Here is a 398,173-nt window from a genome sequence, read left to right on the forward strand (position 1 = left end):
GCCAGCGCGGTCTTGAAGCCGGTGCCCGGGGCGCCGATCATGCGCCACTCGGGGATGCGCACGTTCTCCAGGATGACCTGCCGGGTGGGCGACCCCTTGATGCCGAGCTTCTTCTCCTTCGCTCCGAAGGAGACCCCCTCGTCGGACTTCTCCACCACGAACGCGGAGATGCCGCGCGCCCCGGCGGACGGCTCGGTCACCGCCATGACGGTGTAGTACTCGGACACCCCGGCGTTGGTGATCCACATCTTGGTGCCGTTCAGCACGTAGTGGTCGCCGTCCTTCACGGCCCGGGTCTTCATCGACGCGGCGTCGGAGCCCGCCTCGGGCTCGCTCAGCGCGTACGAGAACATCGCCTCGCCGCGGGCGACCGGCGGGAGATAGTGCTGCTTGATCTCCTCGGACGCGGACAGCAGCAGCGGGACGGTGCCCAGCTTGTTGACGGCGGGGATGAGGGAGGACGAGGCGCAGGCGCGGGCCACCTCCTCGATCACGATGACGGCGGCGAGCGCGTCCGCCCCGGCCCCGCCGTACTCCTCGGGAACGTGTACGGCGTGGAAGTCGGAGGCGACGAGGTCCTTGTAGACCTCCCAGGGGAACTCCTCGGTCTCGTCCGCCTCCGCGGCGCGCGGCGCGATCTTCTCATCCGCGAGGGCACGGATGGCTTCGCGGAGCATCTGGTGCTCCTCGGACGGCTGGTACGACTCCGCGTCCACGGCTTATCCTCCTTTATGGCATTTTGTGCATCACTATAGGACACTGAGTGCCACCCGAGAAGGTGCTCTTACACGGAAGGACGGGGATACGTGCCGGCTCGACGCGACATACGGCGGAGCTTGACCGCCGCCGCGCTCGACCTGTTCCTCGCCCAGGGGTTCGACGAGACGACGGTCGACCAGATCGCCGAGGCCGCGGGCGTGGCCAGGCGCACCTTCTTCCGGCACTTCAAGGTCAAGGAGGACGCGATCTTCCCGGACCACGACGCCATGCTCCGGGAGATCGTCGCCCATCTGGAGACGGCGTCACCGCTGGTCCCGCCGCTGACGGCGGTGACAGAGGCGGCGCTGATGGTCGTGGGCACCTACGCCGCCGATCCCGAGACCTCCGTCAAGCGCTACGAGGTGACCCGGCGCGTCCCGTCCCTGCGCGAGCACGAGATCGCCGCGACCAGCCGCTACCAGCGGGCCTTCGCCGCGTTCCTCAACGAGCGCGACGGCGCGGGCGAGCCCCGGCGGCTGCGCCACGAGGTGATCGCGGCGGCCGCCGTGACCACGCACAACCACGTGCTGCGCGCCTGGCTGCGTGGCGGCGGGACCGGCGACGTGCGGGCCCGTCTGTCCGAGGCGCTGTCCGGCATCCTGGAGGGGCTGGAGCCCTGGCTGGACGACCGCGACCGGCCCCGGGACAGCGAGGACGACGACGTCCTGGTCGTGGTGACCCGCCGCGGCACCCCGCTGTGGAAGATCGCCCAGGAGATCGAAGCGGCCAGGGGGTGAACGACGGGTTGCCCTGCAGGGAAGGGATTTCGCACGTCAAGGGTAGCCGTCGCGGCCCGCGCCGTTGTTTGCCGAGGTGCTGACTGGGGCAGTTGACTGGCCCGATACCATGCGCACACCCCGTACAAACAGGTAGATGGGAGCATGGCCGTGCCATACCGCCTGACAGTGCTCGGGACCGGATACCTGGGAGCCACCCATGCGGCGTGCATGGCCGAGCTGGGCTTCGAGGTGCTCGGTCTCGACGTCGATCTAGGCAAGATCGAGCGCCTGCGGCGCGGCGAGCTGCCCATCCACGAGCCCGGCCTGGAGGAACTGCTTCGGCGCAACCTCGCCAACGGCCGACTCAGGTTCACCACGTCCTACCAGGAGGCGGCCGAGTTCGGCGACGTCCACTTCGTCTGCGTCGGCACGCCGCAGAAGAAGGGCGAGTACGCCGCGGACGTCTCCTACCTCGACGCCGTCGTCGAGTCCCTCGCCCCCTTTCTCGACCGCGAGTGCCTGGTCGTGGGCAAGTCGACCGTGCCCGTCGGCACCGCCGAGCGGCTCGCCGAGAAGCTGGTACGGCTCGCGCCCGCCGGGTCGCAGGTCGAGCTGGCGTGGAACCCCGAGTTCCTGCGTGAGGGCTTCGCGGTCCGGGACACCCTCAAGCCCGACCGCATCGTCCTCGGCGTGGCCTCGGAGCGCGCCGAGAAGGTGCTGCGCGATGTCTACGCGCCGCTCGGCGACATCCCGATGGTCGTGACCGACTATCCGACCGCCGAGCTGGTCAAGTCGGCGGCGAACGCCTTCCTGGCCACCAAGATCTCTTTCATCAACGCGATGGCCGAGGTGTGCGAGGCCTCCCACGCGGACGTCAAGCAGCTCTCCCTGGCGCTGTCGTTCGACGAGCGGATCGGCGGCAAGTTCCTCAACCCCGGACTGGGCTTCGGCGGCGGCTGCCTGCCCAAGGACATCCGCGCGTTCATGGCGCGGGCCGGCGAGCTGGGCGCCGACCAGGCGCTGACGTTCCTGCGCGAGGTGGACGCCATCAACATGCGCAGGCGGGCCCGCATGGTGGACCTGGCGCGCGGCCTGGTCGGGGGCTCCTTCCACGGCTGCACGGTCGGCGTCCTGGGCGCGGCCTTCAAACCCAACTCCGACGACATCCGCGACTCGCCCGCCCTCGACGTGGCGGTGACGATCGGCCAGGCGGGCGGCCGGGTGACGGTCTACGACCCGGTCGCGCTGGACAACGCCCGTCGCGCCCACCCGAACCTCGGGTACGCGGACAGCGCCACCGGCGCGGTCAGCGGGGCCGACGTGGTGCTGCTGCTGACCGAGTGGCAGGAGTTCGTGGTCCTCGACCCCGAGGAGCTGGGCCAGGCGGTGCGGATCCGCAACATCGTGGACGGCCGCAACGCCCTCGACGCCGAGACCTGGCGCGCGGCCGGCTGGAACTACCGCGCCCTCGGCCGCCCGTAGCGAACCCGGCGCGGCCGGGAGGGCTCCCGGCCGCGCGGCGGTTCACTAGGTGAGCGAGCCCAGCGTCCGCGCCTCGGCGCGCAGCCGCTCGCCCTTGGCGTACGCCTGGGCCTTGAGGTCGATCTGGAACGCCTCCATCCGGCTCCGCAGGGCCGGGTCGGACGCGGCGAGGATGCGTACGGCGAGCAGGCCCGCGTTGCGCGCCCCGCCGACGGCCACGGTCGCGACCGGCACCCCGGCCGGCATCTGGACGATCGACAGCAGCGAGTCCATGCCGTCGAGGTACTTCAGCGGCACCGGGACGCCGATCACCGGCAGCGGGGTGACCGAGGCCAGCATCCCGGGCAGGTGGGCCGCGCCGCCCGCGCCCGCGATGATCACCTTCAGCCCGCGGGAGGCGGCGTGGGTGCCGTACTCGATCATCTCGGCGGGCATCCGGTGCGCGGAGACGACGTCGGCCTCGAACGGGACGTCGAACTCCCCCAGCGCCTCGGCGGCCTGGCGCATGACCGGCCAGTCCGAGTCGCTGCCCATCACGATCCCGACGGCGGCACCGGTCTCAGACATCGTTCGGCCCCCTCAGGCAGTCGGCGGCGTGCCAGGCGCGGGCCCGGACCTCGTCGAGGTCGGTGCCCAGCGCGGTGACGTGCCCGATCTTCCGGCCCGGCCGTACGTCCTTGCCGTAGAAGTGGATCTTCACGCCGGGGTCGTTCGCCATGACGTGCTCGTACCGGGAGAAGACGTCCGGGTCGGGCCCGCCGAGCAGGTTGACCATGACCACGACCGGGGCGGTGAGCGACGGCGAGCCGAGCGGCAGGTCGAGCACCGCCCGCAGGTGCTGCTCGAACTGCGACGTCCTGGCCCCCTCGATGGTCCAGTGGCCGCTGTTGTGCGGCCGCATGGCCAGCTCGTTGACGACCAGGCCCGACTTGGTGGCGAACATCTCGACGGCCAGCAGGCCGGTCACGCCGAGCTGCTGCGCGATGCGCAGCGCGATCCGCTGCGCCGCCGCGGCGTCCTCCGGAGCCAGGTCGGGCGCGGGCGCGATCACCTCGACGCAGATGCCGTCCTTCTGCACGGTCTCCACGACCGGGTAGCTGACGCCCTGCCCGTGCGGCGACCTGGCGACCAGCACGGCCAGCTCCCGCTCGAACGGCACGAACGCCTCGGCCAGCAGCGGCACCCCGGAGTCGACGACCTCCCGGGCCTCATCGGCCGACGCGCACACCCACACGCCGCGGCCGTCGTAGCCGCCGCGCACCGCCTTCAGCACGACCGGCCAGCCGTACTCCTCGCCGAACGCCTCGACGTCGGCGAGTTCCGAGACGCGCCTCCAGGCCGGGCAGGGAGCGCCGATCTCGGTCAGCCGCTCGCGCATCACCGCCTTGTCCTGCGCGTGGACGAGCGCCTCCGCGCCGGGGTGCACGGCCACGCCGTCGTCGAGGAGGGCCTGGATGTGCGCGGTGGGCACGTGTTCGTGGTCGAAGGTGACCGCGTCGCAGCCTTTCGCGAAGTCACGGAGGTCACTCAGGTCACGGTAGTCGCCGATGCGGGTGTCCACGATGACGCGGGCGGCGCTCTCGTCGCGCGAGTTGGCCAGGACCCGCAGCTCGACGCCGAGCGCGATCGCGGCCTGCTGGGTCATCCGGGCGAGCTGTCCCGCTCCCACGACGCCGACCACCGGGCCGACGACCGGTCGGGGGGTAGGGGGCACGTTTGGGCTGTTCACGACATGCCAGCCTACCGATCCCCCAGACCGGGAAGCCGCGCCCCCGGGCAGCGCGACGGCGATCAGGACACCGTGACGTCGGCGAGGACCCGGCGCACGGCGACCGTGTCGAGCACACCCTTCACCGACACCCGGGTGGCGAGGAAGAGCAACTCGTGCCCGGTGACCACGCCGCCGGACGAACCACGTCCCGTGAAGGCCCGTACGGCGGCCGCCTTGTACGCGGGGCGGCCCGCCCCTGGCTTCTGGGTGACGACGATCCTCAGGGTGTGGAACACCAGCGCGCCCCCGTCGGGCAGCGGAAGCGCGTGCGCGGGCCCCTCCAGCCGGACCTCGGCGGGCCGCCGGTCGGGCCGGTCGGTCAGCTCCCGCAGCAGATCGTGCATCGGGTCACCGGAGCGCACCCGCACCCCGCTCACGCCCGCCGGGTCGGTGAGGAAGGCGAGCAGCCTGGTCGGAGCCAGCCCCGCCCGGACCCGCGCGTCCCGGTCCGGCTCCGGCGCGACCTTCCCCTCCTCCAGTTCCGGGAGCGCGCCGACCACCGGGACGGGCCCGGCGCCGAGCCGCCACCGCCCGTCGGACCGTACGAACACGAAGTAGGCGGGCCGCGGCTCATGGGCCAGGGCCGCGAACCAGGGCAGGTCCCCGGGCTCCTCCGGCAGGTAGAACTCGGCGTCGCTGTAGGCGCCGCCGGCGGGGAGCGGTTGCCCACGCCTGGCCGCCTGGCAGGCCGGGCCGGACAGGACGCTCTCCGTCCATGTCGTGAGGAACTCGATCTTCGCGCAGTCGCGCCGCTTCCAGGCGTCGGCGAGATCGGTGAGCGCCGCGAAGGCGGCCGTGGCGTCCTCGCGGGTGGCCGCCGCCGGTCGGGGCGTCGCGTCGCGGGACGGCCGGGCCGTCACGGCGGGGCCGCGCTCGCCGCATCCGGCCAGCAGGGCGGCCCCGAGCACGGCGGCGAGGACGGCGGAGGAGCCGATCAGGGGACGGCGCGGCACGGCTGAGCCACCTTTCCAGTCAAAACCGGCTCATGATCCCCGAACCAGTCGGGAGAGTAGCCCGTCCCGCCCGCCTTGACCCCACATAGCCCGATATTTCATGAAACTTTCTTCCGGTTCTAAGAAGACCGGCCGTCCTTACCAGGTGGTGGAATCAGACCGGGGTGACCGGGACCACCGCGAGCCCCGTTACCGGTAGCCTGGTGAGAACGCAGTGCAGGCCGGGAAGGATCAGCGAGTCGTGCAGCTTCTCCGAGGCGTTTACGAGCGGTTCGCCGCCATCCTCCATGAGCTGATCAAGTTCGGCCTGATCGGCGGGATCGCGTTCGTGATCGACTTCGGCGGCACGAACCTGCTGCGCTTCGGCGTCGAGCTGGGGCCGCTGACGTCCAAGACCATCCCGACCGTCGTCGCTGCCACGTTCGCCTACTTCGGCAACCGCTACTGGACCTTCCGACACCGTGAGCAGAGCGGCCTCGCCCGCGAATACGTCATGTTCTTCCTGCTCAACGGTGTCGGCCTGGCCATCTCGCTGACCGTGATCTGGTTCGTGACCTACGTCCTGGCGCTGCACGACGCGGTGAGCTACAACGTCGCGCAGGGCCTCGGTCTGGTCCTGGGCACGCTGTTCCGCTTCTGGTCGTACAAGAAGTGGGTGTTCCTGGAGGTCCCCGACACACCCGCCTCGGTGATCGAGAACGCGGTGGTCGAGAATCAGGCCGGACCGCTCACCACCCGGTAGCGTCCGTCGTCCTCGACGTGCCGCAGGAAGATCGCGAAGGTCGCCGGCCGTCGTTTGATCAGCTCCAGCCGCCCGCCGTCCGCCGCGACGATCGACCGGGCGAGCGTCAGGCCGAGTCCGGTGCCGCCGGCGCCGCTCACGTTGCGTTCGAAGACCCTGGCGCCGAGCTCCTCGGGGATGCCCGGTCCCTGGTCCGCCACCTCGATGACGACCGACTTCTCCGTGCTCGTGGTGGTGATGGTCACCGTGCCGCCGCCGTGCTGGAGCGAGTTCTCCAGGAGGGTCGCGACGGCCTGGCTGAGGCCGCCCGTCGTGGCGAGCGCCCGCATTCCGCGGCTGCCCACGAGCTTGATGGAGCGCTGCGCCCGGCGGAAGGCGGGCTCCCATTCCGTGACCTGCTGGTCGAGGACCTGATCGACGTCGATCGCCTCGGCCTGGGCGTGCCGCTGCCGCCGGGCCGCGGCGAGCAGCTCGTCGATGACCGCCGTCAGCCGCTCGACCTGCACGATCGCGGCTTCACCCTCCTCGCGGACGATCGCCGGCTCACCCGCCGCCGCCACGATCTCCTCCAGGCGCATGCTCAGCCCCGTCAGCGGCGTGCGGAGCTGGTGCGAGGCGTCGGTGGCGAACTCGCGCTCCCGGCCGAGCAGGTCCGCGATGCGTACGGCGCTGCGGTCGAGCACCTGCGCGACGCGGTCCAGCTCCGGGATGCCGTATCTGTGCCGGCTCGGCCGGGCGTCACCCGAGCCGAGCCGCTCCGCGATCCTGGCGAGGTCCTGGAGCGGCAACGTCAGGCGGAGCGAGGTCACGATGGCCAGCCCGACCGCCACGCCCAGTGACGCCAGGACGAGCGCGACGATGAGCACCAGCCGCGCCCGGACGCCCTGCTGGACCTGCGCGGCGTCCCGGCTGATCCGGACATAGCCGTTCTCCGAACGCGCCTCCTCGGTCAGCTGCCGGTGCGCGGGGGGCGCCGTACCCGCCGCGATCGGCGCGATCCCCTGCACGAACACCTGGATATAGCGGTCGGGATAGTTCTTCTCCAGCTGCTTGGGGTCGATGGACTGTTCCTGGCTTATGGCGTATTCGACCCCGATCAGCAGCCGTGTGGCCTCCGAATGCAGCTCCGTCGCGGCCTCGTCGTGGATGAGTCTGACGACGACCACGCCCAGGGGGACCCCGAGCAGCAGTACCGCGATGACCGCGACGAGCAGCATCGAGGAGAGCAGGCGCCGACGCACGTGCTAGTCCCTTCGCCCGTGCGGGCTTATTCGCGCTCGAATCGGAAGCCCACTCCCCTGACAGTGGTGATGTAGCGCGGCTTGGCGGCGTCGTCCCCGAGCTTGCGGCGGAGCCAGGAGATGTGCATGTCGAGGGTCTTGGTCGACCCCCACCAGTTGGTGTCCCACACCTCCCGCATGATCTGCTCGCGGGTGACCACCTTGCCGGCGTCGCGTACGAGCACGCGCAGCAGGTCGAACTCCTTGGTGGTCAGATGAAGCTCCTTGTCTCCCATCCAGGCGCGGCGGGAGTCTGCGTCGATCCTGACGCCCTGGACCACGGGTGTCTCGGAGGTGCCCCTCCGAAGCAGCGCCCGTACGCGGGCGAGAAGCTCGGCGAGGCGGAACGGCTTGGTCACGTAGTCGTCGGCCCCGGCATCGAGGCCAACGACGGTGTCGACTTCGTCGACGCGCGCGGTGAGAATCAGCACCGGCGTGCCGTGCCCTTCGGCGCGGATCCGGCGCGCGACCTCAAGGCCGTCCATCTCGGGCAGCCCGAGGTCGAGAACAATGAGGTCGACACCTCCCGACAAAGCCCTTTCCAGGGCCTGCGGGCCATCAGGGCTCACCTCTACCTGATAGCCCTCCCGGCGCAATGCGCGCGCAAGCGGCTCGGAAATCGAGGTGTCATCCTCGGCGAGAAGTACGCAGGTCATGGTGCGATCGTAGGACCTTAAGCGGTTGTTTCCCGGCCACAGCGCGCGGTTTGACTTGTCGTTGACCCATCAATTGACGTGGGCAAACACTGATAAATGGTCACTAGTCCGCACGCAAGGGTTCCAGCTTTTCGTGCCACCTCCCTGTCGGCCGTACCCAAAAGACGGATTGCCGACACGCGGCCGCCGGTTGTTAAGCGGAGCGGAAAGGGCGGCAAAAAGAAACGCCCGCCGCAATGGGCGGGCGTCAAATGTCCGGAAATTTCAGGAAGAGGAAGGGGGCTCGGCGTACCGCTGGAGGTAGAGCTGCTCACCGAGGCTCTCGTAGAGGCCCAGCTCGGTCTCCAGGTAGTCGATGTGCATCTCCTCGTCCTTGAGGATGTCCTCGAAGATGTTGGCCGACGTGATGTCGCCGCGCTCGCGCATGAGCTCGATGCCCGGCTTCAGCCGCTTGACCACGCCGTACTCCAGCGCCAGGTCCGCCTGGAGCTGCTCCTTGACGGTCTGCCCGATGTGCAGCGTGTTCAGCTTCTGGTAGTTGGGCAGCCCCTCCAGGAAGAGGATGCGGTCGGTGAGCCGCTCGGCGTGTCTCATCTCGTCGAACGACTCGTGCCGTGTGTACTCGGCGAGCTTGGTGTAGCCCCAGTTCTCCTGCATCTTGGCGTGCAGGAAGTACTGGTTGATCGCGGTCAGTTCGCTGGTGAGCTGCTCGTTGAGCAGCGCGATGATGTCCTTGTCGCCCTGCATCCCGGGCCCCCTCGATCTATGCGCTGGTGACGAGGGCGTCCGCCCTCTTCAGCATCGCACAGACCTTGCGCACACAGAGTGCACAGTCCCCTCCGGCGCCGGTCATGTCGCGGACCTGGCGGGCGCTCTTGGCGCCGGCGGCGATGCAGTCGTGCACCTCGTCCTCGGTCACGGCACGGCAGATGCACACGAACATGGGTCCTCACAAAGGGGAAATCAGGTTAGGCATACCTAAGATAACGCAGTCAGGTAAGGCTTGCCTAGGTGAGGCGCCCCACATCGTCCCAGGTGGACGACGCGGGGCGCCTTCCCGCTATGCGATGTTGGACGCCTCGGCGCCGATGGTGGTGGAGTCGCCGTGGCCGGTGTTCACGACGGTGTCCTCGGGCAGGGTGAGCAGCCGCGTCCTGATCGACTCGACGATGGTCTCGCGCGAGGAGAAGGAGCGGCCGGTCGCCCCGGGACCGCCCTGGAACAGGGTGTCACCGGTGAAGACCGTGTCCAGCTCGGGGGCGTACAGGCACACCGCTCCCGGTGAGTGTCCGGGCGTGTGCAGCACCCGGAGCTCCGGACCGCCGGTCTCGATCACCTGGCCGTCCTCCAGCGGCCGGTACGGCACCTTGTCGCCGTACTCCATCTCCCAGAGGACCTGGTCGGCGGGGTGGAGCAGGATCGGCGCGCCGGTGCGCTCGGACAGCTCGGCCGCGGCGTTGATGTGGTCGTTGTGCGCGTGAGTGCACACGATCGCCCGCAGCCTGCGGGAGCCGACCGCGTCGGCGATGGCGGCGGCGTCGTGCGCCGCGTCGATCACCACCACCTCGTCGGCGGAGCCGACCAGCCAGACGTTGTTGTCGACCTCCCAGGTCCCGCCGTCCAGGGAGAACGTGCCCGACGTGATCAGGCGGGAGACAGCACTCATCGTTGGATCTCTTCTCGTGTCGCAGGGTTCGCCGGACGCTGGTGCGGCGTCACAGCACCACCACAGAGCGCAGCACCTCGCCGCGGTGCATCTTGGCGAACGCCTCCTCGACCTGGTCCAGCGCGATGGTCTCGGAGACGAACCCGTCCAGGTTGAGCCGGCCCTGCAGGTAGAGGTCGATCAGCATCGGGAAGTCCCGGCTCGGCAGGCAGTCGCCGTACCAGGAGGACTTGAGCGAGCCGCCCCGGCCGAAGACGTCGAGCAGCGGCAGGTCGATCCGCATCTCGGGCGTGGGCACGCCCACCAGCACGACGGTGCCGGCGAGGTCGCGGGCGTAGAACGCCTGCTCGTAGGTCTCGGGCCGGCCGACCGCGTCGATGACGACGTCCGCGCCGTGGCCGCCGGTGAGCTCGCGGATCGCCTCGACGGCGTCGGTCTCGCGGGAGTTGACCGTGTGGGTGGCACCGAAGTCGCGGGCCCAGGTGAGCTTCCGGTCGTCCACGTCCACCGCGATGACCTTGCCGGCGCCGGCGAGGTGCGCGCCGAGCACCGCCGCGTTGCCCACGCCGCCGCAGCCGATGACGGCGACCGAGTCGCCCCTGGTCACACCGCCCGTGTTGATCGCCGCGCCGAGCCCGGCCATCACGCCGCAGCCGAGCAGTCCGGCGACCGCGGGCTTCGCCTCCGGGTTCACCTTGGTGCACTGCCCGGCGGCCACCAGGGTCTTCTCCGCGAACGCGCCGATGCCGAGCGCCGGGCTGAGGACCGTTCCATCGGCGAGCGTCATCTTCTGCGTCGCGTTGTGCGTGTTGAAGCAGTACCACGGGCGTCCGCGCAGGCAGGCCCGGCACTGGCCGCAGACCGCACGCCAGTTGAGGATCACGTAGTCACCCGGGGCGACGTCGGTGACGCCGGGGCCGACCGCCTCGACCACACCCGCCGCCTCGTGCCCGAGCAGGAACGGGAAGTCGTCGTTGATCCCGCCCTCCCGGTAGTGCAGGTCGGTGTGGCAGACACCGCAGGCCTGGACGTTCACCACGGCCTCGCCCGGGCCGGGATCGGGCACGTGAACCGTCTCCAGCGTCACCGCCTCGCCCTTGCCCCGTGCGATCACACCCTGGACCTCATACGGCATTCCTGACACCTCATCTCGAATTGGGAAAACCTCAGGATTTCCACCGTGCCGGGGTTCGTCAAGCTTTCCGACCTGCGGAAGGCGAGGTGCGACGAACGACATACGGCTGGACGAGCCCGAGGCCGCGGGCTGGGCGGCGGCGGATCCGCATCACGTCGACCCCCTCGGCGCCCTCCAGCCGCCGCGCCATCTCGGCGTCGGCCAGGATCGCCCCGGGCCGGGCGATGGCGGTCAGCCGGGCCGCCAGGTTGACCGTCGTGCCGAACACGTCGCCCATCACCGGGAGCACCGGGCCGTAGGAGAGCCCGATGCGCACGTCGGGCCCCTCCTCGCCGCGCCCGATGGACCGCTTGAGCTCGTCGACCAGGTCGAGGGCGATCCGTCCCGCGGTCACCGGATCCGTCGCGGTGAACAGCACCTCGTCGCCGAGCGTCTTGACCAGCCGCCCGCCGTGCGACGCGATCACGTCTGACGTGCGCGACTCGAACCCCTCCACCAGGTCGGCCAGCTCGAACTCGTCCAGCCGCCGCGAGAACGCCGTGAACGACACCAGGTCGGCGAAGCCCACGGCCAGCGACAGGCGCGACATGGCGGGCACTTCCTCGGCCATCACGGCGATGGCGAGCAGGCGGCTCGCGGTGGCGGCGAGCTGCGCCCGCCAGACGTGGACCAGCGTCTGCTCGAAATCCGGCAGGAAGCGGGCGGCGATCTCCATCGACCGGGCCAGGTCCTCGTCGCTCGGGTGCGTTCCGGGCTCGAGGATCGCGCCCATCATGATCTCCGCCTGCCACTCCGCCAGCCGCGAGGTCGTACGGCCGAGCGCCCGCGCCATCCGGACGATCGCCCGTTCGTCGAGAAGGCCGGTCTCCAGCATCGCGCGGATCCGGCGCAGCGCGTCGAGGTCGCCGTCGTTGAACGCGACGGCGTCGTCGGCGAGCGTGGCGAAGCCGAGCGCGCGCCAGATCCGCCCGGTGAACTCCTGCGGCAGACCGGCGGCCGCGGCGACCTCGCCGCGGGTGTAGCGGGGCGGCGACCCGACGAACAGCCGCCGGATGTCGTCAGAGGTGGGACGCCGTGTGGCCACCTTCCCCTCCTGCCGGGCTACTTGCCGTCGATGGTCCCGTCGGAGGCATCCTCCACCAGACGGAACAGCTCCTGGCGGACGAGCTGGATCTTCGGGATGTCCAGAAGGTCGATCTCGCCCTTCTCGGAGGCCGACTCGACCCGGAGCGTCCCGCACCCGAGGATCCGCTCGACGAACCTCTGGTCGGAGCTGACGCTGTTGACCTTCGCCAGCGGGATGTCCTCTTCCGACTTGTTCAGGATGCCGGTGCTGATGGCGAAGCGGTGCGACGTCAAGGTGTACGACGTGGTCTTCCACCGCAGGTAGGGGATAAACGTCCACAGCGTCAGGGCGACGAACGCGACCACCGCCACCGCGATCCGGGCGTACCCGGCGTAGGTGTAGTCGCCGGGGATGAAGTAGATCCCCGCTCCGGCGACGGCCACGACGAGGACGAGGGCGAGGACGGGAAGCACGAGCCGCTTCCAGTGAGGGTGGAACGAGAGCACGAGGCGCTCGCCCTCGGTCAAATGGTGTTCGGGGAGACCCATGCGGCAAATCGTGGCACGTTTCGGGCCCGGCGCGCGACGGTCCTCGCGGCGCGCCCGCCGATCTCCGCGTCGTTTACGGATTCGCCGGGCGCACGTGGACCACGTCGCCCGCGCTGAGCGCGTGCTCCTCGCCGTCCGCGCGTACGAGGAGGCAGCCGGAGGCGTCCACGCCGGTGGCGACGCCGATCAGCGCCCGGTCACCCGGCAGCTCCACCCGGACCTCCTGCCCGATCGTCGCGCACGAGGCGAGATAGGCGGCGCGCAGGCCGCAGGCGTCCGGATCGCCGCCGGCCGAGGTCCACTCGCGGTAGTGTGCCTCGATCTCGCGGAGCATCGCCCGCAGCAGCGGGTCGCGATCGAGGCAGGCGGCCTTCTCGACGGCCAGCGAGGTCGCCCGCTCGACCGGCAGCTCCTCCTGCCGCATCGAGACGTTGAGCCCGATGCCGACGACGATGCCGCCCTCCACGCGCTCGGCGAGGATGCCGGCCAGCTTGCGCTCCCCGATCAGCAGGTCGTTGGGCCACTTCAGCCGGACGTCCACCTCGGCCAGCCGCCGTACGGCAGCGGCGGCGGCGACGCCGACCAGCAGCGGCAGCCAGCCCAGCCGGGCGGGTCGCGCCGCCGCGGCGCCGGGCCGGAACAGCATCGAGACCGCCAGCCCCGAGCGCGGCGGCGCCGACCAGACGCGGTCCAGCCGCCCGCGCCCCGCCGTCTGGGCCTCGGCGACGAGCACCGCGCCCTCGGGTGCGCCGCCCCGGGCCGCCTCGGCGAGGTCGGCGTTCGTGGACCCGGCCCGCTCCACCACGGTGATCTCGGACCAGAGCGATCCGGGATGGACGAGGGCCTTACGCAGCGCCCTCTCCGACAGCGGCGGACGATCGAGGTCGGTGAAGCGCGATTCCGGCATTCGCCCAGGCTACCGGCCACGCCGGGTCCGCCGTCGATCGGGGACGGGCCCGGCGGCGCCGCGCGTGCCAGGCGGGCGTAGCCTGAAACGCACCCGGGCATCGGGGACGCGTGGCGCACCGCCCGATCGCGGTTCCGGGCCCGCCCCTGTGAGCAGCGACGATGGGATCGTGACCGTGCGACCGGCCGACAGCACCGCCCCCCGTCCCGGACCGGTCACCAGGATCCGGGTCCGGCAGGTGTCGGGCTCCGGCGTACGGGACCGGCGGGACGATCTGGCCACCGAGGAGCCGCTGGAGATCCGGCTCACCGCCGGAGGCGAGAGCCGTACGGTCGCGATCACCATGCGGACGCCCGGCGCGGACTTCGAGCTGGCCGCCGGGTTCCTGCACGGCGAGGGCGTCGCCGGCGCCGGGGACATCGCGGCCATCGGTTACTGCACGGACGCGGATCTGGAACCGGAGGCCCGCTACAACACCGTGACGGTCCGGCTGGCCGGTTCGCGGCTGCCGGAGATCCCGCAGCTTGAGCGGCATTTCGTGACGTCGAGCGCCTGCGGGGTGTGCGGGACGGCCAGCCTGGACGCGCTGCGCGGCCGCTGCGCGCCCCTCGCCGACGCGCCCCGGCTCACCGTCTCCCCCGAGGTGCTGTACGGCCTGCCGCACCGGCTCAGGCAGGCGCAGGGGGTGTTCGGGCGGACCGGCGGACTGCACGCGGCGGGCCTGTTCACGGCCGACGGGACCCTGGTGACCGCCCGCGAGGACGTGGGGCGGCACAACGCCGTGGACAAGCTGGTCGGCTGGGCGCTGCTGAACGGCCGGCTGCCGCTCGCCGAGCACATCCTGCTGGTCAGCGGCCGGTCCAGCTACGAGATCATGCAGAAGGCGCTGGCGGCGGGCCTCCAGATGGTCTGCGCGGTGTCGGCGCCCTCGTCCCTCGCCGTGGACCTGGCCCGCGAGTTCGGCCTCACCCTCGTCGGCTTCCTGCGCGACGAGCGGTTCAACATCTACTCCGGAACCGAGCGGATCACCACCTGACCCGGCGCCGGAGCCCGGCGCCGGGTTCGACGGCTCAGCCGGTGTTCTGCAGGCCCGCGGCGACGCCGTTCACCGAGAGGAGCAGCAGCGTGGACAGCCGGTCCCGCTCGCCCTCGGACAGGTCGCCGTCGGCCCGCAGCGCCGACAGCGCGCGGAGCTGGAGGTGGCTGAGCGCGTCCACGTAGGGGTCGCGGAGCTGCACGGCCCGGGACAGCACGCGGCGGTTCTCCAGGAGCCGCGTGTGCCCGGTCGTCTCCAGGACGAGCTTCCTGGTCAGGTCGTACTCGGTGAGCACCTGCCCGGCGAAGTCCTCCCTGCCGCCGAGCGCGAGGTAGCGCGCGGCGATCGACCGGTCGGTCTTGGCCAGCGACATCTCCACGTTGTCCAGCAGCGACGCGAACAGCGGCCATTCACGGTAGGCCGACCGCAGCTCCGCCAGCCCACCGCTCGAGACGACCTCGGCCAGGCCGCTGCCCAGGCCGTACCAGCCGGGGAGGTTGACCCGGGTCTGCGCCCAGGCGAACACCCACGGGATGGCGCGCAGGTCGTCCAGGGAGCGGGGCGCGCCGAGCCCGCGCCGGGCGGGACGCGAGCCGAGCCGCAGCGAGCCGATCTCCTCAAGGGGGCTGACCAGGGCGAACCACTCGGGGAAGCCCGGCGCCTCGGTCAGCGCCCGGTAGGCGCGCTCCGACGCCGACGCCACCCGCTCGGCCAGCGTGCGGAACTTCGCCGCCGCGTCGGCCGTACGCGACTCGACGGTGGGCGTGGACGCGAGCAGCACGGCGTTGGTGACCTGCTCGATGTGCCGCCGGGCGATGGCGGAGTGCCCGTAGCGGGCGAAGATGACCTCGCCCTGCTCGGTGACCTTGAACCGGCCCGCGACCGAGCCCGGGGCCTGGGCGAGCACCGCCCGGTTCGCCGGGCCGCCGCCCCGGCCGAGGGCACCGCCCCGGCCGTGGAAGAGGGTGAGCCGGATGTCGTTGGCCTGCGCCCAGGCGGTCAGCGCGGCCTGCGCGTCGTACAGGCGCAGCGTCGCGGCGGCGGGGCCGAGCTCCTTGGCCGAGTCGGAGTAGCCGAGCATGACCTCGAGGCGGCGGCCGTTGGCGGCGAGCCTGCGGCGCACCGGCTCCAGTTCGAGCATCCCGGTCAACACGTCGGCGGAATTGTCCAGGTCGGCGCCGGACTCGAACAGCGGCACCACGTCGAGGATCGGGGCCCGGTCGCCGAGCGCGTGCCGGGCCAGCTCGTACACGGCCGCGATGTCGTCGGCCGAGCGGGTGAAGGACACGACATACCGGGAGCAGGCGGTCACGCCGAACCGCTCCTGGATCCAGGCGATCGTCCGGATCGTGGCGAGGACCTCCTCGCCGCGCTCCGAGAGCGACCCGGCGGCGATCTCCTCCAGGGTGGCCGCGTGGACCTGGGAGTGCTGGCGCACCTCCAGCTCGGCCAGGTGGAACCCGAACGTCTCCACCTGCCAGATCAGGTGCTGCAGCTCGCCGTACGCCTGGCGGACGGCTCCGGCGCCGCGCAGGGACTCCTGGGCGAGCCTGAGGTCGTCGAGCAGCTCGGACGGCGAGCGGTAGGCGAGGTCGAGGTCGCGGCGGCGGGTGGCCGCGATGCGGGACGCGACGAAGAACAGCCACTGCCGGTGCGGCTCCTGCGGCGAGCGGGTGCCCATCTCCGACACCAGGTCGGGGAAGTCGCCGGTGGCGCGGGCCAGCGCGTCGCGCAGCTCCGCCGACGGGGGCGTGTCCATGGCGGCCGCGGTCATCGTGCGCCCGATCCGGGTGGCGGCGTTCTCCAGCGCGGTGAGCACGTGATCGGCCTGGATCAGGACGGCCTCGCGGGTGACCTTGGACGTCACGTTCGGGTTGCCGTCGCGGTCGCCGCCGATCCAGCTTCCGTACCGGATGAACGCCTTGGCGAGCGGCTCGCGCGTCCCCGTACCGGCTTCGAGCGCCGCGTCCAGCGACCGGTAGATCATCGGCACGGTGCGGAAGAGCGTCTCGTCGAAGGCCGCCATGGCGGTGCGCACCTCGTCGAGCGGGTCGAGCTTGGTCGAGCGGAGCTGGGCGGTCCGCCAGAGCAGATCGATCTCCTCCAGCAGCCGCCGATGGGCCTCCTCCCGCTCGCCGGCCCCTCTGCCGGGCGCGTTGTACGCGTCGAGCTGCCCGCTGATCCGCTGGATGGCGGTGACGACGGCGCGGCGCCGCGCCTCGGTCGGGTGGGCGGTGAGCACCGGACGGTATTCGAGCCCCTCGACGAGGTCGGCGGGCCGCTGGCCGCCGCCCAGCCGCTCGTCGCCGCGCAGCTCCTGCACGGCCTCCGCGAGCGACTCCCTGAGCGGGACGTCGTCGCGGTCCCGCTGCCGCAGGATCCGGATGCGGTAGTGCTCCTCGGCGAGGTTGGCCAGATGGAAGTAGCAGGTGAACGCGCGCGCGATCTGGACCGCGCGGTCGAGGGGCCACTCGGCGACCAGGGCGGCGACCTGGTCGGCCGTCGTGTCGCCGCGCCGGGCGCCGATCACCGCTTTGCGCAGGCGCTCGACGTCGGCGAGGAGGTCGGGACCGCCGTGCTCGGCGATCACCTGGCCCAGGAGTCCACCCAGGAGTCGGACGTCGGCACGGAGCTCATCAGGCATCTCCGTGACGGCACTCTGTCGTTCGGCAGGAGCGATGGCGGCCATGTTTTGAAGACTAGCGACTTCGGTCACAACGCCGGATATCGGTCTCACCAATTGGACTAGACCACTTCACCACTACCGCCGACCAGCGGAGACGCCGCGCCTCCGTCAGGTCGGCCGGGACACCGCCGCGACGATCTCCGGGAGCCGGTTGTGCCCGATCATGCCGCCGATCCTGCGGCCTCCCCACGCGGCCAGCAGCCCGTACGGCACGGCGAGCACGCTCACCCAGGTGAGGCCGAAGAAGGGGGGCAGCACGACGGGAAGCGCGACCACGCCGACGCCGACCATCCCCAGCATGGAGCCGAGGAACGCCTCGCCGCCCTGCCCGGGGGCCGCGCCGCTGAAGGCGTTGAGCCGCTCGGGGAGGGTGTAGGGCACGAGGACGCTGGCCACCGCCCCCACGCCGAGGCCGACACCGAGCACGCCCCACGCGGTGAACATCGCGGGGACGGACATGAGCGGCTCGCCCGCGGCGATGGACGCGCCGACGGAGAGCACCAGCAGCAGCGGCACCGCGATGATCGCGACCGCGAGCTGCCGCCCGGCGAAGTCGGTGCGTACGTCACGCTCGGTGGAGAAGGCGACCGCGTTCATCCAGAGGGAGCGGCCGTCGATGCCGAAGGAGTTGGACGCCTGGACTCCGATGATCATCGCGGCCATGCAGGCGGGGCCGATCACGAACAGGGGCCCGTGCCAGCCGTCCGGCCCGCGCAGCGAGAACATGAGGACGCCGGACACCACGAGCGCCATGAACCAGGAGATCCGGCCGCGCGGCTCCCGCCGGGCGTACTTGAGCTCCTTGGCCGCGACCGCGCCGATCATGCCCTGTGGCAGGAGGCCGCCCAGGCGCGACCGGCGTACGGCGCCGCCGCTCTGGTTGGAGGAGTCGGGCGTCACCAGGGCGCGGCGCAGCGCCGCGATCCACAGCCAGGCGAGCACGGCGACCGCCACGGCGAGGACCGCGAGCTCGCCGAGCCCGGCGAGGCCGCCGTACGCGAGCGCGTGGGCGGCCATGCCGGGCGGCGCCCAGCGCAGCACGGAGCCCGCCGCGTCGAGCATCGCGAGCGGGTCGGCGGTCAGGCCGCCGTTGGCGAGCACCCCGGGGAGCTGGAAGAGCAGGATGAGCAGCACGGCGCCGACCGCGAGCGCGTCGCGCCCGCGACGGCTGCGCAGCGAGGCCGACAGCGCGGTGGTGACGGCGCGCGAGGCGACCAGGCACAGCGCGAACTGCAGCAGCACGGCCGGGACGCCGATCAGCACGCCGACCGGCCCGGGCGCGAGGCCGACCACCGCGCCCGAGAGCGCGACCAGCGAGGCCAGCGGCCACGGCCCGGTCGCGGAGGCGGCCAGCATCCCGGCCGCCATCTGCCGGGTGGTGAGCGGGAAGAGCGCCAGCCGGGACGGGTCGAGCGTCTCGTCCAGGCCGAACGCCAGCAGCGGGACGAAGATCCACCCCAGCGTGAACAGGGTGAACGCCACGATCCCGATGTTCAGCGCGATGCCGGGGTCGGTGGCCAGCCGCAGCAGGGAGAACAGGGCGAACCCCCCGACGGCGCAGACCAGCGCGATCAGGGAGGTGAAGACGAAGCCGACCTGCTTGACCGTGTCGCCGTGCAGGTTGCCGCGGATCAGCCGCAGCTTCAGACGGACGAAGAGCCCAACCACGACAGCCCCTCCTCTCCGCCTCCGCGTACGCCGACCAGGTCGAGGAACGCCTCGTTGAGCGTGCGGCCGTTCCGGATGACGTCGAGCGGCCCCTGGGCCACGACGCTGCCCCGGCTCATCACGGACACCCAGTCGCAGAGCCGCTCGACGAGGTCCATGACGTGGCTGGAGAAGACGACCGTGGACCCGGACGAGGTGTACCGCTGGAGGACGTCGACCAGCGTGTTCGCCGAGACCGGGTCGACGCCCTCGAACGGCTCGTCGAGGAAGAGCACATCAGGGTTGTGCAGCAACGCGGCGGCCAGGCCGATCTTCTTGCGCATGCCCGTGGAGTAGTCCACGACCAGCTTGTCCTGCGATTCGACGAGGTCCATGACGCGCAGCAGCTCGGCGGCCCGGCGCTCGACCTCGGCCCGCGGGATTCCCCTGAGCTCGCCGTTGTACAGCAGGAGCTCGCGGCCGGAGAGCCGCTCGAACAGGCGCAGCCCCTCGGGGAGCACGCCGATGCGCGACTTGACCTTGACCGGGTCGCGCCACACGTTGTGCCCGTTGATCTCGACCAGGCCGGTGTCCGGCCGCAGCAGGCCGGTGATCATGCTGAGGGTGGTCGTCTTGCCCGCGCCGTTGGGGCCGACCAGCCCGGCGAAGCTGCCCCTGGGCACGACGAGGTCCACGCCCGCGACCGCGACCTGCGCGCCGAATCTTTTGACGAGTCCTTGGGTGCGTACCGCCTCGGGCTTTGCCTCATCCATGCCCTCAACTTTGCCAGACACCGGCAATGGGCGCGCGAGAGCCGATCGTGAGGCCGATCACGCTGACCAGGGCCACTTACTGTTAGGAAACTTTCCTTTAGATTGCCGTAATCACCCCCCAGCGAAGGAAGCACGACATGCGAAGAATGATCTCGTTCTTGGCAGGGCTGGCCGTCGCCCTCGCGACCGTCGTGGTCGTAGCCTCCCCGGCTTCGGCGCACGGGTACATCTCCGACCCGCCGAGCCGCCAGGCGATGTGCGCCGAACGCCGCGTGCCCAACTGCGGGCAGATCATCTGGGAGCCGCAGAGCGTCGAGGGCCCAAAGGGCCTGCGGAACTGCAGCGGCGGCGACGCGCGGTGGGCGCCGCTCGACGACGAGACCAAGCCCTGGCCGGCCACCAACGTCGGCGACACGGTCACGTTCAAGTGGCTGGTCGAGGCCCGGCACGCCACCAGCACCTGGGAGTACTACGTCGGGAACACCCGGATCGCGCTGTTCGACGACCACGGCCGGGAACCGGGATCGACGGTCACGCACACGGTGAGCCTCGGCGGCAGGACCGGTCGCATCAAGGTGCTCGCCATCTGGAACATCGCCGACACCGCGAACGCCTTCTACAACTGCGTCGACCTCCAGGTCGGCCCCGGCGGCGGCGACCCGAGCCCGTCGCCCAGCCCGAGCCCGACCACGCGGCCCTCGCCGAGCCCCTCGCCGACGTCGAGCCCGACCTCGGGTCCGACCGGCAACTGGACCGCCGGAACCGCGTACAAGAGCGGCGACGTGGTGGTCTACAACGGCGTCACCTACCGCTGCCTCCAGGCGCACACCGCGCTGGCCGGCTGGGAGCCGCCGAACGTCCCCGCGCTCTGGCAGCGCGTGGGGTAGCCCGGTCGCGGCCCCGGCGGGGGTCGCCCCGTGTCGGAGCGGCCCCCGCTGGTTACCCTGCGAACATGACCGCGGAACGGGCACCTGAGATCGACATCCACACGACCGCAGGAAAGCTGGCCGATCTGGAGCGCCGCAGGGACGAGGCGGCACACGCCGGTTCGGCGAGAGCGGTGGAGAGGCAGCACGCCAAGGGCAAGATGACCGCCAGGGAGCGGGTGTACGCCCTGCTGGACGAGGACTCGTTCGTCGAGTTCGACGCCATGGCCAGGCACCGGTCCACGAGCTTCGGCCTCGACCGGGAGCGCCCGTACGGCGACGGCGTCGTCACCGGCCACGGCACCGTGGACGGCCGCCCGGTCGCCGTGTTCGCACAGGACTTCACGGTCTTCGGCGGCTCGCTCGGCGAGGTCTTCGGCGAGAAGATCGTCAAGGTCATGGACCACGCGCTCAAGACCGGCTGCCCGGTGGTCGGCATCAACGACTCCGGCGGCGCGCGGATCCAGGAGGGGGTCGTCTCCCTCGGCCTGTACGCCGAGATCTTCAAGCGGAACGTGCACGCCTCGGGCGTGATCCCGCAGATCTCGCTGATCATGGGCCCGTGCGCGGGCGGCGCGGTCTACTCCCCCGCCCTGACGGACTTCGTGCTGATGGTCCGGGAGAAGTCCCACATGTTCATCACCGGCCCGGACGTCATCAGGACCGTGACCGGCGAGGAGGTGACGTTCGAGGAGCTCGGCGGCGCGCACGCGCACGGCTCCAGGTCCGGCGTGGCGCACTACGAGGCGGCGGACGAGGAGGACTGCCTGGAGTACGCCCGTGCGCTGCTGTCCCACCTGCCGTCCAACAACCTGGACGACGCCCCCGTCTACGCCGCGGACACGCCCATGGAGGTCACGGACGAGGACCTCGACCTCGACACCCTGATCCCCGACTCGGCGAACAAGCCGTACGACATGCGCTCGGTGGTCGAGCACGTCCTGGACGACGGCGAGTTCCTGGAGGTGCACGCGGGCTTCGCGCCGAACATCGTGGTCGGCTTCGGCCGGGTCGACGGGCGCTCGGTCGGCGTGGTCGCGAACCAGCCGTTGAGTTTCGCCGGAACGCTCGACATCGCCGCCTCCGAGAAAGCCGCGCGATTTGTGCGGACTTGTGATGCGTTTAATATTCCGGTCTTGACATTTGTTGATGTTCCGGGATTCCTGCCGGGCACCGACCAGGAATGGAACGGAATCATCCGGCGCGGCGCGAAACTCCTCTACGCGTACGCCGAGGCGACCGTCCCCCTGGTCACGGTCATCACCCGCAAGGCGTACGGCGGGGCGTACGACGTCATGGGGTCCAAGCATCTCGGCGCGGACGTCAACCTGGCCTGGCCCACCGCCCAGATCGCGGTCATGGGCGCGCAGGGCGCGGTCAACATCCTCTACCGTCGCGAGCTGGCCGCGGCCGAGGACCCCGAGGCCGCCCGAGCCATGTACGTCCGGGAATACGAGGACACACTGGCCAACCCCTATCTGGCGGCCGAGCGTGGCTACGTGGACGCCGTGATCAGGCCGTCGGAGACCAGGGTCCAGATCGTCAGGGCGCTGCGCTCCCTCCGCGACAAGCGGGCGGCGCTCCCGCCCAAAAAGCACGGGAACATCCCGCTGTGACCAGGCCGGGGACGATATCTACCGGGACAGCGCTAGGCGCCCCGTTTCGGGAGGAACTCGCCGCACTCGTCCCGGGCGGCGTTCCTTCCCTGGCACTCGCGCCGTAAAAAATGGGCAAACCCCGCACATGGGATGCAGAAGGGACCGCTGATCGGTCCTGGGGCTCGGCGTTCGGCCATGCTTCGGCATTAGATCAGCGGAACAGGGTGTCAACGGCCTCAAGAGTTGGGAGTATCTAGAAAAGGGGGAGATATAGTCAGCCGATCATCTAGTGACGAGTCCTGGAGGACGACATGGCCATCCCGGACCTCACCGCACACAGCATGGCTGCCAAGTACGCGGTCCTCGTAGACGTCGGTTACCTGTACGCGGCGGCCGGCGAAGTCCTACTGGGGGCGAAAGAGCGCAAGGAGTACCGGGTCGCCGCGGACGAGCTGATCCAGTCGCTGCAGAAACACGCGATGGAGCGCATTCCCGGCGAGCTGCTGCGCGTCTACTGGTACGACGCCGCGCGGGACCGGGTCCCGACCGTGGACCAGCGCGTGATCGCCCAGCTTCCCTGGGTGAAGGTACGGCTTGGCAACCTGAACGCGCGTGGCCAGCAGAAAGGCGTGGACGCCCAGATCCGCAGCGATCTGGAAGCCCTCGCCCGGCATCACGCCGTCAGTGACACTGTGCTGATCGCGGGCGACGAGGACATGGTTCCCGCGGTCGAGGCCGCGCAGGCATACGGCGTACGTGTTCATCTTTGGGGGGTTGAGCCGCCGTTCGGCACGAACCAGGCCGAGCGGCTGGTGTGGGAGTCCGACACCGTCGAGATATTGAGCGCCGATTTCCTGCGTCCCTACTTCAACCGCGCGCCCGTCCCCGTGCCCGTCACGCCCGCGCCGTCACCGGCGCAGGTGTTCGCCGGCCGTACGGTCAAGCCGGTGCCGAAGGCGCCGGTCGGGCAGATCACCAAGCTGGGGCCCGGACGGCCGCACGTGGAGGAGGTCGGCGAGCACGTCGCGCAGAAATGGATCCTCACTCGGGGGCGCGACAACATCCGGGACCTGCTTCCCGGGCCCATACTGCCGACCGTGATCGACACCGAGCTGCTGATCGAGGCGGAGAAGGAGCTGGGCCACTCGCTTCGGCCGTACCCGGAGGCGCGGGTGTGGCTGCGGGACGGCTTCTGGGCCAGGGTCTACCGCGAGTTCGACCTCGGGGTCGGCATCTCGAGCAAGTGATCCCGCCGCGGCCGCGAAAGGAGAAACGACGGCCGGGAGGCGGCGGGCTCCGGCGCTCCCGCGCCGGGGAGCGGCGGGCGTGACCGGCCTCGATGGTGAGGTCCGATTTCCGCCGGTGCACAGGGGCGGACAGGGCATAACGTCGAAGACGTGAGCACCCGAGAGCTTAACTTCGACTCGTGCTATGCGGCGGCGTCCGCCCGCGATTCCCGGTTCGACGGGCGTTTCTACACGGCGGTCACCTCCACGGGCATCTACTGCCGTCCGGTCTGCCCGGCCAGGACTCCAGCGCGCAAGAACGTCCGGTTCTACCGGCACGCCGCCGGCGCCGAGGCCGCGGGGTTCCGCCCCTGCCGCCGGTGCCGTCCCGAGCTGAGCCCGGGCGCGCCCGGCTGGGACGTGCGGGCCGACCTCGTCGGACGGGCGCTCCGCCTGATCGGCGACGGCGAGGCCGACGACCACGGCGTCGCCGGGCTCGCGCGGCGGCTCAACGTCACCGAACGCCACCTCCACCGGCTGTTCGTCACCGAGCTGGGCACCGGGCCGCTCGCGGTCGCCAGGACCAGGCGGCTGCTGCTGGCCAAGCAACTGCTCACCGAGACGCACCTGCCGATGACCGACGTCGCGTTCGCGGCGGGTTTCGGCAGCGTCCGCCAGTTCAACGCCGCCATGAAGGAGTCGTACGGCTTCGCCCCCGGCGACCTCAGGAAGGCGAACGGGCCGATGGGCGGCACCTCGGGGTCGTGCCTGGTCCCCTATGGGCTCACGCTGCGGCTGTACTACCGTCCTCCCTACGACGCGGCGGCGCTGTTCCGCTATCTGGCCGCCCGCGCCATCCCGGGCACGGAGGCGGTCACCCGGCCGGACGAGCAGGGCGAGGGGAGCTATCTGCGGGCCGTCCCCGGCGGCTGGATCTCGCTGGTTCCCATGGCCGACCACATCCGGCTCACGGTGCGTACCGGCGACACGCGGCAGCTCGCCCGGATCGTGGCGCGCTGCCGCCGCCTGCTCGACCTGGACGCCGACCCCGAGGCGATCGCCGCGGTGCTCGGCACGACATCGCTCGGCCCGCTGGTCGAGCGGCGTCCGGGGCTGCGTGTTCCGGGTACGTTCGACGGCTTCGAGCTGGCCGTACGCGCCGTGGTGGGGCAGCAGATCTCGGTCGCCGGGGCGCGGACGCTGCTCGGCCGCATCGCGGCCCGGGCGGGCACCACCGCCACGGCACCCGGGCAGGACGGGGCGGACGGTGAACCCGCCGCGCCGGTGACGACGCTCTTCCCGACGGCCGAGCGTCTCGCCGAGGCCGACCTCGACGGCATCGGGCTCACCCAGCGCCGGGCCGCCACGCTGCGGGCGCTCGCCGAGGCGGTCGCCGAGGGCCGGATCGACCTCGACGGCGCCGAGGACGTCCCGGAGACGACGGCCAAGCTGCTCACGATCCCCGGGATCGGGCCGTGGACCGCGAGTTACGTCGCGCTGCGCGCGCTCGGCGACCCGGACGCCTGGCCGGGCGGCGACCTGGTGCTGAAGAAGACCATGCAGTGCCTCGGCATCCCGGCCGATCATGCCGAGCGGTGGCGGCCCTGGCGGGCGTACGCGGCGCTCCACCTGTGGAGCTCGACCGCCGACCCGGCCGCCGTCCGCGCCATCTGAAGAACATCGGACACGAACGCCAGACAGGAGGAGCGGCGGGCCCGTCCGGCCCGCCGCGATCGAGATGATCGTTGCTCAGGTACTGCCCACGCCCGTGGGTCCGATGAGTGTGCTCGCGCGGGACGGCGTCGTCGTCGCGGCCGGGTTCTGCGCGGACCCCCGTGACCAGTTCGTCCGGCTTCCGGCCGCGCTCCAGGAGTTGCCGCTGGTCGAGGGCGACCTCGGCGACATCGCGCAGGCCGTACGCGACTATCTGGACGGCGAGATCGACGCCCTGGACCGGGTCCCGGTGACACAGCCGGGGACGCCGACGCGGCAGCGGCTCTACACGGCGCTGCGCAGCGTGCCCGCCGGCACCACCGTGTCGTACGGCACGCTGGCCGAGATGGCGGGGCTGCCGCGGACGGGGGCCCGGGCGGCGGGGTCGGCGTGCGCGCAGAATTTGATCGCGCCGTTCGTCCCGTGCCACCGCGTCCTGCCCACGACGGGCGGGTTCGGCGGCTACTACTACGGCGTGCCGGTGAAGGAGTGGCTGCTCGCCCACGAAGGCCGCCGGTCCACCTCGTGACGACGGGCCACGCCCCCCGCCGCAGCGCCTACGGCCCCGGTCATCCCGTGACGACGGACTGGACCTCGCCGACGGGGACGTCCCTGGTGACGGTGGCCCGCAGCGGCGTGTAGGCGATGGGCGCGCCTCCCTGGCCGACCGCGCCGGTCACCGGCCACACGGCGGTGACGGTCATGGTGTAGACCTGGCGCGGCAGGTCGATCGAGGCCCTCAGGTAGCGGACGCCGCAGGTGAAGTCGCCGCCCTTGGCGTAGGGGTGCCCGGTGGCGCCGCAGTTCTGGCGCACCTCGGCGCGGTCGGACGTGGTGCCCGCGTCGATCTCGATGTTCTTCAGCGTGGCGGTCACCGTCGCGCTCATCACACCGGGCAGGGTGGCGGTCACCGAGCGGGTCACCGGTCCCGCGCCGTCCAGCCAGACCCAGGTCGGCAGGTTGACGAAGCTCCGGGCGTCCGGGCTGAGCTTGAGCTTCGGCTCGGGGACGGTCAGCGCGGCCCGCGCGATCTGCAGCAGGTCCTCCGGGGTGATGCCCGCCGGAGGGGTCTGGCCGTTCGGCACCCACACGGCCGGGGCGAGCGCGCCGGCGCAGGCCACCCCGTTCGGGTCCGCCTCGTTGTACGAGGGGCGCCACCAGCGCCCCTCCTGCCCCAGCTTGTCGCGGTACTTCTGGATGAGGCCGTCCGTGTCCCCGCCGGCGCCGACGAGGTCGGGGTCGGCCCTGAGCGCGTGGCGCAGCGACTCGTCCTGCTCGCGCACCATCTCGTCGGCGTTCTTGTACGGCTCGTACCAGCAGGGGCGCGGGATCCGATAGCCGTCGCCCCTCGCGCCTCCGCCGCCGAGGCCGTTGCCGGACAGCACGATGGAGGAGTTCCTCAGCCGAACCCCGGCGGTGCGGCCCTCCTGGAACCCCTCGGCGGCCGGACGTCCCGGGCCCGGAGTCGGAGCCGCCGACGCGGCGGCGCGCGCGGATGGAGACAGCGCCAGGACCAGGAGCAGGACCGGGGGCAGTGCCAGGACCGCGGCCAGGGACCGGGACAGGGCGGCGGGCGATCTCATCGGACACACCTCTTCGCGGACGCGGCGGGATAGGTGGCGATGCGGAACAGTCTGACCCGCCAGACGCCGCGCTCGTCCCGGCCGACCGACCCGCCCCACAGGTAGGCCGACAGCGGCGGCCGGGTCCAGCCCGGCTGGTCCGCGATCGGCTGTCCGGCCAGGTCGGTCATCCGGATCCCCGACTCGTCGACGCAGCCGAGCACCAGAACGCCCATCCGGTCGCCGATCGTCACCTGGGAGTCGATCCGCAGCGCGTAGAGCCGGGCCACGCCGCGCGCGGAGCGCCCCAGGTCGAGGAACTCGTTCAGGCGGGTCGCGATGTCGCCGATGGCGCTGTCCTCCACCTTCTGGAGGTAGGAGCGGTCCCGCCCGCCGCTGGTGACGGCACGCCACATGGCGGTGTAGCTCTCGGCGTACGTGCGGATCGCTCCCGCCACCTGGGGGTCGGTCCCCGCGGGCCACTCGATCTCGACGCGCACTCCGTCGCCGGCCGCGACCCGCTCGGTGCCCGGGTCGATCGGCGACTCCGCGGGACGGCCGGGGGCGGCACCGGGCGACGTCTCGGCTACGGCGGTCGCGAGGGCTCCGGCCGGCTCGAACCGCGGCTCCGGGCGGGACGGGGCGCAGGCGGCGGCGATGAGGCCGCCGACCAGTACGGCGGCGGCGAACCGGACGTCACGCCGCACCGGCGACCTCCTCACTGTGGAACGCCGGTACGGCCGGCCCGCGCGTCCCCGCCGATCCGCCGCCGGGGCCGTCCGGCGCTCGTCACGCGAGCCGCGGGGCGCCGAGATCCGACGCGAGGTCGCGGCGCCAGTCGGGGAGCAGCTCATCGATCAGCGCCTCCGTCTCGGGAGCCATGCCGCCTCCGTACGGATGGGAGGCGGCCCTTCGGTGCAGGCCGTCGACCACGACGCGCAGCCGCGCGGGGTCGCCGGTGGCGTGCGCGGCACGCAGCAGGTCGCGCCACAGGCCCTCGTCGTCGGCGGCGAGGAGGAGCCCGGCCCGGGCCGCCGCGACCGCCGCCTCGGCCTCGCCGCGGGCCAGCCGCAGCTCGCAGAGGCGGTGCGCGGCGTCGGCCACGGCCGCGGTGACGTCGTACTCCAGGGGGTCGGCGGCGAGCCAGGCGTACCGGCCCGCCGGGCGGCCGGCCAGCAGCGGCCCGCGCACCAGCCCCACCGCCTTCTCCAGGAGGAGGACCTCCGCCTCGGGATGCTGGTCGCGGGATCGGCGGACCAGCTCCTGGAACAGGTGCCAATCGCTCCTGATCTCGGGGCCGAGCCGCAGCCGTCCCGACTCGTCCGGCTCGACGTGGGGGCGGCCCTCGTCGTCGGCGCCGAGCCAGTCGACGACGCGGGCGACGGCGGCGTCGCGGACCGCCGCCTGCACGCCGCGCGGCCACAGGACGCCGCCGAGTACGACGGGGTGGACCCCCGCCGGGTGCGCGGCCAGGTAGACGACCATCTCGTGGGCGAGCGCCGCCCTGCCCTCCTCCAGGGGCGGCACCGGGCCGATCTCGATCGGGCCGAGGATGCGGACCTCGATCGACGGGGGCGCGTCGGGCACCCGCACCGCGGGCTGCTCGGGCAGCGGCTCGCCGTCCATCCGCTGGGCCGTGCGGAACAGATCGACGACGGCGGCGTAATGGCGGCGCGGGAGGAGCTGGGCATCGACCTCGAAGCCGAGCGCGTCGATCCTGGCCCGCTCGTCGTCGGTGACCTCCCAGGTCCAGGTCGCGTGCGCCGTGCCGCCCGCCACGACGTAGCCGGTGGCCGTACGGGTCGCCTTGCCGAGCAGGGCGAGGCGGCGCGCCTCGTCCTCGTCCGGGCGGATCGCGGAGAGCAGGTAGTGCGGCGTCCAGGCGGGGTCGGCGACCCGGGAGCGGATCCGCCCGGTGAGGACGTCTCCGCTCTCCCGCGCGGCGCGCTCCTCCAGCTCGGGCAGGACCTCGGCGAGGCTGCCCGCGACGCGGATGCGGTCGGGGGCGATCAGGGCGAGCTCCTCGCCGAACCCGACGAGGGTGAGCCGCATGTGGTCCGACCAGCGGTTGGTGGCCAGCTCGACGGCGAGCGCGGAGATGGCCGCCACGGTCTGCGGCCCCTCCATCGCGACGACACCCTGCGCGGCCTCCAGGTCCACGAGCACCCGGCCGCCGTCGGCGGTGCCCAGCGAGACGAGTCCCGGGTACGGAGCAGGCGCCCCGGCGAGCTCCTCCTCGTCGATCCGGCGTCCCTCCTGGGCGGGCAGCCGCCAGACCTGCCCGCCGTCGCACGCCTCCCAGGGCGCGGGCGCGTCCAGGTCGGCCGGGTGGATCCACAGGTCCAGCCCCCTGCTGGACAGGTGGACCGCGTAGATCGTCGGCGGACGCCGGTCCTGCTCGGCGAGCAGCCTGCCCAGCAGGCGCAGGCCGAGGTCGAGCATGCGGCTGCCCGGCGCGTCGGCCCCGAGGCGGATCGCCACCTCGGCCCGCGCGGCGTCCCCTCGCGGCGGGACCACCCGGCGGCCGAACGCCCGCCGCCAGAGCTGCTCCCTGCGCCGTCGTCCGAGCAGGGCGAGCAGCCCGGCCGCCGCCAGCGACGCCGCCGCGAGGTAGTCGGCCAGGTCGAGCCCGGCGTCGTCCTCCTGGGCGTGGCGTCCGGACAGGGAGGGCTCGCCGTCCGTGCGCCTCTCCTGCGACGGGAGCGGCCGGCCGTCCGACGAGCGGGACGGCGGATGCCCGGCGGTCTCGTCGCCGTGCCGCTCGGGCAGGGCGGGCGGCGGCAACCGGACATCGTCCTTTCCTTCCGTTTCGCCCTTCATGTCGTGGCCCAGGTCGTCGCTCAGGTCGCCGTGGGTGTCGGACGGCATCCGGGGGTGGTGGTCCAGCGTCGTCGGCCGGTCCTCATCTATCGGGACGATCAGGACGTTCCGCGCGTCGTCCGGCATGTCGAGGACCCATCCCGGCCGGATCAGGTCGGCCATCCGCAACCGGCTGCCGTCGGGCTGCTGCTTGTGCTGGTTGAGCCGGAAGATCTCCGGATAGCGGCGGCCGTCGCCGAGGCACTTCTCGGCGATCTCCCAGAGGCTCTCGTGGTGCCGCCCGTGCGGGGGTTGCACGACGTAGACCTTCTTCGCCTCGCGCGCCTGCAGCGGCGGCCGGTCCTCGGCCGTGACGACCGGCGCCGACAGCGTGGCGGCCTGCGGGCGGATCGCCGGCGGCTGGCCTCCTCCCGTGACGGGCCCGATCACCGGGCCGGCCACCGCCGCCGCGGCGAAGAGCAGCAGCACGGCCGAGACGAGCCGGTTGGCGAGCGCCTGGGTGCCGCCGGACAGGGGTACCCGCGCGGGCATGCCCACCCGGCGGATCCCCGCGTACACCTCCACGATCACGCAGACGAACAGCTGCAGCCAGGCCAGCCACACCAGCAGGACGAGGATCGCGATGACCGTCTCGGGGCCGACGTCGCTCGTGAGCAGGTCGAGGTCGCGCAGCTCGGGCCGCAGCGGCGGCCCGGCCAGCCGGATCAGCGCGTACGGCACACCACCCACCAGGGCGACCAGGGCCAGCAGCGCGGTGATCCCGACGAGGACGTCGCGGGCCGTACGGCGCGGCGGGATGCGGACCGGGCGGCGCAGCGCGGACCGGCGGCCGGGCTGCCGGTTCGGGCGGGGTCCGGAGCGTTGGATCGCGCCGAAGGCGGACCGGTCGCCTTCGCGTGTGGATGACCGGCCCGGCCGCCCCGGCTCGTCGCCGTACGGCATGGAGGACCGCGACCGCTCCCGCGTGGAGCCCTCGGGTTCGCCGCCGTACGGCCGGGTGGAGCGCCCCTCCGGCGGCGCGGGGTCGCGGGACGGCGGGAACGCGGGCGGCAGCGGCGCACGCTGCCCCTGAGGGCGTCCGCCACCGGGTGGGCGCCCCCCGCCCGGCGGGCGCCCCGCTCCCCTGGGGCGGCGCGGTGAGTCCGAGCCGCGCGGCCACGAGTTCCCGTCACCGGTCATACGTCCCCCGCGTCCCCCGCGTCCGGCCCGGCGGTGGCGGTGGCCGCCGCCTCCGAGCCGCCGAATCCGAGCATCGACAGGAAGACGGCGTCCCAGCGGACGCCGACCTCGACCGTCACCTCCGCCTGGCCGCCGCCGATCTCGCACCGCCTCATCCGTACGCTCGGGTCGTCGTGGGCCGCAGTGATCTCACGCGCCCGGCCGCACACCGTGCCCTCGTCGGAGAGCAGCCGGACCCGGCCGTCGGCCCGCAGCGCCTCCACGTCGATCTGGTCGGCCGCCGCGCGGGCGGCCTGCTCGGCGACGTCGGCCGCCCTGAGCCGGGCGTTGATGGCCGCGCCGCCGTCCACGAGCAGCCCCGCGAGCAGGAAGACGGCCACGGAGAAGAGGACCACGAAGACCGACATCGACCCCCGCTCGCCTCCGGGCGGCACGGTTCCCCTCCGCGCGTCCTCGGAGCGGGGCGGGCGGGGCTCGTGGCCGGGCCGGTCGGGTGTCGTGGTCACTCCACCCTCCGGAACTGTTCGAGTGGCGCGACGGACGTCCCCTTCATCTGCCGGGCCGCGCCGAAGCCCAGGAAGTCGAGGTTCAGCTCGCACGTCACCGCGACGTGGACGACGCCGCCTTCCTTCCAGTCGGTGCCGGACAGGCCCACCTGGGGGTCGCACTCGCCGGAGAGCGCCGCCCTGGCCGTGTCGGCGGCCGCCGACTCCGCCTCGGCCCGGGTCCGCTGTACGGACGCGGCGCGGGCCGCGTCCCTGGCCGCGCCGTTGACCTCTCCCTGCGCCTCGACGACCCGCCCCGCGCCCACGAGGAACACGAGGAAGAGCAGGAGGACGGGCGCGAGCATCACCGTCTCGGCCGTCATCGACCCGGCGTCCGGGGGGCGGCGGCGGGCGGCGGCGCGGGCGGGCGGCAGCCGTACGGACCGGGTCACCGGCAGCCGTCCGAACCGTCGTCGGGGCGGAAGCACTCGATGGGTCCGCCGAAGTCGGCCGTGACGGTGAAGGCGAGGTCGGGCAGCAGCGGCACCACCTGTACGGCGCTGCCGGTGACCTCGACGCCGCGTTGGTCGCCGCGTTCCCAGGCGCGCGCCGTCGCGCCGCTCAGGATCTTGGGCCCGATGGCGCGTACGATCTGCTCGGCCTTCGCCTCGGCGGCGGCCTGCCAGTCACCGGACGTCCCGGCGGCGCGGGCGATCCTGGCGCCTTCCCGCGCCGCGGCGTCGGCCACCTGGCGTCCGTGGAACCAGAGCGCGAGTTGCACGACGAGCAGCACCACGGCCAGCACGATGGGCATGATCATGGCCAGCTCGATGACGGTCGCTCCGCGCTCGCCCCGGCGGCGGGCTCGGCGCCCTCCGCCCGCGCGGTGTGTCACTGATCGCCTCCGGTGAAGACGCCTCCCCCGTCACCGCCGCCACCACCACCGCCGCCGCCACCGCCGAAGTTGGAGGTGATGTCGGCCTCCCTCTGGGAGACGAGGTTCTTGATGAGGGTGGCCAGGCCGAGGGCGACCCCGGCGATGATCGCCGTGATGATCACCCATTCGACGGCCGAGGCCCCCTTGCTCGGCGCGTTACGGGCCCGGTCGATCCGCACGTGCAGCATCGCGATCAAATAGGTGAGCATCTACGCCCCCAACATCTTCATGGCCGCCGGAAAACTGAGAAAGATCACGAAACCGGCGCACAGCAGGAGCTGGGCCACCAGCATCGACTGGGATCGCTCCCCCGCCTTGCCCTCGACCTCCGCGAGCTCCCGCCGCCGCAGGGTGGCGGCGCGCGCGCTCAGCGAGGAGCGGACCTTGGCGCCGTCGTCGGCGACCAGGCCGAGCGCCGCCGACAGGTCGCGCAGCTCGTCCACGTTGATCTCGTCGCCGAGCCGTCCGAGCGCCTGCCACGGCGTGATGCCGACGATGCGGGCGTTCCCGAGCGCCTCGCGGATGCGCTCCATCGCCCAGTTGGCGCCCGCGCCCGACGTCCCGTCCGGGCTGCCGACGGCGACCGCCATCATCAGCGCCTCCGGTACGCCGCGCCCGCCCGCGAGGTTCATCGCGACGAGGTCGAGGAACGCGCCGACCGCGTGCCGGAAGTCTCGGCGGCGTACCGCGGCGTCCCGGCGCATCTGCAGGTCGGGCAGGAGGAAGAAGACCGCGGAGGCGGCCAGCGCGGACCAGAGCGGGATGCTCAGTGACAGGCCCCACCCCATCAGCGCGAGCCAGCCCACGAGGAGCGGGAACACCAGGAGCCCGGCCGCCGCGAGCAGGACCTTCGTCGCGAGGAAGCCCTCGAAGGACTTGCCGAGCAGCGCCAGGTCGGCCCGGATGGAGCGCGCCTCCCACCCCCTGGCGGCGTAGAGGCGGGCGAGACGCAGGCCGAGGTCGCGGCGGAACGCGCTGACGTGCTCGTCCGGCGCGATGAGCGGCGCCTTGGGCAGCTCCGCGCCCGCCTGCGCCGCGTCCAGGGCCGTCAGCCGGGCGAACAGCCCGGGCCGGGGCGGGAACAGCGCCCGGAAGAGCAGGAAGAGCCCCAGGCCGAGTACGGCTCCCGCCAGCGCGGGCTCGGTCATCGCACGCCTCCCGTCCGGAGCGGACGGCCGCCCCTACCGTCCCCCGGCTCATCCGCGTCGCGTCCGCCCTCGCGCGGCTCGCCGCCCGGGCCCGACGTGTACGGCGCGAGGATCCGGCCGGGCTTGTCGAAGCGGGCCAGTCGGCGCATCCACGCGAACCCGGCGCCGAACAGCCCCGCCACCACGACGAGGACGGCCTGGCCGAGCAGGGTGCCGTACTCCGCGACGTACGAGCGGTTGAAGACCACCAGCGCGGCGGCGAAGGCGAGCGCCGTGCCCACCACGATCTGCACGCTCTTGCGGGTGGAGCGGCGCTCGGCCTCGACGCGCCGCCGCATGTCGAGCTCCTCGCGGGCGGACACGGCGAGCGCGGACAGCACGTCGCGCAGGCCGGGGCCGCGCAGCCGCGAGTTGAGGATCAGCGCCGCGACGACGAGGTCGGCGGAGGGGTCGTCGAGCTCGTCCGCGAACATCCGCAGCGCGTCGGCCAGCGGCATGCGCGAGTGCAGCCGATCGACGAGGGCGAGCAGGTGGGGCCGGAGCATGGGCGCGGCCGCCCGGATCGAGGAGGGGATGGCCTGTTCGAGCCCTGCCGCGCCGGCGATGGTGTCGCGCAGCGACTCGGTCCAGGCGGCCAGGCCTTCGAGGCGCCGCATGGCGGCCCGCTCCTCGGCCGCGCCGCCGGTCAGGCCGCGCCAGGCGAGGACGAGCAGCACGGCGCCCACGCCCATGACCGGCCATCCCGTCACCAGCAGGACGACGACTCCGGTGATCACGCCGACGGCGGTGCGGGTGGAGAGGGTCCTGAGCAGCTCGCGGCGGGCCGCCTTCCGATCCGGCGCGGAGGGCCGGGGGCGCATGCCGTACAGGGCGAGGACGAGGAGGAACAGGCCGCCGCCGGTCAGCGCCCCGGCCAGCAGCACCAGTGGATCGAGCAGCCCGGCGGGCATCAGCGCCACACCTCCCGCGTGGGGTCGTAGCCGTGCGCCGCCAGCTCGTCGAGGCAGGAGATCGGGGCGTGCGGGACGACGCGGTCGCCGGCGGCGGTGAACACCTCCGAGGACAGCACCCGCCCGTCGCAGCCGGTGACCTCGCGGACGCTGGAGACGAAGCGCCGCAGCGTTCCGCCGCGGTGGTAGTCGTTGCGCTTCTCGATGAAGACGACGAAGTCGATCGCGCCCGCGATCAGCATGTGGGTCGCCTCGATGGGGAGCCGCTCCTCCGCCTGGAGCGCGTACGTCGCGATGCGGTTGAAGACCTCCATCGAGGAGTTGGCGTGGATCGTGGAGAGCGAGCCGTCGTTGCCCTGGGTCATCGCGTTGAGCATGGTGACGATCTCGTCGCCGAGGACCTCGCCGACGATGACGCGCGAGGGGTTCATGCGCAGGGACCGCCGTACCAGCTCGGCCATGGTGATCTCGCCCTGGCCCTCCGAGTTGGGCAGGCGCTGCTCGAACGCGACCACGTTGGGGTGGAGTTCGGGGAACTGGTCGAGGCCGAGTTCCAGCGCGCGCTCGACGGTGATGAGCCGCTCGCCCGACGGGATCTCGTTGGCGAGCGCCCGCAGCAGGGTCGTCTTCCCCGCGTTCGTCGAACCGGCGATCATGATGTTCTTGCGCGCGGCGACGGCGGCGGCGAGGAACCGGCCCAGCTCGGGGGCGAGGGTGCCGTTGCCCACCAGGTCGCTGAGGAACACCTTGCCGAGCCGGGCGCGGCGGATCGACACGGCGGGCCGCACGGTGACGTCCATGACGGCCGACAGGCGGGACCCGTCCGGCAGGCGCAGGTCGAGCTGCGGGTTCGCGGTGTCGAACGGCCGGGACGACAGGCCCGAGTACGCCGCGAGGATCTGGATGAGCTCGATCAGCTCCTCGTCGGAGTCGGCGACGGGCTCGTGCGCGACCTCCTGGCCGTCGGCGTAGCTCACGAACACCCGGTCGCAGCCGTTGATGTCGATGTTCTCGACCTCGGGGTCGTCGAGGAACGGCTGGAGGCGGCCGACGCCGAACAGCGCGGCGTGGATGCCCGCGGCGAGGGCCTCCTCCTCTTCCGCGGTGGGCGGGGTGCGGCCGACGCCGATCTCGCCCCTGGCGTACTCCTCCAGGACCTGGGCGATCAGGGCGCGGGCGAACTGCCGCTCGTCCTCGCCGGTCATCGGGGGGATGCCGCTCGCCTGGTCCAGCCGCCGCTGGTGGGCGAGCCGGTCGCCGACCTCCTGGCGGAAGCGCTTCACCAGCGCGTGGTCGACGCCGCCCCGTTGCCCGCTCATCGGCCCGCTCCGCCGCGAGCCGCCCCGCTGCGGTCCGGCCGCCCGGCCGGCTCACGCGGGGACAGCAGCGCGGCCAGCCGTCCGGCGAGCTCGCGCGCGGTGCGGATCAGCAGGCTGCGGTCGAGCCGCCCGCCCCACTGGCCGCGCAGCAGCTCGGCGCCCTTGGGGTCGTACGCGAGGCCGGCCACGAACGCGACGTCCCACGGCGCGACGATGCGCCGGACCTCCTCGATCGAGGCGCGGTACGACCGGGGGTCGGCGATCACGACCACGACGGGCCGCCCGTCCAGCAGGGCGAGCCGCTCGCGCAGGTGGGCGACGTGGTCGAGGCTCGGCCGGGTGAAGAGCACGACCTGGGCCGCCTCGGCGACGAAGTCGCCCATCTCAGGATGCCCGCCGAGGCGCCCGCAGTCGGCCAGCACGTCGGCGTGCGGCAGCGCGGCCAGGGACCGGCCGAGCGGCCCCCACAGCCAGGTGAGGCCCCCGGCCTGCTCGCCGTGGGTCAGGCCGGTGAGGACGTCCAGGCCGCCGACGAGCTTCTGCGTGTGTTCGTGGATCTGCTCGGCGTGCAGGCCACGCCGGGCCACCGCGCCGAGGCTGAGCAGGCCGCGTGCCGGGTTCAGCACGCCGCCGTCCTCGGCGGGCAGCCGGTAGGCGAGGTCGCCGCCGGCCGGGTCGCACTCGGCCAGCAGCACCGGGCGCGGCCAGACCGCCCCGAGGGCGGTCGCCGCGGTCGTCACCCCGGGCGCCCCCTTGTCGGCGGCGAGGACGATGAGGGCCACGTCACCCGGCTCCCGGCAGCACGGCCAGCGCGATCTCCCCGCTGGAGGCGTACGCGGCGACGGCGGGCGAGATGGACGCGTCGACCACGATCGAGACCAGCCCGCCGCCCGACCTCCCGGGCGCGCCGATGCTGTGGACGCGGGCGGCGGGCGCGAGCACCCGCTGCTCGGCCGACCCCTTGCCGCTCGCCGGGACGTAGATCACCTGGACGACGTCGCCCTTGCCCATGCCGACCGGCGCCTGGCCGGCCCTGAGCGACAGGCCCACGATGGCCTTGCCCGGGCCGAGCTCCCCGCTCGACCGGGTGAGCATGGGGTTGGTCAGCAGCGTGCCGGGGAGCAGGGTGACGGCGGCGTAGGTCTTCTCGACCTCGCCGCGGTAGCGCCAGGGGACGTAGTCGATGCCGGTGTCGGCGATCTCAACCTCCTTCATGGCGGAGGCCGGGATGAGCTGCCCCGCGCCGACCCGCTGCACGACGCCCACGGCGGAGACGCGGTCGCCGCTGCGCAGGACGAGCAACGTGGTGGCCAGTGCCCCGCCGAGGATGAGGAGGACGGCCAGCGCGGCGAGCGCGGGCTTGCGCTCGCGCGGTGGGACAGGGAGCCCCCGCGAGGCCGGTCCGGACAGCCCGGGACGCTCGTTCGCCGGTACGCGTCCGTCGGAGGCGGGCTTGTCGCTGATCCTCATGGGTGGGGGACTCCCAAGGACGATCGCTTCCGTTACTGAAATGAGGGCCGGATTAACGGTCGCGCCTTCATCCGCAGTATTGGTCAGTTCGAATTACAGAATTGACACTATTATGGACACCCACGCGCTGCCGTGTGGCCGGAAACCGGCCTTCCATGCTTATCCGTTAGGAATACCGGTGTCAATGCCGACCTGATCGATGCTTGTTTACCATTAACACTTTCCTGTGGTTGAATTTCGTGATAAGAAGCACTCTGTCCGCATTGATCACATTGGTCCCGCCGACCCGTGCGCCCCTCGGCCGTACGGCGGGGAAGGCCGCCCGGCGTTTCCCGGGAACCGGGAGATATCCGGGGGCGGCCCCGCTAGCTTGTCCTCGGCCGGGCCCTTTCGCGCGACGCCGCCTCGGAGGGACGCTCCCCGGGAAAGGGTTCCGTGGCCGGTTCCAGGGCGCCGCCCGCTCGCCGCGTCCGGGATACCGCCGCCGGTCCCCGTACGAGTTCCCGGCATGACGACGTCCCCGGGGTTCTTCGCACCGGAATTCCCGGCATGGATACCCGCGGAGGTCCCCCGATCGGGTCGGGATGCCGAGAACGGGTTCCGGCCGGAGGCGTCCCCGGCGGAGATGTCCGGCCGACCCGGGCGACGCGGCCGGCCACGCCACAGGTAACGCCACGAGTCACGCGACGGCGGACCGCCCTCCCCCCGTGAGGGCGGCCCTTGGGAGTCTGGGTATGCGGATCATGCTCACCGTGGTGGCCGAGCACGGCCATCGCGACGTGCTGGTCGAGGGTGACGAGTCCACCACGGTCGGCGCGCTGGCCGCCGCGCTCGCCGGCCCGGCCCGCCCGTCCAACGTCGTACGGCTGCCGCCCGCCAGAGCGCCGTACGACCTGGACCGGGGACGGCGCCGCCGGGCGGAGGGCCCGAAACTGTGGGTGGACGGGCGGCCCCTCGACCCCGGCGCCCGGGTATTCGGGCTGATCCGCGACGGCGACCTCGTCGCGCTCGACGGCGTCGCGGCCGCGGCGACGATGGCCGAGGAGCCGGACGGCGTGATCGAGCTGCGGGTGGCCGGCGGCCCCGGAGCGGGGTCCGTCCACCGGCTCGGCCCCGGCCTGCACACCCTGGGATCCGACCCGGGGTGCGCGATCGCCGTGCCGGACCCCGCGCTGCCTCCGCACGCCGCGACGATCCGGGTCGCGCCGGACGGGGTCTCCGTCGAGCCGGCGCACCCCGCCGCCCGGCTGGAGCTGGACGGCCGGCCGGTACGCGAGGCGACCCCATGGGCCGCCCGCCGTACGCCGCCGAGCGCCGCCGAGGCGTCCGGCAGGAGCGCCCGGCGCGCCGCACGACGCCACGCCAGGAAGGCTCGCCGAGCCGGCGAGGCGACCCGGGCCGGGAGGGCCCGGGGAGCCGACGCGGCGGGGCGCGCCGGGCATGACGACGCGGGCCGGGGAGCCGCCCGGGACGTGCGCCGGGTCCTGCTGTCCTGCGGCGTCTCGGTGTTCTCCGTCGGCCCGGTGGAGCCGCCGGACGCCCACCTGGACGCGCTGCCCGACGGCGGGCTGGCCTACAACCGGCCGCCCCGGCTGCGCGCCCCGGAGCGGCGGGCGCGCCTGGAGGTGCCCACCGAGCCCAAGCGGGCCGAGGGCGTCCGGCTCCACTTGCTCGCCGCGCTGCTGCCCGCGGTGTTCGGCGTGGGCATGGCCGTGGCGTTCCACAACGTGTACTTCCTGCTGATCGCGCTGATGAGCCCATTGATCATGTTCGGCCAGTGGGCGAGCGACCGCAGGCACGGCAGGAAGAAGCACCGCCAGGCCGTCAGGGCGTACCGCGAGCGGCTCGCGGCGTTCGAGGCCGAGGTGGCGGAGGCGCGCGAGGAGGACGAGGCGGCCCGCGGGGCGGCCGCGCCGGACCCGGCCGAGATCCTGCTGACCGCGACCGGGCCGCGCCGCCGCCTCTGGGAGCGGCGGCTGCACGACCCGGACAGCCTGCGGCTCCGCGTCGGGCTGGCCGACCTCCCCGCGGACATCGCGTACGCGCCCGAGCGTGGAGCGCCCGCCGACGCCGAGCTGCCGGAGCCGCCGCTCGCGCGGCACGTGCCGGTCGCCCTCGCGATGCGCAGGCTCGGCGTGGCGGGCGTGACCGGTCCGCGGGAGGCGGCCATGGGCTCCGCCCGCTGGCTGGTCGGGCAGGCGGCGGCCCTGCACAGCCCCAGGGACCTGGCCGTCGTCGTGCTCTCCGCGCACGCCGACGCCGCCGAGCAGTGGGGCTGGGTCCGCTGGCTGCCGCACTGCGCGGCCGAGGGGGGAGCCGCCGGGGCCGCCTCCCTCGTCTCCGGCTCGGTCGCCCTCGTCGGCGCGGACCCGGAGGCCGCCGCGCGCAGGGTCGCCGACCTCGCGGCGCTCATCGGCGAGCGGCTCGATCCGGCCGAGTCCGCTCCGTCCGGCACCGGCCCGGGTCCGTTCGGCGGGTCGCTGTCCGGGGGGCCGTCGGGCTGGGGCGACCTCGGCCGCGTGGGGAGCACCCGGCCGGAGGAGGCGGCCGAGCCGGCGTTCGCGGCGTACGACGAGCGGCCCTGCGACGTGCTGGTCGTCCTCGACGGCGCGCAGGTGCTGCGCGGCCTGCCGGGGATGCCGCAGGTGCTCAGACAGGGCCCGCGCGCCGGGGTGTACACCGTCGCGATCGACGACGACGAACGGCTGCTCCCAGAGGAGTGCGCCACGGTCGTGTCCTGCGACCCGGACGGGTCGGTACGGCTCCGCGGCGGCGGGCTGGACGCGATCGGGACGATCCGGGCCGACCAGGTGTCGGCGTCGTGGGCCGAACGGCTGGGCCGCGCGCTGGCCCCCCTGCGCGACGTGAGCAGGGACGACCAGGCGTCGGCGCTCCCCGAGTCGGTACGGCTCCTCGACCTGGTCGCCGCCGAAGGCATCGCGCGGCGGTGGGGGCGCTCCACCCGCGCCGTCGTCGGCGTCGGCCCGGACGGGCCGTTCGAGATCGACATCAGCAGGGACGGCCCGCACGCCCTGATCGCCGGGACCACGGGCGCGGGCAAGTCCGAGCTGCTGCAGACGCTGATCTGCTCGCTGGCCGCGGCGAACCGGCCCGACGAGATGACGTTCGTGCTCATCGACTACAAGGGCGGCGCCGCCTTCAAGGAGTGCGTACGGCTGCCGCACACGGTCGGGATGGTGACCGACCTGGACGGCCACCTCACCCAGCGGGCGCTGGCGTCGCTCGCGGCCGAGATCCGGCGCAGGGAGCGGCTGCTCCTGGCCGCCGGGGCCAAGGACATCGAGGACTACCAGTCGGCGCGGGAGTCCCGGCAGGCGGGGAAGTCCGTGCGCGAGCTGCCGCCGCTGCCCCGGCTGGTGCTGGTCATCGACGAGTTCGCCGCGATGGTGTCCGAGCTGCCCGACTTCATGGACGGCCTGGTCGACATCGCGCGGCGCGGCCGTTCGCTCGGCATCCACCTGGTCCTCGCCACCCAGCGTCCCGGCGGCGTGGTCACCGCGGACATCCAGGCCAACACGTCGCTGCGCATCGCGCTGCGGGTGACCGACGCCATGGAGTCCGCCGACGTGATCGACACCCCCGACGCGGCGCGCATCTCCAAGTCGACTCCCGGGCGCTGCTACGTGCGTTCCGGCTCCGGCCAGCCCGTCGCCGTACAGACGGCGCGGATCGGGGGACGCACGCCGGACGGCGGCGACGGGGACGGGAGCGGCGGCCCACGGGTGATCGACCTGCCGTGGCGGGCGCTGGGACATCCGCTGCCCGCCGCGGCGGAGGCCGCGCCGACGTCCGGCACGGACCTCGCGCTGTTCGTGGACGCGATCGACGCGGCGGCCAGGGGCATCGGGCGCTGTCCGAGCCCGTGGCTGCCTCCGCTCCCGGAGACGGTGACGCTGACGCCCGAGCGCGGCGTGGACGGCCGGCCACCGGAGCCGGGCGGCGCGGCGTCGCTGCCCTTCGGGCTGACCGACCTGCCGTGGCTCCAGGCGAGGGGCCCGCTCAGTCTCGACCTGGAGCGCGGCGGCCACCTGCTGATCGCCGGGTCGGCGCGGAGCGGGCGCTCCACGGCCCTGCGCACGATCGCGGGGGCCGCCACCGCGTGGGCCTCCCCCGAGGACGTCCACCTGCACGCGATCGACTGCGGGTCCGGCGCGCTGCTCCCACTGGTCGGCCTGCCCCACTGCGGGGCGGTCGTCACCCGGGACCAGCTCGACCGGGTCGAGCGGCTGCTGTCCCGGCTGCGCGAGGAGGTGGGCCGCCGCCAGCAGCTCCTCGCCGAGGCCGGGTACGCGTCACTGGCCGAGGCCAGGGCCGCGTTCGCGACCGGCGCGTCCCGGCTCTCCGGAGCGTCCGGGGAGCCGCCGGTCGGGCGGCTGCCGTGGCTGGTGCTGCTACTCGATCGATGGGAGGGCTACGTCGCCGCGTTCGAGAACTACGACTACGGGCGGCTCCTCGACGCGCTGCTGCAACTGCTGCGCGAGGGTCCCGCGGTGGGGCTGCGCGCGGTCGTCACCTCCGACCGGTCGGGGCTGCTCGGCCAGATCTCGACCGTGTTCGAGGACCGCCTCGTGCTGCGCCTGGCCGACCCGGCCGACTACGGGCTGGCGGGGCTGCCGGTGAAGGACCTGCCGTCCTCCCTGCCGCCGGGCCGCGCCCTGTCCCTCGGCGAGAACGGGCTGGTGGAGAGCCAGATCGCGCTGCTCGCCGACGACCCGTCCGGCCCCGCCCAGGTGGCCGCCCTGCAGGCCCTCGCCCGTACGGCCGCGGCCCGGTTCGGCGGGGACCCGGAGCGGAAGGGGGCGTGGGCGTGGCGGTCCGCGCCGCCGCTGCGCGTGGACGCGCTGCCGATCCGCGTCACCACCGAGCAGGCGATGGAACTGGCTCCGGCGTTCGAACCGCCCTCGCCCCTGTGGGCGCTGCTCGGCGTGGGCGGGGACGCGCTCGAACCGCTGGGGCTGGACCTCCTCGCCCAGGGGCCGGCGGCGGTGATCGGAGGCCCGGCCCGCTCCGGCCGGTCGTCGTGTCTGGTGACGGCGGCGCGGTCGCTGGCCGGGCGGGGGACGCCGGTCCTCGTCGTCACGCCCCGCCGGAGCCCGCTGCGGGCGTTGGCGGGGGCTCCCGGCGTGCTCGCCGTACTGGACGGCGAGGCCAGGAAGGTGGCGGGAGCCGAGCCGGGCGCGTCGGACGGGCCGCCGGGCGCGCAGGACCCGCGCACGATCCTGGACGGCACGCGGGAGTACGTGGTGATCGTCGACGACGCCGAGCTGATCTCTCCGGACTCGCCGCTCGGGCTGGCCCTGGAGGAGATCCTGCGCTCCGCCCGGGACGGCGAGCACGGTCTGCTGATCGCGGGAGCGACGGGTGACCTGGCGACGGCCTACCGGGGCTTCACGGCGGAGGCGCGCAAGTCGAGGACCGGCCTGCTGCTGTCGGTGCAGAGCCCGGCCGACGGCGACCTCTTCGGCGTACGGCTGCCGCGCGGCGTGGTCGGCGGCCCGCCGGGGCGAGGGCTGCTGATCACCTCAGGGACCGCGACCCCGATCCAGGCCGCGCTCCCCGGATAGCGGGAGACGCGGCCCGGACCGGGGCCGGGAAGCAGCGGCGAAACGGAGGAGCGTGCCGGGTTACCTGGTGGCGGACTCGATGTTGCCGCGGTAGGTGTTGATCACGCGGGACGCCTCGTTGAGCTCTTCGGCCATGCGCTGGAAAGCCGACCGATAGCTCTGCCACGCCTCGTTGAAACGCTGCGCGCCGGGGCCCGTCCAAGCGGTGCCGACCTTGGCCGCCTCGCGGTCGAGACTCGCCATCGTGGCGCGAACCTGGTCGGCCTGCTGAGTGAACTGGGCCGCCATGCTCTGCATCTCCGCGGGGTCGCCGCCGAGCAGGCTGTTACTCATTCAGTGGCTCCTTCGTCGACAGTTCGGGCGCCCTCACCGTAGATCACATACTGTCCTTGTAAAGGTATTATGCCGACTGGTTATGAAGACGGTAAGAACCATTTAAAAAGGGAGCGGATCATGCGAAATGTGGTGATCACCGGCGGGGCGACCGGCATCGGATATGCGATTGCACGCCATTTCACCGAGGCCGGGGAACGGGTGACCATCACCGGCAGGCGTGAGCATGCATTGAAGGACGCCGCCGCGCGGCTCGGCGTCGCGTACGCCGCTTTCGACGCGACCGACCCGGACGCGGTGGGCGAGGCCGTCGAGCGGCTTCCCGCCGCGGTCCACGTCCTGGTGAACAACGCGGGCGGCAACACGGACCGGGGTCGCCCCGCGCCCCAGGGCCTGCGTGCGGTGGCCCAGGCGTGGCGGGCCAACCTCGACCTGAACCTCATGTCCGCCGTGCTCGTGACCACCGCACTGCTTCCCCGGCTGGGAGCGGGGGCGCGCGTGGTGAACGTCGGCTCGATCGCCGCGCGTGGCACCGGCTCCGGCTCGTACGGCGCGGCGAAGGCGGCGCTCGAATCCTGGACCGCCGACCTGGCGGCGGAGCTGGGCGGCTCCGGCGGCACGGCCAACCTCGTCGCACCCGGTCTGGTCCTGGACACGGAGTTCTTCGGGGACGGCCTGGACGAGGAGGGCATCCGGCGGCGGGTGGCGAACACCCGGAACGGCCGGGCCGGCACACCGGGCGACGTCGCCGCGACGGTCGGCTTCCTCGCCTCGCCCGACGCCGGGCACATCACCGGCCAGGTGATTCACGTCAACGGCGGCGCGTACCTGGGCCGGTGAGCCAGGCTCCCCCGGTCTCGGTCCGGAACCGACGGCCTCGGGTTCCGGACCCGCGCTGCGGACGCTGGTCCGGGCGTTTCCGGTTCTCGATGTACTCGCGGATGATCGCCAGTGGCGCCCCGTCGCACGAGGCCGCGAAGTACGACGGCGACCACAGGTGACCATGCATGAACGCCCGGTCGATCCGGGCGGTGAACTCCTTGCGCAAGACAAGATGCACATGAAGGTCGAAAACGACACTACGACCGCGGCGAATGTTCGGATCTGGTGCCCATCTCGGCGACATAGACAAAACGCTATGCAGTAAAATCCCGGCGTGAAGATGGTCGTGCAGGTAAAGCTGCTCCCCGATACCGCCACGCAGGCGGCACTGCGGGAGACGCTGGCCCTGTGCAACCAGGCCGCCAATCACACCTCTCGCCGCGCCTTCACCACGGGCGTGAACGGCAAGACCTCCTTGCAGCGGCTCGTCTACGGCGAGCTGAAAGCGATGGGGTTGTCGGCGCAGCCGGCCATCCACGTTGTCCGTAAGGTCGCCGGGGCGTACGTCACGCTGAAAGCCAACGTGAAGGCCGGGAACTATGGCCCGGAGGGGGCCAAGCGGCGGGCGAAGGTCGAGAGCAACCCGGTGCGGTTCCGGAAGGATGCCGCTCAGCCGTTCGACGATCGTTGCCTGTCCTGGCAGGTGGATGCCAAGACAGTGTCGATCTGGACGGCACGCGGCCGGTCTGGGCGTATCCCGTTCGTCTGCTCTCCGGCTCAGCTTGAGATGCTGCGCGCCCACCGGCGGGGCGAGTCCGACCTGGTATTCCGGGGCGGGACCTGGTACCTGTACGCCACCTGCGAGGTCCCCGAAGCCGAGACCTTCGAGCCGGAGGGATTCCTCGGCGTGGATCTCGGCATCGCCAACATCGCCACCACCAGCGATGGCGACCGGCGCGTGGGTAGGCAGTTGAACCAGGTACGGCACCGCAACCGGCGGCTCCGTTCCCGCCTCCAAAAGAAGGGCACGAAGTCCGCCAAGCGGCTGCTGCGCAAGCTGTCGGGCCGTGAGGCACGTTTCGCATCCGACACCAACCACCGCATCGCGAAAAGCATCGTGACCGAGGCTGAACGCACCTGTCGTGGGATCGCCCTGGAAGATCTGGGCGGCATCCGTGAGAGGGTACGGCTCCGCAAGCCCCAGCGGGTCACCTTGCATTCGTGGGCGTTCCACCAGCTCGGGACGTTCATCGCCTACAAGGCCCAACGCTGCGGGGTGCCGGTGGTGTACGTGGACCCCGCCTACACCTCCCAAGGGTGCTCGTCCTGCGGCCACATCGATAAGAGGAACCGGCCCGACCAGGCCACCTTCGCCTGCACGTCGTGCGGCTTCGCTGAGCACGCCGACGTGAACGCAGCCCGCAACATCGCCGCGCGCGGTGTTACGGGCTGGGCAGTGAGTCACGCTGCCGACGACGCAGCCTGAACCGTCGAATCCATCGACGGTGAGGAGTTGCAAGCTCGGCCCTTCAGCGCCGAGAAGCTGACTAGTCTGTCCCGCTGGATCTACTGCCGTGGGGGTCGGTCATGCGAGGTCTAGCCGGGGTCGCTCTCACACTGGCGACGGCGCTGCCGATCGCGCTCGCGGCGCCGCCGCCCGCGTACGCGCACGCCGGGAAAGCCGCGTACAGCGGGAAAGCCACCGCACACACCGGGAAAGCCGCGTCCAGCGGGAAAGCCGCGCGCGCCTGGAAGAGCGACACCTGCGCGCCGTCCAAGCCGGGCAGCGTCAGTCTGAGCGAGCCGTGGGCGCAGCGGAGGCTCGACTTCACCTCCGTCTGGCCTCTCACCCGGGGGCGCGGCGTGACGGTCGCGATCGTGGACAGCGGGGTGGACGCCCGCCACCCGCAGCTCAAGGTGGCCAAGGCGGTCGACCTGACCGGGACGGGCACCCGGGACTGCATGGGCCACGGCACGAGCGTGGCCGGGATCATCGCCGGGGTCGAGCGCAAGGGAAGCCCCTTCGTCGGCGTCGCCCCGGACGCCCGGCTGATCTCGATCAAGCAGACCAACGCGGAGCGCGGCGATCCCGCGCTGCTCGCCAAGGCGATCGCGAAGGCGGCCGACCTCGGCGCCCAGGTGATCAACGTCTCGGTCAAGGCCATCGACCGGATGGACCTGAGGAAGGCGGTGGGGTACGCGCTGTCGAAGGACGCCGTGATCGTGGCCGCCGCCGGGAACGTGACCAAGGAGGACGGCACGCCCTCGCCCGCGTACCCGGCCGCCTACCCGGGCGTCCTCGCGGTGGGGTCGTCGACGCCGGACGACGAGCTGGCCGAGTTCTCCAACACCAGCACGCCGGTCGCGGTCCTCGCCCCCGGCCAGGACCTGACCAGCACCTGGCCCGGGGGCACGTACCAGAAGGACCTGAAGGGCACGAGCCAGGCGACCGCGTACGTCTCGGGGGTGGTCGCCCTGGTCCGCGCCCGCTACCCGCAGCTCGACAACGTACGGGTGCGGCGGCGCGTGGTGCTGACCGCCGACGGCACGAAGGGCACCGGGACCGGCGCGGGCATCGTCAACCCCCGGCTGGCCGTGACGATGATCCTCCCCTCGGAGGTCGTCGCGGTCGCGCCCCAGCAGCCCCCGCCGCTGGCGGAGGAGGCGGTCTCGAAGGCCCCTCCGCCGGACGAGCGCACGATCGGCGTGGCGGCAGCCGTGGCGGGCGGCGCGCTCGGCGCGGCGGCGCTCGTCGTCTGGGCCGCCGTCCTCACCCCGCTGGGCCGCCGCAGGAGATGGCAGCCCGGCCGCGGCTGACCGGAAGCCCGACGGAAGGCGAGCGGGGACGCAACGGGAGCCGAACGCGAGGCGACACCCGGTCCACATCTCGGATGAAATACGGACAACATCCCACCTCAGCGGGCGTTTCCCAAATAGACACCGAAAATCGCTGATACGGCAGGTCCACTTTTGGTTGAATGTGATCTGATCATGAATGCCCTTATTGAACTGATACAGCCCGGAAGGAAGTTCGATGGGCGAGATGCTCCCCTTACTGCCTGACGATCCAGAGCAGGTAGGTGGCTACGCTCTCTGCGGGCGGCTCGGTGAAGGGCCCCGAGGTGTCACCTATCTGGGACGCCCCTCTCCGGAGGCAGAGGCGTTCGTCGTCAAGCTGATGCACCCCCGGCCGTCCGCCGACGCGGAGGCCCGGGACCGGCTCGTCCAGGAGCTGACCGAGGCCAAGGGCCTCTCCGGATCGCACGCCGTGCCGCCCGTGGAGGCGGGCTGGCTGGGCGACCGGCCGTACGTGGTGCGCGGATACGTCAAGGGCGCCTCCCTCCAGGAGACCGTACGCGCCGACGGGCCGCTGGAGGCCGACGCGCTGGAGCGCCTCGCCCTCGGCACCCTCACCGCTCTCACCGCGATCCACGCGGCCGGCCTGGTCCACCGCGGGATCACCCCCGACAACATGCTGATCGGCACGGACGGCCCCCGGGTGTCCGACATCGGTCTGGGCGGGTCGGACGGCGCCTACCGCGCCCCTGAGCAGGTACGCGGCGAACCCGGCGACGCGCGCTCGGACCTCTTCTCCTGGGCGGCGTCCATCGCCTACGCGACGACGGGGACGGTCCCCGGCGGCTCCGCGCCCGAGGGTGCCTCCAGCGGCCCGGACGCCACCGAGAAGCCCGTCTCAAGCACTCCCGGCGGACCCGACGCCTCCCCGGCGGAGAGCGGGCCGTCGCCCGAAGCGACGGTGAACCTCCGCGAGGCCATCGCCGCCGCGAAGGCGGCCGCCACCGAGAAGCCGAGCTCGGCCACGCCGGACGACCCCGACGCCTCCCCGGCGGAGGGCGATCCGTCGCCCGAGGCGACGGTGAACCTCCGCGAGGCCATCGCCGCCGCGAAGGCGGCCGGCGCTCCCGGCCCCGCCGCGGGCCCCGGAGGCGCGCCCACCCTGGACGCGGTCCCGCAGCCCCTGCGGCGGGTCCTCCTCGCCTGCCTCTCCCCCGACCCCGCCGCCCGCCCCACCGCCAGGAACGCGATGCTGCGGCTGCTCGGCGAGGACGACGCGACCCCGACCCCGTCCACGGACGTCGCGGTGGCGGGCACGCCGATGCCCGGGGGCCCCGTGGCCGGCGTCGTCCTGCCCGCCCAGCAGCCGTTCCCCGGCCCGAACGGCGGGCAGCCCTGGGGAGCGCCTCCGATGCCCGGCGCCGTACCGTCCGCGCACGGCCCGCACCAGAACGGTCCGCACCCCAACGGCCCGCATGGGAACCCGATGGCCGGTCCCGGCCAGGTCTGGCAGGGTCCGCCCGCGCAGCGCCCGGCCGCACCGGTGTGGGGAGCGCCTCCGCTGCCCAACCAGGCGCCGCCCCACCCGAAGGCCGGTGGGACGACCCTGCAGGACCAGGGCGCTCCACGGCGCAAGGGGCCCTCCGTCGGGCTGGCCGCGTCGCTGGCCGCCGTCCTCGCGCTGTCCGTCGGCGGGGTGTGGGCGGCCGGGCACTACGCCGGCTCGACGTCGTTCGACCGTACGGCTGCCGAGGGTTCGGCGGAGAGCAAGCGCGCGGCGGCGGCTCCGGGAGAGGCCATCCCCTCCGCCGGAACCACCGGCAAGCAGCAGCAGCCCCAGACCCAGGTGACCGTCCCGTGGGCGAGCACTCCGGATCCGGACGCCACGGGCGTGTTCCCGCTGACCCTGCCCACCGACTGGGTGGACGAGACCTCCGCGCCCACCGTCACCGCGACCTTGCCGAACATCCCGATCACGCCGCCGACCGTACCGACCTGGCAGCCGCCGGCGACGTCGGCGCCGACCGCGGCCGGGACACCCACGGCGGCCGAGACGACGGACGCGGCCGAGACACCGGCCGCGCGGCCGTCGCGCACCCGCCGGCCAAGGCCGAGCCCGTCTCCCACCACGGAGCCGCCGGCGCCCACGGACAAGCCCACCGAAACGCGGGAACCGGTTCCGGATCGCACCACGCCGGCTCCCGAGCCGTCGCCGACCCCGACCAAGCGGCCGGCCCCGGAGCCGACGCGCACGAGGCGTCCGGACCCGGAGCCGACGCCCACGAGGCGGCCCGAGCCGCCGACCCCGACCAGGCAGCCGGACCCGGAGCCGACGAGGGTGATCGCCCCGCCTCCCACCAGGAAGGTCGATCCCGAGCCGACGAAGACTCAGGCCCCTGAGCCGCCTCCGGCCAAGCCGGCGGAGGCCCGCAACCCGTACACGCCGCAGCAGGTCTGCAACACCGGCGGTCACGGGTCCGGCTTCTACGTCCAGCGCTCGGCGAGCTTCGACGGGGGGACGGTGTACCAGCTCTACAGCACCTCCTCCGGATACAACTGCGTGGTCGCCATGAAGACCGCGGACGTCGGCAAGGCCAGCTCGATCTGGGCCAAGCTCGAAGTGCAGGGCGGCGGCGTCGCGAACGACAGCGGGTCGTTCGAGTACTACGCCGGCCCGGTGATGCTGTCCGGGAAGGGCCAGTGCGTGCGTTTCTCCGGCGGCGCCGGCTCCAGCAGCGGCGGAGGTGACTGGGCGAACTGCGGGTGAACCCCAGCCGGGAACGAACCCGGGGTTCCCGACGGCGGATCCCTTCGAGGTGATCCGCTGCCGGGGACGCCCCTCGGAGCCCGTCCGGCGGATGCCGTCAGAGGCGCGGCGGCCACGACGATCGTGGTCGCCGCGCCTTCGGCCGTCCTGACCGGGTTCCCCCCGGGCCCACCGCCGACGGCCCGCCCGCGTTCCCGAGGGCATCCTGTTCCGCCGTACGCCCGCCACCGCTCGCACTGATCACCCCGTACCGGGGAGAACGGACTGGAATGCAGACCCGAAAGGATCTCTACCAGGCGCATCGGCTGATGACGCAGCGCCTGGGCACGGCCCTGCTGCAGGCGGAGCCGGACCTGCCGGAGGCGCCGATGCGCCGGCACAATGTGGCGTCGTTCTCCGGTGTCATGGTCGCGGTTCTCGTCATGGCGGTCTTCGGGATCTGGGGGTTGCTCAAACCGGGCGGCGCGACGAGCCTGACCGAGCCCGGCCAGTTGCTCGTCGAGGAGGAGAGCGGCGCCGTCTACGTCTACAGCGAGGCCGGTAAGGCGCTGCTCCCCGTCGCCAACTACGCGTCGGCGCGCCTGCTGCTCGAAACCGCCGACGTGACCGTGCGCAACGTGTCGGCCAAGTCACTCGCGGAGTTCGACCGCGGCCCGCTCGTGGGCATCCCCGGCGCGCCGGCCTCGCTTCCCGCGCGGGAGAAGCTGGTCCGCGGCCCCTGGTCCGCCTGCGTGACGGAGATGACGGACGTCGCCGGCTCGCGCACGTCGTACGTGACCCTGGTGGGCGGCAGGGACGTCGGCGGCCGCCAGATCGGCCAGGACGCCATGGTGGTCGAGGACGGGCGGCAGGAGTGGCTGATCTGGGGCGACCAGCGGATGCGCGTCGTCGGCGACGCCGCACGCTCGCTGGTCGGGGCGAACCCCAGGAAGGTGCCCGCGGCCTGGCTGAACTCCATCCCGGAAGGCCCCGGCTTCCGCAGCCCGGACGTCCCCGGCCGAGGCCGCAGGCTGCGCGGTCCGGACGGCACGAGCGCCGTCGTGGGCCAGGTGTTCACCGTTCCGGCGATGGCCGGAACCCCCGCCCGCTGGTACGTCCTGATGGGCGACGGGCTCGCCCCGATCTCCATCACGCAGGCGAGCCTGCTGCTGGAGGACCCCGAGAGCAAGAGGAAGGCGTACGGCAGGCGGCCGGTCATTCCCATCCCGATCGACGCGGCCACCGCGAACAGCGCGCCCGTGTCGAAGACCGTCATGGCGGTCCCCGGGATGCCCACCGAGATGCCGAAGATCATGACGCCGGATTCGTCCGCGCCGCTGTGCGCGGTCTACGCCGACAGCGAGTCCGGCTCGGCCCGGGCCCGGCTCACGATCGGGAGCCGGATCGAGATCCCGGTGCCTCCGGCGAGTGGCGACCAGGAGCATTTCGACCAGGTGCTGCTCCCGCCGGGGTCGGCGGCGGTGGCCGGGGTGCTGCCCGGCGACGGCCAGCTTTCGGCGGTCCACACGTACTTCCTGGTCACGGACCAGGGGCGCCGGTTCGCGGTCGCGTCCGCCGACCTGCTCGCCGACCTCGGCTACCAGGTCTCGGACGCCGCGCCGGTGCCGACGCAGATCCTCCACCTGATCCCCGAAGGCCCCGCGCTCGACCCCGCCGTCGCCAGGAAGCCCCTGCAGTACGGTCAGTGACGGGCGGTCCAGAACCCCTAGATTTACGAGATCTGCGGGACCTTCAGGTCCTGCTGGAGCCCGGCCGTGTCGTCGTACTTCATGTTCGCGCCGGAGAAGTCGGCCGGTTGCTGCGGGAGCGCCGCCGTGCTGGGGAACAGATTGCCGGTGGTCGAGCTCTGCCAGTCCACCATCCCGATGATTCCGACGAGCGTGAAGATGGCCATGCCCTGCCGCTGCAGGAGCTTCTTCATCGCCGCCGCGAGGCTGGTCAGCACGGAACTCGATGCGATCCGAACCGCGACCTTGGAAAGGGGGTAGGCGAGGCATATGTACTGCAGCGCGGCCACGGCGGCCAGTACGCCGGCCACGGAGACGCAGACCACGGTGGCGACGTGGTACATCCTCGCGCTCTGGTCGAGGGAGTCACCCGCCGCGTCGTGGTTGCGCTTGAGCTGATCGACTCCCTCCACGAAGGTGTCCACGGTGGAGCTGAAGGTCGAGTACGCCGGCCCCTGCCACTTGTCCTTGAGCGAGTCCTTCAGCCGGACGATGTCGTTCTTGAGGGTGTCGAGGTCGAGGTGCTCCTGCTCCTTCCCCGGCGAGCGCCAGTCGGCCGCGGCCGCGGCCATGGCCTCCGGATCGGAGATGAACGACGACATCATGAGGACGATGGTCCTCGCGACCGGGTACTCCCACAGAAGCGCGGCGGAAGTGCCGGCCGCCGCCACCGCGTTAATGAGCAACATCTTGTCGTTCTCGTAAGCCACGAGCCGCTCCTCTTTCCTTCTGGCGTCGCCGGATGGCGCTCAGCCGATCTGACCGATCACCGGAGGGGCCACATCGTCGTCCGCGCCCCAGTCGCCCTCGTCACCGGTGAGGAAGCCCGGCTTCTCCCTTTCGCGCTCCTGCGCCCCGGCGGCGTTCCCGCCCATCGGGGGCATGTACGGCATCCCCGTGCCGCCCGCTCCCGCCCCGCGCGCGGCATCGGCGGCCGTCCGGCCCGGCCCCGCCCCCGACGCCGTTCCGGAGTAGCCGGATCCGCCGGTGGTCGTACCGCCCGAGCCGGCTCCCGGCCACCCGGAGCCGCCCCCGCCCGGATACTGCCCCCCGGGGATCGTGGCGCCGTTCGGGTCGAGTCCCGCGAGGCGGGTGTTCGGATCGCCGATCGAGGGGGTGGTGATCCCGGTCGTGTCGTGCGAAGGGAGATCGGTTCCCAAGCCGAGGTCCGGCCGGTTGAGGCTCGGGTCGGTCGGCCCGCCGGTGCCCGGCCCTGCGTTTCCCAGGTCGGGGCCGCCACTCGGCCCCTTCCCCAGGTCGTCCGGGTTCGGAACCTTGGGCCCCTTCCCCAGATCGTCCGGGTTCGGAACCTTTGGCCCCTTCCCCAGATCGTCCGGGTTCGGAACCTTGGGCCCCTTCCCCAGATCACCCGGACCCGGAACCTGGGGGCCTCCCGGCCCTGCCGGGTTGGGGTTCTTCGGCGGGTCGGGGTTGGTGCGGTCGTAGTTCTCGTCCATGTCCTTGAGAGCCTTCTCCCAGGACGCCAGCGCCTTCTGGGCTTCCTCGAGGGCCTTCGCCGCGGCCTTGCGCGCGTTGTCGTGCGCGCTGGCGAGACCGAGGCCGATGGCGCCGAACCCGGGGAACCCGACCTCGATCGAACCGGTCGCCTTCGAGATGTTCCCGAGGGTGGGGGCGTGTTGCGCGAGATCACCGCCGAGACGCGTCACCTCTCCCTTCTCACTCGGGAACTTGATCTCTCTGTGGCCCATCAGCGACGAGCCGCCCATCAGGTCGGCGGCGCTCGGGATGCCCGAACCGGACGAGGAGTCAGTCATATGTGCGCGCCTTCCGCTGTCCGCTACCCGAGCACCGGGGGAATGCTGCTGCCGCCGTCGCCCCAGACCTCGTCGTCTTCCATGAGCCAGGTGGAGTTCTCGCGGTCCGCCTGCTCCTCGCCGCCCTGTCCGCGGCCGTGCGCGCCGGGCGCCACCATGCCGTTCGCGCCCGCCGCTCCCGTGCCGCGAAGGCCCGTACCGCGGGACGCCGCCCCGCCTCCGGACGTGCCGGCGCCCACGCCGCCGAGCCCCGGCACGATCCCGGCTGAGCCCCCTCCGACGGTGCCGGAGCCGGACGAGCCTCCATGGCCGGGGAATCCGGTGGAGGAGGGGCCGCTGAGCGTGGTCGCCGACGGGGTGAGCGTTCCCGGGCCGCTGTACCCGGCCAGATCGGCGGTGCCGTAGCCCGATCCCGGTCCGGTTCCCGTTCCCCCTCCGGAGAGGCCGCCGGGCGTCACCCCGGTCCCGTCTCCTCCTCCGAGACCGCCGGTGGACGGGCCGAGGACGGACGGCGTGACCCCCTCGTTTCCGGGGTCGTTGAGCCCGAGGTCTCCCGGGACCGAGCCGGGCCCACCGAGGCCGCCGACGTCCGGAACCGAACCGCCGGCGTTCGGAACCGACCCGTTGACGTTCGGAACCTTGCCCGCCCCGTCGAAGCCGGGCAGGGGGCCGCCCGCGCCCGGGGGCAGGTTGAGGTTTTTGAGCTTCTCCGGGTCGTACTGGACCTTCGTGAAGTCCGGCAGACCGATGTCGTGGGGGTTGGGCAGCGCCTGCTGGACTTCGGACGGCAGCGCCTCGTAATTCTCGACGATCCGCTCGTTGACCCGCTTCAGATGGTCGACGGCGCGCTTTTCCGTGCGAGACCGGCCCCACCACACGTCGGCCCAGTCGATGTCGTGGTCGGAACGCGAGTCCTCGCCGACCTTCTCGACCACGTTCCGCTGCGCGTACACGAGAGTGTCGGCGTAGTCCTGGAGCGCTCGTCCCGTCTTCCCCAGCTTCCCGGCGAGCTCGCGCACGCTCGCGTGCAGGCTTCGGAGCTGCTTCTGCATCTCGACCGCCTCCGGGCCCTTGTAGTGCTCGGCCAGCTTGGTCGCGGCGCTTTTCACATCCGCAGCGAAGCCGTCGAGCAGCCCCTTCGCGGCGGAGTAATACTGCCCGGCCCGTCGCACCGAGTTCGGGTCGGTGTTGTCCACCCAGTTCTTGATCGTGTCGATGTTGGAGTGGAACAGGGTCGACCAGAAGCCGGTGGCGAGATCGACGTCCTTGGTGGGGGCGATCGCGAACTTCTTCAGATCGATGCTTCTGATCTCCGGGTCCGTCATCGCGCGCTCCGTCAGGCTTCGCGCGGAGCGTCGGCCCCGTTGGCCTGCTCCGCTCTGTCATAGCTGTCCACCATCGCCAGCAACGTCTGGGCGGCGGCGTCCGCCTGCGTGACCAGGTCCGCGTACGCGCCGGTCCCCGCCTGCAGGCGCTCGCCTCCGGAACGGCTGTCCCCGTCGCGTTTGACGGTGCCCTCGCCGACGAGCTGGACGTATGCGACATTCACCGCCGTGTAGAAGGACTGCGCCGCCCGCCATGAGCCGTAGCGATCGGCGGCGAGCCCGCACTCCCGTCGCAGGTCCTGCAGCGATCCCGCGCCGGCCGGGGGCCCCTGCATCGGCGAGTTGTCCCCGGGGGCGCGCAGCTCGTAACGTGCCGGCGCCTGGGTCTCCGTGATCAGGGCGTCCAGGGCCGTACGCAGGTCACCGGCGATCCGCTTGATCTCCGTTCGGTTGAGTTCCCGGCTGCCCGCCCCGCTCGCGTCGTTCTTGTCCGTCAGACCGGGCCAGTCCGGGTCGTACTCGAGCGCCATGCGCACCATCCTGCTCTGGTAGGGGTCAGCCGATCACCGGCGGAATGACCCGATGGCTGGAATCCCAGGCATCGCGTTCCTCGTTCAGCCAGGTGGTCCTCTCCTGGCTCTCCCGTTCACCGGCGGCGCCGGCTCCGCCCATCGGCACGAACGGCGTCGAGGACCCCGCCGGGCCCCTGGGCGCGGCCGGCCCCGGCTGGCCGGAGACCGGTACGCCCGACCCCGGCCCGCCCAGGACCGACGGGACGCCCGTGCCGGGCGTGGGCACCACGCCGCCGGTCACGCGCGGATCGACCGAGATGAGCCGGCCGGTCGTGTCGCCGATGACCGGATTCGTGACCGGGTTCGTGATCGGCATGTCCCGGACACCGGCCGTCTCGGTGCTCTGCCCGTCGCTTCCCGTCACGTCGTTCTGCCCGATGACGGAGGGAGCGGTGCCGTCGCCCGTGCTCGTCGCGGGGCCCGCACCGGCGCCCGTCCCGGGATCGGAGCCGGGGTTGGAGCCGGTCCCGGGGGCGCCGGGATCGCCCGCGCCACCTGACGGATCGGTCGCGCCGCCGCCCGCTTCCGGGGATCCCGGGTTTCCCGAGCCGCCGGAACCGCCGCCACCGCCGGTGTGACCGCCTCCCGTGCCGGAGCCGTCCGTCCCGTGGGATCCCCCGCCGCCCGAGCCGGAGCCCGTCCGCGGCGACGAGCCTCCCGAACCGCCCGAACCACCGCTGTGACCCGCACCGCCGGTGCCGCCGGAACCGCCTCTCGACGTGCCGCCCCCGCCCGAGCCCGACATCACCTCCCCGTAGGTGACCGGGCGCCGTTCGGGGGACTTCCCTGCCGGAGGCGACACCTTCGGCAGCTCGTACGTCACGTTAGGAGGTATGTGAGCCGCGTAGATCTCGACGATCTTCGTGTTCAGCTCGTCCAGCACTCTCCTGGCGTTGTTGTCCGCGAACGCCTTGGCCGCCAGATAGGTGCCCTGGGTCTTGATGCCGTTGTAGTCGGAACGCAGGAGGCTGGGGGGAGTGCCCGTCTGGCCGCCGATGACTCCGTAGGGGTTCTGCGACGGCTGGGTCGGGCTCGGGACGCCCGTGGTGTCCGTCAGCGACAGGCCCGTGTTCGGCTGGAGCTGCTTGGGCGGCTGGAACGGACCGGTCCCCGGGTAGCACCCAGGCAGTTCCTTCTGCAGATTTCCCCGGATCTGCTCGATCTCGGTCTTCGCCTTGGGGAGATGGACCTCGCCGTACAGCCTGAGTGCCTGGCTCATCCCCCGCATCTTCGTGGCGAGCTCCTCGCCCGCGGCGGTGAGGAGCCGCAGCGCCTTCTGGACCTCGGCGGCGGCCGGCCCCTTCCACGCCTCGGAGAGCCGCTGCGCGCGCGACTGGATCGCCTCCGTCATCAGTTCGACGGTCGAGGCGGCGTGTGTGTAGGCGAATCCGGCGTCGCTCACCAGCGTCGGCGAGCTTTTCCGCAGCCACTCCGCGATCTGTTCCGTGTCGGTGGGAGGGGCCACCGGGGCGGCCGTCGGAGGCTGTCCCGTTTTGATGCTGAGAGTCTGTCTGTCGATGTCCACCGCGGCCCCCTATCAGGCGCTCCGGTCGCCCTCGTTCGCGTGGTTCGTCTTGGCGTACTCGTCGGCGTGGGCTTCCATCACGAGCACCACGGTCTCGTAGACCTCGGCGAACCGCCGGTAGGCGTCCAGTAACGCCTTGCCGCCCCTGGCCGCCGTGCCGGCGAGCAGCTTCGCGTCCGTCCATTCACCGAGCTGTCCGGACCCGATCTTCTCCAGACCGCTCTGCTCGATGCTCTTCACCGAGCCGGTCGTGTAGCCCTCGGCGAAGGCCGCTCCCTCGGTGCCGCCCAGGTACTCCTTCAACTCACCGGCGATCGTCCTGATCGTGGCGACGTTGTAGTACAGAGGGACGTCACCGTCCAGGCCCGGCCATTTCGGGTCGAGCGGGAGCGCGCCGCCGTCGTCACCCATGGCGTCTTTATGCGTCATGTCACCCCACTCACGACCTGGCGAGGCCCGTCACCGAGCCGTACGCGGAATCGAACACGGAAGGGCCGTCCCGTCCGTCGAGAACGGCGACGGCCCGGAAGGCCCGCGCGAGCGCCGGGTCAGCCGTTCACCCACATGCTCTTGTTCCTGATCTCCGCCGCCTGGTAGTTCTCGTTGGCGATCTGGATGGCCCGCTGGATCTCGTCCAGCTGGCTCCTCATCTTGGCGGCGGAGGCGTCCCACTTCCGCTGGTGCTCGCGGAAGAAGGCCTCCGCGCCGTCGTCGCCCTCCCAGTGACCCGCGAGGTCCTGCTGGAGCTTGGTGAGCAGGTCGGCCGTGGCCCGCTCGAAGTCGCCCAGGATCTTGACGATGTCCCCCTGGGTCAGTTCCATGTGGCCGAAGTTGACCTTGGTGAAGTCGAGTTCAGCGGACACAGCGCTCTCCGTTCCTGCCTGACTGGCTTTCGGTCACTTGATGTCGACGTTGATCAGCGACTCGACCCGGCCCACACCGGCCTGGACGTCCTGGTCGGCGGCGTCGTAGACGATGGCGTTGACGCCCATCGTCTCCGCGATCGACTCGAGGTCCTCGCGGACCGCCCTCATGCTGTCGTTCCAGGTCGTCATCGCCCGCCGGAAGACGGCGGCCGCCGGGCCGATCCAGCCCGTGGCCAGCAGGCCGTTCGCCGTCGTCTCGACACCCGCGCGAAGGCCCTCGATGTACTGGGCGGTGTCGACGACATGGCTGGACGCGATCTTGATCTGCGCGGGGCTTGCACCAAAGAACTGCGACATTCCGTCACCTCCGTGACATGTGGCCGGTCTGGCCCTGGACGCTCCCGGCATCAAGGACACGTCGTACGGATATCACCAGACCGCATCGTATGCCTCAAGATCTATCTAGATAACATGTATGTAGATTACGGATGAGTAAAGTTTGATCAACTTGCCCGTGTCATCAGTCGCTTCCGAGGCGGCGCCGGATGCGGTCGAGCTCGGCCATCACGTCGTCGAAGGTCCGGCCGTAGATGCCTTCGGCCTCCCTGACCTTGTCCATCGCCGCGTCGGGCTCCTTGAGGAGCTTCATGGGGTCGTTCTCCTTGCCGAAGACCTCCTCGGACGCCTCCTCCACCTGCCGCTGCATGTCCTCGGCCGCCGCCCGGATCGTCTCCTTGATCTTCTCGGCGAGCTCGCCCGAGCTGAGCCGCATCGCCTTGGGGTGCAGCTCCAGCTCGCGCAGACCGGCACCGGCGTACTCCACGGTGACCAGGCGGTCCTCGTCCTGCGCCCGGCCGACCAGGCCCGACATGACGCTCTCGAACCGCCGCATCTCCTCGATCTGCTGATCGCCGCGCCGCATGAGCTGCTCGATGTCGATGTTCGCGAAGTCGCCGAAGCCCGTCATCCGTCGCCCCCATCTCCGGTACCGGCGGCCGTCCATGCGCCAGAGATCACATATGACCGCATTTGGGGCAACGTACCTCATTGCCCCTCGCTTTCACCGGCTTTTCCGGCCATGCGGCGCCTCCCGAGTAGACGAAACCACCGCTGACCAGGCCGAACCGCTCCCCCGGTTCACCGGGGTCAGCCGGAGCCGTGCCGGAACCGGTCCAGGCGGGCCATCCGGCCCTCCATCGAGTCGAGGAAGGAGTCCTGGATCGCCTCCAGCCTCCGCCGCGCGCGGTCGATGTCCAGCGCCCGGTCGGAGCGGCCGGGCTCCCTCCCGTCGCCGGAAGCCTCCCCGCGCCCGCCGGGCGCGTCCGGGAACGCTCCGCCCAGAGGCTCCTCCAGCGCCGGGCCGAGCACCTCGGCGGTCCTGCCCCGGGCGTCCTCCTGCGCCGCCCGTATGGCGCTGACCACCGCCTCGGCCAGGCCCTCGCTGTCCTGCCGCATCACCCGGGGATCGAACCGGACGTCCCTGATCCGGCCCTCGCCGTCCACGATGGCGCGGATCATGCCGCCGGCGGCCTCTCCCTCCCCGGTCACCTCGCCCAGCCGTCCCAGGGCCTCGGTCAGGCCGCGGAGTGTGCGTTCCGCCTCCCGGGAGATCCGGTCGATCTCCTCCGTACGCACCGTCGCGGGATCGAAGTCGAACATCCCTGCCCCCTCGTGGTCGTGTCGCCCGCGAGTCGATCATGGAACAGTGAACCGGCCGCCAGCGCCGGGTGGCCGCGCCCCCAACCCGGCATGAACAAACACCTCCCACCTGCATGAACGCTTTCGGCGCCGTGGCTGCCGGAACGATCACGGTGATATGGAGATCACATGTCTCCGAATCCCAACCAGGACCGGTACGTCACCTCGAACGGCATCCACAAGCTCCGGAACCGGCTCGCCGACGACGTCATCCCCCAGTTCGAGAAGCGCAGGAGCCAGGTGGACGAGACCGTCCTCGGCCCCTGGGACCTCGGCATGTCGGGCAGCGCCATCATCCTGCCCACGTACGAGAGCGCGGTGGTCAGGGCGCGCGGCCATCTCGACGACGCCATCGACACGGCCCAGAAGTGGATGGAGCAGCTCGGCATCGCCGCCGCCAACTGGCGCGACGCCGAGGACGCGAGCACCGTCAAGTACGTCTGACGGTCCGCACACCGGCCCGGCCCCGTCAGGGACGCGAGCCGGACGAGAACTCACGCCGCGCCGGGGGCCTTCCCGGCGCGTCGGCATCATCGGGAAAGGCGGAAACGAGCATGGGCAAGCACGCGGGCGCTCCCGCGGTCGAGGCGCTCACGAACCTGAGACGGGCGCAACTCCTCGCGGGAGGGGGCCTGCTCGCGCTGACGTTCGTGGAGAGCCTCCTGGTCGACGACGAGGCGATCATTCACGCGGCCAACAACTGGCTGGCGCTCGCCCGTGAGCTGGACGGCGGCCCCAAACGACTCATCGCGCTCATGCTGGCCGAGTCGAGGGAGGACTGGATCGCCGAGGACCACCTCGCGTTCGAGGACGCCGCCGTGACCTTCCAGTCGGAGCTGGAGGTGCTGCGGGGCACGGTCACCGACACCGCCGGACTGCTCGACGAGGTCGGGGCCACCTTCCGCGACTTCGGATGGGCGGTGTTCGCGTTCTCGGTCACGCTTCTCGCCACAACGATCTCCGCGGCGGTGCTGACCCTCACCCCGGCCGGAGCCCAGGCCCGGCTCTTCATACGCGCGCTCATGCAGGCGGCGGACAAGATCCTCGCCGCCTGGGGCAAGGCCCTGCTCGGCTATCTCGGCGGCGCGGCGGTCATCATCGGCTACCTGTGGCGCAAGGAGATCCAGCTGAAGAACGTCGAGCCCACCGGCGACGTCGCCATCGACTTCAAGCAGGCGACGATCGACGTGAACCGCGCCCCCACCTTCACGAAGCCCGGGCCCCCGGGGACGCCGTCGCCCACCGCCGGCTTCGACTGGCTCGCCCCCAAGCGCGACGTGCCCCTGCCGTACGGCCAGTGAGAGCCTGCCCGGCCGGTCGGCCGGATCAGCCGGACAGGCCGCGGATCCAGGCGTAGACCTCCAGCACGCCCAGCGCGAGCGGGAACAGGCCGGCGGTCAGCACGACGTCGACGATGTCCCCGGCCCGTCCCCAGAACGGGGACGGGCGGCCGGTCGGCAGCCACAGGGCGAGGCCGGCCGGGATCGCCGCCGCCCACATGAGCCCGATCACGAGCGCGACGGACCAGACGCCGTCGGCCCGCGTGCTCAGCGTGAGCGCGAGCAGGACGAGCCCGGCCAGCGCGGACACCGTCAGCCAGAGCCGCTGGGCGACGCCGTGGAAGACCCGCGTGCGGAGAACCAGGGTCAGCGACAGCGCCAGCGACATCACCGGCGCGATCCACCCCTCGTCGAGCACGAGCAGCGGCTGGGCGGCGAGCACGACCATCGCGATCCCCGCGACGATCCCGGTGGCGTAGCGCTGCGCCTGGCCGGTCCGCTCCAGGATGGACGCGCTGTCCACCCGCTCGTTGTCCGCGCGCAGCTCCTCGGCCGTGGTGGGCATCGAGGGCAGCGGCATCCGGGCCAGCCGGAACGCCAGCGACGGGACGAACGGGCTGCACGCCAGCAGGAGCGACGCGGCGACCGCGGCGACCCCCGCCGCGGGCACGTCGAACACCATGACGACGGCGGCGCTCACCGCCCCGGCGGCCGACGCGATCGCGGTGCCGAGGAACCCGGGCACGCCGTCGGCCACCGCGGCCCCGCCGACCGCGGCCACGAACGCGGTGCAGGCGAGCGCCGCGAGCAGGTGCGGCGCGCCCAGACCCGCGAGCCCGGCCGGTCCCGCCGGGGCGAGCAGCCCGGCCAGGAACCCGTACGGCAGGGCCGCGTAGCCGAGCGCCGCGCCCGCGCCCGAGTGGCCGAGCGCCCGGGACAGGGAGGCGGCGGCGAGGAGCAGGAGGAGGGCGAGCACGCCCGCGACCACGGCGACCACGCCCAGGGCGGCGCCGGACAGCACGAGCGCGGGAGCCCCGGCGACGAGGAGGGCGCAGGAGGCGCCCATCCCGAGCAGCCGGGTGTGCCTGCCGCTCCAGGCGTTCCTGCCCTCCTTGACGCCGGTCGCGACCACGTCGGCGACGTCGTCGAACATCGCCGGGGGCAGCACGAACTCGCGCGGGCGGAGGTAGAGCACCTCCCCGTCGAGGACGCCGAGCGCCCCGAGGCTCTGCCCGATGTCGAAGGGGGTGCCGCCGAGCCGCTGCAGGATCCATCCGGGCGCGGGGGCGAACTCTCCGTCCACCTCGCCGAGCGCGCGCAGCAGGCCGGGCATGACATGCGGCAGCGGGATGTCCGCCGGTAGCGCGAGATCGGCCCTCTTGTGCGGGCCGACGATCGTGACGTGGCAGAGCGCCGGTGGCCGGGCGCCGGCCGCGGCAAGGGCCCCCTGCGACATGGGCTCATGGGCGGCCAAGGATGTCACTGCCGTACTCCCTCCGCGTGCGGAACAGCGAACAACGCGAACATAGCGCGCTTACTTTCCTCCACTCGGACGTAAACCGCATCTGGTAAGAAAAGATCCACACCGATCAGGAGGGGGCCTCGAGGGTGGGCATTGTCATCGTGCGCCGTCCCGAGCGGCGCCCCAGCCCGAAACCACCGCGCGGCGAGATCCTGCTGGAGCCGCCGCCGGAGGTGCCGGAGGTGCAGCCGCAGGGGCTCACCGGCGTGCTGACCTACCTGCCGATGTTGGCGGGGGCGGCGGCCATGGGGCTCATGTTCACCGGGGGCGGCAACGGCAACCCGATCATGTACGTGTCGAGCGGCCTGTTCGCCGTGTCCATGGTGGGCATGAGCGTCGGGCAGATGGGCCGCCAGGCCGGCGAGCGCAAGAACCGGATGAACGGCCTGCGCCGGGACTACTTCCGCTATCTCTCGCAGGTGCGCAAGCGGGTGCGGCGGGCCGCGAAGCAGCAGCGCGAGGCCCTCGAATGGAGCGGCCCCGCGCCGGACTCCCTGTGGTGGCTGGCCATGGGCCCGCGCCTGTGGGAGCGGCGCCCCCGCGACGACGACTTCGGCACGGTACGCCTCGGGACCGGCGTGCAGAAACTCGCGATCCAGCTCATCCCGCCGGACTCCAAGCCGGTCGAGGACCTGGACGCGCTGTCGGCCGGCGCGCTGCGCCGGTTCGTCCGGGCGCACTCCACGGTGTCGACGCTCCCGGTGGCCGTCGCCCTGCACTCCTTCGCCCGGATCAAGCTGACCGGCGACCCCGTCGCCGTACGGGAACTCGTCCGGGCGATGATCGCGCAGATGGCGGTGTTCCACTCGCCGGACGACATGCGGATCATGGTGTGCGCGGGCCCGGAGTGGATGCCCCAGTGGGAGTGGATCAAGTGGCTGCCCCACGCGCTGCACCCCGAGGAGACCGACGCCGCCGGCCAGGTGCGGCTGATGACCGAGAACCTCGCCGAACTGGACCGGCTCGTGGGCGGCGAACTGACGGAGCGCGCCCGGTTCCGGCCGGGCGGGGCCGCCGACGCCCTGCCGTACCACGTCCTGATCCTCGACGGCGGGCGGGTGCCGATCGACTCGCAGCTCGGGACGGACGCCATCCAGGGCGTCACGGTGATCGACCTGTCCGGGTCGGCCGGCGCGGTCGAGGAGCAGAGCACACTGCGGCTGGACGTCCAGCCCGACGGCTTCTTCATGATCAAGCTGGACCACGCGGGCAAGGAGAGCAGGACCCGCCTCGGCGACCCCGACCGGCTCGACTTCCTCAGGACCGAGGGGCTGGCCCGGCAGCTCGCCCCGCTGCGCGCGTCCACGGCCAAGGGCAGGGAGTCGCAGGACGTCCTCGCCACGAACACCTCGCTCACCGACCTGCTCGGCGTCGGCGACGCCGCCCGCGTCGACCCCGCCCTCACCTGGCGGCCCCGGGCCGGACGCAACCGGCTGCGCGTCCCCATCGGGCTCGGCGCGGACGGCCGCGTGGTCGAGCTCGACATCAAGGAGTCCGCCCAGGGCGGCATGGGCCCGCACGGCCTGGTGATCGGCGCCACCGGATCGGGCAAGAGCGAGCTGCTGCGCACACTCGTGCTCGGGCTGGCGATCACCCACTCGTCGGAGATCCTCAACTTCGTGCTCGTCGACTTCAAGGGCGGCGCGACGTTCCTCGGCCTGGAGGGCCTCTCCCACGTCTCCGCGGTCATCACCAACCTGGAGGACGAGCTGCCGCTCGTCGACCGCATGCACGACGCCCTGCACGGCGAGATGGTGCGCCGCCAGGAACTGCTGCGCGCCGCGGGCAACTACGCCTCGCTGCGCGACTACGAGCGGGCCAGGGAGCAGGGGGCCGACCTCGCGCCGCTGCCCACGCTCTTCGTCGTCCTCGACGAGTTCAGCGAACTGCTCACCGCCAAGCCCGAGTTCATCGACCTGTTCGTCATGATCGGACGGCTCGGCCGCTCGCTCGGCGTCCACCTGCTGCTCGCCTCCCAGCGCCTGGAGGAGGGGCGGCTGCGCGGCCTGGACACCCACCTGTCGTACCGGATCGGCCTGCGCACCTTCTCCGCGATGGAGAGCCGGGTCGTGCTCGGAGTGGCCGACGCGTACGAGCTGCCGCCCGCCCCCGGCAACGGCTACCTGAAGTTCGACACCACCGGGATGACCCGGTTCAAGGCGGCCTACGTCTCCGGCACGTACGAGCCGAGCGCCGGGCAGCCGGTCGCGGCCGACGGCAGCGCCCCGACGCCCCGCGTCGTCGAGTACGGCCCGGCGTACACGCCCGAGCCCGAGGCCGAGAAGCCGCAGGAGACGCCGAAGGCCGGGGAGCCGGCCGAGGCCGCCGCTCCCGAGGCGCCACCGCAACAGCGCAGCCTGCTCGACGTCGTGGTGGCCCGGATGAAGGACAAGGGACCGGCCGCCCACAGCATCTGGCTGCCGCCCCTCGGAGCCCCGCCCAGCCTCATCCACCTGCTCCCGCCGCTGTCGATCACCCCCGAGCTGGGACTTTCCACGGCGGGCTGGCAGGGACGCGGGGGGCTGCACGCCGTCGTCGGCGTCATCGACCGGCCCTTCGAGCAGCGCCGCGACCCGTTCTGGCTGGACCTGTCCGGCGCGGCCGGTCACGTGGGCGTCGCGGGCGGCACGCAGAGCGGCAAGAGCACCGTGCTGCGCACGCTGATCGCCGGCATGGCGCTCACCCACACCCCGCGCGAGGTCCAGTTCTACCTGCTGGACTTCGGCGGCGGCTCGCTCGCCTCCCTGGAGGGGCTGCCGCACGTCGGCGGCGTGGCCAGCCGCCTCGACGCCGACCGGGTCCGCCGTACCGTGGCCGAGATCTCCACGCTCCTGCAGCAGCGGGAACGCGAGTTCGCCGAGCAGGGGATCGACTCGATCACGGACTACCGGCGGCGGCTGGCCGAGGGCGGGTTCCAGGGCGACGGGTGGGGCGACGTCTTCCTCGTGGTGGACGGCTGGCTCACCATCCGGCAGGACTTCGACTCGCTCGAACCCGTGATCACCGACCTGGCCGCGCGCGGCCTCGGGTACGGCATCCACGTCGTCGCCGCCACCAACAAGTGGTCGGAGTTCCGGCCCGGCATCAGGGACCTGTTCGGCACCCGCATCGAGCTCAAGCTGGGCGACGCGTACGAGTCGGAGATCAGCCGCAAGAAGTCGCTGGCCGTGCCGGAGGGTGTGCCGGGACGCGGCCTGACCAGGGACGGCCTGCACTTCCTGTCCGCACTGCCGAGGATCGACGGCGTCCAGAACGCCGACGACCTGCCCGACGGCGTACGCGCCCTCGTCCAGTCGGTGCGGGACGCCTGGAAGGGGCGGCCCGCCCCCGCCGTACGGCTGCTGCCGTCCGTGCTGCCCGCCGAGACGCTGCCCGCGATCGCGCAGACCGGTCCCCGGATCCCGATCGGCATCGACGAGAACACGCTCTCGCCGGTGATGGTCGACTTCGACACCGACCCGCACTTCGTCGTGGTGGGCGACACCGAGAGCGGCAAGACCAACCTGCTGCGGCTGGTGGCCGAGGGCCTGGTGGCCCGGCGCACCCCGCAGGAGGCCATGATGATCGTGATCGACTACCGCCGCTCGCTGCTCGACACCGCCGTGACCGACCACCGCATCGGGTACGCCGCGTCCGGGCCGGCGGCCGCCGAGCTGATCAACGACGCCCGGAACGCGCTGCTCAAGCGGCTGCCGCCCGCCGACCTCACGCCCGAGCAGCTCCGGGCGCGCAACTGGTGGCGCGGCTCCGACCTCTACATCGTGGTAGACAACTACGAGCTGGTCGCCACCTCGTCCAACCCCCTGCTGCCGCTGGCCGAGCTGCTGCCGCAGGCCCGCGACATCGGCCTGCACCTGGTGATGTCCCGGTCGATGGGCGGCCTCGGCCGCGCCATGTTCGACCCGCTCATCCAGCGCATCAAGGACATGGCGAGCCCCGCGGTCGTCCTGTCCGGCAACCGGGACGAGGGCTTCCTCTTCGGGAACGTGCGCGCGCACGCGCTCCCACCCGGCCGCGGCTACCACGTGGACCGCAAGTACGGCAACCGCCTGATGCAGACGGCCTTCCTCCCGCCGCCGCAGCCCCCGGAGGCGAGCTGATGATCCGCGCGTCCTGCCCCACCGTCCTCCGAAGTCCCCGGCGTACGGCCCCGCCGGCGTACGGTCCCGTCACCGTGACGTCCCACGGGGAGCGGGTCGGCTGATGGGGATCCAGCTCCCGTCCGGCCTCGTCCTGGCGATGGGGCTCGTCGGCTACACCTGGCCCGCCATCGACGAGACCGAACTCGTCGAGGCGGGGCGCGGCTGGCTCCGCCACGCCGACACCCTGGAGGAACGCTCTCAGGCCGCCGGCGAGCATGTCCTGCGCGTGATCAAACGGAACGCGGGCCGGGACGTGACCGCCATGTACGACCACTGGACCTCCGCCGACGGCCCCGGCACCCACACCGACAACGCCGCCACCGCCACCCGGCTCATCGGCGCCGCCTGCCTCGCCGGAGCCGCCCTCGTCGCCGCCTTCAAACTCGGCATCATCGCCGCCCTTGCCCGCCTCGCCGTAAGCGTCGCACGCGCGATCGCCACGGCGAGCGCCAGCCTGGGCACCTCCCTGGCGAGCATCCCCCTGTACACCGCCGCGACCCGTACCGCCATCCAGCGGCTCCTGCGGACCGTCCTCGACGGAGTCAAGCGCATCGTCGAAAGACTGCTGCTCCGCGCCCGCGCGCTCCTGGAAAAGATCACTCCCATGGGGCTGCGCCTGCGTATGGCCCGGCCCGACCCGCTCCGTGCTGCCGCCGACCGGAGCGTGAACGTCAAGGCCATCACCCCGTCCCCCGTGTGGCGGAGCGACCGGCTCATCCTCCGGCGCGCGGACGACCGTCACCCGGACGAGGTGTTCGGGCCGGGCTTCCACCCACGCAACCCTGGCAACACGGACCTGGAATCCCATCTACGGTTCGAGGAGTCGGCGTTCGTCAGCACGACGCGGTTGGACAACCCGATGGACATCTTCCCGACCCGATACCTGTACGACGTGGACGCGCCGGGAGGGATCGACATCGTGGAGACCATGGGCAGCGCCCTGCGCACCGGACACCAGCGGGAGGTGGCGTTCCCTGGCGGGATCGAGGGCCGGTACATCAAGGGGGCGCGGCCGTACGACGCGACGACCGAGACTTTCGGGGACTACATCCCCAACCCGGATTATCGGCCCTGATCAGACGACCTGGTCGGGAACGGCGGCGGCGCCGGCCTCCTCGGCGGCCGACTCCGCGGCGGCATGGTTGACGGACATCGTCCCGACGATGGTCCCCGCCTCTCTGATGCCGTCGGCGAGCGCCGCGTACGCCTCCAACGCCTCATTCCTGAGCTGCGCGTAGATGGGGCCGATCAGACTTCCCAGGTCCCCGTCGCCCCAGACATCCGGCCTCCCGGCCGGCTCGGCGGCGAAGATCTCGGCCTCCACCGCAATGTCCTGCCCCACGCTCACGATCCCCTCGGCCGCGGCGCGCAGTTCCGTGTGGGACACCTCGATCCCGTCCGGCTTCCTCATACCCTCTTCTCCTTCCCCTCGGCATGGCGCCCTCGGCATGGCGGCGGCATGGCGGCGGCCCGGCCTCGCGCCGAACGTTCCATGAGCGTCTGTCCGGTCACCGCCTTTCGCGCGAGGATCTTTTTACTATGCTCCGATTGATCGGCTTTGTCGGGACGCCGGAAGGAGTCGGCTCATGGCGGGTCTCGATCTCCACTTCAAAGCGCTGGAGCGGTGCCGCAGCGCCCTGTACGAGGTCGCGCGGAGTTTCGCCACACCGACCGGAGCGTCCGAGTCGGGCGGCGGCGGTTCCACCGCGTCCGGGTCGGGCGGCGGCGTCGGTTCCTCGGCGTTCGGCCGGCTGAGCGGCTCCGGCGGCCTGGCCGGCGCGATCAACGAGGTCGAGGCGGCGCTCTCCAGCGAGCTCGGCCGGGTCTCCGGCCTGCTCAACGCCAACGGGAACTCCCTGACGACCGTAGGGAACAACATCCGCGGAGTGAGCAGGGCCAGCGAGCAGGACGGGGAGCGGCTGGCCCGCGCCTGACGCCCCACCCCTCGCCGTAACGTCAGCCTCTACGCCCAGGCAAGGAGATCCGATGAGCACGTGTTTGTTGGCCTCGCTCCGCTCGGCGGGCTCGGGGCGCCCTCAGGCGATGTCTTCCCTCGTCACTCGGGTCCTCGTCCCTCAGCCCGCTCGTTCCTCGGTCCAGACACCGCCGCGCCCCTCGCAGCGTTTATTGGCCTCGCTGCGGTTGGCAGGCTCGGGGCGCCCCTTCAGGCGGGCGGGCCGGTGAGCGAGCCGAAAGGGGCGGCGCTGCCCCAGCTCGCCGCGCTGCCGGGCGGGGGCGAGCTGGCCGGGCTCCTCGCCGACGTGACCGGCAAGCCGGAGCTGATCCGCGGCCTCGCCACCCGCTGGTCCGGCGTGATGCGGATGCTGAACGAGCAGGGCGGCACACTCGTCGCCGCCGTCGACGACGTCGACAACGCGTGGCAGGGCGCCTCCGCCGACGCCTTCGTCACCCACATGCGCAAGTACGGCCCGGCCGCCGACGAGCTGCACGACGCGCTGGACCGGGCCGTCAGGAACCTCCGCAAGGCGGCCGACGCCCTGGAGAAGGCCCACACCGACGTGTACGCGATCTGCGAAGGGGTCGTCCACGACGCGGAGGCGTACGCGAAGGACCACCCGGACGCGAGCGCGCAGAAGGCGGCGGACGACAAGCGGGCGCTGGTGCAGCAGGCGCTCACCTCGGCGCGGCCGCACGTCGAGAGCGCCGACGAGGCCGTGGACACGGCGCTGGCGGCGGTCGGCGACCTGCGCGACCACGGCATGGCGAAGTTCTCGGCCATCAAGGCGCCGGGCGACCACGCGTTCGTCCCCGCTTCGGCGAGCACCGGGCTCGGCTGGGAGCGCACCCCGGGCTACTCGCCGGAGGCCGGGAGCGACGCGCGGACCACGCTCGCCTCCTACGGAGGTTCCGGCGGCCCCGGCAACTCCGGTGGTTCCGGTGGTTCAGGTGGTTCCGGCAGCTCCGGCGGTTTCGGCGGCTACGGCCCGAGCGGACCGCCGCCGCCCGGAGGAGGCCCCGCGGCGCCCGCCGAGGTCAGGGCGTGGATCGAGGAGGCCGTCTCCATCCTCAAGGCACACGGATACCCGGCGTCGAAGATGAACATCGACGACATCTGGATGATCATCCAGCACGAGTCCGGCGGGAACCCGCGCATCGTCAACACCGACCCCTCGGATATCAACACCATCAGGGGGACTCCCTCCAAGGGCCTGATGCAGACGATCGACCCCACGTTCAACGCGTGGTCGCTTCCGGGGCACAAGGACATCTACAACCCGGTGGACAACATCATCGCGGGCGTCCGGTACGCCATCGCCCGGTACGGATCCGTCTCCGCGGTGCCCGGAGTGGTCGGTGTGAAGACCGGGGCGGGCTACCAGGGGTACTGACCTCCGCCGACGCCACGAGGGAATGGGGTGAACCCGGCGTGGATCGGTTTCACGAGCGGATACGGTTTCGCCCGGCAGGAACAATTACGCATCACGGTTCGTCCTCAAGGGCGAAGGAGGCTTACGCCGTGACCATCACCCATCCGCTGGGCCGCGTGGGGGCCGCCGTTGCGGCGGTCCTCATCGGCCTGTTCACGCTGTTCGCCGGCGGGGCTGCATCCGCGTCATCCGCCGTCGCGGCTCCCCCCGACGTCTCGACGGTGCTGGCGCACTGGAAGGACCAGAAGGATCCGCTGTTCGTGCAGGACGGCAGCCCGCTGTCCTCCGGTGAGCAGGGCGACATCCGCGACGCGCTGAAGAACTCGAAAAGCAAGATCTACATGGTCGCGCTGCCCGACGGGTCGATCACGACCAACCAGGCGGCCGGCACCTACATCACCTCGCTCGGCCTCGCGCTCAAGGACGCGGGCCGTCCGAAGGCGACCGTCGCGGTCCTCGACGGCAAGACCCTCTACGCGGGGTCGAGCGCGCTCCCGCGCCGGTCGCCGAGCGCCGGCCAGCTCGCCAGGGCCGCCACGGACGCCAACAAAGACATGGCCGCCGGTGTGCAGGACTTCGTGAACCGCATCAACATGGCCGTGGACGGTGAGGGTAAGGGCGCGCTCGACCCCAAGCCGGTGAGCGGGGGCGGCGGTGGCGGCAGCGGCCTGCTGGTCATTCTCGGCATAGCCGTCGTCGGAGGTGGCGCTTTGTGGGTCTTCTCTCGCCGTGCCAAGCGCAAGCGCGAGGAAAAGGAGGCGGCCGAGCTCGCCGCCGTCAAGCAGACGGTCGAGGAGGACGTCACCAAGTTCGGTGAGGAGATCACCGCGCTCGACATCGACGTCAAGATGCTGCCGCAGTCCGAGACGTCGGCCGACTGGCAGCGGGCCCTCGACTCGTACGAGCGGGCCAAGAACGAGCTGGCCGCGGTCAAGCGCGCCGACGAGCTGCGCACGGTGACCGCGTCGCTGGAGGACGGGCGGTACGCCCTCGCCTGCGTCAAGGCGCGGGTGAACAACCAGCCCGTCCCCGAGCGGCTGCCCCCGTGCTTCTTCAACCCGCAGCACGGCCCGTCCGCGCGCAACGTCCGCTGGGCTCCCCCCGGCGGCGCCCCGCGCGACGTCCCGGCCTGCGCCGCGGACGCCGAGGCGGTCGAGCGCGGCTTCGACCCGCAGATGCGCGAGGTCTTGGTGAACGGCGAGCGCCGTCCGTACTGGGACGCCGGCCCCGCCTACCACCCCTACGCCTACGGCTACTACGGCGGCTTCGGCGGCGGCGACATGCTGACCGGCATGCTGGTGGGCACCATGCTCGGCAGCGCGTTCGGCGGCTTCGGTCACGGCGGCGGCTACGGCCACGGCTACGCGGACGGCCTCGCGGCGGGCAACGCGGACTCCGGAGGCGGCGACTGGGGCGGCGGAGGCGACTTCGGCGGCGGTGGCGGCGACTGGGGTGGCGGCGACTGGGGTGGCGGTGGCGACTTCGGTGGCGGCGACTTCGGCGGAGGCGACTGGTAACCGTGATCGCGGGGCCCGCCGACGCGGGCCCGGGTCCGGAAGGTGACCTCGCACCCTCGGGTGCGGGGTCATCGGCTTTTCCGGCACTTTGGGATGCTCCCGGAACGGGGCAGGCGTGCGGCGTACCTTCACCGCGAGAGACTTGAGATCATTCTTCGGAGGTTTGCGAGGAGGCTTTCGTTGCGTCGCTTTCGAGCGTTGTCCGTCGTGCTCGCGATCGCGGCGATCGCGCTCCCCATACCGCTCGGCGCCGCGGCCGCGGGCGCCGATACCGCGGCGCTGTCGGCGGGCTGCCGGCCCGGCAGCGGGCCGGACATGCGCGGCGAGGACTTCAGCGGCGCCGACGACCTCCCCTTGAACCTGCGCTGCGCGAACCTGACCGGCGCCACCCTCGACGGCGCCGACCTCACCAGCCGGGACATGCGCGGGGTGATCCTGCGGGACGCCTCGCTCAGGGAGGCCGACCTGACCCTGGCGCACGCCGAAGGCGTGGACCTGCGCGGGGCCGATCTCAGCGGCGCCGACCTCGGCCAGTTGCACGGCAGGCAGGCGCAACTGCGCGGCGCGAACCTCAAGGACGCCTACGCGGGCCAGGCGGACCTGAGCCGCGCGGACCTCACCGGCGCGATCCTGGCCCGTACGGAGCTGACCCAGGCCGATCTCACCGGCACCACCTTCGTCGGCGCCGAACTCAGCAAGGCGATCCTCGGCCAGGTGAAGGCGCGGACCGCCGACTTCACCCGGGCGACGATGCGCGGCACCAAGCTCGGCCAGGCCCACCTGGAGAGCGCGGTGTTCGCCGCCGCCGACCTCGGCGGGGCGACGCTGACCCAGGCCGAGATGGAGGGCGCCGACCTCACCGGCGCGAACGTCGAGGGCGCGTCCTTCGGGCAGGCGCGGGACGTGAACCTCGCCGGTTCGCGCGGCATACCGGCGGTCGCCCCCACCACGCTGCCGTCGCCCTCCCCGAGCGACGACCGGAGCCTCGACGCCGCCGATCGGGCGATCGCGGAGGATCCCGTACGGACCACGACAGGGCTCCTCCTGGTCGTCCTGAGCGGCATCGGGCTCGCGATCACGCTGCTCTTCTGGGCCGCCGCCCACCGGCGTGGGAAGCGCGACGCCGCCGCCTTCGAGCTGGAGCGCCAGGTGCTCGCTGAGGACCTCTCCCAGCTCGGCGACGAGATCAACACGATGGACGCGGAGCTGCGGCGAGGCGACGACGGAACGCCGACGGAGCCCGGCGACCAGCGGGAGTGGCGCGCCGCGCTCGACGCGTACGAGGCGGCCAGGCACGTGCTCACGGTCGCGCGCACCCCCGGCGAGCTACAGGGGGCCGTCTCGGCCGTGGAGCACGGCAGGGCGTCGCTGCGCCGGGTCAGGACCCGGCTGTCAGATCACGGTGGTCAGCGGTGACATGAGGCGGCGGGCCGCCTCGGTGATCGACCCGGACAGCGAGGGATAGACGGCGAACGTCTGCGCGAGCTGGTCGACCGTGAGCCGGTGCTGCACCGCGACCGACAGGGCGAGGACGAGCTCGGACGCGCGGGACGCCACGATCACGCCGCCGAGCACGATACCCGTGTTGGGACGGCAGAAGAGCTTGACGAAGCCGTCGTTGAAGCCCTGCATCTTGGCCCTGGCGTTGGTGGCCAGCGGCAGCTTGACGACGTTGGCCTCGATCTCGCCGGACTCGATCTGCCGCTGCGACACGCCGACGGCCGCGATCTCGGGGTCGGTGAAGATGTTCGCGGCGACGGTGGCGAGGCGGATCGGCTGCACGGCCTCGCCCAGGGCGTGCCAGACGGCGATGCGGCCCTGCATGGCGGCGACGGAGGCGAGCATGAGCACGCCGGTGCAGTCGCCCGCCGCGTAGACGCCGGGCGCGGAGGTCCTGGAGACCTTGTCGACCTCGATGAAGCCGTTCCGGTCGAGCCGGACGCCGGCCTCCTCAAGGCCGATGCCCTCGGTGTTGGGGATCATGCCGACGGTCATCAGGCAGTGGCTGCCCTCGGCGGTCCTGCCGTCCTCCAGCGTGACGACCACGCCGTGCTCGGTGCGCTTGACCGAGGCGGCGCGGGAGCGGCCCATGACGTTCATGCCGCGGCGGCGGTAGACCTCTTCGAGCACCTCGGCGGCGTCGGCGTCCTCGTTCGGCATCATCCGGTCGCGGGAGGAGACCAGGGTCACCTCGGAGCCGAGCGAGCGGTAGGCGCCGGCGAACTCGGCGCCGGTCACACCCGAGCCGACCACGATCAGGTGCTCGGGCATCTCCTGCAGCTCGTAGAGCTGGCGCCAGGTGAGGATGCGCTCGCCGTCCGGCTCGGCGCCGGACAGCACCCTCGGGTGCGCCCCGGTCGCGACGATGACGACGTCGGCCCGGATCGTCCGGTCCCCGGCCCGTACGACCTGGGGGTCCACGAGCCGGCCCTTGGCGCGGATGACCTCGACGCCCTCGGCCGCGAGCCGCGCGGCGATGTCGGCGGACTGCGCCTGCGCCAGCTCCTTGACGCGCTTGTTCACCAGGGGCATCTCGACCATGACGCCGCCGGTGTCGCCATCCGGCCCTCCGTCGAAGTGGACGCCCACCGAGGCCGCGTCCAGCAGCGCCTGTTTGCGGACCGAGGTGGCGATCAGCGTCTTGGACGGCACGCAGTCGGTGAGCACGCACGCGCCTCCCGGCCCGTCCTGCTCGACGACGGTGACCTGCGCTCCCAGTTGAGCGGCGACCAGTGCCGCCTCGTACCCGCCGGGGCCGCCACCGATGATCACGATCCTTGTCACGTGCCCTATTCTCCCGCATCATCCCGCTAGTCAGGGATGAGGGGGATGCGTAAGGGTTCGACTACGCGCGAAGCCCCCGATTTCATCGGGAGATGGCGGGTCCTTCGTCATGGCCGTCCGGTGACGCGCCTCGTGGTTTAGGCTTCGTGCCGTGCCTGTCTACGCGGCCTACAGCAGCAACATGGATCCCAAGCAGATGGCTGAGCGGGCCCCGCATTCGCCGATGCGCGGCACCGGTTGGCTTTCGGGCTGGCGGCTGACCTTCGGCGGCGAGGACGTCGCCTGGGAGGGCGCGCTCGCCACGATCGTCGAGGACTCCGGTGACCAGGTCTTCGTCGTCCTGTACGACGTTCCCGAGTGGGACGAGGCGTCGCTCGACCAGTGGACCGGCACGGAGCTGGGCTTCTACCGCAAGGTCCGGGTCCGGGTCGCGACGCTCGACGGCGACGTGCTGGCCTGGACGTACGTCCTCGACTCCTACGAGGGCGGCCTGCCGTCGGCCCGCCACCTCGGCATCATCGCGGACGCGGCGGAGAAGGCCGGGGCGCCGGACGACTACGTGAAGGATCTGCGGACCCGCCCTTGCAAGTCCCTGGGCGACTGAGCGCCGCGGGCCTTCTGCCCGGTTCATCCCTTACCGTCGGGCCTCTCCGGTTTTGGCAGATGTCGCCAGATCTCGTCGCGCGGCGTCGAGCCCGCCGTTTTCTGGCGGGGGTGGTTCATCCGCTTCTGTACGCTCGGTGAACGTGACCAACGACGCTTACGCACTGGCGGCAGAGGCCGCGGCCACCCTGAAGAACCTCACCGGCATCGGATCCTTCGACGTCGCCCTCGTCATGGGGTCGGGCTGGGTCCCGGCCGCGGACGCGATCGGCGAGACCGTCACCGAGTTCCCCGTGACGAAGCTGCCCGGCTTCGCCCCGCCCGCGGTCGCCGGGCACGCCGGCACGATCCGCGCGGTCAGGACGACGTCGGGGAAGAACGCCCTGATCCTGCTCGGCCGTACGCACCTGTACGAGGGCCGGGGCGTCGAGCCGGTGGTGCACGGCGTGCGCACGGCCGTCGCCGCGGGGGTGGGCACGGTGGTCCTCACCAACGCCGCGGGCGGCCTGCGTCCCGAGACCCAGAACGTGGGCGACCCGGTCCTGATCAGCGACCACATCAACCTGACCGGCGCGAACCCGATCACCGGGGCCACCTTCATCGACCTGACCTCCGTGTACGCGCCCCGGCTGCGCGACCTCGCCCGCGAGGTGGACCCCTCCCTCGCCGAAGGCGTCTACGTGGCCTTCCGCGGCCCGACGTACGAGACCCCGGCGGAGATCCGGATGCTGCGCACGCTCGGCGGCGACCTGGTCGGCATGTCCACCGTGCTGGAGGCCGTCGCGGCCCGCGAGGCGGGGGCGGAGGTGCTCGGCATCTCGCTCGTGACCAACCCGGGCGCCGGCCTGGTCGGCGAGCCGCTCAACCACGAGGAGGTCCTGGAGGTGGGCCGCGCCACCGCGGCCCGGATGGGCGTGCTCCTCGCCAAGGTCGTCGACAAGCTGTAGGGGCGTTCATGAGCGATCTCATCCGGCGGGCGCGGGAGTGGCTGTCCCAGGACCCGGACCCGGAGACCCGCGCGGAGCTGGAGGCGCTCCTCGCCCGCGGCGACGAGGCCGAGCTGGCCTCCCGCTTCGGTTCCCGGCTGGAGTTCGGCACGGCCGGCCTGCGCGGTGAGCTGGGCGCGGGCCCGGCGCGGATGAACCGGGTGACCGTGATGCGCGCCGCCGCCGGTCTGGCCCGCGTCCTCGGCCCCGGCCGGCACGTCGTGATCGGCTACGACGCGCGGCGCAACTCGGACGTGTTCGCCAGGGACACCGCCGCCGTGCTGACCGGCGCGGGCCTGCGCGCCTCCGTCATGGACGGCAGGTGGCCGACGCCCGTGCTGGCCTTCGCCGTACGCCACCTGGACGCGGACGCGGGCGTCATGGTCACCGCCTCGCACAACCCGCCCCGGGACAACGGCTACAAGGTCTACTGGGGAGACGGCGCCCAGATCGTGCCGCCGATCGACGCGGAGATCTCGCACGCGATCGACGCGGTCGGCCGGGTGGACGAGCTGCCGCTCGGCGACTCCTGGCAGACCCTCACCCACGAGGCGATCGTCGTCCCCTACCTGCGGGCGCTGGCCGGCCTGCCGGTCGGCGACGCCCGGGACGTCCGCGTCGCGTACACGCCGTTGCACGGGGTCGGCGCGGAGACGCTCGCGGAGGCGTTCCGCGGCCTGGGCTTCGCGGTGCCGGAGATGGTCGCCGCGCAGCGCGACCCCGACCCGGACTTCCCGACCGTCGCCTTCCCCAACCCGGAGGAGCCGGGGGCGATGGACCTCACGCTCGGCCTCGCGGAGGAGATCGGCGCGGACATCGTCCTGGCCAACGATCCGGACGCCGACCGGTGCGCGGCCGGAGTGCCCCTCCCCGGCGGCGGCTACCGGATGCTCAGCGGCGACGAGCTGGGCTGCCTGCTGGCCGAGCACGTCCTGCGCGCCACCTCGGGCGACGACCGCCTGGTCGCGACGACGATCGTCTCGTCGTCGCTGCTCGGCAAGATCGCCGCCGCGCACGGCGTACGGCACGCGGAGACGCTGACCGGCTTCAAATGGATCATGAAGGCGGGTCCCGGCCTGATCTTCGGCTACGAGGAGGCGCTGGGATACAGCGTCGGCTCCGCCGCCGGGCTGCCCGTCCACGACAAGGACGGGATCGGCGCGGCGCTCACCGTCGCGGGCCTGGCGGCGTCCGCCCGGCGGGACGGCAGGACGCTGCTCGACCTGCTCGACGAGCAGGCCCGCCGGTACGGCCTGCACGCCACCGGCCAGCTCTCCGTCCGGGTCGAGGACCTGTCGATCATCCAGCGGGCGATGGCCGGGCTGCGCGCGGCGCCGCCCGCCAAGCTCGGCGGCCGGGAGGTCGAGTCCGCCGAGGATCTCGCCGCGGGTCTGGGCGGGCTGCCCCCGACCGACGGCCTGCGGTACCGGCTCGCCGGGGGCGCCCGCGTGGTCGTCCGGCCGAGCGGCACCGAGCCGAAGCTCAAGTGCTACCTGGAGGTGGTCGTCCCGGTCACGGGGCCCGCGTCCGGGGACGTCGAGCGGGCGCGGTCGGCGGCCGCCGCCGACTTGGCCGCGCTCAAGGCGGACCTCGCCGCCGCGATCGGCGGGTAGCGCCGGGCGTACGCGCGTAAAAGCGGGACCCGCGGGGCGTACGCGCGCAAGAGCAGGGCGCGTACGCCTGGCGAAGCGGGTCCCGGCAGGGATGTGGACGGCCGCCCGCGTGGGGCGGCCGTCACCGCGGCTCAGGCCAGGGCGATGGTCACCACGACGAGAGCGACCGCGGCCGCGAGGCCGGCGATCGCCACGGGCGACCACGACATGCTGGTCGCCCCCGAGGCGTCCCGCTTGCGCAGCACCGCCATCTCGGAGAGCTGCTGCGCCACCCAGTCGGCGTGCGTGCGGCCCGCCGCGGCCGCCTCGTGCGGCCGCTGCTCGGACGCCTGTGCCTTGCTCGCCCGGCGGATCGCCTTGGCCCGCTCGCGGGCGCTCGGCTGGGGGCTCCAGCACCGGACGGTCGTGTCACCGGCGACGATCACGATCGCGTTGGAGACCTGTACCTCGTCCACCGAGTTCCACGGCACGTACGCGGTGCGGAACGGGTTGCGGACCCGGACGCCGCCCTCCTCCGGAATGATCGCCGGGCGCAGCGCCAACAGCCCGACGAACACGGTGATGACGCCGAGCACCGCACCCGCGATCAGCGCGGACGGCATGCTGCCGCGGGAGATCAGGTCCCAGGCGTTCCAGGCCGCGAAGACGATCCACGCCCACCCGAAGACCCACGCCAGCTTGGAGCGGAAAACCTGTTTCATGCCTGCCACTTAAGTCGGGCGAAACCCGGCTTGATCACACCGTTGATCAGCGCGAGCCTCTCGTCGAAGGGGATGAACGCCGACTTCATCGCGTTGACCGTGAACCACTGCAGGTCGTCCCAGCCGTAGCCGAAGGCGTCCACCAGCTTGGCGAACTCCCCGGTCACGCTGGTCGCGCTCATCAGCCGGTTGTCGGTGTTGACCGTGACCCGGAAGTTCAGCCGGCGCAGCAGCCCGATGGGGTGCTCCGCGATGGACGGCGCGGCCCCGGTCTGCAGGTTCGACGTCGGGCACATCTCCAGCGGGATGCGCTTGTCCCGGACGTACGCGGCCAGTCTGCCGAGCTTGGCCTCGCCGTCGTCGGACAGCGTGATGTCGTCGATGATCCGGACGCCGTGGCCGAGCCGGTCGGCCCCGCACCACTGGATGGCCTGCCAGATCGAGGGCAGCCCGAACGCCTCGCCCGCGTGGATGGTGAAGTGGGCGTTCTCCCGCTGGAGATACTCGAAGGCGTCGAGGTGGCGGGTGGGCGGGTGGCCCGCCTCGGCTCCCGCGATGTCGAACCCGACCACGCCCGCGTCGCGGTAGCGCACGGCCAGCTCGGCGATCTCCATCGAGCGGGCCTGGTGCCGCATCGCGGTCAGCAGCGTGCCGACCCTGATCCTCGGAGTGCCGTCGGGACCGAGCGAGCCGATCCGGAAGCCCTCGATGACCGCTTCCACGACCTCGTCCAGCGAGAGGCCGCCCGAGGTGTGCTGCTCGGGCGCGTACCGGACCTCGGCGTAGACGACGCCGTCGTCGGCGAGGTCCTCGGCGCACTCGGCGGCGACCCGGACGAGCGCCTCACGGGTCTGCATGACCCCGACGGTGTGGTCGAACGTCTCCAGGTAGCGTTCGAGCGATCCCGAGTCGGACGCCTCCTGGAACCAGGCGGCGAGGTTCGCGGGGTCGGTGGACGGCAGCCTGCCGTAGCCGGTGTCGCGGGCGATATCGATGATCGTCTCGGTGCGCAGGCCCCCGTCGAGGTGGTCGTGCAGCAGGACCTTGGGCGCCTGGCGGATCTGCTCCCTTGTCAGGGTGTTCACGCGCGCTCCCCCGCCCGCCGGGCGAAACCGGTCCGCCCGCTCGTGTCCGCGGCCTCGATATGACCGCTGCGTCGCTCGCTCATCGCTTGTCGTCACTCCTCCGCGCCCGGCGGCGCCCGACCCCCCGGGCGCCGCGTTCACTCATCTCGGCATCCTATGCCACCTGCGAAAACACGGATCATGCACTGTTTGCCGATTATGCGTCGTCGCGGTTGGCAGTCTCGGGCGAGAACGCCGGGAGGCACACGGCCACGTACTCGGCCCCGGACGGCCCGGAGCGATAGCGGATCTTCTCGCCCGGCTCGCTGACGAACGCCTGACCCGCCTCGACCTCGGTGACGCCGCCCTCGCGCTCGATGATCACCGAGCCCTTGAGCACGAGGGTGTACTCGGCGAACTCCGGTGTCTGCGGGGGCTCCTCCCACTCCGGGGGAGCCTGCATGTGCGCGATCGAGACCCGCTCGTCGCCGCTGTTGACCCGTCCGACGTACTCGTCGATGACCTTTCCGCCCGGGACCGGGATCCGGGTGGCTGCGTCGATCTTCCGTACCATGTGTCCCAGTCTGTCAGTGGGCCACGTCGATGACGATCCTGGACGGCCCCGACTGCGCCAGCACCCGGAAACCGGCCTTGCGGGCGAGCACGAGGCCGACGCTGACGACGCCCTCGAAGTCGCCGTTGTTCACGATGTGCCGGACGTTCGGCAGGTTGGCCGCGACCTTGCGGGGGCCCTTCCAGGTCGCGTTGCCCGCGCTGTCGTGCGCGGCCGCCGGGGTGAGACGCACCTGGAGGTACGCCCCGCCCGTGAGGCCGACCGGTTCGCCTGACGCGTCGTACGTCAGCGCGTCCGTCCAGCCGACGGAGTAGCCGGTCGTCGGGCCGGCGAGGTCGATCACGACGCGGTCGAAACCCGCATGCCGGGCGAACCTGACCCCGGTCACCGTGGGGCGCTTGGCCGGGTTGCGGGACACGGTGACCGGCTTGGTGCTCGTGGGCGGCGCGGGCTCGCCCGGCTTGGCCACCGGATTCCCGCTGGCGGCTGCGGCGTTTCCCGTGGGCGTGCCGGTCGCGGCGGCCGGGGCGGCGCTCTCCCGCCCGGCTCCGGTCCCCGTGGAGGCGACCGTGGCGGTGGTGTCTCCGGCGATCCCACCGCTCGCGCCGTTCGCGGCCGTCGTCGCACTCCCGCAGGCGAGAGTGGCGGCGATCGGCACGATGGCGAGAGCCAGGGCGCGCGACGTCTTCATGGCGGTTCTCCTGTCGAACGTTCCACTGCGGCCGGATGTGATTGCGTGCCACCCGATTAGACGTATCTGCCGGGCCCGGAGTTCGGAACTCCGTTAATGTGGCCGCCGTACGCATCGCATATTGCGAAATATCGGCAACTGTCCGCCCGGCACCAGTGGAGGGCACCGATGAGCTCCGAGGGCGCCCTGGGCGGGTTGCAGGGGTTCGACGCGTTCACCGCCGACCAGGCCCAGCCGCTGGCGCGTACGGCCCTGCTGCTCACGGGGAACCGGTGGACCGCGCGGGCCCTCGTGGTCGACGTCCTGACCAGGATCGCGCTCACCTGGCCCGCCGTCCGCTGGGCCAGGCCCGCCGACTCGGCCCGCCAGGAGCTCTTCGCGTCCTTCCTGACGTCGCCCCCCGGCGTGAGGGGTCCCGCCGCCCAGAGCCTGGACGTCCTCGGTGTCGGCCCGCCGACGTTCAGGGACGCCATGGGGGCGCTGCCGCCGTCGCGCCGCGCGCTGGTCGTGGCGCGCTTCCACGAGGGGGTGCCGGAGGCCGAGGCCGCCGCGCTGTGCCGTACCGATCCGGGGACGGCGCGGGCCGAGATCGCGGCGGCCGTCGCGGAGCTGCGCGTCCACGTTTCGGGTCTCGTGACGCGGGAGACGGAGGCCGCGCCCGCGCCGGAGCCCGACACCGCAGGGTGGGCGACGACCTGGGCCTCGCCGACCCCGGAGCAGGAGACGCCCCCGCAGCACTCCTGGACCTCGGTGCCGTCGTCGGTGCTCCCCTGGGCCGGCGGGACCGCCGCGCCGGACGCCGCCGGAGCCGCGGATCTCGGCCCGGAGGGCGAGGCGCTGCGTCGCGCGCTGGACGCCCTCGCCTCCGAGATGCCGCCCGTGGGCGACGTCTTCGACCAGATCGTGGGGGCCACGCGGCCGCGCCGCTCCACCCGACGCTCCCTCGTCACCGGCGTGTCCATGACCGTGGCCGCCCTCGTGATCGTGGCCGCGGTCGTCGGCACGGCCGTCCTGGTCGGCACGCTCAACGAAGGGTCCGACCACACCGCCGAGGGCCCGTACGCCACCCCCTACGAGATGCCGGACGAGGACGACTCGTCCGGTGACATGCTCCCCTCCACGGTGGACGCCCCCATCCGGTACGCCTACCGGGCCCGCTGCCTGGTGGACGACACCGAGGAGGGCCGGTGCTTCGAGTGGCGCGTGGTCACCACCGAGGGGCGGCAGTACTTGATCTATGACGCGGGCGTCAAAACCGACCCCGGCGGGAACCAGTTGCTCGTGATCAGCCCCGACGGGAACAACATCGCCTACTACAACACCTCCTGGTCGGACTTCGTGGTCATCGATCGGCGGCACTCGGTGCCTGAGGGCGGCGAGCTCGTCGAGGTCGGGCAGCGGCTCACCAAGGACGCGTCGCTGGCGATGTCGCCGTCGGGCCGCTGGCTGGCGGCGGGGTTCGGCACCGACGGGCGGGCCCGGCCGACCCGGGTGCGCGACTTCACCCGGCGCCACAACTGGACGCTGCCGCGCAGGCTCAACGTCCTCGCGGTGGCCGACGACGGCACGGTCACGGGAACGATCGGCCAGGTCGGCGCCGGGAGGCCGGTCGATCTCGTGCGGATGCGTCCGAACGGCCGGCTGCTGAGCCGGATGCGCCTGGACGCCCCGCTGCTCACCCCCGGCCTGCCCGTGGCCGCCGTCGCGTCCCCCGGCGGGCGCACCCTGGCGGTGGTCAGCGAGGTCACCCGCCCGGGGAGGGGCGCCGCGGTCCGGGTGGCGACGGTGGACGCCGTCGCGGGCCGGGTCCGCGGGAGCTGCCTGGCCTCGCTGCCGCCGGGCACCGAGGTCCGCCGCGTCCACGGCTGGGGAAACGACCACGAGGTGGTCGTCGAGACCGGCCCCTCGTCCCGGAAGAGCGACCGCGTCTCCTCCGCGACCGCCGTCGAGGTGCGGTCGTGCCGCCTCCGCGACGTCGCCCTCGACGGCCGGGCCGAGGCCCACCCCCACTGGGCCCTGGGCGCACTCTGATCACCCGCACGTTCTCGCGTTTTGTCGGCTTGATCAGCGAGGCCGAGGGTGGCGAGGCAACGGCCGAGATCGTGGTTCTGGCGATGTAGTACGAGAACACGCGTGAGGGGCGCTTCCCCCGTGGAGCGCCCCTCACCCGCTGTCAGACCGTTTCGAGGACCTGCTCCGCGGCGGCGGTCGCCGTACCGGACCGGGAGCGGGAGCGGAACCGCAGGCCGCTCACCGCGACGGCCAGGCCGAGCAGGGCGAACAGGGCCGAGACGATGATCGCCGAACGGAAGGCGCCGATGGGGTCGGCCGTCGAGCCGGAGGTCAGGACCGCCGTCACGATGGCCAGCACCACCGCGCCGCCGACCTGGCCGGACGTGTTGAGCAGGCCGGAGGCGAGTCCCTGCTCGTCGTCGGACACGCCGTTGGTGGCCTGGATGTTGAGCGACGGGAAGGAGAGCCCGAACGCGATCCCGAGCAGCGCCATCCCGGGCAGGATCATGGTGGCGAGGCTGGGGTGCGCGTCCAGCCGCAGGAACATCGCGTAGCCCGCCAGCAGCGCGACCGAGCCGAGCGCGATGAGCCGCCCGGTGCCGTACCGGTCGGCGAGGTCGCCCATCTTGGTCGAGCTGACCGCGACCAGCAGCCCGGCGGGCAGGAACGCCAGCGCGGTCTCCAGCGCCGACCAGCCGAGCAGGTTCTGGAAGTACTGCATGGCCACGAACTGGAAGCCGACGTACGAGCCGAACAGGATGACCAGCCCGATGTTGGCCCGGACCAGCGGCGCGGAGCGCAGGATGCCGAGGCGGACCAGCGGGTGCCGGACCCGGCGCTCCAGCCACACGAACAGCCCGAACAGCGCGGCCACGGCGATCGCGGAGAGCGCGGTCCGCCAGAGCGGCACGTCCGGCGCCTGGACCACGGTGAAGACCAGGAGCAGCATCGCCGCGGTGATCGTGACCGCGCCGAGGATGTCGTGGCCGCCCTCACCGCGCTCGTCGGAGCGGGGCAGCAGCCGGAGGCCGGCGACCAGGGCCACGATCGCCACCGGGACGGGCATCAGGAAGGTCCAGCGCCAGCCGAGCTCGGTCAGCAGGCCGGAGAGCACGAGTCCGAGGGAGAAGCCGCTCGCGCCGCAGGCGGTGAAGATGCTCAGCGCGCGGTTCCTGGCCGGCCCCTCGGCGAAGGTCGTGGTGATGATCGACAGCGCCGCGGGGGCGGTGAAGGCAGCACTCATGCCCTTGATGAAGCGCGCCGCGATCAGCAGCGCGCCGTCGTTCATCAGCCCGCCGAGCAGGGACGCGACGGCGAAGACGGCCAGTGCGATGAGGAAGACCCGGCGGCGGCCGAGCAGGTCGGCGGTGCGGCCCCCGAGCAGGAGCAGGCCGCCGTAGCCGAGCACGTACCCGCTCACTACCCACTGGAGGGCGGAGGTGGACATGCCGAGGTCGGCCTGGATGGAGGGTAGGGCCACTCCCACCATCGACACGTCGAGGGCGTCGAGGAAGACGACTGCGCAAAGAACGCTGAGCGCACCCCACAGGGGCGCCCCCCAGCGCTCGCTCGTTCTGGAGGAGGTCATGGCGGGAGACATTACATGCATCTGCATTCAATGCACAAACATTTAATGCGTTTGCATGCACCAGCCGCCCATGCTAGGCTCCGCGCGAAAAGGAGGCTGGGATGACTCGCCACAAAACCGGCAATGACGTCATCGACAGGTGGCGCGAGCTGCTCCTACGGCACGCCACCGTCTCCTGCGCGCTCGAGCGCGAGCTGGGTGAGCGGCACGGCCTCGGCGTGAGCGAGTTCGAGGTGCTGGATCGCCTGGCGGAGGGCCTCTCCACCTGCGACGTGGGCGGCAAGGAGAAGTTCCGCGTGCAGGAGCTCGCCGACGAGGTCCACCTGAGCCAGAGCGCGCTGTCCCGGCTGATCGCCCGCCTGGAGCGCGAGGGCCTGGTCACCCGCGCGCTGTGCGAGGCCGACCGCCGGGGCGTGTTCGTCCTGCTCACCGACGAGGGCAGGAAGCGGCACGCGGAGGCCGCGCCCACCCATCTCGAGGTCCTCACGGCCCATCTCGGCTGACGCCGTCACCTCGGCTCGATACGGGCCGGGAGACTACGGGCCCGGTTCGCTCCCCTTCAACCGGACCGGCGCCCGCCCACTATGGGACGAGCGCCGGTCCGTACGCGTGGGAGGTCAGTCCCGCGCGAGGTCCTCTCCGGTGATGCGGTCGATCACGAGCGGGAACAGGGCGGGGTCGGCGGCCTCGCCGATCTCGTAGCCGCCCTCAAGCGCGGTGAGCGCCCGCTCGAACCGTCCCGCTTCGTCGGCGTGCAGGGTCATCAGCGGCTGCCCGGCGCGCACCGTGTCGCCCGGCTTGGCGTGCAGCGTGATACCGGCGCCGAAGGAGACGGCGTCCTCCTTGCGCTCGCGCCCGGCGCCGAGCCGCCAGGCCGCCACGCCCACGCTGAGGGCGTCCAGCCGGCGCAGCACGCCCGAGGACGGCGCGACGACGTCCATCGTCTCGGCCGCCACGGGCAACGGCGCGTCCGGGTCGCCTCCCTGGGCGCCGATCATCCGCCGCCAGGCGTCCATCGCGGAGCCGTCCTTGAGCGCCTGCTCGGGGTCCTTGGCCCCCGGTACGGCGGCGGCCTCCAGCATCTCCCTGGCGAGCCGTACGGTCAGCTCGACGACGTCGGAGGGGCCGCCCCCGGCGAGCACCTCGACGGACTCCGCGACCTCCAGGGCGTTGCCCACGGCCCGGCCGAGCGGCCGGTCCATCGCGGTGAGCAGGGCGACCGTCCTGACCCCGGCGTCACCGCCCAGCGCGACCATGGTCTCGGCCAGCTCGCGGGCGTCGTCCACGTTCTTCATGAACGCGCCGGAGCCCACCTTGACGTCGAGGACGAGCGAACCCGTGCCCTCGGCGATCTTCTTGGACATGATGGACGAGGCGATCAGCGGGATCGACTCCACCGTCCCGGTCACGTCCCGCAGCGCGTACAGCTTCTTGTCCGCCGGGGCGAGGCCGGTGCCCGCCGCGCACACGACGGCGCCGGCGGTGCGGATGACGTGCAGCATCTCGTCGTTGGACAGCGACGCGCGCCAGCCGGGGATCGACTCCAGCTTGTCGAGCGTGCCGCCGGTGTGGCCGAGCCCGCGCCCGGAGAGCTGCGGCACGTACGCGCCGCACGCCGCGACGAGCGGGGCGAGCGGCAGGGTGATCTTGTCGCCCACGCCGCCGGTGGAGTGCTTGTCGGCGGTCGGCCGGTCGAGCGCCGACCAGTCCATCCGCTCGCCGGTACGGATCATGGCGAGGGTCCAGTCGGCGATCTCCCTGCGGTTCATGCCGTTGAGCAGGATCGCCATCGCCAGCGCGGACATCTGCTCGTCGGCCACGCCGCCCCGGGTGTACGCGTCGATCACCCAGTCGATCTGGGCGGTGGACAGCTCGCGCCGGTCCCGCTTGGTGGTGATGATCTCGATCGCGTCGAACCCCATGGTCCCCCCTCTTTCACGTACGGCCCCGGAGGAAACCGCACATCCCGATTTATCGCGACAGGTCGTCAGGGCCGAAGGCGAAGGGCAGGAGGTCCGCCAGCCGCCAGGGGCCTTCCGGGGTCTCGACCAGCAGCTCGGGCCCACCGTGCTCCAGCAGGAGCTGGCGGCAGCGCCCGCACGGCATCAGCAGCTCTCCGTGCCCGTCCACGCAGGTGAACGCCACCAGCCGCCCGCCGCCGCTCGAGTGCAGCGCCGACACGAGGCCGCACTCCGCGCACAGCCCGACGCCGTACGACGCGTTCTCGACGTTGCAGCCGGTGACCACCCGCCCGTCGTCCACCAGCGCCGCGGCGCCCACGGGGAACTTGGAGTACGGCGCGTACGCGTGCGCCATGGCCTCGGTCGCCTGGGCGCGCAGCGCGTCCCAGTCGATGGTCGGCTTGGTCATTTGGCCTGTCCTCTGCGATAGGGAACGCCGTCGGCGGCCGGCATGCGCAGCCGCTGCGAGGCGAGTGAGAGCACCAGCAGCGTAGTCAGGTGCGGCGTGAACGATGTGAAGGCGTCCGGCACCGTGTCGGTTACCGCGAAGACCGCGAAGACCCCGATCGCCGCGATCCCGGTCACCAGGGCGGCCCGGTTCCTGCGCTGCCGTACGAGCTGGAAGACCGCGACGGCCGCGAGCAGCAGGGCGACGACGAGCAGCAGCGCGTGCACCGAGGTACCGCCTTGCCTGAGCTGGAGCGCGTCGGTGTAGCCGAACAGGGCCGCGCCGCCGGCCAGGCCGCCGGGCCGCCAGTTACCGAAGATCATGGCGGCCAGGCCGATGTAGCCGCGCCCGCCCGTCTGCCCGTCACGGTAGATTCCGGCGGCGATGAGCGACAGGAACGCCCCGCCGAGGCCGGCGAGCCCTCCGGAGACGATCACCGCGATCCACTTGTACAGGTAGACGTTGACGCCCAGCGACTCCGCGGCGACCGGCCGCTCGCCGCAGGACCTGATCCGCAGGCCGAAGGCCGTACGCCACAGGAGGTAGAACGACAGCGGCACCAGCAGGATCGCCAGGATCGTGAAGTATGAGACGTTCTGCGTGAGCCCGTGGAGGATGCCGGCGACGTCCGACACCAGGAACCAGTGCTTGTTCTGCAGATCCAGCAGGGGCTGGCCGATCCCCGGCACGTCGAACGTCCCCATGATCGGCACACGCGGCGACTGCTTGGCGCCGCCGCCCTTCATTGGGGAGAAGACCAGCTTGGAGAGGTACTGGGTGAAGCCGAGGCCGACGATGTTGATCGCGACACCCGAGATGATCTGGTCCACGCCGAAGGTCACGGTGGCCAGCGCGTGGACGGCGCCGCCGATCGCGCCGCCGACCGCCCCGGCGAGCACCCCGACCCAGGGGTTGTCGAACTGGAGCGCGCCCCAGGCGCCGAACCAGGTGCCGAGGATCATCATGCCTTCGAGGCCGATGTTGACCACGCCGGCCCGCTCCGACCACAGGCCGCCGAGCCCGGCGAGACCGATCGGTACGGCGAGGCCCAGCGCGGCGCTGATCGTGCCGCCGGAGGTGATGTCGTTGGCGCCGGTCACCAGCCGGGCCAGCGACAGGAGGATGACAAGCGCGGCGAGGCCGATCAGCAGGACGGGGAAGGTCAGCTTGAACCGCCGGGCCGGCGGCGGCGCGGCCACCGGCTTTCCGGGGGCGACGTCCGTGGCGGTCATGCGGCGGCCCCTTCCGTCCCGGCCGGAGCGGCGAGCTCGCGGCTGACCCGGTGCTGCGCGGCGACGATCCGATACCGGTGCACCAGCTCGTACGCGATGATCACCGAGAGCACGATCACACCCTTCATGATGTCGACGAGCTCCTTGGAGATGTGCAGGATCTGCAGCGCGTTCGAAGAGCTGTCCAGGAACGCCCACAGCAGGGCGCCGATGGCCATGCCGACCGCGTTGTTCCTGCCGAGGAGGGCGATCGCGATACCGGTGAAGCCCAGCCCGGCCGGGAAGTTCAGGCTGTACTGATAGGAGCCGCCGAGCAGCTCCGGCATGCCGACGAGGCCGGCCACCGCCCCCGAGACGGCCATCGCGCTGATGACCATGCGCTTGACGTTCACCCCGCTCGCCACCGCGGCCGGCTCCGACCGGCCGGTGGCGCGCAGACCGAACCCGAACCGGGTCCGGTTGAGCAGCACGGCGTACCCGATGCCGACGACGATCGCGACGACGAGGAAGCTGTTGACCTCCATCGGCGTGCCGGGGATCAGTGCCCATCCGGGAGCGTGCGCGTCCTCGGGGATCGGCTTGGTGCCGATCGCGTTGCCGTTCAGCACGCCGAGCCGGTCGGCGGTCAGCAGCCAGCCGGTCAGGCCGGTGGCGATGGCGTTCAGCATGATCGTCGAGATGACCTCGCTGACGCCCCGGGTCACCTTGAGCAGACCGGCGATCGAGGCCCACAGGGCGCCGACGAGCACGGCCACGAGGACCACCAGCAGGCTGTTGAGCACGCCGGGCAGCAGCCCCGCCCCGCCGACGGCCGCGGCGAGGAGCGCGGCGAGCCGGTACTGGCCGTCGACGCCGATGTTGAACAGGTTCATCCGGAACCCGATCGCCACCGCGACGGCCGACAGGAAGTAGGCGGCCGCCGTGTTGAGGATCAGCACGATGATGCGCGGCGTGGAACCCTGGTCGATCAGGGTCGTGAACGCGTCCACCGGCGAGTTGCCCGCGATCAGCAGGACGACGGACGTCACCAGGCCGGCGAAGACGACGGCGAGAACCGGAGCGACGACCGCGAAAACGCCGTCGAGCTTCACCCGCCCGGTCAGGCGTTCCATGAATCCACTCATGCTGTCTCCTCGCCGGCGCCGGTCATCGCGGAGCCGAGCTGCTCAGGGGTCACGGAGGCGGGATCGACGTCGGCGACGATCCGGCCGCGCAGGATGACCTTCAGCGAGTCGGACAGACCGATCAGCTCGTCGAGGTCCGCGGAGATCAGCAGTACGGCGAGGCCGGCGGCCCGCGCGTTCCGCAGGTGGTCCCAGATGGCCGCCTGCGCCCCCACGTCCACGCCCCGGGTCGGGTGCGACGCGATCAGCAGCGCCGGTTCACCGCTCATCTCCCGGCCGACGATCAGCTTCTGCTGGTTGCCGCCGGACAGGGCGGCGGCGTCCACGTCGATGCCGGGGGTGCGGACGTCGTACTCCTCGACGATCCGCTGGGTGTCCTTACGGGCCCCGGCCCGGTCGATCCAGATGCCCTTGACGTTCGGCTCGCGCGTCTGGTGGCCGAGAATGCGGTTCTCCCAGAGCGGCGCCTCCAGCAGCAGGCCGTGCCGGTGGCGGTCCTCCGGGATGAAGCCGATGCCGCCCTCGCGCCGCTTCAGCGTGGACCAGCCGGTGATGTCCGCGCCGGCCAGGCTGACCGTCCCGGCGTTGATCGGCCGCATGCCCATGATGGCCTCGACCAGCTCGGCCTGCCCGTTCCCCTCGACACCGGCGATGCCGAGGACCTCGCCCTTGTGGATCGTGAACGAGATGTCGTCGAGCAGCAGGCGCACGCCGGCCGCCCGCAGTTCCTCGGCGGAGGCGCCCTTCGCGACGGGGCCGGCCCCCGGGTCCGCCATTGTGAGGCCGGAGACCTCCAGCGTGACGACGTCGGTGACGGTGGACTCGCGGGTCTCCGGGCTGGGCAGCTCGCTGCCGACCATCAGCTCGGCGAGCTTGCGCGCGGTCACCTCGCGGGGGTCGACGCTGGCCACGGTCGTGCCCCGGCGGATCACCGTGATCGCGTCGGCGACCTTCAGCACCTCGTCGAGCTTGTGCGAGATGAACAGGATCGTGAGGCCCTCGCGGACCAGCACCCGGAGGTTGTCGAAGAGCTCGTCCACCTCGTGCGGCACGAGGACCGCGGTCGGCTCGTCCAGGATGAGGATCCGGGCGCCGCGGTAGAGGACCTTGAGGATCTCCACCCGCTGGCGGTCGCCGACCCCGAGGTCCTCGACCAGCGCGTCCGGGTCGACGCCGAGGCCGTACGCGTCGGAGATCTCCCGGATCTTCTTGCGCGCGGAGCCGAAGTCGATGGCGAGACCGCCCTTGCGCGGCTCGCTGCCGAGGATCACGTTCTCGAGGACTGTGAGGTTGTCGGCCAGCATGAAGTGCTGGTGGACCATGCCGATCCCGGCGGCGATGGCGTCGGCCGGGGTGTGGAAGCTTACGGCCGACCCGTCGATCCGGATCTCGCCCTCGTCCGGGCGCTGCATGCCGTACAGGATCTTCATGAGCGTGGACTTGCCCGCGCCGTTCTCACCGACGACGGCGTGGATGTGTCCCTTGGCGACGCTCAGGCAGATGTCCCGGTTCGCGACGACTCCGGGAAACCTCTTGGTGATCCCCTTCAGCTCAACGGCGGGCTCTGTGGCGATTGCGGTGGTTATGGCGGCCTCCCCCACACGAGGTGCCTGGGTCACAGGCACGGTAGGCCGAGGAGCCCGGAGCGGTCGGCTCCGAGCCCCTCGGAGAGACGGCAGGTCAGGGGGTCTGGGGGACCGTGATCTCGCCGCTGATGATCTTCTGCTTGTAGTCGTCGAGCTGGGCCTTGATGTCGTCGACCTTGCCACCGGTGGTGGAGTAGTCGACGCCGCCCGCCTTCAGGTCGAACCGGGACTCACCGGCCTTGACGTTGCCGCCGACGAAGTTCTTGAGGTAGTCGTAGACCGCGACGTCGATCTTCTTCAGCATCGAGGTGATGATGACGTCGGCGACGGCCTTGTCCGCCGTCTTCGCCTGGTCGGAGTCGACGCCGATCGCCATGGCGCCCGCGGCCTTGGCGGCCTCGAAGACACCGCCGCCGGAACCGCCCGCGGCCTGGTACACCACGTCGGCACCGCCGTCGAACATGCCCTGGGCCGCGGTCTTGCCCTTGGCCGGGTCGTTGAAGCCGGTGAAGTCCGGCGGCTGGCTCAGGTACTTGGTCTGGATCTTGATGTCCGGCTTGACGGCCTTGGCGCCGGCCACGAAGCCCGCCTCGAACTTCTGGATCAGCGGGACCTCGACACCGCCGACGAAGCCGACGTTGCCCTTCTTGGACTTCAGCGCGGCCGCGGCACCGACCAGGAACGAGCCCTGCTCCTCGGCGAAGACCAGGTTGCTGACGTTGGGTCCGGTGGCGTCGGCGTCGTCGATGATCGCGAACTTGACGTCCGGGAACTCGGCGGCGACCTTCTTCACGGACCCGGAGTACGCGAACCCGACCGCGATGATCGGGTTGAACCCGGTCGAGGCGAGCAGGCGCAGCCGCTCCTCCTTCTGGGCGTCCGTCTCGCCGGGAGTGGTCTCCAACTCGTTGGTCTCGAGACCGAACTCTGCCTTGGCCTTGTCCAGGCCCGCGGCGGCGGCGTCGTTGAACGACTGGTCACCACGCCCGCCGATGTCATATGCGAGGCCGACCTTGGCCTTCGCCGCGGCGGGCTCCGACGACGCGCTCGCGCCCGTCTCGGTCTTGGCGTCACTACCTCCACACGCGGCGGCGGCCATGAGCATGGCGCCCGCAGCAGTGGCGGCAGCCAGCTTGCTTACTCGATTGCGGAGCAAGGTATTACTCCCCTTCCGTGTCCCCGCCGTCCAACCGGTCTCGCGCGCACGACGCGCGCCGACCCTGCACGGAAGATAGTTGTTTGACCTGCATAGACCAAATGGGCGCACGAGTCCGAAACCTGTCCGTTATGCACCTCTCGCCACCTTGTGACCAGCGAGTAAGTTCGATCTATCCCGAGAGGCGCGCGGAGGACTCGGCACCGGTCCGCACGACAAGATCACCGATGGCGCTTTCGCACGTCGTGGCCGGTGAGAGAAGGGGGCCCGGGGAAGGGCCGGAAGGGGTCGGGTACGGCGGCAGGGAGCCGGTGCCCAGACGAACGTGCCGGAGGAGCGGTGTCCGCTCACTCCGGCACGTCGAGTCACTCAGGGATGTCCACGGTGGCGTCCCACCGGGACCTTCAGGGGGCCGTCAGCGGGCGCCGTCGCCCCACAGCGCGGTGAGCGCGGTGGCCGCCAGGGTCTTGACCCCGACCCCGATCGCCCGCTCGTCCACGTCGAACTCCGGACGGTGGATGTCGACCTCGTTGACCGCACCGGGAATACGGGTGCCCAGCCGGGCCAGCGCGCCGGGCACCGACTCGAGGTACCAGGAGAAGTCCTCGCCGCCGAGGCTCTGCGGGGTCGGCACCGCCGCCGTCTCCCCGACCATCTGGACCACCGCGTCGTGCAGCATCTGGATGCTCGTCGCCTCGTTGACCGTCGGCGGCGTGCCACGGCGGTAGTCGATCTCCGCCTCGACGCCGTACGCCGAGGCCACCGACGTGAGGAGCGCCGCGATGAGGTCGGGCGCCTGCTGCCACGCGTCCTCGTCGAGCGAGCGGACCGTGCCCTTGGCCACGCCGACGTCGGGGATGGCGTTGAACGCCGAACCGGCCGTGATCTGGCCCCACACGAGGCTGAGGCTGGAGCGCGGGTCCACGCGGCGGGACAGCGCGGCCGGCAGTTCGGTGACGATCTTGCTGAGCGCGTACACGAGGTCGACCGTCAGGTGCGGGCGGGCGGTGTGCCCGCCTGGACCGGAGACCCGGACGGCCAGGCTGTCGCACGACCCGGTGATCGGGCCGGTGCGCAGGCCCACGTGCCCGACGTCGATCCGCGGGTCGCAGTGAAGCGCGAAGATGCGGTCCACGTCGCTCAGCCCGCCGTCGCGCATGACCTCGAGCGCGCCGCTCGCCGTCTCCTCGGCGGGCTGGAAGATCAGCCGGACCCGCCCGGGAAGCGCGCCCGCCTCCGCCTGGGCGGCGAGGAACAGCCCCGCGCCGAGGACGGTGGCCGTGTGGACGTCGTGGCCGCAGGCGTGGCAGGCGCCGGGCACCGTCGAGCGGTACGGCACGTCCTTCTCGTCGTCCATGGGCAGCGCGTCGATGTCGGCGCGCAGCGCCACGGTGGGGCCGCTGTCCCGGCCGAGGTCCACCCACAGACCGGTGCCGCGGGTGAGGATCCGCGGCTTCAGGTCGGCCTCCAGCAGCCGCTGGACGATCTTCTCCGTGGTGCGGTGCTCGTTGAAGGCGGTCTCGGGGTGGGCGTGGAGGTCGCGACGGAATTCGATGAGCTCATCGCCGTGCTCGCGCAGGAAGTCGGTCAACTGCCCGGCGAGGTCGCCGCCCTGGGGAACCTCCGCGTTATCGGGGGCCGCGAGCCTCGATGAGATCGTCACAACTCTTTCCTTCCTCAGGCGAACCGCGGCCCACGGGGCATGGAGGGTGCCGTTCCCTCTACCCGGCGCGGTTCGCCGGTTATCGTGATGGCGCTCAGCGGGGCGCGGACCACCTCGCGCCGTGTGCCGGACAGCCGGGTCCGGAGATCGGCTGAGCGTCGCCGTCGTACCCGCCCTCGCCCAGGTTCGGTGTCAAACGCCCGAGCGGATCTCTGTGGAGTCCCGCTCCACCCGGCGGGCCGCGATGTCAGGCCACGCCGAAGAGCGAAAGGGTCGCGTAGGCATGTCCGCCACGACCGACCCTTCGTTCACAATCTTTCCACGGTTCCGCCGGGCAAGATGGGCGATTGACACAGTATTTACGACGAGAATCCGATCACCGCTCGCTCAGGTTCCGGAGTGACCGGAACCGCCGACCGACAGCCCGGGGGGCGAGGTGACGAACCTGTCCTCCGCGAGTTCGACGATCGTCGCGTCGACGACGTCCTCCAGCGAGCCGCCCGCGGCGAGGATCGCCCGCTGCCGCTCGCAGGAGCTCCCCCGGTCGAGGACCTCGCTCACGACGGCGAGCTCGTCCGAGCAGCCGAGCCGCTCGGCGACCGGCTCCAGCTCGCGCTGCAGCTCGTAGAGCACGTCGCGCACCGGCGCGGTGGACCCCTGGTCGTCCGTGATGACGTCGGCGTCGAGGCCGTACCGGGTGGCCCGCCACTTGTTGTCCCGCACGACCCAGGCCGGCGGCCGCGGCAGCTTGTACCCCCGGTCGAGCTGCTGGTCGAACTGCTGGACCAGGCACTGGGAGAGCGCGGTCACCATCCCGACCTCGCGGAGGGTGGGAATCCCGTCGAACATCCGGATCTCGATGGTTCCGAAATCAGGATGTGGCCGGATATCCCACCATACCTCCTTAATGCTCCTAATTGTCCCAGCTCTTACCAGAGTGTCCATGTACTCCTCGAACTCCGTCCAGTCGGCGAGGAGGTGCGGCGGGCCGGCCGTGGGCAGCGCGCCGAAGACGATCGCCCGGCTGGACGCGAGCCCGGTGTCCTGCCCGCCCCAGCAGGGGCTCGACGAGGTGAGCGCGAGGAAGTGCGGCAGGTACGCGGCCAGGGCGTTGACGATCGGGATCACCTTGTCCTTGTCGCGTACGCCGACGTGGACGTGCACGCCGAAGGTCTGGATGCGCCAGGCCAGCCACTGCATCTCCTCGACCAGCTCGGTGTACCGCTGGACGGGGGCGTAGACCGCGTCGCGCCAGTCGCTGATGGCGTGCGTGCCGGTGCAGGCGAGCGACATCCCGCGCGGCTCGACCGCGTCGCGGAGCCGGTCGATGCTCTTGCTCAGGTCGGCCACCGCCTCCGCCGCCGTGTGGCAGATATCGGTGACGATCTCGATCTGCGACTGCATCAGCTCGTGCATGGCCTTGGGCCGCGCGCTCTCGCTCAGCTCGGGGACCGCGGCCAGCACCTCCTTCGCGTCCTGGCGCAGCCGCCTGGTGTGCCGATCGACGAGCTGTAGCTCCCACTCCACTCCCAGAGTCGCCCCACGCGAAGGATTGAACTGGATCGCCACCGCGGACCTCCCGTGCTTCGGAATCGGCGTTCTACTACGCCGTACCCGATTTATCCGCCCGGTTTACCCCCTTCTATTACCTGGCTTCCAGGATCGGAAGACGACCACGGCGAGCACGAGGGCCAGGATGATGTTGACCGCGATGAGGATGCCGTGCACGACGTAGAAGCTCGTCGGGTGCCCGTCGGCCAGGTTGAACCCGAGATTGATCCATTCAAAGACCATGAAAGCGGCCAGGGCCAGGAGAAAGCCCGATACACGTCTCGACATGCTCTCAGTATCGGCATTGCCACCGAGTGCGTACGCCCGCGATCTTTGGGGGATCTGTCACATCATGCGTAAAGATCCAAAGCTAGGCTGAGGCCCCTATGGGGACCAGCCTGCGCGCCCTCGGGGCGGCCTTCACCGCGGCGACGCTCATCGGCGTCACGCTCTGCACTCCCGCCGCCGCGCGGACCGCGTCGACCACGCGCGAGAGCGCCGTCGGCGGCGACCTGCTCGCCGGACACGGAGTGATCGCCCCCGCCGGAATCAAGGCACCTCCCAAGACCACCGCCTCCTCGTACGTCATCGCGGACGCGGACACCGGGCAGGTGCTGGCCGCCAAGGACCCGCACGGCCAGTACCTGCCGGCGAGCACGCTCAAGACCCTGACCGCGGTCACGCTCATCCCCCGGCTGGACAAGAGCAAGACCGTGAAGCCCAGCCAGGAGGCGTGCAACGAGGAGGGCAGCGCGGTCGGCCTGGTGCCCAAGCCGATCTACAAGGTCGACGACCTCATGCGCGCACTGCTGATGGTCTCGGGCAACGACGCCGCCAACGCGCTCGCCGAGGCGCACGGCGGCCTCGCGGTCACCCTCGCCGACATGAACAAGGAGGCCCGCAGGCTCCAGGCGTACGACACCGTCGCCAAGACGCCGAGCGGCCTGGACCGCCCCGGGCAGCGCAGCTCGGCCTACGACCTCGCGCTGATCGCCAGGGCCGGCCTGGCGCTCCCCGAGTTCCGCAAGTACGTGAGCACGAAGACGGCCAAGTTCCCCGCGCCCAAGGGCTACTACGAGATCGGCAACCACAACAAGCTGCTCTGGCGCTATCCCGGCATGATCGGGGTGAAGAACGGCTGGACCACGAAAGCGCTCGGCAGCTTCGTCGGCGCGGCCAGCAGGAACGGCCACACGATCATCGTCTCGATCATGCACTACGAGGGGTCCTTCTGGGACGACGTCGCCAAGATGCTCGACTGGGGCTTCGCCGCGAGCGGCCGGGCCACGCCGGTGGGCGCCCTGGTCGAACCCGTGCCCGACACACCGCCGTCCGCCAAGGCGCTCCCGCGCTCGGGCCCGGGGGTCGCCGGGGGCGGCGCCACGCCGATCCCCTCGGGCACGCCCGTCGCCGCCGTCGACCGCGGCGGCAGCGGGACCGTCGCCGCGTTGATCGCGGGCGGGGTCGGCCTGCTCGGCGGCCTCGCCTGGCTCCTGTACGGCATCCGCCGCCGCCGCGCGAGCCGCACCTGACCGGCGGGCGCGCCTGACAGGGCGGCGGCTCACCCCGTGGCCGCCCGCTGGGCGACGTCCTCTACGCCATGAGCGCCTGACCCGGCCGCCGCGCGAAGCGGGACGCGCCGACGGCTCAGGCGGGGAGTGCGGGGGACGGCACGGGCGTCGGCTCGGGCGGCGGCCCCATCCCCGAGGTGGCCGTCCACGCGGCCGCGTAGAGGACGACGCGGGCCGACAGGTTGATCCAGATCAGCAGGCCCACGACGACGGCGAACGTGCCGTACACCGGGTTGGCCAGCGTGTGGGACAGGATCAGCGTCGCGAGCTGCTTGAGCACCCCGAAAAGGAAGGCGCCGAGCAGGGCGCCGCCGAGCACGACCCGGAACGGCTGCGGCGCCCGCGCCAGCCACACGAACATGATCAAGAAGAGCACGAGGTCGGCGACGAGCGCGGCGAGGAAGCCGGCCAGCCAGACGGCCATGCCGACCGGTTCGGCGTCGCCCAGGCCGAGCCATCCGGCGACCGTGCTCGTCGCCCCCACGGCGAACGCTCCTATGGCGGCCGACACGAGGAGCGTCACTCCGGTGAGGAGCAGCGCGACCAGGTCCCTGAGCTTGGCCCGCAGGAAGTCGAGTTGCGGCTCGCGGCTCATCCAGATCTCGCGGAGCGCGAAGCGCAGGGCGTCGACCGCGCCGAGCCCCGCGTACAGCAGGCCGACCAGGCCGAGGGCGCCCGCCCCCGCCCGTGCCTCGGCGATCCGGCCGATGTCCAGGCGGTCGGCGAGGCCGGGGAGCTGGTGGTTGATCGCGTCGGTGAGCGCCGCCCGCGCGTCAGGGCGCGCGGCGAGGACGAAGCCGAGCAGCGCGAACGCGAGCGCGACCAGCGGGAAGAACGACAGGAACGCGAAGTAGGTGAGCGCTCCCGCCAGCCGGCTCCCCGACTGCACCTCGTAGCGATGCAGGGTGCGGAGGAGGTGGTCGAACCAGGGGAAGCGGATGCGTTCCCGCTCCATCAGCCGGCGGCCGCCCGCCCTGCCCCTGTCGATGAACCGCGTGATCCTCCCGAACATGACACCCCAGCCGGAGGACTATCCCGGACCGAGGCCCGGGGATCGGATCAGGAGGAGGGCAGGAAGCCCACGCGCTCGCGCACCTCGGCCATGGTGGCGCGGGCCACCGCGCGGGCGCGATCGGCTCCCACGGCGAGCAGCCGGTCCAGCTCGGCATCGTCGGCGAGCAGCTTCTCCGTGCGCTCGCGGATCGGTCCGAAGGTGTCGAGGACCAGCTCGGCCACGTCCTTCTTGAACGCGCCGTAGCCCTGGCCGGCGTAGCGGGCCTCCAGCTCGGGGATCGGGGTGCCGCTCAGCGCCGACTGGATGCGCAGCAGGTTGGTGACGCCGGGCTTGTTCTCCTCGTCGGCGCGGACCTCCGTGCCGGTGTCGGTGACCGCGCGCATGATCTTCTTGCGCAGCGGGCCAGGCTGCTCCAGCAGGTCGAGGATGCCCTGCGGGCTGGAGGACGACTTCGACATCTTCGCCGTCGGCTCCTGGAGGTCGGTGATCTTCTCGACCTCCTTCAGGATGTACGGGTTGGGCACCTTGAACGTCTGCCCGAACCGGGTGTTGAACCGCTGCGCGAGGTCGCGGCTGAGCTCCAGGTGCTGCTTCTGGTCGACGCCCACCGGCACCTGGTCGGCCTGGTAGATCAGGATGTCGGCGGCCATCAGGATCGGGTAGGTGAACAGGCCGACGCTGGCCGCGCTCTCGCCGTACTTGGCCGCCTTGTCCTTGAACTGGGTCATCCGGGCGGCCTCGCCCATGCCGGTCTGGCAGGCGAGGATCCAGGCGAGCTCGGTGTGCTCGCGCACGTGGCTCTGCACGAAGACCGTGCAGCGCTCGGGGTCGAGACCGACCGCGAAGAGCTGGGCGGCGGCGATCCGGCTGCGTCGGCGCAGCTCCTCGGGAGCGGGGTTGACGGTGATCGCGTGCAGGTCCACCACGCAGTAGAACGCCTCATGGGTCTCCTGCATCGCCACCCACTGCCGGACCGCGCCGAGATAGTTTCCCAGGTGGAAGGAGTCAGCGGTGGGCTGGATTCCGGAGAGCACGCGAGGACGATCCATAGCACCTCATTCTGTCAGCAGAACCGCCGTGCCCGTGACACGATCACTCGGCCGTCCCGGGGGCCTCCGGGGCCTCGGCGGCGGCGGCGGGCGGGCGGACCACGCGGACGCGTGCGACCCGGCGGCCGTCCATCTCGGTCACGGTCAGCCTGGCCCCCGGCGCCTCCACCGTCTCGCCCACCTGCGGCAGGTGCCCGAGCGCCGCCATGACGTACCCGCCGAGCGTCTCGTACGGCCCGTCGGGGAGGCGGACACCGGTCTCGGAGGCGAAGTCGTCCAGGTTGACCAGGCCGTTCACCTCGATGACGCCGGCCACGACGCGCACCGTCCTGGCCGCCTCGTCGTACTCGTCGCGGATGTCGCCGACCAGCTCCTCGACCAGGTCCTCCAGGGTGACGATGCCGCGGGTGCCGCCGTACTCGTCCACGACGATCGCCAGGTGGTGACCCTCGTCCCGCATCTCGGTGAGCGTGGGCAGCACGCGCTTGCTGGCGGGCACGAGCTTGATCGGCCTGATCGGCACGAGTTCGCTGATCGGCTCGATGCGGCCGGTGAGCACGGGGTCGAGCAGGTCGCGGACGTGCACGAATCCGATGATGTCGTCATACGAATCGCGATAGACCGGGAACCGGGAGTGCGGCATGGTCGCCGCGAGCACCGCGGCCTCGGCCAGCGGCGTGTCCGCGGCCATGAACTCCACCTCGGTGCGCGGCAGCAGGACCTCCCTGAGCTGCCGCTTCCCGGCCGTGAACACCTCGGCGATCACGTTGCGCTCGTCTTCCGTGAGCTCCTTGTGGCCCACGATGATGTCGCGGAGCTCCTCCGTGGTCATCGCGGCCCGGTCGGCCGAGGGGTTGCCGCCGAGCAGCCGGACCACGCCGTTGGTCGACACGGACAGCAGCCAGATCACCGGCCGGGACAGGGTCGCGATCAGGTCGAGCAGCGGCGCGACCGCGAGGGACATCCCCTCGGCGCGCTGCCGCGCGAACCGCTTGGGCGCGAGCTCGCCGAAAACCAGCGTGAAGTACGAGATGGCCAGGGTGACCACGGCGAACGCGACGGGCGCGGCGACCCTTGCGGACAGCCCCCAGCCCTCCATGACGGGTTCGAGTCGTGCCGCGAGCGTGTCCGCGCCGAGCGCGGCGGACAGCACGGTCGCGACCGTCACGCCGACCTGGACGGCGGACAGGAACCGGTTGGGGTCGCGGGCGAGCTTCTGCACGCGCGCTCCCCTGCGCCCCTGCCTGCTCAACCTGCGTATCTGGCTGTCGCGCAGGGAGACCATCGCCATCTCCGCCGCCGCGAAGAACCCACAGATCAGGATGAACATCAGGACGAGGGGGATGCTCACCGCGACACTCACGGTCGCCCCTCGCGGGCACGAGCACGGCACCCGTGCTCGCCGGCCCGCTCGCTACTCTCGCTCACGCCTTCGATCCGTTCGCACGGTGCTGATCGGCTCAGCCTACTGCCTGACATGAGACCCGTGTCCCACCTCCACGGCGTAAGCTGGGAAGGGACGTACATAATCCAACAAATTCAATCAGGAGCGAACAGTGCGGCTGATGGTCACGGGCGGAGCGGGATACATCGGCAGCGTCGTGGCGGCGCAGCTCGTCGAGGCGGGGCACGACGTCACCGTGCTCGACGACCTGTCGACCGGCCACGCCGACGCCGTTCCCGACGGCGCGCGGTTCGTCAAGGGGTCGATCACCGAGGCCGGCGACCTGCTGGCCGAGGGGTTCGACGGCGTGCTGCACTTCGCCGCCAAGTCGCTCGTCGGCGAGTCCGTCGAGCGGCCGGGGCTGTACTGGTCGCACAACCTCGGCGGCACCCTCGCCCTCCTCGACGCGATGCGCCGGGCGGGCGTCGGCCGCATCGTCTTCTCCTCCACCGCCGCCACGTACGGCGAGCCGGAGAGCACGCCGATCCCCGAGACCGCGCCCACCCGGCCGACCAACCCCTACGGGGCGTCCAAGCTCGCCGTCGACACCGCCCTGACCGCCTACGCGGGCCTGTACGGCCTGGCCGCGGTGAGCCTGCGCTACTTCAACGTGGCCGGCGCGTACGGCCGGTTCCGTGAGCGGCACGACACCGAGACCCACCTGATCCCGAACGTCCTCAAGGTGGCGCTCGGTGAGCGGGAGTCGGTCAGTCTGTTCGGCGACGACTACCCCACGGCCGACGGCACCTGCGTCCGCGACTACGTCCACGTCGCCGACCTGGCCCGCGCGCACCTGCTCGCCCTGGACGCCTGCGCCCCCGGCACGCACATCGTCTACAACCTGGGCAACGGCACCGGGTTCTCGGTGCGCGAGGTCGTCGAGGTGTGCCGCGAGGTCACCGGCCACGAGATCCCCGCGGTGTTCGGCCCGCGGCGGCCCGGGGACCCGGCCGTGCTGGTCGCGTCGTCGGAGAAGATCCGGCGCGAGCTCGGCTGGGAGCCCGACCACACGACGCTGCACTCGATCGTGCGGGACGCCTGGACCGCCCTCCGGTCGTAAAAACCCTGCTTCGCGGGGGGAATTGTGATGGGATCTCAAATGTGAGAGTGGACGGGCTTTCTCCGCTGGTCATCCGGGCCGCGTTGGTGGCCCTGGTCCTGCTCGGCAGCATGGCGGCGGCCGCCGGCGTGGTATTCGCCACCGGCGGTCCCCCGGCGGGCGTCATCCCCGAGCGCATGGCCAGGACCGCCGATCCGATGTGCGTCGCCCACTGACCCGGCGGGGACCGCGACGAGGTCCGGCGAAGCGCCCGGGGCCGTCTCCGGCGTCGCGACACCCGCCACAGCGATCCACAGGGACGCCGCGTTGTTGGCCGGCCGCCGGTCGCCCACCTCTCCCGAGTAGACCGTGGCCCGGGCGCCGACCGTGTCGACGGCCCGCCGCGACGCCTGGAACTTCAGCTCGATCAGGCTGCTCTCCCCCGCACTCATCGGCGGAAGCGCGCATCCCACGAAACCGGCGGCCTCCTGGCAACGCGCCCCCGTCGCGGAGAGGAAGCCGGCCCGCCTCGGTCGCAGGTACACGTACGCGTCGCGCACCGCCTCCGGCCCCAGGTTGCTCACGGTCGCCCTCACGGCGAACCGCCCGCCGGGCAGCGCCGTACGCGCCGGGGAGGCGAGCCGGACGGCGAGGTCGGCCCCCTCGGCGACCGGGGTGACCACCTCCGCGGTGTTGTTCTCCGGGTGCGGGTCGGCGATCTCGGAGGTCAGCTCCGCCTGGGCGCGGAGGGGGCTGCGCGCGGCGGGCTGTACCAGGCCGGTGACGGCGACCTCGCCGGTGCCGGCCGCGGGCACGTCGCCGGGCGTGCGGCAGACGATCTCACTGATGCCGCGTCCGGGGCCGCATTCCGCCACGTTGACGTTGACGATCTTCACGTCTCTCGGGAGGCGGATGGTGAGCACGGGTGCCATCGCGTCCCCCGGGCCGTTGTTGCGCACCCGTACGTGGTAGACCACCGGCCGGCCGGGCTGGGCGGTCCGCGGCGACGCGGTGATCTCGACGCCGAGATCCGCTTCTCCCCACCGGGCGTCCGCGAGCGCGGCGCGCGGCGCCCCTGCGACGATCAGGCAGATGAGACCCGCGACAACCGTGACGACCAGACGACCCATGCGTGCTCCCCCAGAAACGTTAGAGATCAATTCAATGGGGTGCCGCGGAGGCGCCGCCGCCCGACACGCCGTCCCGGCCGGAGGTCGTCCGCATCATCCCACCTGCGCCAACGCCGCCTCCCCTTCGTCTCGTACGGTCGCGCCGCGGGTGAGCCTGCGGTCGGGCATGAGGGCGAGCACGCCGAGGGCGACGACCGCGCCCGCGACGCCGAGCCAGGGGATGATCGTCGCGCTCGCGGCGGCGTGCGCGGCGGGCAGGCCGTGCAGCGGGGCCTCACGGGCGATCACCGAGCCGTACGCCGTGCCGGCCACGGCGAGGGCGACGGAGCCGCCGATCTGGCGGAAGAAGGTCAGGTTGGCGCTCGCGGTGCCGATGAACCGCGGCGGCACGGCGGTCTGGATGGCCACGGTGAGCCCGGACAGCATCGGACCCATGCCGAGGCCGATGAGGGCCATCCAGCCGACGAGCGCGGGCGTCGAGGTGCCCACGGTCAGGTTCGCGCAGAGCAGCGTCCCGGCGACGAGGAAGAACGGCGCGACCACCAGCCACGGCTTGTAGCGGCCGCTGCGGGAGATGAGCGCACCGGTGATCGCGCTGCCCGCGACCATGGCCAGCATCAGCGGGTAGATGCGCAGACCGGACGACGTGGCCGTCTCTCCTTGGGCCTGCTGGAAGTAGCGCGGCAGGAAGACCACCCCGGCGTACATGCAGAACGCGGTGGCGAAGGACGCGACGTTGACCAGCGTGTACGTCCGGTTGGCGAACAGGTGCAGCGGCACGATCGGCTGCGCGGCGCGCCGCTCGACCAGCACGAACACGGCGACGAGCACGGCGGACGCGGCGATCGGGCCGAGGACGGGGCCGCTGGTCCAGGAGTTGCCGTCCACGCCCTTCTCGGTCAGGCCGATGAGCAGCGTGGTGATGGCGGCGGTGAAGACGGCGATGCCGAGGTAGTCGGGCCGGGCTCCCCCCGCGTCGCCGGGGCGGTGCGGCAGCCGGAACCAGATGATCGCGATCAGCACGACGCCGATGGGGACGTTGACGTAGAACGCCCAGCGCCAGCTCGCGTGGTCGGTGAACAGTCCGCCGAGGAACGGCCCGGCGATGTAGCTCAACGCCATCACGCCGCCGAGCGCGCCCTGCACCTTGCCGCTGCGCTCCGGCGGGAAGAGGTCGACGACCAGCGCGAGGGAGAGCGGCAGCAGCGCCCCGGCGCCGAGGCCCTGCAAGCCGCGGAACGCGATGAGCTGGCCCATGTCCTGCGCGACCCCGCTCAGGGCGGAGCCCACCAGGAAGATCGTCACGCCGACCAGCATGAGGGGCTTCCTGCCGTACGCGTCGGAGAGCCGGCCGTACAGGGGGACGGTCACGGTTGACGTGAGCAGGTACGCGGTCACGACCCACGTGTACAGCCGGGCACCGCCGAGTTCGGCGGTGATCCGGGGCAGCGCGGTGCCGACGATCGTCTGGTCGAGCATCGCGAGGAACATGCCGCCGAGAACGGCGAACAGCAGCAATCCGTTCTTTCTTGTGTCTGTCTTCACATGTTGAAGATGACATGTAAGGAGTGACATGTCAACGCGCAGGTATAGTGAGGCCATGTCGCTGCGTATCGCGCTCCTCGGCCTGCTGTCCATCTCCGGCCCGGCCAGCGGGTACGACCTCACCAAGCGGTTCGAGACGTCGCTCGCCCACGTGTGGCAGGCCGGGCACAGCCAGATCTATCCGGAGCTGGCCAAGATGGCGGCCGACGAGCTGATCACGGTCGAGGCCGAGGGCGCGCGCGGCCGGAAGATCTACACGATCACGTCCGACGGCCGGAGCGAGCTGCACCGCTGGCTCACCGAATACACGCCGACGGCCGCGCCACGCAGCGAGATCGCGCTCCAGACGTTCCTGACCCCGCTGCTGGACACCGAGGAGGCCGTCGCGCTGGTGGAGCGCATGAAAGCGGACTTCGAAGCCCGGCTCCAGGAGCTGCTGGCTCTGAAGCACCCCGAAGGGAAGCCCCGATACGGCCGGTACGCCCTGGATCTCGGCATCCGCCAGGCCCGGATGGCGGTGGAGTGGGCCACCGACACGATCGCCGACCTCAAGGAATCCGCGCCGCCGAACGGGGACGCCGGCCACGCGACCCGCGCGCCGGAATCCCCGGAATCCCCGGAACCCTCATAAGGCCCGGAAAGCGGCGGAAGGCCGCGGAAGAGGAACAGCCGGAGAACGGCCGAAGCCGCGCTGGCCGGAACCAGCCCGTACTATGATCTTGTGGCTCTGGGCGCATCCGATGTCAAACGTCTGTTGGACGCGCTGCGCGAGTGCGAGCGCGTTCCCGGCGAAGACGCGTTCCCGCAGCTACTGAAGGTCATTTCCAGTGTGGTGGCCGCCGACGTCGTCGCGATCAAAACCGTGAACCCGCGCGGCCGCCGCTTCGACCATCACCTGCATCCCCGCGTGGAAGTCGGCACCGACCTGGAAGGCGCGCTGGCCCGGCTCTTCTTCCGGCACCCGCTGCTCGGACACGTACGCCAGACCGTGGGGAACGGCGGCCCGATCCGGCTCAGCGACGTGGTGCCCCGCGGCGCCTGGCACGGCCACGCGCTCTACCAGGAGTTCTACCGGCCGCAGGGCATCGAGCACCAGATGATGTGCGTGCTGAACGTCTATCACGGCACGATCACCTGCCTCGGCCTCAACCGCACCGGCCGCGACTTCAGCGACACCGACCAGGAGCTCCTGGAACTGGCCCAGCCCTATCTGGCCGCCTTCCTCCGCGCCAGGCGCGCGACCGCCTGGCTGGAGGCGGCGCTGGCCACCCTGGACGGCGTCGACGGCAGCGCCCACGGGCTGGTGCTCCTGGGCCCGCACGCCACGATCAGCGCCGTCAACCGCACCGCCCGCGTGCTTCTGGCCGCCTACTTCACCGGCCCGGCGGGCGAAGGCCGCGCGCTGCCCGGCGAACTCGCCGCCTGGCTGGCCGCACGGCACCGGCCGTCCGACCCGACGGCGCCTTTCCTCGCCACCGACTACGTGACCCAGCGAGGCGGCCGGCGCCTGACGGTCCGGCTGTTCCCCCACGGCGCGTGCGGGGCGCTGCTGCTCACCGAATCCACCCCGCACCCCACCACTCCGCTGACCGCCCGCGAATCCGAGGTGCTCTGGCTCGTCACGCACGGCCGTACCAATACCCAGACCGCGCGTACGCTGCGGATCAGCCCGCGGACGGTGGAGAAACACCTCACCAACATCTACGCGAAACTCGGCGTCGCCAGCCGTACCGAGGCGGCCTTCCACCTCTTCGGCCAGACCGGGGCCCCCGACACGGCGGACGCCCAGGCTCCCCGGCCCTGATCGTCCGCGAAGCCGCGCACGGATCGAAGGTCAGGAACCGCAGGTGAGGGGTGCGGGAAGTTTGTCCTCGGCGTCGAAGTCGACGTTCCCGAAATGCCGATCGAGCAGCTTCTTCAGCGTGCCGTCGGCGTACATGCGGGAGATCGCCGCCTGGACGGCCTCGCACGTGCGGGCGTCTCCCTTGGGCAGTCCGACGGCATAGCGCTGGTCGGTCAGCTTGAGACCCACCACGGCGAGCCGGAGGCCGCGCACCCGGTTGGCGAACCCGGCCAGGATCAGGTCGTCTCCCGGCACGGCGTCCACCTGGCCGGTGACGAGCTTGTCCATGCAGGTCGCGTAGTTGTCGGCGGCGATCGGCTCCACATCGACCCGGTCCTGGATGAGCGCGACCGACTGGCTGCCGCTCGGGGCACACACGCGCTTGCCCGCCAGGTCCGCGAGCCGCCGGATCGGCGAGCCCTTCGGCACCAGCACGTCGGTGTGCGCCACGTAGTACGGCCCGGCGAACCCGACCGGGTCCTGTCGGTTGTCCTCGTACGCGTAGGTCGCGATCACGAGATCGACGTCCCGGCCGGTGAGCACCCCGGCCCGCTCGGCCCGGCCGATCCTCTTGAACGTGACGCCGTCGGCCCGCACCCCGAGCTCGGCCGCGATGTACCTCGCCACGTCCACGTCGAAGCCGGTGAAGGAACCGTCACCCCCGCCGAGTCCGACCCCGGGGAGGTCGCCCTTCACCCCGACGGTCAGCCTGCCCGTCTGCAGCGCTTTGTCCACGACGGAGGAGAAGGTCCCGGCGGCCGGCGAACGGCGCACACCGCCCCCGCTCGTCGGCGTCGGGTCCGGCGTTCCGGAGTCGCTTCTCAGGTACGCGGCCGTCAGCGTCCCGCCCGCGACGAGTGCGGCGGCCGCGGCCAGGACGGCGACGATCAACCGCCCGCGGCGCCGACGCCGTCCCGTGCCCGGGTGCGTCTCACCCTGATTCCCCACATCTTGGCGCCCGGTGTCCTGATATCCGCCGCCGTCGCGCCACCCGGTGCCCTCGTGCCCGGCGTCCTCCCGCCCGCCGTCCCGGTGCCCGACGTCGTGGCGTCCGGGGTCCTGTGCGCCGGTCCGCGAGGGCGCCCAGATCTCCGCGCTCCACGTGTGGACGTCCCGCACGTAGATGTCCTGGGTCAGCTCCCGCTGCGGAGGCATGTCCGCGGCGTGCGGCTCCTCCACGTCCGGCCCCCGCACGCCCTGCGCGTGACCGTGCGCTGGCCCGGCTTCCGGCACCTGAGCCCCTGTTTCCTCAGGGGCGTGTTCCCGGCTTACAGGGGCTTCGTGGTCCGACAAGCGGCTTTCGCCGGATCGGGAGGCGCGCGACCGGGGCGCGCTCCCGGTCGCCATCCCCTGGGGCAGCCGCATCTCCCGGGTGACCTCGCCCGTCTCCGGGGCGGCGGCCGCGTTGGCCCCCTCGGACAGCACGACGGTGGACGCGTCCCCCGACTCGGGACGGCCGAGCAGGCGCAGCAGGATGCTGTCCGCCGTCGGCCTGGCGGCGGGGAGCTTGTTCAGGCAGGAGCGCACCACACCGCGCAGCGGCTCGGGCAGCATGCTCACGTCGATGTCGTGGTTGAGCACGCGGTTGAGCACGACCGCGATCGAGGTTCCGCCGAACGCCGCCGTGCCCGTGGCCGCGTACGCGATGGTCGCCGCCCAGGCGAAGACGTCGGAGGGCGGCCCCACCGTGTCTCCCGAGATCTGCTCGGGGGACATGTAGGCCGGCGTGCCGATGGCGCGGCTGGTGATCGTCCCGGTCGTGTCGATGATCCGCGCGATGCCGAAGTCGACCACGCGCGGCCCGTCGGGGGCGAGCAGCACGTTGTCCGGCTTGAAGTCCCGGTGGACGATGCCCGCGTGGTGGATCGCCGTCAGCGCGGTCGCCGTGCCCACGGCGAGCCGCTCCAGCGCGGGCCCGCTGATCGGCCCGCTCTCCTCCACGACCTCACGCAGCGACCGCCCGTCGATGTACTCGCTCGCGATGTACGGGATGTCGCCTTCGAGGTCGGCCGCGATCACACGGGCGGTGCAGAAGCTCGCGACCCGCTCGGCGGCCCGCAGCTCACGGCCGAACCGGGAGCGCGCCATCGCGTCGCCGCTGAACTTGACGTGCAGCAGCTTGACCGCCACCGGCTCCCCGGACTCGCCGTGGCCCAGGTAGACCACGCCCTGGCCGCCTTCGCCGATGCGCCCGGACAGCGCGAACGGCCCGAGCCGGAGCGGGTCCCCCGGGCCGAGCGGCGCGACGTTCGGCATCCCACGCCCCCACGATTCGGCAAAGTTTCGACCAACAGAACTTTACGGCCCCCATGACTGTTTCCCAGCCTGCCGATACCGTGCCGTGACCAGGCCCGCAGCCCCGTCCCCTGGAAACGACGAAGGGCCGCCCGCCGAGGAAGGCGAGCGGCCCGTCACCGGGGCGGCATGATCAGCCGGCCATCTTCTTCTTCAGGTTCTCGTCCAGAGCCGCGAGGAAGTCCTGCGTGGTCAGCCACTCGGCGTCACCGCCCACCAGGAGCGCCAGGTCCTTGGTCATCTGGCCGCCCTCGACGGTCTCGACGCAGACCTGCTCCAGCTTGTCGGCGAAGTCGATCACCTCGGGCTGGTTGTCGAGCTTGCCGCGGTGCGCCAGGCCACGGGTCCACGCGAAGATCGAGGCGATCGGGTTGGTGGAGGTCGGCTTGCCCTGCTGGTGCTGGCGGTAGTGACGGGTCACCGTGCCGTGGGCGGCCTCGGCCTCGACCGTACGGCCGTCCGGGGTCATCAGCACGCTGGTCATCAGGCCGAGCGAGCCGAAGCCCTGCGCCACGGTGTCCGACTGGACGTCACCGTCGTAGTTCTTGCACGCCCAGACGTAGCCGCCCTCCCACTTCAGCGCGGAGGCGACCATGTCGTCGATCAGGCGGTGCTCGTAGGTGATCCCGGCCTTGTCGAACTCCTCCTTGAACTCGGTCTCGTAGACCTCGGCGAAGATGTCCTTGAACCGGCCGTCGTACGCCTTGAGGATCGTGTTCTTGGTCGACAGGTAAACCGGGTAGTTCCGGGCCAGGCCGTACCGCATGGAGGCGCGGGCGAAGTCGCGGATCGACTCGTCCAGGTTGTACATCGCCATCGCGACGCCGCCGCCGGGGAAGTCGAAGACGTTGAGCTCGACCGGCTCGCTGCCGTCCTTCGGGGTGAAGGTCAGGGTCAGCGTGCCCTCGCCCGGCACCTTGATGTCGGTCGCGCGGTACTGGTCGCCGAACGCGTGACGGCCGACCACGATCGGCTTGGTCCAGCCGGGGACGAGCCGCGGCACGTTCGACATGATGATCGGCTCGCGGAAGATGACACCGCCGAGGATGTTCCGGATCGTCCCGTTCGGGGACTTCCACATCTTCTTCAGGCCGAACTCCTCGACCCGGGCCTCGTCCGGCGTGATCGTCGCACACTTGACGCCGACGCCGTACTGCTTGATGGCGTTCGCGGCGTCGATCGTGACCTGGTCGTCGGTGGCGTCGCGGTGCTCGATGCCGAGGTCGTAGTACTTCAGGTCGACGTCGAGGTAGGGAAGGATCAGCTGGTCCTTGATGAACTGCCAGATGATCCGGGTCATCTCGTCGCCGTCAAGCTCGACGACCGGACCCGCTACCTTGATCTTGGGCATGCGTGTGGTTCCCCTTCTGAACTAACACTGGCCAGACGGTCCGTTTTGCGGCTCACTGGCCGTTGAGGCTATCGGACGGGCGGGACGCGCCCGTGGCTAGGTGCTGTGCAGGCGTAGCAGCAGGCTCAGCGAGCCCGCCACCAGGGCCGCGCCGAGCACCAGGAGCACGAGGGCGTCCGTCCGCCGCGTGCGGACGCCCAGCAGCCCGGCTCGGTCCTCCGGGACGATCAGCCGTAACGCCGCGCCCGCGACCAGTGCGAACCCGATGACCGCGCCGCCCACCCAGATGGCGACGCCGTAGGCGATCAGGCCCAGCCCGGCGACCGCACCCGCCGTGACCAGCAGGTACGGCCCCCAGGGCTTACCGCTCACACTCACCAGCGCCTGTGACCCTCACTCCTCGTTCCGGTGCGGCGTCCGTTCCGGACGCCCACCGCTCCGGCTCGCTCTCCCGCTCACCGCTCGTCGATCGGCTTCCACTTCTGGTCGCGCTCGCCGATGTACTCGCTGTCCGGGCGGATCAGCCGGTTGTCGGCGTGCTGCTCGATCACGTGCGCGGTCCACCCGGACATTCTGCTGACCGAGAACACCGGGGTGAACAGGTCCGTCGGGATGCCCAGGTAGTGGTAGACCGTCGCGGCGTAGAAGTCCACGTTCGGATACAGGCCCTTCTCCGCGAAGACGACCTCCTCCATCTCCTTGGACATCCGGTAGTACGTGTCGTCGCCGGACGCCTCGCCCAGCTCCCGCGACATCTTCCGAAGATGCGTCGCCCGCGGGTCCTCCGTCTTGTAGACCCGGTGCCCGAAGCCCATGATCTTCTCACCCGCCGCGAGCTTGTCCCGTACGGTCTGCGCCACCCCAGAGGGGTCGATCGCTTCCAGCGTACGCATGACCTGCTCGTTCGCGCCTCCATGCAGGGGGCCCTTCAGCGTGCCGATGGCCGCGACGATCGCCGAGTGCATGTCGGAGAGGGTCGCGGCGCAGACGCGGGCGGCGAACGTGGAGGCGTTCATCGTGTGGTCGGCGTGCAGCACCAGACACGTGTCGAAGATCTCGACCTCGCGCTGGGACGGCGTCCTCCCGGTGATCTGCAGCAGGAAGTTCGCCGCGATGCTCAGCTCGGGGTCGGGGTCGGGGATCGTGGCACCGGTGCGGGCCGCGTGATAACGGGCGACCAGGAGGGGCTGCTGCGCCGTCAGGCGGGCAGCCTTGCGCAGGTTGGCGTCGGCCGCGTTGGAGTCCTTGTCCGGGTCGTCGGCGCCGGCGAGGGAGACGAGCGTGCGCAGCGCCTCCATGGGTTCCTGCTTCGCGGCGATCTCCGGGATGTTGCTCGCGACCAGCCCTCCGAGGGTCCGCCCCCGGACGAGTTCGGCCCCGTAGGCGGCCAGTTGGTCGCGGGACGGCAGTGAGCCGTGCTGGAGCAGATGCGCGGTCTCCTCGAACGTCGTGCGGCCGGCCAGATCGTGGATGTCGTAGCCGCGATAGAAAAGCCGGCCGGCCTTCCCGTCGATGTCGCTGAGCGCTGTGGACGCGGCGACGACATCGGCGAGGCCTTTGGTGGGCTTGTCCGCCATGAGTGTTTCCTCCGCTTATCTTCGCCCGAAGTCTACCCGTGAGCAGGCAAAGCACCTCGCAGAGGTCCAGACCAATTTCAAGCAGGATTCTCCTTGCGGCAAAGGAGATTCCCGATCCCCACGTCTGGGTAAGCCGGATCTGTAGCGAAAGTAACGGCGGGCTACCTGGGGAGGAACTGCCGTGGAGGGGCCGTTCATTCGGATCGAGGACAGCGGCGAGGTCATTGCCCTGCGCCCCGAGATCACCACGATCGGTCGGGGCAGGGGCGTCGACATCCGGCTGACGGATCCGAGCGTTTCGCGGCTGCACGCCGAATTCGTCCGGCGCGGGCCCTACCTGTACGTCGTCGATCTGGGGCTGTCCCGCAACGGCACGCGGGTGAACGGCAGGCCGATCGCCCGGAGGGTGCTCGACGACGGCGACGTGGTCTCCTTCGGCGCCGCCAGGGCGCGGGTGGGCGGCATCCCCCGCGAGGACTTCACCCCCGAGGTCGAGCTGCGCCGGGCCGCCGCGCCCGAGCTGACCCGCCGCGAGGTCGACGTGCTGACCTCGCTGTGCCGTCCGGCGCTGTCGGACGAGGCGTTCGTCGCCCCGGCGACCGCGCGGGAGATCGCGGACGACCTGGTGGTGACGGAGGCGGCGGTCAAGCAGCACCTGCTGCGGCTTTACCAGAAGTTCCGCATCCCGGAGGGGACGAACCGGCGCACCCGGCTGGCCAACGAGGTCGTGGCGCTCGGCCTGGTGCGGCCGACCCCGGTGATCCCGACCCAGCGGCCCACCGATCCGGCGCACCACCACACGCCGCCGACGTCGAGCCGCCGCGCGAGCTGACGCCGTCCGCCCGCACCCGGCATGGCGTACGGCCCCGCACCGGCGAGCCTGAATGCGGGTTCACCGGGTCGCACTGCCGGCCTGGGCGGGACGCGGCGGGGGCCTCACCTGTCGGCGGGGCCTCACCCGTCGGCGGGCGCCTTCGCACCGGGATCGCCGGGCTCGCCGGTCGTCTTCGGCTCGCTTGGTGCGCCGGGCCCAGTCGCCGCCTGGGGATCGGTGGACGGGGTCGGCGTGCCAGCCGCGATGGACGCGCTGAGCTCGTTCTCGGCGCGACCGAGGGCCGCCTCCCGGCCGGGGGCCACGTGCCTGGGCCAGGTCCCCCTCCCCCACGGGAACGGCAGGCCGGGCAGGTCCATGGTGAGGAACGCCTCGGCCTGCAGCGCGGAGACGCCGATGCGCGGCAGGTCGCGGGCGTGCGGATACACCAGGAACCTGGGTTCCCAGATGGGCCGGAACTTGGCGTTGAACTTGTACAGCGACTCGATCTGGAACCAGCGGGAGAGGAAGACGAGGAGGCCACGCCACGCGCGCAGCACCGGGCCAGCGCCGAGGCGCTCGCCCCTGGCCAGCGCCGACCGGAACATGGCGAAGTTCAGGGAGACCCGGGTGACGCCGAGCTCCGGCGCCGCCTGCAGCGCCCGGACGATGAGCAGCTCGTTGAGCCCCGGGTCGGCCTCGCGGTCCCGGCGCATCAGGTCGAGCGAGATGCCGTCCTTGCCCCACGGCACGAAGTGCAGGACGGCGCGGATGTCGCCGCCGGGCCGGTCGGCGCCCTCCCCGCTTCCAACGCCCGCACCGTCGTCATCGTTCGCCTTGTGCGCCGTCACCACGACACAGCCGGCGTCCCACGGGTCGCCGAACCGGCCGAGGGCCATCGAGAAGCCGCGTTCGGTCTCGGTGCCGCGCCAGAAGGCGGCGGCGTCGCGGATGCGCGCCTTCTCCTCCCCCGACAGGTCCCCCACGCGCCGGACCCGGCAGGTGTAGCCGAGACGCTCGACCCGGTTGACCATCTGCCGCACGTTGCGCATGGCCCGGCCCTCAAGCGTGAAGTCGGCGACCTCGACGATGGCCTCGTCACCCAGTTCGAGCGCGTCCAGGTCGCCGACCCTGGTCCACACCTCGCCTCCGGTCTCGCTGCATCCGATGACCGAGGGGACCCAGGCGTGCCGCCTCGCCTCCGCGAGGAAGCGGGTGATCGCGCCCGGCCACGCCTCCACGTCGCCGATCGGGTCGCCGCTGGCCAGCATGACCCCCGCCACGACCCGGTACGCGATCGCGGCCTTCCCGCTCGGGGAGAAGATGACGCTCTTGTCGCGCCGCAACGCGAAGTAGCCCAGGGAGTCCTGCCCGCCGTACTTGTGGAGCAGGCCGCGGAGCCGGACCTCGTCCTCGGGGCTGAGCGCGGCGACGGGTCGCTCCGGCCGTAGCGCGAGATAGATCGTCGTGATGGCGGTGAGCGCGCCGAGCCCGGCCAGCGAGTAGTACACCAGGTCGGATACGCGGTCCGAGGAGTACTGCACCGGCCCTTCGAGGCCGAACAGACCGAGGACCACGTGCTCCAGTTGGTCGGCCGTGGTGGGCGTGCCGATCACCGAATGGGTGTGCATGGCGACGAAGAGCCAGCCGATGCCGAGGTTGAAGGCCCCAAGGATCAGGAAGTTCCACAGCGCGCGCCACCGGGAGCGCGGATCCGAGAGCGCGTAGAACTCGCGCCGGTTGACCAGCAGCACCACGCAGAGGACCAGGCTCACGGTCGCGGCGAGCTGATGACGCCAGCGCAGGCTCTCGACCACCGCGCCGACCGGCAGCAGCACCACCACGGCCCGCCAGGCGCGCACTTTGCGCCTCCGCAGCGCGTGCGCGAGCATGATCAGCAAGACGCCGACGAGGAGCGTTCCCGCCTGCGCCAACGTGGTGACGCTGCCCGGCAGGACGCTGGCCACCTCGCTGAACCGGCTGGTCCGGACATGCGGCACGATCGCCTTGACGATGTCCAGGACGCCGATGACCAGGGCGGCGTATCCCGCCGCCGCCGGGACCCACGGCCGTGAGACCCCGCCCCGCAGAAGGCTCATCCGAGTAGTCACGGATGCACAATAGGTGCTGAATCACAGCCCGCGTACAGGCTAACACCAGCCTTACCCAGAGTGAGTACCTTTGGCGATGGGCGCCGCAGGCCGCGGTGATCGAGCATCATGGCAGCGTGGGGCGACGCGAACCCCGCCCGGAGGACCCTCCGAGCGGGTCGGATCCACGAGGGATCGGCGCGTCCGGGGAACCGCAGGGGGACGGTTTTGGCACTGACATCGATCACGCTGCAGGTGTTCGTCGCGGCACTCGCCGTCGCCGCGCTCGCCGCCACGGTGTGGCTGTGGCCCCGGCTGAGCGGCAAGGGCTGGCTTCCGGTCACGGGCCGGATCGGCGTCCTCGTCGCCGACCAGATCCTCACGCTGGCCGCGCTCGGGCTGGCGCTCAACTCGTACTTCGCGTTCTACGCGTCCTGGAGCGATTTGCTCGGCACGGACACCTCGACCGCCCCGATCATCCCGGCCGCCGCGGCGGCGGCCGGCGCGGGCCAGGTCCAGGTGGTCGACAGCACGCCGGTGGCCTCGCCGCGCCCCGGCTCCGGCCACTCGGGCGGACGCCTGGAAGAGGTGGTCGTGTCAGGACCGCGGAGCGGGCTCAGCGCCCCCGCGTACGTCTACCTGCCGCCGCAGTACTTCGAGAAGAAGTACGCCACCACCCGCTTCCCGGTGATCGTGGCCCTGACCGGATATCCGGGGGACGCCAAGAACCTGGTCACGCGGCTGAACCTGCCGCAGCGCGCCGCCGGCCTGATCGCCGAGCACCAGATCCGTCCGACGATCATGGTGCTCATGCGGCCCACCGTCGCGCCGCCCCGCGACACCGAGTGCGTGGACGTCCCGGGAGGACCGAAGGCCGAGACCTTCCTCAGCACGGACCTGCAGCACGCGATCTCCACCGCCTTCCGGACCGGCACGGACGCCCAGAGCTGGGGCGTGCTCGGCGGCTCCACCGGCGGCTACTGCGCCCTGAAGCTCGCCATGAAGCACCCGGAGGTGTTCTCCGCCGCGGTTTCCCTGTCGGGCTACTACCACGGCCTGATCGACGTCACCACGGGCGACCTCTTCGGCGGCGACAAGCGGTTGCAGAACGAGCACGACCTGATGTGGCGCCTGGCCCACCTGCCCGCCCCGCCGGTCTCGGTGCTCGTGACGAGCAGCGAGACCGGCGAGGCGAACTACAAGGCGACCAAGGCGTTCCTCGCCGCGGTGAAGCCGCCCATGCAGGCGTCGTCGCTGATCCTGCCGAGCGGCGGGCACAACTTCGCCACCTGGAACCGGGAACTGCCCGAGGCCCTGCCCTGGCTCGCGCAGCAACTGCACGACCCCGGGCGGACCTGACCCCGGCTCAGCCGGCCGCGCGCTCGGCCGCCTCGACGACGTTGGTGAGCAGCATCGCGCGGGTCATCGGGCCGACACCGCCCGGGTTGGGGGCGACGAACCCGGCCACGTCGCGCACGTCCGCGGCGACGTCACCCGCGATCTTGCCGTCCACCCGGGAGACGCCCACGTCGAGCACCGCCGCCCCGGGCTTGACCATCTCCGCCGTGATCAGGTTGGGCACGCCGGCCGCGGCGACGACCACGTCCGCCTTGCGGGTGTGCCAGGCCAGGTCCTGGGTGCCGGTGTGGCAGGTGGTCACTGTGGCGTTCTCGGAGCGGCGGGTGAGCAGCAGGCCGAGCGAGCGCCCGACCGTGATGCCGCGCCCGACCACGACGACCTCGGCGCCCTTCAGCGGCACGCCGTACTCCTGCAGCAGGTGGACGATGCCGCGCGGCGTGCACGGCAGCGGGGCGTCGACCATGTGGACGAGGCGGCCGAGGTTGACCGGGTGCAGGCCGTCGGCGTCCTTGGCCGGATCCATCCGCTCCAGCAGCGCCATCGTGTCGAGGTGGCGCGGCAGGGGGAGCTGAACGATGTACCCGGTGCACTCCGGGGACGCGTTGAGCTCGTCGATCGCCGCCTCGACGTCCGCCTGGCTCGCCGTCTCCGGCAGGTCCACACGGATGGACGCGATGCCGACCTCGGCGCAGTCCCGGTGCTTGCCCGCGACGTAGATCTGGCTGCCGGGGTCGTCGCCGACGAGGATCGTGCCGAGGCCCGGCGTGACGCCCTTGGCGGCCAGGGCCGACACCCGCTCGGCGAGGTCGGCCTTGATCTTGGCGGCGGTCGCCTTGCCGTCCAGAATCCGCGCGCTCATTGCTCTCCTAACGGTGGTGGCCGTGCCGATCAGTGGAAGAAGTGGCGGGTGCCGGTGAAGTAGAGGCTGATGCCGGCCGCCTCCGCGGCGGCGATGACCTCCTCGTCCCTGATCGAGCCGCCGGGCTCGACGATCGCCTTCACCCCCGCCTCCGCCAGCACCTGCAGGCCGTCGGCGAACGGGAAGTACGCGTCGGAGGCGCCCACCGAGCCCGCGGCGCGCTCGCCCGCCCGGGACACCGCGAGACGGGCCGAGTCGACCCGGTTGACCTGGCCCATGCCGATGCCCACGGTGGCGCCCTCTGCGGCCAGCAGGATCGCGTTCGACTTCACCGAACGGCACGCCCGCCAGGCGAAGGCGAGGTCGGCCAGCACCTCGTCCGGTACGGCCGTGCCGGCCTTGAGCTCCCACGTCGCCGGGTCGTCGCCGGGCGCGTCCACCCGGTCCGCGGTCTGCACGAGCAGGCCGCCGTCGATGCGGCGGAACTCCGCCGCGTTCGAGGGGCCGGTCGGGCAGGCGAGCAGCCGGAGGTTCTTCTTCCCCTTGAGGATGTCGAGCGCCTCGGGCGCGAACGACGGCGCGACCAGGACCTCGGTGAAGATCGGCGCGACCTGCTCGGCCAGCTCCCGCGTGACCTCGCGGTTCACCGCGATCACGCCGCCGTACGCCGAGACGGGGTCGCACGCGTGGGCCTTGCGGTGCGCCTCGGCGACGTCCGCGCCGACCGCCACGCCACAGGGGTTGGCGTGCTTGATGATGGCCACACACGGCTCGTCGAAGTCCCACGCGGCCCGCCACGCGGCGTCGGCGTCCACGTAGTTGTTGTAGGACATCTCCTTGCCGTGGAGCTGCTCGGCGTTCGCCAGGCCGGCCTCCCGACCGGAGTAGAGCGCGGCGCCCTGGTGCGGGTTCTCGCCGTAGCGCAGCGGCGTCCGCAGCTGCCACGCGGCGCCCATGAAGGACGGCCACTCGCCCTCCGGCGCGTACACGTTCGCGAACCAGGAGGCGACGGCCACGTCGTAGGCGGCGGTGTGCGCGTACGCCGCGGCGGCGAGCCGCCGCCGCTCGGTGAGCGTGAAGCCGCCCTCGGCCACTGCGGCGAGCACGCTGGTGTACGCGTCGGGGTCGACGACGACCGCGACGGTGCCGTGGTTCTTGGCCGCGGCGCGGATCATCGCGGGCCCGCCGATGTCGATCTGCTCGACGCACTCGGCGTCCGAGGCGCCGGAGGCGACCGTCTCGGCGAACGGGTAGAGGTTGACCACCGCGAGCTGGAACGGCTCGATCTCCAGCTCGTCGAGCTGCTTGATGTGCGACGGGTTCGCGCCGTCGGCGAGCAGGCCCGCGTGGACCCTCGGGTGCAGCGTCTTGACCCGGCCGTCCAGGCACTCCGGGAAGCCGGTCAGCGACTCGACCTTGGTCACGGGAACGCCGAATGACGCGATGGCGGCGGCGGTGCCGCCCGTTGAGACGATCTCGACGCCCGCCGCCTCAAGGCCCCGGGCCAGCTCTTCGAGCCCGGTCTTGTCGTATACGGCGATCAGCGCGCGCCGAATGGCGATGCGGGTCACTTCGTGATCCTCTCTGTTCCGTTTTCGCCCAGCTCATCTGCTGGGTCGTCCTGCCCGGAAACCGGGGTCAGGCACGCCCCAGGCGTACCCGACGGCCGGAAACCGTCCAGCCCTCGCGCGCCATGCGCCCGACGATCTCGACGAGCAGCCTGCGCTCGACGGTCTTGATCCGCTCGTGCAGCGTCTCCTCGTCGTCGCCCTCGCGCACCGGCACCGCCTCCTGCGCGATCACCGGGCCGGTGTCCACCCCGGCGTCGACCAGGTGGACCGTGCAGCCGGTGACGCGGACGCCGTAGGCCAGGGCGTCCCGTACGGCGTGCGCCCCCGGGAAGGCGGGCAGCAGCGCCGGATGCGTGTTGACCACCGTGAAGGAGTCGAGGACGCGACGGCCGAGGATCTTCATGAAACCGGCGGACACCACGAGGTCCGGCTTGTAGGCCGCGATCTTTTCCACCAGCGCCTCGTCCCACTCGTCGCGGCCGGCGTGGTCGGTCACCCGCTCGACGAACGTGGCCACCCCGGCGCGCTCGGCCCGGGCCAGCCCCTCGATGCCGTCGCGGTCCGCGCCGACGGCGACGATCACAGCGCCGAACGACGGGGCGGCCGCCGCGTCGAGAAGGGCTTGTAGGTTGGTCCCGGAACCGGAGACGAGAACCACGAGCCGGGCGGCCTCTGCGGAATGGTGAGGTCCGGATGGCACCGGGCTGACTCCTTCGGGAAGGCTGGTGAGGAGGCGCAGGCAGCGGGCCCTCGCCGGTAGAAAGGGTATCGGGCTCCGGCCACCGGACTTGAAGGCGGCCCGGCGGAAAGCCGGGGCGCCGCGACAAGGAATAGCGCGGAAGGCAAGGGTGGGAATCGTGACGGCACCACTGCAGACGCCGGTCTCCGACCTGGGGGGCCGCCGGGCGTTGTTGCTCGCCCTGGCGGCGCTGATCTGCACGTTCATGTTGCCCGCCGCCGGGGTCGTGCTGGCGGTCCTCGGTTTCGTGGTCGCGTTCCGCGACGTGCGCACGCTGAGCAGGGACCGCCGCCCGGTCGGCGCGGCGGTCACGGCGCTGGTCGTGTCGGCCGTCGTGTTCATGTTCGGCGGCCTCCTGATGGCCACCCAGCTCTTCTTCTCCACCGAGATCAACGCGTACGTGGAGTGCGGCAAGGGTGCGGGGACCATCACCGCCGAGCATGACTGCATGAACGAGCTCAAGACCTCCGTGGCGCGCAAGCTCGGCGTCGCCTGGCCGGCCGACCTCCCCTTCCCCAGCTAGTTCTAGCCGCTCCCCCGCTAACGCGTCAGGAGTCGCGTTCCCAGGCGTAGGGGTCGACATAGATCACATGGCCGCCGCGGTCGTCGGACTCGTCCACGATGTCGTTGCGCGGCGGCCGTACCGGCTCTGAGCGGGCGGCCCGGATCGCGGCGAACGTCTCCGCCGCCGCGGCGGCGTGCTCGTCGGTCCAGTCATCCTTGATCACCGGGATGGGCTGGGTGTCGGCCTCGGTCGCGTCCAACCAGTGGCCGGGAAGGGCGCGGACCGCCTTGTCCTTATCGGCGCGCCGGACCTTCCCCGCCGCCTTGGCGATCACGGCGCTCGCCTTGCGCACCGGCTCGGGGGTCGCCGGACGGCGCGAGATCAGCAGCCAGTTCGCGATACCGGCCGAGATGCCGGCCGCCACGCCCACCTCCAGCGCCACCGACAGCGCCACCTCCCACGGGGAGGGCCCGACGGCGGACAGGCGCGCCCCGCCGAGCGGGCCGCCCGAGAGCGCCGCGAGCAGGCCCGCCGCCGCGCCCGAGGTCAGGCCGCAGCCGAACCCCCACAGCGGCGCCGCCTCGATCGTCGGGGTCGGGGCGACCCGGGCCACGACGACCCCGGCGACCGCCCCGGCGAGGAACGGCAGCGCGATCACGCCCATGATCCAGGTGGGGGCGACGCCGGACTCCGGCAGCGCGCCGAGCAGCGGCACGGTGGGGACGGCGCTCAGCTTCACCCCGGTCGGCGCGACGAGGGTGCCGGTGCCGATGGCGAACCCCGGCCCGGCGATGTACGCCATGCCCCAGATCGCGGCGTTGACGAGGTAGAGGGCTTCGACCAGCAGCAGGAGGAGCCCGCCGACGAACCCGGGGCTGAGCGTCTCCGAGAGCTGCCGGATCTCGGGGAACTTCACCGCGATCGCCACGAGGACCAGCAGCAGTCCGGCGGTGAACATGATCGACAGGGCGACGGCCGTACCGGCGACGACCGAACGGGTGCGGTCCGGGAGCAGCCGGAGCATCGACTTCCACGGACCGATCGTGCGGGCGGTGGCCAGCGACCCGGCCAGGAACGCCAGCACGAAATGGCTGGCCAGCGCCTCGCCGAGGAACGGCTGGGTGACCTCGTTCTGCGCGACGAGGGAGATCATCCCGGCGAGCAGCGCGTACGGCGCGGCCAGCGAGACGCCGGCCTGGGCGACGAGCGCGAGCTGGGCCCGACGCCGGGCGTTCTCGACGTCGCGCGGCGTCCCCTTCGGCAGCCGGGCGGGCATCCGCAGCCTGAGGTCGGCGTCGCGGGCCATCCACAGGCCGGCCCGGTAGAGCAGGACGCCCGGCAGGATGGTCAGGCCGAGCGGCAGCAACCCGACCCTGCCGCCGGGGATCGCGAACCCGGCGTGGTGAGCCGCCAGCCAGAGCTGGCAGGCGGCTCGGAAGACGCCGGGCAGCCCCTGCCCGAAAGCGCCCCGCGGGGCGGCGGCCCAGCCGATCAGGGTGAGGGTGGTCAGCACCGCGAGGCCGACGCCGAGCGTGCCCGCCCCGGCGAGCATGCCCGACACGGGGAGCGGCCTGCGGGTCTCGTCGTCGTCGCCTTTGGGGAAGCGGCTGAGGACGGCACGGGGGGCTGTCCGCAGTTGATCGAGAAGAGCCGTCACAATAGTCGATGTTCTCAGGAAGGTACGGCTTCGCCGTGCTGCGCCGCCCGCGTGTCGCCCGTTTCGTCCGACCGGAGCGGGTGTTTCCGGCCCCGGACGCGAATCACCCCGCGGGGTCCTCGGCTGAGGCGCCCACGGGGTGATTCGATCGCGACGCTACGGCGTCAGCGGGACTGCATGATCTCGCGCATGAGGCGTGCGGTCTCGCTGGGGGTCTTGCCGACGCGGACGCCGACCTTCTCCAGCGCTTCCTTCTTGGCCTGGGCCGTACCGGCGGAGCCGGAGACGATCGCGCCCGCGTGACCCATGGTCTTGCCCTCGGGGGCGGTGAAGCCCGCGACGTAGGCGACGACCGGCTTGGTCACGTTCTCCTCGATGTAGGCCGCGGCCCGCTCCTCGGCGTCGCCGCCGATCTCACCGATCATCACGATGGCGTCGGTGTTCGGGTCGTCCTGGAACGCCTGGAGAGCGTCGATGTGGGTGGTCCCGATGACCGGGTCGCCGCCGATGCCGACGCAGGTGGAGAAGCCGAAGTCACGCAGCTCGTACATGAGCTGGTAGGTCAGCGTGCCGGACTTGGACACCAGGCCGATGCGGCCGGGGGTCGTGATGTCCGCCGGGATGATGCCCGCGTTGGACGCGCCGGGCGAGGCGATGCCGGGGCAGTTCGGGCCGATGATGCGGGTCTTGTTGCCCTTGGCCTGCGCGTACGCCCAGAACTCGGTGGTGTCGTGGACGGGCACGCCCTCGGTGATGACCACGCAGAGCGGGATCTCGGCGTCGATGGCCTCCTTGACGGCGGCCTTGGTCGCCACCGGGGGCACGAAGACGACCGACACGTCGGCGCCGGTCTGCTCCATGGCCTCCTTCACCGTGCCGAACACGGGAAGGCCCTCGTGGACGATGCCGGCCTTGCGGGCGTTGACACCGCCGACGACCTTGGCACCGGCCGCGAGCATGCGGCGGGTGTGCTTGGTGCCCTCACCGCCGGTCATGCCCTGCACGATGATCTTGCTGTTCTCGGTCAGCCAGATAGCCATTACGCACCTACCGCAGCGAGCTCGGCGGCGCGCTTGGCCGCGTCGTCCATGGTGTCCACCAGCTCGACGCGGGGCAGCCCGGCGTCGGCCAGAATCTGCCGCCCCAGGGCGGCGTTGTTGCCGTCCAGGCGCACCACCAGCGGGTGCGTCACGGCCTCGCCACGGCTCTCCAGGAGCTGGAACGCGGAGACGATGCCGTTGGCGACCGCGTCGCACGCGGTGATGCCGCCGAAGACGTTCACGAAGACCGACTTCACCGACGGGTCGGAGAGGATGATCTCCAGGCCGTTGGCCATGACCTCGGCCGAGGCGCCGCCGCCGATGTCGAGGAAGTTGGCCGGCTTCGGCTGGCCGGGGAACGCCTCACCGGCGTAGGCGACCACGTCGAGCGTGGACATGACCAGACCCGCGCCGTTGCCGATGATGCCGACCGTGCCGTCGAGCTTGACGTAGTTGAGGTGCTTCTCCTTGGCCCGCGCCTCCAGCGGGTCCTCGGCGGCCTTGTCGACGTACGCCGCGTGCTCCGCCTGGCGGAAGTTGGCGTTGTCGTCGAGGGTGACCTTGCCGTCGAGGGCCTTCACCTGGCCGTCGGCCGACAGGATCATGGGGTTGACCTCGACGAGGGTGGCGTCCTCGTCGACGAAAACGGCCCAGAGCTTCTCGATGAGGGCGGCGGCGCCGTCCAGCGCCTTGTCGGGCAGGCCGCCGGCCTGCGCGATCTCGCGCGCCTTGGCGAGGTCGATGCCGTCGATGGGGTTGACCGGAACCTTGGCCACCTTCTCGGGCGCCGTGTGCGCGACCTCTTCGATGTCCATGCCGCCCGCGGCCGAGCAGATGGCCAGGAACGTACGGTTCGCGCGGTCGAGGAGGAAGGAGAAGTAGTACTCCTCGGCGATCTGGCTGGCCTCCTCGATCAGGACCTTGTGGACCGTGTGGCCCTTGATGTCCATCCCGAGGATCTGCGTCGCCTTTGCGTGAGCGTCGCTCGCGTCGTCGGCCACCTTCACGCCACCGGCCTTGCCGCGGCCCCCGGTCTTGACCTGGGCCTTGACGACGACACGCCCGGTGAGCTGCTCGGCAGCCGCGCGCGCCTCGTCTGCGGTGTGCGCCACGGTGCCGCGCGGCACCGGGATGCCGTACTCCGCGAAGAGCTCCTTCGCCTGATGTTCGAACAGGTCCACGAGGGTCCGTCCTTCGGCTGATCTTCGTAATGTCGAGGGCCAGGCGGGGTGACCTGCCTGGCATTTCCGCGCATGAAGCCTAGCCCTAGCGGGGACGTGAAGACGTCATGGGGTACCGGTAAGCCCTTGCCAAGGGCTGACGGATAGTGCAAAGTTACGCAAAAGATCCTAAATCCCTGTAGGGACAGCGGAGCGCACCCAGTCGACGATCTCCTCCGTGGTCGCACCCGGCGTGAAGATGGCCGCCACGCCCATGTCCCGGAGTGCGGGGATGTCGGCCTCGGGGATGATCCCCCCGCCGAAAACCACGATGTCCTCGGCATCCTGCTCCTTGAGGACCTCCATCAGGCGGGCGAAGAGGGTCATGTGCGCGCCCGACAGGATCGACAACCCGATCGCCGCAGCGTCCTCCTGGATCGCGGCCCGCACGATCTGCTCGGGGGTCTGGTGCAGGCCGGTGTAGACGACCTCCATGCCCGCGTCGCGCAGCGCGCGCGCCACCACTTTGATCCCGCGGTCGTGCCCGTCCAGGCCCGGCTTGGCAAGAACGATCCGAATCGCACCCATCGCGACCTCCTCGCAACGCGACCGCCTTCACATCCTCGCCCGACTCGTGCCCGGCCGTCCACGCGCGGAAGCGCCGATCCGCGGGCCGGGACGGGGGCCGGCGGCGTACGCGAACCGGGGGCCGATCCGTCACCCCGACGCGGCGGACGGGACGACGAGACTGCGCAGCGAGGAACGATCCACGGCGCTCTCGGAAAGCATTGAGGAAATCCACAGGAAATGTCGATTTTCGTGACTTTACTGTGATCATCACACGGCAGGATGCAGCATGATCACTTCATCTTGATCACCTTCTCCGCGAGAGGGGAAGGCACCCAACAGGAGGAACCCCCCTTATGAGGCGAATCATCGCCACAGTCGCCTGCGCGGGAACCGCGGCGCTGATGGCCCCCGCGATCGCCGCCCCCGCGTACGCGCAGACGCGTGCCGCGGACCCGGCCTCGGCCCTCGTGAAGCAGATCAAGCCCAAGCAGGGCGTTCACGTGACCTCCGCCGCGAAGGTCACCATGGAGGGCATCACCGCCTTCAAGTTCCGTTCCGAAGGCGACGTCCAGTTCGGCAGGTCGGGCGCCGCCGCCTCGGACATGACGTCCAAGTCCGACTTCGGCGGTCTGTTCGGCGGCAACGACGACCTCGACGGGATGAAGAACCCGCTCCGCACGGTCATCATCAACGGGACCTCCTACCTGTCCGGCGGCGTCTACGACGACCTGCTCCCCGACGGCAAGAGCTGGCTGCGCATGCCCGGCGGCAACGCGGCCAACCTCGACGGCAACCTCGGCATCAACACGTTCGACCCGAGCACCCTCAAGGCCGTGCTCGCGACCACCAAGGCCAAGAGCAACGGCGGCACGCTGGACGGCGTCCGCACCACGCGCTACCGCGGGTCGATCACGCTCCGCCAGCTCTACGCGGCGTCCCCGGCGACGAGGAAGCACCTCAAGGACCTGAAGCCGGCCGACGGCAAGGCCGTGATCAACTGGAATCTCTGGATCGGCGCCGACCAGCTCGTCCGCCGGCTGACGACCGCGACGACCATGTCGTTCAAGGTCAAGAAGTCCAGCATGGAGATGTCCATGACGGGCGACACCAAGTTCAGCAAGTGGGGCTCGAAGCTCAACATCACCGCTCCCAAGGGCAGCGAGGTCGCCTCCCTGGGCGACATCGTCGGCGACGTCCCCGAGGTCCCGGACGTCATCAACCTGGGCGACTGATCGGCAGGCTGTCCGGGCGTCGTGTCCGGGTCATGGCGTCCGGTCATCCCGCCGGGTCCGGCCGACAAGGCGCGTGACCCGGCGGGCTCCCTCACCCGGCCGGCCTGGCGTCCGGCGGGAGAGGGTCCGTCATCGCATCGGCGGCCAGAGGCCCCGTGGAGCCCTCACCGGTTCCACGGGGCCTCGGCATGTCCGGCGCGAGCCGTGTCGGCTTGTGGGAAAGCGTCCGGGTCTCCGGCAGGGCACTCGCCCGGCCACCCGCCGACCCGGCATGCGCCACCGCCGCCTCGCCTGGAGACGCTCGTCTGGAGACGCTCGCCTGGCCGCCTTCGCCGCGGCCGCGCGGTCAGAGCTTCTCGACCTTGGCGTAGGCCAGCATCAGGGTCTTCTCGCCACCCGAACCGAAGTCGATCTTGACGCGGGTCTTCTCCGCCTGGCCCTCCACCGCGACGACCGTGCCGAGGCCGAAGCTGTCGTGGGTGACCCGGTCGCCCGGGGCCAGGCTCGGGATCGGCTGGCCGGTCTTCCTGGGCGCGGACGTCGTACGGCTCTCGCGCGACGTGGCCGCCCCCCACGCGGTCTTCGCCGGGTCGCCGCGCCACTCGACGAGATCGTTCGGCACCTCGGACAGGAACCGCGACGCCGGGTTGAACGACGGCGCACCCCACGCCGACCGCACCGCCGCGCGGGACAGGTAGAGCCGCCGCTGGGCGCGGGTGATGCCGACGTAGGCGAGGCGGCGCTCCTCCTCCAGCTCCTTGGGGTCGCCCATGGAGCGCATGTGCGGGAAGACGCCGTCCTCCATCGCGGTGAGGAACACCACGGGGAACTCCAGCCCCTTCGCGGTGTGCAGGGTCATCAGGGTGACGACGCCGCCGTGGTCCTCGCCCTCGGGGATCTGGTCGGCGTCGGCCACCAGCGAGACCTGCTCGAGGAAGTCGACCAGCGTGCCCTCGGGGTTGCCCTCCTCGAACTCCGCGGCCACCGCGATCAGCTCGTTGAGGTTCTCCAGGCGGCTCTCGTCCTGCGGGTCGCCCGAGGTCTCCAGCTCGGTGCGGTAGCCGGTGGCGGCCAGCACCTCCTCCGCGAGCTCGGACAGCGGCAGCTCCTTGGCCCGCAGGTCGTCGAGCAGGGCGGTGAACTCCCTGATCGCGTTCAGCGAGCGGGTGGCCAGGCCGGGGGCCTCGTCGGCCCGGCGCAGGCCCTCCCAGAAGCTGATCCGCTCGCGGCTCGCGAACGCCTCGACCATCGCCTCGGCCCGGTCGCCGATGCCCCGCTTGGGCACGTTCAGCACGCGGCGCAGGGAGACCGTGTCGTACGGGTTGGCCAGGACCCGCAGGTAGGCGAGCAGGTCCTTGACCTCCTTGCGCTCGTAGAAGCGCACCCCGCCCACCACCTTGTACGGCAGACCGGTCCGGATGAAGACCTCTTCAAAGACACGTGAGGCGGCGTTGGTGCGGTAGAAGACGGCCACCTGGCCGGGGGTGATCTCCTCCTCGTCGGAGAGCCGGTCGACCTCCTGCGCGACGAACATGGCCTCGTCGTGCTCGTTGTCCGCGACATACCCGATGATCTTGGGACCGGCCCCCTGGTCGGACCAGAGGTTCTTGGGCTTGCGGCTCTCGTTGCGGGCGATGACCGCGTTGGCGGCGTTGAGGATGGTCTGGGTGGAGCGGTAGTTCTGCTCCAGCAGGATCGTCTTCGCGTCCGGGTAGTCGCGCTCGAACTCCAGGATGTTGCGGATCGACGCGCCACGGAAGGCGTAGATCGACTGGTCGGCGTCGCCCACCACGACCAGCTCGGCGGGCTCGACCCGCTCCTCGCCCGCCTCGTCCGGGCGGACGAGGTCGCCGTCGGCCGTCCTGAGCGCGGGCCGCCCCACCAACTCGCGGACCAGCACGTACTGCGCGTGGTTGGTGTCCTGGTACTCGTCGACCATGACGTGCCGGAACCGGCGGCGGTAGTGCTCGGCGACCTCGGGGAAGAGCTGGAACAGCGTGACCGTGAGCATGATCAGGTCGTCGAAGTCCATCGCGCCGGCCTCGGTGAGCCGCGTCTGGTAGGTGCGGTACGCCTCGGCGAGGGTGCGCTCCAGATGCGTCTGCGCGTTCGCCGCCGCCGTCTCGTAGTCGATCAGCTCGTTCTTGAAGTTGCTGACCTGGGCGGAGAACGTCTTGGGCGGGTAGCGCTTGGGGTCGAGGTCGAGCTCGCGGCAGACCATCGCCATGAGCCGCTGCGCGTCGGCCTGGTCGTAGATCGAGAAGCTGCTGGTGAAACCGAGCCGCTTGGCCTCGCGCCGCAGGATGCGCACGCACGCGCTGTGGAAGGTCATCACCCACATGGCCTTGGACCGGGGACCGATGAGGCGGTCGACCCGCTCCTTCATCTCCCTGGCGGCCTTGTTGGTGAAGGTGATCGCCAGGATCTCGCCCGGCTGGACGCCCCGCTCCGACAGCAGGTACGCGATGCGATGGGTGAGCACGCGCGTCTTGCCCGAGCCGGCCCCGGCGACGATGAGCAGGGGACCGCCCTGGTGCAGCACGGCCTCACGCTGGTGCGGGTTGAGGCCGTCGAGCAAAGGATGAGTGATGGCTCGGGTGGACACGTCCCTAGCGTATGGCCGCCCACTGACATCCAGCACCCGGATCGGCCCCCGAACGGCCCCGCCACCCCCGCGCCCGCCGCGCCGACCTGCGCGCCTCGTCTCCACCCATGGGTGGAGATCGGCTTCTCCACCCGTGCGCCGATCCGGGACGGGGTGGCCGGTTTCTACTTTGTCCTGCATGGAACCCCTGCAGATCGCCGTGCTGAGCGTCGCCGTCGTGCTGTTCGTCGTCTACCGCCAGATGATGACGCGCCGTACCGAGAGGCGAGGCATCCTCGTCTTCGGTGGGCTGATGATGTTGGCCGGGCTCGCGGGAGGCGGCGTCGTGGGCACCCGGCATCCGGCTCTCGGCGTGCTGATGCTGGTCCTGGAGCTCGCCGTCGCCGTGGGCTTCGGTTTCCTGCGCGCCGCGACCGTGCGCGTGTGGCGGGACAAGGCGGGGGTGACCTGGTCCAGGGGCACCGGCTGGACGGCCGCGGCCTGGCTGGCCTCGCTCGCGTCGCGGATCGCGCTCCTCGGCGCCGGGTACGCCCTGGGGCTCGCCCCGGCGCCCACGTCCGTCCTGCTCTTCGTCGGCCTGACCATCGCCGTCCAGTCCGTCGCGGTGAGCCTGCGGGCCCGGACCCTGCCCCGCGTCACCGTACGGCCGGCGGAAAGCCCGCTGACGTCCTGAGGGACCCGGACCGAGGAACAAGCGGGCTGGGGAACGTGAGGGGCGCGGCGGTGTCTGGACTGAGGAGCGAGCGGGCCCGCGAGGGGCGCGGCGGTGAAGTAACCGAGGAACGCCCGGAGCGACGAAGGAGTGAGGACGTGACGAGGGCACGAGCCGACTTCGGGCGCCCCGAGCCGCCGAGCGAAGCGAGGCAATTGAATACGACGCTAACGTCGTGGCGTGACGACGCCCGGCAAGACGACACGCTCCCCCGCCGTGCTGCGCATGGGGCTGATCGTGCTGTTCGTGGTCGCGCAGGCCGCCACCCCGCCCGGCTTCGGCCTGTCGGGGCGCGGGCTCGCGGTCGCCGGCCTCACGCTCGCCGTCGCCGTCACCGTGGCCGCCGGGATCCTGCCCGTCGACAGAGAAGGGACGCCCCGGAGGGTGGTCCTCGGAATCCCCGTCAAGATCATTTCACTCTGCCTCGCCGCCGTGGCATCGATCGTCCTGATCGAGACGGCGAACGCGAGCGGCCCCGCCATCGGCGGCCTGCTCTTCGTCGTCGGGGCCGCCGCGGCCCGCCACCAGCCGCGGCACTCGCTGCCGGTGGCCGTCGTCGCGCTGGTGGGGCTGCTCGTCGGCGGCGCGGTGAGCGGCGACATGGCACAGGATCTGAGCCTGTGCCTGAGTGTCTGCTCGGCGTACCTCGTCATGCACACGGCCGCGCTGCGCCGGGCCACCAGGAAGGCCGAGGCGCGCGAGGCGGTGCTGGCCGAGCGCGCCCGCATCGCGCGGGAGATCCACGACATCCTCGCCCATTCGCTGTCGGCCCAGATCGTGCACCTGGAGGGCGCCCGGCTGCTGTTGCGGGCCGACCGGACCGGTGAGGCCCTGGAACGCGTGGACCGCGCCAGGGATCTGGCCAAGAACGGTCTCGAAGAGGCCCGCCGGGCCGTCGCCGCCCTGCGCGAGGATCTGCCGCCGCTTCCCGTCGCGCTGCGCGCCCTGGCCGACGAGTTCCGTACGGCCACGGGCCGTGAGTGCACTGTCGAGGTGTCCGGGCCGGAGCGGCGGCTGCCTCCGGAGACCGAGCTCGCGATCGTCCGCACCGCCCAGGAGGCGATCACGAACGTGCGCCGCCACTCGCCCGGCTCGCCCGCGCGCGTACGGCTCGGCTTCCGGGACGGCACCTGCGAGCTGGATGTGGTGAACCCCGCCTCCGAGGTCCCCGGCACGTCTGGGGGAGGATACGGGCTCGTGGGGATGCGCGAGCGGGCCGAACTTCTCGGCGGGACGCTGGAGGCGGGCGAGTCGGACGGCGGTTTCCGGGTGCGGCTGCTGGTGCCGGCGTGACCGCCCGCCTGCCCCTTCACTCGTCTACGCGAGCGGGCACGATGTCGGCCGTCGTCCCGCGTACGGCGAAGGAGAGCCGCGCATGACGGCGCGCGTTCTGGTGGCCGACGACCAGTCGGTGGTCCGCGAGGGGCTGGTGCTGCTGCTCGGCCTGTTGCCCGGGATCGAGGTCGTCGGGTCGGCGGGCGACGGCGAGGCCGCGCTGCGGCTGGTCGCCGCCGAACGCCCCGACGTGGTGCTCATGGACCTGCGGATGCCCCGCATGGACGGCGTCGAGGCCACCCGGCGGATCCGCGCCGAGTTCCCGGACACCCAGGTCGTCGTCCTGACCACGTACGCGGACGACGAGTCGGTCTTCACCGCGCTCCGGGCCGGGGCGCGCGGCTTCCTCACCAAGAGCGCCGACGCCGACGAGATCGCCCGAGCCGTGGAGGCGGTCATGAACGGCGACGCGCAGCTCGACCCGGGCGTGCAGCGTCGGCTGATCAGCACGGTGACGGCCCTTCAGGCCCCTTCCGATCCCCCCGCCCCCGCCGCGCCCGACCGTTCCGCGCCTCCCGAGTCCCCGGACGCCGGGTCCCGCCCCTCCCCCTCGGGGGAACCCCGCCGGGGAGCGGCGCCCGCCGCGCTGACGCCGCGCGAGATGGAGGTGCTGCGGCTCATCGCGCGCGGCCTGTCGAACGCGGAGATCGCGGCCGCGCTGTACGTCAGCGAGGCGACCGTGAAGACCCACATCAACAACCTCTTCGCGAAGGCCGGCCTGCGGGACCGGGCGCAGGCGGTCGCCTACGCGTACCGGAACGGGCTCGCCGACCCGTCCTGACCCCGTCTTGACCCGGCCCGTCCACGGACCTTCCGGACGGCCGCGCGCATGAGCGCGCGCGGGATGGGCGGAGGAAGCCGCCCCTGGCCGGACGGGCCGGTCAGCAGCTCCCGACGCCCTCGTCGAAGCCCTTGGCGAACGCCTCCTGCCGCTGCTCGGGCGTGCCGTGCGCGTTGGGCTCCCACCAGGCGTCGGTGGGGTCTCCGGCCGCTTCGAGGTTGGCGAACAGCTCCTCGTCGTCGCCCTCCTCCGCCTGGATCAGACCGGCCTTGATCATCCCGCCGAGCGTCGCGCCCCCGTAGCAGTCCGCCTGGAGCTCCTGCTCCACGTTGTACTCGAAGTCGCTCTCCAACTGGGCCTGTACGGCGTGGCCGAACTCATGCGGGATCACGACGTAAACCGCGCCGTCTCCCATCTGGTCATACATGGAACGCAGCCACCCGGCGTCGTAGGCGATGTAGTGCCCGTCAGGGCAGTAGAACGCGTTCTCAGGAAGGGCCTGCTCGCCACCGCAGATCGGCCCGTTCTCCGGACCGTAGGCGATGAAGCGCTTCACCGGTTGGTACGTTCCACCGGCCGCCGCGAACCGCTTGGTCCAGAACTGCTCCGTGACGCACCTGGCCAGCCGGACGTCGCCGGCGAAGTCGTCGCCGACCTCGTCACAGCCGGACGCGGACGCCGTGGCGGTGGCCCTCTGCCGCTCCTTCTTCGGCTCCTTGGCCGGGGCCTCGGACAGGTCGCCGGACGCCCCGCAGCCTGCGGCGAGGGTCACGGAGAGCGCGACGGCGAGCAACATTCGGGGGGAAATCATTATTTGTCCGCCTTACGGGTGAATCAATGACGAGCTGGATCATCCCGTACGCAGGGCCGGATTTCGGCATCGGCCGTCGGGCCTCGGTTACCCCCGGCCGCAGTCCAAACGGCGGACCAGGCGCGCCGCGACCGGCGGACGCGGCTACCCCCGTTCCCTCCGGTCGCGGTCGAGGCGGCGGGCCAGGCGCGCCGCGACATAGCCGAGGGAGTTGGTCCCGAGATGGGTGAGGGCCGGGGCGAGCAGGCCGCCCCGGCGGCGCAACTCCCCGAAGAACAGGCCGGCCACCGTGGTGGACGCCACGGTCCCCGCGACCAACCGGCCGACGGTCGCCGGAGAGAGCCCGGACCGCAGATGGCCGGTGGTCGCCGCCGGGGAGCCGGACGTCGGATGGCCGATGGTCGCGGCCGGGGAGCCGGACGTCGGATGACCGGTGGTCGCCGGAGAGGACCCGGACGCCAGGTGACCGAGCGCCGGGTTGGCCCGCGCCATGTCGATCGCCGGGAGGACGTGCCACAGCCCGAAGAGCGCCGCCGCCGCGACGCCCGCCGTACGCGCCGGGAGGGACCGGCCGAGCAGCGCGGGCAGGACGCCCCGGAAGGCGACCTCCTCCAGCAGGACCGTGCCGATCGGCACCTGGACCAGCGCCTCCTCCAGGAGCCGGGCGCGGGACAGCGCGAGCGCGCGTTCGTCGAGGAAGAGCGGGCGGGTCCGCGGGACGGCGACTCCGGCGGCGTACACAGCGGCCACCCCGGCCGCGAGCGCCCCGCCGAGACCCGCGCCGCGGCCCGCGTCCGAGAAGCCCAGCTCCGCCCAGGTCAGGCCGTCGCGGCGGGCGATCGTGACCAGGGCGGCGGTGGCCGCCGCCGAGGTCACGGGCGCCCAGCGACGCGCGATCCGGTTGTTCGACACGTTCGCCAGCGTCAGCACGCCGAGCGCCCCGGCCACCGGGCCGACGCGCGACCTCCCACGCCCCATCGGGGACTCCACCGCCCTCCCGACCCCGTCCCGGAGCCTCCCGGCGAGCCGTCCGGGAGACGGCCCCACTCTCTCAGCCGGCTCCGAACATCTTGGCCGCCTCTCGGCCGTGCTGCTGGTTGGCGGCGACATAGGGGCGGACACGCTGCTCGTAGGCGCTGAACGCGGCGGTGTGGTCGCCGCCGGACTCGGCCAGTCGGCGGGCGAGGGTGTGGGCGCCGATGAGCGCCTGGGAGGTGCCCATACCCGACGTCGGCGCGGCGCAATATCCGGCGTCGCCGACCAGCACGACCCGGCCCGCGTACCAACGGTCCATCTCCACCTGGCAGGCCGAGGAGAACAGGAAGTCCTGCGCCGCCGTCATCTCCTTCAGCAGGCGCGGCACCTCCCAGCCCGCGTCGGAGAGGCCGGCCCGGACGATCTCCTCCTGCCGACCGCGATCGAGGAGATCCAGCTCAGAGGACTCGGTGGCGAACGACAGGCTGACGGTCATCCGGTCGGCGTCGGCGGCGCTGAACAGGTACACCGCTCGACCCGGCGCGCTGTGCAGGACGCCTCTGTGGTCCAGGCCCAGGTAGTTGTCGGTGGTGAAGCCGACTCCCGACATGCCCAGGTGCCGGACGAACTCCCGATGCGGGCCGAAGGCCAGCCGCCGGACGGTCGAGTACACCCCGTCGGCGCCGACGACCAGGTCGAAGGTTCCGGGCTCGCCGCGTTCAAAGGTCACGTGCACACCCGTCTCGTCCTGTGCGAGCGTGCGGATGGAGTCGCCGAAGACGTACCGGACGTCGCCCGCGGTGAGGCGATGCAGGATGGCCGTCAGGTCGCGCTTGGGCACCTCCAGCTCTCCGGCGAACGCCTCGGCGGGCAGCTCGCCGGTCTTGACGCCCTCGGCGTCCACCAGATCGATGCCGCGCATGCCGGTGTCGTGGGCGCGGACCTCGGCCAGGACGCCCATCTGCTCCAGGACGTCGAAGGCGTCCCCGCGGAAGTCGACGGCATAGCCGCTGTCACGCATAGCCGGGGCGCGCTCCACCAGGGTCACCTGGTGGCCGGCACGGTGGAGCCAGTAGGCCAGAGCGGGACCGGCGACCGAAGCGCCGGAGATCAGTATGTCCACCCCTCCATGCTCGGCAGCGCACGTCCCCCGAACAACGATGATCTCGACAACACGCTGTTAACCAATAGGTTCACAATCGGGAGGGGATGATGGAACTACGGGACATCGAGATCTTCTTGACTCTGGCCGAGGAACTGCACTTCGGCCGGACCGCCGAGCGTCTGCGCGTCACACCGGCCCGGGTCAGCCAGGCGATCAAGAAGCAGGAACGCCGCATCGGCGGGACCCTGTTCGACCGGACCACCAGGGTCGTACGGCTCACCCCGCTCGGCGAGCGACTCCACCGCGACCTCAGTGCCGGATACCGGCAGATCACAGCCGGGATCGAGGCTGCGGCCCAGGCCGCCCACGGCACGTCGGGAACGCTGATCTTGGGCACGATGGGCCCGCACTCCCTGACGATCGGCGACGCCCTCGACCGTTTCCAGACCCGCCATCCGAACGCGCGCCTCCGGCATCGCGAGATCCAGCCGCCCTCCCCGCTGGACCTGCTCCGATCAGGCGAAATCGATGTGGCGCTGCTGTGGCTACCGGTCCGCGAGCCGGACCTGACCGTCGGCCCGGTGACGCACACCTCACCGGTGATGCTGATGGTCTCCGCCACCCATCCCTTCGCCGAACGCGACTCGATAGGGCTGGAGGACCTCGCCGACTGCACCCTTGTGAAGGGTCAGTCCATCCCCGCCTACATGGAGGCGACGCTGGCCCCCCACCACACCCCCACAGGACGCCCGATCCGCCGCGGGCCGGAGGTTTCCACCTGGCAGGAGGTGCTGACCGTCGTCTCCTCCGGCCAGGCCGCCGCCGGTGTCGCGGGCGATGCGGCCGGCTATTACCCCTGGCCCGGCCTTCGTCCCGATCCGTGACGCTCCGCCCTGCGAGTGGGCCCTGGTGTGGCGCACCGACGCGGAAACTCCGCTCATCCGCGCCTTCGTCCGAACCGTCTCTGATCACGGGCCAGGTCGTACCTGAAAAGCCGTACAGGCCCTAGTCCCAGAGGTGAACCGGCTCGTTGGCGTGCATGTACTCGATGTAGCGCAGGGTCATCCGGCGCAGCGCCTCATGGTCGCCGCCGAGCGCCCGCGCGGTGTCCACCTGCCAGGTCGCGCCGTTGCGCGCGGTCAGGCAGCGCTGCTCGATGATCCCGAGCAGCCGGTGCCGGTACGACGCGCCGACGCCCGAGAGCTCGAGCCCCTGGTCGGCGAGCGGCAGCAGGCGGCGGCAGACGAGCTCTGCGGCGGGCACCTCGCCGAGGTCCGGCCAGTACAGGCGGGCGTCCAGGCCGTACCTGGCGGCGTTGCGGAAGTTCTCCTCGGCGGTGGCGAAGGACATCCGGGACCATACGGGCCGCTCGGCCGCGGTCAGCATCCGCAGCAGGCCGTAGTAGAAGGCGGCGTTGGCCGTGATGTCCGCGACCGAGGGCCCGGCAGGCAGCACCCGGTTCTCCACCCGCAGGTGCGGCGTGCCACCCACCACGGCGTAGACCGGGCGGTTCCAGCGGTAGATCGTGCCGTTGTGCAGGGTCAGCTCACCCATCTGGGGCGTGCCGCCGCGCTCCAGCACCTCGCGCGGGTCCTCCTCGTCGCAGATCGGCAGCAGCGCCGGAAAATAACGGACGTTCTCCTCAAAAAGGTCAAAGGCCGAGGTGATCCAGCGCTCGCCGAACCACACCCGCGGCCGCACGCCCTGGGCCTTCAGCTCCTCGGACCTGGTGTCCGTCGCCTGCTCGAACAGGCTGATCCGCGTCTCGCGCCACAACTCCTTGCCGAAAAGGAACGGCGAGTTGGCCGCGACGGCGACCTGCGGCCCGGCGATGGCCTGCGCCGCGTTCCAGTGCGCCGCGAACTCGGACGGGCCGACCTCCAGGTGGAACTGCAGGCTGGTGCAGGCCGCCTCCGGCGTGACGCTCGCGGCGTACGTGTCGAGCCGCTCGACGCCCTCGATCGCGATGTGCAGGTCCTCACCGCGGGCGGCCAGGATCTGCTCGTTGAGCAGGCGGTAGCGGGCGTTCGACGACAGGGCCGACTCGCCGACGTCGCTCTCCCGCAGCGTCGGGAGGATGCCGACGAGCACCAGGTGCCCGCCGACGGTCGCCGCCCGCTCCTCCGCCCGGTTGAGCCGCTCGCGGATGCACTCCTCCAGCCGCAGCGACCCGTCCCGGTAGAGCCCCTGCGGCTGGATGTTCATCTCGACGTTGAACCGGCCCAGCTCGGGCCCCCAGTCGGGCTCGGCGATGGCGGCGAGGACCTCGTCGTTCTTCATCGCCGGCTCTCCCCGGTCGTCGACCAGGTTGAGCTCGATCTCCAGACCCGCTCGCGGCCGCCGCAGCTCGAACCGCGACTCGCGCAGCATCTGGGCGAAGACGTCGAGCGACCGCCGGATCTTGTCCCGGTATCGGCGACGATCATCCCCGGTGAACACCATGGCGGGTACGTCACGCCCCATCAGACCAGCGTACGCACCCTCGCGCAGGTCAGACCAGCCTGCGGGCGGTGGCCCAGCGGGACAGCTCGTGCCGGTTGGAGAGCTGGAGCTTGCGCAACACGCTCGACACGTGCGTCTCCACGGTCTTCACCGAGATGAACAGCTCCTTGGCGATCTCCTTGTACGCGTACCCGCGCGCGATCAGCCGGAGCACCTCGCGCTCACGCTGGGTGAGCGAGTCCAGCTCGGGATCGATGGGCGGGGCCTCCGTGGAGGCGAACGCGTCCAGCACGAACCCGGCGAGCCGCGGCGAGAAGACCGCGTCGCCGTCCGACACCCGGATGATCGCGTCGGTCAGCTCGGCGCCGCTGATCGTCTTGGTGACGTAGCCGCGCGCGCCACCGCGGATGACGCCGATCACGTCCTCGGCCGCGTCGGACACCGACAGCGCCAGGAACCGCACCTGCGCCCCGGCCCCGAGGACCCGCCTGAGGACCTCCTGGCCGCCGCCCCCGGGCATGTGCACGTCGAGCAGCACGACATCCGGCTTCAGCTCGGCGATGGACGCGACCGCGCTCTCGACGTCCTCGGCCTCGCCGATCACCTGGATGGACGGTCCCAGTTCCGCGCGGACGCCGGACCGGAACAACCGATGGTCGTCGACGATCAGCACGCGTACGGTCTTCATTGCTCTTCACCATTCCTTGCTCGTCCCGCGCGGCCCGGCACCGCGCGGGTTGGTCCGCCGCCTCCGCGGCGCCCGATCAGGACGCCCTCTTCATCGTCAGCATGACCTCGGTCCCGTCGCCGGGCTCGGTCCTGACGCGGGCGCTTCCACCGTTGCGCTCCATCCTGCCGATGATCGACTGCCGGATGCCCATCCGGTCGGCGGGAACGGCGTCCATATCGAACCCCTTGCCCCGGTCCCGTACGAACACGGTGACCTCGTCGGGCTCCACCTCGGCGTACACCGAGATCACCGGGGCGCCGGAATACCGGGCCGCGTTGACCATCGCCTGCCGGGCGGCCTGCAGCAGCGCGCCCAAACTCTCGTCCAGGTCGCAGTCGCCGACGCAGACGATCTCGATCGGGACGCCGTGGGCGTCCTCCTCCTCGGCGGCGACCCTGCGTACGGCCGCGGCCAGCGTGGCGTCGGCGTCCTGCTTGGGCTGGTAGAGCCAGTTGCGCAACTCCCGCTCCTGGGAGCGGGCCAGCCGCGTCACCTCGCGGGAGTCGTGCGCGTTGCGCTGGATCAGCGTCAGCGTGTGCAACACGGAGTCGTGGACGTGCGCCGCGACCTCGGCCCGCTCCTCCTGGCGGATGCGCTCGGTGCGCTCCCGCTGCAGCTCCTTGACCAGGGAGGCGAGCCACGGGGCGGCGATCATCAGCATGCCGCCCACGACCACGGCGGTGAACACCAGGCCGGTCTTGGCCTTGGCCAGCTCGCCGCTCGCGGCGAGGAAGCCGAAGGCGCCGACCACGATGAGCAACGCGCCGACGAGGGTCCGGACCCAGCTCGCGCTGACCTTGCGCACCGCTCCGGACATCCAGCGCTGTCGCCTGCCCGGGTCGGCCTGCTGCCAGAGGATCAGCGCGCCGATGCCTCCGGCGGCGATCGGCCACGTGCCGATGCCTCCGTCGGATGCCCCGGTGATCCAGCCGAACCCGACGACGGCCATCCAGAGCACGCCGTACGCGGCGAACTGCCCCCAATCACGAGCCGGTTGGGGGCCCTTTACCTGCTCCTTCGGCGTGAACATCCACAGCGCGGCGTACGCGACGACGCCGAGGCCGTTGACGACGGTGAGCAGCAGGAAACCCAGGCGGAGCACGACGGGGTCGAGCCGCAACTGGTCGGCGGCGCCCTGCGCGACGCCCGCGACGACACGGCCGGAGGCGGTCCGGACGAGGCGGGGCGCGGCATCGGGGGCGGTAGGCGTTTCAGACATCTCGCGCAGCATCGTCACACGATGTGCACCATGGTCGCATCAGGGCGTGCCCTGATACGCCCCCTGAGGGGTCGGGGGCGAGTCAGGGGTTCCCCCGATGGCCGCACAGGTGGGGAACCGCCACGATAGGACCATGACCGAAGCACCGCCCACCTCCACCGAAGACCCCGCACCCGCCGACGAGCGGGTGCTGCAGCGGTCCGCCGAGGGCCGCATGATCACCGGTGTGTGCGCGGGCCTCGGACGCTACGCCGGCATCGACCCCGTCCTGTTCCGTGTGGGTTTCGCCGTGCTCGTCCTCGGATCCGGCATCGGCATCATGCTGTACATCGCCGCGTTCCTGCTGATGAAGGACAACGCGGGCCGGCCCGGATACGTCGAGCAGTGGACCCGCCGCATCTTCGACACCGAGACCGTGCTGGCGCTGCTCGCCGCGGTCTTCGCGTTCGGCCTGATCATCAACGTCGCGTCGGACGGGATCGGCATGGGCACGATCGTCGTCGGCACGCTGCTCGCGATCGCACTGCTCGCCGCGCACGCGCGCGGCGTCGACCTGCTGGCGCTGGCCAAGTCGCTGCCCGAGCGGATCATCGGACGCCGCGGCACGACCCCCGCCCACGAGAACGCCTTCTCCTGGCCCGGCACGCACGCCGCCCCGTCCGGCCAGTACGGCATGCCGCCCCAGGCGCCGTACGCGGGCGGCCCGTATGCACCCGGCCCCAACGCGCCCGGCCCGTACTCTCCCGACCCGTACTCGCGCGGCCCCTACGCGCACGGCTCTTACGGCCGGCCGCCGCAGGCGCCTTCGCCGTACGCGCAGGCGCCGCACCAGCCGTACGGGCAGGCGCCGCAGGGCCAGGCCGCGTACCGCCAGGAGCCGTACGGACAGGGGCCGCACGGGCCCGCGACGTTCGCCGGGCCGCCACAGACCCCGGGCGCCCCGGTACCGCCCGTCACGGAGCCGCCCAGGGCCGCCGAGCCCACCGCCGGCGCGTCCGTGGGAGGCGAGACCGGCCGAGCCGCGACCGCCGGAACAGGAACCGCCGAAGACGGCACGACCGACGCGACGAGGCTCCTCAACGGCGTCACGGACGACAAGGCGGGCGCGCCCGCCGAGTCCCCGGCCGAGTCCGGCGGGCGCGCCGAACCGGACGGACCGGCCGGCGAGCGGGTCGCGTCGGAGGGGCGCGCCGCTTCCGGTGAGCGTGCGCTCGCCGCGGAGGGGCTCGGAGCCGCCCGGGACGGGGTCACGATGGCCCTGACGCCGCCGGCTCCCCCGGCCGCTTCGCAGGCGGACCCCCAGGACTCTTCGGACACGCTCGCGGCGGAGGTCCCGTCGGCCGACTCGGCCGCGCCCCACGCACACCAGGCGGAAGCTCCTGCGGCTTCGCCGGCCGCACACCTGACGGACGTCCCGGCGGGCCCGGAGGCGTCGGTCCCGTCCTCGGCTGAGGCGCCCCCGCGTCCCCCGGTCACCGCGACGCCGCACACGCCTGGAACCTCACGGGTTCCCCCGCCGCCCGCCGGAACCGGTTTCCGGCGGCTGTCCGACCTGGCCAAGGAGGCCGGGCGCGGCCCGTACGACTACGGGGCGAGCGAGCCGTTCGCGCCGCACGGCCCCTACGCGGGATACGGACGCACGCCCTACCCGCCCGTCGACTCCCCGTACCTGCGGGAAGCGGAGGAGAGCGCCGCCCGTCCCCCGGCCCGGCAGCCCAAGTCGAAGTCCTTCATCGGCGGATTGACCATCTGCCTCGCCCTGATCGTTGGAGGGATCATGGTCGCGGTGCAGCGGAGCACCGGTTCTCCCAGCATGCCGATGATCGGCGGGGCGGTCCTCGCCACGATCGGTACCGGCCTGCTGATCGCGACGTGGTTCGGGCGGGGAGCGGGTCTGGTCGCCGCCGGAATCATCGTGTCACTGGCCCTCGTCGCCGGATCGACGCTGGACGGCATCCCCAAGAACATCGGCTCCTTCTCCTGGCACCCCAGCGAGGTCACCCAGCCGAGCAGGGAGTACGCCGTCGGCATGGGCGACGGCACGCTCAACCTGACCGATCTCCCGCTGGACCCCGGCTCGCACGTCCGCTTCGACGCGTCCGTCTCGGTCGGGCGGATCACGGTGATCGTGCCGACCACCGCTCGGGTCGAGGTCCACGGATACGCCAAGGTGGGCGAGGTCAAGATCGACCACAAGGTCGAGGACGGCATGGACGTCCGGTTCAGCCGGGTCCTGGAGCCCGACAAGGCCACCGGCGACGCGCCGACGATCGAGCTGCACGTGAAGGCCGGCATCGGCGACGTGGAGGTCCGCCGGGGCGACGACGCGACGGCGGCCGAGCCTCGCCTGCCCAGCAGCGTCGGCGACCGGGAACCGCCCCGGCCCGGCAACCCGCCGACGGCGCCACCGCCGCTGCCCGACGGGGTCGGCAGCGTACCGGCGCCCCGTAACGCCAACCCGCCGGCGGTGGCACCGCTTCTGCCCGCACACGTCGGCAACGTGGAGGTGCCCAGTGGCGCGTGACCCCGAGCGGCGTCCCGGACAGACCCACCCGACCGACTGGCTCGCGCTCCTGTGCGGCCTGCTGTTCATCGGTGTCGGCGTCCGCTACATGATCGCGCCCGCCCCCGACTCGGTCATGATGCTGCTGGTCCTCATCGTCGGCCTGGGGTTCTCCGCCTTTGTCGCGATCCTCTCGAAGGTCGCGCGCAAGCGCTGAGCAGGGCGTTCGTCTCACGGAATCACCTACGATCCCCCGTTAGACTGGAACGATGTTGGCCCTGGAGTTCGTCAGCACCGTCCATGCCGGCCGTACCGGCCTGGTGGACGACCTGGCCGACACCGGCGGCATGACGGTGTGGGGGCGAGAGCACGCCGAGCCGCTCGGGCTCGACGCGGCCTCCTTCGTCGCCGACGAGGCTCTGCTGGCCGAGGTGGTCGAGCTGCGCCAGGCGGTCCGCGCCCTGTTCGCCCGCGCCGTCTCCCCGGAGCCGCCCAGCGGCGCCGACGCGCATCTGCTGCCCCCGTTCGCGGAGTCGCTCCACCTGGTGAACGCCACGGCGGCGGCGGTGCCGCTCGCGCCCCGGCTCGACTGGCCCGCCGACGGCGCGCCGAACATCGCGATCGTCCCGGCGGAGCCGGCGAGCGAGTCCGCGCGGGTCCGCGCCGCCCTCGCCGCCTCCGCCATCGAGCTGCTCGCCGGTCCCTGCCGCGAGCGGCTGCGGACCTGCCGCGCTCCGCGCTGCGTGCTCTACTTCCTCAAGGAGCACGTCCGGCAGGAATGGTGCTCCGTCGGCTGCGGCAACCGCGCCCGTGCCGCACGGCACTATCGGCAGCACAAAGCACACTGAGACCCGCACATCGCGCGGCAACGCGCTGCCCGAACGCCCCTGAGCCGCACGCTGTGCCTGCGGTCGTCCCGACGTCGGCAGTGCTCGGGCGGTAGCGCCCCGCAGGCGAACACCTGGCCGCCGCTCATCGGCGCTCCCGCCCTGCACATCGGCAGCCGGTCGATGCGCCGCCGACCCGCTCGGCGGCGCCCCGCTCCACGCCTTCCGGCGATCCGGACCCCAAAAGATGACGCCGGCAGTCACCGTTCACCGGTTGCGTGATCCATCTCACTGAGACATAACGGATCTAACCCATAAATTCCGTTATAGTTCTAACGGATGCATCCGTTAGAACTGTGAGGAGAAGTCCCATGACCTTCAAGACCGGCCACGTCGGGCTCAACGTCTCCGACCTCGACGCGTCCACGTCGTTCTACGTCAAGGTGTTCGGCTTCGACATCGTCGGCGAGTCCCGTGAAGAAGGGCGGCGCTTCGCCTTCCTCGGGCTCGACGGCACGCTGGTGCTGACCCTCTGGGAGCAGAGCGAGGGCAAGTTCGACACCGGGAACCCCGGCCTGCACCACCTGTCCTTCGAGGTCCCGGACATCGAGGCGGTGCGCAGGGCCGAGGCCGCCATCCGGGAGACCGGCGTCACCGTGTTCCACGACGGCGTCGTACCGCACGGCGAGGGCGCGTCCTCGGGCGGCGTGTTCTTCGAGGACCCCGACGGCATCCGCCTGGAGATCTACGCCGCCACCGGAGCCGACGAGCGGCCCGCCCCCACGCCGGGCGCTCCGACCTGCGGTTTCTTCTAAACGACCGGCATCCAGGCAACTGACATCGAACGGCCGTCGGGGAAGGGGACGAGGATGCGGCACACCGGAGAGGTCGCGGTCCAGCGCCGTGCGGGCGTCCGGGCCGGAAACTGGGGGTCGGCGAACACGCGGCCGGACATCCCCGAGGTGGCGGCGGGCTTCCTGGCCGCCCAGCGCATGCTCGTCATCGGTACGGCCGGCCCAGACGGGCGTGTCTGGGCCGGCCCGCTGACCGGGCCCGTCGGTTTCGCCCGGGCGTCGGGGACGCGCGGGGTGATGATCGACGCACTGCCCGGCTCGCATGACCCGCTGTCCGGCGTCTTCGACGGCGGGCAGATCACCGAGCGGGTCCCCGGACGGCCTGCGGAGCATGACATGGGACATCTCGGCGGGCACGCCATCGGCATGCTCGCCATCGAGCCGAAGACCCGGCGACGGATGCGGATCAACGGCCGTGCCCGGCGAGAGGGGAACGGCCTCCTCGTCACCACCGAGCAGGTCTACGCGAACTGCCCCAAGTACCTGCAGACTCGCGAAATCGCGGACGAGCCCGCCGTCTCGACGGCCGCCACATACAGGAGGGCCGCGCTCGGCCCCGAGCACCGGGAGTGGATCGAGAAGGCGGACACGTTCTTCGTCGCCACGCACGTGGAGGGGCTCGGCTCGGACGTGTCCCACCGGGGCGGCAACCCCGGCTTCATCCGGGTCGTGGACGAGCACCGCCTGGTCTGGCCGGACTACGTCGGCAACTCGATGTACATGACGCTCGGCAACCTGGAGCTGAACCCCGCCGCCGGGCTGCTCTTCCTCGACTGGACCACCGGCGACGCGCTGCACCTGACCGGCCGGGCCCGGGTGGACTGGGATCCGGGCGACGTGCCCGGCGCGCAGCGCCTGATCGAGTTCGACGTCGACGAGGTGGTCCAGGTCGGCGGCGCGAGCCCGCTTCGCTGGACCTTCGGAAATTACTCCCGTTTCAACCCGTAGATAGGGAACCAATGATGCGCGTCCACGTCGACCGGGAACGCTGCCAGATACACGCACAGTGCGTCTTCGCGGCACCCGACGTGTTCGAGCTCGACGAGAACGACGAGCTGCACTACGTCTTCGGTCCGGACGAATCGCTGTTCCCGGCCGTCGAGGAGGCCGCCCTGCTCTGCCCGGTGCAGGCGATCTCCTTCCGGGACTGACCGGGGCCGGGCGGAGGCGGACCGGGCGCACCGTGAACCCGGCCGAAGGGCCACTGGTGACGGGGCCGGGACCGGTGCCACCGGGCCCGGCCCGGACCGAGAACGGCACCACATAGAAAGGACATCCGCCGTGAAACCACCGGTTCCTCCCTTCACCGAGGAGACCGCACGCGAGAAGGTGCAGGCCGCCGAGGACGCCTGGAACACCCGCGACCCCCGCACCGTCGCCCTCGCGTACACGCCCGACTCGGTCTGGCGCAACCGGGACGAGTTCGTCACGGGCCGCGAGGAGATCGAGCGGTTCCTCACCCGCAAATGGGAGCGCGAGCTCGACTACGCGCTCCGCAAGGAGCTGTGGGCCTTCACCGGCGACCGCATCGCGGTGCGCTTCCAGTACGAGTGCCACGACGCCGACGGCCAGTGGTGGCGCAGCTACGGCAACGAGCTGTGGGAATTCGACGCCGACGGGCTGATGCGCCGCAGGGAGGCGAGCATCAACGACCGGCGCATCGACGAGGGCGAGCGGCACATATTCGGCCCGCGGCCCGCCGAGGAGCGGGGCCTATCTTTCCCCCTGGCCTGACTTTTGGGGGTTGACCGGCCGAAACAGGGGCGTACGTTCGCAACTATCCGGTCTCGCCTCTTGTCCGGGAGGGATTGCATGCCCCGAATCTCCGTCACCGTCGACGGCATCCGTTACGACGAGGAGGTGGAACCGCGCCTTCTCCTCGTCCATCTCCTGAGAGATCGACTGGGGAAGACGGGCACGCCGATCGGCTGCGACACGAGCAACTGCGGCGCCTGCACGGTGCTCCTCGACGGCAGGAGCGTCAAGAGCTGCTCGGTCCTCGCCGTACAGGCGGACGGGTGCGACATCGTCACGATCGAGGGCCTGTCCACGGGCGGGACGTGGCATCCCATGCAGCGGGCGTTCCACGAGGAGCACGCGCTCCAGTGCGGTTACTGCACCCCGGGCATGATCATGGCGGCGATCGACCTGCTGCACGACGACCCCGACCCCTCCGAGGAGGCCGTCCGCGAGGGACTGGAGGGCAACCTCTGCCGCTGCACCGGCTACTGCACCATCGTCCGCGCCGTACGGCGGGGCGCGCGGGAGATGTCGCAGGAGCAGGAAGGGGTGGCGACGTCATGACCGAGCAGCTCGACGCCGGCGTGGTGGCCCGGCAGATCAAGGAGAGCGACGTCCTCGGCGGCCCCGGCGGCGGCCGGGAGGTCGGCCGGGCCCGGCGGCGCAAGGAGGACGCCCGCCTGGTCACGGGACGCAGCCAGTGGACCGACAACATCCAGCTTCCCGGCATGCTGTACGTCGCGTTCCTGCGCAGTCCGATGGCGCATGCGCGGATCACCCGGGTGGACACGTCGGTGGCGCGCACCCAGCCGGGGGTGGTCGCGGTCTTCAGCGGTCAGGACTTCGCCGCCGAGCAGGGCAGCCTGCCGTGCGCGTGGCCGGTCAGCGAGGACATCGTGATCCCCGACCACCCGCCGATGGCGGTGAGCGAGGTCCGCTACGTCGGCGAGGCCGTCGCCTGCGTGGTCGCCACCGACCGCTACAAGGCCGCCGACGCCCTGGACGCCATCGAGATCGACTACGAGCCCCTCGACGCGGTGACCGACATGACCGCCGCGCTCGACGAGGGCAGCCCCAAGGTCCACGAGGCCGGGAACAAGGCGTTCACCTGGACGTTCGCCCAGGGTGACATCGAGGCGGCCTTCCGCGACGCGGCGGTGCGGGTGGAGCGCACCTTCGTCCAGCAGCGGCTGATCCCGTCGGCGATGGAGCCGCGCGCGGTCGTGGCGCAGACCGACGGCGACGCGTTCACCCTGCACTCCGCGACGCAGATCCCGCACATCCTGCGGGTGATGCTGGCGCTGACCACCGGGATCCCCGAGCACAAGCTGCGCGTCGTCGCCCCGGACGTGGGCGGCGGCTTCGGCTCCAAGCTCCAGGTCACCGCCGAGGAGGTGCTCTGCCTGCTGATCACCCGCCGCCTCGGCAAGCCGGTCAAGTGGACGGAGTCGCGTTCCGAGGGCAACCTGACCGTCCACCACGGCCGCGACCAGCTCCAGCGGATCAGCGTGGCCGCCGACGCCGACGGCCGGATCCGGGGCGTCAAGGTGGACCTGCTGGCCGACATGGGCGCGTACCTGATGCTGGTCACGCCGGGCGTGCCGCTGCTCGGCGCGTTCATGTACTCCGGCATCTACAAGATGGACGCCTACGACTTCACCTGCACGGGCGTCTTCACCACCAAGATGCCGACCGACGCCTACCGGGGGGCGGGCCGGCCGGAGGCCACGTTCGCGATCGAGCGGATCGTGGACGAGCTGGCCGCCGAGCTGGGCATGGACCCGATCGAGCTCAGGCGCCGCAACTGGATCCAGCACACCGAGTTCCCGTACACGACGGTCTGCGGCCTGACGTACGACTCCGGCAACTACGAGGCGGCGACCGAGCGGGCGCTCGCGCTGTTCGGCTACGACAAGCTGCGCGCCGAGCAGGCCGACCGCAGGGAGCGCGAGGATCCGGTCCAGCTCGGCATCGGCGTCTCGACGTACACCGAGATGTGCGGCCTCGCGCCGAGCCGCGTCCTCGGCAGCCTCTCGTACGGCGCGGGCGGCTGGGAGCACGCCTCGGTCCGGGTGCTGCCCACCGGCAAGGTCGAGGTGGTCACCGGCACCAGCCCGCACGGCCAGGGCCACGAGACGGCGTGGAGCCAGATCGTCGCCGACGCCCTCGGCGTGCCGTTCGAGGACGTGGCGGTGCTCCACGGCGACACGTCCTCCTCGCACAAGGGCATGGACACCTACGGCTCGCGCTCGCTCGTCGTGGGCGGCGTCGCGGTCGTCCAGGCGTGCGAGAAGGTGAAGGAGAAGGCCAAGCAGGTGGCGGCGCACCTCATGGAGGCGTCGCCGGACGACGTCGAGTTCACCCGGGGCGAGTTCCGGGTGCGCGGCACGGGCACGTCGCGGACCATCCAGGAGATCGCGCTGGCCACCTTCGCCGCGCACGACCTGCCGGACGGCTTCGAGCCCCGCCTGGACGCCGATGCGACCTTCGACCCGGACAACTTCTCGTTCCCGCACGGCACGCACCTGTGCGCGGTCGAGGTGGACACCGAGACGGGCGCCACCAGGATCAGGTCCTACGTCGCGGTTGACGACGTGGGCAACGTCGTCAACCCGCTCATCGTGGAGGGCCAGGTCCACGGGGGCATCGCGCAGGGCATCGCCCAGGCGCTCTTCGAGGAGGCGGTCCACGACGCGGACGGCAACCTGCTGACGACCACCATGGCCGACTACCTGCTGCCGTCGGCGGCCGACCTGCCCGCGTACACGACCGACCGCACCGAGACCCCGGCCACGACCAACCCGCTCGGTGTCAAGGGCGTCGGCGAGGCGGGCACGATCGCCTCGACCCCCGCCGTCGTCAACGCCGTCGTCGACGCGCTCCGCCCGTACGGGGTGCGCGACGTGCCGATGCCCTGCACCCCCGAGCGCGTCTGGCGCGCCCTCGGCCAGGCCCGTACGCCCCAGAGCACGGACGGAGGTCTGTCATGATTCCGGCGTCGTTCGACTATGTCCGGGCTTCGTCGCTGGACGAGGCCCTGGAGACGCTCAGCGAGCACGGCGAGGAGGCGAAGGTCCTCGCCGGGGGACAGTCCCTCCTGCCCCTGCTGCGGCTGCGGCTCGCCTACCCCGGCACGCTGGTGGACCTCGGCCGCGTCGAGGAACTGCGCGGCGTCGCCGACCGGGGCGATCACGTGCTGATCGGGGCGATGACGACGCACTACGAGGTCGCCACCTCGCCGGTCGTGCGGGAGCACTGCCCGCTGGTCGCGCTCGCCACGGCGACCGTCGCCGATCCCGCCGTACGGCACCGCGGCACGTTCGGCGGTTCGCTGGCGCACGCCGACCCGGCCGGCGACCTGCCCGCGGTGGCCCGCGCGCTGGACATGGAGTTCGTGGCCAGGTCGCCGGAGGGGGAACGGGTGATCCCGGCGGCGGACTTCTTCCTCGACTACCTGGAGACCGCGCTCGATCCCGGGGAGATCCTCACCGGGATCCGGGTGCCCAAGCTCGGTCCCGGGTGGGGCTTCCACTACGAGAAGTTCCACCGTACGGCCCAGGCGTGGGCGATCGTGGGCGTCGCGGCGGCGGTACGCAGGTCCGGCGGCGCCGTCGAGGAGGCCCGGGTGGCGCTGACCAACATGGGGCCGGTCCCGGTCCGGGCCACCGGTGTCGAGCAGGCGGTACGCGGCGCCGATCTCGGCGCGAACGGAGCGCTCCGCGCGGCGGCGGAACGGGCGGACGAGGACGCCGACCCGCCCTCCGACCTGCACGCGCGGCCGGACTACCGCAGGCACCTGGCCCGGGTCCTCACCCACCGCGCGCTCGTCGCGGCCGCCGGGGCCGCCTGATCCGGAGAGGTACGCGACCCGGGCGCGGTGGCCCCATCCGGCGCCCCACAGCCGGTGGCGGCGACGGGCGCCCGGGTCGTACTGTCGCATGAGGAAGACCGGCGCAGCCGAGGAACGGAGTCGTTCATGGCAATGCGGTTCGAGCACGAGTTCACGGTGCCGGTCCCGGTGGAGCGGGCGTGGTCGGTGCTGCTGGACGTCGAGCGGGTCGCGCCGTGCCTGCCGGGGGCGACGCTGGGCTCGGTGGAGGGCGACGCCTTCACCGGCGGCATGAAGGTCAAGGTGGGCCCGATAACGGTGACCTACCAGGGCAGGGCGTCGTTCGAAGAGGTCGACGAGGCGGCGCGCGCCCTGACGCTCAAGGCGTCCGGCAAGGAGGCGCGCGGGCCGGGCACGGCCGGGGCCACCGTACACGCCCGCCTGGTCCCCGAGGGCGATCACACCCGGGTGCGCGTCGAGACGTCGTTCAACGTCACCGGGCGGCCCGCGCAGTTCGGCCGGGGCGTCATGGCCGAGGTCGGAGCCAAGCTGATCGACCGCTTCGCCGGCAACCTCGCCGCCCTCCTCGCCGAGGAGGGTGCAGCCGCCGTAACGCAGGGCGCGGAGCCGGCCGAGACGCTCCGTCCGGTGGCGACCGAGGACGAGGAACCGCGGCCCGCCGAACCCGCCGGAGAGCCGAGGAAGCCGGAGGAGGCGCAAGAGGCGGCCGCCCCGGCGCCGCACCGGCATCTGACGGCGGTGCCGTCCCCGGCGAAGCCGGCGGCCGAGACCGCCAGGGCGGCCAGGGCGACGAAGGTGGCCGATGTCGCCGAGATCCGCCCCACGGGCACGCCGGCGCCCGCGCGCGCCGGGGGCGAGGAGGCCCTCGACCTGCTGCGCGTGGCCGGGGTCCCGGCGCTCAAGCGGCTCGCCCCGGTCGCGGGCGCGCTGGCCGCGATCGCGGTCATCGTCTACCTGGTTCGGCGACGTTCCGCCCGATAAACCAGCAAAAATCCCGCCAAATCGGGACGAGTCGCCAGGGCCGAGGGGAAGACCCCCGAATGTCGAGACCGGCATTCGGGGGGTTCGCATGGCGGTACGCCCGGACGTGACCGTGGTGGTGATCACCTACAACGACGCCGCCCGGCTGCCGAGGGCGGTCGGCTCGCTCCTCCACCAGTCCCTGCGCAACCTGGAGATCGTCGTCGTGGACGACGGGAGCACCGACGACACCGCCCGGGTCGTCCGCGACCTGCCGGAGGTCCGCTACATCCGGCGCGGAACCAACAGCGGCGGCTGCGGCGCGCCGCGCAACGCGGGGATGGACGCCGCCCGCGCGCCGTACGTGATGTTCCTGGACAGCGACGACGAGCTGCCGCGGCACGCCTGCAAGAGCCTGCTGACCGAGATCGAGCGGACCGGCGCCGACTTCGTCACCGGCCAGATCTCGCGGCTGTCCGAGAGGAGCGGCCGCATGTCGCCCTACTACCCCTCGCTCTTCCGCCGCCGCCGGGTGATCCCGGGCATCGCCGCCGACCCCGCGATGTTCCTGGACGGGTTCTCCACGAACAAGCTCTACCGCCTCGACTTCCTCCGTGAGCACGACCTGCGGTTCCGCGAGGACCTGCTCTACGAGGACCACGTCTTCACCGCCGGCCTCTACCGCGCCGCGCGGCGGTTCGCCGTCGTGCCGTGGCCGGTCTACCTGTGGCACCGCTCGGACGGCGGGAACCCGTCCATCTCGTTGCGCCTCGGCGCCGTCGAGAACGTCCGGCACCGGGTGGCCGCGGCCGAGGCCGCCGACCTGGTACTCCGGCAGGGCGGCCTGCCCGAGCTCGTCCCCGCGCGGCAGCACCGGTTCGTCGTCCAGGACCTGCGGGTCTACCTCAACGCGCTGCCCCGCTTCGACGCGACGTGGGCCGGGGAGTTCGCCACCGTGGTCCAGCCGTACCTGGCCGCGCTCGAACCCGGCGTCCTCGACCGCGCGGACCCGATGGTCCGGGTGTGCGCGCGGCTCATCCTCGCCGACCGGCTCGCGGACCTGCGGGTGGCGGCCCGCTCGCTCACCGGGGCCAGGGCCGCGCCGCGTGCGGCGGTCATCCGGGACGGCCGCACCTACTGGGGTTCCGACGCCGACCCCGCCTACGACATCACGGCCATGCGGCTGGCCGAGCTGCCGTTCGCCGCCGCCCGGATCAGGCACGAGGTCGTCGAGGCGTCCCTGTCCGGGACCGTGCTCTCCCTCACCGTCCGCACCTACGACCCGTTCGCGGTGCTCGACCGCCACCCGCCTGAGGCGGCCCACCTCGTGGTCGGCGGCCATCGGGTACGGCTCTCGCCCCGGCGGCACCCCGAGGGCGGCTACACCGTACGGGCCGAGGTGGACCTGGCCGTGGCGAACCCCGGCCCCTTCTGGTGGGCCGGGTACCACGACCCGAGGATCACCTTCACCCGCGCGGACGGGCACGCCACGGGCGACCGTCTCCTCGCCGACCCCTCCCTGCCGCCCCTCGTCGCGTCCGCGCCCGCGCACCGGGTGACCGTACGGCCCGAAGGCGAAAGCGCCGTGCTGCGCACGGTGTGGGAGCGGCGCGGCCCGTCCCGGCACGTGGTGCCCCGGCTGCTCGCCCTGCGCCGGCGGATCATCAAGCACCCGAGGTACCGGAACCTCAAGCTCCGGGCCTACAAGGGCCTGATCAGGGTCGTGCCCCGGCGGCGCGATCTCGTGCTGTTCGAAGCCGACTGCGGCCGGGGCTACACCGGGCACCCCCGGTACATCCACGAGGAGATCCGCCGCCGGGGGCTGCCGCTGCGCGCGGTGTGGTCGGTGTCCGCGCACCGGAAGAACTTCCCCGCCGACGTCACCAAGGTCCGCAGGATGAGCTGGCGCTACCTGTGGACGATGGCGCGGGCCGGATGGTGGGTGGACAGCCACGGCATGCCGCTCGGCTTCCCCAAGCCGCCCGGCACCCGCTACCTGCAGACCTGGCACGGCCAGGGGTCCAAGTCGGTCGGGCTCGAATCCCCCGACCTGCGCGGCGACTTTCCCGGCCCCCGCGAGGAGTGGCGCGCGAACGTGGCCCGCTGGGACGCCCTGGTCGCGCCCAGCGCGGAGTTCGAGCGGATCTTCGTTCCCGCCAATGAGTACGCCGGACCGCTGCTGCGCTTCGGCTCTCCCCGCTGCGACGTGCTCGTACGCGGCGACACCGCGGCGGCGGCACGGGTCAGGAGCCGCCTGGAGATCGACGAGGGCGTCCGGATCCTGCTGTACGCGCCGACCTACCGGGACCGCGCGAAACACTCCGGAAGGTCGGTACGGGTGGATCTCGACCGGCTGGCGGCCGAGCTGCACCCGGAATGGGCGCTGGTCCTGCGCACCCACCCGGTGGAGCGGTTCGCGGTGCCCGAGCGGCTGCGCCACTTCGTCCGGGCCGCGGGCGGCTACCCGGAGATCAACGACCTGATCCTCGCCGCGGACGCGCTGCTCACCGACTACTCGTCCGTCATGTGCGACTTCGCGGTCACCGGCAAGCCGATCGTGCTGTACACGGACGACTGGGAGGAGTACCGCCGGGTCGAGCGCGGCCTCCACCACGACCTCACGGAGATCGCCCCCGGCCCCTGCGTGACCACCACCGAGGAACTGGTCCGCGTGCTCCGCGACCTTCCCGCTCCTCTCCACGACGAGCGGTACACGGCCTTCCGCGAGATGTGGTGCGCCAGGGAGACGGGAGAGGCGGCTGCCCGGGTGGTCGACGCGTTCTTCGCGGAGGCCGCGGCGCCGCGTCCCTCGCTCGCCCGCTCCCTCGCCGCCGTCGTCACCGGGGCCGTCGCCTCCGCCTTCCCCGCGCGCAGGCGGCGGGTCCGCGAGACGCCCCTCCCCGAACGGCCGGCATGATGCGGACCGTCCTGTTCGCGTGCCTGGACGCCGACACCCTGGGCGGCATCCAGCGGGTCACGCACACCGTCGCCCAGGGGCTCGCCCGGCGCGGCTACGAGGTCCACGTGGCCGGGCTGCACGCCTCGGCGGACCCCGTCTGTTACGTCGAGCGCCCCGCCTACACCCGCCACGTCGTGAGCGCGGCGTCGCCGGACCGCCGGTGGGGCCGGTCCGGCCGGCGGGCGGTCGCCCGGCTGCTCGCCGGGATCGGGCCCTGCTACGTCGTGATGACCTCGCCCGGAGTGGTCGTCAGGATGCGGGACCTCCTGGACCCGCGCCGCCACCTCGGCATCGGCCAGTACCACGGGTCGTTCGACCACGCCCTCGGCTCGTGGCACTTCCGGTCGGTACGGGCGCACTACGGGGCGCTCGACCAGGCCGTCTTCCTCAGCGCGGACGACGCCCTGCGCTTCTCCGAGGCGGCGCTGCTGCCGAACGCCTGCCACCTGCCGAACCCGCTGCCCGGCTGGCCGTCGGCGGTGCCGCCGGTCGACGGCCGCCGGATCCTGGGCGTGGGGAGGCTGGCCGCGGTCAAGCGCTTCGACCGGCTGATCTCCGCGTTCGCCCTGGCCCGCCGTACGACGGCGGACCGGGGCTGGGAGCTGCACCTGATCGGGGACGGACCGGAGGAGGGGCGGCTACGGCTGCACGCCGCGAAAGAGGGCGTGGCGAGCAGCGTGGTTTTCCGGGGACGGGTACCGGCGGCGGGGATGCCGGCGGAGTACCTCAAGGCGTCCGCGGTGGGGCTGTCGAGCGAGCACGAGGGGCTGCCGCTGGTCATCGGGGAGGCGGCGTCGTACGGCGTGCCGTGCGCGGCGTTCGACGTCTCCGGGGGCGTCCGGTCGCTGGTGCTGCCCGAGCGGACCGGCCTGCTCGTCCCGCCGGGGGACGTCCCCGGGCTCGCCGCGGCGCTGTCCCGGCTGATGGGCCCCGTGGACGAGCGGCGGCGGCTGGGCGCCGCCGCCCGCCGGCACGCGGAGCGGTTCCGTCCGGAACATGTGCTCGACCGGTGGACGGCGCTGTTCGCGCACGTCAGCCGTTGACGAGCTCGCGGGGGCGCTGCACGGGGAGACCGGCGCGCGTGCGCTGGCCGTCGGTCAGGAGCGCCGCCAGCGGGCCGGGCTCGCGCAGGCGGACCAGCAGGTCGCGGTTGCGCTTGCGCCACCGGGCGGCCCTGCGCTTGCCCGCCGCGGCCTTGTACGCGGACATGTGCTGGCGCTCGGCCTTCGGCGCGCCGCTCAGCTCGTACCCGCAGGCCACGAGCCGGTCGCCGAGCACCTCCTCGCAGAGCGAGATCTCCCACGGCTCCAGCCGGGACGCCCAGCTCCCGGAGCGCGCGGTGGTGACATCGCCGTGCGTGTTGCGGTGCCAGACCTTGTGCGCGGGCACCGCCACGCGGGCCACGTGCCGCGGCTCGCACATCGCCGGGTCGTAGTCCTCGCCGATGAACGCGCACAGCTTCCTGAGCTCGCCCTCCGGGTCGGCCGTCAGGTCCTCGTACCGCAACTGGTAGAAGGTGTCCGCGGGGAGCCTGCGGGCGTTGCGGCTGCCGAAATCGATGGCCTCCGCCCAGTTGGACACGGCGTGGAAGCTGTCCAGCGTGTACCAGGGCATCTCCTTCAGGGAGGCGACGCAGTCACGGCCGTCCCTGATGAGGTGGATGAACTGGGCGTCGGGGAACATGCGCATCAGCATGTCCACGTGCTTGAAGTAGCTGGGCCGCTTGTCGCCCCAGCGCGGCTTGCCGAACCGCTCGGCGTAGCTCTTGAAGACGGTCCCGATGACCGAGCCGAAGCTGCCCGGCCCCATCATCGCCGCCTGGACGAACTCCGCCTTGTCCAGGCCCAGCTCGCGGAACTTGGTGTTCCTGCCGTTCGCGATCCACTCCGCGAGCCTGCGGCGGTTCTCCGCCTGCCGCATGTCCCCGTACGACTTGCGCGAGAAGTAGGCCGGGACCAGGAACCGCGTCTCCGGCGGAACCGCGATGCGCGGGTGGGAGTGCAGCATGAGCTGCAGCATCGTCGTGCCCGAGCGCGGGCAGCCGACGACGAAGATCGGCCTGTCCGACTGCATGGAAATCAATCCCCCTGTGTTGGAAACTCAGCGTGCGACGGCTCAGAAGGCCGGTGACTCAGCGTGCGGCGACGTGGTGCTCGGGCCGGCGGGCCGGCAGTTCGGGGAGCCCCGCGAGCCCACGCTGTCCCTTGGTCAGCAGGGCGGCCACCGGGCCGGGCTCGCGGAACCGGTCGATCCGCTCGGTGATGCCCTTGCGCCAGCGCCTCCTGCGGAAGCGCGCCTCCACCTTCCGGTAGGCCGCCAGGTGCTCGCGGGCCGGCTGCGGCGCTCCGCTGAGCGTGTAGCCCTGGTCGAGGAGGCGCTCCCCAAGCACCGCCTCGCACAGCCCGATCTCCCACGGCTCCAGCCGCTCGGCCCAGGTGCCCGACCGATCCGTCGTCACCTCCGAGCGGGTGTTCACGTGCCAGGTCTTGCGCTCCGGCACGACGTCCGCGACCCGGTACGGCTCGCGCATCGCGGGGTGGTACTCCTCGCCGATGAACGCGCACAGCCGGGTCAGCGCGTGCTCCGGGTCGGCGGTCAGGTCCTCGTACCGCAGCTCGTAATAGCTGTCGGGTGCGAACTTCCGCGCCGCCCGCCGCCCGAGGTCGATCGCCTCGGCCCAGCGGTGCACCGCGTGATAGACGTCCTCACCGAACCACGGCATCTCCTTGAGCGAGGCCACGCAGTCCCGGCCGTCCCTGATCAGGTGGATGATCTGCGCGTCGGGGAACATGGCCAGGATCTCGTCGAGATGGCGGATGTACGGCGGCCGCTTGTCGCCCCAGCGGGGCTTGCCGAACCGCTCGGCGAACATCTGGTAGACGAGGCCGACGACCGAGCCGAGACTGCCCGGCCCCTCCATCGCCCGCGTGATGTACGTGTCTCGGTCGACGCCCAGGTCCTCGAACTGGGTGCGGCTCCCGTCGGCGATCCACTCGGCGAGCTTCCGCCTGTTGGCGGCCTGCCGCATGTCGCCGTACTTGTGGCGCCTGTTGTAGGCGTGGGCGACGATGCGGGTCTCCGGCGGAACCGCCAGCCGGGGATGGGCGTGCAACATGAGCTGGAGGAGCGTGGTGCCCGACCTCGGGCACCCAACGACGAAGATCGGCCGGTCAGACAAGAACCTTCTCCCTTTCATTCACCGACACGGCCCGGGCCACCTCTCTGGTCGCCAGCCAGGCGCGGTAGACGAGGACGGATTCGAACGCCAGCAGCAGCGCGCCCATGACGGCGGACGTCCAGAGCCAGGCCACGGCGCCGAGGAGCGGCCCGATCACGAAGACGGCGGCGTGGAACTCGATGCCGCTGATCAGGTGCGAGCGGACGCGATGCGCCACGAGGAACATGCGGACGCGGTCGTACCAGGGGAACTGCGCGCGGAAGCCCCGCTGCAGGTCGACCAGAGCCCGGCCCGCCTCGTCGCCGGTCCGCTCGAACTCGCGCCGCACCTCGTCGGTGCTGCTTCCGGGGGCGGCGGCGCCGAGCAGCTCGTCCATGAAGACGCACTCCGCGCCCGTGCTCTCCCGGGCGACCGCCCGCGTGGTGTCCCTGACCCGCTTGAGCTGCGGGCCGTTGATGTAGCGGAACAGGTCGAGGATGACGACCCCGGCCCCGGCCACGATGTAGACGACGTCACCGGTGCGCGCGTACAGGGCGGAGGCGATGCCGAACGCGCAGCAGAGCACCCGGAGGCGGTCGCCCACGTAGTCCAGCCACAGCCCGAACGGGGTTCCGGTGGCCTTGAGCCGCGCGATCTTCCCGTCCATGCAGTCGACGGTGAAGCTCACGAAGAACAGGACCGCCCCCGCGATCAGCAGTTCCTGGGCGAAGCACACCGCGGATGTGAGGCCGAGCACCATGGAGAGCCGGGTGAGCCCGTTCGGCGTGATCGAGGTGTGATTGGCCACCAGGAGCGCGAGCCGGCAGGCGATCGGATCGACCAGGAAGACGGTCCACCACGAGTCCCTGCGCTTCCGGACCGCGAGCACATCGTCCAACGTGAAGCTTCCCATGGACGCAAGCATGGCTACGGTGAGTAGCCGGTCACATGCGAATCGGTCCTAGGGAGGTCAACTCGTTGCCAGTTCTTGACTCTCCCCCCGACCTCGTCAAAGGGTCCGGCGAGCGGGGCGGTCATCCGTTACAGTCCGTTACAGTCCTGTGCCGGGGGGAGATCATGCAGGTCGGAACGTTGTATCAACGGCTGCGCAAGCACCTGGTGGCCGGGGGGACCACACCGGGAACGGCGCTGGTCAGGCAGGACGCGGGCCCGTTACAGGCCCAGCGCGAGACCTTCGGGCTGGTGTGCTCCGCGCTCGCGGGCGCCGGAGTGCCCTACTTCTGCGTGCGCCCGCCACACGGCAGGCCGCCGGCCGTGGCCGTTCCGGCCACCCACCAGTCGGAGGCGCTGTCGGCCCTGGCCCGCTGCGAGCAGCCGCTGCTCGCCGGGCGGCAGCCGTACGGCAGGCGGGGCGAGCGGTCGGCGGAGGTGGGCGAGATGCGCCCGCTGCGCCGCGCCGGCGACCTGGAGGGCGCCCGCGTGCTGCGGCTCGCGCTCCACTTCACCAGCCCGTCGCGCACCCTCACCCTCGGCTCGGAGTACGGCTGCGACCTGGAGTTCTGGGCGCCCGAGGGGGACACGCTGGTGGCGCCGCGCCCCAACCGCTCGTGCGACATCGTGCCGCTGCACGGGCGCACCGTCCAGGGCGGCGAGGAGCTGTTCAACAACCTCGTCTCGCCGTCGCGGAGCATCGGGACCTATCCGACGCGGCCGGAGTTCACCCGCCGCCTGATCGACGACATCGACTTCCCGATCGACGCGGTCTACACCTGGGTGGACGGCTCCGACCCGGCCTGGCGGGCCCGCAGGGACCTCGCGCTGACCGGCGGGCTCAGCGAGCAGGCCACCACGGACGCCCGCTTCACCAGCCGGGACGAGCTGCGCTACTCGCTGCGCTCGCTGCTGACGTACGCCCCGTGGGTGAACCGGGTGTGGGTGGTGACCGACGGGCAGCGGCCCTCCTGGCTGGACACCTCCAACCCGCTCATCTCGGTGGTGGACCACAAGGAGATCTTCACGGACCCGTCCGTGCTGCCGGTCTTCAACTCGCACGCGATCGAGACGCAGCTCCACCACATCGACGGGCTCTCCGAGCATTTCCTCTACCTGAACGACGACTTCTTCCTCGGGCGGCCGCTGCCGGCGCACACCTTCTTCGAGGGGAACGGCATGCCGCACTTCTTCCCGAGCGTGGTGCATGTGCCGTTCGGCTCGCCGGCGGACGAGGAGTCGCCGGTCCACGCGGCCGGGATGAACAACCGGCGGATCCTGGAGACGCTGTCCGGCCGGACGCTCACCCAGAAGATGAAGCACGTGCCCTACGCCCTGCGCCGCTCCCTGATGTACGAGATCGAGGAGCGGCTCGCCGACGACTTCGCGGCGACGGCGCGCGGGGCCTTCCGCAAGTCCAGCGACATCTCGGTCGTTTCGTCGCTCGCCCACTACTACGGCTACCTGACCGGCCGCGCGACGCCCGGTCTGATCGAGTACACGTACGTCGACCTGGCGCTGGAGGAGACCCCGGCCAAGCTGCGCCGGATGCTCGCCAAGCGCAAGCACGACGCCTTCTGCCTCAACGACACCGCGCCGACGACGGAGGAGCAGGACGCGCTGCTGATGCGCTTCCTGGAGGCGTACTACCCGACGCCGAACCCGTTCGAGCTCTCCTGACCCCCGCGCCCGCGCGACGTGCGGTCAGGCGGCGTCGTCGCGGAAGCGGGCCACGGCCATCCCACCGGAGACCCAGTGCCCGGTGCACGTGAAGGGCTCGGGGAGCAGGTCGTCCCCCCATCCGGTGGCCCGCATCTTCCTGGCGTAGCCGACCACCCAGAGCGTCCGCACGCCGTCCAGCCGGGCCGCGGCGAGCCGGCGGCCCACGTCCAGCCCGGAGAAGCTGCCATCCCTTGCGGGTGATCTGCGGAGCAGCACGTCGTCGAGGCGGTCGAAGACGCCCGGGTAGACGGCGGTGTACTTGCGCACCAGCCCCGGGGCGAAGGCGACCGCGTCACCCGGCCGCGCCGCCCTCTCCAGCACCGCCATGAGCGGCTCGGGGTTGTCCTGCCGACCGTCGGGCCCTCGGGTCGCGAGGTGGCCGGGCACCGCCAGGCCGATCCCCACCGCGAGGAGCGGGACCGCGAGGGCGCGCGGCAGCGCGGCGATCCCGGCCCCGGCCAGCAGAGCGGCGGCGGGCACGCAGCACAGCACGTAGCGGAAGACGAAGTACGGGTGGACCGCCCACGAGACCGCCAGCAACGTGAGCGGTGAGAGCAGCAGCCAGGGCAGCGCCACCCGCGCCACGGCTCCGCACCGGGCCGCGCCGTACAGCGCGAGCAGGAGGACCAGCGGCGCGAGGCCCGGCCACGCCGAGCCGGTCATCCCCAGGTCGCCGAAGAGCCGGATCGCGAGCAGGCGCACGTCCTCGGGACCGGGCGAGCGGATCCAGCCGACCTGCGCGCTCTGTCCGGACGCGAACCAGGCCAGCGGCAGCACCGCCGCCAGCGCCGCACCCGCCGCCGCGCACCAGGGTGCGAGGGTCCTCCGCGGCCCGTACGCGGCCCGGCCCCACCGTGCTTCCGTGAGGACGTACACCCCGTGGCCGCCGACGACCAGGAAGGCGAACAGGTTCAGGTAGGCCAGCCCGGCCAGGGCGGCGCCGTACAGGAGGAAGCGCCGCCGGGCGGGGGCGCGAACGGCGCGCACCAGCAGCAGGGTCACCCCGACCGTCGCGGCCATGGTGAGCGCGTACGGCCGGGCCTCCTGGACGTAGCGGGAGAGGATCGGCGTCACCGCGAGGAGCAGCCCGCCGTACAGACCGGCTCGGGGGTGGCCGAGCTCGCGCCCCAGGACGGCGAGGCCGCTCGCGGCCAGCGCCCCGGCGAGCACCGAGGGCAGCCGCAGCGCCACGTCGCCGGTGCCGAACAGGGCGGTCACAACGTGCATGAACGCGTAGTAGACGCCGTGGACGGCGTCCACCTGGCGCAGCAGGTCCAGCATCTCGGCGGGCGTGCGGGTGACCGCGCTGACCGTGGCCGCCTCGTCCCGCCAGACGGGCGGCCGGTCCAGCCCCCACAGCCCGGCGGTCAGTGCGGCCAGCGCGGGCAGTCCGGGCAGCAGCAGGCCGGCGCGGCGTGCTCGGGACGGCGCGAAGGGGCGCGTGAGCGCGCGGGTGGGGAACAGGCTCATCTGGGCTCCAACAGCATCCGGTCCACGACGCGCTGGGACGCCTGGCCGTCGTCGTAGGGACAGAACCGCACCGCGAAGTCCCGGTATCCCGCGGGGGCACGGCCGTGGCGGTCCCCGTAGAGGTCCCGGTCCCCGTACTGGTTCCCGCAGAGGTTCTGGTCCGTATAGGGGTTCTCGCGCCCGTACGGGCTCTCGTTTCCCGGGGGGTTCTCGCCCCGATACACGTTCTCGCCCCGGTGTGGGTTCTCGCCCCGATACACGTTCTCGCCCCGGTGCGGGTTCTCGTCTTGGTGCCGGTTCTCGTCCCCGTACGGCGGGGGCAGCCAGGGCTCCTCCCGGCGACGGTGCCTCCCGCCGTCCGGAGACTCCACGGGATCCACCCGGTGCCTGCCGTGGCCGCCTCCGGGGATCCCGTGGGCCGAAGGCTGCGCGCCGCGGCCTCCTCCGGCCTCCCCGTGGACCGAAGGCCGCGTGCCGTGGGCGCCCGGCTCCCCGTGGGCCGGCCGCGTGCCGTGGGCTCCGAGCTGGGCGCGGTCTCCGCCCGCTTGCGGAGCGTCGGCTCCCAGCGCCGCGCGGACCGCGTCGACCACCCCGTCCCAGCTGCGGACGATCGGGCCGGGGGCCTCCTTCTCGAAGTCGAAGTAGAAGCCCCGGACCTGGTCGCGGTACCGCTCCAGGTCGTAGCCGAAGAAGACCATGGGCCGCCCGGTGCAGGCGAAGTCGAACATCGCCGACGAGTAGTCGGTGACGAGCACGTCCGTGACGGCCAGCAGGTCCGCCATGTCGGGAAATCTGGAGACATCGAAGGCGCGCCCGCCCAGCGCCGCCGAGCCGGCCTCCACGATCCCGCGCCCTCGGGCCGTGCCCCCGACGACCCCGACGTCCGAGGCACCCCCGGCGTACGAGAGCGGCGGGGGCGTCGCCACCCGACCGGCCATCAGGTAGTGGGCCCGGACCAGCAGGACCGTGTCCTCCCCCAGGGCCCGGGCGACCCGTTCCGCGTCCAGCGCGAGTCCGATCCGGCCCCGGCGCGCGTGCTCGTCGTCGCGCCAGGTCGGCGCGTAGAGGACGATGCGCGTGCCGTCGGGAACGCCGAGCGCCCGGCGCACCCGCTCGGCGTGGCCGGGGCGCAGCAGCACATCGTTGCGTGGGTAGCCCGACTCCAGCACCTCGCCGTCGTACCCGAACGCGCCGCGCAGGATCGGCGTGGAGAACGGGTTCGGCGACAGCAGCAGGTCCCACATCGCGGCGTAGCGGTCGAGCGCCTCGTAGATGTCCCGGCTGGCCAGCGGCTTTCCTTTGACGTCGTGGCCCAGGCGCTTGAGCGGGGTGCCGTGCCAGGTCTGCACGAACGTCTGGTCCGGCCGCTTCTCGTACCAGGACGGCTGGGTGCGCCGGTTGGCGACGACGAACCGGGCGGTGCCGAGCGCCTCCTCGTGCTCGCGGGAGCCGTACAGCACCGTGCGGACGCCGTCGGGGACGGTGAACTGGCCGTCCCTGGTGGCCCAGACGAGGTCCAGGTCGAGGTCGCGCCGCAGCAGTTCCTCGCACACGGCGCGGGGGTTGCAGGAGTACTGGCCGCCGCCGTAGCTGTCGAACAGCACCGCCTCCCTTATCCGCGAGCGGTGGTGGCGTCGCGCGCCGCGCAGCCTGCACAGGGCGTACCTGCCGCGCTCGTCCGGGCGTAGCGCGGGCCGGACCAGCAGCCGCAGCTCCCCGCCCGGTCCGGGCAGGACGGAGATCCGGTGCACGGCGGTCGTGTGCGGTTCCGGCGGTGCGGCGACCAACTCGGCGGCGAGCGTGAGCGGCCGGTCGCCGAGGAGGACGCGCCACCGCCCGCTGCGCGGCGGAAGCCCGTCCGCCGTGACGCCGACGGTCGCGCTGAACCGCGAGCCGGACCATTCGACCGGCCACTCGTGCCGCTCGTCCGAGTCAGCCGAGTCGCCGGAGTCGCCGAGCCGGAGCACCACCCGGTCCGTACGGCTTCCGCCCTCCCCGCTCAGGACCAGCTCGTGCGCCTCGGTCCAGCGGACGCCGGTGATCAGGGGGGCGGCGCTCTCCCCATCGGCGGGCGCGGAGGCTTCGGCCCCATCGCGCCCGGTGACCTGCCTTTCCGGCATGTCGGCCGTGAGGACGAGCCCCTCCTGCGGGGTGAGCGACACGTGGAGGTCGCCGATCCGGAAGGAGCGCTCCCCCGCGTCCCGGTGGCCGCGGGCGCGCTCCGCGCGCTCGACGCCGCGCGTGGACACCCGGGCGCGCAGCGTCCACGTCCCCTCCGGCACCTGGGCCGGATCGACGTCGGCCACGAACCCGGACCTGTCGTGGGAGACCGCGGACTGGCGGGAGTCCGCGGTCACGTCGGGCCGCTCCGCGCCGCGCGCCTTGAGTGGGATCCGCCAGTCGCCCGATTCGAGCCAGACCTCGATGTCGCAGAGCTTGCTGTCCACCAGGCGCAGGTAGGCGTGCCCGGTGACGCGCAGCCGATCCCCGGCCGGCCGTACGTCGTCGACCACGGCGTGGGCGCGCAGCTCCGGCCCGGCCTCGTAGGTCTCGTCCGGCACCCGGGGGTCACCCAGGAGGGGGTAGTCGAAATACCAGGTCGAGCCGCGCCGGACCAGGCCGTGGTCGTCGATCTCGGTGCGGGCGAACCGTTGGACGGCGGCCAACTCCTTGACCATGCCGGTCCGTACGAGATGGATCTGGAGCCGCTGGATCGCGGGCAGCCCGGCGGCCGCGGCCGGGTGGAACGCGTCGAGGGACGCGCGGGCGCTGTCGAACAGCCTCCGCGCGATCCCGGCCCGCGCCGTGGCCAGCATCTCGACGAGGAGGGGGCACTCGGTCTCGGCGATGTGCTGGTCGTGCCGGCGCCGCAGCTTGCGCGCGTGCTCGGCCAGGAAGGCCGAGACGGTCGCGGCCGAGGCGAGCGACCGGGCGACGCGCTCGGGGTCGCCCCGGCGGTCCCGGGCCGAACCGGGGCGGGCGCGCCAGAGGTAGACGGGGTCGGCGAGCACGTCGGTCGCGGAGGACAGGACGTGCGCCGGGATCGCGACCGGCGCGTCCTCGTACGGCCCCTCGGGGAAGGTGAAGCCGTGCGCGTCCCAGAAGGAGCGGCGGAACACCTTGTTGACGACGTGCCGGTCCTGGATCAGCTCGCGGTGCGCGCGGACGTGCGTGCGCGACACGGTCGCGCCGAATCCGGGGACCACGGAGCGGGCCTTGACCGTGCCGTCGCGGCGGATCCGGGTCACCGCGCCGCAGGCGAGATCGGACCCGGTCGCATCGAGCGTCTCGACCATGAGGCGGTAGGCGTCCGGGGGGACCATGTCGTCGCCGTCGGCGAACGCGAGGTAGTCGCCGGAGGCACGGGCGATCCCCGCCTCCCGCGCCGGGCCCGGACCCCGGTTCGGCCCGCGGACGACCGTGAACCTGGGGTCGGCGGCGGCGAACGCCGCGGCGATGGCCGGCCCGCCGTCGGTGGAGCCGTCGTCCACGAGGATGTACTCGACGTCCGTGAGCGTCTGCGCGCGCAGCGAGGCGAGGCACTCCGTGAAGTGCTCCTCCACGTCGTGGAACGGGACGATCACCGAGAGTCTGGGAGCCGTACGCACGCGGCCAGGATGCCCGGCGATCAACGACGGAGCCGCGTGCACATCGGTCGCATTACCGTCGCTTGGCCCATCCTTGACCGTGTCACGTCGCGCGTCGCACTACGCGGGCTCGGGCGCCCCGTCCACGACCCCGCCGAAGACCCGGTCGACCACCCGGCGGGCGGCCCGGCCGTCGTCGAGCGGACAGAACTTCAGCACGAAGTCGTGGTACAGCCCGGCGTACTTGGCCGCCACCTCGGCCACGTCGGCGACCGCCGCAACGACCTCGTCCGTGGTGGTGAGCAGCGGTCCCGGCGCCTCGGCCTCGAAGTCGAACGGGAAGCGGCCCGCCCACTCGTCCACGTCGTACGCGAAGAACAGCATGGGCCGGCCGGTGAGCGCGAAGTCGAACATCGCCGACGAGTAGTCGGTGACCAGGACGTCCACGAGCGGGTAGAGCTCGCGGACGTCGGGGTGGGCGGACACGTCGTGGACGAAATCGCCGAAGCCGGTCGCCGGGGCCTGCGCGGCCGTGGAGGGATGCCTGCGCACGAGCACGATGTGGTCGTCGCCGAGGGCCGCCCGCATCCGGTCGAGGTCGAGCCGCGACTTCTCGCGGGCGGGACGCCGGGCCGGGGCGTACAGGACCACCTTCCTGCCCTCGGGCAGGCCGAGGCGGCGGCCGGTCTCGGCGGCGACGGCGTCCCGGCCCGGAACGCTGAGGAAGTCGTTGCGCGGCAGCCCGGTCTCCAGGATCTCGCCCGGGAAGCCGAGCGCGTCCCGCAGCAGCGGCGTGCAGCGCGGCCCGGGTGAGAGCAGGTGGGTCCACCGGCCCACGTCGCGCTCCGCCCGGGTCGGAACGCAGCAGTTCCGGGTCTGCAGCACGATCTGCCCCGGGCGCGGCTCGAACCACGGGGGCAGGTGGTCGTCGACGACGATGTACCGGCAGCGCGCCAGGGCCTCGTAGTACTCGCGACCGGCGGTGCGGACCGGCTCGACCCCGGATGGCAGCGCGACCTGCCCGTCACGGACGTTCCACAGGAACGCGAGGTCGGCGCCCCGGTCGCGGAGCTCCTCGTACACGGCGCGTGGACTGCCGGAGAAGCGGCGGCCCGCGTGGCTGCTGAAGAACACCTCGGTGCGGAGCGGGCGCTCCCGCATCGCCGGGTACGCCTCCAGGCGCAGAACCTGCTGCGCCTTCTTGCCGCGCTCGCTCGTCGCCAGGTCGCTCCCCACGGACAGCACGGCCCGTCCGGCGTCGTCGGCGGCCAGCTCGAACCTCCGCCGCGCCGTCTCCAGCACGAGCGGGAAGTCCGACTCGAACTCCAGCGGCAGGTCGCGCCCTCCGGCTCGTACGGCGAGGCCGTACCGGCCCTTGGGCAGGGGCAGCGGCCCGGCCGGGGTGTCCAGTGCCTCGGGCGCGAGCAGGCCGCCGAAACGGGCGCCGGCACCGTCCATCGGGACGAGCCGCTCGACGGAGCGGTCCGGCGCGGCGACCACGAGGGCGCGCGGCCCCTCCTCCGGCTCGGCGAACGCGCCCTCGACCAGCAGCTCGCCCCCGGCCAGCCATTCGACGTACTCGGCGTACGCGGCGGCGACCTGGTCCCTGAGCACGAGCTCCCCGGAGGGGTCGCGCAGCACGACGATCTCCCGGCCACCGCGGCCGACCCGGCGCGGGGCGAACTCCTCGGCCGCGGTCACGGCCGTCACCGCGCCGCCCGCGCGGTCCACGGTGGCCCGCCACCGTACGGGCAGGTCGAGCAGCCCGGCCTCGACGCCGCCGAGGCCGAACCTGCGCGCCGGGAGGAGCGCGGCCAGGTCCACCTCGACCTCGAACGTCCGGCCGTCGGTGCTGACGGGAGCGGCCAGCGGCACGCCACCCGGCTCGCGGGTGAGGCGCAGCACCGGCTGCGGCCCCAGCTCGCCCATCACCTCTCCCCGGAGGAGCAGCCGCCCGTCCCGTACGGCGTGGCCGGTGACCCGCGCCGCCTCGCGCTCGACCCGCAGGACGAGCGCGCCCGCCTCGGTCAGCGCGGGCGTGACGTAGTGCCCCGGCAGCGCGGGCTCCAGGCTCCGGGCCCCCGCGTGGTCGCCGAAGGAGGCGCCCGGGTCGGCGAGCGGCCCGCGCCGCATGAGCCCGCGGTGGATCACGTGCAGCTCGACCCGCCACCGCGCGCCGCCCTCGCTCGCGTCGGCGAGGCGGCGGGGATCGACGGCGAGCCGGAACCCGCCCCAGTCGCGGCGGCCGCGAGGTCTGCCCCGGCGGGTGGAGATCGCGGTACGGGTGACGGCGGCGGGGACGCGGACCCGGCGGCCGCTCCCCTCCTGCACGAGGGTCGCGAAGACCTGCTGGTGGAAGCGCCGGGTGGGCCGCAGGTGCCGGATCGTCACCCGTCCCTCGACGACCAGCCTCCCCTCCTCCCACCGCACCTGGTCGAGGCGGGTCACCGGCGACAGCTCACCGCGCAGCCGCGAGACCTCGGCGGGGACGTCCCGCCGGTTCAGGAGCGGCGTGTCGAGGTAGTGGCCGCGCAGCCGCCGTACGACCTGCTCGCCGGGGCGCACCCGGCTCTCCCACTCCATGACCGCGAGCAGGTCGGCGAGCCGCCGCTCGCCGACCAGATGCCACTTGAGCCGCCGCGCGGCGGGCAGCGCGGCGAGGACGGACGGCGCGACATCCGCGAGGTACGCGCCGGCGAGGTCGAGGAACCGGGTCTGGAAGGCGTCCGAGGCGCCGTCCACGACGTCGAGGAAGTTCACCATGTCGTGGTCGAGCACGACATGGTCCCAGGCCGGGATGTGCTTCTCCAGGTCGTGCTCGACCAGGAAGCGCCGCACCGAGGCCACCGCCGCGAAGCGGTCCTCAAGTCCCCTGACGTGGCTCTTGTCCTGGCTGATCGACGGCCGGGCGCCGTCGCGCTCGCGCCACAGGTAGACGGGCGCGGGCAGCACGTCCACCGAGCGCGCCAGGAAGTGACCGGTCAGCGCCACCGCGATGTCCTCGTACAGCACGCCCTTGGGGAAGCCGAGGCCGTGCGCGTCCCAGAACGAGCGGCGCCACATCTTGTTGGTGACCAGCCGGTCCTTCAGGAGCGCGGGCCGGGCGCTGACGTGGGTGGCCGCCGCCGGTGATGCGAAGATCTCCCGGTGCATCGCGGACTGCCGGGCCCCGCATGGGTTGAACCGCCGGACGTTCCCCGTCGCCAGGTCGGAGCCGGTACGGCGCAGCTCGGCCAGCAGGTACTCCACCGCGTGGAGCGGCAGCAGGTCGTCGGCGTCGAGGAAGCAGACGAACTCGCCGGTCGCGTGGCGCAGGCCGGCGTTGCGCACCGCCCCCAGCCCCGCGTTGGCCTGCCGCAGCAGCCGGAACCGGGGGTCGCGCTCAGCGTAGCGCCGGGCGACGGCGGCCCCGCCGTCGGTCGAGCCGTCGTCCACCATGACGGCCTCCAGGTCGTGCCACGTCTGCGCGGCGACCGACTCCAGGCAGGCCGCCAGGTACGGTTCCACGTCGTAGATCGGGATGATGACGCTCACGCGGGGCACGGAGGGGTCCTTCGAGGTCGTCGGACGTCGCCGGGAAGGCCCCGGCCGACGGGCTGCGGTGGGCGCCCGGCCGTCATCCGACCCGCGCCCTCCTACGTACGGCGCCGCCGAGCCGCCGCAGGACGGTGCCCCTGCCGGTCGTCACCGACAGCCGCACCGACGCGGTCGCGTGCTCGGCCACCGTCAGCGGGAGCGCCGTCTCCGCGCCGAACCGGTCGCGGACGATCAGACGCAGGACGCTGTCGCCCGGCGGCAGGTCGTCGCCGGCGAAGTGGCAGGACCAGGCGAACCGCCCCGGCTTGGCCCGGGTGACCCGGATCCGCCGCCGCAGCACGGCGTCGCCGAGTTCGAGCAGCAGGTCGGGCCGCTCCTCTCCGGCCGCGGCGAGCAGGCCGGGGCAGTTGACGTGCCCCTCCACCCGGATCAGCGCGCCCTCGCCCGCCGCCCCGATCCGGGAGATCACCGCGGAGAGCGGCCGCGCCATGAGCAGGTCGCCGAAGCGGTCCAGCTCGGGCACGTCGAGGTAGACGCGCCCGGAGAGCACCCGGAGCGAGGCGGACGACACCGGCCGTTTGATCAGCTCCGGATCGCCCCGGTACGCTCCGACCGCCCGCAGCCCGCCGCCGAGACCGGTCACGAACTCGGCCAGCACCTCGGGCGCGATCTCCTTGAGCAGGATCGACATCCGGTGCGCGAACGCGGCGAGCTCCGCGTCGCCGAGCGCGGAGGCCGCCCGGCGCGTGTAGTGAAGCTGCATGTGGCCCGCCCAGCGCGCCACGGCCCGACGGACGGCGGGCGGCTGGTCGGCCAGGCCGCCGACCAGCCGCTCGACGACCGCGAGATGCTGCATGATCCGCTCGGGGCGGCCCCGGGAGTCCATGATCGAGGAGCCGTCGTCCCGGGTGCGGTAGCGGTAGCAGGGGCGGTCGGTCAGCACCACGCGCCGGGCGCGGAGCAGCAGCGGCAGCGTGAAGAGCACGTCTTCGAACGCCGTCCCCTCGGAGAACCTCGCCCCCGCGGCGGTCACCAGCTCGCGGCGGAAGATCTTGTTGCACGCGGACGGGTTGCCCACGATGTCCGGGGCCTCGGCCACGGAGCCGATCACGCGTTCCCCGACGACCAGCTCGCGCCGCCACGCCGGGCTCGGCCTCGGCGGCATTCCGAGCATGTCGCCGATCACCACGTCGGCGTCGTGCCGTTCGGCGGCGGCGAGCAGCGCGTCCAGGCCGCCCTCGGCGTACAGGTCGTCGGAGTCGAGGAAGGCGAGGTAGCGGCCCGAGGCCAGGTCCGTCCCCCGGTTGCGCGCCGCGCCCAGTCCCGCGTTCTCCTGCCGGACGAGCCGGACCGAGGGCCGGTCCCGCGCGTACGCCTCGGCGATCTCGCCGGAGCCGTCCGTCGAGCCGTCGTCGACGACGACCACCTCGATCCGGTCCCGGCACCGCTGGGCGTCGAGCGAGGCGAGGGCCTCGGGCAGCCATCTGGCCGTGTCACGCACCGGAACGACGACGGTGACATCGGGGACGCTCGTCGCGCCGAGGCCGGATCCCGAGGCTCCGTCCCTGCCGGGCGCGGTCACGCCCGGCCCCGTTGCGCCGCTGCCCACGGCAGCGCGACCGGGCGGGCGACCCGGCGCATGACCGGACGCGCGACGCGCCGCATCAGGATCCGAGTCACGCGGCGGCTCGCGTTCCGCCACCGCCTGCGGGTCGCCTGGCCTCGCGTCGCCTGCCTGCGCCACCGGTTGACCCGGTCCTGCAGCACCAGCGACCTGGCCCGGCACTTCTCGAGCTCGGCCTGCAGTCGTTGCGGGCTGACCGTCGTGGCGGACTCGGTGCGCACGATGCCCCACTTCTCGCCGACGTCCCAGAGCGTGCCGAACACCTCGTGGACCACGTCGTCGAGGTCCTCCTCCGGGGCGGCCACCAGGCGGGCCCTGCTCAGCGCCGCCGTACGCTCCAGCCGGGCGTGGACGACCTCGTCCCGCTCGTCGAGGGCGAGCGAGAGCACGCCGAGGGTGTTGCGGTCGGCGAAGGCGATCAACCGGCCCAGCGCGTCCTGGCCGGGCACCCAGCCCGCGGGGCAGTGGAACCGGAACGGCGTCGGGAAGCAGGATTCGGGCAGCTCCTCGGTGAGCGTCACCCGGGCGTCTCCCTCGTATCCCGCCTTGATCAGCCGCAGGTCCAGGTCCGGGTCGTCCAGGGGCGTGCGGCAGGCGTCGGCGACGCGGCTCCACGGCCCGGTGATCCGTACGGACACGTCCGGGGTCCAGCTCGCCAGCAGGCCGTCGACCGTGGCCTTGACCTCTTCGAACGAGGCGTCCCGGGCGTCCACGACCGCCTCGACGTACGGCACGCGGTAGCCGCGGCCGGGGGTCGCGCGCAGCCATCGAAAGGTCGGCACACGCTCGCCGAGGTAGGGCCAGTTGTGCCGCTTCACCTCCTGCTCGCGGCGCATGACGGCGGAGTCGCCGAGGTGCCAGGCGCGGGCGGCCCGGTCCGGGACGAAGACGGCGCCGGCCTGGGCGAGGCGGTAGCCCAGCTCGGTGTCCTCGCCGAGCGGCAGTGACTCGTCCATGCCGCCGGCCGACCGGAACAGCTCCGCCGGGACCGACGCGGAGGCGCCCACGTGGACCGAGAACGCGTCCACCCCGGCGGTGCGCAGGTCGCAGGTGCGGTTCCAGCGCTTCTCCGTCCACTGCGGCGTGCTGTCCTCCTCGTGGAACAGCTTGGCGACCGCGCCCGCCTCGGCGGCGACCAGGACCTCGTTCGGCGTCAGCTCGCCCGGCAGCCACTCCACGAACCTCAGATGGCCGAGCACGACGAGGTACCCGGCGAGATGGTGCCAGCGCATGTGCGCCTCGACGTGCCCGGGGAAGGGCACGACGTCGTCGTCCATCCAGTGGACGACATGGCCCTCGGCCGCCGCCGCGCCGAGGTTGCAGGCGTGCGGCTTGCCCCACCGTCCGTCGTCCGGGCGGAGCAGCCGCGTGCGCTCGGGCCGGATCTCGGGGAGCCGGGCCATCGGCCGCTCGCCGTCGTCCACGACGATCACTTCGAGCAGGTGGCGGGGGTAGGTCTGGGCGGCCAGGGCGGCCAGGGTCAGGGGAAGGGTCTCACCGGCGCCGCTGGTCGGGACCACCACGCTCACCGAGAGACAGGGCGTCCATTCGCCCGGCGCGGGAACGCCGTCGAGGACGCCGTGGTCGTTGGCCGGGATGCGCGGCTGCCGGATCGGGGATGTCACGGTTCCTGCCTCCAGTAGCCCACATGGGGCGTCGAAGCGCTTTCCATCAGTTGGTTGAAATGAAGCCCGCGCCACTGCTCCTGGTACGACTTGAGGAATGCCTGGACGGGGTGTCTCCAGGTGTGCGTCCGGGAGTGGCGTCGGCGCAGGACGTAATTGAGGCCGTGCGTGCGGTAGATCCGCCCTCCCGCGGCCTCCACGGACTCCAGGAGCTGGCCGTCCACCGTCTTGGCGATGGGGCGGAACCCGCCGACGGTCTCGAACATCTCGCGGGTGACCAGCATGGTCCCGCCCGCCACCAGCGAGGTGAACCGCTCGGTGCCGAGACGGCGGCGGACGGTGGTGTTGATCGGCTCCAGGTAGACGAACTCGGCGGCCGACCCGACCAGCTCGGCACCCGAATACCGCTGGGCGAGCAGGAGGTCGGCCAGGTGGTCGGGGCCGTACCAGTCGTGGTCGTCCACCTTGGCGAGGAACGACCCGGACGCGACGGCGGCCATGCGGTTCAGCAGCTCGCCGAACGGCACGCCGGCCGCGGCCTCGACGACCGTGATCCGCAGCGACGAGTCGGCGATCGCCCCTTGGACACCGGCCTCCCTGGCGGAGAACCCGTGCAGCCCGAGGATCACCTCGGCGCGCACCCCGCGCTGCCGTTCCATCTGCTCCAGAGCGAAGGCGACCATGTCCTTGCGGCACGTGCACAGCAGGACGGAGACGGGCGGCTCGTGGGGCAGCGCCAGCCCGGCCGAGACGGCGATGTTCCGCCAGCGCGGGATCGCGCCGTGCGTGCGCAGCGCGGCCCGCCGGAGGCGCACGCTGATCTCCTCGCGCCGCAGCTCGGACCCGAGCTGCTCCTCGTCCACGGCCGTGAGCGCGTCGGACAGCTCCGCCCCGAGCGCCGGGTCGGCGATGCCGTCGGCGTCCAGGATCACCGGGATGCCGGCGGCGGCGAGCCCGGCGACGATCCGCGCCCGGACCAGGCCGCCGGCCTCCACCCTGTGGACGGCGACCCCGACCGCGTCGCGGAGCCGGGAGACGTCGACATCCGTCAGCTCGCCCTCCGGGGACAGCCGGACCAGCTCGTCCAGCCCGCTGGTGATCGAATACCCGCCGGCCCTGCCGGTCAGGGTGGCGACCGGCCCCTTGGCGTTCTGGCGGAACCCGATGGGGTTGACGACGGTCTCGTCCACCGGCGGGAGCAGGTCGGGGTGCGCGGGGCCGTCCGGGACGTCGGTCAGCGGATCCCGGTCGGCGACCGGGATCCGCGTGTCCGGCCACGACGGCGCCGACCGTTCGACGACCCGGAGCACCAGGTCGCATCCCGGGGCGTCCCGCCGCTCCGCCACGGGCCCCTCCACTGCGGTAAGGGCCACATTCGGATCGCCGGGCCGCCAGCCGCAGGCGCCCTCGCCGGCCAGGCCGACCACCGGCTGGGCCAGGTGGCGCCGTCCGCCGAGCATGCCGTACAGGATGTGGGCGAGGACCTCGCCCCCGGGCACCGGCGCGGAGAACGTCGCCTCCACGCGCCAGCCGCGCCTGCGCCGCGTGATCCGCAGATCTGCGAGGAGGTGCCAGGCGGGGCTCTGCCCCGCGACGGGGAGCGGCTGTGCGGCCCACGGCGGCGCCTCCGCGATGACGACGCACACCTGCGTCGCGTCCGGGACCAGCGCCCCGAACGGCGCGGCCCGGCGCAGGTCGGCCGGTGTCCTGGCGGCGACGACGGCGCGTTCGACCGCCTCCCGGGGTGGGAGCTGGCCGGGGTCGGCGCCGTCCAGAACGGTCCAGGGGCCGGGGAAGTCGTGGCAGACGCGATCGAGCAGGGCCGGGTGGGAGCCGAACCCCAAACAGCCTCCCCAGGTCGTGCCCACGGTGCCCACCACCTCCAGGAGTGCCGGATTTCGTCGTTCTGACGCCCGAGCCAGCATCGCGAAGCGCGCTCCGGGATCGACCGTGTACCTCTGATCCTTGGGGCAACATTTACCGCCATTGGAGACGGGGAATACGCTGCGGCGGCCGTCGCGGGCGGCATTCGCCCCCGATCCGGGATGAAGGGAGTTTCGGCAGGTCAGCCAGGCTTTTGCGGGGATTCGACGGTGTGGGCGTTCGGTCCCCTTCCAGGGGATTACCAGCTGGACACGTTACGATGCCGCCTTACAAACCCCCGAGGAGCACCACCATGGCATTGCATCGTTTAGCACCACTCGCCGCCATTTGTGCGCTGACCCTGTCGGCCGCCCTCACCGCACCCGCCCAGGCCCAGGTTCAGGCGCACTCCACGGCCACGCAGCAGCGGGCCGCGGAGCCGTACTGCGCGACGCACAAATGCATCGCCCTCACCTTCGACGACGGTCCCGCCGAATATACGAACGACCTGTTGAAGGTGCTGAAGAAATACAAGGCGAAGGCGACGTTCTTCCTCATCGGCAACCGGGTGCAGAAGCATCCGAAGCTGGCGCAGAACATCGTCAAGGGCGGCCATGAGGTGGGCAACCACACCTGGAGCCACAAGTACCTGACCGACCTCGAGTACAAGGCCATTTACTCTGAGGTGAAGAAGGGTCAGGACATCATCAAGAAGACCACCGGCAAGACGCCGGTGCTCTTCCGAGCCCCCGGCGGGCTGATCAACGACGGCGTCCGCACGATCATCGCGAAGTTCGGGATGTACCAGATCCCGGGCACGGTGGCCACGCAGGACTACATCAAGGACTATCGCGACGTCGAGTTCCTGACCGGCCGGGCCCTGGACATCGCCGGCCAGGACGAGGTCGTGCTGATGCACGAGACCGTCAAGCAGACCGCCCAGTCCATGTCCGAGGTGCTCAAGGAGCTGACCGCCCAGGGCTACTCGTTCGTGACGGTCTCCAAGCTGCTCGAAGGCCAGGAGCTGGTCCCGGGAGAGAGCTATCCCGAGCAGCTCCCGCTGAGCGGCGACTGACCCCTCCGCCCGCGCGTACGGCGGAGGGCCACGCCGGGGAGGGCACGGGACGGGACGTCGTCCCGCTCGTGCCGCCCTCCCCGGCGCGACACGAGCCTTTCCCCGCCGCCGCCCGTTCCGGCCCTTCTCAGAGAGCCGTCACGGGGCGGCGGCGATCCCCCGCGAGCGCGGGGTCACTCCCACTCGATGGTGCCCGGGGGCTTGCTGGTGACGTCCACGGCCACCCGGTTGACCTCGCGCACCTCGTTCGTGATGCGGGTCGAGATCCGGGCGAGCACGTCGTACGGCACGCGGGCCCAGTCGGCGGTCATCGCGTCCTCGGACGTGACCGGCCGGAGCACCACGGGGTGGCCGTAGGTGCGTCCGTCGCCCTGGACGCCGACCGAGCGGACGTCGGCGAGCAGCACGACCGGGCACTGCCAGATCTCCCGGTCGAGGCCGGCGCGGGACAGCTCCTCACGGGCGATCGCGTCCGCCTCGCGCAGGATGTCGAGCCGCTCGCGGGTCACCTCGCCGATGATCCGGATGCCCAGGCCGGGGCCGGGGAACGGCTGCCGCCACACCATCGCGGCGGGCAGGCCGAGCTCCTCGCCGGCCCGCCTGACCTCGTCCTTGAACAGCGTCCGCAGCGGCTCGACCAGCTCGAACCGCAGGTCCTCGGGCAGGCCGCCCACGTTGTGGTGGGACTTGATGTTGGCCGTGCCGGTGCCGCCGCCGGACTCGACGACGTCGGGGTAGAGCGTGCCCTGGACGAGGAAGTCGACCGGTCCGTCGGCCAGGATCGCCCGCTGCTCGTCCTCGAAGACCCGGATGAACTCGCGGCCGATGATCTTGCGCTTCTCCTCCGGGTCGACCACGCCGGCCAGCGCCTTGAGGAACCGCTCCTCCGCGTCCACCACCCGCAGCTTGACGCCGGTCGCCTCGACGAAGTCGCGCTCGACCTGCTCGGCCTCGCCCTTGCGCAGCAGGCCGTGGTCGACGAACACGCAGGTCAGCCGGTCGCCGATGGCCCGCTGCACGATCGCGGCGGCGACCGCCGAGTCGACCCCGCCGGACAGCGCGCAGATCGCCCGGCCGTCGCCGACCTGCTCGCGCACGGCGGCGATCGCGTCGTCCACGATGTTGAGCATGGTCCACGAGGGACGGCAGCCGGCCGCGTCCAGGAAGTGCTTCATGACGGCCTGGCCGTGCTCGGAGTGGAGCACCTCGGGGTGGAACTGCACGCCGTAGAACCCGCGCTCGGGGCTCTCGAAGCCGGCCACCGGGGTGTCGGCGGTCGAGGCGGTCACCGCGAACCCGGCCGGGGCGGCCACCACGGAGTCGCCGTGCGACATCCAGACCTGCTGGACCGGCGGGAGGCCGGCGAAGAGTTCGCCCTCCTGCACGACCTTGAGCTCGGTGCCGCCGAACTCGGCCGCGCCGGTCTTGGCGACCTCGCCGCCCAGGGCCAGGGCCATCGCCTGGAAGCCGTAGCAGATGCCGAAGGTCGGCACGCCGGTCTCGAACAGGCCCTCCGGGACGGCGGGGGCTCCCTCGGCGTACACCGACGACGGCCCGCCGGACAGGATGATCGCCTTCGGCTTTCTGGCCATCATCTCCGAGACCGGCATCGTGCTCGGCACGATCTCGGAGTAGACATGGCACTCACGCACTCGTCGCGCGATCAGCTGCGCGTACTGCGCGCCGAAGTCGACGACAAGGACAGTGTCGAACTCAGACACCGGAAGAACCCCCAAAGGCTGCGAGCGGTATGCCCAGTCTATCGGCGGCCTTCCGGCGCCCGGCCCACTCTCGGCTCCCTCGGGGACGGGAATCGCCGCTGATCGCCCGGGGTGCGACGGGTCCTACACCGGGTGGACGGCCAGGGCCGGATAGTCGGTGTACCCGCGGTGGTCGCCGCCGAAGGCGGTGGCGAAGTCGGGCGCGTTGAGCGGCGCGCCGAGCCGGAGCCGGAGCGGCAGGTCGGGGTTGGCCAGGAACGCCGAGCCGAACGCGACCAGGTCGGCGCCCCACTCCAGCCGCCGGGAGGCGGTGGCGACGAGGTCGCCGGCGCCCGGCTCGTTCAGGATCAGCGTGTTCGGCCAGAGCTCACGGATCCGCCGGTCGAGGCCGTCGTCGCCGGACGTCATCAGGTGCACGTAGGCCAGGTCGAGGCGGGCCAGGGCGGCGACCAGCGCCGGGTAGACCTCGTGCGTGTCCTCCTCGACCAGGCCCTGCGCGCCGTTCGCGGGCGAGAGGCGGATGCCGACCCGGGACGCGCCGATCGCCTCCGCCGCCGCCTCGGCGGCCTCGACGGCGAACCGGATCCGGCCGGCCACCGAGCCGCCGTACCGGTCGTCGCGCAGGTTGGCGTTCTGCGACAGGAACTGGTGGATCAGGTAGCCGTTCGCGCCGTGCAGCTCCACCCCGTCGAACCCGGCGTCGATCGCCCGCCGGGCGGCGTCGGCGAAGTCTCGCACGGTCGCCTCCGTCTCGGCGGTGGTCAGCGCCGTCGGCACCGGGTAGTCCTGCGGACCGGTGTGCGTGTGGATCTGCCCCGGGGCCGGTACGGCCGAGGGCGCGACGGGCAGCAGGCCGGTGTTGTCGGGGTGGCCGACCCGGCCGGCGTGCATGATCTGGGCGAAGATCCGGCCGCCCGCCGCGTGGACGGCGTCGGTCACCTCCCGCCAGCCGGCCACCTGCTCATCGGTGTGCAGTCCGGGGGTGTTCACGTATCCCTGGCCGACCGCGCTCGGCTGGATGCCCTCGGTGACGATCAGTCCGGCCGACGCGCGCTGGGCGTAGTAGAGCGCGGTCAGGGAGGAGGGGATGCCGTCCACGTACGCGCGGGAGCGGGTCATGGGAGCCATGGCGAGGCGGTTGTGCAGCGGCAGGCCACCGAGGTCGTAAGGGGTGAACAACATTGCGCTAGATCCTTTCTTGGTCGGCCAACTTGTGCGGCCAAGAAATACTTCTACATCTTGGTCGGCCAACTTGCAAGAGGTAGGCTGATCGCCGGAGGGAGGCCGACATGGCGGAGTCGGTGACGTACGAGGCGACCAGGCGGCCCGGGTCGCCCCCGGTGGCAGAGGATCACGACGGGCTGAGCTGTCGCATGGCCAAGGCCGCGCTGGGCCATCGCGTCCTGCTCGCCGGCCTGCTGGCCGAGATCGATCTCTACCCCGGCCAGGACCGGGTGCTGCTCGCCCTGTGGGAGCACGGCCCGCAGTCGCAGAACAAGCTCGCCGCCCTGCTCGGCATCGACGTCTCCACGATGACCCGGAGCCTGCAACGCCTGGAGCGGAGCGGTTTCATCAGCCGCTGCCCGTCCCCGGCCAACCGGCGGATCAGCGTGGTGAGCACCACCCCCAAGGGCGACGCCCTGCGGCCGGAGGTCATGCGCGTCCTCGGCGAGGTCCACGGGCGCATGGTCGAAGGGCTGACCGCCGAGGAGGTGGCCACGCTCTGCGCGCTGCTCGACGTGGTGCGCGACAACCTGTGCGGCGACGCGACATGCGACGTCGGCGCCTGCTGACGCCGGGAACCTCGCAGCCCGCGGCTCGTGGCTAGGTGACGTCCACGATGGGCAGGCGCAGCGCGCCGGGGGCGGCGGCAGGGACGGCCGGGCGGCGCGGGGCCACCGGCGCGATCCGCGCGTAACGCGAGCCGAGCGCGGGACGCGGGTCGGGGTCTCCCTTGTTGGGCCAGAACGCCATCGCCCGCTCCGCCTGGGCGGTGATCGTGAGCGACGGGTTCACGCCGGGGTTGGCCGAGACCGCCGACCCGTCCACCACGTGCAGGCCCTCGTAGCCGTAGAGCCGGTGGTAGGGGTCGATCACGCCGGTCTCCGGCGAGTCCCCGATCGCGCAGCCACCGAGGAAGTGCGCGGTCGCCGGGATGTCGAACAGGTCCAGCCAGGACCCGGCCGCGATGCCGCCGATCTCCCCGGCCGCGAGCCGCGCCGCCCGGTGCCCGGCCGGGATCCAGGTCGGGTTGGGCTCGCCGTGGCCGGGCCCGGCGCGCAGCCTCCCCCGGCGCATCGACAGCGTGATCGAGTTGTCCTTGGCCTGCATGACCAGGGCGATGATCGACCGCTCCGACCATCGGCGGAGGTTCAACAGGCGCGGCACCAGACGCGGGCGGCGCGCCGCCTCGCCGAGGAACCGCAGCCAGCGGGGCGCGCCGCCGCCGTCGATCAGGAGCGTGCGCAGCAGGCCCATCGCGTTCGAGCCGTCGCCGTACCGGACCGGCTCGACGTGCGTGTGCGCGTCCGGGTGGAACGAGGATGTGATCGCCACGCCGCGGTTGAGCTTGTCGCCCTTCGCCGACGGCCGCTCGAAGCCGAGCAGGGCCTCGGAGTTCGTCCGCGTCAGCGTGCCGAGCCGGGGCGAGATGCGGGGCAGCGTGCCCGCGCGCAGGCGATGCAGCAGCCGCTGCGTGCCGTACGTCCCGGCGGCGAAGACGACCTGCCGGGCGGTGACGACCCGGCGCACGCGCGGGGAGCCGGTCCTCCTGACGGAGACGGCGTAGCCGCCCCTGACGGGGCGCACGCCGGTGACCGTGGCCTCGGGGTGGACCCGCGCGCCCGCCCGCTCGGCCAGGTAGAGGTAGTTCTTGATCAGCATGTTCTTCGCGCCGTGGCGGCAGCCCGTCATGCACTCGCCGCACTCCGTGCAGCCGCGGCGGCGCGGCCCGGCCCCGCCGAAGTACGGGTCCGCCACCTCGACGCCGGGCTCGCCGAAGAACACCCCGACGGGGGCGAGGCGGAAGGTGTCGCCCACCCCCATGCGCCCGGCCACGGTGCGCATCACCTCGTCCGCCCTGGTGAGCGTCGGGTTGCGCACCACGCCGAGCATGCGGGCGGCCTGGTCGTAGTACGGCGCGAGCTCGGCCTTCCAGTCGGTGATGCCGCTCCACTGCGGGTCACGGAAGAACGGGTCGAGCGGCTCGTACAGCGTGTTCGCGTAGACGAGCGAGCCGCCGCCCACGCCCGCCCCGGCGAGGACCATCACGCCGTTCTTACCGCCGATCACGTGGACGCGCTGGATGCCCTTCAATCCGAGCGCCGGCGCCCACAGGAAGTCGCGCAGCCGCCACGACGTCTTCGGCAGCGTGCTCTCGTCGAAGCGGCGGCCCGCCTCCAGGACGGCGACGGAGTATCCCTTCTCGGTCAGCCGGAGGGCGGCGACGCTGCCGCCGAACCCGGAGCCGATGACGACGACGTCGTAGTCCACCGCTTCCTCCTCGCCCCCTCGCCCGTCCCTGCCGGCCCTCACTTCAGGTGGAGCTTCTTCATCACCTTCAACAGCCCGGCCAGGGTGTCGGCGTACCGGTCGTACGCCATGCCCAGGACGGGGTCGAACCCGAGCCACGACGCCTGGCCGGCGACGGTCTGGGACTCGGTGTACTTCAGCAGGCCCTCGGCTCCGTGCCGGCGCCCGAGGCCGGAGGACTTCATGCCGCCCATCGGGGCGTCGTAGGAGGCGTAGGCGGCGGCGTACCCCTCGTTGATGTTGACCGTACCGGCCTTGATCCGCGCGGCGAGGGCGCGTCCGCGGGCGAGGTCGCGGGTCCAGATCGACGCGTTGAGGCCGTAGACGGTGTCGTTGGCCGTCGCGACGACCTCGTCCTCGTCGCGGAAGCGGTACAGCGCGACGACCGGGCCGAAGGTCTCGTTGCCGCACACGTCCATCTCGTCGGTGACGCCGGCGAGTACGGTCGGCTCGTAGAACAGCGGCCCGAGGTCGGGGCGGGCCCGGCCGCCGGTGAGCACCGTCGCGCCCTTCTCGACCGCGTCGGCGACGTGCGCCGTCACCGCGTCGAGCTGGCGGGGGAAGGTGAGCGAGCCCATCTGGACCGACCAGTCCAGGCCGGGGCCGATCTTCATGTTCCGGGTCGCCCGGACGAACCGGTCGGCGAACGCGTCGTAGACCGAGTCGTGGACGTAGAGCCGCTCGATCGAGATGCAGAGCTGGCCGGCGTTGGTGAAGCAGGCCCGCAGCGCGCCGTGCGCGGCCCGGTCGAGGTCGGCGTCCTCCAGCACGATCATCGGGTTCTTGCCGCCGAGCTCCAGGGAGCAGCCGATGAGCCGCTTGGCCGCCTCCTCGGCGATCTTGCGACCGCCGCGGGTGGACCCGGTGAACGCGACGTAGTCGGCGCCGTCGATCAGAGGGTCGCCGACGGCGGCCGGGTCGCCGGTCACGACCTGCCAGATCTCGCGCGGCATCCCCAGCTCCACGAGGAGGTCGATCGTCCACAGCGTGGAGAGCGCGGTCTGGCTGTCGGGCTTGTGGACCACGGTGTTGCCCGCGATCAGCGCGGGGACCACGTCGGTCACGCCCAGGGAGAGCGGGTAGTTCCACGGGCTGATCAGCGCGACCGTGCCCTTCGGATGGCGCTGCTCGACCACCTGGGTGGCGATCGGGAAGATGCCCTTACGCTTTCGCGGGGCGAGCAGCCGGGACGCCTGCCGCGCGTAGTACAGCGCGCACCCGGCCACGTCGAGCACCTCCTCGAAGGCGTGCCGCCGGGCCTTGCCCGTCTCCGTCTGGACGATGTCGAGGATCTCCTCGCGCCGGTTGAGTATGGCGTCGTGCAGCCGGAGGAAGGGGGCGACCCGCTCCGCGACCGGCCGCGCCGCCCATGCCTCCTGCGCCGCCCTGGCCGTGGCGTACGCCCGGCGGACGTCCTCGGCGGTCGAGACGGGGAGCTCGACGAGGGTCTCACCGGTGAAGGGCGCGGGGACCTCCACGGTCTTCCCTTCGGACGTGACGTGCCGGACAATGCGCTCAAGCATGCGGGGGTCCATGCCCGGAAGGATATTCCGGAGCAACACTCGTGACTACTGGTCGGTAGGCAACCATCGGGACACGAGGGTTCCGACCGCTGGGATTACCCGCCAGAATCCAGCTATGCCAGGAAATGTCGAGCCACACGGGAATCTCGCGCCGACCGCGAGCACCGTTCTGTGATGGCGGGCCCCGACGTCGCCCCGCTGCGGCCGACGGATCCGGGCCGCCTCGGCTCCTACGCCCTCACCGGACGGCTCGGCGAGGGCGGCCAGGGAGTCGTCTATCTCGGTGCCGGCCCCTCGGGCGAGCCGGTCGCCGTCAAGTGGCTGCGCGCCGACCTCGCAGGCGACGCCTCCATGCGCGAGCGCTTCCTGCGCGAGGCGACGTCCGCCAAGCGCGTGGCGCCGTTCTGCACCGCCCAGGTCATGGACACCGGCGTCGAGCAGGAGCGCCCGTACATCGTCAGCGAGTACATCGAGGGGCCCTCGCTGCAGCAGCGCGTGCAGGCCTCCGGCCCCATCTCCGGCCCGGCGCTGCACCGCCTCGCCGTGGGCACCGCCACCGCTCTCGCGGCCATCCACCAGGCCGGAGTGGTCCACCGCGACCTGAAACCGGCCAACGTCATCATGGGCCCCGACGGCCCGCGGGTGATCGACTTCGGCATCGCCCGCGCGGTGGACTCCTCGAACACGCTCACCTCGCAGCCGGTCGGCACGCCGTCGTACATGTCGCCGGAGCAGATCATGGGCGAGCCGGCCGGGCCGGCCGCGGACCTGTTCGCCTGGGGCTGCACGATCGTCAGCGCCGCCACCGGACGGGCGCCGTTCGGCAACGACACGATGCCCGCGGTGATCAACCGGATCCTGAACTCCCCTCCCGACCTGGGGAACCTCGGCGCGCCGCTGCGCGACGTGGTGACCGCCTGCCTGGCCAAGGACCCGCGCGCCCGGCCCACCGCCGAGCAGGTGCTGCTCCGTCTGCTGCAGAACTCGGCGGCCGGCCCGGCCGACCTGAGCGAGGCCGCGGCCGCGGCGTCCCCCGGGCCGGCGCCCACGCGCCCCATGCCCGGCGGGGCACCGATCCCGTCGACGGACCCCGGGGCGTACGGGTACCCGGGACGTCCCTACGCCCCCGGCCCCTACCCTCCTCCGCCGCCGTCGCCGCACGCCGTCCCGTATCCCGCGGCGTACCGGCCGGGGGTCTACCCCACGCCCCCCGGCGGACCGGACGGCGGACGCTCCGGCGCCAGGACGGCGCTCGTGGCGGTGACCGCGGTGGCGGCGCTCGCCGCCGTCGCCCTGGTGGCCTGGCTCGTGCTCCGGCCCGGCGACACGTCCCTTCCTCCTGTGGCGTCGACGGACACGCGCACGCCCGCCGTCTCGTCGTCGCCGCCGGCGACGACGCCCGCTCCCACCGTCTCGCCCGTGCCGACGTCCGGGGTGACCAGCGTGAAGCTGCCCGGCGTGCGGGCCACGCTGTACGAGCGCCCGGACGACCCGATGCGGCTGACCTACTACGAGGTCGAGGACAAAGCCAAGAACACCTGGATCAACTACCCCAGGAACTCGGCGAACGGGTCGTTCACCAAGAGCACGAAGTACTGGCAGCAGTCGCTCTCCCTCGACGGCACGCTCTCCGCCGGGCGGAGCAAGAAGTACACCGAGGACGGCTACCACGGCATCGACATCATCACCAGGACCACCGGCGCCGTCCGCACGATCAAGACCGTGAAAAGCCCCCTGACCTACGAGTACGCCGAGTGGACCCGCAAGGGCGACCGCCTGCTGCTCAGCATCAGGAACCCGGGCGGCAGCACGTGGACGACCAAGGGGTTCGTCGTGATCGACGTCGCCGACGGGACGGCCCGGGTGAATCAGATCAACGACCCGGCCATCAAGGAGGGCCGGTTCTACTGGAACGGCGACGAGACCATGGTCGCCACCTACTTCCACAGCGGGAAGACCGCCGGGGTCCGCTTCTACGACCTCAGCGGAAAGATCGTCACGACCCTCGACGGCGTCGGCAAGCCGTACAACACGTCCTCGGGGCTGTTCTCACCGTCCGGCGACACGATGGTCACGGAGTGCCCGGACGCGCGGAGCAAGGTGTGCGTGTGGGACTCCACCTCGGGGGCGGAGACGACCCGGTTCGGCTCCGACTGCTCCAAGGTGCTCGGCTGGTGGGACGCGGCGCACCTGTTCTGCTGGACCGCGCCCGAATCGGGTGAGGCGAGCGTGATCGTCGTCGATCTCGACGGCTCCACCGTGCGCACCCTGCTGGAGAGCACCCAGTCGGACATCCTCGGCCCCTTCTACACGCGTACCGGCGGCGGCTGAACCCACCCGCACGGTGATCCGTAACTAGGGGCATGAGGACATCGATTCGTACGGCGGGAGCCGTCGTGCTCGCCGGGCTGCTCGCCGCGGCGTGTTCCGGAAGCCGTGCGGCGTCCGCCCCCGAGGCGGCCGACCTGAGCGGGAAGATCCGCCTGGTCTCCTATACGAACTGCGACGACATGCTGGCCGGCCTGCGCGGCGCGGCCGAGAAGAACGTCACGCAGTGGGGTTTCGGCGAGGCCGTGATGTTCATGGCCAGGGACGCCAAGGCCATGGACACCATGGCGGAGGGCAAGCAGGCGGCGGTCCCGGAGCAGGCGCACTCCACCACGAACGTGCAGGAGGCCGGCGTAGACGAGCCGGACCTGGTCAAGACCGACGGCAAGCGTGTGATCGTCGTGGACCAGGGCGTGCTGCGCGTGATCGACGCCGCGACCCGCAAGGTCACCGGGACGCTCCGGCTGGTTCCCAAGGAGGAGAGCTGGTTCCCGGCGGACCTGCTCGTGTCCGGCGACCGCGCGCTGGTGCTGGTCCAGAGCGGCGGCATCATCCCGTTCGGCGCGATGGCGAAGGTGCGGCCGGGGTCGAACGGGCCCAAGTACATGCTCGTCGACCTGTCCGGCCCGCCGAAGCTCCTCGGCACGCTCAGCGCGAGCGGCTCGCACATCGACGCCCGCCAGGTCGGCTCCACCGTGCGGATCGTGGTCAGGTCCCAGCCCGAGATCGAGTTCCCGCCTCCGAAACCCGACGCCTCCCCGCAGGACATGCTCGCGGCCAACCGCGAGGCTGTGCGCACCGCGCCCATCGAGGCGTGGCTGCCCCGGTTCGAGGTCACCTCGGAGGGCCGGAGCCGTACCGGCCAAGTGGGGTGCGACCAGGTCAGCCACCCGGAGGAGTTCACCGGGACCTCGATGCTGACCGTCTTCACCGTGGACCTCGCCGGGACGCTCGACGCGGTCCCCCCGATCAGCGTGGCCGCCGACGGCGACACCGTGTACGGCACGGGCGACAGCCTCTACGTGACCAGCAACCCCCGCTGGTGGTTCCGTCCCATGCCGATCGACGACGCGCCGCCCACGCCGGTGGAGGAGCCGAGCGCGTCCGACGTCGCCCCCCAGGTCGAGCCGAGCACGAGCCCGGCCGAGGAGGTCACCGTCACGCCGGAGCCCCAGGTCACGCCCGAGGAGGGCGGCGCTTCCCCGGCCCCCACCCCGGTGCCCGAGGAGGTCCGCCCGTCGGCCACCCCGAGCGGTGCCCCCGAGGAGATCACCCCCGCGCCCACGCCGACCGACCCACCGGAGCAGACCGAGGTGCACCGGTTCGACATCACCGGCACGGGAGCCCCGCGCTACGTCAGCTCCGGCGTCGTCCCGGGACGGCTGCTGAACCAGTACTCGCTGTCCGAGCACGCGGGCCACCTGCGGGTGGCGACCACCTCGAACGCCCAGGTGTTCGGCGGCCCCGCCGAGAAGAGCTCGAGCGGCGTCTATGTGCTCAACTCCGACACGCTCGCCCAGGTGGGCGCGGTGACCGGCCTCGGGAAGGGCGAGCGCATCTACTCCGTCCGGTTCATCGGGGACGTCGGCTACGTCGTCACGTTCCGCCAGGTGGACCCGCTCTACACACTCGACCTGCGCGACCCGGCGGCGCCGAAGGTCACCGGCGAGCTGAAGATCTCCGGCTACTCGGCGTACCTGCACCCGGCGGGCGACGGGCGGCTGCTCGGCATCGGCCAGGAGGCGAGCGCGCAGGGCCGGGTCCTCGGCACCCAGATCTCGCTGTTCGACGTCGCCGACCCGGCGAACCCGCGGCTGCTCTCCCGCTTCCACCAGCGGAACTCCGGCTCCGAGGCCGAGTGGGATCCCCACGCGTTCCTCTACTGGCCGCAGAGCGGGCTCGCGATGCTGCCGCTGCAGAACTACAACGCCGACTGGCGCGACGGCAGCTCGGCGCTCGTGCTCAAGGTCACCGACGGCGCGATCACGCGGGCCGGCACCATCCGGCACCCGGGCTTCAAGGGCAGGGACGACGTCCCGACGCCCGATCCCTCCATCCGCCGCTGCGTCGTCATCGGTGACACGGTCTGGACGGTCTCCGGGCTCGGCGTGAAGGTCAGCGACGCCGCCACCCTCGCCGACCGGGGCTGGATCCCGTTCACCTGACGAGCGGGTCAGACACGACGAGGAGCTGTTTCCCGGATCAGGTGCGGAGCCAGATGATCAGGGCGGCCAGGCTGTCCGTGCGGGTGCGCGGGCGTCCTGGCCCCCATCGGGGGATGCGGATGGCCTCCAGCACTCGCCGGAACTGAGGGCTGTCGCCGTACTGGCCAGGTGTCAGGGCCGGCGACAGTTCGCCAACGCGCGGGCGGTTCCGCCCGGTGTCGCAATCACGACATGGCGGACAAACGGCACCTGCGACACCTGGTGCACCAGGCACCTCGTCACCCACTCTCGTGTGCACTAGTTGTTGCCACGAGAGGTTTCACCCCCATGCACTGGTCCGCCCATGTGGCGGTGGCAGGAGTCACCACCGCCGCCCTGTTGAGCTCCCCGTTACCCGCAGCCGCGGCCGAGCCCGCCGGCGGGAGCGTCCACCGGGTCACACTGATCACCGGGGACGTGGTGACCGTCAGGCAGGCCGAATCGGGCATGCACGCGGTCGAGGTGAAGCCGGGGCCGGGCCGTGAGCGGATGGCGTTCAACACCACCGAGGAGAACGGCGAGCTGCGGGTCCTGCCCAACGACATCGTCCCTTTCCTGGCGGCCAAGCGGCTGGACCCCAGCCTGTTCTCGGTCACCGGGCTGATCGCCCAGGGGTACGACGACGCGAAGACGGACAAGCTGCCGCTGCTGTTCCTCTACGACGGCTCCGCGCCGAAGAACGCGACCGCGCCCGAGCTGGAGAGCGTCAACGGCCGGGTCGTCGCCGCCGACAAGCGCACGATCGGCCGGCTGTGGAAGTCGTTCGACAAGCAGCGGGCCACGCTGTCGCAGGGCGTGACGAAGATCTGGCTGGACGCCAAGGTCAAGGCCACGCTCGACCACAGTGTGCCGCAGGTGGGCGCGCCGGAGGCGTGGCAGGCCGGGTTCGACGGCAAGGGCGTCAAGGTCGCCGTGCTGGACACCGGCGTCGACGCCTCCCACCCCGACCTGGCCGGACGCGTCAAGCAGACCAAGGTGTTCACCGGCGAGCCGAGCGTCCAGGACGGCAACGGGCACGGCACCCACGTGGCCGCCACCATCGCGGGCGGCGACGGCAGGAAGGGCGTCGCCCCCGGCGCCGAGCTGATGGTCGGCAAGGTGCTCGGCGACGACGGCTCGGGCACCCTGTCCGGCGTCATCGAGGGCATGGAGTGGGCCGCCGCCGAAGGCGCGTCGGTGATCAACATGAGCCTCGGCGGCGGCGCCACCGACGGCACCGACCCGCTCAGCGTCGCCGTCGACACCCTCACCGAGCGCACCGGCGCCCTGTTCGTGGTCGCGGCGGGCAACGACGGCTCGACCTACTCCATCGGCACTCCCGGCGCGGCGACCTCGGCGCTGACCGTCGGCGCGGTCGACGGCAAGGACGCGCTCGCGCAGTTCTCCAGCCGGGGCCCGCGCCTGGACGACGCGCCCAAGCCCGACCTCACCGCCCCTGGCGTGGCCATCGTCGCGGCCCGCGCGGCGGGCACCACCATGGGCGAGCCGGTCGACGAGCGCTACACGGCCGCCTCCGGCACATCGATGGCCACGCCGCATGTGGCCGGGGCCGCCGCGATCATCAAGCAGCGGCACCCCGACTGGACGGCGAAGCAGATCAAGGACGCGCTGGTCGGCTCGGCCAAGCCCATCGCCGGCCAGCAGATCGACGACGCCGGCGCGGGCCGCCTGGACGTGGCCCGCGCGGTGAGCCAGGGCGTGACCGCGACCGGCGTGGTCGACCTCGGCAAGCACCAGCAGGGAAAGGGCCCGGCCACGGCCGAGGGCACGATCACCTACACCAACGGCACGGCCGCCCCGGTCACGCTGGAACTGGCCGGCACCCTCGACGGGGCCGAGCTCAGCGCCAAGACCGTGTCGATCGCGGCGGGCGGCACCGCCGACGTCAAGGTCACGGTGGACCTGGCCACGCTCTCCTTCGGCCGGTACGGCGGGCTGGTCACTGCCACGGCGGGCGCGGAGCAGGTACACACCACGCTGGCGCTGACCTGGAAGGGACCGCAGCACATGGTCCGCTTCACCGCCATCGACGCCGCGGGCAAGCCGACCGGCGCCGACACGCTGTCGATGTTCGGCGCGTCGCAGCAGGACGACGTCTTCACCTGGCTGCCCGAGGAAGGGCTGACCGTGGAGGTGTCCGAGGGCACCTACATGACACAGTCGCTCAACCTGGGCGGCGGCTGGGGCCGGATGCACCCGCGTGACGGCATGGTCGTCATCCCCGAGCTCAAGGTCGACCGCGACCTGGACGTGGTGCTCGACTTCCGCAAGACCACCCCGGTGACCATCAAGACCAAGGAACCCGCCGAGCAGGTGGGCATCTACACCTACTTCACCTATCGCGCGTTCGGCTCGCGCAAAATCTCCCAGGGCGTCATGAACTTCGACGTCATCGAGGGGCTCAACGTCTCACCGACCCAGCCGGTGCGTGACGGCTCGTTCGAGTTCGCGTCGCGCTGGCAGCTCGTCGCACCGAAGCTCACCGCCCGCGTGCCCGGTACGGCGCAGCCGTACTCGATGGGGTTCCTGGGCAGGTCGCCGGGCGTGGAGGGGCGGCACATGTGGCGGCTCGCCGATGGGGCGGCCGGGTCCGACGGCAAGGCCGCGGTCATCCGTAGCGAGGACATCGACTGGACCGACCCGTCCGCGGCCGCGATCAAGGCAGGAGCGGTCGCCGTGATCCTGGTGATGGCCCCCGACGACCCGTTCGGGCGTGACTGGAAGCCGGCCGGCGCCGACCTGCCGATCCCGGCCCTGGTGGTCGCCGACGACGACGGGCAGCGGATGCTGGAGCGGATCAAGAAGGGCAACGCGAAGCTTGAGGTCACGGGGATGATGAGCTCGCCCTACCTCTACGACGTCATGCAGGTCTCCGATGGCCGCGTGCCGAACAAGGTCGTGTATGAGGTGAACGACAGCAACACCGCGCGTGTTGAAACGACATATGCCGACAACGGGGGCTTCGCCTGGGCCAAGGAGCAGCGCTTCGGCTGGCGCCCCTGGCAGTCCTACTCGCTCGGCCAGCAGATGGAGACCCAGCGGATCGTGAAGACCCCGCTGCGCCGCACCGAATACGTCAGCGCCAACGGCTCCTTCTGGCAGCACCTCGTCAACCACCAGTACGTCTGGGACGACATGGGCCGGCTGCTCGACGGCATGACCGAGCAGCCGCGCACCTACCAGCCCGGCACGCGGACCAGCGAGAGCTGGCACGCCCCGGTGGTTCGCCCGGCGATCCCCGCCTGGATCAAGCCCTCCACCCGCGAGGGCGACACGATGGAGATCCGGATCCCCGAGTTCGTGGACTCCTCCGGTCACGTCTCCCGCGCGGGCGTCGACAACGACACCGCGTCGGCCCGGTTCTTCCGCGACGGCACGCTGGTGGCGGAGCGCGACGCGGCCTGGGGCGCGTTCCCCGCGTCGCCGCAGGAGGCCGCCTACCGGCTGGAACTGTCCACCAAGCGCACCTCGGACGAGTGGACCACGGCGACCGCGACCGAGACGGCCTGGACGTTCCGCTCAAAGCCGGGCGATCGGGTGCTGCCGCTGCTGCAGGTCGACTATGACGTGCGCCCGGAGCGCCCCGGTCTGGTGGGCTTCGCCGTACGGCATCAGGAGGGCGTGAGCGGGGCGCGCGCGAAGAACCTGAAGCTGGAGCTGTCGTACGACGACGGCGCGACGTGGCGCGAGCAGCCGGTGATCGAACTCGGTGGCGGACGCTACAACGCGCTCGTCCCGCGCCCGCACCCGTCGCTGCGGGTCACCGCCACCGACTCGGCCGGCAACACGGTCAAGCAGACGGTGATCAGGGCCTATTGATCGGTCAGAGCCAGTTCTCGCGGGCGGCGTGCCAGGCCAGTTGCATCCGGGTCTGCGCACCCGCCCGCTCCATCAGGTAGGCGATCCTGCGCTGCACCGTGCGCTGCGAGATCTTGAGCTGGGTGGCGATCGATTTGTCCGGAACACCCGCGACCAGCAGTGACAGCAGGTAGAGATGGTCGGCGTCGAGCGGACTGCCCGGGCTGGTGAGGCTGACCGGCGTGGCTCGCTCCCACAGGCTCTCGAACAGGGCCTTGAGGGCGTCGAGCAGGCTGCTGGGCCTGATCAGCGCGGCGGTGAGCTGGGTCAGGCCATCGGTGTGCTGGATGAGCGGGAGCACCCCGAGCTCGCCGTCCGCGATGATCATCCGCACCGGCAGGGCGGGCAGCGCGCGAGCCTGCTCCCCCAGTGTGATGCCCTCGGCGAGGTTGACCAGCATGCCGGGTTCCTCCAGCAACGCCCCTTCGTAGATGACGCGGAAGCCGACGCCGCGCCGCAGCGCCGCGAGCTCCTCGGCGTTCTCCTGCGAGGTCATCGCCACGTGCCCGGCCCGGCAGAAGCTGAGCACCTCGTGCCGGGCGCCGTCCTGCAGCAGCCGGAGCTGCTCGCGCAGCGCCGTGCGGCTGGTGATCACCTCGATGAGCTGCGCCGCCTCGCGGCGCCGCGCGTGTGCGAGGTACTCCCCCGTGAGCTGCTCCATGGCATGCCGCGCCCGGTCGACCTCGGCCTGCCGCCGGTGCAGCCGGGCCGCGAGCGCGACGTCGGGCGCGACCGCCGTGAACCGGCCGGGATCTCCCGGCACGGCTCGCGCCAGCCCCTTGGCCAGCAGCGAGCCGAGCGCCTGCCGCGCGACCTCGGCCGCCACGCCCAGTTCCTCGGCCAGGGCGTCGGACTCGACCTCGGTGGTCCTGACCAGCAGCCGGTAGGCGGCTTCCTCCTCCGCGCCCAGCCCCGCCGCGCTCAGCACGTGCCGCACACGACCCGATCCAGATTCACCCGGCCATTGTAGAGAGGAGCTGCCAGGTGATGGTCGGGTCGGTGATGGCGGCGTCCCCTGCCGGCAGGAACGCCTTGCTGAGATGAGCGCCGGCGTGCCGTCCTCCTCGAACGGGAGGGACACCCGCTCGCGCGGGCCGGGCGCAGAGACGATGCACAGGTAGGCGTCGTTGGCCTCCATAGGGAAGTTGCCCGAGCCCGGATGGATGCGTCGCCTTCGACGGCCGCGGCGACGACGTGGCCATCATGGTCCGTCAGTTCCGCACCCTTGATCGTTGTCGGCTGGTCATCCACGGTCCAGGCACGGGCAAGACCACCTTGGCCATCCAACTACTGCGGCACCTGCCGGCCACCCGCACCGCCGAGCAGAATCCGGCGGGTCACGACAACCCCGCCCCGGTGCCGGTGCTGTTGCCGGTTAGGCCGGGCGGCCCTCGGGGACGGCGACCGGCACGATCTCCGGGGCGCCGAGCCTGATCGCGTCGGCCTCCTGGTCCGTGTCCTGCTCCTGGGAGGCCCGCTCGGCCTGGACCCGCTTGGTGTAGTACTCGACCTCGCGTCTGACCTGCTCGGCGTCCCAGCCGAGCGGGTCGGCCATGAGCTCGGCCACCTCCTGCGCGACCGCGACGCCCCGGTGGAAGGTCTCGATCGAGATGCGGGTCCGCCGGGTCAGCACGTCGTTGAGGTGCCGGGCGCCCTCGTGCGTGGCCGCGTACACGATTTCGGCCCGCAGGTAGTCGTCCGCCCCGGACAGCGGCCGCCCGAGCGACGGGTCGTCCTTGACGAGGATCAGCACCTCGTCGATCAGCGAGCCGTACCGCTGGAGCAGGTGCTCGATCCGCGCCACGTGCAGCCCCGAGGACTGGGCCAGCCGGTGCCGGGAGTTCCACAGCGCCTGGTAGCCCTCCGCGCCCACGAGCGGCACCTGGTCGGTGCAGGACGGCGGCACCCGCTGGTCCAGCCCGTGGGCGACCGCGTCCACCGCGTCCGCCGCCATCACCCGGTACGTCGTGAACTTCCCTCCGGCGATCATGACGAGTCCGGGCACCGGATGGGTGACGACGTGCTCGCGGGAGAGCTGCGACGTCTCCTCGGACTCTCCCGCCAGCAGCGGGCGCAGCCCCGCGTACACGCCCTCGACGTCGTCCCGCGACAGCGGCACCGACAACACCTCGTTGACATGATCGAGCACGTAGTCGATGTCGGCCCGCGACGCGGCCGGATGCGCCTTGTCCAGCGTCCACTCGGTGTCGGTGGTGCCGATGATCCAGTGCCGGCCCCACGGGATCACGAACAGCACGGACTTCTCCGTACGCAGGATGATCCCGCTGAGCGACTGAATGCGGTCGCGCGGCACCAGGAGGTGCACGCCCTTGGACGCCCGTACGTGGATCTGGCCGCGCCCGCCGACGAGCTGCTGGATGTCGTCGGTCCACACGCCGGTGGCGTTCACCACCTGCCGGGCGCGCACGTCCGGCTCGGCGCCCGTCTCCAGGTCGCGGACCCGCACGCCGGTGACCCGCTCGCCCTCCCGGAGGAAGCCGACGGCCTGGCTGCGCGAGGCCACGTACGCGCCGTACGTGGCGGCCGTGCGCAGCAGGGTCATTACGTAACGCGCGTCGTCCACCTGGGCGTCCCAGTACTGCACGGCGCCGACGAAGGCGGACCTCCGCAGCGACGGCGCGACCCGCAGGGCGTGCCGCCGGGACAGGTGCCGGTGGCCCGGCACACCCCGGGTGATGCCGAAAGAGAAACCGAGCGTGTCGTACAGCGCCAGCCCGGCCCCGATGTACGGGCGCTCCCAGCCCCGATGGGTCAGCGGGAACAGGAAGGGGATGGGCCGGACCAGGTGCGGGGCGATCCGCTTGAGCAGCAGCCCGCGTTCACGCAGCGCCTCCCTGACCAGGTCGAAGTTGAACTGTTCGAGATAGCGCAGCCCGCCGTGGATGAGCTTGGATGAGCGCGACGAGGTGCCGGAGGCGAAGTCCCGCGCCTCCACCACCCCCACCGAGAGCCCGCGCGTCGCGGCGTCGAGGGCGACGCCCGCCCCCACCACTCCGCCTCCGACCACGACGACGTCGAGTTCCTCTGCCGCCATCTGGGCCAGCGCGCCCGCGCGCTCGGCCGGGCCGAGCCGCGCCGCGCCTGTTCGCGCCGTCATAGAGCTCCTCTGAGATACGGCGGTGGTTTGCGTTATGGGTGTTCTACCCCGTTTTGTCCGGCCAAACTACTCACCAGTAGCCCCAGTTGTTTATCGACACACCTTCGGCGCAGCAGGCTCGGGGCGCCCCCTCGGCCGAAGCGTGCACAAAGCTGCGCATTTCTGCTATAGATGATGCAGAAATAAACAAAAGGAGCCTGCATTGACCACTCACACCGAGGTGGAGATCGCATCGCAACCGGCCTGCTGGCGTAGGGCGGTCGAGCTCGCCTCCGAGGCCGGTACGGCACTGCCCCGCGAGGGCGAGCGGGTGGCCGTCGTGGGATGCGGCACCTCGTGGTTCGTCGCCCAGGCGTACGCCGTACTGCGGGAGCGGGCCGGCCACGGCGAGACCGACGCCTTCGCCGCCTCCGAGACGCCCTCCGGCCGCCGCTACGATCGCATCCTCGCGCTGACCCGCTCCGGGACCACCACCGAGGTGCTCGACCTGCTCCGCGACACCGGGACGCCCACCATCGCGATCACCGCCGACCCCGCGACACCGGTCATGTCCCTCGCCGACAACGTGGTGGTGCTGGACTTCGCCGACGAGCGCTCCGTCGTGCAGACCCGCTTCGCGACCACGCAGCTCGCCCTGCTCCGCGCCCACCTCGGCGAGGACCTCACCCAGGCGATCGCGGACGCCGAGGAGGCCGTGGCCGAGCCGGTGGCCGCCGAGCTGGTCGAGGCCGAGCAGTTCACGTTCCTCGGCCGCGGCTGGACCTGCGGCCTGGCCGCCGAGGCCGCGCTGAAGATGCGCGAGGCCGCCCGCACCTGGACCGAGAGCTACCCGGCGATGGAGTACCGCCATGGGCCGATCAGCATCGCCGGGCCGGGCCGGATCACCTGGATGCTCGGGCAGGACGTCCCGCCCGGCCTGGCCGACCAGGTCGCGGCGACCGGCGGGACCTTCCTGTCCGGCGGCAGGGACGCCATGGCCGAGCTGGTGAAGATCCAGCGTGTCGCGGTCGAACGCGCCAGGGCCCGCGGCCTCGACCCGGACCGCCCGCTGCACCTCACCCGATCGGTGATCCTGGAGGCGTGACCCCGCCTCCGGTCGCGGCAGGATGGACCCATGCACGAGGACTCCGGGAACCGATCACCGCGACCGCGGGCCGGGAGGGCGACATGAGCATCACCCTTTCCGACGCCCGCATCGTCACTCTGGACGGCGAGCACGACGGCTGGCTCACCATCGAGGACGGCCGCATCACTTACATCGGACACGGCGCCGCGCCGGGGAACGGCCACAGTCTGGGCGGCCGGCTGGTCGTCCCCGGCTTCGTCGACATGCACAGCCACGGCGGGGCCGGCAGCTCGTTCCCCGACGGCGACCCCGGCACCGCCGCCGAGGTCGCGGCGTTCCACTTGGGCAAGGGCACGACCACCATGGTCGCCAGCCTGGTCACCGCCCCGCTCGACCGGCTCGCCCGCGCGGCGTCCGCCCTGGCCGACCTCTGCGAGCAGGGCCTCCTCGCGGGCATCCACTTCGAGGGCCCGTACATCGCGCGCAGCAGGTGCGGCGCGCACGACCCGGCGCTGCTGCGCGACCCGTCCCGCGAGGAGTTCCGGCAGCTGCTCAAGGCCGGCCGGGGGCAGGTCCGGATGCTGACGATCGCCCCCGAGCTGCCCGGTGCGCTCGACGTCATCAGGGACGCCGTCGCCGACGGCGTCATCGCCGCCCTCGGGCACAGCGAGGCCGTCTACGACAAGACCATCGAGGGCATCGAAGCGGGCGCCCGCGTGGCGACCCACCTCTACAACGCGATGCCGCAGCTCGGCCACCGCAACCCGGGCCCGATCGCGGCCCTGTTGGAGGACGACCGGGTCACGGTGGAGCTCATCAACGACGGCGTCCATGTCCACCCCGCCATGCTCGGGCTGGCCATGCGGGTCGCCGGCTCCGGCCGTACGGCGCTGATCACGGACGCGATGGCCGCGGCCGGGATGGGCGACGGCACGTACCCCCTCGGCCCGATGACCGTGGAAGTGAAGGACGGGGTGGCCCGCATCGCCGACGGCGGCTCCATCGCGGGCAGCACGCTCACCATGGACGTCGCGTTCAAGCGGACGGTCGAGCAGGTGGGCGTGGCTCCCGCCGAGGTGGCGAGGATGGCGTCGCTCACCCCCGCCCGCGTGCTCGGTCTCGACCACGAGATCGGCTCGATCACCGTCGGGAAGTACGCCGACCTGGTGGTGCTCGACGACACCTTGGAGGTCGAGGGCGTCATGCGCCGCGGCGTGTGGATCCGCCGCCCCTCAGGAGCGTGAGCTCGCCCGGCAGGCGTCGAGCAGACCGGGCGCGACCGTCGTCATCCGGACTGCTGCCCCGGGAACGTGCCCCAGGCCCAGGTCCGGAGCGGCACGGCCTGGTGACGGCGTGAGAAAAGCGAGGAACGGCAGGCACCATCGCCGCCGAAGGGTGTGAAAAACGACGCGGGCCCCTCGAAGCGAGGGGCCCGCGTTCGTTCGTCCAGTCGGGGCCGCTGGGCCTTCACGGCGGGATCCGGCTGCCCCGGGGAAACTGGCCGCCCCGGGGAGACAGGCGTCAGGCCCGGCCTACCGGCCGAGGTCCGTCACCGGCGACCCCGGCCCCGGGCCGCGGCGAGTTTCAGCGCTGGGGCGGGGCGACGACGACCTCGACCCGCTGGAACTCCTTCAGGTCGGAGTAGCCCGCGGTCGCCATCGTGCGCTTCAGCGCACCCATGAGGTTCATGGAGCCGTCGGCGAGCGAGGACGGCCCGTGCAGGATCTCCTGCAGCGACCCGATCGTGCCGAACTCGACGCGCTTGCCGCGCGGCAGCTCGGGGTGGTGCGCCTCGGAGCCCCAGTGGAAGCCCCGGCCCGGCGCCTCGGTCGCGCGGGCGAGCGGCGAGCCCACCATGACGGCGTCCGCACCGCAGGCGATGGCCTTGGCGATGTCGCCGGAGCCGCCCATGCCGCCGTCGGCGATCACGTGGACGTAGCGACCGCCCGACTCGTCCATGTAGTCGCGGCGCGCCGCGGCCACGTCCGAGATCGCGGTGGCCATCGGCACGACCACGCCGAGGACGTTGCGCGTGGTGTGCGAGGCGCCGCCGCCGAAGCCGACCAGCACACCCGCCGCGCCGGTCCGCATGAGGTGCAGCGCCGCCGTGTACGTGGCGCAGCCGCCCACGATCACCGGCACGTCCAGCTCGTAGATGAACTGCTTGAGGTTCAGCGGCTCGGCCCGGCCGGACACGTGCTCGGCCGAGACCGTCGTGCCCCGGATGACGAAGATGTCCACGCCGGCGTCGATGACGGCCTTGTGGTAGCGCACGGTCTTCTGCGGGGAGAGCCGCACCGCCGTGGTCACGCCCGCCGCGCGGATCTCCTCGATCCGCCGGCCGATCAGCTCCTCGTCGATCGGCTCCGTGTAGATCTCCTGCAGCCGGCGGGTCGCGGCGGCGCTGTCGAGGGTCGCGACCTCCTCAAGCAGCGACGTCGGGTCCTCATACCGCGTCCACAGCCCTTCGAGGTCCAGTACGGCGAGGCCGCCCAGCCGCCCGATCTCGACCGCCGTCCGCGGGGACACGACGCTGTCCATGGGGCTGACCACCATGGGCAGGTCGAACCGGTAGGCGTCGATCTGCCAGGAGATCGAGACCTCCTCGGGGTCGCGGGTGCGCCGGGACGGCACGATGCCGATCTCGTCCAAGGCGTACGCGCGCCGCCCGCTCTTGCCGCGCCCGATCTCCACCTGAGTCATATCGTCCTACTCTTTCCCATCCATACGGGTACGGCTCCCGCCGAGGGCGGCAGCCGCACGGCGTCGCAGTCGCTCGCCGTCCGTGACAGAACTTATCGGCGGTGGTAGTTCGGCGCCTCGACGGTCATCTGGATGTCATGCGGGTGGCTCTCCTTCAGACCCGCGGCCGTGATCGGCATGAGCTGCGCCTTCTCGTGCATCTCGGAGATCGTCCGCGAGCCGGTGTACCACATGCCCTGACGCAGCCCACCGACGAGCTGGTGCGCGACCGCCGCGACCGGGCCGCGGTAGGGGACCTGTCCCTCGATGCCCTCGGGGATGAACTTGTCCTCGCCGGTCACGTCCGCCTGGGCGTACCGGTCCTTGCTGAAGGACGCGCCGCCGCGCTCGCGGTTGCGCACCGCCCCCAGCGAGCCCATGCCGCGGTACGACTTGAACTGCTTGCCGTTGATGAAGATCAGCTCGCCGGGCGACTCCTCACATCCGGCGAGCAGCGAGCCCAGCATCACCGTGTCCGCCCCGACGGCCAGCGCCTTGGCGATGTCGCCCGAGTACTGCAGGCCGCCGTCGCCGATGACGGGGACGTTCGCGGGCGCGCAGGCGAGCGACGCCTCGTAGATGGCGGTGAGCTGCGGCGCGCCCACGCCCGCGACCACACGGGTGGTGCAGATCGAGCCGGGGCCCACGCCCACCTTCACCGCGTCGGCGCCGGCGTCGACGAGCATCTGAGCGCCCGCGCGGGTGGAGATGTTGCCGCCGATGACATCGACGGTGCTGTTGGCCTTCATCTTCGCGATCATGTCGGCCAGGCCCTTGGAGTGGCCGTGGGCGACATCCACGATGATCACATCGACACCCGCCTCGACGAGCGCCTTGGCGCGCCGTTCGGCCTCGTCGCCGACACCGATCGCGGCGCCCACGACCAACCGGCCGTTGGCATCCTTGGTGGCGAGTGGGTACTGCTCGCTCTTGGTGAAGTCTTTGACCGTCATGAGGCCCTGCAGCCGACCGGCCTCGTCGACCAGGGGCAGCTTCTCGACCTTGTTCTTGCGCAGCAACCGGAACGCCTCGTCGCGCGACACACCGACGGGCGCGGTGACCAGCGGCATCCGCGTCATCACCTCGCGGACCGGCCGGTTCTGGTCGGCCTCGAACCGCATGTCACGGTTGGTCACGATGCCCACCAGGACGCCATCGGCGTCGGTGACCGGTACGCCGGAGATGCGGTAGGTGGCACAGAGCCGTTCGACGTCGGCGAGGGTGTCATCAGGGGTGCAGGTCACCGGGTTGGTGACCATTCCCGCCTCCGAGCGCTTCACCAGGTCGGCCTGCGTCGCCTGATCCTCGATCGACAGGTTGCGGTGCAGGATGCCGATCCCACCCTGGCGGGCCATCGCCACCGCCATCCGTGCCTCGGTCACCGTGTCCATCGCCGCGGAGACCAGCGGAATGCGCAGGACCACGTTGCGGGACAGACGGGTCGTGGTATCGGCCTCGCCGGGCTGCAGATCCGAGTACGCCGGAACCAGCAGCACGTCGTCGAACGTGTATCCCTGTGCGGTGAACTTGGCCATCCGTGACCCCTCCTTCGCCTCGGCGGAGCCCTCGCCAGCCCCCGGTGCAAGTGTAGTGGCCTCGCTCAAACCTCCTTGTCAAGGCTTGACACCCCCTCGCCCCGGAAAAGACGGGACCCCACCTGGGGAAGTGGCTCCGTACGGGGCTCCAGCGCCGCCTCCGGCGTGACGCACTGCACTACGGCGCACACAAAGAAGTGGGGGGACCGGCTGACCGGTCCCCCCACCATCGGCGACAATCGCGATCCCGCGACCCGAGCCCCCCTCCGCGCCCGGTGGCGCCGGATCGCGGTAACGTGCCGACGCTCTGTTAAGAGTGCGTCACACTCCGTTGATAAGCAATGTCTCACCCTGCAATTGCACAAAGCTGCACATGCGTTCCGCGGAATGCCGGAACCTCCGGACAGGCCCGGAGCGCGGGGATATTCTCGCGAGGCGGCGCGCTCGTGGACGTTCCCACCCCGTCCGGCGGCGCCGGCGACCCGAGTGCGCGGAGCGAGCCATGAACACGACGCGAAACGCCGATCGCCTCCAGGCCCTCGGTCTCGGCGAGGCGGAGATCGCCGTGTACACCACGGTGCTGCGGCTGCACCGCGCCACGCTCGACGAGATCGCCCAGGCCGTGGACGAGCCCGTGGAGAGAGCCGCCGGCCTGCTGGCGACCCTCATCCGGCTCGGCGCGGTGGACGAGGCCGCCGGGGAGTACCTCGCCCGCCATCCCGCGGCCCCCGTCGGCCGGATGGTCACCGAACGGCTCGCCCTGCTGGCCCTGCAGAGCCGCCAGATCGACGACATGCTCGCCGCCGTCGCCGACCTGGCCCATCACTACGACTCCGGCCGCGCGTTCCGTACGGGCGAGCTGCGGGTGCGGTCCCTGACCGGCGCGGACGAGATCTACGAGGCGGTGATCGCGCTGGCCGGGCGGGCACCCCGCGCCGAGCTGGTGGCCGCCCTCCCCGACCGGCGCACGGCCGGCGACTTCTTCGAGAAGCACACGGACATGTGGCTCAGCGCGATCAAGGAGGGCGACCTCACCTCGCGCCTGATCGTCCCGGTGTCCGCGCTCGGCGTCCCCGCCTTCCGCGAGGCCGCCGGGCTCCTCAACCGGGCGGGCGCCGAGGTGCGCTCCCTCGACCAGGTGCCGAGCTGGTTCTTCGCTCTCGGCCACGACGCGGCCGGGCTGCCGGTCCAGTGGGGCGCCTCGCCTCCCGAACACGCGTACAACTGCTCCCTGGTGCAGTCCCCCGTCGTCGTCGGCGCGCTGCGCGCCCTGTTCACCGAGCTGTGGGGAAGGGCGGTGCCCGTCGCGCGTCCCGGAGGCGCCCTCCAGGTGCTCCGGCTCGCCGCCCAGGGGCTCTCCGACGAGTCGATCGCCCGGCACCTCGGCCTCTCCGTCCGCACCGTACGTGCCAGGTTCGCCGAGGCCATCGCCGAGCTGGGCGCCAACTCACGGTTCCAGGCGGGGGTGGAGGCCAGCCGCCGATCCTGGCTCTGATCGCGCCCGGCGGGCAGGCTCACGGCTTTGGGCGGGTGAAGCCCAGCCGCCGGGCGTGGCCCTGCCCCAACCCCCAGGCAGGCTCACGGCCCTACGCGAGAGTGGAAGCCGGCCGCCGATCCCGGCCCTGACCAAACCCCGGCACGGCCTCCTGTCACGCCGGACCCGCGGCCGCATTTCCGGCCCGTTTCCATGCGTATTCAACGCCCGGTTAAATGTGAAACACGTGCACCTGTCCGAGTGGGCCCACTTCCGCTCATGGGGGCGGGCAGGGTCATAAGGTGGGATGGTGCTGGAAGACGTCCCCCGCGACCCCTTCGCGGACGACCCGAACGACCCGTCAGCCGAACTAGGTGAACCCGACGACCAGGAGCCGCTTACCCTCGCCGAACGCGACGAGGCCCTGACCGACCTCGCCGACGTCGAGGTCTTCCGCTCCCTGCTCGAACCGCAGGGCGTGCTCGGGCTGGTCCTGGACTGTCCCGAATGCGGCGACCAACACTACTTCAGCTGGGACCTGCTCCGGGGCAACCTGCGGCAGATGATCGACAACGGGCGGCCTCAGGTCCACGAGCCCGCCTTCCAACCCGACCCCAGCGACTACGTGAGCTGGGAGTACGCCCGGGGCTACGTCGACGGCGTGATCGACACAGAAGAGAGCCGCTGACTGTCCACGTCGGCGATCAGCGCGCCGAGCAGGCGAACGGCGACGTCGCCCGCCTCCCGACCGAGGGCGACGGCCTCCCGCCGGGCCAGCGCGTCCAGAAGGGCATCGGTCCGCGCAACATCCGCATCCACTGCTGCATCGTCGCACGCCGCCGAAGTCGTCGGCGCACGAGGACCGCGAGATCAAGCAATCGATTCCAGATCGGCCATCTGCCTGAGCCTCGTCAGCGCCCGGTGCTGCGCGACCCGTACCGCGCCCGGGGACATGCCGAGCACGTTTCCGGTCTCCTCCGCCGACAACCCGGACACGACCCGCAGGATCAGCAGCTCGCGCTGGTTGTCCGGCAGCCGCGACAGCAGCGCCCGCGCGTGCTCCGCCTCGATGTAGCGCACCACCGTCTCCTCCGGCCCCGGGCCGTCGTCCGGCCCGTCCGGCAGGTCCTGTGTCGGCACGGCGGACCGCACCGAGCTGCGCAGCGCGTCCGCGACCTTGTGCGACGCGATCCCGAACACGAACGACGCGAACGGCCGGCCCATGTCCCGATAACGCGGCAAGGCCGACAGGACGGCGATGCACACTTCCTGGGCCACGTCGTCGGCGATGTGATAGTGACCGGAAACCCTTCCCAGTCGCGCACGGCAATAGCGCACCACCATCGGGCGCAGATGCCCCAGAAGCGATTCGATCGCGGTGCGATCTCCCTGTACGGCAAGGCTGGTCAGTTCCCTGAGGTCGGACTCATCCGATCTCGTCGCAAGCCTTACCCCAGTTGCGGCGTCGGCGACGCGTCCCTCGGTCACGTTAGGCATGATGCCCGCCACGATCGCCCATGTCGTCATGGTTAACGGCTACGGATTGGTCACATTGACGCGTCGATAACGGGTCGTAATCGATTGAACACAAGAGGGTTTGAATATTTCAGATGAATGGCCCAATAGGCAATTAGATGTCAGATGTTCGACGCGGCGACGACGCGCCGAGCGGGACTTAGGTTTACCGCAAAAAGAAGTACGGCCCCCGCGTCCGCGAGAGCCGTACTGCGCTGTGCTTCTTGGTCGGACCTCCGGCCCGGCATGCGTGGGGTGCGGTGGCACCCCACACCGATTCTTGCCCGGGCCTACGACCCGTCAGTGGCCGTGACCGTGCCCGTGGCCGTGGCCGTGGCCGCCGCCGGCGGCGGGGGCCTCCTCCTCGGGCTTGTCCACGACGAGGGCCTCGGTCGTGAGCAGCATGCCGGCGATGGACGCGGCGTTCTGCACGGCCGAGCGGGTGACCTTGACCGGGTCGATGACGCCCTGGCCGATCAGGTCGCCGTACTCGCCGGTGGCGGCGTTGAGGCCGTGACCGACCGACATCTCGGCCACCTTGGAGGTCACGACGTACCCCTCGAGGCCGGCGTTCTCGGCGATCCAGCGGGCGGGCTCGACGAGCGCCCGGCGGACGACCGCCACACCGGTGGCCTCGTCGCCGGACAGACCGAGGTCGTCCAGCTCCTTGGCCACGTGCACGAGCGCGGAGCCACCGCCGGAGACGATGCCCTCCTCGATCGCGGCGCGGGTCGCGGAGATCGCGTCCTCAAGGCGGTGCTTCTTCTCCTTGAGCTCGACCTCGGTGGCCGCGCCGACCTTGAGCACGCAGACGCCGCCCGCGAGCTTGGCGAGGCGCTCCTGGAGCTTCTCGCGGTCCCAGTCGGAGTCGGACTGCTCGATGGCGAGCTTGATCTCCTTGACGCGGTCCTCGATCGCCTTGGCGTCGCCCGCACCGTCCACGATGGTGGTGGAGTCCTTGGTGACGACGATGCGGCGAGCGGTGCCGAGCACCTCAAGGCCGACGCTGTCGAGCTTGAGGCCGACCTCCTCGCTGACGACCTCGCCGCCGGTGAGGATGGCGATGTCCTGCAGCATGGCCTTGCGGCGGTCGCCGAAGCCCGGAGCCTTGACGGCGACCGAGGTGAAGGTGCCGCGGATCTTGTTCGTCACCAGGACGGCCAGGGCCTCGCCCTCGACGTCCTCGGCGATGACGAGGAGCGACTTCTTCGTCTGGACGACCTTCTCCAGGATCGGCAGGAAGTCCGCGATCGAGGAGATCTTGCCCTGGTTGATCAGGATGTAGGGGTCCTCCAGGACCGCCTCCATACGCTCGAGGTCGGTCGCCATGTGCGGCGACAGGTACCCCTTGTCGAACTGGAGGCCCTCGGTGAAGTCCAGCTCCAGACCCATGGAGTTGGACTCCTCGACGGTGATGACACCGTCCTTGCCCACCTTGTCGAACGCCTCGGCGATCAGCTCGCCGATCTTCGCGTCCTGGGCCGAGATCGTCGCAACGTTGGCGATCTCCTGCTTGTCGGCGACCGGACGGGCGCCGTCGAGCAGCTTGTCGCTGATGGCCTTGGCCGCAGCGTCGATGCCGCGCTTGAGCGACATCGGCTGGGCGCCGGCGGCGACGTTGCGCAGGCCCTCGCGGACCATCGCCTGAGCCAGCACGGTGGCGGTGGTCGTGCCGTCACCCGCGATGTCGTTGGTCTTGGTCGCCACTTCCTTGGCGAGCTGGGCGCCGAGGTTCTCGTACGGCTTCTCCAGCTCGACCTCGCGAGCGATGGTGACACCGTCGTTGGTGATCGTGGGAGCACCGAACTTCTTGTCGATGACCACGTTCCGGCCGCGGGGGCCGAGCGTAACCTTCACGGCGTCCGCGAGGGCGTTCACGCCACGCTCAAGAGCGCGCCGCGCGTCCTCCTCGAACTCCAGGATCTTGGGCATTCACGTCTCCTTACGAGAGCGCCGGAGCCCCGGGAACGGGCGTCCCGGGGCTCCTCATGCTTTTGCGCGGCCTACTTCTCGATGATGGCGAGCACGTCACGGGCCGAGAGCACCAGGTACTCCTCGCCGCCGTACTTGACCTCGGTGCCGCCGTACTTGCTGTAGAGGACGACGTCGCCCTCCTTGACGTCGAGCGGAATGCGCTTCTCGCCGTCCTCGTCCCAGTTGCCCGGGCCCACCGCGAGGACCTTGCCCTCCTGCGGCTTCTCCTTGGCGGTGTCCGGGATGACCAGACCGGAAGCGGTGGTCTGCTCGGCCTCAAGCGGCTGGACCACGATGCGGTCACCAAGCGGCTTAACGGGAACCTTAGTGGCGGTCGTCACGATCGGACCTCCCCTTCAGATTGCGATGAATGAGCTGAAGAGGCGACCAGCGGCCTGCCGTCGCGGGTGTCAGACCTGCCTCGTCGCTGTTGGCACTCTCGCTAGGCGAGTGCCAACACGAAACAGTATGCAAGGGGACCGTGACAGTCAACACGAACCCCCGCCGCAGGTCACTGTGCTTATGGCGCTCGCTCCGCTCGCGCGGGCTCGGGGCGCCCTTCAGGCGATGTCTTCCCTCGTCACTCGGAGTCGCTCGTCCCTCCCTCCCCCCTCGCTCCTCAGTCCAGACACCGCCGCGCCCCGAGCGTGATGGCTCGGCGCCGTAATGATCGATGGCGCTCGCGGGGGCTCGGGGCGCCCCTCGTGCCCCACTTGGCCGTCGGCGGCTTCACCGCCGCGGCCCTGGTGGGCGGGGTGGGGTGGAGAGAGCGATAGCGTCGGGAGGCGTGGAACTTGAGGCGTTCCGGGCGCTGCTGACACCGGAGGGGCGTACCGCGCTGGCCGAGGCCGTACGGGTGACGGCCGAGGGGCTCGACCCGGTGGCGGCGGCGACCAGGCTGCGGCGCTCGTACGACCCGGCGCTGACCTCGGCCGCCCTCACCCAGGCCGCCCTCCGGCGGCGGGCGGAGGCCAAGTTCGGCGCGGACGCCGCCGTGATGTATTTCACCCCGCACGGCGTGGAACAGACGACCCGGGCCGAGGTGGCCGCGCACCGCGCCCGCCGCGTCGCCGCCGCCGTACCCGCCGGAGCCGGAGGGCCCCCGGCGACCGGGACGGCGGGGCCGCGCGTGCTCGACGTGTGCTGCGGGATCGGCGGCGACCTGATCGCCCTCGCCCAAGCGGGCTGCGTCGTGGACGCGGTGGACCTCGACCCGCTCACCACCGAGGTCGCCCGGGCCAACGCCGCCGCGCTCGGCCTCTCCCACCTGACCACGGTTCGTACGGCCGACGCCGCCGACACCGACCCGTCCGCGTACGACGTGCTGTTCGCCGACCCGGCCAGGCGCGGGGCACGTGGAAGGGTCTTCGACCCCATGGCCTACTCGCCCACGTGGCCGGTGACGCTTGAGCTGGCTGCCCGCGCTCCGGCGGCCTGCCTGAAGGTCGCGCCGGGCATCCCGTACGAGCTCGTCCCTGAGGGGGCCGAGGCCGAGTGGGTCTCGTACAAGGGCGAGGTGAAGGAGGCCGCGATCTGGCTCGGCGGCCTGGCCCACGCCTCGGAGCCGGGGGCCGCCGTCCACGGGAGCGGCTTCGCGCGGCGGGCGACGCTGCTGCCGTCGGGCGAGACTCTCGTCCCGTCGGGGGCGGAGGCCGGAGTCGGACCGGTGGCCCGCTACCTGTACGAACCCGACGGGGCGGCGGTCCGGGCGCACCTGGTCGCCGAGGTCGCCGACATGGTCGGCGGCCACCTGATCGACCCCCGGATCGCCTACATCACCGGAGACGCGCTGGTGCGCACGCCGTGGGCCGCCGCCTACGAGGTGCACGAGGTCATGCCGTTCTCGCTGAAGGCGCTGCGCGCGGCGCTCAGGAAGCGCGGCGTCGGAAATGTGACGATCAAGAAGCGCGGCTCAGCCGTCGACATCGACCAATTGTCACGAAATTTGCGACTTTCGGGGAGCGATTCAGCGGTAATCGTTCTTACCCGGATCGCCGAACGCCCTTACGCATTCATTTGCCGGCCTGCCTGACCTGGTGTTATTTCCAATTCCGACAATCCGGCGATAACCACGGCGTTTCTCCGTCCGCCCCAAAAGCGACGCCGTACGCGGCTACAGTGGGCGGTCGGGCGTGCCTCGCCCGATCACGAATCCCTCGAAACCGGACCAACCCGCCGCATTTTCGGTGCGCGAAGGAGCTTTCGGTGGACCACTCGAGCCACGGCCTCCTCCAATCTGGCAGCCAGACCGCCGTCTCCGAGCGGATGCGCGAGCTGCTGGCCCGCGCGGCGCAGGATCACGTCTACGAGCAGCGCACCCATGGCGCGGTGCTCGACGAGATCCGCCAGCGTCTCGAAGGCATGGAATGGCTGCTCCGCGAGCTTCGCGAGCGCGGGCTCGGGGGAATCGGCGGCCTCGCGGGCATGGTCGAGGCGGTCGGCGACCAGATCGACGTCCTTTCCGCGAAACCCCCGACCTGGGCCGAGAGCCTCGCCCGGCTCGTCGAGGTGGTCAGCGACCAGATCGAGGAGGTCGGAGAGCGCGTGGACCGGCTCCAGACCGGCGTGGACGCGGCCGCCGGCCGCTTCAGCCGACTCGACGGCGCCATCGGCGAGCTGGCCCGGGCCGCGGAGCGGCTGCGCGGGCAGCTCGACGGCGTCGAGGGCCGGATCGCCGCCGTGGAGGGCCGCCTGGCTGCAACGGAGGAGCACCTGACCGCCCTACGGGCGCACATGGGCGGCGTGACCGCCACACTCGGTGCGACGGACGCCAGGATCAACACGATCGACGGGCATCTGAGCCGCCACGACGACCGCTTCGATGTCGTGGAGGGCCGGATCGACGGCCGCTTCACCACCCTCGACGAGCATCTGATCTCGACCGAGACCCGCCTCACCGGCCGCGTGGACGCCGTCCGGCAGCGGGTGGAGGAGGTCGGCCGCCGGGTCGCGGAGATCCAGCGAGGGGCTGTGGCCCCATCGGAGGCCGCACAGACCCCGAACGCCGTGGCCCGGCAGCGGCAGCTCTGACCGTCCCCTGGTCGGCCCAGAGCCGGCCACGCGCTGCGCTGTCAGCTGTCAGGCCGAGCTCGCGAACGGTCGGCACAGCCCAACCCTCGCCCGTCCAGGCGAGGGTGCGGGTCAGACGTTGACGGTCGTGATGGGCAGCGACGAGTCGGCCGGGATGTCCAGCGTGGACGGCTGGATGCCCGCCGCTATCAGCTCGGAGCCCAGCGCGGCCACCATGGCGCCGTTGTCGGTGCACAGGCCCGGCCGGGGCACGCGGAGCCGTACGCCCGCCGCGTCGCAGCGCTCCTGAGCGAGCGCGCGCAGCCGCGAGTTGGCCGCCACACCGCCGCCGATGAGCAGGTCCTTCACGTCATAGCGGCGGCACGCCTGGAGCGCCTTGCGGGTCAGCACGTCCACGACCGCCTCCTGGAAGGACGCGGCCACGTCGGCGACCGGGATCGTCTCACCCGCGGCCGTACGCGCCTCGACCCAGCGGGCGACCGCCGTCTTGAGCCCCGAGAACGAGAAGTCGAACGTGCCGTCGTCGTACTTGCCGCGCGGGAACGCGATGGCCGTACCCGAACCGGACGTCGCGGAGCGGTCGATGTGCGGGCCGCCGGGGAACGGCAGGCCGAGCACCCTGGCGACCTTGTCGAACGCCTCACCGGCGGCGTCGTCCACGGTCGAGCCGAGCGAGATCACGTCCTGGGCGACGTCGGGGACCAGCAGCAGCGACGAGTGGCCGCCGGACACCAGCAGGGCGATCGACGGCTTGGGCAGCGGCCCGTGTTCGAGCTGGTCCACCGCGACGTGGGCGGCGAGGTGGTTGACGCCGTAGAGCGGGACGCCCAGCCCCAGCGAGTACGCCTTGGCCGCGGCGACGCCGACGAGCAGCGCACCGGCCAGGCCGGGGCCCGCGGTGACCGCGACGGCGTCGATGTCGGAGAAGCGCAGACCGGCCTTGGCCAGTGCGCTCTCCACGGTGGGGGCCATGGCCTCCAGGTGCGCGCGCGAGGCCACCTCGGGCACCACACCGCCGAAGCGGGCGTGCTCCTCCATGCTGGAGGCGATCGTGTTCGCCAGCAGCGTGTGGCCGCGGACCAGGCCGATCCCCGTCTCGTCGCAGGACGTCTCGATCCCCAGGACGATCGGCTCGTCACGCCCGCTCATGCGCACCTCCTCTGAGATCCCGCACCATGGTGATGGCGTCGGTCCCGTCGTCGTAGTAGTTCCGCCGGACGCCGAGCCGCTCGAAACCGAACCGCTCGTACATCGCCTGAGCGGGCGCGTTGTCCGAGCGGACCTCCAGGAAGACCTCGCGCGCGCCGCGCCGCTCCGCCTCGGCGAGCAACTCGGCCAGCAGGGCGGCGCCGATGCCGGACCTGCGGTGCCCGGCGAGGACGGCGATCGTCTGCACGTCGGCCTGGTCGGCGGCGGCGGCCAGGCCCGCGTATCCGACGATCTTGTCGCCGTCCACCGCGACCACGTAGTGCCGGGTGCGCGGCTGGTCGTCGATCTCGCCGCGCAGCATCGCCTCGCTCCAGGCGTCGAGCGGGAACGTGACCCGCTCGATCTCGACCACGGCGGGCAGATCCTCCGTGGTCATCTGGCGCAGGACGGCGGTCACGCGGTCACCTTCTTCGGCGCGCCGGGGATCTGCGCGTCCGGCCTGCGCAGGTAGATCGGCCGCGCCGGGCCGAGCACGGCCAGCTCGATGGCCTGCTCGACCGAGTCGATCCGCCCGTCGGGCACCCGTGCCAGTTCGGCCGCCCGCTCGGGGGTCAGCCCGGCCAGGTGCTCGGCGGCGAGCGCGGCGAGCGCCCCCGCGGACGGGTACTCCGGGTCGGCGACGCGGTCCGGCCCGATCGTCTCGGCGTAGATGCGGGCGCCCGCGCCGATCACCGGAAGCTCTCCCGGGAGGTCGTGCGGCCGGTCCACGCGCGGCCCGTCCAGGCGGGTGCGCGCGTCGCCGTACCGCGCCCAGAAGACCTCCTTGCGCCGGGCGTCGGTCGCCACCAGGAACGGCTCGGTGCGGCCGGAGGCGAACGCGATCGCGTCGAGCGTGCAGATGCCGTACGCGTGGACGCCGACGGTCGCGGCCAGAGCGCTCGCGGTCATCAGCCCGACCCGCAGGCCCGTGTACGGCCCGGGGCCGGCTCCGGCGACGACGGCGGTCACATCACGTAGGGAGGCGTCGCACTCACGTAGGACGCGCTCGACCGCGGGAGCGAGCAGCTCGCCGTGGCGTCGAGCGTCGACCGTCGTCGACTCGGCCAGCACGCGGGCGCCGTCGTGCAACGCGGCCGTGACTGCGGGGGTAGCGGTATCCAAGGCCAAGACCAGCACAAAGGCCAAGCCTAGCCGCTGTCGGATCCCCTCCGTCCCGGAGAAGCGCGACCTGGACGCTATGCGCGAGGATCACTCCCGGCCGGGGAGGCGTAGACGATGACGTTGTCGCGGTACTCGTGCCGGGCCCAGTCGAAGCTGCCGCCGCAGGTGATCAGGCGTAGGCCGTCCTCGGTGTACACCCGCTCGGCGGGGAAGTCGTCCTTGGACACCCGCTCGACGGAGTCGACGCGGTATTCGGCCGTTTTGCCGTCGCTGCGCAGCACTTTGACCACCTGCCCCTTGCGCAGCTCGCGCAGCCGATAGAAGACCGCGGGCGCGGTCTTCGTGTCCACATGGCCGATGATCACGGACGCACCGCCGTCGCCGGGGACGGCACTGCCGGTGTACCACCCGGCCGTCCCGGGCTTGTCGAACGGCGGGAGCTCCACGTCGCCCTCCTTGGAGAGGCCGAGCTTCATCAGCGGGGCCTTCAGCTTCAGCGCGGGGATGTCGATGCGCTTGGGCACGATCGCGGAGACCGGGGCGGCGGGCTGCTCACCCTGCCGGTGGCTCATCGCGAACAACACCAACCCGGTGGCGATCCCGGCTATGACCACCTTCCGGGACGAACCGGCCAAATTCAGCCCCTCGCGCGCCTGCGCGCCACTCCGACCGCGACCCCGGCGGCCACGACGACGGCGACCGCGGTCGCGCCGACGGGCAGGCCCGAGTCCTCCTCGGGCGCGCCCGCCGCCGTGCCGCCGCCGCCCGCGTGCGGGGCGCGGGTGGGGATCTTCGTGGGCGTGTGCTCGGGGGCGGCCTTCCCGGTGACCTTGAGGGAGGCGCTGCCGATGTCGTTGGTGGCCTCGCAGCGCACCTCGACCTTGTAGCCGCCCGGCTTGGCCTCGGCCCGGACGTTGGCGCCACCGCGGACCTGCGGGACGCCCGGAGTCGAGTCGGGCGAGGCCGTGTCAGTGGGGGCGACCAGCGTCACCAGGCCGGTGAACGCCTCCGAGCGCGCGGTGGCGCGATAGTCGGTGCCGCCCTGCGGCAGCGGGCAGTACGCCGTGATGTGGACGGTCCGGGTGGAGCCGCCCTCGACCTTGGCGGGCTCGACGGTGACCCGGATGTCCTGACGGGGCACGGTGGCCGACGGCGACGCCTGCTCCTCCGATGCGGAGGGGGTGGATCCGGCCGTCTGCGCTTCGGCGGTGCAGCCCAGCGCGCCGAGCAGGATCGTTCCCATGGCGACAGCGAGCCTGACCTTGATCATCCGACCACCCCTCCGGACCCTGTATACCCCGAAAATCTATGCCAATCCATGGCTAAGGATCTTCTTGTTGGGTGATTCAGAACGAATCAGTTGGGCACCGGATCGGACCGGATTTCGGCTGCTCGGGGAGGGGGTTTCGGCTAGACCAGAGACGCCGGGACGGCGGACCAGCGCTCGCCGACCCCGCGGAGCCGTACTCGCCGCTCCTCGCCCTCGGCACCGCGCTCGATGAGCACCTCCAGGCGGTCGTCGGCGAGGCCCTCGACGAGCCCCTCGCCCCACTCCACGACGGTGACCGAGTCCTCGAGGGAGGCGTCCAGGTCGAGGTCGTCGACCTCCAGCGCGCCGCCGATGCGGTACGCGTCCACGTGCACCAGGGCCGGGCCACCGGACAGCGACGGGTGCACCCGCGCGATGACGAACGTCGGCGACGTGATCGGGCCGCGAACCTTCAGCCCCTCGCCGACGCCCTGCACCAGCGTGGTCTTACCCGCCCCGAGGGGCCCGGTGAGCACCACGAGATCGCCCGGGCGCAGCAACTCCGCGATCTCCGCGCCCAGCGCCCGTGTCTCCTCGGTGGTACGGACGGTTCTCACTGGTCGCTCCTCCGTTCGGCCGGGATCGCCCGGCCGCTCGCCTGACTTCCACACCGGTAACTCACTGTACGGCTGTGTCTATGGCGCTCGCTCCGCTCACGCGGGCTCGGCGCCGTAATGATTGATGGTGCTCGCGCGGGCTCGGGGCGCCCTTTCGGCGGGGGATCAGGCTTCGTCGCGTTCGACTCGCTTGAGGAGCTCGCGGAGCGCGTTGTTGACCACGGCCGGGCTCTCCAACTGGACGAGGTGTGACGCGTTGGGGACGGTGGTGAGCTGGGCCGTCGGCACGGCCGCGGCGATGGCGCGGCTGTGGTCGAGCGGGGTCAGCCAGTCGCGCTCGCCGACGATGATCGAGGTGGGGACGGTGTTGAGCACGTCGAGCGCGGTCAGCTTGTCGTGGGACATGAGCGCCGGGTAGAAGTCCGCGATCACCTCGGACGGGGTGGCCCTGATCATGGACTCGACGAAGTCCACCACGGTCGGGCTGACGTTCTTGGAATCGCCGAACCCGAGATGGCGCAGGGCAAGGAAGGCGACGTCGTTGCCGGCCTCGCGCCCCCGGTCCACCAGCGCGCCGCGCTTGCGCATGATCGACACCGCCGACGGGACCGCCTTGTGCACGATCTTCGACACCAGCGCGGGCAGGCCGAGCGTGAGCTCGGCCAGCTTGCCCGCCGACGTGGAGATGAGCGCCACGCCGCGTACCTTGTCGTCGAACAGCTCCGGCCGCCGCTCCGCCAGCGCCATGATCGTCATGCCGCCCATGGAGTGGCCGACGAGCACGCACGGGCCGGGGACCAGTTTCTCGATCACGAGCGCGAGGTCCTCGCCCAGGCGCTCGATCGTGCAGTCGCTCGCCTCGGCCCGCGCCGACGCGCCGTGGCAACGCTGGTCCCACGTCACCAGCCGGTACGACCCGCGCAGCTCGCGCCGCTGGTAGTGCCAGGAGTCCGAGGCCAGGCAGTAGCCGTGACACAGCACCACGGTGAGGGGAGCGTCCTCCGGACCGTCGACCTCGGCGTGGATCAGCACGCCGTCGGAGGTGGTCAGCGTCACCTCGCGGCCGCGGATCTCGCCGAAGGGCTCGCTCGCCTCAAGGTCGGGGCGCAGCCGTATCCGGCCGACGGCGTACCGCTTCGCCATGGCCGCCGCCGCCGCGCCCGCCGAGGCGGCGCCCACCACGGCACCGGCGATCCCGACTTTGCGGCGTGTGCTCATTCCTGCCCTCCTCGTGACGGCTGCGCGCCGTCCGCCTAGTCCGCCTGATCTCCGCGCTCGTCTGCGTAAACACGCGGGACGCGAGATCCGATCCTGGTCACGATCTCATGCGTGATCGTGCCGAGGGAATCGGCCCACTCCTGGCAGGTGGGCTCGCCCCGCGTGCCGGGCCCGAAGAGGATCACCTCGTCGCCCTCGGCCACGACGTCGTCGCCCGCGTCCACGACGAACTGGTCCATGCAGACCCGGCCCGAGATGCGCCGCCTGCGGCCGGCGAGCAGCACCTCCGCCCGGTTGGTGGCGCCGCGCAGGATGCCGTCCGCGTAGCCGAGGGGCACCAGCGCCAGCGTCGTCTCGCGCTCGGTGACGTACAGGTGGCCGTAGGAGACGCCGGAGCCGGCGGGGACCCGCTTGGCCTGGGCGAGCCGCGCCACGAGCGTCATGGCCGGGCGCAGCCCGAAGTCTCCCATCTCGGGGATCGGGCTCAGTCCGTACGAGGCGATGCCCGACCGGACCATGTCGTACCGCGCCTGCGGGAGAGTGAAGGTGGCGGCGGAGTTGGCGATGTGCCGGATCGCGTCGCTCGGCACGCGCATCGCGTCGGCGATCCGCAGCGCCTCGCCGAACACGGCGAGCTGGGCCTCGATGGCCGGGTGCCCGGGGATGTCCGAGCAGGCGAAGTGGGACCACATGCCGACGATCTCGACGACGCCCTCGGCCCGCGCGGCCAGCGCGGACTCGATCAGCGCGGGCCAGGCCGACAGCGGAGCGCCGCCCCGCGACATCCCGGTGTCCACCTCCAGGTGGACCCGGGCGATGCGGCCGGTGCGCGCGGCGGCGGCCACGATCGCGTCGATCACCCAGGGGGCGCTCGCGGACAGCTCCACACCCTGGAGCAGCGCCTCGTCCAGCGGCTCGTCCGGCGTGATGAGCCAGGCGAGGATCGGCGCGGTGACCCCCTCGGCGCGCAGGGCCAGCGCCTCGCGGATGAACGCGGTGCCGAGCCTCGTCGCCCCACCCTCCAGGGCGGCCCGCGCGCAGGGGACCAGGCCGTGGCCGTAAGCGTCGGCCTTCACCGCGACCATGATCTCGGCACCGGCCGCCCGCTCGCGGAGGAGTCCGACGTTGTGCCGGATCGCCGCGAGGTCCACCCTCGCTTCGGCAGGGGTCCGGACCTGGTCTTTCGTGTCCACGACGATCGGGAAACTCATCGTTCCAGTTTGTCAGGTGATCGCGACAGGTCGGGCCATGTCAGACCGTACGGCCCGCGTCACAGCGCGCGGACCGCGTCGGGAAGGGCCTCGGCCACGTCGAGCGCCGCGATCGCCGCCCCGCCGCCGGGCCGCACGCCGCCCGCGGGGCCGGCCGCCGCGATCCGCCCGGCGAGCCCGTGCAGGTACGCGGCGCAGGACGCGGCGTCGTAGCAGCTCAGCCCGCCGGCGAGCAGGGCGCCCGCGACGCCCGACAAGACGTCTCCCGTGCCGCCGGTGGCCAGCCACGGCGTCCCGGTGGAGTTGACCCGCACCGGCCGGTCCTCCTCGGCCACCAGGGTGGTGGCCCCCTTCAACAACACGGTCGCGCCCAGTTCGTGCGCCGCACGACGGACGTGCTCGATCCGCCGCGCCTCGACGTCCTCGCGCGGCACGTCGAGCAGCCGCGCCAGCTCCCCCGCGTGCGGGGTGAGCAGCGTCGGCCCTGTCCTGCGCAGCCGCGACCTGTCCCGGGCGACGTGGGTGAGGCCGTCGGCGTCCACGAGGACGGGCAGGTCGGTGCCCAGGATCTCGGCGACGAGGTCGCGGGCGTGCGGCCCGGTGCCGAGGCCCGGCCCGACCACCCACGCCTGCACCCGCCCGACGTCGGCGAGCACGCCTTTCGAGCCGGGGGCGAGCACCGTCGTGACCGCCTCGGGCCAGCGGGCCCTGACGTAGCGGACGGGCTCCTCGACGCCCGCGAAGCGCACCATCCCCACCCCGGCGCGTATGGCGCCGCCCACGGCGAGCACGGCCGCGCCGGTGAAGGTGTCGCTCCCGGCCACGATGCCGATGACACCCCTGCGGTATTTATCCGACTCGTGCGCCGGGCTCGGCAGCAGGTCGGCGACGTCGTCGGCGGTCGGCGCGGCCACGTCCGCGTCCGGCAGGTACGGCCCGAGCCCGATGTCCACCGGCTCCACCGTCCCGCAGAACGCCGCGCCCGGATCGACCAGCAGACCGACCTTGTACGCGCCGAACGTGACGGTCGTGTGGGCCCGGACCGCGGGCCCGTCCACGCGTCCGGTGCTCGCGTCCACCCCGCTCGGGACATCCACCGCGACCACGAGGCCGGGGGCGTCCGCGACGAGCCCGGCCAGCGTGCCGTACGGCTCGCGCAGCGCGCCCGCGCTCCCGATGCCGACCAGGCCGTCCATGACGAGGTCGGCGGCGGCGACCAGCTCGCGGGCCGGCCCGGGGGCGAACTCGGCGGCCCGGCCGCCCGCGGCGCTCAGCGCGGCCAGGCCCCCCTGGTGGGCGCGCGACCCGGCGAGGATCGCGTCCACCCGCGCGCCCCGCGCGGCCAGGCGGGCCCCGGCGTACAGGGCGTCTCCCCCGTTGTCGCCGCTCCCGATCAGCAGGACGACGCGGGAGCCGTACACACGGCCGCGGGCGCGGGCGAGCACCCGGGCACAGGTGGAGGCGAGCCCGGAGGCGGCGCGGCTCATCAGGGTGCCCTCGGGCAGCCGCGCCATCAGCGCCCGCTCGGCGGCCCGGATCTGGTCGGAGGTGTACGCGGTCCGCATGGGTTCGACGCTATCCCGGGGACGATCACCAGCGCGACGACCGGTCGCGGCGCGTGATGGCGGAGGGCGCCGGCCATCCCAGCCAAGTCGAGGAGAGACGGCGCGGAACCGGCCTACGACTCCGCGATCACGTAGGCGATGGCGACGCCTCCGTCATGGGTCAGGGAGACGTGCCACCTCTTGACCCCGAGGGCGCGGGCCGCCTCGCCCGCCGCGCCGGTGACGCGGACCAGGGGCCGGCCGTTCTCGTCCTGGACGATCTCCGCCTCGGTGTGGGCGAGCCCGGGCGGGCAGCCGAGTGCCTTGGCGACCGCCTCCTTCGCCGCGAACCTGGCGGCCAGCGACTCCGTGCGCAGCCCGCGCTCCGCCTCGGCGAACAGCCGCTCCCGGAGTGCGGGGGTGCGCTCCAGCGTGGCCTCGAACCTGGTCACATCGACGACGTCGACTCCGATTCCCACGATCACAGAGCGAGGCTACCCGCCCTCCGGCCGTCCGGGCCCCGACCCGTCGGAGGACCGCGGCCCGGCTCGTCCGGGTGACCCTGCGCCCGTTCTGTGCCGCCTTGACCACATGCGGAGGTCGCTCGCCTTGGAGCCCCACCCCTTTTCCTGGAATCCGCGGCCGCAATCCACCGGTTTCATCCACAGGCTGTGCACCGCTCCCGACCGAAGACGTTTTCGACCGGCTGAGTAGGCTTGGCCGACGTGGCAGATGGAGACGTGTACGCCGAGTTCAGCCGCGCCCAGTGGAGGGACCTCCGCAAGAGCACGCCGCTGACCCTCACCGAGGCGGAGCTGGAGGATCTACGCGGCGTCGACGACCCGATCGACCTCGCGGAGGTCACCGACATCTACCTGCCGCTGACCCGGCTGCTCAACCTCCACTTCACCGGCTCCCGGCAGCGCAGCGCCGCCGTTGGGGCCTTCCTCGGCGAGCGCGACGATCGCGTGCCGTACGTGCTGGGCATCGCGGGCAGCGTCGCGGTGGGCAAGTCGACCACGGCGCGGGTGCTGCACGCCCTGCTGGCCCGCTGGCCCGAGCACCCCCGGGTCGATCTGATCACCACCGACAGCTTCCTCTACCCGAACAAGGTGCTGGAAGAGCGCGGCATCATGCACCGCAAGGGCTTCCCGGAGAGCTACGACCGGCGAGCGCTGGTCAAGTTCGTCGCCGACGTCAAGGCGGGCACCCCGGAGGTGACCGCCCCGATCTACAGCCACCTCGAGTACGACATCGTGCCCGGGGCGAGCCAGACGGTGCGGCGGCCGGACATCCTCATCGTCGAGGGCCTCAACGTGCTGCAGCCCGCGCCGCCCACGTCCCTCGCCGTGTGCGACTACTTCGACTTCTCGATCTACGTGGACGCCCGGAACGAGGACATCAGGTCCTGGTACATCGACCGGTTCCACAAGCTGCGTCGCACGGCGTTCGCCGACCCCAAGTCGTACTTCGCGCACATCGCGGACCTGTCGTACGAGGAGGCGACCGAGTTCGCCAAGAACGTGTGGCGTGACATCAACGAGCGCAACCTCGTCGACAACATCGCGCCCACCCGCGGCCGGGCCGGGCTGATCCTGCGCAAGGGCCCCGACCACTCCATCAGCCGCATCCGGCTGCGCCGTACATAATCGTCGTCGTGCTGCATCTGCGCGTGATCATCCCGGCCGGGCGTACGGACCGGGTGCTGGAGGCGGTCGAGCGGGCGACCGGGGTCGCCCACATCGTCGTGATGCCGAAGGCGGCGCGCCGCCCCAAGGGCGACGTGCTGCTGCTCGACGTGGCCCGCGAGGCGGCGAACGACCTCATCGAGGAGCTGAAGCGCCTCGGCCTCGAAGAGGACGGCGCCATCGCGATCGAGAACGTCGAGCTGACGATCTCGCGCGCCGCCGAGAAGGCACAGGAGCAGGCCCCCGGCGAGGGCGACGACGCGGTCATCTGGGACCAGCTCGCCCAGCGCGTGACCGCCGACTCCCGCATCACCTGGGCGTTCCTGGCCTTCCTGGCGATCGCCACGCAGATCGCCGCGATCGGCGTGCTCATCCCGTCGCAGATCCTGATCGTCGGCGCCATGGTGCTCGGCCCCGAGTTCGGCGCGGTCGCCGCGATCTGCTTCGGCCTGCTGCGCCGCGAGCCGCGGCTGATCGCGGTCGCGGTGCGGACGCTGGCCGTCGGGTTCGGCGCGGCCATCCTGGTCACCTTCCTCTGCGCGTTCGTGTCGCGCGGCATCGGCTGGGTCGAGCCCGAGATGCTGCGGCACAACCAGGACGTGTGGTTCATCGTCTCGCCGGACAAGTGGTCGTTCATCGTCGCCGTGCTGGCCGGCGCGGCGGGCGTGCTCTCGATCACGGCCGGCAAGTCCTCCGCCCTGGTGGGGGTCTTCATCTCGGTGACCACGGTCCCCGCCGCCGGTTACATGGCGGTCGCGATGGCGCTCGGCCGCTGGGACGAGGTCGGCCACTCGCTGGCCCAGCTCGCCGTCAACATCGCCGGCATGGTCGCCGCCGGCACCGCCACCCTGTTCGCGCAGCGCTTCCTCTGGCAGCGGCTCGGCGGCCGGGTCCCGGTGGCCCCCGCCGCGCCGCCGCGCCCGGTGGTCCCCACCGTACGGCACCGCACCAACGGCGGGAAGCGGCGCACCGGCACCAGAAGATGAGGCGCACCCGCCACGGTATGAGGGACGGCTCCTCCTCTTGATGGAGGTCTCGGGGGGTACACCGAGAGTAGTGTGCGGATCATGACAATCCTCGCAACCGAGGGTCTGACCAAGCGGTTTCCCCGTGTGACGGCGCTCGACCGGCTCTCGATCACCGTCGGCACCGGCGTCACCGGGCTCGTCGGCGCGAACGGCGCCGGCAAGTCCACGCTGATCAAGATTCTTCTCGGCCTGCTCCCGGCCACCTCCGGCCGGGCCGAGGTGCTCGGCATGGACGCCGCCACCCGTGGGCCGGAGATCCGCCGCGTCGTCGGCTACATGCCCGAGCACGAATGCCTGCCGCCCGACGTGTCCGCCACCGAGTTCGTGGTGCACATGGCGCAGATGTCCGGCCTGCCGCGCACCGCCGCCCGCGAGCGGGCGGCCGACATCCTGCGGCACGTCGGCCTGCACGAGGAGCGGTACCGCCCGATCGGCGGCTACTCCACCGGCATGCGGCAGCGGGTCAAGCTGGCTCAGGCACTCGTCCACGATCCCCGGCTGGTCTTCCTGGACGAGCCGACCAACGGTCTCGACCCCCAGGGCCGCGACGACATGCTCGCGCTGATCCGGCGCGTCGGCACCGAGTTCGGCATCAGCGTCCTGGTCACCTCCCACCTGCTCGGCGAGCTCGAGCGGGTGTGCGACCACGTCATCGTGATCGACGGCGGCACCCTGCTCCGCTCGTCCGCGATCGGCGAGTTCACCCAGGCCACCCAGGCCATCGCCGTCGAGGTCGAGGAGGGGCTCGAACCCCTCGCGGCCCGGCTCGCGGAGCTGGGCGAGGCGGTGGCGGTGCAGGGGCGCGTCCTGACCGTGCAGGTCCGCTCGGAGAGCACCTTCGACGCCGTACGCGACGCCGTCTGCGATCTCGACCTGAACCTCGTCCGGCTCGAACAGCGTCGCGGCCGCATCGAGGACGTCTTCAAGGAGCCGGCGGCATGACCGAGCACACCGCGATCATCCACGACATCGGCTACCGGCACTACGAGGGGCCCAGGCTCGGCCGGGGGAACGCGGCGCGTGCCCTCGCCCTGCACAGCCTGCGCGGCGTCTTCGGCCTCGGCCGGACGACCCGCGCCAAGATCATCCCGTTCCTGCTCGCCGCGATCATGATGCTGCCGGCCGTGGTGTCGATCGCCGTGATGGCCCTGGCCAAGCAGTCCGGCATCGGCTATCCCTCGTACGCGGTGGCGATGCAGGCCGTGCTCGCCATCTTCCTGGCCTCGCAGGCGCCGTACCTGGTGGCTCCTGACCTGCGCTATCGCGTGCTTCCGCTGTACCTGTCCCGCCCCGTGACCGTGCTCGACTACGTCGGGGCCAAGTTGGCCGCCATGACGGCCGCGCTGTTCCTGCTGCTCGCGGTGCCGCTCACCGTCATGTACGTCGGCGAGCTGCTGGTGGACCTGCCCGGCCCGCCGCACACCCGCGACTACATCGCCTCCGTGGTGTCCGCCCTGCTCGTCGCCCTGCTGCTGGCCTCGATCGGGCTGGCGCTCGCGTCGTTCACGCCGAGGCGCGGGCTCGGGGTCGCCTCGGTGATCGCGTTCTACCTGTTCACCTCGGCGGTCTCCGGGGTGTTCTTCGCCGTGCTCTCGGCCAACGGCCACGAGATCGCCGCAAGATGGGCGCTGCTGATCAACCCGATCTTCCTCGTCGACTCCGTGCAGGTGGCGCTGTTCGGCACCGCGCCCTCCACCGGCGAGGGCTACCCCGCGGGTCCCTGGTCGGCGCTGATCCTGCTGGCCGTGATCGCTCTCGCGCTGACGGCGCTCGTCTCGCGCTACCGGAAGGCGGCCTCCTCATGACGGTCACCACCGTTCCCACCGTCGCGACCCGGCCGGGCGTCGTCCAGCTCTCCGGGGTCTCCCGCTGGTACGGCAACGTGGTCGCGGTCAATGACGTCACGATGACGATCGGGCCCGGCGTCACCGGACTGCTCGGCCCCAACGGCGCGGGCAAGTCGACGCTGCTGCACATCATGGCGGGCTTCCTCGCTCCGTCGAACGGCACCGCCACGCTGGGCGGGCAGCAGATCTGGCGCAACCACGACATCTACCGCCACATCGGCCTGGTCCCGGAGCGGGAGGGCGTCTACGGCTTCCTGACCGGGTGGCAGTTCGTGCTGTCCGCCGCCCGCCTGCACCGGCTGCCGAACCCCGACGAGGCGGCGACCCGCGCTCTCGACCTCGTCGAGATGACCCACGCCAAGGACCGCCGGGTCGAGACGTACTCCAAGGGCATGCGCCAGCGGGTCAAGGTGGCCGCCGCGCTGGTCCACGACCCGCACGTGCTGCTGCTCGACGAGCCCTTCAACGGCATGGACCCGCGCCAGCGGCTCCACCTGATGGACCTCGTCCGGCGGATGGGCGCCGAGGGCCGGACCATCCTCTTCAGCTCGCACATCCTGGAGGAGGTCGAGCGGGTCGCCGAGCAGATCGAGGTCATGGTCGCGGGACGGCACGCCGCCTCCGGCGACTACCGCGAGATCCGCCGCAGGATGACCGACCGCCCGCACATCTTCCGGGTCCGCTCCAGCGACGACCGGCGGCTGGCCGCCGCGCTGATCGCCGACCCCAGCTCGGGGGCGGTCTCCCTGACGGACGGCGGTCTGGAGGTGCAGGCGCTCGACTTCGGCCGCTTCACCCGGCTGCTGCCGAGGGTGGCCCGCGACGCCGGGGTCCGCCTCTGGCAGGTGTCCCCCACCGACGAGGACCTGGAAAGCGTCTTCTCCTACCTCATCCAGCCCCGTGCGTGACCACAGGCCGGGACCACCCGGACGAACCCCCGGAACCGTATCTCACCGGGCTCCGCGCGCGGCGGCTCCCATCCCTGACAGCGCGCAGGACGCCCGGAGCAGTCGAGCGGAGCGAGACCAATGAACACCGTCGTAGCTGACATCACGTACCGGGCGATGCTCGGCCGCAAGCGGATCCTGCTGCTCGTGCTGCTGCCGCTCGCGCTGATCGCCGTGGCCGGACTGCTCCGGCTCATCGGAGGGTCCAGCGAGGGCACGGCCGTGACGCTGATGAAGTCGTTCGCCGTCGGCACGATCCTGCCGCTTCTCGGGCTCGTCGCCGGCACCGGCGTGATCGCGCCCGAGATCGAGGACGGCACGATCATGCATCTGCTGTCGAAGCCGATCTCGCGGCCGGTGATCGCGTTCACCAAGTTCGTCGTGGCCGCGTCCCTGATGGCGCTGTTCGCCGCCCTGCCCACGTTCCTCGCGGCGTACCTGCTGGTCCAGAACGAGTCCGGCATCGCGTACGGCTTCGCCCTGGGCGCCCTCTTCGCGGGCATCGCCTACGCGGCCGTCTTCCTGCTGCTCGGCGTGCTCACCCGGCACGCCGTGACGATCGGCGTCATCTACGCCCTGATCTGGGAGGGCCTCGTCGGCGGCTACGTGCCCGGGGCGCGCACGTTCTCGATCCAGCAGTGGGCCCAGTCGATCGCCGACCAGGTGTCGTCGTCCGCGTTCTTCAAGGCGGACGTCTCGATCGGCTTCGCCGTACCGGCGATCGTCGTCGTGACCGTCGCCGCCCTGCTGATCGCCGGGCAGCGCCTGCGCAGCCTGTCCCTGACCGGCGAGGAGTGACCCCAAATGAGTGTGGCCTCCGCCGTCCGGCGGAGGCCACACTCATTTCACAAGGGGTTACGCGCAGCAGGCGCGCACGACCTCGGCGAGACGGCCGGCGACGGCCTCGGCCTGGTCGTGTGACCCGGCCTCGACCATGACCCGCACCATCGGCTCGGTCCCGCTCGGGCGGATCAGGACCCGCCCCTCGTCACCGAGCTCCGCCTCCGCCACGGCCACGGCGGCGGCCAGCTCCTCCGAGGAGCGCACCTTCGCCTTGGAGACGTCCCGCACGTTGACGAGCACCTGCGGGAGCTTCGTCATGATGGAGGCCAGGTCGGCCAGCGACGTGCCCGACTTCGCCACCGTCGCGAGCAGGTGCAGCGAGGTGAGCAGCCCGTCACCCGTGGTGGCGTGGTCCAGCATGATGAGATGCCCGGACTGCTCGCCGCCGAGGGTGAAGCCGCCCGCCTGCATCGCCTCCAGCACGTACCGGTCGCCGACGGCGGTCTCCACCACGGTCAGCCCGGCCTCACGCATCGCGATCTTGAAGCCCAGGTTGGACATCACGGTCGCGACGACGGTGTCCTCGGGCAGCCGGCCCTCGGCATGCATGGCGGACGCGAGGACCGCCATGATCTGGTCGCCGTCGACCGCGTCGCCCGCGGCGGTGACGGCCAGACAGCGGTCCGCGTCGCCGTCGTAGGCGATGCCGACGTCCGCGCCGCACTCGACGACGGCCCTCTTCAGCTCGTCCAGGTGGGTGGAGCCGACGCCGTCGTTGATGTTCAGCCCGTCGGGAGCGACGCCGATGGTCTCCACCACGGCGCCCGCGCGCAGCAGCGCCTCGGGGGCGACCATGTGGGCCGCGCCGTGCGCGCAGTCCACGACGACCCGCAGGCCGTCAAGGGGATGCGGCAGGGTGTCGAGCAGGTGCGAGACGTACCGGTCGGCCTCGCCGTACGCCTCGCGGACCCGGCCGACGGACGCGCCGACGGGCCGATCCCACTTCTCGCCCAGCCGCACTTCGATCTCGTTCTCCACGGCGTCCGGCAGCTTGAAGCCGCCTCGCGCGAAGAATTTGATGCCGTTGTCCGGGGCGGGGTTGTGCGACGCGGAGAGCATCACCCCGAGGTCGGCCCCCAGAGCCGAAGTCAGGTACGCGACCGCCGGGGTGGGCAGCACGCCGAGCCGGAGGACATCCACGCCAGACGACGCAAGGCCGGCGACGACCGCGGCCTCCAGGAACTCTCCTGAAGCTCGCGGGTCCCGGCCTACGACGGCGATCGGGCGGCCACGCCGCCCGACGCTCGCGTGGAACGCCCCGGCATCGCCGAGGACATGAGCCGCCGCCACGGACAGGTCCATGGCCAGCTCGGCCGTGAGGTCGCGACCCGCGACCCCACGGACCCCGTCGGTGCCGAAAAGGCGCCCCAACTTAACGCTTGCTGTACTGCGGAGCCTTGCGGGCCTTCTTGAGGCCGTACTTCTTCCGCTCCTTGGCCCGAGCGTCACGGGTCAGGAAGCCGGCCTTCTTGAGCGGAGGCCGGTTGGTCTCGGCGTCCAGGATGGCGAGCGCGCGGGACAGGCCCATGCGCAGGGCGCCGGCCTGGCCGGTCACGCCGCCGCCGTCGATGCGGGCGATGATGTCGAACTGGTCCTCGGCGCCGAGCGTCACGAAGGGCTCGTTGACGATCTGCTGGTGGACCTTGTTCGGGAAGTAGGCGTCCAGCGAGCGGCCGTTGATGGTCCACTTACCGGTGCCCGGCACGATGCGGACGCGGGCCACGGCCTCCTTGCGGCGACCGGTGCCGTACGAGTTGCCCGTGGTGATGGGGCGGCGCACAACGCCCTCAGCGCTGGGGGCGGACTCGGTGGTGTACTCGGAGGGAAACTCCTCGGACGAGAACTCGTCCTGCTCGCCCTCGACGAGCGTCTCGATACCGTTGGGCTCGGCCACGGTTCTCCTCTTACTTTCCTGGCTCGGCGATTACTGGGCGATCTGGCTGATCTGGAAGGGCACCGGCTGCTGCGCCTGGTGCGGGTGCTCGGAACCGGCGTAGACCTTGAGCTTCTTCGCCATCTTCCGGCCAAGGGCGTTCTTGGGGAGCATTCCCTTGACCGCCTTCTCAACGGCGCGGTCCGGGCGCTTCTCCATGAGCTCGCCGTAGGTCACGGAACGCAGACCGCCGGGGTAACCCGAGTGACGGTAGGCCTTCTTCTGCTCGAGCTTGTTGCCGGTCAGGGCCACCTTGTCGGCATTGATGATGATGACGAAGTCACCGGTGTCGACGTGCGGGGCGAAGATCGGCTTGTGCTTGCCGCGGAGCAGGGTCGCGACGTGGCTGGCCAGCCGGCCGAGCACGACGTCGGTGGCGTCGATGACGTACCACTGACGTTCGACGTCGTTGGGCTTGGGTGAGAACGTGCGCACGGCAGTGCCTTCTGTCGGAAATGTGAACTCACGGTAGGTTGCACAGGCACGACGGCAACCTTCCGTCTCCACATACATGGGAGAAGACGCCGGACGCGCCGTGCACAGGTCACAGGAGGACCGGTGCACACAACGAAACAGCAGACTATCCGGCCCCGCCATCCTGGTCAAAACGCGATGCCGACGAGGAAGGTCGCGAGAGCCGAGGCGATCGTACAGGGAGTGGGCCGGAGACGGCGTCGCATGGGCGGGACGTCGGCGGCACACCCGAGCCGGGAGACCCGGGACACCGGCGCGCGGACGGCGGAACGCGCGCGGCGCAGGGGAAACCCAGGGAGCGCGCGGGGAAACCCAGGGAGCGCGCGAGGAAACACAGGGAGAAGGAATCCCTCGCTCCTCTTCATCCTCGTCGCCGCACATCCCTATATTTGACTGCGGTATGTGGCAGCCCCCTCACACCCGGCACCCCCAACGGACGCCCCGCCGCGGGACTCACGTGGGCCTGCTCGCCTGCGCCGTCACCCTCCTGCTCGCCGGCGTCGTCATCGGCCGGATCACCACCAGGAGCGGCGTCGACCAGGTCTATCTCCGCAACTCCGAGCCGTCGCCCTCGCCCTCGAAGACGTCCGGCTCCCCGCTCCGGCAGCGCCCACCGCTCGATCATGTGGCGCGGGCCGGGGGCCCGCCGCCCCTCACCCGCTCGGCTCCCCCGACCCGGCCGCCGACCAGGAAGCCGTCCAACATGATCGACGGCTCGGACGGCGGGTCTCAGTGGAACACCTTCGGCCCCGGGTACGGCGACGACCCCGGCGTGCTGGGAGGAGACCAGGGCGGAGACGGCGCGGGGGGCGCGGCCCTCAGCGGCCTGGAGGCCGAGCTCGTACGGCTGGCGAACGCCGAGCGGCGTAAGCGGGGCTGCGCGCCCATGCGGATCGACAAGCGGCTCGTGCGCTCCGCCCGCCTGCATTCCCAGGAGATGGCCGCCAGCAACACCTTCGAGCATTCCTCGCCGAACGGCCGTTCGGTCTGGGACCGCATGGAGGCGGCGGGCTACCACAATGGCGGCGCGGAGAACATCGCCCGTGGCTACCAGACCGCCCGCGAGGCGATCGAAGGGTGGATGGCCAGCAGCGGCCACCGGCGCAACATCCTCAACTGCAGTCTGATCGCGACCGGTGTGGGCGTCGATCTGGGGCCGGGCGGCCCGTGGTGGACCCAGGACTTCGGTTACTCCTGATCTTCCTCCGCCGCTGGTCGCGGCCGGTGTGGGCGTCGATCTCGGGCCGGACGCCGCGTGGCCGAGCCAGCACTCCGGTTATTCCTGACTTTCCTCATCTGCCGTGATACGCGGCTAATCTCAGCGCATGGGTTATCCCGGCGACCAGCAGCCACACCGCCAGCCGTACCTCCCCCAGGGCGAGCCGCCGACCGCCGCCCGCCACCCGGAGGCGCGGCCGTACGGCTCGGCGCCCGCGCAGCCCGGACCGCTCGGGCAGCCGGGCCAGGGGGCCCCGGCGTTCGATCCGTGGCGACGGCCGCAGCAGGCGGGCGACGACCAGGGCGGCGTCCAGGGTGGCCGGCCGGGAAGTCGCCAGGCCGGAACGTGGGCCGAGGCGGCGTCGCAGCCCAGCGGCCCCGCCGGTGCCGGCTGGGGGCCGGACGGCGCCTCGGGCGGACACCCGGGCACGGCGCCCTGGAACGCGGCAGGGCTCCCGGGAGACCCCACAGGCGGCAACGGGCAGCCGGGCGCGGGCGCCCCGCCCCAGCAGCCGGGTGGCTATCCAGCGGCTGCCCCGCCCCGGCAGCCGGGCGGCTATCCCCTGGGATCTCCCACTGGCGGCTTCCCGTCCGGCGCGCAGCCGGGTGATCTCACGTCCGGTGGCTCCCAGCCGAGCGGGACGGAGTCCGGCGCGCCCCCCGCCGCGGATCCGCGAGACGGCCGGGCATCCGCCTCCGCCGAGCCCTCCCGGACGGAACGGCGCGGCGCCGAGCCGTCCAGGGCCGAACGGCGCGCCGCCGAGTCGTCCGAGCCGCCGTGGGACCCGTACGGACCGGTCCCCTTCTGGCGGCGGCCGCTCGTGCTGTGCCTGGCCGGGCTCGCGCTGATCGGCGCGCTCTTCGCCGGTCTCTGGGTCGCGGCGAGCCGGGAGGAGCCGCCACGCGCCGCTCCGAAGCCGACCCCCACGCCGCCGCCGGTCTCCCCCGCCCCCGGAGGCAAGTACGGCTACGCCGGATCGCGTACGACCGACAAGACGCCGCTCACCGCCACGGAACTCTTCGGCCAGAAGAAGGTCACGGCCGGCAGCCGGTCATACATCCGGACGAAGGTGAACAAAGAGAAGAAGTGTGCCGACGGCGTCTCCGGCGAGAAGATCACCAAGGCTCTGAAGGCCGGAGGCTGCACCCAGCTCATCCGCGCCAGCTACAAGGACGGCACGGGAAAGATCATCGGGACCATCGGCGTCGCCAACGTCAAGACCACCACCGCGGCCAAGAAGGTGGCGTCCGCGGGCGGCGGCAAGGAGCGGCAGGACTTCCTCAAGCCGCTGCCGGGCACCGACGACATCAGCAAGTCCCTCGGCACCGGAGACGCGTACGCGGGCGGCTGGATCCACGGCCACTACACGATCCTGCTGTGGTTCCAGTTCAAGGACGGCCACAATCCGAGCAAGACCGAACTGAAGCGGCTCTACCAGGCGGCCCTGGACATCACGGAGAAGACGGTCTTCGCGGCGCTCGACACGAGATCGCTGACCGGAGGACACGGCTGATCCGCGAAACCATCTTTCCGCCGATCTTTCTGGACAAACGCCGCTCTCTGGCTGCGCACGAACACCCATAGCGGCACGATGATCTCGTCTGCGCCGATACGCTTCCGCATATGCGTGGCCAGGATCCCGTTTCCGAGCACGAACACGGCGCCGACGGCTCGACGGCACCCGCTGTGCCACCGCCGAGCTTCGGCCACCCCGACGAGATATCGCCCGACGTCCCCGGCGAGGAGTCGTCGGGCTACGACTGGTTCGCCCGCCCCGACCAGCCGGCGGGCGAGGCGTCGTCGCCCCAGGACTCGCCGAGCGCCGCTCAGGGGTCGGAGCGTCCCGAGCCGGTCGCCTCCCCCGACGATCAGGCTCCCGCCTCGGCAGACGCTCCGCGCCGCCCGCCGGCCGCCTTCGGCACGCCCGCCTCCCCCGCGCAGGGCGACGCTCAGCAGGCCGACAGCCCGCGCAGGACGTTCCGGGAGATCTCCGAGGGCGACCAGTACGAGACCATCGACTTCCCCGCCATCGACGTCACCAAGCCATGGGTGCCGCCCAGCGGTCAGGGTCGCCCCGACTCGGAGAGCGCCGGCCCCGCCGAGCCTCCCACTGCCCCGTACGCGCCCCCGACCGCACCGTACGCACCGCCGACCACGCCGCACCCGGTGCCCGTGGCCGCTCCCTCGGATGCCGGACGCCCCGAGGACTCCGGGCGCGGTGGTTCCGCTCCTGAGGGCTCCGACCGGGCCGGGGAGCCTGCGGCGCCCGCGACCGCGGAGCGCGGCGCGGGACCGGCCCACCACCACGAGCCGGCCGCTGCCACCGTGGAGCGCGACAGGCCCGCGGAGCCCGCCACCGGCGTCGAATCCGCCGAATCCGCCGAGGACGACCGGTCCGAGGCGACGGCGGCCACCGCGACATGGCCGGCGGCACGGCAGGACATGGCCGACGACGCCCCGGCGGATCACCCCGGCGGTTCGCCCGCCGAAGCGGCCCACACCGCCGAGCAGGCAGAGCCCGAGCCCGTACGCGCTCCCGAGGGCCCGGACGCCGCCCCCCGGCGCGAGGAGGCCACGCGGGGTCCCCAGGATCACGTGGGAGAGGCGTCCGCTTCCCGCGCGGAGCCGACGTCCCCGCTGCCGCGCGCCGAGTCGGAATGGACGACGCATCCCGACGAGGACGCCGTCCCGGACGACACCGACGCGGCGTCACTGGACACCGCCGAAGCCCGCAGGCCGGCGGAAGGGGAAGCGGCTCCGTACGACCGTCCGCTACCCGTCTCGGACCACGAGCCGGACCACGAGCCCGAAGCCGCCGCCGAGCCGGAGGCGGATGGCCCCGAGCAGGCGTCGCCCGCCACCGGCGAACAGGGGCCGACCGTCCCGCTCAAAGCGCCGGCGGCGCTGGAGGAGCACTCCCGGCCGAGGATCCCCGCGGAGCCCGGCGACGTCCCCGTGTGGCCGCCCCGGCTTCCGGGCGAGGCCGCCGCCGCGCCCGACGCCCCCGCGCCTACGGCATGGCCCCCGGCCGACTCGCCCGCCCCCGCCGCGCCGGCTGGTCCGGCCGGGGACGACGTGGCCGACGACCGCGCTGAAGCGGTCTCCGAGGTCCCCACCGGAGCGGACGCCGACGGCGCACCGGGTTCTCCTGGCGGCCTCGCCCCCGCGCGCCCCGTAGCACGCCGGGAAATGGCCGTCGACCTGCCCCCGGACCGTACGGATCACCGCGCGGCGGCCTTCCACGCCGGCGCGGCAGCCGTCCCGTCACCGTCCGGCGCGGCGGCTGTGCCGTCACCGTCCGGGACGGCGACGCAGCCGATGCCGTCCGGCGCGGCGCAGGGCCAGGTCCTGCTCGCGCCCGGGCACCCGCCCCAGCCCAGCGGCCTCCCCGTCCCGGTCGCCCCCCCGGCGACGGCGCCCGCGAAGCGTTCCGGCGGCGGCAAGCGCATCCTGCTCGGCGCGGGCACGGGTGTCGTGGTGGTCGCCATCGGCGCCGCCGCCTATCTCGCGTACACCGGGGGGCCGGAGGACTCCGCGGCCCCTGGCGGCGCTGCGGCGAACACCGCCGCGCCCGCGGCCACCGCACCCGCGGCGGAGCCGAGCACGACCGCGAGCGCGAGCACCGGCACGAGCGTCAACACGGGGGCGCCCGTCGACTCGGAGGAGACCGATCCGGGCAAGCTCACCCTGACCGGGACCTTCCCCGACACCCGGATCACCCTCGCCGGGCGCAGCTTCAAGCGGGTCAAGGTCAACGTCACCGACAGCTGTGACCAGGCGGCGGCCGGGGCCTTCGCCGAAGCGCTCAAGCAGCGGGAGTGCCGCCGGGTCCTCAGGGCGACCTACGTGGACGCGAAGCAACGCTACGCCGTGACCACCGGCATCGCGGTGCTGCCGAGCAAGGAGGCGGCGCTCGCGGTCGACCGGACCAAGAACCTGAGCGGCAACCTCTGGTTCCGCGGGCTCAACGGCGACCCCGGCAGCGGTGCCGAGCGGGTGGCGATCTCCGGCGGGTACGCCGCGGGCATGGTGTGGGGCCGCTACATCGTGTTCAGCTACGCGACCTACGCCGACGGCCACACGCCGAGCGCCAAGGAGCAGGACCTCGGCCCGGTCAGCGGCGCCTTCCGCGACCACACGGCCGAGGTGATCGGCAAGCGCGTCAAGGACTGAGCGTGCGCACCCGGCGCGTCGCCGCGGCGCGCCGGGCCAGCTCCTCGCCCACCGGATAACCGACTTCCTCCAGGGTCAGCCCATGCGCCGGGGCCACGTGGACCCCCGATTCGCGTACGGCGCGGACCAGCACCTGCCCGGGCCACTCGACGGGCTGCCTGCCCTCGCCCACCGCGAGCAGCGAGCCCACCAACGCCCGGACCATGGAATGGCAGAACGCGTCCGCGATCACGGTCGCCTGGATGATGCCGTCCTCGCCCCGCATCCAGTCGAGCCGCTGCAACTCGCGGATCGTCGTGGCGCCCTCACGCTTGCGGCAGAACGCGGCGAAGTCATGCTCGCCGATCAGGCGTTGGGCGGCGGCGTTGAGGAGATCGACGTCCAGCGGCCGGTTGTGCCACAGCACCTCCCGCCGCCGCAGCGGATCGGTCCCGCCAGGAGCGTCGCACACGCGGTAGACGTACCGCCGGAAGAGAGCGGAGAACCGGGCGTCAAACCCCTCAGGAGCCACCGAGACGGTATAAACACGCACATCCTGGGAGAGAACCCCGGCCAGCCTTCTCGTGAGCGCAGCGAGCCAATGAGCGCCCTCCGCCCGCCAGGCGTCCTCGGGGTCGGTCTCGGGGTCCCGCTGCCGGGCCCGCGCGGTGTCGGCCACCGCGAGCCGCGAGAGCGGAAGGTCCACATGCGCCACCTGTCCGCGCGCGTGCACCCCGGCGTCCGTACGGCCGGCCACGGTCAGCTGAGGGGCCGGGTCCATCCGGAGGATGCGGCCCAGCGCGCCTTCCAGCTCACCCTGGACGGTCCGCCGCTCCGGCTGGCGGGCCCAGCCGGAGAAGTCGGTGCCGTCATAGCCCAGATCGAGCCTCAGCCGAACTTCGCGGTCCACGTCCATCCTCCCGTACGGCACTGCGGCGACCGTACCCAAACGAAGAGCGGGCCCAGCGAACCCGCAGGGAACGCTGGACCCGCTCACAGGCCTTTGATCAGCACAGGCCCTTGATCAGGCCTCGTCCTTCTTGGCCTCGTCAGCCGTGGCCTCGGTCTCGGCGACCTCGGCGGCCGGGGTCTCGACGACCTCCTCGGCCGGGGCCGGGGCCTCGGCGGCAGCGGCCGGACGCGTGACCGTGACCGGGTTCAGCTGCTCGGTGACCAGCTCGATGACCGCCATGGGAGCGGCGTCGCCCTTACGCGGGCCGAGCTTGGTGATGCGCGTGTAGCCACCGGGACGCTCGGCGAACGTCGGCGCGATCTCGGTGAAGAGGTGGTGCACGACGCCCTTGTCACGGACGACGGTCAGCACCTGGCGACGGTTGTGCATGTCGCCCTTCTTCGCCTTGGTGATCAGCTTCTCCGCGAGCGGGCGGAGACGCTTGGCCTTGGCCTCGGTGGTGCGGATCCGGCCGTGCTGGAACAGCTGGGTGGCGAGGTTCGCCAGGATCAGCCGCTCGTGCGCCGGGCTGCCGCCGAGACGGGCGCCCTTGGTGGGCTTGGGCATTTCATTTCTCCTTGAGAGACAACCCGCTCCGGCCGTGTCAGGTACCGGAGTCGGGGCGGCGGGCTCCGGAGAGCCCGCCTTCGGCAAATCTGTGGTTCCGCCGCTTCACCCGGATGGCCGGGCTGCCTCCCGGCGCCGCGGCGGCGGTGTGTGCCCACCGCCTCGGCACCGGAACGGCCGAGACACGATCTAGTACTGCTCGGTCTCGATGAAGCCGCCGTCCTCGTCGTCGTACCCGCCGCCGGCGACCGCGCTGGGGTCGAATCCGGGCGGGGAGTCCTTGAGGGCGAGGCCCATCTCGTGCAGCTTCTGCTTGACCTCTTCGATCGACTTGGCGCCGAAGTTGCGGATGTCGAGCAGGTCCTGCTCACTGCGGGCGACGAGCTCACCCACGGTGTGGATGCCCTCGCGCTTGAGGCAGTTGTACGAACGAACCGTGAGGTTCAGCTCCTCGATCGGCAGCGCCAGGTCCGCGGCCAGGGCGGCGTCGGTCGGCGACGGGCCGATGTCGATGCCCTCGGCCTCGACGTTCAGCTCGCGCGCGAGACCGAACAGCTCGACGAGGGTCTTACCCGCCGAGGCGACCGCGTCGCGCGGCTTCATCGACGGCTTGGTCTCGACGTCCAGGATCAGCCGGTCGAAGTCCGTGCGCTGCTCGACACGGGTGGCCTCGACCTTGTAGGTGACCTTGAGGACCGGGGAGTAGATGGAGTCGATCGGAATCCGGCCGATCTCCTGGCCCGGCTGCTTGTTCTGGGCCGCGGAGACGTAGCCGCGACCGCGCTCGACGGTCAGCTCCATCTCCAGCTTCGCCTTGCCGTTCAGCGTGGCGATGTGCAGGTCGGGGTTGTGCACCTCGACACCGGCCGGCGGCGCGATGTCGGCGGCGGTGACCTCACCCGGACCCTGCTTGCGCAGGTACATCACGACCGGCTCGTCGTGCTCGGACGAGACGACCAGCGACTTGAGGTTGAGGATGATGTCGGTGACGTCTTCCTTGACCCCGGGCACGGTCGAGAACTCGTGCAGCACGCCCTCGATGCGGATGCTGGTGACCGCCGCCCCCGGGATGGAGGACAGCAGCGTGCGCCGCAGCGAGTTGCCGATGGTGTAACCGAAGCCCGGCTCCAGCGGCTCGATGACGAACTTGGACCGGTGCTCCTCGAGCGACTCCTCCAGGAGGCTCGGGCGCTGTGCGATGAGCATGTGGGATCTCCCCTGTTTCCGGGACGATTCCGCCGCGTCCCCCACCGCCGGTCGCTGCTCGCGACCCGGCCGTGCCTGGACCGGTTTCCTCTCCCTGTACGGCGGCGCCCGCTATTTGACGCCACTCGCCTACAACCATGATGCCGCACGGCCCGCACCAGGCGAGCCGTACGGCCATCGTCGTCGCTCGGGAGCTCTTACTTGGAGTAGAGCTCGACGATGAGCTGCTCCTGGACCAGCGTGTCGATCTGCTGGCGGACCGGGAGCTGGTGCACGAGGATGCGCATGCTGTCCGGGGTGACACCCAGCCACGCCGGGACGGTCTTGTCACCGGCGGTGGCGCGGGCCACCTCGTACGGCAGCAGGTTCCGCGACTTCTCGCGGACCTCGATGATGTCGTGCTCGCGAACGCGGTACGACGGGATGTCGACCTTCTTGCCGTTCACCAGGATGTGCCCGTGGCGCACCTGCTGGCGGGCGGCGTCGCGCGACTCGGCGAAACCGGCGCGGTAGACCACGTTGTCGAGACGGCTCTCCAGGATCTGGAGGAGGTTCTCACCGGTCTTGCCGGCCTTGCGGTTGGCTTCCTCGTAGTAGTTGCGGAACTGCTTCTCGAGGACGCCGTAGATGCGGCGGGTCTTCTGCTTCTCACGAAGCTGGAGCTGGTACTCCGACTCCTTCGGACGGCCGCGGCCGTGCTCACCCGGCGGGTAAGGACGGATCTCGATGGGGCACTTCGCGGACTCGCACTTCTTGCCCTTGAGGAAGAGCTTGGTCTTCTCCCGGCGGCAGAGCTTGCAGTCCGCACCCGTGTAACGAGCCATTTCTCTCTATCTCCTGGAGCTCAGACGCGGCGGCGCTTCGGCGGACGGCAACCGTTGTGCGGGACCGGAGTCACGTCCTGGATGGACCCGACCTCGAGCCCGGTCGCCTGCAGCGAGCGGATCGCGGTCTCACGGCCGGAGCCGGGGCCCTTGACGAAGACGTCGACCTTGCGCATGCCGTGCTCCATGGCGCGGCGGGCGGCGTTCTCAGCGGCCATCTGCGCGGCGAACGGGGTGGACTTACGGGAGCCCTTGAACCCGACGTGGCCGGCGCTGGCCCAGGAGATCACGTTCCCGTTCGGGTCGGTGATCGAAACGATCGTGTTGTTGAACGTGCTCTTGATGTGGGCGTGCCCATGAGCGACGTTCTTCTTCTCCTTGCGGCGCACCTTCTTCGGTGCGCCCTGGCGGCTCTTCGGCGGCATTTAAGCGCTATCTCCTGGAATGTGGCTGCTAGGACTACTTCTTGCCCGGCTTCTTCTTGCCGGCCACGGTCTTCTTCTTGCCCTTGCGGGTACGCGCGTTCGTCTGCGTCCGCTGACCGTGGACCGGCAGACCCTTGCGGTGCCGGATGCCCTGGTAGCAGCCGATCTCGATCTTGCGGCGGATATCGGCCTGAACCTCGCGACGGAGGTCACCCTCGATCTTGAAGTTCGCCTCGATGTAGTCACGCATCGGCACGAGCTCGGCATCGCTGAGCTGGTGGACGCGCAGGTCCGGGCTGATGCCCGTCGCCTCCAGGATCTCCTGGGCGCGAGTGCGGCCGATTCCGAAAATGTAGGTGAGAGCGATCTCCAGCCGCTTGTCGCGGGGGAGGTCGACGCCAACCAGGCGAGCCATGGTCGGGCATTCTCCTTCGTGGTGGCGGAGGTCCTACGCCTCACTTCCCCTCCCCATGCCCGGGGTGAGGGCCCCGGCCTCCGACCGGGGGTCTCCCATGTGGTCCGGCGTTCCTCCTGGGAACGCCGCCTTCACGGGTGTGACGCGCGATTACTTTTCACTGGTCCCACATGGCTCGAGTCCGCTACTTGAGCGGACTCTCATGGGGACCTTCTCTGCGACCCTGGACGAGCCCGCCTTGCCTCTGCCCCTTCGCGGCCCGCCTTCGGCGAGCCACCGGATGCCCCGGCTCGGCTTCCTCTCGTCCGGACTGGTCGAGTCCGCCTCGCCTCGTACGCACTCGGTCCGCTTTCGCGGACCGCACCGTGCCCGGCTCGGCTTCCTCGCCTTAGCCCTGGCGCTGCTTGTGGCGCAGGTTGTCGCAGATCACCATGACGCGACCGTGCCGGCGGATCACCTTGCACTTGTCGCAGATCTTCTTGACGCTCGGCTTGACCTTCATAGTCCCTAGTTCGTTCCTCAGACGGCCCGCCCTGTTGTGGAGGGGGGCTTACTTGTATCGGTAGACGATCCGCCCGCGACTCAGGTCGTAGGGGCTCAGTTCCACGACCACCCGGTCGTCCGGAAGAATCCGGATGTAGTGCATCCGCATTCGTCCGCTGATGTGGGCCAGGACCTTATGGCCGTTGTCGAGCTGCACCCGGAACATCGCGTTCGGGAGCGACTCAACCACAGTGCCCTCGATCTCGATGGCGCCGTCTTTCTTGGCCATGTCCCTCGCGTTTCACTGATCGGTCGTCTGAGGCTTCGGATCACTACGCAGCCGCGACCTTCATCGCGCTTCCAGAGAGCGGCGGCCAGCAAGGCCACCTACCGCGCAAAAGGTCATAGTGAGCCGACAAAGGAGTGTACGGCAACCCGCCCAGAAATGCGAAACGGGCTGCGGCGTCTCCATACCAGCAGCCAGGCTACCCCAGATCACCGTCTCGTCACGCACCGCCGTACGCGATGGGGACGGGGCGGGTTCACTCGCTCTGCCCGCCGTTCCGGGGCCGCCGATCGCCCGGTGAGGCGGACGCGGCGGGATCGAGCCGGCCGGCTGTCGTAGACCACCTACCCCGAGGCCGCCGTCGTGATCACACGTGGCGGGTAAAGAGCGCGCCCGTCCCGCGTACGGGACGGCGCACCGCCCGGGTCACGGCCGGCGCTGTTCCTTCCCGAAGAGCGTGCCGGCCAGCAGGATGGCGCCCCACGGCCCCATCACCCACAACGGCCACGGATAGACCCAGTGGACCGACGTGACGACGACGATGAGCCAGATGACCCAGTTGATCGCGCTCGCGGTCGCCCAGGCGGCCCAGGCGGCCTTGAGCCCCGTCTGGCGGCTGCGGGCGGGCCGCTGACGCGCCTGGGCGGAGGCCGTCGCGGGGAGCCGGTGGAGGTCGATGTCCGGCAGGTCCACCGTCAGCTTGGACAGCTCGCCGTACGTCTTGCTCGCGTAGACCTGCGCCAACCGATCGTTGAACTCGTCGACGGTCAACCTGCCCTCGGCGACGTGCTCCCGCAACGCGGCGGCGACCCGATCACGGTCGCCGTCGGAGGCTCGCATATCCGGAGTTGCCGCCATCACCATCTACTCCCGCCGCTCCGCATGGTTAGCCCCATTATGTGGCACGAGCGGGCGAAGGGGGCTCAGGGAAATCAGGCCTGTCCGCCGGAACCCGCGACGGGCTCGCCGAAGCGGGACGCTCCGCCGTCGATCGCGGTGAGCACCAGGGGGCCGTTCTCCGTCACCGCGACGCTGTGTTCGAAGTGGGCCGACGCCTTGCCGTCCACAGTGACGACCGTCCAGTCGTCGGCCAGGACCCGGGTGCGGTCGGTGCCGAGGTTGACCATGGGCTCGATCGCGAAGCACATGCCCGGCTCGAAGCGCGGGCCCCTCCCGGGGCGGCCGTGGTTGGCGACCCACGGGTCCATGTGCATCTCGGTCCCGATGCCGTGCCCGCCGTACTCCTGCGGGATGCCGTAGCGGCCCTGGGAACGCACGTACTTCTCCACCTGGAAGCCGATGTCCGACAGGTGGCCGCCGACGCGGAGCGCGGCGATGCCGCGCCACATGGCCTCCTCGGTCACCCGCATCAGCTCGGTCAGCGCGGGATCGACCTCGCCGACCGCGACGGTGATCGCGGAGTCGCCGTGCCAGCCGTCCAGGATCGCCCCGCAGTCGATGGAGATGATGTCACCCTCGCGCAGCTTGCGCCGGTCGGTGGGGATGCCGTGGACGACCTCGTCGTTCACCGAGGCGCAGATGGTCGCGGGGAAGCCCTGGTAGCCCTTGAACGACGGAATCGCACCCGCGTCCCTGATCGCCTTCTCCGCGATGACGTCCAGGTCGAGCGGAGTCAGGCCGGGTTCGACCGACGAGCGCAGCAGCTCGAGCGTCTTGCCGACGACCAGACCGGCCGCCCGCATCTTCTCCAGCTGCTCAGGCGTCTTCACCTGGATTCCGTGCTTGTTCTTCTTGAACACTCTGGCACCCCCTGGGGTGTTCTAACGGCCGGACTATCAGGCCAATTCCCCCGATTCTGCCCTAAAGCGCCGGACGCCATCCCACATATGGGATGGCGTCCGAAAGGGAGAGCGTCAGTTAGGGGACGTGCGCAACGCCGCCAGCGCCCGTCGGGTGATCTCGTCGACCGGTCCGGTCGCGTCCACCCGTACGAGGATCCCCTCGTCCGAATAGAAGTTGATCAACGGGGACGTCTGCTCCTGGTAGACCTCCAGGCGCCGCCTGATGGTCTCCTCGCGGTCGTCGTCACGCTGGAACAGCTCGCCGCCGCACGCGTCGCAGACGCCCGCCACCGAAGGGGGGTCGAAGTCGACGTGCCACACCTTGCCGCACTGGCGGCAGGTACGCCGGCCGGCGAGGCGTCGTACGACCTCCTCGTCGTCGACGACCAGCTCCAGAACGATGTCCAGTCCGGTGCCGAACTCGGCCAGCATCTTCTGCAAGATCTGCGCCTGCGGCACGTTGCGCGGGAAGCCGTCCAGCAGGAAGCCCTGCTGCGCGTCCTCCTCGCTCAGCCGATCGCGGACCATGGCGACCGTCACCTCGTCGGGGACGAGGTCGCCGCGGTCCATGTACCCCTTGGCAAGCTTGCCGAGTTCCGTGCCACCGGAGACGTTGGCGCGGAAGATGTCACCTGTCGAGATTTTCGGGATCGACAGATGCGATGCGATGAACTGGGCCTGCGTCCCCTTGCCCGCTCCGGGGGGCCCGACCAAGACGACGCGCACTATCTCAGGAAGCCCTCGTAGTTACGCTGCTGAAGCTGGCTCTCGATCTGCTTGACCGTGTCCAGGCCGACACCAACCATGATGAGAATGCTGGTCCCTCCGAACGGGAAGTTCTGGCTCGCACCGACCACCGCCAGCGCGAGGATCGGGATCAGCGAGATGACACCCAGATACGGCGCACCGGCGGCCGTGAGCCGCGTGAGCACGTAGTTGAGGTACTCAGCGGTCGGCCGGCCCGGACGGATGCCCGGGATGAACCCACCGTACTTCTTCATGTTGTCGGCGACTTCAACGGGGTTGAAGGTAATGGACACGTAGAAGTAGGTGAAGAAGAGGATCAGCGCGAAGAACGTGACCATGTAGACGGGGTGGTCGCCCGTCACCAGGTTCTGGGCCAGCCATTCGACGATCGGGCCGGGGTTCTCTTTCCGCCCGAAGATGGTGACCAGCAGCTGGGGCAGGTACAGCAGCGACGAGGCGAAGATGACCGGGATGATGCCGGCCTGGTTCACCTTGAGCGGGATGTAGGTGGAGGTCCCGCCGTACATGCGGCGGCCCACCATGCGCTTCGCGTACTGCACCGGGACGCGGCGCTGCGCCTGCTCGATGAAGACGACCACGGCGATCATCACGATGCCGACGATCATCACCATGACGAACTTGAACGCGCTCTGCCGGAAGATGTTCATCAGCTCGGACGGGAAGACCGCGACGACCTGCGTGAAGATCAGGATCGACATGCCGTTCCCGATACCGCGGTCGGTCACGAGCTCGCCCAGCCACATGATCACCGCGGTGCCCGCGGTCATCGTGATCACCATGGTGACCAGCGTGAAGATGTCCTCGTTCAGGAGGATCGGCAGATTGTTGTTCGGGAAGAGCTGTCCCGAGCGCGCCAGTGCGACGAAAGCCGTCGACTGGAGGATGGCGAGACCGATGGTCAGATATCGCGTGTACTGCGTGATCTTCGCGGTACCCGCCTGGCCTTCCTTCTTCAGGGCCTCGAGGCGGGGAATAACGACGGTCAGCAGCTGCAGGATGATGCTCGCCGTGATGTACGGCATGATGCCCAGGGCGAACACTGAAAGTTTCAGCAGCGCGCCACCGCTGAACAGCTGGACCATCCCGTAGATGTTGCCGCTGTCGCCCGCCTGCGCTTGCTGCAGAGCTTTGGCGACGTTCTCGGAGTTGACACCCGGGGTCGGCAGCACCGAGCCGAGCCGGAACAGCGCGATGATGCCCAATGTGAAGAGCAGCTTCTTGCGCAGGTCAGGCGTCCGGAATGCCCGAGTAATCGCGGATAGCACGGTACCTCCTGCGCGCCTGTGACGCGTAAAGGTCGGCGATGACGCGAAGGCGTGCATCGGGATGTCTATTTGCGAGTGATCGACGGGACAGAGCCCGCGTTCAGCGAACTCTAACGCACTACGGGCGCGGAGGCTCATAACGAACCTCCGCGCCTCGCATTACGTGCCTAAAGCTCGGAAACCGAGCCACCGGCCGCAGTGATCTTCTCCTTGGCCGAAGCAGAGAAGGCGTGCACCTTCACGTTCAACGCCACAGAGATCTCACCGGTTCCCAGCACCTTGACGAGCTGGTTCTTGCGGACCGCGCCCTTCGCGACCAGACCCTCGACGGTGACCTCGCCACCCTCGGGGTACAGCTCGCCGAGCTTGTCCAGGTTGACGACCTGGTAGGTCGTCTTGAACAGCGCGTTCGAGAAGCCCTTCAGCTTCGGCAGCCGCCGCTGGAGCGGGATCTGGCCACCCTCGAAGCCGAGCGGGACGGTCGTACGCGACTTGGTGCCCTTCGTACCGCGACCGGCGGTCTTCCCCTTGGACGCCTCGCCACGACCCTTGCGGATCTTGGCCTTGTTGGCACCGGGAGCCGGGCGCAGGTCGTGGAGCTTGAGCGGAGCGTTCTCAGGCATGACTAGTCGACCTCTTCCACCTCGACGAGGTGCGTCACCACGGCGACCATGCCCCGGATCTCCGGGCGGTCCTCCTTGACGACGACATCGCCGATTCGCTTCAGGCCCAGCGAGCGCAGCGAGTCACGCTGGTTCTGCTTGCCACCGATCTTGGAGCGGACCTGGGTGATCTTCAGACGCGCCATGGACTAGCTCACCGCCTTCGCTGCCGCGGCGGCCTCGGCGAGGCCCTCGGCCCGCGCCTTCAGCATCGCCTTGGGAGCGACGTCCTCGATCGGCAGGCCACGACGGGCCGCGATCTCCTCGGGCCGGCTGAGGCCCTTCAGAGCCGCCACCGTGGCGTGCACGATGTTGATCGGGTTGTCCGAGCCGAGCGACTTGGACAGGACATCGTGGATGCCGGCGCACTCCAGGACGGCGCGCACCGGACCACCCGCGATGACACCGGTACCGGGCGAAGCCGGACGCAGGAGGACGACGCCGGCGGCGTCCTCGCCCTGCACGGTGTGCGGGATGGTGCCCAGGATGCGCGGCACCTTGAAGAAGTGCTTCTTGGCCTCTTCGACACCCTTGGCGATCGCCGCGGGCACCTCCTTGGCCTTGCCGTATCCGACACCGACCAGGCCGTTGCCGTCGCCGACGATGACCAGCGCGGTGAAGCTGAAGCGCCGACCACCCTTGACGACCTTGGCCACTCGGTTGATCTTTACGACGCGCTCGATGTACGAGACGCCCTTGTCGGCGGCGCCACCGCGGCGATCGTCACGACGGTCCCGCCGCTCGCCACCGCCGCCGGCGCCGCGACGCGGAGCTGCAGCCATCAGTGGTTCCTCTTCTCATTGCTCATCAGACGGGCCATTCGGTGCATCTCGCACCCTCGGAACGGAGTCATCAGAACTCCAGCCCGCTTTCGCGGGCGCTGTCCGCGAGGGCCGCGATGCGTCCCGCGTAACGGTTGCCACCGCGGTCGAAGACGACGGCGGTGATCCCGGCGGTCTTGGCCCGCTGAGCGAGAAGCTCGCCGACCTTCTTCGCCTTGTCGGTCTTGTCACCCTCAGCGTGGCGCAGCGTGGGGTCCATGGTGGACGCGCTCACCAGCGTGTGGCCCTGGGTGTCGTCGACGATCTGCACGAACAGGTGCCGGGCAGAGCGGTTGACGACCAGGCGCGGGCGCTCCTGCGTGCCGAAGAGGTTCTTGCGGACACGGATGTGACGGCGGGCTCGCGAAACGGCGCGAGCGGCGGTGTGCTTGCCGTACTTCGCGGTCATCGCTACTTACCAGCCTTTCCGACCTTGCGGCGGATAACTTCGCCCTGGTAGCGCACACCCTTGCCCTTGTAGGGGTCGGGCTTGCGCAACTTACGGATGTTCGCGGCGACCTCGCCGACCTTCTGCTTGTCGATGCCGTCCACGTGGAACAGGGTCGGCTTCTCGACGCGGAAGGAGACACCCTCAGGGGCGTCCACGATCACCGGGTGGCTGAAGCCGAGAGAGAACTCCAGCTGCGTCGGGCCCTTGGCCTGGACGCGGTAACCGACACCGACGATCTCGAGCGTCTTGCTGTAGCCCTGCGTCACGCCGGCCACCATGTTGGCGATCAGCGTGCGGGACAGGCCGTGCAGCGCACGGACCCGGTTCTCGTCGTTGGGACGGGTGACGGCGATGTTGCCGTCCTCGGCCCGAGCCACCTCGATGGGCTCTGCGACCGTGTGAGAGAGCGTGCCCTTCGGGCCCTTGACCTGGACATCCCGGCCGTTGATGGTGATGTCAACACCACTCGGTACGGGGATGGGCAGCCGTCCGATTCTCGACATGCTGGATTCCTCCCCTCGTTACCAGACGTAGGCGAGGACTTCCCCGCCCACTCCACGCTTGCCGGCCTGCTTGTCGGTCATGAGGCCGCCGGACGTCGAAATGATCGCGACGCCCAAGCCGCCCAGGACGCGGGGCAGGTTGTCCTTCTTTGCATAGACCCGCAGACCGGGCTTGGATACCCGGCGCAGGCCCGCGAGCGAACGCTCACGGCTCGGCCCGAACTTCAGCTCCACCACGAGGTTCTTGCCGACCTTGGCGTCCTCGACGCTCCAGGCCTGGATGTAGCCCTCCTGCTGGAGGATCTCGGCGATGTGCGCCTTGATCTTCGAGTACGGCATGGTCACGGTGTCGTGATAGGCCGAGTTCGCGTTACGCAGACGCGTCAACATGTCTGCGATCGGGTCGGTCATCGTCATGGCCGGTGGCCTTCCTCACCGTGGTTTCCACCTGTTCGTCCGTGTCACCAGACACGCGGTGGACCTACGGTGCGGTCGTGGACGCCTGGAGGCGTCCGGTTGATATGACTTCTGGATGCGGCGGGCGCCGCGCGGGGCCACGGTATCGGCCCCGCGACGGGACTACCAGCTCGACTTGGTGATGCCGGGCAGCTCGCCCCGGTGCGCCATCTCGCGGAAGCACACGCGGCAGAGCCCGAACTTGCGGTACACAGCGCGGGGACGGCCGCAGCGCGAGCACCGAGTGTACGCCCGGACCTCGAACTTCGCCTTGCGCGCTGCCTTGACCTTAAGCGACGTCTTCGCCATGATCAGGCCTCCTTGAACGGGAATCCGAGGAGCTTCAGCAGCGCCCGGCCCTGGTCGTCGTTCGTTGCGGTGGTCACGACCGTGATGTCCATGCCCCGCTGCCGGTCGACCTTGTCCTGGTCGACCTCGTGGAACATGACCTGCTCGGTGAGCCCGAAGGTGTAGTTGCCGTTGCCGTCGAACTGCTTCGGCGAGAGGCCGCGGAAGTCCCGAATACGCGGGAGGGCCAGCGACAGCAGCCGGTCAAGGAACTCCCACATGCGGTCGCCGCGCAGCGTCACGTGGGCGCCGATCGGCATGCCCTCACGCAGCTTGAACTGCGCGATGGACTTGCGGGCGCGGGCCACGGCGGGCTTCTGACCGGTGATCACGGTGAGGTCGCGGACGGCGCCCTCGATCAGCTTGGAGTCGCGAGCGGCCTCGCCGACACCCATGTTCACCTTGATCTTGGTGATCGTGGGCACCAGCATGATGTTCTCGATGCCGAACTCCTCGCGCAGCTTCGCGATGATCTCCTCGCGGTAGCGCTGCTTGAGACGCGGGATCGTGCGCTCTTCAGTCGTGGCGGTCATCAGTTGTCCTCACCCGTCTTGTCGGCCTTCTCGTCGGCCTTCTTCTCGGGCTTCTCGTCATCCTTGAGCTTCTTGACGTTGCTCACGTGGATGGGAGCCTCCATGGTCTGCACGCCGCCTTCCTTGGCGCCACGCGGGCCCTGGTGGGTCACCTTGGAGTGCTTCTTGACCAGGTTGACACCCTCGACCACCACGCGGTCCTCGCGCGGGAGCGCGGCGATGACGCGGCCCTTGGCACCCTTGTCCTTGCCGGCGATGACCTGGACGAGGTCACCCTTCTTCACATGCAGCTTCGACATCTACAACACCTCCGGAGCGAGCGAGATGATGCGCATGAACTTCTTGTCGCGCAGCTCCCGGCCGACGGGGCCGAAGATACGCGTGCCCCGGGGGTCACCGCTGTCCTTGATGATGACCGCGGCGTTCTCGTCGAAGCGGATGTAGGAGCCATCGGGGCGGCGGCGCTCCTTGGCGGTGCGCACCACGACAGCCTTGACAACGTCGCCCTTCTTCACGCCGCCGCCGGGAATGGCATCCTTCACCGTCGCAACGATGATGTCGCCGATGCCCGCGTAGCGCCGGCCCGAGCCGCCGAGCACCCGGATGCAGAGGATCTCCTTGGCACCCGTGTTGTCGGCGACCTTGAGTCGCGACTCCTGCTGGATCACGTCAACTCCTGTTTGTCGCGCCGGTTCTCACCTGGGAGGCGAGCCTGGCGGAACCTGATGTGGTCTTGTTCCCCCGGCGACAGCCGTCCGGTCGGGTCCACCTCACCGCGCACCGTGCCGCACGGCTTACGCCGTCCGGCCGTGCCCGGCTCGGTCGCCCCTCCGGCGCACCGCCGCCGCAGGCGGACCGGGCCCGTCTGGGCCCGACCCCTTGGACACCGTCATGGGGGGCGGTCTCCCACCCCCCACGAGGCGCGTTCTGTGCGGGTGGTCCGGGGGCCTTTCCCGGCCGGTACGGCTCTCGCCGACCGCCCCGGGAACGGGCCCGCCGTCCCTCCCTGGCTTACTTGGCCTTCTCGAGGATCTCCACGACCCGCCAGCGCTTGCTGGCGGACATCGGCCGGGTCTCCATCAGGAGAACGCGGTCGCCGACTCCGCAGGTGTTCTGCTCGTCGTGCGCCTTGTACTTGGTCGTACGGCGGATGACCTTGCCGTACAGGGGGTGCTTCACGCGGTCCTCGACGGCGACGACGACGGTCTTGTCCATCTTGTCGCTCACCACGAGACCCTCACGGGTCTTGCGGTAGTTCCGCACCGTCTTCTCGGTTGTCTCAGCCATCGCTCGACTCCTTCTCGACCGTGACGATGCCGAGCTCGCGCTCACGCATCACGGTGTAGATACGGGCGATCTCGCGGCGGACGGCGCGCAGCCGCCCGTGGCTCTCCAACTGTCCGGTCGCCGCCTGGAAGCGGAGGTTGAACAGCTCCTCCTTGGCTTCCTTCAGCTTCTGGACCAGAGCCTCCTGGTCCTCCACACGCAGCTCACCGGCGGTCAGGCCCTTAGCCATCACGCCTCACCCACTTCACGCTTAACGAACCGGCACTTCATGGGGAGCTTGTGCATCGCGCGCCGCAGGGCCTCACGGGCCACCGGCTCGGCGACACCCGAGAGCTCGAACATGACGCGACCGGGCTTGACATTGGCGATCCACCACTCCGGCGAACCCTTACCGGAACCCATGCGGGTCTCGGCCGGCTTCTTGGTGAGGGGACGGTCCGGGTAGATGTTGATCCACACCTTGCCGCCACGGCGGATGTGCCGGGTCATGGCGATACGAGCCGACTCGATCTGGCGGTTGGTCACGTAGGAGTGCTCAAGCGCCTGGATGCCGAACTCGCCGAACACGACCCTGGTGCCGCCCTTGGCGGCGCCGCTGCGGTCGGGCCGGTGCTGCTTACGGTGCTTGACCCTGCGCGGGATCAGCATGGTCAGCTCCCTTCGGCACCCGGCTGCTCCGCCGGGCCGGTCTCAGGGGCGGCCTGTGCGGCAGCCTCGGTTCTGGGGGCGCGGTCGCCACGGCCACCGGCGCCACGACGCGGACGGTCGCCGCCGCCACGACGCGGACGGTCACCGGCTCCACCACGACGGTCGTCGCGCTCACGGCGCTGGCCCGCACGGGCACCGGCCGCGGCGGCCTCGCGCTCGGCGCGACTGGTCGGGGCCTCACCCTTGTAGATCCACACCTTCACGCCGATGCGGCCGAAGGTGGTGCGGGCCTCGTAGAAGCCGTAGTCGATGTCGGCGCGGAGCGTGTGCAGGGGCACGCGGCCCTCGCGGTAGAACTCCGAGCGGGACATCTCGGCGCCGCCCAGACGACCGGAGCACTGCACCCGGATGCCCTTGGCGCCGCTCTTCATGGCGGACTGCATGGCCTTGCGCATGGCCCGGCGGAACGAGACGCGGCTGGAGAGCTGCTCGGCCACGCCCTGCGCGACGAGCTGCGCGTCGATCTCGGGGTTCTTCACCTCGAGGATGTTCAGCTGGACCTGCTTCTTGGTCAGCTTCTCCAGGTCGCCACGGATGCGGTCGGCCTCGGCGCCGCGGCGGCCGATGACGATGCCCGGCCGGGCGGTGTGGATGTCGACCTGGACGCGGTCCGTGGTGCGCTCGATCTCGACCTTGGAGATGCCGGCCCGCTCCATGCCCTTCTGCAGCATGCGACGGATCGCAACGTCCTCGGCGACGTACGACTTGTAGAGCTTGTCGGCGTACCACCGGCTCTTGAAGTCGGTCGTGATGCCGAGGCGGAACCCGTGCGGGTTAACCTTCTGGCCCACTAGCGGGTCCTTCCCTTCGGCTCGCGGGACTCCACAATCACGGTGATGTGGCTGGTCCGCTTGTTGATCCGATAGGCACGACCCTGGGCACGCGGCCGGAACCGCTTCAGCGTCGGTCCCTCGTCGACCCACGCGCGGCTCACGAAGAGCGTCTCACGGTCGAGCTTGAAGTTGTGCTCAGCGTTCGCGATCGCGCTCGAGAGCACCTTGTACACGGTCTCGCTCGCCGCCTGGGGAGCGAACTGCAGCACGGCCTGCGCCTCCGAAGCGGGCAGCCCGCGAATGAGGTCCACCACACGGCGGGCCTTCCGGGGCGTGTGGCGCGCATACCGCGCCTGTGCCCTGGCTTCCATCGCTGTCTCCTCTAATGCTTGCTTGAAGGCGCTTACCGCCGGCTGCGGCGGTCTTCCTTGACGTGGCTGCGGAACGTCCGCGTAGGAGCGAACTCTCCGAGCTTGTGACCGATCATCGACTCGGTGATGAACACCGGGACGTGCTTGCGGCCGTCGTGCACGGCGATCGTGTGACCCAGCATGTCGGGCACGATCATGGAGCGCCGCGACCACGTCTTGATGACGTTCTTGGTGCCCTTCTCGTTCTGGGCGTCCACCTTCTTCGTAAGGTGGTCGTCCACGAAGGGACCCTTCTTAAGGCTACGTGGCATTTCGGCTGCTCCTACCGCTTCTTCCTCTTGCTCCGACGACGGATGATCAGCCGGTCGCTGGCCTTGTTCGCCTGTCGGGTGCGGCCCTCGGGCTTGCCCTTCGGGTTCACCGGGTGACGACCGCCGGACGTCTTACCCTCACCACCACCATGCGGATGGTCGACCGGGTTCATGGCGACACCGCGAACCGTGGGGCGCTTGCCCTTCCAACGGTTACGGCCGGCCTTACCGATGTTGATGTTGGCCTGCTCGGCGTTGCCCACCTGACCGACGCTGGCCCGGCAGCGGACGTCGACCTGGCGCATTTCACCGGACGGCATACGCAGCGTGGCGTACGCGCCCTCCTTCGCCAGGAGCTGGATCTGCGCGCCGGCGCTGCGGCCGAGCTTCGCGCCACCGCCCGGACGGAGCTCCACCGCGTGGATGAAGGTACCCGTCGGGATGTTGCGCAGGGGCAGGCAGTTGCCCGGCTTGATGTCGGCGCCAGGGCCGTTCTCGATGCGGTCACCCTGCTTGAGGCCGGTCGGCGCGAGAATGTAGCGCTTCTCGCCGTCGGCGTAGTGGAGCAGCGCGATCCGGGAGGTCCGGTTCGGGTCGTACTCGATGTGCGCGACCTTGGCCGGGATCCCGTCCTTGTCGTGGCGGCGGAAGTCGATGATCCGGTAGGCGCGCTTGTGCCCGCCGCCCTGGTGCCGGGCGGTGACCCGGCCGTGGACGTTACGGCCGCCCTTGCTGTGCAGGGGAGCAAGCAGCGACTTCTCGGGCGTGCTGCGCGTGATCTCGGCGAAGTCCGAGACACTCGCGCCGCGCCGACCCGGCGTCGTCGGCTTGTACTTACGGATGCCCATCTTTTTCGTTCATCCTTCGTCGGTTCATACCGGTCGGAGTCCGCCTCACGGCGGTCCCCCCGGTGCTAACTACGTGGGTCGGGTGCCCGGTGCCGAACCTCAGCTGGTACGGCAGGGCACCCTTCCCTTACGCGGCGGACCCTCAGCCGATCTGGCCGAAGATGTCGATCCGGTCGCCCTCGGCCAGGCTCACAATCGCGCGCTTGGTGTCGGGGCGCTGGCCGAATCCCGTCCGGGTCCGCTTGCGCTTGCCCTGGCGGTTGATCGTGTTCACGCTGGTGACCTTGACGCCGAAGATCTGCTCGACGGCGATCTTCACCTGCGTCTTGTTGGCACCCTTGCGCACCAGGAACGTGTACTTGTTGTGCTCATCGATCAGGCCGTAGCTCTTCTCGGAGACGATCGGCTTGAGGATGATGTCGCGCGGGTCGGCGATCTTCTCCATCAGGCCTCTTCCTTCCCGCTCTTCGCGAGCCGAGCCACGACCTGCTCGTAGGCCTCCTGAGTGAAGACCACGTCGTCGTAGCACAGAACGTCGTAGGTGTTGAGCTGCCCGGCGTCCAGCAGGTGGACCTCGGGCGCGTTGCGCAGGCTGAGCCAGGTCAGCTCGTCGTTCTCGTCGACGACGACGAGGACGCTGCGAGCCTGCGTGATCTTGCGGAGCGCCTCGAGAGCGGCCTTGGTCTTGGGCGTGTCACCCGTGACCAGAGCGCTCACGACGTGCACGCGGCCACCGCTCGCCCGGTCGGAGAGAGCGCCGAGGAGAGCGGCGGTCTTCATCTTCTTGGGCGTCCGCTGGTCGTAGGACCGCGGCTGCGGGCCGTGGACGGTGCCACCGCCGGCGAACTGCGGGGCGCGGGTCGAGCCCTGGCGGGCGCGGCCGGTGCCCTTCTGGCGGTACGGCTTCTTGCCGCCACCGCGGACGTCACCACGGGTCTTGGTCGCGTGGGTGCCCTGCCGACGAGCGGCGAGCTGGGCGACGACGACCTGGTGGATCAGCGGGATGTTGACCTTGGCGCCGAAGATCTCCTCCGGCAGGTCGACGGTGCCCGTCTTGGCACCGCTGGCGTCGAGGACGTCAATGCTCGTCACTTCGCAGCCCCCTTCTTGGCAGCGGTGCGAATCAGGACCAGGCTGCCGTTGGCGCCGGGAATCGCACCCTTGATCAGGATGAGGTTCTTCTCGGCGTCCACGGCGTGGACCTTCAGGCTCTGGACGGTGGTGCGGGCGTTACCCGAACGACCGGCCATGCGCAGGCCCTTGAAGACGCGGCCCGGGGTGGCGCAGCCGCCGATGGAGCCCGGCGAGCGGTGCTTGCGCTGGGTACCGTGCGAGGCGCCCAGACCGCCGAAGCCGTGACGCTTCATGACGCCGGTGAAGCCCTTGCCCTTGCTCTTGCCCGTCACGTCGACGTGCTGCCCGGCCTCGAACGCGTCCGCCAGGACCTCCTGGCCGACCGCGTACTCGGACGCGTCCTCGGTGCGAACCTCGACGAAGTACCGGCGCGGCGTGATGTCGTGCTTGCGCAGGTAGTCGCCGAGCGGCTTGTTGACCTTGCGCGGGTCGATCTGGCCGTAACCGAGCTGGATGGCGGAGTAGCCGTCCTTCTCCGGCGTGCGAACCCGGGTCACCACGCACGGACCGGCCTCGACCACGGTAACCGGGACGATCCGGTTCGCCTCATCGAAGACCTGGGTCATGCCGAGCTTCTTGCCCAGGACGCCCTTGATCTGCTTAGCCATGTCAGTGCGTTCCCTCAGAGCTTGATCGAGATGTCAACGCCGGCAGGGAGGTCGAGACGCATGAGCGAGTCGACGGTCTTCGGCGTCGGGTCGATGATGTCAATCAGCCGCTTGTGCGTACGCATCTCAAAGTGCTCGCGGCTGTCCTTGTACTTGTGCGGCGACCGGATGACGCAGTACACGTTCTTCTCGGTCGGCAGCGGCACCGGGCCAGCGACCTTGGCGCCGGTCCGCGTCACCGTCTCGACGATCTTCTTGGCCGAGCTGTCGATGACCTCGTGGTCATACGCCTTAAGCCGGATGCGGATCTTCTGTCCCGCCATAATGGCCTCGGTGTCCTTCGCTGTCGTCCTATTAAGCTTCGTGCGGCCTACTGCCGCTGGTAGTCCCACGTAACAGACAGTCCGGAACAGGTCCGTTCTTCCGTGATCCGGCAGTCGTTTCGGTCACATTTCGCCGAAACGGCTGCGAGATCACGGTCAGGTCTTCCGTGGGGTGAGGAGCCGGAGGCTCCCCTCGTGGATCGGCGGTCAGGCCCTGGTGCGGGCCCGACCGCCGCCCCGCGATCGTACTACTTGATGATCTTCGTCACGCGGCCGGCGCCGACGGTGCGGCCACCCTCGCGGATCGCGAACTTGAGGCCATCCTCCATCGCGATCGGCTGGATGAGCTGGACGCTCATCTCGGTGTTGTCACCGGGCATGACCATCTCGGTGCCCTCCGGCAGGTTCACGACACCGGTCACGTCAGTGGTCCGGAAGTAGAACTGCGGACGGTAGTTGTTGAAGAACGGCGTGTGGCGGCCGCCCTCGTCCTTGGACAGGATGTAGACCTGAGCCTCGAACTCGGTGTGCGGGGTCGTGGTGCCCGGCTTGATGATGCACTGGCCGCGCTCGACGTCCTCACGCTTGATGCCGCGCAGGAGCAGACCGACGTTGTCACCGGCCTGGCCCTCGTCGAGCAGCTTGCGGAACATCTCGACACCGGTGACGGTGGTCGTGGTGCTCTTCTCGCGGATGCCGATGATGTCGACGGTCTCGTTGACCTTGATGATGCCGCGCTCGATACGGCCGGTGACGACGGTGCCGCGACCGGTGATCGAGAACACGTCCTCGATCGGCATCAGGAACGGCTTGTCGGTGTCACGGGTCGGCTCGGGAACGTTGTCGTCCACGGCGGTCATGAGCTCGACGATCGCGTCGCCCCACTTCTCGTCGCCCTCGAGCGCCTTCAGCGCCGAGACGCGAACGACCGGCAGGTCGTCGCCCGGGAACTCCTGGGCGGAGAGCAGCTCGCGGACCTCGAGCTCGACGAGCTCCAGGATCTCCTCGTCGTCGACCATGTCAGCCTTGTTCAGGGCGACGACGATGTAGGGAACGCCGACCTGGCGAGCCAGGAGGACGTGCTCCTTGGTCTGCGGCATCGGGCCGTCGGTGGCGGCGACCACGAGGATCGCGCCGTCCATCTGCGCCGCACCGGTGATCATGTTCTTCACGTAGTCGGCGTGACCGGGGCAGTCCACGTGAGCGTAGTGGCGCTTCTCGGTCTGGTACTCGACGTGAGCGATGGAGATGGTGATGCCGCGGGCCTTCTCCTCGGGCGCCTTGTCGATCTTGTCGAACGGGGTCGCCTCGTTGAGGTGCGGGAAACGGTCGTGAAGCACCTTGGTAATCGCCGCGGTCAGAGTGGTCTTGCCGTGGTCGATGTGCCCAATGGTGCCGATGTTCACGTGCGGCTTGGTCCGCTCGAACTTGGCCTTGGCCACTGGTCTGTCTCCTTAGAGATTCTGACTTGACTTTCGTCTTCTAACTCAGGCTCTGTACGACGGGGCGTGACGAGCACGCCCCGCGCACAGGGACGAGGTGCGTTACTCGCCCCGAGCCTTCGCGACGATCTCCTTGGCGATGCCCGGAGGCACCTCCGCGTAGGAGTCGAACTGCATGCTGTACACGGCCCGGCCCTGGGTCTTGCTACGCAGGTCACCCACGTAACCGAACATCTCGGACAGCGGGACGAGGGCCTGGATGACCTTGGCCCCAGTCCGGTCTTCCATCGCCTGGATCTGTCCGCGACGACCGTTGAGGTCACCGATGACGTCACCCATGTAGTCCTCGGGCGTGGTGACCTCAACGGCCATCATCGGCTCGAGGATTACGGCGTCAGCCTTACGAGCGGCCTCCTTGAAGGCCATCGAACCGGCGATCTTGAAAGCCATTTCGGACGAGTCGACCTCGTGGTACGCACCGTCCTGCAGCGTGACCTTCACACCGACCATCGGGTAGCCGGCGAGCACGCCGAACTCGGCGGCCTCCTGGGCGCCCGCGTCGACCGACGGGATGTACTCCCGCGGGATCCGGCCACCGGTGACCTTGTTCTCGAACTCGTAACCGTCGTTGCCGTCGCCCAGCGGCTCCAGGTCGATGATGACGCGCGCGAACTGGCCGGAACCACCGGTCTGCTTCTTGTGCGTGTACTCGACCTTCTGGACCTTGCGGCGGATGGTCTCGCGGTAGGCGACCTGCGGACGACCGACGTTCGCCTCGACCTTGAACTCGCGGCGCATACGGTCGACGAGGATCTCCAGGTGAAGCTCGCCCATGCCCCAGATGACCGTCTGCCCGGTCTCCTCGTCGCGACGGACCTGGAAGGACGGGTCCTCCTCGGCCAGGCGCTGGATGGCGGTGCCCAGCTTCTCCTGGTCGCCCTTGGTCTTGGGCTCGATGGCGACGTTGATGACCGGCGCCGGGAAGTTCATCGACTCCAGGACGACCGGGTTCGCCGCGTCACTGAGCGTGTCACCGGTGGTGGTGTCCTTGAGGCCCATGACGGCGACGATCTGACCGGCCGACGCGGACGAGCGCTCCTCGCGCTTGTTCGCGTGCATCTGGTAGATCTTGCCGATCCGCTCCTTCTTGCCCTTGGTCGAGTTGATGACCCCGGTGCCGGTCTCGAGCTTGCCCGAGTAGATGCGGATGTAGGTGAGCTTGCCCAGGTGCTGGTCACTCATGATCTTGAAGGCCAGCGCGGCGAAGGGCTCCTCCGGGTCCGCGTGCCGCTCGACGACCTGGTCCTCGTTGCCGACCGCGTGGCCCTGGAAGGCCGGAATGTCGGTCGGCGCCGGCAGGTAGGCGACGATCGCGTCGAGCAGGGGCTGCACGCCCTTGTTCTTGAACGCGGTGCCACACAGGACCGGGTTGAGCGCGCCGGTCAGTGTGGCGCGGCGGATCGCCGCGACGAGCTCCTCCTCGGAGGGCTCGACACCCTCGAGGAACTTCTCCATCAGCTCGTCGTCGTTCTCCGCGACGGTTTCGACGAGCTTGTCGCGCCACTCACGAGCGGCGTCGGCGTGGTCAGCCGGGATGTCGACGACGTCGTACATCTCGCCCTTGGCCGTCTCCGCGCTCCAGAGCAGGCCCTTCATCTTCACGAGGTCGATGACGCCCTTGAAGTCGGCCTCGACGCCCCACGGAAGCTGGACGGCGAGCGGCGTCGCGCCGAGGCGCGACACGATCATGTCCAGGCAGCGGTGGAACTCGGCACCGACCCGGTCCATCTTGTTCACGAAGCAAATGCGGGGCACGTCGTACCGGTCGGCCTGACGCCAAACGGTCTCGGACTGCGGCTCGACGCCGGCGACGGCGTCGAAGACAGCTACGGCACCGTCGAGGACACGCAGTGAGCGCTCCACCTCGACGGTGAAGTCCACGTGACCAGGCGTGTCGATGATGTTGATCGTGTGATCAAGCCAGCTACAGGTCGTCGCGGCAGACGTGATCGTGATGCCGCGCTCCTGCTCCTGCTCCATCCAGTCCATCGTGGCGGCACCCTCGTGGGTTTCGCCGATCTTGTAGTTGATGCCGGTGTAGAACAGGATGCGCTCAGTCGTGGTGGTCTTGCCCGCATCGATGTGGGCCATGATCCCGATGTTGCGGACCTTGGCCAGGTCAAGAGCGGTCGTGGTGGCCACTGCTTTGCGTCCTTAACTCGTCGTAGGTGCCGACTACCAGCGGTAGTGGGCGAAGGCCTTGTTGGACTCGGCCATCTTGTGCGTGTCCTCGCGCCGCTTCACGCTGGCGCCAAGGCCGTTGCTGGCGTCGAGGAGCTCGTTCATGAGCCGCTCGGTCATGGTCTTCTCACGGCGGGCCCGGCTGTACTGCACGAGCCAGCGGAGAGCCAGGGTGGTGCTGCGCGCGGCGCGCACCTCGACCGGGACCTGGTAGGTGGCGCCACCGACGCGGCGGCTGCGGACCTCCAGGGTGGGCTTGACGTTGTCGAGCGCACGCTTGAGCGTGACGACCGGGTCGTTGCCGGTCTTGTCCCGGCAGCCCTCGAGAGCGCCGTAGACGATCGACTGCGCGATCGAGCGCTTGCCGTCCAGGAGAACCTTGTTGATCAAGGCGGTCACCAACGGCGAGTTGTGCACCGGGTCTGCGACCAGCTGGCGGCGACCAGGGGAACCCTTGCGCGGCATGTCAGCTCTTCTCCTTCTTAGCGCCGTAGCGGCTGCGGGCCTGCTTGCGGTTGCGGACACCCTGGGTGTCCAGCGAGCCGCGGATGATCTTGTAACGAACACCCGGCAGGTCCTTCACACGGCCGCCACGCACGAGCACGATGGAGTGCTCCTGAAGGTTGTGACCGACACCCGGGATGTAGGCCGTGACCTCGATGCCGTTGGTGAGCCGAACACGGGCCACCTTGCGCAGCGCCGAGTTGGGCTTCTTGGGGGTCGTGGTGTAAACGCGGGTGCAAACGCCGCGCCGCTGCGGGCTCCCCTTGAGGGCAGGCGTCTTGGTCTTACTGACCTTGTCCTGCCGGCCCTTGCGGACCAACTGCTGAATCGTGGGCACCGCGTCTCCGTTTCGTGCCTAGCCGGTGATACGTGAACCCTGGATGGAGCACCTCCCCGGCACGATCGCGGCCCGCTGACGCGAACCCCTCTCTGCCCGGCTCGGAATCCATTCCAGGTTGTGCTTTCGCAGGTACTGCCGGTGTCATGACCTGCTCGTTTTGGAACTCCTTCGACCCCCGCGCTCGGGCGTGTCGCGCACTTGTCGCACCACACCCGGTCGGACCCGGTCGATCTGGAGGAGTCCTGCGGCGCTCGCGCCCACTCCCGGCATCGGGGGCGGCTCTCCAAGCACACGCATGCGAGCCCATGAACCATGGGCACGAAGGAAAAGACTACCCAGCCCCTCGCAACACGTCAAAACGGATGCGGGGGGTGGTTCGTGATCCGTGTCATGGTCCGCGTGACCCACTCTGTCGCAGGTCACTACAAGCTCGGAGCGAGTATACCCGTACGGCGGGCGCTTCTGGCCATTTCCCCTATGCGGACCCGCTCGTCTGTCGGCCGCGGCGCTTCCGACCGGTCCCCCGCCTCCCCGCCCGTACGGCCCCGCATGCGAAAGCGCCCGGCATCTGGGCTTCCAGATGCCGGGCGCTCCCTTCGCCTGACTAGCGGCCGTACTGGCCGAAGTCGTATTCCTCCAGCGGCACGGCCTCGCCGCTGCCGGAACCGAAGGTGTACTCCGCAGCGGTGCCGTCGTAGCCGCCGACCGTGTACATCGCGGCCTTGGCCTCCTCGGTCGGCTCGACCCGGATGTTGCGGTACTGGGGCATGCCCGTACCGGCCGGGATGAGCTTACCGATGATGACGTTCTCCTTGAGGCCGAGCAGCGAGTCCGACTTGGCGTGGATCGCCGCGTCGGTGAGGACCCGCGTCGTCTCCTGGAAGGACGCCGCCGACAGCCAGGACTCGGTCGCCAGCGAGGCCTTCGTGATACCCATCAGGACCGGACGTCCGGAGGCCGGCTGGCCGCCCTCCGCCACGGTCTGGCGGTTCATCTGCTCGAAGCGCGGCCGCTCGACGAGCTCACCGGGCAGCAGCTCGGTGTCACCCGACTCCAGCACGTTCACGCGCTTGAGCATCTGCCGGACGATGACCTCGATGTGCTTGTCGTGGATCGACACACCCTGCGAGCGGTACACCTGCTGGACCTCGTCCACCAGGTGGAGCTGCACGGCGCGCGGGCCGAGGATGCGCAGCACCTCGTTCGGGTTGCGCGCACCCGCGATCAGCAGCTGGCCGACCTCGACGTGCTGCCCCTCGGAGACCAGCAGCCGCGACCGCATCGACACCGGGTAGGCGATCTCGTCGGAGCCGTCGTCCGGAGTGATGACGATCTTGCGGGTCTTGTCGGTCTCGTCGATCCTGACCCGGCCGGTGACCTCGCTGATCGGGGCCACACCCTTGGGGATGCGAGCCTCGAACAGCTCCTGGACACGCGGCAGACCGTGGGTGATGTCGGCGCCCGCCACACCACCGGTGTGGAAGGTCCGCATCGTGAGCTGGGTGCCCGGCTCACCGATCGACTGGGCGGCGATGATGCCGACGGCCTCGCCGACGTCGACCAGCTTGCCGGTGGCCAGCGAACGGCCGTAGCAGGTGGCGCAGACGCCGATCTTGGCCTCGCACACCAGCGTGCTTCGGGTCCGGACCGTCTCCACGCCCGCCGCGACGAGCGCGGTGACCGCGGCGTCGTTGATGTCCGTGCCCGCCGACACGACGAGCTTGCCGTCCACCTCGACGTCCTCGGCCAGGATGCGGCCGTGCACGTTGCTCTCGGCGTTCTCGGCCTTGACCAGGTTGCCCTGGGCGTCCCGCTCGCCGACGTGCAGCGGGACCGCGCGGTCGGTACCGCAGTCGATCTCGCGGACGATGACGTCCTGGGCGACGTCGACCAGACGACGGGTCAGGTAGCCCGAGTCGGCGGTCCGCAGGGCGGTGTCCGCCAGACCCTTCCGCTGGCCGTGGGTGGAGATGAAGTACTCCAGCACCGACAGACCCTCGCGGAACGAGGACTTGATCGGCCGCGGGATGGTCTCACCCTTGGTGTTGGACACCAGACCGCGGATGCCCGCGATCTGCCGGACCTGCATCTTGTTACCGCGGGCGCCGGAGTTGACCATCATCCAGACCGGGTTCGTCGCCGGGAACGCGTTGACCATGTCGGTCTCGACGTCCGCGGTGGCGTGGGTCCAGATCTCGATGAGCTCCTGACGGCGCTCCTCGTCCGTGATCAGACCGCGGTCGTACTCACGCTGCACCTTGTCCGCGCGCTTCTCGTACGACTCCATGATCGCGGCCTTGTTCGGCGGGGCGACGACGTCCTCGATCGAGATGGTGACACCGGCGCGCGTGGCCCAGTAGAAGCCCGCGTCCTTCAGCGCGTCCAGCGCCTGCGCGACCTCGACCTTCGGGTACCGCTCGGCCAGCTCGTTGACGATGCTCGAGAGCTGCTTCTTGCCGACCTGGTAGTTCACGAAGGGGTAGTTGCCGGGCAGGGTCTGGTTGAACAGGCACCGACCGAGCGTGGTCTCCAGCCGGATCGGCTGACCGGCCTCCCAACCCTCCGGAGCCTCCCAGCCGCGCGGCGGCGGGACGTCCTTGAGCCGCACCTGGATCTTGGCCTGCGTGTCCAGCTCGCGGCGGTCGAACGCCATGAGCGCCTCCGCCACGGTGGCGAACACGCGACCCTCGCCCAGGGCGCCGTCCTTCTGGGTGGTCAGCCAGTACAGACCGATGACCATGTCCTGGGTGGGCATCGTCACCGGCTTGCCGTCGGCCGGCTTGAGGATGTTGTTCGTCGACAGCATCAGGATGCGCGCCTCGGCCTGGGCCTCGGCCGACAGCGGCAGGTGCACGGCCATCTGGTCACCGTCGAAGTCCGCGTTGAACGCGGTGCAGACGAGCGGGTGGATCTGGATGGCCTTGCCCTCGACGAGCTGCGGCTCGAAGGCCTGGATGCCCAGGCGGTGCAGCGTCGGCGCACGGTTGAGCAGCACCGGGTGCTCGGTGATGACCTCTTCGAGCACGTCCCACACGACCGGACGGGCCCGCTCGACCATGCGCTTGGCCGACTTGATGTTCTGCGCGTGGTTCAGGTCGACCAGGCGCTTCATCACGAACGGCTTGAACAGCTCCAGCGCCATCTGCTTGGGCAGGCCGCACTGGTGCAGCTTCAGCTGCGGGCCGACGACGATGACCGAACGGCCGGAGTAGTCGACACGCTTGCCCAGCAGGTTCTGACGGAAGCGTCCCTGCTTACCCTTCAGCATGTCGCTGAGGGACTTCAGCGGACGGTTGCCCGGACCCGTGACCGGACGGCCGCGGCGGCCGTTGTCGAACAGCGCGTCGACGGCCTCCTGGAGCATCCGCTTCTCGTTGTTCACGATGATCTCGGGCGCGCCGAGGTCGAGCAGACGCTTGAGGCGGTTGTTCCGGTTGATGACCCGGCGGTACAGGTCGTTCAGGTCGGAGGTCGCGAACCGGCCACCGTCGAGCTGCACCATGGGGCGCAGGTCCGGCGGGATGACCGGGATGCAGTCCAGGACCATGCCGCTCGGCGAGTTCCGCGTGTTGAGGAACGCCGCGACGACCTTGAGCCGCTTGAGGGCGCGGGCCTTCTTCTGGCCCTTGCCGCTGCGGATGGTCTCGCGCAGGTTCTCGGCCTCGGCGTCCAGGTCGAAGCTGTTCAGCCGCTCCTGGATCGCCTGGGCGCCCATGCCGCCGCGGAAGTACCGGCCGAACCGGTCGCGCATCTCGCGGTAGAGCAGCTCGTCGCCCTCAAGGTCCTGGACCTTGAGGTTCTTGAACCGGCTCCACACCTCGTCGAGGCGGTCCAGCTCACGCTGGGCGCGGTCACGGAGCTGCCGCATCTCGCGGTCGGCCCCCTCACGCACCTTGCGCCGCGCGTCCCCCTTGGCACCGGCGGCCTCGAGCTCGGCCAGGTCGGCCTCGAGCTTCTTCTGCCTGGCCTCGATGTCCGCGTCACGGCGCTGCTCGATGTGCTGCCGCTCGACGGAGATCTTCGCCTCCAGCGACGGCAGGTCGCGGTCGCGCATCTCCGTGTCGACGTGCGTGATCATGTACGCCGCGAAGTAGATGACCTTCTCGAGGTCCTTCGGCGCCAGGTCGAGCAGGTAGCCCAGGCGCGAAGGAACACCCTTGAAGTACCAGATGTGCGTGACCGGAGCGGCCAGCTCGATGTGGCCCATCCGCTCACGACGCACCTTGGCCCGAGTCACCTCGACGCCACAGCGCTCACAGATGATGCCCTTGAACCGGACGCGCTTGTACTTACCGCAGTAGCACTCCCAGTCCCGGGTGGGGCCGAAGATCTTCTCGCAGAAGAGCCCGTCCTTTTCCGGCTTGAGCGTCCGGTAGTTGATCGTCTCTGGCTTCTTCACCTCGCCGTGCGACCACTGACGAATGTCGTCAGCCGTCGCAAGGCCGATGCGCAGTTCGTCGAAGAAGTTGACGTCTAGCACTTTTGATCCCCTCAGCTTCTAGATCAGACCTCTTCGACACTGCTCGGCTCGCGCCGGGACAGGTCGATGCCGAGTTCTTCAGCGGCACGGAAGACGTCCTCGTCGGTGTCCCGCATCTCGATGGACATGCCGTCGCTCGACAGGACCTCGACGTTGAGGCAGAGCGACTGCATCTCCTTGATGAGGACCTTGAACGACTCGGGGATGCCCGGCTCGGGGATGTTCTCGCCCTTGACGATGGCCTCGTAGACCTTCACGCGACCGAGAACGTCGTCCGACTTGATCGTCAGCAGCTCCTGGAGCGCGTACGCGGCACCGTAGGCCTCGAGGGCCCACACCTCCATCTCACCGAAGCGCTGGCCACCGAACTGGGCCTTACCGCCGAGCGGCTGCTGGGTGATCATGGAGTACGGACCGGTCGAACGCGCGTGGATCTTGTCGTCGACCAGGTGGAGCAGCTTGAGGATGTAGATGTAGCCGACCGAGATCGGGTGCGGGAACGGCTCGCCGGAACGGCCGTCGAACAGCCGCGCCTTGCCGTTCTCGCCGACCATGCGCGAACCGTCCCTGTTGACCAGGGTGTTGTTCAGCAGGCCGACGATCTCCTCCTCGTGGGCGCCGTCGAACACCGGGGTGGCCACCTTGGTGTGCGGCTCGACCTTCGCGAGACCCTTGTCACGCAGGCGCTCCGCCCAGGCCTCCTCGATGCCTGACACGTCCCACCCTCGGGCCGCGATCCAGCCGAGGTGGGTCTCCAGCACCTGGCCGACGTTCATTCGTCCCGGAACACCCAGCGGGTTCAGGACGATGTCGACCGGCGTGCCGTCCTCGAGGAACGGCATGTCCTCCACGGGGAGGATCTTGGAGATGACACCCTTGTTGCCGTGACGGCCGGCGAGCTTGTCGCCGTCGGTGATCTTACGCTTCTGGGCCACGTAGACGCGGACCAGCTCGTTCACGCCGGGCGGAAGCTCGTCGCCCTCCTCGCGGCTGAACACGCGGACGCCGATGACCTTGCCGGACTCGCCGTGCGGCACCTTCAGGGAGGTGTCGCGGACCTCGCGGGCCTTCTCACCGAAGATCGCGCGCAGCAGGCGCTCCTCCGGGGTCAGCTCGGTCTCACCCTTGGGAGTGACCTTGCCGACGAGGATGTCACCGGTCGTGACCTCGGCGCCGATGCGGATGATGCCGCGCTCGTCGAGGTCGGCGAGGACCTCCTCGGAGACGTTCGGGATGTCCCGGGTGATCTCCTCGGGGCCGAGCTTGGTGTCACGGGCGTCGACCTCGTGCTCCTCGATGTGGATCGAGGAGAGCACGTCGTCCTGCACCAGGCGCTGGGACAGGATGATCGCGTCCTCGTAGTTGTGACCCTCCCACGGCATGAACGCGACGAGCAGGTTCTTGCCGAGCGCCATCTCGCCGGTGTCGGTGCAGGGACCGTCGGCGACGACCTGTCCGGCCTCGACGCGGTCGCCCTCGTGCACGATCGGCTTCTGGTTGAAGCAGGTGCCCTGGTTGGACCGCTTGAACTTCGCGACACGGTAGGTGGTGCGCGTGCCATCGTCGTTCATCACGGTGATGTAGTCGGCGGAGACCTCCTCGACCACACCGGCCTTCTCGGCGCTGATGACGTCGCCGGCGTCCGTGGCGGCGCGGTACTCCATGCCCGTGCCGACCAGCGGGGCCTCGCTCTTGAGCAGGGGCACCGACTGGCGCTGCATGTTCGAGCCCATGAGCGCGCGGTTGGCGTCGTCGTGCTCGAGGAACGGGATCATGGCGGTCGCGACCGACACCATCTGGCGCGGCGAGACGTCCATGTAGTTGACCTCGGACGGGTGGACGGCCTCGAACTCGCCGCCCTTACGGCGGGCGAGCACGCGGGTCTCGGCGAAGGTGCCGTCGGCGTTCAGGGCCGTGTTGGCCTGGGCGACGACGTGCCGGTCCTCCTCGTCCGCGGTCAGGTAGTCGATCTCGTCGGTGACCCGGCCGTCGGTGACCCGGCGGTACGGCGTCTCCACGAAGCCGAAGGAGTTGACCCGGCCGAAGGACGACAGCGAGCCGATCAGACCGATGTTCGGGCCTTCCGGCGTCTCGATCGGGCACATGCGGCCGTAGTGGGACGGGTGCACGTCACGGACCTCGAAGCCGGCCCGCTCACGGGACAGACCACCCGGACCCAGGGCCGAGAGGCGACGCTTGTGCGTCAGACCGGCCAGCGGGTTCGTCTGGTCCATGAACTGGGACAGCTGGGAGGTGCCGAAGAACTCCTTGATCGACGCCACGACCGGGCGGATGTTGATCAGGGTCTGCGGCGTGATCGCCTCGACGTCCTGGGTCGTCATGCGCTCGCGGACGACGCGCTCCATACGGGCCAGGCCCAGGCGGACCTGGTTCTGGATGAGCTCGCCCACCGTGCGCAGACGGCGGTTGCCGAAGTGGTCGATGTCGTCCGTCTCGACGATCACCGAGCCGTCGGGACCCATGGTCTCCTCGCCGGCGTGCAGGCGCACGATGTACTCGATCGTGGCGACGATGTCCTCGTCGGTCAGCGTGCCCTGGGTGATGTCGGCGTCGACACCGAGCTTCTTGTTAATCTTGTAACGCCCGACCTTCGCGAGGTCGTAACGCTTGGGATTGAAGTACAGGTTCTCCAGCAGCGTCTGCGCGGACTCCTTGGTCGGAGGCTCGCCCGGACGCAGCTTGCGGTAGATGTCGAGCAGGGCGTCGTCCTGGCCGGACGTGTGGTCCTTCTCCAGGGTGGCCCGCATCGACTCGTACTGGCCGAAACGCTCCAGAATCTGCTCGTTCGTCCAACCGAGCGCCTTGAGCAGCACCGTGACGGGCTGCTTGCGCTTACGGTCGATGCGAACGCCGACGCTGTCGCGCTTGTCGATCTCGAACTCGAGCCAGGCGCCGCGGGAAGGGATCACCTTGCAGCCGAACAGGTCCTTGTCGGAGGTCTTGTCGACCGAACGGTCGAAATAGACACCCGGGGACCGCACCAGCTGGGAGACCACGACACGCTCGGTGCCGTTGATGATGAAAGTGCCCTTCGAGGTCATGAGCGGGAAGTCGCCCATGAACACCGTCTGGCTCTTGATCTCACCGGTGGTGTTATTGATGAACTCCGCCGTGACGAACATCGGGGCGGAGTAGGTCATGTCCTTGTCTTTGCACTCGTCGACCGAGTACTTGGGCGGCTCAAACCGGTGGTCGCGGAACGACAGGGACATGGTTCCGGAGAAGTCCTCGATCGGACTGATCTCCTCGAAGATCTCTTCGAGACCTGACTGGGCCGGAACGTCCTTGCGCCCGGCCTGGCGAGCCGCCTCGACCCGACCCTTCCACTTCTCGTTGCCGAGCAGCCAGTCGAACGACTCGGTCTGCAGGGCGAGAAGGTCGGGAACTTCGAGCGGCTCCTCGATACGTGCGAACGACACGGTACGGGGACCGGCGGGTACGGCGGAGGCGTTGCGCGAGGCTGCCAACAGATGTCCTTCCGAGGGCTCGCGGACTGACTACACGCACGCCAGACGACCATGCAACAGAGTTACTCAGAGAAGCGGGTCGTCAAAGGGCAGCGCAAAGGGGCAGTGTAGCCGATGGGCATACACCTGTCCACTCCGCTCTCGCTCTGCGCTCCACGTTGGTGGCAGCATCACCCGTCAGCGGCGAAACGTCAAGCCCGAGGGGCGACATTTCGGCCGACTGATGCCCAGCACGCTGCGTTTTCCCGCTCACATGAACGTCGAACGTCACCGGACCCAGACGATACCCGCGAGCCCGTCCGGCTAACGCTCTGTCACATGGCGAGCCGAACGCTGACCAACGGTCGACACTGCCTGTGATTCGGTATGTCCTTCCCTAACTCGCGCCAAACACAGTCTTTGCTAACAATTGAATTAAGGGGCCCCGAGAACGGGCGTGTCGCCCAGGAGCGTGGAGAGATCGGAGACCAGCCAGCGGCCGTTCTCCCTGGTCATCACGAGGCGGAGCCGGTTCTGCCCGACCTCCTGTGTCGGCCGGTCCTGCCCGGTTTCGCGTCCACTGGTGACCGTGTTCAGGAAGACCAATATCCGGGCCTCCGCGGGGGTCGCCGACTCGACCGCGGCGGCCGCCACGACGGCCTGCCGTACCTCCTGCCGCTCGCGGGCGAGCCGCGGCAGCGTGGCGGCGAGCCGGGCATAGCGTCCGGCCAGCGCTCCGGTCGTGTGGCTCCTCGCCCGAGCGAGGTCCTCGTCCATCGTCCGGTAGTCGTAGGACAGCATGTCCGCCGCGTACGAGCGGGCCGTCGCGACGGCCTCCCGCCCCGCTGAGACATCGCCCTGGAGGCGACTCAGGTCCGCGTACAGCCAGGCCACGGTGGCGGCGAGGCCGACCGCTGCGGCGGCGAGCAGCGCGGCGAGAGTGCGTCTCACTGCACCAGCTCCGCCCTGGAGACCAGCCAGCGGTCACCCACCTTGGCCACCTCCATCCGCCAGCGGTAGGCACGTTCCTCGGGTTTTCCCGGCGCGTTCGAGTCGCCCCCTCGTTTCTTGCCGTCCGCTCCCCAGCGGATCAACGCGTCGCCCACGACGAGGACCTCGGCGGAGCGTCCGCCGTCCGACATCGCGACGAGGCCGGCCGCGCGCAGCACGCCCGTCTGCGAGACCTCGCGCTGGAGGGCCTCCTGTCGCATCGCGTCCCGGCCCTTCATGTAGCCGTCACGTGCCTGCCCGGTCGAGGTGGCGACGAGCCGCGCCACGTCCTGGTCCACCGTGCGGTGGTCCAGCGCGAGCAGGGCCTCCGCGTGGACGGCGGCCGCCCGGACGGCCGCCTGGCGGTCCCGTTCGTCCTGCCGCGCCGCGTTCCGGGCGGCCCCGAGCCACAGTGCGGCCGCGGCCAGCCCCGCCACGAGTACCGTCAGCCCCACCATCAGCGCCCGTCCCACCGGTGCATCACCCCCGATCATTCATCGGACGCCGGAGGGTCTCCCGCTACACATCCGGCCGGATCGGGCACGGCCGTACGAACGCGGAAAGGGCGGCCACCCGAAGGTGACCGCCCTTTCGCGGAAAATGTCAGCGTTACTTGACGGTGACGCTGGCGCCGGCGCCCTCCAGGGCAGCCTTGGCCTTCTCCGCCTGCTCCTTGTTGACCTTGCTGTCGAAGACCGGCTTCGGAGCGCCGTCCACGAGGTCCTTGGCCTCCTTGAGACCCAGGCTGGTGAGGGCGCGGATCTCCTTGATGACCTGGATCTTCTTGTCGCCGGCGGCCTCGAGGATGACCTCGAACTCGTCCTGCTCCTCGGCCTCCTCGGCGGCGGCGCCACCGGCAGCCGGGGCGGCGGCGGCGACGGCGACCGGAGCGGCGGCCTTGACGTCGAAGGCCTCCTCGAAGAGCTTCACGAACTCGGACAGCTCGAGGAGGGTCATCTCCTTGAAGGTCTCGAGCAGCTCGTCGGTGCTGAGCTTCGCCATGGTGTGTTCCTCCGTTTGGATCTAGCAAAAACGTTCAGGGACCGCGGTGTGCGCTTCCCCCCAGGTCCGTGGTGGACGGACCTACTCGCCGGCCTCTTCGCGCTTGGCGCGCAGGGCCTCGGCCAGTCGAGCCATGTTGGTGGGCAGCGCGGCGAAGGTGGCGGCAGCCTGGGACTGCTTCGCCTTCAGCGCACCGGCCAGCTTCGCGAGGAGGATCTCGCGGGACTCAAGGTCGGCAAGCTTGGAGATCTCGGCCGGGGTCATCGACTTGCCGTCGACGACACCACCCTTGATCACCAGAAGGGGGTTGGCCTTGGCAAAGTCACGCAGACCCTTGGCCGCCTCGACCACGTCGCCCTTGACGAACGCGATCGCGGTCGGGCCCTGGAGCAGATCGTCCAGGACGTTGATCCCGGCGTTGTTAGCCGCGATCTTGGTCAGCGTGTTCTTCGCCACGGCGAACTTCGCATTCCCACCGAGAGCAACGCGCAGCTCCTTGAGCTGAGCGACGGTGAGACCGCGGTACTCGGTCAGAACGGCGCCGCTGGAGCCCTCGAACTCGCTCTCGAGTTCGGCAACCGCGATCGCCTTATCCGCCCTCGCCATGGGCCTCCTTCCAGATGTGCCACCGGCGAAGACGTCCAAAAAAAAGGAGGAGCCCCGGCGCAGGCGCACGGGGCTGGCACAGGCGCGCGGACGCGCCCGGAAGCTCACATCACACCTACGCGGGTCGCCCACAGAGTGGATCCTTCGGCCATCGGACTGGTGCAGCCCGACGACGACCGGCGGTCTTTGGCAAACGCCAGAATAGGGCGTGAATCCCCGTGATGCCAAATCAGTTGCCGCGGAGGTTTCGCGGCAGCTCCCCGACCTCGCCCGCGGAGGGCGCCTCGATCGTCGTGGGCTCGTTGAACGAGGTGAAGGCGACGGTGGCGTTGAACGAGCCCTTGTCGGCGGGGCCGCCCTTCAGCGTGACCTTCCGGGGCAGGCCGTCGGCGTCGATCCACGCGTCGAACTTCATGTCGTCGACCTTGGCCAGGCCGGCCTCCGCCTTGGTGCGCTCCTCAGGGGCGAGCTGCTTCACGGCCTCGGCCACCGGGAACGTGCCCGAGTAGTGCGTGGTGTCCACGCCGCCCACCTGCTCGGCGCCGACGGCCTTGGCGTCCTTGGAGGCGGTCAGGAGCGCCGCGCTGGTCTTGAGGTCGATCTGCTGAGCCCGGCCGAGGATCTCGTCCACGTTGACGCCTCGGGAGTCGCCGAGCTCCTTGAGGTCCACCTTGATCCACGGCTTGGCGGCGCCCATCAGGGTCCGGAGGGCATCGGACTTCACGTACACCGTGTCGCCCAGAAGGATCACCCGGAGCCCGCCGGGGGCGTTCTGGCCGTCGAAGGTGATCTGGTCGAGGGTGAGGTCCGTGGCCAGCGTGGGCTTCTGCTGGGCGCGCAGCTTGCCCTGGATGGTGCCGGTGCGGTCGGCGCCGGCCGAGACGTCCACGACGAGGTCGGCGGTGTAGGAGGTGACGTCCTGCGCCTTCTGGGAGGCCTGCTGCAGCACCTCGGACGCGGACAACCTCACGTTGTCCAGAGACGTGGCGGCGGGTGCGCACCCCGCGACACCGATCACGGCGACCGCCCCGGCGGCCAGCAGAAGTCGACGCATGTCTTTGTCCTTTCTTTACGGACGACTGCTCTCGACCCTATGGCGCTCGCGCGCTATCCGCGCGGCCTGCGCTATATCCCCGCAATATCCCGACATATCGCAGAAGGGCTCCGCGTTCTGGGGCCGTACACGCGAGAACCCCCGACCGGATGCCCGGACGGGGGTTCTCGTCGTCAGATGAGATCAGGCGTCGATCTCGGCGGTCATCGCCCGCGTCACGTTCGGGTCGACCGGGATGCCGGGGCCCATGGACGTGGTGAAGGTGACCTTCTTGAGATAGCGGCCCTTGGCGGCCGACGGCTTGAGACGCAGCACCTCGTCGAGGGCGGCGGCGTAGTTCTCGACGAGCTGACGCTCGCCGAAGGACGCCTTGCCGATGATGAAGTGCAGGTTCGCGTGCCGGTCGACACGGAACTCGATCTTGCCGCCCTTGATGTCGGTGACGGCCTTGCCGACGGCCGGGGTCACGGTCCCGGTCTTCGGGTTGGGCATGAGACCACGCGGACCGAGCACGCGGCCGAGGCGGCCGACCTTGCCCATCAGGTCCGGCGTGGCGACGACGGCGTCGAAGTCGAGCCGGCCCTTGGCCACCTCTTCGATCAGCTCGTCGGCGCCGACGATGTCGGCGCCCGCGGCGCGGGCCTCCTCGGCACGGTCGCCGGTCGCGAAGACCAGGACCCGGGCGGTCTTACCGGTGCCGTGCGGGAGGTTGACGGTGCCGCGGACCATCTGGTCGGCCTTGCGCGGGTCGACGCCCAGACGCAGGGCGACCTCGACGGTGGCGTCGAACTTGGTGGTCGCGGTCTTCTTGGCCAGCCGGACACCCTCAAGCGGGCTGTACGCGCTGTCGCGGTCGACCAGGCCGGCCGCGTTCTTCCAGTTCTTGCTGCGCTTCACTTCTCGCTCCTCATGGAGTTCGTGGTCCGGGCCTGCGCGGGCCCTGCCACAGTGCTGTCTGCGTCGGTGGGGTACTACTCGGCGATGGTGATGCCCATCGACCGGGCGGTACCGGCGATGATCTTCTCAGCGGCCTCGATGTCGTTGGCGTTGAGGTCCTGCATCTTGGTCTCGGCGATCTGACGCAGCTGGTCCTTGGTGAGCTTGCCCACCTTGTCCTTGTGCGGGTTCGCGCTGCCCTTCTGCAGACCGGCGGCCTTCTTGATCAGCTCGGGCGCCGGCGGCGTCTTCGTGACGAAGGTGAAGCTGCGGTCTTCGAAGATCGTGATCTCGACGGGGATGATGTTGCCCCGCTGGGCCTCCGTCGCAGCGTTGTACTGCTTGACGAATTCCATGATGTTGACGCCGTGCGGACCGAGCGCGGTACCGACCGGCGGCGCGGGCGTGGCCTGGCCAGCGGGAAGCTGGACCTTGACCAGGGCCGCGATCTTCTTCTTGGGAGGCATGCTCTCTCCGGGTCCTTGACTAACTTGAATCTCTCAGCCGGGCCCTCACCACGTGAGGACAGGCGGCACCGATACCGGTGCCGCCGCCCAGGCCCACCCTCACGACCGTGAGGACGACTTAGGAGTGTATGCCAGGCCGTCAGATCTTGGAGACCTGGTTGAACGACAGCTCGACAGGGGTCTCGCGGCCGAAGATCGACACGAGCACCTTGAGCTTCTGCGACTCGATGCTGATCTCGCTGACCGTGGCGGGAAGCGTGGCGAACGGGCCGTCCATGACGGTGACGGACTCGCCGACCTCGAAGTCGACGGTCGCGGCAGTCGCCTTGGAGGCGGCCTTCTTCACTTCCTCGGCCGGCTCGGGCGCCAGCAGCTTGGCGACCTCGTCGAGGTTGAGCGGGCTCGGCTTGTTCGACAGCCCGACGAAGCCGGTGACGCCGGGCGTGTTGCGCACGGCGGCCCAGGACTCGTCGGTGAGGTCCATCCGGACCAGCACGTACCCCGGAAGCACACGCTCCTTGATCGGAGTCTTCTTGCCGCCCTTGAACTCCGTGATCGTGTGGGTCGGCACCTCGACCTGGAAGATGTAGTCCTCCATGTTGAGGGAGCTGGTACGGCTCTCGATGTTCTGCTTCACACGGTTCTCGTAACCGGCGTACGAGTGGATGACGTACCACTCGCCGATCTGGCCGCGGAGCTGACGCTTGAACTCCTCGACGGGGTCGACGTCCGGGACGACATCGCCGTCCTCGTCGACCTCGGCCACGGTGTCGCCAGAGTCGGCGTCAACGTCAGCGTCAGCGCCGTGCTCGCCGGCGGCAGCGGTGTCGTCGACCTTCTCTACGGCCTCGTCCGGCTCCGTCTCCCACTCATCGCGGGAGCCATCGACCGGCAGCGGGGACTCGGACACGGTGACTCTTCCTCTTTCGTCGATGACATGACGTGCGACGATCAGGGTCGGATCACGATCCGCCGAAGACCGCCAGCACACCCTTCGTCAGCAGGAAGTCTAGTCCGGACACGATCGCGACCATGATCACAACAAAGCCGAGGACCACAGATGTATAGGTGATCAGGTCCTTGCGCCTCGGCCAGATAACCTTACGCAGTTCGGCGACGACCTGCCGATAGAAAAGGGCGGGAGATGCGCGCTTGGCCTTCTTCTCACCGCTCGGCTTGCCTGGCTTTCCAGCGGTCTCGCCGCGGGTGTCGATCGCCACAGTCCTCACCTGATCCGTCGTGTCCATCGCAACTTGCGGCGCGCTTTCACGCCAGTTGGTGCGCGGACCGCACTCCGCAGGGCACGAGGGACTCGAACCCCCAACCGCCGGTTTTGGAGACCGGTGCGCTACCAATTGCGCTAGTGCCCTAAGCCGTGCACCACAATACCGGAGAAACGGATCGACATCGCCGAACGTTCCCGTCGTGGCCCACTAGACGCAGAAGTGTACGTGGGAATGGCGACTTCGTCGAACCAGATCGTCCGCGCGGTTCCAAGCTACCCGGCCGTCTGTCCGAATGGTGGTAAGCGGCGGAAGGATTCCCGCAGGTCTGAAACGATGGAGGCATGACCCGACCTCGCATCTCCGCGCGCATTTCCGCGATCTCAGAGTCCGCGACGCTGGCCGTGGACGCCAAGGCCAAGGCCATGAAGGCGGCCGGTCGCCCGGTCATCGGCTTCGGCGCCGGCGAGCCGGACTTCCCGACGCCCGACTACATCGTCGAGGCGGCCATCGAGGCGTGTCGGAACCCCCGGTTCCACAAGTACACGCCGGCCGGCGGGCTGCCCGAGCTCAAGCAGGCGATCGCCGAGAAGACGCTGCGCGACTCCGGGTTCCAGGTGGACGCCTCCCAGGTCCTGGTGACCAACGGCGGCAAGCAGGCCGTCTACGAGGCGTTCGCCACCTTGCTCGACCCGGGTGACGAGGTGCTCGTCGTCGCCCCGTACTGGACGACGTACCCGGAGGCGATCAAGCTCGCGGGTGGAGTTCAGGTTGACATGGTGACCGACGAGACGACGGGCTATCTCGCGTCGGTTGAGCAGCTTGAGGAGAAGCTGACCGAGCGGACCAAGGTGCTGCTGTTCGTCTCTCCGTCCAACCCGACCGGCGCCGTTTACTCGCCGGAGCAGGTCGAGGAGATCGGCCGCTGGGCGCTGGACAAGGGTCTGTGGGTCGTCACCGACGAGATCTACGAGCACCTCGTGTACGGCGGCGCCTCCTTCTCCAGCATCGCCACGGCCGTGCCCGAGCTGCGCGAGCGCGTGGTCGTCCTGAACGGCGTGGCGAAGACGTACGCGATGACCGGCTGGCGGGTGGGCTGGCTCATCGGGCCGTCCGACGTGGTGAAGGCCGCGACCAACCTGCAGTCGCACGCCACCTCCAACGTGTCGAACGTGGCGCAGGCCGCCGCGCTCGCCGCCGTCTCCGGCGACCTCTCCGCCGTGGCGAAGATGCGCGAGGCGTTCGACCGTCGCCGGCAGACCATGGTCCGGATGCTCAACGAGATCCCGGGCATGGTGTGCCCCGAGCCGCTGGGCGCGTTCTACGCGTACCCGTCGGTGAAGGCGCTGCTGGGCAAGGAACTGCGCGGCCGTCGGCCGTCCTCCTCCGCCGAACTGGCCGAGCTGATCCTCGAAGAGGCCGAGGTGGCGCTGGTGCCGGGTGAGGCGTTCGGCACCCCCGGCTACTTCCGGCTCTCGTACGCGCTGGGCGACGACGACCTGGTCGAGGGCGTCAGCCGCGTGGCCAAGCTGCTCGCCGAGGCGCACTGAGCGATCCGTTCAGGCGGAAAGGCCCGGACCATCACGGCCCGGGCCTTTCCGGCGTTTCCGCCTCTACGGCTGCCGCGCGCGGATGCTTCCCACCAGCCGGTCGAGATCGAGATCGGGATGCGCGGTCGAGGACATGGTGTCCTCGGCCGTGGTCACCACGACGGCGAGCCCGGTCCGGGGCTCCCAGGCGAAGCTCCGGATCCGCATGAGCCGCGGCCGGCCGCCGACCCGCACCGTCTCGGTGGAGGCGGTCATGAGGCCGCGGACGCCGCCGAAGGTCGAGGTTCGGGGCGTCGTGTGGAAAGTGTCCTTCCGCCACAGGTCGGTGCCGACGAGCCCGCCACGGTGAACGGACACGGCGACGTACCAGCCCTTGCCAGGGGGATGCCCCCAGTACGTGGTCGCGGTGGTCCAGTTCCACCCCAGTGCGCTGTCTCTGGCCGCCTCCGGCACGGATTGGAGGGCGGGGGGCACCTCGACGCCGTCCACGGAGGGCCCGGCTGGCGGCGGGGCCGGCTCGATGCCCTCGGCGACCCGCCGCACCTCGTCGTCGGTCGCGCCCATCGCCCAGATGCGCACGCCGAGCCCTGGTTGGACGAGCCACATGAGCATCCGGCCCTTGTCGATCCTCCCGCCCTTGCTCGCGACGCGTCCTTCCAGCGCGCGGGACCTGCCGACGGCGGTCGTCCGTACGTCGATGAGTTCTTCTGCGGTCGGCCAGGAGACCCAGCGCAACTTGCTCAGGTTCTTCGCCCGGTCACCGCGTACGACCTCGACGGCCATGGAGGCGGTTCGATCCGTGCTCCGCCACCACCGACCGAGCCCGTCGAGGATCCCCTGCGGCTCGCTGGAGACCAGGCGGAAGCGTTCCGGCATATAGCTCACGCGCATCGTGTCCAGGACGGGATCCCATGGCACATGCAGGCTCATCGCGACCGGTTCGAGGTACTTTTTGGCGGAGGTCGAGGTCGTCACGCGCACCACCAGGTCGTCCTGCTCGAACCATATGAGGTTGTCATGGCGGGGCGAGATCAGACCGCCGCCGCTCCCCCGGCGGAGCCAGAGCGTGCCGTCACGCAGGAACCCCCGCTGCTGGAGTTCGAGGTAGTCGCCCGCAAGCTTCCCCGGCCGGTAGACGGTGACCTGGATGGTGCGGTCGCCCCGGCTCCAGCGGGCGGCCTTCCCCCGCAGGCCATGATCGGTCACCTCGAACGTCTCGGCCCGCCCGAATCCATCGGGAAGGTCGCGCACCTCGACGCCGTCCACGTTCTCGGCCACCGTGACGGAGACCACGTGCCGCCGTTCCTGGATCAGGTGGTACGCCGGGACCGCGGCCAGAACGACGGCGACTGCGGCGGCGGCCGCCGTCTTCGCCCTCGCGGTCTTCCTCCGGCAGGTACGCCGGACGACGCGGTCGGCGAGGTCGGGGGCGATCCGCAGCTCGGCCGTCGCCTCGGTCATGGCGTGCCTGAGCCGGCTCTCAAGATCCGACAAGGCCGGTCACCTCCTCACCGAGCCACGCGCGGAGCCGTACGAGCGCCTTGGACGCCTGGCTCTTCACGGTGCCGACGGAACATCCGAGGATCTGGGCGGTCTGGGATTCGGTCAGGTCCTCCCAGTACCTGAGCACGACGACGGCGCGCTGGCGCGGCGGGAGGGTGCGCAGGCCGTCCACGAGGACCTGGCGCAGCTCGACGTCGGAGGCGGCCGGCGCGGGCCGGTCTGGCGGAGAGTGCGTCGGGATGAACCGCAGGATCGCTCGGCGGCGGGCGCGGCTGATCGCGAGATTGATGATGATTTTTCGGACGTAGGGCTCGGGCGCGGCATCCGCGCGGAGCCGGTGCCAGTTGCGGCAGGCCCGTTCCAGCGCGCTCTGGAGCACGTCCTCGGCCTCGTCGGGGAAGTCGCAGGCGAGATACGCCGTGCGCAGCAGGCTCGTGCCCCGGGCGGCCACGAACTCCGCGAACCCCTCGGGAGGATTCACTCGGCTCTGTCCAGTGTCATGCCCTGTTGTACGCCCCGGGCCGGAAAAGGGTTGCCCGGCCGCGTGGCGGCCGGGCGGGGCGCCCCTGTGGAAACCCGACGAAAGCGCAGGGGCGCGAAGGTGCGAAAGGCTCAGTCCTTGACGGTCACCCCCTCGGCGATCTTCTGGATCTCCGCGTCGGCGGCGTCCGACCCGAGCTTCTGGGCGAACACGGGGCTGAACATGAGCTCGACCGTGACGTCGGCGCGCGGGAACCAGACCAGGGTGAGGGTGGTCTCGGCACTGCTCCCCGCGACCTCGCCGCCCTCCGTGAACGAGCCGAGGTAGCCGTCCTTTCCGCGGATCTTCACCGGGGTGCCGTCCACGTGGTCGCGCCGGGTGCGGGCCGCCTTCCCCCTGTAGACCACGGCCTCCACCGAGTACTCCCCGGTGCTCTTGCCCGGCTCGACCCAGCTGGTGGCGTAGCTGGTCTTGCCGAAGCCGTCCTTGCCCGACCACTTGCCCCATTCGAGGCCGTCCGGCAGGTAGTCCAGGTGGATGCCACCGAAGGTCCGGCCGTCGCCCAGATCGCCGAGGTCCTGGGGCAGCCCGTCATCGACCGGCTCGGATGTCTGATCGGTCGGCGGCGGCGCGCTCGTCGCGATGGTGACCTCCACGCGGGCTCCCTCAGGGGCCACCGTGCCGGCCGCGGGGGTCTGGGCGATGATCGTCCCCGGGCGGTGTTCGTGGTTGACGACCTTCTTCCAACCCACCTCGAACCCGGCGGCCTTGAGCACGCCCGCGACGTCGTTGGTCATGCCTACGACGTCCGGCACGACGTTCCCCGCCAGCGCGCTGTCCTCGCCGACGGGCTGCGACGCTCCGGGTACGGGCGCCCCGACCTGCGCCGGTGCCGGGCCGGATGTGGTGGACAGGTACACGGGCACGGCTCCGGCGACGGCGACCGTCAGGAGCGCCGCTCCCGCCGTACGAAACCTGACCACGTTACGGCGGTTGCGCCGCCGGATGCGCTGCCCCATCGAGGGCGGGGCTTGGACGGCGGCCACCCGGGACGCCATCGCCTCCTTCAGCGCCTCTTCCACGTTCATGCTGACGCTCCTTCCAGCGTTGCCAGACGTGCACGGATTCGCGCCAGGCCACGGGCGGCCTGGCTCTTCACGGTCCCGATCGAGCAGCCGAGCGATGCCGCCGTCTCGGCCTCGGACATGTCCTCCCAGTAGCGCAGGACCAGTACGGCCCGCATCCGCGCCGGAAGCCTCCCGAGCTCCGCGAGCAGGAGCTCGCGCAGGCCGAGGTCCGGCGACTCCACGGGCGTGTCGGGAGGGCTGGCGAAGGTGATCTCCTGGATCACCCGTCTCCTGCGGGCCCTGCTGATGGCGGCGTTCACGACGACGCGGCGCGCGTACGCCTCAGGGTTGTCGCGCCTGATGCGTGGCCAGTGCCGGTACACCTTCTCCAGGGCGCTCTGGACCAGGTCCTCGGCATCGTGGGGGGACGCGCCGCAGACCAGGACCGCGGTGCGGAGCAGGGCGGTGCTCCGGGCGGCCAGGAACTCGTCGAAGGCCGCCTCGTCTTCTTCGGTCATCAGCTCCCCTTTCGCCCGTCCACAACGCGTGAAGGGCGGACCAGGTTGAGACGCGGATGCGGCAGGATATGGAAATGCCGCGCTCTCTCGTCACGCTCCCCAAGGCCCACCTGCACCTTCACTTCACCGGCTCGATGCGGCATTCGACGCTGATCGAGCTGGCCCAGGAGCACGGGGTCCATCTGCCTGACGCGCTGGTGCAGGACTGGCCGCCGAAGCTGCGCGCGACCGACGAGCGGGGCTGGTTCAGGTTCCAGCGGTTGTACGACATCGCCCGATCGGTGCTGCGGCGCCCCGAGGACGTCTACCGGCTGCTCAAGGAGGCGGCGGAGGACGAGGCCGCCGAGGGGTCGCGCTGGCTGGAGATCCAGGTGGACCCCTCCGGGTACGCCGCGCGGTTCGGCGGGTTGACCGCGACGCTCGAGTTGGTGCTCGACGCCGCGGCGCGGGCCTCGGCCTCCTCGGGCGTGGGCGTAGCGGTGATCGTGGCGGCCAACCGCACCCGGCATCCCCTCGACTCACGGACCCTCGCCCGGCTGGCCGCGCAGTACGCGGGGCGGGGCGTGGTGGGGTTCGGCCTGTCGAACGACGAGCGGCGCGGCCGGGCCCGCGATTTCGACGCCGCGTTCCGGATCGCCAAACGGGCCGGGCTGCTGGCCGTACCGCACGGGGGAGAGCTGATGGGCGCGGCCAGCGTCGCCGAGTGCGTCTTCGACCTGGACGCCGACCGGGTGGGGCACGGCGTCCGCGCGGCCGAGGACGACCGGCTGCTCGAACGCCTCGCCGACCGGCAGATCGCGTGCGAGGTGTGCCCGCTGTCCAACGTCGGGCTCGGCGTGGTCCAGGACCCGCGGGACGTGCCGGTGCGCAAGCTGTTCGACGCGGGCGTCCCGATCGCGTTCGGCGCGGACGACCCGCTGCTGTTCGGGGCCCGGCTGCTCCCGCAGTACGAGCTCGCGCGGGACGTCTACGGCTTCCGCGACGCGGAGGTCGCCGAGCTGGCCCGGCAGTCGATCCGCTCGTCCATGGCACCCGACTCGCTGAAGAAGGAGCTCCTCGGCGAGATCGACGTCTGGCTCACCCGGCCGGAGTAGCCGCCCGGGGCCGCTTCAGTGTCCCGGACCGGGGTGCGGGCGACTGGACTCGGGCCTCCTGGCCGGATCGCCGCAGGCACGCCGTCCGGGGTGGCGCATCCCGCGCCGCAGGGCGAGGGAGTGCTCGCGGTGGCGGCCGACGACCGCGCGTTCCTCACCGATCGCGCGGAGCCACTCCCGGCCGTAGTCCCGCATCATGCCGAGCATCCGGAACCGCTGACCGTGCCGGATCAGCACGGACTTGTCGGCGAGCCGGGAGAGCAGGTCGGGCACGCCGCTCAGCAGCTCGTCGGCGCAGACGTCCGCGGCCGCGGCGGCGTCGAACGTCCCGGCGAACACGGAGAGCCGCGCCCACAGCAGCCGCTCCTCCGGCGTGCACAGCTCGTGGCTCCACCCGACCGCGGTGCGCAGCGTCCGGTGCCTGCCGGTACGGCCGCGCCCCGCGAGCAACGAGAACCTGTCGTCCATGTGGTCGAGCAGCTCGCCCGCGGTCAGGGCGCGCAGCCGGCCGGCGGCGAGTTCGAGCGCGAGCGGCACGCCGTCCAGGCGGCGGCAGAGCCGTACGACGGCGTCGGAGCTTTCGAACCCGGGGCGTACGGCGCGGGCCCGGTCGCGGAACAGCCGTACGGCGTCGCAGTCCTCGGCGGTGACCGGGAGCGGGCGTACGGTGTGGACGCGCTCCCCCGGGAGGCCGAGGGGCTGCCTGCTGGTGGCCAGGACGCGCACGCCGGGAGCCGCCCGCAGGATCTGGCCGACCAGCTCGCGGCACGGGCCGAGGAGGTGCTCGCACGTGTCGAGGATCAGGAGCATCCGGCGGTCGGCGAGGTGCTCGGCGAGGACGTCCCCCTGAGGGCGGGCGGCCTGCTCGGGCAGGCCGATCGCGGCGCCGATCGTGTGGGCCAGCAGGGCGCCGTTGCGCTCGCCGGACAGCTCGGCCAGCCAGGCGCCGCCGGGCAGCTCCCCCGCCGTCTTGAGCGCGAGCCGGGTCTTGCCGACCCCCGCGACCCCGGTCAGCGTGACCAGGGACTCCTCCCGTAGCAGCCGCCCCACCTCGGCCAGGTCCTCGTCCCGTCCCATGAAGGTGCTCGTCTCGGCGGGCAGATTGCCTCGCCGCCCCAGCGCATCGATCACCAGATCCGCCCTCTCATGCATGGCCGGCCCAGCCAATCATGAGTGCGTAATCGGATGGCTACTGAGGGTTGAGGATTACCCCACCACGATGGAGATTCACCACCCCCGCGGAGGAGGTTCGGCGGCGGGACGATCCCCCTCGACCCGAACCCGCCGCCGAACCCTGCCGCGACGTCGTCCCCCGCCGCGCGGCGATTCGACCGGCCGGCTTCCCCCCTATTCGGCCAACCGGACACGATTAGTATTCATTAGATCGCGCTACGTCACATCGGGACGATGCCCGATCCCTTCTCCGATGTGGGCCTGGTGGGGGCGGAGCGCCGTACCGCCACCCAGGCGGCGATCTGCACGCGGGACGACATGCGCAGCTTGGCCAGGATGTTCTCCACGTGGGTGTCGGCCGTCCGCTCGGCGATCATCAGCCGCTCCGCGAGCTCGCGGTTCGACAGGCCGTCCGCGATCAGCTCGGCCACCTGGGACTCCCTTGGCGTGAGGCAGGCGCCCTCCTTCGGCGGGTCGCCGAGCGCCCGCCGGTAGACCGCGTCCAGGTCGAGGCCGGCCCCCTCGGCGAGAGCCGTACGGAACGTGGGGCCGCCGGCGAGGCCGCGCGCGATCTCGGCGCAGGTGGAGTGGCGGGCGCCCCAGTAGGGCGCCTCGTCCAGCCGGATGCCGGTCGAGGCGCCGAGCCCCTCCACCGCTCCCAGCAGCGTCGCGGCGAGCCCTCCCCTGCCCGTGGCGGCCGCGAGCCACGCCTGGACCTCGAACCCGGCGAGCGCCCCGGCCAGGTCGCCGAGATCGCGGCCGAGCCGGAGCGCCTCGCGGTTGCGCTCCTCGGCCTCGGCCAGGTCGCCGTTCTCCCAGGCGAGTACGGCCAGGCCCTGGTTGGCGACGGAGCGGCTCCAGCAGTCGCCGTTGAGCGTGCCGCGCCACATCGCGTCGTCCAGCACCTCCCTGGCCCGTACGCCGCCGGACCGGGCCAGGGCGAGGCCCTCCTGGCTGAGGACGCAGGCGGGGTTGCGGCCGAGGAGCCAGGCGGGGCCGGTGCCTCCCCGGGCGGCGAGCAGCCCGTCGAGCCGCCGGGCCGCGTCCTCGTCGTCGCCCGCGGCGAACGCGACGACCGCCGCCGCGTGGGCGCCCCACACGCTCGCCCCCGGGCCGCGGCGGCACTCCTCCATCCGCGTACGGGCCCGATGCACGTCGAAGTGGCGGGCCTCCACCCACGCGGCGGCCCAGAGAGCCTTGACGCGGTGCGGGGTCGGCCGCCCGGTCGCCGCGAGCGCCCGGTCGAGGTAGCGGCGGCCCTCCCGGTGGCGGCCGCAGGCGATCCACAGCGGCCACAGCGTCCCGGCGAGCTCGACCGCGACCCGGGGGTCCCCGGTGAGGGCGTGGTCGAGGGCGGCCAGGAAGTTCGGCAGTTCCTCGGCCATCCGGCGGGCCCACGCGAGCTGTCCCGGCCCGGCCCACTCCGCCTCCGCACGGCGCGCGAGCCGCAGGTAGGCGTCCCGGTGGCGGTCGCGCACCGCCTCCTCCTCGCCCAGCTCGCGCAGCCGTTCCGCCCCGTAGGCGCGTACGGCGTGCAGCAGGCGGTAGCGGTCGCCCTCGCGCAGCAGGACGGACTTCTCGACCAGCCGGGCCAGCAGGGCGAACACGTCGTCGCGCGAGAGCGCGCCGTCGGCGCACACCTCCTCGGCCGTCTCGCGTTCGAAGCCGTGCGAGAACACCGAAAGCCGGGCCCACAGCAGCCGCTCGCGGGGCTCGCACAGCTCGTGGCTCCAGCCGATCGCGGTGCGCAGGGTGCGGTGCCTGCTCTCCCCCGTCTCGGACTCGGCGCGGCTCAGCAGCCGGAACCGGTCGGACAGGCGGGCGGAGATGTCCTGGACGGACAGCGCCCTCAGCCGGGTCGCGGCCAGCTCGATCGCGAGCGGCACGCCGTCGAGTTCCTCGCAGAGCCGTACGACGTGGGCGCGGTTGGCGCGATCGACCACGAAGTCGGGCACCGTGGCCACGGCCCGGTCGGCGAACAGCGTCACCGCGTCGTCGCCGAGCGGGAGAACGGTCACGACATGCTCGCCCGGCGCGTCGAGGGGCTCCCTGCCGGTGGTCAGCACGCGCAGCCCCGGGCAGTGCTCCAGCAGGTGTCCGGCCAGTTCGGCGCACGCGGCGGGCAGGTGCTCGCAGGTGTCGAGGACGAGGAGCATCCGCCGGTCGCCGACGCGCGCGGCGAGCGCGGCGGCCTCCGTCTCGCCGGGGCCACCGGGGTCCTCGCCGTCGCCCGGACCGGCCAGGGTCGCGGCGACGTGCGGGAGGAGGTCGCGCGGGTCGCGGAGCGGGGAGAGCTCCACCAGCCAGACGCCGTCGGGGAACCGCCGGTGCGCGTCGGCCGCGACCCGGCGGGCCAGCCTGCTCTTGCCGACTCCCGGAGCGCCGGTAAGCGTGACCAGCCGGGCGCGGCCGAGGAGCCCCGCGACGTACTCCCGCTCGTCCGCGCGGCCGACGAAGCTGGCCGGCTCGGCGGGCAGGTTCCCGATCACCGGTCTTCCCGCCGCCGGGCGACCCAGGCGGCCACCTGGGTACGGGAGGAGAAGTTGAGCTTGGCCAGGATGTGCTCCATGTGCGCCTCGGCGGTGCGTTTCGAGATCACCAGCTTCTCCGCCACCTCGCGGTTGGACAAGCCGTCCGCGACGAGTTCGGCGACCTCGTGCTCGCGCCGGGTCAGCACCGGTGGGCCGTCCAGGTCGTCCGTACGGCGTGGGCAGGGGACGGGCCGGTCGCGGCTGTGAGCGCGCGGCGGCCGCCCGGCGCCCGCACGGGGCACGCGGAAGCAGACCTCACCGCCGCTCTCCTCACGGATCAGGAGGGACTTGTCGATCAGGCCGATGAGCGCGTCGAGCAGTTCGGCGGGCGGCGGGACGTCCACGCAGACCCGCTCCGCGTCGGCCAGGCCGAACGGCCCGGGGAACGCGGCGACCCGCGCCCACACGTGCGTTTCGTCCGGCGAGCACAGTTCGAGGGCGCGGTCCAGCGCGCCGCGCGCGGCCGTCTCATGGAAGGGGTCGTCGAACAGGTCCTCGGTCGTCGGCTCGGGAGCGGCGCGCAGCCGCCGCGCGGCCAGCTCGATCGCGGAGGGCATCCGGCCGAGCCGCTCGCACAGCCGGGCGGCGGCCTTGCGGTTCAGGTCCGCGACGCCGCGGCCGGGCGCGCGGTTCGCCAGCAGGGCGACGGCGTCGGCGGACGGCAGCGGGCCGACGGGGAGCAGGTGCTCTCCCACGACGCCGAGCGAGCGCCGCCCGGTCGCCAGGATGCGCAGGCCGGACGCGCTCCTGAGCAGTGACTCGGCGAGCGCCGCGCAGGGGCCGGCCAGGCGCTCGACGCCGTCGAGGACGAGCAGGAGGCGGCCCTCCCCCGCGCCGACCGCCTGGGCGGCGGTCCGGGCGAGCGCCACCGAGTCGGCCTCCCGGGACACGTCCACGACCTGAACCCCGCCGGAGAAGGCCTTGCGCACGCTCCACGCGGCCTCCTCCGCCAGCCGCGACTTCCCCACGCCGGAGAGCCCGGTCAGGGTCACCAGTCGCGAACGGCCGAGCAGCCGTCTGATCTGTGCGATCTCGGCCCGGCGGCCGAGGAAGGCCGGAAGATCGCGTCGCTCCATCGCAGCCTCGAATCGTGGGGGGACTTCACTGCACCCGGCGCTCCGGTGCACGAATGGTAACCCCGGCATCGCGCACGGGAACGGGCGTTTCACCGGTTGCCGTGCGGGAACCGGAATCGCCGCATCGAGGCGGGCATTAGACTCTGCGCCACTGCCAGCACGCGCGAACGAGGATTGTATGTCTGGGTATGACCGGGTAGTCCAGCCGGCGGCTGGAGACGAGGCACTGGAGAACCACCTCGGTGGGGACGAGGCCAAGAACTACCGGCGGTACGAGTTCGACATGGTCGCGCCGCACGTGGGCCGCTCGATGCTGGAGATCGGATCGGGTCTCGGGCACTTCGCGGAGCAGTTCCTCCCCCGGCTCGACCGGCTCGTGGTGAGCGACTTCGACCCCTACTGCGTGGAGCAGCTCGAGACGCGCTTCGCCGACCGCGACGACATCTCCGTCCTCCAGTTCGGCCTGCCGACGGAGATCCCCCTGGACGACCCCGTCGACACAGTGATCATGATGAACGTCCTCGAGCACATCGAGGAGGACGTCGAGGCGCTGCGCTCCCTCGCCAAGGTGACCAAGCCGGGCGGGCGCATCGTCATCTGGGTGCCCGGATACATGCAGCTGTACGGCGACTTCGACCGCAAGGTCGGCCATGTCACCCGTTACACCCCGGCGACGCTGGCCCGTACGGTGGTGGCCGCCGGACTGCGTCCCCAGGTCCTCAAGCCGATCAACTTCCTGGGCGGCATCGCCTGGTGGGTCGCGGTGCGGCGCGGCGGGGTGGGCTACCCCGACCCGAGGCTGGTCAAGATCTACGACCGGACCGTCGTCCCGACCACGCGCTTCATCGAGCGGTTCGTCCGGCCTCCGTTCGGCCAGACGGTCTTCTGCGTCGCCCGCGTACCCGGCTAGCGATCGCGCGCTCGGCCGTACGATCAGGCGTTTCCTGACGGATCCGGTCCGTTACCGTCCGGGGCTTGCCCGTTTCCTGGGGGTTTGTGGGGCTACTCGCGGGTAGCACGAACGCATCCACCGCCTCAGGAGGTCGGCATGACCGAATACGCCAAGGCACGCGAGGTCGCCGAGCAGGCCCGCGAGACGGAGTGGGCCCGGCCGAGCTTCGGCAAACAACTGTTCCTCGGGGACTTCCGGCTGGATCTCGTCCATCCCGCCCCACGTCTCAGTGAGCAGCAGACGAGGAACGGCGAGCGGTTCCTCCAGACGCTCACCGCGTTTCTGCGTGACAGCGTCGATCCCGCAGTCATCGAGCGTTCCTCCGTCATCCCGGACGAAGCGGTCAAGGGTTTGCGCGACATCGGCGCCTTCGGGATGACGATCGACGAGCAGTACGGCGGGCTCGGGCTGAGCCACCTGTACTACTGCCGCGCGTTGATGCTGGTCGCGTCCTACTCTCCCGCGCTCGCGGCGCTCTTGTCGGCGCACCAGTCCATCGGCGTGCCGCAGCCGCTCAAGCTCTTCGGCACACCGGAGCAGAAGGAACGTTTCCTGCCCCGATGCGCCCGGGGTGAAATTTCCGCATTTCTCCTGACAGAGCCGGATGTGGGGTCGGATCCGGCGCGGCTGGCGACGACGGCGACGCGGGACGGCGACGCGTACGTCCTCAACGGCGTCAAGCTGTGGACGACCAACGGTGTCGTGGCCGACCTGCTCGTCGTCATGGCCAGGACCGGCACCCGGATCTCTGCCTTCGTCGTCGAGGCCGATTCCCCCGGCATCACGGTCGAGCGCAGGAACGCGTTCATGGGCCTGCGCGGCATCGAGAACGGCGTGACCCGCTTCCACAAGGTCCGGGTCCCGGCGGAGAACCTCATCGGCCGCGAGGGGCAGGGCCTCAAGATCGCGCTCACCACGCTGAACACGGGCCGGCTGTCGCTGCCCGCGACGTGCGCCGGGGCGGCCAAGTGGGCCGCCAAGATCGCCCGTGAGTGGGGCACGGAGCGCGTCCAGTGGGGCCGCCCGATCGGCGAGCACGAGGCCGTCGGTCGCAAGATCTCCTTCATCACCGCCACCTCGTACGCGATCGAGGCCGTGGTGGATCTCGCCGGGCGGCTGGCCGACGACGAGCGCAACGACATCAGGATCGAGGCCGCCCTGGCCAAGCTGTACGGCTCGGAGATGGCCTGGCAGATCGCGGACGACCTCGTCCAGATCAGGGGCGGGCGGGGCTACGAGACGGCCGAGTCGCTCCAGGCCCGCGGCGAGCGCGGGGTGCCGGCCGAGCAGATGCTGCGGGACCTGCGCATCAACCGCATCTTCGAGGGCTCCACCGAGATCATGCACCTGCTCATCGCGCGCGAGGCCGTGGACGCCCACCTGACTGTCGCCGGCGACCTCATCGATCCGAAGGCCGACCTTCGGGCCAAGGGCCGGGCCGCGACCCGGGCCGGCGGGTTCTACGCCCGATGGCTGCCCGGGCTCGTGACGGGTGCCGGCCAGCTCCCGACCTCGTACTCCGAGTTCGGGCCGCTCGCCCACCACCTGAGGTACGTCGAGCGGACCTGCCGCAAGCTCGCCCGGTCCACCTTCTACGGCATGTCGCGCTGGCAGGGGAAGCTGGAGCACCGCCAGGGGTTCCTGGGGCGGATCGTCGACATCGGCGCCGAGCTGTTCGCGATGACCGCGACCTGCATCCGCGCCCAGGAGGACGCGGCCACGCACGGGAACGCCGCGCTGGAGATCGCGGATACCTTCTGCCGCCAGGCCCGGCTGCGCGCGGACGCGCTGTTCACCCGGCTGTGGATCAACTCGGACATGGCCGACACCCGGCTCGCCCGCCGGATCCTGGCCGGCCGCTACGCGTTCGTCGAGGACGGCATCCTCGACGCCTCCACGGACGGTCCGTGGATCGCGTCCGGCGCTGCGGGGAAGTCGACCGCGAAGGACGTCCACCGCACCATTCCGTCGTAGCCGTCACAGGCGCGCCGGGCGCGTCCCACGACGCGCCCGGCCGTGGAACCGCACCGGCAAAAACCTGTTGGAGGCGAATCGCCGCCTTGTTACGGTCTCCGTGTGTGGATTTTTCTCCTGCGCGACCGCTGATCGTCTGATCGCTCGCGATCTCAGCCCGCTTCGCCGTCCGCCGCGCTCGACGCGGCGCCCCATGGAGACCTGTGCGCGCTCGGCGCGCCCCATGGCCCTGTCCTTCTGACGCGGCAGCTGAGTGCCGGCACTTCGTGCCGCGTTCCCGTTTGCCCAAGGAGATCTCACATGCGTACCCGTGCGACCAAGAAGCGTGGCGGGAAGACCCTCCCGCACGTCCCCCAGCCCCAGCGCAGCCTGCCGCCGCGCCAGATGCCGCTCCCGGCGCGTCCGGTCCGGCCCGCCCAGCAACCGCGCAGGCTGCCGCGACCCAAGTGACGCGATCCCGATAGGCAGGCGACCCGTTCGCCCCGTCCTCGACCAGAAAGGGCACTCCGGCCGGAGTGCCCTTTCGTGTAGCAGGCCGCGGGCAGGCACCGAATCGTGATGTCCGCCGGCGACGTGCCCGCCGCCCGCATATCCCCTGGACAGCGCGCCCGCCCACCGGATCCTCCGCCGCCGGCGGGACATCTGGGACGGAAGTCGCCCAGCGGACAAGTAGTGACGGATGACGTTTCCTGCGCTATACCGATCTCCAGAAGCTCAAATTAGAGCGAAACGGAGTAGTTATGCGCAGAATCGCGCATCAGCTGGCATCTCCCGTCAGAATCGGAGCGGCGGTCAGCGTGCTGGCCGCGGCCGTCCTGGCCGGGCTGCCGCACAGCGCGGAGGCCGCGGCGGACAGCGGCCTCGGTACGGTCACGTCCTTCACCAAGACCGGCGACGCCACGTACACGATCGAGACGGAGGGCGGGGCGAAGGTCAGGCTCGACTTCCTCAAGAACGACGAGTTCCGGATCTGGATGGCGCCGGACGGGAAGTTCACGGACCCGGCGGGCACTCCCCCTGCCGATCCGAAACAGCCGAACGCCACCATCGTGGTCAAGCAGGACTTCCCGGCGCCCCCGACGACGTCCAGGGAGACCGGCGACGGCTACGAGGTGGCCACCGGCGACATCACCGTCCGAGTGGCCAAGTCCCCGGCGCTCTTCGAGGTGCGGCGGGCGGACGGCAGCCTCGTCTGGAAGGAGAGCAAGCCGCTCACCTGGAACGCGAACGGCACCACGCAGACCCTGGCCCGGGGCGCCGCCGAGCAGTTCTTCGGCGGCGGCATGCAGAACGGCCGCTTCTCGCACCGTGACCAGACGATCAACGTGGGGGCCAACTACAACTGGGAGGACGGCGGCTACCCCAACTCCTCGCCGTTCTACCTGACCACGGCCGGGTACGGCGTGCTGCGCAACACCTTCACGGCCGGCACGTACTCCTTCGGCGAGCAGGTCACCGCGACGCAGAAGGAGCAGCGCTTCGACGCGTACTACTTCGTCTCACCGAAGCAGACCGACCTGTACACACCCATCGACCGCTACACCGAGCTGACCGGCCGTCCGTTCATGCCGCCGATCTACGGGCTGGAGATGGGCGACGCCGACTGCTACCTGCACAACGCCAACCGCGGCGAGCGCAAGCCCGAGGACGCGGTCAAGGTGGCGCAGGGGTACGTGGACCACGACATGCCTCGCGGCTGGATGCTGGTGAACGACGGCTACGGCTGCGGCTACGACAAGCTGCCGTGGGTCGGCGACGAGCTGCGCGACCGGAACGTCCAGCTCGGCCTGTGGACCCAGTCGGCGCTGACCAACCAGGAGTACGAGGTCAAGGACGCCGGCGTGCGGGTGCGCAAGCTGGACGTGGCCTGGGTCGGCCCGGGCTACCGGCACGCGCTGACCGGTTGCGAGGACGCCTACCAGGGCATCGAGAAGAACTCCGACGCCCGCGGCTACGTGTGGATGGTCGAGGGCTGGGCCGGCGCGCAGCGCTGCGCGGTGCAGTGGACCGGCGACCACTCCGGATCGCTGGACTCCATTCGCTGGCAGGTTCCAGCGCTCGCCGGGTCCGGCATGTCGGGCATCGCGTACACCGCCGGCGACATCGACGGCATCTTCGGCGGCTCGGACGTCTCCTACGTGCGCGACCTGCAGTGGAAGGTCTTCACCCCGGCGCTGATGTCGATGTCCGGCTGGGCGGGCAAGGACAAGCAGCCGTGGGTGCGCGGCGAGCCGTACACCTCGATCAACCGTGCCTACCTGCGGCTGCGCGAGCGGCTGCTGCCGTACTTCTACACGTACGCGGCGCAGGCGCACCGGACCGGGGCGCCGATCGCCCGCCCGCTGGTGCTGGAGTACCCCGAAGACGCCGACACGTGGGGCGATAAGGCCCGCTACCAGTTCCTGGCCGGGAAGGACTTCCTGGTGGCCCCCGTCTACACCGCCGGTGAGGTGCGCGACGGGATCTACCTGCCGAAGGGCACATGGGTGGACTACTGGACCGGGCGGACCTACGAGGGCCCGACCACGGTCAACGGGTACCACGCGCCGCTCGACCGGCTCCCGCTGTTCGTCCGCGGCGGTGCGATCGTGCCGATGTGGAAGGACGGGATCAACAACCACGCCGACGTCAAGCCCGGCGACGCGATCACGCTCGACGTCTACCCGAAGGGGAACTCCATCTTCGAGCTGTACGAGGACGACGGCGTCACCCGGCAGTACGCTGAAGGCCGCTCGGCCACCCAGACGTTCACCGTGACCGCTCCCGAGGAGGGGCGCGGCGAGGTGACCGTGGCGATCGGCGCGCTCACCGGCGAGTACGACGGCAAGGCGGCCGCCCGGCCGTACGAGCTGGTCGTGCATGGGGAGAAGAAGCCGGGCAGCGTCCACGTGGGCGGAAAGCTCGCCCAGGAGGTCGGCAAGGACGCCTATGCCGCGGGCGCGATCGGCTGGTACCACGACGAGAACGGGGTGACCCGCGTCCGCACCGCGGCCGTGCCGACCGGCGAGGAGATCGCGGTCAAGCTCGCGGGCGCGTCGGCCGTGGGCGGGCGGCACCCGTCCGACACCGGCGTCACTGTCAGCGCGTCGGCGCCGCGAATGATCCTGCCGGGGCAGGAGGCCGAGGTGACGTTCACCGTGGCCAACGGTGCCGAGGTGCCGGTGAAGGACGTCGTGCTCTCCGTCGCGGTGCCCGAGGGATGGGCCGCGGTGGCCCCCTGGAAGGCGCGCAAGATCGAGCCCGGCACGACCGCTACCGCGAAGGTGCGGCTCGCCGTGCCCGAGAAGGCGGTGCCGGGGCCGGTCACGCTGACCGCGTCCGCCGCCTACACCGCCCGCGCGGACCGGCACGAGAGCACCGCGGCGTTCGCCACCGAGGTGCCGTACGGCTCGCTCGCGGCGGCGTTCGACAACGTCGGCATCTCCGACGACGCGAACACGGGCGCGGGGAACCTCGACGGCGGCGGGTCGAGCTTCTCGGCGCAGAAGCTGGCCGCGATCGGGGTGACCCCGGGTTCGCGGCGGACCGTCGAGGGCGTGGAGTTCACCTGGCCGTCGTCGACCCCGGGCACTCCGGACAACGTGGTCGCCGCCGGGCAGACCATCGCGCTGTCGGGCAAGGGAAGCGGGCTCGCGTTCCTCGGCACCGAGGCGGGGAATGTCTCGCGCCCGGTGACAGTGGTCTACGCCGACGGCAGCACAGACAGCGGCACTCTCGGCTTCCCGAACTGGTGCTGCGCGGCGACCGACACGTTCGGCGCGAAGGTGGCCTTCTCCGTGAAGGGCAAGAACACCACGGCCGGTCCGAACCAGTATCCGACCACGGATTACCGCATCTTCTTCAACTCGATCCGGATAAATCCAGATAAGGAGGTGATCGCGGTCAAGCTGCCGGACGCCGCGGCCATCCACATCTTCGCCATGGCGCTCGGCGACAAGCCGCTGCCGCCAGCCCCCAAGGGCACGGTGTACGCCTCGGACCTCACTCCGCTGGAGTCCGTGAACGGCTGGGGCCCGGTGGAGAAGGACCGCTCGAACGGCGAGTCGGGCGCCGGCGACGGCCGGACCATCAGCCTGGCCGGGACCACGTACGCCAAGGGTCTGGGCGTGCACGCCTACTCCAAGGTGACCTACTACCTGGGCAAGGCCTGCACCCGCTTCACCTCGGTCATGGGTGTGGACGACGAGACCCGCGGCAACGGCTCGGTGACGTTCAAGGTCATCGCCGACGGCACGGTCGTGCACACGTCGGGACGGCTCACCGGCACCACCCCGCCGGAGACGCTGGATGTGGACGTGACCGGGGCGAGGATCGTGGACCTGGAGGTCAACGACTCCGGCGACGGCAACGGCGCCGACCACGCCGACTGGGCCGACGCGAAGTTCGTCTGCGCGTCATGACGCGACCGGCCCGGGCGGTCACCCCGCCCGGGCCGGATCACTCTCGCCAGGCCCGCAGGGCCTTTGACGTCAGAGGCGCTCGATGATGGTCACGTTCGCCTGGCCGCCGCCCTCGCACATCGTCTGCAGGCCGTAGCGGCCGCCGGTGCGCTCCAGCTCGTGCAGCAGCTTGGTCATCAGGATCGCACCGGTGCCGCCCAGCGGGTGACCGAGCGCGATGGCGCCGCCGTTCGGGTTGGTCCTGGCCGGGTCGGCGCCGATCTCCTTGAGCCACGCGAGCGGCACCGGGGCGAACGCCTCGTTGATCTCGATGACGTCGATGTCGTCGATGCCCAGCCCGGCCTTCGCCAGGGCCTTCTTGGTGGCCGGGATGGGCGCGGTCAGCATGTAGACCGGGTCGTCGCCGGTGAGCGTGAGGGTGACGATGCGGGCCCGGGGCACCAGGCCGTGCTCGCGGACCGCGCTCTCCGACGCGATCAGCACCGCTCCGGACCCGTCGGAGATCTGCGACGAGGTCGCCGCGGTGATCCTCCCGCCCTCGCGCAGCGTCTTGAGCCCGGCCATCTTCTCCAGGGTGGTGTCCGGCCGGGGGCCCTCGTCGTCCTCGACACCGTTGACCGGGGCGATCTGCTCCTTGAAGTAGCCGTTGGCGACGGCCTTGGCGGCACGCTGGTGGCTCTCGTAGGCGTACCGCTCCAGCTCGTCGCGGCTCAGGTCCCACTTCTCGCACATCAGCTCGGCGCCGCGGAACTGGGAGATCTCCTGCGTGCCGTACCGCTCGACCCACTTGTCACCGAACGGGAGCGGCATGCCCTTCTCCAGCGCGGCGGTGATGCTCGCCCCCATGGGGACGATCGACATCGACTCGACGCCGGCGGCCACGACCAGGTCCTGGGTGCCGGACAGGACGCCCTGCGCGGCGAAGTGGATCGCCTGCTGGGACGAGCCGCACTGCCGGTCGATGGTGACCCCGGCGACGTTCTCCGGCAGGCCGGCCGACAGCCAGGCGTTGCGGGCGATGTCCATCGACTGGGGACCGAACTGCATGACGCAGCCCATGATCACGTCATCGACGGCGGACGGGTCGACGCCGGTGCGCTCGACCAGCGCCTGAAGCGTGTGCGCGGCAAGGTCGGTGGGGTGGACCGTCGACAGTCCGCCCTTCTTCTTGCCGACAGGGGTGCGGACCGCCCCGACGATGTACGCCTCTGCCACAGTGCCTCCCACAGGAAACCGAGCATTGTTCGGTTATCTGGAGGCTACAACAGAACGTTCGTCCATGTGTGCCCCGATATGAGAGTTAACCGAAGCCATACCCGGCGGTCGGCCGAGCCTCTCGGCGAACAGGGACCGCAGTCGCTCCCGCTCAGTCCTCCGCGTAGCGGGTGCTCGTCATGGTGGCGTACACGATCACGTTGTCCACGTAGTGGCCCGTGTTGCGGTTGTACGTCCCGCCGCAGGTGATCAGCCTCAGCTCGGCGTTGTCCTGGGAACCGTAGACCCGGTCCGTGGGGAAGGTCTGCTTGTTCGCCTGCTCGACCCCGCCCACCGTGAAGACTCCCACAGTGCCGTCCATCCGGACGACCTCGATCGTGTCCCCGTGCTTGAGTTCGTGCAGCCGCGTGAAGACGGCGCTGCGCGTCGTGGTGTCCTTGTGGCCCAGCATCACGGCGGGGCCCGGCTCACCCGCCGTGGGGCCGCCGCGATACCAACCGACGAGGTTGTGGTTGTTGATCGGCGGCGTCTCGATGGCGCCGCTCTTGTCGGTGCCGACGGACTTGATCGGCGCGTTCACCCCGATCTTGGGGATGATCAGCCGCTTGGGCGACGACGGTTGCATCGGAGGAGCCGGGGGAAGCGGCGCCACCGGCGGGGGCGCGGTCGCGGCGGCCTGCGTCAGCGGCTGGTCCGTGCCGCCCGGCCCGACCGTGGGCGCCAGGCCGTCCGACCTGATCTTCAACGTCTGCCGGGTCGGCGACTGGTACTCATCAGGCGAGCCGAGGATGAAGAACACGCCGACGACCACGGTCACGATGCCCGCGATCGCGGCCAGGATCAGCACCGCGCGGACGGCCGCCGTGCCGCCGCCCTGCGCCTGCGGTTGCGGCTCCGGCTCCTGGTACGCCTGCGGATACACGACCGGGGTCGCGTGGAACACCGGCTGGCCGTACACGGGCGGCGGCTGGCCGGGCGGGCCGTAGGGCGGCACCGGCTGCCCCGCCGGGTACTGGCCCGGCGGGTACTGGCCCGGTGGCGGTGTGGTCACTGCGGGACCTCACCGCTCGGCGGTGCGCCGCCGGGCCCGCAGTACGAGCCCTCCGACGGCCGCCGCCAGGACCAGGGCGGTTCCTGTGAACAGGAACAACCGGCCGTCCGGTCCCGCGTCCGCGCCGCCTCCGGTGGCCGCGCCGCCTCCGGGGGTCTTCTTGACCTGCGTGTCCTTTGACGGCCCCGCGGTCACGGTCTTGTAGACGGTGTGCGTTCCAAGCGGCGACGGAGTCGCCGTGGGCGTCGGAGTAGGCGTGGGCGTGGGCGTGGGCGTCCGAGTCGGGGTCGGCGTGGGGCTGGACGAGTTGCTCGCGGCGGGGGCCACGGCGATGGTCGCCACGGCCGGAGCAGTGTTTGAGGGAGCATCCGCGGCGATCTCGCACTCGTACAGCTTCGCCGGTGTGGCGGCCGCTCCTTCCGTGCCGGGTTTCACCACGTTCAGCGCGAAGTCCTTGGCCGTGAGGACGATGGACGACGCCCCAGCGGAGGGGGTGATGGTCAGCGTCGCCGTGGGCAGCGCGCCGAGCGCAGATCCCTTGGCGATCTGGGCCGCCACCGAGGCGGACGGCGAGGGAGTGGAGAGCGCCGTGGCGGTACCGGGACTCACCGATGTCACGACCGTGGGATGCAGCTGGATCCACGCGCCCGCCGGGATCTCCTCGGGCGCGACCAGCGGAGAAGCTACGGGGGCCGTGATGGTCAGCGTGGCGGTGAACTGCGTCCCAACCGTCGCGGACGTCGGCGCCTGCAAGTTCACGGTGAAGTCATGGGTCACGGCCGTCTGCGCCTGATCACCGACATACGGAGTGCAGCTGTACGTCACCGTCTTGCTGTCCGCCAGCGCCCCGGCCGCCGAGAAAACGCCGATCAGGACGGCTGCGCTGGCTGCTCCGGCAGCGGCTTTCGTGGCGATACGACGCCGTGCCTTTGACTTCAGCACTTCCTTCACTCCCGTGGTCGGTTTCGGGCGGGGCTTTACCAGACGTACCAGGATTCCGCGCTCGTGTCTCAGTTAGGTAGAGATCTTATGAACTCTGCCTGGGAATCGCCTCATATGTAGCGAAACAGAGTCAAGAAAGCCGGGAGAGCCTGGAACCCTCACTGACCGGCACGACGCAGCCGAGGTGGCCTGTTCGACGTTGCACGGGACGATCGAGGTGCGCGCGTCCCGGCGAAGAGGAGATCGCCTCGGCCGCCTCCTCGGCGCTCCGAGGCAACAGCCGTCCGCGCTTCGGACGTCCGCAAAGGGGGGGAATCCGGGCGCTGACGGCGATCCGCTGTTCCCCGTCAGGCATCCGATTTCGCGCTTTAGTAGCAATATCCGAGGTGCTAGCTTTGGTCGGCCTCACGGAACGAGTGCCATCGGCCTTGGCCGTGCATCACCCACCGCCGGCTCCGCCCGCGGCACCTTTCTGGATCGAGCGCCTCAGGGAGAGGATCACACATGGGCTTACCGCCCAGCGCCACGAAGCGCACGGCGCAGGAAGCCGGAACCTCGCGGCGCCTCCGGGCGGGAGCCCTACGCGCTGTCGCCAGGGCACTCCCGTCCGCAACGCGCTCGCAGCACGTGATCGCCCTGACGGCCCTCGTCCTCGCCGCCACTGGCATCTACTGCCTTCTGGGGCTGGTCAGGTTCTACCTGTACCGAGCGACCAGCTTGGACTTGACGCTGTTCGACCAGATGGTGCGGGGATTCGCCTCGTTCAGCGCTCCGACGAGCCCGCTGCGCGGAGGGACGCTCGACCGGGGCATGGATTTCGTGCAACTGGGCGAGCACTTCTCCCCCATCCTGGCGGTCCTGGCCCCGCTGTACTGGCTGCACGACGGACCTGAGACTCTCATCGTGGCCCAGGCCGTTCTGTTCGCACTGGCGATACCGCCCCTGTGGCTGTTCACCCGGCGCGTGCTCGGCACCGGCTCCGCCTATCTCGTCGTCGTCGCCTACGCCGTCTCCTGGCCCGTCGCCCAGGCGATGAACTTCGACTTCCACGAGGTCGCCTTCGCCCCACTGCTCACCGCCCTCATGATCGAACGGTTCAGCGCGGGCAGATACACAGCCACCGCGCTTGCCGCAATGGCACTGCTCCTGGTCAAAGAGGACATGGGGCTCATGGTCATCGGTTTCGGTGGATACGTCGCGCTACAGGGGCAGCGCTACACCGGGATCTTGTACATGGGCATCGGGATGCTCTACACCGGCCTGGCCCGCAGCATCTTCATTCCGTCCGTCGGCGGCGACCCCGGCATGTACTGGGCCTACGGTCAGCTCGGCGACAGCGTGTCGGCCGTGGCCGTCAAGGCGCTCACCGATCCGCTCAGCGTCCTCAGCACCTTGTTCAGCCCTGAGATCAAGGTCGACACGCTGGCGTTCCTGCTGTGGCCCGCCCTGCTGACCTGCCTGTTCTCCCCGCTGATGGTGATGGCCCTCCCGCACCTCCTGGAGCGCATGCTGTCGGACCGCCTGCACTGGTGGGTCACCGACTTCCATCACAGCGCCTTCACGGTGATCGTTCTGCTGTGCGCGGGGGTCGACGGGGCCTCCAGGCTGATCCGCTGGTCACGGAGACTCCAGCCCGGCCTCAGCGAACGGACCGCGTCACTGATGTGGGCGGCGGGCGCCTGTGCGATCGCGCTCACGCTGGTGCCCCGGTTCCCCTTCGACCAGCTCATCAGCTCGGATTTCTACGAAAAGCACCCCGACGTGGCCGCGGCGGAGCAAGCGGTCGCGGCCGTTCCCTCCGGGGTGGTCGTCGAGGCCGTCAACCATGTCGGACCGCATCTGTCCGCCCGGACGACGGTCCTGCTGTGGGAGGACAAGCCCCCCAAGGCCCCATGGATCGTGGCCGACGCCGTACGGCCCGCTTACCCGTGGGGCTCCACGGGGAGGCAGCAGGAGCGAGTGGACGAGCTGATCGGCCTCGGCTACCAGGTTGTCTTCAAGAGCGAAGGCTATGTGGTGCTGCACGCCGGCTGATTCGCGTCCGCGAGAACCAGCCGTGGTTCGCCGCAGGCCACCGCCTCGGCGACTTCGGGCAGCGGTGGTCGTGCTGGTCTGTCAACGCTCTGCGGCCCTCATCGACGATGCCGTCGGCCGCGTCCTCGATGGCCGTCCCCGCGTTCTCCAGCCGCGGGAGAAGCCTCGCCCCTTCGATCCTCAAGCGTGACATCCACGAGAAGATCCGGCGTCACCGACGGGATGGCCACCGGAAGACGCGCGTCGCGGGCAGGACCCTTCCCGCCCGAGACCAGCGGGGACGATTCGGAGACACCGCTGGCTATTTCGCGTTGCGGGTGCCGGTCATGGTCGCGTACACCACGATGTTGTCCGTGTAGCTGTGGTTCTTCGCGTTGTAGACGCCGCCACAGGTGATCAGCCGGAGCCCGGACGTGGCGATGTTGCCATACACCCGGTTCGTCGGGAACGTCGTCTTGCCCACCTGCTCGACGCCGTCCACCGTGAAGATCGCGCTCTTGCCGTCCGCGCGGCGGACCTCGATCTTGTTGCCGCGCTGGAGTTCCCGGAGCCGGCTGAAGACAGCCGCGCCGGAACGGGTGTTCACGTGGCCGAGGATCACCGCCGGTCCGAGCTCTCCGGGGGCGGGCCCCAGCCGGTACCACGCGGCGATCTTGGGCCGGCTCAGCGACGGCGTCTGGATCTCGCCCGACTTCAGCACGCCCACCGAGCCGAGCGCGGCGTTGACACCGATCGACGGGATGCGGATCCTGATCGGCTTGGCCGACGCCGTCTTGCCCGTCTTCGACGTGGACGAGGACGACGCCGAGGACGAGGACGAGGAGGTCGCGGTCGTCGTGATCGTCAGCGGAGGCAACGGCTGGAGCGCGGGCAGCGGCGGGGGCGCGGTCGGCGCGGCGGCGGTCAGCGGCGTCCCCGGACCGCCGGGACCCACGGTCGGCGGCAGGAACGTCCCGGCCCCCTGCAGGGCGACCACCTCGCCCGGGACCGGCCTCGCCGCCTCCACCTCCTCCTGCGTGGGCGACAGCACGGCGAGCAGCCCCGCCATGATGGCCGCGATGCCGCCGAACGACCCGCCCACGAGCAGCGTGGCGAGCACAGGCTGGGGCAGCGACTTCCGCGCCTTCGGCACCGGAACGGCCGCAGGGGCCGGAGCGGCGCCGGGAACCGCAGCCACCGAAACTCCCGTGGGAGCCGCGGCGGTCACGGGAGTCGGTACGGCAGTGGGAGCCGGAGCAGTCTCGCCGCTCCCGACCGGTCCGGCGGGCGCGCCCGCCTGAGCCGGTACGGCAGGCCCGGCGGCGGCCTGTGCCGCGGGCTGTGCCGGAAGAGAGGTCTCCTGTGTCGCAGGCTGCGCCGGAGGAGTGACCTCCTGTCCCTGGGACGGGGCCGGAGAAGCCGTCTCGTCGACGGCCTGGCCGCCGCTCGCCTCGGTCCCAGCCGCCGGAGCCGGGGCCGGACCGGTCGCACCGGTGCCGGTGGCCGGGTCCGGCTGCCCCGCGCTGCTCTGCGCGGCGTCTCCGTCGGCCCGGGGCGTGTCGTCGTGCGCGTCAGGAGTCGAGTTCATCTCCGTCAATCCCCTCAAACCGTCCGCGACCGGTCATTGGCGTGCGCCGCGCGCCTGCGCAGGAGCACGACCCCGCTGAAAACGCCGCCGAAGACCATGGCGCCGCCGGAGCCGATCAACACCGCCGCGGAGGCACGCGACGTCTCCGGCGCCTCTCCGGTCTGGGCTCCGCCCTTCGGCGTGACCTTCACCTGAGGCGAGGTCGGCGTGCTCGCCGGCAGCGTGATCGTCGTGGTGATCGTCGGCGTCGGGCTGCCGAGAATGACCACGCTCGTCAGCTTGCTGTCCGAAGGAGTAGGGGAAGAGCCGCCCCCCGTCACGCCCGAACTCTTACTGGGAGTAGCACTGGGGCTGCCCGGAAGCGGCGACGTCACCGACCCTGACGGGTTGGACGACGGGTCCCCAGACGGATTGGATGAGGGCTCCCCAGTCGGGTTGGACGACGGGCTCTGTCCCGGGCTCTGCGTCGGGCTTCCTACGACAACGCGAATGGCAGTGGGTTTGAGCACGGGCTCACATGTGGCGCGAAACTGCTTCGGCGGATCCGCGAGTTCTTCAGTGACAACACGGAAGGCGTCCACCATCGCCCACTTGTCGTCGAGCTTCGCCACCTTCAACTCGTGCGGGCCATAGGGCAGGCCGCGCATTCCCCATAGCGTGTAGTTGCCCTGGTTGGCGACCCCCGCGTGGGATCCGTCCGGGTTCTTCGAAGCGTCGGCTGTGGCTGGAATACCTGGCCGACCGTCAATCGTGAACTGCACCTTGCCCGCCCGGGAGTCCTGCTCAGTGATGAAGTCGACGCCCGTACCAGTGAACTTGAAATACGCCTCGGCGAAGTTCGCCTCAGTCGCGTGGACGTCCCTGCCGACATCGTGAAAGTTCAGGTCACGGTCGTTGGAGTCCGTCCACTCCGCGCTATACGAGACAGCGGGGTCGTCGTCGTTGAAAAGCGCCTCGGACGGAGGCGGGGTGAAGTCGATGAGAAGCCGACGCGGCTTGATCTCGATGACGCCGGGGGCCGTCGTAGTGACGGCACCAGAGATCAACGCAGGCAGCGTCAACTGATCGCCATCGGGCAACTGCGTCTGCTCCTGGGAGCCGAGCGACTTCAACTCGCCGCTCCAAAGCCCGCCGATGCCGACCACACCAGTCGCGCTGACCCGCGCGCCGGCCTTGAACAGGCCTGGTGAGAGGAACCGGCTCTGGTCCTTGTACTTGATGCCCCATCTGATGTCGAGCGGCTGCCCAACTGTCAGTGCGGTCTGGAGCGTCAGTGTCACTTCCAGGTTGACCGGGGTGCGGGCGACACCATTCGTGCAGACGTAGTCGAGGTCCACTTCAACAGCTTCCGCAGCAGCCGAGCCGGGAGTGGAGAGGAGCGCACAACCCAGTCCACCCAGAACAAGGGTCATCGCCACTCGTCGACGACCCGATCGCGACTTAGCCACCACATGCTCCGATCACGAAGGCGGCTCATCAGCCAGCCCATAGCAAACCGAAGGTAGATCTTATGGGTTTCAACTGTTCTGAAGGAGGACGAGAACCGGAAAGGTGGCGTACTTGTAACCCAGCGTTCCCTTTGGCACCGCATCCGCACGATTGCGACGTCGCCGACGACCGGGCGAACCGGGACAGTCCGGCCCGTATACCTCGGAGTAACAGAATCGTATTCTGGTCGGGCGAGATGTCCCCCGGCCCGGAAGGCGTGTCCGATGCAGCGAGACCTCTTCGAGGACGAGCACCTCCTCTTCCGCCAGACCGTCCGCGAGTTCCTGGCCCGCGAGGTGGTGCCGCTCCATCCCCAGTGGGAGAAGGACGGCATCGTCCCGCGCGAGGTCTGGAAGAAGGCGGGCGAGATCGGCATGTTCGGCTTCTCCGTCCCCGAGCAGTACGGCGGATCCGGCATCACCGACTTCCGCTACAACGCCGTGGTCGTCGAGGAGATCATCAGGGCCGGCGCGAGCGGCCTCGGATTCTCCCTCCACAACGACGTCATGGCGCCGTACTTCGTCGATCTGACCAACGACGAGCAGAAGGAGCGCTGGCTGCCCGGCTTCGTGTCGGGCGAGCTGATCACCGCGGTCGCCATGACAGAGCCGGGCGCGGGCAGCGACCTGCAGGGCATCCGCACCACCGCCGTACGCGACGGCGACCATTACGTGGTCAACGGGCAGAAGACGTTCATCACCAACGGCATCAACTCCGACCTCGTCGTGGTCGTGACCAAGACGGATCCGACCGCCGGTGCCCGCGGCACCACCCTGCTCGTGGTCGAACGGGGCATGGAGGGCTTCACCCGGGGCCGCAACCTCGACAAGATCGGCATGCACGCGCAGGACACCGCCGAGCTGTTCTTCGACAACGTCCGGGTCCCCGTCGCCAACCGGCTGGGTGACGCGGACGGCCGGGGCTTCGTCCAGCTCATGAACAACCTGCCGCAGGAGCGTCTGTCCATCGCCGTGGGCGCGGTGGCCTCGGCCGAGGCCGTGCTGGAGACCACCATCGAGTACTGCAAGAACCGCACCGCGTTCGGCCGGAGCATCGGCTCCTTCCAGAACACCCGGTTCGTCCTCGCGGAGCTGGCCACCGAGGTCGAGATCGCCCGCCACTACGTGGACAAGTGCGTCACCGCGCTGAACCGCCGCGAGCTCACGGTCGTGGACGCGGCCAAGGCCAAGTGGTGGACCACCGAGCTGCAGAACAAGGTCGTGGACCGCTGCCTGCAACTCCACGGCGGCTACGGCTACATGACGGAGTACCCGGTGGCCAAGGCCTGGCTCGACAGCCGGGTGCAGACCATCTACGGCGGCACGACCGAGATCATGAAGGAGATCATCGGCCGGTCCTTCGGCTTCTAGAGTCCGCCGGCTCAGCGCATGTGCTGACCCCAGACGAGCAGCATGACGATCACGAACACGATCATCACGCTCGCGTACCCGATCGTGCCGAGCCGGAAGAACCTGCGCACCCGGTTGAGCAACCACGCGAACAGGAAGGCCAGGAAGACCAGCAGGATGAGTCCGGGGTCCATGCCGACCAGTATGCGGCGGATTCTCCGCGTGTGCGGGGGTGATCCGACGCCGACCCGGCCGGGCGGGCCGTACGTCGAGGTCGGAGGAGCCCCGGCCGGGACAGCGGTCAGCCGCCCGTGGTCTCCAGGATGATCCGGGCGACCAGCGCGGGATCGTCGCTCATCGGGACGTGGCCGCAGCCCGCCAGCAGCTTGACCCGCTGCTGCGCCCACCGCCCGGCGCGTACGGCCTGGCGGCGCGGCAGGAGCCGGTCGTGGTCGCCCCAGGCGATCGTGATCGGCGCCTTCGGCGGCGCGGGCGGGGCCAGCCACGCGAAGGAGTTCAGCATCTCGTCGAAACCGGCGGCGTTCCGCAGCGCCTCCGTGCCGAGCAGGATCTCCTCGTCGGGAATCCTGCTCGGGTCGGCCACGAGCAGCCCCAGGGAGGCCGCCCGCCCGAGGGCCGACGACATCAACGCGGCGGCCGTCCCCTCCGACGTGCGACTCGCCGCCCTCCTCAACGCCCGCAACGCCATGCGCGCGTACAGGAGCTCGGTGCGGGACCAGAACCCGGCGGGAGACAGCGCGACGGCGGTGCGGACGACACCGCGCGAAGCCATGTCGAGCGCCACGTAACCGCCCAGCGAGTTGCCCGCGACGTGCGGCTGCGAGATGCCGAGCCCGTCCCAGAACTCCTCGATCGCGAACGCCACCGTCTCCGCGTTGTACGGCGTGTCCGGCGCGAACGGCGGCGAGGCGCCGAACCCGGGGAAGTCAACGGCGATCACATCGTGCCGCTCCGCGAGCAGATCCATGACCGGCAGCCACGCCTGCCAGTGATGCCCGATGCCGTGCAGCAGGACGAGGGGCGGCCCCGTCCCCCGGCGCTCGTACGTCAGCTCCATACGTGCGAGTCAAGCACCCGGGGGGCGGGCCGTACAGGACGACTCAGCGACCGCCGACCGGAATCTCGAACCAGACCGCCTTGCCCTCGCGGGTGGGACGCGACCCCCAGCGCTTGGCGAGCTGGTCGACGAGGTAGAGGCCGCGGCCGCCCTCGTCGTTCTCCCCGGCGCTGCGGATGCGCGGCAGCCGCAGGTCCTGGTCGAACACCTCGACCCAGACGGACTCCTCGCCGCGGCGCAGCCGCAGCGTGAACTCCTTGTCGCTGACGACCTCGTCCTCGAAGCCGGGGACGTCCCACGACTCGTCGAACGGCAGCGGCGGACCGTCCATGATCAGGTCGCGGCGGGGGACGTTGGCGCTCGCCGCGTGCAGAACCACGTTGGTGACGACCTCGGACACCAGCAGGCAGGCCAGCTCGGCGCGCTCCTCCGGGACCTCCCAGCGCTCGAACGCGTCGGACGCCATGCGCCGCGCCTCGCCCACCATGATCGGCTGGGCGGGGAAGGTCTGCTCCTCGTACTGGAGCTCGGCGCCAACCGAGCGGATCACGAGGATCGCCATGTCGTCGTCGATCTCTCCGGGGATGGCGGTGGTCGCCGCGTCGGCGATCCGCTCGACGCTGTCCCCGGCGATCTTCGCGACCTTGTCGCAGAGCATCCGCAGTGTCTCGTCCTCGCTCGGCGGCTGCTCCTCCGAGTCGCGCGGGGGCCGCCGGTCGACCAGGCCGTCGGTGTAGAGCAGCAGCGCCGCGCCGGGCGGCAGAGTCCGGGTCTCCTCCTTGTAGACCAGGTCGGCGTGGACGCCCTTGGCGTGGACGCCGAGCGGCTGGCCGACCTCACTGATGTCGAGCTCGGTGACGTTGCCGTTGACGATCAGCAGCGGCGGCGCGTGCCCGGCGTTGGCGAACGAGAGCTGCCGGGACCAGGCGTCGTAGACGAGGTACTGGCAGGTGACGATCGGCGGGTTGGTGATGTCCTCGCCGAAGTCGTCGCGTTCCGGGGCGGCGACGATCCGGGTCCACTCGTCCAGGCGGGCGAGGATGTCGGCGGGCGGCTTGTCGTCCTGGGCGAAGGCGCGCAGCGCGGCGCGGAGCTGCCCCATGACGGCGGCCGCCTTGGCCCCACGCCCCTCGACGTCGCCGATGACGATGCCAACCCGGCCGGCCGACAGCGGGATCACGTCGTACCAGTCGCCGCCGACCTGTGTCTGGATGCCCTGGCCGTGCGAGACGAGCGGCGCGGCCGGGCAGTAGCGGACCGCGATCTCCAGACCGTCGAGCGTCGGCAGCTCTCGCGGCAGCAGGTGCTTCTGGAAGGACTCGGCGGTGTGCCGCTCCTCCTCGAACAGCAGCGCGTTGTCGACGGCCACCGCCACCCGGGTGGCGATCGCGCCGACGAAGTCGCGGTCGAACGTGTCGTAGTGCGGCGAGCGCCGGTCGGTGAGGTTGGACAGGCTGAGGTACATCAGACCGAGCGTCTCGCCGCGGACGCACAGCGGCGCCACGATGGCGGAGGTCATGCCGATCTCGCCGCAGATGCGGACCGACGCCTCGCTCGGCGCGGGATAGCTGACCTGGGAGAAGTCCTCGATGAGGATGGTCTCCTGGCGGCGCAGGGCCGTGTCGGCGTAGTGACCGGGGGGATACCTGACCTCGCCGCCGACCGGCAGCCACGACTCCGGCGGCGGCGACCAGCCGTTCACGTGGTGGGAGACCTTGCGGATCAGCCGGTCGCCCTCGACCAGCTCGATGAAGCAGTGGTCCGCGAACTGCGGCACCAGCATGTCCGCGACCCGGTTGAGCGTCTCCTCCACGTACAGCGAGCCGGCCAGCCGCTCACCGATGCGCTCCAGCAGACCGAAACGGTCCTTCTCGCGCTCGTTGCTGCGCATGGCCTCGCGCGCGGTGATCACGATGCCGGTGACCGAGCCGGACGGATGCCGCAGGGGGACGGCCTGGGCCCGCACGTAGATCATCGTGCCGTCGGCGCGGACGATGTCGAAGGTGCCCTCCCAGACGCCTCCCCTGAGCACGCTCTTGGCCAGCTCGGCGGTCAGCGGGTGGTCCTTCTCGGTGGTGATGCCGAGAGAGAGGAGCGACTCCTTGCCCTCGTCCCCGCCCGGACGGCCGAACAGCCGCTCGGCGAACGGGTTCCAGTAGAGGACGTTGCTGAACCTGTCGGTGACGACGACGGCCATCTCGGCCTGGTCCAGCACGGAACCCGCGGTGAGGTGGTCCGCGCTGTCCTGCGAGAGGTCCCCCCAACGTTTCATCCGACGATCACCCCTTGGGGGCGGGTGTTCGCAAAGCGGACCACTGGCGCTCCTGCCTGAACAGAGGCTGGGTTCTGACGAGAGAGGAGGGGCTCCCTGCTGTGACTCACCAAACGAATTCGATCATCGTCTCGTGACGAAGACGTGCGCGGCGACGTCGCGCGGAAGTTCCACAAGGCCGATCTCCGCTTCACCGTCACCCGTCACCCGTACACCGTCATCGCTCGCCGCGAGCGTCACCTCGCGTCCGGGTTGTATCCCAACTTGCTTGAGTTTAAGCATCACGGCGGGATCGCTTTGCACTTGTTCGCTAATTCGGCGCACTACAGCGGGTACATCCCTGGGTCCGGCCAGATCGATCAGGGACAGAATCTGATCCTCCTTGACCGAACCGGGCTGATCCACGCCCAGCTCGCCGAGCCCCGGGATGGGGTTCCCGTGCGGGCACGTGGTGGGGTTGTCAAGGAGGCCGACCAGGCGCGTCTCCACGGACTCCGACATCACGTGCTCCCAGCGGCACGCCTCGATGTGCACCTCCTCCCACGGCAATCCGATCACCTGGGTCAGGAGGCACTCGGCGAGGCGGTGCTTGCGCATGACCCTGATCGCCAGGGTGCGGCCGAGGTCGGTCATGCTCAGATGCCGGTCACCCTCCACCTTGACCAGCCCGTCGCGCTCCATCCGGGCGACCGTCTGGCTGACAGTGGGGCCGCTCTGCTGGAGCCGCTCCGCGATGCGCGCGCGCAGCGGAACGATGCCCTCCTCTTCCAGCTCGAAGATCGTCCGGAGGTACATCTCGGTGGTATCGATCAGGCCGTGTGCGGTCAACGTTCCTCCCGTCCTGTAATCGATGCTACGAGCTTCCGATGTGTTCGCAGCCGACCCTATTGGGGAAGCGACATGGGATGGCAAACATCGGTGCGGAACGTTTTCTTCCAGGGGAGATCAGCCTCCCCGCGCTACGTGAGGCCGCCCGCCGGTGCCAGGGGTGCGACCTCTATCGGAACGCCACGCAGACCGTCTTCGGAGAGGGCGTTCCGGACGCCCGCTACATGCTCGTGGGCGAGGAACCGGGAGATCAGGAGGACCGCCAGGGGGCGCCGTTCGTCGGCCCCGCGGGCCGCGTGCTGGACCGCGCCCTTGAGGAGGCGGGCATCGACCGCGAAACCGTCTACGTGACCAACGCCGTCAAGCACTTCAAGTTCCAGCCGCGCGGCAAGCGCAGGATCCACCAGAAGCCGACCGCCGCAGAGATCGACGCGTGCCACCCGTGGCTCGCCGCGGAGATGAGCCTGGTGAACCCGGAGATCACCGTGATCCTCGGCGCCACCGCCGCACGCGCGCTGCTCGGTCCCGCGTTCCGGGTGACCCGGGAGCGCGGACGGCCCCTCCCCCGTTCGGAGGGAGGCTTCTACATCGCGACCGTGCATCCCTCGTCGATCCTCCGGGCGCCGGACAGGGACGCGGCCTACGCCGGCTTCCTCTCCGATCTCCGGGTCGCCGCCGCGCTGCCCTGAACGCCGGCGCCTCGATGAGGGGCCGTGAGGGTCAGGGCGCGAGGCGTTCCAGGACCCATCCCGCGCCGGCCCGCCGGTAGCGCAGCCGGTCATGCATCCGGTCGGTCTGCCCCTGCCAGAACTCCATCTCCTCCGGGATGACCCGGAACCCGCCCCAGAAGTCCGGTGTCGGCGGGTCCTCCGGCCAGCGCTCGGCCAGCGCCGCGTACCTCTCGTCCAGTTCTTCGCGGGACCGCACCACCGCCGACTGGCGCGACGCCCACGCCGCGACGCGGGAGCCGTACGGGCGGGAGCGGAAGTAGGAGTCGGAGTCGTCGCGGGACACCCGGACGACGCGGCCCTCGATGCGGACCTGGCGGCGGATGGGATGCCACGGGAAGAGCAGGCAGGCCCGGGGGTTCTCGCCGAGGTCGCGCCCCTTGCGGGACTCGTAGTTGGTGAAGAAGACGAAGCCGCGCTCGTCGAATCCCTTCAACAGGACGGTGCGCGCGGACGGCCGGCCACCGGCGGAGCTGGTGGCCACGATCATGGCGTTGGGCTCGGGCAGCCCCGCCTCGACCGCGTCGCCGAACCACACCGCGAACTGGGCCACCGGGTCGTCGGAGAGGCCGGATTCGAGCAGGGGTTCGCCCTCGTAGCTGTGCCGGAGGCCGGGCAGATGAGAAGCGGTGTCCACGGAACGGTATTGTTGCGCGCTTGACAGAGGACGCCTACATCAGCCCCTACCAGGGACAACGGCGTTTCATAGGGACCGGCGGGAACCCAGTGGAACCCTGCGGGTTAAATTGACCCGCCGGTATCTCGACATCAAGGCTTTTGACTTCACAAGAGAGGGAGGCGGCCGAAGTGTCCGACTTCAAACCCGGACTCGAAGGCGTGGTGGCTTTCGAGACCGAGATCGCGGAACCGGACAAAGAAGGGGGCGCCCTTCGCTACCGGGGCGTCGACATCGAGGAACTCGTGGGCCAGGTCTCGTACGGGCACGTCTGGGGCCTGCTCGTGGACAACGAGTTCCAGCCGGGACTGCCTCCGGCCGAGCCCTATCCCGTTCCCGTCCACTCCGGTGACATCCGCGTCGACGTGCAGAGCGCGCTCGCGATGCTCGCCCCCGCCTACGGTTTCCGCCCGCTCCTCGACATCGACGACGCCCAGGCCCGCGACGACCTCGCCCGCGCCTCGGTGACCGCGCTGTCGTTCGTGGCGCAGTCCGCCCGCGGCCTGGGCCTGCCGATGGTCCCGCAGAAGCGCGTCGACGAGGCCCAGAGCATCGTCGAGCGGTTCATGGTCCGCTGGCGTGGCGAGCCGGATCCCAAGCACGTCAAGGCCATCGACGCGTACTGGACCTCGGCTGCCGAGCACGGCATGAACGCCTCCACGTTCACCGCCCGTGTGATCGCCTCCACCGGCGCCGACGTCGCCGCCGCCCTGTCGGGCGCGGTGGGCGCGATGTCCGGTCCGCTGCACGGTGGCGCCCCCGCCCGCGTGCTGCACATGATCGAGGGCGTCGAGCAGGTCGGCGACGCCAAGAAGTACGTCCAGGCCGAGCTGGACAAGGGCCAGCGGCTCATGGGCTTCGGCCACCGGGTCTACCGGGCCGAGGACCCCCGCGCCCGGGTGCTGCGCCGTACGGCCAAGGAGCTGGGCGCGCCGCGCTACGAGGTCGCCGCCGCCCTGGAGCAGGCCGCCCTGGAGGAGCTGCACGCCCGCAAGCCCGACCGCGTGCTCGCGACCAACGTCGAGTACTGGGCGGCCGTCATCCTCGACTTCGCCGAGGTTCCGGCCCACATGTTCACCTCCATGTTCACCTGCGCGCGCACCGCCGGCTGGGCCGCGCACATCCTCGAGCAGAAGCGCACGGGCAGGCTGGTCCGCCCCAGCGCGAACTACGTCGGCCCTTCCCAGCGCTCGATCAACGACGTCCCCGGCGCGGCCGAAGTCATCGGCAAGATCTGACCTGAACACCGCCGACGTCCCGTCGGCTGTCTCCCCGATTCGGCCCGCACATCCGGTGCGGGCCGTTTCCGTTTTCCGGCCTCTCCCCGAGGCCCCCGGATGCGCGGACGGCGCGGTCAGGGGCGGCCGGACTGCTCGCCCGGCGGAGCGTCGGGAAGGCGCGCGCAGAGCGGGTCGGCGGGTGGCCGCTCGTCCATGTCCAGCAGCCCGCACCGGACCATCGGCACGGCGTGCCGCGGCGCGGAGTCGCTCACCTTCATGATGGCGACGACCTTGTTCGCGGGATCGTGCCGCTCGGCGTACACGAAGTCGATCACCCCGCTCGACCCGTTCCAGGCGGCCTGCCGCGAGGTGAGGACGAGCTCGTAGAGGACGTCCCCCTTACTGGGCAGCGCTCCGCCCCGGTAGGCCCGGTTCGCCGCCTGGTAGACCACGCTGATCGCGTCGTACGTGAGGATCAGGTTGTCGTCGGAGGCGTTCGGATGGCCTCCCTTCAGCAGGCCGTAGACGAACGCGGTGGGCGCGTCCGAGCTGCTCCGCCACAGCTCGCGGCCGGCCAGCGCCGCGTGGTAGACCTCGACCCGGCGCAGGCTCGTGATCTCGTCCCCGTGGTCGGCCACGACCTTGATGACGTCGTCGCTGGCGATGACCCGCACCGTCTCCGGCCCGCACGCCTTGCCCTCCAGCGCCCGCAGGAAGTCGAGGAACTCCGGCGCCCGGCTGGCGTAGAGGTACACGTCGGGCCGTCGGCGGCAGGCGTCCAGGGCCGCCTTGGAGATGCCCCCGCCGTCCACGCTGTAGTAGATGCGGGCGCGCAGGGCGACACGTTCCGCGCCGAGCGCGGTGACCAGGTCGTCGGCCAGGTTGTCGGTGTACTGGTCGCCGGGCGTACCGTCCTGCACGATGACCGCCGACGGGGACGCCACACCGTGCAGGAGCGTACGGCGGGCGAACCGGGAGACGAGGGCGGCCTCGCGGAAGTTCGTCGGCCCCGCGTGGAAGTAGTACGGGGAGGGATAGCCGGCGTCGCGGTCGATCGAGCCGTCCCTGATGTAGCCGAGCCGGTCGGCGGTCCCGGTGGTGCCGACCATCGGGATCTTCGCCTCGTGCAGCACCTGGATGGCCTCCTGGACGCCCGCCACGCTGCGCGGGAAGCCGACCACGCCGACCACGTGGGGGTCGCTCTCGGCCAGCTCCCTGATCAGCTCGGCGCCGCGCCGCCCCTGCCGGAGGTTGTCGCCGGAGTTCGCGACCAGCACCCGGAGCCGCGGCGTGCTGGCGACCGTGCGCTGGTACTCCTCGACCGCCGCCAGCTCGGCCAGCGCGCCCGCCCGCCGGCTGTCCTCCGGCACGGTGTCCCTGATGGAGTACTCGCCGAACAGCACCACGCTGACGTAGGAGCCGGCCTCCTCGGCGGAGGCGTTGTTCCGGTCGATCTTCGCGATCAGCGTGGTGACGTCGCCGGTGAACAGGTCGCCGGGGGCGGGGCCGTCGGCGTTGACCACGCCCACGCACTCCCCGTCGATCCGCTCGGCGAAGGAGAGGCCGCCGCAGTGCGCGAGCCGGTCCCGCTGGTTCTGCACCGCCCAGACGGCCGGGCCGACGACCAGCAGCGCCACCGCCGACCAGTAGCCGATCGCCCGCAACCGCCCTCGCAGCATGCGCGGCCGGTGGTCGGCGTCCGGGAGGGGGCCGTCGGCGGCCACCACCATGCGCAGGCGGGGCACCCGCCGCCGCACCTTCCCGCGCCACCCCTCGACCAGTGCGGGGAGCCTCCTGAGGTCGGCGGGCACGGCGCTCCGCCGTTCGTCCTTGAGCTCGTCCGGGAGCGCGGCGATGACCAGGATCGGGGCCGGCAGCCCGGTCTCCTCGGTGGTCTCCTCCAGGATCCGCAGGAACCGCTCGGTGGCCTCGCCATGCCGCCGCGCCTCCAGGACGAGCATGCCGTACAGGCCGCGCCCCCAGCTCGGCCAGGGGATGATCCACCTCTGGTACGCCTGCCGGAGGTCCTGGCAGAAGGCGTGGATCAGCAGCCTGTCGATCTCGTCGTCGCCCGCGTTGGCCAGCCGGAGGGCGTACCTGGGGAGCCGTTCGAACCGCCGCCTCGTCAGGTACGGCTGCCGCCTGAACCAGCCGTTGAAGAACGATCCCCTGATGGACAGCACGGCCTGCAGCGCCGTACCGGCCAGGCGGATCGGCCACGACGGGGGTCTCCCGGACGGGAACGCGGTTTCGACTCAGTGCATGATCAATTGCTGCGGCACACCATGATGTCTCACATTGCGGACCTGGGTCTAGACCATGGCCGCGGCTCACTACGCTGGATGCGTGGCTGACATCGTGATTCCCGCTGACATCAAGCCCGCCGACGGCCGATTCGGCTGCGGGCCCTCGAAGGTACGCCCTGAGCAGCTCTCGGCTCTCGCGGGAGCCGGCGCGAGCATCATGGGCACCTCACACCGCCAGAAGCCGGTCAAGGACATGGTCGGCCGGGTGCGCGCGGGCCTGTCCGAGCTGTTCTCGCTCCCCGAGGGGTACGAGGTCGTCCTCGGCAACGGCGGCACCACCGCGTTCTGGGACATCGCCGCCTTCGGCCTGGTGCGCGAGAAGTCGCAGCACCTCCAGTTCGGCGAGTTCTCGTCCAAGTTCGCGACCGTGGTCAAGAAGGCGCCCTGGCTGGGCGATCCGACGGTGATCAAGTCCGAGGTGGGCAGCCACCCCACGGCGGTGGCCGAGGACGGCATCGACGTCTACGCGCTCACCCACAACGAGACCTCGACCGGCGTCGCCATGCCGATCAAGCGCGTCGCCGACGACGGCTCGCTGGTCCTGGTCGACGCGACCAGCGGCGCGGGCGGCCTGCCCGTCTCGGCCGAGGAGTTCGACGTCTACTACTTCGCCCCGCAGAAGAGCTTCGCCTCCGACGGCGGCCTGTGGATCGCGCTGTTCTCGCCCGCGGCGCTGGCCCGGGTCGAGGAGATCTCCGCCTCCGGCCGCTACGTCCCCGAGTTCTTCAGCCTGCCGGTCGCGATCGACAACTCCACGAAGAACCAGACGTACAACACCCCGGCGCTCGCCACGCTGTTCCTGCTGGCCGACCAGATCGACTGGATGAACTCCCAGGGCGGCCTGGCCTGGACTACGGCTCGCACGGCCGACTCTGCCTCCCGGCTGTACAACTGGGCGGACAAGAGCTCCTACGCCACGCCGTTCGTCACCGACCCGGCGCAGCGGTCCAACGTGGTCGGCACGATCGACTTCGACGAGTCGGTCGACGCCGCCGCCGTGGCCAAGGTGCTGCGCGCCAACGGCATCGTCGACACCGAGCCGTACCGCAAGCTCGGCCGCAACCAGCTCCGCATCGCGATGTTCCCGGCCATCGACCCGGCCGACGTCGAGGCGCTGACCGGCTGCGTCGACTACGTGGTCGAGCGCCTCTGATCGGCTCCCGTCCGCGACGCCACCGGGCCGGCACGCCAGCGCGCGTGCCGGCCCGCGGCGTACCCGGGCCCGTGCCAGGCGGGCGAACCCGTGCAAAAGAAGTCATCGGACCTCCGTAAAGTTTTCTCCCGCACGCACAGAAATGGGACAGGAGCGACGGTGACTTCGACCTCGGGGGGTCTGCGGGCTCGGCAGCGCAGCCTGGGTTATCTGATGTTCGCCAGCAGGTGGCTGCAGGTGCCCCTCTACCTCGGGCTGATCGTGGCCCAGGGGGTCTACGTATGGCAGTTCATGGTCGAGCTGTGGCATCTGGTCACCGGCGACTTCAGCGCGAGCGGCATGAACGTCGAGCAGTCGGTGATGCTCAGCGTGCTCGGCCTCATCGACGTCGTGATGATCTCCAACCTGCTCATCATGGTGATCGTGGGCGGATACGAGACGTTCGTGTCGCGGATCAACCTTGACGGCCACCCCGACGAGCCCGAGTGGCTGTCCCACGTCAACGCGAACGTGCTCAAGGTCAAGCTGGCCACCGCGATCATCGGCATCTCGTCGATACACCTGCTGCAGACGTTCATCAGGGCCCGCGAGATGAGCACCGACACGATGCTGTGGCAGACCGTGATCCACCTGGTGTTCATCCTGTCCGCGATCGGGCTGGCCTTCATCGACCGGATGCTCAACTCCTCGGCCAACGACCGCGGCCATTGACCGACGGCGAGGCCGGCTACGGGCCACAGCCGGCTCGGGGACGCCCCAGAAGCGCCACAGGCGGCCGATCATCGTCGCTTGCCCCTCTTTGTCTCGCGGGCGAGCGACGGCCGCTCCTGGAGGCCGTCAGGCGCTCCCGGACCTGACGGGTCTCAGGCCCTTTCCGGTACGGCACGGCGGCGGAACAGCCAGGCGGCGAGCACCCCGCCGATCAGGCCGAAGAGGTGGCCCTGCCACGAGACCCCCGGCTCGCCCGGCAGCGCGCCCCAGAGGATCGAGTAGTACAGGACGGCAACGACCACGCCGAGCAGGATGTCCAGGGCGCGCCGGTCGAACAGGCCGCGCGCGACGACGTACCCGAAGTAGCCGAAGACGAGGCCGCTGGCGCCGACCGTGAGCGTGCCCGGCGGACTCGTCAGCCAGACGCCGGCGCCGCTCACCAGGACGATGACGAGGCTGGCCGCCAGGAACCTGCCGACGCCGCGTATCGCGGCCAGGAAGCCCAGGATGAGCAGGGGAACCGAGTTGGCCATCAGGTGGCCGAACCCGTCGTGCAGGAACGGAGCGAACAGGATGCCGGGCAGGCCGTCGGGATCCTGCGCGACGATGCCGTACCGGTCGAGCGCGCCGTCCTCGACGTAGTCGACGACCTCGACCGCCCACATGGCGCCCAGGAGGACGGTCATGATGATCGCGCTGCCGAGCGCGCCGCTCAGGAGACCGACGACGCGGTCACGGGCCGACCGACCGGGAGGGGGAACCGGTTCCCCGGAGTCGTTCATCCTTTCACCGTACGTTCTGTGTTCATTGGCGCTCGCTTCGCTCGCGCGGGCCCGGGGCGCCCCTTAAAGGCGGCACCCGTCCCCTCGGCGGGCGGCCGGAGGGGACGGGGGACGCGACGACGGCGTCAGGCGCCGGTCCACCTGGGCGGGCGCTTCTCCGCGAACGCGGCGGCACCCTCCATCGCGTCGGCCGAGCCGAAGATCGGATTGGCGATCTCGCCCTGCTTGGCGAACATCTCCTCCCGCGACCAGTCGGCCGACTCGACCACGATCTTCTTGGTCGCGGCAAGCGCCAGAGGGGCGTTGGCCGCGATGGTGCGGGCCAGCTCCAGGGCTCCGGCGAGCGCGCCGCCCGCCGGGGTGACCCGGTTGACCAGGCCCAGCTCGTACAGCCGGGCCGCCGGATAGTGGTCGCCGGTCAGGGCGATCTCCATGGCGACGTGGTACGGAATACGCCGGGGCAGCCGCATGATGCCGCCCGCGGCGGCGACCAGCCCGCGCTTGGGCTCGGGCAGCCCGAACTTGGCCTCCTCGGAAGCGACGACGACGTCGCAGGAGAGCACCAGCTCGAAGCCGCCGGCCAGGGCGTACCCCTCGACCGCCGCGACGAGGGGCTTCTTCGGCGGGTTCTCGGTGAGCCCACCGAACCCGCGGCCCTCGACGACCGGCATGTCGCCGTTGAGGAAGCCCTTCAGGTCCATGCCCGCACAGAACGTGCCGCCCGCGCCGGTGAGCACGACGGCGGAGACGTCCTTGCGCTCGTCCAGCTCGTCCATCGCCGCGGCGATCCCCCGGGCCACCGGGCCGTTGACCGCGTTCCTGGCCTGAGGACGGTTGATCGTGACGACGGCGACGCCGCCGTCGACCTCTACGAGAACCTCGTCAGACACGTGATCCCCTTGCTTACTTGGGCTGGAATCGGATGGCGCCGTCGAACCGGATGACCTCGCCGTTCATGTAGTCGTTCTCGATCAGGCTGCGGACGAGGTGGGCGAACTCCGACGGGCGTCCCATGCGCTTCGGGAACGGCACGGGCGCGGCCAGCTTGGCCTTGAACTCCTCGGCGTTCTTGTCGCCGATCTTGCCGTAGATCGGGGTGTCGATGATCCCCGGGCAGATCGTGAGCACGCGCACGCCGACCGCCGCGAGGTCGCGGGCGGCCGGGAGGGTCATGCCGATGATGCCGCCCTTGGACGCGGAGTAGGCCACCTGGCCGGTCTGGCCCTCGATGCCCGCGACGGAGGAGGTGTTGATGACCACGCCGCGCGCGCCGTCGGCGTCCACCGGCTCGGTCTTGGCCATCGCCGCCGCGCCGATGCGCAGGAGGTTGAAGGTGCCGATCAGGTTGACGTCGATGACCTTGCGGTAGGACGCGAGATCGTGCGGGGAGCCGTCCCGCCCGACGGTGCGGGCCGCCCAGCCGATGCCGGCGCTGTTGACCACCGCGCGCAGCGGCTTGCCGGTGGCGACCGCGGTGTCGACCGCTGCCTGCACCGACGCCTCGTCGGACACGTCCGTCTGGACGAAGACGCCGCCGAGCTCGTCGGCGATCGCCTTGCCCTGCTCCACGTTCAGATCGGCGATGACCACGGTCGCGCCGACGCGCGCCAGCTCGCGTGCCGCCGCCTCACCAAGGCCGCTGGCACCGCCCGAAATGATCGCTGCTGCTCCGTTGAGATCCATAGCCGGACCTTAACGCGACAACCGAATGAAGTTCTACTCAGGGTGGGTCAAAATAGCGGTGTCCACGTCGGGATAGACCTTGATGCGCCGGTCGAGCCCGGTCGTCCGCAGAATGCGCGCCACCGGCGGCTGCGGCGCGGCCAGGCAGACGCCCCCGCCCTCGCTCGTCGCGAGCCGCCACGCCTCGATCAGCACGCTCAGCCCGCTGGAGTCCATGAAGGACAGCTCGGCGAGGTCGAGGACGATGGTCGCGCCGTCCTGCATGATCGCGTCGCGTACCTCGTCGCGCAGTATCGGCGCGGTGAACAGGTCGAGCTCTCCCGCGACCACCACGACGACGGCCCCCGAGAGCGATCGACGCGCGAGCCGCAGCTTCATCGTGGACCTCCTCAGCGAGGCCACTTTACTTCGACATCACCGTGGGTGAAGTTCACGATAGTGATCAAAGGGCCGGAACCGCGAAGCCGTACGGCAATTCGAGCCGGTGGGCGGCGAGCAGGTCGGCGTCGGCGAGGAGGGCGCGGGTCGCACCGTCGGCCGCGATCACGCCGCCGGACAGGATGAGCGACCGCTCGCACAGCTCCAGCGCGTACGGAAGGTCGTGCGTGACCATCAGCACCGTCACATCCAGATTGCGCAGGATCTCGGCCAGCTCCCGCCGGGCGGCGGGGTCGAGGTTGGACGACGGCTCGTCCAGCACGAGGATCTCCGGCTCCATCGCGAGCACGGTGGCCACCGCGACCCGCCTGCGCTGGCCGAAGGACAGGTGGTGCGGCGGCCGGTCGATCGCGTCGAGCATGCCGACGCGATCGAGGGCGTCCCGGACCCGCCGGTCGAGCTCGGCGCCGCGCATCCCCAGGTTGGCCGGTCCGAACGCGACGTCCTCGCGGACGGTCGGCATGAAGAGCTGGTCGTCGGGGTCCTGGAAGACCAGGCCGACCCTGCGGCGGATCTCCTTCATCGTGTCCGCGCGCACGTCCAGCCCGGCCACGCGGACCGAGCCGTGCCCGGCGGTGAGGATGCCGTTGAGGTGCATGACCAACGTCGTCTTGCCCGCGCCGTTGGGGCCCAGCAGGGCGACCCGCTCCCCCCGCCCGATCACCAGGTCCACCCCGAACAGCGCCTGCGTGCCGTCGGGGTACGCGTAGGCCAGGCCGCTGACCTCCAGCGAGGGAACGGGGTGAGATGTCACGAGAGGCTCCAGGAGAGTACGGCCGTCACCGCGGCGAGACCGGGGAGCAGCCCCGCGGCGCCCCACTGCCGAAGCGATGCCGACAGATCACGGATTATCGGCATCTCTCCGGTATACCCGCGGCTGAGCATCGCGAGGTGCACCCGCTCGCCCCGCTCGTACGAGCGGATGAACAGCGCGCCGGCCGACTTGGCCAGCACCGGGATCTGCCGGGCGTCCCTGGCCACGAAGCCGCGAGACTCGCGGGCGACCCGCATCCGGCGCATCTCGTCCATGATCACATCCATGTAGCGGAGCATGAACATGGCGATCTGCACCAGGAGCTGCGGCAGCCGCAGCCGTTGTGCGCCCAGGAGCATCATCCGCGGCTCGGTGGTGGCCGCGAGCAGGATCGAGGCGACCACGCCGAGGGTGGCCTTGGCCAGGATGTTCCACGCCGCCCACAGCCCCTCGACGCTGAGCGGCACACCGAGGACCTCGACCCGCTCGCCCAGCCCGATGAACGGGATCGCGACGGCGAACACCACGAACGGAACCTCGATCACCATGCGCCGCAGTACGAAACCCGGCGGCACCCGCCCCGCGGCGGCGACGGCCGCCAGCATCACGGCGTACGCGGCGAAGGCCCAGAAGCTCTCGCGCGGGGTGGCGACCACCGCGACGGCGAACCCGGCCGCGGCCAGCAGCTTGCACTGCGGCGGCAACCGGTGGACCACCGTGTCGCCCGGCCGGTAGAGCTGGTGGTGATGACCTGCGCTCACGCCCGGCTCCCCCGCCTCGGAGTGATCACGCGTCGGCCTTGTCCCGGTTGCGGCGCCGCACCGTGTAGACGACGGCGCCTCCGGCGAGCACGGTCAGCCCGACCCCGGCGACGCCCGCGATCCCGAGGGACAGCCGCTCGTTCTCCACGCCCTTGACGGCGTAGTCGGCGAGCGGCCAGTGCGCGACGCCGCTCTGCCGCTCACCCGCGTTGAAGCCCTTGTCCGCGGCCACCCGCTCAAGCCCATCGGGCGAGCTGGAGGCGTAGAAGGAGACGAACCCGGCGAGCAGCACGGCGATCAGGCCGCCGCCGATCAGGATCGGCCGCAGGCCGCCCTTCGGCGCCGGGGCCGGCTCCTCGACCGGGACCTCGCCGTCGGCGGTCCGCAGCACCAGCCTGCGGCCCAGCCCGGCCGCGCCGTACACGAGGTCGGGCCGTACGGCCAGGACGCTGCTGACGGTGAGCGCCGTGATCAGGCCCTCACCCAGGCCGATCAGGACGTGGACGCCGCCCATCGCGGCGGCCACCGCCGTCACGTCGATCGGCGCGGTCCCCCCGATCCAGAACAGCAGGGTGAAGGCGAGCGCCGAGACCGGCACCGACACCGCCGCCGCGACGAACGAGGCGGCGACCACGGCGCCGCGGCCGCGCGGCGCGGCCCGGGTGATCAGGCGGAAGACGGCCCAGCCGACGACCGAGGTCACGATCGCCATCAGGGTGATGTTGACGCCGAGCGCGGTCAGCCCGCCGTCGGCGAAGAAGAAGCCCTGTACCAGCAGGACCACCGCCACACATAGGACCGCCGTGTACGGCCCGACGAGTATCGCGGCCAGCGCCCCTCCGAGGAGGTGACCGCTGGTGCCCGCCGCGACGGGGAAGTTGAGCATCTGGACGGCGAAGATGAACGCCGCGACGAGGCCCGCCATCGGGGCGGTCCGGTCGTTCAGCTCGTTCCGGGCACCCTTGAGGCACACGGCCACGCCCGCGGCGGCGAAGGCGCCTGCCGCGATGGAAACGGGAGCGTTGAAGAACCCATCGGGTACATGCACGGCGAGCCTCCGAAATGCGCGTCTGCCACAACTTTAGGACATGGCCTAGCAGTTGCAAACAGTTCGCATTAGCGGGCGCGATGGAGAAGTCTGCGCAGGAGGGTGAGCGGTGTGACGGCGCGCACCGAGGCGCTGAGCCTGCGGTTGACCGCCGTGGCGTAGGGCCGGGCGCTCCACCGCGCCAGACCGCTCCACCACGTCGCCGGGGCCGGCAACCGGCCCAGATCGCCGATCTTGACGGGGAAGCGGACGGGCGGCCCGCCCACGTCGAGCTCCAGATAGGAGTCCCAGATCCCGGCGGCCGGCCACCGGCTCACCGAGCGGAACGCTCCCGCCGCGGTCTGTGTGGCCGCCGCGCGCCACTCCCGCCCGGAACGCCGCTCCCGCCAGATCAGGTCGCGTACGGCCACCGCGGCGGGCTCGCCCGCCACCTCGACGACGCCGTCCACCCGCAGCCCGTCGCGCAGCCACCCCGCCTCCGCGAGCCGTACGGACGCGGGCACCCGGGCCAGATGCCCGCCGACGTCGACGCTCAGGTTGCCGTGCTGCCGGGTGAGGTACGGCAGCGCCACGATTCCGGAGGTGAAACGCGGCGCGGGGCGGTCGAGGCCGGGCGCGCGCTCGCTCCCGAGCCGGGCCAGCCTGCGGACGCCCTCGCAGTCGACGGCGGCGTACACGTCCCACATGCCGGAGGGCAGCGCGGCCACCGGGATCGAGACGCTGAACAGGTCGGCCACCCGCGTGATCGGGACACGCCTCTCCTGGCGCGAGGCACGCTCGCGCAGCAGGAGGGAGGCCTCCCCCTCGAACCCGTCCAGCGAGACGTGCCCACCGATCACGAGGCGGTCGCCGTCCCATTCGAGTGTGGTCAGCCGGTGGTGGAGGGTGGCCGTCTCGACCTGCGCCAGCCGTACGAGCCGGTCGAGGTCGTGCAGGGACTCGACGCGCAGCCGGTCGGCGGCGCCGAGCCGTTCGATCACGCCCTCGGTGAGCCATTCGTCGCAGATGTCGGCGGCCTCGAAGGCGATCTTCTCGCGGTCGGCCTCGTCGGCGGCCAGGAGGGGCGCGCCGAGTTGGTCGAAGACGTCGAGCCGGAAGTGCCGCAGCAGCAGGTGGTCGCGGAGCGAGCCGGGTGGGATGTGCCGCGCCATCAGCCCGATCGGCACGCGGGCCATCCGCAGCCAGGCGAGCGGGTCGCGGCTGCCCTGCTCCTGCATGACGCTGCTGCCGTCCGGCCGGGAGACCAGGTGGTAGCAGTCGTAGTCGGAGACGACCGAGATCACGTCGGCGTGGCAGTAGGCGTGGGAGGTGAAGACCATGTCCTCGCCCACCCGCAGCGTCTCGTCGAACCGGACGCCGTGCCGTTCGAGCATCTCGCGGCGGAAGAGCTTGAAGCAAAGCAGGCTGTTGTAGACCGTGCTCCCCAGCAGGGTGACCTGGTCGGCGCTCTCGCGGAACATCGACTCCGGCGCCCGGCGGCCATGACCGACGACCTTGCCGAGGACGATGTCGGCCCCGTTGCGGTCGGCGGTCGCGAGCATCCGGCTCAGTGCCTCCGGCCCCAGGTAGTCGTCCGCGTCACAGAAGAAGACGTACCGGCCGCGCGCGTGGGCGAGAGCGCGGTTGCGCGGGCTGCCGGGAGTGCCGGAGTGCTCCTGGTAGATCACTCTGATCACGCCCGGGTGGTGGGCGGCGTACAGGTCCAGGAGCGACCGCGTGTCGTCGGTCGAGCCGTCGTCGACGACCACGATCTCCTTGCTCACGCGCTGGATCAGCAGGGAGACGAGGCACCGGTCGAGGTACGCGCGGCAGTTGAACGTCGGCACCAGGATGCTGACGTCGACCGGGCACTCACTCTCCGTCTCCATCACGAATCATTATGTGACGGCCGCCCGCGCCATAAGGCGCCAATGGCCAGGTCTTGACCTTTCACCCCCAACCCGTACGGCGGTGGAGGCGAGCGCGGGCGACGGGCTGCGAACCATATGGCGATCTCGTGCGTCTCACTCGCACGCCTCGTGATCGTTTTGGAGCCGCCGTGTCGTCGCGTCTCGCCGTCATCGCCGTCTCGCTCGTCTCCGCTGTGATCATCGCCCTGTCCGTGGTGGCGATCGTGCTCGTCCTCAATCCGGAGTCGGCTCCGCCGGCCGTCCCGGGAGCGGGCCACGACAGGAGTGACGGCCCGAACCTCGTGATGGAAGGCCAGACCCCGCCCGCCGTCGGCCAGGAACCCGCCCTGGGCCAGGAACGCGATGTCGGACAGGAGCCCGCCCCCGGGCAGGAACCCGCTCTCGGTCAGGAAGCGGGCGAGGAGAGAACCGAGGCCGGCGTTCGGCGGGCGGCCCAGACCACGCTCGGCTTCTACTCGTCCGGCGCGTACGGGGAGTTCTGGGACTCATGGACCGCGGACGCGCGGAAGCTGATCGCGCGGGACGACTACCTCCGCATGTTCGAGCTGTGCAAGCCGATCGCCGAGAACCTGAGTTTCGAGATCAAGGGCGTCACCCTCGACGGCGACGTCGCGGACGTCCAGGTGACCCGGCTGCTGGCGGCGTTCACCTACCAATTCCGATACGAAGGCGGCCGCTGGCGGTACATCCCCGACCAGCAGGCGCAGACGGACTACACGTCCAAGACCGTCGAGCAGATGGCCTCCGACAGGCGGGCATCACGCGGGTGCGCCGACTGACCCGGCCGCTGGGTCCCCCATGGGCTCAGCCGGACATCCGTACGCGGAGGGCCGGGACGAACCAGTCGAGCATCGGCGCCGGGCTTTCCGGGGCCGGCCATCCGTTGATCACGGCGAGCAGGCGCATGTACCGGTCCCTGCGCGGGTCGTTCGCCGCCTCGAGCAGGTCCAGCAGCCTGCGGCGGAGGTCGAGGTCGTCGGGCCGGTCGAGGTCCCGGGCGTACGCGTCCATGACGGCCGCGACCACGGCGTCGGCCCGAGGCGAGGTGGGCGGGACGCCCTCCGCCAGGGCGGGAGCGACCAGGTCACGGACCGTCGCGACCGGGTCGCGGCGGACGCCGGCGCTCCGGCTCTCGCCCCGCTCGGCGGCGTGGTGCTCGGCCATGCGCCGGATGCTCGCGCGGAAGTCCGGGTCCCGCGACATCTCGGCCAGTTCCACCCATGCCTCGACCTGCTCGATCTCGGGGTCGTCGGGCAGCTCGGGGGTCATCGAACTCCTGATCCCGGCGAACTCCGGATTCGCGTCCAGGTCGCCGAAGACGGTGTCGAGGAAGTCGTCGATCAGCCGGCGGCGCTCGTCCTCGGAGAGCCTGGCCAGTTTGTGCATGAGATCCGTCTCCTCAGCTGTGGACCCGCGCCTGGCCACCGCCGTCAACACCGCGCGCCGCAGTCGGAGCGTACGGATCTGCACCGCCAGGGCGTCGGCGTGCCGCGCCGCGACCTCCGGGAGGGATATCCGGCGGTCCACGACCTTCCGGATCGTGGGCAGGTCCACGCCCAGGTCGCGCAGTGTCCGTACGAGCTCCAGGCGGGCAACGGCGTCCACGTCGTAGCGGCGGTAGCCGGCCGGGGTGCGGTCGGTCGGCGGCACGATCCCGCGATCGGAGTAGAACCGGATGGCCTTGACCGTCAGTCCGGTGCGCCGGGCCAGGTCACCGATCGAGTAGAGCGCGTCGCCGTTCATGCCTTCACCCTCGCGTCTCCCCTTACTGGAGACTCAATCCTGATCGCTGAGATCGTCGGTCGCCCGTAGCCTTGGCTCGCCTTCTTCCGTGAAAGGAGTCACCCGTGTCCATCCGTCGAACCGTCCCCAACGTCCGGTCCGAGGCCCTGGAGGAGAGCGCGACGTTCTACGGCCTGCTGGGGTTCGAGGAGGTCATGAACCTGGGCTGGATCATGACCCTCGCCTCCCCGTCCACTCCGACGGCACAGGTCAGCTTCATGAGCGACGACAAGACCGCGCCCGTCGTCCCCGACATGAGCATCGAGGTGGACGACGTGGACGCCGCCTACGCGGCCATGGTCGAGCGCGGCGCGGAGATCGTGCACCCGCTGCAGGACGAGGAGTGGGGCGTCCGCCGGTTCTTCGTACGCGATCCGAACGGCCGCGTCCTGAACGTCCTCACCCACCGATGAACGGCTGAGAGTCGCCGCTGATCTCCTTGAACCCCGGGTTCGTCCTGAGTCACACCGGGTCGGCGGTGACGGCCATCGCCTGCTCCGGGGCCGTGGAGCGCGGCTCTTCCGGTTCGGGCGAGGTGCGGTAGTCCCGCAACGGACGGTTGACCAGAGCCACCGCGACGACGGCCAGCGTGGCGGACAGGCCGCCCACCAGGAGTGCCACAGGTGCGGAGGTGACGGAGGCGAGCAGGCCGCCACGGAAGTTGCCGACCTGCGGGCCGGCCGAGCCGATGACGTGCTCGACCGAGGCGACCCGCCCGCGGTACCGGTCGGGGGTCTCCAACTGAACCAGCGCACCTCGGGTGACCACGGAGACGGTGTCGGCGGCGCCGGCGATCGCGAGACAACCGAGGGCGAGCCACAGCGGCCCGGCCAGACCGAAACCGGCGAGAGCGAGACCCCAGACCCCGGCGGCCAGGAGTTGGACGACGCCGCTTCGCCGTAGCCGGGTGACGGTTCCGGAGAACAGACCGGCACCGAGCCCGCCGACAGCGATCGAGGAGAGGAAGAGCCCGAGCGTCCGCGGGTTGCCGTCGAAGCGGATCTCGTTGATCAGTGGAAAGAGCGCGATCGGCATCGCCAGCAGGGTCGCGGCGAGATCGGTCGCGAAGCTTCCCCACAGGGTGGGGCGCCGCAGGATGATCCCCCAACCGCCTTGCGCCGGACGGCGGCGTCCTCCCGTCCCGTGGCTCGGATGCGGGTCGTCACCCTCGGCGCGCGGGGTGGGCATCGCGGGCAGCCGGATCACGGCGATCAGTGACGCGGCGCCGGCGAGCGCCTGGACCGCGTACGCGACGGGATACCCCCACTGGGCGAGCAGCATGCCGCCGAGCGCGGGTCCGACGAGCATGGACGCCTGGAAGACGACGTTCTGCAGGGCGAGTCCGGCGGCCACCTGGTCGGCGGGGAGCAGCCGGACGGGGAAGGTACGCCGCGCGGGGGCTCCGAGCGCCGAGCAGCCCGACTCGGCGGCGATCAGGGCGAGCAGCAGCAGGACGGACCGGTTGCCGGCCGCCGCCTGTGCGACGAGCCCGGCGCCCATCACGAGCTGGCCCGCGGTGGTGGCACGAACGAGTGCCCTGCGGTCGAGGGCGTCGGCCAGCGATCCGCCGACCAGTCCGAGGAGCATCAGCGGCACGCCGGACGCGAGACCGATGGCGCCCGTCCAGAGCGGGCTGTGCGTCAGCTCCCAGACCTGCGCCAGGACGGCCACAGTGGCGATCTGGTGACCGAGCGAGCCGAGCGACGACCCGAGCCACAACTCGCGGAACGGACGGCTGGAGCGGAGCGGACGGACGTCCATGAGCCGCTCACGCCACGTCATGGACGTGGCTCCGGCGGAGCCGCGGAGGCGGTGAACGTTCCGTCGAGGTGGGCGAGGATCCGGTCGCGCAAGGAACGGCGCTCCAGCGCCTGGTCCGACTCGGCGACGACCGTGCTGAGCGCGTGCGGGATCTCGTCCATGGCGCAAATATAACAGTGCTTATATAAGTGCCGCCGCCGTGCCAGGGCGGACAGCGCTGTATCGCCTGAGGGTTCGCGCGACGACCGTACGCGTCGACGATGACACCGCCACGATCCGGCCATGGGGCGCCTGGTCCCGGCCCCCGTCGTGTCCGGGAGCCCACGCTCGCTCCGGTGAACGCTGCCACCGGGGCCACGTCGGCCGGGTCCAGGCCTCGGTCGAGGAACGCCTCGGGCCGACCTGGCGTCCGGGTTCGCTGCCTCCTTAGGGTGATGCCATGCCCAAGGTCTTGATCACCGGGATGTCGGGCACTGGCAAATCGACCGCTCTACAGATCTTGGGCTCGCGAGGGCACCGGGTTGTGGACACGGACTACGGCCAGTGGAGCCACTGGATCACCCTCCCGGACGGATCGTCGGACTGGGTGTGGCGCGAGGAGGCGATCGCTGATCTGCTCGCCGGCCACGAGCAGGGCGCCTTGTTCGTGGCCGGTTGTAAGAGCAACCAGGGAAAGTTCTATCCGCAGTTCGACCACGTCGTGCTGCTGAGCGCACCCGCCGAGGTGCTGTTGGCCCGGGTCATCGCGCGGACCAACAATCCGTATGGCAAACGGCCCGAGGAGCGAGACGCGATCCTGGAGAACCTTCGCGTCGTCGAGCCGCTGCTGCGGGCTACCGCGACCATGGAGATCGACGCGCGTGCTCCGATAGCGCAGGTCGTCCGGCAGCTTGAGCGACTTGCCTAACTGCGACCCGTTTGATGCGAGCCGTGGTGCGTTCCGCCGGAGGCCGAGTTCGCCTCGTCCTTATGCCCTGCCTTTCCGTTCCGTCCACGCCTCGTATGGACTGTCCCCCGGAAGCACCCAAACCTCCGCATCGGGCCTGGCGATCGTCCGCAGCAGCGTCGCCTTTCCGGTCGCCGCCGAGACCCGGTAGAACGCCACCCCCTCCCCGGTCTTCGATCGGACGATCACGCGTCCCGCCTTATCGAAGTCGAGGTCGTCGATGTACTGCCCGCGAGGCAACTGCACGGTCACCGTGCCGCTCGCCCGGCCGGTGCGCAGGTTGACCAGGCGCAGCTTGCGAGACTTGAGCCACGTGCCGACAGGCACCGCCGCTGTGACGTAGTCATTCGCCAGCGCCGTCGGTGCCAGCCGCGTCTTCAGCCGCGTCCGGGTGCGCAGCCCTCGGTCGAACACCGTCAATCGTTCGTCCTCTGCCAGCAGCAGCCGCTTGCCGTCAGAACTGAACCCCATGAAGCTCCACGCATCCGTGTGTCCGGGAGGCGGCAGCACCTTGCCTTTCCGCAGGTCCGCGAAGATCCCCACCCCGGGCGCGGAGGTCGTCGTGACCACGTAACTGCCGTCGTCCGACACCGCCGGCCATTCCTCGTAGATCGTGTACGCCGTGAGCCGCCGTGACACCACCCTTTCCTTGCCGTTCAGCGTCCGCTCGACGAACAGGCCATCCGACTTCCGGAAATAAAAGAAATGCTTCCCATCCCCGCTGACCAGGAACGGCGCCCGCTCGCCGGGAGTGACCGCATTCTTGGGCGCCTTGGCGAGCGCCTCCGGCACCTCCACCACGTCTCCGTTGGTCAGCACCAGTTGCCAGGTCTGCGTCCGCTGCGCGTAGGCGATCGTGACCGGCGCGGCGGCGGCCGCCGCCGGCGATCCGATCAGTGTTGTGCCGGCCAGGAGCAACGCCGCCAAAGCTGTACGAAATCTCATGGTGCATGAGATGCCAGAAATTGCGGGAATGTTGTCGACCTCTCCTGAGGTTCGAGAGCGGCCCCTGCTCGGCGAGGGCCCCTGGTAGTCGCAAGGGGCCTCCGACTGCACGCTGCCTTGATCCGTACGGCCGCCGGGTAGGCCGTACGGAGGTTCCGTAGCGCTTTGCCTGAGACGAGAAGGCGATCCGGCACGATCTTGCGATAACTAGGATTGGCCGGTGAAACTCGTAGAGCTGGAAATCGAGCGGCACAATTGGGCCGAGGCGCGGTGCGGTTGCGGGAAATCCGCCGCACACGTGGCGTCAGATCTCCTACGGCCGTGGCCAACGCGGCGAGCGAGTGCACCACCGACATAATCGACAACGGTCACGTGCTTTTCCGGATGTTCTCTTTGAACCGTCCGTTTCCACGGTTTCCGTCGCCCTCAGTAGGGCTCGAAGCGTTCAAATCATGCGGGTGTCAACACCAGCCTCCGCCATCCCGGGAAGAGCTCACTTCCACCTCGTAGCCATCGCCGTTTTCCTTCCTCATCGCGTCCAGGAACGACAGCGAGAGGTCGACCCTCCTCCCGCCGACCGATTTGGCGAAGCAGCTCACCCCTTCACCGTCGTCATTCGGAGGGGGCGTCCACCCATCCTTGATCGCGATCTCTCGGTAGAAGGACAGCACGTCGGCTCTCGAAGCAGAAAAACGGTAGGTCTGTCCGACAGTCGTTATCCGGTCATCGCTCTCGCAGGGGCTGGTTCGCTCCTCCTGTGGTGTCGCGCCTACCGGATGAGCGTCGAGAATGCTGAGCGTGGCCAGAGAGGCGGCGAGCCGGTCATCGTCGGCGGTGCATCTATGCCAGGTAAGCCATAGGAGCGACCAAGATAACGCCCCATCCAATACAGGCGGCCGCAAGCACCGCAATCACCCAGCGCTCCATGATCAAGAGATTAGCGCCACCACACATTCGCACAACAGGTACAGCTTTAGCCACCCTCGAATTCATCACACCGTGACTCCGCGCGATTACGAGAGAAGACCAGCCCCGACGCCTGCGATCGATGGTCGCGCCGGATCAGCCGGCGAATGCCGGGCAAAGCAGCGCACCGGTGGCCGCGACCCGAGCGCCAACAGACGCCACCAAGCCCGCGCCCGCCGGTACCACCGCCGCGCCCGACCATGCCGCCGACTCCCTCCCCACACTCCCTGGAGGAGGACGAGAGCAGCAGCGCACCGCAGGCCCCGGTAACCAGGTAGAAGTCTTCGCGGGGATTTGTGCCGTACGGCTAGCGGGGTTGGCGGACGCCCCGGCGCCACACCTCGGCGATCGCAGCGGTGGCGGCGATGTCGCGGGTCGGGTCGGCGTTGACGAGCAGGAGGTCGGCACGTAGCCCGGGGGCGACGCGGCCACGGTCGGCCAGCCCGAAGTGACGGGCGGGCACGCTGGTGGCCGCGGCGAGCGCCTCCTCGTTGCTGAGCCCGGCTTCGATGAGCAGGGTGAGCTCGCGGTGCATGGCGGCACCGTGTACGGGGGCGAACGGGTTGGCATCGGTGCCGGCCAGCAGCGATACGCCGGCCTGGTGCAGGGTCCGGGCGGCGTGGACGGCGTTGTCGGCGCAGCCGGGCAGCGCGTGGTCCGCCGCTTCCGCCTGCCCGGTGATCGCTTCGAAGTACGCCAACGTGGTGACCACGAACACCCCCTGTGCGGCGATCCGAGCGGCGAGCTCGTGCCCGGCCGGGTCGTCGGGCTCGGCGTCGGCGTACACGTGGGCCAGACCGTCGATGCCGGCGTCCAGCGCGATCGTGGCCTCCCGTGCGGTGATCGCGTGGCCGACGGTGGTCAGCCCGTTGGCGTGGGCGGCCTCGACCAGCGCCGCCACGATCTGCTGCGTCAGCGCCGGCAGCCGGGCGCCGTGCACCGCACCGTCATCGACCACGATCTTCAGGTAGTCGATTCCCTCGGTCAGCCGTGCCTCGACGAACCGCTTGGCCTGCCCGGGGTCCGCGACGGTGTCGAACCCGCCGACGGCATCACCGAACGCTTCCAGCGTCGAGGCGTCGAACCCGGCCATCAGCTGGCTGGGGTGCCCACCCGGGGCGGTGGCGAGCATCCCGGCGCTGCGCAGGTCCGCGACCTCGTCGTTGCCGGCGGCCAACTCACGCTGGCGGGCCAGGTTGCCGGGCAGGCAGAACATGTCCAACTCGGTGGTGACGCCGAAGGTCAGCGCCTGGGCGAGGCTGCCGTCGAAGGTGTGGGTGTGCGCGTCGATCAGGCCGGGAAGCAGGGTCTTGCCGGACCCGTCAACCTCGACGTCGACGGGGTGGCCGTCGGGTTCGGCGATTCGGTCCCCGTCGATGAGGACATCGGCCCTCGGGACGGTCCGCTCACCGTCGAACACTCGCACATCACGGATCAGGGTCCGCATCGGTCCTCCTGGTCTGCGTAGATTGCCGAGGCGGGCTGCCTCGGCGGTTACGCGACCCAAGAGGCGGGGCGGGCCCGGGAGTGTGACACGACAAGCCGGATCTGAGACGTGGATCACATTTGCCCTCGCTCGTGTCACATTCGCGGGGTCGGCGCACCTCTCACCATGCGAGCCTTGAAAGGAGGCCTCCACCATGACCGAGAGGCAGGCAGCCGACATTGCGGCGGCCGACCACGTCACGCAGGTCTTTGTCGGCCACCGGGAGCTGCTGTTCTCGGTCGTCTACAACATCCTCGGCAGCGTCGCCGACACCGAGGACGTGCTGCAGGAGACCTGGCTGGCCTGGGCGACCCGGACCCGGGCGAGGAACGCCGAGCAAGTCGACAACCCCCGCGCCTACCTGGTACGGGTCGCGGTGAACCAGGCCCTGGCCAGGCGAGCGGAGATCGACCGGCGGCAGGAGACCTATGTCGGGCAATGGTTACCCGAGCCGGTCGTCACCCCGCTGGCGGACACCAGCGGCGCCGGCGACTCCAGTGACACCGCCGACGCGGCGGTCAGGGCCGACTCCGCCTCGATGGCGCTGCTCGTGGTGCTGGAGACCCTCACCCCGGCCGAGCGCGCCGTCTTCGTGCTGCACGAGGTGTTCGGCTATGCCCACACCGAAATCGCCGACCTGCTCGGTCGCAGCCCCGCCGCCGTACGCCAGCTCGCGCACCGCGCCCGTGAACACGTCCATGCCCGACGCCCCCGCTACCACGCCGACCCCCGCATGCGCCGCGAGGTGACCGAACGGTTCCTGTCCGCCGCGCTCGGCGGCGACCTGAAGGCCCTCCTCCAGGTCCTCGCGCCGGATGTGACTCTGTGGACCGATGGTGGCGGGAAGGGCCCGGCCACCAGTCTGCATCCCATCCACGGCCGCGACGCCGTCGCCCGAACCCTGCTGACCGTCGCCGCCAACGCACGCGACCTCGACATCCGTTACCGGCGAGTCAACGGCGATCCTTCTGCGGTGCTCTTCGACAGCGGTTCCCCGATCGCCGTCCTAGTACTGGACCTGACTCCCGGCAGCCACCACGTACGCGGAATCTACTCCGTCACCAACCCCGACAAGCTCACCCGGATCAACGACCGTTGACACCAAAGCAGCGCCCGGCCGGCACCTGCCCTCGGGGCGGGCGCGCTCGAACAGCTCGGCAGGCGACGGCAAGCCTGGCCTTCGCGACCCCAGGCGCCTATGCCACTCGGGTACGGGCCCTCATCGCCGGAGATCGGGCTGCGTAGTCCTTTGCCGGCATCAAGGACGATCACTCCAAGCCGCGTACGTGCTGATCCCTCGGCCTACGGCGAGGCGAAGTGCTCCGGCTGGTCTGGGACAGCGTCGATTTCGGGGCCGACCCCGACCGGTGGGTGCCGAACAACAGACGGCCGGCGTTTCCACGGTCGCGATCCGCACCTCATCAGGGCCGTTCCAAGGGCAGCCCCGATGAGGCCGGTTACGGATGAGGGGGCCGGTCAGCCCTGTATGGCCTCGACGTTCTTCGAGTATCCGAGCGAAAGGAGCGCATCGGCAATCGGTTCGTAGTCGGTTCGTGCCGGGGGCGCGAACGTGCCCAGACCATCGACGTACCTGTTGAACATGCAGAACGTGGCGGCGATCAACACCGTGTCGTGGATCTCCGTGTCGGTGGCGCCCGCGTTCCGCGCCGTGTCGACCGCCTTCTGGGTCACGGCCCGGCCGCTCTGCTGCACGAGCGCCGCGATATCCAGCAAAGCCCGCATCTTGGGCGTCACATCCGCGGCATGCGGGTTGGTGCAGGCCTGCTCGACCTGCGAAGCGCCACCAGGAAGCTGCCTCGCGGCCATTACGCCGTGGATCGTGCCGCAGAAGTCGCAGTTGTTGAGTCGCGACACGTAAGCGGCGATGAGCTCACGGTCTCCACGCGACAGGGTGTTGTCGCCGGCGAGCAGCAGTTCGGTGAGCTCGTTGAGGGGACCGGCCGTCTCGGGCCGGTAGATCATGAGACCGAGGATGCCAGGGAAGTCGTTGTTGAGGGGGATGTATGCCATCCCTCAGATGATCTCCCTCAGACAGGCCGTGTCCACTCCCTGGCACGAATCTTCACCATTCGTTAATAGACGCATGTCGGCGGCCTCGTTTTTCACGATCTTCGTCTGGTCGACGCACAAGCTCTACCTCTCAGGGTGACCGCCTGGAAGTCTTCATCGTCCCTCGATCCGATCATGCCCGCCGCAGCTGCGCCGTAGGACAGCACCGCCCCTGCCCCTCCGTGCGCACCCACCTGGGGAAACACGCCAAAATCCATTCCGCGAACATCCCCGGACAGCGGCCGAGGGGTGCTCATGATGGCGTACGGCTGCACAGCCCAGGAATGATCAACGACGTCTCGACCAAGCAAAGCTTGCTGTGGCCGGTGTCGCGCCCGTCGCTGTACGCCCGACGGTGCGAGGTCGTGACGTCCTGGCCGGCACCATCCGCCTGTTCCCCGACGGGCTGACGCTGATCGCACCTCCAGGGGAAAGGCAATGGTAATAGCGCACGTCAACTCGCGCCCCTTTTCGTAGCCGGTTCCCGAACATGTGCTTGACATCGCATAGAGAGTCATGGAACAAAACTCCAGAACAGAAAGGACTCTCCCCCCAATGCGAGCTATTCGACACGCCGTACTGGCTGCCGTCGTCGCCCTCGTCGCCATGCTGTCCCTGGCGGTGCCGGCGTCTGCGGTCACCGGCGGAGAACCTGATGGCAACAGGCACCCCAACGTCGGCCTGATCCTCTTCTACCAGCCGGACGGCAGGTTCCGCTGCACGGCCACCCTCATCTCGCCGACTCTGGTGCTCACCGCGGCTCACTGCACCCAGGGCACTCTCGGCAAGACGCTCGTGACCTTCACCTCGGTCATCGCCGAGCAGCCGCCCTCGCCGTTCCCCACAGCGGCTGACCCGAGCAAGGGGTTCACGGCCAAGGAGCTCGCCGATGCCGGCTACCTCTCCGGCACGGCCTACACCCACCCCGACTACTCGGACTTCACGGACCTGAAGAACTGGAACGACGTGGGCGTGATCGTCCTCGACAAGCCGGTCTCGGGAATCACGCCAGCCAAGATCGCCCCCGCCCGTTACCTCGACCAGTACCAGCAGCCGCTGCTCAACAAGACGATCTTCACATTCGTCGGGTACGGCACCGAGGTGCGTAAGCCGGACAGCGGTCCGCAGAAGCCGCAGCCGATGAGCTACCCAATGCTGCGCCGCTTCGCCGACTCCCCGGGGCAGAAGCTCACGGACCAGATCCTCCAGGCCAACGGCAACCCCAATGACACACACGGCACCGGCGGCACCTGCTTCGGCGACTCGGGCGGACCCGGGTTCCTCAACGGCTACATCGTCACCGTGACCAGCTACGGCAACACGGACAACTGCCGTTACATCGGCGGCTACCAGCGCGTCGAGATCCCCGGCGTGCAGAAGTGGCTCGCTAACTTCGCCTGACAACCACACCTTCTGTAAGCGTCCGTACGGCAACGCCTGGTCCTTCCCATCTCCGCGAAGAGATGGGAAGGACCTTTTTTCGGACCGGGAATGCAGCGCCGCCACCAGGTCGGGATCCGCGGTGCTGCCGGGCACTATCCGGCACTCCGAAGAGTCCGGATGAGCCACGAAAGCACAAGGCCCCTGACCGCGAACCCGCTGGTCAGGGGTGCGGACAACTATACGACCCGCTACCGAGGTTGATATTCTCGATAGCGGACCACGCCTCGACTATCTCCTACCCGCCGAAGCGGAGCACTTCATAGCCCTTTAAAGAGGCCTCCCAAGCGACGTCTCAATCTGCTACCCGCACAAGTAGCTTGCCCAGGTTTGCGCCGCTGAACAACTGGTGGAGAGCGTGCGGGGCAGCTTCAATGCCGCCGTCGACGATTGTCTCGTCGTAGTGGAGCTTACCTTCGCCGAGCAGCCCAGCGAGGTATGTGATCGCCTCTTCGAAGCGGTGGGCCCAGTCAAGTACAAGGAAGCCCTTGATCGTCGCCCGCTGCATGATCAGCTGGACTATGTTGGTGAGACTTCCAGTGTGTTCGCCGCCCTTGTTATAGCTGTTGTACTCGGAAATCATTCCGCACAGGGAAACCCGGGCACCGATGTTGAGCCGCATCAAAATGTGATCCATGACCGGCCCGCCAACGTTCTCGAAATCGACATCGATCCCATCCGGTGTGGCGGCGTCGAGCTGTGCACGCCAGTCAGCGGCGTGGTGGTCGATGCAGGCGTCATAGCCGAGAACCTTGACGGCGTGTTGGCACTTGCTGGGACTGCCGGCAATGCCAATCACCCGTCCCGCCCCTTTCTGCCTTGCGATCTGACCGGCAATCGAGCCGACCGCACCGCAGGCGGCAGAGATGACGATTGTCTCTCCCTCTTTCAACTCGGCCAAGTCGATCCCGAGATAGGCCGAGATGCCGGTGTGGCCGAGGACGCCGAGAAAGGCCGACTCGGGTGCCGGCAGTGGGGTCGGCAGGACAGTAAGCGGCGCCTCCAGCTGTGAGTCGTCGGCAAGGACCAATTCCTGCCAACCGGTGAAGCCGCTGACAGTGGCCCCGACCGGCATGTCTTCGCGCCTGGATGCAACTACTTCGCCGACGCCGAAGCCACGCATCACTGCGCCAATCGGGACCGGAGGTTCGTAGCTACGCATATCGCTCATCCAGACGCGGGAGGTTGGGTCGAGCGAGAGAAGCTTGGTGCGGACCAAGGCCTGACCGTCGGCCAGCTCCGGTACCTGCTCTTCAACCAGTTCGAGGTCACCGTCGGTGAGTTGCCCAACGGGTCGGCGTCGTAGGCGGTAGGCCCGGTTGATGCGGTTGATGCGGTCGCCACTCATACTAGACACCTACATTCTCGGCCGTCGGTGCGGCGTTGATGCCAGCCTTCGACGCGGTAATTTCGGATATGTTCGCAGCGCCGCCAGTACCGAAAGCTTCCAGTTCGCTGGGTGCGAGGCAGATGATCACCTGAGCAGCCTCCAGGTCCGGCACGTCCTCCAGCGGGCCACTCCGCAGCGCGGTCACCCGTTCGACGTCCAACACCTGCCGCACCAACGGCGTCCCCAGGAAGCCTTGCTGCGCAGAGAGCAGAAAGTCGCTCGGCTTCATGGCGTCAGACTACGACGCCACCCGACATCTCCAAGGCGTTTTCCGGTTACATCTCGTGGAGTGACATCGTCACGGTGTTGGCGATCACGGCCTAGGGGTCAAAGCGCGTGGGCGGTGCTGGTCGCGACCGGCCGAAGAGCCGCAGCGCGGCCAGCGACCGCCCGACGCGGGGACTGTAAGAACAACGGCTCTGTCTCTCTCTTTCGGCTCTGTCGCAGATTCGGTGGTAACGAAGCGTCCCGGCACGCAACGGTAAGCCGTGCATGATCTCGACAAGCTTGTGAATGTGGTGTTCTCCGGATTATCGCCACTGGTCGTGAAGGACGTGGCAGACGAGGGCGAGTGGATCCAGGCGCGGGCGCGAACCCCGGACAGGCCGGTCGCCTGTCCGGGCTGCGGCACTGAGACGACGCGTGTACACGGCTATCACGAGCGGAGCGTTGCCGATGTCCCGGTCGATGCACGCCGTGTGCTGGTGGTGGTGCGGATTCGACGTTTGGTCTGCCCGACGCGCGGCTGCCGCCAGACCTTCCGGGAACAACTGCCCGGCGTGCTGGAACGCTACCAGCGGCGCACGCCCCGAATGGCCTCCCAGATCGGCGCGGTGGTCCGTGAACTGGCCGGACGCGCCAGTGAGCGAGTCATGTCCGCGCCGGCCGTGCGGCTGTCTCGGCATACCGCCCTGCGCATCCTGCTGCGCCTGGCCCTGCCCAAGCGGCGGGTGCCCGAGTGCTGGGGGTGGACGACTTCGCCCTGCGTCGGCGCCGCCACTACGCCACCGTGCTGATCAACGCCGAGACCCGCGAGCGCATCGACGTCCTGCCCGGCCGCACGGCCGATGTCCTGGAGGCCTGGCTGCGCGCCCATCCCGGAGTACAGATCGTCTGCCGGGACGGCTCGGACGCCTATGCCGAAGCGATCCGCCGCGCGCTGCCGGACGCCGTCCAGGTGGCCGACCGGTGGCACCTATGGCACAACTTCGACGAGGCCGTCCTCAAAGGAGTCGCCGGCCACAGCGCCTGCTGGGCCAAGGCCGGACCGCCCCCGCGGGACGGCACACGCGCCCAGACCACCCGCGAGCGCTGGCGACAGGTCCACGACCTGCTCGGCAAAGGTGTCGGCCTGCTGGAGTGCGCCCGCCGGCTGAACCTGTCCCTCAACACGGTCAAACGCTACGGCCACGTGGCGAGGATCTCGATACCGATCACCCTGCCGTTCTCGTCCAGGTCCAGGTTCACCATCGGACTGTCCACGGTCACCATTTCAGCCACGCCACCGGGCGGAATCGGGCCGTGCAGGGAAACGTAGGCCGCTCCGGCTTGAGGATCGTACGTCCACGTGCCGGGGTGCTCTTCCAAGGACATCCGGTCTCCTGTTAGCAGGGGTGTTAGCAAGATCCCAGATTTGTCCGGACAAAGACAAGGCCCCTGACCGCGAACCCGCTGGTCAGGGGCCTTCCACATCCGAGCCGCCTTGGGGAATCGAACCCCAGACCTTCTGTTTACAAGACAGATGCTCTGCCGATTGAGCTAAGGCGGCGTGCCGCCCACGAGTTTAGTGGGCTGGAGGCCGTACCGTCACCGACGTTTCTACCGACGACGACGGCGGGCGACCTCGTAGAGGGCGATGCCTGCCGCGACGCCCGCGTTGAGCGACTCGGCGGCGGCGTTCATGGGGATGCGTACGACCTGGTCACACGACTCGCGGACCAGGCGGGACAGCCCCTTGCCCTCGGAGCCGACGACCACGACCAGCGGCTCGGTCACCAGATCGACGTCTCCGACGTCGACGGTCGCCCCGCCGTCCAGGCCGATGACGAACAGGCCGCTCTCGCGGTACGCCTGGAGCGTCTGGGTGAGGTTGGCCGCGCGGGCGACGGGCAGGTTGGCCAGCGTGCCCGCCGACGTCTTCCACGCCCCGGCCGTGACACCGGCGGAACGGCGTGACGGCACGAGCAGGCCGTGCGCCCCGAACGCGGTGGCGGACCGAGCGATGGCGCCGAGGTTACGCGGGTCGGTCACCCCGTCGAGGGCGACGATCAGCGGCACCTCGGCGGCGTCCTGCGCCCGCTCCACCAGGTCGGACGGGTGGGCGTATTCGTACGGCGGGATCTGCAGCCCGATCCCCTGGTGGACGTTGCCCTCGGTCAGTCGGTCGAGCTTCTCGCGCGAGACCTCCAGCAGCGCGATGCCGCGGCCAGCGGCGATCTTGATGGCCTCGCGGACGCGGTCGTCGCTCTCGATGCGCTGGGCGACGTAGAGGGCGTTCGCGGGCACGCCTGCCCGCAGCGCCTCGACGACCGGGTTACGGCCGCCGATGACCTCCGGCGCGTCCTCGCGGCGCGCCTTGGACTGCGCGCGAGCGGGTCGCGCCACGCCGGCGGCCTCGCGCTCTATCCGCTCGGCACGCGCCTTGTCCTTGAACCAGTGGCGCATGTGGGCAGGAGGCGTCGCACCCCTGCCCGCGAGCGAACTGCGGCCCTTGCCGCCGGTTCCCCTGGTGGACCCCTGCCTCCGTGAGGGCTTCCCTGAAGCCTTTCCCGCCATGGTCTCTAGGGTAGGGGCACCGCTAGCGTGCCAACTCCCAGCGCGGCCCCTGGGGGGTGTCCTCGACCACCACACCGGCGGCGGCGAGCTGCTCGCGGATGGCGTCGGCCGCGGCGTAGTCCTTGCGGGCCCGCGCCGCCTGGCGCTGCTCCAGAGCGACCGCGACCAGGGCATCCACCACCTCGCGCAGCCCGGAGTCCCCGGTGCTGCGCCACTGCTCGGACCGCGGGTCGAGGCCGAGCACGTCGAGCATGTTCTGCGTCTCGGCCAGCAGCCGCGCGACCTGCTCCTTGTTGCCCTGGGCCAGCGCGACGTTGCCCTCGCGTACGACCTCGTGGATCACAGCGAGCGCCTGCGGGACATTGAGGTCGTCGTTCATCGCGTCCGCGAACGCCTGGGGCAGCGGGGCCACGGCGTCCACGTCGTGGATCACCTCGGCGGCCCGGGTGACGAAGCCTTCGATGCGCCGGTATCCGGCGGCCGCCTCCAGCAACGCCTCCTCGGAGTAGTCGATCTCCGAGCGGTAGTGCGCCGCGACCAGGTAGTACCGCAGCTCGACCGCCCGAACCTTGCGCAGCATGTCCGGGATGAGCAGCGAGTTGCCCAGCGACTTGCTCATCTTCTCGCCGCCGAGCTTGAGCATGCCGTTGTGCAGCCAGTAGCGGGCGAAGCCGTCGCCCGCGGCCTGCGACTGGGCGATCTCGTTCTCGTGGTGCGGGAAGATCAGGTCGACGCCGCCGCCGTGGATGTCGAACGTGCCGCCGAGGTACTTCGTCGCCATCGCCGAGCACTCCAGGTGCCAGCCCGGCCGCCCGCGTCCCCACGGCGTGGGCCACGTCGGCTCGCCCGGCTTGGCGCCCTTCCACAGGGCGAAGTCGCGCGCGTCGCGCTTGAGCGAGTCGGTGTCGGTGTCCCCCGCCGCCCGCATGTTCTCCAGCTTCTGGTTGGAGAGCTTGCCGTACCGGTCGGCGTAGGACACCACGTCGAAGTAGACATCGCCGCCCGAGGCGTAGGCGTGCCCCTTGTCGATGAGCCGGCGCATCAGGTCGACCATCTCGGGGACGTGGCCCATGGCGCGCGGCTCGACGGTCGGCGGCAGGCATCCGAGCTGGTCGTACGCCCAGGTGAAGGCGCGCTGATTGCGCTCGGCCACGACGAACCAGGGGACGCCTTCCTCGGCGGCCACTCGGATGATCTTGTCGTCGAGGTCCGTGACGTTGCGGCAGAGCGTGACGTCGTAGCCCTGACGGGTCAGCCACCGCCGGAGCACGTCGAAGTTGAGGCCCGACCGGATGTGACCGATGTGCGGCGGAGCCTGGACGGTCGCACCACACAAATACATCGAGACCCGGCCGGGCTCGACCGGTACGAAATCGCGGACCGTACGCGTGCTGGTGTCGTAGAGGTTCAGGCTCACGAAGGCAAGGCTAATGCCTCACGCCGCACCACAGGCCTACTTACGGGACGGTGTGGCCCATCAGAGTGAACCGGTGTCCCCCTCGCAACACATGGCACCGGACACGACCCGGGAAAACGCTCAGCGGAGATATACCTTTTGCGGCTTTATGTGGACGATCACCCGCTCGCTGTCCGGGTGCGGCTCCTCCCAGGACCTTCCGGCGTACTTGAGGGACAGCTCCTCGATCAACGCGCCCGACGGGTCGTCCTCCATCTCCACCATGCCTCTGACCTCGACGTACCTGTACGGGTTCGCCGGGTCGATCACCACGATCGTGACCCGCGGGTCGCGCTCGAAGTTCCGGTGCTTGCGACGGCCCTTGACCGTGGAGAAGAGGATGTCGTCGCCGCCGGTGCTGACCCAGACGACCGACGCCTGCGGTGCTCCATCGGGGTTGAGACTCACAACCGTCGCGAAGTTCTTTCCGTCGAAAAGCTCGCGCACGCCGTCAGGCAACATCGCGTCCTCCGGTCATCATCCTTATGTGTGATATGCCGATCAGGTTACTTGTCGCCCGAGATCAGCGAGAGTGCTCCCATTCTGTAGGCTCGAAACGCCATGGATGCCTCTCCCCCCACGGCGGCAGGCACGGCCTCCCGCCCGCCCGGTTCCCCTTCCCCCGGGCTTCCGCTCGCGCTCCGCCGCGTGGCCGTCGCCATCGCGGCGCTCGCTGTCGCCCTGCTGGCCACGGCGGCCTGCGTGCTCTCCTTCGACGACATGCGCGCTCTGGCGCTGGCCGGTCAGGCGGAGCCGCGTTTCGTGTACTTCTATCCGGCCGCCTTCGACGCGCTGCTGGCCGTCGCGCTGATCAGCGTCCCGCTGGTCCGCACCGGCCGGCCGATCCTGCGCGTGCAGGCCGGGTTCATCCTGACCCTGCTGATGGCCGCCGCCGCGACGGCGACCGCGGCGACCTCCACGGGCGCGACCCCCGACCCGAGGCAGGCCGCCATCGTCGTGGCGCTGCTCCCCTGGGTCATGTTGAGCATCGGGCTCTGGCTGCTGCTGCTCCTCGCCAAGCAGGCTCAGGCGTACTGGTCCGAACGCGACTCGGCGACGGACGCCGCCGAGATCGTCCCCTTCGCGGGCGACGACCGGCCGCATACGGTCGAGACGCCCGCGGCCGCGCACGCCCCGGAGCCTCCCACGCCGCAGCCGGAGCCGACCGCCCCCGAGCCCGCACGGCAGGAGCCCGCCGAGCCGCCGGCCGCTCCGGCGACCGGCCAGACGCCCGAGACGGACGCGCCCGTACGGCAGGAGCCCTCCGCGGCCTCCCACCATGACGAGCCGGCCGCCCAGGACGCCGCGGAGGCGGAGCCGGCGGGCGACCGACCCAACCGGCCCCTCCGTTGGGGCGACCTCGTCCGGCCGCACGCCGGCGACGTCCTCGTCCACCCGCTCCCGCTCACCACGCCGGAGGAGACCCCCGAGGAGCCCGAGCAGCCCGAGCAGGCGGCTCAGGACGCTCACGACGAGGCGCGGGCCGCGGAGGCGGATGTCGACACCCAGCCGCTCCGCGTGATCTCCGACGTCCCCGACCCGGCCCACGACTCCGACGCCGCCGACGAAGAGGAAACCCGGCAGGCCGGGCGCCCGTACGGCACGGCAGGGGAGGCCGGAGACGAGCCGATGCCCGCGGATCCGCCCTCCCGCCACATGCGCAGCACCCCGCTCCCGCCGGAGTGACCGGCGCCTGAAGACACGAGTAGGCCCGCCCGGCCCCGTAGGAGGGGCCGGGCGGGCCTACTGCTGCCGAGGGACGGCCGCGCGCGAGGGGCGTCGGCGGCGCCTCCCCCGGGGCGGCTCTGACGCGGAGACGGCTCAGACTCGGCTTCGACCTCGGATGCCGGCGACGATGCCGACACCGATGACGGCGAGCACGACCTGCATGATCAGCTCGATCCAGTCGATGCCCGGTGTGGTCTCGACGCCGAGGACCTGGGCGATGGCGGTGCCGATGAGGGCCGCCACGATTCCGACGACGATGGTGAGGATCCAGCCGATCGGCTGCCTGCCGGGGAGGAACAGGCGCCCCAGTGCACCGATCACCGCTCCGATCACAATGGCCCCGAGAATGGATTCGATGGTCATAATCGACCTCCCTTGAGGGTGACTCTTCACCGTCAAGGGAGATCACTACCCATCCGCTCCGAGATATTCCTTTACCTTGGCGCCATTTACTCTTTGCGCCCCCTCAGCCGGGTGACCGCGTACACGCCGACGATGGCGAGGAGCAATTGGATGAGGTGTTCCGTCCAGTCGATGCCCCGGGTGTTCGCGACGCCGAGGACATCCGCGATCAGCGAGCCGATCAGTGCGGCCACGATGCCGACGATGATCGTGAGCCCGATGCTGATGTTCTGGCGGCCCGGAAGTATCAGCCGCGCGAGCGCCCCGATGATGATGCCGATGATGATGGCACCGACGACCGCTCCGATCATTGCCAGCCCCCCGTCGAAGTGACGCACGTTCGAGGGGGTTTTACCCGGCTTGCTGACGAATCATCGAAAATGGGGCGGCGACCCTTTCCGCGCCTGGATTCCGGATCGCCGCCCCCGTGCTGAATAGGACGCCCTCGCCCTGATGCAGGTTTGCATGCCCCCTTGGATGGGGGTTGCCCCTTCTGTCAGGACGGTTGCCGGGCTGGGCCGGCACAGGGCCGGCCTGTACGCCTCAGCCGAAGACGATCGCGGTCGCGATGGCCGCGACACCCTCACCGCGTCCGGTGAGCCCCAGCCCGTCCGTCGTGGTGGCGCTGACGCTCACCGGAGCCCCCACAGCGGCCCCCAGAGCCTTCTCCGCCTCCGTACGGCGCGGCGCGAGCTTGGGCCGGTTGCCGATGACCTGGACCGCCACGTTGCCGATCTGGAAGCCGGCGGCCCTCACCTGGCGGGCCGCCTCCTCCAGCAGGGCAGCGCCCGAGGCTCCGGCCCAGCGGGGGTCGGCGGTGCCGAAGAGGCCGCCGAGATCGCCGAGGCCCGCAGCCGAGAGGATGGCGTCACAGCACGCGTGCGCTGCGGCGTCCCCGTCGGAATGCCCGGCGAGGCCGGTCTCCCCTGGCCAGTGCAGCCCGGCGAGGTGGAGCGGACGGCCGGATGCGAAAGGGTGGACATCGACACCGATGCCCACCCTTGGAGATCTCGTGTTCAGGAGTTCAGCACCTCGTCCAGCAGTGCCTCGGCCTTGTCCTCGTTGGTCTTCTCCGCCAGCGCCAGCTCACTGACCAGGATCTGCCGTGCCTTCGCAAGCATCCGCTTCTCACCGGCGGAGAGCCCGCGCTCCTTGTCGCGTCGCCACAGGTCGCGGACGACCTCGGCCACCTTGTTGACGTCACCGGACGCCAGCTTCTCCAGGTTGGCCTTGTAGCGGCGGGACCAGTTCGTGGGCTCCTCCGTGTGCGGCATGCGAAGCACGTCGAAGACGCGCTCAAGGCCTTCCTGGCCGACGACATCACGCACACCGACGAGTTCGGCGTTTTCGGCTGGCACCTGGACGGTGAGGTCGCCTTTGTCGACCTTCAGCACCAGGTAGGTCTTTTCCTCACCCTTGATGGTTCGGGTCGTGATGGCCTCGATCCGAGCAGCCCCATGGTGGGGGTAGACGACAGTGTCGCCGACCTGGAAAGTCATGTGACAAGTACCCCTTCCGCTGTACTCCAGAGTACCACGCGCCGCCAGGCTCTCGGAACAGTGAAATGAGCATAACTGCAGGTCAAGCCCTCATTTTAGGACTTGACAAGCAGTCGACTCTGTGAATGGCAAAGCGGGACATACCGGATGACCTGCAAAACCGGCCCCCTTAGCAGGAGGCCGCGTCCGTGACCACGGCGTGACGCGGATATGGTGTTTGCTGCTCAAAAACGTGTATATCAAGGAGATTCGAACCGTGAGCAGCACCAGCCGCCGCAGAGCGATCGCCGTTGCCGCGCTCCTCGCCGTCGCCCCTGCGTTGGCCGCGTGCGGCGCCGGGTTCGACGCCAACGTCAACGTTCCGTACGCACCGACCGAGGCGGGCGTCCACATCAGCGGCACCGGCGTGGACAGCGAGTACGGCCACAAGGGCGTCAAGATCAGCCAGGCCTTCATCCTGGGCCCCGAGGTCGGCGCCCAGATCGCTGCAGGCGGCTCCGCACCGCTGTACCTCACCATGGTGAACACCAACCCCGGCGCCGACGCCCTCACCGCGATCGTCCCCGACGCCGAGCAGGCGACGTCCGTGCGGATCCCCAACGCGTTCCAGCTCACGCCCGACACGCTGACGAAGTCCTCGAACACCACCGTCGAGGGGCTCAAGCAGCGGCTGCTCGGCGGCGAGACCGTGAAGCTGACGCTCAAGTTCAAGAACGCGGGCGACGTCACGATGAACGTCCCGGTCATCCCGCGCAGCCGCGAGTTCGCGACGCTGCCGCCGGCCTCGGACAACTCGCAGCCGCCGGCGACGGACACCACCGGAACGGACACCGGGACCACGGGCACCGACACCGGAGCCACCGGAACCGACACCACGACCGGCACCGACACCACGACCGGCACCGAGACGACCACCACGGGCTGATCCCACGCCCGCTGTCCCGGAGCTCGCGGACAGACGACGAACCCCTTGTCCCTGTACGGCACGGCCGTGCGGGGACAAGGGGTTTTCCGGCCTCTCAGCAGCGGGTCAGGCGTCCACGGGGTCGAACTTGTAGCCCAGGCCGCGCACGGTGAGGATGCAGCGCGGGTTGGAGGGATCGGACTCGACCTTGGCGCGCAGCCGCTTGACGTGAACGTCCAGCGTCTTGGTGTCGCCCACATAGTCCGCGCCCCAGACCCGGTCGATGAGCTGGCCCCGGGTGAGGACCCGTCCGGCGTTGCGCAGCAGCACCTCGAGAAGCTCGAACTCCTTGAGCGGGAGCTGCACGTGCTCGCCGCGCACGGCGACGACGTGCCGGTCGACGTCCATCCGGACCGGGCCGACCGCGAGGACGGCGGACTCCAGCTCCTCCACGTCGCCCTGTCGGCGGAGCACGGCGCGGATGCGGGCCACCAGCTCCCGCGAGGAGAAGGGCTTGGTGACGTAGTCGTCCGCGCCCAGTTCGAGGCCCACCACCTTGTCGATCTCGCTGTCCTTGGCGGTCAGCATGATGACGGGGACCTTGGAGCGCTGCCGGAGAATACGGCACACCTCCGTACCCGGCAGGCCGGGAAGCATCAGGTCGAGCAGGACGAGGTCCGCGCCGTTGCGGTCGAAGGCGTCCAGCGCCTCAGGCCCGCTGGCCGCCACGGCCACCTCGAAGCCTTCCTTACGGAGCATGTAGGAGAGGGCGTCCGAGAACGACTCCTCGTCCTCGACGACGAGTACCCGGGTCACTTCGCGGCCTCCATGGGGGTCGTTGTGCTTGCTGGCGCCCCCGCCGTGCTCCCGTACGCGGGAAGGCGGAGGGTGAAGGTGGATCCGGAGCCTTCCTTGCTCCAGACCGTGACCTCGCCGCCGTGGGCGGCGGCGACGTGCTTGACGATGGCGAGCCCGAGGCCGGTGCCCCCCGTCGCCCGCGACCGGGCGGTGTCCACCCGGAAGAAGCGCTCGAAGATGCGCTCCTGGGCGAACTCGGGGATGCCGATGCCCTGGTCGCTGACGCTCACCTCGACCGAGTCGCCCACGGGCCGGACGCTGACCACGACCCGGGTCTGCTCGGGGCTGTAGGCCACGGCGTTGTCGATGAGGTTGTGCAGGGCGGTGACCAGCAGGTCCTCGTCGCCCCAGGTGCGCAGACCCTCGCGGCCGCCCGCGACGAGCGTGATGCTCTTGGCCGACGCCTTGGTGTTGCAGCGGTCGATCGCCTCGTGGACGACGTCGTCGACGGACACCGCGCCCGGCGTCGGGATGGGGTCGGCGCCCTGGATCCGGGAGAGGGTGATCAGGTCCTGAACCAGGTACGTCAGCCGCGCCGCCTCGTGCTGCATGCGGCCGGCGAAGCGGGTCACCGCCTCGGGGTCGTCGGCCGCGTCCTGGATGGTCTCGGCGAGCAGGCTCAGCGCGCCGACCGGCGTCTTGAGCTCGTGGCTGACGTTGGCCACGAAGTCGCGCCTGACCGCCTCGACCCGGCGGCTCTCGGTCTGGTCCTCGGCCAGGACGAGCACCTGCCCGTGCGAGCCGAGCGGGGCCACTCGTACGGCGAAGGTGGTCGACTCCTGGCCGAACCTGCGCCCCGCGGTCTCGATCTCGCTCTCGCGGATCTCGCCGTCCCTGCGGACCTTCCGCGCCAGGGCGAGCAGTTCGGCGGCCATGAGGGACTCACCGCGCACCAGGCCGAAGGCGCGCGCCGCGGAGCTCGCGCGCAGCACCCTGTCGTCCCGGTCCAGTACCACCGCCGACGAGGGGAGCACCGCGAGGACCGAGGCCACGCCGGACGACAGCATGTCGTCGGGCACTTCGGGGCGCTGCTCGTGCTCGGACTGGCGGCTGATCGCCAGCATGACGACGGCCCCCAGGATGAACCCCGCCATCGCCGCCAGGCTGGCCAGCAACTCGTTCACGGTTCCCAATGTAGGCGGCGCTTCCAAGGGGATATCCTCCCATTTGGCGCGTGACCATGGCTTTTCCGGAAAAGTTCATCTGACGGTCGAAGTTCGTTCACGGAACGCCGCGTAGCGTGATCGGCATGCGCGACGCCTACCACGATGAGCTGGAAGCCCTTACCGACCGCCTGGTGGAGATGACCCGGCTCGTCCGCTCCGCCGTTTCGCGGAGCACCACCGCACTGCTGGACGCCGATCTCCAGCTCGCGGAGAACGTGATCTCCCGGGACGAGGAGGTCAACCGCCTCTACGCCGAGATCGAGACGTCCATCTACGAGGTGATGGCCACCCAGCAGCCGGTGGCCGTCGACCTGCGCACCGTGATCACCGCGCTGCGCATGGCCTCCAACCTGGAACGCATGGGCGACCACGCCGAGCACATCGCGAAGGTGGCGCGGATGCGTCACCCGGAGTCGGCGATCCCGGCCGAGCTGCGCGACACCTTCGTGGAGATGGGCGCGATCGCCGAACGCCTGATCGTCAAGACCGGCAGCTGCATCGTCTCGCGCGACGTCGAGATGGCCAAGGAGCTGGAGAGCGACGACGACGCCATGGACCGGCTGCACCGCCGGCTCTTCCGGGTGCTGCTGGACAAGGGGTGGTCGCACGGCATCGAGGCGGCGATCGACATCACCCTCGTCGGCCGTTACTACGAGCGGTACGCCGACCACGCCGTCAGCGTGGCGCGCGACGTCGTCTACCTCGTCACCGGCTCGCGGTACCCGGACTGAGGTCCGGCGCCGGGCGACCGGTGAAATACCGACGGCGCGGCGGGGAGCCTCCCCTGCCGCGCCGTCTCGCGTCCGTCCCTGGTCGGGGGTGTCAGCGGCCCTGGTTGGCCACGGCCTCGATGGCGGCCGCGGCGGCGTGCGGGTCGAGGTAGTCGCCGCCCGGGTTCAGCGGGCGGAAGTTCGCGTCCAGCTCGTAGCGCAGCGGGATGCCCGTCGGGATGTTGAGCTTGGCGATCGACGCGTCGTCGATGCCGTCGAGGTGCTTGACCAGGGCGCGCAGCGAGTTGCCGTGCGCGACGACCAGGACGGTCCGGTTCGCGGCGAGGTCCGGCACGATGTGGTCGTACCAGTACGGCAGCATCCGGTCGACGACGTCCTTGAGGCACTCGGTCCTCGGCATGAGCTCCGGCGGGAGCAGGGCGTACCGCGGGTCTCCGACCTGCGAGTACTCGTCGCCGTCGGCGATCGGCGGCGGCGGGGTGTCGTAGGAGCGGCGCCACAGCATGAACTGCTCGTCGCCGAACTCCGCGCGGGTCTGGGCCTTGTCCTTGCCCTGGAGCGCGCCGTAGTGGCGCTCGTTCAGCCGCCAGGAGCGGTGGACGGGCAGCCACAGCAGGTCGGCCACCTCCAGCGCCAGGTTGGCCGTCCTGATCGCCCGGGTCAGGAGCGAGGTGTGCACCACATCGGGGCGGACGCCGGCGTCGAGCAGGAGCTGCCCGCCGCGCCGCGCCTCATCCTCGCCCGTCGGGGAGAGCGTGACATCCACCCACCCGGTGAACAGGCCCTTGACGTTCCACTCGCTCTCGCCATGCCGAAGCAGCACCAAAGTCGCCATAAGCAGAAAGCTTAGTCCGTACGGCTTATGCGGGGTTCCTCGCCGGATCGGCGAACCGGGCGAAAGCCTGCAGGTTGACGAGGGACTCGCCCCGCTTGACCCGCCACTCCCACTCCTTGCGGATGGAGGAGGCGAACCCGAGTTCGAGCGCCCGGTCGAAGGATTCGTCGGAGTAGGTGAGCACGCAGCCGAGCACGCGGTCGATCTCGGTCTCGGTCACCGCGTCGAAGGGCACCCGGCCGACGAGGTAGACGTCGCCCTCGGCGTCGAGCGCGAAGTGGACGCCATACATGGAGCCGTTCTTGGTCAGCAGCCATCGGTAGAACTCGGCGTGGTTCTCGTCCGGCTGCCGGCAGAAGAACGCCTCCACGTTGAGCGCCTGGTCGCCGAGGACGAGCCAGGTCATGGTGGCGAGCTTGTGCTGTCCGGGCAGCCTGACCAGGAACGCCCCTGGGCGCGGCAGCTCGTAGGCGAGGTCGGCGGCCTTCAGCGCGTCCTCGATCACGCCTTCCAGATCACTCATGTCTCCTCCTCGCCGGGCGGGGCCGTGCTCCCCTGCCCCGCCGTCCGAAGCGCGAACTTCGGAACCGCCGGTTTTTTCCCAGACTAGAGCTCAGGAGTTGACGGCGACCGGGACGCGGGGCAGCCGGGCCATCGCCCCCGCGTACACGTCCACGAGCCGGGCGGCCGTGGCCGACCAGCCGAAGGCCGCCGCGTGCCGTACGGCGTTGCCGGAGAGGTATTCGAGCCAGGCGGGCCGGCCGAGGAGGCCGTGCAGTGCCACCGCCCACTCGTTGGGGTCGTGCCCGTCCACGAGGATGCCGGACGCGCCGTCCTTGACGGCGGTGCGCAGGCCGCCCACGGAGGCGGCGACGACGGGGGTGCCGCACGCCTGGGACTCCAGGGCGACCAGCCCGAAGGACTCGTTGTGGGAGGGGACGACGGTCACGTCCGCCGCCCGGTACCAGTCGGCCAGCTCGCGCTGCGGCGCGGGCGGCGCGAGCCGTACGACGTCGGTGATGCCGAGCTCCGCGGACAGCTCGGTGAGCAGGGACGGACGGGCCAGGCCGTTGCCGCTGGGGCCGCCCACGAAGGCCACGACGAGCCGGGAGCGCAGGGACGGATCCCGCTCCAGCATCCGGGCGACCGCCTTCATGAGCACGTCGGGCCCCTTCAGCGGCTGGATCCGGCCCACGAAGAGCAGCACGTGGGCGTTCTGCGGGAGGCCGAGGCGGCGCCGGGCCGCCCCCTTGGACGCGGGCTGGAAGACGGTCAGGTTCACGCCGGGGTTGACGACGGCCACCCGCTCATCGGGCGCGTCGTAGAGCTCGATCAGCTCGCGCGCCTCGTCGGCGGTGTTGGCCACCAGGCGGTCGGCCACGCCGACGACCTGCTCCTCTCCGAGCACGCGCGCGGCGGGCTCGGGCCGATCGCCCTCGGCGAGCAGCAGGTTCTTCACCTTGGCCATGGTGTGCATGGTGTGGACGAGCGGGATGCCCCAGCGCTCCTTGGCGAGCCAGCCCACCTGACCGGAAAGCCAGTAATGCGAGTGGATGACGTCGTAGCGGCCGGGGTCGTACATCGCCTCGGTGCGCAGAACGCCGGACAGGAAGCCGCAAAGCTGGGCGGGCAGGTCGGCCCGGTCCAGCTCCTCGTACGGCCCGGCGGTGACGTGCCGTACGGAGACGCCGGGCGAGATCTCGGCGGTCGGCGGCAGATCCCTGGCCGTCTGCCGGGTGAAGATCTCGACCTCGACGCCGAGGGCCGCCAGCCGTTTCGCAACCTCGACGACATACACGTTCATGCCGCCGGCGTCGCCCGTGCCGGGCTGGTCCAGCGGCGACGTGTGCATGCTGATGGTCGCCACCCGGTTGACCCGACGCCGACTCAGCGCCACCCGAACCACCTCCAGAAGGCTAGTAACCGCAAGAAACCCGGCAAGATTCCCGAATCACGCGGTTCCGCAGCCTTGCAGAGCTCCTGGAAAGATGTGAACCCGGCCCGTGGTCCGCAGCCCGGGGCGAGCAGCCGAGGTTGAAATCTGTTTGGAGCAAAGTAATGGCGAAGACGGCGGTGGTGACCGGAGCCAGCAGCGGCATCGGGGCGGCGACGGCACGGCGGCTCGCGGCGGAGGGCTTCGACGTCGTGGCCGCGGCCCGGCGGCGCGAGCGGCTCGACGCGCTGGCCGCCGAGGTGCCCGGCATCCGCCCGGCGACGCTCGACGTCACCTCACAGGAGTCCGTCGACGCCTTCGCCGCCGAGCTGGAGCGGTGCGACGTCCTGGTCAACAACGCGGGCGGCGCGTTCGGCCTCGAACCGGTGGCCTCGGCCCTCGTGGACGACTGGCAGCGCATGTACGACGTCAACGTGCTCGGCGCGCTGCGCATGACGCGCGCCCTGCTGCCCAAGCTGATCGCGTCCGGGGACGGCGTGCTGGTCATGCTCACGTCGGTCGCCGGTCTGGTCTCGTACGAGGGCGGCGGCGGATACTGCGCGGCCAAGCACGCCCAGACGTCGATGACCGAGACGCTGCGGCTGGAGCTGTGCGGCGAGCCGGTCCGCGTCGTCGAGATCGCGCCCGGCATGGTGCAGACCGAGGAGTTCTCGCTCACGCGGTTCCGGGGCGACACGGAGAAGGCCGCCAAGGTCTACGAGGGCGTGCCCGGCCCGCTCACCGCCGACGACGTGGCCGACGTGATCGCCTTCGCGGTCACCCGCCCCGCGCACGTGAACATCGACCGCCTGGTGATCCGGCCGCGCGCCCAGGCCGCCCAGCACAAGGTCCACCGGGTCTGACGTGCGGCTCGGCGAGCGCCCGCATGGCGTCTGACACGCGTACGGGTGCCCGGCCCGATATACGGTCTGGTGTGCGCAAACCTGTCGGCGAGATCACCCGTGGCACCACCGGGCACAACCGTCTGCGCCGGTCCGACCGCTGGATCGCCGCCGTCCACGCTCCGCTGCTGCACAGGGCCGCCGGGACGCCGCTCGTCGTCGACCTCGGCTACGGCGCCTCGCACGCCACCACCCTGGAGCTGTTCCTGCGGCTGCGCGCGGTGTGCCCGCGGGTCGAGGTCGTGGGCGTCGAGATCGATCCGGCGCGCGTGGCGGCGGCCCTGCCGTACGAGCGGGAGGGGCTCGCCTTCGTCAGGGGCGGCTTCGAGCTGCCGGTGCCGCGCCCCCCGCTGGTCGTGCGGGCCTTCAACGTGCTCAGGCAGTACGCCGAGGCCGAGGCCTGGGCGTACTGGGACCTGCTGCGCTCGCGGATCGCCCCGGACGGCGTGATCGTCGAGGGCACCTGCTCCGAGGTCGGCCACCGCGCGGTGTGGGCCGCGCTCGGGGCCGAGGGGCCGCGCACGCTGACGTTCGCCGCGCGGTTCGCCGGGTTCGAGCGCCCCTCGGATCTGGCCGAGCGGCTGCCCAAGACGCTCATCCACCGGAACGTCCCCGGCGAGCCGGTCCACGACTTCCTGCGCGACTGGGACCGCGCCTGGGCGAGCTGCGCGCCCTTCGCGCCGTACGGCGCCCGCCAGCGCTGGATCAGGACGGCGGAGTTGCTGACGCGGGACTGGCCGGTGGCCGTCGCGCCTCCGCTCGGCGGGCCGTCCCGCTGGCGCCTGGGCGAGCTGACCCTCCCCTGGTCCGCGGTCGCCTGAGAACGCCGGCCCTGCGCGGTATGCCAAGCGGGGCGTATGGAACGGCAAATTCAGCGGGTGGTTTCCCGGCGTGTCACCCGATTTCTCGCAGTACCCGGTCGAAGATCTCATATGCTGCGAAGTCAAACAGCACGAAACGCGCCTCGCGGACGTTCGACTCAGATCGCAGCACCGTGGTGACGGAGATCCGGGCGGCGTCGTCCATCGGCCAGCGGTAGACACCGGTGGAGACGGCGGGGAACGCGACCGTCGCCGCGCCGAGCGCGTCGGCGACCTTGAGCGACTCCCGGTAGCAGGAGGCCAGCAGGTGAGATCGGTCCTCGCTTCGCGAAAACACCGGGCCCACAGTGTGGATCACCCATCGGGCGGGCAGCCGCCCCGCCGTGGTCGCGACGGCCTCGCCCGCCGGGAGGCCGTCGCCGTACCGGGACGCGCGCAGCGCCCGGCACTCCGCCAGGATCTCGGGGCCGCCCTTCCGGTGGATCGCGCCGTCCACCCCACCGCCGCCGAGCAGCGAGGAGTTGGCCGCGTTGACGATCGCGTCCACCGCCTGCTCGGTGATGTCGCCCTGCACCAGCGTGAGCTTCATGACATGCGCCCCTCTACGGCACGTAGTACTACCCCGGGTAGGCTTGTTGGCGTGAAAGGACTTGGCGATCTTGAACGTAGCATCATGGACATCCTCTGGGCGCAGAGCGCTCCCCTGACAGCACGCGAGGTCGGCCGTCTGATCCAGGACCGCGACCTGGCGCCCACGACCGTGATGACCGTACTGGACCGTCTTTCCCGCAAGGGGTTCCTCAACCGCACCCGGGACGGGCGCGCCTGGCGCTACGAGCCCGCCGAGAGCCGGGACGCCTACGTCACCGAGCTCATGCTCGAAGCCCTGGACCTGACCGGAGACCGCAGCGCGGCGCTGACGCGCTTCGCCCAGGCCGTCTCCGGGTCCGAGGCCGAGATCCTGCGAAGAGCCCTCATGGAGCTGGAGGAGCAGTGATCGCGGCGGCTGTCCTGGCGGTTCTCGCCCTGGCATGCGCGGTCGGCGCCTGGCGTCTGACCTCCGCGCGCTGGCCCTGGCGTGCCCCTCGCACGGCCATCCTCCTGTGGCAGTCCCTCGGCGTCACCTGGGGACTCGCCACCACCGGGGCCCTCTTCGCGTACGCCCTGTCCCCTTACGGCGCCGGGGTCGTGCACGGGCTCTCCATCCTGCTGACCAGCGCCGAGTTCGACGTGCGCGAGCCGCACGACGTGATCAGGCTGTGCGCGCTGCTCAGCGGGTTCACCCTTCTCACGGTCCTCGTGGCCGTGCTCGTCGCGGCCGGCGCCCAGACGCTGCGCGCCCGGCGCCGCCACCGCATGCTGCTCAAGCTGATCGCGCGGGACGAGCCCGCCGTCCCCGGCGTCCGCGTGGTCGACCACCCGGGCGCGGCGGCGTACTGCCTGCCGGGGCTGAAGTCCGAGGTCGTGATCAGCGCGGGCACGCTCGACCTGCTCTCGCAGGACGAGCTGGACGCGATGCTCGCGCACGAGCTCGCGCACGCGCGCGAGCGGCACGACCTGGTGCTGCTGCCGTTCGGCGCGCTGCTCCGGGCGCTGCCCTGGTCGGCCGTGGTGCGGGACGCCCAGGAGTCCGTGGCGCTGCTGATCGAGATGGCCGCGGACGACCGCGCCCGCCGCTTCTGCTCGCCGAAGCGGCTCGCCACCGCCCTGCTGCGGTTCGGCGCCGCCACCGCCGTCCCGACGCCGCACGGCGCGCTGGGCGCCACGTCGGGCCAGAACGTGATGGCCCGCGTCAACCGGCTCATCAAGCCCGACATCGACCTTCCGGCGCACGTCAGGTACGGCATCCTGGTCGCGTCCGCGGTCCTGGCCGTCTCGGCTCCGCTGCTCTGGCTGCTGCCCGCCTGATCCTGCGCGCTTGCAGGTGTTTGCCATCGAGTTTGCAATTGCAAGCAGTTCGTGTGCAGACTGGGGGGTATGGAACTACCCAAGGTCGGCTCGATCGGCGAGTACATCCGCGAGCAGCGGCAGCAGGCGAAGATCTCCTTGCGCCAGCTCGCCGCGCAGGCGGGGGTCTCGAATCCCTATCTGAGCCAGGTCGAGCGCGGTCTGCGCAAGCCGAGCGCGGAGATCCTCAACCAGATCGCCAAGGGTCTGCACATCTCCGCGAAGGCGCTGTACGTGCAGGCCGGCCTGATCGAGGACCGCGAGCCGGACAGCGACGTGCTGGCCGCGATCCGGGCCGATGTCACCATCACCGAGCGGCAGCGCCAGGTGTTGATCGACATTTACGAGTCGTTCCGCAAGGAGAACCGCGCCGGGAATCCGGAGGCCCAGCCGTCGCGACCGGCTGAGCCCCCGCCTGGTGACGCGGTTCGTACGGAGAACACCGCCACACCGGATTCCAAGGAAGGTTAACCGATGGCTCTCACCACTGAGGTCAAGAAGATCACCGAGTCCAAGCCGTTCTACGCGGTCGCGGGCGCCGGCGACTACGCCGTCGAGAAGCTGCGCGAGCTGCCCGAGCAGATCCAGAAGCTGCAGGCCCGCCGGGGCGAGCTGCGCGAGACCGCGAAGGACATCCCCGTCCGCGCCCGCGAGTACGCCACGACCGTCCAGGGCAAGGCCGAGGCCGTCGCCAGGGACTTCCCGAACAAGGCCCGCGAGTACGCCGACACCGCCGCCGCCCGGTTCAACGAGCTCTACGACGAGCTGGCCGTGCGCGGCCGCCGGATCGTCAGCAAGGTGAGCGGCGAGGCCGCGCTGGAGCTGGAGGAGGTCTCCAAGTCGGCGGAGCCGTCGGCCGCGGGCGCGCGCAAGCCGGGCCGTGCGCGCACCACGTCCAAGGCGTGACACGCCACCATGCGGGCCCGCACCGGTTCGGCCGGGGCGGGCCCGCGCCGCGTCCGTGATCCGCACCCGGACGGCGAGCCCGGGCGCGCCCCGGCCGCACTAGTCTGGGGGCGACAGAGACCGTGACCGCCTGGGAGAGTCCATGTTCGGCCCCGTCAACAACTTCCTCACCCTGATCTTCTGGCTGCTCTCCATCGGGGCCTTCATCCTGTCGCTCTGGGCGCTGATCCACGCGATCCGGATGCCGGCGCGCGCGTTCGCGGCGGCGGGCAAGCTGACCAAGCAGCTGTGGCTGATCATCCTGGGGCTGGCGACGCTGTTCACCTTCGCGCCCGCGGTCAACTACATGGGCATGGGGATGGGAATGCCGGGCCTGCTCACCATCCTCGCCGTCATCGCGTCCGGCGTGTATCTCGCCGACGTGAAGCCCGCGGTCAGCCAGTACCGTGGCGGCGGCAACCAGGGCCCGTACGGCCCCTGGTGATCTGACCGGGCCGATCCTGCGCAGCCAGACGGTGTTCGACGCGGTCAGATTGACTGGCGCGTCCGCTCAGCCCGGGATGGCCGCGGGAGCCGCCTCGCCGCCGGAGAGGCCGCGCGCCCGCAGGGTCGCCGCCAGCCAGCGCGCCAGCCGCAGATGGCCGTACAGGGTGGGGTGGACGCCGTCGGACAGCAGCACCCTGGCCCGGTCGTCCGCGATCCACCGCTGGGTGAGCGGGTCGAGGAAGGGCACACCGGCCAGCCAGGCCGCGCTCGCGACGGCGTCCCTGGTGCGGTACGCCGACCGGGGCGCGGTGTCGATCCAGATGGGCCCCACGAGCACGATCCTCGTCACCGGCCACCGCTCCCTGACCCGCGTCACCAGGCGGAGCGCCGCCGCGCGGACCGTCGAGGGCCGCGCCCGCCGGTCGTTGTGCCCTCCGGAGACCACGACCAGGTCCGGCGCCGGCCGCCAGGAGAGCTGCCGGTCGAAGGACTGCTCGAACGTGCGGCCCACCCGTCCCGTCGCGACGTAGCCGGTGCCCGAGCCGCCGGCCGTGACGAGCTGCCAGCCCAGGGTCTTCGCCGTGTCGGCCGCGTAGGTGTCCCACTCGGCGACCGGCCCCGAGCCGACCGTGAAGCTGTCGCCGAGGAACATCACCACCGGCGGCCTTCCCTCCGGCGCGGCAGCACTCTGCGCGGCCTGGCTCACCGCTTCGGCGCATCCCGTGAGCAAGGGACAGGCGGCCACCAGGACGGCGGCGCAGACCGTCAGGGAACGCCGGGCTTTCCTGTGCTCGCGCATGGCACCTCGGGTGGGTCTCGTGACGTCCTGCCGCGGCTGGAATCCCCGGTCCCGTGAGTACGGCACATGCCCGTGCCGGGGCGGCCGGGCCCGCAGTTTATCCAGCGAGGCGCGGCCGACTCCGGGGATCGCGGGACTCCTCCCGGGCCTCATGCGCGCGATGCGCCGAATGGAGAGGGTTCCTCCTGTAATGCACCGAGAGCGAAGGGGCGTTTCGGCCGAGCCGTACCCGGTGTTTCGGCTGTCCCTTTTCAGTAAGGCGTCAGAGCCAGTCGCGCCTGCGGAACTCCCGGTACAGCAGCGCCGACACCAGCACGATGAGGAACGTGGAGACCCAGAACCCCCACGGCCGCTCGAACCCGGGGAACGGGAGGTTCTGGCCGTAGAAGCCGGTGATCATGGTGGGGACGGCGATGATGGCGGCCCAGCCGGTCACCCGCTTCATGATCAGGTTGAGCCGGTTGCCCTGCATGGTCAGATGCGCCTCGCGGATGTTCGCGATGAGGTCGCGCAGCGAGTCCACCCACTCGGTGACCCGCAGCACGTGGTCGTACACGTCCTGGTAGTAGGGCACCATCGTCTCCTCGACGAAGTCGCCGTCGCGCCGCAACAGCGTGTTCACGACTTCGCGCATCGGCATGGCGATCCGGCGCAGCACCGCGAGGCCCTTGCGCATCTCGAAGGTCCGGCGCTGCTCGTCCGGTCCGATCGGGCGCTCGTCGAAGAGCGTCTCCTCCAGCGTCTCGACCTGCTCGTCCATGGCCTCGACCGCCTCGAAATGGCTGTCCACCACGTAGTCGAGCAACCCGTGAAGCAGGAAGGCCACGCCGCACCGGGCCAGGCGGGCCGAGGAGTCCCAGCGCCGGACCACCTCGTCGATCGCGAAGCGCTCCGACTTGCGCACCGTGACGAGGACGTTCCCGGTGACGAACGCCGACGCCTCGGCCACGTCGAGGCGTCCTGTCTCCTGGTCGAACGCCCCGGCGTAGACGGTGAGGAACATGTGGGTGTCGTACACGTCGAGCTTGGGCCGCTGCCGGTGCCCGAGCGCGCCCTCGACGGCCAGTTCGTGCAGGCCCAGCTCCTCGCCGATCTCGGCCAGGTCCTCCTCGGAGGGAGCAAACATGTCGAGCCAGACGACCGCCGAGGGGTCGCGCAGGTGGTCGGAGACCTCCGAGACCGGGAAGTCCTCAGCCGCCAGCACCCCGTCCCGATACACGCGCGTACGAGCCATGACGTCACAGACTAGCGACAGCGACATCGGGGCAAACGCGGACCGATAGGGTGCTGGCTCATGGTAAACCTCGCTCGCCGGCTCGGCTTGTCCGTCCTGCTGACCGCGCTCGCGCTCCTCACCGCCGGTGCCCTCGGCGTTCCGGCACACGCGGATCGGGTGACGGCGACGCGGGACGACGTGACGATGGAGCTGCGCAAGGACGGCGTGCTCCATGTCGCGGAGAAGATCACGCTGTCCGGTGGACCGCTGCGCCGCACGCTGCTCACCCGGACGCGTTACGACAACGGCAACGACCGCGTCTACCGCGTGTCGAACGTCCGCGGGGCCACCTTCGACGGCACGACCATGACCATCAGCGGCAGCGGCACCGTCGAGTACGACGTTCGGGGCGCGGTCACGCCCCTCAGCGGCGGCGAGGAACTGCGCTGGTACGCCGTGGCGGGGCCGGCCGAGCACGTGACGGTGACGGTGAGCGGCCCCGGGCGGGCCGAGAACATCTCCTGCTTCGCCGGGGAGCCCGCCTCGGCGATCGGCTGCACCGGCGCCTCGATCGACGAGACCGGGGCGACCGCCATGTTCGAGCAGCAGGGGCTCCGGGACGGCGAGACGCTGACGATCGTCGTCGGTTACCCCAAGGGGGCGACCGGCGCCGCGCCGATCCTGGACCGCCGCTTCGAGCTCGCCAACGCGTTCACGCTGAACATGGTGACCGGGGGCGCGCTGGCGCTGCTGCTGCTCCTGCTCTGCGGCGGCGTCGGACTGCTCTACTGGACCCGCGGCCGGGACGCCCGGGTGGTCGGCGCCCAGTCCGGCGTGGTCGTCGGCCATCAGAACGGTCAGTTCGCACCCCCGCACGACGTGCGGCCCGGACAGATCGGCACGCTGATCGACGAGCAGGCCGACGTGATCGACGTGACCGCGACCATCGTGGACCTCGCCGTGCGCGGTTACCTCCGGATCGACGAGCAGCCCCGGCAGGCGTACGACGCGCCGGACTGGCTTCTGGTCAGGATGCCGTCCGCGCCGGTCGCCTCCCTGCTCCCGTACGAACGCGCGCTTTACGACTCCGTCTTCGAAGGGCGGGACGCCGTACTGCTGTCGCAGCTGCACGGGTCGTTCACCGCCGGGCTCAGCAAGGTCCGCCACGAGCTCTACCGGGACGTGGTGACCCAGGGCTGGTTCGCCCGGCGCCCCGACTCGGTCCGTACCCACTGGACGACCGTCGGCGTGATCGCCGCCGTCCTGGGCGTCGTGGCGACCGTGGCGCTCGCCTGGCTGACCACGTACGCTCTGCTCGGCCTGGCGCTGATCATCGCGGGCGCCGCGCTCGCGGTGGGCGGCCAGTACATGCCCGCGAAGACCGCCAGGGGCGCGACCGTACTCGCCCAGACGCTCGGCTTCCGGGAGCACCTCGTGTCCGGGGAGATCGGCGACATCCCCCCGGCGCAGCGGATCGAGCTGTTCTCCCGCTATCTGCCGTACGCGGTGGTCTTCGACAGCGTGGACCGCTGGGCCCGCGTGGTGGCCTCCATCCACGGTGACGGCCGCCCGGCGGACAACCTCTACTGGTACCAGGGCCCGGCGGAGTGGGACCTGTCGAAGTTCGCCGACTCGATGCGGACCTTCACCACGACGACGTCAGGCGCGATCTCCGCCGCCCGCCTGTTCCGCTCCTTCTAGGCGTGCTGCAACGGGTTCGGCGAGCGGTCAGGGGCGGCGGACGCGGATCTCGCCGACCTGCCTGCCGCCGCCCAGCAGGGGCGAAGTGGCCAGCTCGTCGAGCTCCGGGGCGTCCAGGCCGAGCGCCCGCAGGGCCGCCACGGTCACCGGCACCCGCGCCCGGTCGCCGCCATCCTCGATCTTGACGGCGGCGGCCCGCCCATCGGCGAACGCGAACGCGTCGAACGCCTCGGCTCCCGCCTTGACCATGAGGCCGGGCAGCGCCCGCATCAGCGCCGCCTCGGGCCGTACCGTACCGCTGGTCCATTCGGGGTGGGCGCGCATGGCGTCGGCGATCCGGCGCTCGGGGGTGCCCTCGTCGGCGAGCGTGAAGCTTCGGAAGGCCCGCACCACGCCGACCATGGAGACGAAGAACAGCGGAGCGCCGCACCCGTCCACGCCCGTGGCGGCGACCCGCTCCCCGGTGAGCTCCTCGACGGTGGCCCGGATCGCCCTCTGCAGCGGATGGCCCGGGTCGAGGTACGTCTCGACCGGCCAGCCGTTCACCACGCAGGTCGCCAGCATGGCCGAATGCTTGCCCGAGCAGTTCATGAAGATCCGGGCGGGCTCGACGTGCGCCTGGATCGCCCGGTTCCGCGCCTCAGCGTGCTGGGGCAGGGCCTCGGGGCAGCCGAGGGCGCTCTCGTCCAGCCCGGCCTCGGCCAGGATCTTGCGCGCCCCCTCGACGTGGAAGTCCTCGCCCGCGTGGCTGGCGCAGGCGAGCGCCAGCAACTCGTCCTCAAGCGGGAGCCCCGAACGCACCATGCCGAGCGCCTGCAGCGGCTTCATCGAGGATCGCGGCGACACCAGGGTGGCCGTCTCCCCGTGGCACATGACAGGAGCCCCGGACGCGTCCACGGCGAGCACCCGCGCCCCGTGGACGGACTCCACGAACCCGGAGCGGACCACCTCGACGATCAGTTCGGACATACGGCGAGTGTACGCATGAATAGGGATACACCCGACCCGCCGCAGACCGCCCGGTTTCTCCCCGCCCGATCCGGTCACTTCCGCCCGGACGTGGCAGAATTCGGGGCCATGCGTGCGGTCGTGCAGCGGGTCAGCTCCGCGTCGGTGGTGGTGGACGGCGAGGTCGTGGGAGCGATCGACGAGCCCGGCCTGCTCGTCCTGATCGGGGCCACCCACACCGACGGCCCGGCCGAGGCGGCCCGGCTGGCCGGGAAGCTCTGGGGGCTGCGCATCCTGCACGGCGAGAAGTCCTGCTCGGACGTCGGCGCCCCGCTGCTCGTGGTGAGCCAGTTCACGCTGTACGGCGATGCTCGCAAGGGGCGGCGGCCCACGTGGCAGGCGGCCGCGCCCGGGCCGGTGGCCGAGCCGCTGGTCGAGGCGGTCGTGTCCGAGCTCAGATCGCTGGGCGCCCGAGTGGAGACCGGAGTCTTCGGCGCCGACATGAAGGTGTCGCTGACAAACGACGGCCCGATCACCTTACTGATCGAGGTTTGACGCGGATCTTCCTCTGTTAGGGTCGTTCCTCGCCCGAGATCGGAACGCCCATAACCCCCGGGGAGGGTCATGCGTACCACCCGAACGCTCGCCGTCGCAGCCGCCGCGCTCGCCGTGGCGGCGGCGCCGACCGCGGCTCACGCCCAGGCACCCACCGCGTCCGTCGCCTACCACGGCATCACCTCGGCACAGCAGGTGCAGAAGTTCCAGGAGCTGAGCGGCAAGGGCTACGTCCCCGTCAGCCTGAGCATCTCCTCCGGTCCCAGCTACGCCGGCGTGTGGGTCAAGTCGTCCGGCGTCACCTGGGCCATGTATCAGGACATGTCCGCCCAGGGCTACCAGCAGCGGTTCGACGAGTACTACGCGAAGGGCTACCAGCCCACGGTCGTCACGGCCACCGGCAGCGGCGACACCGCCCGTTTCGCGGCCGTCTTCGTGAAGAAGTCGGGCAAGTTCGTCGCCCGGCACAACATGACCACCGCGCAGCTCACCGCGGCGAACGCCGACGCCGTCGCCAAGGGGCTCGTGCTGACGTCGGTCGACGTGTACGGCACCGCCGCCGCCCCGATGTACGCGGCGATCTGGACGGCCAACACCTCCGGCGTCCGGTCGGAGGTCACCGTCGGCAAGTCGTACGCGGAGCACGACGCCGAGTTCAAGGCGCGCGTCTCCAACGGCTACCGCCCCGGCTACATAGCGGTGGGCCCCGGCGGCACGTACACGACCGTCTGGCGCAACGACAAGATCAGCGGCTGGTTCGAGCACACCGGAATGTCGAGCTCGGGCTACCAGAGCCGGTTCAACGAGCTCAAGACCGACGGCTACTTCCCCGCCCAGGTGAACAGCGAGGACGGCAAGTACGCCGCCATCTGGACGAAATAAGACCTCACCTGTCGCCGGTCGACCGCGCCAGGACGGGCTCCAAGCACCACTCCGTTGGGACTTTCTCATAGCAGTCGGGCGCGCGCGGCCTCACAGCCGGGATCTCAGCACGTCGATCTCACAGCCCGGCGCGAACGGGTCGAAGCCGTGCTCGACCAGCCAGCGAACCACCAGCAGGCTTCGCAACGACCACCACCCGCGGATCACGTCGAGGTCGACGTCGGTGCCATAGCCGGCGACGACGTCGCCGAGGTGCTTCTCGTGTCCGAGCGTCAAGGTGGCGAGGTCGAACAGGGCATCACCTTGGCCCGCCTCGGACCAGTCGATGATGCCCGTGATCTCGTCGCCGTCGACGAACACGTGAGCGATCTGCAGGTCGCCGTGCGTGAACGCCGGACTCCAGGGCCGGAGCGCGGCCTCGGCGACCTGGCGGTTGCGGGTGACCAGGTCGGCGGGCAGGACGCCGTTCGTCACGAGCCACTCGCACTCGCCGTCGAGTTCCGCCGCCAACTCGTCGAGGCCCCGGCCGGCCCGGCCGGGCCTGGGCGGCAACGGCGCGTCGTGCAACCTCCGGATGGCGGCGCCCGCCGCGGCCCACGCCGCCGGGGACGCGGTCGACGGCTCGCCGAGGCGGCCGAGCGCCGTCCCCGGGACTGCGGCGATCGCGAGCACCGGCGGCTTGTGCCACAGGACCTTCGGGGTCGGGACCGGCGCCAGGGCCATCGCCTCGACCTCGACGTCGATGCGCGCCTGATCGGCGTCCACCTTCAGGAACACGTCGCCGACGCGCAGAGTCGCGCGCTCGGAATGGGCGACGACCATTTTGACCTCGTCCATGGGCGACCAGTATCCCGGGGGTGATCGTCAACGTCACCAGCTTTATCGCGTGCGATCGCGTGCGATCGCACGGCTGACCGCGTCCCGCTACCAAGCGGCCTCATACGCGACACCGGCCCCTGACCAGGTCGAGTCCACCACTTTTGTTAGGAGCCCTTATTCGCCCCGTTGGCGCTCGGCGGCTCGGGACGCCCTGAAAAACCCCCGAAGGGCGTGATCACCCCTGATCACGCCCTTCACGCCGTTCCACTCCCCAATTTGCCGGTGAGTGAGCGCTGCGAGCGCAATCAGGCACAGCCCCGAGCCCGTCGAGCGCCAGCGAGGTAATCAGGTACGGATGCGGCGGCGCAGGGCGGGGTCGATCTGCACGTTGCGCCCGGCGTCCGGCGGCACGACGACCTCCTGCGACGCCGGCACGCCGCCCGCGAGCAGGACCGCGTCCACCGGGACGGTCCGCTTCACGACCGCCAGCGCGATGGGCCCGAGCTCGTGGTGGCGTGCGGACGAGCCGACGAAGCCGATCTGCGGCGCCTCGGCGTCCTCCTGGGTCTCCGTTCCCTGCCCCTGGATCGTCACCGGGGCGCCGTGCGGGGGCAGCGTGTCCATGCTGCCGTCCAGGTGCAGGAAGACCAGCCGGCGCGGCGGATGGCCGAGGTTGTGGACCCGGGCGACCGTCTCCTGGCCGCGGTAGCAGCCCTTGCTCAGGTGCAGCGCCGCGCCGATCCAGCCGACCTCGTGCGGGATCGTCTTGTGGTCGGTGTCGAACCCGAGACGCGGCTCGTGCGCCTCGATGCGCAGCGCCTCGTAGGCCCACAGCCCGGCCGGGCGCAGCCCGAGGTCCTCCACGGCGGTCGCCAGCCGGACGCGCGGGATCAGCAGGTCTCCGCCGATCACGACGCTCCCCTCGGGCAGGCCGTCCGGCACGTGTACGGCACCGCCGGGGGCGGCGACGGAGACGACGGCGTACTCGGAGGTGACGTCGGCGACCTCCACCCGGAGCATGAAGCGCATCTTCTCCAGGAAGGCGACCAGGTCGGCGGCGGTTCCGGGCTCGACGTGCGCCCAGACCGCCTCTCCGTCGTCCACCAGGACGAGGTGGTGCTCGACCCGTCCCTGCGGATCGAGGAACAGCGTCTGGGTGGGCGTTCCGGGCGCGAGATCGTCGAGCTTCTGGGAGCTCAGGCTGTTGAGCCAGCTGAGCCGGTCGGGGCCGGAGACACGGATGACCTCCCGGTGGCTCCGGTCCACGAGCGCCTCGCCGTTCGCGAGCGCCCGCTGCTCGGCGAAGGGCTCTCCATAGTGAGCGGCGACCGTCGCGTCAGGGCCTTCGGCGGCGACGGCTCCGGGTGTGTCCAGCAAAGGGCTGCGCATGACTCAAGGCTATTGCCGCCCGCCGCGCCGCGAAGCCGCGGGAGCGCCCCGAGATCAGCGGCAGTCGCGGCAGCGGCCGAAGACGGTCAGGTGGCGGACGTCCGTCGCGAACCCCAGCTCGTCCTCCAGGGTGCCGACGAGCCCCTGGACCATCTCGGGCCGGACCTCGGTCACCTCGCCGCAGCCCCGGCACACGAGGTGCACGTGGTCGGCCTCGGACGCCAGATGGTAGGTCGGCGCGCCGTGCCCGAGATGGGTGTGGGTGACCATGCCGAGCTCTTCGAGGAGCTCCAGCGTGCGGTAGACGGTCGAGATGTTGACGCCGCGCGCCGTCTCCTGCACCCGCGAGCAGATGTCCTCCGGCGTCGCGTGACCGAGCGAGGAGACCGCCTCCAGCACCAGTTGACGCTGAGGTGTGACCCGGTAGCCGCGTGCCCGCAGCTCCTCGTGCCAAGTGTCGGTCATGCACAGAGTGTACGAGCCTATGGGCGACCGATCGGCATAAATCCGTCGCCGATTAATTCGGTTGCCGCCCCTCTGGACGTCGCATAGCGTACGAGGCACGCAGAAAGGAGGTGGTCCAAACAATGGTGATTCATAGTTGGACTAGCGAGGTGGCTGTCCGCTAGGACGCCGTCCATTCGGACCTCCGTCCGGATGTCGTACGACGTCCGGCGAATCCACGACAGACACCGGAACCCCGGGCAGCCGGCGGTGTGGGACCCGTTCCCCGCCTTGGTCCAGCCGGCCCGCCTCACCCAGAGGTGGAGCGCGCCCGGGGTTCTTTCTTTTCCCGTGAGGGTGGGGATCGGGGTCAGACGCCCAGAGCCTCGGGGTTGACGCAGTGCAGCGGCGGCTCTCCGCCGAGCAGGCGCACGATGTCCCCGCAAATCATCCGGCTGTGGTTCACCTCGGTGTCGTACGTCTCGCCGCCGATGCCCGGGGTCAGCACGACGTTGTCCATGCCGAGTAGAGGGCCGACCAGAGGGTGGTGCGGATCCGGGGGGACGTGGTCGAGCGCCGCGCCGCCGAGATGTCCGGTCTTCAGAGCGCCGACCAGCGCCTCGGCGTCGTGGAACTCGGGGCGGGCGGTGTTGATGAAGATCGCTCCCGGCTTCATGGCGGCGAACTCGGCCGCGCCGATCATGGCGCCGGGCCGAGGGGTGCCGAACGCGCCCGGTGTGCCGAACGCGCCGCTGTCGCGGACGGGCACGCCGTGGACGGAGACCACGTCGGCCTCGGCGAGCAGCCGGTCGATGCCGGGCCGGGCCCGTGGCGTGTCTGGGCCGTGGGCGATCACGCGCATCCCGAGCCCCTTCATGCGCCAGGTGACCGCCCGCGCCGACGGGCCGCCGCCGACGATGCCGAAGGTCCGGCCGGCCAGCTCCCAGGACCGGTGCCGCTCGCGCTCCTCGCGCGTACGGCCGGCCCTGAGGTCGCCGTCGGCCACCAGCAGCCGGCGGTTCACGGCCAGCAGCAGCGCGAGGGTGAGCTCGGCGATGCCGTCGGCGTCGCGTCCGGGGGCGCACAGCACGGGGATGCCCCGGGCCGTGGCCGCCGCGATGTCCACGTTGACCGGCTCCGCTCGCGTGCAGGCGACCGCCATCAGGGGCAGGTCGAGCACCGGCCCGCCGACCTCGTCTCCGTCGGTGATGAGGATGCGGGCGTGCTCCTCCGCCAGCCGGGCGGCCAGCTCCGCCGCCGGGTAGCGGCCCGGCGGGCGCTGGACCGGGACCGGCTCGTAGATCACCTCGGCCAGCTCACGCAGCCGGGCCCACGCGGGACCCCGCATCGGCGCCAGCACCAACGCCCGTGGTCTCATCGCATCTCCTCGTCCGCCGGTCGGTATCCGCCCGTGACATCGGTCCGTACATGTCGGCCCGTATGGGTCGGTGCGTAGATATCGCCCGGAAACGGCGCGGCGTGACAGCCGGACTCCGCGCGGCGTGACGAGCCGTGCGGCGAGGAGGGCGCGGGCCTACTCGTCCGGGGTGAAGTCGGCGACCTTCTTCAGCTCGGCCGACGTGTGCGACTGCAGCGGGTGCCCCATGGCCGCCATGTCGTACGCGTACATCAGGTTGCCGTTGACCAGCCCGTACAGCCGGTGGCCGGCCGAGTAGTCCTTCGCGGTGTCGGTGCGGGCGACCAGGTCGGTGCGCAGCTCGATCTTGTGGAAGACGACCTCGCCCAGGTAGATCTCCACGATGCCGGTCGGATGCGCGATGCAGACCTCGAGCTGCCGCTCCGGCTGGATGCGCCAGAAGCCCGACTCGGTCGCCAGCGGCCGTACCTTGGCGCCCTCGTCGTCGAGCAGCCAGGTCCGGCTGTTGTACGTCAGGAAGGGCTTGCCGTTGTGCCCGAAAACGATCTCCTGCCCGAAGTTCGCGCTCTCCATCGTGGGGTAGCCGACCACGCCGGCTCCCTCCCAGCGGCCGAGCAGGAAGGCGATCGGCTCAAGGTCAGGGTGTACGTCCATAAGACAGGAGCTTAGGGCGTGTTCCGGGCGTCCGCCCCGGTCGTCGATCCTCGCCGCCAATGTCCATCTTGTACGGCTTTGCGGCGGATGTAGGCTGCGGGCATGGCACGATCTCTGGTCATCAAGGTCACGGCCGGGGCGGACGCGCCGGAGCGGTGCAACCAGGCCTTCAACGTCGCGGTCGCGGCCCTGGTCAGCGGCGTACCGGTCTCCCTGTGGCTGACCGGCGAGTCCTCCTGGTTCGCCCTCCCGGGCCGGGCCAAGGAGTTCAACCTGGAGGAGGCCGCCCCGCTGGCTGACCTACTCGACGCGGTGCTCGCCGGGGGCAAGGTCACGCTCTGCACCCAGTGTGCGGCGCGGCGCGGCATCACCGTGGACGACGTGATCGACGGCGTCCGGATCGCGGGCGCGTCCACGTTCGTCGAGGAGATCCTCGGCGACGACGTCCAGGCCCTGGTGTACTGACCCGCGCCGCTCCCGCGGCGGCTCCGGGAAGAACGGCCGCGGGAAGGCGGGGCGTACGGCCCGCCGGGCGGGTTCAGGCGGGCAGGACGGCGGCGAGCCGCTCCTCGCGCAGCCGCTGGTACCAGGTGTCGTCGATCGGGGCGAGCGGCCCGACCGTCCAGGCGAGCAACAGGTCGGCGAGAGCCGGGTTGCGGGCCAGCGCGGGGCCGTGCAGGTAGGTGCCGATCACCTTGCCCGCATAACAGCCCTCGGTGCCGTCGCCGTTGCCCGTGCCGACGATCGTCCGCGACAGCGGCCGCACGCCCGGCCCCAGCCGGGTGACGCCCATGTGGTTCTCGAAGCCGGTCAGCGTGGGCAGGCCCAGCGCCGGATCGACCTCCGCGGCCAGCTCGCCGACCGCGCGGCGCTCCCCGCGGCCTGAGCTGATGTCCAGAAGGCCGAGGCCGGGCACCGGCTGGCCCTCCTCACCGCCGAAGACCGACCCCATGATCTGGTAGCCCGCGCAGACGGCCAGGAGCGCGGCCCCGTGGGCGACGGCACGGTTGAGGCCGCCGTCCTTGCGCAGCCGTTCGGCGCCCAGGATCTGCGGGCGGTCCTCGCCGCCGCCGATCAGGTAGATGTCCCCCTGATCGGGCACCGGGTCGGACGAGCGCACGTGGACCGTCTCGACCGACAGGCCGCGCGCGCGGGCCCGCTGCTCCAGGATCAGGACGTTGCCCTGGTCACCGTACGTGCTGAGCAGGTCCGGATAGATCCAGACGAGGCGAACGTGAGAGGTCATGCCGGGACTCCACTCGTCGGGCGGCGGCCGTGGTCACTCCGCACGGCCGAACTCCGTACGGATCTGCTGGAAGGCGGTGTAGTTGGCGATCACGTCGATGCGGCCGGGCGGCAGCACGGCGACCGCCTGTCCGAACGAGTCGCAGAGCTGGAACGGCACCCCGGCGACGTACAGCCGGAGGGCGAGGTCGCGGCGGCGCTCCCCGGTCACCAGGACGGGACGCCCGCGCAGGATCCGGTAGTCCACGTCCCAGAGCCAGGACGTGTCACGTCCGTCGGGTCCCTGCGCGTTGACCGACAGGATGATCGGCAGCGAGGGGTCGGCGACGTCGAACGCCTCCAGCCAGCCGGCGGGGTTCTTGGCGAGCAGCAGCCGCAGCGACCGGCCGTCGCGCTCGACCGTGGTGTAGCGCCCGGCGACCGAGGTCACCTCGCGCAGCCCCAGGAGGGCGTGGCCGGGTTCGAGCCCGAACGCCGCCACGGTGGCGAGGGCGATCGCGGCGTTCGACCGGTTCGCCTGGCCGGGAAGCTGCAGGTCCAGCCGCCACCGCTGGCCGCGCGGGTCGATCACGTCCTCGCCGTCGAGCACCCAGGACGGCGTGGGACGGCGGAAGGCGCACTCCCGGCAGGCCCAGTCGACGCCCTTGCGGTCGAGCGGCCCTCCGCACTCCGGGCAGCACCAGGAGTCCTCGCGCCAGCGCTGGCCCGCGGACACCCAGGTGACCCTGGCCGAGCCGGTCGCCGCCCAGGTGACCAGCGGATCGTCGCAGTTGGCGATCACCAGCGTGGGCTGCGCGGCGAGGGCGCGGCGCCACTTCTGGGCGAGCAGCCAGATCTCCGCGGCGCGGTCCATCTGGTCGCGGCTGAGGTTCATCAGGCAGACGACACCGGCCCGCGTGGTGTCGAGCACCTCGGGGAGGTACTTCTCGTCGACCTCCAGCACGGCGTACGGCGCGTCCTTCGCCGTGGAGAGCGCCGATACGTGACCGGCGGGCATGTTGGCGCCGAAGGCGTTGGTGGCCACCTCGCCCAGTTGCCGCAGGGCAGAGGTGATCAGACGGGTGGTCGTGGTCTTGCCGTTGGTGGCGCTGACCAGGGCGAGCCTGCGGTCCGCCGCGAGCTGGCGCAGCAGGTCCGGCTCCAGCATCAACCCGACCCGTCCGCCGATCACCGAGCCGTCGCCGCGCCCGGTGGCCCGGGACAGGGTCGCGGCCGTACGGCCCAGAGCACTGGCGAGCTGCGCCCGCAACGGAAGCTGACTCATGCGCTCCTCCTCATGCCGCTCACCATAATGCGCGGATCGATCCTATTCGGATTCGTCCAGGTCACCGCCTCGGCGTAGGGTCGGGGGCGCACACGAAAACGCGGCCCGGTTGGTAGCCCGGGCGAGTTCTTCGTATCCGCCCTCTCCAGGGATGTCCGGTGTGCCGGTCAGCGGCCTCGTCAGGCCGTCGTTCGGCATACGCACTGGAGAGCAGCGATGGTCATCCTGTCCGTCTTCTTCGATTCCCCGTTCTGGGTCGGCGTACTGGAGATCCAGGAGAACGGGGAGCTTCGGGCGGTCCGTTTCGTGTTCGGCTCCGAGCCCACCGATCCCGAGCTTTACGAGTTCCTCATGCGCAACGGCGTGGCCCTGCTGGAGCGGGCCGCGTCCGCCCCGCCGGTGAGCGCGAAGGCGTCGGCGGACCGGCGGCCCAACCCCAAGCGGGCCGCCAAGCTCGCGAGCCGGGCGGTCAGGACGATGCGGAGCACCGCCTCCCAGGAGGCGATGCGGCTGGAACTGGAGAGCCGCAAGCGCGAAGCGGCGGCCGACCGCAAGGCCGGCAGGAAGGCCGATGAGGAGCACCGCCGGGAGGTGGCCCGCCGCAAGCGGATCGAGCGCAAACGGGACCGGTGAGCCCTGCCGCCGCCGACGTCCACGGTCAGTACCGCCAGTGCGCTGTCCGCACACGTTCACCGGGATCGAGGGAACGGAGCGGAAGGGAGCGAGGACCGGAGCGAAGGCCCAGCGAAGCGGGCTTCGCGAGGACCGGAGATTCCTTCCGGCGAAGTGACCGACCCGGCCGAGGTTCGTGGACAGCGCATCAGTCGGGGAAGGAGAGCTCGGCCGGGGCGTCGCCGTCGAAGGGGAGCACGAACCGGCGCGGCCAGGACAGCACGGTCTCCAGCCAGCCCGCCCCCATGGTCTGGGCGACGTACCGGAGGCGCTCACGCGGCTCCACGGCGATGGCGACGGTCGTGATGTCCCGCTGGATGCCCTCGTGCTCGTCGTCGCCCAGGATGACCCGCCAGGCGAGCGCCCGGTTGCGGTCCACCTCCATGGACAGCGGGTGGTGGCGCAACGCCTTGGCGCGGTGGCCGAGCAGCTCCGTGCGGACCGCGGCGCTCCGGGGCGTCCGGCCCGGTGCCGCGTCGCCCGTCCCGTCGTGGTCCGCACGATCGGTCCCGGTCTCGTCGCCCTCGTCCTGGTCGGCGGGCCCGCCGCACGCCCCGTTGACCCCCTGGTGCGGGTACGGCCGCCCGGACGGGTCGGTGCCGAACAGCGCGTACTCCATGACGGGGGCCGGGCTGCGCAGGTTGGGCGCCGGGTGCCCGAAGGGGAACAGCCGCTCGACCTCGTGCAACCAGCGCACCTGGGGGATCACCCAGGCGGCTCCCGGCCTCTCGCCCGCCTGTGTGGGCCCCGTCCGGCCCGAGGGGCGCGCGGGGACCACCGGCTGCGGTCGCCGGGTGGGCTCCTCCGCTCCCCCGACCGCCCTCTCGGCTGCCTCCTCCTCGTCGCCCGGCTCGTCGTCGGCCCCCGCCGAAGGCTCGGGTGTGAGGCCGGGTCCGGCACCCGCCGAAGGCTCCGGCGTGAGACCCGGTCCGGCGTTCTCTCCCGCCATCGTGACCGCCGCGGGCACGGACACCGCCGAGGCCACATGTTCCGCCCCGGCCGGTACGGCGCGCGCGGCCGGGCAGGCGGGGACCGAACCGGCGGCGGCGTGTGGCGCGGCCACGGATTGCGACACTGCGGCGGACTGCGACGCGGCGGCGGCGGAGTCGAGCAGCGCGGCGGCGACCTCGGCCGCCTTCTCGGTGAGGAGCGCGGGGTCGAACCAGGTCCGCAGGGACCAGGCGCGGCGCGCCACGCACCGCTCCACCAGCGTGGCGAGAAGGCACTCGCGACGCTTGGGAGGCAGCTCCGCCCAGATGTCGGCGAGGATGCGCGGCACGCCCGGCAACGGCCGGTTCGTCACGAACGCCAGCACGACCGTGTCGGTCCAGATGCGCAACCACGCCCATTCGGGCGCGACCGCGAGCAGGTCCGCCTCACGGAGCTCGAAGAGCGTGCACGCCTTGCCGGTACGGCACTCGCGCCCGCAGGCGGCCGAGCGGCGGCCGCAGATGGGCGGGATGGGGCTGAGCATGGCGCGCTCACGGCCCTCGCCCAGCGGGACCTGGACGCGCAGCGGGCGGTCCATGCCGTCGGCGAACACGGCGGCGTACCCGGGCTGGAGCGAGACGACCTGGCGGGACTGGTCCTCGCTGAGGTTCATGGCGGCCCCGACGAGCTGCCGGTCGTCCTCGGCGGGCAGCCGGTGCACGACCTTCAGCGCCGTGTTCTTGACCACGTCCGAGACCAGCTTGGTGGGGATCTGCTCCGCCACGATGATGCCCTCGCCGTACGCGCGGATCTCGGCGAGCATCCCGGCGAGCAGCTCGACGGCGTGGGTGGAGGCGCGCTGCGCGCCGCGGTCGCGGAGCAGCCGGTGCGCCTCCTCGATCACGATGACGTGCCTGAGGCCGCCGCCGCCCTCCTCATGGGACAGCTCCTGCCGGGCGCGCATCCGCAGGTGCTCGACGATGCGGATGATCAGCGTGCCCATGAGGAACGCCTTGTCCTCGTCGTTGGCCACGTCCTCGATCGCGAGCACGACGTTCCGCTGGAGCAGGCCGCCGATGTCCGCCGGGTGGCCGCCCTCGAAGAACCGGCCGGCGCTGCCGACCCGGAGGCTGCGCAGCCGGAGGCTGATGAACCCCTCGACGTCGGCCTGCACCTCGTTGCCGTACCCGATCTCCTGGATCACCTCCAGGGCGTGCTGCTGGAGCTGCTCCAGGGTCGGTACCGCGGGCTGGACCGCGGCTCCGGGGATGCCGCCTCCGGTGACCACGTCCCACCCGTTGGCCTCGTAGACCCGCTGCAGGGCCAGGGACATGATCTGCGGGAACGGCTCCTCGGCGTCGAACGCGGCCATGAACAGGGCGCGCACCATGTCGATGTGCGCCTGCACGGGATAGCCCGGCTCGGGCGCGAGCGGGTTCACGCTGAACGGCACGTTGTCCGGCGCCGAGGGGTTGATCACCGTGAGCGGGGCCAGGTGCTCGACCCGGCCGGCCATGGCGGCGTACTCGGACTTGGCCGGCTCGATGGCGAGCCACGGGATGCCGGCCTTGGTGAGCTCCTCGAGCAGGTGCCGTACGGTCTGCGACTTGCCCGATCCGGTGGCGCCCGTGACGAAGGCGTGCCGGTTGAGCGTGGCGAGCGGGACCCGGAACGTGCCGACCGCGCGGTCCTGCCCGTCCACGATCGCGCCGAGGTCGATCGTCTCGCCGCTCGTGCTGTCCGCCTCGCTGGTCACGTCGAAGAAGCCGGCGTCGAGCACGCGTACGCCGGGGACCTCGCGGCGCGGCAGCCCGGCCAGCGCCGCCAGCGCGCCCGCCGTGGCCGCGAACGGCGCGGCGGCCCCGTCGGCGGGGTCCTGCAGGGTGACGTGGAGCGCCTCGGCGAAGCCGTACCCGGACTCGGGCGAGGAGCCGTGCGGCGAGCCGGAGCGGACCGGCTCGGACAGCAGCGGCCCCGACATGGCGCTGCGCAGCCGGTACGGGTGGTGGCTCATCTCGACGGAGCCGACCAGGACGGGGGCGATCTGCCGCAGTTCGTCCGGACCGGCGGCGCCGGCGAGGACCCGGACGTTCCACAGCCCGGCCTCGCGGAAGGCATCGAGCTCCTGCATCCGGCGCTCGGCCCGCTCGGCGTCGAACCGCGACCGCTCCGAGGCGTCGCCGTACTGGCGGAGCACGTTGAGCTGGGTGCGCAGGTGGGCGACCTCGGCGTCGAGCAGGTCGGTGGGCTCGGCGACGACCACCCAGCCGAACGGCCGGGACATCAGGGTCACCAGCGTGGACTCGAACAGCGTCGGCTGCTTGGGCTCGTCCGGCTCGGGCTCCCTGCGGCCGCTGAGCGGGGGCGCCTGGCGGCCGGGGCAGGGCGTCCAGACCAGGTCGGCGAGGTCGGCGAGCCACTCGTCCCCGATCTCGACGCCCCGGGCGCCGCCGGGGAACAGCAGCGGCTGCGGCCCGGTGGGCGTGACGTCGATCGAGGTGACCGCCCGTTTCGGCGGGCGCGGCGGCGTGAGCGGGCCGGCGTTGGTGATGAGTTCGAGCGGCGCGCCCGCCCCCCGCGACAGCCAGCCGATCACGAACGGCCGGTTGCGCTGCGCGGCGGACAGCACGGCCGGGAGAACGGTGACGAAGTCCCACTCCGCCGACGAGCTCCGTGAGGGCGCGGCGATGGCCTGGATCCGGTACCAGGGCCCGCTCAGGGGGAACGGATGCATGAGACCCCTCGGTTGACGGTTATCAGGGGAAAGACTCTTTCGCCGGTCACGTTCGCACCGCCATATTGACGATGCCCTTACCGTGACTTGCGCCAGTCGAGACGGGGCGGCGGCGGCCCGAGGTTCGGGGGCGGGCCGTCCTCGGGCTCGGCCCGCGGCTCCCCGGCCGGCGGATGGTCGTCCTCCTCGGGCGCGACGAGCGCCGCCCGCCGCACCTCCTCGAAGTCGCCCAGCGTCGTCTTGGGGAACGCGAGGATCGCGGGGTTGGCGTCGGCGAGGCGGACCTGCCGCCCCTCCGCGGTGGCGTGCGTGACGATGACCGAGGTCGTCGGGAGCTGCTGGAGCTGGTGCGGCTCGACCAGGAACTCACGGGAGCGCTGCAGGACGCCCTCCGCCATGCCCGTGGTCGCGCTCGACGCGCTGCGCCCCCACTGGGTGGACGCCGTGATGTCCTCCTTGAGGTCCCCCTCGCCCTTCGTCTCCGGGTCGGTACGGCCCTCGCCCACCGTCGAGGTGTAGTGGCCGCCGACGCCGCTGACCGCCGAGCTGAACGTCTCGGTGAGCTGGGCCAGCTCCAGCCGGTGCTCGGTGCCGACGTGCTCGCTGGCCACCCGGGCGTCCTCGGCGTTCCCCAGCCGCATGAACGCGACGGCGGCGTGGCCGCGCCCGAGGCGCTCCCTGACGGTGGGGGTGAGGCTGCGGTAGGTCAGGACCAGCCCGGTGCGGGAGGTCTCGCAGGCGTCCATCAGCCGGTCGAGCACGTCGCCGCGCAGCTTGTCCGCCCCCGCGACGATGATCGTGTGGTACCAGGGCCGCTCGGAGGCGGGCGACTGGCGCAGGATGTGCGTCAGCGCGGTCGCGACGTACGTGCCGAGGACCCGGTTGCCGAACACCCCGGCCTGGCGGTCCATGCTGACCACGCGCAGCCGGGCGGGCGGGAGCCGTACAGCCTCGGAGCCGAGGGACTCCAGCTTGCGCAACTGCGACTCCAGCGCCCAGGCGCGCTCGATGACCACGCGGTCGGCGACGCCCCGGCCGAACAGGGTGCCGATGCGTTCGAGCTGGCCGGCGGTGAGCAGGCCGTACCGCATGTCGTCGCGCGGGTCGCCCACCTGGGCGAGCGCCCGCAGCGCCGCGGTGACCTGGTTGATCGTGGCGTTCTCGCCGAGGACCTCCAGCACCCGCTCCAGGATCGCGTTGTCGAAGCCGACGTCCCTGTGGGTCTCCTCGCTGACGCTGACCACGTGGGCGAGGACGTCGGCGAACGCGTCCGGCGGGAGCGTCGCCCCCAGGTCGAGCCGGGGCAGGTCGACGGGGAGCACCCAGACGAGCGGGTCGTCGCCGCCCCTCTTGGCCAGCTCGACGAGGTCCTTGGCGATCGCGCCCTCGGACAGGTCGAGCACGGTCAGGTGGCCGCCGCTGTACAGCCGGGTGGCGCCGATCAGGGTGACCAGGGCCGACCAGCCGGGGAGCGTGCCCCCGGCCACGTCCACGCGGTCGATCTCGTCCGGCACGGCGACGCCGTACCAGGTGAGCTGCCGGTCGAAGGCGTTCTTCCGCTCCGCCCACTCGCGGTATTTCGCGGCGTGCTCCTCCTGGGCGGCGGCGAGCTCGCGTTCCCGGCGCTCCCGCTCGCGCCGCGCCCGGGCCGCGCGCTCCTCCACGCGCTGCCTGACCGCCTGGTCCCCCTGGCGGATCGCGTACGTGCAGATGCCGGCGACGCCTCCGGTCGCGACCAGGCCGATGAAGACGAAGGACCAGGTCACGGGCCCGGCGACGCCGAGGATGAGGATGCCCGCGGCCAGCGCGGCCATGAACATCCGGAAGATCCGGACGGGGCGGTTGAGCAGGTCCTCCTGGAGCCGCTGCCGCGCGGCCCACTCCGGGCCCGGGCCGTCGTGCGCCGGCTCGGCGAGGTCCTCGCGCGCCGGACGTTTCGGCGGCGGCCCCGGGTCGGGATGCAACAGGGCGTACTGCCAGCCCAGGTAGATCCGATCCGCCTGAAGCCGGCCATGCTCGGGGTGCAGGTCGCCCACTGACCCTCCATGTCCGCCTGGATCACAGCGTAGGAGCTAGAAAGCCGATCAGGGTGGCGTTCTCGCCATTCGGACACATTTGCGACCCCACCGGTGGGATGTTTGCGGCCAATGGTGCAACTGTGGTCGTACTAGCATCCATTGCCATGACGTCCTCCCCCCGTGGCGCACGCCGCCGACGCCCGGTACTCGTCCCGGTCGCCCTCGCGGTGGTCGCGGTGGGGATCGGCGCCACGGCGGCCTTCGGCGGCCTGAAAGAAGCTCCAGAGGAGCCCCCGCCGAAGGTGCAACCGGGCGAGGTCGTCGACCAGGGCGAGTTCCACACCCAGTTCATCAAGGCCGTCGACACGGTCGAACGATCCGAGTTCGGCCAGACCAAGCGCTACCTGAACCTCGTCCTCAAGGTCACCAACATGGGCGACAGGACCACAGACGTCGGCGTGGCGCACGCCCCCGGCAAGCCGTGGTCCCTTGACGCCGGCTTCGCCAACTCCCTCATCTCCATGACCCCGGAGATCAAGCAGGAGTACGGCCCGCGGGTCAACGTCCTCAGCTACGGCGTGAAGAGCCATCAGCTCCACCCCGGGATCACCACGACGGTGGTCGTGCAGTACGAGCTCGATCCCTCGGCCAAGGCGCCCGAGTCGGTCACGCTCGCCGTAGGGCGTTTCGTCTACGAAGAGCTCGGTATGCGGGACCAGACCCCGATCTGGAAACTCGAGTTGGAGGAGGACGCGGACCCCGCCGTCCCCGTGGTGGCCGCCCGGATCACCCTCCCCGTACGTCAGGAGGAGGCGTGATGGCCGTCGTGTCGTCCGAAGCCGAGGGCCGCGAGGCGACCGTGGGCGGCCGGGAGCGGGCGCGCCGCGGCGGCGTGGCCCGGCGGGTCGTCGGGGTTGTGGCCGGCATCGCCTTCGCGGCCGCCGCCGTCTACGCCCAGACCTTCACCCTGTCGTTCGACCAGCGCGGATCGGCCCTCACGGTCAAGGGGGCCGTCGGCGAGTTGGTGGAGACGAACAGGTTCAGCGCGAAGGTCACCTCGTTGGTCGCCGCGCACGCCGTGGAGAGCAAGGACACCACCGACAAGGTCACCGAGGTCGAGACGAGCAACCTCTTCCTCGTGGTCGACGTCACGGCCACCACGCCCAAGCGACCGCTGCAGCTCAGCCGGCTGCAGCCGCCCGTCCTCCTGACCGCGGACGACCGGCGCTACACGCCCACCGACAAGGTCGACGAGAGCCTCACCCTGTTCAACAAGGTGATCCAGCCGGGTCTCTGGTCGAAGGGCGTGCTGGTCTTCGAGATCCCGGAGGACGCGCTGCCCGGCCTGCGGTTCGTCCTGATCCCGCCCCAGGGAGGCATCGTCGTCGACACCTTCGTTCCCGAAGCGGAGATCGACCTCGGTCTGTCGGACGCCGCCGCCGCCCGCCTGGTGTCCCAGGCGGAGCGGGTGCACTCCCTGGTGGGCAAGAGCTGATGCGCGCGCCAGACGACCCGACCAACGGGCGGGGCCCGGCCCACGAGGCGCAGGCCCTCCCTTCCCGGCACGCCTACCGGCTGCCTCGTCAGGCGAGGTGAAGAGATGAGTGAGTCCCCGATGGAGGGGCGGCGCCGCCGCCAGCGCGAGCGGAACAAGGCGCGAGACTGGTTCTCGCCCCCGCCCCGGCAGCGCTCCCGCCCCGCCCCGCCGCCGCAGATCCCGATCCCCGGGACGCTCCGTAGGAACCTCCCCGACCTGCGCGTGTGGCCGCCGCTGCCGGAGAACGAGGACAGGTCCACCCAGCCCTTCCCGGTCGTCACGGGCGACGGGGAAGCCAGACCCCGCGCGGCCGCTCCGGCTCGTGAGCCGGAGGCGGCCGGACCCGAGACGCAGGGCCGCCGCCCCGCCGATCAGGCGGCCGCGCCGCCCTCGCCCGAACCCGGCGCGTCCCGACGGCGTGCCCCCATGCCACGCGGCAAGCGGCTCGCCCTCCAGGGCACCGGCGCGCTGATGTCCGTCGTGGTGGCCATCGCCGCGCCCGGCTGGTTCGCGTACAGCGTCTACAAGTACGGCCGTCCGTCCGACCACATCCAGATGGTCCAGCCGGGAGCGTCCGCCACCTGGCAGCACGTCTCGTGGCGGGTGACGGTGCAGCGGATCTCCGACCCCACGGGCAAGGCCGACGCCCCGGACCGCCAGTGGATGAAGATCGTCGCGACCAGGACGGCCCTGGACGACGAGGGAGCCATCCGGCACGGCGCCCCCAAGGTGGAGTTCACCGACCGGGCCGGACGCACCTGGCAGGCCCGGCTCCTGAACGACGCCACCCCTCCGGACACCGTGGACAACAAGGTCGGCACGCCGTACCGGCTTGAGTTCCTCGGGGTGGTGCCTCCGGCGGTCGCGGACGAGGTGATGATCGACCTGCGTCCGAGCACCTACCGCAGCGTCCCCGGGCAGTCCGTCGAGGACTTCATGAAGGAGGCCGGGACGTCGACCGAGAAGGAGGACCGGGTGCTCCGCTTCCTCCGCTGACCGGCGTCTTGAGCCGCGTCAGCCGCCGAGCCGTTTCCGGGTCGCCGCCAGGTCGAAGGTGGCGGCGATCAGGCACATCGTCAGCGTCGTGGTCACCAGTTCGGCGACGAAGTCCACGGGGACGTCCGTGACGAACCAGAAATACTGCTGGTCGCTCGCCAGCAGGTAACGGCCCGCCCGGCCGAGATAGTCCGACCCGACCTGGAGACCGACGTAGCAGAGGGCGAACAGTCCGAAGAGCGGGGCACCCCCACGCGCCGTCAGCCGGAACGCGTTGATGAGCGGGATCCACCGCTCCGACCAGCCGGCCGTCAGCCGCGAGGCCACTCGGCGGGTCATCGTGTGCGTCCGCCGCCTCCCGTGCTCCGCGACCGCCTCCAGCCGCGTCCCCTTGATCGTGGTCTCGGTGTCCTCCACGTACGCGCCGTAGGCCAGGACGCCGACGGTGAGCCAGGCCAGCGGGAGGATCAGGGCCTCCACGACGTGCGGCCACACCTCGCCCACGAACTCGGAGACCGCCGCGAACCCCGGGACGTTCGCCTGCGCGTCGGTCGCCCATTCCTTCAGGGCGACGAGGGCGGTGCGGCTTCCCATCCATCCCGTGCGCGTCTCCACGGCGGCGGCGACCACGTTGATGCCGTAGAACGCGAACGTGAGCTCACCGAAGGCCGCCACGATCCCGGAGAAGCGCCCCTCGCTCGCCTCGAACCTGCGGCCCGCCACCGTCTTCAGGGCGTACGCGATGACCATCCCGACCAGCGAGGGGACGAGGCCGAGGTTGGTCAGCCCCTGCATCACGTGGCTTTCCTTACCGGCGAACGGGTCGATCCAGATGATGTCCGGCGTGCGGAAATAGTCGATGTTCATGAAGTCCCGCACGTCCTGCAGGACGAAGCCCCACGTCATGTAGATGCCGGAGAACAGGAGCGCGGTCCGGTTGAACGCGCCGAAGATGCTCTCGCGGCCCTCTCCCGCCGCCCGGCGCGCCCGGGTCTCCATGAGCGCGCCGCGGATCACGTACAGCATGCCCACCGTGGTGGCCAGGGACGTCATCACGACGAGCGTGAACAGGAACACGGTCACGACGAGGCGTGCCTGGTACCAGGAGCCGTGCGAGACGGTCGCGGCGAGCAGGAGGAGCCCCCAGCGCACCACTCGCCCGAGCGAGAACCACATGATCAACGGCAGCGCGCACGACCCGGCGATCCGCAGCACGTGCCACGGCAGCGAGTACGGCGACAGCTTCCACGACCGCGTGCGCGGTTCGGCGGCCTGGCGGGGGGCGGCAAGCGCGGACGTTTCGGACATCTGCCGCATGCTATCGGGTTCGGTCCTGCCCCATAGGCAACATGAACCCCGGAAAGGCTGTCCGGCCTTAGGCGTGATCGCGCTCGGCGCTCGTCGTCATCGGATGCGGATCACGGACGTGTCAGGCCACGTGCAGCCACGAGCGCAACGCCTGCCGGATGACCTCGCCGGCAGTGGTGTGATCCGCCTGGGCGCGATGGATGAGCGCGGCCTTCAGTTCAGGGTCGAGGCGGACAAGCACGACCTCCGCGGGCGCCGTCCCGAGTGGGCGTCGCCCCCTTCTGCGGCGAAGTTCCGAGACGTCATATCCCTCCTCCACCTCGGCCGCGAGCCGCTCGATGCGCTCCTCACTGACGGGAACGCCTTGCCACCCGAGTTGTGCCACCGACTCCCCTCTGGGCCCGATACGGGTTCCGGAAGGCCGCAAGATCCAGGCGCCCGGTCTCAGGGCGTGACGAGATCCAAAGTCGGGAAGTAGGTGCGGTAGCGCGCCCCGTCCCTTGTCACCAACGTGTAGTTCCGCACGGCCGCGTGCGCGCCGATGAAAAAGTCCGGCAGGGGAGATCTCCGCTCACCGCCGCGCTTTCGATAGGCGAGGTGCGCCCTGCCGGCCAGAAACGCGGCCTCGTACGGAATGTCTTCGCGCTCGAAGTCGTCGGACGGCAGCGCCGCATCGACGGCCTCGATGCCCGGGAACCCAACCGAAACCTCCGCGTAGATCACCGGATTGATGACGACACGTCCCTTGTCCCTCGCCCAGGCGACGGCCTGGTCCGACCAGTCGGCCCACTTCGGGTCATCGGTGGCGATATCAAGGAGCACGCAGGAGTCGACCATGGTGACCCGATCACCGACGACACGCAGGCTAGTCGCCACGCAGCAGCCCCATGATCTCGTCAGTGCTCATGGTCGTCGTCGCGGTTCCCCGAAGCCGCCGCGTCGCACGCTGTCCCCGAGTGGCGCTCGCCTCACGACGGACGATCTGCAGTGTGTTGCCGACTTCTATCACGTCGACCTCGTCGCCTTCGTGTAGGCCGTACTTCTCCCGGATCTCGGCGGGGATGGTGACCTGTCCCTTGCTGTTCAGCCGCATGGAGCTCACTCCAGACACGTATTACATCTACCACGTAACACTAAGTGAGGTCGGCGGAACGGTACAAGAAGCCGAAAGGGCCGGTGCGTCGGCAGACGCACCGGCCCTTCTGGGAGAAATCAGGTCAGACCGCGACGGCGAGCTGGGCGACCTCGCCGAGCTTGGCCTCGACCGCGACGTCCTTGGTGACGCCGCCGCCCGCGATGATGCGGACGGTCCACTGGCCGGGAGCGGCGAAGAACCGGAAGATGCCCTCGTCGGAGACGACGACCTCGCCGGTGAACTCGCCGGAGTGATCGAGCAGACGGGCGTAGGCCGTACCGGTGCCGGAGACGACGCCCTGGATCACGGCCTGCGTCGACAGGTCGATACCTGCCGGCAGCGTCACGGTCTGCTCCGGAGCAGCGCAACCCTGAGTGGTCATCAGCGAGCCTCCCCAAGCTCCACGGGCACGCCCACGAGCGAGCCGTATTCGGTCCACGAACCGTCGTAGTTCTTCACGTTGGGCTGCTCGAGGAGCTCGTGCAGCACGAACCAGGTGTGCGCAGAGCGCTCCCCGATGCGGCAGTAGGCGATGGTGTCCTTGCCGAAGTCGACGCCCGCGTCCGCGTAGAGCTTCGTCAGCTCGTCGTTCGACTTGAAGGTGCCGTCGTCGTTGGCCGCCTTCGACCACGGGACATTGCGGGCGGTGGGCACGTGGCCCGCGACCTGCGACTGCTCCTGCGGGAGGTGCGCCGGAGCGAGCAGCTTGCCGGTGAACTCGTCAGGGGAGCGCACGTCGACCAGGTTCTGCTTGCCGATCGCCGCCACGACCTCGTCGCGGAAGGCGCGCAGCGCGAGGTCCTGCTCCTGGGCCTGGTAGGTGGTGGCCGGACGCTGCGGCGCCTCGGTGACCAGTTCGCGGGAGTCGAGCTCCCACTTCTTGCGGCCGCCGTCGAGCAGCCTGACGTTCTCGTGGCCGTAGAGCTTGAAGTACCAGTACGCGTAGGACGCGAACCAGTTGTTGTTGCCGCCGTAAAGCACGACCGTGTCGTCGTTGGCGATGCCGCGGGCCGACAGGAGGGCCTCGAAGCCGGCCCGGTCGACGAAGTCGCGGCGTACGGGGTCCTGGAGGTCCTTCCTCCAGTCGATCTTCACGGCGCCACGGATGTGACCCTTGTCGTAGGCGCTGACGTCCTCGTCGACCTCGACGAGCACGACACCGGGCGTGTCGAGATTGGCCTCGACCCAGTCGGCATCCACCAGGACGGCGGAGCGGCTCATGTGGTTCTCCCAGGTTGTAGACGGCGGATGATCAAGTACATTTCGCAGCCCAGGCAGAAGCCGAAGGCGGCGTTGAGAAAGGCGGCCAGCAGTGCCGCTGCTGTCGCACCCAGAGCCAGGGGGGTGATCCCGATGGCGAACCCGATCAGGCCGGTGACCGCGAAGATGATGCCCACGCCCTGCGCGAACCGGGGCGGCGTCGCGTCTTCCAGCTCTCCCGGCGGCCCCAGCCTCGGACGTACGAACCTGCGGAAGAGGTAGCCGTACGGAGAGGAGTCAAGGGCGCCGAGCACGAACACGATCGCCTGGAGGGCGAGGAGCCATGCGCTGCCCGTCACGAGGACGAGCGCGAGAACCACAGTCGTGATCGCCGCGCCGAAACGCGGGCCTCGGGGATCGATCTGCATCGTGAGATGCTCCTGAAGGATTCGGAATGCGGCTGTTCAGCCGCGTGGAATCACCCTCAGGCCATGCGACAGAGCGCGGTCGCGACGCGGCAAAAGTCGACCGCGCGCCGCTTCGTCAGCAGCTCTGTCGTGGGAGTCATGGTCTCGACAGTACCCGGCGTCTCGCCATCTGTCACACCGTGTCCGATTGGTGAGACGATTTGTCCGAGCTCTGATCACGGGCGCCCGCCGGAGCCCCGTCGGCCGCGACCGTCGCGCCGAGCGCCGCGATCACGTCGACCTTCCTGGGCTGCCCCGATGCCCTTTTCACAACATTTCCTGAACCGTCGAGGATCAGCACCGTCGGCGTACGCATGACGTCGTACCGGCGGACCAGATCGAGGCGGCTCTCGGCGTCGATCTCGACATGCCGGACCCCGGGCACCATCGCGGCGACCTCGTCCAGGATCCTGCGGGTCGCCCGGCACGGCTGGCAGAACGCGGTGGAGAACTGCACCAGCGTGGCACGCTCCCCCAGCTCGGCGCCGATCTCCTCGCCGGTCACGCCACCCGCCCTCTCACTCGCCGCCGTCCCCGCCCCGGTGCGCGGCCGTACGGCGCGCAGCCTGCCGTCGCGCCGCCGCATCAGCAGCCCGATGACCAGGCCGGCGGCGAGCGTCGCGAGCAGAACGACGATCCCTACCATCGCGATGGACAACCCGCGCGCGGCACGGGTCATTCCCTGTGCTTCACCGGGACGGTCACCAGCGTCCGCCCGTCAGCGGTGGTCAGCTCGAATCCGGTGATCTCACCGAGCGGGAGCTCGGTCGACCCGCCGAAGGCGACCGGGGTCGCGCTCAACCCTTGGGCGGCCGCCGACCAGCTCGCCACCGCGGATCTCCTGTGGTCCGTGCCCACGGCGGTGAGGCGGACCACCGCTCCGGCGCGCAGGCCCGTGACCGTCGCCTCCACCCGGGTGCCGCCCGCGTCCTGCGTAAGCTCCACCTTCATCTCGACGCTCCCCTGCCGTGTGGACTCCGTTCTGGGGGCGATCGAGGTGTACAGCTCGTGCCCGCCCGCGTCCAGCTTCGTCTGCGGCTGCATGGCCGCGCGGTCCGCTGCCGCGTCGCTCTGCCCAGCGGCGGACTCCTCGGGCGGCGCCTTCGCCGACACGATCGACGACGACCCGGCCGAGGTGTCCGCCGCGGGCCGCGCGGTCGCCATCCACGTCGTCCCGCCCAGCGCCACGACCGCGACGGACGCGGCGAGCGCGAGCATGATCCGCGAACGGCGCCTGCGCCGCACGGTGGCGACGAGGAGGCGGTCGAGCACCTGGCGTGGCGGCTCCGCCGCGTTCCGGATGTCCTCCTCGGTCACCTGGGCGAGGAGCGGCGGCAGCCCGGACAGCTCCGCGAGCTCGGCCATGCAGTCCGGGCACTCGTCCAGATGGGCCTCGACCGCGGCCGTCTCCTCGTCGTCGAGCGCGCCCAGGACGTACGCGCCGAGCGCGATGCGGACGTCGTCGTCGCAGGTCATGGTGCCAGCCCCCGTTCCTCCAGAGCCAGCTTGAGCGCCCGGAGCGCATAGAAGGTGCGCGATTTGACCGTTCCCGGCGGGATGCCGAGGATCTCCGCCGCCTCCTTCACCGATCTCCCCCGGTAGTACGTCTCCAGGAGCACCTCGCGGTGCTCGGCCCTGAGCGAGGCCAGCGCCTCGGCCACGGCCCAGGACTCGACGGCCTTGTCCAGCTCGTCGGCGGCCGGCAGCACGGCCAGCGCCTCGTCGCCGGTCTCCTTCGGTCGTGAGCGGCGCGCCCGGTGCTGGTCGACGACGAGGTTACGCGCCACGGTGAACAGCCAGGCGCGCACCGGCCGCCCGGACATGGCCGAGGGGTTCTTCCAGGCGCGCAGCAGCGTCTCCTGGACGACGTCCTCCGCGCGGCCGGGGTCACCTGTCAGCCGCAGCACGTATCCGTACAAGGGCCCGGCGTGATCGTCGAAGAGGACGCGCACGAGCTCCTCGTCGGCGGTTCCTGCTGGGCTCACGTCCTCCTGACGTAGAGACGGGTCGTCTGGTTCAGCGGAGGGGGACATCCGTCGCCGAACCTTCGACCGCGAGCCCCTCGGGTACGGACCTCACGTTGGTGACCTTGAGATTGAGCGGCAGGTTCTTCACCGGGACGGTGAAGCCGACGAGCCGCTCCACGTTGGGCACGGAGATGCCTCCCGCGATCTCGACGTTGGCCGGGATGAGCCGGATGCCGCCCTTGACCGTGTCGATCTTCAGGTCGGCGGTGATGGGGATGTCCTGGCCCAGCACGGTGATCTTGCCCGACACGCGCAGCTTGTCGTCGCCGCCCCCCTCGATCTTGACGCCGCGGGGCGCTCGCTCTTCGAGGGTCTTACGGGAGATCACGATGGTGCCGGTCACCCGCTCGGCACGGAGATCGGCTTTCGAGGCGTCCTGGATCAGGTCGGCCAGCGGGGCGGACACGCCGTACAGGGTAGCGTCGATCTTCGAGATCGTGATCCCTTCGCGGGTCAGCGGACCGGTGGCGATGGTGATCTCCTGATAGTTCCCGGCGACCGCCTGGGTCAGGAACGGGATGCCCTCGATGTGGACGGTCGGGGTCGAGGAGAGGTCGAACTTGGCCTCGATCTGCCTGGCGATCTCACGCTGCGCACCGGCGACCGCCACCCGGTCCAGGATGGCGAGCGCGACGACGAGCAGGATCAGGAACACGACGAGCTTGCGCATCCGTCTTCCTCCGGGGGCGCGGTCTGACGGGGGCACGCGGGTCGGTTCACCCTAGCAGCCTCATCCCCCCGCAAAGGGAGGCAAAACTTCCACGACCGCACCCTCGGGCAAATCGATCGAGCGCGGGTCCCGCGTGCCCGCCGGCGCGCCGTTCACCAGGAAGGAGCAGCGCGGCAGCACCCGGGCCAGGTCCGGGTTGGCGGAGATCCCCGCCAGCAGGTCTCCGAGCGTGGGCGCGTCGAACGGCTCCTCGGCGATCCCCGCCGCGGCCTTCGCCGCCGCCCAGTAACGGACGGTGCCCGTCGCCATGTCCCTCCCTTTCACGTGCCGGCCGTACGCCCGTTTGTCGTGTTCGCCGGGGTTCCGGCGGCGACTCGAGCGTGACCGAGCGGTTACGCGGACGGGTCGTGTGCAGACTTTTTACACGCCCGACTCACATTGGACGCAATATTCCTGTGGGCTAGCCTATGGAAGACGGGACCTGGGCGACGTTGCCCCCGGGTCCCTACGTGTTTGTACGGCTCACGCCGTGATGACGCGGAGGAGGCGAGCCTGTGAACGTGCACAGCGCGGTGCTCTCCCGGCGCGCCCTGCCGTTTCGCTTGTGACGAGGAGGGCATGTGAGCGAGCGATCTCGACAATCCCGCCATGGCGGGGGCGTGGCGAGGAGGTCGAAGTGAGCAATCTGCTCCTGCTGACGAACGCGCTGGAACCCTCCGCCGAGGTGCTGCCCGCCCTCGGCCTGCTGCTGCACTCCGTGCGCGTCGCGCCCGCGGAGGCCTCCGCCCTGATCGACGCCCCGCCCGCCGACGCCGTCCTGGTCGACGCCCGCCGCGAACTGGCCCACGCGAAGGGGCTGTGCCGGCTGCTGCGCACCACGGGGCTCACCTGCCCGCTGCTGGTGATCGTGACGGAGGGCGGGCTGGCCGCGATGACGGCCGAGTGGGGCGTGGACGACGTGCTGCTCGACAGCGCCGGCCCGGCCGAGGTCGAGGCCCGGCTGCGCATGGCCACCGGCCGGCTGTCGCTGGCCGCGGCCGAAGCGGTCCCGGACGAGATCTGCAGCGGCGACCTGGCGATCGACGAGGCGACCTACACCGCCCGGCTGCGCGGGCGCGCCCTCGACCTGACCTTCAAGGAGTTCGAGCTGCTCAAATACCTCGCGCAGCACCCGGGCCGGGTGTTCACCCGGGCCCAGCTGCTGCAGGAGGTGTGGGGCTACGACTACTTCGGTGGCACCCGCACGGTGGACGTCCACGTCCGGCGGCTGCGCGCCAAGCTCGGCGCCGAGTACGAGTCGCTCATCGGAACGGTACGGAACGTCGGCTACCGCTTCGTCCCCGACCGCGGGGGCGAGCAGGCCGAGACCGGCGACCAGGAGCCCGCCCGGCACTAGTCATACCTGACAGATCAAGCCCTGCTACGGGCGGCATTTGTCCGACACTCCCTCCCCCTTTCGCGGGGCCGCCGGACGAGGCCCGCCCCGGGCCGGGACGGGCCTCCTCGTCGGCGTACGGCTCAGCCGATCTTGGTGATGCGGGTCAGCGCGGGCGGCGCCAGCGGGGAGTTCGCCGTGAGGTAGGCGGTGAAGGCGTCCACGTCGAAGCCGCCGTTCCACGTCCACAGGTCGGTGCCCTTGGTGAACTCGGTGAAGGCGTCGCCGCCCGAGACCAGGAAGTTGTTGGCCGCGACCCGGACCGACTGGCCGTCGGTCACCGCCACGCCGTTGATCTTCAGGTCGGAGATCCGGGAGCCCCAGGCCGCGCTCTCCTTGTAGCTGTAGCTGAGGTTGGACGACGGCTGCAGGATCTTGGTGAATGCCTGGGCGTTCGGGCCGCCCGTGAACTGCTGCTCCAGCACGGTCTTGAGCTGGGCGCCGGTCAGCGTGACCGCCTGCAGCAGGTTGTTGAACGGCTGCACCGCGAACGCCTCGCCGTACGTGACGACCCCGTCGCCCTCACCCGCCTCGGAGCCGGCGTAGGTGAGGAGCGTCCGGACGCCACCCGGGTTCATCAGGGCGATGTCGGCGTTGCCGCCGTCCTTCTTGGCCGCCGCGAGCTGGGCGTCCGCGATGACGTCGCCGAGCGCGGTCTCACCGCTGCCCCCAGCCGGGACGCCGTTGGAGATGTCCGCCGTGATCTTCCCGACCGGCGCGTTGGCCTTGGTGGCGACGGCCGACTTCCAGTACGAGACGAGCTTCTCGATCTTGGGGTCGGCGGCGTACTTGGTGATGTTGAGACCCTTGTTGGCCTCGCCGTCCACGGCGACGACCTTGTTGTCCACAGTCACCGAGGAGCGGATGACGTCCCGGGTGGTCTTGTCCACCTGGAAGTCGATCTGGGTCATCACGCGGCCGAAGGAGGACCCCTGCGTGAAGTAGCGGGTGTTCCCGGCCGGGTCCTTCGTCGTGCAGATGTAGGCCTGGTGCGAGTGGCCCATGACGACGAGGTCCACGTCGGCGCTGAGCTTCGTGGCGATCGTCCTGCCCACGCCGGTGGTCAGCGGGCAGGCGTCCGGGCTCTGGTTGGCGGCGACGGAGTCGCCCTCATGGACCAGGGCCACCATCGCTTCGACACCGCGCTTCTTCAGCCAGGCGGCGGCACGGTTGCCGGCCTCGACCTCGTCCTGGAAGGTGAGCCCCGCGATGCTCGCGGGCGTCACGATGGACGGGGTGGTCTTGGTCACCAGGCCGATGTAACCGATCTTGATACCGTTCACCACGCGGATCGCGATGGGCGGCAGTGGGGTCTTCCCGTCGTCGTCGACGACGTTGGCCGCGATGTAGTCGTACTTGGAGCCCTTCCACTTGCCCGCGGGAGAGCAGCCGTCCGTGGGGTGGCAGCCGCCCTTCTGCAGGCGGAGCAGCTCGTTCAGTCCCTCGTCGAACTCGTGGTTGCCGACGGAGGAGACGTCGAGGCCGAGCTCGCCGAGGACCTGCACGGTCGGCTCGTCGTGGTAGGCCGCCGAGAGCAGCGGCGAGGCGCCGATCAGGTCGCCGGCCGCGACCACGTCGGTCTGGCCCTTGATGGTGTTCTGCTTGATCGCGGTGGCCAGATAGGCCGCACCGCCCGCCGCCTGTACGGTCACGCCCGTCTCATTGACGATGCGGCCGCTCGACCCGGTGGGGGTCTCCAGGTTGCCGTGGAAGTCGTTGACGGTGAGCAGGCGGATCGGAACCGGCTTGGGCTTGGCGGCGGCCGGCGCGGCGGCCGCCGGCTGCACGGCCAGCGCCAGTCCAGCCGCCGCGGCGATGCCCGCCACCGCGAAGCGCAGAGGGGTGCGAGAGGTCATGGAACAGGACACTAGGACCGTGACCTTTACATGAGATGGCGAAGAGACAACGATTCGCCGCTCATGTTGATGGCGGCTTTTGCCACTAGACGGAACAGAGGTGTGCGACGTGGACGTGCGTGTGGTGGCTGGAGGACGACTCGATGACCGGCAGGTCGCCGACGTCCTGGACCTCGTCCGGGAGGCCACGGAGGCCGACGGGATGCGCCCGCTGAACGAGCATACGATGTTGCAGGTGCGCCACGGCGCCGACCTGGGAGCCCGGGCCGTACTCCTGTACGACGGCGACACGCTCACCGGATTCGCGCACCTGGACCCCGCCGACCCGGTCGAGGGATCCGGCGGGGAGCTGGTCGTCCGCCCGTCGCTCCGCCGCCGCGGCCTCGGACGGCGGCTGCTCGACGCGGTGCTCGCGGAGACCGAGGGGCGGGTCCGCATCTGGGCGCACGGCGACCACCCCGGCGCCACCGCGCTCGCCGCCTCCGCCGGGCTCACCCGCGCCAGGTCGCTGTGGCAGATGCGCCGACCGCTGGACGCGCCGCTCCCCGCCGTGGCCGTGCCCGACGGCGTACGGCTGCGCACGTTCGCCCCGGGGAAGGACGAGCACGCGTGGCTCGCGCTCAACGCCCGCGCCTTCGCCGCGCACCCCGAGCAGGGCGCGTGGACGATCGAGGACCTGGAGCTCCGCGAGCGCGAGCCGTGGTTCGACCCGGACGGCTTCTTCCTCGCCGTACGGGACGACTCCCTCGTCGGTTTCCACTGGACCAAGGTCCACGGCGGCGAGGGGCAGGACGCCGAGCCCGTCGGCGAGGTCTACGTGGTCGGCGTGGACCCCGCCGAGCAGGGATCGGGGCTCGGCCGCGTGCTGACGCTCACCGGGATCGAACATCTGCGCTCGCGCGGCCTCGCCCAGGTGATGCTGTACGTGGACGAGGAGAACCGGCCCGCGATCAGGCTGTACGAGTCGCTCGGGTTCACCCGGTGGAACACGGACGTGATGTATCGCCGCTGAGCCGCCCGTGGCGTCCCGGACCGGTCCTGTCGGGGGCCGGTCCTGTCGGGGTCGCTACTCCACGATCCAGTGCAGACCGAGATAGGCGAGCGCGGACACCAGCGCGGCGGCGGGGATCGTGAGCACCCAGGCGGTCACGATGTTGCCGGCGATCCCCCATCGCACGGCCGAGAGGCGCTTGGTCGCGCCCACACCCATGATCGCGGTGGTCATGGTGTGGGTGGTCGAGATCGGCGCGCCGAATCCGATCGCGGCCGTGTAGAGGACCGACGAGGCCGCGGCCTCCGCCGCGAACCCGCGCGGCGGGTCGAGGTGGATGATCCGCCGTCCCATGGTCCGCATGATGCGCCAGCCTCCGGCGTACGTGCCGAGGGAGATGGCGGCGGCCGAGGCCGTGATGACCCACTCGGGGATGTCGGCGTCTGGGGAGATGTAGCCGCCGACGACGAGCGAGAGGAAGATGACGCCCATCGTCTTCTGCGCGTCCTGCAAGCCGTGGCCGAGCGCGATGGCGGCCGCGGACACCGGCTGGACGAAGCGGAAGCCCCGGCTGGTGCGATGCGGGTTGGACTTCCGGAAGATCCACAAGATGGCGATCATGACGATGCCGCCCAGCCCGAACCCGATGACGGGCGACACGACCATGGGGATGACGACCTTCTCCACCACGCCCGACCAGTGCACGGTCGCGCTGGCGGCGAGGGCGGAGCCGACCAGGCCACCGATCAGGGCGTGGCTGCTGGACGACGGCAGGCCGAAGTACCAGGTGATGAGATTCCAGACGATCGCCCCGATGAGGGCGCCGGCCACGACCACCAGGCCGTGCGCGCCATTCGGCGCGTCGATGATCCCTTTACCGACGGTCTGCGCGACCGCGGTGCCGAGGTGCGCGCCGATGAAGTTCATCACGGCGGCGAGGAGCAACGCGATCCGCGGGGTCAGCGCCCGCGTGGAGACCGAGGTCGCGATCGCGTTCGCGGCGTCGTGGAAGCCGTTGGTGTAGTCGAACACCAAAGCGACGGCGATGACGCCGATGACAAGTGCGAGCTCCACTTAGCTTTCCTTGACCGCGATCGACTCGATCGTGTTCGCCACGTGCTCGAACGCGTCGGCGGCGAGCTCGAGCTGCTCGATGACCTCACGCATCTTCATGACCATGAGGGCGTCGTACTCGCCGCTGAAAAGCTTGGCCAGCAGCCGGCGATAGACCTGGTCGGCCTGGTTCTCCAGGCGGTTGATCTCGATCCAGTACTCGTTGAGGTTCTGCATCGAGCGCAGCCGCGGCATGGCGTCGGCGGTCAGCTCGGCGGCCCTCTCCAACACCTCCACCTGGCGGACGACCTCTTTGGGCAGATGGTCGATCTGGTAGAGGACGATCAGGTCGGCGGCGGCCTCCATGTAGTCCATCACGTCGTCGAGGTTCGAGGCGAGGCGGTAGATGTCCTCGCGATCGAACGGGGTGATGAAGCTCTCGTTGAGGCGCTTCATGATCGCGTGAGTGCGCTCGTCACCCGCGTGTTCGCAGGCCCGCATCTTGTCGGCCAGGGCCTCCCGGTCCGACCCGTCACTGATGATCTCTACCAGCAACCGGGATGCGGTGACGAGGTTGTTCGCGGAGTCGGCGAACAAGTCGTAATAGCTGTCCTCACGGGGCGTGAGACGCATGCGCACGTCATTCTCCAGAGGTGAGGTGCGGGGGTGGTCCGCAGAGAAGAGTACGGGTAACCGGATGGGATGCGAACTTAAGGGTATGCATGCCTGCTCGTAACAAGCTCATCGCTGCCCCGTAGTCATCTGTTAATGCATAGACGCTGGTGAAGCGCGGTGCCTCCGGTGAGGCGGTGGCTCATATCTTCGTGCGGTGGAAGTTCAGGAACGACCGGCTCGGCGTCGGCCCGCGCTGCCCCTGGTAGCGGGAGCCGTACTGGCGGGAGCCGTACGGGAACTCCGCGGGCGAGCTGAGCCGGAACATGCAGAGCTGGCCGATCTTCATGCCCGGCCACAGCTTGATCGGCAAGGTGGCCACGTTGGACAACTCCAGGGTGACATGCCCCTCGAAGCCCGGGTCGATGAAACCCGCCGTCGAGTGGGTGAGCAGGCCGAGGCGGCCCAGGCTCGACTTGCCCTCAAGCCGGGACGCGATGTCGTCGGGAAGGCTGATCACCTCGTATGTGCTGGCCAGCACGAACTCGCCGGGATGCAGGATGAACGGCTCGTCGCCCTCCGGCTCGACCAGGCGGGTGAGATCGGGCTGCTCCATGGCCGGATCGATGTGCGGGTACCGGTGGTTCTCGAACACCCGGAAGAACCGGTCCAGCCGTACGTCCACACTGGACGGCTGGATCATCTCCGGTTCGTACGGGTCGATCTTGACCCGTCCGGTCTCGATTTCGGCACGGATGTCACGGTCGGAAAGCAACACGCGTGCAAGGGTAACCGCCCCCACTCCGCCCTGGTCGCGGGCATCCACAGGAAGCACCGCGGCCACTCCAGCCTCGGAAGCCGGTCGAACGCCTTCGAGGTCGCGGCGTCCGGTCCCAGGAAGGGGAGGCCGTCAAAACTTCTCGCCCTCGGAGGCATCACCATGCCGAGTTTCCGCTAGAGTGTTGGACGCGGTCGCTCCTCAGAACGACCGATGCGGGTGTAGTTCAATGGCAGAACATCAGCTTCCCAAGCTGACAGCGCGGGTTCGATTCCCGTCACCCGCTCCACACTCAAAGGCCCAGGTCAGGACGTGAATCCGGACCCGGGCCTTGATTGTTTTCTGAGCTGATTGATCTTCGCGTGCCATTAACGTGCCATTAGCTCTGATCAGCCCACCGGGACCAGGACCTCACCGGAGCCACGGTCCTCGTCGTCATCGCACCCGGTGATCTGTCGCTCGATCGCATCCGTGATCGCCTTGTCCGCCCCGCGTACCGCGTGCTGATAGATCATGGCCGCCCGCACGTTGTCGTGCCCCATCCGCGCCATGAGCGTCCTTGAGACCCGCACCGGACTCGGCCGCCAGCATGTTGCCAGTGTGACGAAGGTCATGGAAGTGAAGACCCGGCATCCCCATCTCCTTGACCACGTCCACCCAGCGCGTACGCGTGTTGAAGCCACTCCGCCGCAGCGCCCCACCCTTGGCGCCAGGGAAGAGCAACGCGCCCGGCTCGTCCTGGACATAGGTCACGATGTGCTCCTTGAGCGCCTGGACGACGGGCTGCGGGAGACCGACGATCCGCCGTTCCGCCTTTGACTTGGGCGGCCAAGAACCAACTCCCCTGTGGAGCGCTCGATGACGGGCCTTAGCGGGCACCGCTGGGAGGCCCCTGGGGCGGCTGGGGAGCCGAATAGGGGAGCCGGCGCACGGTCCGTCTTACCCGAACCCTGGAGACCCGCCAGCATCACGACGGGTGGCGTCTTGGCGTGCCGCAGCCGCCGCGTCCCTGAGGGACGGCGCGGTCAGGAGTTCTTCGTCTTCTTCCTGGTGAAGAGTGCGAGACGGATCGAGCCGAACCGTCTGGCCGGCCCGCTGGTGAAGTCGCGGCGAAGTGCTTGGAGGCGAGGGTCGCTCGCGTACTTGGGCACGAGGTTGGGCGAGATCAGCCACACCCGCTGCAGGCTGGCCGCAGCGGCGGTGACCTCGGCGGGGGTACGCGGCTCGTACACGCCGGGCGCGTTGGTCAGGTCGATGAGGTGCTCGTACGGCGCCCCGTACACGCTGACGAAAAGGCGATATCTCTGGGGGACGTAGAGGGCGCCGTCTCCGGGGCGCTCCTCCATGGCGAGGACGGCGGCCAGCGATCGCAGGTCATCGGGGCGGCTATTCGGCTCCCGGATCGCCACCTGGGTTCCCGCCGTCAGCGCTCCGACGAGCACGATCGCCACCGCGGGCACCGCGTACGCGAGGCCTCCCCGGAGTGCGGACGCCCCGCGCTGCAAACCGATCCCGGCGAGAAGCGCGAGGGCCGGTACCACGAAGAGCACGTAGCGCGGGCTGTAGATCGGATACACCTGAGAGATCAGGAAGAAACCCAGGAGCGGCAGGACGACCCACAGCATGAGCACGGGGGTCGTCCGCGACCGCCAGGCACCGTAAGCGGCAAGACCGAGGACCACCACCGCAGCGGCGGCGTTCCCTGCGACCTCCTCGAAGAAGGCCCCGATGTCTCCCCAGCCCGGCGGGTGGACCCAGAAGAGCTGTGCCTCACGCTCTCCGGAGGCGATGGCCACGAGCGGGAGCAGGGCGACGCACGCAGCCGCGACCGAGATCACCCAGGGCAGAACACGACGGGGCCGCGCCAGCCAGACGGCCAACGCATGGGCGGGAAGCAGGAGCAGGGCGTAGAGATGAAAGCAGCCCAGCAGGAAGACGCTCACCGCGTAAGCGGCGAACCGGCGCTTCAAGGGATCGCTGAGCGCGGCGACGAGAAGCCACGTGGCCAGGACGGCGACCGCGCTGACGATGGCGTAGCTCCTGGCCTCCTGGGCGTAGCGGTCCGCCATGGGCAGCAGCGCGTAGATCAGGCCTCCATACAGACCGGCCAAGGGCCCGGCGAGCCGGCGCCCCAGTGCGGCCACGCCGAACGCCGCCGCGCCGAACGCGAGTAGCGACGGGAGACGCAGCAGGAACTCTGATCCTGTGGATGTGGAGAATGGCCGCAGAAGGATGTAGTACAGCGCGTGGACGGCGTCGATGTCCCCGATCAGCTGGCGCAGATATGACAGCGGCAGCCGGGCGACCACTCCCGAGACGGACTCGTCCCGCCACAGCGACGGAACGGTGATCCGCCAGCTCCCCAGGGCCAGAGCCACGATGGCCGGCACCCACACGGCCGCCGTGTCCCGGCGGCCCCTTCCGACGCGCTCGCCGGGTGAATCGATGGTGGTCCCGGCCGAGGATGAGGCGTCGGTGGAGTCAGGTGAACGTAAATCAGACGCGCTGTCCATGGGCAAACGGTAATGGGCCGCGGTGGCGCTCGTGCCGAATACAACCGTGACCATGCCGCCGTGGGCGGGTCGTATGTAGGACAGGTCAGGCGCGGGCGTGGGGGACGGCGATCATGGTCAGCGCGTGCTCGACAAGGGTCCCGCCCGAGGCGTACAGGTCGAGGCGTTCGATCATGCGGCCGATCAGTGCTCGGTGATGGTCCTCCACAAGGTCACATTCTTGATCGCCGTGCAATTAGCGTGCAATTAGACAGGGTGACGAGGGGGCAATCACGGTCACTCAGGACCGACCCCAGCCGCAGGTCAACGCCCCTACGAGCCATGATCCATGCGATTCCCAAGCTGACAGCGCGGATTCGATTCCCGTCACCCGCTCCAACCGCGAAGGCCCAGGTCAGGGAATACTCCCCAACCGGTTCTTGATCATTTTCTGAGCCGATCGATCTTCGCGGGCCATTAACGGGCCATTAGTTCGCGATCAGCCCACCGACCCCGCCGAGCCGTCATCCCTCATCGCGTCCGATGATCTACCGCTCGATCGCGTCCGTGATCGCCCTCTCGGCCCCGCGTACCGCCTGCTGATAGATCATGGTCGCCCGCACGTTGTCGTGCCCCATCCCGGCCATCAGGTCCTTGAGCCCTGCTCCGGACTCGGCCGCGATCATGTTGCCGCCGTGACGAAGGTCGCGGCGAGCGCCCTCCTTTCGCCGGGCGAGGTTCTATCCCCGCCGGGTCAGACGAGGCGGGTGACTGTGCCGGCGTCAATCGAGTAGTACGCGCCGATGACTTTGAGCTCGCCCTTGGCGACGCGAGGAGCGAAGAGCTTGTCCTTCTTGAGCTGGTTCACCACGTCGACGGTGTTGATGCGGATCATCTTGTCGACGTCGCCACCCGAACGCGTGTAGGCCGAACGCAGGGCGACAGCGATCGCGCTCAGCTCGCCAGGCAGCTTCTTGTGCTCGTGCAGCGATTCTGCGGCGGCCGTGACGGCCCCACAGCGCTGATGGCCGAGCACGACGACGAGCGGGGTGCCGATTTCGGCTGGGCCGTACTCGGCGGCACCTGTCACCAGCGGGTCAATGGTCTGCGCGGCGGTCCGTATCACGAACAGGTCGCCCAGCCCGGTGTCGAAGACCAACTCGGGGGGGACCCGCGAGTCGATGCACGAGAATACGACCGCGAACGGGTTCTGCTTCTGCGCCACCTCCCTGCGGCGATCGGCATCCTGGTGCGGGTGGGTGGCGGTGCCGTCCACCCAGCGACGGTTGCCCTCGCGCAGGGTTGCCCACGCCTGGTCCGGGGTGGCGGGACCCTGGTCCGGCGCGGTCCCGTTCGACGGCTGAGCGGTGCGGGCGAATACGGCGGTGCCCGCAGATACCGCACCGGTCAGGAGGCCTCCGGCGACGATGCCGGCGCGCAGGAGGGCTCGCCGATTGATCATGCGATTTGGCGTGCAACAGGAGGTGCCGCCATGCCGACACACCAGGCGATGCAACGCTCAGTACGCTCTATGCTACATATAGTCACATTTGCCACGATACACCCGCTTCGGCTGGCGAGGGTGAGGGCGATGTAGGTGCCCACCTGGTAGTGGTCCGACTGCCGGACGCGGACGCTGGTCCTTCACACGGATGAACTTCTCGGCGCACACGTGTTGCAGTCTCGCGAGACGAACGGATCCTCCGAGGGTAGTCGTCCTGTTCCTCGTGATCGCCGCGCTTGTCGGTGCCGACCGACCAGCGCGCAAGCCCATCAGTTCCAGAACTGGATCTTGTACAGCTCCACCCGGGCGATTGCGTAGGGGAAGCCGGCCTCCTGTTCGGTCTGAAGGATCTTGGTGGCCACCCGTGCAGACCAGGTCGTGTCACTCCGCCCCAGGTCGAACTCCACATCGTGTGCGTAGCTGGACGCCCACGCTCCGGCGCCGACCAGCCCCGACTTCGACAGGAGCCGCCCGGTCCACAGCTCTTTCCAGGCGTCCACCGGTGGAGGCTCGTCCCACAGCTCGAACCGGACATGCGCCGTGTCGGTGTATGCGCTTGTCACCTGGATGACGAGCCCGTCGTCGCCCGCAGCGACCCGGTCATCTCCTGGTGGTTCGATCTCCCCGTTGACCGCCGATCCCGCCAAACGGCCGTTGATGACCTCGGCCACGCTGAAGACTCCGTATTCGGGACTCACTCCGTCTGTGACCGCGCGAAGGGGGGTACTCATGGTTTCCATCTTTCTTCGATCTCCGTCCGCGGATTCCCAACGCGGTGATCACGAGGAGCGGGAGAAGGAGAGCCAACTGTAGTTGATCTAGACCAGCATGCGCTGATCGTAATGATCGGCCGCAGCTCGGACAGATTCTCGCTCGTGATCCACTTGGCCTCCATGCTGAAGGCCACTCCGGTTGGAGGCGCCGCACAGGAAGAGCCAGGCCGCTAGCTGATCGTCGTGCAATTAGCGTGCAATTAGGCAGGGTGACGAGGGGTCAACCACGGTCACTCATGACCGGCCCCATGCCCAGGTCAGCGCCCCTAACAGCCGTGATCCATGCGATTCCCAAGCTGACAGCGCGGGTTCGATTCCCGTCACCCGCTCCACGAGCGAAGGCCCAGGTCAGGGAGTAGATCCCCACCCGGGCCTTGATCATTTCTGGGGTTGTTCGATCTTCGCGGGCCACGTGATCAGCCCGTCGGAGCCAGCAGCTCGGCCAGGCCGCCGCTCTCATCGTCATCGCGTCCGACGATCTTCTCAGTCGCCGGTAGGACCCAGTCCTCATGAACGATGTCGTCCCCCTCTGTACTCTCTGTAGACGGGGAAGGGAGCACGCCATGACCGCGCAACCGCACGACTTCATGCCCAGCGAGACGCTGTTGCCGGAGAAGAACCTTCGAGCCATACGGGCCGCCCTTGTCGTCCCTGAGGACCGCGAAGCCTTCGATGCGGGGTTGAAGGCGGTGCTCGATGAGGTCAGGGTGAGCCTTGACCTTGCGGCACTGAACACATTCGTGCATCGCTGGTGGATCTCCGCCTGCGACTCCGCACGAGACCCTGAAGGCCGTCGGCAGATGCATGCCCGCGCCAAGCAGATTCTGGCCGGCGAGCCCGCCCCCGCGGGGAAGCTGTGGCGCGAGATCCTTACCGCTCGCTCGTGCTGATTGATCTTCGCGTGCCATTAACGTGCCATTAGCTCCGATCAGCCCACAGGAACCCGGACCTCACCGGAGCCACGGACCCTTGTCGCCATCGCGCCCGGCGATCTGTCACTCGATCGCATCCGTGATCGCCTTGTCCGCCCCGCGTACGGCGTGTTGATAGATCATGGCCGCCCTGACATTGTCGTGCCCATCCGCGCCATGAGGTCCTTGAGGCCCACCGGACTCGGCGGCCAGCATGTTGCCAGTATGACGAAGGTCATGAAAGTGGAGACCAGGGAGACCCATCTCCTTGACCGCGTCCCCCCAGCGCGTACGGGTGCTGAAGCCGCTGCGCCGCAACGCTCCACCCTTGGCGCCCCGGGCCGTCACCGCACCACGCAGCGCCGTAGTCAGCCTCCTCGCCGACATCAGCGCCACGCCGCCGCCTGAACCTGCGCTCCACCACCGGCCAGTTCATCATGATCTCGGCTGCTCGGCTACTGGCCTCTGGCATGATCCGCCACATGCGAACTCGGCTCTTCTTCGTACGTCACGGGGACTCTGTCCACCAGAAAGAAGGCGTGATAGGTGGACCCAGAGGATGCCGCGGCCTCACCGACATTGGACGCGAACAGGCCGCGCTACTTGGCCGGCAGATCACCGCCGACATCGGCAGCGACAAGACGATCATCTACTCCTCACCCCTGCCACGAGCCGTGGAGACAGCCGCCGCGATTTCAACGATCAGCGGCCTACCCTCATCACAGGACTGCGGACTCTGCCCACCGTCATCCTCGTCGGCCACGCCGAGACGGTCGAGATCTCGTTCAACGCTCTCGGACTACTGCCGGTCCATCGCCCCTTCGACCTGAAGGTGCCCCCCGCCTCGATAACAGAATGGGTCACCGACCAAGACCCCACACAGTGGCCACCCCCCAGATGGACACTCGTTCGATTCAACGAAACCCGGCGCAGCTCACAATGCGAGTAGGTACATAAGGGCTTATATCCACCTTCGACGCATGAGCGTCAGCTAGATCACACTGGAGATACGACCTAGCGCTGCGCCACCGTATGAACCGTTCATCACTGAAGACTTGGATGTCGGTAATCGACCCGAAGGCCCGGTCGCGGGAGGGCCACGACAGTAGTCTGCCCGGATGGCCGTGACCGACTTCTCGTATAGCGCGTTTGAGCATTCCCGTGGGTACCAGGATGCCGCCACGCGGCTGTCCGTACGGAACCGGCTAGTGCCCCCCATGTCTGGCAGCGAACTGTGGGGCTGGCTCGGCCCGCTGATCGTGGCGCTGTTCGGCGCCTTCCTGCGTTTCTACCGCCTCGGCACGCCCAAGGCGGTCGTCTTCGACGAGACGTGGTACGCGAAGGACGCCTTCTCGACGATCAAATACGGCGTCGAGCGCGCGTTCGTCGACAATGCCAACGATCTGCTGGTCGCCGGCAATACCGACATCTTCAAGCACTGCGACAAGGTGGACGAGTGCGCCGGATACGTGGTGCACCCGCCGCTGGGCAAGTGGATGATCGGTGTCGGCGAGCTGATCTTCGGGATGAACCCGTTCGGCTGGCGGTTCGCCACCGCGCTGGTCGGAGCGATCTCGATCTTCGTCCTGGCCCGGCTGGCCCGCAGAATGACCCGCTCGACCGTACTTGGCTGCCTGGCCGGGTTCCTGCTGTCGCTGGACGCGCTGCACTTCGTGCTGTCCCGTACGGCGCTGCTGGACAACTTCCTGATGTTCTGGGTCCTGGCCGGGTTCGCCTGCCTGGTGGTCGACCGGGACAAGGTGCGGGAGGCGCTGTCCGAGTGGCGCGAGTCCGCCGCCTCGCTCGATGTCGGTCCCCGGCTCGGCTGGCGGCCCTGGCGGCTGGCGGCCGGACTGTGCCTGGGCGCGGGCCTCGCCACGAAGTGGACCGCAATCCTGTTCATCGCCGCCTTCGCGGTCATGGTGCTGCTGTGGGACGCGGGCGCGCGGCGCGCTGTGGGGCTGCGCCGGCCGTACCGCGAGACCCTCCGGCTGGACGTGCCGTTGGCCGCGGCGTGGACGGCCCTGGTGCCGGCCATCGTTTACGTCTCCTCGTTCGCGGGCTGGTTCGCCTCCGACAAGGGGTACGGCCGGAAGTGGGAGCAGGCCACGTCGAGCGGCCCGGTCTTCTTCGTCTTCGACTCGCTCCGTTCGTGGCTGAGCTACCAGCTTCAGGTGCTGAGCTTCCACACCGGGTTGGAGGAGACGCACCCCTACCAGTCCGAGCCGTGGAGCTGGCCACTACTGCTGCGTCCTGTGGCGTTCTTCTACGAGTCGCCCAAGACCTGCGGCGCCGACCGCTGCTCGTGGGCCGTGCTGGGCACCGGAACCCCGGTGATCTGGTTCGGCGGCCTGGCCGCGATGATCGGCATGATCACGTGGTACGTGGCGACCCGCGACTGGCGGGCCGGCGCGGTGCTGCTGGCGTACGCCGCGGGCTGGCTGCCATGGTTCTACTACGCGATCGCCGACAACCGGACGATGTACCTGTTCTACGCGCTGCCGATGCTGCCGTTCATGATCCTCGCGATCGTGCTCGCCTGCGGCCTCATACTTGGGCCGGCTGTACCAGGCAGGCGGCGACTGATCGGATCTATAGCTGTCGGCGCCTTCGCGCTGTTCGCGCTGGCCAACTTCTGGTGGCTCTATCCCGTCATCAGTGGTGAGGTCATCCCCTACCAGGACTGGTACGACCGAATGCTTTTCAAGAATGGCTGGATCTAAAGAGGACTTTCGTCGAGAAGACGGCGCCTGATCTGGCCGGACAGCGCATATCTCGTGTCGGGTTCGATTCCCGTCACCCGCTCCACGAGCGAAGGCCCAGACCAGGGAGCACATCCCAACCCGGCCCTTGATCACCTCCACGGCCTTCACTCGAGTGCCAGGTCAGCCGATCATGAGGAGCCGCCACGCTATCAGCGGTCCGATGTATTACTCGGGCCGGCGCGATCAGGTCGCGGCCAGCGGTGCGCCGATCTGGATGTCGAAGTACGCCACCAGATCATCTCCATCGACAGTGCCCCGACGCGCGTCGATGATCACAACCGTTCCGACCACGATGCCGGCGAAGCTGGTGCCGGATCGCCGGGACTGTTCGATGCGCTCCGTGACCGGACGGCGGACCACCTCGGTAAGAAAGGCGTCACTACGGCGGAGCGCACTCACCTCACCCCATCTCAGGCTCGCGAAGGTCGCCAGCAGGACCAGGGCGCGGAACCGCCGGTCCTGCGTGCAGTCGGCCCGGCCATTCATGCCCATCTTCCACAGCGCCCGCTCGGCATCACCTCTTGTCGTGAAGACCTCGGGATGGCTGCGCATCTCGCCGTGCCGCTGGAAGCTCAGCCGGTAGGCACGGTTCCTGAGCTTGCGAACGTTGCCGACTGGACGACGGCCTACCCTCTCGGCCAGCTCGAAGACCTGGGCCACAGTGAGCACCGGGCGTTCCTCGGGATGCTCGTCGCCGGCCCCGCGGATCCGGCACGGGTTGGCGGGGATGATCTAGTTGTCCTTGACGGCCGTCATCAGCACCGCCCGCAGCAGCCGGTACGCCTTGGCCGCCATCGAAGCCGACACACCATTGCCGAGTGTTTCAACGAATCGTTGACAATAGACTGTTCATGGTCCATCCTGGGCGCATGTCCGAAGATCCATTCACTCCGCAAAATCCCGATCAGGTGCGGGCGCACCGCGTGTACGCCGCCCTCGCCCGCATCGCCGAACGGCACGCAGCGACGCGAGACCAGCGCGATCGTCAGGTCCATCCACAAGTCCTCGGCGCGCATGAGGCTGTCAGGCTGGTGTCGTTCCTCGCCGCGGGGACTGCACAGCACGACGACGACGAGCCGGAGGTCGACCAAGCCGACATCACCGCCGCACTCACCCTCATCCCGCTCGTGCGGGCCGAGATGGACCAGTTGGAGGCCGCCCTGCTGCTTATCGCACGAGGCCGTGGCCTCACTTGGCAGGAGATCGCCTTCGGGTTAGGGCTCGGTACCGCCCAGGCAGCCCAACAACGCTATGAACGGCTGGCCGGCCGTGTGGAGGCGAGCCAGGCGTAGTTTGCTTGGGCGATCAAGCGGCGGCGCTCCACGCCGCCTCGCGGCCCTACGTCCGCCCGCGGCCGGGCGTGTGCGTACTCGTTGATACCAAGGTCCCGCGCGACGCGCGAGACCGGTTTGCCGGTCTCCTTGACGATGCGCATCGCTCCAGCCCGAAACTCCGGATCAAAGCGGCGCCTCGTGGTACCTGCCACGACCAAACCTCTCCCGGTTCGGTCTCCACGCTAGGAGGGAAGCTCAGGGCGGATATCCACTGGTCGCATGGCTTCGATGCCTGTAGAACGCAAGTCTTTGGGAGTCCCCGTGGGAGCCGCCCGCACCCGGCTGAACGATCAGGAACCGAGTTGGACGGCCCTGAACGGCCAGATCGTTGACAACCAGTACGGTGAACGACTCTAAACAATCCTGGAGGTCGTTTGGGACCTACGGATCAGAAGGTGCGCGCCCGTTGCGTGCCCGTTCGGTTGGTGTCCCCCGTGGACCGTTCGACGAAGGCCGCCCGAATACGCACCGTCTCAGCGTCAAAGGCGGCGCTGCGCGCCGCCTCGCGGGCCCGCGCTTGCGGGCCGCCGCAGAATGTATGCCGAGCACAAAGTAGGCGAAACTCGTGACATGGCTGGACTGAGCCCCGGCTCTGCGGGGGAACTGACCGATCCCGACGGTCGCACCTGGCAAGTGCGGAGGCGCAAGCTTGACCCCAGGACTGTCCGAAGCCTGATGCGTCGCCGCGATGTTCCGGTATTGCTAGGCGAATCCGGCGGCTTTGACTTGCGGTGGGTCATAGACGAGGATCGGGGCGCTCTGTCGGAGCTGGTACGCCGGAACTATGCATTCATGGTTGAGTCTGCGGCCTCTGACATCGTGTACATGGGCTACGAGTTCGGCGATGAAGCTGGGCAACGTCTGCTCTACATCGAGGAATGGTGCTGAGGCTCGGGGGGCTCGCGGGCATCCGCCGGCCGCGCCTCTCCCATCACGTGGGCTAGCGTTCTTGTGCCTTCCGCGGGGAACTCCGGCTCCGGATGATCACCAAGGCCTACTCATCATGGCCCGCCGTAGCGGGCTGAGGTAGGGGCCTGATCACCCCGCCCGCCATCCAGCTCGATCTTCCGTGCCCGTTACGTGCCCGATCCGTTTGGATCCCGCTCCAGGCAGATAGCCTTCTCCCCGTGGACGACCTTCGGCTCTGGAACAGCCAGGACCTCATCATCGGAGCTGTCCTCACCGCTTCACTGCTCGCATTGCCTACCGTCATGGTGACGGTGTTCTGGATACTGCGCCGCCGTAAGGACTGATCACCAAGAGATGCCTCCGGCGGAGGCCTCCGGCTCCGGGGTGATCGCCCGCGCACGAAGGAGGACCGTAGGTGGTTGCGGAGGCTGATCGTCCGCCAACGTCGCCCAGGACAAGCCGAAGACCGAGAACCAGCTCACCCGTAGAGCGCTCGATGAAGGCCGCCCGGACGCCTACGGTCCCCGCATCGAGATCGATGTCACTACGGCGGAGGCGCTCGCCTCAGCGCCTCCCTACGGCCCGAGCTACCCGCCGCATGAGCAAGTGCCGTGTGGCCTCGTCCGTCAGCGGTTGAGCCCCTTGCGGTAGCGCAACTTCCTGATTGGCAGGACGTCACTGCGGTCAACGACGAGCGCACCATCGTGATGCCAGCCATTTCGCTCGTAGAAGGAGCGTGCTCGCGTGTTTCCTTCGAGGACCCAGAGGGTTGCCTCGGCATATCCGGCCGACGACATTGCGCCAAGGACGGCGATGATCAACGCTTTGCCCACACCGGTGCCCCAGACCTCGGGGAGCGTGTAGATCGAGCCGATCATGCCCACCTGCACGGAGTCGTCGTCCTCGTCGTCGGTGGGATAGAAACGCGAGTATCCAACAACGCGGTCCGTCTGCTCGACGAGCAAGGTGCCTGCCCGCGCGCCCTCGAAATGGGTCAGCAGGCCTTCCCACGTCTTCGCCAGCGTCTCGTGGTCGAGACCGTCCAGGTAATCGTCCGACAGAAGCCCACGGAAGGCCGCATGCCATGATGCCCTCTGGACCCTGGCCAGGACCGGGGCATCTTGCTGCGTGGCGAGTCTGATTCGATCCGTCATGTGATCTTCTCCATGGCGTCGTCTCTTCGTGAAGGTAGGGGCCTGACTCCTGTCCCCCGTCGACCCGGGACAAGCCGAGCAGACCAGAGCCAGGGGTCAAGGTCGTTCGTCCGTGGGCGCTCCACCTTGCCCCCTGGCCCTGTCCTGCTGCCCCTGCGGGCGGGTTGACGGCATACGGAATGACCAGTCGGGCGGTCGTATGCGTGGGCACATAACCGTAGACACTGACAGCGTGAACGATCATCCTGACGTGGCCGCACCTCCCCCACTCGCCCCTCCGTATCTGGCCGCGACTACAGAGCCGCGCGATCATGGCCCCTGGATCACCGACTGACCGTCCGGACATACGACAACGGGGTCGTAATCGGGGGAGACAAGATCGCACTTCGCTCTCTTGCTGAACTTCTTCTCACACTTTCCGAGTCCGATACACCCTTGAGCGCGCACTTCCATCTAGAAGTATCAGCAGGACAACTAACGCCTGGTTCGGTGAACCTCGTGCTCGATCACGCTGAATGGAACCAGTGACCGTCGGGCCATTAGCGGGCGATTAGGCAGGGTGACGAGGGGTCAACCACGCTCACTCCCGCCCCGAGGCTCACCTCAGCCGGGTGTGCAGGAGGCAGAATTCGTTGCCTTCCGGGTCGGCCAGGACGTGCCAGTTCTCGGTGCCGGTCTGGCCGACGTCGACGGGCTTGGCGCCGAGAGCGAGCAGCCGCTCCAGCTCGGCGTCCTGGTCGCGGTCGGTGGGGTTGACGTCGATGTGCAGTCGGAGCTTCCCGGTCCGCGGGTCGCTGCTGGGGCTGAGGACGAGGGTGGGCTGCAGGCCGCCGAAGCCGGCGTCAGGCGGCCCGATCTCGATGCTTCCGTCGTCCTCCCGGCCGAGTTCGACGTAGCCGAGAACCTCGCTCCAGAATGCGGCGAGCCGGTCGGGGTCGGCGGCGTCGATGACCAGCTCACTGATGCGGCATGCCATGCCCGACAGTGTACGTAGACAACCCTAGAATCGATCATCGTCCGGCCGCTGTCGCTTCGCGATGGGCCGACGGCATACGGGATGCGGGCATACGGGATGCGCTGAGGGGAAAACGTGCGGGCCGCACTCGCGCGAAACGTCGTAGGGACTATGGACGCGATCGCCGAACACGCGGACGCCGCCGAACTCCACGTGCTGAAGAACCCCCGCGGAGTCGAGCGGTTCCTCGCCCGGGCGAACGAGGCCTTGCCTCGGCCCTGGGTCGTGTCTGACAAATCAAGCCCTGCTGCGCGCGGCCCAGACGGCGCCTCGCTGCGTTGTCGTCGCCCTCGTCGTTATCGCGCCCGATGACCTGTCGCTCAATCGCGACGTGATCCCCTTGTCCGCGCCGCGTACGGCGTCCTGATAGATCATCGCGGCCCTGACGTTGTCGTGCCCCATCCGGGCCACCCGGTCCTGGAGCCCAGCGCCCGACCCGGGGGAGCATTGCGCCTGCGGGTCAAAGGTGAGAACGAGTGAGTGGCTCGGCGAAGCCTAGACTTGCGCCATGCCGATCCACCTGAGCCTGCTCGACGGTGTGCGGTGGCGGGGGCAGCCGGTGGTCGGCGAAAGGTCTCAGGCGCTGCTCGCAGCCCTCGCACTCGCCTGCCGCACCGTGAACGCGGACCGGCTCGTCGCGGACGTGTGGGGGGACGACGAACCGGCCAATCCAGCGAAAGCGCTGCAGGTCCTGGTGTCTCGGACCAGGTCGGTCGTGGGGTCGGAGGCGCTGGTCACGGAAGGGGGCGGCTACCGGCTCGAGGTTCCGCCCGGCCGGATCGACGCCGGCCGGCTGCACGATCTGGCGGGCCGGGCGTGGGCGCTGCTCGTCGAGAATCCGGCCGCGGGGGCCGCGGCGGCGGAGGAGGCGCTCGCGCTGGGCGTCGGGGCGCTGCCACCGGAGGGCGCCGGCCCGCTGGCCGAGGTGCGCCGGCGCGCAGAACGCGACCTGACGTACGCGCGGCTCGTGCTCGCCCGGGCCCGGAGCCGGAGCGGCGACCACGGCCCCGCCCTACCCGGGCTCGAGGAGGCCGTGCGCGTCCACCCCGAGGACGAGGGGCTGCTCGCCGACCTCCTGCGCAGCGAGGCGGCGGTGCGCGGGACGGGCGCCGCGCTGGACCGCTTCGAGCGCTACCGGTCGGACCTGCGTGAGCGGGTCGGCGCCGACGTCGGCACGGAGCTGCGGCGGGTCCACCAGGAGCTGCTGGCGCTCGACAGCCCCGTACGTGTCGGCGTGCGGTTCGACACGACCCCGCTGCTCGGCCGCGACGACGACCTCCGACAGGTACGGGCGCTGCTCGCCGCCTCCCGGGTGGTCTCGGTCCTCGGCCCGGGCGGGCTCGGCAAGACCCGGCTCGGCCATGCCGTCGCCCGCGAGGCCCCGCAGCCGGTGGTGCACTTCGTCGAGCTGGTCGGCGTGACCGCGCCCGAGGACCTGGTCGGCGAGGTCGGGTCGGCGCTCGGCGTCCGCGACTCGGTGACCGGGCGCCGCACGCTCACCCCGCAGCAGCGCGCCGATGTCCGCGCCCGGATCGCCCAGCAGCTCGACTTGGCCCCGACGCTGCTGGTGCTCGACAACTGTGAGCATCTGGTGGAGGCGGTCGCCGACCTGGTCGCCTATCTGACCGCGACCACGCGGGAGCTCCGCGTCCTCACCACGACCCGCTCGCCGCTGGCGATCGCCGCCGAACGCGTCTACCCGCTGCCCCAACTGGGAACCGGCGACGCCGTCGAGCTGTTCCGCGACCGCGCGACCGCGGCCCGGCCCGGCGTACGCCTCGACGAGGAGGACGTGCGCGCCGTCGTGGCCCGCCTGGACGGCCTTCCGCTCGCGATCGAACTGGCCGCCGCGAAGGTGAGGGTGATGTCACCGGTCGAGATCGCCCGCCGGCTGGAAGACAGGTTCGCGCTGCTGCGCGGCGGCGACCGGAGCGCGCCCTCACGGCACCAGACGCTGCTCGCGGTGATCGACTGGTCCTGGAACCTTCTCGGTGAGCGGCAGCGCCGCGCCCTGCGCCGCCTCGCGGCCTTCCCGGACGGCTTCGCCCTCGACGCGGCGGAGGAGGTGCTCGGCGGTGACGCTCTCGGCGACGTCGAGGAGCTCGTGGAGCAGTCCCTGCTCACCGTCGTGGAGACGGCCGACGGCGTCCGGTACCGCATGCTGGAGACGGTGCGCGAGTTCGGCCGGGTGCGGCTGGCCGCGGCCGGCGAGACCGCCGAGGCGCGGGCCGCCGTGCGCGCGTGGGCCGTCGGTTACGCCGACCGGCACGGTGTGCGGCTGTACTCGCCGGAGCAGGTCGACGCGGTGGACCGGCTGCGTTCGGAGGAGACGAACCTCGCGGACATCCTGCGCGAGGCTCTCGCCGACCCCGACCCGGAAGCGGTGGTGGTGCTGTTCTCCGCTCTGGGCGGCTACTGGACGATCCGCGGAGAGCATCCGCGCGGCATCGTCCTCACCCCGGCCCTCACCGCCGCGCTGACCGGCTGGACACCACCGCTCCGGCTCCTCGACCGCACCCGGGTGGCCCTGAGCATGGCGCTGTTCACCACCGTCATCGTCTCCTCCGAAGAGATCGGGGGGCTGGCACAGATGTTGTCCGCGCTGGGCGCCGACTCGGCGAACCCGGGCGTCCGGGCGCTGGTGACCGCGCTGCTCACCACGGTGGCGGACCCCGAGAACGGCTTCGACACGCTGATCGCCGATCCCGACCCCGTGATCCGCCAGATCGCGCTGCACTGGCTGAGCCATGGCCGGGAGAACGTCGGCGACCCGGTCGGCGCGATCGAAGCGGCCCGGGCCTCCCTCCAGCTCGTCGGTGACGACGGCGGTCCCTGGCTCCGGGCGGTGCTGCACACCCAGCTGGCCGGTCTGTACGCGCACGTCGGTGACTCCGCGTCGGCCTCCGGGCATGCCGCCGAGGCGCTCCCCGTGCTCGAACGCCTCGGGGCGGTGGACGACGCCATCCAGCTCCGCGCCGCCCTCGCCATGGCGGCGCTCACTGAGGGGCGCCGCGACGAGGCCTCGCGGATGATCGACGACCTGGAGGCGCTCGTTTCCGAGGGCACCTACGGCGCGGTCCTGTCGGTCGCCGTCGGCAGAGCCCAGCTGGCCCTCGTCGACGGCGACATCGCCGAGGGACTGCGGCAGCACCGCCAGACCGCCGAGATGCTCCGGAACCTGCGCGTCCCGGGCACGCCGGACGGTTTCACAACGTGGACCCTCCTGGGCGAGGCCATCGCGCTCTCGGCGTTCGCGCAGTACGGCGAGGGCGACGACGGCGTGGACCTCTTCGAGTCGCTGCGAACCAAGGTCCGGCTCACCTTCGACCTGGACCACACGTTCAGGGACTACCCGGTGGTGGGGATGGTGCTCGCCGGGCTGGGCATCTGGGGCCTGCTGAAGGGGGCGCTGCCCGCCGAGGAGGCCGTCCGGCTGCTCGTGTTCGCCGACCGGTTCGCCTACAACCAATTCACCCCGACGATCCAGTGGTCGGTACTGTCCGCGCACGCCGAACGGATCGCCCCCGGCGTCATTTCGCGGATCGAGGACGAATACGGCGAACGACGCGGCCCCGACCTGCTGGCCGAGGCCCGTACCGTCCTGGGGCGAGTCATCTGACACCGTCTACATCTTGCGGGAGTACGAGCGGACCGCCAGTGGAGCGAAGATCGCGACGACGGCCACGCAGCCGATGACCGCCCAGCCGACCTCGGCCGTCACGGCCCCGTCGTTGAACAGGTCGCGCACCGCGGAGACGACGTGCGACACCGGGTTGACCTTCACGAACGCCTGCAGCCACCCGGGCAGCGTCTCGGCGGGGACGAAGGCGTTGGACAGGAACGTGAGCGGGAACATGATCATCATCGAGATGCCCTGGACGCTCTGCGCGGAACGCGCCATCGTGCCCAGCCAGGTGAAGATCCACGCCAGTGACCAACCTGAGATCACAGTGAGTGCGACGCCCCCGACGCAGCCCAGCACACCGCCGCCGGGACGATAACCGATGGCCAGGCCGCTGGCGAGCGTCAGCACCGACGCGATGCCGTACCGGATCAGGTCGGCGATCATCGGCCCGGCCAGGGGGGCGATCCTCGCGATCGGCAGGGACTTGAAGCGGTCGAACACCCCCTTGTCCATGTCTTCGCGCAACTGCACGCCGGTCGCCATGCAGACGGTCAGGGCCGTCTGGGCGAGGATGCCGGGGATCAGTACCGGGAGGTAGTCCGACACGCTGCCGGAGATCGCGCCGCCGAAGATGAACGCGAACATCGCGGTGAACAGCAAAGGCTGGATGAGGACGTCGAAGAACTGCTCGGGCTTGCGGCGCATCTTCTTCAGGGCTCGCCGCGCCATCGCCAGGATCTGGATCCAGGTCTCCTGGACGGAACTGCGGGACGTGGTGCGGGCGACCGCGGCGGACGGATCGACGCGCCGAGGGTTGTGGGTGGTCGCGGTCATGGTGCTCGTGGTGGTCATCGGGCCGCCTCCATCTGGGGTTCGTCGTCGGCGCCGTGGCCGGTCAGCGCCAGGAAGACCTCGTCCAGCGTCGGTTTGGCGACGCTCACCGAGGAGATGCCGAGGCCTGCTTCCCGCAGGCCGATCAGGACGTCCGCGGCCCGGTTGGGATCGGGGAGGGGGATGTTCATGCGTCCTGATTCCGGGGTCAGGACCGGCTCCTCGCCCAGCAGTCGGCGGACGACGTTCGCGGCCAGGGCGATGTCGGAGCCGTCGGCGAGGCTGAGCTGCAGGGTCGAGTCGCCGACCTGGGTCTTCAGGGCGTCGGGGGTGTCCTCGGCGACCTTTCGGCCTCGGTCGATCACGGCTACGCGGTCGGCCAGCTGGTCGGCCTCGTCCAGGTACTGGGTGGTGAGGAGGATCGTGGAGCCGTCGGTGACCAGCTCGCGGATGGTGTCCCACATCTGGCCCCGGGTTCTTGGATCGAGACCGGTCGTGGGCTCGTCCAGGAAGATCAGGGGCGGGCGGGTGATCAGGCTTGACGCGAGATCCAGGCGGCGGCGCATGCCACCGCTGAACTGCGACAGGGGACGGTCGGCCGCCTCCTGGAGGCCGAAGCGTTCGAGTAGCTCGCCGGCGATGGCCTTGGCCCGGGTGCCGGGCAGGCCTTGTAGACGGGCGAACAGCCAGAGGTTCTCCCGGGCGGTCAGGTCCTCGTCCACCGAGGCGTACTGGCCGGTGACGCCTACCAGCTGTCGGATGCGGTGGGGTTCCCGCCGGACGTCGACGCCGAAGATCTCCGCGTGGCCGCCGTCGATCGGGAGCAGGGTGGCGAGCATCCGGAGCGTGGTGGTCTTACCTGCTCCGTTGGGGCCCAGGACTCCGAAGATCTCGCCTTGCCGTACGTGAAGATCGATTTCATCCACGGCCCGGAAGTCTCCGAAGTTCTTGACCAGACTCTCGGCCCGGACGGCACTGAGGTCCGCCATGACGCGTCTCCTCTCTCCGCCGGGTACCTCCCGGCGTCCGAGGAGAGCTTCCGCGTTGTCGGCTTCATCGCGGCTTCACGGTGGTTTCGCCTCCGATCTGCCGGTTTCACCCGCGGCCCTCATCGCGGTCGGCCCGCCCCACCCGGTTCCGCATCGAAAGAGGTGAACCATGGTCACTAGGACCGGCACTCTGCCCAGCTCAGCGCCCTATCAGGACGTGATCGATGCAGCTCCCATCTGTCAGCGCCGGTTGGATTCCCGTCATCCGCTCCGCTCTCGAAGCGTTCACTGCTCTCTGGCATCGTCAACGGGGTCAAGAAGGCCACAGGCTTGCACGATCTCTCCGGACTCGACCAGGTCACGAACCGCAGCCGCCATTCCCACGAAGCCGGCCTCCCTGATGATGATCAGGTCGGAGCACCAGAAGTACCGGCCGCCGAGGGACTCGCCTGTACGTGCATCCTTGTCCATGAGCTTCTGAATCACGTCCAAGGTCATGAAGGTCGCGTATCTGCGGGAGCCGTCGGGAAAGGTGATCGTGGCGTCCGCCTCTCTGGCCGTGTCCGGCGCATAGCCTTCCCAAGCCGGAATGGTCATCTCAAACCGAGGGTCTGCGATCGTGTAGAAGGCTCCGTCGAAACTGATCACCGCTCCGCCTCTCTCTGATCCTTTGTACGAATATCTCCATGTCGAAACCAGCCGCGCCTGATCACCTCGCCCGCCATCGTCGCAGGGCAAGCCGGGCACCGGCCGCCGATCGACGGCACACGGGGTGATCAGGCAGGCGAAGGCTTGCGCACCGCGCATGAGAAAGTGACCTCGTGGTGGACTCTCCTCCTGGACTCATCAACCACTGGCTCGCGGTGTGGGAGCTGAACAGCTTCTACGCCCGTCAGCCCGAGCAGGGTGAAGGACAGCGAATGTGGGCGGAGACGGCCATGTACGCGCTTGGCAGAGCTGAGGCCGCAGGTTTGGACGCGATCACCGCCAATGTGAGCCGATTCCACCTGCGCGCAGGGTTGATCGATGACCTCGGCCCCACGGGCTCATCCCTTTGGAACCCCGACGCACTGGCCGCGGACATCCTGGCTGCCCTTCCTCTGCGAAGAGAACGAGCCGCAACATGGGCCGCCAACTGGCAACAGCGGCCCCGATCGGAGATCCTGACCCTCCGTCAATGCAAGAGCCTGCTGGCGCCAGCTCAGAGCATCCGCGGCTATCTGTCGAAGACGCCCACGACAACGGAGCTTGATGAGTGGTTGGGTCTCCGAGAACAACTTCCTTAGCTGATCGAGCAGGGGCCCGATGCGTAATCGCCACCGGGCCATTAGCGGGCCATGAAAAGGACGGCGATCGTCCCGAGTGCCAGGAGGCAGGTCAGCGACCGCCCAGGTGCCCCCGTCTGCGATGGCGCGGCAGCGCACCTGGGCGGCCACGACGTTGAACAGCAGGTCGGTGGCGTGACGGCCGGGCTCGGCACGTTCAATGCGCTGAGCTGGACCGGACAAGGACGCCACACCGGAGACCGCGTCTGCGGTGCACCCGAGCAGCCCTTGCCACCAGCTCATGGGTTCACCGTTCGCGCTCCATCCACAAGACCCTCCCCGTTGATCAGCTGGCGAGCGCTGCCGGAACCAGTGCGATCCTCGCCGGCCGAGGCGAACGGGTCTTCGCTATGTGCCGGTCCAGCACACCAAACGAAGGAACCTGCCGTCAGGCCGGGGCGGGGACCGGGGTGGGACCAGCGTCCTTGCCTCCCTCCTCGATCGCGGATCCGACGATCTCGCAGCCCGCCAGATCCATTGCCGCACGAACGAGGTCCTCCTCCACCGCGCGATTCGTGAGAACGCTGACCTTTCCGGCGGCGGGATCCACCTCCACACCTACGATGCCGGGCACCCTGATGAGGTCGGCCTTGATCGCGGCCACGCAATGCTCGCAGGTCGCGGAGGACAGACCAGTGACGTGGTAGCCGACCAGGCTGTAGGCAATGGTGATCACACCGATCTCCCTAGATCGAGACGTGAATGGGGAGGCGTTCCTGTCGATTCCGCCGCCAAAGAGCCTGCCCCAGTCCAGAGGCGAATGGTGGTGGACGAGGCTTCCGGAGCACGCCATGGCGTGAATCAGCCATCCCGGGCATTGATCGTCCGAATTTGGTGGGAGAAGCGCCCGGTGTCATCGTTGTCGCACCCTCGATACCGAAACGGGAGTGCCGGGGCCGGTGACCGATGCGTCTCATGCCGAGAAAGAGCGCCATGTCCGAATGCTGTACGCCCGGATGCACGAGCAGGGCGAATCCCTCGCGGAGGCCACAGAGCAACTCGGATTGTCAGTCGACGATCTCAGGCAGGCCCAGGACGGCCTGGTACGCCTCGGCCTGCTGGACATCGAGACGGAGACCACCGTCGACGCGGCCACGGCGCTGGCCCGCGGCCTTCAGCACAGCCACCGCGCACTGGACCGGCTGGTCGAACAACACGTCATGGTCGCCTCCCTCGCGCAGAACTACCTCGGGTTCACACGGCATGCGAACGACGACCTCCGCGTCGAGTTCTACGAGCGCGAGCGGTTGGCGGCGCTCAACAACCGGATCGACGAACTGGCGGACCTGGCCCAGCTGGAAGTGATGACAATGCACCCGGCGGCGACCTGGACTCCGGAGCAGCTGGACACCGGCGACGCCCGCATCAGGCGCCGCATGGGCCGAGGCGCGGGAGCGCGATCTGCACGCCCAGGTGATGCTCTCCAACCCGATGTTCCGCGACCGGCTGCGAGCACGGAGGGACGAGGGGATGGAGGTCCGGGTCGCGCCGGTGATCCCGACCCGGATGCTCATCTATGACCGGCAGGTCGCGGTCATGCAGGCCGACCCCGAGGATCTGGAGCGCGGCGCCGTACTGATCCGCGGACGTGACGTGGTCAGGTCTCTCGCAGCGCTTTACGACTTCTGCTGGACGAACGCGTCCGAGTTGATCGACGTCCCGCGCTCCGCGGACGACGCGGCACTCACCGAGCAGCAACGAGCCGTGCTGCGCCAACTTGCCGCCGGTGCCAAGGACGACGCCATCGCCCGCAGCCTCGGTGTCTCGACGCGTACGGTGACCCGCCTGGTGGGTGAGCTCACGACGATGCTCGGAGCAGGCAGCCGGTTCCAGGCGGGGGTGCGCGCGGCTCGACTCGGCTGGCTCGACTGACGAACCGGGTGTGACACGGCGAACTCCCCGCCGGCACCCATCTCCCATAGCGAACGGCGGCCCCCGGAACATCTCCCAGGAACCGCCGTTCACCCTGCTTCACCCTGCTTCTACTTGAAACCG

General features: G+C 70.7%; 378 protein-coding genes, 3 tRNA genes and 3 pseudogenes (1 of these 384 only partly in view). 125 read left to right on the forward strand and 259 right to left on the reverse strand.

Annotation, left to right across the window (positions count from 1 at the left end):
* Window positions 1–716, reverse strand: partial view of an acyl-CoA dehydrogenase family protein gene (locus AWQ68_RS01165; RefSeq protein ID WP_281217581.1) — the 5' portion only. It extends 448 nt beyond the left edge of the window; only the first 716 of its 1,164 coding nucleotides appear in the window; the start codon lies at window positions 714–716; the stop codon falls past the left edge of the window.
* A gap of 120 nt (window positions 717–836) precedes the next feature.
* Between AWQ68_RS01165 and AWQ68_RS01170 the strand changes: the two genes are divergently transcribed.
* On the forward strand, window positions 837–1,496 hold the full coding sequence (locus tag AWQ68_RS01170) for a TetR family transcriptional regulator (protein ID WP_169808827.1): 660 nt from the start codon (window positions 837–839) through the stop codon (window positions 1,494–1,496).
* A gap of 144 nt (window positions 1,497–1,640) precedes the next feature.
* Entirely contained in the window at window positions 1,641–2,960 is a 1,320-nt protein-coding gene (locus tag AWQ68_RS01175) for a UDP-glucose dehydrogenase family protein (RefSeq protein WP_066933133.1), read from the forward strand.
* 45 nt (window positions 2,961–3,005) lie between these two features.
* On the opposite strand, the gene purE is transcribed toward AWQ68_RS01175, so the two are convergent.
* The 3 genes from purE to AWQ68_RS01190 all read right to left on the reverse strand — a co-directional run bounded on the left by purE (window position 3,006) and on the right by AWQ68_RS01190 (window position 5,684).
* On the reverse strand, window positions 3,006–3,527 hold the full coding sequence (purE, locus tag AWQ68_RS01180; protein WP_066933136.1) for a 5-(carboxyamino)imidazole ribonucleotide mutase: 522 nt from the start codon (window positions 3,525–3,527) through the stop codon (window positions 3,006–3,008).
* On the reverse strand, window positions 3,520–4,689 hold the full coding sequence (locus tag AWQ68_RS01185) for a 5-(carboxyamino)imidazole ribonucleotide synthase (RefSeq protein ID WP_084463541.1): 1,170 nt from the start codon (window positions 4,687–4,689) through the stop codon (window positions 3,520–3,522). Before AWQ68_RS01185 ends, purE begins: the two co-directional genes overlap by 8 nt.
* A 62-nt stretch (window positions 4,690–4,751) precedes the next feature.
* A complete protein-coding gene (locus AWQ68_RS01190; RefSeq protein WP_066933139.1) occupies window positions 4,752–5,684 on the reverse strand; it encodes a DUF8094 domain-containing protein in 933 nt (310 codons plus the stop codon).
* A 241-nt stretch (window positions 5,685–5,925) separates the two neighbouring features.
* Here AWQ68_RS01190 and AWQ68_RS01195 point away from each other — a divergent pair, with 241 nt between their 5' ends.
* Window positions 5,926–6,426, forward strand: a complete 501-nt coding sequence (locus tag AWQ68_RS01195) for a GtrA family protein (RefSeq protein ID WP_066933142.1) — start codon at window positions 5,926–5,928, stop codon at window positions 6,424–6,426.
* On the opposite strand, the gene AWQ68_RS01200 is transcribed toward AWQ68_RS01195, so the two are convergent.
* The 9 genes from AWQ68_RS01200 to AWQ68_RS01240 form a co-directional block, all read right to left on the reverse strand.
* Window positions 6,399–7,667: an ATP-binding protein gene (locus AWQ68_RS01200; protein ID WP_084463542.1), complete on the reverse strand. Its 1,269-nt coding sequence runs from the start codon at window positions 7,665–7,667 to the stop codon at window positions 6,399–6,401. The two genes, AWQ68_RS01195 and AWQ68_RS01200, sit on opposite strands and share 28 nt — an antisense overlap.
* 26 nt (window positions 7,668–7,693) lie before the next feature.
* A complete protein-coding gene (locus tag AWQ68_RS01205; RefSeq protein WP_030451323.1) occupies window positions 7,694–8,362 on the reverse strand; it encodes a response regulator transcription factor in 669 nt (222 codons plus the stop codon).
* 264 nt (window positions 8,363–8,626) lie between these two features.
* Window positions 8,627–9,109 (reverse strand): bacterioferritin, encoded by a 483-nt coding sequence (bfr, locus tag AWQ68_RS01210; protein ID WP_066933145.1) that lies wholly within the window; start codon window positions 9,107–9,109, stop codon window positions 8,627–8,629.
* Between the two features lie 16 nt (window positions 9,110–9,125).
* Window positions 9,126–9,305 (reverse strand): (2Fe-2S)-binding protein, encoded by a 180-nt coding sequence (locus AWQ68_RS01215; RefSeq protein ID WP_066933148.1) that lies wholly within the window; start codon window positions 9,303–9,305, stop codon window positions 9,126–9,128.
* Between the two features lie 117 nt (window positions 9,306–9,422).
* Window positions 9,423–10,028: an MBL fold metallo-hydrolase gene (locus AWQ68_RS01220; RefSeq protein WP_066933151.1), complete on the reverse strand. Its 606-nt coding sequence runs from the start codon at window positions 10,026–10,028 to the stop codon at window positions 9,423–9,425.
* A 49-nt stretch (window positions 10,029–10,077) separates the two neighbouring features.
* The gene (locus AWQ68_RS01225) at window positions 10,078–11,163 is read right to left on the reverse strand and encodes an S-(hydroxymethyl)mycothiol dehydrogenase (protein ID WP_066933154.1); all 1,086 of its coding nucleotides are present in this window, start codon (window positions 11,161–11,163) and stop codon (window positions 10,078–10,080) included.
* A gap of 58 nt (window positions 11,164–11,221) precedes the next feature.
* Window positions 11,222–12,247 carry an adenylate/guanylate cyclase domain-containing protein gene (locus AWQ68_RS01230; RefSeq protein ID WP_084463543.1) on the reverse strand — a complete coding sequence of 342 codons (1,026 nt, stop codon included), beginning with the start codon at window positions 12,245–12,247 and terminating at the stop codon, window positions 11,222–11,224.
* A gap of 17 nt (window positions 12,248–12,264) precedes the next feature.
* Entirely contained in the window at window positions 12,265–12,777 is a 513-nt protein-coding gene (locus AWQ68_RS01235; RefSeq protein WP_066933157.1) for a PH domain-containing protein, read from the reverse strand.
* A 73-nt stretch (window positions 12,778–12,850) separates the two neighbouring features.
* A complete protein-coding gene (locus AWQ68_RS01240; RefSeq protein WP_066933160.1) occupies window positions 12,851–13,684 on the reverse strand; it encodes a biotin--[acetyl-CoA-carboxylase] ligase in 834 nt (277 codons plus the stop codon).
* Window positions 13,685–13,853: 169 nt separating this feature from the next.
* Here AWQ68_RS01240 and fdhD point away from each other — a divergent pair, with 169 nt between their 5' ends.
* Window positions 13,854–14,720, forward strand: coding sequence for a formate dehydrogenase accessory sulfurtransferase FdhD (gene fdhD / locus AWQ68_RS01245; RefSeq protein WP_245655692.1), 867 nt, complete (start codon window positions 13,854–13,856; stop codon window positions 14,718–14,720).
* 34 nt (window positions 14,721–14,754) lie between these two features.
* Here fdhD and AWQ68_RS01250 read toward each other — a convergent pair whose 3' ends face one another.
* From AWQ68_RS01250 to AWQ68_RS01260, 3 genes are all read right to left on the reverse strand, one after another.
* The gene (locus AWQ68_RS01250) at window positions 14,755–17,409 is read right to left on the reverse strand and encodes a phosphoenolpyruvate carboxylase (protein ID WP_066933162.1); all 2,655 of its coding nucleotides are present in this window, start codon (window positions 17,407–17,409) and stop codon (window positions 14,755–14,757) included.
* Window positions 17,410–17,514: 105 nt separating this feature from the next.
* On the reverse strand, window positions 17,515–19,074 hold the full coding sequence (locus AWQ68_RS01255; RefSeq protein ID WP_066933165.1) for a hypothetical protein: 1,560 nt from the start codon (window positions 19,072–19,074) through the stop codon (window positions 17,515–17,517).
* Complete coding sequence (locus AWQ68_RS01260; protein ID WP_066933169.1) at window positions 19,050–19,826, reverse strand: ABC transporter ATP-binding protein; 777 nt, start codon at window positions 19,824–19,826, stop codon at window positions 19,050–19,052. The genes AWQ68_RS01255 and AWQ68_RS01260 overlap by 25 nt, the downstream gene beginning before the upstream one ends.
* Window positions 19,827–19,963: 137 nt before the next feature.
* On the opposite strand from AWQ68_RS01260, the gene AWQ68_RS01265 reads away from it, so the two are divergent.
* The 5 genes from AWQ68_RS01265 to AWQ68_RS01285 all read left to right on the forward strand — a co-directional run bounded on the left by AWQ68_RS01265 (window position 19,964) and on the right by AWQ68_RS01285 (window position 25,818).
* Window positions 19,964–20,713, forward strand: a complete 750-nt coding sequence (locus AWQ68_RS01265; protein ID WP_066933172.1) for a lytic polysaccharide monooxygenase — start codon at window positions 19,964–19,966, stop codon at window positions 20,711–20,713.
* Between the two features lie 65 nt (window positions 20,714–20,778).
* Window positions 20,779–22,368: an acyl-CoA carboxylase subunit beta gene (locus tag AWQ68_RS01270; RefSeq protein ID WP_066933174.1), complete on the forward strand. Its 1,590-nt coding sequence runs from the start codon at window positions 20,779–20,781 to the stop codon at window positions 22,366–22,368.
* A 293-nt stretch (window positions 22,369–22,661) separates the two neighbouring features.
* Window positions 22,662–23,597 (forward strand): NYN domain-containing protein, encoded by a 936-nt coding sequence (locus AWQ68_RS01275; protein WP_066933177.1) that lies wholly within the window; start codon window positions 22,662–22,664, stop codon window positions 23,595–23,597.
* 150 nt (window positions 23,598–23,747) lie between these two features.
* Window positions 23,748–25,250, forward strand: coding sequence for a DNA-3-methyladenine glycosylase 2 family protein (locus AWQ68_RS01280; protein WP_066933180.1), 1,503 nt, complete (start codon window positions 23,748–23,750; stop codon window positions 25,248–25,250).
* Between the two features lie 103 nt (window positions 25,251–25,353).
* Window positions 25,354–25,818, forward strand: a complete 465-nt coding sequence (locus AWQ68_RS01285; protein ID WP_245655693.1) for a methylated-DNA--[protein]-cysteine S-methyltransferase — start codon at window positions 25,354–25,356, stop codon at window positions 25,816–25,818.
* A gap of 40 nt (window positions 25,819–25,858) precedes the next feature.
* Here AWQ68_RS01285 and AWQ68_RS01290 read toward each other — a convergent pair whose 3' ends face one another.
* From AWQ68_RS01290 to AWQ68_RS01345, 12 genes are all read right to left on the reverse strand, one after another.
* Window positions 25,859–26,872 carry a hypothetical protein gene (locus AWQ68_RS01290; RefSeq protein ID WP_066933186.1) on the reverse strand — a complete coding sequence of 338 codons (1,014 nt, stop codon included), beginning with the start codon at window positions 26,870–26,872 and terminating at the stop codon, window positions 25,859–25,861.
* Window positions 26,869–27,558 (reverse strand): hypothetical protein, encoded by a 690-nt coding sequence (locus AWQ68_RS01295; RefSeq protein ID WP_066933190.1) that lies wholly within the window; start codon window positions 27,556–27,558, stop codon window positions 26,869–26,871. Before AWQ68_RS01295 ends, AWQ68_RS01290 begins: the two co-directional genes overlap by 4 nt.
* An 82-nt stretch (window positions 27,559–27,640) precedes the next feature.
* Window positions 27,641–30,850 carry a LysM peptidoglycan-binding domain-containing protein gene (locus AWQ68_RS01300; protein ID WP_245655694.1) on the reverse strand — a complete coding sequence of 1,070 codons (3,210 nt, stop codon included), beginning with the start codon at window positions 30,848–30,850 and terminating at the stop codon, window positions 27,641–27,643.
* Window positions 30,847–31,356 (reverse strand): Rv3654c family TadE-like protein, encoded by a 510-nt coding sequence (locus AWQ68_RS01305; protein WP_245655695.1) that lies wholly within the window; start codon window positions 31,354–31,356, stop codon window positions 30,847–30,849. Before AWQ68_RS01305 ends, AWQ68_RS01300 begins: the two co-directional genes overlap by 4 nt.
* On the reverse strand, window positions 31,353–31,787 hold the full coding sequence (locus tag AWQ68_RS01310; protein ID WP_084463544.1) for a TadE/TadG family type IV pilus assembly protein: 435 nt from the start codon (window positions 31,785–31,787) through the stop codon (window positions 31,353–31,355). Before AWQ68_RS01310 ends, AWQ68_RS01305 begins: the two co-directional genes overlap by 4 nt.
* Window positions 31,784–32,230: a TadE/TadG family type IV pilus assembly protein gene (locus AWQ68_RS01315; RefSeq protein WP_245655696.1), complete on the reverse strand. Its 447-nt coding sequence runs from the start codon at window positions 32,228–32,230 to the stop codon at window positions 31,784–31,786. Before AWQ68_RS01315 ends, AWQ68_RS01310 begins: the two co-directional genes overlap by 4 nt.
* Window positions 32,227–32,481, reverse strand: coding sequence for a hypothetical protein (locus tag AWQ68_RS01320; protein ID WP_066933193.1), 255 nt, complete (start codon window positions 32,479–32,481; stop codon window positions 32,227–32,229). Before AWQ68_RS01320 ends, AWQ68_RS01315 begins: the two co-directional genes overlap by 4 nt.
* Window positions 32,482–33,420 (reverse strand): type II secretion system protein, encoded by a 939-nt coding sequence (locus AWQ68_RS01325; RefSeq protein WP_066933195.1) that lies wholly within the window; start codon window positions 33,418–33,420, stop codon window positions 32,482–32,484.
* The gene (locus AWQ68_RS01330; protein WP_066934178.1) at window positions 33,417–34,370 is read right to left on the reverse strand and encodes a type II secretion system F family protein; all 954 of its coding nucleotides are present in this window, start codon (window positions 34,368–34,370) and stop codon (window positions 33,417–33,419) included. Before AWQ68_RS01330 ends, AWQ68_RS01325 begins: the two co-directional genes overlap by 4 nt.
* Window positions 34,370–35,689 (reverse strand): TadA family conjugal transfer-associated ATPase, encoded by a 1,320-nt coding sequence (locus AWQ68_RS01335; protein WP_066933198.1) that lies wholly within the window; start codon window positions 35,687–35,689, stop codon window positions 34,370–34,372. Before AWQ68_RS01335 ends, AWQ68_RS01330 begins: the two co-directional genes overlap by 1 nt.
* Window positions 35,686–36,471 (reverse strand): CpaE/TadZ family protein, encoded by a 786-nt coding sequence (locus AWQ68_RS01340; protein ID WP_066933201.1) that lies wholly within the window; start codon window positions 36,469–36,471, stop codon window positions 35,686–35,688. The genes AWQ68_RS01335 and AWQ68_RS01340 overlap by 4 nt, the downstream gene beginning before the upstream one ends.
* Before the next feature lies 1 nt (window position 36,472).
* On the reverse strand, window positions 36,473–37,159 hold the full coding sequence (locus tag AWQ68_RS01345) for a hypothetical protein (protein WP_066933203.1): 687 nt from the start codon (window positions 37,157–37,159) through the stop codon (window positions 36,473–36,475).
* A 734-nt stretch (window positions 37,160–37,893) separates the two neighbouring features.
* Between AWQ68_RS01345 and AWQ68_RS01350 the strand changes: the two genes are divergently transcribed.
* Window positions 37,894–42,744: a type VII secretion EssC family protein gene (locus AWQ68_RS01350; RefSeq protein WP_066933206.1), complete on the forward strand. Its 4,851-nt coding sequence runs from the start codon at window positions 37,894–37,896 to the stop codon at window positions 42,742–42,744.
* Window positions 42,745–42,804: 60 nt separating this feature from the next.
* Here AWQ68_RS01350 and AWQ68_RS01355 read toward each other — a convergent pair whose 3' ends face one another.
* Window positions 42,805–43,077 (reverse strand): WXG100 family type VII secretion target, encoded by a 273-nt coding sequence (locus AWQ68_RS01355; protein ID WP_066933209.1) that lies wholly within the window; start codon window positions 43,075–43,077, stop codon window positions 42,805–42,807.
* A 120-nt stretch (window positions 43,078–43,197) separates the two neighbouring features.
* Here AWQ68_RS01355 and AWQ68_RS01360 point away from each other — a divergent pair, with 120 nt between their 5' ends.
* Complete coding sequence (locus AWQ68_RS01360) at window positions 43,198–43,917, forward strand: SDR family NAD(P)-dependent oxidoreductase (protein ID WP_066933212.1); 720 nt, start codon at window positions 43,198–43,200, stop codon at window positions 43,915–43,917.
* Here the strand turns inward: AWQ68_RS01360 and AWQ68_RS45575 are convergent.
* Window positions 43,889–44,203 (reverse strand): transposase, encoded by a 315-nt coding sequence (locus AWQ68_RS45575; protein WP_373281481.1) that lies wholly within the window; start codon window positions 44,201–44,203, stop codon window positions 43,889–43,891. The two genes, AWQ68_RS01360 and AWQ68_RS45575, sit on opposite strands and share 29 nt — an antisense overlap.
* Before the next feature lie 30 nt (window positions 44,204–44,233).
* Between AWQ68_RS45575 and AWQ68_RS01370 the strand changes: the two genes are divergently transcribed.
* The 4 genes from AWQ68_RS01370 to eccB all read left to right on the forward strand — a co-directional run bounded on the left by AWQ68_RS01370 (window position 44,234) and on the right by eccB (window position 51,150).
* The gene (locus tag AWQ68_RS01370; protein WP_066933215.1) at window positions 44,234–45,385 is read left to right on the forward strand and encodes an RNA-guided endonuclease InsQ/TnpB family protein; all 1,152 of its coding nucleotides are present in this window, start codon (window positions 44,234–44,236) and stop codon (window positions 45,383–45,385) included.
* A gap of 101 nt (window positions 45,386–45,486) precedes the next feature.
* The gene (mycP, locus tag AWQ68_RS01375) at window positions 45,487–46,716 is read left to right on the forward strand and encodes a type VII secretion-associated serine protease mycosin (RefSeq protein ID WP_066933218.1); all 1,230 of its coding nucleotides are present in this window, start codon (window positions 45,487–45,489) and stop codon (window positions 46,714–46,716) included.
* 217 nt (window positions 46,717–46,933) lie between these two features.
* Window positions 46,934–49,462, forward strand: coding sequence for a serine/threonine protein kinase (locus AWQ68_RS01380; protein WP_084463545.1), 2,529 nt, complete (start codon window positions 46,934–46,936; stop codon window positions 49,460–49,462).
* Window positions 49,463–49,731: 269 nt separating this feature from the next.
* A complete protein-coding gene (gene eccB / locus AWQ68_RS01385) occupies window positions 49,732–51,150 on the forward strand; it encodes a type VII secretion protein EccB (protein ID WP_066933224.1) in 1,419 nt (472 codons plus the stop codon).
* A 23-nt stretch (window positions 51,151–51,173) separates the two neighbouring features.
* On the opposite strand, the gene AWQ68_RS01390 is transcribed toward eccB, so the two are convergent.
* From AWQ68_RS01390 to AWQ68_RS01435, 10 genes are all read right to left on the reverse strand, one after another.
* The gene (locus tag AWQ68_RS01390; protein ID WP_066933227.1) at window positions 51,174–51,899 is read right to left on the reverse strand and encodes a WXG100 family type VII secretion target; all 726 of its coding nucleotides are present in this window, start codon (window positions 51,897–51,899) and stop codon (window positions 51,174–51,176) included.
* Between the two features lie 39 nt (window positions 51,900–51,938).
* Complete coding sequence (locus AWQ68_RS41910; protein ID WP_066933230.1) at window positions 51,939–52,964, reverse strand: hypothetical protein; 1,026 nt, start codon at window positions 52,962–52,964, stop codon at window positions 51,939–51,941.
* A gap of 23 nt (window positions 52,965–52,987) precedes the next feature.
* Entirely contained in the window at window positions 52,988–54,289 is a 1,302-nt protein-coding gene (locus tag AWQ68_RS01400) for a WXG100 family type VII secretion target (RefSeq protein ID WP_066933233.1), read from the reverse strand.
* An 11-nt stretch (window positions 54,290–54,300) separates the two neighbouring features.
* Window positions 54,301–54,819, reverse strand: coding sequence for a hypothetical protein (locus tag AWQ68_RS01405; RefSeq protein ID WP_066933236.1), 519 nt, complete (start codon window positions 54,817–54,819; stop codon window positions 54,301–54,303).
* A gap of 25 nt (window positions 54,820–54,844) precedes the next feature.
* Window positions 54,845–56,386: a WXG100 family type VII secretion target gene (locus AWQ68_RS41915; RefSeq protein WP_066933239.1), complete on the reverse strand. Its 1,542-nt coding sequence runs from the start codon at window positions 56,384–56,386 to the stop codon at window positions 54,845–54,847.
* 12 nt (window positions 56,387–56,398) lie between these two features.
* The gene (locus AWQ68_RS01415; RefSeq protein ID WP_157544759.1) at window positions 56,399–56,815 is read right to left on the reverse strand and encodes a hypothetical protein; all 417 of its coding nucleotides are present in this window, start codon (window positions 56,813–56,815) and stop codon (window positions 56,399–56,401) included.
* A gap of 119 nt (window positions 56,816–56,934) precedes the next feature.
* Window positions 56,935–57,249, reverse strand: a complete 315-nt coding sequence (locus tag AWQ68_RS01420; RefSeq protein WP_066933247.1) for a WXG100 family type VII secretion target — start codon at window positions 57,247–57,249, stop codon at window positions 56,935–56,937.
* Window positions 57,250–57,282: 33 nt separating this feature from the next.
* Window positions 57,283–57,609, reverse strand: coding sequence for a WXG100 family type VII secretion target (locus AWQ68_RS01425; RefSeq protein ID WP_066933251.1), 327 nt, complete (start codon window positions 57,607–57,609; stop codon window positions 57,283–57,285).
* Window positions 57,610–57,772: 163 nt separating this feature from the next.
* Window positions 57,773–58,219: a YbaB/EbfC family nucleoid-associated protein gene (locus AWQ68_RS01430; protein ID WP_066933254.1), complete on the reverse strand. Its 447-nt coding sequence runs from the start codon at window positions 58,217–58,219 to the stop codon at window positions 57,773–57,775.
* A gap of 179 nt (window positions 58,220–58,398) precedes the next feature.
* A complete protein-coding gene (locus AWQ68_RS01435; protein WP_066933257.1) occupies window positions 58,399–58,911 on the reverse strand; it encodes a YbaB/EbfC family nucleoid-associated protein in 513 nt (170 codons plus the stop codon).
* A gap of 168 nt (window positions 58,912–59,079) precedes the next feature.
* On the opposite strand from AWQ68_RS01435, the gene AWQ68_RS01440 reads away from it, so the two are divergent.
* Complete coding sequence (locus tag AWQ68_RS01440) at window positions 59,080–59,394, forward strand: hypothetical protein (RefSeq protein WP_066933260.1); 315 nt, start codon at window positions 59,080–59,082, stop codon at window positions 59,392–59,394.
* 110 nt (window positions 59,395–59,504) lie between these two features.
* Window positions 59,505–60,251, forward strand: a complete 747-nt coding sequence (locus AWQ68_RS01445) for a hypothetical protein (protein ID WP_066933262.1) — start codon at window positions 59,505–59,507, stop codon at window positions 60,249–60,251.
* Window positions 60,252–60,276: 25 nt separating this feature from the next.
* Here AWQ68_RS01445 and eccD read toward each other — a convergent pair whose 3' ends face one another.
* Entirely contained in the window at window positions 60,277–61,713 is a 1,437-nt protein-coding gene (gene eccD, locus AWQ68_RS01450; RefSeq protein ID WP_245655697.1) for a type VII secretion integral membrane protein EccD, read from the reverse strand.
* Window positions 61,714–61,838: 125 nt separating this feature from the next.
* On the opposite strand from eccD, the gene eccCa reads away from it, so the two are divergent.
* Both eccCa and AWQ68_RS01460 read left to right on the forward strand, forming a co-directional pair.
* Window positions 61,839–65,852 (forward strand): type VII secretion protein EccCa, encoded by a 4,014-nt coding sequence (eccCa, locus tag AWQ68_RS01455; RefSeq protein WP_066933267.1) that lies wholly within the window; start codon window positions 61,839–61,841, stop codon window positions 65,850–65,852.
* A gap of 103 nt (window positions 65,853–65,955) precedes the next feature.
* A complete protein-coding gene (locus AWQ68_RS01460) occupies window positions 65,956–66,969 on the forward strand; it encodes a scabin-related ADP-ribosyltransferase (RefSeq protein WP_066933271.1) in 1,014 nt (337 codons plus the stop codon).
* On the opposite strand, the gene AWQ68_RS01465 is transcribed toward AWQ68_RS01460, so the two are convergent.
* Window positions 66,970–67,305, reverse strand: coding sequence for a hypothetical protein (locus AWQ68_RS01465; RefSeq protein ID WP_066933274.1), 336 nt, complete (start codon window positions 67,303–67,305; stop codon window positions 66,970–66,972).
* Between the two features lie 175 nt (window positions 67,306–67,480).
* Here AWQ68_RS01465 and AWQ68_RS01470 point away from each other — a divergent pair, with 175 nt between their 5' ends.
* From AWQ68_RS01470 to AWQ68_RS01485, 4 genes are all read left to right on the forward strand, one after another.
* Complete coding sequence (locus tag AWQ68_RS01470; protein WP_066933277.1) at window positions 67,481–67,828, forward strand: hypothetical protein; 348 nt, start codon at window positions 67,481–67,483, stop codon at window positions 67,826–67,828.
* A gap of 246 nt (window positions 67,829–68,074) precedes the next feature.
* Complete coding sequence (locus AWQ68_RS01475; protein ID WP_066933279.1) at window positions 68,075–69,244, forward strand: WXG100 family type VII secretion target; 1,170 nt, start codon at window positions 68,075–68,077, stop codon at window positions 69,242–69,244.
* Between the two features lie 128 nt (window positions 69,245–69,372).
* Window positions 69,373–70,800, forward strand: coding sequence for a hypothetical protein (locus AWQ68_RS01480; protein ID WP_066933282.1), 1,428 nt, complete (start codon window positions 69,373–69,375; stop codon window positions 70,798–70,800).
* A 180-nt stretch (window positions 70,801–70,980) separates the two neighbouring features.
* A complete protein-coding gene (locus AWQ68_RS01485; RefSeq protein WP_218006739.1) occupies window positions 70,981–72,216 on the forward strand; it encodes a pentapeptide repeat-containing protein in 1,236 nt (411 codons plus the stop codon).
* Here AWQ68_RS01485 and AWQ68_RS01490 read toward each other — a convergent pair.
* Entirely contained in the window at window positions 72,193–73,584 is a 1,392-nt protein-coding gene (locus AWQ68_RS01490) for an NAD(P)H-quinone dehydrogenase (protein ID WP_066933289.1), read from the reverse strand. The two genes, AWQ68_RS01485 and AWQ68_RS01490, sit on opposite strands and share 24 nt — an antisense overlap.
* A gap of 151 nt (window positions 73,585–73,735) precedes the next feature.
* Between AWQ68_RS01490 and AWQ68_RS01495 the strand changes: the two genes are divergently transcribed.
* From AWQ68_RS01495 to AWQ68_RS01505, 3 genes are all read left to right on the forward strand, one after another.
* Complete coding sequence (locus AWQ68_RS01495; protein ID WP_066933293.1) at window positions 73,736–74,188, forward strand: gamma-glutamylcyclotransferase family protein; 453 nt, start codon at window positions 73,736–73,738, stop codon at window positions 74,186–74,188.
* A 142-nt stretch (window positions 74,189–74,330) separates the two neighbouring features.
* Entirely contained in the window at window positions 74,331–75,134 is an 804-nt protein-coding gene (locus tag AWQ68_RS01500) for a purine-nucleoside phosphorylase (protein WP_066934181.1), read from the forward strand.
* Between the two features lie 8 nt (window positions 75,135–75,142).
* The gene (locus AWQ68_RS01505; protein ID WP_066933296.1) at window positions 75,143–76,786 is read left to right on the forward strand and encodes a phospho-sugar mutase; all 1,644 of its coding nucleotides are present in this window, start codon (window positions 75,143–75,145) and stop codon (window positions 76,784–76,786) included.
* 131 nt (window positions 76,787–76,917) lie between these two features.
* On the opposite strand, the gene AWQ68_RS01510 is transcribed toward AWQ68_RS01505, so the two are convergent.
* The 4 genes from AWQ68_RS01510 to AWQ68_RS41920 all read right to left on the reverse strand — a co-directional run bounded on the left by AWQ68_RS01510 (window position 76,918) and on the right by AWQ68_RS41920 (window position 79,816).
* Window positions 76,918–77,487, reverse strand: coding sequence for a PH domain-containing protein (locus tag AWQ68_RS01510; RefSeq protein ID WP_066933299.1), 570 nt, complete (start codon window positions 77,485–77,487; stop codon window positions 76,918–76,920).
* On the reverse strand, window positions 77,484–78,572 hold the full coding sequence (locus AWQ68_RS01515; protein WP_066933302.1) for an adenosine deaminase: 1,089 nt from the start codon (window positions 78,570–78,572) through the stop codon (window positions 77,484–77,486). The genes AWQ68_RS01510 and AWQ68_RS01515 overlap by 4 nt, the downstream gene beginning before the upstream one ends.
* 196 nt (window positions 78,573–78,768) lie before the next feature.
* Entirely contained in the window at window positions 78,769–79,125 is a 357-nt protein-coding gene (locus tag AWQ68_RS01520) for a cupin domain-containing protein (protein WP_066933304.1), read from the reverse strand.
* Window positions 79,126–79,138: 13 nt separating this feature from the next.
* Complete coding sequence (locus tag AWQ68_RS41920) at window positions 79,139–79,816, reverse strand: AMIN-like domain-containing (lipo)protein (RefSeq protein ID WP_157544763.1); 678 nt, start codon at window positions 79,814–79,816, stop codon at window positions 79,139–79,141.
* Window positions 79,817–79,984: 168 nt separating this feature from the next.
* Between AWQ68_RS41920 and AWQ68_RS01530 the strand changes: the two genes are divergently transcribed.
* Window positions 79,985–81,847, forward strand: coding sequence for a SigE family RNA polymerase sigma factor (locus AWQ68_RS01530; RefSeq protein WP_066933307.1), 1,863 nt, complete (start codon window positions 79,985–79,987; stop codon window positions 81,845–81,847).
* Window positions 81,848–81,989: 142 nt separating this feature from the next.
* On the opposite strand, the gene AWQ68_RS01535 is transcribed toward AWQ68_RS01530, so the two are convergent.
* A complete protein-coding gene (locus AWQ68_RS01535) occupies window positions 81,990–83,417 on the reverse strand; it encodes an MFS transporter (protein ID WP_245655698.1) in 1,428 nt (475 codons plus the stop codon).
* Window positions 83,418–83,518: 101 nt separating this feature from the next.
* Between AWQ68_RS01535 and AWQ68_RS01540 the strand changes: the two genes are divergently transcribed.
* Window positions 83,519–83,920 carry a MarR family winged helix-turn-helix transcriptional regulator gene (locus tag AWQ68_RS01540; protein ID WP_066933313.1) on the forward strand — a complete coding sequence of 134 codons (402 nt, stop codon included), beginning with the start codon at window positions 83,519–83,521 and terminating at the stop codon, window positions 83,918–83,920.
* A 114-nt stretch (window positions 83,921–84,034) separates the two neighbouring features.
* Here the strand turns inward: AWQ68_RS01540 and AWQ68_RS01545 are convergent, their stop codons facing one another.
* From AWQ68_RS01545 to AWQ68_RS01585, 9 genes are all read right to left on the reverse strand, one after another.
* Window positions 84,035–85,339 carry a thymidine phosphorylase gene (locus AWQ68_RS01545; RefSeq protein ID WP_066933316.1) on the reverse strand — a complete coding sequence of 435 codons (1,305 nt, stop codon included), beginning with the start codon at window positions 85,337–85,339 and terminating at the stop codon, window positions 84,035–84,037.
* Window positions 85,340–85,388: 49 nt separating this feature from the next.
* Complete coding sequence (locus tag AWQ68_RS01550; RefSeq protein WP_066933319.1) at window positions 85,389–85,787, reverse strand: cytidine deaminase; 399 nt, start codon at window positions 85,785–85,787, stop codon at window positions 85,389–85,391.
* Window positions 85,784–87,058 carry an ABC transporter permease gene (locus tag AWQ68_RS01555; protein ID WP_066933322.1) on the reverse strand — a complete coding sequence of 425 codons (1,275 nt, stop codon included), beginning with the start codon at window positions 87,056–87,058 and terminating at the stop codon, window positions 85,784–85,786. Before AWQ68_RS01555 ends, AWQ68_RS01550 begins: the two co-directional genes overlap by 4 nt.
* Entirely contained in the window at window positions 87,055–88,182 is a 1,128-nt protein-coding gene (locus AWQ68_RS01560; protein WP_084463553.1) for an ABC transporter permease, read from the reverse strand. Before AWQ68_RS01560 ends, AWQ68_RS01555 begins: the two co-directional genes overlap by 4 nt.
* Window positions 88,179–89,801 (reverse strand): ABC transporter ATP-binding protein, encoded by a 1,623-nt coding sequence (locus tag AWQ68_RS01565; RefSeq protein WP_245655699.1) that lies wholly within the window; start codon window positions 89,799–89,801, stop codon window positions 88,179–88,181. The genes AWQ68_RS01560 and AWQ68_RS01565 overlap by 4 nt, the downstream gene beginning before the upstream one ends.
* Window positions 89,802–89,862: 61 nt before the next feature.
* Window positions 89,863–90,924 (reverse strand): BMP family lipoprotein, encoded by a 1,062-nt coding sequence (locus AWQ68_RS01570; protein ID WP_218006740.1) that lies wholly within the window; start codon window positions 90,922–90,924, stop codon window positions 89,863–89,865.
* A 415-nt stretch (window positions 90,925–91,339) separates the two neighbouring features.
* Window positions 91,340–92,587, reverse strand: coding sequence for an amidohydrolase (locus AWQ68_RS01575; RefSeq protein WP_084463554.1), 1,248 nt, complete (start codon window positions 92,585–92,587; stop codon window positions 91,340–91,342).
* 387 nt (window positions 92,588–92,974) lie between these two features.
* Complete coding sequence (locus AWQ68_RS01580) at window positions 92,975–94,156, reverse strand: glutamate--cysteine ligase (RefSeq protein ID WP_066933330.1); 1,182 nt, start codon at window positions 94,154–94,156, stop codon at window positions 92,975–92,977.
* A 63-nt stretch (window positions 94,157–94,219) separates the two neighbouring features.
* Entirely contained in the window at window positions 94,220–94,426 is a 207-nt protein-coding gene (locus AWQ68_RS01585) for an SCO4848 family membrane protein (protein WP_066933334.1), read from the reverse strand.
* Between the two features lie 98 nt (window positions 94,427–94,524).
* Between AWQ68_RS01585 and AWQ68_RS01590 the strand changes: the two genes are divergently transcribed.
* Window positions 94,525–95,670, forward strand: a complete 1,146-nt coding sequence (locus tag AWQ68_RS01590) for a D-alanyl-D-alanine carboxypeptidase family protein (RefSeq protein ID WP_084463555.1) — start codon at window positions 94,525–94,527, stop codon at window positions 95,668–95,670.
* 115 nt (window positions 95,671–95,785) lie between these two features.
* Here AWQ68_RS01590 and AWQ68_RS01595 read toward each other — a convergent pair whose 3' ends face one another.
* Genes AWQ68_RS01595 through AWQ68_RS01605 form a run of 3 tightly spaced genes read right to left on the reverse strand, consistent with a single transcriptional unit; the run spans window position 95,786 to window position 99,136 of the window.
* Window positions 95,786–96,721: a YihY/virulence factor BrkB family protein gene (locus AWQ68_RS01595; protein ID WP_245655700.1), complete on the reverse strand. Its 936-nt coding sequence runs from the start codon at window positions 96,719–96,721 to the stop codon at window positions 95,786–95,788.
* A 47-nt stretch (window positions 96,722–96,768) separates the two neighbouring features.
* Complete coding sequence (gene trpS, locus AWQ68_RS01600; RefSeq protein WP_066933337.1) at window positions 96,769–97,773, reverse strand: tryptophan--tRNA ligase; 1,005 nt, start codon at window positions 97,771–97,773, stop codon at window positions 96,769–96,771.
* Window positions 97,774–97,816: 43 nt separating this feature from the next.
* Window positions 97,817–99,136, reverse strand: coding sequence for a hemolysin family protein (locus AWQ68_RS01605; protein WP_245655701.1), 1,320 nt, complete (start codon window positions 99,134–99,136; stop codon window positions 97,817–97,819).
* 193 nt (window positions 99,137–99,329) lie between these two features.
* On the opposite strand from AWQ68_RS01605, the gene galE reads away from it, so the two are divergent.
* Window positions 99,330–100,277: a UDP-glucose 4-epimerase GalE gene (gene galE / locus AWQ68_RS01610; protein WP_066933340.1), complete on the forward strand. Its 948-nt coding sequence runs from the start codon at window positions 99,330–99,332 to the stop codon at window positions 100,275–100,277.
* Window positions 100,278–100,312: 35 nt separating this feature from the next.
* Here the strand turns inward: galE and AWQ68_RS01615 are convergent, their stop codons facing one another.
* Both AWQ68_RS01615 and AWQ68_RS01620 read right to left on the reverse strand, forming a co-directional pair.
* Window positions 100,313–101,386 (reverse strand): DUF11 domain-containing protein, encoded by a 1,074-nt coding sequence (locus tag AWQ68_RS01615; RefSeq protein ID WP_066933343.1) that lies wholly within the window; start codon window positions 101,384–101,386, stop codon window positions 100,313–100,315.
* 93 nt (window positions 101,387–101,479) lie between these two features.
* Window positions 101,480–102,931, reverse strand: coding sequence for an MDR family MFS transporter (locus AWQ68_RS01620; RefSeq protein ID WP_245655702.1), 1,452 nt, complete (start codon window positions 102,929–102,931; stop codon window positions 101,480–101,482).
* Window positions 102,932–102,986: 55 nt separating this feature from the next.
* On the opposite strand from AWQ68_RS01620, the gene AWQ68_RS01625 reads away from it, so the two are divergent.
* Together AWQ68_RS01625 and AWQ68_RS40365 are read left to right on the forward strand one after the other, a co-directional pair.
* Window positions 102,987–103,562: a PadR family transcriptional regulator gene (locus AWQ68_RS01625; RefSeq protein WP_066933346.1), complete on the forward strand. Its 576-nt coding sequence runs from the start codon at window positions 102,987–102,989 to the stop codon at window positions 103,560–103,562.
* 90 nt (window positions 103,563–103,652) lie between these two features.
* Window positions 103,653–104,735 carry a helix-turn-helix transcriptional regulator gene (locus AWQ68_RS40365; RefSeq protein WP_066933349.1) on the forward strand — a complete coding sequence of 361 codons (1,083 nt, stop codon included), beginning with the start codon at window positions 103,653–103,655 and terminating at the stop codon, window positions 104,733–104,735.
* A gap of 30 nt (window positions 104,736–104,765) precedes the next feature.
* Here the strand turns inward: AWQ68_RS40365 and AWQ68_RS01635 are convergent, their stop codons facing one another.
* The 4 genes from AWQ68_RS01635 to AWQ68_RS01650 all read right to left on the reverse strand — a co-directional run bounded on the left by AWQ68_RS01635 (window position 104,766) and on the right by AWQ68_RS01650 (window position 109,997).
* Window positions 104,766–107,030 carry a serine/threonine-protein kinase gene (locus AWQ68_RS01635; protein WP_066933352.1) on the reverse strand — a complete coding sequence of 755 codons (2,265 nt, stop codon included), beginning with the start codon at window positions 107,028–107,030 and terminating at the stop codon, window positions 104,766–104,768.
* A gap of 172 nt (window positions 107,031–107,202) precedes the next feature.
* Window positions 107,203–108,420, reverse strand: a complete 1,218-nt coding sequence (locus AWQ68_RS01640) for an NADP-dependent isocitrate dehydrogenase (protein ID WP_066933355.1) — start codon at window positions 108,418–108,420, stop codon at window positions 107,203–107,205.
* Window positions 108,421–108,516: 96 nt separating this feature from the next.
* Complete coding sequence (locus AWQ68_RS01645) at window positions 108,517–108,792, reverse strand: DUF3017 domain-containing protein (protein ID WP_169808828.1); 276 nt, start codon at window positions 108,790–108,792, stop codon at window positions 108,517–108,519.
* Window positions 108,793–108,875: 83 nt separating this feature from the next.
* Window positions 108,876–109,997, reverse strand: coding sequence for a citrate/2-methylcitrate synthase (locus AWQ68_RS01650; protein WP_066933362.1), 1,122 nt, complete (start codon window positions 109,995–109,997; stop codon window positions 108,876–108,878).
* Between the two features lie 181 nt (window positions 109,998–110,178).
* Here AWQ68_RS01650 and AWQ68_RS01655 point away from each other — a divergent pair, with 181 nt between their 5' ends.
* On the forward strand, window positions 110,179–110,829 hold the full coding sequence (locus AWQ68_RS01655; protein ID WP_066933365.1) for an FHA domain-containing protein: 651 nt from the start codon (window positions 110,179–110,181) through the stop codon (window positions 110,827–110,829).
* A 122-nt stretch (window positions 110,830–110,951) separates the two neighbouring features.
* On the opposite strand, the gene AWQ68_RS01660 is transcribed toward AWQ68_RS01655, so the two are convergent.
* The gene (locus tag AWQ68_RS01660; protein WP_218006741.1) at window positions 110,952–112,919 is read right to left on the reverse strand and encodes a phosphatidylglycerol lysyltransferase domain-containing protein; all 1,968 of its coding nucleotides are present in this window, start codon (window positions 112,917–112,919) and stop codon (window positions 110,952–110,954) included.
* A gap of 207 nt (window positions 112,920–113,126) precedes the next feature.
* Between AWQ68_RS01660 and AWQ68_RS01665 the strand changes: the two genes are divergently transcribed.
* Window positions 113,127–114,257 (forward strand): alpha/beta hydrolase, encoded by a 1,131-nt coding sequence (locus AWQ68_RS01665; RefSeq protein WP_066933371.1) that lies wholly within the window; start codon window positions 113,127–113,129, stop codon window positions 114,255–114,257.
* Window positions 114,258–114,264: 7 nt separating this feature from the next.
* On the opposite strand, the gene AWQ68_RS01670 is transcribed toward AWQ68_RS01665, so the two are convergent.
* The 3 genes from AWQ68_RS01670 to purN form a co-directional block, all read right to left on the reverse strand.
* Window positions 114,265–115,116 carry a bifunctional methylenetetrahydrofolate dehydrogenase/methenyltetrahydrofolate cyclohydrolase gene (locus tag AWQ68_RS01670; RefSeq protein ID WP_066933374.1) on the reverse strand — a complete coding sequence of 284 codons (852 nt, stop codon included), beginning with the start codon at window positions 115,114–115,116 and terminating at the stop codon, window positions 114,265–114,267.
* Between the two features lie 29 nt (window positions 115,117–115,145).
* Window positions 115,146–116,687, reverse strand: coding sequence for a bifunctional phosphoribosylaminoimidazolecarboxamide formyltransferase/IMP cyclohydrolase (gene purH, locus AWQ68_RS01675; RefSeq protein ID WP_066933377.1), 1,542 nt, complete (start codon window positions 116,685–116,687; stop codon window positions 115,146–115,148).
* A gap of 67 nt (window positions 116,688–116,754) precedes the next feature.
* The gene (gene purN / locus AWQ68_RS01680) at window positions 116,755–117,387 is read right to left on the reverse strand and encodes a phosphoribosylglycinamide formyltransferase (protein WP_066933379.1); all 633 of its coding nucleotides are present in this window, start codon (window positions 117,385–117,387) and stop codon (window positions 116,755–116,757) included.
* Window positions 117,388–117,544: 157 nt separating this feature from the next.
* On the opposite strand from purN, the gene AWQ68_RS01685 reads away from it, so the two are divergent.
* Window positions 117,545–117,949, forward strand: coding sequence for a hypothetical protein (locus AWQ68_RS01685; RefSeq protein ID WP_066934200.1), 405 nt, complete (start codon window positions 117,545–117,547; stop codon window positions 117,947–117,949).
* A gap of 25 nt (window positions 117,950–117,974) precedes the next feature.
* Here the strand turns inward: AWQ68_RS01685 and AWQ68_RS01690 are convergent, their stop codons facing one another.
* The 4 genes from AWQ68_RS01690 to icmB all read right to left on the reverse strand — a co-directional run bounded on the left by AWQ68_RS01690 (window position 117,975) and on the right by icmB (window position 122,376).
* On the reverse strand, window positions 117,975–119,588 hold the full coding sequence (locus AWQ68_RS01690; RefSeq protein ID WP_066933382.1) for a cell division protein PerM: 1,614 nt from the start codon (window positions 119,586–119,588) through the stop codon (window positions 117,975–117,977).
* A gap of 164 nt (window positions 119,589–119,752) precedes the next feature.
* On the reverse strand, window positions 119,753–120,628 hold the full coding sequence (sucD, locus tag AWQ68_RS01695) for a succinate--CoA ligase subunit alpha (protein WP_066933385.1): 876 nt from the start codon (window positions 120,626–120,628) through the stop codon (window positions 119,753–119,755).
* Window positions 120,628–121,809, reverse strand: a complete 1,182-nt coding sequence (gene sucC, locus AWQ68_RS01700) for an ADP-forming succinate--CoA ligase subunit beta (RefSeq protein WP_066933388.1) — start codon at window positions 121,807–121,809, stop codon at window positions 120,628–120,630. The genes sucD and sucC overlap by 1 nt, the downstream gene beginning before the upstream one ends.
* A 168-nt stretch (window positions 121,810–121,977) precedes the next feature.
* Complete coding sequence (gene icmB / locus AWQ68_RS01705; protein WP_066933390.1) at window positions 121,978–122,376, reverse strand: coenzyme B12-dependent isobutyryl CoA mutase small subunit; 399 nt, start codon at window positions 122,374–122,376, stop codon at window positions 121,978–121,980.
* Window positions 122,377–122,711: 335 nt separating this feature from the next.
* Here icmB and AWQ68_RS01710 point away from each other — a divergent pair, with 335 nt between their 5' ends.
* A complete protein-coding gene (locus tag AWQ68_RS01710) occupies window positions 122,712–123,590 on the forward strand; it encodes an SCO4651 family lipoprotein (protein ID WP_066933393.1) in 879 nt (292 codons plus the stop codon).
* Between the two features lie 346 nt (window positions 123,591–123,936).
* On the opposite strand, the gene pcrA is transcribed toward AWQ68_RS01710, so the two are convergent.
* The gene (gene pcrA, locus AWQ68_RS01715) at window positions 123,937–126,195 is read right to left on the reverse strand and encodes a DNA helicase PcrA (RefSeq protein WP_373281483.1); all 2,259 of its coding nucleotides are present in this window, start codon (window positions 126,193–126,195) and stop codon (window positions 123,937–123,939) included.
* Between the two features lie 178 nt (window positions 126,196–126,373).
* Between pcrA and AWQ68_RS01720 the strand changes: the two genes are divergently transcribed.
* From AWQ68_RS01720 to AWQ68_RS01730, 3 genes are all read left to right on the forward strand, one after another.
* Window positions 126,374–126,868 (forward strand): hypothetical protein, encoded by a 495-nt coding sequence (locus tag AWQ68_RS01720; RefSeq protein ID WP_066933401.1) that lies wholly within the window; start codon window positions 126,374–126,376, stop codon window positions 126,866–126,868.
* A 219-nt stretch (window positions 126,869–127,087) separates the two neighbouring features.
* Window positions 127,088–128,200 (forward strand): sensor histidine kinase, encoded by a 1,113-nt coding sequence (locus tag AWQ68_RS01725; protein WP_066933405.1) that lies wholly within the window; start codon window positions 127,088–127,090, stop codon window positions 128,198–128,200.
* A gap of 82 nt (window positions 128,201–128,282) precedes the next feature.
* Window positions 128,283–129,023 carry a response regulator transcription factor gene (locus AWQ68_RS01730; protein WP_066933407.1) on the forward strand — a complete coding sequence of 247 codons (741 nt, stop codon included), beginning with the start codon at window positions 128,283–128,285 and terminating at the stop codon, window positions 129,021–129,023.
* Between the two features lie 100 nt (window positions 129,024–129,123).
* On the opposite strand, the gene AWQ68_RS01735 is transcribed toward AWQ68_RS01730, so the two are convergent.
* From AWQ68_RS01735 to AWQ68_RS01745, 3 genes are all read right to left on the reverse strand, one after another.
* Window positions 129,124–129,834 (reverse strand): neutral zinc metallopeptidase, encoded by a 711-nt coding sequence (locus AWQ68_RS01735; RefSeq protein ID WP_084463559.1) that lies wholly within the window; start codon window positions 129,832–129,834, stop codon window positions 129,124–129,126.
* 144 nt (window positions 129,835–129,978) lie between these two features.
* Entirely contained in the window at window positions 129,979–130,812 is an 834-nt protein-coding gene (locus AWQ68_RS01740; protein ID WP_066933413.1) for a CPBP family glutamic-type intramembrane protease, read from the reverse strand.
* A gap of 73 nt (window positions 130,813–130,885) precedes the next feature.
* Window positions 130,886–131,932 carry an FAD-dependent monooxygenase gene (locus AWQ68_RS01745; protein WP_066933416.1) on the reverse strand — a complete coding sequence of 349 codons (1,047 nt, stop codon included), beginning with the start codon at window positions 131,930–131,932 and terminating at the stop codon, window positions 130,886–130,888.
* 89 nt (window positions 131,933–132,021) lie between these two features.
* Here AWQ68_RS01745 and AWQ68_RS01750 point away from each other — a divergent pair, with 89 nt between their 5' ends.
* Window positions 132,022–132,798 carry a LysR family transcriptional regulator gene (locus AWQ68_RS01750; RefSeq protein WP_245655703.1) on the forward strand — a complete coding sequence of 259 codons (777 nt, stop codon included), beginning with the start codon at window positions 132,022–132,024 and terminating at the stop codon, window positions 132,796–132,798.
* A 121-nt stretch (window positions 132,799–132,919) separates the two neighbouring features.
* On the opposite strand, the gene AWQ68_RS01755 is transcribed toward AWQ68_RS01750, so the two are convergent.
* The 3 genes from AWQ68_RS01755 to AWQ68_RS01765 form a co-directional block, all read right to left on the reverse strand.
* Window positions 132,920–134,377 (reverse strand): glutamate-cysteine ligase family protein, encoded by a 1,458-nt coding sequence (locus tag AWQ68_RS01755; RefSeq protein ID WP_066933419.1) that lies wholly within the window; start codon window positions 134,375–134,377, stop codon window positions 132,920–132,922.
* A gap of 28 nt (window positions 134,378–134,405) precedes the next feature.
* Complete coding sequence (locus AWQ68_RS01760; RefSeq protein WP_066933422.1) at window positions 134,406–135,044, reverse strand: response regulator; 639 nt, start codon at window positions 135,042–135,044, stop codon at window positions 134,406–134,408.
* 76 nt (window positions 135,045–135,120) lie between these two features.
* Entirely contained in the window at window positions 135,121–136,305 is a 1,185-nt protein-coding gene (locus AWQ68_RS01765) for an ATP-binding protein (protein WP_066934203.1), read from the reverse strand.
* Between the two features lie 133 nt (window positions 136,306–136,438).
* On the opposite strand from AWQ68_RS01765, the gene AWQ68_RS01770 reads away from it, so the two are divergent.
* The 13 genes from AWQ68_RS01770 (at window position 136,439) to AWQ68_RS01830 (ending at window position 151,041) form a co-directional block, all read left to right on the forward strand.
* Window positions 136,439–138,829, forward strand: coding sequence for a PspC domain-containing protein (locus AWQ68_RS01770; protein ID WP_066933425.1), 2,391 nt, complete (start codon window positions 136,439–136,441; stop codon window positions 138,827–138,829).
* Window positions 138,819–139,025 (forward strand): hypothetical protein, encoded by a 207-nt coding sequence (locus AWQ68_RS01775; RefSeq protein ID WP_066933428.1) that lies wholly within the window; start codon window positions 138,819–138,821, stop codon window positions 139,023–139,025. Before AWQ68_RS01770 ends, AWQ68_RS01775 begins: the two co-directional genes overlap by 11 nt.
* A gap of 52 nt (window positions 139,026–139,077) precedes the next feature.
* Entirely contained in the window at window positions 139,078–139,656 is a 579-nt protein-coding gene (locus AWQ68_RS01780; protein WP_066933431.1) for a CGNR zinc finger domain-containing protein, read from the forward strand.
* A gap of 350 nt (window positions 139,657–140,006) precedes the next feature.
* On the forward strand, window positions 140,007–140,450 hold the full coding sequence (locus AWQ68_RS01785; protein WP_066933434.1) for a VOC family protein: 444 nt from the start codon (window positions 140,007–140,009) through the stop codon (window positions 140,448–140,450).
* Window positions 140,451–140,504: 54 nt separating this feature from the next.
* Window positions 140,505–141,437 carry a pyridoxamine 5'-phosphate oxidase family protein gene (locus tag AWQ68_RS01790; RefSeq protein WP_066933438.1) on the forward strand — a complete coding sequence of 311 codons (933 nt, stop codon included), beginning with the start codon at window positions 140,505–140,507 and terminating at the stop codon, window positions 141,435–141,437.
* A gap of 14 nt (window positions 141,438–141,451) precedes the next feature.
* On the forward strand, window positions 141,452–141,640 hold the full coding sequence (locus tag AWQ68_RS01795; protein WP_066934206.1) for a ferredoxin: 189 nt from the start codon (window positions 141,452–141,454) through the stop codon (window positions 141,638–141,640).
* Between the two features lie 130 nt (window positions 141,641–141,770).
* Window positions 141,771–142,223 (forward strand): nuclear transport factor 2 family protein, encoded by a 453-nt coding sequence (locus AWQ68_RS01800; protein ID WP_218006742.1) that lies wholly within the window; start codon window positions 141,771–141,773, stop codon window positions 142,221–142,223.
* 78 nt (window positions 142,224–142,301) lie between these two features.
* Window positions 142,302–142,793, forward strand: coding sequence for a (2Fe-2S)-binding protein (locus AWQ68_RS01805; RefSeq protein ID WP_066933443.1), 492 nt, complete (start codon window positions 142,302–142,304; stop codon window positions 142,791–142,793).
* Window positions 142,790–145,219, forward strand: coding sequence for a xanthine dehydrogenase family protein molybdopterin-binding subunit (locus tag AWQ68_RS01810; RefSeq protein WP_084463561.1), 2,430 nt, complete (start codon window positions 142,790–142,792; stop codon window positions 145,217–145,219). The genes AWQ68_RS01805 and AWQ68_RS01810 overlap by 4 nt, the downstream gene beginning before the upstream one ends.
* Window positions 145,216–146,079 carry an FAD binding domain-containing protein gene (locus AWQ68_RS01815; RefSeq protein ID WP_066933446.1) on the forward strand — a complete coding sequence of 288 codons (864 nt, stop codon included), beginning with the start codon at window positions 145,216–145,218 and terminating at the stop codon, window positions 146,077–146,079. Before AWQ68_RS01810 ends, AWQ68_RS01815 begins: the two co-directional genes overlap by 4 nt.
* 126 nt (window positions 146,080–146,205) lie before the next feature.
* Window positions 146,206–147,060: an SRPBCC family protein gene (locus AWQ68_RS01820; protein ID WP_174554066.1), complete on the forward strand. Its 855-nt coding sequence runs from the start codon at window positions 146,206–146,208 to the stop codon at window positions 147,058–147,060.
* 88 nt (window positions 147,061–147,148) lie between these two features.
* Window positions 147,149–149,956, forward strand: a complete 2,808-nt coding sequence (locus AWQ68_RS01825) for a bifunctional glycosyltransferase/CDP-glycerol:glycerophosphate glycerophosphotransferase (protein ID WP_066933452.1) — start codon at window positions 147,149–147,151, stop codon at window positions 149,954–149,956.
* The gene (locus AWQ68_RS01830; RefSeq protein ID WP_245655704.1) at window positions 149,953–151,041 is read left to right on the forward strand and encodes a glycosyltransferase; all 1,089 of its coding nucleotides are present in this window, start codon (window positions 149,953–149,955) and stop codon (window positions 151,039–151,041) included. The genes AWQ68_RS01825 and AWQ68_RS01830 overlap by 4 nt, the downstream gene beginning before the upstream one ends.
* On the opposite strand, the gene AWQ68_RS01835 is transcribed toward AWQ68_RS01830, so the two are convergent.
* From AWQ68_RS01835 to AWQ68_RS01845, 3 genes are read right to left on the reverse strand one after another with little or no spacing between them, the layout of a single operon-like run.
* Complete coding sequence (locus AWQ68_RS01835) at window positions 151,031–152,071, reverse strand: sulfotransferase family protein (protein WP_066933455.1); 1,041 nt, start codon at window positions 152,069–152,071, stop codon at window positions 151,031–151,033. The two genes, AWQ68_RS01830 and AWQ68_RS01835, sit on opposite strands and share 11 nt — an antisense overlap.
* Window positions 152,072–152,129: 58 nt before the next feature.
* On the reverse strand, window positions 152,130–153,176 hold the full coding sequence (locus AWQ68_RS01840; RefSeq protein WP_245655705.1) for a sulfotransferase family protein: 1,047 nt from the start codon (window positions 153,174–153,176) through the stop codon (window positions 152,130–152,132).
* Window positions 153,169–154,068 carry a CDP-alcohol phosphatidyltransferase family protein gene (locus AWQ68_RS01845; protein WP_245655706.1) on the reverse strand — a complete coding sequence of 300 codons (900 nt, stop codon included), beginning with the start codon at window positions 154,066–154,068 and terminating at the stop codon, window positions 153,169–153,171. The genes AWQ68_RS01840 and AWQ68_RS01845 overlap by 8 nt, the downstream gene beginning before the upstream one ends.
* Before the next feature lie 164 nt (window positions 154,069–154,232).
* Here AWQ68_RS01845 and AWQ68_RS01850 point away from each other — a divergent pair, with 164 nt between their 5' ends.
* Window positions 154,233–155,786: a stealth family protein gene (locus tag AWQ68_RS01850; RefSeq protein WP_066933464.1), complete on the forward strand. Its 1,554-nt coding sequence runs from the start codon at window positions 154,233–154,235 to the stop codon at window positions 155,784–155,786.
* Window positions 155,787–155,810: 24 nt separating this feature from the next.
* On the opposite strand, the gene AWQ68_RS01855 is transcribed toward AWQ68_RS01850, so the two are convergent.
* The 6 genes from AWQ68_RS01855 to AWQ68_RS43380 form a co-directional block, all read right to left on the reverse strand.
* Complete coding sequence (locus AWQ68_RS01855; RefSeq protein WP_066933467.1) at window positions 155,811–157,298, reverse strand: glycosyltransferase family 39 protein; 1,488 nt, start codon at window positions 157,296–157,298, stop codon at window positions 155,811–155,813.
* The gene (locus AWQ68_RS01860) at window positions 157,295–160,906 is read right to left on the reverse strand and encodes a CDP-glycerol glycerophosphotransferase family protein (protein ID WP_169808829.1); all 3,612 of its coding nucleotides are present in this window, start codon (window positions 160,904–160,906) and stop codon (window positions 157,295–157,297) included. The genes AWQ68_RS01855 and AWQ68_RS01860 overlap by 4 nt, the downstream gene beginning before the upstream one ends.
* A 99-nt stretch (window positions 160,907–161,005) precedes the next feature.
* Window positions 161,006–164,428, reverse strand: coding sequence for a bifunctional glycosyltransferase/CDP-glycerol:glycerophosphate glycerophosphotransferase (locus AWQ68_RS01865; RefSeq protein ID WP_066933473.1), 3,423 nt, complete (start codon window positions 164,426–164,428; stop codon window positions 161,006–161,008).
* A 73-nt stretch (window positions 164,429–164,501) separates the two neighbouring features.
* Complete coding sequence (locus AWQ68_RS43375; RefSeq protein ID WP_169808830.1) at window positions 164,502–166,004, reverse strand: glycosyltransferase; 1,503 nt, start codon at window positions 166,002–166,004, stop codon at window positions 164,502–164,504.
* Window positions 166,001–167,671: a glycosyltransferase family 2 protein gene (locus AWQ68_RS01875; RefSeq protein ID WP_169808831.1), complete on the reverse strand. Its 1,671-nt coding sequence runs from the start codon at window positions 167,669–167,671 to the stop codon at window positions 166,001–166,003. The genes AWQ68_RS43375 and AWQ68_RS01875 overlap by 4 nt, the downstream gene beginning before the upstream one ends.
* On the reverse strand, window positions 167,668–169,539 hold the full coding sequence (locus AWQ68_RS43380) for a glycosyltransferase family 2 protein (RefSeq protein WP_169808832.1): 1,872 nt from the start codon (window positions 169,537–169,539) through the stop codon (window positions 167,668–167,670). Before AWQ68_RS43380 ends, AWQ68_RS01875 begins: the two co-directional genes overlap by 4 nt.
* Window positions 169,540–169,847: 308 nt before the next feature.
* Here AWQ68_RS43380 and AWQ68_RS01885 point away from each other — a divergent pair, with 308 nt between their 5' ends.
* Entirely contained in the window at window positions 169,848–170,609 is a 762-nt protein-coding gene (locus tag AWQ68_RS01885) for a polysaccharide deacetylase family protein (RefSeq protein WP_066933483.1), read from the forward strand.
* Window positions 170,610–170,782: 173 nt separating this feature from the next.
* Here the strand turns inward: AWQ68_RS01885 and guaA are convergent, their stop codons facing one another.
* A complete protein-coding gene (gene guaA, locus AWQ68_RS01890) occupies window positions 170,783–172,345 on the reverse strand; it encodes a glutamine-hydrolyzing GMP synthase (protein ID WP_066933486.1) in 1,563 nt (520 codons plus the stop codon).
* A gap of 108 nt (window positions 172,346–172,453) precedes the next feature.
* Window positions 172,454–173,512: an alkene reductase gene (locus tag AWQ68_RS01895; protein WP_066933490.1), complete on the reverse strand. Its 1,059-nt coding sequence runs from the start codon at window positions 173,510–173,512 to the stop codon at window positions 172,454–172,456.
* A 107-nt stretch (window positions 173,513–173,619) separates the two neighbouring features.
* Here AWQ68_RS01895 and AWQ68_RS01900 point away from each other — a divergent pair, with 107 nt between their 5' ends.
* Entirely contained in the window at window positions 173,620–174,123 is a 504-nt protein-coding gene (locus AWQ68_RS01900) for a MarR family winged helix-turn-helix transcriptional regulator (protein ID WP_066933493.1), read from the forward strand.
* A 31-nt stretch (window positions 174,124–174,154) separates the two neighbouring features.
* On the opposite strand, the gene AWQ68_RS01905 is transcribed toward AWQ68_RS01900, so the two are convergent.
* A complete protein-coding gene (locus AWQ68_RS01905; RefSeq protein WP_066933496.1) occupies window positions 174,155–175,822 on the reverse strand; it encodes a GMC oxidoreductase in 1,668 nt (555 codons plus the stop codon).
* Window positions 175,823–175,860: 38 nt separating this feature from the next.
* Complete coding sequence (locus AWQ68_RS01910) at window positions 175,861–177,396, reverse strand: succinic semialdehyde dehydrogenase (RefSeq protein ID WP_066933499.1); 1,536 nt, start codon at window positions 177,394–177,396, stop codon at window positions 175,861–175,863.
* A gap of 162 nt (window positions 177,397–177,558) precedes the next feature.
* Between AWQ68_RS01910 and AWQ68_RS01915 the strand changes: the two genes are divergently transcribed.
* The 3 genes from AWQ68_RS01915 (at window position 177,559) to AWQ68_RS01925 (ending at window position 185,735) form a co-directional block, all read left to right on the forward strand.
* Complete coding sequence (locus tag AWQ68_RS01915) at window positions 177,559–179,715, forward strand: serine/threonine protein kinase (protein ID WP_066933502.1); 2,157 nt, start codon at window positions 177,559–177,561, stop codon at window positions 179,713–179,715.
* Between the two features lie 32 nt (window positions 179,716–179,747).
* Window positions 179,748–181,877 (forward strand): beta-propeller domain-containing protein, encoded by a 2,130-nt coding sequence (locus tag AWQ68_RS01920; RefSeq protein ID WP_066933505.1) that lies wholly within the window; start codon window positions 179,748–179,750, stop codon window positions 181,875–181,877.
* A 327-nt stretch (window positions 181,878–182,204) separates the two neighbouring features.
* Window positions 182,205–185,735 carry a S8 family peptidase gene (locus tag AWQ68_RS01925; RefSeq protein ID WP_066933507.1) on the forward strand — a complete coding sequence of 1,177 codons (3,531 nt, stop codon included), beginning with the start codon at window positions 182,205–182,207 and terminating at the stop codon, window positions 185,733–185,735.
* A 4-nt stretch (window positions 185,736–185,739) separates the two neighbouring features.
* Here the strand turns inward: AWQ68_RS01925 and AWQ68_RS01930 are convergent, their stop codons facing one another.
* The 3 genes and pseudogenes from AWQ68_RS01930 to AWQ68_RS01935 all read right to left on the reverse strand — a co-directional run bounded on the left by AWQ68_RS01930 (window position 185,740) and on the right by AWQ68_RS01935 (window position 188,892).
* A complete protein-coding gene (locus AWQ68_RS01930) occupies window positions 185,740–186,711 on the reverse strand; it encodes a helix-turn-helix domain-containing protein (protein WP_218006743.1) in 972 nt (323 codons plus the stop codon).
* 114 nt (window positions 186,712–186,825) lie between these two features.
* Window positions 186,826–186,939, reverse strand: a pseudogene (locus tag AWQ68_RS46350) (DUF7737 domain-containing protein); the annotation flags it as partial.
* A 210-nt stretch (window positions 186,940–187,149) separates the two neighbouring features.
* On the reverse strand, window positions 187,150–188,892 hold the full coding sequence (locus AWQ68_RS01935; protein ID WP_066933509.1) for a glycerol-3-phosphate dehydrogenase/oxidase: 1,743 nt from the start codon (window positions 188,890–188,892) through the stop codon (window positions 187,150–187,152).
* A 202-nt stretch (window positions 188,893–189,094) separates the two neighbouring features.
* On the opposite strand from AWQ68_RS01935, the gene AWQ68_RS01940 reads away from it, so the two are divergent.
* A complete protein-coding gene (locus AWQ68_RS01940; RefSeq protein ID WP_066933512.1) occupies window positions 189,095–189,976 on the forward strand; it encodes an SIS domain-containing protein in 882 nt (293 codons plus the stop codon).
* Window positions 189,977–190,059: 83 nt separating this feature from the next.
* Entirely contained in the window at window positions 190,060–191,202 is a 1,143-nt protein-coding gene (nagA, locus tag AWQ68_RS01945; RefSeq protein ID WP_157544767.1) for an N-acetylglucosamine-6-phosphate deacetylase, read from the forward strand.
* A gap of 340 nt (window positions 191,203–191,542) precedes the next feature.
* Here the strand turns inward: nagA and AWQ68_RS01950 are convergent, their stop codons facing one another.
* Both AWQ68_RS01950 and guaB read right to left on the reverse strand, forming a co-directional pair.
* Window positions 191,543–192,661, reverse strand: coding sequence for a GuaB3 family IMP dehydrogenase-related protein (locus tag AWQ68_RS01950; protein WP_174554068.1), 1,119 nt, complete (start codon window positions 192,659–192,661; stop codon window positions 191,543–191,545).
* 92 nt (window positions 192,662–192,753) lie between these two features.
* Window positions 192,754–194,235: an IMP dehydrogenase gene (gene guaB / locus AWQ68_RS01955; RefSeq protein ID WP_066933515.1), complete on the reverse strand. Its 1,482-nt coding sequence runs from the start codon at window positions 194,233–194,235 to the stop codon at window positions 192,754–192,756.
* 502 nt (window positions 194,236–194,737) lie between these two features.
* On the opposite strand from guaB, the gene AWQ68_RS01960 reads away from it, so the two are divergent.
* Window positions 194,738–195,730: a helix-turn-helix transcriptional regulator gene (locus AWQ68_RS01960; RefSeq protein WP_066933518.1), complete on the forward strand. Its 993-nt coding sequence runs from the start codon at window positions 194,738–194,740 to the stop codon at window positions 195,728–195,730.
* Between the two features lie 289 nt (window positions 195,731–196,019).
* Window positions 196,020–196,397: a DUF5319 domain-containing protein gene (locus tag AWQ68_RS01965; RefSeq protein WP_066934233.1), complete on the forward strand. Its 378-nt coding sequence runs from the start codon at window positions 196,020–196,022 to the stop codon at window positions 196,395–196,397.
* Here the strand turns inward: AWQ68_RS01965 and AWQ68_RS41925 are convergent.
* The 4 genes from AWQ68_RS41925 to groES form a co-directional block, all read right to left on the reverse strand.
* Window positions 196,358–196,528 (reverse strand): hypothetical protein, encoded by a 171-nt coding sequence (locus tag AWQ68_RS41925; RefSeq protein ID WP_157544769.1) that lies wholly within the window; start codon window positions 196,526–196,528, stop codon window positions 196,358–196,360. The genes AWQ68_RS01965 and AWQ68_RS41925 overlap by 40 nt on opposite strands.
* 51 nt (window positions 196,529–196,579) lie before the next feature.
* Window positions 196,580–197,206, reverse strand: a complete 627-nt coding sequence (locus AWQ68_RS01970; protein ID WP_157530045.1) for a sigma-70 family RNA polymerase sigma factor — start codon at window positions 197,204–197,206, stop codon at window positions 196,580–196,582.
* Between the two features lie 318 nt (window positions 197,207–197,524).
* A complete protein-coding gene (gene groL, locus AWQ68_RS01975; RefSeq protein WP_066933521.1) occupies window positions 197,525–199,156 on the reverse strand; it encodes a chaperonin GroEL in 1,632 nt (543 codons plus the stop codon).
* Window positions 199,157–199,227: 71 nt separating this feature from the next.
* Window positions 199,228–199,539, reverse strand: coding sequence for a co-chaperone GroES (gene groES / locus AWQ68_RS01980; RefSeq protein ID WP_055482820.1), 312 nt, complete (start codon window positions 199,537–199,539; stop codon window positions 199,228–199,230).
* A 446-nt stretch (window positions 199,540–199,985) separates the two neighbouring features.
* Here groES and AWQ68_RS01985 point away from each other — a divergent pair, with 446 nt between their 5' ends.
* Together AWQ68_RS01985 and AWQ68_RS01990 are read left to right on the forward strand one after the other, a co-directional pair.
* Complete coding sequence (locus AWQ68_RS01985; protein WP_066933524.1) at window positions 199,986–201,230, forward strand: class I SAM-dependent methyltransferase; 1,245 nt, start codon at window positions 199,986–199,988, stop codon at window positions 201,228–201,230.
* 173 nt (window positions 201,231–201,403) lie between these two features.
* Window positions 201,404–202,228, forward strand: coding sequence for a hypothetical protein (locus tag AWQ68_RS01990; protein WP_066933526.1), 825 nt, complete (start codon window positions 201,404–201,406; stop codon window positions 202,226–202,228).
* A gap of 111 nt (window positions 202,229–202,339) precedes the next feature.
* On the opposite strand, the gene tsaD is transcribed toward AWQ68_RS01990, so the two are convergent.
* The 10 genes from tsaD to AWQ68_RS02040 all read right to left on the reverse strand — a co-directional run bounded on the left by tsaD (window position 202,340) and on the right by AWQ68_RS02040 (window position 210,862).
* Window positions 202,340–203,377 (reverse strand): tRNA (adenosine(37)-N6)-threonylcarbamoyltransferase complex transferase subunit TsaD, encoded by a 1,038-nt coding sequence (tsaD, locus tag AWQ68_RS01995; protein WP_066933529.1) that lies wholly within the window; start codon window positions 203,375–203,377, stop codon window positions 202,340–202,342.
* Window positions 203,364–203,834, reverse strand: a complete 471-nt coding sequence (gene rimI / locus AWQ68_RS02000) for a ribosomal protein S18-alanine N-acetyltransferase (protein WP_373281484.1) — start codon at window positions 203,832–203,834, stop codon at window positions 203,364–203,366. The genes tsaD and rimI overlap by 14 nt, the downstream gene beginning before the upstream one ends.
* On the reverse strand, window positions 203,831–204,553 hold the full coding sequence (tsaB, locus tag AWQ68_RS02005) for a tRNA (adenosine(37)-N6)-threonylcarbamoyltransferase complex dimerization subunit type 1 TsaB (protein ID WP_066933532.1): 723 nt from the start codon (window positions 204,551–204,553) through the stop codon (window positions 203,831–203,833). Before tsaB ends, rimI begins: the two co-directional genes overlap by 4 nt.
* A 59-nt stretch (window positions 204,554–204,612) precedes the next feature.
* A complete protein-coding gene (locus AWQ68_RS02010; protein WP_066933534.1) occupies window positions 204,613–205,173 on the reverse strand; it encodes a class F sortase in 561 nt (186 codons plus the stop codon).
* Between the two features lie 2 nt (window positions 205,174–205,175).
* On the reverse strand, window positions 205,176–205,808 hold the full coding sequence (locus tag AWQ68_RS02015) for a hypothetical protein (RefSeq protein ID WP_066933538.1): 633 nt from the start codon (window positions 205,806–205,808) through the stop codon (window positions 205,176–205,178).
* Between the two features lie 140 nt (window positions 205,809–205,948).
* Window positions 205,949–206,404, reverse strand: coding sequence for a tRNA (adenosine(37)-N6)-threonylcarbamoyltransferase complex ATPase subunit type 1 TsaE (tsaE, locus tag AWQ68_RS02020; RefSeq protein ID WP_066933541.1), 456 nt, complete (start codon window positions 206,402–206,404; stop codon window positions 205,949–205,951).
* Between the two features lie 165 nt (window positions 206,405–206,569).
* Complete coding sequence (locus AWQ68_RS02025) at window positions 206,570–207,622, reverse strand: alpha/beta fold hydrolase (RefSeq protein WP_066933544.1); 1,053 nt, start codon at window positions 207,620–207,622, stop codon at window positions 206,570–206,572.
* A 35-nt stretch (window positions 207,623–207,657) separates the two neighbouring features.
* Complete coding sequence (gene alr, locus AWQ68_RS02030) at window positions 207,658–208,833, reverse strand: alanine racemase (RefSeq protein ID WP_066933547.1); 1,176 nt, start codon at window positions 208,831–208,833, stop codon at window positions 207,658–207,660.
* Between the two features lie 59 nt (window positions 208,834–208,892).
* Window positions 208,893–210,398, reverse strand: coding sequence for a bifunctional ADP-dependent NAD(P)H-hydrate dehydratase/NAD(P)H-hydrate epimerase (locus tag AWQ68_RS02035; RefSeq protein ID WP_066933550.1), 1,506 nt, complete (start codon window positions 210,396–210,398; stop codon window positions 208,893–208,895).
* Between the two features lie 113 nt (window positions 210,399–210,511).
* A complete protein-coding gene (locus AWQ68_RS02040) occupies window positions 210,512–210,862 on the reverse strand; it encodes a holo-ACP synthase (RefSeq protein WP_066933553.1) in 351 nt (116 codons plus the stop codon).
* A 240-nt stretch (window positions 210,863–211,102) separates the two neighbouring features.
* Between AWQ68_RS02040 and coaA the strand changes: the two genes are divergently transcribed.
* The 6 genes from coaA to AWQ68_RS02070 all read left to right on the forward strand — a co-directional run bounded on the left by coaA (window position 211,103) and on the right by AWQ68_RS02070 (window position 216,685).
* Complete coding sequence (gene coaA, locus AWQ68_RS02045) at window positions 211,103–212,026, forward strand: type I pantothenate kinase (RefSeq protein ID WP_245655707.1); 924 nt, start codon at window positions 211,103–211,105, stop codon at window positions 212,024–212,026.
* Window positions 212,027–212,034: 8 nt separating this feature from the next.
* A complete protein-coding gene (locus AWQ68_RS02050; RefSeq protein ID WP_066933559.1) occupies window positions 212,035–213,051 on the forward strand; it encodes a DUF389 domain-containing protein in 1,017 nt (338 codons plus the stop codon).
* 81 nt (window positions 213,052–213,132) lie between these two features.
* Complete coding sequence (locus tag AWQ68_RS02055) at window positions 213,133–214,035, forward strand: ABC transporter ATP-binding protein (protein ID WP_066934242.1); 903 nt, start codon at window positions 213,133–213,135, stop codon at window positions 214,033–214,035.
* Entirely contained in the window at window positions 214,032–214,898 is an 867-nt protein-coding gene (locus tag AWQ68_RS02060; RefSeq protein ID WP_066933562.1) for a hypothetical protein, read from the forward strand. Before AWQ68_RS02055 ends, AWQ68_RS02060 begins: the two co-directional genes overlap by 4 nt.
* Window positions 214,895–215,848: an ABC transporter ATP-binding protein gene (locus AWQ68_RS02065; protein WP_066933565.1), complete on the forward strand. Its 954-nt coding sequence runs from the start codon at window positions 214,895–214,897 to the stop codon at window positions 215,846–215,848. The genes AWQ68_RS02060 and AWQ68_RS02065 overlap by 4 nt, the downstream gene beginning before the upstream one ends.
* Window positions 215,849–215,968: 120 nt before the next feature.
* Complete coding sequence (locus tag AWQ68_RS02070; protein ID WP_066933567.1) at window positions 215,969–216,685, forward strand: ABC transporter permease subunit; 717 nt, start codon at window positions 215,969–215,971, stop codon at window positions 216,683–216,685.
* Between the two features lie 57 nt (window positions 216,686–216,742).
* Here the strand turns inward: AWQ68_RS02070 and glmM are convergent, their stop codons facing one another.
* Genes glmM through rplM form a run of 3 tightly spaced genes read right to left on the reverse strand, consistent with a single transcriptional unit; the run spans window position 216,743 to window position 219,098 of the window.
* Entirely contained in the window at window positions 216,743–218,101 is a 1,359-nt protein-coding gene (gene glmM, locus AWQ68_RS02075; RefSeq protein ID WP_066933570.1) for a phosphoglucosamine mutase, read from the reverse strand.
* A gap of 1 nt (window position 218,102) precedes the next feature.
* Window positions 218,103–218,624, reverse strand: coding sequence for a 30S ribosomal protein S9 (rpsI, locus tag AWQ68_RS02080; RefSeq protein WP_066933573.1), 522 nt, complete (start codon window positions 218,622–218,624; stop codon window positions 218,103–218,105).
* Window positions 218,625–218,654: 30 nt separating this feature from the next.
* A complete protein-coding gene (gene rplM, locus AWQ68_RS02085) occupies window positions 218,655–219,098 on the reverse strand; it encodes a 50S ribosomal protein L13 (protein WP_066933577.1) in 444 nt (147 codons plus the stop codon).
* A 439-nt stretch (window positions 219,099–219,537) separates the two neighbouring features.
* On the opposite strand from rplM, the gene AWQ68_RS41930 reads away from it, so the two are divergent.
* From AWQ68_RS41930 to AWQ68_RS02100, 3 genes are all read left to right on the forward strand, one after another.
* A complete protein-coding gene (locus tag AWQ68_RS41930; protein WP_169808834.1) occupies window positions 219,538–220,335 on the forward strand; it encodes a CAP domain-containing protein in 798 nt (265 codons plus the stop codon).
* 127 nt (window positions 220,336–220,462) lie between these two features.
* Window positions 220,463–221,869 (forward strand): hypothetical protein, encoded by a 1,407-nt coding sequence (locus tag AWQ68_RS02095; protein WP_066933582.1) that lies wholly within the window; start codon window positions 220,463–220,465, stop codon window positions 221,867–221,869.
* A gap of 110 nt (window positions 221,870–221,979) precedes the next feature.
* Window positions 221,980–224,529, forward strand: coding sequence for a hypothetical protein (locus AWQ68_RS02100; RefSeq protein WP_066933586.1), 2,550 nt, complete (start codon window positions 221,980–221,982; stop codon window positions 224,527–224,529).
* Here the strand turns inward: AWQ68_RS02100 and truA are convergent.
* The 49 genes from truA to AWQ68_RS02345 all read right to left on the reverse strand — a co-directional run bounded on the left by truA (window position 224,519) and on the right by AWQ68_RS02345 (window position 262,537).
* Window positions 224,519–225,424, reverse strand: a complete 906-nt coding sequence (gene truA / locus AWQ68_RS02105) for a tRNA pseudouridine(38-40) synthase TruA (RefSeq protein WP_066933589.1) — start codon at window positions 225,422–225,424, stop codon at window positions 224,519–224,521. The two genes, AWQ68_RS02100 and truA, sit on opposite strands and share 11 nt — an antisense overlap.
* A gap of 108 nt (window positions 225,425–225,532) precedes the next feature.
* Window positions 225,533–226,027, reverse strand: a complete 495-nt coding sequence (gene rplQ / locus AWQ68_RS02110; RefSeq protein ID WP_066933591.1) for a 50S ribosomal protein L17 — start codon at window positions 226,025–226,027, stop codon at window positions 225,533–225,535.
* A gap of 189 nt (window positions 226,028–226,216) precedes the next feature.
* Entirely contained in the window at window positions 226,217–227,233 is a 1,017-nt protein-coding gene (locus AWQ68_RS02115) for a DNA-directed RNA polymerase subunit alpha (protein ID WP_061253237.1), read from the reverse strand.
* A gap of 197 nt (window positions 227,234–227,430) precedes the next feature.
* Entirely contained in the window at window positions 227,431–228,057 is a 627-nt protein-coding gene (gene rpsD, locus AWQ68_RS02120) for a 30S ribosomal protein S4 (protein ID WP_066933594.1), read from the reverse strand.
* A gap of 20 nt (window positions 228,058–228,077) precedes the next feature.
* Window positions 228,078–228,482 carry a 30S ribosomal protein S11 gene (rpsK, locus tag AWQ68_RS02125; RefSeq protein WP_020542285.1) on the reverse strand — a complete coding sequence of 135 codons (405 nt, stop codon included), beginning with the start codon at window positions 228,480–228,482 and terminating at the stop codon, window positions 228,078–228,080.
* A 34-nt stretch (window positions 228,483–228,516) separates the two neighbouring features.
* A complete protein-coding gene (gene rpsM, locus AWQ68_RS02130) occupies window positions 228,517–228,897 on the reverse strand; it encodes a 30S ribosomal protein S13 (RefSeq protein WP_066933597.1) in 381 nt (126 codons plus the stop codon).
* A gap of 388 nt (window positions 228,898–229,285) precedes the next feature.
* Window positions 229,286–229,399, reverse strand: a complete 114-nt coding sequence (gene rpmJ, locus AWQ68_RS02135; protein ID WP_003956441.1) for a 50S ribosomal protein L36 — start codon at window positions 229,397–229,399, stop codon at window positions 229,286–229,288.
* Between the two features lie 48 nt (window positions 229,400–229,447).
* Complete coding sequence (infA, locus tag AWQ68_RS02140) at window positions 229,448–229,669, reverse strand: translation initiation factor IF-1 (RefSeq protein ID WP_012887858.1); 222 nt, start codon at window positions 229,667–229,669, stop codon at window positions 229,448–229,450.
* Between the two features lie 423 nt (window positions 229,670–230,092).
* Window positions 230,093–230,506, reverse strand: a complete 414-nt coding sequence (locus AWQ68_RS02145) for a DUF1707 SHOCT-like domain-containing protein (RefSeq protein ID WP_245655708.1) — start codon at window positions 230,504–230,506, stop codon at window positions 230,093–230,095.
* A gap of 92 nt (window positions 230,507–230,598) precedes the next feature.
* Entirely contained in the window at window positions 230,599–231,426 is an 828-nt protein-coding gene (map, locus tag AWQ68_RS02150) for a type I methionyl aminopeptidase (protein ID WP_066933599.1), read from the reverse strand.
* A 114-nt stretch (window positions 231,427–231,540) separates the two neighbouring features.
* Window positions 231,541–232,194, reverse strand: a complete 654-nt coding sequence (locus tag AWQ68_RS02155) for an adenylate kinase (RefSeq protein WP_066933601.1) — start codon at window positions 232,192–232,194, stop codon at window positions 231,541–231,543.
* A complete protein-coding gene (gene secY / locus AWQ68_RS02160) occupies window positions 232,194–233,501 on the reverse strand; it encodes a preprotein translocase subunit SecY (protein ID WP_066933604.1) in 1,308 nt (435 codons plus the stop codon). The genes AWQ68_RS02155 and secY overlap by 1 nt, the downstream gene beginning before the upstream one ends.
* 167 nt (window positions 233,502–233,668) lie before the next feature.
* Complete coding sequence (rplO, locus tag AWQ68_RS02165) at window positions 233,669–234,124, reverse strand: 50S ribosomal protein L15 (protein ID WP_066933607.1); 456 nt, start codon at window positions 234,122–234,124, stop codon at window positions 233,669–233,671.
* Window positions 234,125–234,126: 2 nt separating this feature from the next.
* Window positions 234,127–234,309 (reverse strand): 50S ribosomal protein L30, encoded by a 183-nt coding sequence (gene rpmD / locus AWQ68_RS02170; protein WP_020542293.1) that lies wholly within the window; start codon window positions 234,307–234,309, stop codon window positions 234,127–234,129.
* Window positions 234,310–234,312: 3 nt separating this feature from the next.
* Window positions 234,313–234,945, reverse strand: a complete 633-nt coding sequence (rpsE, locus tag AWQ68_RS02175; protein WP_066933610.1) for a 30S ribosomal protein S5 — start codon at window positions 234,943–234,945, stop codon at window positions 234,313–234,315.
* Window positions 234,946–235,015: 70 nt separating this feature from the next.
* Window positions 235,016–235,393 carry a 50S ribosomal protein L18 gene (rplR, locus tag AWQ68_RS02180; RefSeq protein WP_066933613.1) on the reverse strand — a complete coding sequence of 126 codons (378 nt, stop codon included), beginning with the start codon at window positions 235,391–235,393 and terminating at the stop codon, window positions 235,016–235,018.
* Between the two features lie 2 nt (window positions 235,394–235,395).
* Window positions 235,396–235,938, reverse strand: coding sequence for a 50S ribosomal protein L6 (gene rplF, locus AWQ68_RS02185; RefSeq protein ID WP_066933616.1), 543 nt, complete (start codon window positions 235,936–235,938; stop codon window positions 235,396–235,398).
* An 18-nt stretch (window positions 235,939–235,956) separates the two neighbouring features.
* Window positions 235,957–236,355 carry a 30S ribosomal protein S8 gene (gene rpsH, locus AWQ68_RS02190; protein ID WP_066933619.1) on the reverse strand — a complete coding sequence of 133 codons (399 nt, stop codon included), beginning with the start codon at window positions 236,353–236,355 and terminating at the stop codon, window positions 235,957–235,959.
* Between the two features lie 162 nt (window positions 236,356–236,517).
* Complete coding sequence (locus tag AWQ68_RS02195; protein WP_061253226.1) at window positions 236,518–236,703, reverse strand: type Z 30S ribosomal protein S14; 186 nt, start codon at window positions 236,701–236,703, stop codon at window positions 236,518–236,520.
* 2 nt (window positions 236,704–236,705) lie between these two features.
* Window positions 236,706–237,275: a 50S ribosomal protein L5 gene (rplE, locus tag AWQ68_RS02200; RefSeq protein WP_066933621.1), complete on the reverse strand. Its 570-nt coding sequence runs from the start codon at window positions 237,273–237,275 to the stop codon at window positions 236,706–236,708.
* Window positions 237,275–237,565, reverse strand: a complete 291-nt coding sequence (gene rplX / locus AWQ68_RS02205; protein WP_245655719.1) for a 50S ribosomal protein L24 — start codon at window positions 237,563–237,565, stop codon at window positions 237,275–237,277. The genes rplE and rplX overlap by 1 nt, the downstream gene beginning before the upstream one ends.
* A 9-nt stretch (window positions 237,566–237,574) precedes the next feature.
* Window positions 237,575–237,943, reverse strand: a complete 369-nt coding sequence (rplN, locus tag AWQ68_RS02210; protein WP_066933625.1) for a 50S ribosomal protein L14 — start codon at window positions 237,941–237,943, stop codon at window positions 237,575–237,577.
* A gap of 343 nt (window positions 237,944–238,286) precedes the next feature.
* Window positions 238,287–238,562, reverse strand: coding sequence for a 30S ribosomal protein S17 (gene rpsQ / locus AWQ68_RS02215; protein WP_066933628.1), 276 nt, complete (start codon window positions 238,560–238,562; stop codon window positions 238,287–238,289).
* Complete coding sequence (rpmC, locus tag AWQ68_RS02220; protein WP_066934247.1) at window positions 238,555–238,791, reverse strand: 50S ribosomal protein L29; 237 nt, start codon at window positions 238,789–238,791, stop codon at window positions 238,555–238,557. Before rpmC ends, rpsQ begins: the two co-directional genes overlap by 8 nt.
* The gene (gene rplP / locus AWQ68_RS02225) at window positions 238,791–239,210 is read right to left on the reverse strand and encodes a 50S ribosomal protein L16 (RefSeq protein WP_066933631.1); all 420 of its coding nucleotides are present in this window, start codon (window positions 239,208–239,210) and stop codon (window positions 238,791–238,793) included. The genes rpmC and rplP overlap by 1 nt, the downstream gene beginning before the upstream one ends.
* 2 nt (window positions 239,211–239,212) lie before the next feature.
* On the reverse strand, window positions 239,213–240,061 hold the full coding sequence (gene rpsC, locus AWQ68_RS02230) for a 30S ribosomal protein S3 (RefSeq protein ID WP_066933634.1): 849 nt from the start codon (window positions 240,059–240,061) through the stop codon (window positions 239,213–239,215).
* Complete coding sequence (gene rplV, locus AWQ68_RS02235) at window positions 240,061–240,414, reverse strand: 50S ribosomal protein L22 (protein WP_061253220.1); 354 nt, start codon at window positions 240,412–240,414, stop codon at window positions 240,061–240,063. Before rplV ends, rpsC begins: the two co-directional genes overlap by 1 nt.
* Window positions 240,415–240,446: 32 nt before the next feature.
* Window positions 240,447–240,725 (reverse strand): 30S ribosomal protein S19, encoded by a 279-nt coding sequence (rpsS, locus tag AWQ68_RS02240; protein WP_066933637.1) that lies wholly within the window; start codon window positions 240,723–240,725, stop codon window positions 240,447–240,449.
* Window positions 240,726–240,736: 11 nt separating this feature from the next.
* Window positions 240,737–241,573 (reverse strand): 50S ribosomal protein L2, encoded by an 837-nt coding sequence (rplB, locus tag AWQ68_RS02245; protein ID WP_066933640.1) that lies wholly within the window; start codon window positions 241,571–241,573, stop codon window positions 240,737–240,739.
* Between the two features lie 142 nt (window positions 241,574–241,715).
* On the reverse strand, window positions 241,716–242,018 hold the full coding sequence (gene rplW / locus AWQ68_RS02250; RefSeq protein ID WP_061253218.1) for a 50S ribosomal protein L23: 303 nt from the start codon (window positions 242,016–242,018) through the stop codon (window positions 241,716–241,718).
* On the reverse strand, window positions 242,018–242,665 hold the full coding sequence (gene rplD / locus AWQ68_RS02255) for a 50S ribosomal protein L4 (protein WP_066933643.1): 648 nt from the start codon (window positions 242,663–242,665) through the stop codon (window positions 242,018–242,020). Before rplD ends, rplW begins: the two co-directional genes overlap by 1 nt.
* Window positions 242,662–243,315, reverse strand: coding sequence for a 50S ribosomal protein L3 (gene rplC, locus AWQ68_RS02260; protein WP_066933646.1), 654 nt, complete (start codon window positions 243,313–243,315; stop codon window positions 242,662–242,664). The genes rplD and rplC overlap by 4 nt, the downstream gene beginning before the upstream one ends.
* A 14-nt stretch (window positions 243,316–243,329) precedes the next feature.
* Entirely contained in the window at window positions 243,330–243,638 is a 309-nt protein-coding gene (rpsJ, locus tag AWQ68_RS02265) for a 30S ribosomal protein S10 (protein WP_012887830.1), read from the reverse strand.
* Between the two features lie 248 nt (window positions 243,639–243,886).
* Entirely contained in the window at window positions 243,887–245,080 is a 1,194-nt protein-coding gene (tuf, locus tag AWQ68_RS02270; RefSeq protein WP_066933649.1) for an elongation factor Tu, read from the reverse strand.
* A gap of 102 nt (window positions 245,081–245,182) precedes the next feature.
* On the reverse strand, window positions 245,183–247,231 hold the full coding sequence (fusA, locus tag AWQ68_RS02275) for an elongation factor G (RefSeq protein WP_066934250.1): 2,049 nt from the start codon (window positions 247,229–247,231) through the stop codon (window positions 245,183–245,185).
* An 84-nt stretch (window positions 247,232–247,315) separates the two neighbouring features.
* A complete protein-coding gene (rpsG, locus tag AWQ68_RS02280; RefSeq protein ID WP_066933652.1) occupies window positions 247,316–247,786 on the reverse strand; it encodes a 30S ribosomal protein S7 in 471 nt (156 codons plus the stop codon).
* Between the two features lies 1 nt (window position 247,787).
* Window positions 247,788–248,162, reverse strand: coding sequence for a 30S ribosomal protein S12 (gene rpsL / locus AWQ68_RS02285; protein ID WP_061253213.1), 375 nt, complete (start codon window positions 248,160–248,162; stop codon window positions 247,788–247,790).
* A gap of 607 nt (window positions 248,163–248,769) precedes the next feature.
* A complete protein-coding gene (locus AWQ68_RS02290; protein ID WP_066933654.1) occupies window positions 248,770–252,645 on the reverse strand; it encodes a DNA-directed RNA polymerase subunit beta' in 3,876 nt (1,291 codons plus the stop codon).
* 23 nt (window positions 252,646–252,668) lie between these two features.
* Window positions 252,669–256,133: a DNA-directed RNA polymerase subunit beta gene (rpoB, locus tag AWQ68_RS02295; protein WP_066933656.1), complete on the reverse strand. Its 3,465-nt coding sequence runs from the start codon at window positions 256,131–256,133 to the stop codon at window positions 252,669–252,671.
* A 414-nt stretch (window positions 256,134–256,547) separates the two neighbouring features.
* A complete protein-coding gene (locus AWQ68_RS02300; RefSeq protein WP_084463568.1) occupies window positions 256,548–257,063 on the reverse strand; it encodes an Rv1363c family protein in 516 nt (171 codons plus the stop codon).
* Entirely contained in the window at window positions 257,060–257,575 is a 516-nt protein-coding gene (locus tag AWQ68_RS02305; protein ID WP_066933660.1) for an Rv1363c family protein, read from the reverse strand. The genes AWQ68_RS02300 and AWQ68_RS02305 overlap by 4 nt, the downstream gene beginning before the upstream one ends.
* A gap of 136 nt (window positions 257,576–257,711) precedes the next feature.
* Entirely contained in the window at window positions 257,712–258,104 is a 393-nt protein-coding gene (rplL, locus tag AWQ68_RS02310) for a 50S ribosomal protein L7/L12 (protein ID WP_066933663.1), read from the reverse strand.
* 81 nt (window positions 258,105–258,185) lie between these two features.
* Window positions 258,186–258,710 (reverse strand): 50S ribosomal protein L10, encoded by a 525-nt coding sequence (gene rplJ, locus AWQ68_RS02315; RefSeq protein ID WP_066933666.1) that lies wholly within the window; start codon window positions 258,708–258,710, stop codon window positions 258,186–258,188.
* 229 nt (window positions 258,711–258,939) lie between these two features.
* Window positions 258,940–259,764, reverse strand: a complete 825-nt coding sequence (locus AWQ68_RS02320) for an SCO4651 family lipoprotein (protein WP_066933669.1) — start codon at window positions 259,762–259,764, stop codon at window positions 258,940–258,942.
* 183 nt (window positions 259,765–259,947) lie between these two features.
* Complete coding sequence (gene rplA, locus AWQ68_RS02325) at window positions 259,948–260,661, reverse strand: 50S ribosomal protein L1 (protein WP_066933672.1); 714 nt, start codon at window positions 260,659–260,661, stop codon at window positions 259,948–259,950.
* A 74-nt stretch (window positions 260,662–260,735) separates the two neighbouring features.
* Window positions 260,736–261,167, reverse strand: a complete 432-nt coding sequence (gene rplK, locus AWQ68_RS02330; protein WP_066933675.1) for a 50S ribosomal protein L11 — start codon at window positions 261,165–261,167, stop codon at window positions 260,736–260,738.
* A 139-nt stretch (window positions 261,168–261,306) separates the two neighbouring features.
* Complete coding sequence (gene nusG, locus AWQ68_RS02335; protein ID WP_066933680.1) at window positions 261,307–262,077, reverse strand: transcription termination/antitermination protein NusG; 771 nt, start codon at window positions 262,075–262,077, stop codon at window positions 261,307–261,309.
* 52 nt (window positions 262,078–262,129) lie between these two features.
* Complete coding sequence (gene secE, locus AWQ68_RS02340) at window positions 262,130–262,387, reverse strand: preprotein translocase subunit SecE (RefSeq protein ID WP_066934259.1); 258 nt, start codon at window positions 262,385–262,387, stop codon at window positions 262,130–262,132.
* Window positions 262,388–262,464: 77 nt separating this feature from the next.
* Window positions 262,465–262,537, reverse strand: a tRNA-Trp gene (locus AWQ68_RS02345).
* A 197-nt stretch (window positions 262,538–262,734) separates the two neighbouring features.
* On the opposite strand from AWQ68_RS02345, the gene AWQ68_RS02350 reads away from it, so the two are divergent.
* Window positions 262,735–263,940: a pyridoxal phosphate-dependent aminotransferase gene (locus AWQ68_RS02350; RefSeq protein ID WP_066933683.1), complete on the forward strand. Its 1,206-nt coding sequence runs from the start codon at window positions 262,735–262,737 to the stop codon at window positions 263,938–263,940.
* A gap of 63 nt (window positions 263,941–264,003) precedes the next feature.
* Here the strand turns inward: AWQ68_RS02350 and AWQ68_RS02355 are convergent, their stop codons facing one another.
* The 4 genes from AWQ68_RS02355 to AWQ68_RS02370 all read right to left on the reverse strand — a co-directional run bounded on the left by AWQ68_RS02355 (window position 264,004) and on the right by AWQ68_RS02370 (window position 267,509).
* On the reverse strand, window positions 264,004–265,434 hold the full coding sequence (locus AWQ68_RS02355; RefSeq protein WP_157544773.1) for a hypothetical protein: 1,431 nt from the start codon (window positions 265,432–265,434) through the stop codon (window positions 264,004–264,006).
* On the reverse strand, window positions 265,421–265,924 hold the full coding sequence (locus tag AWQ68_RS44095) for a SigE family RNA polymerase sigma factor (RefSeq protein ID WP_066933688.1): 504 nt from the start codon (window positions 265,922–265,924) through the stop codon (window positions 265,421–265,423). Before AWQ68_RS44095 ends, AWQ68_RS02355 begins: the two co-directional genes overlap by 14 nt.
* Before the next feature lie 131 nt (window positions 265,925–266,055).
* Window positions 266,056–267,012: a PASTA domain-containing protein gene (locus AWQ68_RS44100; RefSeq protein ID WP_066933691.1), complete on the reverse strand. Its 957-nt coding sequence runs from the start codon at window positions 267,010–267,012 to the stop codon at window positions 266,056–266,058.
* Window positions 267,009–267,509: a SigE family RNA polymerase sigma factor gene (locus AWQ68_RS02370; protein ID WP_066933694.1), complete on the reverse strand. Its 501-nt coding sequence runs from the start codon at window positions 267,507–267,509 to the stop codon at window positions 267,009–267,011. Before AWQ68_RS02370 ends, AWQ68_RS44100 begins: the two co-directional genes overlap by 4 nt.
* 68 nt (window positions 267,510–267,577) lie before the next feature.
* Here AWQ68_RS02370 and AWQ68_RS02375 point away from each other — a divergent pair, with 68 nt between their 5' ends.
* Window positions 267,578–268,603: an adenosine deaminase gene (locus AWQ68_RS02375; protein WP_174554073.1), complete on the forward strand. Its 1,026-nt coding sequence runs from the start codon at window positions 267,578–267,580 to the stop codon at window positions 268,601–268,603.
* 15 nt (window positions 268,604–268,618) lie between these two features.
* Here the strand turns inward: AWQ68_RS02375 and AWQ68_RS02380 are convergent, their stop codons facing one another.
* The 3 genes from AWQ68_RS02380 to AWQ68_RS02390 all read right to left on the reverse strand — a co-directional run bounded on the left by AWQ68_RS02380 (window position 268,619) and on the right by AWQ68_RS02390 (window position 273,383).
* Window positions 268,619–269,734 (reverse strand): ATP-binding protein, encoded by a 1,116-nt coding sequence (locus tag AWQ68_RS02380; RefSeq protein WP_157544775.1) that lies wholly within the window; start codon window positions 269,732–269,734, stop codon window positions 268,619–268,621.
* A gap of 263 nt (window positions 269,735–269,997) precedes the next feature.
* Window positions 269,998–272,265 carry an ATP-binding protein gene (locus AWQ68_RS02385; protein WP_084463570.1) on the reverse strand — a complete coding sequence of 756 codons (2,268 nt, stop codon included), beginning with the start codon at window positions 272,263–272,265 and terminating at the stop codon, window positions 269,998–270,000.
* Window positions 272,262–273,383, reverse strand: coding sequence for a LuxR C-terminal-related transcriptional regulator (locus AWQ68_RS02390; protein WP_066933705.1), 1,122 nt, complete (start codon window positions 273,381–273,383; stop codon window positions 272,262–272,264). Before AWQ68_RS02390 ends, AWQ68_RS02385 begins: the two co-directional genes overlap by 4 nt.
* Window positions 273,384–273,561: 178 nt before the next feature.
* Between AWQ68_RS02390 and AWQ68_RS02395 the strand changes: the two genes are divergently transcribed.
* The 4 genes from AWQ68_RS02395 to AWQ68_RS02405 all read left to right on the forward strand — a co-directional run bounded on the left by AWQ68_RS02395 (window position 273,562) and on the right by AWQ68_RS02405 (window position 280,709).
* Complete coding sequence (locus AWQ68_RS02395; protein ID WP_066933708.1) at window positions 273,562–274,293, forward strand: class I SAM-dependent methyltransferase; 732 nt, start codon at window positions 273,562–273,564, stop codon at window positions 274,291–274,293.
* Window positions 274,294–274,431: 138 nt separating this feature from the next.
* Complete coding sequence (locus AWQ68_RS02400; RefSeq protein ID WP_066933712.1) at window positions 274,432–276,309, forward strand: acyl-CoA dehydrogenase family protein; 1,878 nt, start codon at window positions 274,432–274,434, stop codon at window positions 276,307–276,309.
* Between the two features lie 300 nt (window positions 276,310–276,609).
* A complete protein-coding gene (locus tag AWQ68_RS41935; RefSeq protein ID WP_157544777.1) occupies window positions 276,610–276,759 on the forward strand; it encodes a hypothetical protein in 150 nt (49 codons plus the stop codon).
* A 290-nt stretch (window positions 276,760–277,049) separates the two neighbouring features.
* Entirely contained in the window at window positions 277,050–280,709 is a 3,660-nt protein-coding gene (locus AWQ68_RS02405) for an NPCBM/NEW2 domain-containing protein (protein ID WP_218006745.1), read from the forward strand.
* 69 nt (window positions 280,710–280,778) lie between these two features.
* Here AWQ68_RS02405 and AWQ68_RS02410 read toward each other — a convergent pair whose 3' ends face one another.
* The 3 genes from AWQ68_RS02410 to AWQ68_RS44055 all read right to left on the reverse strand — a co-directional run bounded on the left by AWQ68_RS02410 (window position 280,779) and on the right by AWQ68_RS44055 (window position 283,917).
* Window positions 280,779–281,924 carry an acetyl-CoA C-acetyltransferase gene (locus tag AWQ68_RS02410; protein ID WP_066933715.1) on the reverse strand — a complete coding sequence of 382 codons (1,146 nt, stop codon included), beginning with the start codon at window positions 281,922–281,924 and terminating at the stop codon, window positions 280,779–280,781.
* A 151-nt stretch (window positions 281,925–282,075) separates the two neighbouring features.
* A complete protein-coding gene (locus AWQ68_RS02415) occupies window positions 282,076–282,975 on the reverse strand; it encodes a class F sortase (protein ID WP_066933718.1) in 900 nt (299 codons plus the stop codon).
* A gap of 9 nt (window positions 282,976–282,984) precedes the next feature.
* Window positions 282,985–283,917 (reverse strand): hypothetical protein, encoded by a 933-nt coding sequence (locus AWQ68_RS44055; RefSeq protein ID WP_157544779.1) that lies wholly within the window; start codon window positions 283,915–283,917, stop codon window positions 282,985–282,987.
* A 627-nt stretch (window positions 283,918–284,544) separates the two neighbouring features.
* Here AWQ68_RS44055 and AWQ68_RS02430 point away from each other — a divergent pair.
* A complete protein-coding gene (locus AWQ68_RS02430; RefSeq protein ID WP_245655709.1) occupies window positions 284,545–285,951 on the forward strand; it encodes a DUF2079 domain-containing protein in 1,407 nt (468 codons plus the stop codon).
* A gap of 301 nt (window positions 285,952–286,252) precedes the next feature.
* Here the strand turns inward: AWQ68_RS02430 and AWQ68_RS41945 are convergent, their stop codons facing one another.
* Together AWQ68_RS41945 and AWQ68_RS02440 are read right to left on the reverse strand one after the other, a co-directional pair.
* Window positions 286,253–287,518, reverse strand: a complete 1,266-nt coding sequence (locus AWQ68_RS41945) for a class F sortase (protein ID WP_157544781.1) — start codon at window positions 287,516–287,518, stop codon at window positions 286,253–286,255.
* A 14-nt stretch (window positions 287,519–287,532) separates the two neighbouring features.
* Window positions 287,533–288,930: a hypothetical protein gene (locus AWQ68_RS02440; RefSeq protein WP_157544783.1), complete on the reverse strand. Its 1,398-nt coding sequence runs from the start codon at window positions 288,928–288,930 to the stop codon at window positions 287,533–287,535.
* Between the two features lie 300 nt (window positions 288,931–289,230).
* On the opposite strand from AWQ68_RS02440, the gene AWQ68_RS02445 reads away from it, so the two are divergent.
* The gene (locus AWQ68_RS02445; protein ID WP_066933733.1) at window positions 289,231–290,376 is read left to right on the forward strand and encodes an acyl-CoA dehydrogenase family protein; all 1,146 of its coding nucleotides are present in this window, start codon (window positions 289,231–289,233) and stop codon (window positions 290,374–290,376) included.
* Window positions 290,377–290,387: 11 nt separating this feature from the next.
* Here the strand turns inward: AWQ68_RS02445 and AWQ68_RS43385 are convergent, their stop codons facing one another.
* The 4 genes from AWQ68_RS43385 to AWQ68_RS02460 all read right to left on the reverse strand — a co-directional run bounded on the left by AWQ68_RS43385 (window position 290,388) and on the right by AWQ68_RS02460 (window position 294,533).
* Entirely contained in the window at window positions 290,388–290,549 is a 162-nt protein-coding gene (locus AWQ68_RS43385; protein WP_169808835.1) for a hypothetical protein, read from the reverse strand.
* 107 nt (window positions 290,550–290,656) lie between these two features.
* Window positions 290,657–291,433, reverse strand: a complete 777-nt coding sequence (locus AWQ68_RS02450) for an alpha/beta fold hydrolase (protein ID WP_066933736.1) — start codon at window positions 291,431–291,433, stop codon at window positions 290,657–290,659.
* A gap of 43 nt (window positions 291,434–291,476) precedes the next feature.
* The gene (locus AWQ68_RS02455; RefSeq protein WP_066933739.1) at window positions 291,477–293,705 is read right to left on the reverse strand and encodes an ATP-binding SpoIIE family protein phosphatase; all 2,229 of its coding nucleotides are present in this window, start codon (window positions 293,703–293,705) and stop codon (window positions 291,477–291,479) included.
* A gap of 123 nt (window positions 293,706–293,828) precedes the next feature.
* Window positions 293,829–294,533 carry an iron-dependent transcriptional repressor DtxR gene (locus AWQ68_RS02460; protein ID WP_066933742.1) on the reverse strand — a complete coding sequence of 235 codons (705 nt, stop codon included), beginning with the start codon at window positions 294,531–294,533 and terminating at the stop codon, window positions 293,829–293,831.
* 77 nt (window positions 294,534–294,610) lie between these two features.
* Between AWQ68_RS02460 and AWQ68_RS02465 the strand changes: the two genes are divergently transcribed.
* Window positions 294,611–295,222 carry a UdgX family uracil-DNA binding protein gene (locus tag AWQ68_RS02465; protein ID WP_066933745.1) on the forward strand — a complete coding sequence of 204 codons (612 nt, stop codon included), beginning with the start codon at window positions 294,611–294,613 and terminating at the stop codon, window positions 295,220–295,222.
* Window positions 295,223–295,253: 31 nt separating this feature from the next.
* Here the strand turns inward: AWQ68_RS02465 and pdxH are convergent, their stop codons facing one another.
* Window positions 295,254–295,898, reverse strand: a complete 645-nt coding sequence (pdxH, locus tag AWQ68_RS02470) for a pyridoxamine 5'-phosphate oxidase (protein WP_066933748.1) — start codon at window positions 295,896–295,898, stop codon at window positions 295,254–295,256.
* A 170-nt stretch (window positions 295,899–296,068) separates the two neighbouring features.
* Between pdxH and AWQ68_RS02475 the strand changes: the two genes are divergently transcribed.
* A complete protein-coding gene (locus tag AWQ68_RS02475) occupies window positions 296,069–297,175 on the forward strand; it encodes a citrate synthase 2 (protein ID WP_066933750.1) in 1,107 nt (368 codons plus the stop codon).
* 116 nt (window positions 297,176–297,291) lie between these two features.
* Here AWQ68_RS02475 and AWQ68_RS02480 read toward each other — a convergent pair whose 3' ends face one another.
* Window positions 297,292–299,340: an ABC transporter substrate-binding protein gene (locus AWQ68_RS02480; RefSeq protein ID WP_066933753.1), complete on the reverse strand. Its 2,049-nt coding sequence runs from the start codon at window positions 299,338–299,340 to the stop codon at window positions 297,292–297,294.
* A 136-nt stretch (window positions 299,341–299,476) separates the two neighbouring features.
* Between AWQ68_RS02480 and serC the strand changes: the two genes are divergently transcribed.
* Both serC and AWQ68_RS02490 read left to right on the forward strand, forming a co-directional pair.
* Window positions 299,477–300,616, forward strand: coding sequence for a phosphoserine transaminase (gene serC / locus AWQ68_RS02485; RefSeq protein WP_218006746.1), 1,140 nt, complete (start codon window positions 299,477–299,479; stop codon window positions 300,614–300,616).
* 159 nt (window positions 300,617–300,775) lie between these two features.
* Complete coding sequence (locus AWQ68_RS02490) at window positions 300,776–301,327, forward strand: TIGR00645 family protein (RefSeq protein ID WP_084463573.1); 552 nt, start codon at window positions 300,776–300,778, stop codon at window positions 301,325–301,327.
* A gap of 152 nt (window positions 301,328–301,479) precedes the next feature.
* On the opposite strand, the gene AWQ68_RS02495 is transcribed toward AWQ68_RS02490, so the two are convergent.
* The 8 genes from AWQ68_RS02495 to AWQ68_RS02530 all read right to left on the reverse strand — a co-directional run bounded on the left by AWQ68_RS02495 (window position 301,480) and on the right by AWQ68_RS02530 (window position 308,661).
* Window positions 301,480–302,109 (reverse strand): rhomboid family intramembrane serine protease, encoded by a 630-nt coding sequence (locus tag AWQ68_RS02495; RefSeq protein ID WP_066933763.1) that lies wholly within the window; start codon window positions 302,107–302,109, stop codon window positions 301,480–301,482.
* Between the two features lie 125 nt (window positions 302,110–302,234).
* Window positions 302,235–302,999 carry a crotonase/enoyl-CoA hydratase family protein gene (locus AWQ68_RS02500; protein WP_066933765.1) on the reverse strand — a complete coding sequence of 255 codons (765 nt, stop codon included), beginning with the start codon at window positions 302,997–302,999 and terminating at the stop codon, window positions 302,235–302,237.
* A gap of 13 nt (window positions 303,000–303,012) precedes the next feature.
* A complete protein-coding gene (locus AWQ68_RS02505; RefSeq protein ID WP_066933770.1) occupies window positions 303,013–303,792 on the reverse strand; it encodes an SDR family NAD(P)-dependent oxidoreductase in 780 nt (259 codons plus the stop codon).
* Between the two features lie 33 nt (window positions 303,793–303,825).
* Window positions 303,826–304,170, reverse strand: a complete 345-nt coding sequence (locus AWQ68_RS02510) for an STAS domain-containing protein (RefSeq protein WP_066933771.1) — start codon at window positions 304,168–304,170, stop codon at window positions 303,826–303,828.
* 64 nt (window positions 304,171–304,234) lie between these two features.
* Window positions 304,235–304,984 (reverse strand): energy-coupling factor ABC transporter ATP-binding protein, encoded by a 750-nt coding sequence (locus AWQ68_RS02515; protein ID WP_245655710.1) that lies wholly within the window; start codon window positions 304,982–304,984, stop codon window positions 304,235–304,237.
* A complete protein-coding gene (gene cbiQ / locus AWQ68_RS02520; protein ID WP_066933779.1) occupies window positions 304,981–305,745 on the reverse strand; it encodes a cobalt ECF transporter T component CbiQ in 765 nt (254 codons plus the stop codon). The genes AWQ68_RS02515 and cbiQ overlap by 4 nt, the downstream gene beginning before the upstream one ends.
* 25 nt (window positions 305,746–305,770) lie before the next feature.
* Window positions 305,771–306,793 carry an energy-coupling factor ABC transporter permease gene (locus AWQ68_RS02525; RefSeq protein WP_066933782.1) on the reverse strand — a complete coding sequence of 341 codons (1,023 nt, stop codon included), beginning with the start codon at window positions 306,791–306,793 and terminating at the stop codon, window positions 305,771–305,773.
* A 68-nt stretch (window positions 306,794–306,861) separates the two neighbouring features.
* The gene (locus tag AWQ68_RS02530; protein WP_066933786.1) at window positions 306,862–308,661 is read right to left on the reverse strand and encodes a glycosyltransferase family 2 protein; all 1,800 of its coding nucleotides are present in this window, start codon (window positions 308,659–308,661) and stop codon (window positions 306,862–306,864) included.
* 170 nt (window positions 308,662–308,831) lie between these two features.
* Between AWQ68_RS02530 and AWQ68_RS02535 the strand changes: the two genes are divergently transcribed.
* Window positions 308,832–309,482: a hypothetical protein gene (locus AWQ68_RS02535; RefSeq protein WP_066933789.1), complete on the forward strand. Its 651-nt coding sequence runs from the start codon at window positions 308,832–308,834 to the stop codon at window positions 309,480–309,482.
* A gap of 25 nt (window positions 309,483–309,507) precedes the next feature.
* Here the strand turns inward: AWQ68_RS02535 and AWQ68_RS02540 are convergent, their stop codons facing one another.
* On the reverse strand, window positions 309,508–310,446 hold the full coding sequence (locus tag AWQ68_RS02540) for a MerR family transcriptional regulator (RefSeq protein WP_066933790.1): 939 nt from the start codon (window positions 310,444–310,446) through the stop codon (window positions 309,508–309,510).
* Between the two features lie 104 nt (window positions 310,447–310,550).
* Here AWQ68_RS02540 and AWQ68_RS02545 point away from each other — a divergent pair, with 104 nt between their 5' ends.
* A complete protein-coding gene (locus AWQ68_RS02545; RefSeq protein ID WP_066933791.1) occupies window positions 310,551–310,898 on the forward strand; it encodes a VOC family protein in 348 nt (115 codons plus the stop codon).
* Window positions 310,899–310,947: 49 nt separating this feature from the next.
* Here the strand turns inward: AWQ68_RS02545 and AWQ68_RS02550 are convergent, their stop codons facing one another.
* Window positions 310,948–312,267 (reverse strand): MFS transporter, encoded by a 1,320-nt coding sequence (locus AWQ68_RS02550; protein ID WP_066933792.1) that lies wholly within the window; start codon window positions 312,265–312,267, stop codon window positions 310,948–310,950.
* A complete protein-coding gene (locus tag AWQ68_RS41950) occupies window positions 312,264–312,407 on the reverse strand; it encodes a hypothetical protein (protein ID WP_157544785.1) in 144 nt (47 codons plus the stop codon). The genes AWQ68_RS02550 and AWQ68_RS41950 overlap by 4 nt, the downstream gene beginning before the upstream one ends.
* Before the next feature lie 278 nt (window positions 312,408–312,685).
* Between AWQ68_RS41950 and AWQ68_RS02555 the strand changes: the two genes are divergently transcribed.
* Window positions 312,686–313,153: an ATP-binding protein gene (locus tag AWQ68_RS02555; RefSeq protein WP_066933793.1), complete on the forward strand. Its 468-nt coding sequence runs from the start codon at window positions 312,686–312,688 to the stop codon at window positions 313,151–313,153.
* A gap of 60 nt (window positions 313,154–313,213) precedes the next feature.
* Here the strand turns inward: AWQ68_RS02555 and AWQ68_RS02560 are convergent, their stop codons facing one another.
* The 3 genes from AWQ68_RS02560 to AWQ68_RS02570 form a co-directional block, all read right to left on the reverse strand.
* The gene (locus AWQ68_RS02560; protein WP_066933798.1) at window positions 313,214–314,119 is read right to left on the reverse strand and encodes a WD40 repeat domain-containing protein; all 906 of its coding nucleotides are present in this window, start codon (window positions 314,117–314,119) and stop codon (window positions 313,214–313,216) included.
* 479 nt (window positions 314,120–314,598) lie between these two features.
* Window positions 314,599–314,808 (reverse strand): hypothetical protein, encoded by a 210-nt coding sequence (locus tag AWQ68_RS02565; RefSeq protein ID WP_066933801.1) that lies wholly within the window; start codon window positions 314,806–314,808, stop codon window positions 314,599–314,601.
* 602 nt (window positions 314,809–315,410) lie between these two features.
* Window positions 315,411–316,550, reverse strand: coding sequence for an amidohydrolase family protein (locus tag AWQ68_RS02570; RefSeq protein ID WP_066933804.1), 1,140 nt, complete (start codon window positions 316,548–316,550; stop codon window positions 315,411–315,413).
* Between the two features lie 193 nt (window positions 316,551–316,743).
* Between AWQ68_RS02570 and sigJ the strand changes: the two genes are divergently transcribed.
* Window positions 316,744–317,688 (forward strand): RNA polymerase sigma factor SigJ, encoded by a 945-nt coding sequence (gene sigJ / locus AWQ68_RS02575; RefSeq protein WP_066933806.1) that lies wholly within the window; start codon window positions 316,744–316,746, stop codon window positions 317,686–317,688.
* A gap of 377 nt (window positions 317,689–318,065) precedes the next feature.
* Here sigJ and AWQ68_RS02580 read toward each other — a convergent pair whose 3' ends face one another.
* On the reverse strand, window positions 318,066–318,620 hold the full coding sequence (locus AWQ68_RS02580; protein WP_066933810.1) for a carboxymuconolactone decarboxylase family protein: 555 nt from the start codon (window positions 318,618–318,620) through the stop codon (window positions 318,066–318,068).
* 594 nt (window positions 318,621–319,214) lie between these two features.
* Between AWQ68_RS02580 and AWQ68_RS02585 the strand changes: the two genes are divergently transcribed.
* Window positions 319,215–320,060, forward strand: coding sequence for a S1 family peptidase (locus tag AWQ68_RS02585; protein ID WP_174554069.1), 846 nt, complete (start codon window positions 319,215–319,217; stop codon window positions 320,058–320,060).
* Window positions 320,061–320,394: 334 nt separating this feature from the next.
* On the opposite strand, the gene AWQ68_RS02590 is transcribed toward AWQ68_RS02585, so the two are convergent.
* Window positions 320,395–321,447 (reverse strand): NADP-dependent oxidoreductase, encoded by a 1,053-nt coding sequence (locus tag AWQ68_RS02590; RefSeq protein WP_066933813.1) that lies wholly within the window; start codon window positions 321,445–321,447, stop codon window positions 320,395–320,397.
* Between the two features lies 1 nt (window position 321,448).
* The gene (locus tag AWQ68_RS02595; protein WP_066933816.1) at window positions 321,449–321,718 is read right to left on the reverse strand and encodes a hypothetical protein; all 270 of its coding nucleotides are present in this window, start codon (window positions 321,716–321,718) and stop codon (window positions 321,449–321,451) included.
* 259 nt (window positions 321,719–321,977) lie between these two features.
* On the opposite strand from AWQ68_RS02595, the pseudogene AWQ68_RS44580 reads away from it, so the two are divergent.
* A pseudogene (locus tag AWQ68_RS44580) lies at window positions 321,978–322,933 on the forward strand (ISL3 family transposase); the annotation flags it as partial.
* Here AWQ68_RS44580 and AWQ68_RS46040 read toward each other — a convergent pair.
* The 5 genes from AWQ68_RS46040 to AWQ68_RS02620 form a co-directional block, all read right to left on the reverse strand.
* The gene (locus AWQ68_RS46040) at window positions 322,891–323,181 is read right to left on the reverse strand and encodes a DUF2283 domain-containing protein (RefSeq protein ID WP_084463574.1); all 291 of its coding nucleotides are present in this window, start codon (window positions 323,179–323,181) and stop codon (window positions 322,891–322,893) included. The pseudogene AWQ68_RS44580 and the gene AWQ68_RS46040 overlap by 43 nt on opposite strands.
* 3 nt (window positions 323,182–323,184) lie before the next feature.
* A tRNA-Thr gene (locus AWQ68_RS02605) sits at window positions 323,185–323,257 on the reverse strand.
* A gap of 50 nt (window positions 323,258–323,307) precedes the next feature.
* Window positions 323,308–324,264 carry a 23S rRNA (guanosine(2251)-2'-O)-methyltransferase RlmB gene (gene rlmB, locus AWQ68_RS02610; RefSeq protein WP_066933819.1) on the reverse strand — a complete coding sequence of 319 codons (957 nt, stop codon included), beginning with the start codon at window positions 324,262–324,264 and terminating at the stop codon, window positions 323,308–323,310.
* Between the two features lie 22 nt (window positions 324,265–324,286).
* Window positions 324,287–325,681 carry a cysteine--tRNA ligase gene (gene cysS / locus AWQ68_RS02615; RefSeq protein WP_066933822.1) on the reverse strand — a complete coding sequence of 465 codons (1,395 nt, stop codon included), beginning with the start codon at window positions 325,679–325,681 and terminating at the stop codon, window positions 324,287–324,289.
* Window positions 325,682–325,801: 120 nt separating this feature from the next.
* Window positions 325,802–326,167, reverse strand: coding sequence for a PPOX class F420-dependent oxidoreductase (locus AWQ68_RS02620; protein ID WP_245655711.1), 366 nt, complete (start codon window positions 326,165–326,167; stop codon window positions 325,802–325,804).
* 114 nt (window positions 326,168–326,281) lie between these two features.
* Here AWQ68_RS02620 and AWQ68_RS02625 point away from each other — a divergent pair, with 114 nt between their 5' ends.
* Window positions 326,282–327,406 carry a DUF2637 domain-containing protein gene (locus AWQ68_RS02625; protein ID WP_084463575.1) on the forward strand — a complete coding sequence of 375 codons (1,125 nt, stop codon included), beginning with the start codon at window positions 326,282–326,284 and terminating at the stop codon, window positions 327,404–327,406.
* A gap of 135 nt (window positions 327,407–327,541) precedes the next feature.
* On the opposite strand, the gene AWQ68_RS02630 is transcribed toward AWQ68_RS02625, so the two are convergent.
* The 4 genes from AWQ68_RS02630 to AWQ68_RS02645 form a co-directional block, all read right to left on the reverse strand.
* A complete protein-coding gene (locus AWQ68_RS02630) occupies window positions 327,542–327,811 on the reverse strand; it encodes a GlsB/YeaQ/YmgE family stress response membrane protein (RefSeq protein ID WP_066933832.1) in 270 nt (89 codons plus the stop codon).
* An 86-nt stretch (window positions 327,812–327,897) separates the two neighbouring features.
* A complete protein-coding gene (locus tag AWQ68_RS02635) occupies window positions 327,898–328,161 on the reverse strand; it encodes a GlsB/YeaQ/YmgE family stress response membrane protein (RefSeq protein WP_066933835.1) in 264 nt (87 codons plus the stop codon).
* 232 nt (window positions 328,162–328,393) lie between these two features.
* Complete coding sequence (gene ispF, locus AWQ68_RS02640) at window positions 328,394–328,849, reverse strand: 2-C-methyl-D-erythritol 2,4-cyclodiphosphate synthase (RefSeq protein ID WP_066933838.1); 456 nt, start codon at window positions 328,847–328,849, stop codon at window positions 328,394–328,396.
* Between the two features lie 17 nt (window positions 328,850–328,866).
* Window positions 328,867–329,349: a CarD family transcriptional regulator gene (locus AWQ68_RS02645; RefSeq protein WP_030510364.1), complete on the reverse strand. Its 483-nt coding sequence runs from the start codon at window positions 329,347–329,349 to the stop codon at window positions 328,867–328,869.
* A gap of 256 nt (window positions 329,350–329,605) precedes the next feature.
* Here AWQ68_RS02645 and AWQ68_RS02650 point away from each other — a divergent pair, with 256 nt between their 5' ends.
* On the forward strand, window positions 329,606–330,274 hold the full coding sequence (locus tag AWQ68_RS02650; RefSeq protein WP_066933841.1) for a copper chaperone PCu(A)C: 669 nt from the start codon (window positions 329,606–329,608) through the stop codon (window positions 330,272–330,274).
* Between the two features lie 105 nt (window positions 330,275–330,379).
* Here the strand turns inward: AWQ68_RS02650 and AWQ68_RS02655 are convergent, their stop codons facing one another.
* The gene (locus AWQ68_RS02655) at window positions 330,380–331,069 is read right to left on the reverse strand and encodes a response regulator (RefSeq protein ID WP_066933844.1); all 690 of its coding nucleotides are present in this window, start codon (window positions 331,067–331,069) and stop codon (window positions 330,380–330,382) included.
* Window positions 331,066–332,205: a sensor histidine kinase gene (locus tag AWQ68_RS02660; protein ID WP_066934275.1), complete on the reverse strand. Its 1,140-nt coding sequence runs from the start codon at window positions 332,203–332,205 to the stop codon at window positions 331,066–331,068. Before AWQ68_RS02660 ends, AWQ68_RS02655 begins: the two co-directional genes overlap by 4 nt.
* Before the next feature lie 155 nt (window positions 332,206–332,360).
* Here AWQ68_RS02660 and phoU point away from each other — a divergent pair, with 155 nt between their 5' ends.
* Window positions 332,361–333,008: a phosphate signaling complex protein PhoU gene (gene phoU, locus AWQ68_RS02665; RefSeq protein WP_066934277.1), complete on the forward strand. Its 648-nt coding sequence runs from the start codon at window positions 332,361–332,363 to the stop codon at window positions 333,006–333,008.
* Window positions 333,009–333,099: 91 nt separating this feature from the next.
* Here phoU and AWQ68_RS02670 read toward each other — a convergent pair whose 3' ends face one another.
* The 3 genes from AWQ68_RS02670 to mshA all read right to left on the reverse strand — a co-directional run bounded on the left by AWQ68_RS02670 (window position 333,100) and on the right by mshA (window position 335,740).
* The gene (locus tag AWQ68_RS02670) at window positions 333,100–333,843 is read right to left on the reverse strand and encodes a phosphoglyceromutase (protein WP_066933848.1); all 744 of its coding nucleotides are present in this window, start codon (window positions 333,841–333,843) and stop codon (window positions 333,100–333,102) included.
* 25 nt (window positions 333,844–333,868) lie between these two features.
* Window positions 333,869–334,366, reverse strand: coding sequence for a type III secretion system chaperone family protein (locus tag AWQ68_RS02675; protein ID WP_066933851.1), 498 nt, complete (start codon window positions 334,364–334,366; stop codon window positions 333,869–333,871).
* A 90-nt stretch (window positions 334,367–334,456) separates the two neighbouring features.
* Window positions 334,457–335,740, reverse strand: a complete 1,284-nt coding sequence (gene mshA, locus AWQ68_RS02680) for a D-inositol-3-phosphate glycosyltransferase (RefSeq protein ID WP_084463576.1) — start codon at window positions 335,738–335,740, stop codon at window positions 334,457–334,459.
* A 161-nt stretch (window positions 335,741–335,901) separates the two neighbouring features.
* Here mshA and AWQ68_RS02685 point away from each other — a divergent pair, with 161 nt between their 5' ends.
* Window positions 335,902–336,639 carry an SDR family NAD(P)-dependent oxidoreductase gene (locus tag AWQ68_RS02685; protein ID WP_066933854.1) on the forward strand — a complete coding sequence of 246 codons (738 nt, stop codon included), beginning with the start codon at window positions 335,902–335,904 and terminating at the stop codon, window positions 336,637–336,639.
* Window positions 336,640–336,710: 71 nt separating this feature from the next.
* Entirely contained in the window at window positions 336,711–337,499 is a 789-nt protein-coding gene (locus tag AWQ68_RS02690) for a class I SAM-dependent methyltransferase (protein ID WP_157544787.1), read from the forward strand.
* 73 nt (window positions 337,500–337,572) lie between these two features.
* Here AWQ68_RS02690 and AWQ68_RS02695 read toward each other — a convergent pair whose 3' ends face one another.
* Window positions 337,573–338,088, reverse strand: coding sequence for an O-acetyl-ADP-ribose deacetylase (locus tag AWQ68_RS02695; protein ID WP_066933860.1), 516 nt, complete (start codon window positions 338,086–338,088; stop codon window positions 337,573–337,575).
* 51 nt (window positions 338,089–338,139) lie between these two features.
* Here AWQ68_RS02695 and AWQ68_RS02700 point away from each other — a divergent pair, with 51 nt between their 5' ends.
* From AWQ68_RS02700 to AWQ68_RS02720, 5 genes are all read left to right on the forward strand, one after another.
* The gene (locus AWQ68_RS02700; RefSeq protein ID WP_281217583.1) at window positions 338,140–338,496 is read left to right on the forward strand and encodes a BlaI/MecI/CopY family transcriptional regulator; all 357 of its coding nucleotides are present in this window, start codon (window positions 338,140–338,142) and stop codon (window positions 338,494–338,496) included.
* On the forward strand, window positions 338,493–339,407 hold the full coding sequence (locus AWQ68_RS02705; protein WP_066933866.1) for a M56 family metallopeptidase: 915 nt from the start codon (window positions 338,493–338,495) through the stop codon (window positions 339,405–339,407). Before AWQ68_RS02700 ends, AWQ68_RS02705 begins: the two co-directional genes overlap by 4 nt.
* A 69-nt stretch (window positions 339,408–339,476) precedes the next feature.
* Window positions 339,477–339,917, forward strand: coding sequence for a helix-turn-helix domain-containing protein (locus AWQ68_RS02710; RefSeq protein ID WP_066933870.1), 441 nt, complete (start codon window positions 339,477–339,479; stop codon window positions 339,915–339,917).
* A 3-nt stretch (window positions 339,918–339,920) separates the two neighbouring features.
* Window positions 339,921–340,352, forward strand: coding sequence for a hypothetical protein (locus AWQ68_RS02715; RefSeq protein WP_066933872.1), 432 nt, complete (start codon window positions 339,921–339,923; stop codon window positions 340,350–340,352).
* A 142-nt stretch (window positions 340,353–340,494) separates the two neighbouring features.
* The gene (locus tag AWQ68_RS02720; RefSeq protein WP_066933875.1) at window positions 340,495–340,836 is read left to right on the forward strand and encodes a DUF2516 family protein; all 342 of its coding nucleotides are present in this window, start codon (window positions 340,495–340,497) and stop codon (window positions 340,834–340,836) included.
* A gap of 66 nt (window positions 340,837–340,902) precedes the next feature.
* Here AWQ68_RS02720 and AWQ68_RS02725 read toward each other — a convergent pair whose 3' ends face one another.
* Both AWQ68_RS02725 and AWQ68_RS02730 read right to left on the reverse strand, forming a co-directional pair.
* Window positions 340,903–341,637 (reverse strand): SGNH/GDSL hydrolase family protein, encoded by a 735-nt coding sequence (locus AWQ68_RS02725; RefSeq protein WP_169808836.1) that lies wholly within the window; start codon window positions 341,635–341,637, stop codon window positions 340,903–340,905.
* A 262-nt stretch (window positions 341,638–341,899) separates the two neighbouring features.
* Window positions 341,900–342,871 (reverse strand): magnesium transporter CorA family protein, encoded by a 972-nt coding sequence (locus tag AWQ68_RS02730; RefSeq protein WP_174554070.1) that lies wholly within the window; start codon window positions 342,869–342,871, stop codon window positions 341,900–341,902.
* A gap of 60 nt (window positions 342,872–342,931) precedes the next feature.
* On the opposite strand from AWQ68_RS02730, the gene AWQ68_RS02735 reads away from it, so the two are divergent.
* On the forward strand, window positions 342,932–344,554 hold the full coding sequence (locus AWQ68_RS02735) for a DUF2207 domain-containing protein (protein WP_066933878.1): 1,623 nt from the start codon (window positions 342,932–342,934) through the stop codon (window positions 344,552–344,554).
* A gap of 27 nt (window positions 344,555–344,581) precedes the next feature.
* Here AWQ68_RS02735 and AWQ68_RS02740 read toward each other — a convergent pair whose 3' ends face one another.
* Window positions 344,582–345,523 (reverse strand): asparaginase, encoded by a 942-nt coding sequence (locus AWQ68_RS02740; RefSeq protein WP_066933881.1) that lies wholly within the window; start codon window positions 345,521–345,523, stop codon window positions 344,582–344,584.
* A gap of 108 nt (window positions 345,524–345,631) precedes the next feature.
* Here AWQ68_RS02740 and dtd point away from each other — a divergent pair, with 108 nt between their 5' ends.
* Window positions 345,632–346,057, forward strand: coding sequence for a D-aminoacyl-tRNA deacylase (gene dtd / locus AWQ68_RS02745; protein WP_066933885.1), 426 nt, complete (start codon window positions 345,632–345,634; stop codon window positions 346,055–346,057).
* A 69-nt stretch (window positions 346,058–346,126) separates the two neighbouring features.
* Entirely contained in the window at window positions 346,127–346,939 is an 813-nt protein-coding gene (locus AWQ68_RS02750; protein ID WP_066933888.1) for a hypothetical protein, read from the forward strand.
* A 90-nt stretch (window positions 346,940–347,029) separates the two neighbouring features.
* Here the strand turns inward: AWQ68_RS02750 and AWQ68_RS02755 are convergent, their stop codons facing one another.
* The 5 genes from AWQ68_RS02755 to AWQ68_RS02775 all read right to left on the reverse strand — a co-directional run bounded on the left by AWQ68_RS02755 (window position 347,030) and on the right by AWQ68_RS02775 (window position 351,623).
* Window positions 347,030–347,776, reverse strand: a complete 747-nt coding sequence (locus AWQ68_RS02755; protein ID WP_066933892.1) for a phosphotransferase family protein — start codon at window positions 347,774–347,776, stop codon at window positions 347,030–347,032.
* A 327-nt stretch (window positions 347,777–348,103) separates the two neighbouring features.
* Entirely contained in the window at window positions 348,104–349,147 is a 1,044-nt protein-coding gene (gene ygfZ, locus AWQ68_RS02760) for a CAF17-like 4Fe-4S cluster assembly/insertion protein YgfZ (protein WP_066933895.1), read from the reverse strand.
* Between the two features lie 54 nt (window positions 349,148–349,201).
* Window positions 349,202–349,612, reverse strand: a complete 411-nt coding sequence (locus AWQ68_RS02765; RefSeq protein WP_066933898.1) for a Fur family transcriptional regulator — start codon at window positions 349,610–349,612, stop codon at window positions 349,202–349,204.
* A gap of 349 nt (window positions 349,613–349,961) precedes the next feature.
* Window positions 349,962–350,969: an NAD(P)-dependent oxidoreductase gene (locus AWQ68_RS02770; RefSeq protein ID WP_066933901.1), complete on the reverse strand. Its 1,008-nt coding sequence runs from the start codon at window positions 350,967–350,969 to the stop codon at window positions 349,962–349,964.
* A gap of 156 nt (window positions 350,970–351,125) precedes the next feature.
* Window positions 351,126–351,623: a heme-binding beta-barrel domain-containing protein gene (locus tag AWQ68_RS02775; RefSeq protein WP_066933904.1), complete on the reverse strand. Its 498-nt coding sequence runs from the start codon at window positions 351,621–351,623 to the stop codon at window positions 351,126–351,128.
* A gap of 102 nt (window positions 351,624–351,725) precedes the next feature.
* On the opposite strand from AWQ68_RS02775, the gene AWQ68_RS02780 reads away from it, so the two are divergent.
* A complete protein-coding gene (locus tag AWQ68_RS02780; protein WP_066933907.1) occupies window positions 351,726–352,088 on the forward strand; it encodes a DsrE family protein in 363 nt (120 codons plus the stop codon).
* 73 nt (window positions 352,089–352,161) lie between these two features.
* On the opposite strand, the gene AWQ68_RS02785 is transcribed toward AWQ68_RS02780, so the two are convergent.
* Both AWQ68_RS02785 and AWQ68_RS02790 read right to left on the reverse strand, forming a co-directional pair.
* On the reverse strand, window positions 352,162–352,869 hold the full coding sequence (locus AWQ68_RS02785) for a type 1 glutamine amidotransferase (protein WP_066933910.1): 708 nt from the start codon (window positions 352,867–352,869) through the stop codon (window positions 352,162–352,164).
* A 33-nt stretch (window positions 352,870–352,902) separates the two neighbouring features.
* On the reverse strand, window positions 352,903–354,132 hold the full coding sequence (locus AWQ68_RS02790; protein WP_066933913.1) for a MurT ligase domain-containing protein: 1,230 nt from the start codon (window positions 354,130–354,132) through the stop codon (window positions 352,903–352,905).
* Between the two features lie 216 nt (window positions 354,133–354,348).
* Here AWQ68_RS02790 and AWQ68_RS02795 point away from each other — a divergent pair, with 216 nt between their 5' ends.
* A complete protein-coding gene (locus AWQ68_RS02795; protein ID WP_066933915.1) occupies window positions 354,349–354,765 on the forward strand; it encodes a YjdF family protein in 417 nt (138 codons plus the stop codon).
* Between the two features lie 187 nt (window positions 354,766–354,952).
* On the opposite strand, the gene AWQ68_RS02800 is transcribed toward AWQ68_RS02795, so the two are convergent.
* Both AWQ68_RS02800 and AWQ68_RS02805 read right to left on the reverse strand, forming a co-directional pair.
* Entirely contained in the window at window positions 354,953–358,468 is a 3,516-nt protein-coding gene (locus AWQ68_RS02800) for an ATP-binding protein (RefSeq protein WP_245655712.1), read from the reverse strand.
* Window positions 358,469–358,545: 77 nt separating this feature from the next.
* Window positions 358,546–360,504 (reverse strand): hypothetical protein, encoded by a 1,959-nt coding sequence (locus AWQ68_RS02805; protein WP_066933920.1) that lies wholly within the window; start codon window positions 360,502–360,504, stop codon window positions 358,546–358,548.
* A 146-nt stretch (window positions 360,505–360,650) separates the two neighbouring features.
* Here AWQ68_RS02805 and AWQ68_RS02810 point away from each other — a divergent pair, with 146 nt between their 5' ends.
* The 3 genes from AWQ68_RS02810 (at window position 360,651) to AWQ68_RS02820 (ending at window position 363,019) form a co-directional block, all read left to right on the forward strand.
* Window positions 360,651–361,304: a hypothetical protein gene (locus AWQ68_RS02810; protein ID WP_066933923.1), complete on the forward strand. Its 654-nt coding sequence runs from the start codon at window positions 360,651–360,653 to the stop codon at window positions 361,302–361,304.
* A complete protein-coding gene (locus tag AWQ68_RS02815; protein ID WP_066933926.1) occupies window positions 361,304–361,981 on the forward strand; it encodes a DUF4352 domain-containing protein in 678 nt (225 codons plus the stop codon). The genes AWQ68_RS02810 and AWQ68_RS02815 overlap by 1 nt, the downstream gene beginning before the upstream one ends.
* 105 nt (window positions 361,982–362,086) lie before the next feature.
* A complete protein-coding gene (locus AWQ68_RS02820; protein ID WP_157544789.1) occupies window positions 362,087–363,019 on the forward strand; it encodes a hypothetical protein in 933 nt (310 codons plus the stop codon).
* An 18-nt stretch (window positions 363,020–363,037) separates the two neighbouring features.
* Here the strand turns inward: AWQ68_RS02820 and AWQ68_RS02825 are convergent, their stop codons facing one another.
* From AWQ68_RS02825 to AWQ68_RS02880, 13 genes are all read right to left on the reverse strand, one after another.
* Window positions 363,038–364,327: a hypothetical protein gene (locus AWQ68_RS02825; RefSeq protein WP_157544791.1), complete on the reverse strand. Its 1,290-nt coding sequence runs from the start codon at window positions 364,325–364,327 to the stop codon at window positions 363,038–363,040.
* A gap of 121 nt (window positions 364,328–364,448) precedes the next feature.
* Window positions 364,449–364,712, reverse strand: a complete 264-nt coding sequence (locus AWQ68_RS02830; RefSeq protein ID WP_066933936.1) for a ribbon-helix-helix protein, CopG family — start codon at window positions 364,710–364,712, stop codon at window positions 364,449–364,451.
* A gap of 59 nt (window positions 364,713–364,771) precedes the next feature.
* Window positions 364,772–365,164, reverse strand: a complete 393-nt coding sequence (locus tag AWQ68_RS02835) for a type II toxin-antitoxin system VapC family toxin (protein ID WP_066934288.1) — start codon at window positions 365,162–365,164, stop codon at window positions 364,772–364,774.
* Window positions 365,165–365,192: 28 nt separating this feature from the next.
* Window positions 365,193–365,420: an AbrB/MazE/SpoVT family DNA-binding domain-containing protein gene (locus tag AWQ68_RS02840; protein WP_066933939.1), complete on the reverse strand. Its 228-nt coding sequence runs from the start codon at window positions 365,418–365,420 to the stop codon at window positions 365,193–365,195.
* 124 nt (window positions 365,421–365,544) lie between these two features.
* Window positions 365,545–365,844: a DUF1416 domain-containing protein gene (locus AWQ68_RS02845; RefSeq protein ID WP_066933942.1), complete on the reverse strand. Its 300-nt coding sequence runs from the start codon at window positions 365,842–365,844 to the stop codon at window positions 365,545–365,547.
* Window positions 365,844–366,683, reverse strand: coding sequence for a sulfurtransferase (locus tag AWQ68_RS02850; protein WP_066933945.1), 840 nt, complete (start codon window positions 366,681–366,683; stop codon window positions 365,844–365,846). Before AWQ68_RS02850 ends, AWQ68_RS02845 begins: the two co-directional genes overlap by 1 nt.
* Entirely contained in the window at window positions 366,680–367,090 is a 411-nt protein-coding gene (locus tag AWQ68_RS02855; protein WP_066933947.1) for a DUF4395 domain-containing protein, read from the reverse strand. Before AWQ68_RS02855 ends, AWQ68_RS02850 begins: the two co-directional genes overlap by 4 nt.
* 56 nt (window positions 367,091–367,146) lie before the next feature.
* Window positions 367,147–367,230, reverse strand: coding sequence for a putative leader peptide (locus tag AWQ68_RS46045; protein ID WP_352231756.1), 84 nt, complete (start codon window positions 367,228–367,230; stop codon window positions 367,147–367,149).
* A gap of 32 nt (window positions 367,231–367,262) precedes the next feature.
* Window positions 367,263–367,808 (reverse strand): thioredoxin family protein, encoded by a 546-nt coding sequence (locus AWQ68_RS02860; protein ID WP_245655713.1) that lies wholly within the window; start codon window positions 367,806–367,808, stop codon window positions 367,263–367,265.
* On the reverse strand, window positions 367,805–368,605 hold the full coding sequence (locus tag AWQ68_RS02865; RefSeq protein ID WP_066933950.1) for an anti-sigma factor family protein: 801 nt from the start codon (window positions 368,603–368,605) through the stop codon (window positions 367,805–367,807). The genes AWQ68_RS02860 and AWQ68_RS02865 overlap by 4 nt, the downstream gene beginning before the upstream one ends.
* Window positions 368,602–369,114, reverse strand: coding sequence for a sigma-70 family RNA polymerase sigma factor (locus AWQ68_RS02870; RefSeq protein ID WP_281217584.1), 513 nt, complete (start codon window positions 369,112–369,114; stop codon window positions 368,602–368,604). Before AWQ68_RS02870 ends, AWQ68_RS02865 begins: the two co-directional genes overlap by 4 nt.
* A gap of 31 nt (window positions 369,115–369,145) precedes the next feature.
* Window positions 369,146–369,826, reverse strand: coding sequence for an LmeA family phospholipid-binding protein (locus AWQ68_RS02875; protein ID WP_066933956.1), 681 nt, complete (start codon window positions 369,824–369,826; stop codon window positions 369,146–369,148).
* Between the two features lie 60 nt (window positions 369,827–369,886).
* Window positions 369,887–370,135 carry a MoaD/ThiS family protein gene (locus AWQ68_RS02880; RefSeq protein WP_066933960.1) on the reverse strand — a complete coding sequence of 83 codons (249 nt, stop codon included), beginning with the start codon at window positions 370,133–370,135 and terminating at the stop codon, window positions 369,887–369,889.
* 367 nt (window positions 370,136–370,502) lie between these two features.
* Here AWQ68_RS02880 and AWQ68_RS02885 point away from each other — a divergent pair, with 367 nt between their 5' ends.
* A complete protein-coding gene (locus AWQ68_RS02885) occupies window positions 370,503–371,222 on the forward strand; it encodes a winged helix-turn-helix transcriptional regulator (protein ID WP_066933963.1) in 720 nt (239 codons plus the stop codon).
* 122 nt (window positions 371,223–371,344) lie between these two features.
* Here AWQ68_RS02885 and AWQ68_RS02890 read toward each other — a convergent pair whose 3' ends face one another.
* Window positions 371,345–373,117, reverse strand: coding sequence for a bifunctional metallophosphatase/5'-nucleotidase (locus tag AWQ68_RS02890; protein WP_157544793.1), 1,773 nt, complete (start codon window positions 373,115–373,117; stop codon window positions 371,345–371,347).
* Between the two features lie 115 nt (window positions 373,118–373,232).
* On the opposite strand from AWQ68_RS02890, the gene mshD reads away from it, so the two are divergent.
* Window positions 373,233–374,129: a mycothiol synthase gene (gene mshD, locus AWQ68_RS02895; RefSeq protein WP_373281488.1), complete on the forward strand. Its 897-nt coding sequence runs from the start codon at window positions 373,233–373,235 to the stop codon at window positions 374,127–374,129.
* Between the two features lie 54 nt (window positions 374,130–374,183).
* Here the strand turns inward: mshD and AWQ68_RS02900 are convergent, their stop codons facing one another.
* The 3 genes from AWQ68_RS02900 to dcd form a co-directional block, all read right to left on the reverse strand.
* Window positions 374,184–375,182 (reverse strand): inorganic phosphate transporter, encoded by a 999-nt coding sequence (locus tag AWQ68_RS02900; RefSeq protein ID WP_066933966.1) that lies wholly within the window; start codon window positions 375,180–375,182, stop codon window positions 374,184–374,186.
* Window positions 375,183–375,800 (reverse strand): DUF47 domain-containing protein, encoded by a 618-nt coding sequence (locus tag AWQ68_RS02905; RefSeq protein WP_066933969.1) that lies wholly within the window; start codon window positions 375,798–375,800, stop codon window positions 375,183–375,185.
* A 175-nt stretch (window positions 375,801–375,975) separates the two neighbouring features.
* The gene (gene dcd, locus AWQ68_RS02910) at window positions 375,976–376,551 is read right to left on the reverse strand and encodes a dCTP deaminase (protein ID WP_066933972.1); all 576 of its coding nucleotides are present in this window, start codon (window positions 376,549–376,551) and stop codon (window positions 375,976–375,978) included.
* Window positions 376,552–376,766: 215 nt separating this feature from the next.
* Between dcd and AWQ68_RS02915 the strand changes: the two genes are divergently transcribed.
* Window positions 376,767–376,840 (forward strand) — tRNA-Gly (locus tag AWQ68_RS02915).
* Between the two features lie 100 nt (window positions 376,841–376,940).
* Here AWQ68_RS02915 and AWQ68_RS43390 read toward each other — a convergent pair.
* A complete protein-coding gene (locus AWQ68_RS43390; protein WP_169808837.1) occupies window positions 376,941–377,102 on the reverse strand; it encodes a hypothetical protein in 162 nt (53 codons plus the stop codon).
* On the opposite strand from AWQ68_RS43390, the gene AWQ68_RS43395 reads away from it, so the two are divergent.
* Complete coding sequence (locus AWQ68_RS43395) at window positions 377,101–377,370, forward strand: hypothetical protein (protein ID WP_169808838.1); 270 nt, start codon at window positions 377,101–377,103, stop codon at window positions 377,368–377,370. The two genes, AWQ68_RS43390 and AWQ68_RS43395, sit on opposite strands and share 2 nt — an antisense overlap.
* Before the next feature lie 206 nt (window positions 377,371–377,576).
* On the opposite strand, the gene AWQ68_RS02925 is transcribed toward AWQ68_RS43395, so the two are convergent.
* The 5 genes from AWQ68_RS02925 to AWQ68_RS02935 form a co-directional block, all read right to left on the reverse strand.
* Complete coding sequence (locus AWQ68_RS02925; RefSeq protein ID WP_169808839.1) at window positions 377,577–378,929, reverse strand: glycosyltransferase family 39 protein; 1,353 nt, start codon at window positions 378,927–378,929, stop codon at window positions 377,577–377,579.
* A gap of 220 nt (window positions 378,930–379,149) precedes the next feature.
* Complete coding sequence (locus AWQ68_RS45580) at window positions 379,150–379,272, reverse strand: hypothetical protein (RefSeq protein WP_281217585.1); 123 nt, start codon at window positions 379,270–379,272, stop codon at window positions 379,150–379,152.
* Window positions 379,273–379,591: 319 nt separating this feature from the next.
* Window positions 379,592–379,729: a hypothetical protein gene (locus tag AWQ68_RS41965; protein WP_157544797.1), complete on the reverse strand. Its 138-nt coding sequence runs from the start codon at window positions 379,727–379,729 to the stop codon at window positions 379,592–379,594.
* A 68-nt stretch (window positions 379,730–379,797) separates the two neighbouring features.
* The gene (locus AWQ68_RS02930) at window positions 379,798–380,505 is read right to left on the reverse strand and encodes a carbonic anhydrase (protein WP_066933981.1); all 708 of its coding nucleotides are present in this window, start codon (window positions 380,503–380,505) and stop codon (window positions 379,798–379,800) included.
* Between the two features lie 311 nt (window positions 380,506–380,816).
* Window positions 380,817–381,278 carry a hypothetical protein gene (locus AWQ68_RS02935; RefSeq protein ID WP_157544799.1) on the reverse strand — a complete coding sequence of 154 codons (462 nt, stop codon included), beginning with the start codon at window positions 381,276–381,278 and terminating at the stop codon, window positions 380,817–380,819.
* Window positions 381,279–381,883: 605 nt separating this feature from the next.
* Here AWQ68_RS02935 and AWQ68_RS02940 point away from each other — a divergent pair.
* On the forward strand, window positions 381,884–382,210 hold the full coding sequence (locus AWQ68_RS02940) for a DUF6247 family protein (RefSeq protein ID WP_066933987.1): 327 nt from the start codon (window positions 381,884–381,886) through the stop codon (window positions 382,208–382,210).
* A gap of 105 nt (window positions 382,211–382,315) precedes the next feature.
* Here the strand turns inward: AWQ68_RS02940 and AWQ68_RS45585 are convergent, their stop codons facing one another.
* Window positions 382,316–382,447: a hypothetical protein gene (locus AWQ68_RS45585; protein WP_281217586.1), complete on the reverse strand. Its 132-nt coding sequence runs from the start codon at window positions 382,445–382,447 to the stop codon at window positions 382,316–382,318.
* A 266-nt stretch (window positions 382,448–382,713) separates the two neighbouring features.
* On the opposite strand from AWQ68_RS45585, the gene AWQ68_RS46050 reads away from it, so the two are divergent.
* Both AWQ68_RS46050 and AWQ68_RS02950 read left to right on the forward strand, forming a co-directional pair.
* Window positions 382,714–383,061 carry a phosphoglycerate mutase family protein gene (locus AWQ68_RS46050; RefSeq protein ID WP_218006749.1) on the forward strand — a complete coding sequence of 116 codons (348 nt, stop codon included), beginning with the start codon at window positions 382,714–382,716 and terminating at the stop codon, window positions 383,059–383,061.
* 387 nt (window positions 383,062–383,448) lie between these two features.
* Entirely contained in the window at window positions 383,449–384,954 is a 1,506-nt protein-coding gene (locus AWQ68_RS02950) for a dolichyl-phosphate-mannose--protein mannosyltransferase (protein WP_245655714.1), read from the forward strand.
* A gap of 657 nt (window positions 384,955–385,611) precedes the next feature.
* Here AWQ68_RS02950 and AWQ68_RS46435 read toward each other — a convergent pair.
* Window positions 385,612–385,782 (reverse strand): annotated as a pseudogene (locus AWQ68_RS46435) (site-specific integrase); the annotation flags it as partial.
* Between the two features lie 83 nt (window positions 385,783–385,865).
* Between AWQ68_RS46435 and AWQ68_RS02960 the strand changes: the two are divergent.
* Window positions 385,866–386,288, forward strand: a complete 423-nt coding sequence (locus tag AWQ68_RS02960) for a DNA-binding protein (protein ID WP_218006750.1) — start codon at window positions 385,866–385,868, stop codon at window positions 386,286–386,288.
* Here the strand turns inward: AWQ68_RS02960 and AWQ68_RS46055 are convergent.
* Window positions 386,246–386,482, reverse strand: coding sequence for a transposase (locus tag AWQ68_RS46055; RefSeq protein ID WP_373281487.1), 237 nt, complete (start codon window positions 386,480–386,482; stop codon window positions 386,246–386,248). The two genes, AWQ68_RS02960 and AWQ68_RS46055, sit on opposite strands and share 43 nt — an antisense overlap.
* A 418-nt stretch (window positions 386,483–386,900) precedes the next feature.
* Here AWQ68_RS46055 and AWQ68_RS02965 point away from each other — a divergent pair, with 418 nt between their 5' ends.
* Both AWQ68_RS02965 and AWQ68_RS45590 read left to right on the forward strand, forming a co-directional pair.
* Window positions 386,901–387,218 carry a hypothetical protein gene (locus tag AWQ68_RS02965; protein WP_157544801.1) on the forward strand — a complete coding sequence of 106 codons (318 nt, stop codon included), beginning with the start codon at window positions 386,901–386,903 and terminating at the stop codon, window positions 387,216–387,218.
* Window positions 387,219–387,457: 239 nt separating this feature from the next.
* Window positions 387,458–387,583, forward strand: coding sequence for a hypothetical protein (locus AWQ68_RS45590; protein WP_281217587.1), 126 nt, complete (start codon window positions 387,458–387,460; stop codon window positions 387,581–387,583).
* Between the two features lie 282 nt (window positions 387,584–387,865).
* On the opposite strand, the gene AWQ68_RS02970 is transcribed toward AWQ68_RS45590, so the two are convergent.
* A complete protein-coding gene (locus AWQ68_RS02970; protein ID WP_066934007.1) occupies window positions 387,866–388,393 on the reverse strand; it encodes a GNAT family N-acetyltransferase in 528 nt (175 codons plus the stop codon).
* Window positions 388,394–388,756: 363 nt separating this feature from the next.
* Between AWQ68_RS02970 and AWQ68_RS46355 the strand changes: the two genes are divergently transcribed.
* Window positions 388,757–388,921 carry an Imm32 family immunity protein gene (locus AWQ68_RS46355; protein ID WP_444543157.1) on the forward strand — a complete coding sequence of 55 codons (165 nt, stop codon included), beginning with the start codon at window positions 388,757–388,759 and terminating at the stop codon, window positions 388,919–388,921.
* A 70-nt stretch (window positions 388,922–388,991) separates the two neighbouring features.
* Here the strand turns inward: AWQ68_RS46355 and AWQ68_RS02975 are convergent, their stop codons facing one another.
* The gene (locus AWQ68_RS02975; protein ID WP_066934010.1) at window positions 388,992–389,369 is read right to left on the reverse strand and encodes a VOC family protein; all 378 of its coding nucleotides are present in this window, start codon (window positions 389,367–389,369) and stop codon (window positions 388,992–388,994) included.
* Between the two features lie 547 nt (window positions 389,370–389,916).
* On the opposite strand from AWQ68_RS02975, the gene AWQ68_RS02980 reads away from it, so the two are divergent.
* Window positions 389,917–393,027, forward strand: coding sequence for an ATP-binding protein (locus tag AWQ68_RS02980; protein ID WP_066934013.1), 3,111 nt, complete (start codon window positions 389,917–389,919; stop codon window positions 393,025–393,027).
* Window positions 393,028–393,033: 6 nt separating this feature from the next.
* Here the strand turns inward: AWQ68_RS02980 and AWQ68_RS02985 are convergent, their stop codons facing one another.
* From AWQ68_RS02985 to AWQ68_RS02995, 3 genes are all read right to left on the reverse strand, one after another.
* Window positions 393,034–393,885, reverse strand: coding sequence for an ABC transporter permease (locus AWQ68_RS02985; protein WP_066934016.1), 852 nt, complete (start codon window positions 393,883–393,885; stop codon window positions 393,034–393,036).
* Complete coding sequence (locus AWQ68_RS02990) at window positions 393,882–394,853, reverse strand: ATP-binding cassette domain-containing protein (protein ID WP_066934018.1); 972 nt, start codon at window positions 394,851–394,853, stop codon at window positions 393,882–393,884. The genes AWQ68_RS02985 and AWQ68_RS02990 overlap by 4 nt, the downstream gene beginning before the upstream one ends.
* A 285-nt stretch (window positions 394,854–395,138) precedes the next feature.
* Window positions 395,139–395,501 carry a hypothetical protein gene (locus AWQ68_RS02995; protein ID WP_066934021.1) on the reverse strand — a complete coding sequence of 121 codons (363 nt, stop codon included), beginning with the start codon at window positions 395,499–395,501 and terminating at the stop codon, window positions 395,139–395,141.
* 173 nt (window positions 395,502–395,674) lie between these two features.
* On the opposite strand from AWQ68_RS02995, the gene AWQ68_RS41975 reads away from it, so the two are divergent.
* On the forward strand, window positions 395,675–396,139 hold the full coding sequence (locus tag AWQ68_RS41975; protein WP_157544803.1) for a hypothetical protein: 465 nt from the start codon (window positions 395,675–395,677) through the stop codon (window positions 396,137–396,139).
* A 427-nt stretch (window positions 396,140–396,566) separates the two neighbouring features.
* Here the strand turns inward: AWQ68_RS41975 and AWQ68_RS45595 are convergent, their stop codons facing one another.
* Window positions 396,567–396,854 (reverse strand): heavy-metal-associated domain-containing protein, encoded by a 288-nt coding sequence (locus tag AWQ68_RS45595; protein ID WP_084463580.1) that lies wholly within the window; start codon window positions 396,852–396,854, stop codon window positions 396,567–396,569.
* A 223-nt stretch (window positions 396,855–397,077) separates the two neighbouring features.
* Here AWQ68_RS45595 and AWQ68_RS43400 point away from each other — a divergent pair, with 223 nt between their 5' ends.
* Together AWQ68_RS43400 and AWQ68_RS03010 are read left to right on the forward strand one after the other, a co-directional pair.
* A complete protein-coding gene (locus AWQ68_RS43400) occupies window positions 397,078–397,698 on the forward strand; it encodes a hypothetical protein (RefSeq protein WP_169808840.1) in 621 nt (206 codons plus the stop codon).
* Window positions 397,685–398,050: a helix-turn-helix domain-containing protein gene (locus AWQ68_RS03010; protein ID WP_169808841.1), complete on the forward strand. Its 366-nt coding sequence runs from the start codon at window positions 397,685–397,687 to the stop codon at window positions 398,048–398,050. The genes AWQ68_RS43400 and AWQ68_RS03010 overlap by 14 nt, the downstream gene beginning before the upstream one ends.
* Window positions 398,051–398,173 lie beyond the last annotated feature (123 nt).

Source organism: Microtetraspora fusca (genome assembly GCF_001570365.1).
GTDB classification, from domain to species: domain Bacteria; phylum Actinomycetota; class Actinomycetes; order Streptosporangiales; family Streptosporangiaceae; genus Microtetraspora; species Microtetraspora fusca.

Bases quoted from the DNA above. Each gene is read 5' to 3' on its own strand.
- AWQ68_RS01640 (WP_066933355.1), bottom strand. From the start codon at position 108,420: ATGCCCAAGATCAAGGTAGCGGGTCCGGTCGTCGAGCTTGACGGCGAC.
- AWQ68_RS01325 (WP_066933195.1), bottom strand. From the start codon at position 33,420: ATGACCGAGCCCGCGCTGGCGGGAGCCGTACTCGGCCTGGGGCTCTTC.
- AWQ68_RS02555 (WP_066933793.1), top strand. From the start codon at position 312,686: ATGCCCAAGGTCTTGATCACCGGGATGTCGGGCACTGGCAAATCGACC.
- sigJ (WP_066933806.1), top strand. From the start codon at position 316,744: ATGACCGAGAGGCAGGCAGCCGACATTGCGGCGGCCGACCACGTCACG.
- AWQ68_RS02630 (WP_066933832.1), bottom strand. From the start codon at position 327,811: ATGACCATCGAATCCATTCTCGGGGCCATTGTGATCGGAGCGGTGATC.
- AWQ68_RS02985 (WP_066934016.1), bottom strand. From the start codon at position 393,885: ATGACCACCACGAGCACCATGACCGCGACCACCCACAACCCTCGGCGC.
- AWQ68_RS01740 (WP_066933413.1), bottom strand. From the start codon at position 130,812: ATGGGGCGTGGGAGGTCGCGCGTCGGCCCGGTGGCCGGGGCGCTCGGC.
- AWQ68_RS01250 (WP_066933162.1), bottom strand. From the start codon at position 17,409: ATGGCCGCCATCGCTCCTGCCGAACGACAGAGTGCCGTCACGGAGATG.
- AWQ68_RS02660 (WP_066934275.1), bottom strand. From the start codon at position 332,205: ATGGCGGGGTTCATCCTGGGGGCCGTCGTCATGCTGGCGATCAGCCGC.
- AWQ68_RS41965 (WP_157544797.1), bottom strand. From the start codon at position 379,729: ATGATCGCGGCCGAGTCCGGAGCAGGGCTCAAGGACCTGATGGCCGGG.
- AWQ68_RS01405 (WP_066933236.1), bottom strand. From the start codon at position 54,819: ATGGCGCTCGAGTACGACCCGGACTGGCCCGGTCTGACGGACAAGAAC.
- ygfZ (WP_066933895.1), bottom strand. From the start codon at position 349,147: ATGCGCAGCCCTTTGCTGGACACACCCGGAGCCGTCGCCGCCGAAGGC.
- AWQ68_RS01355 (WP_066933209.1), bottom strand. From the start codon at position 43,077: ATGAGTAACAGCCTGCTCGGCGGCGACCCCGCGGAGATGCAGAGCATG.
- AWQ68_RS01595 (WP_245655700.1), bottom strand. From the start codon at position 96,721: ATGTTCGGGAGGATCACGCGGTTCATCGACAGGGGCAGGGCGGGCGGC.
- AWQ68_RS01175 (WP_066933133.1), top strand. From the start codon at position 1,641: ATGGCCGTGCCATACCGCCTGACAGTGCTCGGGACCGGATACCTGGGA.
- AWQ68_RS02790 (WP_066933913.1), bottom strand. From the start codon at position 354,132: ATGAGTCAGCTTCCGTTGCGGGCGCAGCTCGCCAGTGCTCTGGGCCGT.
- AWQ68_RS02695 (WP_066933860.1), bottom strand. From the start codon at position 338,088: ATGAAGCTCACGCTGGTGCAGGGCGACATCACCGAGCAGGCGGTGGAC.
- AWQ68_RS01795 (WP_066934206.1), top strand. From the start codon at position 141,452: ATGCGCGTCCACGTCGACCGGGAACGCTGCCAGATACACGCACAGTGC.
- AWQ68_RS02860 (WP_245655713.1), bottom strand. From the start codon at position 367,808: ATGACCCGTGCCGCGCGCGGGTTGTCCATCGCGATGGTAGGGATCGTC.
- AWQ68_RS02645 (WP_030510364.1), bottom strand. From the start codon at position 329,349: ATGACTTTCCAGGTCGGCGACACTGTCGTCTACCCCCACCATGGGGCT.
- AWQ68_RS02145 (WP_245655708.1), bottom strand. From the start codon at position 230,506: ATGCGAGCCTCCGACGGCGACCGTGATCGGGTCGCCGCCGCGTTGCGG.
- AWQ68_RS02990 (WP_066934018.1), bottom strand. From the start codon at position 394,853: ATGGCGGACCTCAGTGCCGTCCGGGCCGAGAGTCTGGTCAAGAACTTC.
- rpsM (WP_066933597.1), bottom strand. From the start codon at position 228,897: ATGGCTCGCCTGGTTGGCGTCGACCTCCCCCGCGACAAGCGGCTGGAG.
- AWQ68_RS02495 (WP_066933763.1), bottom strand. From the start codon at position 302,109: ATGAACGACTCCGGGGAACCGGTTCCCCCTCCCGGTCGGTCGGCCCGT.
- AWQ68_RS02715 (WP_066933872.1), top strand. From the start codon at position 339,921: ATGGCTCTCACCACTGAGGTCAAGAAGATCACCGAGTCCAAGCCGTTC.
- AWQ68_RS02845 (WP_066933942.1), bottom strand. From the start codon at position 365,844: ATGACCACTCAGGGTTGCGCTGCTCCGGAGCAGACCGTGACGCTGCCG.
- bfr (WP_066933145.1), bottom strand. From the start codon at position 9,109: ATGCAGGGCGACAAGGACATCATCGCGCTGCTCAACGAGCAGCTCACC.
- AWQ68_RS02730 (WP_174554070.1), bottom strand. From the start codon at position 342,871: ATGGCTCGTACGCGCGTGTATCGGGACGGGGTGCTGGCGGCTGAGGAC.
- AWQ68_RS01425 (WP_066933251.1), bottom strand. From the start codon at position 57,609: ATGTCGCAGTTCTTTGGTGCAAGCCCCGCGCAGATCAAGATCGCGTCC.
- AWQ68_RS43385 (WP_169808835.1), bottom strand. From the start codon at position 290,549: ATGGACCCCGGACTCATCCTGCTGGTCTTCCTGGCCTTCCTGTTCGCG.
- AWQ68_RS43390 (WP_169808837.1), bottom strand. From the start codon at position 377,102: ATGGCGCGGATGGGGCACGACAACGTGCGGGCGGCCATGATCTATCAG.
- AWQ68_RS01820 (WP_174554066.1), top strand. From the start codon at position 146,206: ATGGCAATGCGGTTCGAGCACGAGTTCACGGTGCCGGTCCCGGTGGAG.
- AWQ68_RS01960 (WP_066933518.1), top strand. From the start codon at position 194,738: ATGAACACGACGCGAAACGCCGATCGCCTCCAGGCCCTCGGTCTCGGC.
- AWQ68_RS02590 (WP_066933813.1), bottom strand. From the start codon at position 321,447: ATGAGTGGCGACCGCATCAACCGCATCAACCGGGCCTACCGCCTACGA.
- groL (WP_066933521.1), bottom strand. From the start codon at position 199,156: ATGCCCAAGATCCTGGAGTTCGAGGAGGACGCGCGGCGCGCTCTTGAG.
- tsaD (WP_066933529.1), bottom strand. From the start codon at position 203,377: ATGAGCGGGCGTGACGAGCCGATCGTCCTGGGGATCGAGACGTCCTGC.
- AWQ68_RS01585 (WP_066933334.1), bottom strand. From the start codon at position 94,426: ATGTCGAGACGTGTATCGGGCTTTCTCCTGGCCCTGGCCGCTTTCATG.
- AWQ68_RS01730 (WP_066933407.1), top strand. From the start codon at position 128,283: ATGACGGCGCGCGTTCTGGTGGCCGACGACCAGTCGGTGGTCCGCGAG.
- AWQ68_RS02025 (WP_066933544.1), bottom strand. From the start codon at position 207,622: ATGAGCACACGCCGCAAAGTCGGGATCGCCGGTGCCGTGGTGGGCGCC.
- AWQ68_RS01825 (WP_066933452.1), top strand. From the start codon at position 147,149: ATGGCGGTACGCCCGGACGTGACCGTGGTGGTGATCACCTACAACGAC.
- AWQ68_RS43395 (WP_169808838.1), top strand. From the start codon at position 377,101: ATGAGCGTCCTTGAGACCCGCACCGGACTCGGCCGCCAGCATGTTGCC.
- AWQ68_RS46050 (WP_218006749.1), top strand. From the start codon at position 382,714: ATGCGAACTCGGCTCTTCTTCGTACGTCACGGGGACTCTGTCCACCAG.
- fusA (WP_066934250.1), bottom strand. From the start codon at position 247,231: ATGGCCCACATCGATGCGGGCAAGACCACCACGACTGAGCGCATCCTG.
- AWQ68_RS02710 (WP_066933870.1), top strand. From the start codon at position 339,477: ATGGAACTACCCAAGGTCGGCTCGATCGGCGAGTACATCCGCGAGCAG.
- AWQ68_RS01920 (WP_066933505.1), top strand. From the start codon at position 179,748: ATGAGGACATCGATTCGTACGGCGGGAGCCGTCGTGCTCGCCGGGCTG.
- eccB (WP_066933224.1), top strand. From the start codon at position 49,732: ATGCAGACCCGAAAGGATCTCTACCAGGCGCATCGGCTGATGACGCAG.
- AWQ68_RS01505 (WP_066933296.1), top strand. From the start codon at position 75,143: ATGAGCGATCTCATCCGGCGGGCGCGGGAGTGGCTGTCCCAGGACCCG.
- AWQ68_RS44100 (WP_066933691.1), bottom strand. From the start codon at position 267,012: ATGAACGTGGAAGAGGCGCTGAAGGAGGCGATGGCGTCCCGGGTGGCC.
- AWQ68_RS02440 (WP_157544783.1), bottom strand. From the start codon at position 288,930: ATGACCCTTGTTCTGGGTGGACTGGGTTGTGCGCTCCTCTCCACTCCC.
- AWQ68_RS01970 (WP_157530045.1), bottom strand. From the start codon at position 197,206: ATGCCTAACGTGACCGAGGGACGCGTCGCCGACGCCGCAACTGGGGTA.
- AWQ68_RS02970 (WP_066934007.1), bottom strand. From the start codon at position 388,393: ATGACGGATCGAATCAGACTCGCCACGCAGCAAGATGCCCCGGTCCTG.
- AWQ68_RS02375 (WP_174554073.1), top strand. From the start codon at position 267,578: ATGGAAATGCCGCGCTCTCTCGTCACGCTCCCCAAGGCCCACCTGCAC.
- AWQ68_RS02445 (WP_066933733.1), top strand. From the start codon at position 289,231: ATGCAGCGAGACCTCTTCGAGGACGAGCACCTCCTCTTCCGCCAGACC.
- AWQ68_RS01360 (WP_066933212.1), top strand. From the start codon at position 43,198: ATGCGAAATGTGGTGATCACCGGCGGGGCGACCGGCATCGGATATGCG.
- AWQ68_RS02785 (WP_066933910.1), bottom strand. From the start codon at position 352,869: ATGACCTCTCACGTTCGCCTCGTCTGGATCTATCCGGACCTGCTCAGC.
- AWQ68_RS01220 (WP_066933151.1), bottom strand. From the start codon at position 10,028: ATGAGTGCTGTCTCCCGCCTGATCACGTCGGGCACGTTCTCCCTGGAC.
- phoU (WP_066934277.1), top strand. From the start codon at position 332,361: ATGCGCGACGCCTACCACGATGAGCTGGAAGCCCTTACCGACCGCCTG.
- AWQ68_RS02940 (WP_066933987.1), top strand. From the start codon at position 381,884: ATGACCGCGCAACCGCACGACTTCATGCCCAGCGAGACGCTGTTGCCG.
- alr (WP_066933547.1), bottom strand. From the start codon at position 208,833: ATGAGTTTCCCGATCGTCGTGGACACGAAAGACCAGGTCCGGACCCCT.
- AWQ68_RS01465 (WP_066933274.1), bottom strand. From the start codon at position 67,305: ATGAGGAAGCCGGACGGGATCGAGGTGTCCCACACGGAACTGCGCGCC.
- AWQ68_RS02060 (WP_066933562.1), top strand. From the start codon at position 214,032: ATGACCGAGCACACCGCGATCATCCACGACATCGGCTACCGGCACTAC.
- AWQ68_RS01545 (WP_066933316.1), bottom strand. From the start codon at position 85,339: ATGGGGTTCGACGCGATCGAGATCATCACCACCAAGCGGGACCGGCGC.
- AWQ68_RS45575 (WP_373281481.1), bottom strand. From the start codon at position 44,203: ATGTCGCCGAGATGGGCACCAGATCCGAACATTCGCCGCGGTCGTAGT.
- AWQ68_RS45585 (WP_281217586.1), bottom strand. From the start codon at position 382,447: ATGCTGGCCGCCGAGTCCGGTGGGCCTCAAGGACCTCATGGCGCGGAT.
- AWQ68_RS02740 (WP_066933881.1), bottom strand. From the start codon at position 345,523: ATGTCCGAACTGATCGTCGAGGTGGTCCGCTCCGGGTTCGTGGAGTCC.
- AWQ68_RS02350 (WP_066933683.1), top strand. From the start codon at position 262,735: ATGACCCGACCTCGCATCTCCGCGCGCATTTCCGCGATCTCAGAGTCC.
- truA (WP_066933589.1), bottom strand. From the start codon at position 225,424: ATGGACGTGGACCGCGAAGTTCGGCTGAGGCTCGATCTGGGCTATGAC.
- serC (WP_218006746.1), top strand. From the start codon at position 299,477: ATGGCCGCGGCTCACTACGCTGGATGCGTGGCTGACATCGTGATTCCC.
- rplP (WP_066933631.1), bottom strand. From the start codon at position 239,210: ATGCTGATCCCGCGCAGGGTCAAGCACCGTAAGCAGCACCGGCCCGAC.
- AWQ68_RS02580 (WP_066933810.1), bottom strand. From the start codon at position 318,620: ATGGCATACATCCCCCTCAACAACGACTTCCCTGGCATCCTCGGTCTC.
- AWQ68_RS01285 (WP_245655693.1), top strand. From the start codon at position 25,354: ATGAGTGTGCTCGCGCGGGACGGCGTCGTCGTCGCGGCCGGGTTCTGC.
- AWQ68_RS01810 (WP_084463561.1), top strand. From the start codon at position 142,790: ATGACCGAGCAGCTCGACGCCGGCGTGGTGGCCCGGCAGATCAAGGAG.
- rpmC (WP_066934247.1), bottom strand. From the start codon at position 238,791: ATGGCTAAGGGCCTGACCGCCGGTGAGCTGCGTGTGGAGGACCAGGAG.
- AWQ68_RS02775 (WP_066933904.1), bottom strand. From the start codon at position 351,623: ATGGACGTACACCCTGACCTTGAGCCGATCGCCTTCCTGCTCGGCCGC.
- AWQ68_RS02850 (WP_066933945.1), bottom strand. From the start codon at position 366,683: ATGAGCCGCTCCGCCGTCCTGGTGGATGCCGACTGGGTCGAGGCCAAT.
- AWQ68_RS02840 (WP_066933939.1), bottom strand. From the start codon at position 365,420: ATGCGGCTGAACAGCAAGGGACAGGTCACCATCCCCGCCGAGATCCGG.
- AWQ68_RS01765 (WP_066934203.1), bottom strand. From the start codon at position 136,305: ATGTCTGAAACGCCTACCGCCCCCGATGCCGCGCCCCGCCTCGTCCGG.
- rpsS (WP_066933637.1), bottom strand. From the start codon at position 240,725: ATGCCACGTAGCCTTAAGAAGGGTCCCTTCGTGGACGACCACCTTACG.
- AWQ68_RS02395 (WP_066933708.1), top strand. From the start codon at position 273,562: ATGTCTGGGTATGACCGGGTAGTCCAGCCGGCGGCTGGAGACGAGGCA.
- AWQ68_RS02510 (WP_066933771.1), bottom strand. From the start codon at position 304,170: ATGAAGCTGCGGCTCGCGCGTCGATCGCTCTCGGGGGCCGTCGTCGTG.
- AWQ68_RS01470 (WP_066933277.1), top strand. From the start codon at position 67,481: ATGGCGGGTCTCGATCTCCACTTCAAAGCGCTGGAGCGGTGCCGCAGC.
- AWQ68_RS02455 (WP_066933739.1), bottom strand. From the start codon at position 293,705: ATGAAACGTTGGGGGGACCTCTCGCAGGACAGCGCGGACCACCTCACC.
- AWQ68_RS01790 (WP_066933438.1), top strand. From the start codon at position 140,505: ATGCGGCACACCGGAGAGGTCGCGGTCCAGCGCCGTGCGGGCGTCCGG.
- rplF (WP_066933616.1), bottom strand. From the start codon at position 235,938: ATGTCGAGAATCGGACGGCTGCCCATCCCCGTACCGAGTGGTGTTGAC.
- AWQ68_RS01265 (WP_066933172.1), top strand. From the start codon at position 19,964: ATGCGAAGAATGATCTCGTTCTTGGCAGGGCTGGCCGTCGCCCTCGCG.
- AWQ68_RS01755 (WP_066933419.1), bottom strand. From the start codon at position 134,377: ATGGGGCGTGACGTACCCGCCATGGTGTTCACCGGGGATGATCGTCGC.
- AWQ68_RS02390 (WP_066933705.1), bottom strand. From the start codon at position 273,383: ATGGAGCGACGCGATCTTCCGGCCTTCCTCGGCCGCCGGGCCGAGATC.
- AWQ68_RS02035 (WP_066933550.1), bottom strand. From the start codon at position 210,398: ATGCGGACCGCGTACACCTCCGACCAGATCCGGGCCGCCGAGCGGGCG.
- rlmB (WP_066933819.1), bottom strand. From the start codon at position 324,264: ATGGCGGGAAAGGCTTCAGGGAAGCCCTCACGGAGGCAGGGGTCCACC.
- AWQ68_RS01845 (WP_245655706.1), bottom strand. From the start codon at position 154,068: ATGGGAAGCTTCACGTTGGACGATGTGCTCGCGGTCCGGAAGCGCAGG.
- guaB (WP_066933515.1), bottom strand. From the start codon at position 194,235: ATGGCCAAGTTCACCGCACAGGGATACACGTTCGACGACGTGCTGCTG.
- rplC (WP_066933646.1), bottom strand. From the start codon at position 243,315: ATGGCTAAGCAGATCAAGGGCGTCCTGGGCAAGAAGCTCGGCATGACC.
- AWQ68_RS01440 (WP_066933260.1), top strand. From the start codon at position 59,080: ATGTCTCCGAATCCCAACCAGGACCGGTACGTCACCTCGAACGGCATC.
- AWQ68_RS01780 (WP_066933431.1), top strand. From the start codon at position 139,078: ATGTTGGCCCTGGAGTTCGTCAGCACCGTCCATGCCGGCCGTACCGGC.
- AWQ68_RS02065 (WP_066933565.1), top strand. From the start codon at position 214,895: ATGACGGTCACCACCGTTCCCACCGTCGCGACCCGGCCGGGCGTCGTC.
- AWQ68_RS01670 (WP_066933374.1), bottom strand. From the start codon at position 115,116: ATGAGCGCGCGGATTCTGGACGGCAAGGCGACCGCCGCCAAGATCAAG.
- AWQ68_RS01270 (WP_066933174.1), top strand. From the start codon at position 20,779: ATGACCGCGGAACGGGCACCTGAGATCGACATCCACACGACCGCAGGA.
- AWQ68_RS01925 (WP_066933507.1), top strand. From the start codon at position 182,205: ATGCACTGGTCCGCCCATGTGGCGGTGGCAGGAGTCACCACCGCCGCC.
- AWQ68_RS02320 (WP_066933669.1), bottom strand. From the start codon at position 259,764: ATGCGTCGACTTCTGCTGGCCGCCGGGGCGGTCGCCGTGATCGGTGTC.
- AWQ68_RS01320 (WP_066933193.1), bottom strand. From the start codon at position 32,481: ATGCTCACCTATTTGATCGCGATGCTGCACGTGCGGATCGACCGGGCC.
- AWQ68_RS01240 (WP_066933160.1), bottom strand. From the start codon at position 13,684: ATGCCGGAATCGCGCTTCACCGACCTCGATCGTCCGCCGCTGTCGGAG.
- AWQ68_RS01785 (WP_066933434.1), top strand. From the start codon at position 140,007: ATGACCTTCAAGACCGGCCACGTCGGGCTCAACGTCTCCGACCTCGAC.
- AWQ68_RS02505 (WP_066933770.1), bottom strand. From the start codon at position 303,792: ATGGATCTCAACGGAGCAGCAGCGATCATTTCGGGCGGTGCCAGCGGC.
- rpsJ (WP_012887830.1), bottom strand. From the start codon at position 243,638: ATGGCGGGACAGAAGATCCGCATCCGGCTTAAGGCGTATGACCACGAG.
- AWQ68_RS01205 (WP_030451323.1), bottom strand. From the start codon at position 8,362: ATGACCTGCGTACTTCTCGCCGAGGATGACACCTCGATTTCCGAGCCG.
- AWQ68_RS01235 (WP_066933157.1), bottom strand. From the start codon at position 12,777: ATGGGTCTCCCCGAACACCATTTGACCGAGGGCGAGCGCCTCGTGCTC.
- rplW (WP_061253218.1), bottom strand. From the start codon at position 242,018: ATGGAGAAGATCGCCGACCCGCGCGACATCATCCTCAAGCCGATCGTC.
- rpmD (WP_020542293.1), bottom strand. From the start codon at position 234,309: ATGGCGCGTCTGAAGATCACCCAGGTCCGCTCCAAGATCGGTGGCAAG.
- AWQ68_RS02540 (WP_066933790.1), bottom strand. From the start codon at position 310,446: ATGAACGGCGACGCGCTCTACTCGATCGGTGACCTGGCCCGGCGCACC.
- AWQ68_RS01900 (WP_066933493.1), top strand. From the start codon at position 173,620: ATGGCGGAGTCGGTGACGTACGAGGCGACCAGGCGGCCCGGGTCGCCC.
- AWQ68_RS01885 (WP_066933483.1), top strand. From the start codon at position 169,848: ATGGCATTGCATCGTTTAGCACCACTCGCCGCCATTTGTGCGCTGACC.
- AWQ68_RS01760 (WP_066933422.1), bottom strand. From the start codon at position 135,044: ATGAAGACCGTACGCGTGCTGATCGTCGACGACCATCGGTTGTTCCGG.
- AWQ68_RS41910 (WP_066933230.1), bottom strand. From the start codon at position 52,964: ATGACTGACTCCTCGTCCGGTTCGGGCATCCCGAGCGCCGCCGACCTG.
- rpsQ (WP_066933628.1), bottom strand. From the start codon at position 238,562: ATGGCTGAGACAACCGAGAAGACGGTGCGGAACTACCGCAAGACCCGT.
- AWQ68_RS02750 (WP_066933888.1), top strand. From the start codon at position 346,127: ATGCGTACCACCCGAACGCTCGCCGTCGCAGCCGCCGCGCTCGCCGTG.
- AWQ68_RS01275 (WP_066933177.1), top strand. From the start codon at position 22,662: ATGGCCATCCCGGACCTCACCGCACACAGCATGGCTGCCAAGTACGCG.
- AWQ68_RS02465 (WP_066933745.1), top strand. From the start codon at position 294,611: ATGGCAAACATCGGTGCGGAACGTTTTCTTCCAGGGGAGATCAGCCTC.
- AWQ68_RS46040 (WP_084463574.1), bottom strand. From the start codon at position 323,181: ATGTGGAAGGCCCCTGACCAGCGGGTTCGCGGTCAGGGGCCTTGTCTT.
- AWQ68_RS02595 (WP_066933816.1), bottom strand. From the start codon at position 321,718: ATGAAGCCGAGCGACTTTCTGCTCTCTGCGCAGCAAGGCTTCCTGGGG.
- AWQ68_RS01380 (WP_084463545.1), top strand. From the start codon at position 46,934: ATGGGCGAGATGCTCCCCTTACTGCCTGACGATCCAGAGCAGGTAGGT.
- AWQ68_RS02815 (WP_066933926.1), top strand. From the start codon at position 361,304: ATGGCCGTCGTGTCGTCCGAAGCCGAGGGCCGCGAGGCGACCGTGGGC.
- AWQ68_RS02930 (WP_066933981.1), bottom strand. From the start codon at position 380,505: ATGATCAATCGGCGAGCCCTCCTGCGCGCCGGCATCGTCGCCGGAGGC.
- AWQ68_RS01625 (WP_066933346.1), top strand. From the start codon at position 102,987: ATGTCGCTGCGTATCGCGCTCCTCGGCCTGCTGTCCATCTCCGGCCCG.
- AWQ68_RS02980 (WP_066934013.1), top strand. From the start codon at position 389,917: ATGCCGATCCACCTGAGCCTGCTCGACGGTGTGCGGTGGCGGGGGCAG.
- AWQ68_RS01910 (WP_066933499.1), bottom strand. From the start codon at position 177,396: ATGGACCCCCGCATGCTTGAGCGCATTGTCCGGCACGTCACGTCCGAA.
- AWQ68_RS01445 (WP_066933262.1), top strand. From the start codon at position 59,505: ATGGGCAAGCACGCGGGCGCTCCCGCGGTCGAGGCGCTCACGAACCTG.
- AWQ68_RS01815 (WP_066933446.1), top strand. From the start codon at position 145,216: ATGATTCCGGCGTCGTTCGACTATGTCCGGGCTTCGTCGCTGGACGAG.
- AWQ68_RS41935 (WP_157544777.1), top strand. From the start codon at position 276,610: ATGCGTACCCGTGCGACCAAGAAGCGTGGCGGGAAGACCCTCCCGCAC.
- AWQ68_RS01750 (WP_245655703.1), top strand. From the start codon at position 132,022: ATGGAACTACGGGACATCGAGATCTTCTTGACTCTGGCCGAGGAACTG.
- AWQ68_RS02965 (WP_157544801.1), top strand. From the start codon at position 386,901: ATGGCTGGACTGAGCCCCGGCTCTGCGGGGGAACTGACCGATCCCGAC.
- AWQ68_RS02725 (WP_169808836.1), bottom strand. From the start codon at position 341,637: ATGCGCGAGCACAGGAAAGCCCGGCGTTCCCTGACGGTCTGCGCCGCC.
- AWQ68_RS01215 (WP_066933148.1), bottom strand. From the start codon at position 9,305: ATGTTCGTGTGCATCTGCCGTGCCGTGACCGAGGACGAGGTGCACGAC.
- AWQ68_RS01300 (WP_245655694.1), bottom strand. From the start codon at position 30,850: ATGACCGGTGACGGGAACTCGTGGCCGCGCGGCTCGGACTCACCGCGC.
- AWQ68_RS01460 (WP_066933271.1), top strand. From the start codon at position 65,956: ATGGGGATCCAGCTCCCGTCCGGCCTCGTCCTGGCGATGGGGCTCGTC.
- AWQ68_RS01590 (WP_084463555.1), top strand. From the start codon at position 94,525: ATGGGGACCAGCCTGCGCGCCCTCGGGGCGGCCTTCACCGCGGCGACG.
- AWQ68_RS02780 (WP_066933907.1), top strand. From the start codon at position 351,726: ATGGCACGATCTCTGGTCATCAAGGTCACGGCCGGGGCGGACGCGCCG.
- rpsD (WP_066933594.1), bottom strand. From the start codon at position 228,057: ATGGCTCGTTACACGGGTGCGGACTGCAAGCTCTGCCGCCGGGAGAAG.
- AWQ68_RS01400 (WP_066933233.1), bottom strand. From the start codon at position 54,289: ATGACGGACCCGGAGATCAGAAGCATCGATCTGAAGAAGTTCGCGATC.
- AWQ68_RS02810 (WP_066933923.1), top strand. From the start codon at position 360,651: ATGACGTCCTCCCCCCGTGGCGCACGCCGCCGACGCCCGGTACTCGTC.
- AWQ68_RS01345 (WP_066933203.1), bottom strand. From the start codon at position 37,159: ATGAGGATCAGCGACAAGCCCGCCTCCGACGGACGCGTACCGGCGAAC.
- rplL (WP_066933663.1), bottom strand. From the start codon at position 258,104: ATGGCGAAGCTCAGCACCGACGAGCTGCTCGAGACCTTCAAGGAGATG.
- AWQ68_RS02070 (WP_066933567.1), top strand. From the start codon at position 215,969: ATGAACACCGTCGTAGCTGACATCACGTACCGGGCGATGCTCGGCCGC.
- AWQ68_RS41945 (WP_157544781.1), bottom strand. From the start codon at position 287,518: ATGAACTCGACTCCTGACGCGCACGACGACACGCCCCGGGCCGACGGA.
- AWQ68_RS02635 (WP_066933835.1), bottom strand. From the start codon at position 328,161: ATGATCGGAGCGGTCGTCGGTGCCATCATCATCGGCATCATCATCGGG.
- AWQ68_RS02530 (WP_066933786.1), bottom strand. From the start codon at position 308,661: ATGGAGACGGAGAGTGAGTGCCCGGTCGACGTCAGCATCCTGGTGCCG.
- AWQ68_RS41930 (WP_169808834.1), top strand. From the start codon at position 219,538: ATGTGGCAGCCCCCTCACACCCGGCACCCCCAACGGACGCCCCGCCGC.
- AWQ68_RS41920 (WP_157544763.1), bottom strand. From the start codon at position 79,816: ATGAAGACGTCGCGCGCCCTGGCTCTCGCCATCGTGCCGATCGCCGCC.
- AWQ68_RS01335 (WP_066933198.1), bottom strand. From the start codon at position 35,689: ATGAGCGGGCAACGGGGCGGCGTCGACCACGCGCTGGTGAAGCGCTTC.
- rplK (WP_066933675.1), bottom strand. From the start codon at position 261,167: ATGCCTCCCAAGAAGAAGATCGCGGCCCTGGTCAAGGTCCAGCTTCCC.
- AWQ68_RS02880 (WP_066933960.1), bottom strand. From the start codon at position 370,135: ATGGCGACGGGCACCGTCCGTTACTGGGCGGCGGCGAAGGCCGCGGCG.
- AWQ68_RS01850 (WP_066933464.1), top strand. From the start codon at position 154,233: ATGCAGGTCGGAACGTTGTATCAACGGCTGCGCAAGCACCTGGTGGCC.
- AWQ68_RS01540 (WP_066933313.1), top strand. From the start codon at position 83,519: ATGACTCGCCACAAAACCGGCAATGACGTCATCGACAGGTGGCGCGAG.
- AWQ68_RS02550 (WP_066933792.1), bottom strand. From the start codon at position 312,267: ATGACGTGGCGTGAGCGGCTCATGGACGTCCGTCCGCTCCGCTCCAGC.
- AWQ68_RS02585 (WP_174554069.1), top strand. From the start codon at position 319,215: ATGCGAGCTATTCGACACGCCGTACTGGCTGCCGTCGTCGCCCTCGTC.
- rpsG (WP_066933652.1), bottom strand. From the start codon at position 247,786: ATGCCGCGCAAGGGTTCCCCTGGTCGCCGCCAGCTGGTCGCAGACCCG.
- AWQ68_RS01805 (WP_066933443.1), top strand. From the start codon at position 142,302: ATGCCCCGAATCTCCGTCACCGTCGACGGCATCCGTTACGACGAGGAG.
- AWQ68_RS01935 (WP_066933509.1), bottom strand. From the start codon at position 188,892: ATGACGGCGCGAACAGGCGCGGCGCGGCTCGGCCCGGCCGAGCGCGCG.
- AWQ68_RS02720 (WP_066933875.1), top strand. From the start codon at position 340,495: ATGTTCGGCCCCGTCAACAACTTCCTCACCCTGATCTTCTGGCTGCTC.
- AWQ68_RS02795 (WP_066933915.1), top strand. From the start codon at position 354,349: ATGGTCATCCTGTCCGTCTTCTTCGATTCCCCGTTCTGGGTCGGCGTA.
- rplJ (WP_066933666.1), bottom strand. From the start codon at position 258,710: ATGGCGAGGGCGGATAAGGCGATCGCGGTTGCCGAACTCGAGAGCGAG.
- trpS (WP_066933337.1), bottom strand. From the start codon at position 97,773: ATGGATCGTCCTCGCGTGCTCTCCGGAATCCAGCCCACCGCTGACTCC.
- AWQ68_RS02400 (WP_066933712.1), top strand. From the start codon at position 274,432: ATGACCGAATACGCCAAGGCACGCGAGGTCGCCGAGCAGGCCCGCGAG.
- infA (WP_012887858.1), bottom strand. From the start codon at position 229,669: ATGGCCAAGAAAGACGGCGCCATCGAGATCGAGGGCACTGTGGTTGAG.
- AWQ68_RS02735 (WP_066933878.1), top strand. From the start codon at position 342,932: ATGGTAAACCTCGCTCGCCGGCTCGGCTTGTCCGTCCTGCTGACCGCG.
- AWQ68_RS01635 (WP_066933352.1), bottom strand. From the start codon at position 107,030: ATGCCGAACGTCGCGCCGCTCGGCCCGGGGGACCCGCTCCGGCTCGGG.
- dtd (WP_066933885.1), top strand. From the start codon at position 345,632: ATGCGTGCGGTCGTGCAGCGGGTCAGCTCCGCGTCGGTGGTGGTGGAC.
- AWQ68_RS02825 (WP_157544791.1), bottom strand. From the start codon at position 364,327: ATGTCCGAAACGTCCGCGCTTGCCGCCCCCCGCCAGGCCGCCGAACCG.
- AWQ68_RS01530 (WP_066933307.1), top strand. From the start codon at position 79,985: ATGAGCTCCGAGGGCGCCCTGGGCGGGTTGCAGGGGTTCGACGCGTTC.
- AWQ68_RS02770 (WP_066933901.1), bottom strand. From the start codon at position 350,969: ATGAGACCACGGGCGTTGGTGCTGGCGCCGATGCGGGGTCCCGCGTGG.
- AWQ68_RS01895 (WP_066933490.1), bottom strand. From the start codon at position 173,512: ATGTTGTTCACCCCTTACGACCTCGGTGGCCTGCCGCTGCACAACCGC.
- AWQ68_RS02765 (WP_066933898.1), bottom strand. From the start codon at position 349,612: ATGACCGACACTTGGCACGAGGAGCTGCGGGCACGCGGCTACCGGGTC.
- rplB (WP_066933640.1), bottom strand. From the start codon at position 241,573: ATGGGCATCCGTAAGTACAAGCCGACGACGCCGGGTCGGCGCGGCGCG.
- AWQ68_RS01560 (WP_084463553.1), bottom strand. From the start codon at position 88,182: ATGAGTGGATTCATGGAACGCCTGACCGGGCGGGTGAAGCTCGACGGC.
- AWQ68_RS02835 (WP_066934288.1), bottom strand. From the start codon at position 365,164: ATGGTCGACTCCTGCGTGCTCCTTGATATCGCCACCGATGACCCGAAG.
- rplV (WP_061253220.1), bottom strand. From the start codon at position 240,414: ATGGAAGCCAGGGCACAGGCGCGGTATGCGCGCCACACGCCCCGGAAG.
- AWQ68_RS02890 (WP_157544793.1), bottom strand. From the start codon at position 373,117: ATGACCTCTCGCACCCCTCTGCGCTTCGCGGTGGCGGGCATCGCCGCG.
- rpsE (WP_066933610.1), bottom strand. From the start codon at position 234,945: ATGGCTGCAGCTCCGCGTCGCGGCGCCGGCGGCGGTGGCGAGCGGCGG.
- AWQ68_RS01950 (WP_174554068.1), bottom strand. From the start codon at position 192,661: ATGACTCAGGTGGAGATCGGGCGCGGCAAGAGCGGGCGGCGCGCGTAC.
- AWQ68_RS01735 (WP_084463559.1), bottom strand. From the start codon at position 129,834: ATGATTTCCCCCCGAATGTTGCTCGCCGTCGCGCTCTCCGTGACCCTC.
- AWQ68_RS01435 (WP_066933257.1), bottom strand. From the start codon at position 58,911: ATGTTCGACTTCGATCCCGCGACGGTGCGTACGGAGGAGATCGACCGG.
- AWQ68_RS01260 (WP_066933169.1), bottom strand. From the start codon at position 19,826: ATGGATGAGGCAAAGCCCGAGGCGGTACGCACCCAAGGACTCGTCAAA.
- AWQ68_RS02800 (WP_245655712.1), bottom strand. From the start codon at position 358,468: ATGCATCCGTTCCCCCTGAGCGGGCCCTGGTACCGGATCCAGGCCATC.
- AWQ68_RS01720 (WP_066933401.1), top strand. From the start codon at position 126,374: ATGGAACCCCTGCAGATCGCCGTGCTGAGCGTCGCCGTCGTGCTGTTC.
- nagA (WP_157544767.1), top strand. From the start codon at position 190,060: ATGAGCATCACCCTTTCCGACGCCCGCATCGTCACTCTGGACGGCGAG.
- AWQ68_RS02015 (WP_066933538.1), bottom strand. From the start codon at position 205,808: ATGATCAAGGTCAGGCTCGCTGTCGCCATGGGAACGATCCTGCTCGGC.
- AWQ68_RS01415 (WP_157544759.1), bottom strand. From the start codon at position 56,815: ATGACGCATAAAGACGCCATGGGTGACGACGGCGGCGCGCTCCCGCTC.
- AWQ68_RS01535 (WP_245655698.1), bottom strand. From the start codon at position 83,417: ATGACCTCCTCCAGAACGAGCGAGCGCTGGGGGGCGCCCCTGTGGGGT.
- AWQ68_RS02100 (WP_066933586.1), top strand. From the start codon at position 221,980: ATGCGTGGCCAGGATCCCGTTTCCGAGCACGAACACGGCGCCGACGGC.
- AWQ68_RS02855 (WP_066933947.1), bottom strand. From the start codon at position 367,090: ATGCAGATCGATCCCCGAGGCCCGCGTTTCGGCGCGGCGATCACGACT.
- AWQ68_RS01550 (WP_066933319.1), bottom strand. From the start codon at position 85,787: ATGACCAAGCCGACCATCGACTGGGACGCGCTGCGCGCCCAGGCGACC.
- rpsH (WP_066933619.1), bottom strand. From the start codon at position 236,355: ATGACGATGACCGACCCGATCGCAGACATGTTGACGCGTCTGCGTAAC.
- AWQ68_RS01350 (WP_066933206.1), top strand. From the start codon at position 37,894: ATGCGGATCATGCTCACCGTGGTGGCCGAGCACGGCCATCGCGACGTG.
- AWQ68_RS01915 (WP_066933502.1), top strand. From the start codon at position 177,559: ATGGCGGGCCCCGACGTCGCCCCGCTGCGGCCGACGGATCCGGGCCGC.
- AWQ68_RS02675 (WP_066933851.1), bottom strand. From the start codon at position 334,366: ATGAGTGATCTGGAAGGCGTGATCGAGGACGCGCTGAAGGCCGCCGAC.
- AWQ68_RS02370 (WP_066933694.1), bottom strand. From the start codon at position 267,509: ATGACCGAAGAAGACGAGGCGGCCTTCGACGAGTTCCTGGCCGCCCGG.
- mycP (WP_066933218.1), top strand. From the start codon at position 45,487: ATGCGAGGTCTAGCCGGGGTCGCTCTCACACTGGCGACGGCGCTGCCG.
- AWQ68_RS01835 (WP_066933455.1), bottom strand. From the start codon at position 152,071: ATGCAGTCGGACAGGCCGATCTTCGTCGTCGGCTGCCCGCGCTCGGGC.
- AWQ68_RS02975 (WP_066934010.1), bottom strand. From the start codon at position 389,369: ATGGCATGCCGCATCAGTGAGCTGGTCATCGACGCCGCCGACCCCGAC.
- rpmJ (WP_003956441.1), bottom strand. From the start codon at position 229,399: ATGAAGGTCAAGCCGAGCGTCAAGAAGATCTGCGACAAGTGCAAGGTG.
- AWQ68_RS02935 (WP_157544799.1), bottom strand. From the start codon at position 381,278: ATGAGTACCCCCCTTCGCGCGGTCACAGACGGAGTGAGTCCCGAATAC.
- AWQ68_RS02055 (WP_066934242.1), top strand. From the start codon at position 213,133: ATGACAATCCTCGCAACCGAGGGTCTGACCAAGCGGTTTCCCCGTGTG.
- AWQ68_RS02865 (WP_066933950.1), bottom strand. From the start codon at position 368,605: ATGACCTGCGACGACGACGTCCGCATCGCGCTCGGCGCGTACGTCCTG.
- AWQ68_RS01520 (WP_066933304.1), bottom strand. From the start codon at position 79,125: ATGGTACGGAAGATCGACGCAGCCACCCGGATCCCGGTCCCGGGCGGA.
- AWQ68_RS02570 (WP_066933804.1), bottom strand. From the start codon at position 316,550: ATGCGGACCCTGATCCGTGATGTGCGAGTGTTCGACGGTGAGCGGACC.
- AWQ68_RS02450 (WP_066933736.1), bottom strand. From the start codon at position 291,433: ATGGAGCTGACGTACGAGCGCCGGGGGACGGGGCCGCCCCTCGTCCTG.
- AWQ68_RS02875 (WP_066933956.1), bottom strand. From the start codon at position 369,826: ATGCGCAAGCTCGTCGTGTTCCTGATCCTGCTCGTCGTCGCGCTCGCC.
- AWQ68_RS01290 (WP_066933186.1), bottom strand. From the start codon at position 26,872: ATGAGATCGCCCGCCGCCCTGTCCCGGTCCCTGGCCGCGGTCCTGGCA.
- AWQ68_RS46045 (WP_352231756.1), bottom strand. From the start codon at position 367,230: ATGACTCCCACGACAGAGCTGCTGACGAAGCGGCGCGCGGTCGACTTT.
- rpsK (WP_020542285.1), bottom strand. From the start codon at position 228,482: ATGCCGCCGAAGAGCCGCCAGGGCGCACCGAAGAAGGTGCGCCGCAAG.
- rplO (WP_066933607.1), bottom strand. From the start codon at position 234,124: ATGCCTGAGAACGCTCCGCTCAAGCTCCACGACCTGCGCCCGGCTCCC.
- rplQ (WP_066933591.1), bottom strand. From the start codon at position 226,027: ATGCCCAAGCCCACCAAGGGCGCCCGTCTCGGCGGCAGCCCGGCGCAC.
- AWQ68_RS02950 (WP_245655714.1), top strand. From the start codon at position 383,449: ATGTCTGGCAGCGAACTGTGGGGCTGGCTCGGCCCGCTGATCGTGGCG.
- AWQ68_RS02095 (WP_066933582.1), top strand. From the start codon at position 220,463: ATGGGTTATCCCGGCGACCAGCAGCCACACCGCCAGCCGTACCTCCCC.
- AWQ68_RS02115 (WP_061253237.1), bottom strand. From the start codon at position 227,233: ATGCTCATCGCACAGCGCCCGAGCCTCCTGGAGGAGTCGCTCGAGGAG.
- rplR (WP_066933613.1), bottom strand. From the start codon at position 235,393: ATGACCGCGAAGTACGGCAAGCACACCGCCGCTCGCGCCGTTTCGCGA.
- AWQ68_RS01710 (WP_066933393.1), top strand. From the start codon at position 122,712: ATGAGGCGAATCATCGCCACAGTCGCCTGCGCGGGAACCGCGGCGCTG.
- AWQ68_RS01855 (WP_066933467.1), bottom strand. From the start codon at position 157,298: ATGAGCCTGTTCCCCACCCGCGCGCTCACGCGCCCCTTCGCGCCGTCC.
- AWQ68_RS01770 (WP_066933425.1), top strand. From the start codon at position 136,439: ATGACCGAAGCACCGCCCACCTCCACCGAAGACCCCGCACCCGCCGAC.
- AWQ68_RS02670 (WP_066933848.1), bottom strand. From the start codon at position 333,843: ATGGCGACTTTGGTGCTGCTTCGGCATGGCGAGAGCGAGTGGAACGTC.
- AWQ68_RS01555 (WP_066933322.1), bottom strand. From the start codon at position 87,058: ATGACCGCCACGGACGTCGCCCCCGGAAAGCCGGTGGCCGCGCCGCCG.
- AWQ68_RS41950 (WP_157544785.1), bottom strand. From the start codon at position 312,407: ATGGACGAGATCCCGCACGCGCTCAGCACGGTCGTCGCCGAGTCGGAC.
- AWQ68_RS01430 (WP_066933254.1), bottom strand. From the start codon at position 58,219: ATGACGGGCTTCGGCGACTTCGCGAACATCGACATCGAGCAGCTCATG.
- icmB (WP_066933390.1), bottom strand. From the start codon at position 122,376: ATGGGTGCGATTCGGATCGTTCTTGCCAAGCCGGGCCTGGACGGGCAC.
- AWQ68_RS01330 (WP_066934178.1), bottom strand. From the start codon at position 34,370: ATGCCCGCCGGGCTGCTCGATCCACTGGTGCTGCTGGCCGGGGCGCTG.
- sucD (WP_066933385.1), bottom strand. From the start codon at position 120,628: ATGGCTATCTGGCTGACCGAGAACAGCAAGATCATCGTGCAGGGCATG.
- AWQ68_RS02820 (WP_157544789.1), top strand. From the start codon at position 362,087: ATGAGTGAGTCCCCGATGGAGGGGCGGCGCCGCCGCCAGCGCGAGCGG.
- AWQ68_RS01225 (WP_066933154.1), bottom strand. From the start codon at position 11,163: ATGCCGTATGAGGTCCAGGGTGTGATCGCACGGGGCAAGGGCGAGGCG.
- AWQ68_RS02755 (WP_066933892.1), bottom strand. From the start codon at position 347,776: ATGGACGAGGTCAAAATGGTCGTCGCCCATTCCGAGCGCGCGACTCTG.
- AWQ68_RS02960 (WP_218006750.1), top strand. From the start codon at position 385,866: ATGTCCGAAGATCCATTCACTCCGCAAAATCCCGATCAGGTGCGGGCG.
- purE (WP_066933136.1), bottom strand. From the start codon at position 3,527: ATGTCTGAGACCGGTGCCGCCGTCGGGATCGTGATGGGCAGCGACTCG.
- AWQ68_RS01650 (WP_066933362.1), bottom strand. From the start codon at position 109,997: ATGGCGGACAAGCCCACCAAAGGCCTCGCCGATGTCGTCGCCGCGTCC.
- AWQ68_RS01510 (WP_066933299.1), bottom strand. From the start codon at position 77,487: ATGAAACAGGTTTTCCGCTCCAAGCTGGCGTGGGTCTTCGGGTGGGCG.
- AWQ68_RS01830 (WP_245655704.1), top strand. From the start codon at position 149,953: ATGATGCGGACCGTCCTGTTCGCGTGCCTGGACGCCGACACCCTGGGC.
- AWQ68_RS03010 (WP_169808841.1), top strand. From the start codon at position 397,685: ATGCTCATCTATGACCGGCAGGTCGCGGTCATGCAGGCCGACCCCGAG.
- AWQ68_RS02195 (WP_061253226.1), bottom strand. From the start codon at position 236,703: ATGGCGAAGACGTCGCTTAAGGTCAAGGCAGCGCGCAAGGCGAAGTTC.
- AWQ68_RS02625 (WP_084463575.1), top strand. From the start codon at position 326,282: ATGGATGCCTCTCCCCCCACGGCGGCAGGCACGGCCTCCCGCCCGCCC.
- AWQ68_RS01615 (WP_066933343.1), bottom strand. From the start codon at position 101,386: ATGGGTCGTCTGGTCGTCACGGTTGTCGCGGGTCTCATCTGCCTGATC.
- AWQ68_RS02685 (WP_066933854.1), top strand. From the start codon at position 335,902: ATGGCGAAGACGGCGGTGGTGACCGGAGCCAGCAGCGGCATCGGGGCG.
- rplE (WP_066933621.1), bottom strand. From the start codon at position 237,275: ATGACCGCCACGACTGAAGAGCGCACGATCCCGCGTCTCAAGCAGCGC.
- AWQ68_RS02405 (WP_218006745.1), top strand. From the start codon at position 277,050: ATGCGCAGAATCGCGCATCAGCTGGCATCTCCCGTCAGAATCGGAGCG.